Annotated in this window: 416 protein-coding genes and 6 tRNA genes (1 of these 422 only partly in view); 283 read left to right on the top strand and 139 right to left on the bottom strand. The window is 65.7% G+C overall.

Annotated elements, in window-relative coordinates:
- Nucleotides 1-271, top strand: the final stretch of a protein-coding gene (locus ACXJKC_RS10005) for a metallophosphoesterase (RefSeq protein ID WP_456696548.1). 1271 nt of this gene lie to the left of the window's left edge; the window shows 271 of its 1542 coding nt (coding positions 1272-1542); the start codon falls outside the window, past its left edge; the stop codon is at nt 269-271.
- 98 nt (nt 272-369) lie between these two features.
- Here the strand turns inward: ACXJKC_RS10005 and ACXJKC_RS10000 are convergent, their stop codons facing one another.
- On the bottom strand, nt 370-1581 hold the full coding sequence (locus ACXJKC_RS10000) for an ArgE/DapE family deacylase (protein WP_456696547.1): 1212 nt from the start codon (nt 1579-1581) through the stop codon (nt 370-372).
- Between the two features lie 260 nt (nt 1582-1841).
- On the opposite strand from ACXJKC_RS10000, the gene ACXJKC_RS09995 reads away from it, so the two are divergent.
- Complete coding sequence (locus ACXJKC_RS09995; RefSeq protein WP_456696546.1) at nt 1842-3707, top strand: anthranilate synthase family protein; 1866 nt, start codon at nt 1842-1844, stop codon at nt 3705-3707.
- 94 nt (nt 3708-3801) lie between these two features.
- Here ACXJKC_RS09995 and ACXJKC_RS09990 read toward each other — a convergent pair whose 3' ends face one another.
- From ACXJKC_RS09990 to ACXJKC_RS09960, 7 genes are all read right to left on the bottom strand, one after another.
- Nucleotides 3802-4716 carry a DMT family transporter gene (locus ACXJKC_RS09990; protein WP_456696545.1) on the bottom strand — a complete coding sequence of 305 codons (915 nt, stop codon included), beginning with the start codon at nt 4714-4716 and terminating at the stop codon, nt 3802-3804.
- A gap of 119 nt (nt 4717-4835) precedes the next feature.
- Nucleotides 4836-6428 carry a trypsin-like peptidase domain-containing protein gene (locus ACXJKC_RS09985; protein ID WP_456696544.1) on the bottom strand — a complete coding sequence of 531 codons (1593 nt, stop codon included), beginning with the start codon at nt 6426-6428 and terminating at the stop codon, nt 4836-4838.
- A gap of 73 nt (nt 6429-6501) precedes the next feature.
- Nucleotides 6502-7905, bottom strand: a complete 1404-nt coding sequence (locus ACXJKC_RS09980; RefSeq protein ID WP_456696543.1) for a sensor histidine kinase — start codon at nt 7903-7905, stop codon at nt 6502-6504.
- Complete coding sequence (locus ACXJKC_RS09975) at nt 7902-8594, bottom strand: response regulator transcription factor (protein WP_456696542.1); 693 nt, start codon at nt 8592-8594, stop codon at nt 7902-7904. The genes ACXJKC_RS09980 and ACXJKC_RS09975 overlap by 4 nt, the downstream gene beginning before the upstream one ends.
- Nucleotides 8595-8633: 39 nt before the next feature.
- On the bottom strand, nt 8634-9500 hold the full coding sequence (locus tag ACXJKC_RS09970; protein ID WP_456696541.1) for a fructosamine kinase family protein: 867 nt from the start codon (nt 9498-9500) through the stop codon (nt 8634-8636).
- A 44-nt stretch (nt 9501-9544) separates the two neighbouring features.
- Nucleotides 9545-9997 carry a hypothetical protein gene (locus ACXJKC_RS09965; protein WP_456696540.1) on the bottom strand — a complete coding sequence of 151 codons (453 nt, stop codon included), beginning with the start codon at nt 9995-9997 and terminating at the stop codon, nt 9545-9547.
- Nucleotides 9998-10063: 66 nt separating this feature from the next.
- Nucleotides 10064-10552: a low molecular weight protein-tyrosine-phosphatase gene (locus ACXJKC_RS09960; protein ID WP_456696539.1), complete on the bottom strand. Its 489-nt coding sequence runs from the start codon at nt 10550-10552 to the stop codon at nt 10064-10066.
- 429 nt (nt 10553-10981) lie between these two features.
- On the opposite strand from ACXJKC_RS09960, the gene ACXJKC_RS09955 reads away from it, so the two are divergent.
- Complete coding sequence (locus tag ACXJKC_RS09955; RefSeq protein ID WP_456696538.1) at nt 10982-11356, top strand: hypothetical protein; 375 nt, start codon at nt 10982-10984, stop codon at nt 11354-11356.
- A gap of 432 nt (nt 11357-11788) precedes the next feature.
- Here the strand turns inward: ACXJKC_RS09955 and ACXJKC_RS09950 are convergent, their stop codons facing one another.
- Both ACXJKC_RS09950 and ACXJKC_RS09945 read right to left on the bottom strand, forming a co-directional pair.
- Nucleotides 11789-12199 (bottom strand): phage holin family protein, encoded by a 411-nt coding sequence (locus ACXJKC_RS09950; protein WP_456696537.1) that lies wholly within the window; start codon nt 12197-12199, stop codon nt 11789-11791.
- 39 nt (nt 12200-12238) lie between these two features.
- Nucleotides 12239-13177: an EamA family transporter gene (locus ACXJKC_RS09945; protein WP_456696536.1), complete on the bottom strand. Its 939-nt coding sequence runs from the start codon at nt 13175-13177 to the stop codon at nt 12239-12241.
- A 44-nt stretch (nt 13178-13221) separates the two neighbouring features.
- Between ACXJKC_RS09945 and hisC the strand changes: the two genes are divergently transcribed.
- From hisC to ACXJKC_RS09915, 6 genes are all read left to right on the top strand, one after another.
- Nucleotides 13222-14289: a histidinol-phosphate transaminase gene (hisC, locus tag ACXJKC_RS09940; protein ID WP_456696535.1), complete on the top strand. Its 1068-nt coding sequence runs from the start codon at nt 13222-13224 to the stop codon at nt 14287-14289.
- 203 nt (nt 14290-14492) lie between these two features.
- A complete protein-coding gene (pdhA, locus tag ACXJKC_RS09935) occupies nt 14493-15611 on the top strand; it encodes a pyruvate dehydrogenase (acetyl-transferring) E1 component subunit alpha (RefSeq protein ID WP_456696534.1) in 1119 nt (372 codons plus the stop codon).
- Entirely contained in the window at nt 15608-16579 is a 972-nt protein-coding gene (locus tag ACXJKC_RS09930; RefSeq protein WP_456696533.1) for an alpha-ketoacid dehydrogenase subunit beta, read from the top strand. Before pdhA ends, ACXJKC_RS09930 begins: the two co-directional genes overlap by 4 nt.
- A 24-nt stretch (nt 16580-16603) precedes the next feature.
- Nucleotides 16604-17908 (top strand): dihydrolipoamide acetyltransferase family protein, encoded by a 1305-nt coding sequence (locus ACXJKC_RS09925; RefSeq protein WP_456696532.1) that lies wholly within the window; start codon nt 16604-16606, stop codon nt 17906-17908.
- 20 nt (nt 17909-17928) lie between these two features.
- Nucleotides 17929-18501, top strand: coding sequence for a TIGR00645 family protein (locus ACXJKC_RS09920; RefSeq protein ID WP_456696531.1), 573 nt, complete (start codon nt 17929-17931; stop codon nt 18499-18501).
- A 45-nt stretch (nt 18502-18546) separates the two neighbouring features.
- The gene (locus ACXJKC_RS09915; protein WP_456696530.1) at nt 18547-19848 is read left to right on the top strand and encodes an MFS transporter; all 1302 of its coding nucleotides are present in this window, start codon (nt 18547-18549) and stop codon (nt 19846-19848) included.
- 10 nt (nt 19849-19858) lie between these two features.
- Here the strand turns inward: ACXJKC_RS09915 and ACXJKC_RS09910 are convergent, their stop codons facing one another.
- Together ACXJKC_RS09910 and ACXJKC_RS09905 are read right to left on the bottom strand one after the other, a co-directional pair.
- Nucleotides 19859-20314 (bottom strand): GNAT family N-acetyltransferase, encoded by a 456-nt coding sequence (locus ACXJKC_RS09910; protein WP_456696529.1) that lies wholly within the window; start codon nt 20312-20314, stop codon nt 19859-19861.
- Between the two features lie 99 nt (nt 20315-20413).
- Nucleotides 20414-21346 (bottom strand): oxidoreductase, encoded by a 933-nt coding sequence (locus tag ACXJKC_RS09905; RefSeq protein ID WP_456696528.1) that lies wholly within the window; start codon nt 21344-21346, stop codon nt 20414-20416.
- Nucleotides 21347-21476: 130 nt separating this feature from the next.
- Here ACXJKC_RS09905 and ACXJKC_RS09900 point away from each other — a divergent pair, with 130 nt between their 5' ends.
- Entirely contained in the window at nt 21477-22730 is a 1254-nt protein-coding gene (locus ACXJKC_RS09900) for a DUF222 domain-containing protein (protein ID WP_456696527.1), read from the top strand.
- Between the two features lie 29 nt (nt 22731-22759).
- On the opposite strand, the gene ACXJKC_RS09895 is transcribed toward ACXJKC_RS09900, so the two are convergent.
- From ACXJKC_RS09895 to ACXJKC_RS09885, 3 genes are all read right to left on the bottom strand, one after another.
- Nucleotides 22760-23143: a hypothetical protein gene (locus ACXJKC_RS09895; protein WP_456696526.1), complete on the bottom strand. Its 384-nt coding sequence runs from the start codon at nt 23141-23143 to the stop codon at nt 22760-22762.
- A 91-nt stretch (nt 23144-23234) separates the two neighbouring features.
- A complete protein-coding gene (locus ACXJKC_RS09890) occupies nt 23235-24044 on the bottom strand; it encodes an isocitrate lyase/PEP mutase family protein (RefSeq protein ID WP_456696525.1) in 810 nt (269 codons plus the stop codon).
- A 67-nt stretch (nt 24045-24111) separates the two neighbouring features.
- A complete protein-coding gene (locus tag ACXJKC_RS09885; RefSeq protein ID WP_456696524.1) occupies nt 24112-24600 on the bottom strand; it encodes an Lrp/AsnC family transcriptional regulator in 489 nt (162 codons plus the stop codon).
- Between the two features lie 121 nt (nt 24601-24721).
- Here ACXJKC_RS09885 and hppD point away from each other — a divergent pair, with 121 nt between their 5' ends.
- From hppD to ACXJKC_RS09860, 5 genes are read left to right on the top strand one after another with little or no spacing between them, the layout of a single operon-like run.
- Nucleotides 24722-25921 carry a 4-hydroxyphenylpyruvate dioxygenase gene (gene hppD / locus ACXJKC_RS09880; RefSeq protein WP_456696523.1) on the top strand — a complete coding sequence of 400 codons (1200 nt, stop codon included), beginning with the start codon at nt 24722-24724 and terminating at the stop codon, nt 25919-25921.
- Between the two features lie 19 nt (nt 25922-25940).
- Nucleotides 25941-27137, top strand: coding sequence for a homogentisate 1,2-dioxygenase domain-containing protein (locus ACXJKC_RS09875; RefSeq protein ID WP_456696522.1), 1197 nt, complete (start codon nt 25941-25943; stop codon nt 27135-27137).
- Nucleotides 27134-27817 (top strand): hypothetical protein, encoded by a 684-nt coding sequence (locus ACXJKC_RS09870; RefSeq protein WP_456696521.1) that lies wholly within the window; start codon nt 27134-27136, stop codon nt 27815-27817. Before ACXJKC_RS09875 ends, ACXJKC_RS09870 begins: the two co-directional genes overlap by 4 nt.
- On the top strand, nt 27814-28962 hold the full coding sequence (fahA, locus tag ACXJKC_RS09865) for a fumarylacetoacetase (protein ID WP_456696520.1): 1149 nt from the start codon (nt 27814-27816) through the stop codon (nt 28960-28962). The genes ACXJKC_RS09870 and fahA overlap by 4 nt, the downstream gene beginning before the upstream one ends.
- A gap of 21 nt (nt 28963-28983) precedes the next feature.
- Complete coding sequence (locus tag ACXJKC_RS09860) at nt 28984-29871, top strand: phenylalanine 4-monooxygenase (protein WP_456696519.1); 888 nt, start codon at nt 28984-28986, stop codon at nt 29869-29871.
- Here the strand turns inward: ACXJKC_RS09860 and ACXJKC_RS09855 are convergent.
- Both ACXJKC_RS09855 and ACXJKC_RS09850 read right to left on the bottom strand, forming a co-directional pair.
- Nucleotides 29843-30763 (bottom strand): hypothetical protein, encoded by a 921-nt coding sequence (locus ACXJKC_RS09855; RefSeq protein WP_456696518.1) that lies wholly within the window; start codon nt 30761-30763, stop codon nt 29843-29845. The two genes, ACXJKC_RS09860 and ACXJKC_RS09855, sit on opposite strands and share 29 nt — an antisense overlap.
- A gap of 1 nt (nt 30764) precedes the next feature.
- A complete protein-coding gene (locus ACXJKC_RS09850) occupies nt 30765-32873 on the bottom strand; it encodes a hypothetical protein (RefSeq protein WP_456696517.1) in 2109 nt (702 codons plus the stop codon).
- A gap of 54 nt (nt 32874-32927) precedes the next feature.
- On the opposite strand from ACXJKC_RS09850, the gene ACXJKC_RS09845 reads away from it, so the two are divergent.
- Nucleotides 32928-33794: a hypothetical protein gene (locus ACXJKC_RS09845; protein WP_456696516.1), complete on the top strand. Its 867-nt coding sequence runs from the start codon at nt 32928-32930 to the stop codon at nt 33792-33794.
- A gap of 28 nt (nt 33795-33822) precedes the next feature.
- Here the strand turns inward: ACXJKC_RS09845 and arfB are convergent, their stop codons facing one another.
- The 8 genes from arfB to ACXJKC_RS09805 form a co-directional block, all read right to left on the bottom strand.
- Nucleotides 33823-34230 (bottom strand): alternative ribosome rescue aminoacyl-tRNA hydrolase ArfB, encoded by a 408-nt coding sequence (gene arfB / locus ACXJKC_RS09840; protein ID WP_456696515.1) that lies wholly within the window; start codon nt 34228-34230, stop codon nt 33823-33825.
- Nucleotides 34231-34257: 27 nt separating this feature from the next.
- Nucleotides 34258-34737 (bottom strand): PadR family transcriptional regulator, encoded by a 480-nt coding sequence (locus ACXJKC_RS09835; protein WP_456696514.1) that lies wholly within the window; start codon nt 34735-34737, stop codon nt 34258-34260.
- Between the two features lie 81 nt (nt 34738-34818).
- Nucleotides 34819-35250, bottom strand: coding sequence for a CBS domain-containing protein (locus ACXJKC_RS09830; RefSeq protein WP_456696513.1), 432 nt, complete (start codon nt 35248-35250; stop codon nt 34819-34821).
- Nucleotides 35251-35312: 62 nt separating this feature from the next.
- Entirely contained in the window at nt 35313-36218 is a 906-nt protein-coding gene (locus ACXJKC_RS09825) for an inositol monophosphatase family protein (RefSeq protein WP_456696512.1), read from the bottom strand.
- A 48-nt stretch (nt 36219-36266) separates the two neighbouring features.
- On the bottom strand, nt 36267-37253 hold the full coding sequence (gene rsgA / locus ACXJKC_RS09820) for a ribosome small subunit-dependent GTPase A (protein WP_456696511.1): 987 nt from the start codon (nt 37251-37253) through the stop codon (nt 36267-36269).
- A gap of 13 nt (nt 37254-37266) precedes the next feature.
- Nucleotides 37267-38553: a 3-phosphoshikimate 1-carboxyvinyltransferase gene (gene aroA, locus ACXJKC_RS09815; RefSeq protein WP_456696510.1), complete on the bottom strand. Its 1287-nt coding sequence runs from the start codon at nt 38551-38553 to the stop codon at nt 37267-37269.
- 36 nt (nt 38554-38589) lie between these two features.
- Nucleotides 38590-39075 carry a DoxX family protein gene (locus ACXJKC_RS09810; RefSeq protein ID WP_456696509.1) on the bottom strand — a complete coding sequence of 162 codons (486 nt, stop codon included), beginning with the start codon at nt 39073-39075 and terminating at the stop codon, nt 38590-38592.
- A gap of 55 nt (nt 39076-39130) precedes the next feature.
- Nucleotides 39131-40762, bottom strand: coding sequence for a sigma-70 family RNA polymerase sigma factor (locus ACXJKC_RS09805; protein ID WP_456696508.1), 1632 nt, complete (start codon nt 40760-40762; stop codon nt 39131-39133).
- 150 nt (nt 40763-40912) lie between these two features.
- On the opposite strand from ACXJKC_RS09805, the gene ACXJKC_RS09800 reads away from it, so the two are divergent.
- From ACXJKC_RS09800 to rsrA, 4 genes are all read left to right on the top strand, one after another.
- Nucleotides 40913-41566, top strand: a complete 654-nt coding sequence (locus ACXJKC_RS09800; RefSeq protein ID WP_456696507.1) for a hypothetical protein — start codon at nt 40913-40915, stop codon at nt 41564-41566.
- A 22-nt stretch (nt 41567-41588) separates the two neighbouring features.
- Entirely contained in the window at nt 41589-42311 is a 723-nt protein-coding gene (locus ACXJKC_RS09795; RefSeq protein ID WP_456696506.1) for an SOS response-associated peptidase, read from the top strand.
- A gap of 119 nt (nt 42312-42430) precedes the next feature.
- Nucleotides 42431-43057, top strand: a complete 627-nt coding sequence (locus tag ACXJKC_RS09790; RefSeq protein ID WP_456696655.1) for a sigma-70 family RNA polymerase sigma factor — start codon at nt 42431-42433, stop codon at nt 43055-43057.
- Nucleotides 43054-43323 carry a mycothiol system anti-sigma-R factor gene (gene rsrA / locus ACXJKC_RS09785; RefSeq protein WP_456696505.1) on the top strand — a complete coding sequence of 90 codons (270 nt, stop codon included), beginning with the start codon at nt 43054-43056 and terminating at the stop codon, nt 43321-43323. Before ACXJKC_RS09790 ends, rsrA begins: the two co-directional genes overlap by 4 nt.
- A 53-nt stretch (nt 43324-43376) precedes the next feature.
- Here rsrA and ACXJKC_RS09780 read toward each other — a convergent pair whose 3' ends face one another.
- The 7 genes from ACXJKC_RS09780 to ACXJKC_RS09750 all read right to left on the bottom strand — a co-directional run bounded on the left by ACXJKC_RS09780 (nt 43377) and on the right by ACXJKC_RS09750 (nt 50812).
- Nucleotides 43377-43451, bottom strand: coding sequence for a 50S ribosomal protein bL37 (locus tag ACXJKC_RS09780; protein ID WP_456696654.1), 75 nt, complete (start codon nt 43449-43451; stop codon nt 43377-43379).
- Nucleotides 43452-43478: 27 nt separating this feature from the next.
- Nucleotides 43479-43844 carry a thioesterase family protein gene (locus tag ACXJKC_RS09775; protein ID WP_456696504.1) on the bottom strand — a complete coding sequence of 122 codons (366 nt, stop codon included), beginning with the start codon at nt 43842-43844 and terminating at the stop codon, nt 43479-43481.
- Between the two features lie 147 nt (nt 43845-43991).
- Nucleotides 43992-45752: an ABC transporter ATP-binding protein gene (locus ACXJKC_RS09770; RefSeq protein WP_456696503.1), complete on the bottom strand. Its 1761-nt coding sequence runs from the start codon at nt 45750-45752 to the stop codon at nt 43992-43994.
- Nucleotides 45749-47440 carry an ABC transporter ATP-binding protein gene (locus ACXJKC_RS09765; protein ID WP_456696502.1) on the bottom strand — a complete coding sequence of 564 codons (1692 nt, stop codon included), beginning with the start codon at nt 47438-47440 and terminating at the stop codon, nt 45749-45751. The genes ACXJKC_RS09770 and ACXJKC_RS09765 overlap by 4 nt, the downstream gene beginning before the upstream one ends.
- Nucleotides 47441-47548: 108 nt before the next feature.
- Entirely contained in the window at nt 47549-48061 is a 513-nt protein-coding gene (locus ACXJKC_RS09760; RefSeq protein WP_456696501.1) for a GNAT family N-acetyltransferase, read from the bottom strand.
- Nucleotides 48062-48147: 86 nt separating this feature from the next.
- Complete coding sequence (locus tag ACXJKC_RS09755; protein ID WP_456696500.1) at nt 48148-49839, bottom strand: acetolactate synthase; 1692 nt, start codon at nt 49837-49839, stop codon at nt 48148-48150.
- A 55-nt stretch (nt 49840-49894) separates the two neighbouring features.
- Entirely contained in the window at nt 49895-50812 is a 918-nt protein-coding gene (locus ACXJKC_RS09750) for a DUF2785 domain-containing protein (RefSeq protein ID WP_456696499.1), read from the bottom strand.
- A 71-nt stretch (nt 50813-50883) separates the two neighbouring features.
- Here ACXJKC_RS09750 and ACXJKC_RS09745 point away from each other — a divergent pair, with 71 nt between their 5' ends.
- The gene (locus ACXJKC_RS09745) at nt 50884-52338 is read left to right on the top strand and encodes a sensor histidine kinase (protein ID WP_456696498.1); all 1455 of its coding nucleotides are present in this window, start codon (nt 50884-50886) and stop codon (nt 52336-52338) included.
- 83 nt (nt 52339-52421) lie between these two features.
- Here ACXJKC_RS09745 and ACXJKC_RS09740 read toward each other — a convergent pair whose 3' ends face one another.
- Nucleotides 52422-52673, bottom strand: coding sequence for a WhiB family transcriptional regulator (locus tag ACXJKC_RS09740; RefSeq protein WP_082530375.1), 252 nt, complete (start codon nt 52671-52673; stop codon nt 52422-52424).
- A 159-nt stretch (nt 52674-52832) separates the two neighbouring features.
- On the opposite strand from ACXJKC_RS09740, the gene ACXJKC_RS09735 reads away from it, so the two are divergent.
- From ACXJKC_RS09735 to ACXJKC_RS09725, 3 genes are all read left to right on the top strand, one after another.
- Nucleotides 52833-53228 (top strand): hypothetical protein, encoded by a 396-nt coding sequence (locus ACXJKC_RS09735; RefSeq protein ID WP_456696497.1) that lies wholly within the window; start codon nt 52833-52835, stop codon nt 53226-53228.
- Nucleotides 53229-53358: 130 nt separating this feature from the next.
- A complete protein-coding gene (locus ACXJKC_RS09730) occupies nt 53359-54558 on the top strand; it encodes an NAD(P)-dependent malic enzyme (protein ID WP_456696496.1) in 1200 nt (399 codons plus the stop codon).
- A gap of 33 nt (nt 54559-54591) precedes the next feature.
- Nucleotides 54592-55560 (top strand): zinc-binding dehydrogenase, encoded by a 969-nt coding sequence (locus ACXJKC_RS09725; RefSeq protein ID WP_456696495.1) that lies wholly within the window; start codon nt 54592-54594, stop codon nt 55558-55560.
- A gap of 158 nt (nt 55561-55718) precedes the next feature.
- Here the strand turns inward: ACXJKC_RS09725 and ACXJKC_RS09720 are convergent, their stop codons facing one another.
- The 5 genes from ACXJKC_RS09720 to ACXJKC_RS09700 all read right to left on the bottom strand — a co-directional run bounded on the left by ACXJKC_RS09720 (nt 55719) and on the right by ACXJKC_RS09700 (nt 63432).
- Nucleotides 55719-56441 carry an AAA family ATPase gene (locus tag ACXJKC_RS09720; protein WP_456696494.1) on the bottom strand — a complete coding sequence of 241 codons (723 nt, stop codon included), beginning with the start codon at nt 56439-56441 and terminating at the stop codon, nt 55719-55721.
- A 273-nt stretch (nt 56442-56714) separates the two neighbouring features.
- Nucleotides 56715-56891, bottom strand: a complete 177-nt coding sequence (locus ACXJKC_RS09715; RefSeq protein WP_194839850.1) for a DUF6104 family protein — start codon at nt 56889-56891, stop codon at nt 56715-56717.
- Between the two features lie 6 nt (nt 56892-56897).
- On the bottom strand, nt 56898-60629 hold the full coding sequence (locus ACXJKC_RS09710) for a multifunctional oxoglutarate decarboxylase/oxoglutarate dehydrogenase thiamine pyrophosphate-binding subunit/dihydrolipoyllysine-residue succinyltransferase subunit (RefSeq protein WP_456696493.1): 3732 nt from the start codon (nt 60627-60629) through the stop codon (nt 56898-56900).
- A gap of 170 nt (nt 60630-60799) precedes the next feature.
- Nucleotides 60800-61843, bottom strand: coding sequence for a winged helix DNA-binding domain-containing protein (locus tag ACXJKC_RS09705; RefSeq protein WP_456696492.1), 1044 nt, complete (start codon nt 61841-61843; stop codon nt 60800-60802).
- 11 nt (nt 61844-61854) lie between these two features.
- Nucleotides 61855-63432: a chitinase gene (locus ACXJKC_RS09700; protein WP_456696491.1), complete on the bottom strand. Its 1578-nt coding sequence runs from the start codon at nt 63430-63432 to the stop codon at nt 61855-61857.
- 115 nt (nt 63433-63547) lie between these two features.
- On the opposite strand from ACXJKC_RS09700, the gene ACXJKC_RS09695 reads away from it, so the two are divergent.
- Entirely contained in the window at nt 63548-65842 is a 2295-nt protein-coding gene (locus tag ACXJKC_RS09695) for a glycosyltransferase family 2 protein (RefSeq protein WP_456696490.1), read from the top strand.
- A 19-nt stretch (nt 65843-65861) separates the two neighbouring features.
- Here the strand turns inward: ACXJKC_RS09695 and ACXJKC_RS09690 are convergent, their stop codons facing one another.
- The 3 genes from ACXJKC_RS09690 to ACXJKC_RS09680 form a co-directional block, all read right to left on the bottom strand.
- The gene (locus tag ACXJKC_RS09690) at nt 65862-67001 is read right to left on the bottom strand and encodes a N(5)-(carboxyethyl)ornithine synthase (protein WP_456696489.1); all 1140 of its coding nucleotides are present in this window, start codon (nt 66999-67001) and stop codon (nt 65862-65864) included.
- A 112-nt stretch (nt 67002-67113) separates the two neighbouring features.
- Entirely contained in the window at nt 67114-68148 is a 1035-nt protein-coding gene (locus ACXJKC_RS09685; RefSeq protein WP_456696653.1) for an NAD(P)/FAD-dependent oxidoreductase, read from the bottom strand.
- A 52-nt stretch (nt 68149-68200) separates the two neighbouring features.
- Nucleotides 68201-68272 (bottom strand) — tRNA-Arg (locus tag ACXJKC_RS09680).
- A 53-nt stretch (nt 68273-68325) separates the two neighbouring features.
- Between ACXJKC_RS09680 and ACXJKC_RS09675 the strand changes: the two genes are divergently transcribed.
- The 4 genes from ACXJKC_RS09675 (at nt 68326) to ACXJKC_RS09660 (ending at nt 72483) form a co-directional block, all read left to right on the top strand.
- Nucleotides 68326-68721, top strand: coding sequence for a response regulator (locus tag ACXJKC_RS09675; RefSeq protein WP_456696488.1), 396 nt, complete (start codon nt 68326-68328; stop codon nt 68719-68721).
- Between the two features lie 61 nt (nt 68722-68782).
- Complete coding sequence (gene argS, locus ACXJKC_RS09670) at nt 68783-70447, top strand: arginine--tRNA ligase (RefSeq protein ID WP_456696487.1); 1665 nt, start codon at nt 68783-68785, stop codon at nt 70445-70447.
- Nucleotides 70447-71841, top strand: a complete 1395-nt coding sequence (gene lysA / locus ACXJKC_RS09665) for a diaminopimelate decarboxylase (RefSeq protein ID WP_456696652.1) — start codon at nt 70447-70449, stop codon at nt 71839-71841. The genes argS and lysA overlap by 1 nt, the downstream gene beginning before the upstream one ends.
- Before the next feature lie 12 nt (nt 71842-71853).
- Entirely contained in the window at nt 71854-72483 is a 630-nt protein-coding gene (locus tag ACXJKC_RS09660; RefSeq protein WP_456696486.1) for a DUF1345 domain-containing protein, read from the top strand.
- 13 nt (nt 72484-72496) lie between these two features.
- On the opposite strand, the gene soxR is transcribed toward ACXJKC_RS09660, so the two are convergent.
- On the bottom strand, nt 72497-72934 hold the full coding sequence (soxR, locus tag ACXJKC_RS09655) for a redox-sensitive transcriptional activator SoxR (protein ID WP_456696485.1): 438 nt from the start codon (nt 72932-72934) through the stop codon (nt 72497-72499).
- Nucleotides 72935-73053: 119 nt separating this feature from the next.
- Here soxR and ACXJKC_RS09650 point away from each other — a divergent pair, with 119 nt between their 5' ends.
- Nucleotides 73054-74430 (top strand): MFS transporter, encoded by a 1377-nt coding sequence (locus ACXJKC_RS09650; RefSeq protein WP_456696484.1) that lies wholly within the window; start codon nt 73054-73056, stop codon nt 74428-74430.
- Here the strand turns inward: ACXJKC_RS09650 and ACXJKC_RS09645 are convergent.
- Entirely contained in the window at nt 74420-76345 is a 1926-nt protein-coding gene (locus ACXJKC_RS09645) for a carboxypeptidase regulatory-like domain-containing protein (RefSeq protein ID WP_456696483.1), read from the bottom strand. The two genes, ACXJKC_RS09650 and ACXJKC_RS09645, sit on opposite strands and share 11 nt — an antisense overlap.
- Nucleotides 76346-76521: 176 nt before the next feature.
- Between ACXJKC_RS09645 and ACXJKC_RS09640 the strand changes: the two genes are divergently transcribed.
- From ACXJKC_RS09640 to rho, 4 genes are all read left to right on the top strand, one after another.
- Nucleotides 76522-77841, top strand: a complete 1320-nt coding sequence (locus tag ACXJKC_RS09640) for a homoserine dehydrogenase (RefSeq protein ID WP_456696482.1) — start codon at nt 76522-76524, stop codon at nt 77839-77841.
- Nucleotides 77841-78905 (top strand): threonine synthase, encoded by a 1065-nt coding sequence (gene thrC, locus ACXJKC_RS09635; RefSeq protein ID WP_456696481.1) that lies wholly within the window; start codon nt 77841-77843, stop codon nt 78903-78905. The genes ACXJKC_RS09640 and thrC overlap by 1 nt, the downstream gene beginning before the upstream one ends.
- Entirely contained in the window at nt 78902-79777 is an 876-nt protein-coding gene (gene thrB / locus ACXJKC_RS09630; RefSeq protein ID WP_456696480.1) for a homoserine kinase, read from the top strand. Before thrC ends, thrB begins: the two co-directional genes overlap by 4 nt.
- A 206-nt stretch (nt 79778-79983) precedes the next feature.
- Nucleotides 79984-81945 carry a transcription termination factor Rho gene (gene rho / locus ACXJKC_RS09625; RefSeq protein WP_456696479.1) on the top strand — a complete coding sequence of 654 codons (1962 nt, stop codon included), beginning with the start codon at nt 79984-79986 and terminating at the stop codon, nt 81943-81945.
- Between the two features lie 62 nt (nt 81946-82007).
- Here the strand turns inward: rho and ACXJKC_RS09620 are convergent, their stop codons facing one another.
- A complete protein-coding gene (locus ACXJKC_RS09620) occupies nt 82008-82694 on the bottom strand; it encodes an EAL domain-containing protein (RefSeq protein WP_456696478.1) in 687 nt (228 codons plus the stop codon).
- Between the two features lie 251 nt (nt 82695-82945).
- Here ACXJKC_RS09620 and ACXJKC_RS09615 point away from each other — a divergent pair, with 251 nt between their 5' ends.
- Nucleotides 82946-83428, top strand: a complete 483-nt coding sequence (locus ACXJKC_RS09615) for a glutathione peroxidase (protein WP_456696477.1) — start codon at nt 82946-82948, stop codon at nt 83426-83428.
- On the opposite strand, the gene ACXJKC_RS09610 is transcribed toward ACXJKC_RS09615, so the two are convergent.
- Nucleotides 83425-85470 carry an MMPL family transporter gene (locus tag ACXJKC_RS09610; RefSeq protein ID WP_456696476.1) on the bottom strand — a complete coding sequence of 682 codons (2046 nt, stop codon included), beginning with the start codon at nt 85468-85470 and terminating at the stop codon, nt 83425-83427. The genes ACXJKC_RS09615 and ACXJKC_RS09610 overlap by 4 nt on opposite strands.
- A 23-nt stretch (nt 85471-85493) precedes the next feature.
- Between ACXJKC_RS09610 and ACXJKC_RS09605 the strand changes: the two genes are divergently transcribed.
- The 18 genes from ACXJKC_RS09605 (at nt 85494) to ACXJKC_RS09520 (ending at nt 99128) form a co-directional block, all read left to right on the top strand.
- Entirely contained in the window at nt 85494-85976 is a 483-nt protein-coding gene (locus ACXJKC_RS09605; protein ID WP_456696475.1) for a MarR family winged helix-turn-helix transcriptional regulator, read from the top strand.
- A gap of 108 nt (nt 85977-86084) precedes the next feature.
- Nucleotides 86085-86291, top strand: a complete 207-nt coding sequence (gene rpmE, locus ACXJKC_RS09600; RefSeq protein WP_309968218.1) for a 50S ribosomal protein L31 — start codon at nt 86085-86087, stop codon at nt 86289-86291.
- A gap of 106 nt (nt 86292-86397) precedes the next feature.
- On the top strand, nt 86398-87477 hold the full coding sequence (gene prfA / locus ACXJKC_RS09595; protein WP_456696474.1) for a peptide chain release factor 1: 1080 nt from the start codon (nt 86398-86400) through the stop codon (nt 87475-87477).
- Complete coding sequence (gene prmC, locus ACXJKC_RS09590; RefSeq protein ID WP_456696473.1) at nt 87474-88322, top strand: peptide chain release factor N(5)-glutamine methyltransferase; 849 nt, start codon at nt 87474-87476, stop codon at nt 88320-88322. The genes prfA and prmC overlap by 4 nt, the downstream gene beginning before the upstream one ends.
- Before the next feature lie 11 nt (nt 88323-88333).
- Nucleotides 88334-88876, top strand: coding sequence for a VTT domain-containing protein (locus ACXJKC_RS09585; protein ID WP_456696472.1), 543 nt, complete (start codon nt 88334-88336; stop codon nt 88874-88876).
- Nucleotides 88877-89036: 160 nt separating this feature from the next.
- Nucleotides 89037-89678, top strand: a complete 642-nt coding sequence (locus ACXJKC_RS09580) for an L-threonylcarbamoyladenylate synthase (RefSeq protein WP_456696471.1) — start codon at nt 89037-89039, stop codon at nt 89676-89678.
- Nucleotides 89679-90800, top strand: a complete 1122-nt coding sequence (locus ACXJKC_RS09575) for a glycosyltransferase family 4 protein (protein ID WP_456696470.1) — start codon at nt 89679-89681, stop codon at nt 90798-90800.
- On the top strand, nt 90801-91205 hold the full coding sequence (locus ACXJKC_RS09570) for a hypothetical protein (RefSeq protein WP_456696469.1): 405 nt from the start codon (nt 90801-90803) through the stop codon (nt 91203-91205). It abuts the gene before it with no gap.
- Between the two features lie 183 nt (nt 91206-91388).
- Entirely contained in the window at nt 91389-92174 is a 786-nt protein-coding gene (gene atpB / locus ACXJKC_RS09565; RefSeq protein ID WP_456696468.1) for a F0F1 ATP synthase subunit A, read from the top strand.
- A 90-nt stretch (nt 92175-92264) separates the two neighbouring features.
- Nucleotides 92265-92468, top strand: coding sequence for an ATP synthase F0 subunit C (gene atpE / locus ACXJKC_RS09560; RefSeq protein WP_108578844.1), 204 nt, complete (start codon nt 92265-92267; stop codon nt 92466-92468).
- A gap of 23 nt (nt 92469-92491) precedes the next feature.
- Nucleotides 92492-93034: a F0F1 ATP synthase subunit B gene (locus ACXJKC_RS09555; RefSeq protein ID WP_456696467.1), complete on the top strand. Its 543-nt coding sequence runs from the start codon at nt 92492-92494 to the stop codon at nt 93032-93034.
- Entirely contained in the window at nt 93034-93834 is an 801-nt protein-coding gene (locus tag ACXJKC_RS09550; RefSeq protein WP_456696466.1) for a F0F1 ATP synthase subunit delta, read from the top strand. The genes ACXJKC_RS09555 and ACXJKC_RS09550 overlap by 1 nt, the downstream gene beginning before the upstream one ends.
- Nucleotides 93835-93869: 35 nt before the next feature.
- The gene (gene atpA, locus ACXJKC_RS09545) at nt 93870-95510 is read left to right on the top strand and encodes a F0F1 ATP synthase subunit alpha (protein WP_456696465.1); all 1641 of its coding nucleotides are present in this window, start codon (nt 93870-93872) and stop codon (nt 95508-95510) included.
- Nucleotides 95511-95512: 2 nt separating this feature from the next.
- Nucleotides 95513-96445: a F0F1 ATP synthase subunit gamma gene (locus tag ACXJKC_RS09540; RefSeq protein WP_456696464.1), complete on the top strand. Its 933-nt coding sequence runs from the start codon at nt 95513-95515 to the stop codon at nt 96443-96445.
- A 5-nt stretch (nt 96446-96450) separates the two neighbouring features.
- Nucleotides 96451-97896, top strand: a complete 1446-nt coding sequence (gene atpD / locus ACXJKC_RS09535) for a F0F1 ATP synthase subunit beta (protein ID WP_456696651.1) — start codon at nt 96451-96453, stop codon at nt 97894-97896.
- Nucleotides 97896-98288, top strand: a complete 393-nt coding sequence (locus tag ACXJKC_RS09530; protein ID WP_456696463.1) for a F0F1 ATP synthase subunit epsilon — start codon at nt 97896-97898, stop codon at nt 98286-98288. The genes atpD and ACXJKC_RS09530 overlap by 1 nt, the downstream gene beginning before the upstream one ends.
- A gap of 53 nt (nt 98289-98341) precedes the next feature.
- Nucleotides 98342-98788 carry a DUF2550 domain-containing protein gene (locus tag ACXJKC_RS09525; protein WP_456696462.1) on the top strand — a complete coding sequence of 149 codons (447 nt, stop codon included), beginning with the start codon at nt 98342-98344 and terminating at the stop codon, nt 98786-98788.
- Nucleotides 98789-98912: 124 nt separating this feature from the next.
- Nucleotides 98913-99128 (top strand): hypothetical protein, encoded by a 216-nt coding sequence (locus tag ACXJKC_RS09520; protein WP_456696461.1) that lies wholly within the window; start codon nt 98913-98915, stop codon nt 99126-99128.
- 13 nt (nt 99129-99141) lie between these two features.
- Here ACXJKC_RS09520 and ACXJKC_RS09515 read toward each other — a convergent pair whose 3' ends face one another.
- On the bottom strand, nt 99142-99714 hold the full coding sequence (locus ACXJKC_RS09515; protein WP_456696460.1) for a cob(I)yrinic acid a,c-diamide adenosyltransferase: 573 nt from the start codon (nt 99712-99714) through the stop codon (nt 99142-99144).
- Between the two features lie 87 nt (nt 99715-99801).
- Between ACXJKC_RS09515 and ACXJKC_RS09510 the strand changes: the two genes are divergently transcribed.
- Nucleotides 99802-101778, top strand: a complete 1977-nt coding sequence (locus ACXJKC_RS09510; protein ID WP_456696459.1) for a protein meaA — start codon at nt 99802-99804, stop codon at nt 101776-101778.
- An 87-nt stretch (nt 101779-101865) separates the two neighbouring features.
- On the opposite strand, the gene ACXJKC_RS09505 is transcribed toward ACXJKC_RS09510, so the two are convergent.
- The 5 genes from ACXJKC_RS09505 to ACXJKC_RS09485 all read right to left on the bottom strand — a co-directional run bounded on the left by ACXJKC_RS09505 (nt 101866) and on the right by ACXJKC_RS09485 (nt 107293).
- On the bottom strand, nt 101866-104310 hold the full coding sequence (locus tag ACXJKC_RS09505) for an ABC transporter permease (RefSeq protein WP_456696458.1): 2445 nt from the start codon (nt 104308-104310) through the stop codon (nt 101866-101868).
- A 2-nt stretch (nt 104311-104312) separates the two neighbouring features.
- Entirely contained in the window at nt 104313-105074 is a 762-nt protein-coding gene (locus ACXJKC_RS09500; RefSeq protein ID WP_456696457.1) for an ABC transporter ATP-binding protein, read from the bottom strand.
- Between the two features lie 84 nt (nt 105075-105158).
- Nucleotides 105159-105821: a response regulator gene (locus tag ACXJKC_RS09495; protein WP_456696456.1), complete on the bottom strand. Its 663-nt coding sequence runs from the start codon at nt 105819-105821 to the stop codon at nt 105159-105161.
- Nucleotides 105818-106972 (bottom strand): sensor histidine kinase, encoded by a 1155-nt coding sequence (locus ACXJKC_RS09490; protein WP_456696455.1) that lies wholly within the window; start codon nt 106970-106972, stop codon nt 105818-105820. Before ACXJKC_RS09490 ends, ACXJKC_RS09495 begins: the two co-directional genes overlap by 4 nt.
- Nucleotides 106973-107107: 135 nt before the next feature.
- The gene (locus tag ACXJKC_RS09485) at nt 107108-107293 is read right to left on the bottom strand and encodes a hypothetical protein (protein ID WP_456696454.1); all 186 of its coding nucleotides are present in this window, start codon (nt 107291-107293) and stop codon (nt 107108-107110) included.
- A gap of 79 nt (nt 107294-107372) precedes the next feature.
- Here ACXJKC_RS09485 and ACXJKC_RS09480 point away from each other — a divergent pair, with 79 nt between their 5' ends.
- A complete protein-coding gene (locus ACXJKC_RS09480) occupies nt 107373-107897 on the top strand; it encodes a ferritin (RefSeq protein ID WP_456696453.1) in 525 nt (174 codons plus the stop codon).
- On the top strand, nt 107890-108291 hold the full coding sequence (locus ACXJKC_RS09475) for an SSI family serine proteinase inhibitor (RefSeq protein ID WP_456696452.1): 402 nt from the start codon (nt 107890-107892) through the stop codon (nt 108289-108291). Before ACXJKC_RS09480 ends, ACXJKC_RS09475 begins: the two co-directional genes overlap by 8 nt.
- A gap of 76 nt (nt 108292-108367) precedes the next feature.
- Here the strand turns inward: ACXJKC_RS09475 and nucS are convergent, their stop codons facing one another.
- Both nucS and ACXJKC_RS09465 read right to left on the bottom strand, forming a co-directional pair.
- Nucleotides 108368-109075 carry an endonuclease NucS gene (gene nucS, locus ACXJKC_RS09470; RefSeq protein WP_456696650.1) on the bottom strand — a complete coding sequence of 236 codons (708 nt, stop codon included), beginning with the start codon at nt 109073-109075 and terminating at the stop codon, nt 108368-108370.
- Entirely contained in the window at nt 109042-109443 is a 402-nt protein-coding gene (locus ACXJKC_RS09465) for a hypothetical protein (protein WP_456696451.1), read from the bottom strand. The genes nucS and ACXJKC_RS09465 overlap by 34 nt, the downstream gene beginning before the upstream one ends.
- A 70-nt stretch (nt 109444-109513) precedes the next feature.
- Here ACXJKC_RS09465 and ACXJKC_RS09460 point away from each other — a divergent pair, with 70 nt between their 5' ends.
- The 3 genes from ACXJKC_RS09460 to ACXJKC_RS09450 are packed head-to-tail and all read left to right on the top strand — an operon-like array spanning nt 109514 to nt 111816.
- Nucleotides 109514-110707 (top strand): 3-hydroxyacyl-CoA dehydrogenase NAD-binding domain-containing protein, encoded by a 1194-nt coding sequence (locus ACXJKC_RS09460; RefSeq protein WP_456696450.1) that lies wholly within the window; start codon nt 109514-109516, stop codon nt 110705-110707.
- Between the two features lie 30 nt (nt 110708-110737).
- Nucleotides 110738-111004: a hypothetical protein gene (locus ACXJKC_RS09455; protein ID WP_456696449.1), complete on the top strand. Its 267-nt coding sequence runs from the start codon at nt 110738-110740 to the stop codon at nt 111002-111004.
- A gap of 17 nt (nt 111005-111021) precedes the next feature.
- A complete protein-coding gene (locus tag ACXJKC_RS09450) occupies nt 111022-111816 on the top strand; it encodes an alpha/beta hydrolase (RefSeq protein WP_456696448.1) in 795 nt (264 codons plus the stop codon).
- Here ACXJKC_RS09450 and ACXJKC_RS09445 read toward each other — a convergent pair whose 3' ends face one another.
- The 3 genes from ACXJKC_RS09445 to mce all read right to left on the bottom strand — a co-directional run bounded on the left by ACXJKC_RS09445 (nt 111817) and on the right by mce (nt 114910).
- Nucleotides 111817-112971, bottom strand: coding sequence for a DivIVA domain-containing protein (locus ACXJKC_RS09445; protein WP_456696447.1), 1155 nt, complete (start codon nt 112969-112971; stop codon nt 111817-111819).
- 67 nt (nt 112972-113038) lie between these two features.
- Nucleotides 113039-114376 (bottom strand): crotonyl-CoA carboxylase/reductase, encoded by a 1338-nt coding sequence (ccrA, locus tag ACXJKC_RS09440; protein WP_456696446.1) that lies wholly within the window; start codon nt 114374-114376, stop codon nt 113039-113041.
- Nucleotides 114377-114460: 84 nt separating this feature from the next.
- A complete protein-coding gene (gene mce / locus ACXJKC_RS09435; RefSeq protein WP_456696445.1) occupies nt 114461-114910 on the bottom strand; it encodes a methylmalonyl-CoA epimerase in 450 nt (149 codons plus the stop codon).
- Between the two features lie 117 nt (nt 114911-115027).
- Here mce and ACXJKC_RS09430 point away from each other — a divergent pair, with 117 nt between their 5' ends.
- The 12 genes from ACXJKC_RS09430 (at nt 115028) to ACXJKC_RS09375 (ending at nt 124903) form a co-directional block, all read left to right on the top strand.
- On the top strand, nt 115028-116218 hold the full coding sequence (locus ACXJKC_RS09430; RefSeq protein WP_456696444.1) for an acetyl-CoA C-acetyltransferase: 1191 nt from the start codon (nt 115028-115030) through the stop codon (nt 116216-116218).
- A gap of 8 nt (nt 116219-116226) precedes the next feature.
- Entirely contained in the window at nt 116227-117189 is a 963-nt protein-coding gene (gene meaB / locus ACXJKC_RS09425; RefSeq protein WP_456696443.1) for a methylmalonyl Co-A mutase-associated GTPase MeaB, read from the top strand.
- A gap of 49 nt (nt 117190-117238) precedes the next feature.
- Complete coding sequence (locus ACXJKC_RS09420) at nt 117239-117397, top strand: hypothetical protein (protein ID WP_456696442.1); 159 nt, start codon at nt 117239-117241, stop codon at nt 117395-117397.
- Between the two features lie 7 nt (nt 117398-117404).
- Nucleotides 117405-117953, top strand: coding sequence for a PH domain-containing protein (locus ACXJKC_RS09415; protein ID WP_456696441.1), 549 nt, complete (start codon nt 117405-117407; stop codon nt 117951-117953).
- Nucleotides 117954-117986: 33 nt separating this feature from the next.
- Nucleotides 117987-118901: a tetratricopeptide repeat protein gene (locus ACXJKC_RS09410; protein WP_456696440.1), complete on the top strand. Its 915-nt coding sequence runs from the start codon at nt 117987-117989 to the stop codon at nt 118899-118901.
- A 105-nt stretch (nt 118902-119006) separates the two neighbouring features.
- Nucleotides 119007-119870, top strand: a complete 864-nt coding sequence (locus tag ACXJKC_RS09405; RefSeq protein WP_456696439.1) for a hypothetical protein — start codon at nt 119007-119009, stop codon at nt 119868-119870.
- Nucleotides 119867-120826 carry a hypothetical protein gene (locus ACXJKC_RS09400; RefSeq protein ID WP_456696438.1) on the top strand — a complete coding sequence of 320 codons (960 nt, stop codon included), beginning with the start codon at nt 119867-119869 and terminating at the stop codon, nt 120824-120826. Before ACXJKC_RS09405 ends, ACXJKC_RS09400 begins: the two co-directional genes overlap by 4 nt.
- A 62-nt stretch (nt 120827-120888) precedes the next feature.
- Nucleotides 120889-120962, top strand: a tRNA-Pro gene (locus tag ACXJKC_RS09395).
- A gap of 276 nt (nt 120963-121238) precedes the next feature.
- Nucleotides 121239-122594 (top strand): trigger factor, encoded by a 1356-nt coding sequence (gene tig, locus ACXJKC_RS09390; protein ID WP_456696437.1) that lies wholly within the window; start codon nt 121239-121241, stop codon nt 122592-122594.
- 57 nt (nt 122595-122651) lie between these two features.
- Nucleotides 122652-123911 (top strand): esterase/lipase family protein, encoded by a 1260-nt coding sequence (locus tag ACXJKC_RS09385; RefSeq protein WP_456696436.1) that lies wholly within the window; start codon nt 122652-122654, stop codon nt 123909-123911.
- Nucleotides 123912-123962: 51 nt separating this feature from the next.
- Nucleotides 123963-124424: an SRPBCC family protein gene (locus tag ACXJKC_RS09380; protein ID WP_456696435.1), complete on the top strand. Its 462-nt coding sequence runs from the start codon at nt 123963-123965 to the stop codon at nt 124422-124424.
- Entirely contained in the window at nt 124424-124903 is a 480-nt protein-coding gene (locus ACXJKC_RS09375; protein ID WP_456696434.1) for an SRPBCC family protein, read from the top strand. Before ACXJKC_RS09380 ends, ACXJKC_RS09375 begins: the two co-directional genes overlap by 1 nt.
- Before the next feature lie 96 nt (nt 124904-124999).
- Here the strand turns inward: ACXJKC_RS09375 and ACXJKC_RS09370 are convergent, their stop codons facing one another.
- Nucleotides 125000-125737: a GntR family transcriptional regulator gene (locus tag ACXJKC_RS09370; protein ID WP_456696433.1), complete on the bottom strand. Its 738-nt coding sequence runs from the start codon at nt 125735-125737 to the stop codon at nt 125000-125002.
- A gap of 140 nt (nt 125738-125877) precedes the next feature.
- Here ACXJKC_RS09370 and ACXJKC_RS09365 point away from each other — a divergent pair, with 140 nt between their 5' ends.
- From ACXJKC_RS09365 to ACXJKC_RS09315, 11 genes are all read left to right on the top strand, one after another.
- On the top strand, nt 125878-126756 hold the full coding sequence (locus ACXJKC_RS09365; RefSeq protein WP_456696432.1) for a TIM barrel protein: 879 nt from the start codon (nt 125878-125880) through the stop codon (nt 126754-126756).
- The gene (gene iolC / locus ACXJKC_RS09360) at nt 126753-127700 is read left to right on the top strand and encodes a 5-dehydro-2-deoxygluconokinase (protein ID WP_456696431.1); all 948 of its coding nucleotides are present in this window, start codon (nt 126753-126755) and stop codon (nt 127698-127700) included. Before ACXJKC_RS09365 ends, iolC begins: the two co-directional genes overlap by 4 nt.
- Nucleotides 127700-128593 carry a Cgl0159 family (beta/alpha)8-fold protein gene (locus ACXJKC_RS09355; RefSeq protein ID WP_456696430.1) on the top strand — a complete coding sequence of 298 codons (894 nt, stop codon included), beginning with the start codon at nt 127700-127702 and terminating at the stop codon, nt 128591-128593. Before iolC ends, ACXJKC_RS09355 begins: the two co-directional genes overlap by 1 nt.
- Nucleotides 128590-129474, top strand: a complete 885-nt coding sequence (iolB, locus tag ACXJKC_RS09350) for a 5-deoxy-glucuronate isomerase (protein WP_456696429.1) — start codon at nt 128590-128592, stop codon at nt 129472-129474. The genes ACXJKC_RS09355 and iolB overlap by 4 nt, the downstream gene beginning before the upstream one ends.
- Nucleotides 129471-131399, top strand: coding sequence for a 3D-(3,5/4)-trihydroxycyclohexane-1,2-dione acylhydrolase (decyclizing) (gene iolD, locus ACXJKC_RS09345; protein WP_456696428.1), 1929 nt, complete (start codon nt 129471-129473; stop codon nt 131397-131399). Before iolB ends, iolD begins: the two co-directional genes overlap by 4 nt.
- A complete protein-coding gene (locus ACXJKC_RS09340; RefSeq protein WP_456696427.1) occupies nt 131396-132907 on the top strand; it encodes a CoA-acylating methylmalonate-semialdehyde dehydrogenase in 1512 nt (503 codons plus the stop codon). The genes iolD and ACXJKC_RS09340 overlap by 4 nt, the downstream gene beginning before the upstream one ends.
- Before the next feature lie 34 nt (nt 132908-132941).
- A complete protein-coding gene (locus tag ACXJKC_RS09335) occupies nt 132942-133904 on the top strand; it encodes a sugar ABC transporter substrate-binding protein (RefSeq protein ID WP_456696426.1) in 963 nt (320 codons plus the stop codon).
- A 61-nt stretch (nt 133905-133965) separates the two neighbouring features.
- Complete coding sequence (locus ACXJKC_RS09330; RefSeq protein ID WP_456696425.1) at nt 133966-135015, top strand: ABC transporter permease; 1050 nt, start codon at nt 133966-133968, stop codon at nt 135013-135015.
- Nucleotides 135012-135890, top strand: a complete 879-nt coding sequence (locus tag ACXJKC_RS09325; protein ID WP_456696424.1) for an ATP-binding cassette domain-containing protein — start codon at nt 135012-135014, stop codon at nt 135888-135890. Before ACXJKC_RS09330 ends, ACXJKC_RS09325 begins: the two co-directional genes overlap by 4 nt.
- A complete protein-coding gene (locus ACXJKC_RS09320) occupies nt 135887-137038 on the top strand; it encodes a Gfo/Idh/MocA family protein (protein WP_456696423.1) in 1152 nt (383 codons plus the stop codon). Before ACXJKC_RS09325 ends, ACXJKC_RS09320 begins: the two co-directional genes overlap by 4 nt.
- A 79-nt stretch (nt 137039-137117) precedes the next feature.
- A complete protein-coding gene (locus ACXJKC_RS09315) occupies nt 137118-138107 on the top strand; it encodes a Gfo/Idh/MocA family protein (RefSeq protein WP_456696422.1) in 990 nt (329 codons plus the stop codon).
- Here ACXJKC_RS09315 and ACXJKC_RS09310 read toward each other — a convergent pair.
- Nucleotides 138104-139087, bottom strand: coding sequence for a LacI family DNA-binding transcriptional regulator (locus ACXJKC_RS09310; protein WP_456696421.1), 984 nt, complete (start codon nt 139085-139087; stop codon nt 138104-138106). The genes ACXJKC_RS09315 and ACXJKC_RS09310 overlap by 4 nt on opposite strands.
- Nucleotides 139088-139195: 108 nt before the next feature.
- Between ACXJKC_RS09310 and ACXJKC_RS09305 the strand changes: the two genes are divergently transcribed.
- Both ACXJKC_RS09305 and ACXJKC_RS09300 read left to right on the top strand, forming a co-directional pair.
- Entirely contained in the window at nt 139196-140200 is a 1005-nt protein-coding gene (locus ACXJKC_RS09305; RefSeq protein ID WP_456696420.1) for a Gfo/Idh/MocA family oxidoreductase, read from the top strand.
- Entirely contained in the window at nt 140197-140985 is a 789-nt protein-coding gene (locus tag ACXJKC_RS09300; protein ID WP_456696419.1) for a TIM barrel protein, read from the top strand. Before ACXJKC_RS09305 ends, ACXJKC_RS09300 begins: the two co-directional genes overlap by 4 nt.
- A gap of 114 nt (nt 140986-141099) precedes the next feature.
- On the opposite strand, the gene ACXJKC_RS09295 is transcribed toward ACXJKC_RS09300, so the two are convergent.
- Complete coding sequence (locus tag ACXJKC_RS09295) at nt 141100-142134, bottom strand: LacI family DNA-binding transcriptional regulator (RefSeq protein WP_456696418.1); 1035 nt, start codon at nt 142132-142134, stop codon at nt 141100-141102.
- Between the two features lie 109 nt (nt 142135-142243).
- Between ACXJKC_RS09295 and ACXJKC_RS09290 the strand changes: the two genes are divergently transcribed.
- The 6 genes from ACXJKC_RS09290 (at nt 142244) to ACXJKC_RS09265 (ending at nt 148131) form a co-directional block, all read left to right on the top strand.
- Entirely contained in the window at nt 142244-143407 is a 1164-nt protein-coding gene (locus tag ACXJKC_RS09290; protein WP_456696417.1) for a phytanoyl-CoA dioxygenase family protein, read from the top strand.
- The gene (locus ACXJKC_RS09285) at nt 143400-144173 is read left to right on the top strand and encodes an SDR family oxidoreductase (protein WP_456696416.1); all 774 of its coding nucleotides are present in this window, start codon (nt 143400-143402) and stop codon (nt 144171-144173) included. The genes ACXJKC_RS09290 and ACXJKC_RS09285 overlap by 8 nt, the downstream gene beginning before the upstream one ends.
- Before the next feature lie 126 nt (nt 144174-144299).
- Nucleotides 144300-144878 (top strand): ATP-dependent Clp protease proteolytic subunit, encoded by a 579-nt coding sequence (locus ACXJKC_RS09280; RefSeq protein WP_456696649.1) that lies wholly within the window; start codon nt 144300-144302, stop codon nt 144876-144878.
- Complete coding sequence (locus tag ACXJKC_RS09275; RefSeq protein ID WP_456696415.1) at nt 144875-145477, top strand: ATP-dependent Clp protease proteolytic subunit; 603 nt, start codon at nt 144875-144877, stop codon at nt 145475-145477. Before ACXJKC_RS09280 ends, ACXJKC_RS09275 begins: the two co-directional genes overlap by 4 nt.
- 141 nt (nt 145478-145618) lie before the next feature.
- Nucleotides 145619-146890: an ATP-dependent Clp protease ATP-binding subunit ClpX gene (gene clpX / locus ACXJKC_RS09270; protein ID WP_456696414.1), complete on the top strand. Its 1272-nt coding sequence runs from the start codon at nt 145619-145621 to the stop codon at nt 146888-146890.
- 41 nt (nt 146891-146931) lie between these two features.
- On the top strand, nt 146932-148131 hold the full coding sequence (locus ACXJKC_RS09265; RefSeq protein ID WP_456696413.1) for a saccharopine dehydrogenase family protein: 1200 nt from the start codon (nt 146932-146934) through the stop codon (nt 148129-148131).
- Here ACXJKC_RS09265 and valS read toward each other — a convergent pair.
- Nucleotides 148097-150721, bottom strand: a complete 2625-nt coding sequence (gene valS, locus ACXJKC_RS09260) for a valine--tRNA ligase (protein ID WP_456696412.1) — start codon at nt 150719-150721, stop codon at nt 148097-148099. The genes ACXJKC_RS09265 and valS overlap by 35 nt on opposite strands.
- 11 nt (nt 150722-150732) lie before the next feature.
- Nucleotides 150733-152859 carry an MMPL family transporter gene (locus tag ACXJKC_RS09255; RefSeq protein WP_456696411.1) on the bottom strand — a complete coding sequence of 709 codons (2127 nt, stop codon included), beginning with the start codon at nt 152857-152859 and terminating at the stop codon, nt 150733-150735.
- Nucleotides 152860-152986: 127 nt separating this feature from the next.
- On the opposite strand from ACXJKC_RS09255, the gene ACXJKC_RS09250 reads away from it, so the two are divergent.
- From ACXJKC_RS09250 to ndk, 3 genes are read left to right on the top strand one after another with little or no spacing between them, the layout of a single operon-like run.
- Nucleotides 152987-154324 carry a bifunctional folylpolyglutamate synthase/dihydrofolate synthase gene (locus ACXJKC_RS09250; RefSeq protein ID WP_456696410.1) on the top strand — a complete coding sequence of 446 codons (1338 nt, stop codon included), beginning with the start codon at nt 152987-152989 and terminating at the stop codon, nt 154322-154324.
- Complete coding sequence (locus ACXJKC_RS09245; protein WP_456696409.1) at nt 154321-154665, top strand: DUF4233 domain-containing protein; 345 nt, start codon at nt 154321-154323, stop codon at nt 154663-154665. The genes ACXJKC_RS09250 and ACXJKC_RS09245 overlap by 4 nt, the downstream gene beginning before the upstream one ends.
- Before the next feature lie 38 nt (nt 154666-154703).
- On the top strand, nt 154704-155111 hold the full coding sequence (gene ndk, locus ACXJKC_RS09240; protein ID WP_456696408.1) for a nucleoside-diphosphate kinase: 408 nt from the start codon (nt 154704-154706) through the stop codon (nt 155109-155111).
- Nucleotides 155112-155120: 9 nt separating this feature from the next.
- Here ndk and ACXJKC_RS09235 read toward each other — a convergent pair whose 3' ends face one another.
- The gene (locus ACXJKC_RS09235; protein ID WP_456696407.1) at nt 155121-155747 is read right to left on the bottom strand and encodes a hypothetical protein; all 627 of its coding nucleotides are present in this window, start codon (nt 155745-155747) and stop codon (nt 155121-155123) included.
- 88 nt (nt 155748-155835) lie between these two features.
- Here ACXJKC_RS09235 and ACXJKC_RS09230 point away from each other — a divergent pair, with 88 nt between their 5' ends.
- From ACXJKC_RS09230 to ACXJKC_RS09220, 3 genes are all read left to right on the top strand, one after another.
- Nucleotides 155836-157767, top strand: a complete 1932-nt coding sequence (locus ACXJKC_RS09230) for a TIGR03960 family B12-binding radical SAM protein (protein WP_456696406.1) — start codon at nt 155836-155838, stop codon at nt 157765-157767.
- Nucleotides 157768-157860: 93 nt separating this feature from the next.
- Nucleotides 157861-158859: an O-methyltransferase gene (locus ACXJKC_RS09225; RefSeq protein WP_456696405.1), complete on the top strand. Its 999-nt coding sequence runs from the start codon at nt 157861-157863 to the stop codon at nt 158857-158859.
- A gap of 115 nt (nt 158860-158974) precedes the next feature.
- A complete protein-coding gene (locus ACXJKC_RS09220) occupies nt 158975-159169 on the top strand; it encodes a hypothetical protein (protein WP_456696404.1) in 195 nt (64 codons plus the stop codon).
- Nucleotides 159170-159172: 3 nt separating this feature from the next.
- Here the strand turns inward: ACXJKC_RS09220 and ACXJKC_RS09215 are convergent, their stop codons facing one another.
- Nucleotides 159173-160393 (bottom strand): MFS transporter, encoded by a 1221-nt coding sequence (locus ACXJKC_RS09215; protein ID WP_456696403.1) that lies wholly within the window; start codon nt 160391-160393, stop codon nt 159173-159175.
- A 26-nt stretch (nt 160394-160419) separates the two neighbouring features.
- Between ACXJKC_RS09215 and ACXJKC_RS09210 the strand changes: the two genes are divergently transcribed.
- The 19 genes from ACXJKC_RS09210 (at nt 160420) to ACXJKC_RS09120 (ending at nt 178402) form a co-directional block, all read left to right on the top strand.
- Nucleotides 160420-161184, top strand: coding sequence for a TIGR03936 family radical SAM-associated protein (locus ACXJKC_RS09210; protein ID WP_456696402.1), 765 nt, complete (start codon nt 160420-160422; stop codon nt 161182-161184).
- Between the two features lie 167 nt (nt 161185-161351).
- Nucleotides 161352-163934: an Rne/Rng family ribonuclease gene (locus ACXJKC_RS09205; RefSeq protein WP_456696401.1), complete on the top strand. Its 2583-nt coding sequence runs from the start codon at nt 161352-161354 to the stop codon at nt 163932-163934.
- Between the two features lie 93 nt (nt 163935-164027).
- A complete protein-coding gene (rplU, locus tag ACXJKC_RS09200) occupies nt 164028-164333 on the top strand; it encodes a 50S ribosomal protein L21 (RefSeq protein ID WP_456696648.1) in 306 nt (101 codons plus the stop codon).
- A gap of 12 nt (nt 164334-164345) precedes the next feature.
- Complete coding sequence (gene rpmA / locus ACXJKC_RS09195; protein ID WP_159541070.1) at nt 164346-164609, top strand: 50S ribosomal protein L27; 264 nt, start codon at nt 164346-164348, stop codon at nt 164607-164609.
- 133 nt (nt 164610-164742) lie between these two features.
- On the top strand, nt 164743-166284 hold the full coding sequence (gene obgE, locus ACXJKC_RS09190) for a GTPase ObgE (protein WP_456696400.1): 1542 nt from the start codon (nt 164743-164745) through the stop codon (nt 166282-166284).
- Complete coding sequence (proB, locus tag ACXJKC_RS09185; RefSeq protein ID WP_456696399.1) at nt 166281-167369, top strand: glutamate 5-kinase; 1089 nt, start codon at nt 166281-166283, stop codon at nt 167367-167369. The genes obgE and proB overlap by 4 nt, the downstream gene beginning before the upstream one ends.
- Nucleotides 167370-167411: 42 nt before the next feature.
- Nucleotides 167412-169022: a helix-turn-helix transcriptional regulator gene (locus ACXJKC_RS09180; protein ID WP_456696398.1), complete on the top strand. Its 1611-nt coding sequence runs from the start codon at nt 167412-167414 to the stop codon at nt 169020-169022.
- A 22-nt stretch (nt 169023-169044) separates the two neighbouring features.
- On the top strand, nt 169045-170292 hold the full coding sequence (locus tag ACXJKC_RS09175) for a glutamate-5-semialdehyde dehydrogenase (RefSeq protein WP_456696397.1): 1248 nt from the start codon (nt 169045-169047) through the stop codon (nt 170290-170292).
- A gap of 22 nt (nt 170293-170314) precedes the next feature.
- Entirely contained in the window at nt 170315-170464 is a 150-nt protein-coding gene (locus ACXJKC_RS09170) for a hypothetical protein (RefSeq protein ID WP_456696396.1), read from the top strand.
- 5 nt (nt 170465-170469) lie between these two features.
- The gene (nadD, locus tag ACXJKC_RS09165) at nt 170470-171108 is read left to right on the top strand and encodes a nicotinate-nucleotide adenylyltransferase (RefSeq protein WP_456696395.1); all 639 of its coding nucleotides are present in this window, start codon (nt 170470-170472) and stop codon (nt 171106-171108) included.
- Nucleotides 171105-171458 (top strand): ribosome silencing factor, encoded by a 354-nt coding sequence (gene rsfS / locus ACXJKC_RS09160; protein WP_456696394.1) that lies wholly within the window; start codon nt 171105-171107, stop codon nt 171456-171458. Before nadD ends, rsfS begins: the two co-directional genes overlap by 4 nt.
- Entirely contained in the window at nt 171455-172144 is a 690-nt protein-coding gene (locus ACXJKC_RS09155) for a histidine phosphatase family protein (protein ID WP_456696393.1), read from the top strand. The genes rsfS and ACXJKC_RS09155 overlap by 4 nt, the downstream gene beginning before the upstream one ends.
- A gap of 30 nt (nt 172145-172174) precedes the next feature.
- A tRNA-Ala gene (locus tag ACXJKC_RS09150) sits at nt 172175-172247 on the top strand.
- Between the two features lie 64 nt (nt 172248-172311).
- Nucleotides 172312-173151 (top strand): DUF5819 family protein, encoded by an 840-nt coding sequence (locus tag ACXJKC_RS09145; protein WP_456696392.1) that lies wholly within the window; start codon nt 172312-172314, stop codon nt 173149-173151.
- Nucleotides 173148-174086: an HTTM domain-containing protein gene (locus ACXJKC_RS09140; protein WP_456696391.1), complete on the top strand. Its 939-nt coding sequence runs from the start codon at nt 173148-173150 to the stop codon at nt 174084-174086. The genes ACXJKC_RS09145 and ACXJKC_RS09140 overlap by 4 nt, the downstream gene beginning before the upstream one ends.
- Nucleotides 174087-174240: 154 nt before the next feature.
- Nucleotides 174241-176052, top strand: coding sequence for a choice-of-anchor G family protein (locus ACXJKC_RS09135; RefSeq protein WP_456696390.1), 1812 nt, complete (start codon nt 174241-174243; stop codon nt 176050-176052).
- 93 nt (nt 176053-176145) lie between these two features.
- Nucleotides 176146-176895 carry a DUF5819 family protein gene (locus ACXJKC_RS09130; RefSeq protein WP_456696389.1) on the top strand — a complete coding sequence of 250 codons (750 nt, stop codon included), beginning with the start codon at nt 176146-176148 and terminating at the stop codon, nt 176893-176895.
- A gap of 5 nt (nt 176896-176900) precedes the next feature.
- Nucleotides 176901-178022 carry an HTTM domain-containing protein gene (locus ACXJKC_RS09125; RefSeq protein WP_456696388.1) on the top strand — a complete coding sequence of 374 codons (1122 nt, stop codon included), beginning with the start codon at nt 176901-176903 and terminating at the stop codon, nt 178020-178022.
- Between the two features lie 2 nt (nt 178023-178024).
- Nucleotides 178025-178402, top strand: coding sequence for a hypothetical protein (locus ACXJKC_RS09120; RefSeq protein ID WP_456696387.1), 378 nt, complete (start codon nt 178025-178027; stop codon nt 178400-178402).
- Nucleotides 178403-178476: 74 nt separating this feature from the next.
- Here ACXJKC_RS09120 and ACXJKC_RS09115 read toward each other — a convergent pair whose 3' ends face one another.
- Nucleotides 178477-179697, bottom strand: coding sequence for an MFS transporter (locus tag ACXJKC_RS09115; protein ID WP_456696386.1), 1221 nt, complete (start codon nt 179695-179697; stop codon nt 178477-178479).
- Nucleotides 179698-179812: 115 nt separating this feature from the next.
- The gene (locus ACXJKC_RS09110; RefSeq protein WP_456696647.1) at nt 179813-181738 is read right to left on the bottom strand and encodes a M13 family metallopeptidase; all 1926 of its coding nucleotides are present in this window, start codon (nt 181736-181738) and stop codon (nt 179813-179815) included.
- Nucleotides 181739-181773: 35 nt separating this feature from the next.
- Here ACXJKC_RS09110 and ACXJKC_RS09105 point away from each other — a divergent pair, with 35 nt between their 5' ends.
- The 5 genes from ACXJKC_RS09105 to ACXJKC_RS09085 all read left to right on the top strand — a co-directional run bounded on the left by ACXJKC_RS09105 (nt 181774) and on the right by ACXJKC_RS09085 (nt 187213).
- Nucleotides 181774-182616 (top strand): siderophore-interacting protein, encoded by an 843-nt coding sequence (locus tag ACXJKC_RS09105; protein ID WP_456696385.1) that lies wholly within the window; start codon nt 181774-181776, stop codon nt 182614-182616.
- 26 nt (nt 182617-182642) lie between these two features.
- Nucleotides 182643-184064 carry an SDR family NAD(P)-dependent oxidoreductase gene (locus tag ACXJKC_RS09100; protein ID WP_456696384.1) on the top strand — a complete coding sequence of 474 codons (1422 nt, stop codon included), beginning with the start codon at nt 182643-182645 and terminating at the stop codon, nt 184062-184064.
- A gap of 259 nt (nt 184065-184323) precedes the next feature.
- Nucleotides 184324-185439 carry an LPXTG cell wall anchor domain-containing protein gene (locus tag ACXJKC_RS09095; protein WP_456696383.1) on the top strand — a complete coding sequence of 372 codons (1116 nt, stop codon included), beginning with the start codon at nt 184324-184326 and terminating at the stop codon, nt 185437-185439.
- 65 nt (nt 185440-185504) lie between these two features.
- Complete coding sequence (locus ACXJKC_RS09090; RefSeq protein WP_456696382.1) at nt 185505-186074, top strand: 2OG-Fe(II) oxygenase; 570 nt, start codon at nt 185505-185507, stop codon at nt 186072-186074.
- The gene (locus tag ACXJKC_RS09085; RefSeq protein ID WP_456696381.1) at nt 186074-187213 is read left to right on the top strand and encodes a hypothetical protein; all 1140 of its coding nucleotides are present in this window, start codon (nt 186074-186076) and stop codon (nt 187211-187213) included. The genes ACXJKC_RS09090 and ACXJKC_RS09085 overlap by 1 nt, the downstream gene beginning before the upstream one ends.
- Nucleotides 187214-187255: 42 nt before the next feature.
- Here ACXJKC_RS09085 and ACXJKC_RS09080 read toward each other — a convergent pair whose 3' ends face one another.
- From ACXJKC_RS09080 to ACXJKC_RS09045, 8 genes are read right to left on the bottom strand one after another with little or no spacing between them, the layout of a single operon-like run.
- Entirely contained in the window at nt 187256-188344 is a 1089-nt protein-coding gene (locus ACXJKC_RS09080; RefSeq protein WP_456696380.1) for a variant leucine-rich repeat-containing protein, read from the bottom strand.
- A 51-nt stretch (nt 188345-188395) separates the two neighbouring features.
- A complete protein-coding gene (locus ACXJKC_RS09075) occupies nt 188396-189361 on the bottom strand; it encodes a phosphatase PAP2 family protein (protein ID WP_456696379.1) in 966 nt (321 codons plus the stop codon).
- Nucleotides 189358-190833, bottom strand: a complete 1476-nt coding sequence (locus tag ACXJKC_RS09070; RefSeq protein WP_456696378.1) for an ArnT family glycosyltransferase — start codon at nt 190831-190833, stop codon at nt 189358-189360. The genes ACXJKC_RS09075 and ACXJKC_RS09070 overlap by 4 nt, the downstream gene beginning before the upstream one ends.
- Before the next feature lie 5 nt (nt 190834-190838).
- The gene (locus ACXJKC_RS09065) at nt 190839-192047 is read right to left on the bottom strand and encodes a CDP-glycerol glycerophosphotransferase family protein (protein ID WP_456696377.1); all 1209 of its coding nucleotides are present in this window, start codon (nt 192045-192047) and stop codon (nt 190839-190841) included.
- A complete protein-coding gene (gene glf, locus ACXJKC_RS09060; RefSeq protein WP_456696376.1) occupies nt 192037-193230 on the bottom strand; it encodes a UDP-galactopyranose mutase in 1194 nt (397 codons plus the stop codon). Before glf ends, ACXJKC_RS09065 begins: the two co-directional genes overlap by 11 nt.
- On the bottom strand, nt 193227-194204 hold the full coding sequence (locus ACXJKC_RS09055; RefSeq protein ID WP_456696375.1) for a glycosyltransferase: 978 nt from the start codon (nt 194202-194204) through the stop codon (nt 193227-193229). The genes glf and ACXJKC_RS09055 overlap by 4 nt, the downstream gene beginning before the upstream one ends.
- A gap of 52 nt (nt 194205-194256) precedes the next feature.
- Nucleotides 194257-195018: a hypothetical protein gene (locus ACXJKC_RS09050; RefSeq protein WP_456696374.1), complete on the bottom strand. Its 762-nt coding sequence runs from the start codon at nt 195016-195018 to the stop codon at nt 194257-194259.
- Between the two features lie 2 nt (nt 195019-195020).
- Nucleotides 195021-196835 carry a CDP-glycerol glycerophosphotransferase family protein gene (locus tag ACXJKC_RS09045; RefSeq protein ID WP_456696373.1) on the bottom strand — a complete coding sequence of 605 codons (1815 nt, stop codon included), beginning with the start codon at nt 196833-196835 and terminating at the stop codon, nt 195021-195023.
- Between the two features lie 53 nt (nt 196836-196888).
- On the opposite strand from ACXJKC_RS09045, the gene ACXJKC_RS09040 reads away from it, so the two are divergent.
- The 10 genes from ACXJKC_RS09040 to ACXJKC_RS08995 all read left to right on the top strand — a co-directional run bounded on the left by ACXJKC_RS09040 (nt 196889) and on the right by ACXJKC_RS08995 (nt 212177).
- Complete coding sequence (locus tag ACXJKC_RS09040) at nt 196889-198244, top strand: TrkH family potassium uptake protein (protein ID WP_456696372.1); 1356 nt, start codon at nt 196889-196891, stop codon at nt 198242-198244.
- Entirely contained in the window at nt 198237-198911 is a 675-nt protein-coding gene (locus ACXJKC_RS09035) for a potassium channel family protein (protein ID WP_456696371.1), read from the top strand. Before ACXJKC_RS09040 ends, ACXJKC_RS09035 begins: the two co-directional genes overlap by 8 nt.
- 136 nt (nt 198912-199047) lie before the next feature.
- Nucleotides 199048-201882 (top strand): leucine--tRNA ligase, encoded by a 2835-nt coding sequence (gene leuS, locus ACXJKC_RS09030; RefSeq protein ID WP_456696370.1) that lies wholly within the window; start codon nt 199048-199050, stop codon nt 201880-201882.
- Between the two features lie 114 nt (nt 201883-201996).
- Entirely contained in the window at nt 201997-202842 is an 846-nt protein-coding gene (locus ACXJKC_RS09025) for a DegV family protein (RefSeq protein ID WP_456696369.1), read from the top strand.
- A gap of 96 nt (nt 202843-202938) precedes the next feature.
- Nucleotides 202939-203658 (top strand): helix-hairpin-helix domain-containing protein, encoded by a 720-nt coding sequence (locus ACXJKC_RS09020; protein ID WP_456696368.1) that lies wholly within the window; start codon nt 202939-202941, stop codon nt 203656-203658.
- Between the two features lie 10 nt (nt 203659-203668).
- Complete coding sequence (locus ACXJKC_RS09015; RefSeq protein WP_456696367.1) at nt 203669-205879, top strand: ComEC/Rec2 family competence protein; 2211 nt, start codon at nt 203669-203671, stop codon at nt 205877-205879.
- Nucleotides 205880-205923: 44 nt separating this feature from the next.
- Nucleotides 205924-207090: an exonuclease SbcCD subunit D gene (locus ACXJKC_RS09010; protein ID WP_456696366.1), complete on the top strand. Its 1167-nt coding sequence runs from the start codon at nt 205924-205926 to the stop codon at nt 207088-207090.
- Nucleotides 207087-210071 carry an AAA family ATPase gene (locus ACXJKC_RS09005; RefSeq protein ID WP_456696365.1) on the top strand — a complete coding sequence of 995 codons (2985 nt, stop codon included), beginning with the start codon at nt 207087-207089 and terminating at the stop codon, nt 210069-210071. Before ACXJKC_RS09010 ends, ACXJKC_RS09005 begins: the two co-directional genes overlap by 4 nt.
- Before the next feature lie 31 nt (nt 210072-210102).
- On the top strand, nt 210103-211074 hold the full coding sequence (gene holA / locus ACXJKC_RS09000) for a DNA polymerase III subunit delta (RefSeq protein WP_456696364.1): 972 nt from the start codon (nt 210103-210105) through the stop codon (nt 211072-211074).
- Nucleotides 211074-212177: a heparan-alpha-glucosaminide N-acetyltransferase domain-containing protein gene (locus ACXJKC_RS08995; protein WP_456696363.1), complete on the top strand. Its 1104-nt coding sequence runs from the start codon at nt 211074-211076 to the stop codon at nt 212175-212177. The genes holA and ACXJKC_RS08995 overlap by 1 nt, the downstream gene beginning before the upstream one ends.
- A gap of 47 nt (nt 212178-212224) precedes the next feature.
- Here the strand turns inward: ACXJKC_RS08995 and rpsT are convergent, their stop codons facing one another.
- Nucleotides 212225-212485 carry a 30S ribosomal protein S20 gene (rpsT, locus tag ACXJKC_RS08990; RefSeq protein WP_456696362.1) on the bottom strand — a complete coding sequence of 87 codons (261 nt, stop codon included), beginning with the start codon at nt 212483-212485 and terminating at the stop codon, nt 212225-212227.
- Nucleotides 212486-212689: 204 nt separating this feature from the next.
- On the opposite strand from rpsT, the gene ACXJKC_RS08985 reads away from it, so the two are divergent.
- The 7 genes from ACXJKC_RS08985 to hemW all read left to right on the top strand — a co-directional run bounded on the left by ACXJKC_RS08985 (nt 212690) and on the right by hemW (nt 224013).
- Nucleotides 212690-215455: an Ig-like domain repeat protein gene (locus ACXJKC_RS08985; protein WP_456696361.1), complete on the top strand. Its 2766-nt coding sequence runs from the start codon at nt 212690-212692 to the stop codon at nt 215453-215455.
- Nucleotides 215456-215490: 35 nt separating this feature from the next.
- Entirely contained in the window at nt 215491-217101 is a 1611-nt protein-coding gene (locus tag ACXJKC_RS08980) for a hypothetical protein (RefSeq protein ID WP_456696360.1), read from the top strand.
- Nucleotides 217102-217164: 63 nt separating this feature from the next.
- Nucleotides 217165-219021, top strand: coding sequence for a translation elongation factor 4 (lepA, locus tag ACXJKC_RS08975; protein ID WP_456696359.1), 1857 nt, complete (start codon nt 217165-217167; stop codon nt 219019-219021).
- Nucleotides 219022-219186: 165 nt separating this feature from the next.
- Complete coding sequence (locus ACXJKC_RS08970; protein WP_456696358.1) at nt 219187-220188, top strand: hypothetical protein; 1002 nt, start codon at nt 219187-219189, stop codon at nt 220186-220188.
- Between the two features lie 102 nt (nt 220189-220290).
- A complete protein-coding gene (locus ACXJKC_RS08965) occupies nt 220291-220926 on the top strand; it encodes an MOSC domain-containing protein (protein ID WP_456696357.1) in 636 nt (211 codons plus the stop codon).
- Nucleotides 220927-220992: 66 nt separating this feature from the next.
- Nucleotides 220993-222828: an AMP-dependent synthetase/ligase gene (locus ACXJKC_RS08960; protein ID WP_456696356.1), complete on the top strand. Its 1836-nt coding sequence runs from the start codon at nt 220993-220995 to the stop codon at nt 222826-222828.
- A gap of 3 nt (nt 222829-222831) precedes the next feature.
- Entirely contained in the window at nt 222832-224013 is a 1182-nt protein-coding gene (gene hemW / locus ACXJKC_RS08955) for a radical SAM family heme chaperone HemW (RefSeq protein WP_456696355.1), read from the top strand.
- Nucleotides 224014-224083: 70 nt separating this feature from the next.
- Here the strand turns inward: hemW and ACXJKC_RS08950 are convergent, their stop codons facing one another.
- Together ACXJKC_RS08950 and ACXJKC_RS08945 are read right to left on the bottom strand one after the other, a co-directional pair.
- Complete coding sequence (locus ACXJKC_RS08950; RefSeq protein WP_456696354.1) at nt 224084-224920, bottom strand: DUF3097 domain-containing protein; 837 nt, start codon at nt 224918-224920, stop codon at nt 224084-224086.
- Nucleotides 224921-224931: 11 nt separating this feature from the next.
- Entirely contained in the window at nt 224932-225336 is a 405-nt protein-coding gene (locus tag ACXJKC_RS08945; protein ID WP_456696353.1) for a hypothetical protein, read from the bottom strand.
- A gap of 114 nt (nt 225337-225450) precedes the next feature.
- Between ACXJKC_RS08945 and hrcA the strand changes: the two genes are divergently transcribed.
- The 3 genes from hrcA to ACXJKC_RS08930 are packed head-to-tail and all read left to right on the top strand — an operon-like array spanning nt 225451 to nt 227990.
- On the top strand, nt 225451-226467 hold the full coding sequence (gene hrcA, locus ACXJKC_RS08940) for a heat-inducible transcriptional repressor HrcA (RefSeq protein ID WP_456696352.1): 1017 nt from the start codon (nt 225451-225453) through the stop codon (nt 226465-226467).
- A gap of 18 nt (nt 226468-226485) precedes the next feature.
- The gene (gene dnaJ / locus ACXJKC_RS08935) at nt 226486-227646 is read left to right on the top strand and encodes a molecular chaperone DnaJ (RefSeq protein ID WP_456696351.1); all 1161 of its coding nucleotides are present in this window, start codon (nt 226486-226488) and stop codon (nt 227644-227646) included.
- The gene (locus ACXJKC_RS08930; protein WP_456696350.1) at nt 227643-227990 is read left to right on the top strand and encodes an HIT domain-containing protein; all 348 of its coding nucleotides are present in this window, start codon (nt 227643-227645) and stop codon (nt 227988-227990) included. Before dnaJ ends, ACXJKC_RS08930 begins: the two co-directional genes overlap by 4 nt.
- A gap of 3 nt (nt 227991-227993) precedes the next feature.
- Here the strand turns inward: ACXJKC_RS08930 and ACXJKC_RS08925 are convergent, their stop codons facing one another.
- Complete coding sequence (locus tag ACXJKC_RS08925; protein WP_456696349.1) at nt 227994-228725, bottom strand: SDR family oxidoreductase; 732 nt, start codon at nt 228723-228725, stop codon at nt 227994-227996.
- A gap of 88 nt (nt 228726-228813) precedes the next feature.
- On the opposite strand from ACXJKC_RS08925, the gene ACXJKC_RS08920 reads away from it, so the two are divergent.
- The 7 genes from ACXJKC_RS08920 to ACXJKC_RS08890 are packed head-to-tail and all read left to right on the top strand — an operon-like array spanning nt 228814 to nt 234465.
- Nucleotides 228814-229296, top strand: coding sequence for an RrF2 family transcriptional regulator (locus ACXJKC_RS08920; RefSeq protein ID WP_456696348.1), 483 nt, complete (start codon nt 228814-228816; stop codon nt 229294-229296).
- Nucleotides 229297-229339: 43 nt separating this feature from the next.
- Nucleotides 229340-230386, top strand: coding sequence for a PhoH family protein (locus ACXJKC_RS08915; RefSeq protein WP_456696347.1), 1047 nt, complete (start codon nt 229340-229342; stop codon nt 230384-230386).
- The gene (gene ybeY / locus ACXJKC_RS08910) at nt 230364-230840 is read left to right on the top strand and encodes an rRNA maturation RNase YbeY (RefSeq protein WP_456696346.1); all 477 of its coding nucleotides are present in this window, start codon (nt 230364-230366) and stop codon (nt 230838-230840) included. The genes ACXJKC_RS08915 and ybeY overlap by 23 nt, the downstream gene beginning before the upstream one ends.
- Before the next feature lie 7 nt (nt 230841-230847).
- Complete coding sequence (locus ACXJKC_RS08905) at nt 230848-232149, top strand: hemolysin family protein (RefSeq protein ID WP_456696345.1); 1302 nt, start codon at nt 230848-230850, stop codon at nt 232147-232149.
- Nucleotides 232133-232471, top strand: coding sequence for a cytidine deaminase (locus ACXJKC_RS08900; RefSeq protein WP_456696344.1), 339 nt, complete (start codon nt 232133-232135; stop codon nt 232469-232471). Before ACXJKC_RS08905 ends, ACXJKC_RS08900 begins: the two co-directional genes overlap by 17 nt.
- Entirely contained in the window at nt 232468-233415 is a 948-nt protein-coding gene (gene era, locus ACXJKC_RS08895; RefSeq protein ID WP_456696343.1) for a GTPase Era, read from the top strand. The genes ACXJKC_RS08900 and era overlap by 4 nt, the downstream gene beginning before the upstream one ends.
- A gap of 33 nt (nt 233416-233448) precedes the next feature.
- Nucleotides 233449-234465: a PHP domain-containing protein gene (locus ACXJKC_RS08890; protein ID WP_456696342.1), complete on the top strand. Its 1017-nt coding sequence runs from the start codon at nt 233449-233451 to the stop codon at nt 234463-234465.
- A gap of 54 nt (nt 234466-234519) precedes the next feature.
- Here the strand turns inward: ACXJKC_RS08890 and ACXJKC_RS08885 are convergent, their stop codons facing one another.
- Nucleotides 234520-235245 carry a hypothetical protein gene (locus ACXJKC_RS08885; protein ID WP_456696341.1) on the bottom strand — a complete coding sequence of 242 codons (726 nt, stop codon included), beginning with the start codon at nt 235243-235245 and terminating at the stop codon, nt 234520-234522.
- A 40-nt stretch (nt 235246-235285) separates the two neighbouring features.
- Nucleotides 235286-235771, bottom strand: a complete 486-nt coding sequence (locus tag ACXJKC_RS08880; RefSeq protein ID WP_456696340.1) for a flavodoxin family protein — start codon at nt 235769-235771, stop codon at nt 235286-235288.
- Between the two features lie 91 nt (nt 235772-235862).
- Between ACXJKC_RS08880 and ACXJKC_RS08875 the strand changes: the two genes are divergently transcribed.
- From ACXJKC_RS08875 to ACXJKC_RS08860, 4 genes are read left to right on the top strand one after another with little or no spacing between them, the layout of a single operon-like run.
- Nucleotides 235863-236801: an AAA family ATPase gene (locus tag ACXJKC_RS08875; RefSeq protein WP_456696339.1), complete on the top strand. Its 939-nt coding sequence runs from the start codon at nt 235863-235865 to the stop codon at nt 236799-236801.
- A 1-nt stretch (nt 236802) separates the two neighbouring features.
- Nucleotides 236803-238056 (top strand): DUF58 domain-containing protein, encoded by a 1254-nt coding sequence (locus ACXJKC_RS08870; protein WP_456696338.1) that lies wholly within the window; start codon nt 236803-236805, stop codon nt 238054-238056.
- The gene (locus ACXJKC_RS08865) at nt 238043-240262 is read left to right on the top strand and encodes a transglutaminase TgpA family protein (protein WP_456696337.1); all 2220 of its coding nucleotides are present in this window, start codon (nt 238043-238045) and stop codon (nt 240260-240262) included. The genes ACXJKC_RS08870 and ACXJKC_RS08865 overlap by 14 nt, the downstream gene beginning before the upstream one ends.
- Nucleotides 240263-240271: 9 nt before the next feature.
- Entirely contained in the window at nt 240272-240805 is a 534-nt protein-coding gene (locus ACXJKC_RS08860; protein WP_456696336.1) for a GrpB family protein, read from the top strand.
- On the opposite strand, the gene ACXJKC_RS08855 is transcribed toward ACXJKC_RS08860, so the two are convergent.
- Nucleotides 240783-241778, bottom strand: a complete 996-nt coding sequence (locus tag ACXJKC_RS08855; RefSeq protein ID WP_456696335.1) for a glutathione S-transferase family protein — start codon at nt 241776-241778, stop codon at nt 240783-240785. The genes ACXJKC_RS08860 and ACXJKC_RS08855 overlap by 23 nt on opposite strands.
- Before the next feature lie 139 nt (nt 241779-241917).
- Here ACXJKC_RS08855 and leuA point away from each other — a divergent pair, with 139 nt between their 5' ends.
- The 5 genes from leuA to ACXJKC_RS08830 all read left to right on the top strand — a co-directional run bounded on the left by leuA (nt 241918) and on the right by ACXJKC_RS08830 (nt 246991).
- Nucleotides 241918-243657 carry a 2-isopropylmalate synthase gene (gene leuA / locus ACXJKC_RS08850; protein ID WP_456696334.1) on the top strand — a complete coding sequence of 580 codons (1740 nt, stop codon included), beginning with the start codon at nt 241918-241920 and terminating at the stop codon, nt 243655-243657.
- 211 nt (nt 243658-243868) lie between these two features.
- Nucleotides 243869-244951, top strand: a complete 1083-nt coding sequence (locus tag ACXJKC_RS08845; protein WP_456696333.1) for a saccharopine dehydrogenase C-terminal domain-containing protein — start codon at nt 243869-243871, stop codon at nt 244949-244951.
- Between the two features lie 31 nt (nt 244952-244982).
- The gene (locus ACXJKC_RS08840) at nt 244983-245420 is read left to right on the top strand and encodes a VOC family protein (protein WP_456696332.1); all 438 of its coding nucleotides are present in this window, start codon (nt 244983-244985) and stop codon (nt 245418-245420) included.
- A gap of 72 nt (nt 245421-245492) precedes the next feature.
- On the top strand, nt 245493-246221 hold the full coding sequence (recO, locus tag ACXJKC_RS08835; protein WP_456696331.1) for a DNA repair protein RecO: 729 nt from the start codon (nt 245493-245495) through the stop codon (nt 246219-246221).
- Nucleotides 246218-246991 carry an isoprenyl transferase gene (locus ACXJKC_RS08830; protein WP_456696330.1) on the top strand — a complete coding sequence of 258 codons (774 nt, stop codon included), beginning with the start codon at nt 246218-246220 and terminating at the stop codon, nt 246989-246991. The genes recO and ACXJKC_RS08830 overlap by 4 nt, the downstream gene beginning before the upstream one ends.
- On the opposite strand, the gene ACXJKC_RS08825 is transcribed toward ACXJKC_RS08830, so the two are convergent.
- Complete coding sequence (locus ACXJKC_RS08825) at nt 246976-247410, bottom strand: helix-turn-helix domain-containing protein (protein WP_456696329.1); 435 nt, start codon at nt 247408-247410, stop codon at nt 246976-246978. The genes ACXJKC_RS08830 and ACXJKC_RS08825 overlap by 16 nt on opposite strands.
- 66 nt (nt 247411-247476) lie before the next feature.
- Here ACXJKC_RS08825 and ACXJKC_RS08820 point away from each other — a divergent pair, with 66 nt between their 5' ends.
- On the top strand, nt 247477-248394 hold the full coding sequence (locus ACXJKC_RS08820) for an NAD(P)/FAD-dependent oxidoreductase (protein WP_456696328.1): 918 nt from the start codon (nt 247477-247479) through the stop codon (nt 248392-248394).
- On the opposite strand, the gene ACXJKC_RS08815 is transcribed toward ACXJKC_RS08820, so the two are convergent.
- A complete protein-coding gene (locus ACXJKC_RS08815; protein ID WP_456696327.1) occupies nt 248369-249586 on the bottom strand; it encodes a Cmx/CmrA family chloramphenicol efflux MFS transporter in 1218 nt (405 codons plus the stop codon). The two genes, ACXJKC_RS08820 and ACXJKC_RS08815, sit on opposite strands and share 26 nt — an antisense overlap.
- Nucleotides 249583-250161 (bottom strand): TetR/AcrR family transcriptional regulator, encoded by a 579-nt coding sequence (locus tag ACXJKC_RS08810; RefSeq protein WP_456696326.1) that lies wholly within the window; start codon nt 250159-250161, stop codon nt 249583-249585. Before ACXJKC_RS08810 ends, ACXJKC_RS08815 begins: the two co-directional genes overlap by 4 nt.
- 85 nt (nt 250162-250246) lie before the next feature.
- Here ACXJKC_RS08810 and ACXJKC_RS08805 point away from each other — a divergent pair, with 85 nt between their 5' ends.
- From ACXJKC_RS08805 to ACXJKC_RS08790, 4 genes are all read left to right on the top strand, one after another.
- A complete protein-coding gene (locus ACXJKC_RS08805; protein ID WP_456696325.1) occupies nt 250247-251029 on the top strand; it encodes a fumarylacetoacetate hydrolase family protein in 783 nt (260 codons plus the stop codon).
- Nucleotides 251022-252518 (top strand): glutamate--tRNA ligase, encoded by a 1497-nt coding sequence (gene gltX, locus ACXJKC_RS08800; protein WP_456696324.1) that lies wholly within the window; start codon nt 251022-251024, stop codon nt 252516-252518. Before ACXJKC_RS08805 ends, gltX begins: the two co-directional genes overlap by 8 nt.
- A 70-nt stretch (nt 252519-252588) precedes the next feature.
- Nucleotides 252589-252660, top strand: a tRNA-Gln gene (locus tag ACXJKC_RS08795).
- A 74-nt stretch (nt 252661-252734) separates the two neighbouring features.
- Nucleotides 252735-252810, top strand: a tRNA-Glu gene (locus tag ACXJKC_RS08790).
- Nucleotides 252811-252863: 53 nt separating this feature from the next.
- Here the strand turns inward: ACXJKC_RS08790 and helR are convergent.
- Nucleotides 252864-255011, bottom strand: coding sequence for an RNA polymerase recycling motor ATPase HelR (gene helR, locus ACXJKC_RS08785; protein ID WP_456696323.1), 2148 nt, complete (start codon nt 255009-255011; stop codon nt 252864-252866).
- A 199-nt stretch (nt 255012-255210) separates the two neighbouring features.
- Nucleotides 255211-255966, bottom strand: coding sequence for a hypothetical protein (locus ACXJKC_RS08780; RefSeq protein WP_456696322.1), 756 nt, complete (start codon nt 255964-255966; stop codon nt 255211-255213).
- Nucleotides 255967-256136: 170 nt separating this feature from the next.
- On the opposite strand from ACXJKC_RS08780, the gene ACXJKC_RS08775 reads away from it, so the two are divergent.
- The 3 genes from ACXJKC_RS08775 to ACXJKC_RS08765 all read left to right on the top strand — a co-directional run bounded on the left by ACXJKC_RS08775 (nt 256137) and on the right by ACXJKC_RS08765 (nt 258620).
- Nucleotides 256137-257576 carry an AlkA N-terminal domain-containing protein gene (locus ACXJKC_RS08775; RefSeq protein WP_456696321.1) on the top strand — a complete coding sequence of 480 codons (1440 nt, stop codon included), beginning with the start codon at nt 256137-256139 and terminating at the stop codon, nt 257574-257576.
- Nucleotides 257576-258037, top strand: coding sequence for a methylated-DNA--[protein]-cysteine S-methyltransferase (locus tag ACXJKC_RS08770; RefSeq protein WP_456696320.1), 462 nt, complete (start codon nt 257576-257578; stop codon nt 258035-258037). The genes ACXJKC_RS08775 and ACXJKC_RS08770 overlap by 1 nt, the downstream gene beginning before the upstream one ends.
- Nucleotides 258038-258206: 169 nt before the next feature.
- Entirely contained in the window at nt 258207-258620 is a 414-nt protein-coding gene (locus ACXJKC_RS08765; protein ID WP_456696319.1) for a hypothetical protein, read from the top strand.
- 10 nt (nt 258621-258630) lie between these two features.
- Here ACXJKC_RS08765 and ACXJKC_RS08760 read toward each other — a convergent pair whose 3' ends face one another.
- A complete protein-coding gene (locus ACXJKC_RS08760) occupies nt 258631-259347 on the bottom strand; it encodes an IclR family transcriptional regulator (protein WP_456696318.1) in 717 nt (238 codons plus the stop codon).
- A gap of 90 nt (nt 259348-259437) precedes the next feature.
- On the opposite strand from ACXJKC_RS08760, the gene leuC reads away from it, so the two are divergent.
- Together leuC and leuD are read left to right on the top strand one after the other, a co-directional pair.
- Nucleotides 259438-260859, top strand: coding sequence for a 3-isopropylmalate dehydratase large subunit (gene leuC / locus ACXJKC_RS08755; RefSeq protein WP_456696317.1), 1422 nt, complete (start codon nt 259438-259440; stop codon nt 260857-260859).
- A gap of 1 nt (nt 260860) precedes the next feature.
- Nucleotides 260861-261460: a 3-isopropylmalate dehydratase small subunit gene (gene leuD, locus ACXJKC_RS08750; RefSeq protein WP_456696316.1), complete on the top strand. Its 600-nt coding sequence runs from the start codon at nt 260861-260863 to the stop codon at nt 261458-261460.
- A gap of 102 nt (nt 261461-261562) precedes the next feature.
- Here leuD and ACXJKC_RS08745 read toward each other — a convergent pair whose 3' ends face one another.
- A complete protein-coding gene (locus ACXJKC_RS08745) occupies nt 261563-261748 on the bottom strand; it encodes a hypothetical protein (RefSeq protein WP_456696315.1) in 186 nt (61 codons plus the stop codon).
- Nucleotides 261749-261792: 44 nt separating this feature from the next.
- Here ACXJKC_RS08745 and ACXJKC_RS08740 point away from each other — a divergent pair, with 44 nt between their 5' ends.
- Entirely contained in the window at nt 261793-262521 is a 729-nt protein-coding gene (locus ACXJKC_RS08740) for a lysophospholipid acyltransferase family protein (protein WP_456696314.1), read from the top strand.
- A 23-nt stretch (nt 262522-262544) separates the two neighbouring features.
- Nucleotides 262545-263546, top strand: a complete 1002-nt coding sequence (locus ACXJKC_RS08735) for an NAD(P)H-dependent glycerol-3-phosphate dehydrogenase (protein ID WP_456696313.1) — start codon at nt 262545-262547, stop codon at nt 263544-263546.
- 17 nt (nt 263547-263563) lie between these two features.
- On the opposite strand, the gene ACXJKC_RS08730 is transcribed toward ACXJKC_RS08735, so the two are convergent.
- The 6 genes from ACXJKC_RS08730 to ACXJKC_RS08705 all read right to left on the bottom strand — a co-directional run bounded on the left by ACXJKC_RS08730 (nt 263564) and on the right by ACXJKC_RS08705 (nt 268840).
- Nucleotides 263564-264625 (bottom strand): trans-sulfuration enzyme family protein, encoded by a 1062-nt coding sequence (locus ACXJKC_RS08730; RefSeq protein ID WP_456696312.1) that lies wholly within the window; start codon nt 264623-264625, stop codon nt 263564-263566.
- A 61-nt stretch (nt 264626-264686) separates the two neighbouring features.
- Entirely contained in the window at nt 264687-265790 is a 1104-nt protein-coding gene (locus tag ACXJKC_RS08725) for a hypothetical protein (RefSeq protein WP_456696311.1), read from the bottom strand.
- A gap of 47 nt (nt 265791-265837) precedes the next feature.
- Nucleotides 265838-267364, bottom strand: a complete 1527-nt coding sequence (locus ACXJKC_RS08720; RefSeq protein WP_456696310.1) for a Mur ligase family protein — start codon at nt 267362-267364, stop codon at nt 265838-265840.
- Nucleotides 267361-268122 (bottom strand): alpha/beta fold hydrolase, encoded by a 762-nt coding sequence (locus ACXJKC_RS08715; protein ID WP_456696309.1) that lies wholly within the window; start codon nt 268120-268122, stop codon nt 267361-267363. Before ACXJKC_RS08715 ends, ACXJKC_RS08720 begins: the two co-directional genes overlap by 4 nt.
- A 22-nt stretch (nt 268123-268144) precedes the next feature.
- Nucleotides 268145-268600, bottom strand: a complete 456-nt coding sequence (locus ACXJKC_RS08710) for a DUF3515 family protein (RefSeq protein ID WP_456696308.1) — start codon at nt 268598-268600, stop codon at nt 268145-268147.
- Between the two features lie 3 nt (nt 268601-268603).
- Nucleotides 268604-268840 (bottom strand): Lrp/AsnC family transcriptional regulator, encoded by a 237-nt coding sequence (locus ACXJKC_RS08705; RefSeq protein ID WP_456696307.1) that lies wholly within the window; start codon nt 268838-268840, stop codon nt 268604-268606.
- Nucleotides 268841-268927: 87 nt separating this feature from the next.
- Here ACXJKC_RS08705 and ACXJKC_RS08700 point away from each other — a divergent pair, with 87 nt between their 5' ends.
- Nucleotides 268928-269884, top strand: a complete 957-nt coding sequence (locus ACXJKC_RS08700) for a thiamine-phosphate kinase (protein ID WP_456696306.1) — start codon at nt 268928-268930, stop codon at nt 269882-269884.
- Nucleotides 269885-269937: 53 nt separating this feature from the next.
- Here ACXJKC_RS08700 and ACXJKC_RS08695 read toward each other — a convergent pair whose 3' ends face one another.
- Together ACXJKC_RS08695 and rpmB are read right to left on the bottom strand one after the other, a co-directional pair.
- The gene (locus tag ACXJKC_RS08695; RefSeq protein ID WP_456696305.1) at nt 269938-271359 is read right to left on the bottom strand and encodes an amidase; all 1422 of its coding nucleotides are present in this window, start codon (nt 271357-271359) and stop codon (nt 269938-269940) included.
- A gap of 67 nt (nt 271360-271426) precedes the next feature.
- On the bottom strand, nt 271427-271612 hold the full coding sequence (gene rpmB, locus ACXJKC_RS08690) for a 50S ribosomal protein L28 (RefSeq protein ID WP_108577479.1): 186 nt from the start codon (nt 271610-271612) through the stop codon (nt 271427-271429).
- Between the two features lie 158 nt (nt 271613-271770).
- Between rpmB and ACXJKC_RS08685 the strand changes: the two genes are divergently transcribed.
- The 4 genes from ACXJKC_RS08685 to coaD are packed head-to-tail and all read left to right on the top strand — an operon-like array spanning nt 271771 to nt 276509.
- Nucleotides 271771-273357 (top strand): DAK2 domain-containing protein, encoded by a 1587-nt coding sequence (locus ACXJKC_RS08685; protein ID WP_456696304.1) that lies wholly within the window; start codon nt 271771-271773, stop codon nt 273355-273357.
- The gene (gene recG / locus ACXJKC_RS08680) at nt 273357-275492 is read left to right on the top strand and encodes an ATP-dependent DNA helicase RecG (RefSeq protein WP_456696303.1); all 2136 of its coding nucleotides are present in this window, start codon (nt 273357-273359) and stop codon (nt 275490-275492) included. The genes ACXJKC_RS08685 and recG overlap by 1 nt, the downstream gene beginning before the upstream one ends.
- Nucleotides 275489-276034 (top strand): 16S rRNA (guanine(966)-N(2))-methyltransferase RsmD, encoded by a 546-nt coding sequence (rsmD, locus tag ACXJKC_RS08675; RefSeq protein ID WP_456696302.1) that lies wholly within the window; start codon nt 275489-275491, stop codon nt 276032-276034. The genes recG and rsmD overlap by 4 nt, the downstream gene beginning before the upstream one ends.
- Nucleotide 276035: 1 nt before the next feature.
- Nucleotides 276036-276509 (top strand): pantetheine-phosphate adenylyltransferase, encoded by a 474-nt coding sequence (gene coaD, locus ACXJKC_RS08670; RefSeq protein WP_456696301.1) that lies wholly within the window; start codon nt 276036-276038, stop codon nt 276507-276509.
- A gap of 114 nt (nt 276510-276623) precedes the next feature.
- Here the strand turns inward: coaD and dinB are convergent, their stop codons facing one another.
- On the bottom strand, nt 276624-277787 hold the full coding sequence (gene dinB / locus ACXJKC_RS08665; RefSeq protein ID WP_456696300.1) for a DNA polymerase IV: 1164 nt from the start codon (nt 277785-277787) through the stop codon (nt 276624-276626).
- Between the two features lie 176 nt (nt 277788-277963).
- On the opposite strand from dinB, the gene ACXJKC_RS08660 reads away from it, so the two are divergent.
- The 14 genes from ACXJKC_RS08660 to ACXJKC_RS08595 all read left to right on the top strand — a co-directional run bounded on the left by ACXJKC_RS08660 (nt 277964) and on the right by ACXJKC_RS08595 (nt 292095).
- Entirely contained in the window at nt 277964-278548 is a 585-nt protein-coding gene (locus tag ACXJKC_RS08660) for a YceD family protein (RefSeq protein WP_456696299.1), read from the top strand.
- Nucleotides 278549-278551: 3 nt separating this feature from the next.
- Complete coding sequence (gene rpmF / locus ACXJKC_RS08655) at nt 278552-278737, top strand: 50S ribosomal protein L32 (protein ID WP_396041456.1); 186 nt, start codon at nt 278552-278554, stop codon at nt 278735-278737.
- A complete protein-coding gene (rnc, locus tag ACXJKC_RS08650; RefSeq protein WP_456696298.1) occupies nt 278655-279455 on the top strand; it encodes a ribonuclease III in 801 nt (266 codons plus the stop codon). The genes rpmF and rnc overlap by 83 nt, the downstream gene beginning before the upstream one ends.
- Before the next feature lie 8 nt (nt 279456-279463).
- Nucleotides 279464-280315 (top strand): bifunctional DNA-formamidopyrimidine glycosylase/DNA-(apurinic or apyrimidinic site) lyase, encoded by an 852-nt coding sequence (gene mutM / locus ACXJKC_RS08645; RefSeq protein ID WP_456696297.1) that lies wholly within the window; start codon nt 279464-279466, stop codon nt 280313-280315.
- Nucleotides 280316-280876: 561 nt separating this feature from the next.
- Nucleotides 280877-282898, top strand: coding sequence for a site-specific DNA-methyltransferase (locus tag ACXJKC_RS08640; RefSeq protein ID WP_456696296.1), 2022 nt, complete (start codon nt 280877-280879; stop codon nt 282896-282898).
- 2 nt (nt 282899-282900) lie between these two features.
- Nucleotides 282901-285240 (top strand): hypothetical protein, encoded by a 2340-nt coding sequence (locus tag ACXJKC_RS08635; protein ID WP_456696295.1) that lies wholly within the window; start codon nt 282901-282903, stop codon nt 285238-285240.
- A 293-nt stretch (nt 285241-285533) separates the two neighbouring features.
- Nucleotides 285534-286046 (top strand): hypothetical protein, encoded by a 513-nt coding sequence (locus ACXJKC_RS08630; RefSeq protein WP_456696294.1) that lies wholly within the window; start codon nt 285534-285536, stop codon nt 286044-286046.
- 13 nt (nt 286047-286059) lie between these two features.
- Nucleotides 286060-286530: a GNAT family N-acetyltransferase gene (locus ACXJKC_RS08625; RefSeq protein ID WP_456696293.1), complete on the top strand. Its 471-nt coding sequence runs from the start codon at nt 286060-286062 to the stop codon at nt 286528-286530.
- Nucleotides 286527-287759: a deoxyguanosinetriphosphate triphosphohydrolase gene (locus tag ACXJKC_RS08620; protein ID WP_456696292.1), complete on the top strand. Its 1233-nt coding sequence runs from the start codon at nt 286527-286529 to the stop codon at nt 287757-287759. Before ACXJKC_RS08625 ends, ACXJKC_RS08620 begins: the two co-directional genes overlap by 4 nt.
- A gap of 35 nt (nt 287760-287794) precedes the next feature.
- Nucleotides 287795-289693: a DNA primase gene (gene dnaG, locus ACXJKC_RS08615; RefSeq protein ID WP_456696291.1), complete on the top strand. Its 1899-nt coding sequence runs from the start codon at nt 287795-287797 to the stop codon at nt 289691-289693.
- A gap of 74 nt (nt 289694-289767) precedes the next feature.
- Nucleotides 289768-290361 (top strand): sigma factor-like helix-turn-helix DNA-binding protein, encoded by a 594-nt coding sequence (locus tag ACXJKC_RS08610; protein ID WP_456696290.1) that lies wholly within the window; start codon nt 289768-289770, stop codon nt 290359-290361.
- A tRNA-Asn gene (locus ACXJKC_RS08605) sits at nt 290352-290424 on the top strand. The genes ACXJKC_RS08610 and ACXJKC_RS08605 overlap by 10 nt, the downstream gene beginning before the upstream one ends.
- Nucleotides 290425-290675: 251 nt before the next feature.
- Nucleotides 290676-291020 (top strand): AraC family transcriptional regulator ligand-binding domain-containing protein, encoded by a 345-nt coding sequence (locus ACXJKC_RS08600; protein ID WP_456696289.1) that lies wholly within the window; start codon nt 290676-290678, stop codon nt 291018-291020.
- 190 nt (nt 291021-291210) lie between these two features.
- Nucleotides 291211-292095, top strand: coding sequence for a helix-turn-helix domain-containing protein (locus ACXJKC_RS08595; protein ID WP_456696288.1), 885 nt, complete (start codon nt 291211-291213; stop codon nt 292093-292095).
- A 135-nt stretch (nt 292096-292230) separates the two neighbouring features.
- Here ACXJKC_RS08595 and ACXJKC_RS08590 read toward each other — a convergent pair whose 3' ends face one another.
- From ACXJKC_RS08590 to ACXJKC_RS08580, 3 genes are read right to left on the bottom strand one after another with little or no spacing between them, the layout of a single operon-like run.
- Entirely contained in the window at nt 292231-293151 is a 921-nt protein-coding gene (locus ACXJKC_RS08590) for an SDR family NAD(P)-dependent oxidoreductase (protein WP_456696287.1), read from the bottom strand.
- A 4-nt stretch (nt 293152-293155) separates the two neighbouring features.
- On the bottom strand, nt 293156-294697 hold the full coding sequence (locus ACXJKC_RS08585) for a nitrilase-related carbon-nitrogen hydrolase (RefSeq protein WP_456696286.1): 1542 nt from the start codon (nt 294695-294697) through the stop codon (nt 293156-293158).
- Nucleotides 294698-294746: 49 nt separating this feature from the next.
- The gene (locus ACXJKC_RS08580) at nt 294747-296549 is read right to left on the bottom strand and encodes an AMP-dependent synthetase/ligase (protein WP_456696285.1); all 1803 of its coding nucleotides are present in this window, start codon (nt 296547-296549) and stop codon (nt 294747-294749) included.
- 140 nt (nt 296550-296689) lie between these two features.
- Between ACXJKC_RS08580 and ACXJKC_RS08575 the strand changes: the two genes are divergently transcribed.
- Entirely contained in the window at nt 296690-297721 is a 1032-nt protein-coding gene (locus ACXJKC_RS08575) for an AraC family transcriptional regulator (RefSeq protein ID WP_456696284.1), read from the top strand.
- A 21-nt stretch (nt 297722-297742) separates the two neighbouring features.
- On the opposite strand, the gene ACXJKC_RS08570 is transcribed toward ACXJKC_RS08575, so the two are convergent.
- Nucleotides 297743-298492, bottom strand: coding sequence for an SDR family NAD(P)-dependent oxidoreductase (locus ACXJKC_RS08570; protein ID WP_456696283.1), 750 nt, complete (start codon nt 298490-298492; stop codon nt 297743-297745).
- Nucleotides 298493-298587: 95 nt separating this feature from the next.
- On the opposite strand from ACXJKC_RS08570, the gene ACXJKC_RS08565 reads away from it, so the two are divergent.
- From ACXJKC_RS08565 to ACXJKC_RS08550, 4 genes are read left to right on the top strand one after another with little or no spacing between them, the layout of a single operon-like run.
- Nucleotides 298588-299721: a DUF2817 domain-containing protein gene (locus tag ACXJKC_RS08565; RefSeq protein ID WP_456696282.1), complete on the top strand. Its 1134-nt coding sequence runs from the start codon at nt 298588-298590 to the stop codon at nt 299719-299721.
- A gap of 35 nt (nt 299722-299756) precedes the next feature.
- Nucleotides 299757-301298, top strand: coding sequence for an AMP-binding protein (locus ACXJKC_RS08560; protein WP_456696281.1), 1542 nt, complete (start codon nt 299757-299759; stop codon nt 301296-301298).
- Nucleotides 301298-302338 (top strand): serine hydrolase domain-containing protein, encoded by a 1041-nt coding sequence (locus ACXJKC_RS08555; protein ID WP_456696280.1) that lies wholly within the window; start codon nt 301298-301300, stop codon nt 302336-302338. Before ACXJKC_RS08560 ends, ACXJKC_RS08555 begins: the two co-directional genes overlap by 1 nt.
- Nucleotides 302339-302367: 29 nt before the next feature.
- Nucleotides 302368-302871, top strand: coding sequence for a MarR family winged helix-turn-helix transcriptional regulator (locus tag ACXJKC_RS08550; protein WP_456696279.1), 504 nt, complete (start codon nt 302368-302370; stop codon nt 302869-302871).
- A 170-nt stretch (nt 302872-303041) separates the two neighbouring features.
- Here ACXJKC_RS08550 and ACXJKC_RS08545 read toward each other — a convergent pair whose 3' ends face one another.
- On the bottom strand, nt 303042-304064 hold the full coding sequence (locus tag ACXJKC_RS08545) for an ankyrin repeat domain-containing protein (protein ID WP_456696278.1): 1023 nt from the start codon (nt 304062-304064) through the stop codon (nt 303042-303044).
- Nucleotides 304061-305011: an alpha/beta fold hydrolase gene (locus ACXJKC_RS08540; RefSeq protein ID WP_456696277.1), complete on the bottom strand. Its 951-nt coding sequence runs from the start codon at nt 305009-305011 to the stop codon at nt 304061-304063. The genes ACXJKC_RS08545 and ACXJKC_RS08540 overlap by 4 nt, the downstream gene beginning before the upstream one ends.
- Before the next feature lie 193 nt (nt 305012-305204).
- Between ACXJKC_RS08540 and ACXJKC_RS08535 the strand changes: the two genes are divergently transcribed.
- From ACXJKC_RS08535 to ACXJKC_RS08435, 21 genes are all read left to right on the top strand, one after another.
- A complete protein-coding gene (locus tag ACXJKC_RS08535; RefSeq protein ID WP_456696276.1) occupies nt 305205-305825 on the top strand; it encodes a TetR/AcrR family transcriptional regulator in 621 nt (206 codons plus the stop codon).
- A gap of 274 nt (nt 305826-306099) precedes the next feature.
- On the top strand, nt 306100-307065 hold the full coding sequence (locus tag ACXJKC_RS08530; RefSeq protein ID WP_456696275.1) for an ABC transporter permease: 966 nt from the start codon (nt 306100-306102) through the stop codon (nt 307063-307065).
- Nucleotides 307062-307919 (top strand): ABC transporter permease, encoded by an 858-nt coding sequence (locus ACXJKC_RS08525; protein ID WP_456696274.1) that lies wholly within the window; start codon nt 307062-307064, stop codon nt 307917-307919. The genes ACXJKC_RS08530 and ACXJKC_RS08525 overlap by 4 nt, the downstream gene beginning before the upstream one ends.
- Nucleotides 307916-309844: a dipeptide ABC transporter ATP-binding protein gene (locus tag ACXJKC_RS08520; RefSeq protein WP_456696273.1), complete on the top strand. Its 1929-nt coding sequence runs from the start codon at nt 307916-307918 to the stop codon at nt 309842-309844. Before ACXJKC_RS08525 ends, ACXJKC_RS08520 begins: the two co-directional genes overlap by 4 nt.
- Before the next feature lie 132 nt (nt 309845-309976).
- Nucleotides 309977-311554, top strand: coding sequence for an ABC transporter substrate-binding protein (locus ACXJKC_RS08515; RefSeq protein WP_456696272.1), 1578 nt, complete (start codon nt 309977-309979; stop codon nt 311552-311554).
- 27 nt (nt 311555-311581) lie between these two features.
- Nucleotides 311582-312592, top strand: a complete 1011-nt coding sequence (locus tag ACXJKC_RS08510; RefSeq protein ID WP_456696271.1) for a dipeptidase — start codon at nt 311582-311584, stop codon at nt 312590-312592.
- Nucleotides 312593-312719: 127 nt separating this feature from the next.
- Entirely contained in the window at nt 312720-313868 is a 1149-nt protein-coding gene (locus ACXJKC_RS08505) for a thiolase family protein (RefSeq protein ID WP_456696270.1), read from the top strand.
- A gap of 103 nt (nt 313869-313971) precedes the next feature.
- The gene (locus tag ACXJKC_RS08500) at nt 313972-315123 is read left to right on the top strand and encodes a CaiB/BaiF CoA transferase family protein (protein WP_456696269.1); all 1152 of its coding nucleotides are present in this window, start codon (nt 313972-313974) and stop codon (nt 315121-315123) included.
- Complete coding sequence (locus ACXJKC_RS08495; protein ID WP_456696268.1) at nt 315120-316352, top strand: sarcosine oxidase subunit beta family protein; 1233 nt, start codon at nt 315120-315122, stop codon at nt 316350-316352. The genes ACXJKC_RS08500 and ACXJKC_RS08495 overlap by 4 nt, the downstream gene beginning before the upstream one ends.
- Before the next feature lie 26 nt (nt 316353-316378).
- Entirely contained in the window at nt 316379-316672 is a 294-nt protein-coding gene (locus tag ACXJKC_RS08490; protein ID WP_456696267.1) for a sarcosine oxidase subunit delta, read from the top strand.
- A complete protein-coding gene (locus ACXJKC_RS08485) occupies nt 316669-319566 on the top strand; it encodes a 2Fe-2S iron-sulfur cluster-binding protein (RefSeq protein WP_456696266.1) in 2898 nt (965 codons plus the stop codon). Before ACXJKC_RS08490 ends, ACXJKC_RS08485 begins: the two co-directional genes overlap by 4 nt.
- Nucleotides 319559-320158, top strand: a complete 600-nt coding sequence (locus tag ACXJKC_RS08480) for a sarcosine oxidase subunit gamma (protein WP_456696646.1) — start codon at nt 319559-319561, stop codon at nt 320156-320158. Before ACXJKC_RS08485 ends, ACXJKC_RS08480 begins: the two co-directional genes overlap by 8 nt.
- A gap of 4 nt (nt 320159-320162) precedes the next feature.
- Entirely contained in the window at nt 320163-321035 is an 873-nt protein-coding gene (gene purU, locus ACXJKC_RS08475) for a formyltetrahydrofolate deformylase (RefSeq protein ID WP_456696265.1), read from the top strand.
- A gap of 518 nt (nt 321036-321553) precedes the next feature.
- Nucleotides 321554-322516: a thiamine pyrophosphate-dependent dehydrogenase E1 component subunit alpha gene (locus ACXJKC_RS08470; RefSeq protein ID WP_456696264.1), complete on the top strand. Its 963-nt coding sequence runs from the start codon at nt 321554-321556 to the stop codon at nt 322514-322516.
- A gap of 1 nt (nt 322517) precedes the next feature.
- A complete protein-coding gene (locus tag ACXJKC_RS08465; protein ID WP_456696263.1) occupies nt 322518-323483 on the top strand; it encodes an alpha-ketoacid dehydrogenase subunit beta in 966 nt (321 codons plus the stop codon).
- Nucleotides 323483-323722, top strand: a complete 240-nt coding sequence (locus ACXJKC_RS08460; RefSeq protein WP_456696262.1) for a biotin/lipoyl-containing protein — start codon at nt 323483-323485, stop codon at nt 323720-323722. The genes ACXJKC_RS08465 and ACXJKC_RS08460 overlap by 1 nt, the downstream gene beginning before the upstream one ends.
- Nucleotides 323723-323795: 73 nt before the next feature.
- Complete coding sequence (locus ACXJKC_RS08455) at nt 323796-324941, top strand: sugar ABC transporter substrate-binding protein (RefSeq protein ID WP_456696261.1); 1146 nt, start codon at nt 323796-323798, stop codon at nt 324939-324941.
- Nucleotides 324938-325990, top strand: coding sequence for an ABC transporter permease (locus ACXJKC_RS08450; RefSeq protein WP_456696260.1), 1053 nt, complete (start codon nt 324938-324940; stop codon nt 325988-325990). Before ACXJKC_RS08455 ends, ACXJKC_RS08450 begins: the two co-directional genes overlap by 4 nt.
- Nucleotides 325987-327534 carry a sugar ABC transporter ATP-binding protein gene (locus ACXJKC_RS08445; protein WP_456696259.1) on the top strand — a complete coding sequence of 516 codons (1548 nt, stop codon included), beginning with the start codon at nt 325987-325989 and terminating at the stop codon, nt 327532-327534. The genes ACXJKC_RS08450 and ACXJKC_RS08445 overlap by 4 nt, the downstream gene beginning before the upstream one ends.
- The gene (locus ACXJKC_RS08440; protein WP_456696258.1) at nt 327531-328247 is read left to right on the top strand and encodes an NAD(P)H-binding protein; all 717 of its coding nucleotides are present in this window, start codon (nt 327531-327533) and stop codon (nt 328245-328247) included. Before ACXJKC_RS08445 ends, ACXJKC_RS08440 begins: the two co-directional genes overlap by 4 nt.
- Before the next feature lie 425 nt (nt 328248-328672).
- Nucleotides 328673-329326 (top strand): NAD(P)H-binding protein, encoded by a 654-nt coding sequence (locus tag ACXJKC_RS08435; RefSeq protein ID WP_456696257.1) that lies wholly within the window; start codon nt 328673-328675, stop codon nt 329324-329326.
- 486 nt (nt 329327-329812) lie between these two features.
- Here the strand turns inward: ACXJKC_RS08435 and ACXJKC_RS08430 are convergent, their stop codons facing one another.
- Nucleotides 329813-330487 (bottom strand): SDR family NAD(P)-dependent oxidoreductase, encoded by a 675-nt coding sequence (locus ACXJKC_RS08430; RefSeq protein ID WP_456696256.1) that lies wholly within the window; start codon nt 330485-330487, stop codon nt 329813-329815.
- 298 nt (nt 330488-330785) lie between these two features.
- Between ACXJKC_RS08430 and ACXJKC_RS08425 the strand changes: the two genes are divergently transcribed.
- Complete coding sequence (locus tag ACXJKC_RS08425; RefSeq protein WP_456696255.1) at nt 330786-332360, top strand: PucR family transcriptional regulator; 1575 nt, start codon at nt 330786-330788, stop codon at nt 332358-332360.
- Between the two features lie 178 nt (nt 332361-332538).
- Nucleotides 332539-333420: an NAD(P)-dependent oxidoreductase gene (locus ACXJKC_RS08420; protein ID WP_456696254.1), complete on the top strand. Its 882-nt coding sequence runs from the start codon at nt 332539-332541 to the stop codon at nt 333418-333420.
- 173 nt (nt 333421-333593) lie between these two features.
- On the opposite strand, the gene ACXJKC_RS08415 is transcribed toward ACXJKC_RS08420, so the two are convergent.
- From ACXJKC_RS08415 to ACXJKC_RS08405, 3 genes are all read right to left on the bottom strand, one after another.
- Complete coding sequence (locus ACXJKC_RS08415; protein WP_456696253.1) at nt 333594-334706, bottom strand: alpha-hydroxy acid oxidase; 1113 nt, start codon at nt 334704-334706, stop codon at nt 333594-333596.
- A 128-nt stretch (nt 334707-334834) separates the two neighbouring features.
- Nucleotides 334835-336379 (bottom strand): aldehyde dehydrogenase family protein, encoded by a 1545-nt coding sequence (locus ACXJKC_RS08410; RefSeq protein ID WP_456696252.1) that lies wholly within the window; start codon nt 336377-336379, stop codon nt 334835-334837.
- Nucleotides 336380-337310: 931 nt separating this feature from the next.
- Entirely contained in the window at nt 337311-338597 is a 1287-nt protein-coding gene (locus ACXJKC_RS08405; protein WP_456696645.1) for a flavin monoamine oxidase family protein, read from the bottom strand.
- Nucleotides 338598-339096: 499 nt separating this feature from the next.
- On the opposite strand from ACXJKC_RS08405, the gene ACXJKC_RS08400 reads away from it, so the two are divergent.
- The 4 genes from ACXJKC_RS08400 to lipA all read left to right on the top strand — a co-directional run bounded on the left by ACXJKC_RS08400 (nt 339097) and on the right by lipA (nt 343736).
- A complete protein-coding gene (locus ACXJKC_RS08400) occupies nt 339097-340254 on the top strand; it encodes an NAD(P)/FAD-dependent oxidoreductase (protein ID WP_456696251.1) in 1158 nt (385 codons plus the stop codon).
- A 6-nt stretch (nt 340255-340260) separates the two neighbouring features.
- On the top strand, nt 340261-341559 hold the full coding sequence (locus ACXJKC_RS08395; RefSeq protein ID WP_456696250.1) for an aspartate aminotransferase family protein: 1299 nt from the start codon (nt 340261-340263) through the stop codon (nt 341557-341559).
- Entirely contained in the window at nt 341556-342425 is an 870-nt protein-coding gene (locus ACXJKC_RS08390) for a fumarylacetoacetate hydrolase family protein (protein WP_456696249.1), read from the top strand. The genes ACXJKC_RS08395 and ACXJKC_RS08390 overlap by 4 nt, the downstream gene beginning before the upstream one ends.
- A 378-nt stretch (nt 342426-342803) precedes the next feature.
- Nucleotides 342804-343736 (top strand): lipoyl synthase, encoded by a 933-nt coding sequence (lipA, locus tag ACXJKC_RS08385; protein ID WP_456696248.1) that lies wholly within the window; start codon nt 342804-342806, stop codon nt 343734-343736.
- 21 nt (nt 343737-343757) lie between these two features.
- On the opposite strand, the gene ACXJKC_RS08380 is transcribed toward lipA, so the two are convergent.
- The gene (locus tag ACXJKC_RS08380; protein WP_456696247.1) at nt 343758-344714 is read right to left on the bottom strand and encodes an alpha/beta fold hydrolase; all 957 of its coding nucleotides are present in this window, start codon (nt 344712-344714) and stop codon (nt 343758-343760) included.
- 203 nt (nt 344715-344917) lie between these two features.
- Here ACXJKC_RS08380 and ACXJKC_RS08375 point away from each other — a divergent pair, with 203 nt between their 5' ends.
- The 3 genes from ACXJKC_RS08375 to ACXJKC_RS08365 all read left to right on the top strand — a co-directional run bounded on the left by ACXJKC_RS08375 (nt 344918) and on the right by ACXJKC_RS08365 (nt 348162).
- The gene (locus ACXJKC_RS08375; RefSeq protein ID WP_456696246.1) at nt 344918-346261 is read left to right on the top strand and encodes an NAD-dependent succinate-semialdehyde dehydrogenase; all 1344 of its coding nucleotides are present in this window, start codon (nt 344918-344920) and stop codon (nt 346259-346261) included.
- A gap of 10 nt (nt 346262-346271) precedes the next feature.
- Nucleotides 346272-346718 (top strand): ester cyclase, encoded by a 447-nt coding sequence (locus ACXJKC_RS08370; protein WP_456696245.1) that lies wholly within the window; start codon nt 346272-346274, stop codon nt 346716-346718.
- Between the two features lie 193 nt (nt 346719-346911).
- Complete coding sequence (locus ACXJKC_RS08365; protein ID WP_456696244.1) at nt 346912-348162, top strand: flavin-containing monooxygenase; 1251 nt, start codon at nt 346912-346914, stop codon at nt 348160-348162.
- A 276-nt stretch (nt 348163-348438) separates the two neighbouring features.
- Here ACXJKC_RS08365 and ACXJKC_RS08360 read toward each other — a convergent pair whose 3' ends face one another.
- Nucleotides 348439-349344, bottom strand: a complete 906-nt coding sequence (locus tag ACXJKC_RS08360) for a LysR family transcriptional regulator (RefSeq protein WP_456696243.1) — start codon at nt 349342-349344, stop codon at nt 348439-348441.
- 86 nt (nt 349345-349430) lie between these two features.
- Here ACXJKC_RS08360 and ACXJKC_RS08355 point away from each other — a divergent pair, with 86 nt between their 5' ends.
- A complete protein-coding gene (locus ACXJKC_RS08355; RefSeq protein ID WP_456696242.1) occupies nt 349431-351341 on the top strand; it encodes an acetoacetate--CoA ligase in 1911 nt (636 codons plus the stop codon).
- 24 nt (nt 351342-351365) lie between these two features.
- Nucleotides 351366-353189: a helix-turn-helix domain-containing protein gene (locus ACXJKC_RS08350; protein WP_456696241.1), complete on the top strand. Its 1824-nt coding sequence runs from the start codon at nt 351366-351368 to the stop codon at nt 353187-353189.
- Between the two features lie 31 nt (nt 353190-353220).
- Here the strand turns inward: ACXJKC_RS08350 and ACXJKC_RS08345 are convergent, their stop codons facing one another.
- The gene (locus tag ACXJKC_RS08345; RefSeq protein ID WP_456696240.1) at nt 353221-354105 is read right to left on the bottom strand and encodes a MarR family winged helix-turn-helix transcriptional regulator; all 885 of its coding nucleotides are present in this window, start codon (nt 354103-354105) and stop codon (nt 353221-353223) included.
- A 129-nt stretch (nt 354106-354234) separates the two neighbouring features.
- Here ACXJKC_RS08345 and ACXJKC_RS08340 point away from each other — a divergent pair, with 129 nt between their 5' ends.
- From ACXJKC_RS08340 to ACXJKC_RS08310, 7 genes are all read left to right on the top strand, one after another.
- Nucleotides 354235-355887, top strand: a complete 1653-nt coding sequence (locus ACXJKC_RS08340) for an MFS transporter (protein ID WP_456696239.1) — start codon at nt 354235-354237, stop codon at nt 355885-355887.
- Nucleotides 355888-356069: 182 nt separating this feature from the next.
- Nucleotides 356070-357044, top strand: a complete 975-nt coding sequence (locus ACXJKC_RS08335; RefSeq protein ID WP_456696238.1) for a cyclase family protein — start codon at nt 356070-356072, stop codon at nt 357042-357044.
- On the top strand, nt 357041-358579 hold the full coding sequence (locus ACXJKC_RS08330; RefSeq protein WP_456696237.1) for a sugar ABC transporter ATP-binding protein: 1539 nt from the start codon (nt 357041-357043) through the stop codon (nt 358577-358579). The genes ACXJKC_RS08335 and ACXJKC_RS08330 overlap by 4 nt, the downstream gene beginning before the upstream one ends.
- Nucleotides 358576-359703: an ABC transporter permease gene (locus ACXJKC_RS08325; RefSeq protein WP_456696236.1), complete on the top strand. Its 1128-nt coding sequence runs from the start codon at nt 358576-358578 to the stop codon at nt 359701-359703. Before ACXJKC_RS08330 ends, ACXJKC_RS08325 begins: the two co-directional genes overlap by 4 nt.
- 26 nt (nt 359704-359729) lie before the next feature.
- On the top strand, nt 359730-360920 hold the full coding sequence (locus ACXJKC_RS08320) for a sugar ABC transporter substrate-binding protein (protein ID WP_456696235.1): 1191 nt from the start codon (nt 359730-359732) through the stop codon (nt 360918-360920).
- Nucleotides 360921-361056: 136 nt separating this feature from the next.
- The gene (locus ACXJKC_RS08315) at nt 361057-361947 is read left to right on the top strand and encodes an SDR family NAD(P)-dependent oxidoreductase (protein WP_456696234.1); all 891 of its coding nucleotides are present in this window, start codon (nt 361057-361059) and stop codon (nt 361945-361947) included.
- Between the two features lie 132 nt (nt 361948-362079).
- Nucleotides 362080-362688: a TetR/AcrR family transcriptional regulator C-terminal ligand-binding domain-containing protein gene (locus ACXJKC_RS08310; RefSeq protein WP_456696233.1), complete on the top strand. Its 609-nt coding sequence runs from the start codon at nt 362080-362082 to the stop codon at nt 362686-362688.
- Nucleotides 362689-362698: 10 nt separating this feature from the next.
- On the opposite strand, the gene ACXJKC_RS08305 is transcribed toward ACXJKC_RS08310, so the two are convergent.
- A complete protein-coding gene (locus tag ACXJKC_RS08305) occupies nt 362699-363595 on the bottom strand; it encodes a sugar phosphate isomerase/epimerase family protein (RefSeq protein WP_456696232.1) in 897 nt (298 codons plus the stop codon).
- Nucleotides 363596-363800: 205 nt separating this feature from the next.
- On the opposite strand from ACXJKC_RS08305, the gene ACXJKC_RS08300 reads away from it, so the two are divergent.
- The 4 genes from ACXJKC_RS08300 to dmpG (ACXJKC_RS08285) are packed head-to-tail and all read left to right on the top strand — an operon-like array spanning nt 363801 to nt 368699.
- Nucleotides 363801-365612, top strand: coding sequence for a CocE/NonD family hydrolase (locus tag ACXJKC_RS08300; RefSeq protein WP_456696231.1), 1812 nt, complete (start codon nt 363801-363803; stop codon nt 365610-365612).
- Nucleotides 365609-366685: a fumarylacetoacetate hydrolase family protein gene (locus tag ACXJKC_RS08295; protein WP_456696230.1), complete on the top strand. Its 1077-nt coding sequence runs from the start codon at nt 365609-365611 to the stop codon at nt 366683-366685. Before ACXJKC_RS08300 ends, ACXJKC_RS08295 begins: the two co-directional genes overlap by 4 nt.
- Before the next feature lie 44 nt (nt 366686-366729).
- On the top strand, nt 366730-367683 hold the full coding sequence (locus ACXJKC_RS08290) for an acetaldehyde dehydrogenase (acetylating) (RefSeq protein ID WP_456696229.1): 954 nt from the start codon (nt 366730-366732) through the stop codon (nt 367681-367683).
- Nucleotides 367680-368699 (top strand): 4-hydroxy-2-oxovalerate aldolase, encoded by a 1020-nt coding sequence (gene dmpG, locus ACXJKC_RS08285; RefSeq protein ID WP_456696228.1) that lies wholly within the window; start codon nt 367680-367682, stop codon nt 368697-368699. The genes ACXJKC_RS08290 and dmpG (ACXJKC_RS08285) overlap by 4 nt, the downstream gene beginning before the upstream one ends.
- 17 nt (nt 368700-368716) lie before the next feature.
- Here the strand turns inward: dmpG (ACXJKC_RS08285) and ACXJKC_RS08280 are convergent, their stop codons facing one another.
- The 4 genes from ACXJKC_RS08280 to ACXJKC_RS08265 are packed head-to-tail and all read right to left on the bottom strand — an operon-like array spanning nt 368717 to nt 372244.
- Complete coding sequence (locus ACXJKC_RS08280; protein ID WP_456696227.1) at nt 368717-369886, bottom strand: ABC transporter permease; 1170 nt, start codon at nt 369884-369886, stop codon at nt 368717-368719.
- The gene (locus ACXJKC_RS08275) at nt 369883-370542 is read right to left on the bottom strand and encodes an ABC transporter ATP-binding protein (RefSeq protein WP_456696226.1); all 660 of its coding nucleotides are present in this window, start codon (nt 370540-370542) and stop codon (nt 369883-369885) included. The genes ACXJKC_RS08280 and ACXJKC_RS08275 overlap by 4 nt, the downstream gene beginning before the upstream one ends.
- On the bottom strand, nt 370539-371627 hold the full coding sequence (locus ACXJKC_RS08270) for a peptidoglycan-binding protein (RefSeq protein ID WP_456696225.1): 1089 nt from the start codon (nt 371625-371627) through the stop codon (nt 370539-370541). The genes ACXJKC_RS08275 and ACXJKC_RS08270 overlap by 4 nt, the downstream gene beginning before the upstream one ends.
- A complete protein-coding gene (locus ACXJKC_RS08265; protein WP_456696224.1) occupies nt 371624-372244 on the bottom strand; it encodes a hypothetical protein in 621 nt (206 codons plus the stop codon). The genes ACXJKC_RS08270 and ACXJKC_RS08265 overlap by 4 nt, the downstream gene beginning before the upstream one ends.
- 79 nt (nt 372245-372323) lie before the next feature.
- Between ACXJKC_RS08265 and ACXJKC_RS08260 the strand changes: the two genes are divergently transcribed.
- The 3 genes from ACXJKC_RS08260 to ACXJKC_RS08250 all read left to right on the top strand — a co-directional run bounded on the left by ACXJKC_RS08260 (nt 372324) and on the right by ACXJKC_RS08250 (nt 375843).
- A complete protein-coding gene (locus ACXJKC_RS08260) occupies nt 372324-373001 on the top strand; it encodes a response regulator transcription factor (RefSeq protein WP_456696223.1) in 678 nt (225 codons plus the stop codon).
- Nucleotides 372998-374668, top strand: a complete 1671-nt coding sequence (locus ACXJKC_RS08255) for a sensor histidine kinase (RefSeq protein ID WP_456696222.1) — start codon at nt 372998-373000, stop codon at nt 374666-374668. The genes ACXJKC_RS08260 and ACXJKC_RS08255 overlap by 4 nt, the downstream gene beginning before the upstream one ends.
- Before the next feature lie 662 nt (nt 374669-375330).
- Entirely contained in the window at nt 375331-375843 is a 513-nt protein-coding gene (locus ACXJKC_RS08250) for a hypothetical protein (RefSeq protein WP_456696221.1), read from the top strand.
- 630 nt (nt 375844-376473) lie between these two features.
- On the opposite strand, the gene ACXJKC_RS08245 is transcribed toward ACXJKC_RS08250, so the two are convergent.
- The gene (locus tag ACXJKC_RS08245) at nt 376474-378207 is read right to left on the bottom strand and encodes an amidohydrolase (RefSeq protein ID WP_456696220.1); all 1734 of its coding nucleotides are present in this window, start codon (nt 378205-378207) and stop codon (nt 376474-376476) included.
- A gap of 101 nt (nt 378208-378308) precedes the next feature.
- Here ACXJKC_RS08245 and ACXJKC_RS08240 point away from each other — a divergent pair, with 101 nt between their 5' ends.
- The 3 genes from ACXJKC_RS08240 to ACXJKC_RS08230 all read left to right on the top strand — a co-directional run bounded on the left by ACXJKC_RS08240 (nt 378309) and on the right by ACXJKC_RS08230 (nt 382645).
- The gene (locus tag ACXJKC_RS08240; RefSeq protein ID WP_456696219.1) at nt 378309-380216 is read left to right on the top strand and encodes a primary-amine oxidase; all 1908 of its coding nucleotides are present in this window, start codon (nt 378309-378311) and stop codon (nt 380214-380216) included.
- Nucleotides 380217-380227: 11 nt separating this feature from the next.
- Nucleotides 380228-381787, top strand: coding sequence for an amidohydrolase (locus ACXJKC_RS08235; protein ID WP_456696218.1), 1560 nt, complete (start codon nt 380228-380230; stop codon nt 381785-381787).
- A gap of 69 nt (nt 381788-381856) precedes the next feature.
- Nucleotides 381857-382645, top strand: coding sequence for a 2-keto-4-pentenoate hydratase (locus ACXJKC_RS08230; RefSeq protein ID WP_456696217.1), 789 nt, complete (start codon nt 381857-381859; stop codon nt 382643-382645).
- A gap of 12 nt (nt 382646-382657) precedes the next feature.
- Here the strand turns inward: ACXJKC_RS08230 and ACXJKC_RS08225 are convergent, their stop codons facing one another.
- Complete coding sequence (locus ACXJKC_RS08225) at nt 382658-384052, bottom strand: amidase (RefSeq protein WP_456696216.1); 1395 nt, start codon at nt 384050-384052, stop codon at nt 382658-382660.
- Nucleotides 384053-384290: 238 nt separating this feature from the next.
- Here ACXJKC_RS08225 and ACXJKC_RS08220 point away from each other — a divergent pair, with 238 nt between their 5' ends.
- From ACXJKC_RS08220 to ACXJKC_RS08205, 4 genes are read left to right on the top strand one after another with little or no spacing between them, the layout of a single operon-like run.
- Nucleotides 384291-385364 (top strand): sugar ABC transporter substrate-binding protein, encoded by a 1074-nt coding sequence (locus ACXJKC_RS08220; RefSeq protein WP_456696215.1) that lies wholly within the window; start codon nt 384291-384293, stop codon nt 385362-385364.
- Nucleotides 385365-385415: 51 nt separating this feature from the next.
- Nucleotides 385416-386915 carry a sugar ABC transporter ATP-binding protein gene (locus ACXJKC_RS08215; RefSeq protein WP_456696214.1) on the top strand — a complete coding sequence of 500 codons (1500 nt, stop codon included), beginning with the start codon at nt 385416-385418 and terminating at the stop codon, nt 386913-386915.
- Nucleotides 386908-387960, top strand: coding sequence for an ABC transporter permease (locus tag ACXJKC_RS08210; RefSeq protein ID WP_456696213.1), 1053 nt, complete (start codon nt 386908-386910; stop codon nt 387958-387960). Before ACXJKC_RS08215 ends, ACXJKC_RS08210 begins: the two co-directional genes overlap by 8 nt.
- On the top strand, nt 387957-388934 hold the full coding sequence (locus ACXJKC_RS08205) for a quinone oxidoreductase family protein (RefSeq protein ID WP_456696212.1): 978 nt from the start codon (nt 387957-387959) through the stop codon (nt 388932-388934). The genes ACXJKC_RS08210 and ACXJKC_RS08205 overlap by 4 nt, the downstream gene beginning before the upstream one ends.
- A 75-nt stretch (nt 388935-389009) precedes the next feature.
- Here the strand turns inward: ACXJKC_RS08205 and ACXJKC_RS08200 are convergent, their stop codons facing one another.
- Entirely contained in the window at nt 389010-389150 is a 141-nt protein-coding gene (locus ACXJKC_RS08200) for a hypothetical protein (RefSeq protein WP_456696211.1), read from the bottom strand.
- An 89-nt stretch (nt 389151-389239) separates the two neighbouring features.
- Between ACXJKC_RS08200 and ACXJKC_RS08195 the strand changes: the two genes are divergently transcribed.
- Nucleotides 389240-390388: a serine hydrolase domain-containing protein gene (locus tag ACXJKC_RS08195; protein WP_456696210.1), complete on the top strand. Its 1149-nt coding sequence runs from the start codon at nt 389240-389242 to the stop codon at nt 390386-390388.
- Between the two features lie 20 nt (nt 390389-390408).
- Here ACXJKC_RS08195 and ACXJKC_RS08190 read toward each other — a convergent pair whose 3' ends face one another.
- Nucleotides 390409-391029, bottom strand: coding sequence for a TetR/AcrR family transcriptional regulator (locus tag ACXJKC_RS08190; protein WP_456696209.1), 621 nt, complete (start codon nt 391027-391029; stop codon nt 390409-390411).
- 195 nt (nt 391030-391224) lie between these two features.
- On the opposite strand from ACXJKC_RS08190, the gene ACXJKC_RS08185 reads away from it, so the two are divergent.
- A complete protein-coding gene (locus tag ACXJKC_RS08185; RefSeq protein ID WP_456696208.1) occupies nt 391225-392283 on the top strand; it encodes a sugar ABC transporter substrate-binding protein in 1059 nt (352 codons plus the stop codon).
- 77 nt (nt 392284-392360) lie between these two features.
- On the opposite strand, the gene ACXJKC_RS08180 is transcribed toward ACXJKC_RS08185, so the two are convergent.
- Together ACXJKC_RS08180 and ACXJKC_RS08175 are read right to left on the bottom strand one after the other, a co-directional pair.
- Complete coding sequence (locus ACXJKC_RS08180) at nt 392361-394325, bottom strand: GMC family oxidoreductase N-terminal domain-containing protein (RefSeq protein WP_456696207.1); 1965 nt, start codon at nt 394323-394325, stop codon at nt 392361-392363.
- Between the two features lie 68 nt (nt 394326-394393).
- Entirely contained in the window at nt 394394-395200 is an 807-nt protein-coding gene (locus ACXJKC_RS08175) for an alpha/beta fold hydrolase (protein ID WP_456696206.1), read from the bottom strand.
- Nucleotides 395201-395446: 246 nt separating this feature from the next.
- On the opposite strand from ACXJKC_RS08175, the gene ACXJKC_RS08170 reads away from it, so the two are divergent.
- The 5 genes from ACXJKC_RS08170 (at nt 395447) to ACXJKC_RS08150 (ending at nt 402125) form a co-directional block, all read left to right on the top strand.
- Nucleotides 395447-396988, top strand: coding sequence for a sugar ABC transporter ATP-binding protein (locus ACXJKC_RS08170; RefSeq protein ID WP_456696205.1), 1542 nt, complete (start codon nt 395447-395449; stop codon nt 396986-396988).
- A gap of 20 nt (nt 396989-397008) precedes the next feature.
- On the top strand, nt 397009-398082 hold the full coding sequence (locus ACXJKC_RS08165; protein ID WP_456696204.1) for an ABC transporter permease: 1074 nt from the start codon (nt 397009-397011) through the stop codon (nt 398080-398082).
- A complete protein-coding gene (locus tag ACXJKC_RS08160; RefSeq protein WP_456696203.1) occupies nt 398075-400126 on the top strand; it encodes an FAD-dependent oxidoreductase in 2052 nt (683 codons plus the stop codon). The genes ACXJKC_RS08165 and ACXJKC_RS08160 overlap by 8 nt, the downstream gene beginning before the upstream one ends.
- A complete protein-coding gene (locus ACXJKC_RS08155; protein ID WP_456696202.1) occupies nt 400123-401130 on the top strand; it encodes a sugar ABC transporter substrate-binding protein in 1008 nt (335 codons plus the stop codon). The genes ACXJKC_RS08160 and ACXJKC_RS08155 overlap by 4 nt, the downstream gene beginning before the upstream one ends.
- Before the next feature lie 209 nt (nt 401131-401339).
- Nucleotides 401340-402125, top strand: a complete 786-nt coding sequence (locus ACXJKC_RS08150; protein WP_456696201.1) for an IclR family transcriptional regulator — start codon at nt 401340-401342, stop codon at nt 402123-402125.
- A 13-nt stretch (nt 402126-402138) separates the two neighbouring features.
- Here the strand turns inward: ACXJKC_RS08150 and ACXJKC_RS08145 are convergent, their stop codons facing one another.
- Nucleotides 402139-402933 carry an IclR family transcriptional regulator gene (locus ACXJKC_RS08145; RefSeq protein ID WP_456696200.1) on the bottom strand — a complete coding sequence of 265 codons (795 nt, stop codon included), beginning with the start codon at nt 402931-402933 and terminating at the stop codon, nt 402139-402141.
- A 353-nt stretch (nt 402934-403286) separates the two neighbouring features.
- On the opposite strand from ACXJKC_RS08145, the gene ACXJKC_RS08140 reads away from it, so the two are divergent.
- The 7 genes from ACXJKC_RS08140 (at nt 403287) to ACXJKC_RS08110 (ending at nt 411306) form a co-directional block, all read left to right on the top strand.
- Entirely contained in the window at nt 403287-404123 is an 837-nt protein-coding gene (locus ACXJKC_RS08140; protein WP_456696199.1) for an EamA family transporter, read from the top strand.
- A 199-nt stretch (nt 404124-404322) separates the two neighbouring features.
- On the top strand, nt 404323-405771 hold the full coding sequence (locus ACXJKC_RS08135; RefSeq protein ID WP_456696198.1) for an APC family permease: 1449 nt from the start codon (nt 404323-404325) through the stop codon (nt 405769-405771).
- A complete protein-coding gene (locus tag ACXJKC_RS08130) occupies nt 405761-406597 on the top strand; it encodes an alpha/beta fold hydrolase (protein ID WP_456696197.1) in 837 nt (278 codons plus the stop codon). Before ACXJKC_RS08135 ends, ACXJKC_RS08130 begins: the two co-directional genes overlap by 11 nt.
- Nucleotides 406598-406756: 159 nt before the next feature.
- Nucleotides 406757-408697 (top strand): primary-amine oxidase, encoded by a 1941-nt coding sequence (locus tag ACXJKC_RS08125; protein ID WP_456696196.1) that lies wholly within the window; start codon nt 406757-406759, stop codon nt 408695-408697.
- Between the two features lie 25 nt (nt 408698-408722).
- On the top strand, nt 408723-409205 hold the full coding sequence (locus ACXJKC_RS08120) for a hypothetical protein (RefSeq protein WP_456696195.1): 483 nt from the start codon (nt 408723-408725) through the stop codon (nt 409203-409205).
- Entirely contained in the window at nt 409202-410710 is a 1509-nt protein-coding gene (locus ACXJKC_RS08115; RefSeq protein ID WP_456696194.1) for an aldehyde dehydrogenase family protein, read from the top strand. The genes ACXJKC_RS08120 and ACXJKC_RS08115 overlap by 4 nt, the downstream gene beginning before the upstream one ends.
- Before the next feature lie 23 nt (nt 410711-410733).
- The gene (locus ACXJKC_RS08110) at nt 410734-411306 is read left to right on the top strand and encodes a TetR/AcrR family transcriptional regulator (protein WP_456696193.1); all 573 of its coding nucleotides are present in this window, start codon (nt 410734-410736) and stop codon (nt 411304-411306) included.
- Between the two features lie 18 nt (nt 411307-411324).
- On the opposite strand, the gene ACXJKC_RS08105 is transcribed toward ACXJKC_RS08110, so the two are convergent.
- From ACXJKC_RS08105 to ACXJKC_RS08085, 5 genes are read right to left on the bottom strand one after another with little or no spacing between them, the layout of a single operon-like run.
- Complete coding sequence (locus ACXJKC_RS08105; RefSeq protein ID WP_456696192.1) at nt 411325-411819, bottom strand: glutathione peroxidase; 495 nt, start codon at nt 411817-411819, stop codon at nt 411325-411327.
- 49 nt (nt 411820-411868) lie between these two features.
- Nucleotides 411869-413032, bottom strand: a complete 1164-nt coding sequence (locus ACXJKC_RS08100; RefSeq protein ID WP_456696191.1) for an MFS transporter — start codon at nt 413030-413032, stop codon at nt 411869-411871.
- Nucleotides 413029-413793: an SDR family NAD(P)-dependent oxidoreductase gene (locus ACXJKC_RS08095; protein ID WP_456696190.1), complete on the bottom strand. Its 765-nt coding sequence runs from the start codon at nt 413791-413793 to the stop codon at nt 413029-413031. The genes ACXJKC_RS08100 and ACXJKC_RS08095 overlap by 4 nt, the downstream gene beginning before the upstream one ends.
- Nucleotides 413790-414131, bottom strand: a complete 342-nt coding sequence (locus ACXJKC_RS08090; RefSeq protein ID WP_108580321.1) for an indolepyruvate ferredoxin oxidoreductase subunit alpha — start codon at nt 414129-414131, stop codon at nt 413790-413792. Before ACXJKC_RS08090 ends, ACXJKC_RS08095 begins: the two co-directional genes overlap by 4 nt.
- Nucleotides 414132-414174: 43 nt before the next feature.
- Complete coding sequence (locus tag ACXJKC_RS08085; RefSeq protein ID WP_456696189.1) at nt 414175-415170, bottom strand: NAD(P)/FAD-dependent oxidoreductase; 996 nt, start codon at nt 415168-415170, stop codon at nt 414175-414177.
- A gap of 220 nt (nt 415171-415390) precedes the next feature.
- Here ACXJKC_RS08085 and ACXJKC_RS08080 point away from each other — a divergent pair, with 220 nt between their 5' ends.
- Genes ACXJKC_RS08080 through ACXJKC_RS08040 form a run of 9 tightly spaced genes read left to right on the top strand, consistent with a single transcriptional unit; the run spans nt 415391 to nt 423506 of the window.
- Nucleotides 415391-416659, top strand: a complete 1269-nt coding sequence (locus ACXJKC_RS08080; protein ID WP_456696188.1) for an aromatic ring-hydroxylating oxygenase subunit alpha — start codon at nt 415391-415393, stop codon at nt 416657-416659.
- 29 nt (nt 416660-416688) lie between these two features.
- Nucleotides 416689-417651, top strand: coding sequence for a DODA-type extradiol aromatic ring-opening family dioxygenase (locus ACXJKC_RS08075; protein WP_456696187.1), 963 nt, complete (start codon nt 416689-416691; stop codon nt 417649-417651).
- Nucleotides 417648-418544: an alpha/beta fold hydrolase gene (locus ACXJKC_RS08070; RefSeq protein WP_456696186.1), complete on the top strand. Its 897-nt coding sequence runs from the start codon at nt 417648-417650 to the stop codon at nt 418542-418544. Before ACXJKC_RS08075 ends, ACXJKC_RS08070 begins: the two co-directional genes overlap by 4 nt.
- A 25-nt stretch (nt 418545-418569) precedes the next feature.
- Nucleotides 418570-418713 carry a hypothetical protein gene (locus ACXJKC_RS08065; RefSeq protein WP_456696185.1) on the top strand — a complete coding sequence of 48 codons (144 nt, stop codon included), beginning with the start codon at nt 418570-418572 and terminating at the stop codon, nt 418711-418713.
- A gap of 40 nt (nt 418714-418753) precedes the next feature.
- Entirely contained in the window at nt 418754-419626 is an 873-nt protein-coding gene (locus ACXJKC_RS08060; protein WP_456696184.1) for an alpha/beta fold hydrolase, read from the top strand.
- Nucleotides 419623-420609 (top strand): quinone oxidoreductase family protein, encoded by a 987-nt coding sequence (locus ACXJKC_RS08055; RefSeq protein WP_456696183.1) that lies wholly within the window; start codon nt 419623-419625, stop codon nt 420607-420609. The genes ACXJKC_RS08060 and ACXJKC_RS08055 overlap by 4 nt, the downstream gene beginning before the upstream one ends.
- Nucleotides 420610-420617: 8 nt before the next feature.
- Nucleotides 420618-421427: a hypothetical protein gene (locus ACXJKC_RS08050; RefSeq protein ID WP_456696182.1), complete on the top strand. Its 810-nt coding sequence runs from the start codon at nt 420618-420620 to the stop codon at nt 421425-421427.
- Entirely contained in the window at nt 421424-422749 is a 1326-nt protein-coding gene (locus ACXJKC_RS08045; RefSeq protein WP_456696181.1) for a M20 family metallopeptidase, read from the top strand. The genes ACXJKC_RS08050 and ACXJKC_RS08045 overlap by 4 nt, the downstream gene beginning before the upstream one ends.
- Entirely contained in the window at nt 422733-423506 is a 774-nt protein-coding gene (locus ACXJKC_RS08040) for an IclR family transcriptional regulator (RefSeq protein WP_456696180.1), read from the top strand. The genes ACXJKC_RS08045 and ACXJKC_RS08040 overlap by 17 nt, the downstream gene beginning before the upstream one ends.
- 114 nt (nt 423507-423620) lie before the next feature.
- Here ACXJKC_RS08040 and ACXJKC_RS08035 read toward each other — a convergent pair whose 3' ends face one another.
- The 6 genes from ACXJKC_RS08035 to ACXJKC_RS08010 all read right to left on the bottom strand — a co-directional run bounded on the left by ACXJKC_RS08035 (nt 423621) and on the right by ACXJKC_RS08010 (nt 431160).
- Complete coding sequence (locus tag ACXJKC_RS08035) at nt 423621-424400, bottom strand: enoyl-CoA hydratase/isomerase family protein (RefSeq protein WP_456696179.1); 780 nt, start codon at nt 424398-424400, stop codon at nt 423621-423623.
- Complete coding sequence (locus tag ACXJKC_RS08030; RefSeq protein ID WP_456696178.1) at nt 424397-426664, bottom strand: CoA transferase; 2268 nt, start codon at nt 426662-426664, stop codon at nt 424397-424399. The genes ACXJKC_RS08035 and ACXJKC_RS08030 overlap by 4 nt, the downstream gene beginning before the upstream one ends.
- A complete protein-coding gene (locus ACXJKC_RS08025; protein WP_456696177.1) occupies nt 426661-428214 on the bottom strand; it encodes an AMP-binding protein in 1554 nt (517 codons plus the stop codon). Before ACXJKC_RS08025 ends, ACXJKC_RS08030 begins: the two co-directional genes overlap by 4 nt.
- Complete coding sequence (dmpG, locus tag ACXJKC_RS08020) at nt 428211-429236, bottom strand: 4-hydroxy-2-oxovalerate aldolase (protein ID WP_456696176.1); 1026 nt, start codon at nt 429234-429236, stop codon at nt 428211-428213. Before dmpG (ACXJKC_RS08020) ends, ACXJKC_RS08025 begins: the two co-directional genes overlap by 4 nt.
- The gene (locus ACXJKC_RS08015; protein WP_456696175.1) at nt 429236-430186 is read right to left on the bottom strand and encodes an acetaldehyde dehydrogenase (acetylating); all 951 of its coding nucleotides are present in this window, start codon (nt 430184-430186) and stop codon (nt 429236-429238) included. Before ACXJKC_RS08015 ends, dmpG (ACXJKC_RS08020) begins: the two co-directional genes overlap by 1 nt.
- A gap of 131 nt (nt 430187-430317) precedes the next feature.
- Nucleotides 430318-431160, bottom strand: coding sequence for an IclR family transcriptional regulator (locus tag ACXJKC_RS08010; RefSeq protein ID WP_456696174.1), 843 nt, complete (start codon nt 431158-431160; stop codon nt 430318-430320).
- A gap of 219 nt (nt 431161-431379) precedes the next feature.
- Here ACXJKC_RS08010 and ACXJKC_RS08005 point away from each other — a divergent pair, with 219 nt between their 5' ends.
- The 3 genes from ACXJKC_RS08005 to ACXJKC_RS07995 all read left to right on the top strand — a co-directional run bounded on the left by ACXJKC_RS08005 (nt 431380) and on the right by ACXJKC_RS07995 (nt 434977).
- Complete coding sequence (locus ACXJKC_RS08005) at nt 431380-432825, top strand: aldehyde dehydrogenase family protein (RefSeq protein WP_456696173.1); 1446 nt, start codon at nt 431380-431382, stop codon at nt 432823-432825.
- A 354-nt stretch (nt 432826-433179) separates the two neighbouring features.
- Entirely contained in the window at nt 433180-434397 is a 1218-nt protein-coding gene (locus ACXJKC_RS08000; protein ID WP_456696172.1) for an alanine racemase, read from the top strand.
- A gap of 214 nt (nt 434398-434611) precedes the next feature.
- Complete coding sequence (locus ACXJKC_RS07995; RefSeq protein ID WP_456696171.1) at nt 434612-434977, top strand: cupin domain-containing protein; 366 nt, start codon at nt 434612-434614, stop codon at nt 434975-434977.
- A 36-nt stretch (nt 434978-435013) separates the two neighbouring features.
- On the opposite strand, the gene ACXJKC_RS07990 is transcribed toward ACXJKC_RS07995, so the two are convergent.
- Nucleotides 435014-436375 carry an FAD-binding oxidoreductase gene (locus tag ACXJKC_RS07990; RefSeq protein WP_456696170.1) on the bottom strand — a complete coding sequence of 454 codons (1362 nt, stop codon included), beginning with the start codon at nt 436373-436375 and terminating at the stop codon, nt 435014-435016.
- The gene (locus tag ACXJKC_RS07985) at nt 436372-437073 is read right to left on the bottom strand and encodes a FadR/GntR family transcriptional regulator (RefSeq protein WP_456696169.1); all 702 of its coding nucleotides are present in this window, start codon (nt 437071-437073) and stop codon (nt 436372-436374) included. Before ACXJKC_RS07985 ends, ACXJKC_RS07990 begins: the two co-directional genes overlap by 4 nt.
- Before the next feature lie 416 nt (nt 437074-437489).
- Between ACXJKC_RS07985 and ACXJKC_RS07980 the strand changes: the two genes are divergently transcribed.
- On the top strand, nt 437490-438767 hold the full coding sequence (locus tag ACXJKC_RS07980; RefSeq protein WP_456696168.1) for a hydroxymethylglutaryl-CoA reductase, degradative: 1278 nt from the start codon (nt 437490-437492) through the stop codon (nt 438765-438767).
- Nucleotides 438764-439687 carry a hydroxymethylglutaryl-CoA lyase gene (locus ACXJKC_RS07975; protein ID WP_456696167.1) on the top strand — a complete coding sequence of 308 codons (924 nt, stop codon included), beginning with the start codon at nt 438764-438766 and terminating at the stop codon, nt 439685-439687. Before ACXJKC_RS07980 ends, ACXJKC_RS07975 begins: the two co-directional genes overlap by 4 nt.
- Nucleotides 439688-439699: 12 nt before the next feature.
- On the opposite strand, the gene ACXJKC_RS07970 is transcribed toward ACXJKC_RS07975, so the two are convergent.
- Nucleotides 439700-441517, bottom strand: coding sequence for a helix-turn-helix domain-containing protein (locus ACXJKC_RS07970; protein WP_456696166.1), 1818 nt, complete (start codon nt 441515-441517; stop codon nt 439700-439702).
- A gap of 204 nt (nt 441518-441721) precedes the next feature.
- On the opposite strand from ACXJKC_RS07970, the gene ACXJKC_RS07965 reads away from it, so the two are divergent.
- The 4 genes from ACXJKC_RS07965 to ACXJKC_RS07950 are packed head-to-tail and all read left to right on the top strand — an operon-like array spanning nt 441722 to nt 448052.
- Nucleotides 441722-443782 (top strand): hydantoinase/oxoprolinase family protein, encoded by a 2061-nt coding sequence (locus tag ACXJKC_RS07965; RefSeq protein WP_456696165.1) that lies wholly within the window; start codon nt 441722-441724, stop codon nt 443780-443782.
- A gap of 23 nt (nt 443783-443805) precedes the next feature.
- On the top strand, nt 443806-445956 hold the full coding sequence (locus ACXJKC_RS07960) for a hydantoinase B/oxoprolinase family protein (protein ID WP_456696164.1): 2151 nt from the start codon (nt 443806-443808) through the stop codon (nt 445954-445956).
- Nucleotides 445957-445980: 24 nt separating this feature from the next.
- Nucleotides 445981-447246 carry a CaiB/BaiF CoA transferase family protein gene (locus ACXJKC_RS07955; RefSeq protein ID WP_456696163.1) on the top strand — a complete coding sequence of 422 codons (1266 nt, stop codon included), beginning with the start codon at nt 445981-445983 and terminating at the stop codon, nt 447244-447246.
- Nucleotides 447243-448052 carry an enoyl-CoA hydratase/isomerase family protein gene (locus ACXJKC_RS07950; RefSeq protein WP_456696162.1) on the top strand — a complete coding sequence of 270 codons (810 nt, stop codon included), beginning with the start codon at nt 447243-447245 and terminating at the stop codon, nt 448050-448052. Before ACXJKC_RS07955 ends, ACXJKC_RS07950 begins: the two co-directional genes overlap by 4 nt.
- 21 nt (nt 448053-448073) lie before the next feature.
- Here ACXJKC_RS07950 and ACXJKC_RS07945 read toward each other — a convergent pair whose 3' ends face one another.
- The 3 genes from ACXJKC_RS07945 to ACXJKC_RS07935 are packed head-to-tail and all read right to left on the bottom strand — an operon-like array spanning nt 448074 to nt 452008.
- Nucleotides 448074-449273: a CaiB/BaiF CoA transferase family protein gene (locus tag ACXJKC_RS07945; protein ID WP_456696161.1), complete on the bottom strand. Its 1200-nt coding sequence runs from the start codon at nt 449271-449273 to the stop codon at nt 448074-448076.
- Nucleotides 449270-450694 carry an aldehyde dehydrogenase family protein gene (locus ACXJKC_RS07940; RefSeq protein WP_456696160.1) on the bottom strand — a complete coding sequence of 475 codons (1425 nt, stop codon included), beginning with the start codon at nt 450692-450694 and terminating at the stop codon, nt 449270-449272. The genes ACXJKC_RS07945 and ACXJKC_RS07940 overlap by 4 nt, the downstream gene beginning before the upstream one ends.
- A gap of 54 nt (nt 450695-450748) precedes the next feature.
- The gene (locus ACXJKC_RS07935; RefSeq protein WP_456696159.1) at nt 450749-452008 is read right to left on the bottom strand and encodes a CoA transferase; all 1260 of its coding nucleotides are present in this window, start codon (nt 452006-452008) and stop codon (nt 450749-450751) included.
- 166 nt (nt 452009-452174) lie between these two features.
- Between ACXJKC_RS07935 and ACXJKC_RS07930 the strand changes: the two genes are divergently transcribed.
- Nucleotides 452175-453062 carry an HpcH/HpaI aldolase/citrate lyase family protein gene (locus ACXJKC_RS07930; RefSeq protein ID WP_456696158.1) on the top strand — a complete coding sequence of 296 codons (888 nt, stop codon included), beginning with the start codon at nt 452175-452177 and terminating at the stop codon, nt 453060-453062.
- Nucleotides 453059-454036, top strand: coding sequence for a MaoC family dehydratase (locus tag ACXJKC_RS07925; protein ID WP_456696157.1), 978 nt, complete (start codon nt 453059-453061; stop codon nt 454034-454036). Before ACXJKC_RS07930 ends, ACXJKC_RS07925 begins: the two co-directional genes overlap by 4 nt.
- Before the next feature lie 46 nt (nt 454037-454082).
- Here ACXJKC_RS07925 and ACXJKC_RS07920 read toward each other — a convergent pair whose 3' ends face one another.
- Nucleotides 454083-454994 carry an alpha/beta hydrolase gene (locus ACXJKC_RS07920; protein ID WP_456696156.1) on the bottom strand — a complete coding sequence of 304 codons (912 nt, stop codon included), beginning with the start codon at nt 454992-454994 and terminating at the stop codon, nt 454083-454085.
- A 366-nt stretch (nt 454995-455360) separates the two neighbouring features.
- Here ACXJKC_RS07920 and ACXJKC_RS07915 point away from each other — a divergent pair, with 366 nt between their 5' ends.
- The 4 genes from ACXJKC_RS07915 to ACXJKC_RS07900 form a co-directional block, all read left to right on the top strand.
- A complete protein-coding gene (locus ACXJKC_RS07915; RefSeq protein WP_456696155.1) occupies nt 455361-456467 on the top strand; it encodes an ABC transporter permease in 1107 nt (368 codons plus the stop codon).
- Entirely contained in the window at nt 456467-457645 is a 1179-nt protein-coding gene (locus ACXJKC_RS07910) for a substrate-binding domain-containing protein (protein WP_456696154.1), read from the top strand. Before ACXJKC_RS07915 ends, ACXJKC_RS07910 begins: the two co-directional genes overlap by 1 nt.
- Before the next feature lie 42 nt (nt 457646-457687).
- Nucleotides 457688-460129 (top strand): ATP-binding cassette domain-containing protein, encoded by a 2442-nt coding sequence (locus tag ACXJKC_RS07905; RefSeq protein ID WP_456696153.1) that lies wholly within the window; start codon nt 457688-457690, stop codon nt 460127-460129.
- Nucleotides 460130-460243: 114 nt separating this feature from the next.
- Nucleotides 460244-461373: acyl-CoA dehydrogenase family protein (locus ACXJKC_RS07900; protein WP_456696152.1), on the top strand; the 1130-nt coding region annotated here is incomplete at its 3' end.

Genomic DNA, 461373 nt, shown 5'->3' with positions numbered 1-461373 from the left:
GCTCTCGGGGCATCTGCACCGCCAGGTCGGACCGACCACGACGACCGGTACAAACGGCAATCCAACGACGACGCTGTCGACCGGGAGCACTGGAGGCGCGGTGTACGCATTCGCCCTGGGCAGCAAGTTGCGTCGCACGGCTCAGGTCACGGTCGTGACTTTCAAGGACGCTCGACCTGTGGGACTTCAGGTCATCGACTTCGACCCAGGCGGTCAGGTCACCCCGCAGGCCTACGTCCCGCTGCCCCCACGCTCGCGAGTCACTGAGTAACCCACCGCGAGTCACTGGGTTACCTACGGTCAGTCAATCGGTGACTCGCGGTACGTGATTGAGTGACTCGCGGTAGGTGATTGAGTGACTCGCGAGCGTCAGGTGCAGCGGGAGAGGATGAGTTCCGCGTAAGCCTTGGCGCAGGTCACGACCTCGTCGATGCGAACGCTTTCCTCGAGGGCATGGGCGTTGGCGATGTCGCCGGGCCCGTACTGCACCGTCGGGATGCCCGCTGCTGCGTACTGGCGCAGATCAGAGCCGTAGGGCGCTCCGATCAGCGAGGGATCGGCCGCGCCGGCGGAGGTCACGGCCTTGCGGACCTCATCACCGAATGGATGCGCATCGGGCAACTGTCCGGCGGCGAAGTGCCCGCCGGGCCACGTGACGGTCACCGGATGATCAGCCAGCCACGGATCGGCAGCGGCGGCATCGGTGACGGCCCGCTCGAAGGCGGTCTTGGCGTCGGCGAACGACTCGCCCGGCATGACTCCGTAGCGGCCTTCGGCCACCAGGAGATCCGGCACGGTGCTGGCCCAGTCGCCGGCGTGGATGATCCCGACGCTGATCGGCCAGGGCATCGCGGCGAACGGCGCAGGGGGTGCGGTGTTGCGCCGGGTCTCGAGGACGGCCAGCGCACGGTGGACGTGCTCGAAGGCGCCGATCGCGCTATGACCCCGGCCGCGCATCGAGCCGTGGGTCGCCTGTCCGGGTACTTCGAGGCGAAACGTCAGCGAACCGGCGTTGGCCGCGACGATCTGCTCGGCGGTGGGCTCGGCGATCAGGCAGGCGTCCCCGGAATGGCCGCGGCGCAACGCCGCGAATGCACCGATTCCGCCGTCCTCCTCGCCGATGACCGAGTGGATCGCGAACGGCCTGGCAAGAGCGACGTCGCTGACCGCCCTGGCTGCGGCGATGATCGCGATGACGCCGCCCTTCATGTCACAGACACCTCGGCCGAACCAGCGGTCGTCGAGCTCGCGGACGTGCCACGGATCGGCGTCGGTCCAGGCTTCCGGATCGCCGGGTGGGACGACGTCCACGTGCCCGTTGAGGATCAGGGCTGGGGTGCCGGGGCCGGACACACCAACGACTCCCCAGGCCTCGTCGCGGTCGACCTCTTCGCCTGGATAGTCGGGGTCTGCGCGCAACTCGTCGAGGTCGAGCTTCCACTGATCGACGTCGAGGCCGAGCCCCGTCAGCGTCGCGGCGCACCAACGTTGGGCCGCGATCTCACCGTCGGATCCACCGATGCTGGGGATGTTGACGAGTTGGGCGAGATCGCGCCGGATCAGGTCGACGTCGATGTCCATGCAGCCAGTCTGGCAGCCGATCGGCGGTAGCTCGTGACGCCGGTGCTGTGGTGTCGCCGTGACGGCACTCGGACAAGGTTGTCAGTCATGGCCGGCCCTGCGCTAAGCTCCTGCCATGACAGCCCAGCACCTCACTTGGTGGCGCCACCCGTAACGGTGGCCTGTCGACTTCTGCCCAGACCGCCTCACGGCCGGCTCTGGGCTTTGTTGTCTGTGCAGCATTCGTCCTGGCCGGCCCGGGCACAACCCAAGGAACTGCAATGACCTCCCTCGACGAGCTCCTGGCTCAACCGGCTTTTGCGCTGATCCGTGTACGAGAGTCCGACACCGTCACATTGGTCGGTGGACCCCGCACCGATCTCGATGTGCTGGCTGATATCCCGCTGAAGTCCGGCCCCGGACGTGCTTGGGATCAGCTGGTCCTGGTTCCGTATGCCCAAGCCCATGAACGCGGCTTCGAGGCTCACCAGGACGACACGCCGTTGTCGGCGATCGACATCGCCTATAGCGCTGAGCTGCCGATCGCAGAGTTGCTCGACGTGCTGCCCGACGTTTCGGTCGAGTTCACCGATCGTGGGGGCTTCGAGACCAGCGACGACGAGTACGCCGACATCGTCCGCACCATCATCGACGACGAGATCGGCCAGGGGGAGGGCGCGAATGTCGTGATCGGACGGCATTACCGCGCACAGGTCGCCGACTGGAACCACGACACCGCGCTGACGGTGTTCCGCCGCCTTTTGGAGCGTGAACGCGGCGCGTTCTGGACGTTCTTGATCTTCACCGGCGACCGCTACCTGATCGGCGCCTCGCCCGAACGTCACGTGAGCCTCGAAGCGGGGCAGGTACGGATGAACCCCATCAGCGGCACATTCCGCATGCGCGGCCTGGAGACCCACGCCGACAAGAAGCGGGAGTTGCTGAAGTTCCTCGAGGACGAGAAGGAGATCTACGAGCTCTTCATGGTCGTCGACGAAGAGCTCAAGATGATGTGCGATATCTGCCACGAAGGCGGGCTCGTGCTCGGGCCGTACCTCAAGCCCATGACCCATCTCGTGCACACCGAGTATCTGCTCGCGGGCCGCACGCACCGCGACGTCCGCGAGGTGCTGCGCGACTCGATGTTCGCCGCCACCGTCACGGGCAGCCCGGTCGAGAACGCCTGCCGTCTGATCAAGCAGTATGAGCCGCAAGGCCGTGGCTACTACGCCTCGGTGGCCGCGTTGATCGGCCGTGATGAGAACGGCGAGCAGCTCGCCGACGCGCCGATCCTGATCCGCACCGCCGACGTCGACCTTGCTGGAAACCTCAAGGTCTCAGCCGGCGCGACGCTCGTGCGTGACTCCAGCGCCGAGTACGAGACGACCGAGACCTGGGCGAAGGCCGCCGGCATCCTCAGCGCGTTCGGTCTCGTCGAGGCGGCGCCGGACCCGGTCGAGGGCTTCGATGCGTTCACCCGTGAGGACGAGGTCATCATCGCGCTCGGTTCTCGCAACCAGCGACTCAGCCAGTTCTGGCTGACTGACCAGTCAGGGGCCGCGCCGGTGCCGTCGTTGACGGGCAAGCGAGTCGTGATCGTCGACGCCGAGGACGATTTCGTCAACATGCTGTCGCACGTCTTCGGGGTGTTGGGCATGACAACCGACATCGTTCGCCACGATGCCTATTGTGACGGGGATCTGGATGGCTACGACCTGGTCGTCGTCGGTCCTGGTCCGGGCGATCCACGTGACCTCGACGATCCGAAGATGGCAACGATGCATGCGCTCGTCGCGGGTCTCCTGGAGTCGGAGCGACCGTTCTTGGCGGTGTGCCTGGGACATCAGACGTTGAGCCACCAGATAGGTCTCGACCTGACGTTCAAGGACATCGTGTTCCAGGGCACGCAGAGCAAGCTCACGGTGTTGGACCGTCCCGAGACGGTCGGCTTCTACAACACCTTCGTGGCGCGGGTTCCGGCCGCCGGGCTACCCGAGGGTGTCACAGTGGAGCTGGAACCGGAGACCGGTGACATCCACCTGGTGGCCGGACCGCACTATCGCGGCATCCAGTTCCATGCTGAGTCGATCCTGACGCATAACGGCTTCGGCATCCTGCGCGATCTGGTCACTGACCTGGTCGGCTGAATCCCCGCCCGCCCGTCCGTTGGGCCGGTGCGCTGGCGTCCAGGATGACCGCGCGGATGGACGCTAACGCACCGTCCCAGGACGCGCGTGGACGCTAACGCACCGCCCCGGGGATGGGGTCGTCGGCCGGCCGGCTTTTCATCCGGGTCACCATGACGCCGAATAGGCACAGGGCGCCGCCGACGAATGCCAGAGCAGCAGGGACCTCGTCCAAGATGAGCCACGAGATCAACGTGGCAACAGCCGGCGCGAGGTAAGTCGTCGAAGCGGCCTGCCCCGCGGTAATGCGCTTCAGGGCGTACGACCAGGTGGTGAAGCCGATCGCGGTGGGGAAGACGCCGAGGTAGACCAGCCACAGCAGATCGTGGGTGGACGCATCGGAGATCTCGCTGACCAACGCCGGGGCGAAGGGCAGGCAGACCACGGCGCCGATGAGGCAACCCAGCCAGACCGACATGACCGGCTCGACCGTGCGGAGGGCGGGCTTCTGGGCGAGGGCGCCGATCGCGTAGAACAACGCCGCGGCGAGGCACATGATGACAGCGGTGCCGCTCGCGGTGTCGACCGAGGTGGGATCGTGATGAGTGCTGACGGCGATCAGGATGACGCCCGCGAACGCGATCGCTATTCCGATCATCAGCGGCTTGGGGAAGCCCTCTTTGAAGATGAATCCGGCAAGCAGCGCCACGATCGCCGGGGCGATGTTGACGATCAGCGCGGTGGTGCCGGCGTCGAGGTCGCGTTCGGCGGCATTCAGCGCGATGTTGTAGGCGCCGAACCAGACGACACCGTATATGAGGACGAGGTGTAGGGCCCGGCCACGGGGCATCTTGGCACGGGTGGGCCGGGCGACCAGTGTCAGCGCCACGACGCCGACGGCGAGTCGACCGAGCGACAGCGATCCGGGCGAGAACGTGTCACCGACCGCGCGAATCGCCACGAACGCCGAGGCCCAGAGCACGACCGTGACGAGCATCGCGGGGAAGGAGAGGTCACGCGAGGTCAACACGTTCAAACACTAGTGATCCCCGGCCCTTCAGCGCGAGCGGAAATCGGCCAACGTCCCCGCAGAACCCGCCATCGACGCTGCGCCCGGCGAAGAGATCACCGGGCGCAGTATCGGGTCGATCAGGGGGTGGGGATAGACGGGGCAGGCTTCTGAGACTGCTGGGTCTTACCGCCGTCTGAACCGAGGGTCACCTCGATCTCGTCCTTTTTCCCGTTGCGGGTGTAGGTCAGCGTGATCTTCTCGCCGGGATTGAATCCGCGCACCGAGGCAACCAGGGCCTCCGAACTTGGAACCAGAGCGCCGTTGACAGCCGAGATCACATCGCCCTTCTTGAGGCCGGCCTTTTCGGCGGCTCCGCCAGGAGTGATCTCCTTGACCTCGGCGCCGATTCCGGTGATGCCGTCGGTGCTGAGGAAGTTGCCGACCTCGACGCCGATCTGTGCGTGCTGGACGGGTTTGCCCGCCAGCAGCTGCTTGCCCACGTTCTTGGCGAGGTCGATCGGAATCGCGAATCCCAGGCCGATCGAACCGGCATCGCCCGAGGTCGTCGTGCCCGAACGGATCGCGGAGTTGATCGCGATGACATTGCCGTCGAGGTCGACCAGGGGACCGCCGGAGTTTCCGGGGTTGATCGCGGCATCGGTCTGCACTGCCGGGAATGTGGTCGACTCGCCGTTACCGGATCCGTCGGACGAGGAGACCGGTCGATTGAGGGCAGAGATGATGCCTTGCGTCACGGTGCTCTCCAGGCCGAACGGCGAACCGATCGCCACGACTTCCTGGCCGACCTTGAGATCAGCAGACGTGCCGAGCGTTGCCCGGGTCAGGCCGGTCTTGCCCTCTGCCTTGATGACCGCGAGATCGGTCTTGGCATCGGCACCGATGACCTCGGCCTTGGTGTTGGTGCCGTCGTTGAACGCGACGGTGATCGTGCCGCCTCCGTTGGCGACGTCGATGACGTGGTTGTTGGTCAGGATCTCGCCATCGCTGCTGATGATGATGCCGGTGCCTGAACCGGAACCTTCGGAGCCTTTGACGTTGATCTGGACGACGGAGGGGAGCACCTTCGCGGCCACGGCCTGGACCGTGCCGGCTGGAGCCTTGGTCTGCGTTGCCTTGTTCTCACTGTCGAGCGAGTTGACGACATTGCCGCCCGATCCCGAGTCGTCATTTGCCTGGTCGTAGGCCCACGCGCCGCCGAATCCTGCGCCACCGGCAAGTACGGCGAATGCGGCGATGCTCGCGATCTTGCGACCGCGACGCTTGGGCGGTGGTGTGGCCGCGCCGTTGCCGGAGTCATGGGGGGCCGCAAATGGAGGCAGCGCGACGGTGGGCTCGTTATCGCGGATCGGCGCGGCGAACGGATCGGTCTGCGCTGACGGCGCGGGCGGCGGCGACCCGGCCGCATAGCGGTGCGAGAAGTCGTCGGGAACCGGAGTGCTCACGGGTGCCGCAGCAGCGGACTCAGGAGGCTCGACGGGCTCGACAGGCTGGGTGAGCTCGACGGGCTGGGTGGGCTCGACGTCCTCGTTGAAGGGCTGGGGCGCAGCAGGTGTCGCGGGCTGCGTCATGGTGGGTTCGGCCGGCGCGGGAGGCCCGTCCGTTGCCTCGACCCGAATCTCTTCCGTCGGTGCGGGAGTCTGCTGATCGTCGCCGCGGTCCGACGGGGGGACATACGGGTTTGCGGCGAAAGGATCGTGCGAATCGGTCATAGAAATAGATTCTCGCCTATCACTGAGACATGTCTAAGAGTGGCGTGTGAGGGATCAAAGAACCACGGACCCCTCAGATGTCGTCGGGAAGAACCGATTCGGGCACCCTGAACGTGAAACGCGTGCCGCCCTCTGGCGGCGACGCGACCTCGACGGTCCCGCCGTGGCGCTCGGCCGCGCGCTTGACGATCGACAATCCGAGACCTGATCCAGGCAGTGTGCGGGCTTCGCTGGAACGGTAGAAACGGTCGAAGATGTGCGGCAGGTCTTCGGTGTTGATACCGGGACCCTGGTCGATCACAGTGAGTTCGCCGCCGCTGAGTCGCACCGTGATCAGGCCGTCGTCCGGGCTCCACTTCGCGGCGTTGTCGAGCAGATTGGTCACCGCGCGCTCAAGCAGCTGAGCCTCGCCGATGACGGTCCACGGTTCGACCTCGACGTCGAAGTGGGCGTCGGGTGCGCGGAGCCTGACCCGGTCGACGGCGTGCGCGACCACCTCGGCCAGGTCGAGCGGTTCGGGTGCCCGTCCCATCGGCTCGTCACGGGCCAGTTCGACCAGGTCACCGACCAGGTTGGTCAGTTCTTCGAGCTGCGCGCGGACATCGTCCATGATCTCGTGCCGCTGTTCGACGGACAGCTGACGGTCGCTGCTGTCGGCCGCCTGCCCGATCAGCTCGATATTGGTCCGCAGGCTCGTCAACGGCGTCCGCAGTTCGTGGCCGGCATCGGCGACGAGTTGGCGTTGCCGTTCCTGTGAGGCGTCGAGCGCCTGGAGCATCGAGTTGAACGATGTGGTCAGTCGGGCCAGTTCATCGCGTCCTGTCACCTGGATCGGCGTGAGATCGGACGTGCGCGCGACCCGCTCGGTCGCCGCGGTGAGCCGGCGTACCGGACGCAGACCGTTGGTCGCAACAGCCCATCCGGCACCGCCGGCCAGCAACACGCCGGCGGTACTTGCAAGGAGCAGGATTATTTTGAGCCGTTCGAGCGCATCGCGGTTGGATTCCATCGACTGCGCAAGAACCAGTGCCTTGCCAGGACCCGCGCTGACTGCGACGACTCGGTGCGGAACACCCTGGATCGTGACGGTACGCATAGACTGTTTGCGCTCGCCGATCGACACCTCAACCTCTTGATGGCTCTTGAGCTTGACGAACTCCGAACTGGTGGCGGGATTGGAAGTGAACAGTTGCCCGCCCTGAACGATGAACGGTTGGATGCCGAGGTAGGCGAGCGCGCCCACTGACTCGCTGGTTAGCAGCGCTTGGCTGAAGCCGCTGTCGACGGCGGCGTTCGCGCGGCGCAGCATCGATTCATCGAGCGAACTTTGGAACTCGGCTCGGACCGTGACGAACGCGACCGCGCTGACGACGCCGAGCGTCGCGGCGACGGCCGCAGTGGTGAGCACTGCGACGCGCAGTGCCAGCGACATCCGGCCGGTGATCTTCTGCAGTGCGCGGTGGGCAGCGTCGATCACGGGGGAGTCTCGCGCAGGACATACCCCACGCCGCGCACTGTGTGGAGCAGCCGGGGCTCGCCTTCGGCCTCGAGCTTGCGCCGGACATAGCCGACGTAGACCTCGAGGGAGTTCGCCGTCGTCGGGAAGTCGAAGCCCCAGACCTCTTCGAGGATGAACGATCGTTCGAGCACCCGCTTGGGCCGGCGGAGGAACAGTTCGAGCAGGGCGAACTCGGTGCGGGTCAGCGACAGCGACCGTCCGCCGCGGGTGACATCGCGAGTCACCGGATCGAGCGACAGATCCGAGAACGTCACGGGTGCCTCATCCGGCTCGACCTCGGCGGCGCGGGACGAGCGGCGCAGCAGCGACCGGATCCGGGCCAAGAGCTCTTCCAACGCGAACGGTTTGGTCAGGTAGTCATCGGCACCGGCGTCGAGCCCGTCGACCCGGTCGGATACGGCGTCGCGAGCCGTGAGTACCAGGATCGGCACGTCGTTGCCGGCATTGCGCAGGGCTCGTGTCGCCTCGAGCCCGTCGAGCTTGGGCATCATGACGTCCATGACGATCGCGTCAGGGTTGATCAGTGGGACGCGGGCCAGTGCTTCCGCCCCGTCAGAGGCTAAGTCGACGGTGTATCCGTTGAACTCCAGGGACCGGCGCAACGAGTCACGCACGGCACGGTCATCGTCGACGACAAGGATGCGCATGGGATCAGTCTGCCCCGCATGTCTGAAGGTGTCCTGAGATCAGGTCGACAACAGGCTGTGGGCTGCGGCCGCGGCACGTGATCCGTAAGTGCCGCCGAACAGCACGGCGTGCACCAGCAGAGGGTGCAGCTGGTGCAGCGGCATACGATCTTGCCACCCGTCGGCGAGCGGGGTCGCCTCGGCGTATGCGTCGAGGATCCGCTGCAGATGTGGCGCACCGAACATCGACAGCATGGCCAGATCGGTCTCCCGGTGACCGCCGTGAGCGGCCGGGTCGATGAGCCAGACATTGCCGTCGGCGCCCCAGACCATATTGCCCGACCACAGATCGCCGTGGATGCGAGCAGGTGGCTCGGCCGGACCGGCGAGATCGTGGATACGACGCATCGCGGTCTCGATCGTGGTGGCCTCGTCGGGTGTCAGTGCTCGCCGATCGACAGCTGCGCGGACGTATGGCATGACTCGCCGGGAGGCGAAGAACTCCGGCCAGGCCGGCAGCGGGCGGTTGGGCAGCGGGGCGAGTCCGATGAAGCCGTCGGCGGTGGAGCCGAACGTGTCCGCGCCGAACTGGTGCGTCGCCGCGAGATCGCGGCCGAACCTCTCGGCCAGCTCGGCGGTCGGTTTGACCGGTTCGACCCAGTCGATGATGAGGCAGTCCTCGGCAGAGGCCAGCACGTGCGGGACTTTGGCGCCGTCGGCCTCAGCAAGCCAGCGCAGGCCATCGGCCTCACGTTCGAAGAAGGTGTCGGGCGCATGCGGGCGGGTCTTGATGACGGCGCCGCGACCATCGGTCAGCCGTAACCGGGTCGTCGTGCAGATGTCGCCGCCGGCGACGGGAGTGGTCGAGACGACGCCCAGACCGAGGAGTGACTCCGCCCGGGCCGCGGTCCCTGCCATGCGTGCCATGACGATGACGTTACCGCGTGGGCAGTGGCCGTGTGAGCGGCCGGTCAGTCGCAGGTGGCCAGATAGGCCGCCGGGTTCTTTGGTCCTGTGCTGCCACCGCCGCCGGATCCGGGTATCGACGTGACACTGAAACCGCCGCTGAAGTCGACCTTGTCCGGCAGCAGGCGCGAGGCGTGGATCGTCGTGAAGTGCCACTGGCCGTCGCGTGCGGTCACGCTGGTTTTGGCGACCAGCTTGCCCGAGCGCAGCACGGTGGCGCTGCCGGCGGCGCCGTAACCTGGCGCGGTCAACGCTCCGAGGGTGATCTCCCACAAAGGTCCGAAGGGGCCGGAGACTGCGCGCTTGCAGGCGAGGACAGCATATGAGCCGGGGTAGGAGATGATGTCCGTCCATCCCGTGGCCGCCTGGGCTGGAGCGGTGTTGGCAACGAGCGCGGCCGTCGTCAATGCGGCCCCGGCGAACAATGCACCGACCCGTCGTCGAATTTGTGTGGTCATGTGATCCCCCGGAGTCGCAGTGCAATTGCTCGCAGCCTAATGGCGGAGGGGGGATGCCGCCATACGTTACAAACGGGTGAGCGCGGGCAGTTGATCGACGAGTTCGTCGACGGTGCGCTCGATCATGGCCAGGACGAGATCGAATCCGTCGGCGCCGCCGTAGTACGGGTCGGGGACCTCGTTGTCGTGCTCAGTGGCGAGCGGGTCGAAGTCCCGGAACAGCCGCACCTGGCTCTGCTGGGCTACAGTCGGTGCGAGTTCGAGCATGTCGGCCTGGTTGCTGTGGTCCATGGCCAGGAGCAGATCGTTCTCGGCGTACCAATCAGTCGTGAACGTGCGCGCACGGTGGCGCGTCGGATCGTATCCGGCGCGGGTGAGCACTGCTGCCGCGCGAGTGTCCATGGGATTGCCTTCGTGCCAGCCGCCGGTGCCTGACGACACAACGGCGAAGCGGTCGTCGAGACCGGCTTCGACGAGCTTGCTCTCAAGGACGACGTGCGCGATGGGCGAGCGACAGATGTTGCCGAGGCACACCATCGCGATGGTGTAGGTCATGTGCGTCTCCCGATTCCGACAACCGATTCGCGTACACGGTGCATCCTTGTCTATCAAGCGGCCACTGGCGGTGGTCAGGCTGTCAGTGTCCGACGAATTCGTCGAGGGACCCGGCGTTTCGAATGTCGGGTGATTCCGTGTGAGGTACGCCCTCCAACGCTTCGCCGCTCGACCTAGGTCCCGGTGCTCTTGCTCGATGATGAAGGGATCGAGCAAGTCCTTGTGATCTGCGCGAGCCCCGCTTGGGAACGGATCCGCTCGGGTAGACCGTGTTTGGGACTGGACGCCGAAGAACCCTAAGCCTGTTGAGGCATAGGTTTGACCCCATCTCTGATATCTGAGACAGTTCGTAACAATTAATCAACTGGCGTTTACAGGATGGGTGGAGTTCCAGTGACAAGGTTTAAGAGGACTGTGCGAGGCATGCTTATGGCAGCGCTCGTTGCGCCGATGTTCGTGATGATGGGATCGCCAGCGTCGGCAGGAACCGGTGCGAATTGGATTTGGCTTGACAGCAACGGCAATGGCTACGTGGCGGGAATCTTCAAGCACGAGGGTGAGATTTTTTCCGTGAAAGACGTACGAGCCGACGGCTATTCCGGTGTTCTGGAGTGGAAAGTCGGTTCCGGCGGCACAGTTCGGAAGTTGTGGGACAGTCGTAGCGCGAGTGCCAGCGGCTATGTCACCTACAACGCGGAAATCGCTGAAGGTGCGGCCGTCTACATGAGGCTCTGCCGAGGCAATGCCAGCAACGGCTCAATCCACGATTGCGCGCCCGGCGGTTGGATGAAGCGAATCGCTTAGCTGACCGGACGTCCTGCTGCCCAACCACCCGATGCGACTTGGAATCTGTTCAAGAACGCATCATCAGGAGGCCAATCCGGGCCCTGATTTTTAGGCGTGACCAAAGTCAGGGTTGAGCTCGGTACCAAACCCAACACTTTCTACAAGTACGTCAACCGGTTCGAGGCCGACGGGAACGAGGGACTTTTTCCCAAGTCCCCTCGGTCTCTGAGGCTGCCGAGCAAGCCGGCGCCCGAGGACGCGATCGTGATGTAGTTTGCGGATCACTCCGAACGGCAGATATCGGCAGCGTTGCCGTCACAATCAACATCAACATCGGCATCGACCTCCGATACGCCCACTACAGAGCCGCCGCGTTCGGAACAGGCGGCCAGGTCACTCCAGAACGTATTGGTTCTACCGACGTCCTGAAGCACAACAGTCGAACTGTGTTCAGTGACGGATGACGCGAACCGACTGCTTCGGCGGGTTCACGAACGCCCCGACGATCGACTGGCTCACCGAGATGATGATGGATGCCACGACGGCCCACCAGAATCCGTCGATGTGGAACGCCACGTCGAATGCGTCGGTGATCTTCTCGGTCAGCAGCAACAGCAGTGCATTGATGACGAGCAGCGCCAAGCCCAGCGTGATGATGATGAACGGCAGCGACAGCACCTTGAGTACGGGGCCGACGAAGCTGTTGATGATCGTGAAGACGAGGGCGACAAGCAGGATCGCGACGATCCGCGCTCCGGTCGATTCGCCGGAGTCACCGATATTCATGTGATCGCCGAGCAGCCAAGCGGCTACGGACAGGGCCACGGCGCTGACGAGCCAGGTCGAAAGGAAACGCTCCATGCCTTGATTGTTGCATTCCCCGACACGTGGGGGAGTCAATCACGGCGCGGGGATCGTGTGTTCGATCTTTCGGGACGTCTGAGCGAGCACGATTCCGGCGATCACCGCGACTGCGCCGAGTATCTGCACCGGGGTCAGTGTCTCTTCGAACCAGGCCCAGCCCAAGACGTTCGCGATAACGGGTTCGAGCATCGCGACGACTACGACGATTGAGGCCGGTAGATGTTTGAGGGCTATCAGTTGCAGGAAGAACGGCACGACGGTGCCGAGCACCACGACCATCGCGATCGGGATCAGCGGGTTGATTGAGTGTTCGTCGAGCCGGCCGAGCAATGAGGTGCTGCCCGAGAGGCGGGGCGTCTCCCAGATCGGTTGGACCAGGTTCATCGCCCCGGTCGCCACGATGAACGCCCACAAGATGACGCGCAGCGGATCGTCGAAGCCGACATTGTGTTCGCCGATCAGGAAGTACGCCGCGAAGCTGATCGCGGCGAGCAGGGCCATCACGACGCCGAGACCGTCGAACTGCAAGCCGTTCCAGACGCGACTCACGACGGCCAGGCCGCCGACCGCGAGCGCGACGGCGGCCCACATCTGCGGGCGGACCGGCTCCTTGCGGACGAACCGCACCCAAAGCACGACGAACACCGGCGCCAGGTACTCGATCAACAAGGCGATACCGAGCGGGAGCCGGGTGATGGCCACGTTGTACGCGAGCTGCATCATCGCCACGCCGACCAGACCGAGGGCGATGACGAGCAGCAGGGCACTACCTCGGGGACGCCGAAGGGCCGACCGGCGGAAGCAGGCGGCGTACGCGGCGAAGACCAGCGCGGCGGCCGTCACCCGCACGGTCGTGAATGCCTCGGGCTCCAGCCCCGACCCCATCGCGACGCGTGAGACGCCACCGTTGAGGCCGAACAGGATCGCCGCGATGATGACCATGGCGTATCCGAGCCGGGGATGAGGGGCCGTCATCTCCCGATTCTGACAGGTATTCGCGCTGCGATTAAGGTCGGTGCATGAGTACCCCTCGCGCCAGGAAAGCGCTCGACGACATTCCGGTTTATCGTGCAGGCAAAACCGCGATCAGCGAGGATCACAAACTCTCCAGCAATGAGAACCCGTACGCGCCGTTGCCGGGTGTCATGGAACGGGCTTCGGCCGAACTGGCCCGCATCAATCGCTATCCCGATGCGGGCATGACAGGTCTGTACGACGCCTTGTCAGACCGGTTCGAGTTGCCGTCCGATTGCTTCGCAGCAGGCACGGGATCGGTGGCGGTGCTGTTCGCGCTGCTCAACGCGCACCTGGAGGCCGGCGACGAGATCATCTACGCCTGGCGTTCGTTCGAGGCGTACCCGATCGCTGCTGCGCTGACGGGCGCCACGTCCGTCCAGGTCCCGCTGCGGGCAGATGCGACCCACGACATCGAAGCGATGGCTGCCGCGGTCACCGAGCGGACCAAGGTGGTCCTGATCTGCACCCCCAACAATCCGACCGGGCCGGTCGTCACGGCCGATGAGTTGTCGTCCTTCCTCGATCGGGTGCCCGGCGATGTGCTGGTCGTGGTCGACGAGGCATACGTCGAGTTCGTCCGTGATCCGGAGGCGGCCGACGGGTTGGCGGCTTTGGCCGGTCACGACAACGTCGTGGTGCTGCGCACGTTCTCGAAGGCCTACGGTCTGGCCGGCCTGCGAGTCGGCTATGCGATCGCGCGGCCGCAGATCGCCGAGTCGATCCGCAAGGCCACGCCGCCGTTCACGGTGACCGACCTGTCGCAGGCGGCGGCGATCGCCTCGTTGGAGTCACAGTCCGCGCTGCAGGAGCGGGTCGAGGCGATCGTCCAGGAGCGGATCACGATGGTCGCAGCTTTGCGCGCGCACGGATTCGAGTTGCCCGATACCCAGGCCAACTTCGTCTGGTTGCCCCTGGGAGAGGACGCGCTCGCGTTCGCGGCCGCATGCGACCCCGTGAGTGTTCGACCGTTCGCCGGCGACGGAGTACGCATCAGCATCGGCACTCCCGAAATCAACGCCGAGCTGATCGAGCTCGCAGCGGCCTGGAAACAGGGTGCCTCGCGGTCGTGACCCTCGCTGCGTTCGGTCGTTTGAGGTGACAGGCGCGGGCCAGAGCTGGAACTGGGGACTGCGGGCGACTACGGTGGATATCAACGTGACACCCGTCACACAACTGCGATCCCCATGGCGTCCCCCACCCTCGTGACACCGAAGGATCGCGGGCTTCGAACTCCGGAGCGGAGACCCCGCATCTCGGTTGATTGAGGAGACGCATGATCAACAACCCGTCTGCCCAGAACCTTGACGACGCGCAGTTCGTCCAGCTGGTGACGCCCGCGGGCGAACGCCGTTCCGATCCGAGCTACTCCTTCGATGGAGACCGCGCCGAGATCGAGGCGCTGTACCGCGACATGGTCCTGACCCGCAGGGTCGATACCGAGGCCTATGCGCTGCAGCGGCATGGTGAGCTCGGCCTGTGGCCGCCGTCGCTCGGCCAGGAAGCCGCGCAGGTCGGCTCCGCACGTGCGCTGCGGACGCAGGACTTCGCCTTCCCGAGCTACCGCGATCATGGTGTGGCCTGGTGCCGTGGCGTCGATCCGACGCATCTCCTGGGGATCTTCCGCGGATCCGAGATGTCTGGTTGGGATCCAGCCGAACATCATCTCGGGCTGCCCGCGATCATCATCGGCGCACAGACACTGCATGCCACGGGTTACGCCATGAGCCTCAACCTCGAGGGTCTGGTCGGCACCGGGAATCCCGAACGCGATACCGCCGTGATCGTGTACTTCGGCGACGGCGCGACGAGCGAGGGTGATGTCAACGAGGCACTCGACTGGGCCTCGGTCTATCAAGCGCCGGTCGTGTTCTTGTGCCAGAACAACCACTATGCGATCTCGGCGCCGACCGCACGACAGACCCGTGTGCCGATCGCGCAACGCGGCGATGGCTTCGGCGTCCCCGGCGTACGGGTCGACGGCAACGACGTCCTGGCCTGCCGCGCCGTCACCGAGATCGCGCTGCAGCGGGCCAGGGACGGCCAGGGACCGACGCTGATCGAAGCCGTCACCTATCGGATGGGGGCGCACACGACATCTGACGATCCGAGTCGCTATCGCGATTCCGCCGAGGTCGAGGCGTGGCGGGCCAAGGATCCGATCGACCGGATCCGCGTGCTGCTCGAGCGCGAGGGTACGTCCGCAGAGTTCTTCGCGGCTCTGGACGAGGAAGCCGACGCGGTCGGTGTGCGGCTGCGGGAATTCTGCAAGCAGATCCCGGAGCCCGATCTTGCGCAGTGGTTCGATCACGTCTTCGTCGAGACCACACCCGAGCTACAGCAGCAGCGTGACGAGTACGTCGCCTGGCGCGCATCGTTGGAGGTGTCAGCATGAAGATGTCGATGGTCAAAGCGCTCAACACCGGAATCCGTACCGCGATGGAGAGCGACCCCCGCGTGCTCGTCATGGGCGAGGACGTCGGCCGCCTCGGGGGCGTCTTCCGAGTCACCGAGGGCCTGCAGAAGGATTTCGGCGAGGGCCGGGTCATGGACACCCCACTGGCGGAGTCGGGCATCGTCGGCACCGCGATCGGCATGACCTTCCGCGGGATGCGGCCGGTCATCGAGATCCAGTTCGACGGTTTCGTGTATCCCGCGTACGACCAGATCGTGAGTCAGGTCGCCCGGCTGCATTTCCGCAGTGCGGGCAAGGTCCGGATGCCGATCGTGATCCGCATCCCGTTCGGCGGCGGTATCGGGGCGGTCGAGCATCACTCCGACAGCCCGGAAGCCCAGTTCGCGATGACGGCAGGTCTCAAGGTCGTCTCGTGCTCCAATCCGCACGATGCGTACTGGATGATCCAGCAGGCCATCGCGTCGGACGATCCGATCGTGTTCATGGAGCCCAAGCGGCGCTACTGGGAGGCCGGTGAGGTTGACACCGAATCGGCGTCTGCTTCGTTGTGGTCCTCGCAGGTCGTTCGTTCTGGCAGTGACGCGACGCTGATCTCGTACGGTCCGATGGTCAATACGTGTCTCGATTCGGCCGCGGCTGCCGTGGATGACGGCATCGACCTCGAGGTCATCGATCTTCGAGCGCTCTCGCCATTGGATCTTGGCCCCGTGGTCGAATCGGTCAAGCGGACTGGCCGGGCGATCGTGGTCCATGAGGCAGCCCGGACGCTGGGTCTCGGTGCCGAGATCGCGACCCGCATCACCGATGAGTGCTTCTATTCCTTGGAGGCGCCGGTGCAACGCGTCACGGGCTACGACTTGCCCTATCCGCCGAGTCGCGCCGAAGGTGAGTATCTGCCGTCCCTCGACCGGATCCTCGATGCCGTGGACCGGGTCCGTGCCTACTGATCCGAACGTATCGAAGGAGAGCAGATGAGCGAGTTCGCACTGCCAGATGTCGGTGAAGGTCTGACGGAGGCTGAGATCATCACCTGGCGGGTGGCTGTCGGTGACACAGTCAACGTCAATGACGTCATCGTCGACATCGAGACGGCCAAGTCGATCGTCGAGCTGCCGAGCCCGTACGCCGGACAGGTGCAGGCCCTCCTGGTGGCCGAAGGCGACACGGTGCAGGTCGGTACGCCGATCATCTCGATCGGATCGGAGCCTCCGGGTGAGGTGTTCGGCCGAGTCGAGACCGCTGGTGTCATCGCCGAGGGAGACGACGAGGAAGAGAACGCTTCGCCCGACCAGCAGGCCATGCTGGTGGGCTACGGGCCACGAGCTGACGCGACCGTGCGTCGGCGTCGCATTGCCGATATCGCCGCATCTGAACCGTCCGGTCGGGTCGCCTCGGTAGACATCGAGAAAGTGCCAGGCCGGACGAACCGGGTGTTGGCGAAGCCGCCCGTGCGCAAGCTCGCGAAGGATCTCGGCATCGACCTGGCCGATGTCCCCGCGGCAGGTGACATCATCACGCGGGCGGAGGTCGAGGCCTTTGCCCAACCCGGATCTTCGACGACGGGCCGCCCCGCAGATACCGACGTTCGGATCCCGATCAAGGGCGTACGCAAGGCAACCGCCGCAGCGATGGTCCGCTCGGCGTTCACAGCGCCGCACGTCACCGAATGGGTCACAGTCGATGTGTCGCGGACCGTAGAACTGGTCGAGACACTCAAGAAGTCCCAGGTATTTGCCGGCGTCAAGGTCTCGCCCACGCTGATCGTCGCGAAGGCGATCTGCCTTGCAATGCGCAAAACCCCTGAGCTCAACGCATCGTGGGATGAGGATGCGCAGGAGATCGTGATGAAGAAGTCGATCAATCTGGGCGTCGCCGCGGCCACCGATCGTGGTCTCGTGGTGCCCAATATCGTCGGGGCCGATGCCCTGTCATTGGTCGAGCTGGCCACTGCGATCGGTGATCTGACGGCGACCGCCCGTGAAGGGCGGACCCAGCCGGCCCAGATGACTGGTGGCACGTTCACGCTGACCAATATCGGCGTCTTCGGCATCGATGCAGGCACGCCGATCCTGAACCCGGGGGAGTCCGGAATCCTCGCGCTCGGCACGATCGAGCGACGTCCGTGGGTCGACGAGCACGATCAGGTCGTGCCGCGGTGGGTCACGACCCTGGCACTGAGCTTCGACCATCGCGTCGTCGACGGCGAGCAGGGTTCGAGGTTCCTGGCCGACGTCGCCGCGATCCTGCGCGAACCCGCGTGGGCATTGGCCTATTGAGATACCAGTAGGATTCGCGGGTGACTGAACAGACAACTCAGCCCGCCCGTGAACGTCATCTCGCCAATGTGGTCGGTTCGACCATCTTCCTCAGCCGCTGGCTGCAGGCGCCCCTCTACCTGGGGCTGATCCTCGCGCAGGGCGTGTACGTCGTCTTGTTCTGGAAAGAACTCGTCCATCTGATCCAGGACTTCAACACTTTCAGCGAAGAAGACATCATGCTGCTGGTCCTCGGACTGGTCGACGTCGTGATGATCGCGAACCTGCTGATCATGGTCATCATCGGTGGCTATGAGACGTTCGTGTCGCGGATCAAGATGCAGGGCCACCCCGACCAGCCGGAGTGGCTGTCGCACGTCAATCCCAATGTCCTCAAGGTCAAGCTCGCAATGTCGATCATCGGCATCTCGTCGATCCACCTGCTGAAGACCTTCATCGAGGCGCCCTCGTACTTCGGGCCGAATTCGAAGATCGAGGACCCCGCCACAATGATCATGTGGCAGACGCTGATCCATATGGCGTTCATCGCCTCGGCGATCGGACTGGCCTATATCGACCGTCTCCAGCTGCCTGCTGCCGACGCCAAGCACTGACAATGTCCGGAGGCTTGGATTCCCGATGAGGCCTAGACTCATTTGGTGAATCAACCTGACCACGCGCGTCGCTCGGGAGCGTATGCGGTCTGGACGGTCGCGCTGCTCGTCTACCTGCTGGCGGTGTTCCACCGGTCGTCACTGGGTGTGGCTGGATTGGCTGCGGCGGACCGGTTCGACATCCAGGCCTCGCAGCTGGCGACGTTCACGATGTTGCAGCTCCTGGTCTATGCGGGAATGCAGATTCCGGTGGGAATCCTGGTCGACAGGTTCGGCCCGCGGCGCGTTCTGCTGACCGGAGCGATGACACTCACGGTCGCGCAGATGGGTTTCGCCCTCGCCGACACGTACGCCCTTGCGCTGATCGCGCGAGTCTTCGTCGGGGTCGGCGATGCCATGACGTTCATCTGTGTCCTGCGGCTGGTCAGCGCCTGGTTCGGACCTCGCCAGATTCCGTTGATCACGCAGTTGACGGGCGTCATCGGGCAGTTCGGTGCGGTGATCGCAGCGGTTCCGATGACGATCGCGCTCGGTGAGTTGGGGTGGACCAAGGCCTACTTGCTTGCGGCATCGCTCGGCGTGGTGTTGTCGATCGCGCTCTTCGTCGTGGTCCGTGACGACCCCGACAATCGGACCAGGCGCGGCCGATCGATGTCCCTGACCCAGATCCGTCGGAGTCTCGGCAGTTCTTGGTCCCAGCCGGGTACTCGGCTCGGTTTCTGGGTGCACTTCACGAGCCAGTTCAGTACGACGTCGCTGGGTCTGCTGTGGGGTTACCCGTTCTTTGTGCGCGGCGAAGGCCTGTCGAAGAATCTCGCGGGGGTTCTGCTGACCGTCATGGTGCTGGCAACCATGGCAGCAGGCCCGATCATCGGCTGGACCATCGGCCGCCATCCCTGGCACCGTTCGACGATTGTGCTGGGCGTCGTCAGCATGATCGCAGCGGCATGGGCGATAGTGCTGTGCTGGCCGGGCAATGCACCGATCTGGATGCTGGTCGTTCTGGTCGTCGCCGTGGGCGTGGGAGGTCCTGCCTCGATGATCGGCTTCGATCTCGGGCGAACATCCAATCCTGCCGACCGGTTGGCCAGCGCGACCGGAATCATCAACCAGGGCGGGTTCATCGCGAGCCTGCTGCTCGTGATCTCGATCGGCCTGATCCTCGACTGGCGGACGCCAGGATCCGGCACCAGCTACACACCGGAAGCGTTTCGGTGGGCGATGTCGTTCCAGTACGTCCTGTGGGGACTCGGCTTCATCCAGATCTGGCGCTATCGGCGCCGAACCCGGGCGTATCTCCTCGCCGCCGACCCAGGAGCCCGGTCACGCATGACCGGGCTCGCGTAGCGGGCTCGGCTCAGCTTTCGTCAGGTTCGCGGACCAGCATCAGGTTGACCTTGCCCTGGTGTTCGAGCTCACCGACCGACTCGAAGCCGCGGCTCTCGTGAAACGCGATCGAGACGTCGTTGGTGTCGTACACCTCGAGGGCGATCGGCAGATCGGCCTCGATCTCCTCGTAGAGACGGGACGCGACGCCCTCGCGACGGTGGTCTTCGGAGACCACGATGCGGTCGAGGTAGACGTAGTCTTCGACGAGCTTGTCCTCGAACCAGCGGTAGCGGCTGGAATCGTATTCGGCTCCTGGAGGGACCGTGATGACGAAGCCGGCGATGTCGCCGTCGCCTTCGTCGACCACGAGCGCCTGGTCGGCCATCTTGACCAGGAGGGAGAGGCTTTCATTGTCGAGCGGACCGACGCCCTCGAGGGCGTTCTGGTTGAGCTCGACGATGCTGTCGAAGTCGTTATGCGTCATATTTCGAATCATCGCCCTCGACATTACGTCAACCTGGATCCTGGTGCGGGGTCAGTCCGGGTGGTTGTGGGTCATCCCACAAAAGGTTGACACATTGTCTTAAACTTTAAAATCTACTGCGGTTGCAGTCTCAGATGCCGCCCAGATCTCATCAGCCAGGTGTTCGTCACGGGCGAGCCGGTCCATCCCGACCATGACAGGACGTCCACGGGTGCCGCCCATCGAGGCCGGTCCGATGTACTCTCCGCCGCGCAAAGACGGGTCGGTGGCGGCCCGCAAGGTCGGCCATGCGCCGTGTGCGGCAGGCTGGCCGATGAGCTTGGTGATCTGGTGCATCCCGATTCCAGGGAGATTGAGTCCGCCGACCGAAGGGCCGGTCTTGGTCAGATTGGTCGAGGCGTAGCCGGGATGACATGCGACGCTGACGACCGAGCTGCCGGCGGCCTTGGCCCGTCGATCGAGTTCGAGGGCGAACACCAGATTGGCGAGCTTGGACTCGCCGTACGACCGCCACCGGCTGTACCGCCGCGGTGAGCCGGCGGGGGTCAACGACTGCAGGTCGAATCCACGTGCGTAGTGGTGCGCGAGTGAGGCGACCGAGACGACCCGTGCGTCGCTGGCGTCGAGCAATGGCCACAGGCCCGCTGTCCAGGCGAAGTGGCCGAGATGGTTCGTGCCGATCTGTAGCTCGAAGCCGTCGGCGGTCTGTTGCTTGGGTGGAACCATGATGCCCGCGTTGTTGATCAGCAGATCGACCCGGTCATAGGCCTTGACCACATCGGCCGCGGCGCGCTTGGCATCGTCCAGGTCGGCAAGGTCGAGTGACACGACGTCGACCTGCGCACCGGGGCAGTCGCGCGCGATGCGGCCGAGAGCCTCATCTGCCTTGGCGGTGTCGCGTGCTGTGACGACGAGGGACGCACCTTTGTGGGCCAGCCCGATCGCGGTGTGCAGTCCCAGTCCCCCTGTGACGCCGGTGATGACGGCGCGCTGTCCGGTCAGGTCGGGGATGTCCTCGGTGGTCCAGGTCATGGGGCTCACGCTACTTGTTTCTCCCGACATCGATCTGAGTAACGACGTTATTTGTTTGGGAGTTCGGATCCTGTGGATAAATGCCTTGCTGCGAAATTGGGGTGTCGGCGGGTGTCTTTAGGTTGGAGTTATGAATCCGGCACCCACGATCGACGCGATGCGCAATGCGGCGCAGATGCTTCGTAGTGGCGACGTGCGCGAGCAGATTCACGCGCTTCAGGATTTGCAGCATGCGTTGGATGCGGCGAAGGCGGCGTTGTTGGCTGAGCTGGATTCGTCGAAGGATTTTGAGGTTGATGGTGCGTCGACGTTGAGTGCGTGGGTGCGTAACCAGTTGCGGATGAATGCGGGGCAGGCCTCACAGTTGGTCCGTAATGCTGCGGCGCTCAAGGAGCTGTCGTTGGTGGCTGAGGTGGCGTTGGCTGGTCGGATGAGTGCGGCGCATGTGCAGGTGTTTGCTTATGGGCTYAAGCACATTGGTTTGGAGCCGATGCGTGAGTTCGAGGATGTGTTGGTCCAAGTCGCTGTTGAGAATGCTCCGGGTGARYTGTTTGAGGTSGTCAAGCATTTGCGTGACCGGCTTTATCCCGAGGATTTGGATGAGGCGTGGAATAACGGGATGGACAAGGAAGATTTCCAGGTCGATGCCTTGCCAGAGGGCTGGCATGTGACTGGGTTCTTGAACACGGTGACGGGCGCGAAGCTCAAGAAGGTGCTCGATTCGATCTCAGCGCCGCGCGATAAGGACGACACACGCACGGGGTCGGAACGCCGCGTTCAGGGACTGGATGATCTGTTGTCACAGATTCTGGGTGGGGGTTTGCCATCGGATAAAGGGGTGAGTCCCCATCTGTCGGTGTTCGTTGATGCCGAGACGGTGCAGGCTGCGGCCGATCAGGCCAAGCAGGCTGCCGAGCATCCGTTTGGTGTTGCTGATCCGATGCCGCCGACTGAACCGGCCAGGTTGGCCGGTCATGGTGCGATCGGCCCGAATCTGTTGATGTATCTGTTGTGCGTGTCGGATCTGACGGCGTTCTTGATGAAGGACGGTGGCCGTCAGGCGCAGGTTCTCAATGTGGGGACGACGCGTCGGGATCCGAATCTGAAGCAGCGTCGGGCGGTTATCGCCCGCCAGGGCGGGGTGTGTGCGGCACCGGGTTGTAGCCACACGCATTTGGAGATTCATCACACGGTGTTCTGGTCCCGTGGTGGCCCGACTGATCTGGATCTGCTGATCGGGTTGTGTACCCGGTGTCATCATCTGTTGCATCGTGGGTTGTTGAAGATCACCGGTAATGCGGTTGACGGGTTCGTGTTCACCAACCGGGCCGGTGGCCGGATACGCCGCCGCCGACGACAACCCAGCCACCGAACAGCCGCCTGACCCCCACATCCGGCGGCACCTCGGCCTGCCTAATGCTGGTAAGTCACGATGTAGCCGTCACCGAGTTCGTCTTGGAGGCGGTCGCGCAGACCTTCGCCGACCCTTTGCATGTCGTCGTCTTCTTCTGCACGTGCATCACGGCGCCCCGCCGGGGTCATGAAGCGACGGAGTGAGTACCGCATGCTGGCAAGCGATCTGAGTACCGGTACGGCATCGAAACGATCGTCGGAGACCTCGTCCGGAACGTTTGCCTCCGAACGGGCTGAGAACGTGGCAAGGTCTGCGCGCAAGCTGTCGCTGAGTGCCAGTTCTTCCCCGTCAGTCTGTCCGTCGTCGGTCCACAGCGGGATTAGGGCGCCGTACTCGTTCATCAACAGGATGCGGATCTGCCCGCCGCCAGGTTGCTTGTTCACAAACCTCATCTTGCAGCCTTGGGCGCACTGACTGCGGCGAAACCGGCGATCAGGTGTCACGGTGGCCAGATGACGACGTGGCTGGGACGGCTTAGCTGAGCAGGCTGTTGAGAGTCCCATATGCGAGCGCGTCCTTGGTGGACTCGTAGGTGCCAGTCGCCAACAGTTCCGTGGCTGCGCGTTGCGCCACGGCGTATGCGGCCAGCGCGACATCGGAGCCGAGGCTGACCCGTGCAACACCCAGTGCAGCGAGCTCGCTGACGTTGAGGGCTCCGTGCCCGACCAGGATGTTGATCGGTGCAGAGACGGCCGACGTGATCGCGGCGATCGTCTCGGCGTCGCCGATACCGGGGACGAAGATGCCGCTGGCGCCGGCATCCACGTAGCGGTTGGCCCGCTCGATGGTTTCGGTGAGCCGCTGCTCGGGATCGCCTATCCCGGCGAGAAACACATCGGTCCGCGCATTGATGTACAACGGCAGGCCGACGGCATCGGCCGCACGCCTGGCGGCTGCGACATTCATGGTCATGGACTCGGGCGTACGGTCGCCGTCTTCGATGTTGATGCCAACCGCGCCTGCTTCGATCACGGCGCGCACAGTCTCAGCGACTCCGTCGGGGGCCTGCGCCAGGCCACCTTCGATATCGGCCGTGACCGGAACTGTGACCGCTGCAGTGATGGCGGAAATCGCCGAGACGGCACGTGCGCGGTCGAGCCGATCGCCATCAGGTACACCGAGCGACCACGCCACGCCCGCGCTTGTTGTCGCGATGGCGGGTGCGCCGGCAGCCTCGATGACGACGGCGCTGGCGACATCCCACACATTGCTCAAGGCGAGGGGAGTCTTCGCGTCGTGAAGTGAGTGGAAAAGGAGTGCGCGTTGCGTGGGCGTGGCGTTCATAGCGTCCAGTCAAGCTGCCGCCCGGAAATATGTCTCGCGGAAATCGGACCTGTCCGTGTGGCGATCCTCAGCGAAAAGCCGGTGATCGGCTCGGCCCCTCGTCGGCGCCCTTGCGGAGCATCGGCATCACCCGGGGTGACACGAGCTCTGACAGCACGATGACACTGGTCGATCGGGCCACCGATGCCGACTGACTGATGTGAAGCAAGGTGTCCTTGAGGTCCTCCAACGAAGTCGCGGCGACTTTGCAGATGACGTCGGCATTGCCGCTCGTGATGTAGGCCTCCAGCACATTGGGCAAGGAGTCGAGTTCGGCCGTCACATCGTCGAGCGAACCCTGGACGATCTCCAACGTCACGAAGGTCACGACCGGATGCCCGGCGGCGACCAGATCGATATCGGGACCGTAACCGGTGATGACTCCGGTCTCTTCAAGTTTGGTCAAACGTGACTGGACGGTGGCGCGGGCGACGCGAGTCAGGCGCGAGAGTTCGAGGTCGCCGACCCGGGGGTTGTCGTGCATGGCTTCGATGAGCGCGACATCCAGTTGATCCATTACGCCTCCAAGTAGACAATCTGCATGGTTTGTTATCTCCATGATGCGCTCAAATAGATAGTTTGACCACTCCAGAATGGGCCGGTTGCCGAGCAGTGAAGAATGCGGTGTGCTGGCTCACATGAGCATCGATCTGACTGACGACGAACGCCTTGCCGAACTCGACCTCGCCCAGCTCCAGCAGCTGGTGGGTCTCGTGGAATACGACGCTGCAGCCGATCCGTTCCCGGTGACGGGATGGGACGCCGTGGTCTGGGCCGTCGGCAACGCGACTCAGGCTGCGCACTTCTACATGACCGCATTCGGCATGGATCTGGTGGCCTACTCCGGACCCGAGACCGGCAACCGCGATCACCACGCTTATGTGCTCAAGAGCGGTGCCGTGAGGTTCGTGCTCAAGGGCGGCGTCGCGATCGACAGCCCCGTGCTCGACCACCACAGGCTTCACGGCGACGGCATTACCGACATCGCGCTGGAGGTGCCCGACGTCGACACCTGCATCGAGCACGCTCGGGCCGAGGGCGCGACGATCCTGGTTGAGCCGCATGATGTGAGCGACGAGCACGGAACCGTGCGTATGGCCGCGATCGCGGCCTACGGCGACACCCGTCACACGCTGGTCGACCGCAGCCGGTATGACGGTCCGTACCTGCCCGGCTATGTCTCCCGCACATCGTCGCTGGTGCGTCCCGCCGATGCGCCCAAGCGGATCTTCCAGGCACTCGACCACGTGGTCGGCAATGTGGAGATGGGCCACATGGACGAGTGGGTCGACTTCTACAACCGGATCATGGGCTTCACGAACATGGCCGAGTTCGTCGGTGACGATATCGCCACCGAATACAGCGCACTGATGAGCAAGGTCGTCGCGAGCGGCAACCACCGGGTCAAGTTCCCGCTGAACGAACCGGCGATCGGCAAGAAGAAGTCACAGATCGACGAGTACCTGGAGTTCTACCAGGGCCCCGGCGCCCAGCACCTTGCTCTGGCCACCAACGACATCCTCGACACGGTCGATCGTCTGCGGGCCGCGGGAATCGAGTTCCTCGCGACCCCCGACTCCTACTACACCGACCCCGCGCTGCGGGAGCGGATCGGCGAGGTCCGGGTGCCGATCGACGAGCTGCAAAAGCGCGGCATCCTGGTCGACCGCGATGAGGACGGCTATCTGCTGCAGATCTTCACCAAGCCGATCGGGGACCGCCCCACGGTGTTCTTCGAGCTGATCGAACGCCATGGCTCGCTGGGCTTCGGCAAGGGCAACTTCCAGGCGCTGTTCGAGGCCATCGAGCGCGAGCAGGCGCTCCGTGGAAACTTCTAGGGCAGAAGGCTGCTGAGCCATGGCCCACTACCGCAGCGCCGGCGATATCCCGCCGAAGCGGCACACCCAGCACCGTTCGCCGGACGGTGCCTTGTACCGCGAGGAACTCATGGGGGAGGAGGGCTTCTCCTCCGATTCCTCACTGCTGTACCACCGCGGTGTGCCTTCGGCCATCGTGGACGCCCGGCCGTGGGAGCTTCCGGATCGTTCGACGACGCCCAACGAGCCGCTGCTTGCCCGTCATCTCAAGCTGCATGAACTGTTCACCGGCGGCGCGGGCCACGACGTGGTCACGAGCAGGCGGCTCGTCCTTGCCAATGCGGATGTGCGAATCTCGTACGTCGTCGCGGCAGAGACCTCACCGCTGTATCGCAATGCCATCGGTGATGAATGCGTCTTCATCGAAGCAGGCCGCGGCCGGTTGGAAACCGTGTTCGGGCACATCGACTTCGGCCCGGGCGACTATTTGATCGTACCGAGGGCGACGACGCATCGATGGGTGGTCGAGACTTCGACCGCCGCGGCCGAACCCGTCAGGGCGTACTGCATCGAAGCCAGCAGCCACATCACGCCGCCCAAACGGTATCTGTCGCGTTTTGGCCAGTTGCTCGAACACGCGCCCTATTGTGAACGCGATCTGCGCGGACCGGGCGAGCCCGAGATCCGCGACGAGACCGATGTCCCGGTCCACATCCTGCACCGTGGCTCCGGCCCAGGCGGCGTCAGCGGCACGATCCACGTCGTGCCGCAGCATCCCTTCGATGTTGTCGGTTGGGACGGCTGCCTGTACCCCTACGCATTCAACGTCGCCGACTTCGAGCCGATCACGGGTCGGGTGCACCAACCGCCGCCCGTCCACCAAGTATTCGAGGGCAATAACTTCGTGATCTGCAATTTTGTGCCCCGCAAGGTCGACTACCACCCGCTCGCGATCCCGGTGCCGTACTTCCACTCCAACGTCGACTCCGATGAAGTCATGTTCTACGTCGCGGGCAACTACGAAGCACGCAAGGGCTCGGGTATCGGTCCCGGTTCGATCTCGCTGCATCCCGGAGGGCATTCGCACGGGCCACACCCGTCCGCGATCGAGGCGAGCCTCGGTATCGAGTCGGTCGACGAACTCGCCGTCATGGTCGACACGTTCCGTCCGCTCGAACTCGGCGAGGCCGGCACCGCCTCGGACGACGGAACCTATGCCTGGTCGTGGAATCGATGACATTCACAGCATTCTTCGACGATGCGGCTTTGTTTCCGCCGGGCAATGCGCCGATGGACGCCGCAGTCCGTGCACACGTCGCGCGCAGGGCGACCCGCTACGGCGCATACGTCGGACCGTTCGTGTGTCCTGCCGGACGACTCGCGGAATTGGCCGATGCTCTGGGCGATGACCGGATCGAGGTCGCGGTCACCGGCACGCCTGAAGCTGCGATACCGGCCGGTGTCAAGGTCGTCGCGGTCGAGCTGAAGGGCCCCCTGACGGAACTTCCCACGCTCCCCGCCTCAGTTCGGATCTTCGTCGAACAGCCGTGGGGGGAGCCGGTCCGAGTTCCTGCCGGTGCGATGCTGAAACTGCGTTGCGGCGGTGAGTATGTGCCTTCGGCATGCCAACTCGGTCATGCGATAACTCAATGCGTCGACCAGGGCCTCGCGTTCAAGCTCACTGCGGGGCTGCACCACGCGGTGCGCACGGATGACGAACACGGCTTTCTCAACGTCCTCGCCGCGGTCGAGGCTGCACTCGACGGCGACGATCCGGTCCCTGCACTGCTCAATGACGATCCGCGAGCGCTCAAAGTCCGTGATCCTGCGGCGGCTCGACAGTTGTTCAGGTCGATCGGCACGTGCAGCATCGACGAACCCCTCACCGACCTACGTGCACTGGGATGGCTGTCATGAACGATTTCGGTCGGACCACATTGCCGTATTGCTCCTTCGTCCGAGCGGGCGAGGACGCGCCGAGAGTCGGAGTCGGGGTCGGAACCGGCATCGTCGATCTGACCGAGGCCGCCGTGGAGTTGATGCCGGGGCATGCCGAGCTGTTCGCACTCGGGACCCTCGATCCGCTCCTTGCGGCCGGTCCACACGTGTGGGCCGAGGTGCGTGCTGCGCTGCTGGACGGCGTCGATCGCTACGAGCAGATTTCGAGCAGCGAGGCCGAGTTGGTGTTGCCGTTCGCGGTTGCCGACTACGTCGACTTCTACGCCTCTGAACATCATGCGACGAACCTCGGTCGGATCTTCCGGCCCGGCGGCGAAGCTCTGATGCCCAACTGGAAACACTTGCCGGTCGGCTACCACGGACGCGCCGGCACCGTCGTGCTCTCGGGCACGCCGGTGCGGCGGCCGTCCGGTCAGCTGCGCGGGGCCGACGGGATCGAATTCGGGCCGAGCGCCAAGCTCGACATCGAGGCCGAGATCGGTTTCGTCGTCGGTGCGGGCTCATCGATGGGGCAACCCGTCACGGTGGGGGAGTTCGACCAGCACGTCTTCGGTATCTGCGTTGTCAACGACTGGTCGGCGCGCGATATCCAGGCGTGGGAGTACGTGCCACTGGGCCCGTTCCTCGGTAAGTCGTTCGCCACCTCGGTGTCGCCATGGATCGTGCCGCTCGCGGCGTTGGAGAGCGCGCGGATCGCACCGCCGGCCCGTGACGTCGAACTCCTGCCGTATCTGCGGGACCAACAGCCGTGGGGGCTCGACATCGAACTCGTCGTGACGCTGAACGGGCAGCAGATATCCAGTCCGCCGTTCTCCACGATGTACTGGACCGGCGCGCAGATGCTGGCCCACATGACGGCCAACGGGGCGTCATTGCGTCCCGGTGACTTGTTCGCATCGGGCACGGTCAGCGGCCCCGACGACAACCAACGGGGATCGTTGATCGAACTGTCGTGGAATGGCGAGTCACCGCTGATGCTCGCTGACGGGACGAGTCGCACGTTCTTGCTCGACGGCGATGAGGTGTCGATCACCGCGACTGCGCGGCTGGCCGACGGCGAGCATCTGTGGCTAGGACAAGTAGACGGACAAGTGATCGCATGAAGCGATCGATGAGGAGAAGCAATGTTCGATGAGGGTCAGTACTTCGCGCCGGTCGTGACCAAGAACGACGGCAGCCTGGCGGTGCAACTCGGCGAGGGGCATCCGGGGCTCGATGATCCGATCTATCGCGAACGGCGCGATCTCATCGCGACCCGAGCCGATCGGTGGACGCCGGGCGAACCCGCCCCCGAGGTGGAGTACACCGACGAGGAGCACGAGGTGTGGCGGGTCGTCTGTCAGGATCTGCAGGCCAAGCACCAGAAATACGCGTGCCAGGAGTTCCTCGACGGCAAGGAGGCCTTACGGCTCCCGGTCGACCGGGTGCCGCAGCTCGAAGAGCTGTCCGACCGGATCGAGCCGATCACCGGCTTCAGGTATCGTCCGGCCGCCGGGCTCGTCCCGTTACGGGAGTTCTACGGCGCACTCGCCGATCACGGCTTCTGGGCCACGCAATACGTCCGGCATCATTCCGTACCGCTCTACACGCCTGAGCCCGATGTCCTGCACGAGGTCGTCGGACACGGCAACACCTTGGCCGACCGGCGGTTCACCCGCCTGTACGAGGCCGCCGGCTCAGCGGCACGACGGGTCGCGTCGGACGAAGCGCTCGAATTCGTCAGCAAGGTCTTTTGGTTCACCCTCGAATTCGGTGTCCTGCACGAGGCCGACGGCCTCAAAGCCTACGGGGCGGGGATCTTGTCGAGTCCGGGCGAGATCGAGGAGTTCCGGGGCATGACGATCCGCCCCCTCGACATCGTCGAGATGGGAACGACCGACTACGACATCACGCACTACCAAGAGGTGCTGTTCGCGGCGAGCTCGTTCTCGCAGGTCGAAGATGTCGTCGGCGAGTTCTGGGCCAACTGCACCGACGACTCCATCAGGACGCTGGTCGCCGCTGGACGATGAGGTCCCAGCAGAAGGCAGCGGCAGCCACGATCACCGCAACCAGACCCACGACGAGCGTGCTGTGGCGCAGCAGGCTCGTCAGCTGGCTGTAGTAGATCCGCACTGCCTCATCCGAGGCGACCGTCGCGGGTACCTGCGAAGCGGCGAGCGCGGCGCCGCCCCAACGGACCATGATCCACAACAGCGCCATGCTCAAGGCGAGCATGACGGCCGGCCGCGCCAGCGGGCGGCGCACCCGGCCGCGTAGTGCGATGCTGGCGGCGAGCAGGATGAGACTGGCGATCGGCAGGACGACTGCCAGACGATCGAGCCAGGTCACGGCGGTGCGTGCTTGCTCGATGTCCTTCGCATCGGCGATATCGATCGTCAGATTGATCGGGGGCAGGGCCGTCACGGCGGTGAGACCTGCCTTGGCCAGCCGGTCGCGGGCTGCATCGGCGATCGTCGACAGGTCGAGGATCAGCCTGCCGTTGTCGACCGCCACCGTCGACGTGCCGTCGTCGGTCAGCAGGCTGACGAGATCCTGGTGGGCGATGCGATTGATCTCGCGCCACAGAGTCTCGAACGCGGGGCTGCGGGTGAAGGCCAGGGTCTGCCGCTCGACAGCCTGATCAACGGTGCTGCCGAGTCTGGCGGCCAAGCCTTCCGGCAGCCTGTTGCCGGTGCGACCCGAGACGTCGATCTGCCGATTGATCGCGGCGGCGACCTTGCCGGCGATCTCGTCCTGGATGACCGGATCTCCGGCCAAGGGCGAAACACTCGACAGATAGCGATCCGTGTCGAGTAGTTGACCGCGGCTCCACACCGCGACAACACTCAGGACCGCCAGAAGGCAGCCGGCAAGAACCAGGATCAGTGCGGTGCCGCGCCGAAACAGCGATGGTGTCGACATCTCAGCTCAGTCCGTTGAGGGCGTCGACGCTGCCGAACAGATCGCCGCGGTCGAAGTTGTCGACCGCCACGAAGTTGGGCCGCATGCCGCGTTCTTGCTGGCACTTCTCGAGTCGGGTAAGCAGCACATCTTTGGCATTGACGACGGTCGCATCTGCGACCCGCGTGCGGTAGTTGCTGAGCCAGTGGTTGACCAGGAACAGGGGAGCGTCCTGTTCGCCGCGGAACTCCTCGCAGCTGAACTGCTGGGCGGAGCGGAACGAGAACGGTGTGTCCTGGACCCAGGTGTCGTTGTCGAGCAGCCATGGCAGCTTCTCCCCGCCGCCGACGTTCTCCATCAGGACCACGAGGCGCTTGCCGGAGTCGATCATCGATTCCAGCGTCGGCCACGGGGTTCCCTTCTTCTGCGTGTGGATGAACGGCATCAGCCCGGCGTTCTCGATGGCCTTTGCGGTGTCGGCGGGGGTGACTTCGTCCTGCACGATGAACGTCACGACCTCGCGCGGATGGGCCGTCATCCAGGCCTGGACCCGCTTGAGTTCTGGCTCGAACTCGGTGGACCCGAGCTCGCACAATGCGTGACACATGTACGCCCCGACCGGCCCGGTGGGTGTCAGGCTGAGGGCGTCCCGCAGGCGCAGAGCTGATTCGACCACCGCCTTGCCGTAGGTTTCCTCCGCCTCGATCAAGGCCGCAGCCCGGCCGCTCTCGGAGGTGGCGACAATGTCCTGGCGTTGGGTGCGCTGGCCGTACCAGGTGTCGATCAAGAACACTCGGACACCGGCTTCGAGTTGTCCGATCATGCCGGTGGGCTGCTCGGCCAGGAACCAGCCAGGTGCATCGCCCGCCGACATCGAATTGTGGGTCGCTGCGAATGACACTTGGTCGTACGTGCGTTCGCACAGTTCGTCGTGACCGTTGCAGGCCGTGCCGAGCTGGCTTGCCTCGACGATGGGCAGCTTGCTCGTTGCCGGCCAGGCAGCCGCTGTGGCTGCGCCGGCGAGCAGCAGGATGACGGTCGCAGCCGCGGCGGTCTGGGTTGCCGCAGGCGACCACTGAATGCGCGGCGGCTTCGCCCGCATGCGCCGGGCCGCCGCGATGCCGCGGACGATGTCTTCGGCGCCGGTGACGACCGCCAGGGCTCCGATCGTCACGATCACGACCGAGACGACCGTGACAGGGTGGAGCACGGTCAGGATGCCGAATGCGGCCAGTCCGAGACCACGAGCGAGCAGGCCACGCACTGTCGTCGGCGACGTCGACAAGTGACGGCGGGCGAGGACGACGAGGTCGGACAAGTCCGGGACCTTGTCGGCGCGCTGCGTCAGCCACAGGATCAGACCCGCGATCCCGGCGATCACGGTGGAGCGCCACAGACTGCCGTTGAGTTCATTCCAGGTTGCGCTCGCGATGGCGCCGGTCAGGGTCGCGCGGTCCAATCGGTCGGCGATGATCGAGGCGATCACCAGCAGCAGCGTCATGACAACCGAGACCCACAGCAGGCTGCGGCCCACGGCCGCGAGGAGATCGCGGATGCGGCGTCGTCGGATCAGGGCGGCGGCGATGACCAACAACAGCCCCAGCAAAGGCAGGAGCCAGGACATCGTGGTGGTCGTCTGCGCCAGCTCGACCAGATCGGAGCTGGCCCGCTGGCTTCCGAAGGCCGACAAGTGGAGCGCGAGATTGTCTGGCAGCGGGGCGCTCTGTTTGGGGGCGAGCGTCGTCACAGCGGCTGCCACGATGGCGCCGAGGTCGGCCAGGCGGAGGATGACCTGGTCATTGCTGTCCGAGACAAGCGCGTCATGCAAAGGAGTGATGGTCGTGCGGATGACCGGCCCGAGCGCGCGACTCGAAACTGTTGCGGCGGCTGCGGACTCGACGAGGGGCCGCAGACCCACGAGTTCGGGATTCGCCGCAATGAGCCTGTCGCTCAACAACGTCCCGACCTGGCGGGAGACATCCCCGTCCGCGCGGATGTTGTCGACGTGTTCGGCGAATCGGTTGCCGTCGATGACCTCGCGGTTGACGACGCCGGCGACCAGACCCAGCAGGATCGCAAAGGAGCCCAGGGCGAACAGCACTCGTGACAGCCACTTCATGAGCACAGCCATTTCATGAGCGACAGGCTAGCGCGTGTGGCAGGTCGCTAGTCTCATGACGTGCATGTGGCAGAAGAACTGAAGAGCTCGTGGCAGCGATTGTGGTTGCAGGCCGGCGATCCGGCGTTCGAGGAACACCCTGATCACCTGCGCCGCGAGCTGGCCCAGATCTGGGCGATGTGCGACGCCGCAGAGCAGCTTGGGAAAGCCGTGGAGGTCATTTCCGCCGAGCTCAATCTACGACTGTGTGAAATCGCCACCAGTTCGCTTCGTGACCCGGCCTCCTTCGACGAGGGCTATTGGCCCGATGCTGCTCGTCGTGCCAGAGCGGTCGACGCGGGTGTGGTGCCCGGCGTCGAGATCCCCGTCCTCGCACCCGACGATGTGAATCCTGTGGAGCTGATGGCCGAGATCATGGCCCGATCGGGGTTCTTTCGGGCTGGGGACGTTGCTCCTGTCGTGCACATGAGCCTGAAGGCGGAACGGTCCCGTCCTGGCTGGCGGATCACTGGACTTCCCGCCTCGATCCACGTGCCGGCCGGGATCTCCCACCTCGCTGCATTCGCGATCGATGAGGGCGACAATGAGGTGTTGGCAATCGTTTCGACCGACGCGATCGGGACAACAGTCGACTTGACCGAGGACGACGTCGTCACCGGCCTGCACGAGCGGGCGCGTCTGGAGGACCAGCTGACGGTCTCTGCCCTGGTCGGCGCCTTGCGATCCATGCAACCGCCTCCGGATGACACTTCGCGCTTGAGACGGGCCATGGCCCACGCAGCGGTTCTTTCCGCGAGCGCCGCGATGCACGAAACGTTGACGGTGAGGGCGCGAGCGGTGTCTGCGGCCGTGACTTCTGTGGCGTCGGTCGTGGCGCTGGACGGCCAGCCTGATCCAGCCTGGCACCTGACCCGACTGGTGACTCTGCTGTAGTCCGAGTCGGTTGCAGTTCCCATCGGTTTCAGTCCCAGTCGGTGCGGCGCCCCTGCTTGACCGAGCTGCGACGCTTCTTGGCGTCGAGGCGGCGTTCTTTGGAACCTCTGGTGGGCTTGGTCTTGTGACGTGTCCGTGGCGGCACGATCGCGTCGGCGACGAGTTCTTCGAGGCGGACGCGCGCGGCCTCACGGTTGCGGTGCTGTGAGCGGTACTGCGACGACACCACCGTGATCGTCCCGTCGACCAGGCGGTTGCTCAGCTGGGTCGCAGCCAGCTGTTTCTGGGCGGGGGAGAGCGCGGTGGTGTCGGTGAGCGACCAGATCAGCTCGACCCGTGTGTCGGTCGTGTTGACGTGCTGGCCGCCGGGGCCCGAGGAGCGAGAGAACCGCCAGGTCATCTCGCCCTCGGGCAAGGACAGTTTGTTATGCGTCATCGTCCGCAAGACTACCCATCCGCAAGACTAGTCATCCGCAAGAATCTGGTACATCGCCTTACGGGCGTCTTCGACCACCGCAGTGGCCTTCTCGCGCTGCTCGGGGGTACCGGCCTGAGCGACCTGCTTCCAGGCGTTCATGAAGCCTTTGAGGCTCGTGGCGAACTCGTGCATGTCGTGACGCGGATCGCCCTGGGCTGCGGTCCACGGCGTGCCGAGCTCCTCGCGGTGCTCCTCGACGTACGAGGTGCCGTCGTCGGTGAGGGTCGCGGTCTTGCGACCGTCGACGCGTTCGAAGGTCAGGAGTCCTTCGTCCTCGAGCTGCTGGAGCACGGGATAGATCGAACCGGGGCTGGGGGTCCAGGCGCCTTCGCTGCGTTCGGCGATCTCTTGGATCAGTTGGTAGCCGTGCTGCGGGCCCTCAGCGAGGATCAGCAGCGCTGCGGCGCGGACATCGCCGCCCCGCCCGCCACGACGTCGCCCACGAGGACGGCCGGGCCCGCCCATTCCGGGGCCCCCCCCCCCCCCCCCCCCCCCCCCCCCCCCCCCCCCCCCCCCCCCCCCCCCCGGTTGGGGTCGGGTGGCGGGTCAGCCGCCGGCGACGTAGTTGCTGAGCTGATCGCGCTCGAACTCCAGTTGTTCCATACGATGTTTGACGGCGTCGCCGATACTCAGCACGCCGACGAGCTGCCCGTCCTGCAGTACTGGCACGTGGCGGACCCGCTGCTCGGTCATGGTGTTCATCAACGACTTGAACGAGTCGTCGGGCGAGCATGCCGACACATCGGTCGTCATGATCTTGGAGACCGCGATGCCGCGGGCGTCGTTGACCTTGCGGAGTTTGCGGACGATATCGCGTTCGGAGACGATGCCGAGCATCGTGGTGCCGTCGGTGCTGACGATCAGTGCGCCGACATTGTGTTCCGCGAGCTCATCCATCAATTCGGCGACGGTGGCATCCGGCTTGATGGTGTAGATCGTGCTGCTTCCCTTGGAAGTCAGAACATCCTGTACGCGCATATCGACGACTCCGATCTCGGTGTCCTCGTACTGTAACCCGCGTCACACGTCGAGGGCGAGGATCATGACCCGCCGTCTGCCTGATCGCGGCCGAATGACAGGGAGCGGATATTGCTGGGGGGCTCCGGATCACCTTCGGGCTCATCGGTCCACGACTCGTCGGGTGGACCCTGATCGGGGAAATGACCGACGTAGGCCATGGCCGAATCGTGCAGCCGGCCATTGGTGGCAAGCGCATTGTCGCCCCAGGGCCCGGTGGCGCCGGCCAGACTCGTGAACGCGCCGCCGGCCTCGCGGACGACGATGTCGAGTGCGGCCATGTCCCACAGTTTCAGCTCTGGCTCGGTGGCGATATCGACCGCGCCCTCGGCCAGCAGCATGTACGACCAGAAATCGCCGTACGCACGGGTGCGCCAGCACCGGCGCATCAACGCGGCGAATGCGTCGGCGCGGCCGATCGTGTCCCAGCCACCGAGGGATGAGTAGGACAAGGAGGAGTTTTCGAGGTCGGAGACTCCCGAGACGTGTATCTGCCGCGAGGCCATGAGTGATTTGCCGGTGTACGCGCCGGTGCCCTTGCTGGCCCACCAGCGGCGACCTAGCGCGGGGGCGGAGACGCAGCCAGCGACGATCTCGCCGTCTTCCTCCAACGCGATGAGGGTCGCCCACACGGGTACTCCGCGCACGAAGTTGGAGGTGCCGTCGATCGGGTCGATGATCCAACGACGGCCGCCGGTTCCCTCGTCCTCGCCCTGCTCCTCGCCTAGCACGATATCGCGGGTGCGGGCGGATTTGAGCGTGCGCCGGATGGCGGCTTCGACTGCCTGATCGGACTCGGTCACGTAGGTCATGTCGGGCTTGGTGTCGACCTGCAGGTCGATCGCGCCGAAGCGGTCCATCGAGAGATTGTCGGCGTTGTCGGCCAGCACGTGAGCGAGGCGCAAGTCGTCGTTGTACGAGTGAGCCATGGCGTCAGACTACGGCGTTGCGGGCGCGAGACGGCGTGCGACGCCCCATCAGTACTCGTCCAGCTGATCGCGGCTGGCCAGGATACGGCGAAATGACTCGACGCGTTCCGGCGCCAGTGTGCCGTCGGCGATCGCGATGTCGAGTGCGCACTCCGGTTCGGTGGCCGAGTGCAGGCAGCCGCGGGGGCAGTCGCGCGCCGCGTCCTGCAGGTCGGGGAAGGCTTTGATCAGGTTGTCGATCTCGACGTGCGCCAGGCCGAACGAGCGGATTCCGGGTGTGTCGATAATCCAGCCGCCGAACGGCAGCTCGAGGCTGATCGCCGAGGTCGAGGTGTGCCGGCCGCGGCCCGTGATCGCATTGACATAGCTGACCGACCGATGCGCATCGGGCACCAGCGCGTTCACCAGCGTCGACTTGCCGACGCCGCTGTGTCCGACCAGGACGCTGGTCCGGTCGCGCAGCACATCGCGGACGTTGTCGAGATCGCCGTCCTGACGCGTCACGACGACGCGCACCCCGAGCGGGGTCAGCATCGCGACGAGTTCATCGGCAGAGCCCAGATCGGCCTTGGTCAGGCACACCAGGGGTTCCATGCCGGCGTCGAATGCGGCGACCAGGCACCGGTCGATCAGGCCAGGCCGAGGTGGCGGGTCGGCGAGCGCCGCGACGATGACAAGCTGGTCGGCATTCGCGACGATGATCCGTTCGATCGGGTCATCGTCGTCGGCGGTGCGGCGCAGGACCGTGCGACGGGGGAGCACCTCGACGATGCGGGCCAGGGAACCGTCATCGCCCGTGACATCTCCGACGATCCTGACCTCGTCGCCGACGATGACGCCCTTGCGGCCGAGGTTGCGCGACTTCATCGCCGTGACGGTGCGGCCGTCGCTGTCGAGCGTCACGGTGTAGCGACCACGGTCGATCGTGACGACGCGCGCGGTGTCGGCGTCGTCGTAGTTGGGTCGCACCTTGGTGCGCGGCTTGGTGTGGCGGCGCGGACGTTCGAACTGTGCGTGCTCGTCGTCATTCCTCATGGCATGAGGCCCGTCATGAGTTGTTCGTCATCAGGCGTTCCCAGACCGGCGCGAAATTGGGGTAGGTCTTGATCGTCGTGACGACGTTCTCGACGTACGTGTCCGGGACCCGCAGGGCTAGTACGACGCCGGCATGCGCCATGCGGTGATCGTCGTAGGTGCGGAACGTCTCGGCGTGCAGCTGCCGGGGCCGGATGGCCAGACCGTCGCTGAGTTCTTCGGCGTCTCCGCCGAACCGGTTGATCTCGGTGACCAGCGCCGCGAGCCGGTCAGTCTCGTGTCCGCGCAGATGCGCGACGCCGGTGAGCCGCGACGGGGTCGTGGCGAGGGCGGCCATCGCGGCGATGACCGGTGTGAGCTCGCCGACGTCATGCAGATCCAGTTCGACGCCGGTGAGGTCCGGTCCGGCCGTGAACAGCAGATCGTCGCCGTCAGCCGCGACGCTTCCTCCGAAGGCCGGCACGATCTCGCGCCACGCATCGCCGGCCTGATCGGTATGGGTGGGCCAGTTGCGGATCCGCACGCTGCCCCCGGTGACCAGGGCGCCGGCGATGAAAACACCCGCATTCGACAGATCGGGCTCGATCTGGACGTCGAGCGCCTCGATCGGTCCCGGATGGACTATCCAGCGGGCCGGTTCGTCGGTGTCGATGCGGACGCCGCGGCGGCGCAGTTCGGCGACCGTCATCTCGATATGCGGCATCGACGGCAGTGAGGTTCCGATGTGGCGCAGGTCGAGGCCTTTGTCGAACCGTGCGCCGACCAGCAGCAGCGCCGAGATGAACTGGCTCGACGACGAGGCATCGATCTCGACCGGTCCACCCGCAACCCGGCCCGTCCCGTGCACCGTGAACGGCAGGGAACCCCGACCCTCGTCGTCGACCGTGACGCCGAGGCTGCGCAGCGTCGCGATCGTCGTGGCCATGGGGCGGATGCGGGCGTGCTCGTCACCGTCGAACGTCACTGAGGTGTTGCCGAGGGCAGCGAGCAAAGGGACGAACCGCATCACGGTGCCGGCCAGTCCACAGTCGACCGTGACCGGCTCGGTTCCAGAGGCTGCGGCAGGTATGACGGTCCAGGTCATGCCTTCGCGCTGGATCGTCGTGCCGAGAGCCGTGAGCGCGGCCGACATGAGTTGAGTGTCCCGTGATCCCAGCGGCCGGGTGATGGTCGAGGGACCGTCGCCGAGCGCGGCCAGGATCAGGGTCCGGTTGGTCAGCGACTTGGAGCCGGGCACCAGGACCTCGCCGACGAAGGGAGTGTCGCGGTAGGGCGCGAGCCAGGGGAGCGGGGCAGTCATCGCGCCCAGCTTATCGCTCCGTCGCGCGACGCGGAGCTAGCTGCGCAGATGGTCCAGCTGGTCGGCGACCGACGATGCGGCTTCGGTGACCTTGTCCTTGGCGCGGCGCCCGATGAACTTCTTGTGCGGCTCGGGATCCAATGTCGCCATCAGGAGCCCGCCGGTCATCGACAGATTCTTCAGGAAATGGATGCGCTGATTGGCCCTGGCGGCCGGATCGGTCTCGTTCCAGTAGGCGTGACCGGCGATCGTCGTCGGCGGCATCGTGGCCGCCAGGACGACCGAGGCGATACGTGGCAGGTGCCCCGTGGCCAAGGCGACGCCGCCGATGAGCTGCACGGCACCGTTCAACCGGGTCAGGTTCGCGCCGTTGACCGGAAGTTCAGGCGCGATCTTCTTGATCAGATCGGCAGTCGGCTGGGCCTTGGCGGCGCGGGGCCCCGGCGACTTGAGCGCATTGGCGCCGCCGACGATGAACATCGATGCCAGCAACGGACGGGCGACGGTTCGCAACAAAGTCATGACTCAATTCATACCGGACCCGGGCCGGTAAGCAAGGTGGGATCGAAAATTGGTGTCACGACGGGTACTGGTAGATCGGCGATCGGAAGGAGACCGAGTTGTTGTCGGGGCGCGGATCGCCCGTCGCGGTCACGCTGATACTGCCGGAGGGTCGCAGTCCGATGGCCTTGACGATGAACGTCGCGCCCTGCCCGGCTGGAAGGCTCGTGCTGCAGGTCAAAGAACTCAGATTCTGGTTCCGGGTCGCCGGCCCGCAGTCCCATCCGGCACTGACGACACCTCGAAATGTCACCTGTCTGGTGAACTGCATCGTCACGGTCACCGTCTGATCGGCGGCGCGTCCCGCATTGGCCGCAGTGATCGAAGTCGTGAACCTGCGCTGCAGAAGTGTGTCGTCCGAGGTGATCGTCGAAGCGGCGATGCCGTAGTCCGTCGGGCTGATGGGCGGCGGAGGCGTTGGTTCCGGCGGGGACGTCGGCGTGGGAGCCGGGGTGGGGGTGATCGACGGTTCGGAATCGGGCTGGTCCGCCGGCCCAGGCGAGTTCTGGGGATCGGTCGGTGTGGTCGCGGTCGGTTCCGAAGGTTGCGTGGCCGAAGGTGCGGGGGACAGCGTGGGCGTCGCGGCGGCCGGTTCGACATGGGGGCGGGTCGTCTCCGCGGTGTCGGGGGCGACCTTGGCCGGTGTCGTGATCCTGGCGGCTGGCGCCGCCTCGGTCATCTGGGGGGCTCTGTTACCAGCAGAGTTGAAGTCGGTCACGACGGCGATCGTGCCGGCCGCCGCGACACATGTCACGACCGCCGCTGTGGCGATCCCCTGCACGCCCGATCCCGTCACCACGGTCCCGACCGACTTCGCCGGTTCGATGATCAGCTTGGCCGCGACGAGTTTGAGTCCGACGGTCCCGGTCCCTGCCGTATAGCCGGTGAAAACCGATCCGAGGAGGGCCGGGCCGAGGATTCCGCTCAGGTTCCCGTTGATCTCGGCGAGTTCGAGGTACAGCCCGGTGCAGCGGCTGCAATCGTCGAGATGGGTCTCGACCTTGACGACGTCGCGCTGTGACAATCCCTTGCGGACATATGCGCCGAGCATGCCGGTCGTCGTCCGGCAGGAGGCATGCAGCGACGGGGCCAGGTGGCTCTGCAGATACGCCTGGCGTAGGCCCTCACGAGCGCGATAGGCCAGGGCCGAGACGCTGTTGGCGGTCATGCCCAGGAGCGGTGCGACGTCGGCGGGCTTGTGACCCTCGACATCGAGATGCCACAGCACGAGTTGCCAGCGTTCGGGCAATGAGGCGAATGCGGTCGCGGCCGCGCCTTGTTCGAAACGCATCTCAGCCGGGTCGACGAAGTCGACGGCGCGGTCGAGTTCGGCCTCGTCGTCGGTCGTCCTCACTCGTTGGCCCGCTCGGATCCGGTCGATGTGCAGGCGACGAATCGACGTCAGGAGATAGGCCCGGAAGAACTCCTCCGGGCCTTTGCCGTTCTGCAGCGTCGTGAGGACCCGGATGAAGCTCTCGGCGACCAGATCGTCGGCATCCGGTCCGGAGACGAGCTGCCGTGCCAAGTGCATCGCAGCATCGCGGTGACGCTCGAACAGGACGCCGTACGCGTGGGTGTCTCCGGCACGTACGGCAACGATGAGTTCGGCGTCGCTTGCCATGGCAATGTCGCCGAGTAGTTCTGACACGTCGAATCCTTCCCTCCCGGATCAACGAGCCATGATGCGGACGGTCACGAGGGACCTGCTGAACATTTGCTGAACTTTGTCAGCGAAACCGCGTCATGCACCGTGTCCGGCGTCGTCTCACTCATGTCCGGCAATTGAGAGGAGTGGTGAGTGTTCGACTCGGGGTTGAACCACGCGCTCCTGCGAAATGCCGTCCGCGACGGTGGGCCGGACGTTGTTGACGTTGCACACGAGGTGGGAGCGAGTGCAGCGCAACTGGGTGTCCCGCTTCACGAGGTCCTGGATCACGTGGAGCGGGCCTATGCCCCGCAGGAGCCGTCCTTCGCGGCGATTCGGGCGGCTGCGGTCGCCTGGGCCGAGACGGCTTTGATCCATCACGCGGATATCGCGTGTGAGGATCCGTTGACGTCCATGGCCACCTTGCCGTACGTCCGCTCGCGCTTGGCAGAGATCTATCGGGGGGCTGAGAGCGTGGGGCGGCGGGCGACGGACACCAGTGCGCTGGTCGTGGTGGAGTTGCCGCGGATGACGGTGGGACACGAGATCGAACTGTCTTTGCGGGCGCTCGACATCGCAGAGGTACTTCGACTCGTGTACACCGGCGACGAGACGATCGCGCAGTTGTCGACGCGCAGATTCGCCGCGTTGGTCGCCCGTGAACGTACCGACGATGTGACGATCAGCCTGTTGGGGCTGCTGGTCGATCGTGCGATGCAGCACAAGGGACAGTCACGTATCTGGGTCGAGCACCTGCCGGCGTCGGTCGACGGTATCGCGCATGTGCTCGCCGAACTGAGTGAATAGCCCGGTGTGGCAGGCTTGAGGCATGTGTGGACGCTATGCCACGACTCAGACCGCCGCATCGCTGAATCAGGCCTTCGAGATCGATCTGGCCCGGGCGACCGACGAGTTCGAACCTGACTACAACGTGGCGCCCACCAAGCCCGCACCGCTCGTGATCGGTCGACGTGCGGACGACACCGCCGAGTTCCAGCGTGAGCTGTTGACCGCGCGGTGGGGACTGATCCCCAGCTGGGCCAAGGATCCGTCGATCGGCAGTCGGCTGATCAATGCGCGGACCGAGACCGTCGCCGAGAAACCTTCGTTCAAGAACGCATTCGCCAAACGGCGGGCGCTGGTGCCGGCCGACGGATACTTCGAGTGGTACACCGCGCCGCCGGTGGAGGGCCAGAAGAAGCCGGCCAAGCAGCCGTTCTACATCACGCCCAAGGACGGGTCGATTCTCGCGATGGCCGGTCTGTACGAGTTCTGGAAGGATCGCGAGGCCGATGAATGGGTCGTCAGCTTCACGATTCTGACGACGTCGGCCGAGGACGCGCTGGGGCGGGTCCACGATCGCATGCCGCTGTTCCTCGATCCCGCGTCCTACGATGCCTGGCTGGATCCGGCACCACGACACTCCGATGATCTGCTCGACCTGCTGATCCCGGCCGCGCCGGGGCGGCTCGACGCATTCGCGGTGTCGACCGCGGTCAACAACGTCCGCAACAACGGGCCCGAACTGATCGAGCCGCTGCCACCGGAATAGCGGGCCGGTGTGGATGGTTGTAGTGCGTAGGAGGTCAGATGACGAATAACGCCGCATGCCTGGAGCCGTCCATCACGCCACTGCGCAAACGTCCGCAGGCGGGAGTAGGGTGGGAGGCGATGACAGCGACGCCCGAACCCCCCGAAATCCCCGATGTGCGGGAGACCGAAACCACGGAGCAGCGACAGGCTCGCTTCGAGGCTGACGCGTTGCCGTTCCTCGATCAGCTCTATTCGGCCGCGCTGAGGATGACGCGCAATCCGCATGATGCCGAGGATCTGGTCCAAGAGACGTTCTCGAAGGCGTTCACCGCATTCCATCAGTTCAGGCCGGGCACCAACCTCAAAGCGTGGCTGTACCGGATCTTGACCAACACGTACATCAACTCGTATCGCAAGAAGCAGCGTCAGCCCCAGCAGGTCACGAATGAGATCGAGGACTGGCAGATCGCGCGCGCCGAGTCACATGGATCGTCGGGCTTGAAGTCCGCCGAGATGGAGGCGCTGGAGCATCTGCCCGACAGCGACGTCAAGGATGCGCTGCAGGCACTGCCCGAAGACTTCCGGATGGCCGTCTACCTGGCCGACGTCGAAGGATTCCCGTACAAGGAGATCGCCGAGATCATGGAGACGCCGATCGGCACTGTGATGTCGCGACTGCACCGGGGCCGTCGTCTGCTCCGCGAGATGTTGGCTGACTATGCCCGTGATCGGGGCATGGTCGTGACGGCGGTGGGGGAGAAATGAACCCGTGTGACGGACCCGACTGCGAGCAGGCGCTGGAGAATCTCTACCTGTTCATCGATCAGGAGATCGACACCGCCAGCTGCGCTGAGATCGAGACTCATATCAGCGAGTGCACGCCGTGCTTGAGCGAATACGAGCTTGAACGTGTGGTCAAGTCGCTGGTGTCGCGCTCGTGCTCCGAGGTGGCCCCGGAGCCGCTTCGCGCCAAAGTGCTGATGTCGATCCGTACCGTGCAGATCCAGATCACCGAGCAACGGGCGCAGTAATAACGACGAAGCCCCTGTCCCAGGAGGACAGGGGCAACTCTTATTACGGCAGTTCAGCAGTTGGGGCGCTTGCCGTGGTTTGCGCCCTTCTTGGCGCGCGCACGACGCTTCCGTCCTCTTTTGCTCATGGTGTCCTCCTCAAGAAAATCGTCGGTTCAGTCTCCCACAGGCGCGATGCGCGACAAGAATCGCTCCCTGTCGACGATGACCCGGCGCACTTCGCCGGTCGCCAGGAGCGTTCCCGCAGCGTCTTGCGCGACGACCTGGAAGCGGAGTAGACGTCCGTCCTCGTAGATCACGGTCGCGGTGGCGGTCACTTCTGAGCCGACGGCCGTCGCAGCGAGATGTTCGAGCTCGATTCGCGTGCCGACGCTGGTCTGCTCGGGGGAGAGGTCGAGAGCCGCGCAGGTGGCCTCCTCGCACCAGGCCAGCAGCCGGGGCGTCGCGAGGACTTCCAGATCGCCCGACCCCACGGCGCGGGCGGTGTCTGCGGGAGTGACTGTGTGAGTGATGCTCGCCATCTGCATCCCCCCAACCTAACGCTCGCGAGTCACCAACTTACAAACGATGAGTCACTGAGTTACTCCCGACGAGTCGCTTACTTACGACGGTGACTCGGGAGTGGTAACTGAGTGACTCGGGAGTGGTAACTGAGTGACTCGGGAGCGTCAGGAGGACCAGGCCTGCCAGAGCTTCGCGTAGCGACCGTCGGCAGCCACGAGCGCATCATGGGTGCCGTGTTCGACGATGCGACCCTGGTGCATCACGATGATCCGATCGGCAGTCTGCGCCTGGGTCAGGCGGTGCGCGACGACCAATGACATCCGGTTGGCGGTCACCGCGAGCGCGGCCTGCTCCAGATCACGGGCGCCGGACGAACCCGCTTCGGCGGTGGCCTCGTCGAGCACGACCAGCATGGGGTCGAGCAGGACAACGCGAGCGAGGGCCAACTGCTGGGCCTGCGAGGGAGTCAGTGGCGTTCCCAGGTCGCCGACTCGGGTGTCGAGTCCGGCAGGCAGCGCTCGGGCCCAGCGTTGTGAGCCGGTGACCTCGAGTGCTGACCACAAGGCATCGTCATCGGCGTCTCCGGCCGCCAGAAGAAGGTTTTCGCGCAGGGTTCCGGCGAAGACATGCACTTCTTGCGAGACAAGGGCGATGTGCCGACGGATATCGGCCTCGCGTGCGCTCCCCAGATCGAGCTGCCCGAGCTGGACGGTTCCGGCAGTGGGCGAGATCGCGCCCGCGACAATACTGCCGAGCGTTGTCTTACCGGCGCCCGTCGCGCCGACAACCGCGATGCGTTCACCGGGCTTGATCTCCAACTGGACGTCCGTGAGCACCTCACGGCCGCTCTCGTAGGCATGTCGGACGCCGCCGACTCGCAGTTGTGCTCCTTCACCGGGATGCTGGTCGGTTCTGACCGGCGCGGGGATCAGCGCGACTCCCGCAAGCCGGGCCAGCGCCGCGCCACTCGATTGGACAGCGTCGAACACGAGCAGCAGGGCGCCGATGGGATTGAAGAGTCTGTGGAAGAACAGCGCCGCAGTGGTCGCCTCGCCGACCGAGACGATGTCGGACCGGACGAGCAGGAAACCGGCTGACAGCACGAGCACCAGGCCGACCAGCTCCGAGCCGTTCGTGCGGAACCCGAACCGGGTGTAGAGCTTGAACACCGACATCGTGATCTCGAGGGCGTTGCGGGATGTGCTGTGGATCTGGTCGAGAGCATCATGTTCCCGGCCGAAGGCACGCAGGGTCGGAGCGCCGTGGACGCCTGTCACCAGGGCGCCGGCCCGCTCACCTTCGGCGGTGCGTTCTTTGCGGTAGAACGGCGCGGAGCGCGGCAGGTACCAGCGCAATGCGAGGACGTAGCAGGGTGCCGCAGCGAGTCCGGCCACCCCGAGACGCCAGTCGAGCGCGAACAGCCCACCGGCTGTGAAGATGATCGCGGCGAGCGAGTTGATCAGCAGCGGCACGGCTTCGTCGAGGGACTCGGTCAGATGCCGCACGTCGTCGCCGACGCGTGAGATGACATCGCCGATCCCGGCTGCCTCGATGCGCTCGGTCTCCAGATGCAGGGCGCGATCGAGGACGTCCTCACGCAGGCTGGCCAAGGCAGGAGCGGCGGCATGTGCGAGTGCAGTCGTGGAGAGGACGGCGAACAGGCCCCCTAGTACCGCCGCGATGACCATGATCGCGACCGAGCGTTGGATCTCGCCGCTGCTGGCACCATCGCGGACGGCATCGACGACCCGTCCGATCATCCAGACGGGTACGACTCCGGCCAGTCCGACGGCCAGGAACGACACGATCGTCAGCGTCAGGCTTGCGCGCCGTGCCGCGACGAGGCGCCAGGCCAAGCGGGTCGTGTCACGCGCAGATGCGACGGGAAGCAGCTTGTTCGAGCTGCTGGTCGAGGGTGTCGTCATCGCAGCACTGCCGCCCGGTATGCGGTGTCGTTCATGAGTTCGACGTGTGTCCCGCTGGTCACGATACGTCCGTCCTGGATGAGCAGCACGCGGTCGGCGCGTTGTAGCAGCGCCGGACTGGACGTGATCAGGATCGTCGCTCCGACCGGGGCCCTCACGGCGTGCAGTCCGTCGGCGATCGCCTGCTCGGTCACTGAATCGACCGCACTGGTCGGATCCTGCAACACCAGGAGCGGCGCTTTGACCGCGAGGGCCCGTGCGAGTGCGAGCCGCTGACGTTGTCCGCCCGACAGGCTCAGGCCGCCGGGACGGACGGCTCGATCGAGTCCATCGGGGTGCAGGGCGACGACATCGTCTGTTGCCGACGCGGTCAGGACAACTGCGAGGTCATCCGGGCCGAGCGTGTTGCCGGGATCGACGACGCTGCGCAAGGTGCCTGCGAAGATCTCGGTGTGATGGGCGTTGACGAGCAGAGCCTGTCGACGCGACGAGATCGACACGTCGACCAGGTGCACCCCGCCGAGACGCACTTGGCCGCTGTCGGCCGTCCGGCTGCCGGCAAGCAGGTCGACGACGGCATCCGACGCCGACGGATCGTCGATGACGAGGGCGAGGAGCTCGCCGTCGACCGTCTCGAAGGAGATCGGGCCGATCGGCCCGGCCGACACCTGGTCGAAGACGATCTGCGGACGGGGTCCAGTCGGCGACTGATCACCGTCCGTCAGAAGACGTGGAGTGTCGAGGAACTTCTTGATCCGTCCCGCCGAAGCCCGTGACGCCGCGAACTGGGCACTGATCTCACCAAGGCCGGCGATCGGCTCGGCCAGGAACTGGGTCAGCCCCACCAGGGCGATGAGCTGGCCGACCGTGATGTCGCCGTCGAGGGCGCGGGTGCCGGCGACGACCGTCACGATTGCCAGAAGCAGGCCGCTGAGACCCGTGGTGAGTCCGGCGAGGTAGCCCCACGAACGGGCGACGGCGATCGTGTCGTCCCGCGCCCGCAGGCTCGCCCGCCGGTAGCTGCGCAGGGCGACGTCCTCGCCGCCGATGCCTTTGAGCGGGCGCAGCCCCTGAACCAGGTCGCCGGCGAGCCCGCTCGCGGCAGCAGTGCTCTCTTGCTGGCGTCCGGTCCGGCGCGCTACCAGCGGCGTGACGGCCTGGATGACCAGAACGACTGTGGGAACGCCGATCAGGATCAGCAGACCGAGCACGATGTCGACTTGCAGGACATATGCGGCGACGACGAGCATGCTGAGCAACGATGCGACGGCGAACGCCAGTTGCCGCAGCACGACGGCCACAAGATCGGCGTCCGACGTGGCGAGCGACAGCGTCTCGCCGGGCAAGGCGGTGGTTTTCGCGCCGCGGGGATCCAGGACGTGTTCGGYGATCTCACTGCGCAGGAGATGGGCCTCTTCGACGACGCTTCTGACGACGAAACGGGAGCCGAAACGGTATGAGTTGCTCAGCACCGCGAACAGGACCACGAGCATCAGGATCGACAGTGCGAAGTCACTGGCGTCACCGGTTGTCACACCCTGGTCGATGATCACGCCGATCGCGACCGGGACGAGGGTCTCGCACAACTGCCACGACATGATCAACGGATATCCGCATGCCAACCGCCGGCGGTGACGCTTCAGGGCGCGCCAGATCAGTTGTAGTCCTGAGGTGGGGGTCTCAGGCATGGGCCGCAGTCCGACGCGGAGTTCCGAAGCAGCCCATAGACACAAGGTAAGGCTAACCAACTTGTGAGTGGGTCGTCAGGACCCCCTCCGGTTGTGGTTCCGGGCGAGTCAGATCTCGCGCGAGAATCCCCAGAGTGCGACGCCCGGTACGGGGGACCAGTCGAGGTCAGGTCGCCGGGCGAAACCCTCCGAGACGTACAGACCGTGCGCAGCGGTCATCTCCGGCAAGGAGCACAACAAGACCTCGCTGAGCCCGGAATCCCGAGCCTGATCGAGGCACGCCGACACGAGCAGACGAGCGATACCGCGGCGCCGGGCGAGTGGGGCTACCGACAGTGTCCGTAGTTCTCCCTGATGAGGGGCATGCGCCATTTGCGCGCTCGGCGAGCCGTGCGGGCACCACGTCACAGTGCCCAGCAGCGCACCGTGTTCGGCGGCCACGAGCACGGTGCTGCCAGCGGCACGTCCTCGGACATCCGCGAGCCAGGTGGCGTACTCCTCGTCATATGCGCCGTCAGGCCTCACGAGATATCCGTTGGCGTCGTACCCGGCGACGGTGAGTTCGCCGACGGCCAGGAATTCGGCGTCCTGTGCGGATCGGATCTGAATTCCGGAACTCATGTCACCAACGTATCTGCGGGGCGACAACCGCCCCTTGAGGAGGCGACAAGTACCTCTTCAAGGGGCGATAAGGACCTCGTCAGCGTTCAGATGCCGGTTGTCGCTCGGGGATATGCCGCGTTGACGTCGGTCATGACGTTGACGAGGTAGGGCACGCCGGAGTCGAAGGCGCGATCGATCGCCGGACCGATGTCCGCCGGATCGGTGACCAGCTCGCCGCCGCCTCCGAGTGCGGTCACGACCTGGTCGTAACGCGTCTGCGGGGCGAGGTCGGCCGCGACGTCATAGCCGTAGAGCCACTGCATGGGGCCTTTTTCGAGTCCCCAGGCCGAGTTGTTGCCCACGATCATCACGACCGGCAGATTGTGCCGGACCAGCGTGTCGACGTCCATCAGCGACATGCCCGCTGCCCCGTCGCCGTACAGCAGCACGACCTGGCTCGACGGCCGGGCGATCCGCGCGGCGATCGCGGCACCGAGGCCGGCGCCGAGACAGCCGTACGGGCCCGGATCGAGCCATCCGCCGGGTCGCTGGGGCTCGACGAACTTGCCGGCGAACGATACGAAGTCGCCACCGTCACCGATCACGACGGCGTCGGACGCGAGGCGCGGCAGCAGTTCGCCGTAGATGCGGGCGGGATGGATCGGATCTGCCTGCGCGGTCAGCAGCTCACTGTCGCGAGCGGTCGCCGCGGCGACTTCGTCCTGCAGCACCGCCAGCCACGGCGACCAGTCGGGCTTGCTGCCGGCAGTGGACTGCACAGCGGACAGCAGTCCGTCGAAGACCCGGGTCAGGTCGCCGCTGACTGATCCGGCCAGTGGGGCATGACCTGAGACCTGGCCGGGGGAATCGGCGATGTGAACCGTCCGCGCGGGGGTGGCGCCGTCCTTGCCGCCGAAGACGCCGTAGCCGAGCCGGAAGTCCAAAGGTGTGCCGACAACGATCACGAGATCGGCGCGGTTGAACGATGTCGACCGAGCCTTGGTCACGAGCTGCGGATGGCCGCCGGGGACGATGCCGCGTCCCATGCCGTTGGAGATCACCGGAATACCGGTCTCGACGACGAACTGCAGCGCCGCGACCTCGGCATGGTCGGCCCACACGTCGGTTCCGAGGACGAGGACCGGTCGCTCGGACGCGGCCAGCAATGCGGCGATCTGACCGATCGCTTCGGCGTCGGGCGCGATCGGATCGGCCGGACGTCCCGTGGAGGCGTACGTCGCTGCTCCGCTGTTGAAGAACTCATCCATCGGGACGTCGACGAACGTCGGGCCGCGGTGAGATGAACCCGCCAGGGTGAATGCCGCATCGACGGTCGGCGCGATGTCGGCCAGGTGTGTCGCGGTGGTCGAAGACTTCGTGATCGACTCGAACACCGGCGGGTGGTCGAACTCCTGCAGACTTCCGGTGCCCCAACGGTTATTGGGCGCACGCCCGCCGATCACGACGAGCGGCGAACCGGAGAAGCTGGCCTGCGCGACCGGGCTGACGCCATTGGTCACACCTGGGCCTGCCGTGAGCACCGCGAGGCCCGGCTTTCGGGTCAGCTTGCCGATGGCTTCGGCGGCGAACACCGCGGTGGGCTCGTGTCGCACGTCGATGATCGGCATGGGGGGCTCGGCCTTGACCGCGGCGTCGTACATCGGGAAGACATGCGCACCTGACAGGGTGAACATCGACTCGACGCCGTGGGCGCGGGCCACGTCGAAGGCGTGGATACCGCCGTGGGCGGGTTCAGGCGAAGTCGGATCGGGAGTGGTCGGCTCGGTCTGCGTCATGTGACGCAGGTTACCCGCCGGTAGGTCACCGCGCACGTGACCCGGCGCAGCTGAGTCAGGGCAGTGGACGTGCCCGGGTCGTCGGACGATACAGCCACGGCTGTTCCGCGCGGATCTGATCGAGCACCGCCAGCAACAGGTCCGCGCGGTGGGCCGGCTGCTCGGCGAACAGCTCCGCGTCGGAGCGCAGATCGTCTCGTCCCTGGACCCCCAACGCGAGTTGAAGGTGCAGGGCGCGCAGGAAGGACGATGTGTTCCGGACGTTGGGTGAGGGCCATTCGGCTTCGAGGTGACCGCGGGTGCGCGGCGGTTTGATCCCGGCGCCGAGCCTGACGAGCCAGGGCTCCACGATCCCGGGATCGAGCTCATTGCGGTGCAGCAGCGTCATGACGGCATAGGCCAGACGATCGTCCTCGCCGTGTCGCCAGATATACGCCGTGGGTGCAAGTACCCGATCGGCGATGACATCGAGCAGCACCGTCAGCTCGAGGCGGCCGAAATGCCGTGATCTGGCGAGTGCGGCCAGCAGGTCGGCGCCGTGGGCTATCGCATTGGCCCAGCCCTGCTCGGGAATCCAGCCGCGATGGTCCTGTTCGCGGACGTACCAAGCCGTCGCACGGTCGCCCCAGTCGAGGACAGACGCTGCCGGCATGAGTTGCTCGTTGTTGTCGCGACCGATGATCTCGGCCAGCATCAGGGCACTGTAGGAACGTCGCATGACCGAGACGTCGCCGTCATGGCCCAGTCCGTGTCGCAGGCCGGGCGCGATGCCGTCGCCGAGCCCGGAGAGCAGTTCGTCGTACACGCCCCGGGTGATCCAGGTCGTCAGGATCGGATAGGCCAGATCTTCGCGGACTCGCGGATTCGCGGCGCCCAGCATGTCGACCAGTTCGACGGTGCATTCGTCGAGGCCGCGATCGGCCGGCACGGCCATCGCGCCCTGCATGACGGACTGCCAATACGCCTCGGACATTCCTTCACCATAATCCGATCGCGGACGGAGAGTCCGCCGTGGTGCCACGTACGGGCCACTACTCTGAGGGTGTGCCCTCCTTGGATGACATCGCACGATCGCAGACATCGCTGAGCGGCGACGACGTTGTCTGGCTCCATGCGCTCGTGGCCGACTGGCAGATCATCGCCGACCTGTCGTTCTCCGATCTGGTCCTGTGGGTGCCCGACTCGGAGTCCAAAGGCTTGTGGGCAGCAGCCCAGATCCGGCCGACGACCGGCCCGACGACGCTGCTGGAGGATGTTGTCGGGACGTTCTTGCCGGTGGGTCGCGCCAAGCAGCTCGAGCGCGCCTTCGCTACCGGCGAGTCCGGCCCCGAGCATTTGGGTGAGCAGATAGACGGCATTCGCACCCGCTTCACGGTCGTTCCGGTGCGACGCGAGAACCGCACGATCGCGGTGGTGTCCCGTCGCAGCGCGGAGACCGGGGTGCGTACTGCCAGCGCTTTGGAGAACGCCTACTTCGAGGCTGCCGGTGAGCTGTCCGAAATGATCCGGCGCGGGGAGTTCCCGCTGGCCGGAGACCGATCCGATCTGGCCGATTCGTTGCGGGTCGGCGACGGCTTCGTGCGTACCGACCGTCTGGGACTCGTGCGATATGCCAGCCCCAATGCGATGTCGGCCTATCGCCGGTTGGGGCTTGCCGGCGATCTGATCGGCACCCCGCTCGACGACGTGACGACCGGGCTGGTCGACCGCCGACCGACCGATCGAGGGGTTCGCGGCGTACTGCGCGGCGACGGTGACAGTGAGACCGAGATCGAGAACGCCAAGGCGTCCCTGCTGCTGCGGGTCATCCCCTTACGGTCGGCAGGACGGCGTAGCGGTGCATTGATCCTGTTGCGAGACGTCACCGAACTGCGTCTTCGCGAACGTGAGCTCGTCTCGAAGGAGGCGACGATCCGCGAGATCCACCACCGGGTCAAGAACAACCTGCAGACCGTCGCCGCGCTGCTGCGTCTGCAGGGACGTCGGATGGAGAATCCGGAGGCGCGCGCCGCGCTGGACGAAGCGGTGCGACGGGTGGGTTCCATCGCGCTGGTCCACGAGACGCTGAGCCAGTCATTCACCGATTTCGTCGACTTCGACGAGATTGCGGATCGGTTGCTGCGGACAGTGCTGGACGTCTCGGACGGTCCGGCGGCTGCCAATCGGATCAAGCCCGATCGCTTCGGCAGCTTCGGTCAGTTGCCGGGAGAAGTGGCGACGCCATTGGCGATGGTGCTGACCGAACTGATTCAAAACGCGGCCGAACATGCCTACGGTGAAGAGGGCGGGCCGTTGACGATTGCGGTCAATCGGATCCGCAGCCGGATCCGCATGCGAGTCAGCGATGAGGGGGTGGGCCTGCCCGCCGACTTCGACCCCGCCAGGAGTCTGGGGCTGTCGATCGTGACGACCCTCGTCACGGGTGAATTGGACGGAACTTTGGACTTCGAACCGCGGGCCGGTGGGGGCACCACGGTGGCGATCTCCTTGTCAGTCTGAGCCCTTCGGCGACGGGTCCACGCATGGAGAAACAAAGAACCCCGCGGCCAGAGGCCACGGGGTTCACCGATACGTGCGTACGTTCAGGCAGTACGAATACGTGCCCGAGCATTGCGGCGCTTCAGCGTACGACGTTCGTCTTCGCTCAAGCCTCCCCACACACCATGATCTTGTCCAGATTCCAATGCCCACTGGAGGCACTGCTCACGGACGTCACAGCGGCGGCATACGACCTTGGCCTCTTCGATCTGCAAGATGGCGGGACCCGTGTTGCCGATGGGGAAGAAGAGCTCAGGGTCCTCATCCAGACAAGCCGATTTGTGGCGCCAGTCCATAGGGACACTCCTTCCCGTTCGGTGTTGCGCCCTCAGACAGCACTGTTTGTCCTGTCCACGGGGCATTGGTATCCATGTTTTCAACATTTCAGTACGTTTACAAGGGCAACGACCCACCGCGAATTGTCGTATCGGTCACATGACACCTACGCTGGCGCGGTGACGTCTCTTGGACGGCCGTCTGGAACGGCTAAGAACCTGCTACTCCTGGCCGCAACTATCGTGTCTTTGGAAGCGTTGACGTTCGTCGTGCTGGCCGTGCTGGAAGCGGTCAACGTCACATCGGGTCGAGTGGGTTTCGGAATCGGCGTCACCTTGTTCTTCCTGGCATTCGCCGCGGGCCTGTTCTGGGCCGCCTGGCTCATCGCGCACGGCGACCCACGAGCGCGTAGTCCGCTGGTGTTCACGCAGCTGATCATGCTCGGACTGGCGTGGAATTTCAGGGTCGACTCGGTCGCGCTGGCTGCGGCGGTTGCGGTTCCGGCGGTGGTGACGCTGGTCTGCCTGCTGGCTCCGCCGGTGACCCGGGCGCTCAGCCAAGACGATCCCGTGTGAGACACTGGGAGCCGGGCACAACCCGTCAACTCCGCTGACGCGGAACATCATCATGCGGCACGCAGCCGCGCCGGCAACCTGATCGGTGCCGATGACCACTACGGAAACGTCCCCGAGGATTCTTTACTTCATGGTTGCCACTGACATCGACCTGCACACCGACCCAGCAGACGCTGAGGATCCCGTCTTCGCGCTGCACCGCGGCGGCAAGATGGCAATCACCGCGACGGTACCGCTGCGCGATGCGGCGGACCTGTCGATGTCGTACACGCCGGGCGTCGCCAAAGTGTGCGAGGCGATCGCCGCGGATCCCGAGATGGCCCACGACTACACCTGGGTGTCGAACACCGTCGCGGTGATCACCGACGGGACCGCGGTACTTGGCCTTGGTGACATCGGCCCTGCCGCCTCCATGCCGGTCATGGAGGGCAAGGCGATCTTGTTCAAGCAGTTCGGCGGCGTCGACGCGATCCCGGTCGCTCTCGACACGACCGACGTCGACGAGATCGTCGAGACGATCGTTCGCATGGCACCGACATTCGGTGGCGTCAATCTGGAAGACATCTCGAGCCCGCGCTGCTTCGAGATCGAGCGCCGACTGATCGAGCGTCTCGACATTCCGGTGTTCCACGACGACCAGCACGGCACCGCAGTCGTGACCCTCGCCGCGCTGATCAATGCGGCGCGGTTGACCGATCGCGAACTGGAAGACCTCAAGGTCGTCATCTCCGGCGCGGGTGCTGCGGGTGTGGCCATCATGAAGATCCTGCGCACAGCCGGCGTCCGCAAGATCGCGATCGTCGACCGCACGGGCGTCATCCACCCCGATCGGGAGAATCTCGACGAACTCAAGAGCTGGCTGGCCGAGCAGACCTCCGACTGGGCCCGGCCCGGATCGATCTCCGACGCGCTGGTCGGTGCCGACGTGTTCGTCGGCGTCTCCGGCGGCACAGTGCCTGAGGAAGCGGTCGCGCAGATGGCACCCGACGCGATCGTCTTCGCGATGGCCAACCCCAACCCCGAGGTCCACCCCGATATCGCGCACAAGTATGCCCGCGTGGTTGCGACAGGTCGTTCGGACTTCCCGAACCAGATCAACAATGTGCTGGTCTTCCCCGGAATCTTCCGGGGTGCGCTCGACGTCCGTGCGACCCGCATCTCCGAAGGCATGAAACTCGCCGCGGCCAATGCCATCGCCGATCTGGTTGGTGACGACATCAGCGAGACCTATGTCATCCCGTCGCCATTCGATCCGCGCGTGGCCACAGCAGTGTCCCGCGCCGTCACCGACACCGCCCGCCGTGAAGGTCTTGCGCGTCGTCCGTACTGACCTGTTCTGATCCGACCAGCCCCGAGGAGTCGTATGTTCGCCGTATACGCCGGATCGATCGATCCAGCCGACCCACTTGCCGGATTGGTCGTCGGTGAACGACCTGAGCCGCAGGTGACCGAGGGCTGGACGACTGTCACGGTCAAAGCCGCCTCGATCAACCACCACGATGTGTGGAGCCTGCGCGGTGTCGGACTGCGCGAGGAGTCTCTGCCGATGATCCTCGGCTGCGATGCCGCCGGATACGACGAGGACGGCAACGAGGTGCTGGTGCACGCCGTCATCAGCGATCCGTCGTGGCGCGGTGACGAGACGCTCGACCCGAAGCGGTCGCTGCTGTCGGAACGGCACCAGGGGACGTTCGCCGAGAAGGTCACGGTGCCGACTCGCAATGTCATCGCGAAGCCCGCCGGACTCTCGTTCGCCGAAGCCGCCTGCCTGCCGACCGCGTGGCTGACGGCGTATCGGATGCTGTTCACCCAGTCAGGCCTCCGGCCCGGCGACAGTGTGCTGGTGCAGGGCGCCGGCGGTGGCGTCGCGACGGCACTCATCACCTTGGCGCGTGCTGCCGGGTTCAGGGTCTATGCGACCAGCCGCGACGAGGACAAGCGGGCCAAGGCTCTGACGATCGGGGCGCACGAGGTCTTCGAGTCAGGTGCCCGGCTCCCGGTCAAGGTCGACGCGGTCATGGAGACGGTAGGAGCGGCGACCTGGTCGCACTCGATCAAGTCGATGCGTCCCGGCGGGACACTTGTCATCTCGGGCGCGACCTCGGGCGATGCCCCGAGCCATGCGGAACTGACCCGGATCTTCTTCCAGCAGATGAAGGTCCACGGTTCGACGATGGGCACCCGTGACGAGTTGCACGCACTCGCGCAGTTCATGGACGTCACCGGCGTCCGTCCTCTGATCGACCGCGAGATCCCCATGGCCGAGGCGGCAACGGGCATCCAGGCCGTCGCCGAGGGTAATGTCTTCGGCAAGATCGTCCTGACGCTGTAGGGGCCCGCTGGTTGAGGTGTGAGGCGGCCTGCGGCCGAGCCTCGAAACCAAGGGTTGGCCGAGCTTCCCAGCTCACCTGGTTTCGAGGCTTCGTCGCAGAGCTCCTCGCTCCTCAACCCGCTCGACCGGTCGCGCGCCGAGCGCGCTCGGGCCTCGCGCTAGTCGGCCAATGTGTGGCGCAGATAGCGCATGGGGGCGTCGAGGTAGGCCTTCCAGTGCTTGACCAGTTCCAGATCCTCCCAGGCGGCATCGCGGATTCCCCAGTCGCCCACCTCGAGGATGCGGGCACCCGGCATCGAGGCCAAGACCGGGGAGTGGGTCGCGCACAGTACTTGACCGCCCGCTGCCGCTATGTCGTGAAGCACCCGGATCAGCGTGAGCGTCGACCGGAACGACAGCGCGGCCTCGGGCTCGTCGAGGCAGTAGAAGCTGGGTGAATCGAACTTGCGGGTCAGCACCTCGAGGAATGACTCACCGTGGCTCATGGCGTGGTAGTCGGGCTCGCCTTTCCCGTACTCGTCCATGTAGGAGTACCAGCCGTGCATCGTCTCGGCGCGTAGGAAGAAGCCCCAGCGCCCCGTGCCGATACCGCGCTGCAGGCGCAGGCTCTCGTGCAGGGGCGACTCGGTCGTGCGGGTCGTGTGCCGCCCGTGGGCGCTGCCGCCCTCGGGGGAGAGGCCATAGGCGATCGCGATCGCCTCGACCAGCGTCGACTTGCCCGAGCCGTTCTCACCCACCAGGAAGGTCACGCCCGGAGGAAGGTCGAGTCCGTCGTTGAGGACCTGGTCGACCGCCGGGACCGTGAACGGCCACGTCTCCCGGTCCCACTCGGAGGTGGGATCACGGGAGACGCGGACGACAGGTGGCTGATCGAAGTTCACGCTGTAACTGTGACATCTGCGAGTGACAAAACCCGGTGGTTGAGGAGCGCGAGGAACGAGCGCGTCTCGAAACCACGTCTCGAAACCCGATGGGTCACCTTGCATGGTGACCTCACCGGGTTTCGACAAGCTGGCGGCTTCGCCGCGCTACGGCTCAACCTGGCTCGACGCTCGGGCGCTAGGCGCCCTCGGTTGAGCGCATCGACAAGCTGGCGGCTTCGCCGCGCTACGGCTCAACCTGGCTCGACGCTCGGGCGCTAAGCGCCCTCGGTCTCACTCATCATCGTCGTCTAGTCGGGCCAGCCAAGTCGCCAGCCGTTCGACCGGAATCTCGAAGTCGGGATTCAGGTCGACGAACGTACTGAGTTGCTCCGCGAGCCAGGCGAAGGTGACTTCTTCGTCACCTCGCCGGCTCTGGAGCTCCTCGATACCGCGATCCGTGAAGTACATGCGTACTCAGCTGAAGGCCTGCTGCATGAGCGTGGCCTGCTCCTCGACGTGGCGGCTGTGCGAACCGACCGAAGGCGCCGACGATTCGGGGCGCGAGACCCGCAGCAGCGGAAGGCCGTCGAACTCGCCGCTGAAGTGCAGCGCGACATGCGGCCACGGACCCTGGTTGGCGGGCTCGTCCTGCACCCAACGCACCTCGCGGGCATTGGGGAAGCGGGCGATCTCGGCATTGAGCTCGGCAACGGGTCGCGGGTAGATCTGCTCGAGGCGGACGATCGCGGTGCGGGACAGTCCCGACTCGCGCTTCTCCCGCTCGGCCATCAGGTCCCAGGTGATCTTGCCCGAGCAGACGAGCACCCGCTCGACCGATGCAGGATCGACGACGTCATCGCCGATCACGGGGCGGAACGTACCGCTCGTGAAATCGTCCGGCTGGGACGCGGCGGCCTTGCTGCGGAGCATCGACTTGGGTGTCATGACGATGAGCGGGCGGTGCTCGCTCTCGAGTGCCTGACGACGCAGCAGGTGGAAGTACGATGCCGGCGTCGAGGGCTGAGCGACCGTCATGGCATCGTCGGCGCACAATTCCAGGAACCGCTCCATGCGGGCCGACGAGTGATCGGGGCCTTGACCCTCGTAACCGTGCGGCAGCAGCAGGACGACGCCCGACTTCTGTCCCCACTTGGTCTCACCCGCCGATATGTACTCGTCGATGACCGACTGCGCGCCGTTGACGAAGTCACCGAACTGGGCTTCCCAGAGGGTCAGCGCTTCGGGGCGGGCCACCGAGTAGCCGTATTCGAAGCCGAGCGCGGCGTACTCGCTGAGCAGCGAGTCGTAGATGTAGAACGTGGCTTGCTCGTCGCCCACATGGGACAGCGGGGTCCACTCGCTCGCATCGTTGCGGTCGATGATCGTCGCGAAACGCGATGAGAACGTGCCACGTCGGGTGTCCTGGCCAGCCATGCGCACAGGACGTCCGTCGAGCAGCAGCGAGCCCAGAGCCAGGATCTCGCCGGTGCCCCAGTCGATCGGCCCGGCAGAGATCGACTGCGCACGCCGTTGGAGCTGGGGGAGCACCTTCGGGTGGACCGTGAAACCTTCGGGCACATTGGTGTACGCGTCGGCGACGGCCTTCATGGCTTCTGGCGTGATCGCGGTGACGAGCGTGTCGGCGGCCAACGGCTTGTCCGGATAGTCCGGCGTCCGGCTGTAGTCGAGATCGGTCGAGGCCTGCTTGACCTCGGCGAAGTTGCGCTCGAGTTGTGCCTGGTAGTCGCTGAGCGCTGCTTCGGCCTCTTCCAGGGTGATGTCGCCACGTCCGACCAGGGCCTCGGTGTAGAGCTTGCGCACCGACTTCTTGGCGTTGATCGTGTCGTACATCAGCGGCTGGGTGAAGCTCGGGTCGTCGCCCTCATTGTGTCCGCGACGGCGGTAGCAGACCAGGTCGATCACGACGTCCTTGTGGAACGTGCGGCGGTATTCGTACGCCAGCTGTGCAACCCGGATACATGCTTCGGGGTCGTCGCCGTTGACGTGGAAGACCGGTGCCTGGATCATCCGGGCGACGTCGGTGCAGTACATCGAGGAGCGCGATGACGACGGCGACGTCGTGAAGCCCACCTGGTTGTTGACGATCAAGTGGATCGTGCCGCCGGTGCGGTAGCCGCGCAGCTGCGAGAGGTTGAGCGTCTCGGCGACGACTCCCTGACCTGCGAACGCTGCGTCACCGTGCACGAGGACCGGAAGGACCGGGAATTCCTCGCCCCGGTTGAGCCGGTCCTGCTTGGCGCGGGTGATGCCTTCGAGGACCGGATCGACGACTTCGAGGTGTGACGGGTTGGCCGCGATCGAGACGTTGATCTTGTCGCCGTTGCCCGACGTGAATTCGCCTTCGACGCCGAGGTGGTACTTGACGTCGCCGGAGCCCTGGACCGTGCGGGGATCGATATTGCCTTCGAACTCGCGGAAGACCTGGCTCGGGCGCTTGCCGGCGATGTTGACCAGGGCATTGAGACGGCCGCGGTGGGCCATGCCGATGCAGACCTCTTCGAGCTTGTCGGCAGCAGCTGCCTCGCAGATCTCGTCGAGGAACGGGATCGTGGTCTCGCCGCCTTCGAGGCTGAACCGCTTCTGCCCGACGAACTTGGTCTGCAGGAATGTCTCGAAGGCTTCGGCCTGGTTGAGCTTCTGCAGGATGCGCAGCTGCTCTTCGCGCGGCGGCTTGGTGTGCGGACGCTCGATGCGTTCTTGGAACCATTCGCGCTCGGTCGGCGACTGGATGTGCATGTACTCCAGGCCGATCGTGCGGGCGTACGAATCGCGCAGGATCCCGAGGATCTCGCGCAGCTTCATGAACCGCTTCTCGCTCTTGAACGAGCCGGTCGCGAACTCGCGGTCGAGATCCCACAGAGTCAGACCGTGCGATGCGGTGTCGAGATCGGGATGCATGCGCGGTGAGGCGTCGAGCGGGTTGGTGTCGGCCATCAGGTGGCCGCGGACCCGGAAGGCGTGGATCAGTTCGAGGACGCGAGCCTGCTTGTGGACCTCGTCGTCGTGGCTGACCGGGATGTCGCGTGCCCAGCGGATCGGCTCGTACGGAATCTTCAGCGCGCGGAAGATCTCGTCGTAGAACTCGTCCTCGCCCAGCAGCAGGGCATGGACACGCTTGAGGAACTCACCCGACTGCGCGCCCTGGATGACCCGGTGGTCATAGGTCGACGTCAGGGTCATCATCTTGGAGATCGCCATCTGGGCGAGGGTGTGCTCCGACGCGCCCTGGAACTCTGGCGGGTACTCCATCGAGCCGACGCCGATGATGACGCCCTGGCCCTGCATCAGACGCGGGATCGAGTGGTTGGTGCCGATGCCGCCGGGGTTGGTCAGGCTGACCGTGGTGCCCTGGAAGTCGGCGACCGTCAGCTTGTTGTCGCGGGCCTTGCCGACCATCGTCTCGTACGCCGCCCAGAACTCGGCGAACGTCATGGTCTCGGCGGCCTTGATCGAGGGGACGAGCAGGGTGCGCGAACCGTCGGGCTTCTTCAGGTCGATCGCGAGGCCGAAGTTGACGTGCTCGGGCTTGAGCTGGTTGGGCTTGCCGTCGACGACTTCGAAGCCCGTGTTCATCTCGGGCATCGCCTTGAGCGCCTTGACGATCGCCCAGCCGATGAGGTGCGTGAACGAGACCTTGCCGCCACGAGCGCGGGCGAGATGGTTGTTGATCACGACTCGCTGGTCGAACAGCAGCTTGACCGGGACCGAACGCACGCTGGTCGCGGTGGGAACAGCGAGGCTCGCGTCCATATTGGCCACGGTGCGAGAGGCCGCACCGCGCAGGATGACCTTCTCGACCTCGCCGGGACCTGCGGCAGGCGTGGGTGCGGCGGCCGGGCGGGTCGCCACCGCCTTGGCAGCGGCGGGCTTGGCGGCCGGGGTGACGGCCGGCTTCGCGGCGACCGGATCGGCGGGCTTGGCTGCCGGCTTCGCGGCCGGGGCAGGCGGCTCGGCGGACTTGGTCTTCTGCGGCGCAGGTTCAGCTGCCGGCGCAGGCGTCTTGGCGGCAGCTTCGGCCGGCACGACGTTGCCGTTCAGAGAAGCTCCGTCACCGGTGGTGAAGAATGTGACCCACGTCGCATCAACAGACGCAGGGTCTTCCTTGTAGCGGTCGTACATCTCTTCGACGAGCCACTGGTTCGTGCCGAAATCAGGGGTTGAATGGTCTTGTGAGGACTCGGCCACAGCCTCGATCGCCTCTTCCAATTGTGTGCTGGCGCGCAGGTTAAAACGTCGCTTAACAGGGTAACGCGACGGTCCAGGCGGCTGCAGGCAGGCTCGACGGACAATCGCCTGGTACTCACAGTGGCACGTCCGGTACGCGGGCGGGATGCCGGATCGGTGCGGGAGTGCGTTCAGGCAGTGATGTTCAACACAGGATCACGGTCAAGGAACGTCCCGAAGGCGGCGGCCTCGTTCGTGAGTGCCCGCTGGATGCGTGGCGTCAAGCTCGCATTGGTCTCGACCGTGATCTCGACACGGGACGAGGTGATGTTGCGACCCCAGGCACCGGCGAGTCGACCATCGATCAACAGCAGGCCGCTGCGACGCATGATCTGCTCGCTCCCGCCCTCGAAGCATGCATAGTCGTCGGGGTCGCGCGCGTACGAGATGTACTCGTCGAAGTTCGACAGCAGGACTGCTGCGGGGATCTCGACCTCGACCGGCTCGTCGACTGTCCAGTAGGCCACGCCGTCGACATCGAGTGGACGCAGTTCGCCCAGTGTTATCGCGCGACGCGCATCGCCCAACGTCAGACCGGCCCACCACGCCAAGTCCTTGTCGCGGAACGGGCCGTGCCCGATGCCGTAGCGCCGGGCCACTCGGGACAGCAGCTCGTCGCGGCCCTCCCCGACACTGTGCGGCGGTAGTGCCCGGTACGTGTGCTGCTTGCCCCGCATGGGGCCGTTGACGATCAGCGCGCTGATTTCGGCGTTGATGACCAGGTCGCCCAGTGGCTGACCCGCACCGGGCATCCCGGCCTCGGTCAGAAAGGCGCCGAGCTCCGCCCGGGTTCGGGGTTCACCATCTGCCAGCGCTGCGGCGATGATTTTGGCAGACCGCTCGAGCACGCCCGATTCGCCGTGGCCTCGGCTGCTGGCCTCGATGAGTCGTCGGATGCGTGGTGCCGTGAGGGTCAGCATCCAGTGGATGTCCTCTGGGCTCACGAAGTGCCACGTGGGCCGCAGTATGTGGGTGCGGACGAAGTCGCCCCGGTCGAAGGCCGATTGGACGTCGGCGAGCGTCAGCGTCGGTGTCCGGCGCGCGACGGCCCACAGAGCCATGTCGTGGAGTTGTGACTGGACCCCGCCCAGATGCCGCACGACATCCGCGGCGGTGTCGAATCTTGCCGCTGCGAGGCCCTGCGCGTGCAGGCGTCCGGGAATCGTCGGCTTCATGGGCCCACCTACTACTTCTTCTTGAGGGACTCCTCGACCTTACGGATCTCAGAATCGGTCAGCTTTCGCCAAGGGGAGGGCTCTTCCTGGGTGGCCCGCGCGTCCGGGCTGACGTCGACCGAGTACCACTTCGCGGTGAACGGTGTCCCGTTCAACATGACGCGTTCGCCCTTGCGGTAGGCCGTGCCCTGCTTCCAGGTCGGATAGGTGTCCTTCGGCAGGCTCTTGACGACCACTGGCTTCTCGCCCGGCAGGACCGGACCGATGAGACGCCATGGTGACGATGATTCGTCGACGACCGGATCGTCCGGCACATCGCCGAGAGTCCACCATTTGGCGACGTACGCATTGTGGTGCCAGACGATGCGGGTGCCTTCGACGTAGGTGACGTTCTCGTCCCAGATCGGGTACGGGCTCTTGGCCGGATCGTCGGTCACGGCGCTTTCGGGGTTCTGCCGTCCGCCGGTCGATTCGGGCTCGACGGGGGTGACCTCGGTCTTGTCGGGGCTGCCCGTCATGGTTCCGCGCAGCACCGCGGCGAATGACTCGGCGCCCTGTTCCACGCCGCTGCACGAGTTCGACACGATCGTCACGTCCGGGTAGTTCTCGCCGCACGTGCGGTCGCGGTTGACCGACCACATCGACATTCGGCCCAGGCCCTTGGAGTTGGCGAACGCGCTGAACTCTCGGGCGGCGCTCATCGTGAAGACCTCGCCGGCGATGTCGTTCTGTCCGATCATCGGCGTCGCACCCATGCGGCGCCACAATGTCGACGAACCGATCTCGACCCCGGCCTGCTTGTAGATCTGGTCCAGCTGGTCGTGTGTCGCGTCGAGCGCACTGGTCGAGGCATCCAGCATCGACTGCCCCTTCTCGCGGCTGTTGCCGTAGTCCATCGTCATGACATTGACGCCGGACAGATCGACGTCAGCGGTCAACATCGCAGCGACGGCCTGTTTGCCCTCGGCGGACAGCCCGGCGGGGGAGACGGGCAGCGTCAGCCAGATGCGCAGGTCCTTGCCTGCGGCTTCGCGCTCGTCCTGCAGCGCCTTCATCGCAGTCGCCCGACGAGCCGACGCAGCGGTGTCACCCAGCGCGGCGCCTTCGATGTCGAGGTCGATCGTCCGCAGGTCGTAGCGGTCGACGACTGTGCGGTAGGCCTTCAGGAGATCGTCCGGGTCGGTGCACGCTGTGGACAGTTCGGAGTTGATGGCCCCGCCGAATGAGACCGCGACGCTGCCGCCGCGCTGGCTCAGGCGGGCGATACGGCGGTCGAGATCGAGGTCCTCGGCGGCCGATTCGAGCGAGTAGGCTCCGCCCCAGGTCGGCTTGCAGGCGCGTGCAGGATCGGCCACGACGAATGACAGCACGACATCGCGGGTCGAGGCCGATACCGGCTGCTCGAATGCGTACAGCGGCGTGACGGTGGCATCCACGTAGCCCGCGAACCAGGCCGTGCTGTCGGATGCGGCCTTGGCGTCCTGGTGTTGGCGCCAGCTCGACGTGCCGACGAAGGCGACGCTCGCCAAGGCGATGAGCAGGACCGCCAGCCGGACGATCGACAGTCGGCGCCCGTTGCTTCGCGTCACTGATATGTCCCTTGTTAGTTACCGGTCGAGGTGCCTATCGTGCCACCAATCGGGTCAAATGGTTTTTCTGGCCGCTACCGACCGCTACTGTGTCGCCTGAGGCTGAGGGAGGCCGATGGCATTGAAGTTGAAAAGCGGGTTGACCGAATCCAAGACCCGACGCCAGTGGGGAGCCGAACGGCGCTCGGAACCACTGTCGATCGTGCACCCCAGGCCGAGCGCTGCCAAGATCACCTGGGGACGGATCGCGATCGTCGTGACGATCGTGTCGTGGTTCGGCTACGTCGTGTCGACGATTCTGCGGCAGTTCCTCGACTACGGCGGCGGTTTCCGCTTCACGATGGAGGCCATCTCCTATCTCGTCGTCGTGAGCTTCCTGACGTTCTCGGCGTTGATGTACCTCGTGGCCAGACAAGGCGCGATGCTCAGATTCCGCGATCACGAACGCGCCCCGCGCGGCATGATCGACCGCCATTTCGCCGACGCGCGCAGCGAACGCCTGACGGTGCTGATCCCCTCGTACGCCGAGGAACCCGATGTCGTCCGGCTGACGATGTGGAGTGCGGCGCTGCAGGAGTATCCCGATCTGCACGTCGTGCTCCTGATCGACGATCCGCCGTCGCCGACCGATCCTGATGTGCTCGCCAAGCTCGACGCCACCAGACAGCTCGCACCCGACATCGTCGAAGCGTTGCGGGAGCCGAGCGGCCAGTTCGAGGCCTCCCTGGTCGATGCGGAGCTGCGCCTGCTCGGCGGCGAGGCCACTCGGGAGGATGTCGAGATCCTGCTGGCGGACTACCGCGATGCCGCGGCCTGGCTCGACGCGATGGCCGAGGCCGAGGAGATCATCGACCACGTCAGCGAGTTCTTCGTCGACCAGGTGTTGATCGGCCTGTCGAATGAACTGATGTTGACCGCGATCGCGCTCGAGGCGGCGCTGAAACAGGGCGACGTCCCGGCGGCCGACCGTCTGGTCGAGCTGCACCGCCGGCTCGCGTGGATCTTCCGGGCAGACCTGGAGAGTTTCGAGCGCAAGGGCTACGGCTCGCTGTCCCACGAGGCCAATAAGGCCATGAACGTCAATGCCTACCTGGGGTTGATGGGCCATGTCTGGCGTCCCAACCGCACGGCGGCCGGCATCATGCTCGACGAGGTCGAGACTGCCGAGCCGGGCGATCTGGTCGTCCCGGATTCGTACTACGTGCTGACCCTCGACGCGGACTCCCAGCTGTTGCGCGACTACTGCATCCGGCTGGTGTTCCTGCTGGAGCAGAGCGAGAACGAACGGGTTGCGATCGTGCAGACACCCTATTCGTCGTTTCGCGGTGCGCCCACACGGATCGAACGGATCGCGGGTGCCACGACGGATTTGCAGCACATCTTGCACCAGGGCAAGACCCACCACAATGCGACGTTCTGGGTCGGCGCCAATGCGGTCATCCGTAAACATGCGTTGGAAGACATTGTCGAGGTCGAGAACGTCGGCGGCTACGACATCAAGACGTATATCCAGGACCGAACCGTCATCGAGGACACCGAGTCGAGCATCGACGTCGGCACCGCGGGCTGGACCTTGGTCAACTATCCCGAGCGCCTGAGTTACAGCGCGACGCCCCCGGACTTCGGCTCCCTGGTCGTGCAGCGCCGTCGCTGGGCCAATGGCGGTCTGTTGATCCTGCCGAAGCTCTGGGAGCAGGTGCGTCATCGCCGGTTCAGCCGTGAGCGCGTCCACCTGACCGAGCTTGCGCTGCGGGTCAACTACATGGCCTCGATCGCGTGGGCCAGCTTCGGTCTGCTGTTCTTGCTGTTCTATCCCTATGACAGTCGCTTGCTGAGCCCGCTCGTGCTCGGTGCGGCCGTGCCGTACTTCCTGGCGATGGGCAGCGATCTGCGCGACTGCGGGCACCGGTTCGGCGACATCTTCAGGATCTACGGCTTCAACCTGGTGTTGCTGCCGGTCAATCTCGCGGGCGTGCTCAAGTCGATCCAGCAGGCCTTCACGGGCGAGAAGATCCCGTTCGCCCGCACGCCGAAGGTCCGCGACCGTACGGCTGCTCCGGCGCTCCACGTGCTGGTGCCGTACCTGATCGTGATCTTTTCGATCATCACGGCGTGGCGTGATTTCAACCAGGAGAACTGGGGCAATTTCAGCTTCGCGGTGTTCAACGCCGTGCTCGCCGCCGGCGCGATCCGAGCCTACATCGGCGTCCGGGCATCATTCGTCGACATGGGTCTGGGGCTCGTCAACTGGCTGTACGTCGAGCCGAAACCACAGAAGGCCAAGGTCGAGCGATCGGTCGACGACACGATCGACTGGGAGTCGATTCTCTACTACGGTGACCGTCGGTTGGCTCGCGATCTTCGCCGTCGCGGTGATCGCCGTCGACGGATTCGCAAGACCAGCGCCTGACGCCGGTCAGGCGATTGCGTCAGACCGGCAGGTGCGGGAAGTCTCCCGAACGCTTCTGGAACGCCAGGATGTCCGGGTTCTGGATGACACCGTTGCGGATCTCGATCGCGCGCCGCACGGTCTCGTCGGCGTCCCACGATGTAGGACCGTCCAGGACCTTACCGAGGTAGGGCAGCAGCGCCTGACTGATCTCCCAGGTCGCGGAGTTCCACAGATATGACGGGCTGTGATCGACGGCGTAGTACGTCACGCCATTGCCGACCGTGAAGGTCGGATCGTCGAAGGTCGTCGGTCGAGCCCATTCGAAGCCCATGCCCTCGTCGCACGACACGTCCACGACGAGTGTTCCCGACGGCAACGTGGGCAGATCGGCGTCCATGAGGAATGACATGGGGGAGTTGGGGTCCTGCAGCACGCAGTTGACGATGACGTCGTGTCCGGCGAGCAGAGCAGGCATGGGCGCCCACTCCTGATCGACGAACGCGCGGCTCTCGGCCGGTGATGCGGCGGGATCGAAGTGCACGATACGTGCGGAGTGGATCGGCGCGCTGACGGCAGCGACGCCGCGCTGGGTGAAGATGTCGACGTCGTGGATTCCGTGCGCACTGAGCGCAGTCACCGCTCCGCGAGCGGTCGCGCCGAAGCCGATCACGGCAGCACTGAGCCGGCGACCGTAGTTGCCGGTGAGCCCGGCGATCTCCATCGCGTGCAGCACCGAGCAGTATCCCGCGAGCTCGTTGTTCTTGTGGAATGTGTGGAGCAGGAAGTTCCCTTCGCCGCTCCAGTGGTTCATGGCCTCCCACGCGATCAACGTCAACTTGCGATCGATCGCGGCCTGCGTGAGTGCCTGGTCCTGGACACAGTGTGGCCAGCCCCACAACGTCTGCCCTTCTCGCAGTTCCAGCAGGTCGGCGGCACTCGGCTTGGTCAGCAAGATGATGTCGCAGCGGGCGATCAGCTCTGCGCGGGGCAGTAGTCCGGCCACCAGAGGGCGCAGCTCGTCGTCGGAGAATCCGAACCCCTCGCCGTATCCTTCCTCCAAGAAGATGTACGGCCGGACCGCGTCGGTCAGGCGTTCGAGGTGCCGGGGATGAATCGGCAGACGCCGTTCGTTCTCCTTGGCCGTGCGGGCGATGACACCGAGCGTGAGTTGGTCCATGCGGACTCCAGAACTGGATATTCCACAGGAATCGGCTGCTCCGGGATAGATCTGCCGTCAGAACGGCCATCCACAAGCTAACAGATGTGGGTCACGTCACCTGACGCGTTGATCATGCCTTCGCGAACCGGGCGGGTCGAAATGGCTCGAGGATCTGGAATCTGCGGTCGTGGCAGATCTCTTCTGCTGCGAGACGACCGAGTCCTGCCGAGAGCGCAACCGCGGCGTGGGCCGACACGACGTACAGGCCGTCGGCTTCTGCAGCGCTGCCGACGATCGGACGACCGTCTGCGGGAATGGGGCGGTGACCGACCGAGACGTCGGTGAGCGTGACGCCTTGCGCGTCGGCGATCTCGCGGTGGATCGAGGCAAGGGCGAGTCGCGCGAGCACGTCAGGTCCATTCGTCGGGGAGTCGTCGATGTAGTCCTCGGCCGCGAGCAGCGCAGTGTCTGTGGCTTGCCGGAGCTCGAAGTCGGGACCCGACACGATCCGATTCACCAAAGGGGTGGGCGTGTTGAACCGCATGAGAATGCAAGGTGAGGAATTGATCGGCACCCGGACGCCTGCGGTGAGGGCCAGTCTGGTGGTCTCGGTGCCTGCGGTGAGCACGACGGTGTCTATGTCAATCGTTCCGGCCGACGTTCGGAGTCCGGTGACTCTCCCGTTGGACACGAGCACCTCGTGCACATCTGTTTCCGCCGACAGCTCGGCTCCGAGACCCTGCGCTCCTCTTAGCAATGACATCGTCAATGCCACCGGATCGACGCTGCCGTCATGCTCGGCGAAAACGGCCGTCGACGGGGGATTGAGGAGCCGGGGTTCGAGTCGCTTGATCTCGTGGCGGTCGACGATCCGGGCCGAGCCGGCGGCGGGTCCGACCGGCCATGACAACGCCCCGTGTCGGCGAAGTGAGATCGGCACGGGGAGCTCGGTCGCGAGGCGATCGAGTTCGTCAGATGCGAGGCGGCGCAAGGTCGCCTGCTCCTGGTCGGGCGCAGACGCAGAAAGGCCTATCCAGGCGAACGAGTCTCTGGTCACTCCGCCGCCGGCGGTGGGCCCCGCTTCGATCAGCAGGACCTGGGCACCCTCGCGGGCGAGGTGGTAGGCAACGGCGGCTCCAACCACTCCGGCACCGACGACGGCGATACGTCGTGGCGTTCCTCGTGCCGCGCTGTGAATCGGATTCTCCTCGAAACTGTGCCCCCGGCAGGATTCGAACCTGCGCTTCCGCCTCCGGAGGGCGGCGCTCTATCCCCTGAGCTACGGGGGCCAATACGGCCAACTGCGGTGTGAGCCTACCGCACGACGGCTAGGGTCATTCGCATGCCCAGAGTGCTCGTCGTGGACGACACCCCATCGATCCGCTTCCTGATCCGGACGAACCTGGAAATTGCAGGCTTCGACGTCGACGAAGCCGTCGACGGGGTGGACTGCCTCGACGTGCTCAGCCGTATGGAAGTTCTGCCGGACGTCATCACGGTCGACGTCATGATGCCAAGACTCGACGGTGTCGCGACGGTCACGTCAGTGCGGGCGGATCCCCGGTTCAAGCACGTCGCCGTCGTCATGGTGACGACACAGAGTCACCCCGCCGACATCCAGAGGGCATCGGAGGCCGGGGTCGATGCGTACGTCATCAAGCCCTTCGATCCGGACTTCCTGGTCAGCACGGTGCGTGACGTCATCGAAGGAGCCAAGGGCCGCGAAGTCCAGTCCTGATTGTGCTCGACCACGTGGGTCGTCGAAGCAGGACGAAGTGCTCGACCGATACCCTTGACCGGTGACCCCCGACCAGCTTTCCGCGACCATCATCAGTGCCCTGACCGCCCTCAGCGAGTCGGGCACCATCGTTTTGCCGGACGGCGTGCCGGCCAAAGTCGTGGTCGAGCGTCCCAAGGTCAAGGAGCACGGCGACTACGCGACGAATATCGCCTTGCAACTCGGCAAGAAGGCCGGCATGAATCCGCGCGAGTTCGCGCAGCTGCTGGCCGATTCGCTGACGTCTGCCGACGGGATCGCCAGTGCCGAGATCGCCGGGCCCGGCTTCCTCAACATCCGCGTCGACGCGGGCGCACAAGGCGCTCTGGCACCGCAGATCGTCGCGGCCGGTCAGTCTTACGGCACAAGCGATCTGTACGCCGGGCAGAAGGTCAACCTGGAGTTCGTCAGCGCCAACCCCACGGGCCCGATTCACATCGGCGGCGTCCGGTGGGCGGCCGTCGGTGATTCGCTGGGTCGCATCCTGACCGCGATCGGCGCCGACGTGACGCGGGAGTACTACTTCAACGACCACGGCGTCCAGATCGATCGCTTCGCCCGTTCGCTGCTGGCCGATGCCCGCGGGGAAGACGCTCCCGAGGATGGTTACGGCGGCCAGTACATCTCCGATATCGCCGCGACCGTCGTCGCCAAGGTGCCCGGCGTCGTGGAGCTGCCCGACGCCGAAGCGCTCGAGACGTTCCGGGCCGAGGGCGTCGACTTGATGTTCACCGAGATCAAGCAGAGCTTGCACGACTTCGGCGTCGACTTCGACGTGTACTTCCACGAGAACGATCTGCATGAGTCCGGTGCGGTCGATCGGGCCATCGCGCGCCTCGACGAGCTCGGGATGATGTACGACAAGGACGATGCGCGCTGGCTCAAGACCTCGGAGTTCGGCGACGACAAGGACCGCGTCGTCATCAAGTCCGACGGTCAGCCGGCCTACATCTCCGGCGATCTGGCCTACTACCTCGACAAGCGTGAGCGCGGCTTCGATCGCTGCCTCATCATGCTCGGCGCGGATCACCACGGCTACGTGTCGCGGATGATGGCGATGTGCGCCGCCTTCGGCGACACCCCCAAGGTCAACCTCGAACTGCTGATCGGTCAGCTCGTCAACCTGGTCCGTGACGGCCAGCCGCTGCGCATGAGCAAGCGCGCCGGCACGGTCCTGACGTTGGAAGACCTCGTCGAGGCGATCGGCGTCGATGCCTCGCGCTACGCCCTGGCGCGCTATTCGATGGATTCGATGATCGACCTCGACCTCGACCTGTGGGCGAGCCAGACCAGCGACAATCCGGTCTTCTACGTGCAGTACGCGCATGCGCGCTTGTCGTCGATCATTCGCAATGCCGCCGATCTGAACGTCGTCCTCGACGAGTCGACGTTCAACCCCTCGCTCCTGGTCGTCGACCAAGAAGGCGCACTGCTTCGTTCACTGGCCGACTATCCCAAGGTCGTGGCACGGGCCGCGGAGTTGCGCGAGCCGCACCGGGTCGCCCGGTACCTCGAAGACACCGCAGCGGCATTCCACAAGTTCTACGACGTCGCACATGTGCTGCCCAAGGGAGACGAGGAACCGACCGATCTGCATCGAGCCCGGCTCATGCTGGTCGCCGCGACGCGGCAGGTCATCGCCAACGGTCTCGGCCTTCTCGGCGTCTCGGCACCGGAGCGTATGTGATGCGCAGTCATGAGGCCGGCGCGATCCACGGCCAGGCCGGCGACCGCGGTCCTGCTTGGCTGAAGAGCCCCGAAGATCCCAATCAGCTGGTCTCGCACCTGTGGTCCGACGGCGTGTCCAAGGTCGACGGCGTCCTGACCGTCGCGGGGGAGTCGGTGCTCGACCTCGCGGCCGAGTTCGGCACGCCGACCTATGTCGTCGACGAGGATGACTTCCGCCGCCGCGCCCGCGGGTTCAAGGAGGCGTTCGTCGGGGCCGACGTCTATTACGCGGGCAAGGCGTTCTTGTGCGTCGCGGCCGCGCGGTGGATCGACGAAGAAGGACTCAACCTCGACGTGTGCTCCGGCGGCGAACTCGCGGTCGCGCTCAAGGCAGGCTTTCCGGCTGGGCGCATCGGCCTGCACGGCAACAACAAGTCAGTCGCCGAACTGCGTCGTGCGCTGGAGGCCGGAGTCGGCCGCATCATCATCGACTCGCTGCTGGAGATCGATCGACTGCGCGATCTGACCGCGGAGCTGGGTGTCACAGCGCCGGTCATGATCCGTGTGACGGCCGGAGTCGAGGCGCACACGCACGAGTACATCTCGACTTCGCACGAGGACCAGAAGTTCGGCTTCTCGATCAGCGGGGGCGATGCCTTCGAGGCTGCCCGCAGGGTGCTGGCGACGCCTGGCCTCGAACTGCGCGGATTGCACTCGCACATCGGCTCGCAGATCTTCGTGACCGACGGTTTCGAGGTCGCTGCCCGTCGTGTGCTGCGGCTGCATGCCGAGATAGAGAAGGAACTCGGCGTGGCGATGCCCGAGTTCGATCTGGGTGGCGGCTTCGGCATCGCCTACACGACCCAGGACGATCCGTCGTCTGCAGCCGATCTCGCGACGGCGATGTTGAAAATAGTTGAAGATGAATGTCTTGGACTGGGAGTGGCAATACCGCATCTGTCGATCGAGCCCGGACGTGCGATCGCCGGACCGTCGACCTTCACCCTGTACGAAGTCGGCACGACCAAGTCGGTCGCACTCGACGCCGGGGCGTCGCGACGTTACATATCGGTCGACGGCGGTATGAGTGACAACATCCGCCCGGCGCTCTATGGCGCCGACTACTCATGCACCTTGGCTTCCCGGACGTCGGACGCGCCCGCGGTGCTGAGTCGGGTCGTCGGCAAGCACTGCGAGTCCGGCGACATTGTGGTCAAGGACGAGTTCCTGCCTGGCGACGTCACGGTCGGCGATCTGCTCGCAGTTCCCGGCACGGGTGCGTACTGCCGCTCGCTTGCGAGCAACTACAACCACGTCCCGCGTGCTGCGGTCGTCGCGGTCCGCGATGGTGAGGCACGGGTCATCCTGCGGCGTGAGACCGAAGACGATCTCTTGGTCCTCGACATCGGCTAGGTTGTGGCGACCATGGTCCACCGCTCTGTAGCCAGATTCGCCGCGATGCTCGTGGTCGGCGTGGTCATCGGTGCGATGGTCGCGGTGGCGGACAGCTGGACGCTCGGGCTGGTCCTCGGCTGGGCGGCGGCATGCCTGGTCTACATCACGTGGGTGTGGCTCGTGATCGGTCGCATGGATGCGGCCGGCACCGCATCGCATGCTCAGCGCGAGGATCCTGTCAGATCCATGGCGGAGCTGTTGATACTGGTGGCGAGCGTGGCGAGCCTCGGTGCAGCCGCGATGTTGTTGGTCGAGGCGCGTTCGGGCTCCTCGACCAGGTCCGATGTGCTGGCAGCCACTGCTCTGGCAGGGGTCGCACTGTCGTGGCTCCTGATCCACACCCTCTTCACTTTGCGCTACGCCAGCCAATACTTCGACGGACCGGTCCGTGACATCGACTTCAACACCGACGATGCGCCTCGGTATGTCGACTTCGCCTATGTCGCGTTCTCGGTGGGCATGACCTTTCAGATCTCCGACACGAACCTGAGAACCAGCGCGCTGCGGGGCATCGTGTTGCGTCATGCCTTGCTGTCCTACGTCTTCGGTACCGTGGTCGTCGCCACGACGATCAACCTGGCGATCAGCCTCGCCAGCTGAGGCCTCCGGCAGGTCAGAGGCGCTGGGGACCGGAGCCGCGGGCGGACAGCTCGTCATTGGAGTTGTAGAGCGTGCAGCTCCTCAGCGACAGGCAGCCACAGCCGATGCAACCGTCCAAGTCGTCGCGCAGTCGTTGCAGCTGGTCGATCCGGTAGTCGAGATCCGAACGCCATTTCTGGGACAGCCGAGACCAGTCTGCCTTGGTCGGCACCCGGTCCGTCGGAAGAGTGCCGAGGGCGTCGCGGATGCGTGCGAGCGGTATCCCCAGTCGCTGCGAGACCCGGATGAACGCGATCCGGCGCAGAACATCGCGGTGATAGCGGCGCTGGTTCCCGGCCGTCCGGGTGCTCTCGATGAGAGCCTCGCGTTCGTAGAAGTGCAGAGCGGAGACTGCGACTCCAGATCGCTCGGCGACTTCCTTGGGAGTCAGATCGCGATGTTTCGACACCATGACCTTGACCTTACTTGAGGTATCCAGAACCGGGCCGAGGCGTGAGGTATCCCTCGTTCGATTGACCTAAACCAAAGTTGAGGTTGTGGAATGTGGGCATCGAGCTTTGAAGGAGCAGAATGCACGCGAGTAGGCAGTACGAGTTGGGCCGGACGAGGTCGGAGAATCTGTGGTTCGGACCTCATGGGGCCGTCGTGGCCGGAATCTTCGCGTTGGCATTCCTGGTCGCGTTCGAATCGCTCGCGGTCGCCACGGTCATGCCTGAGGTGGCCAAGCAGCTTGACGGGCTCATGTTGTACGCGTTGTCGTTCGCGGCCCCCATTGCTGTCGGCGTGGTGTCAATGACCCTCGCCGGGCCCGAGATCGACCGCAACGGACCAGCACGGGCACTGCGCCTCGGCGTCGGGGTCTTCTCAGCCGGGCTGATCGTGGCCGGAATCGCCTCGACGATGTCGGTATTCCTGGTAGGACGCGTCGTGCAGGGCCTGGGCATGGGGCTGATCTCGGTTGCGCTGTACGTCGTGATCGGACGCACGTTCCCCGAACATCTGCGTGCGCGAGTGTTCACGGTCATGACCAGCGCATGGGTGCTCCCTGCGCTCGTCGGACCTGTCATCGCCGGGTTCATCGCCGAGACGGTGGGTTGGCGGTGGGTCTTCTTGATCGTTCCGGCACTTGCCGTCGTCGCGCTGTCATTGATCTGGCCGGCGGTCGGCTCCATCGACGGCGATCCGGCGATTCGAGCGAGTCACCGGCGGACGTGGCGGGCCGCGCTGATCGCAACCGGAATCCTCGCGGTGAGCCTTGCGGGGCAGAGGTCTCACCCGTGGTGGCCGGTCATGTTGGCGGGCGGACTCGTCCTCGTCGTGTTCAATGCTCCGAAGCTTCTCCCGCGAGGCGCCTGGAAAGGCAGACGGGGTCTGCCGAGCGTCATCGCGACGCGAGGGCTCCTGAGTGCCGGCTACTTCGGCGCGGAGACCTACTTGCCCCTGTCGCTCGTGGAGCATCGCGGTTTCACCGTGACGCAGGCGGGACTCTTCCTGACCTCGGCCGCGGTGCTGTGGTTCACCGGCTCGTGGTTGGCAGCGAATCTACCTGCGCTCGGATCAAAGCCGCTGCGGGTGCGCCTCGGGGCGTTGGGCGTCCTCGTCGCGATCGGCTCGGCGTTCCTGACGCTCGATTCGACCGTCCCCATCGTGATCGTCGCGGCGCTGTGGAGCATTGGCGGTCTCGGTATGGGGATGGCCGCGCCGACCCTCGGAGTCCTGTTGCTGGACAGCTCGGCGCCCGATGAGCAGGGTGCCAACAGCGCCGCGATGCAGACCAATGACGCGGTCGTGCAGTCGCTCGTTCTCGCGGTGGGTGGCGTCGTGTTCGCGACGATGCTGACGGTCCACCCGATGACGGGCTATGTCCTGGTGTTCGTCCTCGCCGCCGTCGCGGCTGCGACGGCGGCGGGACTGGCCTCACGACTCGTCGCGAGGGCTACTTCTTGATCTTGCCGGTCTTCGAGCTGAGCTTGCTGGCGGTCAGGTACGAGGTCTTGCGCTGGTAGACCCGAACCGAGATGCGCTTGCCCTTGTCGGCCTTGCGCAGCTTGTAGTACCGGCCGGTCTGGCCCGAGATCGTCTTGCCATTGCGGTACCACTTGTAGCTCAACTTGATCGGCTTGGCACCCCACAAGGAGGTGTCGGCCCGAAGCTTCTTGCCGACCTTCCGAGTTCCGCTGATCGAGACCTTCTTCGGGGTCAGGACGCCGGAGGCCTTGGCTGTCGGGCTTGATGCCTTCGTCACGGCCACAGCATCGTTGCGCTTCCCGGTCACTCGTACCGTGATCTGCTTGCCGGCCTGCGCATTGGCGACCTTGAACGTGGTGCCCGTGGCACCGGGGATGGCGACGTTGCTGGCGAACCACTGCTGACTCAGCACCACGCCGCTGGGTCCCCAGGTACCTGGCTTGACGGTCAACGTCCGGCCGGTCGTCGGCGTGCCCGAGATCGTCGGGGTGGCGCCTGTGATGGTGACGGTCGGCAGCGTGACGGCTGCGGTCGCCGCGGAGGTCTTGGACGTCGACGTGTGGTTGGCGAGGGTTCCGGTGACCTTGACCGTCAGGGCTTTTCCGACGTCGGCTGCGACGGGGGAGTACGTCTTGGCCTTGGCTCCGGTGATCGGTGCGCCGGCAGCCAGCCACTGGTAGGTCAGTGCGACGCCGGTGGGCCCCCAGGTGCCGGGAGCCGCGGTGAGGGTCTGGCCGACTTGTGGCGTCCCCGAGATCGTCGGGGTGGCACCGGTCACCGCGGGGGCGGCGCCGAGCTTGATCTCGAAGTCGATGACCTGCCCGTACGCGGTGGCCTTGATCTCCTTGGCCGTGGCCTCGGTGTAGGCGTTGTCGTACCACTCCTTGACCCCACCGACGCCTGTCGGAGGCGTGATGAAGAACTTGTAGCGGTCACCGATCCGCAAGGTCCGGCGGTAGACGCCGGTGGCGTCGGTCTCGTTCGGTCCGGCCTGATACGGGCCCCAAGCGCCGTTGTAGAACACGTAGATGCCGACAGGAGTGTTGGGCAGCGGGTTGCCGGCCGGATCCTTGACCGTGAGCTTCATGCGGGGAGCCACGTCCAGCTTGATGTTGATCGACCCTGTGGTGGCTCCTGGGGTCACGGTCACAGGGGTCGCGGCGGCGTAGGTCGCGCTGTCCTGCCAGTAGCGCTGTTCGTAGGACGGCGCATCAGGGTTCGTGTAGTCGTCGAATCGTGCCGACACACGGTAGGAGCCGCGGACCAGGCCGACGCCGAATCCGTCCGCGGGGTCCTTCTGAGATGTGAAGTTTCCGTTGGCGTCAGTAGTGGCTGAGTGGCTTCCGCCGCGATCAGAGTCCTCGAACGAGATCGACGCCTTGGCCAAAGGCTTCCCGGCGCGGTCGGTGACCTTGCCGGTGATTTGGCCGGCGGGCTCCAGCACCATGTCGTTGACCGCCGTGGCTCCGGTGCCGACCTGGACGGGGGTCGCGCCGCCGAGACTGTCCTTGTCGTTGTAGTACTCGCGCTGGTAAGCGTTGTTGCCGACGCCGGCGACCTCGAACTTGTAGTAGCCAGCCTTGAGTCCCGTCAACGCGAACGTGTTGCCGGTGAACGAGAAGCCGTTGGTGTTCGGCGTGGACGGATCGGAGTCGACGCTGTCGTAGCCGCCATTGATCGTCGCCGAATAGGACAGATAGATGAAGACGCTGCTGGCCGGGACGTTGCTCCCACCGACGGCCTTGGTGAAGACCTTGCCGGTGATCGAGCCGGTGTCGGCGGCCTGTGCCGACTGGATCGTCATGCCGGTCAGAACCAGACACAGGGCGATGACAGCGCCGATCAGGCTGGTCGGTCGGAAATTGCGCGACCGCGTGGTCGTGGACGTGTTCATGGAGCCCCCGGAGGATTCGATCAGTAGGGCCCCTCGACCCCCGTCGCGTTCGATAATAGGCAGACACTGTGTCTGCGGGCCAAATCGGGTCGGTTGCGGTGTCATTGCTGTGGGGGACGCGGGTCGGGATTCGGGGGAGTGGTCCGCTGCGGCCCGCACGCCGATACCCTTGACCCGTGAGCGCATCCTCGTGGTCCCCCGGTCGTCCGCTCCGCATCGCCCTGCTGGGCTGCGGTGTCGTGGGCACGGAAGTGGCCCGACTCCTCACGCGGGACGCAGACGAACTCGCGCAGCGCGTCGGTGCTCCGCTCGAACTGGCGGGTATCGCGGTTCGTCGTCTGGGCCGCGAACGCGATCTCGACCTGCCCGACGAGCTGTTCACGACCGATGCGGTCGGACTCGTCTCACGCGGCGACATCGATGTTGTGATCGAGGTCATCGGCGGCATCGAGCCGGCTCGTGAACTGATTCTGACGGCGCTGGAGAACGGCGCTTCTGTCGTCACCGCCAACAAGGCACTGCTCGCCGAAGACGGCGCGACTCTGTTCGACGCCGCGCACAAGGCCGAGCGTGACCTCTACTTCGAGGCAGCCGTCGCCGGTGCGATCCCGATCGTCCGTCCGCTGCGTGAGTCGCTGGCCGGTGACCGGGTCGAGCGGGTGCTCGGCATCGTCAACGGAACGACCAACTTCATCCTCGACGCCATGACCACGACCGGCCAGGGCTTCTCGGAGGCCCTCGACGAGGCCCAGAGGCTCGGCTACGCCGAGGCAGATCCGACCGCCGACATCGAAGGTTTCGACGCCGCGGCCAAGGCAGCGATCCTGGCCGGCCTCGCCTTCCACACCAGGGTGACGATCGGCGACGTCCACCGTGAAGGCATTACCGAAGTCACCGCGGCAGATGTTCGGTCCGCCGACGAAATGGGCTGTGTCGTCAAACTGCTCGCGATCTGCGAGCGACGCGACACCCCCGACGGAGCCGCGGTCTCCGCGCGGGTGCACCCGGCGATGATTCCGCTGACTCACCCGCTCGCGAGCGTCCACGGCGCCTACAACGCGGTGTTCGTCGAGAGCGAAGCCGCGGGGCAGCTGATGTTCTACGGCCCCGGTGCCGGTGGTGCGCCGACCGCGAGCGCGGTGCTCGGCGATGTCGTCTCCGTCGCGCGCAACCGGCGCAGCAATGTCTTCGGGCCGGGCGAGTCGACCCACGCCGACCTTGAAGTCCTCGACATGGGCCGGGCCCGCACCCGCTATCACGTGTCGATCGACGTCGACGACCGTGCCGGTGTGCTTGCCTCGGTCGCGAGCGCCTTCGCGGCGTTCGACGTCTCGATCAAGACGGTTCGTCAAGAAGGCAGTGGCTCCGATGCCCAGTTGGTCATCGTGACCCATGAGGCCGACGACGCCGCGTTGTCGGCGACGGTCGACTCGCTGCGAGAGCTCGACATGGTGCGTGACGTGACATCGGTGATGCGCGTCGAGGGAGGATTCTGATGGCACACCTGTGGCGTGGCGTGATCGAGGAGTATCGCGAGTGGCTTCCGGTCACGGCCGAGACTCCCGTGGTCACATTGGGCGAAGGCGGTACGCCGCTGGTCCATTCGGCCTGGTTGTCGGGTCTCGTGCGCGGCGATGTCTGGATCAAGGTCGAAGGCAACAACCCCACCGGATCGTTCAAGGATCGCGGCATGACCGCGGCGGTCTCGGTTGCGCTGGGCGAAGGTGCCAAGGCCGTGGTCTGCGCCTCGACCGGCAACACCTCAGCGTCCATGACCGCCTATGCGGCCCAGGCGGGACTGACCCCGATCGTCCTGGTGCCGCACGGCAAGATCGCGGCCGGAAAGATGGCTCAGGCGATCATGCACGGGGCCGAGGTCATCCAGGTCGAGGGCGGTTTCGACGAATGCCTGCAGCTGTCGCGGGCACTCGCCGACAAGTACCCGGTTGCGCTGGTCAATTCGGTCAACCCGGTCAGACTGCAGGGGCAGAAGACCGCGGCATTCGAAATCGTCGACGCCCTCGGCAAGACGCCTGACCTACATGTCCTGCCGGTCGGCAACGCCGGCAATATCTCGGCTTATTGGCTGGGTTACCGCGAGTACGCCGAGGCCGGCATCGCGAGCAAGACACCCGCGATGTGGGGCTTCCAGGCCAAGGGCGCCGATCCCATCGTTCAGGGTGCGCCGATCCCGAATCCCGAGACGATTGCCACGGCGATACGTATCGGCAACCCTGCCTCGTGGCATCTCGCGGAGGCAGCACGTGATGAATCCGGTGGTCTGATCGATTCGGTCAGCGACGAGCAGATCCTGCAGGCGCAGCGTGAGTTGGCTTCGCACGACGGCATTTTCGTGGAGCCCGGATCGGCGGCCAGCGTCGCAGGTCTGCTGGCGGCCGCCGCGGCGGGCAAGGTCGAGGCCGGTCAGACGATCGCCGTCACCGTGACGGGTCACGGGCTCAAGGACATCGACACCGCACTGTCCGGTGTCGGCACGCTTGTCGATGCGGTCATCAAGGCCGACGTTGACGCCGCGGCAGCCGCCGCAGGCCTGCTGTGACGTTCGTCGACGGCCCGGTCACGGTCGAGGTCCCGGCTTCGAGCGCCAATCTGGGACCCGGCTTCGACGCGCTGGGGCTCGCGCTCGACCTGTACGACATCGTCACGGCCGAGGTGATCGACAGCGGGCTCGAGATCCGGGTCACCGGCGAAGGCAGCAACGGCGTCCCGCTCGATGAAACGCATTTGGTCGTCCAGGCCATGTACGCGGCATTCGATCTGATCGGCGGGCGCCCGCCGGGTCTTCGCCTCACGTGCATCAATGCGATCCCGCACGGTCGCGGACTCGGGTCGTCGTCGGCCGCGATCGTCGGCGGTATCGTGCTGGCCCGTGCTCTGGTCGACGGGGGCGAATCGCTGCTCGACGACGCCGCGGCATTTCAGCTCGCGGTCGACCTGGAAGGTCACCCCGACAACGTCGCTGCCGCGATGTTCGGCGGACTCACGATCGCCTGGACTGACGGCGCTGCGGCCGAAGTCGAGCGGTTGCAGACCGACGTCGAGGTCACGGTGTTCGTGCCGCCGACGCCGGTTTCGACCGAAAAGGCGCGCGGGCTACTCCCAGAAATGGTCCCGCACCGCGATGCGGCCGCGAATGCCGGACGGGCAGCGCTTCTGGTCGCGGCCTTGACCGTCGCCCCGCGCCGACTGATCTCCGCCACCGAAGACTGGCTCCATCAGTCCTATCGTGCCGAGGCGATGCCCGACTCGTACAAGCTGCTGCGTCAGCTCCGAGTCGAGGGAATCCCGGCCATCATCTCGGGCGCCGGACCCACCGTGCTGGCCTTCGCCCGTGGCGTGGCTGACCGGGGCCCGGCTGGTTGGGCCGTGCACGAACTGGCGATCGACCAGACTGGTGCCCGGGTCGTCTGAAATCCGTTCCGCCCAGGTCAACCCAAGCGCGAGACCAAGCGCCATCAGAGTGCTATGGTGGAAATGTCGGAGTTGAGTTCATCTCCCCGACAGTGACAACGCAAGTGCCGCAGTGCCATACGAGGCGCTCGTCCGTACGAGTTGCACCTCGGTGCGTTCCGGTATCCCGGATCACTGGCCTTGCGCCCCCATTAAAAGGAACCCACGTGACTGAAACCACCACGACACCTGACATTTCCGCGCCTCCGGCTGCGGCCAGCGCCCCCAAACGAACCGGGGGAGGGCTGGGTGGAAAGGTGCTCGCCGAGCTGCAGGAAATTGCCGCAGAACTCGGCATCACCGGCGCGCAGAAGATGCGCAAAGGTGCATTGATCGACGCGATCAAGATCGCCCGCGGCGACGCAGGCACCTCGACCAAGGCCGCCGTCAAGGCTGCGTCCGCTCCGGCCGTCATCGACGAGCCGACCACGGCGCCCGTCCTGCCGACCGGGACGACTGTGCCCGAGGCCAAGAGCGACCCGGTTGCCGACGCGGCGCCGGTCAAGGCGAGCCGTCCGGCGCGCAAGCGCAAGCCGGCCGCCGCCAAGGAAGACGCCCCCGTCGAGGCCAAGGCCGAGGCTGTGAAGGCGGATGCCCCGGCAGAGCAGGCTCCCAAGGCAGCGGCCAAGAAGACCGCGCCGAAGAACGAGGCGGTCAAGGCCGACTCCGCCAGGAACGAAGCTCCTGCAACCGAAGAGTCCAAGGACGACGAGGCAGACGGCGGACGCAACCGTAACCGCAATCGCAATCAGAACAACCAGAACCAGAACAACAACGAAGGCCGCGGTGCCGGTCGCAACAACCAGAACCAAAACCGCAACCAGAACCAGAACAACCCACAGAATCAGCAGAACCCTCAGGGCCAGGCTGCCGCAGCCGCGCTCGAAGAGGACGAGGACGGCAACGCACGTCGTCGCAACCGCCGCGGACGTAACCGTTCGGGCGGCCGCACGGGCGTTGACGTCGACACGTCTTACACCGAGGACGATGTCCTGGTTCCCGCAGCGGGAATCCTCGACATCCTCGACAACTACGCCTTCGTCCGCACGACCGGATACCTGCCGAGCGAGAATGACGTCTACGTCTCCCTCTCGATGGTCCGCAAGTGGGGCCTTCGCCGCGGTGACGCCGTGGTCGGCCAGGTGCGCCAGCCCCGTGAAGGTGAGCGCAAGGAAAAGTTCAACCCGATGGTCAAGATCGACTCGGTCAACGGGATGACGCTCGAAGAGGCCAATAAGCGCGTTGAGTTCTCCAAGCTGACCCCGCTTCACCCGTCGGAGCGCCTGCGCCTCGAGGGCGACGCGGGCGGACTGACGGGCCGGGTCATCGACCTGGTCTCGCCGATCGGCAAGGGTCAGCGTGGCCTGATCGTCTCGCCCCCGAGGGCCGGCAAGACCATGGTCATGCAGCAGATCGCCAACGCGATCACGGCCAACAATCCCGAATGCCACCTGATGATCGTCCTGGTCGACGAGCGTCCCGAAGAGGTCACTGACTTCCAGCGCACTGTCAAGGGTGAAGTCATCGCCTCGACGTTCGACCGTCCGGCCACTGACCACACGACAGTTGCCGAACTCGCGATCGAACGCGCCAAGCGGCTCGTCGAGCTGGGACACGATGTCGTCCTGCTGCTCGACGGTCTCACCCGTCTGGGCCGTGCCTACAGCCAGACCGCGCCGAATTCGGGCCGGGCCGTGTCGCATGGGGTCGACCCCTCATCGCTGTATCCGACCAAGAAGTTCTTCGGTGCTGCCCGCAATATCGAAGACGGTGGATCGCTGACGATCCTGGCGACCGCGCTCGTGGAGACCGGCTCGCGGACCGACGAGGTCATCTTCGAGGAGTTCGCCGGCACCGGGAACTGGGAGCTGCGTCTGCGTCGCGACCTCGCCGACAAGCGCATCTTCCCTGCCATCGACGTCAACGCTTCCAGCACGGGACGCGAAGAGTTGCTGATGGGGTCCGACGAGCTCGCCGCAGCATGGAAGCTGCGTCGCAAGCTGTCCGGCGTCGAAGGCAAGCAGGGCCTCGAACTGGTCCTCGACACTCTCAAGAAGACCTCGACCAACGCCGAGTTCGCGGCCCAGATCGACAAGGCGGCTCCGGCCAAGAAGGCTGTCAGCAGCTGACTTGACCCATGTCATCGTGAGGGGCGTATCCGGGAGACCGGGTGCGCCCCTTTGTCATGCGATCACGCCTGCGGCCACGCTGGTCGAGGTCCGCCGACGAACGATCCTTGGGCCAGCGGGACTCCGAGTTCGGACAGGGCCTGCAGCTCTGCGGCGGTGCTGACGGATTCGGCCAGGATCCGGGCATCGAGCTGCTCTGTCAGGCGTCCGGTCACCTCGATAGCGGTCCGTTTCGTCGGAGACTGATCGAGGCCGGCGATCCACGCCTTGCCGAGTCTGACGATCGCTGGTCGGAGCCTGATAATGCTGCCGAGCTCGGGCTGGGCGGTCTCACGGCCACCCACCGATATCAGCGCACCCGCGTCGCGGGCCTCGCCGAGTGCCGTCTCGATCGCGATGCTGATCGTCGGTGAGAAGTCCGTGATGTCGAGAACGACGCCAACCAGACTCCCGTGATCACGCATGGCCGCGCGGACGTCCGGGTCACCCAGCCGTCTCAGTGGGACGGGGATCGCCATGAAGGTGTTGGGAGGCAGAATCGAGAACGCCGTGAGCGCGGCGCGGGCGATGTCGATTGTCGGATCGGTCGTACGGTGTTCTGGAGAGCCGCCGGTGAACCCCATCGCCTGGTATCCGGCCGGTACCCCGCGGGCCACATCGAGGATCGGCAGGTACTCGAACGGCAGGCGCGGCTCGGTTGCTGTGTCGCGACCACGGAGTGGTTCGGCATCTTCAAGGAGGTGAGACATGGCTCAGCTCACGGTGTCGATGTTCGCGCGGACCGCGGCAACGAGAATTGTCGAGGCTTCGACGCACTTGAGTGCTCTCATCGATTCGGACCTCCCAACCCGGTGGACAACGCTCCTCGTGATGGACGTGGACGCCTGCGTGCCCATGTGGCGCCAGAATACGGGAGGTCTGGTTGGTCATGAGGTGGATCGGGCCTGGGCCGAAACTGTTTGGGATGGCTGTGCTTCCCTGTGCGGCCTACGCTTGCGTCATGACCAGCGCATTCGACTTTTCTGCTACCGCGATTGACGGCACGGAGCGTCTCCTCGCCGACTACAAGGGCAAGGTGCTGCTAGTCGTCAACACCGCGACGCAGTGCGGATTCACTCCCCAGTTCAAGGGGCTCGAGGCGGTGTACCAGGAGTACGTCGACCGTGGCCTGGTCGTGCTCGGCTTCCCATGCGACCAGTTCGGGCACCAGAACCCCGACGGGGACGAGGAGACCGCGATGTTCTGCGAGAAGAACTTCGGTGTGACGTTCCCGCTGTTCTCCGAGATCGAGGTCAACGGAGACGGGGCCCATCCGCTCTACAAATGGCTCAAAGAGGAGAAGGGCGGCCTCGGTCCAGCCAAGATCAAGTGGAACTTCACCAAGTTCCTGATCGACACCGACGGGAATGTGGTCAAGCGCTACGGCTCGACGACCAAGCCCGAGAAGATCCGCGGCGACATCGAGAAGCTGCTGCCGGCCTAGCGCTTGGGATGACCAGGCCACCAGAACCGTTCGCCCAACAGGGTCGCTAGGGCAGGAACGAGCAGGCTTCGGACCACAAGCGTGTCGAGCAGGACGCCGAGACCCACGATGATGCCGATCTGGGTCAATGTGATCAACGGCAGAACGCCGAGCACTGCGAATACCGACGCCAGCAAGATGCCAGCGCTCGTGATGACGCCGCCGGTCACCGCGAGCGCGGTCGTCATCGCTCGGGCGATCGGTTCGGTACGGGCTTCCTCTCGGGCGCGGGTCGTCAAGAAGATGTTGTAGTCGACCCCGAGCGCCACCAGGAAGATGAACGCGAACAGAGGGACCGTCAGGTCGAGGGCAGGAAAGTCGAACAGCCACTGGGACACGAACCAGCCCAGGCCCATCGCGGAGACGTAGGTCGCGGCAACCGTCAGCACCAAGACGACAGCGGCCACGACTGATCGCAGCAAGAGGAGCAGGATCAACAGGACGCAGGCAAGGACGAGCGGCGCGATCAGGGTGAAGTCGTCGATCGCGGCAGCCCGGGAGTCCAGGTCCTGTGCGTCGGGTCCACCGACGAGCTCGGCGTCGGTCAAGGTGTCGCGCAAAGCCTTGACGGCTGCAGTCGAGCGTTCCGATCCGCGGTCGGAACCCAGCACGACATCCAGCTGGGCCCAGGTCTCGTTCGCCGGGCCGGGACGCACCGAGGCCACGTCGTCGATGTCCTGCAAACGCCGGGTGACCTCCTCGACTCGATCTGGTCGCGTGAGGACGACGGTCGGTTCGGCCGCCCCCGCCGGGAAGCCTTTCGCGAGCGTCTCCTGACCAGTGACTGCTTCGGGCGTCTCGCGGAAACGGTCGTTCTGGGACAGTCCGACGTTGAGGCCGACCCCTCCGAGCGCAAGGATCAGCAGGACGGCGAGGCTGCCGAGTGCGACGGTGCGCGGCCGAGCGACGACGCGTGCGCCGACCCGCGACCACAAACCCGACCGAGCGGGGTCGTCCTGGCCGACGCGGGGGACGAACGGCCAGAACAGCCGGCGTCCGAACAACACCAGAGCGGCGGGCAGTGCAACGAGTCCGTAGATCGCGGCCACTGCGACGCCGATGGAAGCGGAGTAGCCGAGTGCGCGGTTCGAGGGCGAATCGGCGAACGACAAAGTGAGCAGGGCGAGTATCACGGTGCCGGCGCTCGCGAGGATCGCGGGAGCAGCCTGCCGCCAGGCGGAGGTCATAGCTGTGTGGCGGTCCTCGTGCCGGCGCAGCTCTTCTCGGTAGCGGGCGATCAGCAGTAGGGCGTAGTTGGTTCCCGCGCCGAAGACGAGCACGGAGGTGATGCCGATGGTCGAGCCGTCGACCGAGAAGCCGAAGACTTCGGTGGCCGCCGCAACAGCGGTCACCGCCACGCGGTCGGCGACCGCGACGACGGTGAGCGGCACGAGCCAGAGCCATGGGCTCCGGTAGGTGATGAGCAACAACAGTGCCACGACGGATGCGGTGGTGAGCAGCAGGCGGAGGTCGGCACCGGCGAAGACGTCGGCGAGATCTGCCTGGAATGCCGGCCCGCCCGTGACCTCGGCGGTGACCGAAGCGGGGACGGCTTCGTCGAGCGCCGTGCGAAGGTCTTCGATCTGTTCCTTGCCGGTCTCGGAGTCGAGCGGCACCGGGATCAGGGCGATCGTGGAGTCGTTGGAGAAAAGCGGGGTGAGTGCATCGTCGCTTACCGAGAATCTTTGCACCGCGTCGATCACGGCCTTTGTCACTGAACCGCCACGCTCCAGAACGCCTTTGTCGGCACTCAGCACGACGAGGGCGGGAGACTCGTCGCTGGCAGGCAGACTGCGTTGCAAGGCGGCGACCTTCGTCGATTCGCCCGAATCGGGCAGCAGCGCGGTGGGGGAGTTGTTCTCGCGAGCCGTGAGCCCGGACGTCAGTACGAGGGCCGAGCCGATCAGGAAGAACGCCACGACGAGGAGCTTGGATCGCGGCCCGAGGAGCGACCGGGAGCGCGTCCGCCTTCCCGACCCGCTTCCATCATTGAATAGTTCCATGGGTGAAATAGTATGCTGACGACGTGGAAGCCGCCAAACGAGCAGTACCGACCGATGACGATGTGCTCGGACTCGTGAGGGAGCTCAGGACATTCGTCGGCAGCGTCGAGCGCTATATGACCGAGATGAGCCATCTCCACACGATGCACCGCACAGATCTGACCGCACTGTCGTTGATCATGGACCACAAGGCGTCGAGCCCCAAAGAGCTCAGTGACGTCATGGCGTTGAGTCCACCGGCGACCTCGGCGATGCTGGCCCGACTCGAACAAGCCGGCCACATCGAGCGTTCGCAGTTGCCCGGCAATCGTCGCTCGGTCCATATCGAGATCACCGACACCGCGCGGGCGGTGGGCGGATCGATGTTCGGCGTCCTCGCCCAGCACATGCGCCGCGTCCTGGACGTCCAGGACCCCGCCGACCTGCGGGCCTTCACGACGCTGATGGAGCAGATCGTCGCAGCGACCGATGCTGCGAGGGCAGAGGCCGCCGGGTCCGGGGAATAGATCCGGACCCGATTTCCTTATGTGGGGTGCCAACTGGCAGAATTCATCCTTGGTTCTGGTTCACGCACCGCATCCCGCGATACGACCCAGCGCCGCCGAGAGGACATCATGAAGCAAGGCATTCACCCCGATTACGTCGAGACCCAGGTCACGTGTACCTGTGGCAACTCGTTCACGACCAAGAGCACGGCTCCTGAAGGCGTCCTGCGCGCTGACGTCTGCTCGGCCTGTCACCCGTTCTACACGGGCAAGCAGAAGATTCTCGACACCGGCGGCCGCGTGGCTCGCTTCGAGAAGCGTTACGCCAAGAAGTAGCGACCTACCAGCGCCGACCCCTGCCCTCCGGGCTCGGGTCGGCGCTGTTGTCTGTGGGTGCCGGTGATTGTCGCCCGCGCTATTGCACCGTAACCAGGAGGTCCAGATGTTCGAGGCAGTCGAGACACTCGTCAGCGAGCATGCCGAGCTCGAAGAGCGCATGGCCGACCCTTCGGTGCACTCTGACCAGCGCCTGGCCAAGAAGCTGGGACAGCGCTACGCCGAGCTCAGCGCGATAGTGAAGACGTATCGCGAGTTCCAGCAGACGACCGACGACCTCGAGGCCGCGCGCGAGTTCGCAACAGAGGACGAATCGTTCGCCGCCGAGGTCGAAGCCCTGATTCCGCGTCTGAATGAGCTGTCCGAGCGTCTGCAGCGGTTGCTGGTTCCGCGTGACCCCCAGGACTCCAAAGACATCCTGCTGGAGATCAAGGGCGGCGAGGGTGGTGAGGAGTCGGCCCTGTTCGCCGGCGATCTGCAGCGGATGTACTCGCGCTACGCCGAGCAGCGTGGATGGAAGACCGAGATCATCGACGCGACCGAATCGGCGCTGGGCGGCTACAAGTCCGTCACGATGGCGGTCAAGGCCAAGGGCACCCCCGAGCCCGGCGAAGCCCCGCATGCCCTGCTGAAATTCGAGGGCGGCGTCCACCGCGTGCAGCGGGTCCCGGTGACCGAGTCGCAAGGACGCATCCACACTTCTGCTGCCGGCGTCCTGGTCCTGGCCGAGGCGGAGGACATCGATATCGAGATCAACGACAACGATCTGCGCATCGACGTCTACCGCTCGTCGGGTCCCGGCGGACAGAGCGTCAACACGACCGACTCGGCGGTGCGCATCACCCACGTACCCACCGGTGTCGTCGCGAGCTGCCAGAACGAGAAGAGCCAGTTGCAGAACAAGGAGTCGGCGATGCGAATATTACGTGCGCGCCTTCTGGAGGCTGCGCAGGCCGCCGCCGACGCCGAAGCGTCCGATGTCCGCAAATCGCAGATCCGCACCGTCGACCGTTCCGAGCGCATCCGGACGTACAACTATCCCGAGAACCGGCTCTCTGACCACCGCACGGGCTTCAAGGCCTACAACCTCGACCAGGTCATGGACGGGGCGCTCGATGACGTCATCAAGTCGCTCGTCGATGCCGAGCTCGCTGAGCGACTGGCCGCCGTCGAGAGCGGTTCATGACCGTACGATCGCAGGCAGAGCGGCTGCTGGAGCAAGCCACAGCAGACCTCGAGGCCGGGGGAGTGTCATCGCCGCGTCATGACGCCGAGATGCTGTTGAGCCATGTCACGGGCGTGCCTCGCATGATGCTGCTCGGCAAGGCCAAGCCAGACGGGCGTCAGGTGCAGGAATTCCAGTCGATGGTGGCCGCACGTGCGGCTCGCACCCCGTTGCAGCACCTCACCGGGAGTGCCGCCTTCCGTTACATCGACGTCGAGGTCGGTCCGGGCGTCTTCGTGCCCCGCCCCGAGACCGAGCTGCTGGCCGGTTGGGCGATCGACCACGCCAAGACGATCGAGTCGCCGGTCGTCGTCGAGCTGTGCGCAGGTGCGGGTGCGATCTCGTTGTCGGTCGTCCATGAGGTGCCGGGCGCGCAGGTCCACGCCGTCGAGCTCGACGAGCCGGCCTATGAATGGGCGCAACGCAATCTGGCCGGCACAGGCGTCGATCTGCGCCTCGGCGACATGGCCGACGCCTTCACCGACCTCGACGGACAGGTCGACGTCGTGGTGACCAATCCTCCGTACGTTCCGCTCGACGCGTGGGAGTCCGTGGCACCGGAGGCGCGTGACCACGATCCGGCGCTCGCGCTGTGGTCGGGCGATGATGGCCTTGATGCGATGCGGGTTGTCGATCAGGTCGCGTGGCGACTGCTGAAGCCCGGCGGAGTCGTCGGTGCCGAACATGCCGATGCCCAGGGTGAGTCTGCTCCCGGGGTGTTCCTGCCCCGTTGGGCAGAGGTGCGCGATCACGCCGACCTTGCCGACCGGCCACGCTTCGTCACCGCCACCAAGCCTCGACGTTAGGCTCTTGCATCATGGGCGGCGGAGAACTGGCACTGATCGGTGTCGCATTCGCTGTTGGCATCGGCGCGGCACTGCTGCCGATGTTCGTCAATGCCGAGGTCTACGTCGTCGCCACGGGCGCGACGGTCAGCAGCCGTCCGTTTCTCGCCTTCTTGATCCTGGTGCATGTCATCGCGACGACGATCGGCAAGGGCTTCGTCTTCCAGCTGGCCAGACGCGGCACCAACAAGATTCGTATGGTCAAACCCGAGAAGCCGCGTAATGCCTTCTCGGCCTCTACGCGTCAGTTCGGCAGACGACTGGGCCGGACCCGGTTCTTCCAGGTGATCAAGAAGATCAACGACTGGCTACTGACGCTGCTCGACCGGCCGTATTCGGGCGGCCTCACGGTCTTCATGTCCTCATTGGTCATGGTGCCGCCGCTGGCGATCGTGACGATCCTGGCCGGGGCATCGAAGCAACCGCAGTGGCTGTTCCTGACGATGGTCTTTCTCGGCCGCCTCATCCAGTTCCTCGCGATCGCATTCATCCTGCACCAAGTCAGCTGGTTCTGACCCCGCCCCAGCCGCTATAAGCCCAGACCGAACAGGCACCCCAACCATGGGCCGAGCGAGCGCAGCGAGCGAAGGCAGGCGCCCGGGCGAAGCCCGGCCACTGTGAGGAACGAACCGTGGGGGCGACGACGAAGGAGTCGGCGCGCCCTAGGATGAACACGTGAAGTTCGACTGCAGTGTTGACGAGGAGTTCGATCGGGGACTACTGGCGGCCCAGGCGGCGCTCGAAGCGGGCAAACTTGTCGTTCTGCCGACCGATACCGTCTACGGCCTGGCGGCTGACGCCTTCTCGCCGCAAGCCGTGCAGAACCTGCTGAATGCCAAGGGTCGCGGCCGCGACATGCCGCCGCCGGTGCTGGTCGGTTCGCCGACGACGCTCGACGCCTTGGCCATCGACATCCCGTCGTGGCTCCGCTCGACGGTCGAAGCACTGTGGCCGGGCCCGCTGACGGTCATCTTGCGTCAGCAGCCGTCCCTGACCTGGGACCTCGGAGAGACCCACAACACCGTCGCGGTGCGCATGCCGGACGACAAACGTGCACTGGCCCTGATCAAGCAGACCGGCCCGCTTGCGGTCAGCAGTGCCAACACAACCGGTGACCCGGCCGCCCAGACGATCGAACAGGCGCAGGACATGCTGGGCGGACGCGTCTCGGTCTACCTCGACGGCGGTCCGAGCCAGTCCGACGTCCCCTCGACGATCTTGGACGCGACCGGGTCGACCCCGCGCATCCTGCGACAGGGCGCGATCACCTTGGAGACGCTCCACACCTTCAACAACACGATCGAGCCGGCCCAGTAGATGCGCGAGTATCTCGTCGTCTTCGGAGTCGCCCTCGGCGTCACCTATCTTCTGGCATCGATCGCGCGGCAGCTCGCAGTCCGCTTCGGGGCCGTCGCACGGGTGCGCGATCGCGACGTCCACGCGATCCCCACGCCCTATTTCGGCGGCCCGGCGATGCTGGGCGGTCTCATCGCGGCATTCCTGGTCGCGACGAACCTGCCGTTCCTGTCGCTCGCCGACAGCGATGTGTTCAAGGACGCCCGCGCGGTCCTGCTGGGCGGCATCGTGATCTGCATCGTCGGAGTCGTCGATGATCTGTATGAACTCGATGCCCTGAGCAAGTTCGCCGGGCAGGTGCTGGCCGGCGTGATCGTCGTGGCGCAGGGTGTCCAGTTCGTCTACCTGCCGTTGTACGGCAACTACATCGGTCTCGATCAGTTCCAGGCCATGATCTTCACGGTGCTGCTGATCGTCGGCACCGCCAACGCCGTCAATTTCGTCGACGGGCTCGACGGCCTCGCGGCCGGAATGGTCGCGATCGGGGCGGTCGCCTTCTTCGCCTACGCGTTCATCCTGGCCGTCGAGAACGGCGAGACCCGCGCGATCGCCGCGGCACTGCTCACCGCCGCACTGGCGGGTGCGTGCATCGGAATCTTGCCGCACAACTTCTTCCCGGCCCGGATGTTCATCGGTGACTCCGGCTCGATGCTGATCGGCTTCGTGCTTGCATGCTCGTCGATCAGCCTGACCGGCCAGTTCCCGGCCACGGCCCTGAGCGAGGGCATCGGGGGAGCGGAGGTCAGCTTCCTCCCCGCTTTGTTGCCGTTGATCCTGCCGTTCACGATCCTGCTGGTGCCGTTCGTCGACTTGGCACTCGCGGTCGTACGACGTACCCGCGCCGGCCGCTCGCCGTTCAGCCCCGACAAGATGCATATCCACCACCGGCTGCTGGAGATCGGCCACTCCCACCGCCGTGCCGTCTTGCTGATGTACGCCTTTGCCGGCCTGGTCGCCTTCGGCAGTGTCGTGATCAGCCTGTTCAGCGGGTGGCAGTCGATCGTCGGTTTCAGCGTCCTGGCGGTTGTCACGATCGCGGCGGTGTTCCTCCTACCCAAGTTCGAAGAGAAGGTCTGGTCGTAAGTGCAGCAGGTCCTCAAAGTCCTTCCATGGGTTGTTGCCGTGGTGGCGGTCTGCGCCGTCGTCGCCGGAATCATCCAAGGCTCGGCGGGTGCGCTGGGTGCGCTGTTCGGCGGGGGGCTGGTGTGCGTGTTCTTCAGCTCGAGTCCATTCGCGCTCGGGCCCATCACCAAAGTCAGCCCGCAGCTGTCCTTGCTCGTGGCGATGATGTTCTTCGTGACCAAGGTCGTGGCGCTGTTGGCGCTCTTCACGGTGCTGGCCGACAGCGACCGGGCTGGAGACCGCCTCGACCCGAAAAGCCTCGCAGGCACCGTGATCGTGGCCACACTCGCGTGGACGTACTTCCAGATCCGAGCCGCGAAGCGTCAGCGACTGCCGATGTACGACCTGGGCAACGACGCTCCGTAGTAGCCTGATAGCCTGATGCCGCAACAACGGGACCGCCCGATTTATTTCGAGTCACCCGTGCGCTGTGGTTAAGGCAGCAGTGTGGGAGCCCTCGGGCACCGACGGTTCGCTAGAACCGCATCGCAATGACGCAGGCCGTAGCCGGACTGAGTAATCGACCGCGCCATCTGAAGGGTTATGTGAGTGACGAACGTAGCTTCCGAGAGTTTCATTGCGCCGGGACCAGGCAGTTTTGAACTTCCGCCGGCCTTCCACATCGGCGACTTCGGTGTCACGAAGTCGATGCTGCTGCTGACGCTCTCGGCTGTGGTGATCATCGCCTTCACGTATGCCGCGTCCCGCAAGGCCGCTGTCGTGCCCGGACGCCTGCAGTTCGCCGGCGAGGCCGTCTACGGCTTTGTCCGCAATGGCATCGCGCGCGATTCGATCGGCAGCGCGGACTTCATGAAGTACGTGCCCTATCTGTTCTCGTTGTTCCTGTTCCTGTTCGTGAACAACTACTACGGTGTCATCCCGTTCTTGCAGTTCCCGAGCTTCTCGCGCATCAGCTATGTCTACGGACTCGCGGCCTTGGCCTGGATCGTCTACAACGGTGCAGGCATCGTGAAGCACGGCTTCTTCGGCTACCTCAAGCATCAGACGGTGCCCAGCGGTATGAAGGGCCCGATCCTGATCCTGCTGATCCCGCTCGAGTTCATGTCGAACATCCTGGTCCGCCCCGCGACCTTGGCACTGCGTTTGTTTGCCAACCTGTTCGCCGGCCACCTCCTGCTGATCCTGTTCTCCACGGGCGCGGCTTACCTGGTGTTCGAGTCCGACAAGATCGCGTACGCGCCGGTCGGCATCCTCTCCCTGATCCTGGGCATCCTGGTCAGCTTCTTGGAGCTGCTGGTCATGTTCTTGCAGGCTTATGTCTTCACTTTGCTGACTGCGATGTACATCGGCAGCGCAATCGCCGAAGAGCACTGAGCCACCCCTAGCACGACCCAGACTTACAACTTCATACGCTTTTCTTCACCATGAACGACGCGCATCTGCGTCACAACGAAAGGAACTGCCGTGGACGGCAACCTCAACATGATCGGCTACGGCCTCGCTGCTGTCGGTCCTGGCATCGGTATCGGTCTCATCTTCGCGGCCTACATCAACGGTGTCGCTCGTCAGCCCGAGGCGCAGGCTCGCCTGCAGGCGATCGCCATCCTTGGCTTCGCCCTTGCCGAGGCACTTGCCATCATCGGCATCGCCCTCGCCTTCGTTCTTTGACCCAGTAGCGGACAGGAATCGCCATGTACAAGACTCTGCTGGCCGCATCGGCCGAGGGGGAGGAGCACAGCCCTCTCGCCGTGGTCTGGAGCGAGCTCGTTCTCGGTCTGATCGTCTTCGCGATCGTGGTGTTCGCTATCTGGAAGTTCGTTGTTCCGAACTTCGAGAAGGCGTACGCCGAGCGCACTGCTGCCATTGAAGGCGGCATCGAAGATGCCCAGGCAGCTCAGAAGGAGGCCAAGGCCGCCCTCGACGAGTACACCGCCCAGCTGGCGGGTGCACGCCATGAAGCTGCGGCTATCCGTGAGGAAGCCAAGGAACAGGGCGCCCAGATCATCGCCGAGCTGCGGGCCCAGGCCCAGGCAGAGGCAGAGCGCATCACCACGACCGCGCATGCGCAGGTCGAGGCCGAGCGTTCGCAGGTCTTGGCTCAGCTCAAGGGTGAGGTCGGAGCCATGGCCACGACGCTTGCTGGTCGCATCGTCGGTGAGGAACTCTCCGACTCTGCCGCCCAGAAGCGTACGGTCGAGCGCTTCATCGCCGAGCTCGAGGAGTCGGCGAACTGATGCGAGGGATTTCTGCGAGGTCGCTCGACGACGTTCTTGCCGCGGTCAACGCGGTCAAGGGCTCGTCGGCCGAGTTCGGCGCCGAGTTGTTTGACGTCGTCGCAGTGCTCGACCGCGAGCCGGCGCTCAGGCGGGTCCTGACCGATCCGTCGACCGAGTCGTCGGCCAAGGCGCTCCTTGCCAAGCAGGTCTTCGGTGACCAGCTCAGCAAGGACGCACTCGCGGTCCTCGAGACTGCGGTCAAGGGCCGTTGGGCATCGGGACGAGATCTCACCGACGGCCTCGAGACCGCGGGAGTGACCGCACTGGTCGCCGCCGCCGACAGTGCCGGTGAACTGGATGCTGTCGAAACCGAGTTGTTCGAAGTCGGACGCCTGGTGCGCTCCGATGCCGAGCTGCGGCAGGTCGTGTCCGATAGGGCGCTTCCGGCTGCTGCGAAGGGCAAGCTGCTCAGCACACTGCTGGACGGCAAGGTCACCGCGACGACACTGGCCCTCACGGCTCAGGCGTCCGTCGCGCGCACGGGTTCGTTCGAGAAGGCCCTGGCTGCTTTCGGTGAGACAGCAGCGGCTCGCCGCAGCCGCTTGCTCGCCGAGGTGCGAGTCGCCTATGAACTCGACGACACCGAGAAGGACCGCCTGGCCGCCGCGCTGGGCACCAAGTACGGACACGACGTCCACCTGAACATCGTCGTCGATCCCTCAGTCGTCGGAGGCCTGACGGTCTCTGTTGCCGACGAGGTTGTCGACGGTTCCATGTCCACTCGCCTCGAAGTCGCCCGTCGGCGACTCGCAGGCTAGAAACACTCTCCCCAGACAAGAAGGCAGGCACACACATGGCGGAACTCACGATCCGTCCGGACGAGATCCGCGACGCATTGCAGAAGTTCGTGGCTGACTACAAGCCCAGCGCTGCAGCGACCGAAGAGGTCGGCATCGTGGCGAGCGCCGGTGACGGCATCGCTCGCGTCGAGGGCCTCCCGTCGGCGATGGCCAACGAACTCCTCGAGTTCGAGGACGGCACGCTCGGCCTCGCGCTCAACCTCGACGTCCGCGAAATCGGTGTCGTCATCCTGGGTGAGTTCTCCGGTATCGAAGAGGGCCAGACAGTGCGCCGTACCGGCGAGGTCCTCTCGGTCCCCGTCGGTGATGCCTACCTCGGTCGCGTCGTCGACCCGCTGGGCGCCCCGATCGACGGTCTCGGCGAGATCGCTTCCGACAAGCGCCGTGCGCTCGAGCTGCAGGCCCCCAACGTCATGCAGCGCAAGAGCGTGCACGAGCCGCTGATGACAGGCCTCAAGGCGATCGACTCCCTGACGCCGATCGGCCGTGGCCAGCGTCAGCTGATCATCGGTGACCGTCAGACGGGCAAGACTGCCATCGCGATCGACACGATCATCAACCAGAAGGCTTTCTGGGAGTCCGGCGATCCGACCAAGCAGGTCCGCTGCATCTACGTCGGTATCGGCCAGAAGGGCTCGACCATCGCCTCGGTGCGCGGCGCCCTCGAAGAGGCCGGCGCGCTGGAGTACACGACGATCGTCGCTGCTCCCGCCTCCGACTCGGCAGGCTTCAAGTACCTCGCCCCGTACACCGGTTCGGCCATCGGCCAGGAGTGGATGTACGCCGGCAAGCACGTTCTGATCATCTTTGACGACCTGTCGAAGCAGGCCGAGGCCTACCGTGCCGTGTCGCTGTTGCTGCGCCGCCCGCCGGGCCGTGAGGCTTACCCGGGCGATGTCTTCTACCTGCACTCGCGGCTGCTCGAGCGTTGCGCCAAGCTGAGCGATGAGCTCGGCGCCGGCTCGATGACGGGTCTGCCGATCATCGAGACCAAGGCCAATGACGTGTCGGCCTACATCCCGACCAACGTCATCTCGATCACCGACGGTCAGATCTTCTTGCAGTCCGATCTGTTCAACGCCAACCAGCGTCCCGCTGTCGACGTCGGCATCTCGGTCTCGCGAGTCGGCGGTGCGGCGATGCAGAAGTCGATGAAGTCAGTCACGGGTTCGCTCAAGGTCGAGCTGGCCCAGTACCGGGCGATGGAAGCGTTCGCGATGTTCGCCTCCGATCTCGATGCCGCATCCAAGCAGCAGCTCGCTCGTGGTCAGCGCATCATGGAGCTGTTCAAGCAGGGTCAGTACGCACCGTTCCCGGTCGAGAACCAGGTCGTGTCGATCTGGGCCGCATCGAGCGGCAAGCTCGACGCCGTCCCAGTCGAGGACGTCAGCCGCTTCGAGACCGAGTTCCTCGACTACCTCAAGCGTTCGCACAGCGATGTCCTCGCCGCGATCCGTGAGACGGGCAAGTTCGACGACGACAACGCGCAGGCCCTGACGGCTGCGTACGACTCCTTCACCGATCAGTTCGAGACTTCGGACGGCGGCTCGATCAAGGCCGGCCACGAAGAGTTCGACGCCCTCGCCGACGAAGATGTCGAGCAGGAGCAGATCGTCAAGCAGAAGCGGGGCTGACGATGGCGGCATCGGTACGCGAACTACGCGCGAAGATCAGGTCGACACAGGCGACCAAGAAGATCACGCGTGCCATGGAGCTCATCGCAGCGTCACGCATCATCAAGGCGCAGCAGCGAGCGGCGGCGGCAGCGCCGTACGCCCGTGAGCTCACGCGCGCCGTGTCTGCCGTCGCCACCTTCTCCAATGTCGACCACCCGTTGACGTCGGAGCGGGAGAACCCGACGAAGGCGGCAGTCCTGGTCATCGCGAGCGATCGCGGTCTGGCCGGCGGCTACTCGTCGTCGGTCATGAAGGAAGCCGAGCGTCTCGTCGAGAAGCTGCACGCTGAAGGCAAGGAGGTCGACCTCTACTTGGCCGGCCGCAAGGCTGAGGCGTACTACAACTTCCGTGGCCGTCCCTTCATCACATCGTGGACCGGATTCTCCGATAAGCCGGAGTACTCCCATGCCCGCGAGATCGGCAACACCTTGGTCCGGACCTTCCACATCGACGAAACCGATGAAGAGGCCCTCGACCCGGCTCTGGCCGCCGACGAGTTGCATGTTGTCTTCACCCGGTTCAAGTCGATGATGACGCAGGAGCCCGACGTGATTCGTCTGCTCCCGCTGGAGGTCGTCGAGGGAACCGAGGCTCCCGAAGACGAGGATCTGCTGCCGCTCTACGAGTTCGAGCCGTCGGCACACGAGGTCCTGGATGCGCTGCTGCCCAAATACATCCACAGCCGCATCTACTACTGCCTGCTGCAGGCTTCTGCCTCGGAGCTCGCGGCACGTCAGAAGGCCATGAAGTCGGCCACCGACAATGCGCAGGACCTCATCGAGAAGTACACCCGGACAGCCAACCAGGCCCGCCAGGCGGGTATTACCCAGGAAATCAGCGAGATTGTCGGTGGAGCCAACGCTCTGGCCGATGCCACCGCTGGGAGTGAGTGAGAGAGATGCCTACCAATACCGCTGAGAACACCACGCTGGCCACCGGCCGCGTCGCTCGGGTCATCGGCCCGGTCCTCGACATCGAGTTCCCGAGCGATGCGATTCCCGACATGTACAACGCGCTCAAGGTCGACACCACGATCGACGGTGTCACCGAGACGCTGACCCTCGAGGTCGCCCTCCACATCGGCGACGGCCTGGTGCGAGCCATCAGCCTGCGCCCGACTGACGGCATCGTCCGTGGTGCGACGGTCACCAACACCGGCGAGCCGATCATGGTTCCGGTCGGCGACCAGACCCTGGGCAAGGTGTTCAACACCACCGGCGACGTCATGAACCTCGCCGAGGGCGAGAAGTGGGAAGTCAAGGAACGCCGCGGAATCCACGGCAAGGCTCCTGCCTTCGATCAGCTCGAGTCCAAGACCGAGATGTTCCAGACCGGCATCAAGGTCATCGACCTTCTGACGCCGTACGTGCTCGGTGGAAAGATCGGCCTGTTCGGTGGTGCCGGTGTCGGCAAGACCGTGCTGATCCAGGAAATGATCGCCCGTGTTGCCAAGGATCACGACGGCGTGTCGGTGTTCGCCGGTGTCGGCGAGCGCACGCGTGAGGGCAACGACCTCATCGTCGAAATGGAAGAGTCGGGCGTTCTCGACAAGGTCGCACTGGTGTTCGGCCAGATGGATGAGCCGCCGGGAGCGCGTCTTCGCGTTGCCCTGTCGGCCCTGACGATGGCCGAGTACTTCCGCGACGTCCAGAACCAGGACGTGCTGTTGTTCATCGACAACATCTTCCGCTTCACGCAGGCCGGTTCGGAGGTTTCCACGCTGCTCGGCCGTATGCCTTCTGCCGTGGGCTACCAGCCGACGCTGGCCGACGAGATGGGCGTTCTCCAGGAGCGCATCACCTCGACGCGTGGTCACTCGATCACCTCGCTGCAGGCGATCTACGTTCCGGCCGATGACTACACCGACCCGGCTCCGGCCACGACGTTCGCGCACCTCGATGCGACGACCGAGCTCAACCGTGAGATCGCGTCGATGGGTATCTACCCGGCCGTGGATCCGCTGACCTCGACGTCGCGAATCCTCGATCCTCGTTACATCTCGGCGGATCACTACAACACCGCCAACCGGGTCAAGAGCATCCTGCAGCGCAACAAGGAGCTTCAGGACATCATCGCGATCCTCGGTGTCGACGAGCTCAGCGAAGAGGACAAGACGCTCGTTTCGCGCGCACGTCGTATCCAGCGCTTCCTCTCGCAGAACACGTACGTTGCCAAGCAGTTCACGGGCATCGAAGGCTCGACCGTCTCCATCGACGAGACGATCGACGGCTTCACCAAGATCTGTGACGGTGACTACGATCACGTGGCTGAGCAGGCCTTCTTCATGTGCGGCGGTCTCGAAGACGTCGACAAGAAGTGGGAAGAAATCCAGAAGAGCCTCTGATGGCGAACAACGAAACGTCAGCTGCGCTGCAGATCGAGCTGGTTGCCGCGGACCGCGTCGTGTGGTCGGGGCAGGCCAGCGAGGTGCTGGCGCGTACCGTCGACGGCGACCTGGGTGTACTGGCGAACCACTCGCCGCTGCTGTCGCTACTCGTCCCGGGCGTCGTGGAGATCACGCCGCTCGAGGGCGAGGTCGTTCGCGCAGCGATCGATTCGGGATTCTTGTCGGTCGCCGACAACCACGTGTCGATCCTGAGCGAGGATGCGTTCTTGGCCTCCGAGGTCGACGCTGCAGCGACTAAGGCAGACTTGGAAGCAGCTCAGGCCGCGGATGACTCTGAGGCTGTGCTGCGCGCCGAGGCGAAGTTGCGTCTGATAGACAAGGCTTCCTGACGCTTGTGTTGTGAGACTCGGCTGTTCCGAAAACTGGGAGGGGGTCGACCGTCGTGCCGCTGTGGTGGTGGGTCATCGATATCCTCGCGGTGCTCGTGGTCGGCGTGGTTCTGCTCCTTGTGGGCCTGCTCGTACGTCGTTGGCTGCTGACCCGCTCGGGTGTGACGTTCGAAATGAGCGTCAACCCCAGCGAGGTACCGGACGCTGTGGGTTGGATGCTGGGACTGGCGGTCTACGGCGAGAATGAGCTTGCGTGGTTTCGGACATTCTCCTTGTCGTGGCGCCCCCGCTACCGGTTCATCCGCGGCGATGTGCTGATCGATGGTCGGCGTGAGCCGGTCGGCCACGAGGTCCACGCGATCCATGCGGGTCATCTCATCGTCGGCACGAAGAATGCTTCGGGCATCAACCAGTTCGCGATGAGTGCCAATGCATTGACCGGCCTGCTCTCGTGGCTCGAGTCCTCGCCACCGGGTCAGCGGGTCAACAACGTCCTGTGACCGCCCGTGAGTCGGGCGGTCGTACAGGTTCTCTCGTTTCCTTGACGCTTCGTCGGGAGGCGAGGAGAATCGTTTCTGTTCCCTGGGTTCCGACCCAGTACATCCTGAGCCAAGAAGGTGTCACGTGTTCAAGCGTCTAGTGGTTGCAACATCCGTCTCGGCCCTCGCGATTTTGGGATCCGTCTCCGGTGCTTCGGCCGAGGAGTCGACTGCCAGTGGCACGACCGTGGTCAAGGTCGCCAAGTACAAGGCCCCGAAGCCTCCCAAGGTCATCGACTGGGATGCTCCGACGCCTGCCCCCGGTGGCGGCGTCACCACGATGCGGATCGATTGGGACTGACCCTGTAGTCAGATCAACGTTCGCCACCCGGGACCCAGAGCACATCGCCTTGGTCCCGGTTGGCGTATCTGCCGACGATGAACAACAGGTCGCTCAACCGGTTGAGGTATTTGGCCGTCAGGACATTCATGGTGTCGCCGTGCTGGTCAAGAGCCGCCCAGGCTGAACGCTCCGCACGCCTGGTCACGGTGCAGGCGAGGTGCACGGCGGCCGCCGCCGGTGTTCCGCCGCGCAAGATGAACGAGCGGAGCTTGGGGACCTGTTCGTTGTAGTGGTCACACCAGGCTTCGAGCCGGTCGATGTAGTCCGGTTCCACTCTCAGCGGCGGGTACTCCGGATTCTCGACCACGGGGCACGACAGATCTGCCCCCACGTCGAACAAATCGTTCTGGATGTGGGTCAGCATCGTGACCACGTCGGGTTCGAGCGTTCCCAGCGAGATCGCGAAGCCGATCCCGGCGTTCGCCTCGTCGACGTCGGCGTAGGCCGCCAACCGCAGATCGAGTTTGCTGGTCTTGCTCATATCGCCGAGATTCGTGGTGCCGTCGTCGCCGGTTCTTGTGTATATCCGTGTCAGGTTGACCATGTCCAGATCTTAGGTCGTCCCAAGAGTGTGAGACAGAACGCCCCAGTAACCAGTGACCCCCTGGTTACGAAACGGTAACCTGACGAAATGCCTGATAAGCCCTGGGTGATGCGCACCTACGCCGGACACAGTTCTGCCGCAGAGTCGAATGCTCTCTATCGTCGTAACTTGGCGAAGGGGCAGACCGGCCTGTCGGTCGCCTTCGACCTACCGACTCAGACCGGGTATGACCCCGATCATGAGCTCAGTAGGGGAGAGGTCGGCAAGGTCGGCGTGCCGATTCCGCACTTGGGTGCGATGCGTCGGTTGTTCCAGGACATTCCGCTCGAGACCATGAATACGTCGATGACGATCAACGCCACGGCGATGTGGCTGCTCGCGATGTACCAGGTCGCTGCCGAGGAGCAGGGCGTCGATCCTGCGCTGCTGTCGGGCACGACCCAGAACGACATCATCAAGGAGTACCTGTCGCGCGGTACGTACGTCTTCGGACCGGCGCCGTCATTGCGGCTGACGACCGACATGATCGCCTATACGGTCAGCACGATCCCGAAGTGGAATCCGCTGAACATCTGCAGTTATCACCTGCAAGAAGCCGGGGCGACGCCGACGCAGGAGCTCGCGTACGCCCTCACGACGGCGATCGCGGTGCTCGACTCGGTGCGTGACTCCGGTCAGGTGCCTCCGGAGGAGTTCGAGAACGTCGTCGGACGCATCTCCTTCTTCGTCAACGCCGGCGTCCGCTTCATCGAGGAGATGTGCAAGATGCGCGCCTTCGGGCGGCTCTGGGACGAGATCACGCGAGAGCGCTACGGCGTGCAGAACCCCAAGATGCGACGGATGCGCTACGGCGTGCAGGTCAACTCCCTCGGCCTCACCGAGGCACAGCCCGAGAACAATGTGCAGCGCATCGTCCTGGAGATGCTCGGCGTCACGCTGAGCAAGGACGCCCGGGCTCGTGCGGTGCAGCTGCCGGCCTGGAATGAGGCCCTGGGACTGCCTCGCCCCTGGGACCAGCAGTGGTCTCTGCGGCTGCAGCAGGTGCTGGCGTTCGAATCCGACCTTCTCGAGTACGACGACATCTTCGAGGGCTCTGTCGTCATCGAGGCCAAGGTCAACGAGCTGATCGAGGGTGCCAAGGCCGAGATCGACCGGGTACAGGCCATGGGCGGCGCTGTTGCCGCCGTGGAGTCGGGTTATATGAAGCAGGCGCTGGTCGGCTCCCATTCGGAGCGCCGGGCTCGGATCGAGGCCGGCGATATGACCGTCGTCGGAGTCAACTCCTACACCGAGACCGAGCCGTCGCCGCTGACGGCAGACCTCGACGCCGCGATCATGACCGCTGATCCCGAGGCCGAGGCCAATGCGATCGCCGACGTGCGGGCCTGGCGCGAGCAGCGCGACCAGGCCGCCGTGGACGAGGCTCTCGCGCGTCTGCAGAGCGAAGCCAAGACCGAGGCCAATCTGATGGCGGCCACGTTGGCGGCCGTGCGTGCCGGTGCGACTGTCGGCGAGTGGGCCGGCGCACTGCGTGAGGTCTTCGGCGAGTACCGGGCGCCCACAGGCGTCAGCGGAGTCGCCAGTGTCGCCGAGGCAGGTGCTGAGCTGGCCGCAGTGCGCGAGCGGGTCCGCCAGACCGGAGACGAACTCGGGACCCGGTTGCGTTTCCTGGTCGGCAAGCCAGGCCTCGACGGGCACTCCAACGGCGCTGAGCAGATCGCCGTCCGTGCCCGCGATGCCGGCTTCGAGGTCGTCTACCAGGGCATCCGTCTGACTCCCGCGCAGATCGTCTCCGCCGCGGTCGCCGAAGACGTCCACGCGATCGGGCTGTCGATCCTGTCGGGATCGCACATGGAGCTCGTCCCGGACGTGCAGAAGGCCATGGACGCGGCCGGCATCGGTGACGTTCCGCTGATCGTCGGCGGCATCATCCCCGAATCCGATGCCCGCAAGATGGAGGCCGCCGGCGTCGCTGCGGTGTTCACGCCCAAGGACTTCGGCATGACCTCGATCATGGACCGCATCGTCGACGAGATCCGCAAAGCCAACCACCTCTCCCACTGAACCGCGAGTGGTGCGCACGGGACGTTTTGAGACGACGTGTCTGTCCAGAGCGCACCACTCGCGGGTCGGTTTGCACCGCTCGCGGTTCTAATCGGCGACGAGGCCGGCCGCCGGTTCGATCTTGGCGGCTCTACGGGCCGGCAGGACGCAGGCGCCGAGCCCGGCCAGTGCGGAGATCACCATGATCAGGACGATCTGACCCCATGGCATCAGGACGTCCGGTGACGTCATGAAGACGCCGACCGACACGGTCTTGACCCCGAACCAGGCGTATACGGTGCCGAGGACCACGCCCAGACCGGCCGAGACCACCGCGATCAGGAGCGCTTCGATCGCCAGCATCGTGCGCAGCCCCGACCGTCGTAGGCCGAGCGCCCGCAGCAGCGAGTTCTCCCGGACCCGTTCGAGCACTGACAGGCTCAAGGTGTTGCCGACTCCGATCAAGGCGATCAGGACCGCGATCGCGAGCAGACCGACCGTCACTGCCAATACGACGTCGAGGGTCTTGAGGATGTCTGCTCGGTCCGGCAGGCCGCCGGCCAGGTCGAGATCCGATGTCTCGGCGATGGCCCGTACGTCGGAGGTGACATCGGCCGGATCTGCCTGATCGGATGCGCGAAGCCAGACCGCGCCGATCCCCGCACTCGTGCCGCCCATGGCCTTCAGCGTCGACGCGGAAACCAGGGGCGCCGAGCCGATCTCTTCAGCGAAGATCGCCTGCAACTCACGACGTTGATCGCCGATCCGCAGCATCACGGTGTCACGGCCTTTCAGGAGATCCTCGGATCCCACGGGCAACACGATCTGGTCAGGGCGCAGTTTCTGCAGTGACCCATCTCCACGCATCGTCGCCAGTGCCGCGCGGTCCACGGCAAGGACACGTTGCGGTTGTGAACCGAGCCGGGAATCGACAGTGCCGAGTGTTGCCACCCCAGCGACTCCATCGACGTCCCGGAGGTCTTTGACGACGCTGGACGAGACTGTTCCGCTGCTGACACTCACGGTCAGGTCGACCGGCGTGTTGAGATCCAATGACGTGTTGACCTTGTTCTGGATCGAGGCCGATCCGACGACGACCGCCGTGATCAGCGTGACGCCGATCAGCAGCGCAGTCGATGTCGCGGCAGTGCGTCGTGGATTTCGCATCGAGTTCATGTGGGCCAATTGCCCGGGTACGCCCAATCGGCGTGCGATGGGGCCCGCGAGCCGAATCGCGAAGGGGACGGTCAGTGGGGTCAACAGCACGATTCCAATGAACGAGAGCATCCCTGCCAGCATGCCGACGGCCAATGAGCCCTTGACTCCCAGCACGAGTCCGCCGATGCCGACCAGCAGAAATCCTGTGCCCGTGCCGATCCGCAGTAGACCGGATCGACTTCGTACCTCGACGACGCCTTGGGGATGCAAGGCGCCGAGTGGGGATTGAGCGCTCGCGCGACGGGACGGCGCCCAGGCCGACGCGACTGTCACGGCGATTCCGAGCAGCACCGGAATGGCGACCGCGAACAGTGACAGCGACGGTGAGCTCATGGGCGTCTCAGGTGACAGCTCGCCGATGATCGCGGTACCGGCGACCGCGATCAGCGTCCCCAATGCGACGCCGAGAGCAGATCCGATCACCCCGACCAGTGCCCCTTCGCACACGACAGACCGGGCGACCTGTGCGCGTTGTGCTCCCACACACCGCAGCAGCGCGAGGTCCCGGGCACGTTGGGCCAGCAGGATCGTGAAGGTGTTGGCGATCACGAGGGCACCGACGAACAATGAGATGCCTGCGAACACGAAGATCAGCTTCTGGAAGACATCGATGCCACGGGTAGCGGTCAGTTGCAGCGCGCGACGGTGCTCGTCTCCTGTGAGGACGGTTCCGCCAGATTCGCTGCCCGAACCGAATTCGCGGCTCAGGTGAGCGACAACCGTGGCGGTATCGGTTGCCGTGGCCACGATGTCGAGGGGGAATCCGAAGTCGTCCAGACTGCCGAAGGCGCGTTCGGGCAGGTAGGCAGTCGCCTTGAGCGGTCCGTCCACGTCCTTGACCGTCCCGGTCACGGTCAGCGCTTTGTCACCGGCAGGCAGGTCCAAGGTGATGACGTCTCCGGGTTTGACCCGGTGCTGTGTCGCCTGGGCAGCCGAAAGGGCCACCTCATCGCCCTTCGAGGGCAGACGCCCGGCGTCCGCCTGCTGCCAGCGCAGCGGTGAGGCAGTCGCGATGCTGCCTATCGCGATGTTCTGGGTGCCGTCGGGGAAACGGGCCTTGGCATATGCCTGCCAGTTGGTCGCGACATCGGTCACGCCGGTGGCGTTCTCGGTCTCGCGTGCGGCTGCCGTGAAGGCATCGACAGACCCCATCGCGCTCACCGCGAGATCGGCATTGCGGTACTGCTGTTCGACCGCGTGATTCGACCCTTCACGGGCCGCCTGGCTCAGGGCGTTGATCGCCACGATGAATGCCGTGGCGATCATGATGGCAACGAGTGCGGCGACGTAGCGACGTGCGTACGTCCGCATCGAGGCGAGGATCACGGTACGCACGCTCAGCCGCCGATCTGGCGCAGCGCGTCCAGGATGTCGTCCTGGGTCGGCGCGTCGAGCTGCCCGGCCACGGTCCCGTCAGCGATCAGCACGACCCGGTCGGCGAACGCCGCCGCCGAAGGTTCGTGCGTCACCATGACGGTCGTCTGCCCGAGCTCGCGGACCGAACGGCGCAAGAAGTCGAGGACCTCGTGGCTGGTCCGGCTGTCGAGATTTCCGGTCGGCTCGTCGGCGAACACGATGCGTGGACGGCTCATCAACGCCCGGGCGATTGCGACTCGCTGTTGCTGTCCGCCCGACAGTTGGGTGGGACGGTGGGCGAGACGGTCCCGGATCGCCAGGACGTCGACGAGCTCGTCGAACCAGGTCCAGTCGGGGTCGGTCCCCGCGAGATCGAGGGGGAGCAGCATGTTCTGTTTGGCGGTCAGCATCGGCAGCAGATTGAAGGCCTGGAACACGAAGCCGACATGCTCGCGGCGGAACCGGGTCAGATCGTTGTCAGACATCGTGCCAAGTCGCTGATCGCCGACGACCACCTCGCCCGACGTGGCCTGATCGAGTCCGGCCAGGCAGTGCATCAGCGTCGATTTACCCGATCCGGACGGGCCCATGATCGCGGTGAAACGCTCGCTCTCGATTGTCAGATCAACGCCGGCAAGAGCGTGGACCTCTGCCTCGCCTGAGCCGTACACCTTGGTCAGTCCGGCAGTCCGGGCGGCGATCTTGGGCGTCGTGGAGCGGTCAAGTACCGCGGTGGTATCCATGATCACCACGTTAGAAATATTCTGGGATCGAATCGTCAACCCAGGGGACGACCCTTGTGTCCTGCCGTCATACCCAGGTCGTACTCAGGTGCCGGGGGAGACCAGACCCGTGTCGTAGCCCAGTACCACCAGCTGTACGCGGTCGCGAGAAGCGGTTTTGGCCAGAATCCGGCCGACATGGGTCTTCACGGTCGCCTCGGCAAGGAAGAGCTCGGTGGCGATCTCGGAGTTGGACCGTCCGGCGGCGATGAGACCGAGCACTTCGCGTTCACGGTCGGTCAGGACGGCCAGGCGCTGGTCTTCGTGCCGTGCCGCAAGCGTGTCGGCGACCAGGAACCGCTCCAGCATCCGTCTGGTCGCGCTCGGAGCGACGACGGCATCCCCGGCGTGGACGTCGCGGATGGCGCTGAGCAGGACCTCGGGCTGGGCGTCCTTGAGTAGGAACGCCGAAGCGCCTGCTTTGAGGGCGCTGTAGACATACTCGTCGAGGTCGAAGGTGGTCAGCACGACGATTCGTGGGCGTTCGCCGCGGCCGGCCAGGACGCGGGTCGCCTCGACACCGTCCATGCGCGGCATCCTGATATCCATCAGGACGATGTCGGCCGCCGTCACGGCGAGCAGCTCGGTCGCGGAGGCGCCGTCGCCGGCCTCGCCGACGACCTGCATATCGTCCTGCGACTCCACGAGCATGCGAAAGCCTGCGCGAACCAATTGCTGATCGTCGACCAGGAATACCTTGATCGTCATGTGCGATCCGACATCGGGATGACGGCCAGGACGCGGAAACCGCCTCCGGGGCGCGGGGCGGCGGTCACCTCGCCGGCGTGCACTGCGATACGTTCCCGGATCCCGACGATTCCGTGACCGTGCTCGTCGTTGGCGACGGATCCGCCTCGACCGTCGTCGTCGACTCGGATGTGGACAGCGTCCGTCGTGACCAACAGATCGACCGTGGCGGTGACCTGCGGACCGGCATGCTTCAGCGTGTTGGTGAGAGCTTCCTGTACGACCCGGAACATTGTCAGGCCGGTTGCCGATTCGATCTGGTCGAGGTCGCCGGTGATCTGCAATTCGATCGTCAGGCCACTGTCACGCAGTTGCTGGATCATCGCCGGGATGTCGGTGGCTGTCGGCAACGGGGCGAGGTCGACCTCGGCTTCGCCGTCGCGCAGCAGCCCGAGCAGCTTGCGCATCTCGGTCAGTGAGGCCCGTCCGGTGGCCGAGATCGTGCGCAGCGTGTCGAGGGCCTGCTCAGGTCGTTTCTGTGCGGCGTACAGCGCGCCATCGGCCTGGACGACCATGACCGACAGGCTGTGCGCCACGACATCGTGCATCTCGCGGGCGATGCGCGCGCGTTCGGCCGCCGTCGCGATCTGGGTCTGCTGCTCGGCGTCCCGTTCGAGCTGCGCAGCGCGCTCTTCGAGACTCGCGACATAGGCCCGGCGGGTGCGGGCCAGGTACCCGAGGAGCCAGGCGGCGAAGACCAAGGTCGACAGGACGACGAAATTGGTCGTGAGCGCGGGGACGTCGTCGAGATCGCCCCATCTCGCCGCACCGACGGCGGATCCGAGGAAGCCGGTCCCCAGACTGGCCCAGACGGCCCATTTCGGTCCGAAGGCGGCGATCGCATAGAGGCCGAAAAGCAGCGCGACGTCACCGTAGCGGGGTTGGTCGAACCCGATCGCCTGCAGCAGGAGAAGCGTGCTGATTGCGGTGAACGAGAGCACGGGTGCGTGACGGCGCAGGATCAGCGGCAGGATCAACAAGATGTCGAACGCGAACTGCAGATCGGTCTGGAACAGTCCGAGGAGCACCGGGATCACCAGGAGCATGGCGGTGAGTCCGATGTCGATCCAGATGGAGTCGAGGCGACGCAGCAACTCGGATCGCTCACGCATGCGGTTCAGCCTACTGAGCAGTCGCTGCGTGCGCGTCCACCTGTGGGATGACTTCGTGCACCGGAGGCCGGATTGAGGGCAGCCATTCCTTCGTGGCGCGGGGGCCACGAGGTGTCCTAGTGTCGACGTATCCGCTCAGGCAGCGATCTTCGTCTTGGTCTTTTCCTTGGACTTGTGCTTGTCGCCCTTGGAGACCTTGACGAGCTTTCGCTTCTTGACGGTGTAGCCCTCCGGAAGTGTGCCTTCGCGCATCATGCGCAAAGGGCAGCGCTTGCAGGCAGGTTTATCGCTGCAGCACTTCTTCTTGGGCTTGGGGGGCACAGGCCCAGAGTATCAGGGTGAGGTGAGCCTCGCCTTACTGATAACTCATAAAATCTGATAAAAGGGGAGAATGGGAATTATGGCTGCACCAGCATTCGCCGAACGGCTCAATGAGCAGATCGGCCACGAATTCGAAGCCCATCAGCAGTACATCGCGATTGCGACCTACTACGACGCGCTGACCATGCCGCAGATGGCCGCCCTGTTCTACCAGCAGGCTCAGGAAGAGCGCGATCACGCGATGATGATGGTCCAGTACCTCCTCGATGCCGATCACACCCCGGTCATTCCGGCCATCGCGGCACCGCGCTTCGATTTCGCCGACGTCGTCGCACCCGTCGCGGCCGCGCTCGAGCAGGAGAAGCGGGTGACCGAGCAGATCAACGATCTGACCCGCATCGCCCGCGAGAACCACGACTACGCCTCTGACCAGTTCATGCAGTGGTTCATCAAGGAACAGGTCGAGGAGGTTTCCAAGATGAGCGACCTGCTGGCCGTGGTGACCCGCTCCAAGCACGACTACGAGCGCATCGAGGACTGGGTCGCACGCGAAGAGAAGTCAGCCGGTTCCGATCCGACTGCTCCGCCCATCGCCGGTGGCTAGGCGGCTCCTGGCCGTCGCTACGCTCGCGGTTCTCGCAGCGTGCGGCGGCTCGTCGGACAGCGGCTCGTCGCAGGACGACAAACTCTCGATCGTTGTGACTCTCGACAAGGGTGCCGATCCCACGACGTACGAGTTGTCGTGCGATCCGGTCGGCGGGGATCACCCGCAGCCCGAGCAGGCCTGTGACGTGCTGGACGACGCCGGGGTCGAGGTATTCGAACCCGTGCCGGCCGACACGATGTGCACCGAGCTCTACGGCGGCCCGCAGACCGCAAAGGTCAAGGGCACCTACGACGGCAAGAAGATCGATGCGACGTTCGACCGTACGAACGGCTGTGAGATCGACCGGTGGGAGAAGCTCGGCACGACGTTCTTCAACGTCCCGCTGCTCTGAGGCGCGCGGCTCGTCCCTCGCCGCTCCCGTGCTCGTGCCTCGCACGAGCCGGGCTGCGCTCGGGCCGATGCTTCAGTTAGAACAGGCGGAGGCTCGGGTCGTCGATGCCGCGCAGCTCGTCGTAGTTGACGACGACGCACTCGATCCCGCGGTCGGTCGCCAGGACTCGGGCCTGCGGTTTGATCTCCTGTGCGGCGAAGATGCCTCGGACGGGCCGCAGAGCCGGATCGCGGTTCATGAGTTCGAGGTAGCGGGTCAGCTGCTCGACGCCGTCGATATCGCCGCGGCGCTTGATCTCGACCGCGACCGAGGCGTTGGCGCCGTCCTTGCAGAGCAGATCGACCGGTCCGATGGCGGTCATGAACTCGCGCCGCACCAGACTCATGCCTTCGCCGAGCGCCGACGTGTGCTCGGCCAGGAGCTCTTGCAGATGTTTCTCGACACCGTCCTTCTGCAGGCCGGGGTCGATGCCTAGCTCATGCGCCGAGTCGTGCAGCACTTCCTCGATGCGGATGCGCAGCGTGTCGTCGGTCTTGCCGGCCGTGACGGTCCACTCGACGACGCCGTCGTCAGCAGTTCCCTCACGCAGCGTGCAGGGCGGGCTCATCCAGTTGAGCGGCTTGTAGGAGCCGCCGTCGGAGTGGATCAGCACTGACCCGTCGTTCTTGACCATGATCAGCCGGGTGGCGAGTGGGAGGTGCGCTGCGAGGCGACCGGCGTAGTCGACCTGGCAGCGGGCGATGACGAGCCTCACTTGATGCGGGTGGCTGTGCCGAGCGGCAATTCGAGCTTGTCGCCCACGACCTTGCCTTCGAGCGTGTTGCCGTCATCGCCTACGAGGGTGAGAGCGTCGCCCTTGACGCTGTACTTGCCGGTGAGGAAGTCCTTCACGCCATTGAAGTCTTCGATGAACGTGCCGTCCTCGATCAGGTGGAGCACGTAGTCCTCGGCCGGGATCTCCCAGTCGCCGCGGAGCGCGATAGCGCCTTCCGTATTGGGGTCGACCGAAGGCGCTTGTGACGTGATGGGCGGTGTCGTGGCCGAGGTCTCTGGCGAGGTCACCGGTGCGGGCGCGTCGTCGGAGCCGCATGCGGACAATGCGGTCATCGCGGCGAGGATCGCGGCTGTGGCTACCGTCACACGAAGCTTCATTCAGACTCCCTTTTGGTTAACACTCATAAACGTTACTGTTTCACGACCGCATTATTACTGAGGAGTAGCCATGCAGGACATTGTCGACCGTCTCGTTGCTGACGACCGAAGCGCCGAGATCGCAAGAACGTTGATTCTGCCGTACCTCAACCACGCTGCCACGATGTTCGAGAGCGGTTACGCGACCAGCGATGACGTGGATGCGTCGATGCGATTTGGATGTGGCTACCCTATCGGACCGCTTGCGCTGATCGACGCTCTCGGCGCGCAGACCGTCGTCACCGGACTCGACAAGTTGTACGCGGAGACGGGTGATCCGGTCCACCAGCCCGTCTCGGTGCTCGTCAAGCAGGCCGCTGAAGGAACGAGCTTCGCGTCCACCGCCGCGGGTGAGGCAGCAGGTGCTCCCCAGCTGCGCCACGACATCCGCCGGGTCGGAGTCGTCGGCACCGGAACCATGGCGTCGGGCATCGTCGAAGTCTTCGCGAAGGCGGGATATGACGTGACATTCGTCGGCCGCGGCGAAGACAAGATCGCCGGCGTCATCGCAGCGATCACCAAAAGCCTCGACAAGGCCGTCGCGCGCGGCAAACTCGACGAGAACGGCAAGTCCGACGTGCTCGACCGTCTGACCGGTTCCACCGAACGGGAGGCTCTGGCCGACGCCGACATCATCGTCGAGGCGATCGCCGAAGACCTTGAGATCAAGCTTCAGCTGTTCAGGGACCTCGATCGCATCGCCAAGCCGGGCGCGATCCTGGCGACGACGACGTCATCGCTGTCGATCAACGCCTGCGCCGCCGCGACCAAGCGTCCTCAGGACGTCATCGGCATGCACTTCTTCAACCCCGCCGCGATCATGAAGCTCGTCGAGGTCGTCACGGCCGACGAGACATCCGCCGAGGTCGACGAGACCGTGCGGGCACTGTGCCTGGCGACCGGCAAGCACCCCGTCTCCTGCAGTGACCGCGCCGGCTTCATCGTCAACGCTCTGCTGTTTCCGTACCTCAACGACGCGATCAAGCTGCACGAGGCAGAAGGCGGATCGCTGACCGAGATCGACGAAGCGCTCAAGGCGACCAAACTGCCGATGGGGCCGTTCGAGCTCCTCGATGTCGTCGGCAACGACGTCTCGCTGGCGATCCAGCAGTCGCTGGTCAGCGCATTCGGCCATGCGGGCTGGGCGCCGGCTCCGAGCCTCGAGCGGGTTGTCGCCGAGGGCAAACTCGGTCGCAAGACGGGTGCCGGCTTCCACACGTACTGAGCGTCACTGACTGATACGTAGACTGGGCACATGCCTCGTCGACGCGTCCCCCGACCGTCGAACCCGCCCTTGCGTACTGCTCCCGAGCAGCAGGACCGCAAGGTCGACGGCGACTGGATGGTGCGGCCGACCCAAGGGGCGGCGACCAAGGACTACCGTTGCCCGGGATGCTCGCAGCTCATCAGGCGTGGCCTTCCGCATCTCGTGGTGTGGCCCGTCGAGAAGGCGCTGCTCAGCGATGCGGCGATAGACGAGCGCAGGCACTGGCACACACCGTGCTGGTCCAGGCGCCACTGAACGGACGGAAGACTTTCATGAGCCCAAAAATCGGCGGCAACTCGATACTGCCCGCCAGACGCGAGCCGATCACGCTGGAGACGGCTGACGGCCTGACCCTCGTCGGCGAGCTGGCGCTGCCCGCAGATCGAGATCCGGTCGCCACGATGATCTGTCTGCATCCACTGCCGACCCACGGCGGGATGATGGACAGCCACATCTTCCGCAAGGCGGCCTACCGGCTGCCCGAACTCGCCGGGATAGCGGTGCTGCGGTTCAACACGCGCGGCACGACAAGCGTCCAGGGCACGAGCGACGGGACGTTCGAGAACGCTGTGGGGGAGCGCTTCGACGTCGCGGCGGCAGTGGAGTACGCCGAGTTCGCTGAACTTCCCAATATCTGGCTCGTCGGCTGGTCGTTCGGCACCGATCTCGCGCTGATGTACGGGCTGGAGCCCTCCGTGCAGGGCGTCGTCCTGCTGTCGCCCCCGCTGCGGTTCTCCAAGCCTGAGCACTTGCAGGCCTGGGCGGATTCAGGGGTTCCGGTTACAGCGCTGGTGCCCGAACACGATGACTACCTCAAGCCGGACGAGGCACGCCAACGCTTCGCGCCGATCCCGCAGGCCGAGATCATCGCCGTCGACGGAGCCAAACATCTGTGGGTCGGCGACTCCGAGCGGGTGCTCGATGAGATCACGCACAAGCTCGCGCCGCAGGTCCCCGTGCCGTTGCCGACTACCTGGGACGGTCCGATGGAACGGGCCGATCCGTCCGCGTACCGCAACCAGACGGTCGCGGCATTCGCGGACGTTCCGGTCCAGCCTGCCGGCTGATCAGCTGGCAGGCTTGTCCTCTGAGCCTTCTGCGTCCGCGTCGGTCTCCTCGGCATCGGCCGACTCGTCGGCTTCATTCGCGGCATCCTCTGCCTCCGATGCCGCATCCACCTCGGCGGCGTTGGGAGCGAATGACGAGACGATATCGCGCAGCTGACCCATCTGGGCCATGATGCCGTCACGTCGACGCTGAAGCTCTTCGACCTCGGCGCGCAGGACTCGGGTCTGGCGTTCGACGTCGGTTGTCGCGGTGACCCGGATCTTCTGTGCTTCGGCGTTCGCGCCGGAGACGAGCTGCTGGGCCTCTGCCTTGGCATTGTCGAGCAGGCGGGTCGCCTCCGCGGTGGCGGCATCGCGTGCCTTGACGGCCTGGGCCATGATGTCGCGGGCCCGCTCATCGGCCGCCTTGGCGCGGGTCTCGGCATCCTTGACCAGCTTGGCCGTCTGCTCGGTGGCCGACGCGTGATTCTCCGAAGCCTCGCGGGCGAGGCGTTCCTTCTCCACTGCCAGGACCCGGCGCGCCTCGGTGACCTCGCGGTCGGCCGCCGCGCGGGCCTGCTCGACTTCGCGGGTCGCGCCTAGACGCATGTTCTGGGCGTCCTGCTCGGCGGCGAGCTTGAGCTGGGCGACCTCGCGCTCGGCCTGCGCACGCAGATCTTCGGTCTGCGCCTCGGCATCGGCGTGCATGGCTTCGGCGTCCTCGAGGAGCTGCTTGCGCTTCTCCTCCAGCTCGGCCACGGCCTGCCCGCGCAGCTGTTCGGCGTCGTGCTGGGCCGTGGCGCGCACCATCGCGGCCTCTTCCTCGGCGTTCTTGACGAGCTCATCGGCCTCGCGGGTCGCCCGGCTGCGAACGTCTTCGGCTTCCTGCTCGGCCAGTCCTAGGAGCTGGGCGGCGTGATTGCCCAGCCCGGTGTAGTTCGGCGTCTCGACCGACTCGACCCGTTCCTTGAGCTTCTCGACGCTCTCGCGGAGACTCTCGTTCTCATCCTGGGCGGCGTGCAGGCCCTCGGCGAGCCGGTGGATCTCGGCCGTCTGGGTGCGGACCCAGGCATCGACGGCATCGCTGTCGTAGCCGCCGCGGCGAGCCAGCGGAAAGGACGCGTCGGCCGCCGGCGAGGCAGCATCGAAGATGGACAAACCGGGCTGGTCGGACATGCAGATCCCTCGTGACGAACCTTGAGAGGTCGTGCCCGGGCTCGGTGGGTGAACTTTTCGACAGCTCTCAGATCCCGCGGAAGCGGTTGATCTTGTCGATGTGCTTGGCCCGCTTGTCCTCGTCGCGGACGCCGAGGCCTTCCTCGGGTGCGAGGCACAGGACGCCGACCTTGCCCTGGTGCAGGTTGTGGTGCACATCGAGCGCTGCCTGACCGGTGTTCTCCAGGGTGTAGACCTTCGAGACCGTCGGGTGGATGAGGCCCTTGTCGATCAGCTTGTTGGCCTCCCACGATTCGCGGTAGTTCGCGAAGTGCGAGCTCTTGATGTTCTTGAGGTTCATCCACAAGTACCGGTTGTCGTACTGGTGCATGTAGCCCGATGTCGACGCACAGGTCACGATCGTGCCGCCCTTGCGTGCGACGTAGACGCTGGCGCCGAAGGTCTCGCGTCCCGGGTGCTCGAAGACGATGTCGGGATCGTCGCCGCCGGTCAGCTCACGGATCTTCTTGCCGAAGCGCTGCCACTCCTTGGGATCCTGGGTGTTCTCGTCCTTCCAGAACTTGTAGTTCTCGGCCGAACGGTCGATGACGAGCTCAGCGCCCATCTTGCGGACGATCTCGGCCTTCTCGGGGGACGACACGACGCACACCGGCGTCGCACCGCCGTTGAGCGCGAACTGCGTCGCGTAAGAGCCGAGACCACCCGAGGCGCCCCAGATCAGGACCGTGTCGCCCTGCTTCATGTTGGCGCCGTTGGTCGAGACGAGCTGGCGGTACGCCGTGGAGTTGACCAGGCCGGGGCTGGCGGCCTCTTCCCAGGTCAGGTGGGCCGGCTTCGGCATGAGCTGATTGGCCTTGACGATCGCCAACTGCGCGAGCCCGCCGAAGTTGGTCTCGAAGCCCCAGATGCGCTGCTCGGGGTCCATCATCGTGTCGTTGTGACCGTCGGGGCTCTCGAGCTCGACCGACAGGCAATGGGCGACGACCTCACGGCCGGGTGCCCATTTGTTGACGCCAGGACCGACGCGCAGCACGACGCCGGACAGATCCGAGCCGACGACGTGGTACGGCAGATCATGGCGCTTGGTGTATTCGCTGAGTCGGCCGTAGCGCTCCAGGAAGCTGAACGTCGAGACAGGCTCGAAGATCGAGGTCCAGACGGTGTTGTAGTTGATCGCGCTGGCCATGACGGCAACGAGTGCCTCGCCTGGCGCGAGCTCGGGAATCGGTACATCGTCGAGGTGCAGGCTCTTGCGAGGATCCTTGTCCCTGCTGGCCATTCCCTCGAACATGTCGACTTCGTCCTTGTGGACGGTGATGCCCTTGTAGGAGTCGGGTAGGGCGATGGACGCGAAATCCTCGGGGGCGGTGTCGCCGGCGAGGATGGCATCAAGGATCTGCTGCACGGGTGGTACCTCCAGGTAGATATCCCGGCGATGTTACCGAGCGTTAACCATCGGGCAACACCCGTCAGCGATGTGATCCAGAACTCAGTGTGCAGATTGCTTGGCCGGTTCGACCAATTCGACCAACACGCCGCCGGCGTCCTTGGGGTGTACGAAGTTGACCCGTGAGTCCGACGTTCCGCGCTTGGGAGCGTCGTACAGCAGCCGGACGCCGCGTTCGCGCAGGATCGCCGAGACAGCTTCGATGTCGGCGACGCGGTACGCGAGCTGCTGGATGCCCTGGCCGTTGCGGGCGATGAACTTGGCGATCGTCGACTCTTCGCTCAGCGGTGCGAGCAGCTGGATGCGGGTGTCGGAGTCGCCGACCGCCAGCATCGCCTCGCGGACGCCCTGCTCCTCGTTGACCTCTTCGTGCACCGAGTGCAAGCCGAAGGTCTTGGCGTAGAAGTCCAGCGCGTCATCGAGGTCGGGCACCGCGATGCCGACGTGGTCGATCGTCAGGAGCAGATGGTCGGGGACCAGTGGGGTCGTCATGCTGTCGAGGGTAAAGCACACTTGAGAGGGGTACCGACGTGATCCCGGGCACACGCGGGTTAACGACCCATTACCTGTGAGTAAAGTGAAGAAACCGTCTTCGAAGGAGCACATCTCATGACCGAGTCCGTCATTGTTGCTGGCGCACGCACCCCGATCGGCCGTCTTCTCGGCGGTCTGAAAACCCTGTCGGGTTCAGACCTCGGCGGTCTGGCCATCAAGGGGGCCCTGGAGAAGGCCGGCATCTCCGGCGAACAGGTCGACTACGTCATCATGGGTCAGGTGCTGCAGGCCGGCGCGGGACAGATCCCGGCGCGCCAAGCGGCATTCAAGGGCGGCATCCCGCTCGGCGTCCCTGCCTTGACGATCAACAAGGTGTGCCTGTCTGGCATCAACGCGATCGCTCTGGCCGATCAGCTGATCCGCGCCGGTGAGTACGACATCGTCGTCGCCGGCGGCCAGGAGTCGATGACCCAGGCGCCGCATTTCCTGGCCGGCTCGCGCGAGGGCACCAAGTACGGCGACACCAAGCTCGTCGACCACATGGCGTACGACGGTCTGTGGGATGCGATCACGGATCAGGCGATGGGCGGCCTGACCGAGCAGATCAACAAGGACGTGCAGAACTTCACCCGCGAAGAGCAGGACGCGTTCAGCGCCCGTTCCCACCAACTGGCCGCGGCCGCTGCCAAGAACGGCCTGTTCGACGATGAGATCGTTCCGGTCGAGATCCCGTCCCGCCGGGGCGATCCGGTTGTCGTCTCGGCCGATGAGGGCGTCCGTGGCGACACGACGACCGAGTCATTGGGCAAGCTGCGTCCGGCCTTCGTCAAGGACGGCACGATCACGGCCGGTTCGGCCAGCCAGATCTCTGACGGTGCGGCCGCGGTCGTCGTCATGAGCAAGGCCAAGGCCGAAGAGCTGGGCCTCTCGTGGATCGCCGAGATCGGCGCTGCCGGTGTCGTGGCGGGTCCCGACTCGAGCCTGCAGAGCCAGCCTGCCAATGCGATCAAGAAGGCACTGGACAAGGAAGGCATCACCGCCGCGGACCTCGACCTGGTCGAGCTCAACGAGGCATTCGCCGCTGTCGGCATCGCCAGCGCGGCTGAGCTCGGAATCTCCGAGGACATCGTCAACGTCAACGGTGGCGCGATCGCGCTGGGTCACCCCATCGGTGCCTCGGGCGCCCGTATCGTGCTGCACCTGGCTCTCGAGCTGGGTCGCCGTGGCGGCGGCGTCGGCGCGGCGGCCTTGTGCGGCGGCGGAGGTCAGGGCGATGCGCTGATCATCCGCGTGCCCAAGAAGTAGCAGAACGCGTGAGTCGAGACAGTCGCGCCACGCCCGTGGCCGAGCTCGTAGAACGAGCCCAGGCCGCAGAACCTCGGGCCGTGGCGCGGCTGATCTCATTGGTCGAAGATCGCTCACCGGTGCTGCGCGAAGTCAGCGCGGCCTTGACGCCGCTCGTGGGCCGGGCCCATATCGTCGGCCTGACGGGTTCTCCCGGCGTCGGTAAATCGACTTCGACATCGGCACTTGTGGCCGCATTGCGGCAACAGGGCAGACGGGTTGGTGTGCTCGCGGTCGATCCGTCGTCCCCGTTCTCCGGCGGGGCTCTGCTGGGCGACCGGATCCGCATGCAGGACCACGCGCTCGATGATGGCGTCTTCATCCGGTCGATGGCCAGTCGGGGACACCTGGGGGGACTGTCGGCGACGGCCCCCCAGGCATTGCGCGTGCTCGATGCCGCGGGATGCGATGTGATCCTGGTCGAAACGGTCGGCGTCGGCCAGTCCGAGGTCGAGGTGGCCGGGCTGGTCGACACGACACTGGTGTTGTTGGCGCCCGGCATGGGTGACGGCATCCAAGCTGCCAAAGCCGGGATCCTCGAGATCGGTGACATCTTCGTGGTCAACAAGGCCGACCGCGACGGTGCCGCCACCACAAGACGCGAACTGCGGTCGGTCATCGCCATGACGGATCGGGCCGACGGAGCCTGGAAGCCGCCGATTCTGCTGACCACGGCGACGACCGGCGACGGCGTCGCCGAAGTCGTCGACGAGATCGTCGCCCACAAGGCGCATCTCGACGAGTCGGGCGAGCTGGTCCGGAGACGTCTCGCGCGGATCCGTCGTGAGATCGAGGGTCTCGCGCTCGCTGAAGTGCAGTCGAGGTTCGCGCACCTTTCAGCAGATGTCCGGCTCGACACCCTCGCCGATCAGGTCCTGGCGGGCCGAACAGATCCGTTCGCAGCGGCCGACATGCTGGTCGAGAGCCTATGACCGGCGCGCCTGCGTCGGTTCGGCGGCGTTTTGTGTGCAGAATGACTGCGTGCTGAAGAAGGTCATCACCCTGCTCGTCATCGGGTTCATCATTTACTACTTGTTGAACACGCCGAAGAGCGCTGCCGACGTCGTGAGCGATGCTTTCGACGGCATCATCGACGCCTTCGACCAGATCCGAGTCTTCTTCAACGAGCTCGTCGGGTAGGTCTGTCGTGATCCGAGCGTTGCTCGATCGCCTTCCGGAGCAGGACGTCGACCGCCACCTTCTCGATGACGAGGGCGAGATTGTCATCGACCTCGTCCGGCATCACCGGATCGTGTTCTGGCGACCCATCGCCGAAGCTCTCGGGGCGGTTCTGCTCTGGGTTCTCAGTGTCGTCGGCCCGATCAGCCTCGGCTGGTTCTTCATCCTCGCCGGCTTCGCGGTGCTGGGACATGCGCTGTACCTCACGGCGCGTGAGCACCGCGATATCTTCGTCATCACCAATATGAGGGTCTTCCGCATGTCGGGGGTCTTCTCGGTTCGTATCGCCACGATGCCGATAACCCGCATCCTCGACATCACAGTCGAGAAGCCGCTGCTGGGTCGCATGCTCGGTTACGGGCATTTCATCTTCGAATCCGCAGCTCAGGCCCAAGGACTGCGAAATATCCGTTTCATCGGCGACCCCGACGCCCGAGATCTGACGATCCAACGTGTCATCCAGCGTTCAGGCCTGCGTGGCAGGACCGTGGAACAACGTCTGATGGACGGCAACTGACCGAGTTTCCCAAGCCTTCATACAATGGCAGGCATGAACTTCTCGCGCCCCGGTGCCATTGATCTGTCCGCGCTGAAGCAACCCGCCTCGCGCCCGGCCACGCCTGCCTCCGGTGGGGGAGCGGGCTCGTACATCGTCGACATCGACGAGGCGACATTCCAGACCGTCGCGCTGGAAGGCTCGATGTCGTACGTCGTCGTGCTGGGACTGTGGTCCCCCCGTTCGCCGCAGGCCGGCTCGTTCAACGAAACACTTGCCGCAGTCGTCGATTCGTACGACGGACAGATCCTGCTCGCGCGCGTCGACGTCGATGCCAACCCGCAGATCGCCCAGGCGCTCAATATCCAAGGCGTCCCGTATGTCGCCGGCCTCGTGAAGGGGCAGCCGGTGCCCTTGTTCCAGGGCACGGTCGACGAGATCGAGATCCGCAGATTCTTCGACGAGCTGGTCAAGATCGCAGCCGAGAACGGTCTGACGGGTCGGGCGCCATCAGTCGGCGCAGCGCCCGCCGGTGCCGATGAGGCTCCCGAGCCGGAGGATCCGCGCTTCGCGCCGGCCGAAGAAGCGTTCATGGCCAGCGACTTCGAGACCGCCGTGGCCGAGTACGAGAAGCTGCGCGTCCAGTACCCCGCAGATGTCGAAGTCGCCGAGCGGCTCGCTCGGGTCAAGTGGCTGTCGCGCACTCAGAACGTCGACCTCCAGGCAGCACGCAAAGCCGCCGCCGACCATCCCGACGACATCGCAGCGCAGTTGCTTGTCGCCGATCTCGACGTCAGCGGAGGTCAGGTCGACGATGCCTTCGCTCGCCTGATCGATGTCGTCAAGCGCACCACCGGCGATGAACGCGATCTCGTGCGTGAGCGGCTCCTCGAGCTGTTCACGGTGGTCGGGATCGCCGATCCCTCGGTCATGGCTGCTCGCCGTGCACTGGCCAGCGCATTGTTCTGAGCCTGAACGCGGGCACGAAACGGCGTCAGCTTGACGCTTGCGGGGTGCGCTGACGGGTAAGGTCATGGCGGCGCCCCACGGGTGGGTGTCGGACGGAGCGTGTCGATGCGGGCGAAGGCGGGCTGGGGCGCGTCCATTGTGGGCGTGGTCGTGGCTCTGCTCGGAGCGGCCATCATGGCCGTTCTCGGACCCGACAGCCGATTCCTGGCCGGCACGCACCCGATCGAGACCGATGCGGTCGCGGTGGTCACAGCGCCCAAGGTCATCAGCTGGGCCAATGTCCGCGTCGATGTGCTGGCCGAGGTCCCGGCGCGCAAGCCGATCTTCGTCGGTATGGCCAACTCTGTCGACGTCGAGAACTACGTCGCCAAGAGCCAGCGGCTGGAGATCACGAAGTTCCAACGCCCGTGGAAGCTCAAGACACGCAGCATCGATGGCACGCCCAGCCTGCCGGGCGCCCCGACCGCGTTGGATTGGTGGATCGCGAGTTCGGCAGGGCTGGGCGGCACGAGCATCAGCGCCGATCTGCCCGACGAGACGGTCTCACTGGCCGTCCTGTCGGTCGGTTCGTCGAATCTGTCCGGACTGAAAGTGACCGTCGCCTATGGCGTCGCAGGTGGGTTCGCCAAGGGGGGCGCGCTGTTGCTGCTCGGACTCGGACTGGCCTGGGTCGGCGTGTTGGTCCGTCGTGGCCGGTTGTGGAATGACGACGACTGGGACGACGAGGACCCGGCCGACGATGAGCTCGTGGTCTACGTCTATCTCGACGAGGACGGTGTGGAACACGAGATCTCGGCCGAAGAGGCCGCAGACATGGATGTGGTCGACGAGGTCGTGGAGACCGAGCCGGCGGACCGCGACGAACAAGTGGTCTACGTTTTCGTCGATGACGATGGTGTGGAACATGAGGTCAGCGAAGCCGAACTCGCCGATTTCGAGATTGTCGACGAAGAGGAGGATCGCAGATGAGACGCCTGGCGGTCCTGGTCTGTGTCGCAGCGCTTGCCGCCTGCGCGGTGCCGCATGAGCGCGGCGATCAGGTTGTGCGTAAGACCGCGGCTCGTCCGGCGGACGTCACCGAGATATTCAAGCGCTACACCGAGGTGCGCAATGCCGCCGCCGAGCTGCTCGACGCGAAACCCTTGTCGACGGTCGAAAGTGGTCCGGTCCTGGCGATCGACACCGGCTCCTTCGAGGTTTCGCAGCGCCTGGCCACATCCCAGCCGGGCGATGTGTCGACCGCCGACGTCCTCGACGTCCTGACGCCTCGGTTCACCAAGTACCCCATCTGGTTCTACGCCGTCGTGCGCGACGACGTCCGCGATGTCAAACGGGTCCAGGTGTTTCAGCGTGCCTCGGCTGCGGATCCCTGGTTCCTGGTCGCGAGTCCTGAGACATTGCTCGAGACCACACTGCCCGGAGTCCGTACCAAAGGCGGCGCGCCGGTCAAAGTCAGTCCGAGCGACGATGTCGGCGTTTCGATGTCGATCAAGGACGCCGCCGCGGCGTATGCGGCGGTCCTCGCCGATCCCGAGGCGTCCGGCGCCAAGAAGATCGAGAATGACTCGTTCATCAAGCAGATGCGGCAGGCCGCAGCGACGAATGCCGGTCTGCCAGGGGTCAAGTTCTCGCAGTCCTGGGCCGCGGATGACGTGAAGTACGCGCTGCGGACGTCGGACGGCGGTGCGTTGGCGTTCGTGACGCTGCTGCGGACCGACACCTATGACGTCGAGGACGGGCTGTCGATCACCTGGCCGGACGGCTCGCCGCAGAAGGCATTCCTGGAATCCGGGATCGCCGGGACGGGCAGGCTCAACTACTACCACCAGATCCTTCTCTACCTGCCCGGAGGAGATGGCAAGCCGCGGGCCCTGGGCCAGTACGGCGGTGTCGTCAGCGCGGATTCCGAGGGCCTCGGACGCTGAGGTGTCGTGCTGTCCCCCTATCGTCGGGGCCGAGCGTGACGTCCTCTAGACTGACCCGGCTACGGGATGTAGCGCAGCTTGGTAGCGCGCGCCGTTTGGGGCGGTGAGGTCGCAGGTTCGAATCCTGTCATCCCGACTGTGTGATCTCAGGACACATGAATCTCCCGGACCCGCCTGAGCGGGCCGGGAGTTCTTGTGTCGCGAGCCGAGTCCTCTCGCTGGACCCGTCGGGCATCATCGACGACTTCGATCGGGTGCCTACCGGCTCTGAGCGCCGTGAGATGCCTTGCACGTGGTGGTGCATTCTCGGACAATTCGGCTTCATGAGAGACTGGAGGGACGCTTTGACGGCCGGACACGGCCGCAGCGGGTCAAGCCGACCCCCCACCGAGATCATGCAGGAGTCACCCACGTGAAAAGCACCACCGAGACACTGAGCCCGACACGGGTCAAGCTCACCATCGAGGTGCCGTTCGAGGAGTTCAAGCCCAGTCTTGACACTGCCTACAAGACCATCGGCTCGCAGATCACGATCCCCGGTTTCCGCAAGGGCAAGGTCCCCGCGGCAATCGTCGACCAGCGTGTCGGACGTGGTGCAGTGCTCGACGAGGCCCTCAACGCGGCGCTGCCCGGCTGGTACAGCCAGGCCCTCCAGGACACCAACGTCCAGCCGCTGAGCCAGCCCGAGATCGACCTGTCGACCTTCGAGGACGGCGAGCCGATCGTCGTCACCGCCGAGCTCGATGTGCGCCCCGAACTCGATCTGCCCGATCTGTCCTCGATCGAGGTCACGGTCGAAGACGCCGAGGTCACCGAAGACGACGTCACCGAGCAGCTGACGGCTCTGCAGGAGCGGTTCGCGACGTTCTCCGAAGTCGACCGTCCCGTCGCCGACGGTGACTTCCTGACGATCGACCTGTCCGCCGCGCAGAACGGTGAACTGATCCCCGAGGCCCAGGCCGACGGAATGCCCTACACCGTGGGCAAGGCCACGATGCTCGACGGACTCGACGAGGCCGTCATCGGTCTGTCGGCCGGAGAGTCCAAGACGTTCACGACTCAGCTCGTCGGCGGAGAGCTCGCCGGCCAGGACGTCGAGGTCACCGTCAAGGTGCAGGACGTCAAGGAGCAGCAGCTGCCCGAACTCGACGAGGAGTTCGCACAGACGGCTTCGGAGTTCGACTCGATCGACGAACTGCGTGCCGATCTGACCGAGCGGGTTACCCGTGGCAAGCGCATGCAGCAGGCCAACGAGGCTCGCGACCTGGTCCTGGACGAGATCGTCAGCAAGATCGACGCACCGTTGCCCGAGTCCCTCGTCACCGAGGAGATCACGAGCCGTCGTCAGCAGATCGAGCAGCAGTTGGCCGCCGCCGGCGTCTCGTTCGAGACGTACCTCGATGACGAAGAGCAGACCGTCGACGAGTTCGAGGCCGAGCTGGAGAAGCGGGTCCGCGACTCGCTCGTCGCCCAGTTCGTGCTCGACCAGGTTGTGGCGACCGAAGAGTTCGGCATCGACGACAGCGAGTTGTCGCAGCACATCATGCGCCGCGCGCAGCAGTCGGGCGAAGACCCGAACTCGTACATCCAGCACATCATGGAGCACAACCACGTGCCCGAGATGGTCAGTGAAGTCCTGCGCGGCAAGGCGCTCGCCTCGCTGGTCGAGGGTGCCAAGGTCTCCGACAAGTCGGGCAATGTCATCGAGCTGTCGAAGCTGCGCGCCGACGGAACGTTCGGCGACGACGAAGAGCCGCAAGAGGCGTGACTCACGCCTCCCTTCGGGGAGGTTCACTTCGCGTCCAGATACCGGCAGTATGGGAACATGTCTGCCGGACCCGCACGAACCACGGACGTCGCGGCACTCGCGCTCGATTATGGTGAACGCCTAATCGTCGGGAGTGCCCGCGATGTCCATCGTGCTGTGTCGGCGCGGGTGTTCCGCGCGACCCATATCGTGGGTGGGCACGTACCCGAGTCGCTGCACGATGCTGTGGTGACTTCGGTCTACGGCGCGATATCGGGAGTGCTTCGTGTTTCGAGCGGTTCGGTCCGCGCCTTGGCCAGCCGGGGCGTCGGGCGTCCCGTGGAGTCGGGGCCGCGTGGACGGCTGGTCGTGGCCGCGATCAACGGCCTGATCGGCGACGAGCTGCGTATGCTCGACGATCCGCATGCGATCTCGATGGCAGTGCGGGTCGATGGAGCCGATGTCGCGCTGACGCCATGGCCCCTCGCGGAGGCATTCCGATCAGGAACGAGCCATCCGGTGATCTTCGTGCACGGATTGTGCGAGAACGACGAGTCGTGGACTCACGGTGCGAAGACCCACGGTACGACCTATGCCGACCGGATCGCCGCCGAGACAGATGGCACCGCGGTGATGATCCGGTACAACACCGGGTTGCACATCTCCGAGAACGGCAAGCACCTCGATGTGCTGATCCAGCAACTTGTGGCGAATTGGCCCGTGCCGGTCACCCGCATCACATTGGTGGGTCATTCGATGGGCGGGCTCGTCGCGCGTGCTGCGACCAATCACGCGACTGCGGCGGGCGAGACGTGGCAGCACCTTGTCCGCGACGTGATCTGCCTCGGCACGCCGCACACTGGCGCGAACCTGGAGAAGGTCGCCCATGTCGGTTCGCGGCTCCTGCGATTCTGGCCGCAGTCACGTCCATTCGGTGCGATCCTCGACCAGCGTTCGGCCGGGATAGTCGATCTGCGGCACGGCTACATCACCCGTGATGAGTGGGAAGGGCAGGACCTCACGCAGCAGTGGGGTCTCGACCGGATCGCGGCGGCTCCGCTCGCGCATGCGGAATATCACTTCGTGGCGGCGACGCTGGGCGCTTCGCACGGTCATCCGTTGAGCGCGGTCCTGGGCGATCTGCTGGTGCATTTCTCCTCTGCGACCGGCGTCGGTCGTACCGGTCCGGTTGTCGACGGTGCGAGTTTCGAATATCTGCCGAGCGTCCACCACTTCGCGCTGCTCAACCACCCGCAGATCGGCGACTGGCTGGTGGACTGGCTCAACGCGCGCACGCACAATCCGCGGGCGCTACCGGCCGCACCGCAACACGCCTGACATATTCGGATTATCTGGATAGGCTCAGGGTTCATCGATCTGAGGAGAACCGTGCCGAATCAGCAGCTCATCGAGGGCAGTGTCGACATCGCTGCCGCACCGTCAGTCGTATGGACCCTGGTGTCCGATCTCAAGCGGATGGGGGAGTGGAGCCCGCAGTGTCGCAAGATGATCGTCTTCGGCAAGGACGTCAAGCTCGGGACCCGCACGCTGAATCTCAACGGCCGTGGGAAGCTGCGCTGGCCGACCAATGCCAAGGTCGTCGCGTTCGAGCCGAACCGCCGGTTGGCGTTTCGGATCGTCGAGAACCGGACGATCTGGACATATGACCTGGAGGAGACGGAGTTCGGCACCCGGTTGACGGAGAGCCGCTCGGCTCCCAAGGGGGTTTCGAAGGTCTCCAATGTGCTGACCCAGAACGTCCTGGGCGGCACCGACAACTTCGAGGTCGAGCTCGACGGCGGTATCAACGCGACGCTGACCCGGATCAAGGCTGCGGCCGAGGCCGCCTGATGGGACAGCCGCCACTCGAAGCTTCGATCGACATCACCGCATCGCCCGCTGCGGTGTGGGCCGAAGTGTCGGACCTGAAGGCCATGAAGGATCGCAGTCCGGAGTTGGTGCGCACCTGGCTGCGCGGACGTCCTCGAGTGGGTGCGCGGGCGGTCCACCTCAACCGTCGCCGGGGCTTCGTCTGGCCGACGACGAGCCGGATCACCCGGTGGAAGGATCCGGCGCATGATTCGGGTCGTGGGGCCTTGGCCTTTCACGTGTGGCCGACCGATGTCGAATGGTCCTACGAGCTGGAGCCGCTCGACGGCGGTGCCCGCACGCGGTTGACCGAGCGCCGCACCGCACTGGTGAACCCGAGCCTGGCGGTTCGGTTGACCGCCAAATACGCCCTGGGCGGGGCCGAAAGCCACGACAAGGAACTGGAAAAGGGAATGAAACAAACCCTCGCTGCGATCCAATCCGTGCTCGCGAGTCGCTAAATCACGCTTCGCGAGTCACTGACTCGCCCGACGTTTCTCGCGGGTAGTAATTCAGTGACTCGGCGGCGGTAAGTAGGTGGCTCGCGAGCGTTGCGGTCAGCGGTCGACGAGGGTGAGTTCGAAGGCGTAGAGATCGGGGCGGTAGGCATGGCGACCGTATTCGACGGCGCGACCGGCGTTGTCGTAGGCGGTGCGTTGCATCGTCAGCAGGGGAGCGCCCTTGCGTTCGCGCAGGAGCTTGCCCTCCTCGACGGTGGCGCCGCGTGCGCCGATGCGCTGGCGGGCGACCCGCATCACGACTCCGCAGTCGCGCAGATGGGCGTACAGTCCGGTCTCGGTCAGATCGACCGCTGCCAGATCGACGACATCGACCGGCAGGAAGTTGTGCATCAGGGCAAGCGGCTCGCGATCGACCCAGCGGAGCCGTTCGAGCGACCAGACATCGGCTCCGACGGGGACCTGCAGTTCGCGGGCGATGTCATCGTCGGCCGGCACCTTGCCCACCGACAGCACATCGGTGCGGGGACGCTGACCTGCGGCGCTGAGATCGTCGTGCAGGCTCGTGAGCTCGACCGAACGTCGGATCTTGCCGTGCACGACCTGTGTGCCGACGCCGCGCTTGCGCACCAGCATCCCCTTGTCGACCAGAACCTGGATCGCCTGACGCATGGTCGGACGCGACAGGCCGAGGTCGGCCGCGAGCGAGATCTCATTGTCGATCCGCTCACCCGGGGCAATGGTGCCGTCGAGGATCGCTCGCTCGAACTGTTCTGCCACCTGGAAGTACAGCGGGACGGGGCTGGATCGATCCAGGGTGAAGTGGGGGCCGGGCATGCCGCCCAATCTATCGGCAGAAATGGTCATGTCAATATGTCAGGACAAAGGCTTGACATGCGGTTGTGCTCTGGGACACACTCGGTCTACCGACTTTGTCACGACAAATAGAACTCGACAAACAGAAACGTGAGGAATCAGTGTCCACGACCCCGCTCCGCATCGCCGGCGCCCCGATCTCCTGGGGTGTGTGCGAAGTCCCCGGCTGGGGATACCAGATGCCCGCCGATCGAGTCCTCACTGAGATGCAGTCCCTCGGGATCGTCGCCACCGAATTCGGCCCCGACGGCTTCCTTCCCGAAGACCCCACCGAGAAGGCCGAATTCCTGCACGGATACGGTCTCCAGGCCGTCGGCGGCTTCCTGCCCGTCGTACTGGCTGATCCCGATCACGATCCACTGCCCGAGGTCGACACGTTCATCGACGCCTGCCTTGCTTCCGGTGCCGGGGTCGTCGTGCTGGCGGCCTCGACAGGGGCCGATGGCTACGACGCCCGCCCGGTGCTGGACGAGCTGCAGTGGAAGACGCTGCTGATCAATCTCGACCGCATCGCCGATCACGCCGCGAGTCGCGGTGTGGTCGCCGCGATCCACCCCCACATGGGCACGCTGGTGGAGAATGCCGCCGATGTGCAGCGCGTCATCGAGGGCTCGCATGTGGGCTTGTGTATCGACACCGGGCACTTGGCCGCCGCTGGCGCCGATCCCGTCGCGATCGCGCTGGCCAACCTCGACCGAGTCAAGCATGTGCACCTCAAAGATGTCGACGCTGCTGCCGCGGCCAAGGTCGTGTCGGGCGAGGTGACCTTCGCCGACGCTGTCGCGGGAGGGATGTGGCAGATCCTCGGCGAGGGCGATGTCGACATCCGCGCCATGATCGCGGCGCTGCGTGCCCACGGCTACGACGGCTGGTGGGTGCTGGAGCAGGACGTCATGTTCAAGGACGGCGCGCCGTCCGGCGAAGGCCCCGTCGCCGACGTCCGCTCATGCCTGACGTTCGTTCAGGAGGCGCTTGCATGACAGGCCACGAACTCATCACGATGGGACGTGTGGGCGTCGACATCTACCCGGAACAGATCGGCGTCGGCCTCGAGGACGTGACGTCCTTCGCCAAATTCCTCGGCGGCAGCGCGACCAATGTCGCGGTCGCTGCTTCCCGCCTGGGCCGCCGTTCGGCCGTCATCACCCGCACGGGCGACGATCCGTTCGGCACGTTCATCCACCGCGCGCTCGGCGGCTTCGGCGTCGATGACCAGTTCGTGTCGCCTGTTGACGCACTGCCCACGCCCGTGACGTTCTGCGAGATCTTCCCGCCCGACGATTTCCCGCTGTACTTCTACCGCGAGCCCAAGGCTCCGGACCTCGAGATCAACGTCGACGAGCTCGATTTCGACGCGATTCGAGCGGCCGATGTCTTCTGGATCACGGTCACCGGCCTATCGCAGGAGCCCAGCCGCGAGGCACATCTCGCGGCGCTCGAGGCCCGTGGCACGCGTGGAATCACCGTCCTCGACCTCGACTACCGGCCCATGTTCTGGGAGTCGCCCGAGCAGGCCCATCAGCAGGTACAGGCCGCGCTGCCGCACGTCACGGTCGCCCTCGGCAATCGTGAGGAGTGCCAGGTCGCGGTCGGCGAGACCGATCCGCAGGCCGCCGCGAAGGCGCTGCGCGCGACCGGCGTCGAGCTCGCGATCGTCAAGCAGGGTCCCGCCGGGGTACTGGGGGTGCGGGGTGACGAGTCGGTCGTCGTTCCGCCGGTGCCGGTCGCCGTCGTCAACGGTCTCGGTGCGGGGGACGCCTTCGGCGGCTCGCTGGTCCACGGGCTGTTGAGCGGCTGGGACCTGACCCGGATGCTCTCGTTCTCCAATGCTGCCGGCGCCTATGTCGCCGGACAGTTGTCGTGCGCCGACGCTATGCCCACCGTCGACCAGGTCGACGCCGTTCTTTCTCGAGGAAGGGTCTGATGACCTCCGTCACCGCCCAGGACATCGCCCGGCTCGTCACGACCCGGGTCGAGCATCCCGAACGGGTCGCCGAGCTCAATGCATCGCGCACCCAGCCGACCAGCCTGGTCGGCAGCACCGGACGGCTGCTGCTCGTCGCTGCGGATCACCCCGCGCGCGGGGCGCTGCGCGCAGGCGACGATCCGCTCGCGATGGGCGACCGCGCCGAACTGCTGAATCGCATGGTGCGCGCGCTGGACCGTCCGGGCGTCGACGGCGTGCTCGGCACGGCCGACGTCATCGAGGACCTGTTGCTGCTCGGCGCACTCGACGACAAGGTTGTCATCGGTTCGATGAACCGTGGCGGACTGGCCGGGACGGTGTTCGAGATCGACGACCGCTTCACGGGCTTCGACGCAGCGTCGATCGCTTCGGCGGGATACCAGGGCGGCAAGATGCTGTTCCGGATCGACCCCACGGACCCCGCGACGCCGGCCACGATGCAGGCCTGCGCCCAGGCCGTCGACGAGCTCGCACAGAGCCGGGTCATGGCGATGGTCGAGCCCTTCATTTCCGGACGGGACGAGTCGGGGCGCATGCGCAATGACCTGTCGACCGAGGCTGTCGTCCGTTCGGCGACGGTTGCAGCAGGACTGGCCTCGACTTCGGCGTACACCTGGCTCAAACTGCCGGTTGTCGACGATATGGAGGCGGTGCTGGCCGCCTCGACGCTGCCGGTCGTGCTACTCGGCGGCGAGGTCTCGTCCGATCAGGGCGCTCAGTTCGCCGCGTGGTCGAAGGCCCTCGCGAGCCCGACCGTGCGCGGTATGGTCGTAGGACGTTCGCTGCTGTTCCCGCCCGACGGCAACGTCGAAGGTGCCGTCGACACGACTGTGGAGATGATGACCGCGTGAGCTTGTCACATTCGAATCGTGTGGTCCGGGCCGGTGAGGCGGCGGCTGATCCGTTCACCCTGGAGATCGATCCGAAGACAGCCGGCTGGGAGTTCAGCGGTCTGCGGATCTTGGAGCTCGCTCCCGGACAGGCCGAGGACATCGCCACGGGCGAGTCCGAAGTCATGGTGTTGTCCCTCGGCGGGTCAGCGAGCGTGACCGTCGACGACGGCACATTCACCCTGGAAGGCCGCACCAACGTTTTCGCCGGTCCAAGTGATGTGGTCTACGCACCGCGTGACGCCCGGCTGAGCGTGTCGAGCGTCGACGGCGGACGTTTCGCGCTCGCTTCGGCGGCGTGCCAACGGCGCCTCGAACCGGCTTACTTGCCCAAGGCAGATGTCCCGGTCGAACTGCGGGGTGCCGGCCAGTCGAGCCGCCAGGTCAACAACTTCGGCATTCCCGGTGTCCTCGAAGCCGTGAATCTCATCGCGTGCGAGGTGCTGACGCCGGGCGGCAACTGGTCGTCGTATCCGCCGCACAAGCACGACCAGGAGCGCGATGGCGAGACCGCTCTCGAAGAGATCTACTACTTCGAGATCGCGGACGGCCCATCCGGTCCGGGCATCGGCTTCCAGCGGGTGTACGGCCACGAGGATGCCGAGATCGACGTCTCGGCCGAGGTCCGCAGCGGCGATGCCGTCCTGATCCCGCACGGCTGGCACGGCCCCTCGATCGCGGCCCCCGGCTACGACATGTACTACCTCAATGTCATGGCCGGACCGGGCGCCGAGCGCGCCTGGTTGATCTGTGACGATCCGGCCCACGCCTGGGTGCGCGGCACCTGGGCCGACCAGGCCGTCGACCCGCGGCTGCCCTTCGGAGAGGGGGACTCCCGATGACTGTTCTCACTGTTGCTCAGGCGGCCGTGCGCTTCCTCGAGGCCCAGTACGTCGAACGTGACGGCGAGCGCGGGCTGTTCTTCGCCGGCTGCTGGGGCATCTTCGGCCACGGCAATGTCGCCGGCGTCGGCCAGGCGTTGTTGGAGCGCGAGCAGTCCGGCGATCCGTCCCATCTGCGTTTCTTCCACGGCCGCAATGAGCAGGCCATGGTGCACGCCGCTGTCGCGTACGCCCGCCAGGCGGACCGGATGACCGCGATGGCCGTCACGGCGTCCGTCGGTCCGGGTGCCACCAACATGGTCACCGGCGCTGCGCTCGCGACGATCAACCGGCTGCCCGTGCTGTTGTTGCCGGGCGACACGTTCGCGACCCGCGTCGCGAGTCCCGTGCTCCAGGAACTGGAGAACTCCCAGCAGGGCGATATCTCGGTCAATGACGTGTTCCGGCCCGTCTCGGTGTACTTCGACCGGGTCGACCGCCCCGAACAGCTTGCCTCGGCGTTGCTGCACGCGATGCGCATCCTGACCGATCCGGCCGAGACCGGCGCCGTGACGATCGCGCTGCCGCAAGACGTGCAGGCCGAGTCGTTCGACTTCCCTGACGAGCTGTTTGCCGAACGGGTGTGGCATATGGCCCGCCCGGTGCCTGAGCCGTCCGCGCTCGATCGCGCAGTGGCGGCCATCAGGTCGGCCCGCAAGCCGTTGATCGTCGCTGGTGGCGGGGTCATCTACTCACAGGCATCCGACGCGCTGCGCAGGTTCGTGGAGGCGACCGGAATCCCGGTAGCCGAATCACAGGCCGGCAAGGGCTCGCTGCCGTACGACCACCCGCAGTCGGTCGGCGCGATCGGGGCGACCGGAACGACGGCCGCCAATGCGCTGGCCGCCGAGGCGGACGTCGTGATCGGTATCGGCACCCGGTACAGCGACTTCACGACGGCGTCCCGCACGGTGTTCCAAGACGGCGGCGTGCGGTTCGTCAACCTCAACGTGTCGGCCTTCGACACCCACAAGCACTCGGCGATCAGCCTCGTGGCCGACGCCCGCGAAGGTCTCACGACACTGGCCGCGGCGCTGGACGGATGGACCGCGGACGCCACGCACACCGCGCGGGCGACCGAGCTGGCGTCCGAGTGGGACGAGATCGTGCAGCGGGCCTACGACGGTGTCGGTGCGCCGGAGATCGCCGACGGCCTGGCGATCCAATCGCAGGTCATCGGTGCGGTCAACGAGCTGTCCGATCCTCGCGATGTCGTGGTGTGTGCGGCCGGTTCGATGCCCGGTGATCTGCACAAACTCTGGCGCACCCGCGATCGCAAGGGCTATCACGTCGAATACGGCTTCTCCTGCATGGGTTATGAGATCGCCGGGGGACTCGGCGTCAAGCTCGCCGCCCTCGATGCCGAGGACGATCGCGATGTCTTCGTGATGGTCGGCGACGGTTCGTACCTGATGATGAACACCGAACTCGTCACGGCGGTAGCCGAGGGCATCAAGGTCATCGTCGTACTGGTCCAGAACCATGGCTACGCCTCGATCGGAGCGCTGTCGCAGTCGCTCGGCTCTCAGCGCTTCGGCACGTCGTACCGTTATCGGACGGCCAGCGGACTCGACGGCGACAAGCTGCCGGTCGACCTGGCGGCCAATGCGGCAAGCCTCGGCGCTGACGTCCTGGCCGTCGCGGGCATCGAGGAGTTCCGTGCCGCAGTGCTCAAGGCCAAGGCATCGACACGCACGACCGTGATCCACGTCGAGACCGATCCCATGGTTCCGGCGCCTGACAGCCCGGCATGGTGGGACGTCCCGGTCGCCGAGGTATCGGTCCTCGATTCGACGCAGCAGGCCCGCCGCACCTACGAAGACCACAAAACCCGTCAGCGCGGCTACCTCGCGCCGACATCAGAACATCAGAGGGGCAACGCATGACGCAGACTCAGTCCACGACATATGGCCACTACATAAATGGCAAGAGCTTCCAGGGCGAGAGCGATCGCTTCGGCGACGTCTACGACCCCGCACGCGGTGCGGTGAAGTCGCAGGTGCGTCTCGCGACCGCCGGTGACGTCGACGCGGCCGTCGCGGCAGCCGCCAAGGCGTTCGAGACCTGGTCCGAGACGTCGGTCACCGCACGGTCGCGGATCATGTTCGACTTCCGGCAGTTGCTTGTCGAGCACGAGGACGAGCTCGCGCAGATCATCTCGTCAGAGCACGGCAAGACGATCGACGATGCCAAGGGCGAAGTCGTCCGTGGCCGTGAGGTCGTCGAGTTCGCGGCCGGCATCCCGCAGCTGCTCAAGGGCGAGTACAGCGACCAGGTCTCCGGCAGCGTCGACTCGCACACGTTCCGTCAGCCCATCGGCGTCGTCGCGGGGATCACGCCGTTCAACTTCCCGATCATGGTGCCGTTGTGGATGCACCCTGTCGCGATCGCGACTGGCAACACGTTCATCCTCAAGCCGTCCGAGCGGGTTCCGGGGGCTTCTGACCTCGTCGCTCGTCTCTACACCGAGGCCGGACTGCCCGACGGCGTGTTCAACGTCGTGCACGGTGACAAGGTCGCGGTCGACGCGATCCTGGAACACGCCGGCATCGCGGGCGTCTCGTTCGTCGGCTCGACGCCGATCGCCAAGTACGTCCACGAAGGTGCCTCGCGTACAGGCAAGCGGGTGCAGGCGCTCGGCGGAGCCAAGAACCATGCCGTCGTGATGCCCGACGCCAACCTCGACTTCGCGGCGGACCACATCGTCGCCGCGGGGTACGGCTCGGCCGGACAGCGCTGCATGGCGATCTCCGCCGTCGTCGCCGTCGGACCTGCCGCAGACGCCCTGGTCGACAAGATCCGCGAACGGTCGGTCGACCTCAAGGTCAGCGTCGGCACCGATCCGGACGCCGAGATGGGCCCTGTCGTCACCAAGGCGTCGCAGCAGCGCATCATCGACTACATCGGGCAGGGCGAAGCGGCCGGCGCGAAGGTCATCGTCGATGGACGCGACCTGGTCGTCGACGAGTACGAAGAGGGCTTCTTCGTCGGCCCCTCGCTGCTCGACAACGTCACGACTGACATGTCGGTGTACACCGACGAGATCTTCGGACCCGTGCTCACCGTGCTGCGGGTTCCGACGCTGGATGCGGCGATCGAGCTCATCAACTCGAATCCGTACGGCAACGGCACAGCAGTGTTCACTTCCTCGGGTGAGGTGGCACGAACCTTCCAGCGGAAGGTCCACGTGGGCATGATCGGCATCAACGTGCCGGTTCCGGTCCCGATGGCCTTCCATTCATTCGGAGGCTGGAAGGATTCCCTGTTCGGCGACCATCACATCCACGGTCCCGAAGGAGTGCGGTTCTACACGCAGGCCAAGGTCGTCACCACCCGGTGGCCCCATGTCAGTGAGGAATCACTCGCCCAACTGAACTTCCCGACGGCTCAATGACGCCGGGTTCCACATCAAGACAAGGAACACATCGATGAAAAGAAAGCTCACAATCGCTTGTGCGGTCGTCGCAGCTGGTGCGCTGCTTGCCGCCTGCAGCGGAACCGGCAAGGAAGACAAGACCGAAGCCAAGGCCACGGATCTCAAGTACGCCGTGATCACGCACAGTGGTCCCGGCGACGCATTCTGGGACCGGGTCAAGTCCGGCGCTGAGAAGGCCGGCAAGGACTACGGTGTCGAGGTCAAGTACACCAACGACAACGATCCGGCCAAGCAGTCGCAGCTGATCGACAGCGCCGTCGCCGACAAGTACGACGGCATCGTGGTCTCGATGGCCAACCCTGACGGCCTCGAAGACAGCATCAAGAAGGCCGTCGCCGCGGGCGTCCCGGTCGTCACGATCAACTCCGGCGTCGACCGTTTCAAGGAATTCGGCGCGATCACGCATATCGGGCAGACCGAGACCATCGCCGGTGAGGCTGTCGGCGAGCGGCTCAAGTCCGAAGGATTCAAGAACGGGATCTGCGTGATCCAGGAGGCCGGAAACGTCGGCCTCGAGGAGCGCTGCAAGGCCGTCGCGAAGACGTTCGGCGGCAATATCTCCAACCTGCAGGTCGACGGCAAGAATGACGCCGCGGTTCAGTCGACGATCACCTCCAAGCTGCAGACCGACAAGGACATCGACGTCGTGCTGACGCTCGGCGGACAGTACGCGATCGACGCCGTCGGTTCGATCGAAGAGTCGGGCAGCTCGGCCAAGCTGGCAACGTTCGACCTCTCCGAGGACGTCATCAAGAACATCCAGTCCGACAAGATCCTGTTTGCGGTCGACCAGCAGCCGTACGTCCAGGGCTTCTTGGGTGTCACGACGCTGTACCTGAAGGACATCAACGGCAATGACGTCGGTGGCGGCCAGCCGATCAACTCCGGTCCGGCCTTCATCACGAAGGACAACGCTGACGCGGTTCTGGAGTTCGCCGCGAACGGAACCCGCTGATTTGATCCTGGGGCCCGGCTTGTCCGGGCCCCAGGGCCAATGGCCCGAATTGGAGCAGAACATGACGACAGCTACAGCGGTCGACGAGCGCGTCGCTCGGACCTCGACCCTCACCAAGCTCATGAAACGTCCGGAGATCGGCGCGTTGGTCGCGGCCATCGTCATCTTCGTGTTCTTCGCGGCGACGACTGACACGTTCGCGAAGAGCCAAGGCGCATCGACCTGGTTGTCCGGAGCATCGACGATCGGCATCATGGCCGTGGCTGTCGCGCTACTGATGATCGGCGGCGAATTCGACCTCTCGGCCGGTGCGATGACCGGTACGACGGGACTCATCGTCGGCATCTTGACGACCGAGTACGGACTCAATGTGTGGGCCGCGATCCTCGTCTCGCTGATGGTCGCGCTGTTCGTCGGCATGATCAACGGCATCCTGGTCATGCGGACCGGATTGCCGAGCTTCATCGTGACCTTGGGAACGTTCTTCGTCCTGCAGGGGGTCAACCTCGCCGGTACCAAGGCATTGATCGGACAGGTCGCGATCCAGGGACTCAGCAATGTCCCGTTCTACGATCAGGCCAAGGCCGTGTTCGGTGCCTCGATCGACATCAACGGCTCCACCAGCGCCGGTGGTGCTCTGTACGTCTCGGTGTTCTGGTGGATCGGCGTCACGGTCCTGGCCACGTGGGTCCTGCTGCGCACCAAGGTCGGCAACTGGATCTTCGCGGTCGGCGGCGCGCAGACATCTGCCCGTCAGGTCGGCGTCCCGGTCTTCAGGACCAAGGTCGCCTTGTTCATGACGACGTCGGCAGCGGGCTGGCTCGTCGGGATGCTCCTGGTGTTCCGCACCTCGACGGTCCAGGCCGGAACGGGTGTCGGCCAGGAGTTCATCTACATCATCTGCGCGGTCGTCGGCGGCTGCCTCATGACCGGTGGCTACGGCTCGGCGATCGGCGCGGCTCTGGGTGCGCTGATCTACAGCATGGTCAACCAGGGCATCGTGTACAGCGGCTGGGAGAACGACTGGTTGTTCGCCTTCCTCGGCGTGATGCTTCTGGTGGCGGTGCTTCTCAACGAATGGGTTCGCAAGCGAGCGGAGTTGGCCAAATGAGTAAGAAGACAGCAACCTCACCCGTGACGAAGGCCGTTGTGCCTCCTGCGCTGGGCACGACGATCGTCGAGGTCAAGGACATCGGCAAGCGTTATGGCAACATCATCGCGCTGAGCGACGTCTCCACGTCCGTCCGGGCCGGTGAGGTCACCTGCGTGCTGGGCGACAATGGCGCGGGCAAGTCGACGTTTATCAAGATCCTGGCCGGAGCGCACGAGCACTCCGACGGCGAGCTGGTCATCGACGGCAAGGCCACGACGTTGTCCAGCCCCCGCGAGGCACTCGAGTTGGGCATCGCGACGGTCTATCAGGATCTCGCGGTCGTTCCGCTGATGCCGGTGTGGCGCAACTTCTTCCTCGGCAGTGAGATCTCCAAGGGCGTAGGCCCGTTCCGCCGCCTCGACGTCGACGAGATGAAACGGATCAGCAAGGCTGAGCTCGCCGCGATGGGAATCGATCTGCGCGATGTCGAGCAGCCGATCGGCACGCTCTCGGGTGGTGAGCGGCAATGCGTCGCGATCGCCCGCGCCGTGTACTTCGGTGCCCGGGTGCTGATTCTCGACGAGCCGACCGCGGCGTTGGGCGTCAAGCAGTCCGGCGTCGTGCTGAAGTACATCGCCAAGGCCCGTGATCGTGGGCTAGGCGTCGTGTTCATCACCCACAATCCGCATCACGCGTACCCCGTGGGCGACCGGTTCATGTTGCTGCGACGTGGCAAGAGCATGGGTGACTTCCCGAAGGCCGAGATGACGCTCGAAGAGTTGACCTCGATGATGGCCGGCGGTGCCGAGCTGGAGTCATTGGCCCACGAACTCGCCAACACGATGGGCGAGGACTCGCAGATCGCCCGGGACATGAAGGCAGAGGTCCAGTGACGCGGGACCTCCGTGTCGGGATCGTGGGGTTGGGCTGGATGGGGCAGGTGCACGCACGTGCCCTGACCCGGCTGACCCAGCACTACACCGACAGCCCGCTCACGCCGCGACTCGTGGCCGTCGCAGACACTGCGACGGATGACCGACTGCAACGCGCCGTGACGGCCTACGGCTTCGAGCACCTGGTGTCGGACTGGCGCGATCTCGTGACCCGCGACGACATCGACCTGGTGTGCGTCACAGGCCCGAACTTCATCCACCGCGACGTCGCGGTGGCCGCGGCCAATGCCGGCAAGCACCTGTGGGTCGAGAAGCCCGCAGGCCGTGACTCGATGGAGACCCGTGAGATCGCCGAGGCGGTCGCGGCCGCGGGCGTCCAGGCCGCCGCAGGCTTCAACTACCGCAACGTGCCGGCCGTCGAGCTCGCCCGGGATCTGATCAAGAGCGGTCGTATCGGCAGCGTCGAGCACACGACGGTGCGTTTCATCTCCGACTACGCGGCGCACCCTGACGGCGCGCTGTCGTGGCGGTTCCAGAACGAATTCGCCGGGACCGGGGTGCTGGGTGACCTGGTCAGCCATGCCGCCGACCTGGCCCGGTACGTCGTGGCGGACATCGCCGAGCTGGTCGTCGACCGTTCGACATTCATCCAGCAGCGGCCCGAGGCGCGGGCAGGTGCGATGCATTACGAGCGCGGCTCAGGCGCGATGGGCGATGTCGAGAACGAGGACTACGTCAACGCTCTGCTGCGGTTCGCCGATGGTTCACGCGGCATCTTGGAGTCGAGCCGATCGGCCGTCGGCGAGCAGAACAGGTACGGCATCGAGGTGCACGGCACAACCGGCGCGATCTCGTGGGACTTCCGGCGGATGAATGAGCTGCAGGTGTGCCTCGATCAGGATTACCAGAACGCGTTCTACTCCACGCGGTACGCGGCCCCCGGGGACGGTGAGCTGGCTGCCTTCCAGCCCGGGGCCAACAATCCCATGGGCTTCGACGACCTCAAGGTCATCGAAGCCCGGCGCCTCGTAGAGTCGATCGCGACGGGCAAGCCGGTCGGTGCCACCATCTCGGACGCGCTGGTCGCGGCCTCCACGGTCGACGCGATGATCGTGTCGGCAGACGAAAGGCGTTGGGTCACCCTATGAGCGAGCGCCAGCGAGTGAACGATCAGACTCTCACAGCGGTACGTCCGTATCGTTGTGCTTTTCCAACGGAGGTGCCGCTATGAGCTTGCGAGTGGGAGTTATCGGTGCGGGAGCGATGGGGGCCGACCACGTCCGCACCCTGACCGCGAGCGTGCCGGCGGCACGGGTCTCGATGGTGTTCGACATGGACGTCGAGCGTGCCAAGGCCGTGGCCGCCACCGCGTCGGGGCTCGCCGCCGACTCGGCCGAAGAGCTCATCGCGTCGAATGACGTCGATGCGGTCATCATCGCCTCGCCCGACTTCACCCACGCCGATCTGACCAAAGCCTGCTTCGCGGCCGGCAAGCCTGTGTTGTGCGAGAAGCCACTCGCGGTGACGGCCGCCGATGCGCTCAGCGTCGTCGAGGCCGAAGTCGCGTTGGGGCGGCGTCTGCTGCAGGTGGGCTTCATGCGTCGCTACGATCCCGGCTTCGTGGAGCTTCGGCGCACCGTGACCGAGAAGATCGTCGGCGACGTCAGGCTCGTCCACGCGGTGCACCGCAATGCGTCCAGCAGCACCAGCACGAGCGATGCGGGCCTGATCACCGGATCGATGATCCACGAGCTCGACACGATCCCGTGGTTGCTCGACGACCCGATCGTGGGCATCAGGGTCGAGTCGCCCATCGTCGAGGGTTTCCGCGATCCGCAACTCGCCACGATCTGGACGCGCGGGGGAATCATGGTCACCGCCGAGGTCTTCGTCAATGCCGGCTACGGCTATGACGTCCGCTGTGAGGTCGTGGGCAGCCGGGGGACGTCATCGCTGGTACCGACCCCGTCGGTCAGCACCCGCATCGCCGGTGTCGACGGCGTGCCGGTGCGCGATGATTTCGTGGCTCATTTCGCCGATGCCTACCGGATCGAGTTGTCGGCCTGGGCAGACTCCGCGTTGACCCACGGTGTCAGCGGGCCGAGTGCCTGGGACGGCTACGTCGCGAACGTCGCGGCCGAGGCCGGTGTCGCCTCGCTGGCTTCGGGGAGGCGCGAGAGCGTGGATCCGGGGGAGCGGCCGGCGTTGTACGCCTAGACCCTGACCGGGCCGGTCGTGCTGCGGGCCACGAGGTGTGGAGTCAGGACGACGTCACGGGCCGCGCCGCCCGCGAGGAGGTCGAGAGCGCCCTCGATCGCGCTCTCGGCCATCTCGGCGGCATTCTGCGAGATCGTCGACATCTGGGCGTGGGGGCCTATCGCCAGGCGTGAGTCGTCGTAGCCGATGACCGAGACGTCGTCGGGCACATCGCGGTGCCGTCGCACGAGCAGGTCGAGAGCGCCGGCCGCGCAGCGGTCGTTGAAGGCCACGATCGCGGTGATGTTGGGCAGGCTGGTCAACAGGTCGGCGGTGGCCTCGAATCCCTCGGCCTCGGTCGGACCTCCGGCCACCACGAGAGGGACCAGGCCGCGACGCTGGCACGCCTCGGCGAAGCCAAGACGTCGGTCGTCGGCACCTGGTGCGTGGCCGCCGTCGATGTGCACGATGTGCCGGTGGCCGAGCTCGACGAGATGATCGACCGCCAACCCGACACCCTCGGCGTCATCGCTGCGCACCGACGAGATCGTGTCGACCTCGCTGCGTCGGGCGACCAGCAACAGCGGCACCCGTTCTGCCGTCGTGGCCAGGGCCTCGTCGGTCAGGGTCGATCCGAGGAGCACGCCGACCTCGCAGCGTTCCCGCAGCAGCGCTTGGATCGCCGCGTTCTCGTCGCGAGTCGGTGCGACCGCGCTGATCGCCAGGTCGTAGCCATGTCGTGCGGACGCCGCATAGAGGTGTTCGACGATGTCTCCGTGGAAGGGCTGGTGCAGATCGAAGGTGACGCCGATGAGCCGCGATGACGTCTGCCGCAGCTTGCGGGCCCGCTCGTCCGGGACATAGCCCATCTGGTCGGCGACCTCGCGGATCCGGCGTCGGGTCTCGTCGCTGGCACCGGCGACGTCACGCATCACGATCGACACGAGCGCGGTGGAAACCCCTGCCGCGCGGGCCACATCAGCCTGGGTCGGATCGGCCACGCGTGCTCCTGTCTGGGTGTGTTGACGCTCGAACAGCGATCAGTATATCCTCAATCTACTAGTACGTACTAGTCCTGTTATTGCAGGTAATAGTTAAGGTGGTTCGCTGTGTCGACTCCCGTTCGGATCGGCCTCATCGGCGCCGGTCGCATCGGTGCTTCCCATGCGTCGGTCATTGCTCGTCGCGTCCCGGAGGCCGAACTGGTCGCCGTGGCCGATCCGCGTCCCGGGGCGGCGGCTTCGATCGCCGAGCCGCTCGGTGCCCGCGGTGAGACGTCCCCCGAAGCCATCCTGACCGCCGACGACATCGACGCCGTCGTGATCGCGGCTTCGTCGACTGCGCACTCCGAGCTGATCGTCACTGCGGCGAATGCCGGCAAGCACGTCTTCAGTGAGAAGCCGGCCGGGATGTCGCTCGACGAGATCCACGCGGCCCGCTCGGCCGCGGCTCGGGCGGGGGTTGTCTTCCAGGTCGGTTTCAATCGGCGTTTCGCCCGCGAGTTCATCACGGCCCATGACTTGATCGCTGCAGGGGAGTTGGGTGCGGTGCGACAGCTGCGTTCGTTGACCCGTGACCCTGGCCGCGGTCCCGGCGACCCCGACGCGGTGCCCGAGTGGACGATCTTCACCCAGACGCTGATCCACGACTTCGACACGCTCAACTGGCTCAACCCCGGCGCGCGGGCGGTCGACGTCATCGCGACCGCGGGATCGCTCACGGCGCCGGGACATCCCACCCTTCTCGATCACGCCACCGCCGTGATCCGTTACGACAACGGTGCGATCGCGACGGCGGAGGCGAGTTTCGCCGCGACGTACGGCTACGACGTGCGCGGGGAGGTTCTGGGATCCGAAGGGATGGTCACGATGGGGGAAGGCGCCCAGTCCTCGCTGCGATTGCACAACGCCGCCGGGCGGCTTGCGACGACATCGCACAGCGATACCGAGTTGCTCCTCGATGCGTACACGGGCGAGTTCGCCGAGTTCGCAGCTGCCGTGCGAGAAGGACGTGCCGCGAGTGTGACGGGTGACGATGCATTCGCCGCGTTCGCAATCGCCCAGGCGTGCATCGACTCGATCGTGACCCGCGCACGCGCGGAGGTCGTCCGATGACGTTCACGCTCGCGATCTGCTCCGAGATGGTCTACACCGACCTGCCCCACCTCGACCGCGTCGAACGGATCCATGCGGCGGGATTCGCCGCGGAGATCTGGGACTGGACGGCCAAAGACCCTGCCGCGTTGATCGCCACCGGAGCGACGTTCACGTCGATGACCGGCTACGTCTCAGGAGACCTCATCACCCGCGAGGGCGCTGACGAGCTGCTGCGCACGGCTGAACTGTCGATCCCGTTCGCTCAGGCGATCGGGTCACCCTCGCTCAACCTGCACGGCACGGGCTTGGGGGAGGGCGGTATCCCCGTTCGGCCCGTGGAGGTCGTGACGGGTGACATGTGGCTGGCCGCGCTTCGCACCTTGACCTGTGTCGCCGAGCTCGGCGAGACCCATGGGGTCACATTCGTACTGGAGAATCTCAACACCGAGGTGGATCATCCCGGAACGCCGTTCGGCAAGGCGGCCGACACGTTGGCGTTGGTCGCTGCCGTTGACAGTCCGCACCTGAAGATGAACCTGGATCTGTATCACGCGCAGATCGGCGAAGGGAATCTCGTCGAGCTCATCCGACGGGCTGTTCCGCACGTCGGTGAAGTCCAGGTCGCCGACGTCCCGGGACGCTGCGAGCCCGGGACGGGTGAGGTCAATTGGCCGTTCGTCGCCGGGGCGTTGGCGGACGCCGGCTACGACGGCGTCGTCGCGATGGAGGCCTTCGCCTCGATCCCGGGGACGGCTGGCAGTGACCTTGCACTCGCAGCCTTCCGCGAAGCCTTCACCATCTGACCCCCTCCCCGCTGACGAGGCACTTGCTGCCCCTCGGCGAGGTGGTCGACGCCCTGCGCTTGGGGCGGCAACCACCTCCTCGGAGGGCCGTAACCCCCTCGTCAGCGGTGGGGGTCAGGGGTCGAGGAAGGCTCCCGGCTCGTTGTACGGCGTGACGACCTGGATGTGGGACGGCAGGGAGTGAACGGGGCCCGGGAGGGCGCTGTTGGCCTGGAGGATGACTCGGCAGGCTCGGCGCATGTCGGCGCGGAGGTCGTGGTGCAGGACCGCTGACAGCCGTCGTTGGCGCAGCAGCGCCGAGTTGTCGTGGTCGAGGTCGTGCGCGATGAAGGCCCGACACGGCCGGCCAGTCACCTCGAACGCCTCCAGCGTCGCCAGGTTGCCGCCACCGATCGAGTAGACCGCGTCGATGTCCGGGTGTTTCGCCAGCGCTGCACGGACGGTGTCGAGCATCGAGGCATCCAGACCGTCGGTGCCGCCGATCTCGCGCACGGGCCGTCCCGGCACGAGCTCTGCCCAGGTGTCGCGGAATCCGACGGCGCGGTCGTCCTCACCGCGGAACGTCGAGCTGCTGAGCGTCATCAGCACCGATCCGGTCGAGTCGGACGTCCACTGGGCCAGCAGATAGGCAGCCGTGGCTCCTGCCGCCCGGTTGTCGATCCCGATGTAGGCGACCCGGCGGCTGCGGGACACGTCGGTCACGAGCGTCACGACCGGGATTCCCTGATCTGCGAGGTCGTCGATCGCCGTAGCGACTTCTGGAGAGTCAGGGGCCTTGAGGATCACGCCCTGAGATCCCCGTCGCGCGATGCCGGCGAGGGTGCGGACCGCGTCGGCAGGTGAACTGGGCTCCTGCAGGTGGAACCTCGACCGGACGGCGGCAGGTCGCAACTGCGGCAGCTCCGCCTCCAAGGCCGCCCGCACCGCCGACGAGAACCGTGCGGGCGTCTGCATCACGAGGTCGACGAGGAACGTCCGGCGGCCGATCCGCAGCTGTGAGGCCTGCCGGTCGAGGTCGGCGACGGCCTGCTCGACTTCGGCGATCGTGCTGGCGCGGACGCCCGGACGCCGGTTCAGGACGCGGTCGACTGTGGCCAGGCTGAGCCCGGACTGTTGCGCGATCTCGCGCAGCCGGTAGGGATGGGCCATCAGTCTTCCGTTGAGGTGTTTTTGAGGTGTTTTAACGTCTCCGTGAGCCTAGCGCGAGAACTACCGTCGAAGAACAGCCAGAGCACACAGCCGGAGCAAAGGAGCATCCATGTTCAGCACCGTCACAGCGTCCCGCCTGCGCGAGACCGACTGCCGGATCGACGACTTCGACGCCGTCGTCGCGGAGGTGACCGACCCCGCTGACTACCCGTTGGCCCACGGGGTCGACCACGGCGTCCTCATCTATGAGTCCGAGGTCCTGCGACAAGCTGATCCCGTCGAGGCGGAAGGCGAGCTTGCCCGGGCACTCAGTGACGGTCCCGGCATCGTCGTGCTGAAAGGCGCCTACCCCGATCACGCCGTCGTCGACCGGGTCACCGCAGTCTTCGACGAGATCATCGCCGCCGAACGTCTCGCCGGCACCGCGCCGGGCGACCACTTCGCCAAGCCCGGAGCCAACAGCCGGGTCTGGAACGCATTGGAGAAGCTCGCGCTGCGCGACCCGGAGGCGTTCGTCGACTACTACGCCAACGACATCATCGCCCTGATCTCCCGAGCCTGGCTCGGGCCCGGCTACCAGGTCACCTCACAGGTCAACGTCGTCCGCCCCGGCGGTGTCGCTCAGGACCCGCATCGCGACTACCACCTGGGCTTCTTGTCGAACGAGGTCGTCGAGCGCTATCCGACGCACGTCCATGTGCTGTCGCCGACGCTGACCTTGCAGGGTGCCGTCGCGCACTCCGACATGCCCGTGGAGAGCGGACCGACGATGTACCTGCCGCACTCGCACAAGTACGCCCCCGGTTACCTTGCCTGGCGACTGCCGGAGTTCCGTGAGTATTTCGCCGAGCACTACGTGCAGCTTCCGCTCGCCACCGGAGACGCGGCCTTCTTCAACCCGGCGCTGTTCCACGGCGCCGGCACCAACGCCTCGGCCGACGTCCAGCGCATGGCCAACCTGCTGCAGGTGTCGTCGGGCTTCGGCCGCGCCATGGAGTCGGTCGACCGGGCCCGCATGTCGAAGGCCGTCTACCCGGTCCTCGCCGCACGGCGGGACGCCGGCACCGATCCGGCGCAGCTCGCCAACGCGATCGCGGCGACGGCGGAGGGCTATCCCTTCCCGACCAACCTCGATCGTGACCAACCCATCGGCGGGCTGACCCCGCTCGCCCAGAGCGAGCTGCTGCAGCAGGCGCTCGCCGAGGACTGGTCGTCAGCCCAGCTCGACGAGGCGATCGTCGCCTACTCCGACCGCCGCCGGACCGATGGCTGAGCGCCTCCTGGACGGCAAGATCGTCCTGGTCAGCGGCGGAACCCAAGGAGTTGGCGGGGCAGCCGCCCGCGCGGCCGTCGCGGAAGGAGCCTCGGTTGTGGTGACCGGACGTCGCCGCGACGTCGGCGAGGCGTTCGTGTGCGACGTCGGCGACGCCGCGAGCTTCGTGCAGTGCGACGTCGCCGACATCGCCCAGGCGCAGGCGGCCGTCGCAGCAACGATCGAGCGACACGGACGGATCGACTCGCTCGTCAACGCGGCAGGCCTGACCAGCAGAGGAACGCTGCTGGACACCACGCCCGAGCTGTTCGATCAACACGTCGCCGTCAACCTGCGAGCGCCGTTCTTCCTCATGCAGGCGGCCGTCGCCGACATGGTCGGACGCGGTGCTCCAGGAACCGTCGTCAACATCCTCACGATGTCCTCGCACGGCGGGCAGCCCTTCCTGGCGGCCTACTCCTCGACGAAGGCCGGACTCGCGGGGCTGACCCGCAACATCGCCCACGCCCACCGCTGGGACCGCATCAGGGTCAACGGCATCAACATCGGCTGGACCGAGACCGAGGGTGAGGACGCCGTGCAGCGGGAGTTCCACGACGCCGACGACACGTGGCTGGAGCAGGCGAACGCGTCCCAGCCGATGGGGCAGCTCGGTCAGGTCGACGACATCGCGGCACTGGTCGTCCTGCTCCTGTCGGAGCGCAGCGGAGTCGTCACCGGTTCGGTCATCGACTGGGACCAGCAGGTCCTGGGCGGCCTGGATTGAGGCGACTCGCGGCAGTGCTCGTATGCCATCAGCGAACAGTCGTGTTTTCGCGTGTGTTCGTCGCACCGGCCGTCTAGGTTTGGGGACGTGAACACATCGGACAGCTCCAGCCCACTGTCGCCGAGGATGGCCGGCGAGGCCGGCCCCTCGGATCTCGACGGCCACATCTACCAGCGGCTTCTCAAGGAACGCATCGTGTTCCTCGGTTCAGAGGTGCGCGACTCCAACTCCAACGCGATCTGCGCCCAGATGCTCCTGCTCAACGCAGAGGATCCGCAGGCCGACATCTTCTTGTACATCAACAGCCCCGGCGGCTCGGTCGATTCCGGTATGGCGATCTACGACACGATGCAGTTCATCTCGAACGACGTCGCAACGTTCGGCATGGGTCTGGCCGCCTCGATGGGCCAGTTCCTGCTCGCAGCCGGCACAGCGGGCAAGCGCTACGCCCTCCCGCACGCGCGCATCATGATGCACCAGCCTTCCGGCGGCATCGGCGGTTCGGCCTCGGACATCAAGATCCAGGCCCAGCAGAGCGTCCTGCTCAAGAAGCAGCTCAATGAGCTCCAGTCGCTGCACAGCGGCCAGACCGTCGAGCAGATCGAGCTCGACTCCGACCGCGACCGGTGGTTCACGCCGTCGCAGGCCAAGGAGTACGGCCTTATCGATCACGTCGTCAAGACCGCAGGAGATATCAGCGCATGAGTTACTACATCCCGCAGTGGGAAGAGCGCACGTCATACGGTTTCCGGCGCATCGATCCCTACACCAAGCTGTTCGAAGACCGCATCATCATGCTGGGTACGCCGATCAGCGATGATGTCGCCAATGCCGTCATGGCGCAGCTCATGAGCCTGCAGGCCATGGACCCCGATCGTGACATCAGCATCTACATCAACAGCCCCGGTGGCTCGTTCACCGCGTTGACGGCGATCTACGACACGATCCGCTACATCAAGCCCGACGTGCAGACACTGTGCCTGGGCCAGGCAGCCTCGGCAGCGGCGATCCTGCTCGCCGCGGGAACGCCGGGCAAGCGCCTCGCCCTGCCGAACAGCCGCATCCTGATCCACCAGCCCTACACCGAGGGCACCGGCGGGCAGATCTCCGACCTGGAGATCCAGGCCAATGAGATCTTCCGGATGCGCGAGCTCATGGAAAAGATGCTGTCCGACGCGACCGGCAAGTCGATCGAGGAAGTCAGCAAGGACGTCGACCGTGACAAGATCCTGACCGCGCAGCAGGCCGTCGAGTACGGCCTCGTGGACGAGGTTCTCGACACGCTCAAGGTCCCGGCCATCTAGTCAGTCTCATCGCGACATCCGGTGTGGTGACCGAGACGATGTGGCATTTCGCCGCTACGGTGGAAGGCACGTCGTCTCGGTCGCTCGTCGGAAGTCTTCAGCGCAGGCGTTGACACGTCTTGGTAGGAAGGGTCTCTCTCCATGGCACGCATTGGTGAAACAGCCGATCTGCTCAAATGTTCTTTCTGCGGAAAGAGCCAGAAGCAGGTCAAGAAGCTCATCGCCGGTCCCGGCGTGTACATCTGCGATGAATGTATCGACCTGTGCAACGAGATCATCGAGGAGGAGCTGGCCGAAGGCGCCGAGCTGAGTCTCGGTGAGTTGCCCAAGCCGCAAGAGATCTTCGACTTCCTCAACGGTTATGTGATCGGTCAGGACGGTGCGAAGAAGTCGCTGGCCGTCGCGGTCTACAACCATTACAAGCGCGTCCAGGCTCAAGCTGCCGGCGCACGTGGCAAGGAAGACCAGGTCGAGCTGGCCAAGTCCAATATCCTGCTCGTCGGACCGACCGGCTGTGGCAAGACCTACTTGGCGCAGACCCTCGCGCGCATGCTCAACGTGCCGTTCGCGATCGCCGACGCCACGGCACTGACCGAGGCGGGCTATGTCGGCGAGGATGTCGAGAACATCCTGCTCAAGCTGATCCAGGCCGCCGACTACGACGTCAAGAAGGCCGAGACCGGCATCATCTACATCGACGAGGTCGACAAGATCTCGCGCAAGAGCGAGAATCCGTCGATCACCCGCGATGTGTCGGGCGAAGGCGTCCAGCAGGCACTGCTGAAGATCCTCGAGGGAACGACTGCCTCGGTTCCTCCCCAGGGCGGCCGCAAGCACCCGCACCAGGAGTTCATTCAGATCGACACGACCAATGTGTTGTTCATCGTCGGCGGTGCGTTCGCAGGTCTCGACCAGATCATCGAAGGTCGCAGCGGCAAGATGAGCCTTGGCTTCAACACGGCCAAGCAGGACATCGGCACCACGACCGAACCTCATAAGCTCTACTCCAAAGTACTGCCCGAGGATCTGCTGAAATTCGGTCTGATTCCCGAGTTCATCGGTCGTCTGCCGGTGATCGCTGCGGTCGACAATCTCGACCAGGACGCGCTCGTCGCGATCCTGACGGAGCCGCGCAATGCGCTGACCAAGCAGTACGTCCGGCTGTTCGAGATCGACGGTGTCGAGCTCGAATTCAGCAAGGAGGCCGCCGAAGCGATGGCCGAACTCGCATTGGAGCGTGGCACCGGTGCGCGTGGTCTGCGATCGATCATCGAAGCAGTTCTCGAACCGGTCATGTACGAGATCCCCAGCCGTGACGACGTCGCGAAGGTCATCGTGACGGCCGCGACGGTCGCCGGCGCGGAGGGCCCGCAGGTGTTGACCCACGACGAGGTGGCCAAGAAGGCGTCTTAGTCCTCTGCCCAGAGGATAGGCCCAGTGGGTAGGTTTGCGACATGACCTCTGTCGACATCGCCCTTCTGGGCGCCACAGGCTTCACCGGGGCGCTCACCGCTGACTATCTGAGTACCCATCTACCTGCCGGTGCCACCTGGGCCATCGCCGGGCGAAATCCGACCAAGCTCGCGGCGATCGCCGAGCGGGTCGAGACCCTAGGCGGCGTCCGGCCCGAGGTCATCGCGGCCGACACCGAGGATGCCGCGTCGATGGCTGCGCTCGCTCAGAGCACGCGGGTGCTCATCACGACGGTGGGACCCTACGTCCGTCACGGTGAGCCGGCCGTCAAGGCAGCGGCAGAGGCCGGTATCGCGTACGTCGACCTGACCGGTGAGCCGGAGTTCGTCGATGCGATGTGGCTGAAATACGACAGCGTCGCGAAGGAGACCGGCGCACGGTTGATCCACGCCTGCGGATTCGACTCGATTCCCTACGATCTGGGCGTGCTCTACACCGTCGAGCAGATGCCCGAGGGAGTGCCGATCTCCGTCGAGGGTTACATCCGCGCCGGTGGAGTCGCCTCCGGTGGGACCTATCACTCGGCGATCGGGGCGTTCGGGCGAATCCGTCAGGCGGGGCAGACCGCTGCCGAACGCCGTAAGCACGAGGTCCGTCCCGAGGGGCGCAAGGTCCGCGGCGGAGGCAAGATCGGTCGTGGTGCCGGTGGGTCGGGGTGGGCCTTGCCACTGCCCACGATCGATCCCCAGATCGTGTTGCGGTCGGCCAGGTCGTTGGAACGGTACGGCCCAGAGTTCAGCTATTCGCATTTCGCGCAGTTCAAGCGACTGCCGATGATGCTTGGCACGGTGGCTGGCGGAGCGTTCCTGCTCGCGGGAGCGCAGCTCAAACCGACGCGTTCGTTGTTGCTGAAACTCAGGTCGCCGGGGGACGGACCGTCGGACGAGAAGCGGGCTAAGTCCTGGTTCAAACTTCGGCTGGTGGCCACAGGCGGTGGCACAACTGTGACGACCCAGGTCAGCGGCGGTGACCCGGGCTATACCGAGACTGCCAAGATGCTGAGCGAGTCGGCCCTCTGTTTGGCGTTCGACGAGTTGCCGCACGTGTCAGGGCAGACCACGACGGCAGTGGCCATGGGAGACAAACTGATCGGACGCCTGCAGGCGGCGGGTCCGCGATATCGCGGACAGAACCCGATTCTTACGTCTACTCGGGCTGGGCCGGGGTGGCTTGGACGGTGAACCCGTCTGCGGCTTCGTCTGCGGTCAGCGTTGGTTCCTCCGTGACCCTTCCGGCGGCGATGACATCGGGCAGCGCCAAGGACAGCAGTTCGAGCGCGGCAGCCTTGCCGCTGATCGCGAGGCTCGTGATCTCGGTCTTCTGACTGACCTTGGCGGTCGACTTGGCGCCCCGGATGTCGGCCAGCACGGCGGCGGCGGCGCTGAGCACACCTGGATCTTGATCCGACGTCTTCAGGTCGATCGCGTTGACCGGCCATGCCGAACGGTGGATCGATCCCTCCTGCCACCATGACCAGACTTCTTCGGTCACATACGGCAGGAACGGGGCCAGCAGGCGCAGCTGCACCGAGAGGGCCAGGACGAACGCGCTCTTGGCCGACGCGCCGCCCGCATCGTCGCGGCGCGACCGCTCCTTGACCAGCTCGAGGTAGTCATCGCAGAAGGCCCAGAAGAACTTCTCGGTGACTTCGAGCGCCGTGGCGTAGTCGAACTCCTCGAACGCCGCTGTCGCCTCGTCCACGACAGCGCGCAGCTTGGTGAGCATGGCCAGGTCGATGGGCTCGGTGACCCGGGCGGTGTCGAGGTACGACGCATCGGCGCCGAGACCGTACTGTTCCTCCGACGCCAGCACGAACTTGCTGGCGTTCAGCACCTTCATGGCAAGCCTGCGGCCGACCTTCATCTGGGCCTCGTCGAAGGGCGAGTCGGTGCCTGGACGGGCACCGGCCGCGCGCCATCGCACGGCGTCGGCGCCGTATTTGGTCAAAATCTCGTCGGGGACGACGACATTTCCCTTGGACTTGCTCATCTTCTTGCGATCGGGGTCGACCACGAAGCCCGAGATGGTGGCATTGCGCCACGGCGCGGCACCGTTCTCGAGGTGTGCGCGCACGACGCTGGAGAACAGCCAGGTGCGGATGATGTCGTGCGCCTGTGGGCGGACGTCCATGGGGAAAGTGCGCTCGAACAGATCGTTGTCGGTCTCCCAGCCGCACACGATCTGCGGTGTCAGCGATGACGTGGCCCAGGTGTCGAGCACGTCGGGGTCGGCCATGAAGCCACCGGCCTGGCCGCGCTGCGACTCCTCGAAGCCTTCGGGTGCCTGGGCAGCAGGATCGACCGGCAGGCTTGCCTCGTCGGCCAGGATCGGGTTGTCGTAATCGGGCTCGCCGGCTTCGTCGAGGCGGTACCAGACCGGGAAGGGGATCCCGAAGAAGCGCTGACGTGAGACGAGCCAGTCGCCGTTGAGCCCGTCGATCCAGTTGGTCAGACGTGACTGCATGTACTCGGGAACCCAGTTGATCTCATCGCCGCGAGCGACCAGAGCCGTGCGGAGGTCGGCCGAGCGTCCGCCGTTGGTGAGGTACCACTGGCGGGTCGAGACGATCTCGAGCGGCTTGTCGCCCTTCTCGTAGAAGTTCGCCATTCGCTGCGTCGCCTTGGGATCGCCGTCGAGTTCACCGGATGCCTTGAGAGCCTCGACGACGAGTTCACGTGCCGAGAACGTCGTCTTGCCGGCCAGCGACGTGTAGAGCTCACGGCCGCCATCGCTGCTGATCCAGTCGGGCACATCGGGCAGGATGCGACCGTCGCGACCGATGATCGTCCGGTTCGGCAACTGCAGCTCACGCCACCAGATGACGTCGGTCAGATCGCCGAACGTGCAGCACATCACGATGCCCGAACCCTTGTCGGGATCGGCGAGGGTGTGCGCGACGACCGGGACTTCGACGCCGAACAGCGGGGAGGTCACAGTTGTGCCGACCAGACCCTGGTAGCGCTCGTCGTCGGGGTGCGCGATCAGCGCGACGCAGGCGCCGATCAGCTCGGGGCGGGTCGTCTCGATGTAGACGTGGGAGCCTTCGGCTCCGGGGATTCCCATGGTTGGGGTGAACGCGACGCGGTGGTACGCGCCGGGGTACTCGCGTGCTTCGAGCTCTGCCTGCGCGACAGCGGTCTGGAAGGTCACGTCCCACAGCGTCGGAGCGTCTTGCTGATATGCCTCTCCGCGAGCCAGATTGCGCAGAAACGCGCGCTGGGAGACAGCACGCGACTTGTCACCGATCGTGGTGTAGGTCTGGCTCCAGTCGACGCTGAGACCCAGCGTGCGCCAGAGCTTCTCGAAGACCTTTTCGTCTTCTTCGACGAGCTCATTGCACAATTCGATGAAGTTCTGCCGGCTGATCGGGATCTGCCGCTTGGGATCGGGCTTCTCCGGAGGAGTGAAGTCGGCGTCGTAGGGCAGCGACGGATCGCAACGGACGCCGAAGTAGTTCTGCACCCGACGTTCGGTGGGCAGACCGTTGTCGTCCCAACCCATCGGGTAGAAGACTTCCTTGCCCTGCATCCGCTGGTAGCGGGCGACCAGATCGGTATGTGTGTAGGAGAACACGTGACCGACATGCAAGGAGCCCGACACCGTCGGCGGCGGGGTGTCGATCGAGAACACCTCGTCGCGGGTCTTGGTGCGATCGAATGTGTAGGTGTCCTGCTCGGCCCACCGCTTCGACCAGGTGTCCTCGAGGCCTTCGAGGACGGGCTTCTCGGGGACGCCGACCCTGCTGCTGGTTTTGTCGAGTTCGCTAGTCACGACAGGCAAGTCTAGGTGTCGCTGGAGTAGGTCAGGCTCTTGGCCTGCACCGGCGTCTCCTCCTCGGGTACGTCTTGCTTCTGAGCGAGCTTGCTGGGCCACCAGATGTGGCGACCGATGTCGAGGTTGAGCGCCGTCACCAGGACCGATCGCACGATGATCGTGTCGAGCAGAACACCCAGCGCTACCACGAATCCGAGCTCGGCCAAGAAGACGATCGGCAGTGTCGCCAGAGCTGTGAACGTGCCGGCCAGCACGAAGCCCGCCGACGTGATCACGCCACCGGTTGCGGCCAGGCCGATCAGCGCCCCGCGACGTGTACCGAATCTCAACGACTCCTCACGGACCCGGGTCATCAAAAAGATGTTGTAGTCGATGCCGAGCGCGACCAAGAACACGAAGGCGAACAGCGGGAACGACGAATCGGCACCCTCGAAGCCGAAGATGTGCTGGAAGACCAGTGCGCTGATGCCGACGGCCGCAGCGAACGAGATCACGACGGTCACCAGAAGGATCAACGGCGCGGCGATGGATCGCAGCAACAGCGCCAGAATCAAAAGTACGACCGCCAAGATGATCGGGATGATCAGTCTGTTGTCGGCGCCGGAGGCGTTCTGGACGTCCTTGTTGACTGCCGTGTTCCCACCGACGAGCGCATCGGCGCCGTCGACCGCGTGTACCGCATCACGGACCCGATCGACGGTCGCGAAGGCGTCCTTGGAATCGGGCGCAGACGTCAGCGTTCCTTCGAGGTAGGCGATGGGGCTGCCGGCCGGGCTCTTGAGTGCAACGGTGGCGGCGTCGATTCCGTCGACCTCGGCGAATGCGGTCTTGACCGCATCGGCGGAATCGCCATTGGCGATGACCGCGACGGGGGAGCCGGCGCCGCCGGGGAAGTGCTCGGCCAGCTTCTGCTCGGCCAGGACGGAAGGCTGTTCTTTGGTGAAGCTCTGCTCATTGGTCAGGCCGTCGGCGTCGAGCTGGGGGATGCCGAACGAGAAGCCGATCAGCACGAGCGTCGTGACGACCCAGACGGCCCGTGGGGCCTTCTTGATGCGTCGCCCGACCTTGGCCCAGAACCCGGTCTCACTGCGCAGGGGTGCACCGAACCGGGGCACGAACGGCCAGAAGATCCAGCGGCCGACGATGACCAAGAGGGCAGGCAGCATCACGAGCATGACAAGTAGGGCGCAGGCGATGCCGGCAGCGCCAACCGGGCCGAGGCTGGCCGTGGAGTTCATCTGCGCGAACATCAGGCACAGCAAGCCGATGATGACGGTTGCACCGCTGGCCAGAACCGCCGGCGCCGCGCGGTGAAGCGCGTGCGCCATGGCTACATGGCGGTCCTCGTAGTTGTGCAGCTCCTCGCGATATCGGGCCACGATCAGCAATGCGTAGTCGACTCCTGCGCCGAGCACCAGGACGCTCAAGATGCCGGCGCTCTGTCCGTTGACCGTCAGGTCAGCGTGTTTGGCAAGCAGGTACACGACACCCTGGGCGATTCCGACCGCACCGACACCGCACAACAAGAACAGCAGCGCGAGCTGCAGGCTGCGATAGGTGATCAGCAAGATCACGAAGACGATCGCAACGGCGGCGAGCAGCAAGATCCCATCGATTCCCGAGAAGGCCTCGGCCTGGTCGGCGCCGAGTGCGGCCGGACCGGCCAGACTCACGTCGAGGCCCTCGGCGTTCTTCTCGGCAATGGCTCGAATGTCGTCGACCCGGTCGGGCAGATCCTCCCAGCCGTCCTCACTCATTCGAATCGTCGCGATGGTCTGCAGAGCTTCGCCGTCCTCGGAGGGGATCGGGCCGGTGACATTGCCCTGGACCGTCTCGACCTGGCCCAGCGCGGCGACATCGGACTTGGCCTTGGCCAGATCGGCCGGTGTGATGCCGCCCTCTCGGGTGTAGAGCACGACGGCCGGGATGTCGTCGGGGTTGGAGAACTGCTGAGCCTTGTTGATGACCTTGGTCGACTCGGCATCGCCGGGCAGCCAGGAGGCGATGTCATTGTCTTGAACGCTGGTGAGTTTGGAACCCAGGGATCCCATCACCACCAGAGTCATCAGTGAGAGTGCGAGTACGACCCACTTGATCCAGCGGTGCGTGATCCATCCGGCGATGCTGCGATTCATGACTGGCCTTCCCCCGAGCGCTTGTGGCGCGTTGTTTGGGCTGTCTCATCATGGCGGAAGATTCCGACAATTTGAACACTTATGCCAGCGATTGATCGCGGATCGGCGGCTGCGACAATGGGTCGTGATGACTCCTACGTATGCGGAGGTCGAGCGCGCACTTCTCGGCCGTTGGCCCGAGACCCGTCTCGACCCGTCACTCGACCGGATCGCGGCAATCTGTCGCCTTCTCGGCGATCCCCAGAAGGCCTATCAGGTCGTTCACCTGACCGGCACGAACGGCAAGACGTCGACGAGCCGGATGATCGACACCTTGCTGCGTGCGCTCGATCTGCGCACCGGACGGTTCACGAGTCCGCACCTGCAGTCGATGACCGAACGTATCTGCATCGACGGCCAGCCGCTCAGCGAACAGCTGTTCGTCGATGCATTCGCCGATGTCGCGGCATATGCGCAGATCGTCGATGATTCGTCGGAGCATCCGCTGTCGTACTTCGAGATGATGGTCGCGATGGCCTATGCGGCATTCGCGGACGCGCCGATCGACGTCGCGGTCGTCGAAGTCGGCATGGGCGGTTCGTGGGATGCGACGAACGTCGCCGACGGACAGGTCGCGGTCATCACACCAATCGGCGTGGATCACGCGTCGTACCTCGGTGACACGCCAGAGATCATCGCGGTCGAGAAGGCCGGCATCATCAAACCCGGATCTCATGTGATCATTGCGGAGCAGTCGCCGGAGGTCATGGACGTGCTGGTGGGCCGCGCACTCGAGGTCGGCTCGATCGTCCTGCGCGAAGGCGTCGATTTCGGCGTCAACCACCGCATCACGGCGTTGGGCGGTCAGCAGATCAGCCTGCAGGGCGTGGGCGGATCCTACGATGAGATATTCCTGCCGCTGCACGGAGCGCACCAGGCCCACAATGCGGCGTACGCGCTCGCGGCCGTAGAGGCGTTCACGGGCAGCAAACAGCTCGACCCCGACCTGGTCCGCGGCGCATTCGCGCAGGTCACCTCGCCCGGACGGCTCGAAGTCGTCCGCCGCAGTCCGACGGTCTTGCTCGACGCGGCCCACAATCCGCACGGGGCGCACGCCACGATCGAAGCGGTGCAGGACTCCTTCTCGTTCAGCCCGTTGATCGGCGTCGTCGGCGTCATGGCCGACAAGGACGTCGAGGAGCTGCTGCGGATCTTCGAACCGGTCATGGCCGAGATCATCTGCACGCAGAACAGCACGCCGCGGTCGATGCCGGCAGAGGAGCTAGCCGAACTGGCCCGCGACATCTTCGGTGACGAGCGGGTCAGCGTCGCTGATCGGCTGGACGATGCCCTCGAACGGGCTGTTGCGATGGCCGATGGAGGCGACGGCGGCGATGACGCGATCGGCAGCGGCGGCGTGTTGGTGACCGGTTCGGTCGTCACTGTCGGTGAAGCCCGAACGCTGCTCGGAGGCACCGTCATATGAGGGGCATGTGTGCAGCGATGCTGACGCTCGAGGCCATAGTCCTCGGTCTTTCGGCTCCCGTCATGATCTCGGTCGAGGACGTCGACAAGGCCGCAGCGCTGACGGTCGGCCTCGGCCTGGCGCTGCTGTGCATCCTGGTCGCCGGCTCTCTGCGACGTCCGCAGGCCTACTTCGTCGGCCATGCGATCCAGCTCGCCGCGATCGCGATGGGCTTCCTCGTGCCGATCATGTTCTTCGTCGGAGCCATGTTCGCGGCTCTGTGGTTCGGAGCGTTCTTCCTCGGTCGCAAGATCGAGGACGACAAAGCGCGATGGGCCCGCGAAGCCGCTGCAGGGGAGTGAACGCTCCGTTGTCCTACGGGCCCCGATAGGGTCGCACCATGGCACAACGCACTTTGGTCCTGATCAAGCCCGATGCTGTACGACGCGGACTGGTCGGGCAGGTCCTGTCCCGGTTCGAGGCCAAGGGGCTCACCCTGGTCGCGCTCGAACAGCGCACGATCGATGCGGCGCAGGCCGACGCGCACTACGCCGAACACGTGGAACAGCCCTGGTACCCGCCGCTGCGTGAGTTCGCGGTCTCCGGTCCTCTCGTGGCGCTGGTGCTCGAAGGTGACGAGGCGATCGCAGTCGTCCGGACGCTGAACGGGGCAACCGACGGCCGCGCCGCCGCGCCGGGCACGATCCGCGGTGACTTCTCACTGTCCAACCGCGAGAACCTGGTTCATGCATCGGACTCCGAGGAGTCGGCTGCGCGCGAGATGGCCCTCTGGTTCCCCGGTCTCTGAACGAAATTCTCAGGCGTACGTCGGCATCCGCAGGTGGTGCACGACGTCGTGGAACTTCCCGCGGACATCCTCGGGCAACCAGATGACGTGATTCGAGGCCGATGCCATGTCGATGTCGTCCTGCAGCGTCACGGCGTCGAGCACCTGACGAGGGCGGCCCGGACGGGAGTCCTCCAGCTCGACGAGTGAGATGCGCATCGTGACGCCGAAAGGATTCGGGTTGACCAGGCCGATGCCCCAGAAGTCCTCCGGCTCGGCGGTGGCCTTTTGGTCCAGATCGATCATGACCGACTTCACGTCCTGTTCGAGCGCGGGATGATCGACCTCCTCAGCTGCGGCAAGCTCGACCGCGACACCCTGGACCTGGTCGGCGCCTTGACCGTCGAACCGCAGCACTTCGCGCAGCGTGCCTCCGGCCGGCAAAACCGCGGCGCCCACGTGAGAGCCGTTGACGCCTCTCGTGGTGACGTGAGGCAGCGCGCTTCCGTAGGCGTTGTAGACCTGGAACCGCAAGGTCGGCTGAACCGAGACTTCGGTGTTGTTGGTGATCGTCAAGGTCTGATCGAGTGATCCGTCGGTCGCCACCGGCACGTACTTGACGGTGAATGGCTGGTTCTTGCGCTGACGTCGTCTCACCGTTCGAGCCTAGGCCGTGGGAGTTGTCCTGCCACCATGCGGGTGCGGAGGATTTCGACATGTGGTGGAGAGGTTCTACGCTTGCTCCATGTCCGTCGAGTCTGTATTTCCGCGCCTGGAACCTCTGCTGCCGTCCATCGGAAAGCCGATCCAGTACGTCGGCGGCGAGCTCAACGCTACGACCAAGGAGTGGGATCTAGCTGAGGTCCGCTGGGCGTTGATGTACCCCGACGCCTATGAGGTCGGGCTGCCCAACCAGGGTGTCCAGATCTTGTACGAAGTACTCAACGAACGTGATTGGATCCTGGCCGAGCGCACGTATGCGGTCTTCTCCGATATGGAGAAGGTCATGCGTGATAACGACATCCCGCAATTCACCGTCGACGCACACCGCCCAGTGAAGGCATTCGACCTGCTCGGCATGTCGTTCTCAACCGAACTGGGTTACACCAACTTCCTCAATGCGCTCGATCTTGCCGGTATCGCATTGCACGCGGTCGACCGAGGCGATGACGATCCGATCGTCCTTGCCGGTGGACACTCGGCGTTCAATCCTGAGCCGATCGCCGACTTCCTCGACGCGGCGGTTCTGGGCGACGGCGAGGAGATCGTGCTGGCGATCAGTGAGGTCGTCCGCGAGTGGAAGGCCGAGGGATGCCCAGGCGGACGCGATGAGGTGTTGCTGCGGTTGGCCAAGTCCGGGGGCGTGTATGTCCCCAAATTCTATGACGTGACCTATCTGCCAGACGGTCGAATCCAGCGCGTCGTGCCCAATCGTCCCGGCGTTCCGTGGCGTATCGCCAAGCACACACTGATGGATCTGGACTCCTGGCCGTACCCCAAGAATCCGCTCGTGCCTCTCGCTGAGACCGTGCACGAGCGCTTCAGCGTCGAGATATTCCGCGGCTGCACCCGCGGCTGCCGGTTCTGTCAGGCCGGCATGATCACCCGTCCGGTCCGTGAGCGTTCGATCGAGGGCATCGGCCAGATGGTGCAGAACGGTCTGGAGAAGACCGGCTTCCAGGAGGTGGGACTACTGAGCCTCAGCAGTGCCGACCACACCGAGATCGGCGAGGTCGCCAAACAGCTGGGTGATCGCTACGAGGGCACCAACACCTCGTTGTCGCTTCCGTCGACGCGCGTCGACGCCTTCAACATCACGCTGGCCAATGAGTTCAGCCGCAACGGACGCCGCTCGGGCCTGACGTTCGCTCCGGAGGGCGGTAGCGACCGCATGCGTAAGGTCATCAACAAGATGGTCAGCGAGGAAGACCTGATCAAGACCGTCGCGGCGGCATATTCGCACGGTTGGCGCCAGGTCAAGCTGTACTTCATGTGCGGTCTGCCGACCGAGACCGACGACGACGTCATGCAGATCGGCGAGCTCGCCAAGCGGGTCATCCAGACCGGCCGCGAGGCGTCGGGACGAAATGACATCCGTTGCACGGTATCGATCGGTGGATTCGTGCCTAAGCCTCACACTCCGTTCCAATGGGCCTCGCAACTCGACCATGAGACGACTGACGAGCGACTGAAGAAACTCCGCGACGAGGTGCGCGCCGACAAAAAATACGGCAAGGCGATCGGTTTTCGCTATCACGATGGCAAGCCGGGCATCATCGAAGGACTGCTGTCGCGTGGCGATCGGCGGGTCGGCCGCATCATCGAAGCGGTTTGGCGGGACGGAGGACGGTTCGATGGCTGGAGCGAACACTTCTCCTACGACCGGTGGGCTGCCAAGTCGGCCGAGGCGCTCGCCGACGAGCCAGTCGACCTCGATTGGTACACCGTGCGCGAGCGTGAATACGCCGAGGTGCTGCCGTGGGACCATCTCGACGCGGGCCTCGATCGTGACTGGCTGTGGGAGGACTGGCAAGATTCGCTGAACCCGGACGGGGCCCTGGAGGTCGAAGACTGTCGGTGGACGCCGTGCTTCGACTGTGGTGTCTGCCCGCAGATGGATTTGGAGATCCAGATCGGACCCACCGGCAGGAATCTGTTGCCGTTGACCGTGATGTGAGCGAGCCTGCGTGACAGGCAACCTGACAGTACGGCGGGTATCGTCGCAGGCGTACTGGATGCCCCAGTGTGCACGAGGCTCGGGAGGGATTCAGTGAGCAGAACCGTGATCAGTAAGCGTCGTCTACTGCTCGTCGCGTCCGCGACGGCGGCCGCCTTGGGAGTCGGGGCAGCTTTGGCATCGTGGTCCGACTTAGCGCTTGCATTGTTCGGTGTGGGGGGTCTGGCCGGATTCGTGTGGATCGTGCTGTGGGCGCAAGCGGTCAATGGCACTCTCGAAGCGCTCGGCCGGCGGATCGATGCGACGAGCGACAAGGTCGGCAAACTGCCGAAGCGCGCCCGGATAGACGAGCTGCGCGCTGTGTTGCAAAGCGACCTACGTGGCTTCCAGCCGGCCATGGCGAGAAATGATGCAGCGATGCGCGAAACCCTGCTCGCAGTACGACAAGTGCCGCAAGAGACCGTCGAGCTGGGCCGTGCGTACCGGGGAATCGTCCCGCATGAGCACCCGATGCCCCAACTCGGCGCGTGGGCGATGACACCGGCGACCCTGGTGTCGGCAATCGACCGCATCAGGAGTTCGTCGGTACAGACGATCGTCGAGTGCGGGTCGGGCAGCTCGACGGTCTGGTTCGCCACTGCGTTGGAACATCGTGGCGGTCCCGGACGCATCGTGGCGCTGGAATCGAGTGCTGAGTACGCCGAGCTCACGCGGACGCGACTGGCCGATTTCGGGCTGTCCCATCGCGCTGAGGTGATCCACGCGCCGTTGATCGAAACCGCGTTGCCCGGCCGTGATCCACAACCGTGGTACGACCTCTCAGGGCTGCCCGGCGACCTGACGACGATCGACCTGCTGTTCGTAGATGGTCCGATCGGCGCCTTGGCTCCGCAGGTCAGGTATCCGGGATTCCCGCTGTTGGCCGATCGTCTGTCGGCGGGATCGATTGTGATCCTCGACGACACAGTGCGCTCTGACGAGCAGCAAATCCTCCAGCTCTGGCTCGACGGGAGGCCCGCCGGCCGCCGGCTCAGCGTGGCCGAACGACTCGACCGCTCCGTGGTACTCACGGTCGACGTCGAGCCTGGGTGAATCTGAGCTGATCTGACGAGCTTCTGAGGTAGGCGATCGGGCGAAGATACGCCATCCGCCCGATGTGGCGAGGGTGCCTCAGAGACGAGCATGACTGATGTCGTAAGGAGACATCATGATCAACGAATTCGCCATCCAGATCGAAATACAGCAGCATGATCGCGAGCTCACCGAACGTATCGAGCAGCGCCGCATCGCCACCGAACGAGCTGCCGAAGAACGCGGTGTCAGCCGTCTGGCCGTCATGGCCCGCCGGGCGCGTCTAGCGCGGGTGAGCCGCAGCGCTGCCGGCACCCCGCTCAGTTGCTGAACGTCAGTTGCGCGGTTTGAGCGTGTCCTCGAGCATGACGGGTCGCGCCACGATCGTGCCGAACACCGCAATGAACGCCGCCAGCACGATCAGTGCGATGAGCGGGACGGTCCATGACCCGCTCAGATCGTGCAGTGCCCCGACGCCGAAGGGACCGATGCCGGCTATCAGGTAGCCGATGCCCTGGGTCGCGACGGACAGCGTCGCGGTTCCGGCGGTCGTTCGCGTCCGTCGGGCGATCATGGTCAGCGTCCAGGTGAACGCCGCACCGCCGAGGCCGAGGAGGAAGGCCCACAGCCACGGCACCGAGGCCGGTGACAGGAGCAGGCCGAGCCAACCGCCGGCAGTGACGGCGCTGAACGCCCAGGGCAGATACGCGGTCTCGCCGGTCACCCGGATGAGCCAGGGGAGTGCGAGGGTCACCGGGATGCCGACTCCGCTGATCACACCCAGGAGGGCGCCGGCATAGCCACGCGAGATGCCGGCATCGGTCAGGATCTCGGGGAACCAGCCGAACTGGGCATATGCCCCGGCCGACTGAGTCGCGAACAGCAGCAGCATGGCCCACACGATGGGGGACCGGATGACATCGCGCAGCGGCAAACGATGCTGGTCGACCGGGGCGGCGTGGATGTCGCCGCGCAACATCAAGAGCCAAGGCACGAGTGCGATCGCCGCAAGCGCGGCCCATGCCGCGAGCCCGCCGCGCCATCCGCCGAACGCATCGCTCAATGGAACAGTCGCGACGGAGGACAGCGACGCGCCGCCCATCAGAGCCGCACCGTAGAGCGAGCTGACGAGCGGGATCCGATCGGGGAAATGCGCCTTGACCAAAGGCGGCAGGATCACATTTCCGACCGCGGCTCCGGCGAGCGCGATCATGCTGCACAGCAGGAACAAGAACTGGTTGTGCACCAAGGAACGGGTCACGAGGCCGACTGCGATCATCATCAACAAGATCGCGGCGGACAGGTGAAGACCCAGGCGACGTACGATGCCGGCCGATCCCACGCCGAACACCGCGAAGCACACCACCGGGAGCGTCGTGAGGATGCCGCCGACCGTGGCAGTCATGGCCAGGTCCTCGCGAACCGATTCCAGGACGACGCCGATGCTGCCGACCGCGGCCCTCAGGTTCGCAGCGAGCAAGACGATCGCGATGACGACGAGCCAACGTCCGCCGGGGACAGGAGTTGCAGACGAGGCCACCGGTTCTTTGCGCACTGACCCACCCTAGGTAACCTCGACAAGTGACAACCCTGGAGGGGACACCTAACCCCGAAGCCCCGAACCCGCAGCTGCCTATCGTGCAGAAACTGCGCATCCGATACGCCAAACGCGGGCGACTACGGTTCACGAGTCACCGTGATTTCGCCCGTGCCTTCGAACGGGCCGTACGTCGCGCCGGCATCCCGATCGCGTTCTCGTCGGGATTCACGCCGCACCCCAAGATCTCTTATGCGAACGCATCTCCGACCGGTGCCGCGAGCGAGGCCGAATACCTCGAAATCGGTCTGGTCCGACCGCAGGATCCCGATCAAGTCAGGGAACTGCTCGACTCCGCGCTGCCTGCCGGGATCGATATCGTGGACGTCGTGGTCGCGAAGCCGGGAGCACTAGCCGACCGGCTCGAAGCCAGTTCCTGGGAGATCGCGTTGCCAGGGGTCAGCCTCGAGCATGCGCAGTCGGCCGTCGCGGGTTTCCTCGCCGCCGAGGAGGTTTTGATCGAACGGATGATGAAGCGCGGATTACGTACGCTCGACTGCCGGGCCGCGGTGCTGAGCCTTTCCGCGCGTTCCGACGAGACCTCGGTGGGTCCATGTGCGATACTGGCGGTGGTCGTGCGACACGACACACCGTCGATACGACCAGACGACGTTCTTGCCGGACTCCGTTCCAGTGGGGACTTGAAAGCCACGCAGACGCCCATCGCGACTCGCTTGGCCCAAGGCCCTCTGGATTCAGATGAAGGTACGGTAGGCGATCCACTTGCCTTCGACCGCGACGCATCCTGACCGGATGTCGACCGCGGCGGGCGGGTGCGGGAGCTGATGTGACAAACCGAGGGTCGCCGTCGCCCCCCGGCGCGTGGCGCAGGGGTTGACCGAAGCTTCAGGTCCGCAGCGCCGGACCGCATACGTGCCCAGCCCCGATTTGATCGGGACGGGGCGAAGGAGAGCGCATGCTCGACGACAACGAAACACCCACCGAGGCCAGCACATCAGCCCCCGCGACGCGGCGACGAGCAGCCGGACGTCCCGCTGGCCCACCGGTCGCCGTGAGCTTCTCGGCACCGATCGCGCCCCAGAAGGTCGCGCCGCAGAAGGCTGAGCCGGAGACGGACGCCGATGCCGAGACCGCCGTTTCGGTCGACGAGGCTCCGGTCAAGAAGACCGCTGCTCGCAAGCGACGGGCTCCGGCCAAGAAGGCCAAGGCTCCTGAGCCCGAGGTCACTGACTCCGCAACTGCCGACGAAGAGGTCGAGGCCGACGTCGAAGCGACGACTCAGCCGACCCTCGCACCGGCGTTCGCGGCTGCGGCGATGTTCCAGGCTCCCGAGCCCGGCCTCGCTCCCGCCCGTGCTCCGCGGATCGAGCCTGACGAAGATGTCGAGGATGTCGACACCAGCGAGGTCGACGCCGAATCTGACGACTCCGACGACGAAGATGATGATCCTGACGCGCCGCGCCGCCGTCGTCGCAGCCGGGGCGGTCGCCGTCGTCGCAAGGGCGACAGCGATTCGGACGAGACCGCTGAGAACGACGAGGCCGCCGAGTCCGATGAGGAAGGCAACGGCGGCACGCGTCGCCGCCGGCGTCGTGCCCGTGCAGGCGAAGGTGCCGACACTCAGCCCGATGACCCAGAGAACACTGTCGTCCGGGTGCGCAACGGCCGCACTGCGGAGGACGAGATCACCGGCGTCGCGGGCTCGACCCGCCTGGAGGCCAAGAAGCAGCGCCGCCGGGAAGGCCGTGAAGCAGGCCGTCGTCGTGCCCCGATCGTGTCGGAGGCCGAGTTCCTGGCCCGTCGTGAATCGGTCAAGCGCGAGATGGTCGTGCGCCAGCGCGATGACTACACGCAGATCGCTGTCGTCGAGGACAATGTGCTGGTCGAACACTACGTCGCCCGCGAATCGCAGACCTCGATCATCGGCAATGTCTATCTGGGCAAGGTGCAGAACGTCCTGCCGAGCATGGAAGCCGCATTCGTCGACATCGGAGCCGGTCGCAATGCCGTGCTGTACGCCGGTGAAGTCGACTGGACGACGCTCGGCAACGGCAAACAGCGCAAGATCGAAGACGCGCTGACGCCCGGCCAGACGATCCTCGTGCAGGTGTCCAAGGATCCGATCGGACAAAAGGGCGCCCGGCTCACCAGCCAGATCAGCCTTCCGGGACGGTTCCTGGTGCTGGTCCCCGGTGGGCAGACCAGCGGCATTTCGCGCAAGCTGCCCGAGAACGAGCGCTCGCGGCTCAAGAGCCTGCTCAAGGAAGTGTTGCCCGAGAACACCGGCGTCATCGTGCGCACGGCCGCCGAAGGTGCGACCGAGGAGCAGCTGACGCGCGATGTGACGGCGTTGACGGCGCGCTGGGAAGTCATCGAGGGCAAGGTTGCGGCGGGTCATGCCCCCGAGCTGCTGTACTCCGAGCCGGACCTGATGATCAAGGTCGTCCGCGATCTGTTCAACGAGGACTTCAACAATCTGGTCGTCGAAGGCGACGACGCCTGGGACATGATCAAGGGCTATATCGATCACGTCGCCCCAGACCTGGCCGAGCGGGTCACGGCCTGGAGCAACCAGGACGTGGACGCCTTCACGTCGTACCGCCTCGACGAGCAGATCCACAAGGCGCTCGATCGCAAGGTCTTCTTGCCCTCGGGCGGCTCGCTGGTCATCGACCGCACGGAGGCCATGACGGTGGTCGACGTCAACACCGGAAAGTACACCGGCTCGGGCGGCAACCTCGAAGAAACTGTCACCAAGAACAACCTGGAGGCGGCCGAAGAGGTCGTTCGTCAACTGCGGCTGCGCGATATCGGCGGCATCATCGTGGTCGACTTCATCGACATGGTGCTCGAGAGCAATCGCGAGCTGGTGCTGCGACGCCTCGTCGAATGCTTGGGACGTGACCGTACGCGTCACCAGGTCGCCGAGGTCACGTCATTGGGCCTCGTGCAGATGACGCGCAAGCGCATCGGCACCGGACTGCTGGAGTCGTTCAGCGTCGATTGTGACCACTGCCAGGGCCGTGGTGTCGTGATTCAGGACACCCCGGTCGAGCCCAAGAAGGAAGAGCCGCGTCGTGGCGGACGTGGCGGCCGCGGCGGCAACAACAACCGCGGTGGAAGCCAGAACAATGGTGGCGGCCAGAACAATGGTGGCGGCCAAGGCAACGGTGGCAACAAAGCAGCGGCCAAACCGGTCGAACCCAAAGAGGCCGCCATCGCGTCCGTCCCGGCTCCGGCCGAGACAGTCGCGGAGACGCCCCCGCCGCCGCCCCCGCCACCAGCCGAGACAGCACCACCGGCACCGCCAGCACCCCCGGCGCCGCCTGTCGAAGCAGCAGTACCGGTTGAACCCGCAGCACCCGTTGAGGCCCCGACGCCTGTCGTGGCCACAACACCGGCGAAGAGGACGACCCGCAAGCGCGGGTCGGCGTCCAAGCCTGCCGGACCCCCGACACCGCCTGCCGAGGCCCCGTCCTCGGCCGAAAATGGCGGGGGAGAGACCCCCGTTTTGACCCGGGAGGGTCTTGCTCCGTAAACTAGTCCTTCGGTGCGCTCTGCGCCCCGTTTTTTGCGCGTCTTGCGTCCACGTGGGCCGCGCCCCAGATTTGAAATGAGTGAGGATTCCGTGGTGTACGCAATCGTGCGCAGTGGCGGCAACCAGCAGAAGGTTGCTGTCGGTGACGTCATCCAGATCGACAAGACCACCCAGGCCGAAGGCGAGACGCTTTCTCTTCCCGCGGTGCTCTTCGTCGATGGTGACAAGGTGACGGCTGATGCCGCCGCGCTGGCCAAGGTCACGGTTACGGCCGAGGTCGTGGGCGACGCCAAGGGCCCCAAGATCGTCATCCAGAAGTACAAGAACAAGACCGGCTACAAGAAGCGTCAGGGTCACCGTCAGAAGTACACCCAGGTGAAGATCACCGGAATCAAGTAGAGGACTGAGCACATGGCACACAAAAAGGGCGCAGCCTCTACCAAGAACGGCCGCGATTCAAATTCACAGCGCCTCGGCGTGAAGCGCTTCGGCGGACAGCTCGTCAACGCAGGCGAGATCATCGTTCGTCAGCGCGGTACGCACTTCCACCCCGGCACCAACGTCGGCCGCGGCGGAGACGACACGCTCTTCGCGCTGTCGGCCGGCTCGGTGGAGTTCGGACGTCGTCGCGGCCGCAAGGTCGTCAACATCGTCCCGGGCGTTCCGGCCGAGTAACAGCGAACACCCACTCTCTGATTCGACAGAGAATCGAAGGGGCAGTCCGCCACTGCGGACTGTCCCTTCGTTCCATTTCCGCTTCTCGAGCACTCAGAAGGTGCCGGGAGGCATTGCACGGAAGGCGCGACCGATGGCTGTCCCCAGCTTCGTCGACAAAGTGACTCTCCACGTCGCGGGCGGGTCCGGTGGCGACGGCGTGGCCTCGGTTCACCGCGAGAAGTTCAAGCCCCTCGGTGGACCTGATGGCGGCAACGGCGGCAACGGAGGAGATGTTGTCCTCTCGGTCGGCGCCGACGTCACAACCCTGATCGACTTCCACCACGAACCCCACCGCCGCGGTACCAACGGTGCGCCGGGTGCAGGCAATAACCGCAGCGGCAGCAATGGCGAGGGCCTGGTACTTCGCGTGCCTGACGGCACAGTCGTCAAGGACGCCAACGGCGAGGTGCTGGCCGATCTGATCGGCCCCGGCGTCGAGCTGGTGATCGCCGCCGGCGGTCGTGGCGGTCTCGGCAACTCCGCACTGGCATCGTCCAAGCGCAAGGCTCCCGGCTTCGCGCTGAAGGGCGAGCCCGGCGAAGAACGCACCATCACACTCGAGCTCAAAGTTGTCGCCGATATCGGCCTGATCGGTTTCCCGAGTGCGGGCAAGTCGAGTCTCATCGCCTCGCTGTCGCGGGCCCGGCCCAAGATCGCCGACTACCCGTTCACGACGCTGGCGCCCAACCTCGGCGTCGTCACGGCCGGTTCGACGACGTTCACGGTCGCCGACGTGCCGGGACTCATCGAGGGAGCCAGTGAGGGACGCGGCCTGGGCCACGACTTCTTGCGCCACGTCGAACGTTGCGCCGCGCTGGTGCATGTCATCGACTGCGCGACGGTCGATCCCGGGCGTGATCCGCTCAGCGACCTCGACGTCATCGAGGCCGAGCTGAAGGCCTACTCCGAGGCCACCGGCAGCGATCTGCTCGATCGCCCCCGCATGGTCGCGCTCAACAAGACCGACGTGCCCGACGCCAAGGAGATCGCCGGCTTCGTGCGCGATGATCTGGAGGGCCGTGGATACGACGTGTTCGACGTGTCGGCTGCGAGCCATGCGGGTCTGAAGGAGCTGTCGTTCGCGATGGCCGAGGTCGTGGCATCGCGTCGCGCCGCGACACCGGTTGCCGAGGTGACCCGCATCGTGTTGCGGCCCAAGGCAGAAGCCGGTGTCGGTCGCGAGTTCACGATCAACCAGGTCAACGAGCAGTGGGTCGTCCGAGGCGAGAAGCCCAAGCGCTGGGTCCGTCAGACCGACTTCTCCAATGACGAGGCCGTGGGCTTCCTCGCCGACCGGCTCAACCGTCTCGGTGTCGAGGACGAGCTGCTCAAGCTCGGTGCCCAGGCCGGCGACGCTGTTGTCATCGGCGACGAAGATGACGCGGTCGTGTTCGACTTCGATCCGCAGATTCCCGCCGGTGCGGAGATCCTCGGCCGCCGCGGCGAAGACCTTCGCATCGATCAGTCCGATCGTCGTACCAATGTGCAGCGTCGCGAAGAGCTCGCGGCTCGGCGCGCATTCGAAGCCGAGCAGCGCGAGTTGCGCGGTGAAGGACGTCTTCCCGACTGGAGCTTCACCGACGAAGACGATGACCTGGCGGACGGTGATGGCCGGAACGAGGATCCGGCGTGAGTCGTGTTGTCGTCAAGGTCGGCTCATCATCGCTGAGCACAGCTGAAGGCGGCCTCGACGGTGCGCGGGTCGATGCCCTGGTCGATGCGCTGGCCGCCGCTCGTTCCCGCGGGGATGAACTCGTCCTGGTCAGCTCGGGTGCGATCGCGGCGGGACTGGCCCCCCTCGGGCTGACGAGGCGACCCCGCGATCTGGCCACCCAGCAAGCAGCGGCAAGCGTCGGCCAAGGCGCCCTGATCGCGCGGTACGCCGAGCGATTCACCGCGCACGATCTGGTGGTCGGGCAGGTGCTGCTCACGGCAGACGATGTGACCCGGCGCAGTCACTACCGCAATGCCTATCAGACCTTCGCGCGGCTCCTGGAGCTCGGCGTCGTCCCGATCGTCAACGAGAACGACACCGTGGCGACCAGCGAGATCCGTTTCGGCGACAACGACCGGTTGGCCGCACTCGTGTCCCACTTGGTCCGGGCCGACCGGCTGGTTCTGCTGTCAGACGTCGACGGACTGTACGACGGTGATCCGCAGCGCGACGACACCCGCGTGGTGACCGATGTGCACGGCGAGGACGATCTGCGCGCCCTCGACATCGTGCGTCCGAGTGCATCGGCGATCGGTACCGGGGGGATGATCACCAAGGTCGAAGCAGCCCGCATCGCGACGGGGGCAGGTATCCCCGTGACGTTGACCTCGGCTGCCCGGGCCGACGAGGCACTGCAGGGCCTCGAGGTCGGCACCCGGTTCCACCCGACCGGTCGGCGCCGTTCGGTGCGACTCTTGTGGCTCGCACATGCCAGTGACACCAAGGGCTCGGTCCGGATAGATGCGGGAGCGGTGCGCGCCCTCACGTTACGGAAGGCCTCGCTGCTGCCTGCCGGGATCACGGGAGTGACGGGAGCCTTCTCGGCCGGCGATCCCGTCGATCTGGTCGGTCCCGACGATGTCGTGATCGCCCGGGGGATCGTCAACTACGACGTCGACGAGATTCCTACCCTGATGGGACGGTCGACGCGTGAACTCGCTGCTGCCTTCGGCGCGGAGTACGAGCGTGAAGTCGTGCATCGCGACGATCTCATGTTGGTCTGAGATTCGCCCCGAGCGGGGCCGGCAGCGAGTAACGTGCCGATCATGGATCCCGCTGCGATCGTGGACTTGCTGTCCTCGGGTTTGACCCACGACGCAGACCAGGCACTCGCCTCGCTGAACGATGCCGACGACTTCGACGGTGACAGCGTGCTGGCGACTGCGGCGTTCCTGCGAGTCCTGACCTGCCGGTTCGATGACGCTCTCGACACCGCTCATGCTCTCGACCTGCGTCCGACGCTGTCGCCTTTGGCCGCCGCCGCGAGGGATCTGGCCGTGGCGGTGTGTGCCGGCGTCGTCACGGTCGGAAGTGGGCCGAGTCGTCCTGGCGGCCCGTTCGGTGAGGTGACGGCAGTGCTCGAGATCGAGGCCGCGATGTCATCGGGGTGGATATCGAGGGCAGCCGACATTGCCGGCGAGGTCGTGGCAGACGGGTTGATCCTCACCCCGTCTGCTGCGTGGAGCGCCATCGCCTTGGCCCGGGCGCGATCGTTCGAGGGACGATTCGGCGACGCGGATCGCCTCGTCTCGCGAGTACTCGACTCGCCGCTCATCGGCCAGTGGCCGCAGATGCAGCTGCTGGCCCGGGGGGCCAGGATCTTCGTCGACGGGCACTTGGGGCGCACCGATGCCGTGCTCACGGGCCTGCATGAGCTGTGCAGACCGGGTACCGAACCGCGCGATCATGACTACATCCATGCGGGAGCCTGGGTCATGGCAGCGTTCGGGGCCCATGCGATCGGCCGTCTGGACGATGCGGCCAAGGTGATCCTTTCCGGTGGCGGGGGAGAGTATCTGCCGAGACTGCAGATCGTCGACCGGCTATACGGCTACGAGATCCTTGTCGACCATGCGCTGGCCCGTGCTGATCTCGACGCCGCGCGATCATGGTCCGAACGTGCGGTGGTGCTGCCTGTGCAGGGTCACATGATGGCATCGGCGGCACTGGGCCGCATCCAGGCCAGACTCGCGCTGGCATCGGCTGACACTGCCACCGGCATCGAAGCTTCAGCCGATTCTGGGCTGCTTGCTGCGCTGGTCGGCAGTGATCTGGAGGTCATCCGGGCACGGATCATCGAGTCTTCGGGTCGGTTGGCCGCCGGAGACCGAATCCGGGGAATCGACGAACTGGAGGACATGGCCCGCCGGGCCGGCGCGGCGGGTGCGACCGCAGTCAAGGAATGGGCCGAACGTGAGCTGCGGAGCCATGGGCGCCGGCTCCGCAATGTGCCGGGCTTCGGCTGGGAGACTCTCTCGTCGACCCAGCAACACATCGCCCAGCTGGCGGCGGCGGGCCTGCGGAACCGCGAGATCGCGGCCGCATTGTGGCTCTCGGACAAGACTGTCGAGAGCCACGTGGCCACGATCCTGAGCGCCCTGGGCACGACCAATAGAGTCGGCATCGGTCGCGAGATCGGTGGAGCTGCCACCGTGCCGCCCCATTTCGACGATGTGCTCACCGCGCGGCAGCGAGAAGTCGCGCATCTGGTAGCGCGCGGACACACGAATGCCGAGATCTCGACCTTGCTCGGAATCAGTGAGAAGACTGTCGAGAAGCACGTGGCCGGACTGTTCGAGCGGCTCGGCGTACGGACCCGGTCGGCGATCGCGGCGCGTGTCCGGGGTGCGGGATCTGCGCCTGACCTGGCCCACTAGACCGCCCACTAGGATTGGGTTCATGATCGAGCAGGTACACGCCGCAGCCCGTCGAGCCAGGGTCGCGGCCGCAGCGCTGGCCATGGCGACCCGCGCGGAGAAGGACGCAGCGCTGCACACCATCGCCGACGCGCTCATCGCCGGCACCCAGGCGATTGTCGAGGCCAATTCCCTCGACGTCGAAGCTGCACGTGCCGCAGGCACGCCGGAGAACGTCATCGATCGGCTGCAACTCGATGCCGACCGCGTCGAGGCATTTGCCGACGGAGTGCGTGACATCGCAGGCCTGCCCGATCCGATCGGCGAGATAGTCCGCGGAACCACACTTCCCAACGGGCTGCGGATGCAGCAGGTCCGGGTGCCGATGGGTGTCATCGCGATGATCTACGAAGGCCGTCCCAACGTCACCGCCGACGCCGCCGCGATCTGCCTCAAGGCCGGCAGCGCCGTGCTGCTGCGCGGCTCCTCGTCGGCCGCCAGATCCAATGCCGCGATCATCGAGATCATGCGCGACGCGCTGGAGAAATCGGGCTTGCCAGCCGATGCGATCACCCAGATCAGTGCCGATGATCGCTCGAGCGTGACGCACTTGATCACGGCCCGGGGCCTGGTCGATCTCGCGATACCCCGCGGAGGAGCGGGACTCATCAAGACCGTGGTCGAGCAGTCGACCGTCCCGGTCATCGAGACCGGCGTCGGCAATTGCCATGTGTACGTCGACCAGCACGCCGACCTCGACATGGCGCTATCGATCGTGCTCAACTCCAAAACCCATCGCACCAGTGTGTGCAACTCGGCCGAGTCGTTGCTGGTGCACCGCGCGGTCGCCGATACGTTCCTGCCGCGCGTCGTGGAGTCCTTGCAAGCCGCCGGAGTCACGATCCACGGCGACGAGGCGTTCCGCGCGATCAACGAGGATGTCGTGGCGGTGACGGATGAGGATTACGGCGTCGAATATCTCTCGCTCGATATCTCCGCCCGCGTCGTCGACACGATCGAGGAAGCGATCGCTCACATCCGCACCTACTCGTCGGGGCACACCGAAGCCATCGTCACCTCGTCGCTCCCGGCCTCGACCCGGTTCACCCAGGGCGTCGATTCGGCCGCCGTCATGGTCAATGCCTCGACCCGGTTCACCGACGGCGGCGAGTTCGGCTTCGGCGCCGAGATCGGCATCTCGACCCAGAAGCTGCACGCCCGGGGTCCGATGGGCCTCACCGAGATGACGACCACGACCTACGTCGTGGTGGGCGATGGTCACGTCCGGTAGGGGACTGGGATAGATTGAGCCCATGCATTCGTTCCTCGCTGCGGCCGAAGAGACCGAGCACCTGCGTGATATCGGAATCAGTCCCTATGCCGTGGGTGGCATCGCCCTGGCGATCCTGCTCGTCCTGCTGATGGCCCTGTTGGCGTTCGGCAAGGGTCGCGAGCACTCCTGACCCGCATGGGTGCCGCCCGGAACGTCAGCGGGCGCCGTCGTGTCGGCGTCATGGGTGGCACATTCGACCCCATCCATCACGGTCACCTCGTGGCGGCCAGTGAGGTCCAGTCGTGGTTCGACCTCGATGAGGTCCTGTTCGTCCCGACGGGACAGCCATGGCAGAAGGCCGACCGCGAAGTCTCGGCAGCCGAGGACCGCTATCTCATGACGGTCATCGCGACTGCCGCGAATCCTCGATTCAAGGTCAGTCGGGTCGATATCGACCGTCGCGGACCGACCTACACGATCGACACGCTGCGTGATCTGGCTGCTCTGCATCCCGATGCCGATCTGTACTTCATCACCGGTGCCGACGCGATGGCCGCCCTGTTGACGTGGCGTAACCACGACGAGTTGTTCGAGCTGGCCCAGTTCGTCGGTTGTACCCGCCCCGGCCACGATTTGGATGAGACGACTCTCGAAGGGCTGCCGGGCGATCGCATCACGCTGGTCGAGATTCCGGCACTCGCGATCTCGTCGACTGACTGCCGCGCTCGCGTCGAGCGCGACGAACCCGTTTGGTACCTCGTGCCCGACGGCGTCGTGCAGTACATCGGCAAACATAAGCTCTATTGCGCACCATCAACCGAAAGCTCTCCATGACTGCCACCGATCGCGCCCTCGAGCTGACTCGCGCTGCGGCGATTGCCGCCGAAGACAAACTGGCGCAAGACATCGTCGCCTTCGACGTGTCCCAGCAGATCGCCCTGACCGATGTCTTCTTGCTCTGCTCAGCTGCCAACGAGCCTCAGGTCAAAGCGATCCAGGACGCCGTCGAGAGGCGGATGATCGAACTCGGCGTCAAAGCGGTCAGGCGCGAGGGTGAGCGGGAGGGACGCTGGGTGCTGCTCGATTTCCAGGACATCGTGGTTCACGTGCAGCACCAGGAGGAGCGGGTCTTCTACGCGCTCGACCGGTTGTGGAGCGACTGCCCGCCGGTTTCGCTGTCGTGACAGGACCCACGACGCGACAGGTCATCCTCTGGCGCCACGGCAGGACGTCGTGGAACCTGGCCGGTCGTGTCCAGGGCCAAAGCGATACCGAGCTCGATGATGTCGGACGCGCCCAAGCGCGAAGCGCCGCCGCCAGACTCGCGGCGCTACGTCCCGATCGCATCATCAGCTCAGACCTGACTCGCGCGCACGACACGGCGCGGATGCTGGGCGAACTCACGGGGCAGTCGGTCGAGCTCGACCCGCGCCTTCGCGAGATGAACTTCGGCGCGCGTGAAGGCATGACCTGGCGCGAGGCCTGGGAGGCATTCCCTGACGGTATGCGCGCCTGGGTCGACGGCGACGAGACCAAGATCCCCGGCAGCGAGACGTACCGCCAGGCCGGCGAGCGATTCGCCGCGGGCCTGAGCGATGCGCTGACGGAGCTGCCTCCCGGGGGAGTGCTGGTCGTGGTCGCGCATGGCGCGGTGCTGCGTACCGGCGTATGCGTGTTCCTGGGAATTCCCGAGTCCCACTGGGGCACGCTGGGAGGCCTGGGCAACTGCTCGTGGTCGATCCTGGAGGAGAGCAGGCACCGATCCTGGGCGAAATGGCGGTTGACCGAGTGGAATGCGGGCACTCTGCCCGAACCTGTGTTCTCCGATGACGAAGGACCCGGATTGAACGCTTCGGAACCCATCCGCTAGGCTGGGCAAGGCCCTGATGAGGGGCCGCGCGGGGCATTGGCGCAGTTGGTAGCGCGCTTCCATGGCATGGAAGAGGTCAGGAGTTCGAATCTCCTATGCTCCACAAGAACGTGAACTACCGAAAACGGTCCCGCCTGTTGGCGGGGCCGTTTTCGCGTCTACGAACCGTGACATCCAACGTCTGGCCGCGGACCGCGGCACGCGGCACGGTATCGGCTTCGGGCGATGCCGAGACCGCGAAGGTTGATACCGTGTCCGGCGTGCCCCGGGTGACGAAGAGATCCGCGTTCGTCGCGGTCGCGGGACTTCTGGCCGCAGCGCATCTGTTCGCGGTCACGTTCAACGCATTGCCGCCCAACCAATACAGCGAGATCGTCACCCCGCATACCGGATATCTGCAGCCGTACTTCGCGCAGAACTGGAGACTCTTCGCGCCGTCTCCGGTTTCGGAGGACCGCGAACTGTTGTTGCAGGGCTCATATCTCGACGCCGACGGCACGGCCCAACGCACTCCGTGGATCAACTGGACGCAGGTCGAACTGGACTTGATCCACCATCGCCTCGTGGGCGGGCGGGCCGGCTATGTCAGCAATAAGCTCTTCGGGCCCCTGAGCCAGCGCTATCGCGCGATCGGCACGGCCCAAAAGGCCCTGGCTGACGCGACCTCGCAGACCGATCCGCTCGACTGGTCCGAGCTACGCGAGCAGCTGACCGCGGACGGAGCCGACCCCGCCCGGATAGCCACGTTCCTGACCTACGAGCAGGCCACGTCGCGACTCGCGACCGATGTCGTGATGGGACGATGGCCAGAGCGGACGTTCACAGCGGTGCGGTACCAGTTACGGTCGCGCGGCGTCGTGCCGTACGCGAGCCGTCAGGCTAGTGCCGCCAACCGTGAAGCCGCGCGGCCATTGGCAGTCGAGCGGACCAGCGGATGGCGGGTGCCGGCGCCGGGCGGAGCCGACGAACGTCGCGCCGTGGCCGAATTCGATCGGAGGCATCGATGATCGATCGCGCCATCGGCTGGCTGAGCACCGAAAAGCATTCGACGTACGGTCTCGCGGTGACCCGCATGATCTTGGGGTTCATCGTGGCGAGCCAGCTGATCGTCAACTGGTTCGATCGCAGCTACACGTGGGGCGAAGGCGCCCGCTGGAGCGATTCGGTGGCCGACGCCAAATCGTGGCCGTCCTTCCTCGGGCTGTACGAACAGCTCGGACCGGTCGGATTCGATCTGGCCTATATCGCGACGATCGTGTTCGCGGTGCTGATGATGGTCGGCTACCGCACGCGGGCCTCGTCGATTCTGACGCTGCTGTTGTGGATGAGCCTCTACGTCGCCAATCCGTTCGTCGGATCGGGTGGGGACGCGGTGCTGCGCATGGTGTTGCTCTATCTGTGCTTCACCGACGCGGGTCTGCGCTGGTCGCTCGATGCGCGACTGCGCAGCGGGCGTGGCGAGATCCGGCCTCTGATGCCGGTATGGGTCACCGCGACGCTGCACAATCTCGCGATGATCCTGATCATCCATCAAGTCGTCATGGTCTATGTCGCGTCGGCATTCTGGAAGTTGCAGAGCCCGGTCTGGAGGGACGGCACGGCGGTCTACTATCCGCTGCAGACCGATGCGTACTCGCCGTGGAACGACTGGCTGCAGCCGATCTATGCCCAAGGGCTCGTGATCACCAGCGCGACATACCTGGCGATCGTCGTCCAGTTGTTCTTCCCGGTGCTGTTGATCTACCGTCCGACGAGATTCCTGGCGCTGATCCTGATCACCGGAATGCACCTGGGCATCGGCATCTTCATGGGGATCTTGTACTTCTCGCTTGTCATGATCGCGGTCGACATGATCTTGGTCAGTGACGCCTCGTGGACGCGTGCGGCCGAGTGGGTCCGTGACAGACGGTCGCAGAAGCAGCGAGAATCCCGGTCTTTGTGAAGCAGAACACACTCCGAATCCCGAATTGATCGGGACCTTGGTCCTCAGTGACCTGGGATTGTGGTTAAACTGACCGGCAGCAGACTCCCATCTGCGACAGCCGTCACCTGCGCACTCCCATGCGTCCAACATAAGAATCAAGGAGTCACCCTCCATGAAAAACAAGCTCGCCAAGAATTCCTTGGCGGTCGGCCTGGCGACGATGATCGTCACCGCTGGCCTCTCGTTCTCCGCCAACGGCGCTGACGCGACCAAATCGTACTCCGCTGGACGCTTCTTGAGTGGTTCGATCGGTGGAACCAACCTCGACACCCTGGCCAAGCTGGACGGTGTGTCCGCAGCGAACCCCGGGAACCCCGGCGCGAACACCAACCCGCTGTCGCTGACCCTGCTGGGTTCGATCCCGATCAACCTGCCGGGCGGGCTGAACCTCAACCTGGCCGACTTCCTGAGCCCGAGCAACGGTTCGGCCGGAGTTGTGAACCAGTACGCCGCGGCGTCGTCGACCAATAAGGCAGCCGGCGCTTCGGGCGCCGTCAACAACACCGGCGCGGTGCTGGCTCCCGGCAACGGTGAGTTCCCCGCGGATGCCAAGATCTCCCTCGACGGCGGACTGCTCAACGGCATCAATGACGAGCTCGCCGGCGTCGACCTGACGATCGGCGCGCTGTCGTCGGTCACCTCGGTCGACGGCTCGACCGCGACCCGTGACTACCAGATCGGCGGGCTGAAGCTCGACGTCTCGGTTCCTCTGTTGGGCACGCTGGTCGGCGATCTGACGAATGCGCTCGATCCGCTGAAGGCCATCGACGACATCACGATCTCGCCGGCTCAGCTGTGCCCCCTGGTCAATGACACGCTGAGCGTCACGACCACGGCGCTGTTCGCGCAGCTTGAGACCCTGGGTCTGGGCCCTGTCGTCGAGGCTCTGGAGACGGCGCTCGCGCTGTTGCCCGGCGGCGGACCCGCATCTCTTGATCTGTGCAACCTCGGCGCTCTGGGAACCATCCTGACCGGCCCGATCCTCGGCCAGCTGATCGAGGTCAACATCACCGGCCTCGGCAGCGTGACCAACGGCCTGGAGAGCTTCTCCGGCGGTGGCGTCGCAGTCGACCTGTCGACCGGCAAGATCACGCTCGACCTCGCTGCGATCCTCACGGCCGCTGATGTCGATCTGAACAACCTGCCGCCGAACACCGACATCGTCTCGTTCCTGACGTCGGACCTGATCTCGGGCAAGATCACCGCGATCATCAACTCGGCCATCACCGACATCGTCGACAGCATCGGCGACGTCGCCGTGACGGTCTCCGTTGCGGGAACCGCGCTGCCCACGATCGATCTGGGCACGATCACCGATCCGCTGACCAACGTCCTGGATGCTGTCTCGGCAGCTGTCGCCGGCATCGGTGCACCGATCGACGACCTGCTCGGCACGCTGGCTCCTGACCTCGGCAAGATCGTCAAGCTGACGGGCAACAAGCAGTCGTCGTCGAACACTCCGACGGTCTCGGCCGCCGGTACCACGACGTCACCTGCTGCGGTCGGTACGTACTACCGCACCTCGGCTCTGGCCGTGGACCTGCTCGCGGGAGACGTTGCGAACGTCGATCTGGCCACCTCCGAGGCGGGAGTGCTGGCTGCTGATGTGGCCGACGACGCCGACACGAACGCCGACGTGACCGATGCTGACGTCGATACCGACGCCGACACGGACGCTGACGTCGATGTCGACGCGGACGCCGACGCAGACACCGCGGCGGACGCGGTTGCCGACGCCGACGCAGATGCGAACGCCGATGCAGTTGCTGACGCTGACGCCCAGTCCGATGCCGACGTGACACAGGCGCTGCCTGATGCCGGTGCCGGACGCAACCTGCTGCCGTTCATGCTGCTGGGCCTGGCCCTGGCGCTCTTCGGTGGCGGTGTGCTCCTCAACGAGAAGCGCCGGATCATGCAGTCCTGATCGATCCAGTAACTGATTCAACTGCGTTCGACCGCCGCTGCCGGTGACCTCAGGTCACCGGCAGCGGCGCTTTCGGCCCGAGGACGGAACACCATGTCAGATGCGAGAGACGGCCGGTCGGACACCCGGCTGTGGCAGCGTGGCCTGCTTCTCGTACTGGCCTTCGTGGCCCTGATCCATTCGGCCGTGCTGATGTTCTGGCTCGCGCCCTCTGGCCCGGTCCGGGACTCGATCGGGGAGCGCACGCTCGAGACGTACGTCAATCCGTACTTCGGTCAGTCATGGAGTGCCCTGGCCCCGAATGCGCAGTTCGTGGACGAGTCGTTCCGTTTCCGTGCCCATATCGAGAACGAGACCACCGGCAAGGACCGGGTCACCGAATGGGTCGATGTGACTCGCGCCGATACCTCGGCCTTGCGGCACAGCCTCGATCCTGCGCGGGTGCACCAGATGGGCCGCAGGCTCGCGACCAATATCAACGGCGCGATGTACGGTCTCGACAGCAAACAGCGCAAGCTGGTCAAGACCAATTACATCTCCACCCCCGTTAGCGTGCTACAGGGCCGGCTGGCCGCGGCGGGGAGTCCGAACGCCGTCAGGGCCTATATGGCCTATGACCAGATGGCCACCCGGTTCGCCTCGATGTACGCCAAGGCCAGGTTCGGCGGAAAGATCCTCGAGGTGCAGTACCTTGTCGGACGGCGCACCGTGCCGGACGTCGACGATCGATCGTCCAAGACGGTACGCGATGTCGAGTTCTCCTGGTTCGCGTTCGGCTATCGGAGGGCGTTCGAGGCGACATATGAGGCGCAGACAGCATTCGACGAATACGTGGGGAGGTGACGACGGTGCGTGACGTGGGATATCGCCTGTTGGATGTCCGAGATCTGGTCGTGGCCACGTTCCGGCGTTGGATCTTCGCGGCCGAGGACTGGTTGTTGGCTGAGCCTCGCGGTCTGTACGGCGTCGCGGTGTGCCGGATCGGCATGGCGTTGTCGGTGCTTGGCCTGTTGATCTCGAACTTCACGACCCGTCAGGTGTGGGTCGGGCAGGGATCAGTCTGGGCCGAGCCGGCACGGGCCATCAGCCAGTTCCCCGAGATCGCTCTGCTCGACGGAGTCAGCGGCGACATCCTGACGGTGTTCTACGTCGTGACGATGCTGGCCGCCGTCTCCTTGCTGCTCGGCTGGCACGCCAAGGCCTCCAACGTCGTGACCCTCGTGGGGTTCATCGCGATCGTCGCCCAGAATCCCGTTGTCGCGGATGAGAGCGACAATCTGATCCGGATCGCACTGTTGTGGCTGCTGTTGATGCAGTCATCCGAACGCTGGTCACTGGATGCCTGGCGACGTGACCGTCGTGGGAACGGTGGCGGTGGTGCCGCGCGGGCCGCACGCAGCAGCGAGGAGGTGCTGCCGGTATGGCTGTCGCGCGGACTGCATCACGTCGGTCTGCTCGGCCTCGCGACGCAGACGATCTTGTTGTTCATGGCCGGCGGTCTCGACAAGGTCTCGCAGAAGATCTGGCAACAGGGGACGGCGTTGTACTCCACGATGCAGCTACCCGAGTTCAGGCCGTTCCCGGCCCTGTCCGATCTGTTGACGGGCAGTACCGTGGCACTCGCTCTGCTGACGTACGCGGTGCTTTTGACCCAGCTGTTCTTCGCGCCGTTGCTGCTCAATCCGATCAGTCGCCGGATCGTCATCGCAGCGACGATCGTGGTCAACGTCCTGATCGCGGTGCTCCTGGCGTTGCCGTGGAGTTCGCTGGCCTGTCTGGCATTGGTCGCGCTGTTCGTCTCGACAGGCACCTATGAGCGTTTCGACGAGCGTCTGAGAAGTGCTTTGGCGCCTGCGGGCGACTGGTTCGCGATGCGTGGCTACGACCTGCAGGATGCCTGGTTCGCGGTGGCCGAACGAACTGTGTACCCGGTCTCCGACTGGTTCCGCGCGAATGTCTTGAGGCGATGAGAATGAAGAAGAATCTGATCAACGTCCTGCTGGTCCTGCTGGTCGTCGCAGGCGTCGTGGTGCTCGTGATGGGACTCAAGATGTGGGGCGATGATCCGGCGGCCGAAGAGAAGGAGCCCGTGGCTCCCAAGATCGTCTACATGTCGACCCAGGGAGTCGAAGCCAATATCGAGCGTCGTTTGGAAGGCCAGACGGGCTTCGCCTTGAAGGCCAGATGCCCCAAGAAGGTCGACGAGGCCGTGGGCTCGAAGTTCCGTTGCAGCGTGCGCCGCGATGGTCAGGACGAGAAGATCGCGATCGCGTCGGTCAAGATCAACGGGGAGGGTGGCCAGTTCACCTGGACATCCGAACCGTTCCCGAAGCCGACTCCTACGACCTGAGTCCCGCCTCGGGGACGGAAGAATCGGGTTTTGTCCGCGTATCCGGCGACAAAACCCGATTCTTTCGTCGGCACTTAGGCGCGGCGGGCCGCCACACGCCGTCCTGAGAGCACCATGGCGACCACAGGGATCGTGAGGACGGCGGCGGCCGCGTTGAGCGTGCCGAAGTTGCTGGCCGCCACGATGATGCCGGCCACCAGTCCGCCGAGTGCACCGGCCAGATTCATCACGAGGTCTGAGAGGCCCTGCACCAGCGGCCGAGTCGTGACCTCGAGCGAGCTGGTGAGCTTGGCGGCACCCGCGATGACCGATGCGGACCACCCGATGCCGAGCAGCGTGAGACCGATTGTGATCTGGACCTCGGAGCTGCCCGATGTGCCGGCGACGAAGACTGCGAGCAACAGAATCGACTGGCCCAGCAGGATGGTTCGGTCGGCGCCCCAGGAGTCGGTCAACCAGCCCATGACGGGGGAGAGGGCGTACATCCCGGCGATGTGCAGGCTGATCGTCAGACCGATGACCTTGAGGGCCGCGCCATGATCTGCCATGTGGACCGGGGTCAGGGCCATGACGGCGACCATCACGGCATGCGATGAGGCGGTTGCCCACATCGCGGTCAGGGTACGACCGCGGACGTACGGCAGTGCTGCTCGGATCCCGCGCGGTGCAGGCGCGGAATCGGCGTTGCGGACCAGGGGATCGGGGCGCAACAGAACACACGTCATGACCCCCGCGATCGCGAAGGCGACGGCGGAGAAGATCATCGGACCGGCCAGGTCAGGCATATTGACCGCTCCTGCGAAGGATGCCCCGGGACCGGTGAGGTTGGGGCCGATGACCGCGCCGACGGTGCTCGACCAGACGACGATCGACAAGGCGCGGCCGATCTGTTCGGGCCCGGCGCGGTCGACCGCTGCGAACCGCGATTGCAGATTTGCCGCGGTGCTGCCGCCGAACAGGACGAGGCCGGTCAAGGCGATCGGCAGCGATTCGGTCTCGGCGCCCAGGACGGTCACCGCGGCGCCCGTCGCTCCGGTGAGCCAGCCGAGGGTGAGGGCAGGACGACGTCCGGCTCGCGCGGCGAGCGATGACAGGGGCATCGTGAAGGCCGCGGCGCCGAGCGTCAACATCACCACGGCCATGCCAGACCAGCCGGACGAGCCGCTGATGTCCTTGATCAGCAGTGCACCGACGGCTATTCCGGCACCGTTGCCGATCCCGCCCACAACCTGCACCAAAACAAGCACAGAAACAATCCGTCGTTGAACCGGATCGACAACGGAAGGGTCACTCACAAAAGCAATCTATCGCCCCAACTATGGGCCGAGTGAGCGCCAGCGAACGAAGGCAGGCGCCTGGGCGAAGCCCAGCTGCGACGAAGTCGCAGGGCGCGGCGGAGCCGCGCGCGCCTTACCAAATAGTGATGCGGTCGCTCGGGTCCATCCAGAGGGCATCGCTTTCGGTGACCGCGAAGGCCTCGTAGAACGCGTCGATATTGCGCACTACCTGATTGCAGCGGAACTCCGGCGGCGAGTGGGGATCGATCGTCAGTCGGCGCACGGTCTCGGCGGGGCGGACCTTCGACTGCCAGGCCTGTGCCCAGGACACGAAGAATCGCTGATCGGGGGTCAAGCCGTCGATCGGGTCGGCGGAGGGATCGGTGAGTCGGAACGCCTGATGGGCGATACCGAGTCCGCCGAGGTCGCCGATGTTCTCACCGATCGTCAGCGAGCCGTTGACGGTCTTGCCGTCCGCGCCGTCGGGTGACAGTTCGTCGTACTGCGACACGAGCGCCGACGTCAGCTTCTCGAACGATTCGCGATCGTCATCGGTCCACCAGTTGCTCAAGGCACCTGAACCGTCGTACTGCGATCCCTGATCGTCGAAGCCGTGGCCGATCTCGTGGCCGATGACAGCGCCGATCGCTCCGTAGTTGACCGCATCGTCGGCGTCGGCGTGGAAGAACGGCGGCTGCAAGATCGCGGCCGGGAACACGATCTCGTTCATCGTGGGGTTGTAGTAGGCGTTGACGGTCTGAGGCGTCATGTACCACTCATCGCGGTCGATCGGCGAACCGATCTTGGCCAGCTCATGATCGGTGGCCACGGCGATCGCGCGCCGCACGTTGCCGAGTAGATCGTCGGGTGCGGTCTCCAGAGCGGAATAGTCCCTGAACTCGTCGGGGTGGCCGATCTTGGGATTGAACGAGTCGAGCTTGTCGTGCGCGCGCTTCTTGGTCTCCTCGCTCATCCACGACAGGCTCGAGATGCTCTGCCGGTACGCCTCAAGCAGATTGTCGATCAGCTCGGTCATCCGCTCCTTGGAGGCCGGCGGGAATTCGGTGCGGACGTAGATCTTGCCGACGGCTTCGCCCATCGCACCCTCGACAAAACTGACGCCGCGCTTCCAACGGGGGCGCAGTTCGTCGGTTCCGCTGAGCGTGCGTCCGTAGAACTCGAAGTTGGCGTCGACGAAGTCGCTCGACAGATAGGCCGAGGCGCTGTGGACGACCTGCCAGCGCAGCCAGTCCTTCCACGCCTCGAGCTCCGCCGGGACGAGCAGCGTCTCCAGACCCTCCACGAAGGACGGCTGTGAGATGACGACCTCGGCAAGCACCTGTGGTGCGACCTGCGCGCCCTCGGACCACGACGTCCAGTCGAACGCCGGTGCAAGCGCCTGCAGCCCTTCGGCATCGACCAGGTTGTAGGTCTTCTGCGCATCGCGGCAGGCCACCCGATCCCAGTGGAATGAGGCGAGCCGTGTCTCCAGGTCCATGATCCGGGCCGCGCGACCCGCGGCGTCATCGAGCCCGGCGAGATCCAGCAATGTGGTCAGGTGGGCGACATATGCCGTGCGGATGTCGGCAGACTCGTCCTCGCGGTAGTACGACTCGTCGGGGAGGCCGATGCCACCCTGGCTGAGATGCGTGACGTAGCGGTCGGGGTTGCCCCGGTCGGGGGCGATGTACATGCCGAAGACGCTGCCGACACCTTGCCGGTCGAGGACGCCGAGCACCGTGATGAACGAGGCGATGTCGTCGATCGAATCGACCTGGTCGAGCTCGGCTTTCAGCGGCTGCGCACCGAGGGCTTCGATCCGCTCCTCATCCATGAAGCTCGCGTAGAGATCGCCGATCTTGCGCTGTTCATCGTCCTGCGGCGAGGTGCTCGCAGCAGTGATGATGTCGAGCACCTTGGCCTCGGACTCATCGACGAGTGTCACGAACGAGCCGGCCGTCGCCCGATCAGGTTTGATCTCCGCGGTCTCGAGCCAAGGCCCGTTGACATGGCGGAACAGGTCGTCCTGCACCCGGACAGAAGGCGAGAACTGGGTCATATCGATGCCGTGGGTCACGCCAGTAGGCTACACAAGTGAGCAAGAACATTCCGGTCCGATTGACAGTCATCCGGACCGAACAGATCGCCCCGTCCCTGCGCCGTGTGGTGCTGGGCGGCCCCGGCTTCGCCGACTTCGAACGCAACCGGGCGGCATTGCCACAGACCTACACCGATCTCTACGGCAAGCTCGTCTTCCTGGCCGACGGGTTCGAGTATCCCGAGCCCTTGGATCTGACCGTCGTCAAAGAACAGATGCCGGCCGATGCCGCGCCTGTCATGCGGACGTACACGATCCGCTGGGTCGACGAGGCCGCCCGCGAACTCGCGATCGATTTCGTGGTGCACGGGGACGAAGGCATCGCCGGACCCTGGGCAGCGCACGCCGAGCCCGGCGACGAGATTCACCTGCGCGGCCCCAATGGTGGGTACGCGCCCGATCCTTCGGCCGACTGGCACCTGTTCGTCGGAGATGAGGCCAGTATCCCGGCCATCGCGGCCGCGCTCGAAGCACTCGCGGCCGGCGATCGGGCCGTCGCCTTCATCGAGGTGTACGGCCCAGAAGATGAAATCGCTTTGCCGACCAAGGCCGACTTGGAGCTGCGCTGGCTGCATCGGGCAGATGCCGCGGCCGGGACGACGTCCTTGCTCGACGACGCGGTCCGGGACTGGCCCTGGCTGCCGGGACGGGCTCACGCTTTCATTCATGGAGAATCGGCGCTGCTCAAGAGCGTTCGGCCGTTCGTGCTGAACGACAAGGCGGTCGCGCGTGCCGATGTCTCGGTTTCGGCCTACTGGCGCCGAGGCACGACCGAAGAGGGCTTCCGCGTCTGGAAGTCGCAGCAAACCGAGGCCGTCATGCGACCGGGCACGTCCTGACAGCCGGTGGGCGGTAACCTCGTCGGGTGACTGAACTGCGCAACGTGGCCGTCATCCTTGCAGGTGGCACCGGAACACGGGTCGGACTGTCGATCCCCAAACAGCTCATCAAGATTGCCGGCAAGACGATCATCGAGCACACGATTGCTGCCTTCGAGGCATCGCCGTTGATCGACGAGATCGTCATCCTGATGACGCCGGGACACCTTGACCCGGTGCGCGCGATCGTCCAGAACGGCGGCTACGGCAAGGTCACCCAGATAGTCGAGGGCGGCCAGACCCGCAACGAGTCGACGAGCCGCGCGCTCGAGGCCCTCGGCACCGACGAGTGCAACGTGCTGTTCCACGACGCCGTGCGTCCCCTGGTCTCGCAGACCATCATCGGCGACGTCGTCGCCGCGCTGACGACGCACCAGGCGGTCGACACCGCTATTCCGTCGGCCGACACGATTGTTCAGGTGCACGACGATCCGCACGCCGAGTCCGAGACGATCGAGGACGTCCTGCAGCGACACCTCCTGCGTCGAGGCCAGACGCCACAGGCGTTCCGGCTGTCGGTCATCCGTCAGGCCTACGCGCTGGCCTGGCAGGACCCTGATTTCACCGCGACTGACGATTGCACCGTCGTGCTGCGGTATCTGCCCGAAGTGCCGATCGCGGTTGTCATGGGCCACGAGCGCAATATGAAGGTCACCGAACCGATCGATGTCTACATCGCCGACAAGCTGTTCCAGCTGCATTCGGCCGACACACCCGATCAGCTGACCGACGAGCAGTACCGCGCGGCGCTGGCAGGCAAGACCATGGTCGTGTTCGGCGGCTCGTACGGCATCGGCGGCGACATCGCCGAGCTCGCACGTGGATTCGGCGCGAACGTCCGCACGTTCTCCCGGTCGTCGACCAACACGCACGTCGACCGCCGCGAGGACATCGCGGCCGCTGCTCAGGCCGTGCTGAAAGACTGCGAATCGATCGACTTCGTCGTCAACACTGCGGGCGTGCTGGTCATCGAAGATCTGGCCGACACCTCGGAGGAGACGATCTTCGCGGCCACGGAGATCAACTACCTCGCGCCGATCTTCATCGCGCAGGAGTTCTACCCGCACCTGGCCGCGTCAGGTGGATCGCTGCTGCTGTTCACGTCGTCGTCCTACACGCGTGGGCGCGGCGGCTACTCGTTGTACTCCTCGGCCAAGGCCGCCGTCGTCAACCTGACTCAGGCGCTGGCCGACGAGTGGGCCGGCGAAGTGCGCGTCAACTGCGTCAACCCCGAACGTACCGGCACGCCGATGCGCACCAAGGCCTTCGGCGAGGAGCCGGAAGGCACCTTGCTGAGCTCGATGGAAGTCGCCCGCCAGTCGCTCGACGTGCTGCTGGCCAACCAGACCGGCCACATCATCGACATCCGTCGTGAGGACGGTCCCGCCGCAATCGGCGGCGGCAGCTAAGGCCGCACCTCACCCAGCCCAGATGTGCGGGGCGGTGCACGTCCCGGTGGCCCGGAAACGTGCACGAGCCCGCACATCTGGGCTGGAGTCGCGCAACGATCCACTTGTCCCCTGAACAGGGGTCAATTGGCACTTGTGGCGTCATGATTCTGGAGGTCGGTCGTTGTCTTGTTGACGCAACCTGCGTCGAGTCCGGCGATGTTTGCTCACCGCTGTGCCCAAGTCAGTTCATCCACTTCTTTGAGAAGAGGCGTCTCCAATGCCACCACGTCCAGAACAGTTGGGATATCTGGCCACCGTTTCGGGAGTCATGACGATGAGCCTGCTCGCCATGGGGTCTCCGGCCCACGCAGACCCGAAGGCGACCAGTCAGGAGAGCGTGACCTGCCGGTTGCCGACTGCGCCCGCTGGTCAGGCCGGCGCGCAGGGTCCCGCCGGTAAAGCCGGACCGTTTGGGCCGGTCGGACCACAGGGACCGAAGGGCCCGGTCGGTCTTCCCGGCGCGAACGGCGCGAACGGCGCTCCTGGCGCTCCTGGCGAAACCGGCCCTCCCGGACCGCCCGGCTCACCGGGCGACCCCGGGGCCGGAGGATCACGCATGGTGCATGCGGTCGGCCCCGTCGATTGCGGAACTGTGCCCGGAGTGTGTGTGATCGTCATCCCGGGTCCGGATGGTCCCGATGGTTTGCCGGGCCCGCAAGGCTCAGCCGGAGATCAAGGCCCAGCAGGCCCGGAGGGCCTGGCCGGAACGCAAGGCAGTGACGGCGCCGCAGGCTCCCCAGGCGCCCCGGGCCCCCAAGGTCCTCCAGGTCCTGCCGGCCCCCAGGGCCCGCCAGGCCCGGGTGCCGGGCCCGCACGAGTGGTCCACGCCGCGGCAGCGGAGGACTGCTCGGGCTTCGCCTCTGCTTGCGTTGCCACCGTGGTCGGCCAACCCGGCCCCCGGGGTGTGGTCGGGCCGGCCGGAGCCACCGGTCCGGTCGGTCCCACAGGTGCGCTGGGTTCGTCCGGACCAAAGGGGCCTGACGGGCTGGTCGGCGACGACGGTCCCGAAGGTGCCATCGGGGACCCCGGCCCTCCTGGCCCTCCCGGGCCTCCCGGGCCTTCTGGCGGTGCCGGTCCATCGCGCGTGGTCCACGCCACCGCCGCGACGAACGGGGCCGTGGCGACGTTCCCCGCTAGCTGCGCGGGAGAGGTCAAGGACGATGCCGAGGAGTCTGGAGAGGTCAAGGAGAGTTCGGACGACGACTCGGCGGGCGTCCTGCCTGATACCGGTGCGGGAGCTTCGACGCTCAGCATGCTTGCATTCGGCGGCGTGCTGACGGCGGGTGGGACGGTGCTGGTCCGGCGCTCCCGAGTGAGGGCCGACCGCGGATGAGTGATGGATCCAGTGGCGACGGGGACGCTGTGCTGAGTGCAGCGTCCCCCTCTCCGCGGAGCATCGTGTACCGCCTCTGGAACGGGGTCTTCCCGCCTGCCGTGTGCGAGGCGGTGATCAGCGCATTCGACGGCGAGGATCTCTACCCCGCCACGGTGCAACGCAACGACCGTCCCGAGGAGGTCATGTCGGAGTCGCGCAAGACCAAGCACACCTTCATCGAGCCCGGCCACTGGAGCGGTGCGTTGGTGTCCCACTTCGCCCATCTCGCCAATCTCCTGTGGCGCTACGACGTGACAGGACTGGGCACGCTGAGCATCTTGCGCTATGAGGTCGGCGACCAGTTCTCCTGGCACGTCGATGCCCTTGCCTACGACACCACTGACTACGATCAGCTGGGCACCGGCCTGGAGCGAAAGGTCAGCGTCACCGTCAATCTTTCGGACCCGAGCGGGTATGAGGGCGGTGACCTGGAGTTCATGAACGCCACCGGTCAGCTGCTGGTGCAGCCTCAGCTGCGCGATCAGGGGTCGGTCGTCGTCTTCCCGTCGACGGTCGGGCACCAGGTCACTCCTGTCACTTCCGGCGTGCGTTACGCCCTGGTCGGCTGGATGGTTGGGCCGCCCCTGAGATGATGGCGACAGTGCAATATCGGGGCGGGCAGCTCCTGGCAGCGTTGGCAGTATCGCTTCTGCTGGTGTTGCCAGGAGCCGCCGTCCCTGAGGACGCAGCGCAGCCGTCGCGGTTCGGGCCCTACGTCGGCCACGACGTCATCGAGGTCTGGGTGTGCGCTGTACCGCTGGACACTCGGGACCGGACCTACAACCCCTCGCCCCTGCGAATCGCGATTGAGCCTGATCGCGTCGCCGCCCAACTAAACGAGCACGTGAAGCGCTACTTTGCGACTCTGTCCAACGGCGGGTACGCCCCACAGTTCGCTGCGGGCGGTGTCCTGCACATGCAGGACTCCGACGGTCCGCAGCGGTGCTTCGCACGCGCCCTGGACCGTTCCGGCAGTTCGGCCACCGCAGTTCTGGCCATCGCAGACGCGGAGCATCGCCCCGATTCCCACGGTGGTCTCGGCGACCCGGGAGCGCGTTGTGTGTCCACCCCCACACCTTGTCCGGCGCGGGAGTCGCGGCGTGGTGCCTACGTCGGTGCCAGTGACTTCCACCCCGACTGGGGGTCGCTGCCGGCTCTCGATCTCATCGAGCACGAGCTCGGCCACACAATGGGCTGGCCGCATTCAGGCAGCGGAACGGCCACATCGTACGACAGCGCACTGGACGTGATGAGCGACAGCACCGCACGCCGTACCGTGCACGCCGGCGAGCACCATGCGGGTGGCACATTGGGAATCAACCTGTACGACGCCGGCTGGATCCCGCACGACGACGTCGTCACCGTGCCCAGGAACGGTACGACGTCGTCGTACACGCTGCGACCTTCGGCCGCGCCGACGGGTTTACGTCTGCTCAAGCTGCCGCTCGGTCCAGGCAGGTTCATCACCGTCGAGTTGCTGACGCCAGGTGGGCTCGACGATCATCTTCCCGAGTCGGGTGTCGCGCTGACCCTCATCGACGCGTCCCCGGCCGCATGTGGCACACCGTGCGACCTTTTGCGGCGACGGCACACCGCACTGGGCGCGCCTCCGCCGTACACCGACCTGAGGCAGCCCGCCGACGGCCCATGGTCAGGCGACGGCTGGAAGGTCGAAGTCCGTCATCTGGGGGACAGGTCCACAGTCGTGGAGGTTACGAGCCGGGCCGGGTGACGCCAGGCTTCAGCGTCCCGGTCACCCAGACCAGAAGTTGGCTCAGTAGCAGCTGGAGGCGTAGTACTTGGAGACTTCCATCGACGCGTCGGTGTAGTCCTTCATCTTGTCGCTGAAGTCTTCGGCGGCCGAGGGATCCTTCATCATGTCGAGGTACGAGCTCATGACCTCGACGTCGTCCTTGAGATCGGACGGTGCAGCGTCCTTGATCTTCGCGTAGGCCTTCTGCATGTCGGCGGCCATGTCCTTGATGTCGTCGAGATCAGGCGTGCCGTCGGTGCCCGACAGCGAATCCATACTGATGTCTTGAAGGTTCTTCATCGCATCGCAGAACTCGCCGCCCTTGCCACCGACATCGGGCAGGTCGGACGCATCAGGCGTCGGAACGTCGTCCAGATCGCCGTCGTCGGTGGTGTCACTGTCGTCGGAGTCGGTCGTCTTGGCCGCGATGGGTGTGTCGTCCTTGTCGTCGTCTCCACCGAACACCTTCGTCGCGCCGAACGCGACGCCGCCGATCAGCACGAGGACGACCGCGACCATTCCGGCCAGGACCCAGAAGTTGCGCTTGTTGGGCTCGGTGCCGGTCGGTACGGCCGCGCTGTAGGTCTGGGTGGCGTCGGTGGCCGGAGCCGGGGCCCAGCTCGGTGCTGCCGGCTGCTGCTGGGTGGCATCGGACGTCGGGATCGGCTGGGTCGGCTCGGCCGGCTGATCGAGCGGGGTGAACGGCGCGACGACAGTCGGTTCGGGCTGTCCGTCGACGGGCGGAGCCACCTGCGTCTCGGCCTGGTCGGCGGGTACGACCGGCTCGGCGGGGGCGACAGGCTCGGCGGGTTCGACAGGTTCGGCGGGTTCGACCGGCTCAGCCGGGGCGACCGGCTCGGCGGGAGCGACCGGGGCGGGCGGTGCCGGCGGCTGGACCACGGCCGCGGCCTGGGCGGCGGCGCGGGTCGACAGGGCCACGTTGGTGGCGGCGTCGTTGCGCTCGCTCAACCACTGCAGAAGACCGGGGTACGCAGCTGGATGTGCGGCAACCGAAGGCCACGTGGCGCGGTCGGCCTGGACGAGCTCAGCGAGACGCGCTGCACTGGTGGTCGGATCCTGTGCTTCGCGGATCAAGTCGTCTGCGGCCATGATGTTTCCTTCTCCCCGGTGGATCCCGCCAGCTGGCGAGACGCCACCAGATTAGTGGTCCGCTGCTTCAGCTGCTGAAGTTGGTGCTGCTTTGGCGCGATCGCCGACTCGATTCTCCCACCAACTGCAGCCGATCATGACTGCCGCGGCCAGAGCCCAACCGGCCAGGATGTCGATCACGTAGTGCTCGGCGTAGTACACGAGTGCGACCGCCATGAGCATCGGGTAGATCAGCAGGATCCACCGCCACGCGCTGCGCAGCCGTACGACGGCATAGAGGGCGATCAGCATCGCCAGGCCGGCATGGAGCGAAGGCATCGCTGCGACCGGATTGCCGACCTTGGCCAGCACGAAGTGAAAGCTGCCGAGCCCGAGATCGTCCCAGCCGCGACCGGTGAGCCGGGCGAGAGGCTCCGAGATATAGCCCTCCTTGGCGGCGAGCCACGGTGGTGCCATGGGGTACAGCACGTAGATCACAAGCGCCGCGAAGTTGATCACGACGTACCGGGTCATCCAGGGCACCCACAGCACGCGGTTGCGGAGCCACAGGACGACCGCGATCGTCAGGCCGGCCACGAAGTGGGTGTAGTAGACCGTCGTGAGCACCAGGTCGTACCACTTCGGAGGTGAGGAACTCGAACACGGATCGGCGCACAGGGCGTCCTGCAGTTGCTTGGTCGGCAGCTCACCGCCGCCGATCCATTCGTCGAATCTGATCGGCATGGTCCAGTGGACCGGCAGGTTGATCAGCTCGTCGGACAGGCCACGGCTGTATAGATACAGCACGAGCAATGCGAAGGCGATCCACCAATCGCGGACGAAGTTCAGGTGGGTGCGCCAGGGAGCGCGGATGTTGTAGGCGATCGTCACGAGCCACAGCCAGGCGAACAGCCGGTACGGATCTTTGGGGATGCCCCAGTTGATGAAGAAGACCCCGAACACGATCGCGTAGATCGCGAGCGCCGGCCCCCTCCACGCCCACGGTGTGGTCTGGACCTCCCGGGTCTGCACACTCATCGGCATTCCTTCACCGGGGCCAGCGCCCGGGTCTCTTCGCGGTCGAGCCAGATCGTCCGGCCGCACATTTCGGCGACCCGTCGATAGCGTGTGTCGAGGACCGATTCGAGGCGGGCGGGATCTGAGATACCCCATGAACCGATCCCGGACCAATCGACGAACCAGGTCGGCCGATCCGGGCCGGTGAGGGTGGCCGACAGAGTCGACAGGTCGGAATCGAGCGTGCGCACGGGAAGGCTCCACAGGTAGGGATAGGGACTTGACATCTCGGCATTGCCCAGAACGTTGGGCTGTCCATACGCTACGACCCCGGTGTCTGTCGCCTCGCCCGATTGTTTCAGCCAGTCTCCGACGACGTGGGCATCCCGCCCGTCATCGGGCGGGAAGATGACCGTGAAAGCCAGGCTGCCCACTGACGTCGCGATGGCGAGACCCGCGATGCCATAGCGCAGGCGGGGACCTATCCGCCCGGCCAGAAGGCCGGCGGCGATCGCGGTGGCCGGGATGAGCTGGATCAGATAGTGCGCCCAGTAGCTGCCCCCCAGCATTGCGGCGCCAGATACGAAGGCGATCACGGCGCTCGTGGCGAACAGTGCGGGTTCACGACGCCGCAGCGTGTGCCACAGCGTCAGCACGGCTATCGCAGCGAGCCCGCTGGCAGCCCAGGTGCCGAGCAATGCCCAGAGGCGATCGGTCGTCGCACTGGTCGCGGAGGCGCGGATGACCTCGCCGGCATCGGCGCGGAACGTGACGAGAGCACCGAACAACTCGCTGGGTGTCGTGCCGCGCACGGCCGAGGCGGCCAGTGCCAGGGCGATGGCACCCACCAGACCGAGGATCCCGTTCAGGACGACGAACCCGGCCTGACGTCGCCGCTCCGGCTGCTGCCATGCCAACACGACGGCCAGCACGAACGCGAAGACGAGACCGTCGATGATGGTCTGTTTGATGAGAACCGCCCCGCCGGCGAGGGCTCCGGCTGACAGCGCGTAGATCCACGAGCGGCGATCGGGCTTGAGCAGGGCCTGCGCGGCCAACGCGATGCCCCAGGCAACGAACGGGGACGCCAGCATCTCGCCGTTGGTGCGCGAGACGCCGAACCAGTGCGCTGTGCTGAACACCGCGGCGGTTCCGGCGGCCCACATGGCCGCCTGCGAGCCGCGCATGACGTACGCCGCGCGGCACACGCCCAGCACCATGAGAACCGACGCGAGCAGACCGAAAGCTCGCAGTGTCGTGAGATTTCCGGCCAGTTCCATGATCCAGATCAGCAGCGGCGGACGATCGACCCAATACTGGCCGTAGAGCCACGGGCCGTGGTCCCACGAAGCGCCGACGATGAGGAATCCGGCCTCGTCGCGGCCGGGCAGTTGGCCGAAATAGAGCAGCCGGGCGGCGATCATGACGACGAGAAGGCCGCCGACGAATGGAATCAGCCGGGGCGCGGAGCGTCCCTGAGGTGTCGAAGTCATGTGTCCTAGGGCCCGGTGGCACCGGCGGCCAGCCGATCCGCCCAAGCACGGTCGCGCAGCGCCATGGCATCCGTGCAGGCGGCGATGAACCGGGTTGTCGCGACCCCGGGCGTCGGATCACCCAGATAGTGCTCGATCAGATCGCGTCTCGCGGAGGCGGTCGGGTCTTCGGTCAGTTGTTCCGCGACGATCGAGGCGATGTCGTCGAACGGCGTGAGCTGGGGGACGACGTCCATCAACGCACTGGGCGGATACGCGACATTCGGGGTCGTCACGAGCAGCGGCTTGCCGGTGGGCAGCCAGTTGAGAGTCACGGCCGAGACATCGGTGATGAGCAGATCGGCATCGGCGAAGGACTTTTCGAGCGGTACCGCGGTGTCGACCCGGTCGGCGAGCCTGCGGACCGCTGCATCGGCCGCGGCGTATTGGGGTCGGATCACGCCGTTGAGCGGATGTGGACGGTAGATGACCCGGTACGTGCCTGACAGCGCGCTCATGATCGCTTCGCCGTGGGTCTCCAGCGAGCCGTACGACACCGACGGCTGCGAGGCCTCCCATGTGGGCGCGTACAGCACGGTCTTGCGGGTTGGATCAGGTGACGGTGTCGTCGCCGCCGCGCCGTCGAGCTGAGGCTGACCGATCAGGACGCTGCGGGCAGGAGTGTCGTACAACATGACCGCCGACGCCGTGCGGTCGAGCGCGGCCTGCCCCGCCAGGAAGCACAGGTCGTACGCCTTGACCTGATTGGAGACCGAGACGCCCTTGTCACTGTCGCCGTGGCCGAGGTAGACGTGCACCATCGAGGTGAAGCGCAGGCTCTCGAAGTTGATCGGGTCGTGGTTGACGTAGAGCGCGAGCTTGACGTCCGACAGAGCCAAGATCTCATCGAGCTGGCCGTACCGGGCCAGCGTCACGCAGTCGAGACCGGTCTCTTCACGCACGACGCGGGCGGTGCGGGAGTCCTTGAACACCGCGATGATCCGATGGCTCGCATCGAGCGCTTTCAGGGCGTGATACCAGGGCCGCAGCTGGTAGAGGCTGTCGAGGGTCGTGGGGAAGTAGAGCATGATCTGCTGCTCGAACGCCGTGCCGAGGCGCGACTCGTCGGTCAGCTTGTCGGGCATCCCCGAGGGCAGGAATCGTGAACGGCGCAAGCGGCCGATCGCCCACAGCCTCAGGCGGTGGACGAATCCGACGCGTGCTTCAGAGGCCATTGTCTGAGAATCCAGAACCGTCCAGCGGGGCTCCATCGCGGAAGTGCGGTGCGAGCTTGTTGTCAAACATGCTGAGCGCCGAACCGATCGCCATGTGCATGTCGAGGTATTTGTAGGTTCCGAGGCGTCCGCCGAACAGCACATCGGTCTCGCGGTTCGCGAGCTCGCGATAGGCGAGCAGCCGCTCACGGTCCTGCGGAGTGTTGATCGGGTAGTACGGCTCGTCGGCATGCCCCGCAGCGCGACTGAATTCGCGCATGATGACGGTCTTATCGCTGGGATAGTCGCGCTCAGGGTGGAAGTGCCGGAACTCGTGGATACGGGTGTAGTCGATGTCGGCGTCGGCGTAGTTCATGACCGTTGTGCCCTGGAAATCGCCGATCGGCAGCACTTCGGTCTCGAAGTCGAGCGTGCGCCACGACAGGTCGCCGTGAGCGAAGTCGAAGTATCGATCGACCGGTCCGGTGAAAACCACCGGGGTCGAGCCGACGCAGGACGTCTTGTTGAACGGCTGGGTCTCGTCGAAGAAGTCTGCCTCCAACGTCACGGTGATGTTCTCGTGATCGGCCATCCGCTCCAGCCAGGCGGTGTACCCGTCGGTCGGCAGGCCCTCATACGTGTCGGAGAAGTAGCGGTTGTCGTACGTGTAACGCACCGGGAGCCGGCTGATGATGTCGGTGCCCAGCTCGCGGGGATCGGTCTGCCACTGCTTGGCGGTGTAGTTCTTGATGAACGCCTCATAGAGGGGCTGGCCGATCAGCGAGATCGCCTTCTCCTCGAGGTTGGTCGGGGCGTGGGTCAGCATCGCCGCCTGCTCGGTGACCCAGGCGCGTGCCTCGGTGGGGGAGTACGCCGCCCGCTGGAACTGGTTGATCGTGCCGAGGTTGATCGGCATCGGGAAGACCTCGCCGCGGTGCGTCGTGTAGACGCGGTGCTGGTACGGCGTGAACGTCGTGAACCGGTTGACGTACTCCCAGACGCGCTGATTCGAGGTGTGGAACAGGTGTGCGCCGTAACGGTGCACCTCGATACCGGTTTCGGGATCGGCTTCGCTGTAGGCGTTGCCGCCGATGTGGTCGCGTCGGTCGATGATCTGGACCTTGAGCCCGAGTTCCCGGGCGCATCGGTCGGCGATCGTCAGGCCGAAGAAGCCGGAGCCGACGATCAGGAGGTCGGCGGTCATGTGGCTTCCCCAGCCCTGGGGGCCGGCACGTCGGCAGGGTCCATGGGACGCCACGACTTGTCTCGCCACAGTGCTCGGTTGGCCTTGAACCCGCGTACCAGATCGCCGATGCCGTTGAGCGTGTGCTGCACGACCACGAGACGGAAGACTTCCTTACCCAGCGTCAGAGCCGTGCCCAGGCCGAAGCCGAAGCGGTTGAGCTTGTTGTATTCGGCGAAGTATTTTCCGACGTACGCCCGGTTGCGGATGACGTGGAACCGGAAGAGCGGACTGCCGTCGTTGAGATGCCGGATGCCGAGATTGACCTGCTTCTGCTCGCGCTTGCGCTTGAGCACGAAGGCATCGACGTACACGACGTCGGTGTGCTGCGCGGCGAGCCAGGCGTAGGTCGCGTCGTCCCAGGAGATGAAGAAGCGGGGATCGGGCAGTCCGATCTTGCGGACGACGTCGGCGCTGATCAGCATGCCTTCGAACGTCCCGGAATTGGTGACCGCGTAACCCTCGCGGCCGAACTGCTTTCCGCTGTAGGGCAGCGGCACCCCGAGGAATCCGTTGAATTTGGCCTGCCAGTAGAACGGCGTGCCATCGAAGTCGTAGCGGCGGCCGTGGATGACCTGGAACCGCTGCATCCATGGCGTGAATTGCTCGATCGCATCAGGCAGGATCTCGACGTCGTCGTCCATGAGCCAGACCCAGTCGGCGCCGTGTTCGAGGGCGACCTTCGTGCCCTCGCTGAAACCGCCGGAGCCGCCGGTGTTGGTAGCGAGGCGGTGATTGATCAGTACATCGGGCGCGAAGTCCTGCTGCGCCGCGGCGATGACGTCCTGGGTGTCGTCGGTGCTCGCATTGTCGACCACCACGATCCGAAATGGCGCCGCGTCCATCGTGGCGGCGCTCGCGAGCAGCTCTTTGAGGAACGTCGATCGGTTGTACGTCACGATCGCGATCGCGATCTTCCCAGGAGCCGAAGTCACCTGGCAACCCTATCCTGCGATACATGATGGCCTGACACACCGTTGATCGCCGTCAGGAATGCCTGACGCGGGCTCGCGGCTTGCTGTCGAGGAGCGACCACATGGCGCTTACCAGCATGACCAGACCAGCGACGAAGATGACCACTTCGGGCACAGCACTGTCCTGGAATCCTGCGGCGGGCGCGGTCCGTTCGTAGTAGTCCGAAGTGGCCGGGTAGTACGCCGCAAGGCTGACCACTGATGCGGTCGTCGTAACGACCCATGGATAGACCTTGCGTCCTTGACAGTGCGCAGTGGCCATCGCCGCCGCGGACACGAAGATGCCGAAGGCCGCAAACGCGTCGGAAGGTCCTTCGAGCAATGCATGCAGTCCACAGACGGCAATCACGCAGGCATGCACCTGTCGCGTGCGATTCCAGCCGCCGATTGGGCTGACATCGGGCGTCGCGAGTGTTCTGACCGCGCCGAGGAAGGCCACCACTGCGACGACCGCGCACATGAGGATGGCTGTGCCCAGGAGAGCACCTTCGTTTTCTTCACCGGCCGAGATGCCGTCGGCAGCGATTCCTGTCACGGCGGTGACGATCGACGCGGCGATCACCAGCGCCCAAGGCCAGCGGTTCCGCCGGTCGATGAGAGCTGCCGCCAGCGCGGCGCCACCCGCTACGGCAGAGAACGCGAATACGTCATTGTCGTCACTGAGCCATGGCAGCGACGCCGCAAGCGCCTGGATTGCTGCGAGAGCTAGAAGGACGCTGCTGCGTACGGTGAACTGCGCGGCAGAGACTGCTCGTGGGCCCGCTTCGTCCGTCACCTTCAATCCAGGCTGTCTGTCACGGGAATCTCGCTCGTAGAGTGGCCGTCGCGGTAGTCGGCCCGATCGGCTTCGGACCGGGCGATCATCGCGTCGACCGAGGCACGGAACGATTCGAGCGTCCGGGCCTCCGGGGGACCGAGCAGGTAGGTCGCGAGTTTCGCGCGAGCCTCGACCAGCTGATCGGGAGCGTGGCGGGTGACGATGTCGATGAACTCGGCGATGCCGCGCCCGTCACGTCCGATCGTCGTCCCGGCTCCCGTGGAAGGGTATTCGGCTCGGAACGTCGCATCGTCGAGCTCGGTGTGGTTGAACACCGCATATGGCTTCTCACTGGCCAAGAAGTCGCTGACGACACTCGAGATGTCGGTGATGAGGGCGGCCGAACGGTTGAACCACTCGTTGATCGGACCGCCCTTGATCACGCGGTGGTCGATGCCGGTCGACGCTGCTGCGTCGTCGAGCAGATTCGCGATCTGGGCGAGCACCGCACGGTACTTGGCGTCCCGCTGACCTGTGAACGGGTGCGCCTTGAACACGACTCGGATCGGAGGCTGTGCGGCCAACAGCGCCTTGACGACTTTGACGCCGACGGCGGACACCGAGGAGTACTCCTGGTCGAGGTTGACTCCCTCCCAGGTCGGCGCATAGAGCACGGTCGGCACATCTTCGTCGCCGAGCGCCGGGAGCCGTGTGATCGCATGCACCTGAGGACGTCCCACGAAGCGGAACTGATCCTCGTGGATGCCGAGCCCGGAACGGCGGTACCGGTCGGCCCCGGCCTCGCCTGCGACCCACAGCTCGTCGTACGCCCGTGAGAACGGGTTGTTCGATGCACTCTTGTCGCTGTCGCCGTGGCCGATGAACGCGCTCATCAGGGTCGGCAGCCGGAGCAGGTGGATGTTGTTGCCGGTGTTCGACGGGTACAACGCGATACGGGACGCCGAGAAGTCGAGCATCAGGAGCTCACCGGGATCCTTCAACGCGAGGATCGGAATCGACGTCGATGCGACCTTGGTGAACAGCGGCTGATCGCGCAGCACGATGAAAACCCGCTGGTCGAGCGCTTCGAGGCTCTCCAGCCACGTGTTGATCTGGTAGCTGGCCGATTCGGGTCCGCTCAGGTGGACGATGACCTCGGGCCGGTAGTCATCGAGGAAGTCCTGGATCTGGCGCAGCGGCCCGGTGAATCCGGTCGCCCGTTTCTGCTGTCGCATGCGCCACGACGCTTTGGTGTCGGGGATCGTCACGCTCGCGAGAACTGCCACGGCGACAAGACCGGTCAGCACGATCGAGATCCACGGTGACCCGAGCAGCGCCGGCGCGAGGACGAGCAGCTGGGTCAGCCACAGCTCGACAGTGCGTCGCGGCGGAGCGTCGTGGATTCGGGGGGAGTCGGGGATGTTGCGGGTCTCCATGGGCTTGAGCGGGCCGACCAGGCGGTACTCCTCGTGCAGGGATCGACCGCACAGCAGCAGGGCATAGATCACAGCCATCACGGCGAACGCGGCAATGGCACCTCGGCTGTCGAACTGCTCGCTGGCGACCAGACCCACCACGACACGAAGCGCGAAACGCATCGGGATGCCGAAGGACGCCTGGTTGAGCAACAGCGAGGCGCTCGACGCTCGACGCTCGAAGACGAGCTCTCCGCACACAGAGATCGCGAGCAGGACGAGGGCGCCGATCTCGAGCTCGAGAACGGCGCACACCAGTGCAAGGAACAGGGTCCCGACGGTCAGGACGAAGCCGCGAAGCTCCTGCGTCTTGCCCAGCCGGGACATGGCTGCTTGAGCAGCGCGAGCGGGCGAGACCATGTGCGCGAAATTATCACGACCCGTTCGAGGCACGCCTGAGGTAGCGTCGTGGCGTGCATCGCTCCGGCCGCCTGCGCATCCCCATGTGGATGGCGCATCCAGTTCGCCTCCTCCCGCTGACGTTCCTGACGTTGATCCTGATCGGCACTTTGCTGCTCCTGTTGCCGTTCGCGCGATCTGGTTCGGGCAGCGCGGGTTTCATGCCCGCTTTGTTCACGTCGGCATCGGCCGTCACGGTGACGGGTCTCGCGACGGTCGACACTGCTACGTACTGGACCCCGGCCGGACAGGGGATCATGCTGGCGCTCGTCGAGATCGGCGGCCTCGGGATCATCGCCCTGGCCACGGTCTTGGGCCTGTTCATCGGCGGCCGTTTGGGACTTCGCACCCGCATGGTCGCGCAGGCCGATATGCACATCGTCAATATCGGCGAGGTGCGACCGCTGTTCAAGCGAGTCGCGATGACGATGCTGTTCTTCCAGAGCATCACGGCACTAGTCCTGACGATCCGGTACCGCGCCCACTATTTCGACGATCTGCCGACGGCGCTGTGGCACGGCGTCTTCGATGCCGTCATGGCCTTCAACAACGCCGGCTTCTCCCTCAACAGCGACAGCATCGGGCTGTACGGCGGGGATGGTCTGATCATCTTGCCGATCTCGTTCGCGGTCTTCGTCGGAGCCGTCGGCTTCCCCGTGCTCGCCGAACTCTTCTCGGGGTGGCGCACACCATCGCGGTGGACGATCCACACGCGTCTGACGGTATGGGGATCGATCGGCCTGTTGATCGTCGGCGCACTCTCCTTCCTCGCGCTGGAGTGGAGCAATCCGGCCACGCTCGGCGGTGCGGACTTCTGGCACAAGATCGTGACCGGCATCGAAGGCGGAATCATGCCCCGCTCGGGTGGTCTCAACTCATTCGACTGGGGCGCGGTCAGACCGGAGACACTCAACATGGGCATCATCTTGATGTTCATCGGCGGTGGCAGCGCGAGTACTGCTGGCGGCATCAAGATCACGACGTTCCTGCTGCTGGCGTACGTCATCTGGGCCGAGCTACGCGGCGACCCGGAGATCACGGTCGGCGCACGGTCGATCGGCTCCCGGGTCATGCGGACGGCGATCACGATTGCTCTGCTCGCGGTGATGCTCGTGACCACCACGACATTCCTCGTGATGCTGATGACCGACTTCGACTTCGACGAGGTGCTGTTCGAATGCACCTCGGCGTTCGCGACGGTGGGTCTCAGCACCGGGATCACACCGGATCTGCCGCCTGATGCGCAGATGGTCATCATTGTGTTGATGTTCTTGGGGCGTGTCGGCACGATCGCCGTTGCCGGAGCGCTCGTCTTGCGGCGTAGGATGCCGCGGTATCACCTTCCCGAGGAGCAACCGATCATTGGCTAAGGACCGCAACATCTCTCCCACCCCACCAGTCATCGTGCTGGGTCTGGGGCGTTTCGGCACGGCCGTCGCCCGATCTTTGGTGCAACTCGGTCACGAAGTCCTGGCTGTCGACGAGCGTGCCGACATCGTGCAGAAGTACGCCAGTGATTTCACCCACGTCGTCGCGGCCGACACCACCGACACCGAAGCCCTGCGCCAGATCGGTGCCGAGCAGTTCGGCATCGCGGTCGTGGGCATCGGCACCGACATCGAGGCCAGCGTCCTGACGGTGCTGGGGCTGCTCGACCTCGGTGTCAAAGAAGTGTGGGCCAAGGCGATCAGCGGTAAGCATGCGGCGATCCTCGAACGCGTCGGTGCGACCCAGGTCATCCGACCCGAGTCGCAGATGGGCAAGCGGGTCGCGCACATGGTGACCGGGACCATGACTGACTTCATCGAGTTCGACGAGGGCTTCGCGATCGCCCGCACGAAGGCTCCGTCGCGGGCAGTCGGCAAGACGCTGCAGGACGCCAAGCTGCGCGCCGACTACGGCGTCACGATCGTGGCGATCAAGTCCCGCGGATCCGACTTCACCTACGCGCAGGCCACGACCGCGGTCTACGCCGGCGACGAGGTCATCGTCTCGGGTCCCACGACCAAGGTCGAGGCGTTCTGCGCGCTGACCTGAAATCAAACAAGATGTCGGCGATCCTGGGTTGAAACGACCCCCGGGTCGACCCAGGACCGCCGACATCTTGGGCGGGAATGGGTATTGGATCCACCGCGGCGGGTGGTAGGGCGGCGACACCGGTAATATCTCGCCAGTGAGTACGCCTGATGCAACGACTGCCTCCTACCGTTACACCAGCGACCTCGCGGGGGAGATCGAGCGCCGGTGGCAGGACCGCTGGGACGCAGAGGGAACCTTCGAGGCGCCGAACCCGGTAGGCGATCTCGCAGGCAGTGAATCGGACGCTCAAAGCCTCGGCGAGAAGTACTTCATCATGGACATGTTCCCGTACCCGTCGGGTGCCGGACTGCATGTCGGCCACCCGTTGGGCTATATCGCCACCGACGTCGTCGGACGTTACCGCCGGATGCAGGGCGACAACGTCCTGCACGCGCTGGGCTACGACGCATTCGGCCTGCCCGCGGAGATCCACGCGGTGCAGACCGGCGAGCATCCCCGCACCAACACCCTGGCCAATATCGCCAATATGCGCCGCCAGCTGCGCCGATTGGGACTGGCTCACGACTCCCGCCGCAGCTTCGCCACGATCGATCCCGACTACGTCAAATGGACTCAGTGGATCTTCGTGCAGATCTTCGAGTCCTGGTACGACGAGGAGCAGGGCAAGGCGCGGCCGATCAGCGAGCTGCGCGCCGAGTACGAATCCGGGCAGCGCACCGCCCCCGACGGCGCCGCATGGTCGCAGCTGGGGCCCATCGAGCGCCGCATCCTGATCGATTCCGTCCGCTTGGCGTACGTCGACGAGTCGCCCGTCAACTGGTGCCCGGGACTCGGCACGGTCCTGGCCAATGAAGAGGTCACTGCCGAGGGGCGCAGCGAGCGCGGCAACTTCCCGGTGTTCACCCGCAACCTGCGCCAATGGAAGATGCGGATCACCGCTTACTCCGACCGGCTGATCGACGACCTCGAGCGGGTCGACTGGCCTGAGTCGGTCAAGAACATGCAACGGAACTGGATCGGTCGTTCGCACGGAGCACGGGTCGTGTTCCAGGTGCCGACGGCCTCCACGTCGTTCGAGGTCTTCACGACGCGCCCCGACACGCTGTTCGGTGCGACGTACGCGGTTCTGGCGCCCGAGCACGATCTGGTCGACACCCTGACCACCGCGGCCTGGCCCGAGGGCACGCCGCGGGCCTGGACCACCGGCGCTGCGACTCCGTCCGAGGCCGTTGCGGCCTACCGGATGATGGCCTCGGCCAAGACCGACCTGGAGCGCCAGGAGAACAAGGACAAGACCGGAGTCTTCACCGGGACGTTCGCGACCAACCCGGTCAACGGCGAGCAGGTCCCGGTCTTCATCGCCGACTACGTCCTGATGGGGTACGGGACCGGCGCGATCATGGCGGTCCCCGCCCACGATGCTCGTGACCACGAGTTCGCCGAGTCGTACGGTCTGCCGATCGTCCTGACGATCCAGGCACCTGACGGACACGAGGGCGTCTACACCGGCGAGGGTGTCGCGATCAACTCCGCCCATGGCGACCTCGACATCAACGGTCTGGGCGTGGATGACGCCAAAGCCGCGGTCATCACCTGGCTGCAGCAACACGGAGCCGGCGAAGGCACCACGACGTACCGCCTGCGTGACTGGCTGTTCAGCCGCCAGCGCTATTGGGGCGAGCCGTTCCCGATCGTGTACGACGAGCTCGACCAACCGATCGCGATCCCTGAGTCGATGCTCCCGGTCGAACTGCCCGATGTACCTGACTACTCGCCGAAGACGTACGCGCCCGATGACGAGCACAGTGAGCCAGAACCGCCGCTGGCCCGCGCGGATGACTGGGTGCACGTGACCCTGGACCTCGGCGACGGACCCAAGAAGTACCGCCGCGAGACCAACACGATGCCCAACTGGGCCGGATCGTCGTGGTACGAGCTGCGCTACACCGATCCGCACAACAGCGAGGTGCTGGCCGATCCCGAGAACGAGAAGTACTGGCTCGGTCCCAAGAAGCCCGGCGAGACCGGCGGCGTCGACCTGTACGTCGGCGGCGTCGAGCATGCCGTGCTGCACCTGCTGTATGCGCGTTTTTGGCACAAGGTGCTTTTCGACCTGGGTCATGTTTCCAGCGAGGAACCATTCCACCGGCTGTTCAACCAGGGCTACATCCAGGCCTATGCCTACGTCGATGAACGGGACGTCTACGTCCCCGCCGACGAGGTCGTCGAGCGCGATGGCGAGTACTTCTACAACGACAAGCCGGTCCGCCGTGAATACGGCAAGATGGGCAAGAGCCTGAAGAACATCGTCACTCCCGACGAGATGTACGACGCGTACGGCGCCGACACGTTCCGCGTCTATGAGATGTCGATGGGCCCGCTTGACGTGTCCCGCCCCTGGGAGACACGCGCCGTCGTCGGTTCGCAACGCTTCCTACAGCGGGTGTGGCGTCTTCTGGTCGACGAGGAGACCGGCGAACTGCAGGTCGACGAGGAAGAGCTCGACGCGGCAACGCTGCATGCCCTGCACACGACGATCGAGGGTGTGCGCGGTGACATGGAGCACCTGCGCTTCAACACCGCGATCGCCAAGCTCATCGAGCTGACCAACCACTTGACCAAGGCCGGCATCAGCAGCCGGGCCGTGGTCGAGCCGCTCGTCCTGATGTTGGCCCCTTTGGCGCCGCATATCGCCGAGGAACTGTGGACCCGGTTGGGTCACGAAGGATCGCTGATCCGCGAACCGTTCCCGGTCGCCGATCCGGCGCACCTGAAGTCGGCTTCGGTGACATGTGTCGTCCAGGTGTTGGGCAAGGTGCGGGGCAAGCTCGAGGTCGACCCCGACATCTCCGACGAGGATCTGACCGCGCTCGCGCTGGCCGAACCCAATGTGGTCAAGTCGATCGACGGTCGCGAGGTCCGCAAGGTCATCGTGCGGGCGCCGAAGCTCGTCAGCATCGTGTTGTAGCGCTGCTCGTGCCTCGCAGCTCCCGCGACTTCGTCGCGGCCGGGCTGCGCCCGGGCTACTTGCCTCGCTGCGCTCGGCTCATGGTTGAGTTGTGGGGCAAGTAACATCTTCGGCATGACCATTGCGATCGTCACGGACTCGACTTCGTCGCTGGACCTCGCCGACGCCGAGCGCGAGGACATCACGATCGTGCCCTTGCAGGTCATCATCGGCGCTGAGGTGTTCACCGAGGGTGTCGACATCACCGCTGATCAGCTCGCCGCAGCACTGGGACTGTTCACCCCGGTCAGTACCTCGCGCCCCACGCCGGAGGACTTCCTGGCCGTCTACGAGCGCCTCGCTGTCGAGGGCGCCGAAGCCATCGTGTCGATCCACCTGAGTGCCCGGATGTCGGGAACGCTCGACTCGGCTCTGCTCGCGGCGAAGCAGGCATCCGTGCCGGTGACGTGCATCGACTCGACCCAGGTCGGTATCGCGACCGGTTTCGCAGCAGGCCGGGCGGCGCAGGCCCGAGACGCCGGTGAGGACGTCGTCGCGGTGGCCGAGGCGGCCCGTCGTGCGGGGGAGGCCTCGACAGTGCTGATCTACGTCGACACCCTGGAATATCTCAAACGCGGTGGCCGGGTCGGGTCCGCTGCGGCGCTGATCGGATCGGCGCTCGCGGTCAAGCCGATACTCACGATCACCGACGGAATCGTCGCCCCGCTCGACCGGGTTCGCACGCAGACCAAAGCCCTCGCCAGGGTCGAGGCGCTGACGGTCGAGGCGGCACAGGCCTGCGAGAACGGATTCGACATCGGTGTCCAGCACCTTGCGAGCCTGGACACGGCGACGGCCGTGGCCGATCGTCTCGCCGCCGCGTTGGGCCGCGACGGTATTCCGGTCGACGAAGTAGGTGCGGCGATCGGCGCCCATGTGGGACCCGGCACGATCTCGGTCACGATCACGCCGCGCTCCTGACGGCGTCCCGTCCACCGCCTCACGCTCTGTCCTGGTTATCCACAGGGGCCTGCCGAGGGCCTGACGGGGGACGCTGCCTGACCCTACGTTCGTGGGGTGAAGGCCGCTGAACCCGACGAGACCCGTGCCGAGATAGCCCGTCGACGGCTGTCGCAGCTCGCTGCCTCGTTCGACAGCCAGTTGCCGGCCGTCGACGAGCCGGTCGCTGCGCGTCCTCGCGCCGAGATCCCGTATGTCCGGGCGGTCGCGGCCGTCGCGGTGGCCGCCTCGGTGCTGCTGGTGTGGTGGTTGCTCTCGGGACGTCCGGAGACCAGCGATCCCGTCGCACCACTGGCGGTGCCGCCGAGCCCGCCGAGCACAGCGGCGTCCACGGAACCCAAAGCGGCACCCGAGCTCATCATCGACGTCGTCGGCACCGTGCGGCGTCCCGGCATCGTGACGTTGCCGAAGGGGTCACGGGTCTACGAAGCAATCGAAGCGGCCGGGGGACTCAAGGGCAAGGTCGACACCACAACCCTCAACCTGGCACGTGAGCTCACTGACGGCGAACAGGTCATCGTCGGCATAGAACCGGTCGAGGGTTTCGATCCCGCATCACCGACGGCTGGCACGGGGGCGGCGCAGGCCAAGGTCAACCTCAACACCGCGACGGCCGAGCAGCTCGATGCCTTGCCCGGGGTCGGGCCGGTGACGGCGCAGTCGATTCTGAACTGGCGCCAGGACAACGGTCGTTTCGGCACCGTCGATGATCTGCTCGACGTCAAAGGAATCGGCGAGGCGACCCTCGCCGAACTGCGCGACCTCGTGACGGTGTGAGCCGCACGGCGTGAATCACGACGTGCGGATGGTGCCCGCCGCCGTTCTGGCGTGGGTGGCTGCGGCAGTGCTCGTGACCGGTCCAGCCCTGCTGGCGCTCGCATCGGCGATGGCCGCGGTTGGAATCGCCGCGATCGTCATCAAGTGGCCGGTCGCCAGGCCGATCGGGCTCGCCGCCATCTGCCTGGCCGCAGTGGCGGCGTCGTGCGCATGGCGTCTCACGGTCGTCGAGCACTCACCCTTGACGACACTGGCAGAGCACCGTCGGGTGGCGACCCTGGACGTCGAGGTGGTGCGTGATGCCAGGACGTTCACGCATCGCGGTCGCGAATCGGTCGTGGTCGAGTTGCGGGTGCGGCGGGTCGTCGCTGGAGGTGTGGATCTCCGCGTGCGTGACCGGGCCACGGCGTTCATCCCAGGACGCGCCGACGATCTCGTGGTCGGGCGGCGGCTCGTCGTCAGAGGACGATTGGCCCCGTCCGACGAGTCCGGCGAGGCGGCGGTGATCCAGGTGCAACGCCGAGGTCAGGCCGACCGGGCGGCGTGGTGGTGGGAAGCGTCCGAGCACGTACGCGAAGGGATCCGCCGGTCGGTCTCTCGCCTCGACGACGAGCCCCGTTCCTTGGTTCCTGCATTGGTCGACGGTGACGACTCGAGAATCAGCGACGCCGTCGAGGAAGACTTCCGACGCAGCGGGCTGACTCATCTGATGGCAGTCTCCGGCACGAATCTGACGATCGTCCTGGGTGTCGTCATGCTGTTGGCCCGGGCCGCCGGGCTGGGCCGGCGTCTGCTCTGGCTGGCCGGGGGACTCTCGATCGTGGCATTCGTCCTGCTGGCCCGACCCGACCCCAGCGTCGTGCGGGCAGCGGCGATGGGAGCCGTCGGGGTCGCAGCACTCGGATTCGGAGCCCGCGGAGGTGTCAGGGCCCTGTCGTGGGCCGTCATAGGTCTGCTGTTCGTCGACCCCTGGTTGGCGCGGACGCCGGGTTTCATCCTGTCGGCAGTCGCCACCGCCGGAATCCTGCTGCTGACCCGGCCCATCGCCGACAGGCTGAGAAAGTGGATGCCGCGCTGGTGCGCCTTGGCCGTCGCGGTTCCGCTGGCGGCGCAGTTGGCCTGCACCCCGGCGATAGCCGCGCTGTCCGGTGAGATCTCACTCGTCGCGGTGTTCGCCAACCTCCTGGCCGGCCCAGCCGTCGCCCCGGCGACCATCGCCGGTCTGGCGGGCGGACTCGTTGCCTTGGTGTGGCTTCCCGCGGGGCAACTCATCGGCGTAGGCGCGGGAGCCTGCACGAGTTGGATCCTCACGGTCGGCCATCGTGCCGCTGCGCTCGACGCCGCCTCCCTGCAGTGGCATGCGCCGTGGCAGGTGCTCCTGGTTGTCGTACCGCCTGTGACCTGGCTGATCATCCGGTTGTCTTCGAGACCCGTGCTGTTCGTCGGTCTCGCATTGGGCCTGGTCGTCGGTATCTGGCGACCGCCGCAACCGGGCTGGCCGCCGTCCGGTTGGGTCATGGTGGCCTGCGATGTGGGTCAGGGGGATGCGACGGTCGTGAACATCGGCAGTGGTGCGGCGATCGTCGTCGACGCGGGACCGGACGGGGCGTTGATCGACGGTTGTCTCGACCGACTGGGCATCGACCGTGTGCGGCTCCTGGTGTTCACCCATGCGCATGCCGATCATGTCGACGGCTGGACGGGCGTCGGCGTCGGACGGTCCATCGACCAGATCGCGGTCGGGACGTCGGGCGGCCCCGCCGTCGCCGGAACACCGCGGCACACCATGGCCCCGGGGGAGTCCTTCGCCGTCGGTGGTCTGACCGTGCGGGTGCTCTGGCCACCTGCGGATCAACCGAGTGCCGGAGCCAATGACGCCAGCGTCGTCCTGCTCGTCGTGGTGCGCGGGCTGCGATTGCTGTTGACCGGTGATATCGAACCCGACGCGCAGGACCGGCTACTGCGTTCGGGAGTCGACGTCGGCGCCGACGTGCTGAAGATGCCGCACCACGGAAGCGGACGGCAGTCCGAGCGCTTTTTCGAGGCAGTCGGTGCGCGGATCGCGACGATCAGCGCGGGCCGAGGCAATGACTATGGGCACCCGGCCGCCGCGGCGCTGGGTCTGCTGCGCGAGCGGAACATGCGGTGGTGGCGAACCGATATCGACGGAGATATCGCGATAGTCGAGCGTGAGTCACAACTGTTCGTCGTGACACGCTGATCAGTGCCCCGAACATGTCGGTGCCGGGTCATACGGTTGAAGGGATGAAGATCCTGCACACCTCCGACTGGCACCTGGGCCGCACGCTGCATGGCGTCGACATGCACGAGCACCAGGGCGCATTCGTCGACCACCTGGTCGACGAGGTCCGTGCGCGGTCAATCGATGCCGTGCTGATCAGCGGTGACGTCTACGACCGGGCGATTCCGTCGGTCGACACGGTCCGGCTGTTCGACGACGCGCTGGCTCGGCTCAGCGAGCTGACGACCGTCATCATCACGCCGGGCAATCACGACTCTGCAGTTCGCCTCGGATTCGGGGCCGGGCTGATGCGCGACAACATTCGGATCCAGGCCTCGATCGCCGATCTGCATCGTCCGATCCTTCTCGACGACGGTGACACGACCGTCGCGGTCTACGGCATCGCGTATCTCGATCCCGAGACTGCACGGGCATCGCTGGCCGACGATCAGGATGACTGGCCGGCACGCAGCCATGAGGGCGTGCTCAGCATGGCGATGGATCGCATTCGTGCCGACCTGCAAGGCCGATCCGGCGTCCGTTCGGTCGTCATGGCCCATGCCTTCGTGGTCGGCGGGATGCCGTCCGACAGCGAACGTGATCTCTCCGTCGGCGGGGTCGACTCGGTGCCGTCGGGGGTCTTCGACGGCGTCGACTACGTTGCACTCGGCCACTTGCACGGACCGCAGCAGGTCCCGGTGCCAGACTCGAACACCGTGGCGCGCTACAGCGGTTCGCCCCTGGCCTACTCGTTCTCGGAGAAGAATCATCGCAAGTCGACAGTTCTCGTCGAGATCGGCGCGGACGGTCCACCCACCACGACGTTGATCGAGGCGCCGGTCCCGCGCAAGCTGAGTGAGATCCGGGGAGAGTTGGCGCACGTTCTATCGCCGGCAACCGACGCGCACGCCGATGACTGGCTCAAGATCGTGATCACCGATCAGACGTATCCGGCCCGAATGCATGCACTGGTGCGCGAGCGGTTCGAGCATGTCCTGCAACTGAGCCACGAGCCGCTGGCTTCTGAACGGGTCGGGGCGGCTCCCATCGTCACCGAGGCCATGGCTCCGGCCGAAGTCGCCACCGAGTTCGTCGAGTTCGTCACCGCGACTGCGGCGACCGAAGCCGAACGCGATGTCATCCAGCGGGCGTACGACGCCGTCCAGGCCAAGGCGCAGGCGGCGCAATGAAGCTCTACTCGTTGTCGTTGCAGGCGATCGGGCCATTCGCCGGATCGCACACGATAGATCTCGCGGCGCTCGGCCAGGCGGGGATCTTCCTGCTCGAAGGCCCTACCGGAGCGGGTAAATCGACCATCATCGACGCGATCGTCTTCGCGCTGTACGGCGATCTCGCCGGTGAGTCGGCCAGCAAGGAGCGCCTGCATTCCCATCACGCCGCACCCGGTGTCGAGCCCTACGTCGACCTGGTGTTCGAGGTCGACTCCGGCATCTACCGGGTCCGTCGAACCCCTGCCCACCAGCGTCCCAAGCGGCGTGGAGAGGGCACCACGATGCAGAACGAGAAGGTGCGCCTGAGTCGGCTCCACAGCATCGACGCGCCCGACACCGGCGAGACGATCTCGACGTCGACGCAGGAGGCGGGTCACGAGATAGCCGACCTGGTCGGCCTGCGTAAAGACCAGTTCCTGCAGACGGTCGTGCTGCCGCAGGGCGAGTTCGCCAAATTCCTGCGCTCCAACGGCGAGGATCGCAAGGAGCTGCTGGAGACGATTTTCCGTACCGAGATCTACGAGCAGATGACTCGCACGCTGGTCGAGATGCGTCGCGACGCCAATGCCCGCACCGAGGGCGCGCGTCAGCACGTCCAGTCGGCGACCGCTGTGCTGGCGAGCGCGTCCGATGTCGAGGTTGAGGAGTTGCTCACAGCCGACGGGCACGTCGACCGCGAGCGACTCACCGAGATCGTCGACACTGTAGTTGGCCACGCCACTGAATCTGCTGCCGTCGCGGCACAGGCAGCCGCTGCGAGGCAGGGGGCCGAGCAGGAGTTCACGGCCGCGGAGCAGCTGACGGCGGCCCTGTCCCGTCGAGCCGATCTGCTCGAACGTCGCGATGTTCTCGCGGCCCAGCGGCCGCAGATCGATGCCGCCGCTCGTGAACTGGCGGCCGGTCAGCGGGCCGCTGTAGTGGTCGGTGCGGCGCGGGCTCAGCGGGCCGCGGTCGCCGCGCTGGAGGCAGCCGGCACGGCATTGGCCGACGCTGAGACGGCGCTCGGCCCAGACACGAACCTCACCGACGCCCAGTGTGCCGAGCTCGACGACACGCTTGGCCGTCGAATCACTCATCTGACGTCGTTCATCGCTCTCGAGGCCGGGTTGCCGGCACGGTTCGCCGAAATCGACCGGCTCGACGAGCGGGTGGCCGATATCGAGGTACAGCTGATCGAGATTGAGAAGCGGCTCGAAGACAGGCCAGTGCGACGTGAGGCGTTGCAGACGGCAAAAGACCACCAGCTCGTGCTGACTGCGGGTCTCGCCGACGCTCGGTCGGCGCTCGACCGGGCGGCACGGGTCGTCGAGAGCGCACTCTTGGCATCGACCATGACCGAACGGCTTTCCGAGGCGAACTCGACGCTGCGCAGCCTGATCGAGATCGCCCAGACCGCAGTCGCCGAGCACGCCGATCTGAGACGTCGAAGGATCCAGGGTATGGCCGGCGAGTTGGCCGATGCGCTGGTCGAAGGGGAACCGTGCGCGGTGTGCGGCTCGCCGGAGCATCCGAAACCGGCGCAGCGTGCCGAGGACCATCCAGACGACGAGTCGATCGAGAACGCCGATCTGGAGGCCAAGACAGCCGAAGCCGAAGTTGCCCTCGGACGCTCGGTCGTCGATCGTCTGGAAGCAGAACGGGTTGCGGCGGTCCGATCGGCCGGTGGGTTGTCGGTCGAGGACGCGCAGCGTGCCCATGACGACGCAGCGACGTTGGTGGCGCAGACCGAGCTCGCACGTGAACGAGTCACCGAGCTGGACCGCGATCTCAACGAGCTCGATGCAGCCGAGCTCGCCGATGAACGCGAGCGCGGGCAAGCCAATGCGACGCTGTCAGAGCTCAAAGCGCGCTTCATCGTGCTGTCCGAGGCGATCGCCGCCGATCAGGCCAGCATTGCCCAAGAGCTGGGCGGCCAGACCGGTACGTTGACCGAACTCGCCGAGCAAGTCGCGACGCATCGCCTCCTGGTACAGCGCTACGCCTCGGCCAGGCGCGACTATCAGCTGGCCGCCGACCGTCTCGAGGAGACGACGGACGTGCTGCGCGAGCAACTGACCGAACATGAGTTCGCCGACGTCGAGGACGTGATGGCGGCGATCCTGCCGGCAGATCGGTCAGCAGACCTCGAACGTCTCGTCACGACGCATCGTGCACAGTCCGCCGTCGTGGATGACGGCCTCGCCGCAGCCGAGTTGATCGGGCTGACCGGTACGGAGGAGCCAGGTCTCGATGAAGCCCGGATCGCGCGGGAGGAGGCCCGGACGATCGACCAGGCCGCAGCGGGGGCGGCCGCAACTCTCCAGACTCAGGCGGCCAAGGTACGAGCCCGACGCGATGAGCTGGCTGCGGCCCTCGACGATCTCGACGAGGTCGCGGCCGATGCTGCGGCGGTGATCCGGATGGCCGATGTCGCTGACGGCTCCTCGCGCGCCAACCTGAAGAATCTGACCCTCGGCACCTATGTCCTGATGCGACGTTTCGAGGATGTCGTTGCTGCCGCGAACGCCCGGCTCGGGCCGATGTCGGACGGCCGCTATCAGCTACGTGCCACCGACGAGAAGGAGCGCGGGGCACGCGGTCGACGTACCGGACTCGCCTTGGCGGTTCTCGACACCGAAACGGGACAAGAGCGCGAGCCACGAACGCTCTCGGGCGGAGAGACCTTCTACGTCTCGTTGTGTCTGGCTCTCGGCTTGGCCGATGTCGTGACCGGCGAGGCCGGCGGTATCGAGATCGGCACTCTGTTTGTCGATGAAGGATTCGGTTCCCTTGATCCCGAGACACTCGACGACGTGATGTCGGAGCTGACGGCGCTCGCACGGGGCGGGCGGGTCATCGGGATCGTGAGCCACGTCGAGGACCTCAAACTGCGGGTTGCCGACCGCATCGAGGTGCGTCGCGGGGCAGATGGGTCGTCGACGCTGAGCGTCAAGGTATGACGATGTCGGCGGGCCCCACTAGGCTGACCTCGTGGCTTCGGCATTTGGCAAGATCCTGCTCATCACCGGCAATGCCGAGTTCTTGGCCGACCGCACCCGGCTCAAGGCCACCAAGGTTGTCACCGCCGAGCAGCCTGAAGTCGAGATCGCCACGTCGACCTCATCTGGCCTGCAACCGGGTGAACTCGCCGGCCTGACCAGCCCTTCCCTGTTCAGTGATGCCAGCGCCGTGGTGCTGACCGAACTGCAGGATCTGCCCGACGTCGCCCAGACCGAGCTGCTGGCCTATGTGGCCGACCCATCGCCTGACGTCGCGGTGATCCTGGTGCACAGCGGGGGGCAGAAGGGCAAAGGCCTGCTCGACAAGCTGCGCAAAGTGTCCTCGGTGACCGAGGTCAAGGTCGAACAGCCCAAGTACGAGCGCGATTACGCCCAGTGGATCTACGGCGAAGTCCGAAGCCTGGGTGCGAGCATCGACGAGGAAGCCGCCGCGCTGTTGGTCGCGGCCGTCGGACAGGACCTACGGGCGTTGGCCGGTGCCGCCGACCAATTGGTGGCGAATCTGGAGAAGGGCACGGCTATCTCCGCGTCCTTGGTGCGGCAATACTTCGGTGGCCGCGCAGATGTCCGTGGCTACGAGATCGCCGACGCCACGATCGACGGGCGGATCAACATCGCACTGGAGCAGGCGCGGTGGGCAGAGACCGCGAAGGTCGCCCCGGTGCTCATCACGAGCGCGATGGCCACGGGCCTTCGGTCGCTCGCCAAACTCGCCAGCGCACCCGGCAGCATGCGCGACAATGAATTGGCCGGGCACATCGGCGTCCCGCCGTTCAAGATCCGCGCGCTGCGCGGACAATTGCGCGGTTGGGAACCTGCCGGTCTCGCGGCGGCGATCGCCGCCGTCGCGCAAGCTGATCTCGACGTCAAGGGCGGCGCGGCCGATCCCGCGTTCGCAGTCGAGCGCATGGTGCTTCAGGTCGCCGCTCAACGCCGTCGCTGATGGCCGGCGGCCAGATGCGTCGGGTCGACGCGGTCGACCTTGCCAGAGGGGTCGCCCTGATCGGGATGATGCTGATCCACCTCGGACCGGTGCCGACAGGCGGTGATCTGCCGTGGGGCGACGTTATCGCAGGTGGCCGGGCCGCACCGCTGTTCGCGATGCTCGCTGGGGTGGCGCTGACATTGGTGTATCGCCGTGATCTGCAGGGTGCCGGGTCCGTTCGTGCGACGTGCATCCGAGGAGCGGTCCTGATCGTCCTCGGGCTAGCGCTCGGCTCGCTGGACGATATGCCCGTCTACGTGATCCTGGCCTTCTACGGCCTCATGATCGTGGCGGCGCTCCCATTTCGTGCTCTGCCGCCCCGTGTGCTCCTGGCCATCGCGTCGGCCTGGGCAGTCATCGTGCCGACCGGGCTGCTGTGGTTGCAGATTCACCACAGTCCGGTCATTTCCGATCAGGCGGCGGTGGGCGATCTGCTGCCGCCTTGGTCGCTGCTGACCGAGTTGCTGGTCTGGGGTGCCTATCCAGCCGCGGTCTGGTTCGTCTATGTCCTCGTCGGGCTGGCAATCGGACGGCTCGACCTGTCGAGTCTTCGCACGGGGGTCTGGCTGGTCGTCTCCGGTATGGCGATGGTCGCGGTGACTCTGGGCATCGGTTGGATCGGAATCGCCCGTGGGGCATTCGACGGGTGGTCGTATGAGGGCTGGCAGTTGCTGTTCGCCCGCGCGCCGTATCCGTACGAGCCGGCGTCGTGGCATGAACTCTGGCTCGTGGGGGAGCACACGTCGAGGCCGCTCAACGTCATCAGTGCGACGGGTTCGGCCGTGGCCGTGATCGGGCTGTGTGCGCTCGCGGTTCGGCTGCAGCAGATCAGCTCGGTGCTGGCGCCGTTACGTGCCGCCGGTTCGATGACGTTGACGTTGTACACCGTGCATGTTCTGTGGACTTGGCGGCTCGATCTGCAACTGAACGAATTCGGCTATCAGCAGTGGCTCCTGCAGGTCGTCGTGCTGTGCGCATTCGCGCTGCTGTGGCAGCGGTTCGTCGGTCGTGGCCCGCTCGAGTCGGCGGTGCGCCTGCTCAGCGTCGGCCGGCGGGCATGAAAAAACGCCCCGGCACCAGTCCGGGGCGTTGAATCAATGGCGTCGCCTCAGAGAGCGGCGGCCTTCTTGGCAATGGCCGACTTGCGGTTGGCTGCCTGGTTCTTGTGGATGACCTTCTTGGTCGCAGCCTTGTCGAGCTTGCGGTTGGCCTCGGAAGCCAGGGCCTTGGCCTCGTCGGCGTTGCCTGCCTCAGCGGCTTCGTCGAAGCGGCGGATGGCCGTCTTCAGCGCCGAGCGCACAGACTTGTTGCGCTCGCGGGCAAGCTCGTTCTGACGGTTGCGCTTGATCTGCGACTTGATATTCGCCACGGGGCAAACCTGTTTCTCTCGAGTGGAACTTCAGTGATGAAAAGTCATTGGACGTGCCGGAACACGCGATTGCCAAGTCTACCAGTCGTTGACCCGCGGCCTCAAATCGGTGGACGGGGGATCCCGATCACCCTTGCTGTGCGGTGCTCTATGGTGAGCCTTACCTAATTTAGGCAACCCTCAGTATGCGAAAAGGATTCCCTCGTGAAGCGGTCACCCGTGTTGTTGTCCCTGGCGCTTGCGCTCAGTGTGACAGCTCTGCCAGCTCAAGCCCTCCCCACACCGGAAGCGGGAGGCCCCGCGGAGTTGCTGCGCCTGACCGGTGACCCGTCGAGCGCGACCGGCAACGCCGTCAGCAACGGGGTGTGTGACGTCAATGGTGACGATCTGGACGATGCGGTGGTCGGCGCGTGGTTCTGGGACAAGGGCGCGACAAGCAATGTCGGTGCGGCCTATGTCGTGCTGGGTGGTGAGGATGCTCGTGGTGGCGACCTGGCGGACCCGGCATCGGCAGGTGCGATCCGGATCGACGGCTACAAGGCCAATGACTCCGTCGGCTTCTCGGTCGGCTGCCTCGGCGATGTCAACGGCGACGGATTCGACGACTTCGGTATCGGCGACTACATCAACAACCGGGCATTCGTGATCTTCGGTGCCGAACAGTTCACCGGCCTGAGCCTCGATGCGATCGGCGATCGAGGTTTCATCGTCAAGGAGAACTTCACCTCGTCGAGCGACCGCTCCAACCTGTCATTCTCGATGGGGGCCGTCGGTGACATCAACAAGGACGGCCTGGACGATTTCGCCGTGTCGGCAGTCGTGGCCGACACCCAAGGACGCAATAACAACGGCAAGGTCTGGATCATCGCCGGCCGCGACGACATCTCGGACGTCAACGTCAGTACGCCGGCTGCCGGAGAGGTGCTGCTGTCTGTCGACGGAGCGCTCGCCGACGAGCGGATGGGCGCCGTCGCGCGGGCCGGCGATGTCAACGGCGATGGCATCGACGACTTCGTTCTCGGTTCGTACACCTCGACGCCGTGGGGTACCTCGGTCGCGGTCCCCGGTGCTGCCTATGTCGTCTTCGGCGGTGAGACCGGCAATATCGACCTGCTGACGCTTGGCACGAAGGGCTTCAAGATTTTCGGCCCTCAGCGCCAGCGCGATCGCCTGGGTGTCTCGGTCTCGGCGGCCGGTGATATCGACGGTGATGGCCTGGCCGATCTGTTGATAGGTGCCGACGGCGTGACGAATGCCGTCACCGGCCCTCGTACGGGTGGCGCGGCCGTGGTGCTTGGATCGGCGTCGTCCGACACGGTCTACACCGATCCGCTGGCAGCGAACGGCCAGGCGGTCTTCACCTGCCCTGCGGCAGAACCGGCCGCAACCTGCACAACTCCCACCCGTCGGGGCTACTGGATCAACGGTGTCGCCCCGAGCGATTCGACGGCCTATTCGGTAGCCGGCATCGGTGACGTCAACGACGACGGCGTGCCTGATCTTGCGCTCGGCTCGTGGGGATTCGACCCGGTCAACCCAGCCGATTCCGCCGCGACGATGAGCAATGCGGGCGCGACCTACGTCGTCCACGGCAGGACCAGCGGATCTGTGCAGGAGCTCGCGGCACTGACCGAAGCCGACGGTTACCGCATCGACGGGCTGAAGGCAGGAGACCGCTTCGGTCGCCAAGTAGGCGTCATCGGTGACTTCGACGGCAACGGTGTGCGCGACCTCGTGGCCGCGGGTGACTTCGCCGCCCGAGGCGCCACAACGCAGAACGGTGAACTCGTGGTCGCCCTGATGGGCAAGCTCGTCACCAAGACGACGATCACGAGTCCGACCTCCGTCGCGCCCACGAAAGATGTGACGTTCACGGCCACGGTGACCAAGCAGATCGGCGATCAGACACCGCTGGCCGAGGGCACTGTGTCGTTCGCACTGGCCGGCACCGAGATCGACGGATGCTCCACGCTGCCGGTCGCCAACGGTTCGGTCAGTTGTACCGCGTCCTTCGCCGAGGAGGTCAGCGGCGAGGTCGTCGCGAAATACCACGGATCGCCCAGGCTCAAATCGTCCGAGCAGGGTGCGGGGTTCGCCGTGGTCAAGACTGCGACCACGACGGCGCTGCAGTCCTCGCTGAGCGATCCGAAGCCGGGTCAGCTTGTCCAGTTGCGGGCTTCGGTCGCCGATGCGGACGCTGCTTCCGCGGATTCAGGCACGGTCACATTCCTCAGCGATGGGGAGGCGATCACGGGTTGTAAGACGATCGCGCTCAGCAGTGGGGATGCCGTCTGCACTACAACCTGGTCATCGCGTTCCGAGCCGGAGGTGTCGGCCGAATACAGCGGCACCGACGTCCTGGCCGGCTCGGCCTCCGGCGCTCAGACGCTGGTTGTCGGCAGCAATGCGGTCGTCAAGCCGTCCCCGTCGCCCGCTCTCGTCTACGGCACGGCTTCGGCCGCGATCTCGGGAGAGATTCGCAGCAGCGACGACATCCCGAGTGGCACGGTCGAGGTTCGCAAGGGCAGCGTCGTACTGGGCCGTTCGGCGATCGGATACGGCGAGTACAGCATCCGCCTCGGCGCGAAGGCTCTCGCACCGGGATCACACACTCTGACACTCGTCTACAGCGGTGATGCCAAGAACCGCGGTGCCGAGCGCAATATCTCTGTCACGGTGGCGAAGGCTCGGTCCAAGGTCGGGCTCACTAGGTCGCGCAGCACACTCAAGGGCGGACAGCGGGCGACGGTGACCGTCAAGGTGACCGCCAAGGGCGTCGTCCCGACCGGAAAGGTCCAGGTCAGGGTCGGCTCGAAGGTCGTCAAGACGCTCACATTGAAGGGCGGCAAGGCGCGCTACAAGCTGCCGAAGTTCACCTCCAAGGGCACCAAGAAGCTCTCGGTCGTCTACGTCGGTTCGGGCATGGTCACCAAGGCCACCTCGAAGATCCGGAAGGTCGTGCAGAAGTGATACGCGGGTTGCTCACAGGGGGATTGGTGCTGGGGGTGCTGGCTGTCCCCGTCGCCGCAGAGGCCAAGACATCGTCAGCGCTGAAGGTTTCGAGCACCGCGACGGTCTCGGAGAAGCGGGTCGCCAAGATCGTGGTTCGTTGCGGCTCCTCCAAGAGCTGCACAGGCTCGCTCCGGCTCAAGGTCGCGGGCAAGGATTCGACCAAGAAGTCGTATGCGGTCGGGTCCAAGAAGTCAAAGACCTACTCGGTGACGTTGACTTCGAGGCAGTTCGCCGCGATCCCGCGGGGCGGCAAGAGGGACGCTTATGTCCGCATCGCGGAGAAGAAGCCGAAGAAGATCTCGACTCGTTCAGTTGCGATCACGCTGAAGCGTGCAGCGGCACCGAAGCCGACGCCGACCCCGACGGCACCCACGCCGACAGTGCCGGCCGGGCCTCCACCGTCAAAGGCGTACGCCGAACGCAACTGGACGCCTACCGCGCTGGATACCTGCCCGGTATCGCTGCACAGGAAGTACAGCGTCGTCGGGCCGGAAGGCAAGCTCTATCCGTCGTGGCATCCGGCGACCGATATCGACCCCGCAACGGGTGCCTCCTGTACGTACGGCCATGAGCACGGTGACGATCCCGCGACCTCCGACATCTACAACTGGGTGACCGATTTCATCGATGCCGACGCCAGTAAAAGCCGCGGGATCCCGTTCGGCTATGTCACCGAGGCGCTGGATTCGTATGCTGCGGCTCATTCCAGCAGCGTGACGCGTCATGAGGACAATGCCGGACACAAGATCATCGTGGCCAATAACGTCGGAGTCGTGGGCAAGAACCCGCGCGTCGCCGTCAAAGATGCCCAGGGCAATGCGATCAAGTGCGACTACCTGATCAAGTTCCATCAGGGCTCGCACAGTGGCGACGCGACCAAGAACAATGCGCACGAGACGCTGTACGCGATCCAGTGCACTGACGGCACCGAGCTGATCTCATCGTCATTGACCCGCTACGGCAAGGCCAATGAGTTCGACCGCTCGTGTGACGGACAGAAGGTGCTGACGAGCGGCAGCAATCTGCCTGACGGTTTCGGTGGACGCCGGTTGATCCCCGACATGACGTGCGTCGACAACGACGTCCTGGTGCCGGGAAACCAGCAGAGCAATATCTGGTCGCTGTACGAAGTGTGGGAGTCGGCCAACCGGATCCAGACCGCTGACGGTACGGAGCTCGCGAGCTTCGATCCGTGGTTCGGCATCCGCAACCCTGCGCGGGTCCACGCTCCGGGGATCATCGGCGAAATCGTCGCTTTGGTCGACACATTGTTCATGGTCGACGGGTCAGACGGCGGCACGGCCAAGGGGCATCCCTGGGATGAACATTCCGGCGAGCACATCGCCAAGACCGATCCGGCGTCGCCGTTCGACGGCGCGCAGCGCGACTACTACCTGCAGGGCACAACGGTGAAGAATCAGTCGGGACCGAAGGTGTGGTGGAGCGATCCTTGGGGCGATAACGCGGTCGCCCAAGCAGGTACCGGTCTGGTGAGGCAGTGGATCTCGAACACCGACAACAGCAGCTGGCCCGAGCTCGAACGACGCACGTTCGACTTGGAGAAGGACTACGGAGCGGGCAACGGGGTGCACGCCCCGAACTGACCTGGCCGGCGTCATGCAGGCGGTGGTGAGTCGCGGGCCGGGGAGTGGGACGATAGGGGAACTATGACCTCTCGTGCCGCACCCCAGCCCGGGGCCACCGACCCGAAGATCCTGCGCAATTTCTGCATCATCGCGCACATCGACCACGGTAAGTCGACGTTGGCCGATCGCATGCTGCAGCACACCGGGGTCGTCGACGGTCGCGACATGAAGGCCCAGTACCTCGACCGCATGGACATCGAGCGTGAGCGCGGCATCACGATCAAGAGCCAGGCCGTGCGCATGCCGTTCACCAAGTCCAGCGGTGATGACGCGGGCACGGTCTACGTCCTCAACATGATCGACACCCCCGGGCACGTCGACTTCACGTACGAAGTGAGCCGCAGCCTCGAGGCCTGTGAGGGAGCGGTCCTGCTGGTCGACGCCGCCCAGGGCATCGAGGCGCAGACGCTCGCGAACCTGTATCTCGCGATCGATGCGGATCTCGACATCATCCCGGTGCTCAACAAGATCGACCTGCCGGGCGCGCAGCCCGAGAAGTATGCCGAGGAAATCGCCGGCATCATCGGCGGAAACCCCGACGACGTGCTGCGGGTCTCGGCCAAGACCGGGCAAGGCGTCGAAGAGCTGCTCAACCTGATTGTCGACGAGATCCCGCCGCCCAAGGGCGATCCCGATGCGCCGCCGCGCGCGCTGATCTTCGACTCGGTCTACGACACCTACCGGGGTGTTGTCACGTACGTCCGCGTCGTCGACGGCAAGCTCAGCCACCGCGACAAGATCAAGATGATGTCGACCGGTGCGGTGCACGAGATGCTCGAGGTCGGCGTCATCTCGCCCGAGCCGGTCAAGGCCGCCGATCTGGGTGTCGGCGAGGTGGGATACCTGATCACGGGTGTGAAGGAAGTGCGCCAGTCGCGAGTCGGCGACACCGTCACGTCCCACATCCGTGGCGCCACCGAGCCGCTTGGCGGTTACAAGACCCCCAATCCCATGGTCTACTCGGGTCTGTACCCGCTCGACGGCGACGACTATCCGACGCTGCGCGATGCGCTGGAGAAGCTGCAGCTCAACGATGCGGCGCTCGTCTACGAACCTGAATCCTCCGGCGCACTGGGCTTCGGCTTCCGCATCGGCTTCCTGGGTCTGCTGCATCTCGAGATCGTCCGCGAAAGGCTCGAGCGCGAGTTCAACCTCGAGCTCATCTCGACCGCGCCCAACGTCGTCTATCGGGTCGAGATGGAGGACGGCAAGGAGATCACGGTCACCAACCCGTCGGAGTATCCGTCTGACGGCAAGATCGACAAGGTCTTCGAGCCGGTCGTCCGGGCCACGGTGCTCAGCCCGTCGGACTACATCGGGGTGATCATGGAGTTGTGCCAGGCACGTCGCGGCGTCCTGATCGGCATGGACTACCTGTCCGAGGACCGCGTCGAGATCAAGTACACGCTGCCCATGGGCGAGATCATGTTCGACTTCTTCGACGCGCTCAAGAGCCGCACCAAGGGCTACGCCTCGCTCGATTACGAACCGACGGGCGAGCAGGCGGCCGACCTGGTCAAGGTCGACGTGCTGTTGCAGGGCGAGATCGTCGACGCCTTCAGTGCGATCGTGCACCGCGACAACGCCTACGGCTACGGAGTCTCGTTGGCCGGCAAGCTCAAGGAGCTCATCCCGCGCCAGCAGTTCGAGGTGCCGATCCAGGCCGCGATCGGCGCCCGGGTCATCGCTCGCGAAAACATCCGCGCGATCCGCAAGGACGTGCTCGCCAAGTGCTACGGCGGCGACATCAGCCGCAAGCGCAAGCTGCTCGAGAAGCAGAAGGAGGGCAAGAAGCGGATGAAGATGGTCGGCCGCGTCGAAGTCCCCCAGGAGGCGTTCATCGCCGCCCTCTCGACCGGCGACGTTGACAAGAAGTAACCCCTCCCGTGGGCGGTGCGCTGGCGTCCACCGACTCTGGTGGGCGGTGCGCTGGCGTCCAAGATGGGCGGTGAGGTGGACGCTGTCGCACCGCCCCCAGGTCCTGGGTGGACGCCAGCGCACCGCGACGTGATGCGCGAGCCTGTCACGAAGTAGTCTGCGCGCATGCTTGATGACTCCCTGACCGTTGCGGTGCCCGGCGACGCCGAGGCAGTCGAGCCGCTGAAGTCGCGCCTCGAAGAGCTCGGCGTGGGCGGCTGGATCATCGATGGTGCTGACGTGGCGTATCCCGGGTGGGTGCTGGCGCGCGTCGTCGGGCATGAGGACCTGACAACCGACGACCTACGTGACCGACTGACCGTCACCTGGCCAGATGTGCGGGTCGACGAGGTCGAGGTCGCCAACGGTTCGATCGTGGGTCCGGCAGGCCCGTCCCCGGCGGAGCCATTGCACGAAGTGGGTGTCGCGCGGACCAGAGGGTTGGGCCTGGATTTCGAAGCGGAGTTCGAAGAGGTGCGTCTGGCCGAGGTCAGGACGGGAGAGAGGTCGGTGTTCGCTCGGGTGCAACCGTTCGAGGGTGCGGACCATGAACTCATCGAGGTCTTCACGACTGCCAAGAGAGGCTCGGTCGTATTGCACCGTCGGGGAGGACGCGTGGTGCTGCACGTACTGCGACGTAGCAAAGCCGTCGAGCTGCATGTGTGGGAGCCATGTTGGACGCCCGTGGGTGGTGAGGACTTCGACAAGCTGCGTCGGGACCTGCTTCCGTCCCCAGCGGATGCCGCCCAGATCCTGACCGTCCTCGAGTTGCCTCCGGAGTCGATCGGTCCTCTCCGTGCGCTGATGTCTCGTGAGAGCCCGCCGCTCGACGAACTGTGCGAAATCTTGGAGCTGCCGACGGAGGCTTTGCGCGTTATCAGCGGCGAATGTGCCGTTGAAGGGTTGCCCGGTGCAGTGGTGCACGAGCCGCCGGACGCGGCCGACTCCGACGTTGGATTTGGCTGGCGTGACCTGATCGTCTTGCCCCTGAGCTTGTTCGTATTCGGCGGCGGAATAGTGCGCTGGCTCAATGGCGGCGCCATGTGGTGGGGAGTGCTGGCTGCGATCGGGATGGTGCTGACGATCAAGAACCTCGTCGACCGATGGATCAAGCGCCGTCGCAGCTGACCTTGGGCGGTGCGCTGGCGTCCAGATCGGCCGTTGTCGTGGACGCCAGCGCACCGCCCGACGGGGTGAAACGTTGACTCGTCCGCGGTCTACCCTCGATCCATGGCCATCCTCGAGTCGATCAACGTCGGCCCCACGGTCGACGTCCCGTGGGGCAAGCTCAAACGCAGCGCTATCGACAAACGTCCTGTCAGCGGGGCCGTGCAGGTGCACCGGCTCGGAGTGGGCGACGACGAGATCGGCGACCAGAAGTTTCACGGCGGGCCCGATCAGGCGGTGTACGCCTACGCCCGTGAAGACCTTGACCTGTGGGAGCGCGAGATCGGCCGTGCGCTGCGGTCGGGGGAGTTCGGCGAGAATCTCACGACGCGCGGTCTGGACGTCCAGAACGCACGCCTCGGAGACAGGTGGCAGATCGGCTCGGTCGTGCTCGAGGTCACCGGCGTGCGCATCCCGTGTTCGGTCTTCCAGGGGTTCGTCGACGAGCACAGCTGGGTCAAGCGGTTCACCCAGATGGGAATACCCGGTGCCTATCTACGGGTGATCGAGCAAGGCCAGATCCAGGCGGGCGACGCGATAGAGGTCGTGGAGCGCCGTGCGCATGACCTCACGATCGGATTCGCGTTCCGGGCGCTGACGACCCGCCGTGATCTGCTTCGGCAGCTCGGCACCGAAGAACGGGTGTCTGCGTCGATCCGGACCAAGGTCGATGAGTTCTGCAACGACCCCGCTATGTGACCGGCAAGTAGGTTAGGGTGATCGGCACCACATTCCGCCAGTACGCCACGTGTGAAGGATCGCTATATGCCTGCTCCAGTCGTCACTCCCGAACAACTCGCTGTCATCGAGAATCGTGCTCCCAGCGTCTCCTCGATGTTCTTCGATCGGGTGAAGAAGAGTGGACCGCGTGAGGCCTATCGCTATCCCGATGAGAACGAGAACTGGCAGTCGCTGACCTGGACCCAGACCGGCGAGAAGGTCACCAAGCTCGCCGCCGGTCTGGTCGCGCTCGGCATCCAGGCTGAGGAGCGGGTCGCGATCGCCTCGGGCACGCGGATCGAGTGGATCCTGTCCGATCTGGCGATCATGGCCGCCGGCGGCGCTACGACCACGGTGTACCCGACCACGATGGCCGACGACGTCGCTTACATCTTGGCCGACTCCGACAGCCGGGTAGTTTTCGCCGAGGACGACGAGCAGGTCGCCAAACTGCGCGAGAAGCACTCTGAACTTCCCTCGATCGTCAAGGTTGTGGTCTTCGACGGCACATCCGACGGTGATTGGGTCATCAGTTTCGACGAACTGGAGGCGCTCGGCGCCGCGCACCTGGCCGAGAACCCGCAGGCGATCGACGAGCGCGTCGCCGCGACGACATCGGACTCCCTGGCGACGCTGATCTACACATCGGGCACGACCGGCCGGCCCAAGGGCGTGCGACTCGTCCATGACGGCTGGGTCTACGAGGGCGCCGTCATGGTCGCCGCAGGCATCCTGAGCGAGGACGACCTGCAGTTCCTGTGGCTCCCGATGGCACATTCATTCGGCAAGGTGCTGCTCTCAACCCAGCTGGCGGTCGGATTCGCCACCGCGATCGACGGTCGGGTTCCGCGCATCGTCGACAACCTGGCCGTGGTCAAGCCGACGTTCATGGGTGCCGCGCCGCGCATCTTCGAGAAGGCCTACGGCCGCATCGTCGGAATGACCGAAGCCGAGGGCGGTGTCAAGCTCAAAATCTTCAAGTGGGCCGAGAAGGTCGGGCTCGCATACTCGCGGGCGGTCCGCTCGGGTAAGCCGGTCTCGCCGGTGCTCAAGGCGCAGCACGCCGTCGCCGACAAGCTCGTGTTCTCCAAGGTGCGCGATCGTTTCGGCGGCCGGGTGCGGTTCTTCATCTCCGGTGCTGCCGCGCTGTCGCCCGACATCGCGGAGTGGTTCCACGCTGCGGGGATCCTGATCCTCGAGGGCTACGGACTGACCGAGAATTGCGCGGGAGCGTTCGTCAACCAGCCCGACAACTTCAAGCTCGGCTCGGTCGGCATGGCATTTCCCGGTAGCGAGGCCAAGATCGCCGAGGACGGCGAGGTGCTGATCAAGGGCCCGCACGTGATGCGCGGCTATCACAACCTCGACGTCGAGAGCGCGTCCACGCTGACCGCCGAAGGTTGGCTGCACACCGGTGACGAGGGACGGATCGACGAAGACGGCTTCTTGTTCATCACGGGACGCAAGAAGGAACTGTTCAAGACCTCGGGGGGCAAGTACGTCGCGCCGCCGCACATCGAGGGCATGTTCAAGGGCATCAGCGCGATGACCAGCCAGATCCTGGTGCACGGTAACGAGCGCAACTTCTGCTCGGCGCTCATCACGCTCGACCCGGATGCGGTCACGGAGTGGGCCGCTCATCACGGCATGGCAGGCAAGTCGTACACCGAGGTCGTCAACTCGCCCGAGATCCGTGAACTCGTGCAGAGCCAGATCGACGAGCTCAACTCCAAGATCAACCGCTGGGAGACGATCAAGAAGTTCGCGATCCTCGATCACGACCTGACGATCGAATCCGGTGAGATCACGCCCAGCATGAAGGTCAAGCGCAATGTTGTCGAAGCCAACAACAAGGCGATTCTGGACTCCTTCTACGCTTAGTCGGTGAACCTGACCCAAAGCCCGCTCGCCAGCCATGGGGAGCGGGCTTTTGGTATGCCTCGTCCTTTTGGCGTCTATGTCCACGTGCCGTTCTGCACGGTGCGTTGCGGTTACTGCGACTTCAACACCTACACGGCTGACGAACTGGGTGAGGGTGCGACCCGCGCCTCGTACGCCGACACTGCGATCAGCGAGATCCGGCAAGCCGCTGCACGCCTCGGACGTTGCGAGGTCGAAACGGTGTTCTTCGGCGGTGGCACGCCGACGCAGTTGCCGTCGGCTGATCTGGTCAGAATCTTGACCGCGATCGACGACAACTTCGGGCTGGCCGGTGGCGTCGAGGTGACGACCGAGGCCAATCCGGACTCGGTGACACCTGAGTCGTTGAAGACGCTGCACGACGGCGGCTTCACCCGCATATCGTTCGGCGTGCAGTCCGCCGTCCCACACGTCCTCGCGACGCTGGAACGCACGCACGACCCCGCCGGGGTGCCCCAGGCCGTGAAGTGGGCGCGTGAGGCCGGTTTCGAGCAGCTGAGCGTCGACCTGATCTACGGGACTCCCGGCGAGTCGATGGACGATTGGCGCACGAGCATCGCGCAGGCCATCGAACTCGAGCCCGATCACATCAGCGCATACGCCCTGATCGTCGAGCAGGGGACGGCCTTCGCCCGCAAAGTACGACGCGGCGAGGTCGTGATGCCCGATGACGACGAGACGGCCGACAAGTACCTCCTGGCCGACGAGATGTTTGCCGCCGCCGGTCTGGACTGGTACGAGTTGTCCAACTGGGCTCGCGACGACGCCGCCCAGTGTCGGCACAACGTCCTGTATTGGCGCAGCGACGACTGGCTGGGCATCGGCCCCGGCGCGCACTCGCATCTCGCCGGGGAGCGGTGGTGGAACGTCAAACACCCTGCCGCCTATGCGCAGCGACTCGCGGCGGGGGACTCACCCCGACAGGACGGCGAGACGATCGACATCGCAACTGCCAGGGTCGAGCAGATCATGCTGGAGACTCGCATGAGGACGGGTCTGGATCTGGCCGCGCTGAGCGTGGAGGCGCGAGCAACGGTGACAAGCATCTCCGAAAGAGGTCTGGCAACCGTGACGGACAACCGTCTTGTCCTGACCCAGCAAGGCCGCCTGCTCGCAGACGCCGTGGTCCGGGAACTCGTCGACTAGCCGCGCTGGAGATATCGGCGATCCTGGGTTGACGGGGCGCCGTTATCGACCCAGAACCGCCGACATCTTGCTAGGAGGGGGCGGTGACGAAGTCGATGAGTTCCTCGACCCGGCCCAGGAACTCCGGCTCGAGGTCGGCGTAGCTGTCGACCTTGCTGAGGATGTGTTTCCACGCCCTCGCGATGTCCTTCTGATCGGAGTGCGGCCATCCCATCGCCTTGCAGATGCCGTATTTCCAGTCCTGGCCACGGGGGATGACCGGCCAGGCGTCGATTCCTAGGCGCGCGGGCTTCACCGACTGCCACACATCGATGTACGGGTGCCCGACGACCAGCACGTGCGGACGCCCGGAGACCTGTTCGGCGATGCGGGTCTCCTTCGATCCGGCCACGAGGTGATCGACCAGGACCCCGAGGACACGCCCCGGTCCCGGGTCGAACTCGTCGACGATCGAGGACAGATCGTCGATGCCGCCGAGATACTCAACTGCGACACCCTCGACCCGCAGGTCGTCGCCCCACACCCGCTCGACGAGCTCGGCATCGTGGCGCCCCTCGACGTAGATGCGGCTGGGCAGTGCGACCCGGGCCTTGGCGCCGGGAACAGCGCGAGAGCCCGACGCGGTACGGGTAGCCGTGGCCTTGGTCGCCGCCGATGGCGGACGGGCGATGATGGGCTTGCCGTCGAGCAGATATCCGGGACCGAGCGGGAATGAACGACGTTTCATCCGGCGGTCTTCGAGGATCATCATGCCGAGATCCTTTTCGACGACCATGACCTCGCCGCAGAAGCCGGTCGTGGCGTCCTCGATGACCATGCCACGTTCGATGACGACCTCTTCGGATCGCCCACGCGGCGGCTTCTTCCAGTCGCCCGACAGGACGTCGCTGCCGTACCGGTCAACCATGCTGTGCTCCGTCAGCCATGCAATGCTCCCAGGAGTCGTTGGTGCAGCGATTCGACATCTGCCTTCGTGATGTCGGCGCCCAACAGTTCTACCTGGCCGTCGAGCAGCCCGAGCGCGAGGTCCACCGCGACCGGCCAGCTGGCCGGAACCGTGGCCGGCAGTTCATCGGCGTAGAGATCGCCGATCGCGACATAGCGCCGGGTCTCGTCGATGCCGATCCAGGTCACGGTCATGACGAGCTCACCGCCGAGCGGTCCATCGCCCAGATGCGCGACTTCGACGAAGAAACCACCCCCGAGATCGACCGACCACACCGAGGACATCTGTCCTCCCTGCGATTCGTGCGCGACGGTTGTGCCGTCGTCCAACGTCACGCTTCGCGGCGTGTACGTCAGAGTGTGTTCACGACCGCTCACGACGACATGACCCTCGGGCGTATCCCTGATTCCCTCCACCTCGTTAGACTGGCACTTGACCCGCGAGAGTGCCAATCCGACGCGCTGACGAAGACCGAGTGAAAGAGAGCCCTCATGTCCGATGACCGCAGGCTCGACGTTCTTCGGGCGATCGTCGAGGACTATGTCGCAACGCAGGAGCCCGTCGGCTCGCGCTCGCTGCTCGACCGTCACCAACTCGGCGTCTCCCCGGCAACGGTGCGCAATGACATGGCAGCGCTCGAGGACGAGGGATATCTGACCCAGCCCCACACGAGCGCCGGACGTATCCCGACAGACAAGGGCTACCGGATGTTCGTCGACCGGCTCGCGACCGTCAAAGCCCTCTCACCGGCCGAACGACGCGCGATCGAGACCTTCCTGACCGGTGCGGTCGACGTCGATGATGTCGTCCAGCGCAGTGTCAAGGTGCTGGCCCAACTGACCAATCAGGTCGCGATCGTGCAATATCCCTCACTGACCCGCTCGACGGTCCGGCACATCGAACTCGTGGCTCTGGAGGGATCGCGAGTCCTGCTCGTTGTCATCACGAGCAGCGGGCGGGTCGAACAGCGGATCGTGGAGTTGGTCGCCACGCCGTCAGAGGATCTGCTGGCCGACATGCGTTCGCGCATCACCCGGGCGACGGTCGGCGAGCGGCTACCCGAGGCCTCGCTCAAGCTGGCCGACCTGATCGGCACATTCGATATGGGCGACCGGCCGCTCGTCACCTCGATCGTCACGACGTTGACGCACACGTTCTCGAATGAGCGTTCCGATGAGCGGATCGCGGTGGGCGGCACCGCCAATCTCGCTCGGTTCGGCAGTGATTTCGACACGTCGATCAAACCGGTTCTCGAAGCGATCGAGGAGCAGGTGGTGCTGCTCAAACTGCTTGGCGAGGCCACTCGCGACCTGTCGGTCCGCATCGGTTCGGAGACCGGCAACGAGAGCCTCTCGAGCACCGCCGTCATCTCGACGGCATACGGTCCCGACGACCTCGCCCTGGCGACACTCGGCACGGTCGGACCGACCCGCATGGATTACCCCGCAACGATGGCTGCCGTTGGCGCCGTCGCCCGATACGTCGGCCACATGCTGGCTGACAACTAGAAACTGAACCTAGGACTCATGGCACAGGATTACTACGCAACACTCGGCGTCGGACGTGACGCGACCCCTGACGAGCTCAAGAAGGCATACCGCAAGCTCGCGCGGCAGTTCCACCCCGACGTCAACGACGCCCCCGACGCCTCCGACAAGTTCAAGGAGGTGACGATCGCGTACGAGGTGCTGTCGGACCCCAAGAAGCGCGCCATCTTCGATCGCGGCGGCGACCCGATGGGCAGTGGAGGCGGTGGCTTCGGCGGCGGCTTCGGCGGCGGCCAAAGCTTCAACTTCGACGACATCATGGACGCGGTCTTCGGTCAGAATGCGCAGCGAGGCCCCAGGTCGCGCCAGCAGCGCGGCCAGGACGCCCTGTTGCGGCTCAATATCGATCTGGCCGAAGCCGCATTCGGTGTCACACATGAGATCAAGGTCGACACCGCGGTCACCTGCACGAAGTGCGAGGGCAGCGGCGCCGCGAATGGTTCGCAGCCCGAGACATGCCGTACGTGTCACGGCCATGGTGATGTCCAGCACGTCCAGCGGTCGTTGCTCGGCGATATCCGTACATCGCGTCCGTGCCCGACATGTCACGGTTTCGGCACCGTGATTCCCGATCCGTGCACGGAGTGTGGCGGCGAGGGCCGCGTCCGTTCGCGCCGCTCGATCTCGGTGACGATCCCGGCCGGCGTCGACCAGGGCAATCGCATCCAGTTGACCGGCGAGGGCGAGGTCGGCCCCGGTGGCGGACCCGCCGGCGACCTGTACCTCGAGGTCAACGTGGCCCGGCACCCGGTGTTCCAGCGTCAGGGCGATCAGCTGTTCTGCCAGATCACGGTGCCGATGACGGCTGCAGCGCTCGGCACCCACCTCGACCTGCCGACCCTCGACTCAGAGGCGCCCGAACTCGACGACGCCGAACAGACCGTCGGGGTCAATGTGTCAGCGGGTACGCAGTCCGGCGACACGCTCACGGTGAAGGGCTATGGCGTCCCACGCCTGCGTGGCTCCGGCCGGGGTGACCTCAAGGTGCAGGTCGTCGTCGAGACCCCGGGCAAGCTCGACGAGCAGCAGCGTGAGCTGCTGGTGCAGCTGGCCAAGTTGCGCGACGAGGAACACCCCGAGCCGCTGATCGACGCGAATCACAAGGGCGTCTTCGGCAAGATCAAGGATGCATTCAAGTGACGGCTGCCCCAGATTGCCTGTTCTGCAAGATCGTCGCAGGCGAAATCTCGGCCACGATCGTGGCCGAGACACCTGACACGGTCGCCTTTCGCGATATCAACCCGCAGGCCGACGTCCACGTTCTCGTGGTGCCGCGGATTCACGAGCCCGATATCGGCAGCCTCGCCGCAGCTGATCCGGACGTGACGATCGCTCTGCTGGCGGAGGCCCGCCGTATCGCCGACGACGAGGCAGGCGGTCAGTATCGGCTTGTGTTCAATACCGGATCGGCAGCGGGACAGACGGTCTTTCACGCGCATGCCCACGTGCTCGGCGGCGAGATCCACGTGCCCCTGCCCGGCTGACAGTCAGCCCTGTGCGGCCAGCCAGGTCGCGAAGTCAGGACCGGCGATGATGGCGTCGGGGCCCGGCAGACACGCTCCGTCAGCCATGGCCTGGTTGACGACGGCGGAATCGACTGTGACCTGCTCGCCGCGCTGCTCGGAGACCTGGCGGACCAGGTCGGCGAGAATCTCGGCCTTGGGGCCCGCGAGTTCTACGAGCGTGCGCTGCTCGGAGTTGTCGGCAAGTGCCAGCAGTAGGCGAACGATTTCGTCGATCGAAACCGGCTGCGTCTTCATGACCGGCACCGTCACGCGGTCGTTCTGCCGGTACCAGCTGAGCATCTGACCGGGGAAGTCAAGGAATTGGGCTGCTCGCAGCACCCGCAGGTCAGGTGCGTAGGTCCGGAGTGTCTTTTCCTGGTTGAGCTTTGCCGCGTAGTAGCCATAATCAGGCATTGCGTCGACCCCGATGATCGAGAGTCCGACAGTTCGCTTCACCCCGGCGGCCGTTGCAGCCTCGCCGAGATTGCGGGCGACGGTGGTGAAGAATCTGCTGGCCTCCGGCTCGTCGAGAGGCCCTTGGGTGACGTCGACGACGGCATCCACGCCGGCGAGCCGGTCCGCGAGGCCTTCGGGAGAGGTGAGGTCGACTCCGAGCTCGCGAGCCAGCCCGACGACCTCGTGGCCTGCGGCGGTGGCGGCTGAGACGAGTCGACTTCCGACAAGACCCGTGGAACCGGCGATGGCAATACGCATGATGACTCCTTCGAATTAACGTGGATAAGTTTTATCCTAGTCATTTTCTACCATACTCAGACATAGGGTGTCCGCGTATACTCGGGGCGTGAAGTTATCAGCCGGAGTCGAGTGGGCCTTGCACTGTTGCGCGATCTTGAGCGCCGTGACCGAACCCGTCCCGGTGGCCAAACTTGCCGAGCTGCACGGCGTTTCGAAGACCTATCTCGCCAAGCACATGCAGGCGCTGTCGAGGGCCGGGCTCGTTCACGCCGTAGAAGGGCGCGACGGGGGATATCTGCTCACCCGCCCGGGCGACAAGATCTCGGTCTACGACGTGGTCCGGGCCATTGACGGTCTCGACCCGGCTTTTCGCTGTACCGAGATCCGCCAGCAGGGACCATTTCCCACGACGGGCGAGGCTTGCAAGGTGCCGTGCGGCATCGCCAAAGTGATGGCTTCGGCCGAGCGCGCCTGGCGCGAGTCGCTGCGTGGCGTGACCTTGGCAGACCTCAACGCGAGTTTCGCGGCCAGCTCGCCGGGAAAGTGGGAGGACGTCCAACCTTGGCTTTCGGGCGGGGTCGCGCTTTGACGATTGGCACGTTGTCACCGCCATTGCGTACGATTGTGACCACATGACTGACCACACCCATCCTGAAGCGCCCACGCACACGTTCACGATTCCGTCGAGCGTCCCGGCGGTCGCTCTACTTGGACCCGCCGATGAGTTTCTCCGCCTGATCGAGGACTCCTTCGAAGCCCGGATCCATGCGCGCGGCAACACCATCACCGTCACCGGCGCGCCGTCCGAAGCTGCCCTGATCGAACGGCTCCTCGACGAGCTCGTGACGATACTTCGCACCGGGCAGCACCTGACCCGCGAGACGGTCGAGCGCAGTGTCTCGATGCTCCGCACAGAGACCCGCGAGAAGCCGGCAGAGGTACTGAGTCTCAACATCCTGTCGAACCGCGGGCGCACGATCCGTCCCAAGACGGTCAATCAGAAGCGTTACGTCGACTCGATCGACAAACACACGATCGTGTTCGGCATCGGTCCGGCCGGCACCGGCAAGACCTACCTCGCGGTCGCCAAGGCCGTCCAGGCGCTGCAGGCCAAACAGGTCAATCGCATCATCTTGACCCGTCCGGCGGTCGAGGCGGGGGAGCGGCTGGGATTCCTGCCCGGCTCGTTGAGCGAGAAGATCGATCCGTATCTACGCCCGTTGTACGACGCATTGCACGACATGATCGACCCCGAAACGATCCCCAAGCTTTTGACGTCGGGGGTCATCGAGGTCGCGCCGCTGGCCTATATGCGTGGCCGCTCGCTCAACGACGCGTTCATCATCCTCGACGAGGCGCAGAACACGACGCCCGAGCAGATGAAGATGTTCCTGACCCGCCTGGGCTTCGGCTCGAAGATGGTCGTCACCGGCGATGTGACCCAGGTCGATCTGCCCGGCGGCACCAAGAGCGGACTGCGTGTCGTCGAAGGGATCCTCGACGGCGTGCACGACATCCACTTCTCACACCTCGCGGCAGCCGATGTCGTGCGACACAAACTCGTGGGTCGTATCGTCGCGGCCTACGGCGAGTTCGAAGCGCTCGAAACCCGAAACGTCCACTCCGACGTGCCACATGAAGCAGGTGCCGAAGCGCATGAACGTCGACGTACTCGATGAATCCGGGACCGACGTCGACGTCGTCGGTCTCACCAAACTGTGTCGATTCGCGATGCGCCGGATGCGGCTGCATCCGGCGACCGAACTGACGGTGCGGCTGGTCGATCCCGACACCATCACAGTGCTCAATGAGCAGTGGATGGGCAAAAAGGGTCCGACCGATGTCTTGTCGTTCCCGATGGACGAGCTCACGCCGGGCAATGACGACGCCGAGAGTCCCGAGGGATATCTCGGCGACATCGCCCTGTGCCCCCAGGTCGCCGCGCAGCAGGCGCCGGCCGCGGGGCATTCGACCCAAGACGAGATCGACCTTCTGACGGTGCACGGAATCTTGCACCTTCTGGGCTATGACCACGCCGAGCCGGAGGAACACCAAGAGATGTTCGGCATCCAGGGCCGGCTCCTGTTGGAGTGGCAGCAGGTCGCCGCCGGAATCGATCCAGAACAGCAGTGACCACACGATGAACTGGTTGCCGATCGTCCTGTCGGTCGTGCTCGCCGTCGTGGCCGGGACGCTGGCCAGCGTCGACGCCGCGATCTCGGCGTTCTCCAAGGCGCGCGCCGAGGAGCTGGAGGACGAAGGCCGAGCGGGGGCCAAGCGGCTGTCGACGATCCTCAGCGATCCGGCGGCGTACCTCAGCTCCGTGTTGCTGCTGCGAATTCTCGCCGAGACGGCCAGCATCGTCCTGGTAGCGCTCGTGGTGGCCGATGAGCTCGACGGTCTCTGGCCGCGCTTCGGCGTCGCGACCGCCATCATGGTGGTTGTCAGCTTCGTCCTGATCGGCGTGGGTCCTCGGACGCTGGGTCGCCAGCACGCCGAGTCGATCGCCCTCGCGTCTGCGGTTCCCGTCATCGGGATCACCTGGCTGCTGGGACCGATCCCGAAACTGCTGATCCTGCTCGGCAATGCGCTGACTCCCGGGCGGGGCTTCCGGGAAGGACCGTTTGCCTCGGAGGTCGAGGTGCGTGAGCTCGTCGATCTGGCGGCAGCCAGCTCGGTCATCGAAACCGATGAAGGCAAGATGTTGCAGTCGGTCTTCGAACTCGGCGACACGATCGTCCGCGAAGTCATGGTCCCGCGCACCGACCTGGTGTTCGTCGAGAAGAACAAGACTCTGCGGCAAGCGATGTCCCTGGCCCTGCGCAGTGGCTACTCGCGGATGCCGGTCGTCGGGGAGAACCTCGACGACGTCGTGGGAATGGCCTATCTCAAAGACATCACCAAGCGGGTCTTCGACAATCACGTCGCCGAGACGACCGAGCGGATCGAGTCGATCGCACGGCCCTGCCTGTTCGTTCCAGACACCAAACCCGCCGGCGATCTCCTGCGCGAAATGCAGGCACAGCGCAAGCACGTCGCGATCGTCGTCGACGAGTTCGGCGGCACCTCCGGCATGATCACGATCGAGGACATCCTCGAGGAGATCGTGGGCGAGATCACCGATGAGTACGACACCGAACCTGACGGCAGCGAACAGCTCACCGACGGCACCTGGCGGGTCAGCTCCCGGTTCGAAGTCGACGACCTGGAAGATCTGTTCGATATCCCGATCGAGGACGAGGACGTCGATTCCGTCGGCGGTCTGATGGCCAAGCATTTGGGCAAGGTGCCGATCCGGGGCAGTGTCGTCGAAGTCGAGGGACTACGTTTCGAGGCAGAGGGCCCGTCCGGCCGCCGCAACCGCATCGGCCACGTCCTCGTGAGTCGACTGACACCCCTGATCGATGACGTGAAAGGTACTGACCATGGATCTCAGTCCTGAGGACAGCAAGTTGGTGACACTCGCGCGAACGGCGCGGGCACGCACCGGCGCCAAACACGGAGCCGCGGTGCGCGATCAGGACGGTCGTACGTACGCGGCCTCGACCGTGTCGTTGCCGTCGGTGCACGTCGACGCGCTCGACCTGGCTGTTGCGATGGCGGTCTCGTCGGGCGCCAAGGGCATCGAGGCCGCGGCGTTCGTCGCCGAGCGCAATCCGGAGCCGATCGTCGGGGGTACCGCAGTGCGTGATCTTTCCGGTCACGGCATCAACATCTACATCGCTGATCCGACCGGCGAGGTCATACGGGTGGGCACGACATGAGCACTGATTCGCAAGCACAGCATCGTTCGGGATTCGCCTGCTTCGTCGGACGTCCCAACGCCGGTAAGTCGACGCTGACCAATGCCCTGGTCGGCGGCAAGATCGCGATCACGTCGTCCAAGCCGCAGACTACGCGTCACGCGATCCGTGGACTGGTCAATCGCGACGACGCCCAGCTGATCCTGATCGACACTCCGGGCCTGCACAAGCCGCATACCCTGTTGGGCGAGCGGCTCAACGCCGTGGTGCGCTCCACCTGGTCCGAGGTCGACACGATCGGCATGTGCCTGCCGGCCAACGAGTCGGTGGGCGAAGGGGACAAGTTCCTCATCCGTGAGCTCGCCCAGCTGCAGAAGGGCAAGGGGCGCAGAAAGCCCATCTTCGCGATCGCGACCAAGACCGATCTGGTCAAGCCCGACAAGCTGCGCGACCACCTGCTGTCGATCCAGCAGGCCGGCGCTGACGCGGGCCTGCAGTGGCAGGAGATCATTCCCGTCTCGGCGGTCGCGGACGAGCAGATCGACCTGCTCGCGGATCTGCTGATCGGCACGCTGCCTCACGGTCCGGCGCTCTACCCCGAGGGCCAGCTCACCGATGAACCCGAAGAGACCCTGATTGCCGAGATCATCCGCGAGTCGGCTCTCGAAGGTGTCCGCGATGAGCTTCCGCACTCGATCGCCGTCGTGGTCGAAGAGATGGTCCCTCGCGAGGACCGCCCTGAGGGCAAGCCGCTGATCGACGTGCGGGTCAACGTGTACGTCGAGCGCGACAGCCAAAAGGGCATCATCATCGGCAAACAAGGTGCCCGACTTCGCCAGATCGGCAGCGATTCCCGCTCGCAGATCGAGAAGATCCTGGGCACACCGGTGTTCCTCGACCTGCACGTCAAGGTCGCCAAGGAGTGGCAGCGCGATCCCAAGCAGCTGCGCAAACTCGGTTTCTGAACGAAACGGTCTCGGCTGGGTAAGACTCGGACTATGGACGCTGTCGTTGCACTCAAGGAGATCGCTTTCTGGCTGGAGCGCGTTCAGGCCAAGACCTACCGGGTCGAGGCCTTCCGTAACGCCGCGGCCGCGATCGGCGACCTCGATGCTGAAGAGATCGCCGATCGTGCCGCCGACGGACGTCTGAGACGGATCAAGGGCATCGGCGACCGGACTTACGGGGTCATCGTGCAAGCCGTCTCCGGCGAGGTGCCTGAGTACCTCGCCGTGCTTCGCGAGGAAGGGGGCCGTCCGCTCGCCGAGGGCGGTGCAGACCTCCGTGCGCTGCTCCGCGGCGATCTGCACAGCCACTCGGACTGGTCGGACGGCGGATCGAGCATCCAAGAGATGGCTCTGGCCGCCCATTGGCGGGAGCGGGAGTATCTGGTGCTGACCGATCACTCACCCCGACTCACGATCGCTAACGGCCTGAGCGCCGAGCGACTCGCCGATCAACTCGACGTTGTCGCCGAGGTCGATGCGGATTACGACGATTTTCGGCTGTTGAGCGGTATCGAGGTCGATATCCTCGACGACGGAGCGCTCGACCAGAACGATGAGATGCTGCAGCGACTCGATGTTGTCGTTGCGAGCGTCCACTCCAAGCTCCGGATGGACCGGCACGCCATGACACGGCGCATGATCACTGCGGTCGGCAACCCCCACACCAACGTCCTGGGCCATTGCACCGGCAGGTTGGTCACTGGGGGACGGGGCACGAGGCCGCAGTCACAATTCGACGCGGCGGCGGTCTTTCGTGCGTGCGTCGAGTTCGATGTCGCGGTCGAGATCAACTCGCGGCCGGAACGTCAGGATCCGCCGGACGACCTCATCGCGATGGCGCTGGATGCGGGTTGCCTGTTCGCGATCAATACCGACGCCCACGCCCCAGGTCAACTCGACTTCCTCGATTACGGGGCCGCGCGTGCCCAGGCAGCGGGGGTGCCGGCCGATCGCATCGTCACGACCTGGCCGGTCGATGAACTGCTCGCCTGGACCGATGGTGGCTAGAGACCCTGGGGCGGTGCGGCAGCGTCCAGACCAGCGGTCGAATTGGACGCTAGGTCACCGCCCGGGCAGGCTATCGGCCAGTTCTTGGATCTGCTCGGCGCTGACCGCTGCGGCGTGCCGTCCCATCACGGCGTCGTACACGTCGATCAGCTGTCCGAGATCCTTGACCATGCGGCGGGCACGAGCTGGTTCGCTGCCGCAGTCGGCGCGGCACTCACCGGATGCCGCGACCTTGTGCGCGATGACCAGCGCACTGAGTGCATAGGCTTCGCCTGCCCCGAGCTGCGGGGAGAGCGCGAAGGGAAACAGTCGTGCCATACGGGAGTGGAAGTCGATGTGAGAGGCATCCAAATCGCCAGCATGGAGGGGGAATTGCATCGCGGCGGTGAAGGCGCCGTGGACGTCGTCCGTCGAACCCTCACGACCGATCCACGACTCAGCGCGCGCAATCGCGGCGTTGACCCGGGTTCTACCGACCGGCTCCAGGAGCGCCACTACTTGCCTTGTCTGGGTGAGCCGCAGGTGTGCACGCAGGTCGGGGGAGTCGTCGGTCGTACCGAACAATCGTCCGATCAGCGGAACGAGTCGCGAGCGGTCGCTGTCGCGCAGTAGATCGTTGACGGTCCGGGCTTCATGTGCGAGCAACTCGTGCGTGCATTCAGGGCGGTCACTCCACTCCTCGCCGGCGAGCAGGGAGACATATTCCATGACACAGGCTTCGCCGTGCTCGGCATCGTGCGATCCGGCTGACAGCGTCGGCAGGAAATCGGGAGCGCTCATGCCCCTATTGTCTCGCGCTGCGGCCGAGACGGCGAGTGATTCAGTCGATCAGGAGCGCGGCGACAGTCGCGCCGAGCTCATATGCGGCGTCGAGATCGTCCTGACTGACGTCACCCATGACTTCGAGTATCGGTGCGGCCTGGACCCAGGGGAGTGCGCCGACGATCGACTGCACTGACCGCACGGCCCCGGTCGTGTCATACCGGCCGTGCACCCACAGACCGAACGGCTTCTTGCCTCCGCTGCCGCTGCCTGCCGAGCCGTCATCGGACAACGCCCCGCCGAGGTCCAGAAAGAATGAGTCGAAGAAGTGCTTCAGCGCACCGCTCATGTACCCGAAATTCGCTGATGTGCCGAGGAGGAATCCGTCGGCCGCCAGAGCATCGTCGCGGGTCACGTCGAGTGCTGGACGCACGATCGCTTCGACGTCGTCGATCGCGTCATCACGCGCGCCGGCCTCGACGGCTTCGGTCAGCGCCTGGGTCGATGCGGTGGGCGAGTGGTGCACGATCAGCAATCGGGCCATGCTCCGACGTTATCAATGAGCCCGACCCCGGAAGGACAGAATTTCACCCCTTACACGCTGCGAGTTTGGGTGGATGTGACTACCATCACCTATGGAGTTCGCGACAGTCGCTCAAGCGATTCTCGGCAATATCGAGAAGGTCATCGACGGGAAACCAGAGGCCGCTGAGGCTGCCCTGGTGGTGCTGCTCGCCGAAGGGCATCTGTTGATCGAGGACGTTCCCGGCGTCGGCAAGACAGCCCTGGCCAAGGCACTTGGACGCTCGGTGAGCTGTTCGGTGCGACGTATCCAGTTCACCCCCGATCTGTTGCCGTCCGATATCACCGGAGTCGCGGTCTACAACCAGAGCGATCGTGAGTTCGAGTTCAAACCCGGTGCGGTCTTCGCCAATATCGTGATCGGCGACGAGATCAACCGCGCGTCCCCCAAGACCCAGTCCGCGCTCCTGGAGGCGATGGAGGAACGGCAGGTCACGGTCGACGGCACGACGTACCCGCTGGCGAGCCCGTTCACAGTCGTCGCGACGCAGAATCCGTTCGAGATGGAAGGCACATACGCCCTCCCAGAGGCGCAGCGCGATCGCTTCATGGCCCGCATCTCGATGGGCTATCCCGATCCTGCAGCCGAACTCGCGATGCTCAGAGGCCGCGATTCCGACAACCCGTTCAACGGTCTCGAAGCGGTCGCGTCGATCGACGACATCCAGCACATGATCCAGACCGCGCGAGCGGTCTACGTCTCACCCTCGGTCGAGCAGTACACCGTCGATATCGCGCAGGCGACCCGCGTCGACACCGAACTGCGTCTCGGTGCGAGCCCACGGGCAACGCTCCAGCTCATCCGCGCGGCGAAAGCCCGTGCAGCGGTTCAGGGTCGCGACTTCGTCCTGCCAGACGATATCGACGTGCTGGCATCCTTCGTTCTCCCGCACCGACTGATCCCGATGCGAGGCGTCGCCTCAGTGGCCGCCGTCGTCGAACGCATCGTGGCGGAGACACCGGTTCCGGCTGGCGCGGTCCAGCCGGGTTGACATGAACACCGAAGGCCGCTGGCGCACAGCAGCGAGCTCCCTGGTTCTGACCGGTCGGGGCATGGGATTCCTGGCCGGTTCATTGGTGAGCCTGCTCCTTGCGCCGATGCTCTCGCTGCCGGCCATGTTGTACGTTACGGGCCTCTTGCTGGCGCTCGTGGTGTTGAACGCACTGTTCGTCTTCGTGGGTCATTCGAAGGTGCGAATCGAGCGATCGTTCTCGCCGCAGACCGTGCAGCCGGGCACCTTGTCGCGCGCCACGATTCGCATCACGAATCTTTCTGTGGTGCCGTGTCTGGAGGCGCGCTGGGAAGATCGGCTGCCGCGAGGGATCTCGGGGGACGCGAGCGGACGGCTGCCCGCATTGGGCGGTAGCCGCAGCGCCGCATCGCAGGTCGTGTTCTCGTACGACCTGCAGGGTCTGCAGCGAGGACGCCATGACATCGGCCCGGTGCAGGTCGACGTCCAGGATCCGTTCGGGCTCGTGTATCGCCGCCACAGCTTCGGTGCGACCGCGGCGCTGACGGTGCTGCCGCGCGTCGTCGAGCTGCCGCCGATCAGGCCGCGGGGATCCAGCGAGGACGGTGCGACCCGGCCAGCGCCCCACAACGTCGGGGTCGGGGATGACGACGTCATAGCGCGGACCTATCTCCCAGGTGATGCGCTCAAACGGATCCACTGGAAGGCAACGGCCCATCGGGCCGAATTGATGGTTCGCCAGGAGGAACAGCAGATCACGCCCCGAGCAGCTGTGTGGCTCGACGCCGAGCCGAGGAGTCAGGGCACGGCACGTGACGGGTCGGGACAGTGGGAGTATTCGCCGGCCTGGGAATGGAGCGTCGTCGCCGCCGCCTCGATCACCGGTCACCTCGTCAAGGCCGGGTACGTCGTTTCGGTGCGGTCCAATGGCCAGGGCATCGACCGTTTCATTGCCGACGGCCATGACGCGCTCGAGGATGTCATGGTCGATTTTGCTGTCGTGACACCGGACCCACACGACCATGACGACACGGCGGAGGCAGAACGGACGACGTTCGCGGTGCTCGGACGTCTGGACCTGCCTCGGGCGCAACATTGGATCGCAACGCTGTCGGCGTCTCGAGCGATCATGGCGTTCGTCGCCCGGGGCACCCGCGACGATGTGCTCGATCTGCTGCACGGCGCACGCTGGAATGTCGTCGTCTACGCTCCGAACGACGATATTGCAGATCGTTGGACCCACTTCGATCAGGCCCAAGCCCATGCTGCGCCCTGATCCCCATCGTGGAGGGACGCCCCGCACGGCCGTCGAGACCTGGATCGATCACGCGATCGTCGTGGTCGCGCTACTGGTCTTGATGGCCGGTTTCGGCACTGTCGTGGAAGGCTCCGACTGGCGGGTGACCACGGCACTCGTGACGGTCATGACCGCTGCGACCTGCGCGATGCTGCACGGGATCGGGCTTCGGTTCGTGGCACCCATCGCAGTCGTGGCCGAGTTCCTCGCGATCACCTGGATTTTCGTGCCGGAGACCTTGCTCGTGGTCCTTCCGACGAGTCAGACCTTCGCCCGGCTGGGCGATCTCGTGGGCACGGCGCGCGACGTCATCATCGAGGAGCGCGCTCCGGTGGCGGCGGGCAAACCCATCGTGCTGCTTGTCGCGGCATCGTTCGGTCTCCTGGTGATCGTGGCCGACGCTTTGCTCCAGCGGGCCCACGCCGCATCGCTGGTCGGCGTTCTCCTGCTCGCGGTCTTCGCGACGCCGGCGATGATCTCCGGTGAGACTCCGCAGGTCTGGCTCTTCGTGGTCGTCGCTGGACTGTGGCTGGTGTTGCTCCGCTCCCGCACCGCCACGACGAGTCTGTTGAGTCGTACCGCCGTGCCGGCGGCGATGGTCGGCGCGGCGGCGCTCGTGGCATCGATCGCCTTGGTGTCGGTGTCGCCCGATGTGAGTGCGGTGGCCTCCTCGTGGGGTAAGCCGCCACCAGCCGTGTTCGGCCGTGGCATCAACCCGATGCTCGAACTGGGACAGAACCTTCGACGCAATTCGTCCGCACAGGCATTGACCTACACGACGTCACTCGACGAGCCGCAGTATCTGAAAGTGGCGACTCTGCGTGACTTCACGGGCAAGACCTGGCGTCCTGCACGTGGCAGTCGGCTCGATCCCCTGGAGGGACAGCTGGCGATCTCCAGCGAGGTCGACGTCGAACCCGTCGTCACGACCATCACGATCAAGCGACTGCGCAGTCCGATGCTTCCAGTGCCTTATCCGGCTGTCGGGACGGTGTCGGGTCTTGACGGCGAGTGGTTCTTCCAGCGGCCCGGCCTGACGTTGACCTCGAGCAATCAGGACTCGCGGGGCCAGACCTACACCGTGCCGAGCCTCGACATCCGCCCAGAGGCAGAACTCCTGAGGGGGCTGAACGCACATATCGGACCTATATTCGATCCGTATCTGCAGTTGCCTGACGATATGGACCCGATCATCGCCGAAACGGCCGAGGAGGTCACGGCTGACGCCGACAACGACTATGACCGAGTGCTGGCATTGCAGAGCTGGTTCCGTTCAGGCGGTGGGTTCTCCTACTCGGAGACCGCGCCGGTCGCCGACGACTACGAGGGCAACGGGGTCGACGTCATCGCCAAGTTCCTCGAGGTCAAGGCGGGTTACTGCGTCCACTTCTCGTCGGCCATGGCAGTCATGGCCCGGACCCTTGATATTCCGTCGCGGATCGCGGTCGGCTATGCGCCAGGGACACGGATCGGGGTCAAGAACGGCGAGACCGAATACGAGGCGACGTCGGACGATCTACATGCCTGGACCGAGATCTTCTTCCAAGGGGTCGGCTGGATCCGGTTCGACCCCACCACGAGCATCGGCGATGCGACCAGGTTCCGCGAGCCTGCCGCCGACCTCGCAGGTGACACGTCGGACGACACGTCCACTCCGCAGCGGCAACAGGACCGCAGCCAGGCCAATCAGATCGACAGCGGTGCAGCATCGACGGTCGCCGAGCCCCAGACGTCATCGCGTACCGCCTGGACAACGATCGTCGCCCTGTTCCTCCTCGGCGTCGTGCCCTGGCTCATCCGGATACTTCGACGACGCTGGCGAATCCGTCGTGGACGACAAGCGGTCGGCCCGCTGTGGCGGGAACTGGAGGATACGGCCCACGACTTCGGCATCCAGGCGTCGGCAGCCGACACTCCCAGAGGATTCGCCGGACGTCTTCGCGATCACCCGAAGATCGACGGAGCCTCGCTCGACTCGCTTCTGCAACGTGTTGAGCTGACCCGCTTCGGTCGTGGCCGGGCGCCGGACGGCGATGGGGTCCTCGACCTGCTTGCCGTCCTGAAGTCGATCCGTGCGGGCGCGAGCCGCAGGCAACGGCTCGTGGCGACGCTGCTGCCGCGGTCGCTGGCCGGACGGCCCACGGTCCTGCGGCTCAACAACGTTGAGGTCACGACTGCGGGTTAGCCTGGCGACATGACTTCCGATGACATGGACGGTGTGCTGATCGGGGGCCGTGAGGAGCGTGAGATCGTCATGGCCGAGCATGATCCGCGCTGGGCGGCGCGGTACGAGTCTGAGCGCGGCCGCATCGTTGCAGCCCTCGGCGACCGGGTTCTGCGGATCGACCACATTGGTTCCACGAGCGTGCCGGGTCTCGCGGCCAAACCGATCGTCGACATCGATCTCAGCGTTGCAGACCCTGACGACGAGGCGGCCTACGTCCCAGATCTCGAGCGCGCGGGGTACGTCCTGCGTGTCCGCGAGCCGGGGCACCGGATGCTGCGCACTCCAGAACGCGATGTCCACGTGCATGTCTGCCCGCTCGGCAGCGACTGGGAGCAACGACACCTGGTTTTCCGTGATCGGCTACGCGACAACCCCGACGACCGCCAGCTCTACGAGAACGTCAAGCGTTCGCTGGCCGGGCGCACGTGGAGCGATATGAACGACTACGCCGATGCGAAGTCCGACGTCATCGCCCAGATCATGAGTCGCGCTCTGGCATAGGGGCGGTTCCATCACCGAATGGCCGCCCGCCCAGTGTTTCGCGGCCGTGAGGTGTGAGCCAGACGTCTTCCTGCGGTCCTTTCGGGACGATCTGCGTGGGATTCACGTCGGTGTGCACGACGTAGTAGTGCTGCTTGATCTGATCGAAGTCGATCGTCTCGCCGAAGCCCGGCGTCTGGAACAGATCACGCGCATAGGCCCACAGCACCGGCATCTCGGCCAGCTTGTTGCGGTTGCACTTGAAATGCCCGTGATAGACCGCATCGAATCTGGCCAGCGTCGTGAAGAGTCGAACGTCTGCTTCGGTGATCTGATCGCCCATGAGGAAACGCCGGTCGGCCAGCCACTCCTCCAGCCAGTCCATCGCGTCCCACAGCCGGTCGTACGCCTCTTCGTAGTCCTTCTGGGTGCCGGCGAAACCGCAGCGGTAGACACCGTTGTTGACCTCGGTGAAGATCCGTTTCATGACGACTTCCATCTCGTCGCGCAGATCGGCCGGCCACAGATCGGGTGCGCCCTCACGATGGAACTCGGTCCATTCCGTGGCGAAGTCGTGGGTGATCCAGGGGAAGTCGTTCGTCACGACCTGGCCGCTGGGAACGTCGACGATCGCCGGGACCGTGATGCCACGGGGATAGTCGGGGAACCGCTTGAAATACGCCTCCTGGATGCGCTCGATGCCGAGAACCGGATCGCGTCCGCCCGGATCGAGGTCGAACGTCCAGCTGCGCGCATCGTGGGTCGGACCGCAGTAGCCGATCGAGATCGCGTCCTCGAGACCGAGCAGCCGGCGGACGATGATGGATCGGTTGGCCCACGGGCAGGCTCTCGCGACGATCAGGCGATACCGTCCCGGCTCGACGGGCCAGCCATCTCGGCCGTCCTTCGTGATCCGATCCGGTATGTAGTTCATGTCCCGGTCGAAGCCCTTGCTCGGCTCGACGTACGATCCCATGCTTGCGTCGGTCGTCATGCTGATATCCTATTGACGTGAAGCAATTCCGCTCGCTCCTTCTTTGCCGCGTCGAGGTCCCCTAGGTCGGACCCCTCGGCGCGGAGTTTGTCACGTCCCGGCCGCTTGAACAGCCCAGACAAACACCCCGAGGAGCACGATGAGCACGTACGTCAACACCCCCCAGCAGCCCAGCGGAATGGCTTTCGGTCGCTATGCGCCGTTCGTTCCTGTAGAGCTGCCCGACCGCACCTGGCCCAGCAAATCGATCACGAAGGCGCCGCGTTGGTGCGCGGTCGACCTGCGTGACGGCAACCAGGCCTTGATCGATCCCATGACGCCGGCCCGCAAGCTGGCGATGTTCCAGCTGCTCGTGCGCATGGGCTACAAGGAGATCGAGGTCGGCTTCCCGAGCGCGAGCCAGACCGACTTCGACTTCGTCCGTCAGCTGATCGAGGGCGACCTGATCCCCGACGACGTCGTGATCCAGGTGCTGACGCAGTGCCGCGAACCGCTGATCGACCGCACTTTCGAGTCGCTGGTCGGCGCCAAGCAGGCCATCGTCCACTTCTACAACTCCACCTCGACGCTGCAGCGTCGCGTGGTGTTCGGCCTCGACAAGGACGGCATCACCGACATCGCGACGCAGGGTGCGCGGCTGTGCATGAAGTATCACGAGATCCACGCGGCTGACACCAAGATCTTCTACGAATACTCGCCCGAGTCCTACACGGGCACCGAGCTCGACTACGCGCTGGAGGTCTGCAGCGCTGTCATCGACGTCATCAACCCGACGCCTGACTGGCCGTTGATCATCAACCTGCCGGCGACCGTCGAGATGGCGGTGCCCAATGTCTATGCCGACTCGATCGAGTGGATGCATCGCAATCTGCCGCGCCGCGACAGCATCGTGCTGTCGCTGCACCCGCACAACGACCGCGGGACGGGCGTCGCAGCCGCCGAGCTGGGCTACATGGCCGGTGCCGACCGCATCGAGGGTTGTCTGTTCGGCAACGGCGAGCGCACCGGCAACGTGTGTCTGGTGACGCTGGGTCTGAACATCTTCAGCCAGGGCATCGATCCCCAGATCGACTTCCGCGGCATCGACGAGATCCGACGCACGGTCGAGTACTGCAATGAGCTGCCTGTTCCCGAGCGCCATCCCTACGGTGGCGATCTGGTCTACACCGCGTTCAGCGGATCCCACCAGGACGCGATCAAGAAGGGCTTCGAGCACATGGCGATCGATGCGGCCGCTGCCGGCACGACCGTCGACGAAGCTCCGTGGGCGGTTCCGTACCTGCCGATCGATCCCAAGGACGTCGGACGCTCGTATGAGGCGGTTATCCGGGTCAACAGCCAGTCCGGCAAGGGCGGCGTCGCGTACATCTTGAAGAACGACCACCAGCTCGACCTGCCGCGTCGTCTGCAGATCGAGTTCAGCCAGGTCGTCCAGGCGCTGACCGAGGGTGAGGCCGGTGAGATCGAGCCGAACGAGATCTGGTCGGCGTTCGAGCGTGAGTACCTGACCCGCGAGGAGCCCTACGTTCTGACGAGCTTCAGCTCGACGACATCCCCTGATGGCAGCGACGAGCAGATCGTCGAGATGCAGGTGCGTGGTCAGGCGCAGCAGTTCAAGGGCGCCGGCAACGGTCCGGTCGCCGCTTTCGTCGACAGTCTGCGCCAGGCCGGCGCCGACATCCGTCTGCTCGACTACTCCGAGCACGCCTTGGCTCCCGGCACTGAGGGCGCCACGACCCGGGCAGCTGCCTATGTCGAGTGTGACGTCGCCGGTGAGACGGTGTGGGGAGTGGGGATCCACGAGAACATCGTGACCGCCTCGCTGCGTGCGGTCGTGTCTGCGGCGAATCGAGCAGAGGCCCAGACGATCCCGGTCTGACCGACCTGAGCGACCTGAACGGGGTATGAGGGTTTGCGGTAGCCACGGCTACCGCAAACCCTCATTTCGTGTTGGTGCAGATTGCAGTTTGGTGTACCGGCCAGCCGGTACACCAAACGGGATCTGGTCAGGTTAGGCTTGATGTGACGCCGGTCACCCACCGGCGCGCATTGACAGCCCGGCGTAACCCGCCGGGTCACAAGGAGGATCGATGGCTCGCAAGATCAATCAGGTCGCAGTGTTCGGTCTCGGCAAGGTCGGCGAACTTGTTGCCGTCATGCTGGGGGAGTCCGGGTTCAAAGTCGTCGGCTACGACGCGGCACCCCGCCCCGACCTGGAGTTCGAGGTCAAACCGCTCGACGTGCAGGATGCCGCCGGACTGCGCGAGTCATTGCGCGGCGTCGATGCGGTTGTCTCGTGCCTGCCGTATCACCTCAATATCGATGTGGCCGAGGCCGCGCACGCCGCCGGCACGCATTACTTCGATCTGACCGAAGACGTGCCGACGACCAACCGGGTCATCGAGTTGGCTGCCGATTCGCCGCGCTCGGTCTTCGCGCCGCAGTGTGGCCTCGCGCCGGGCCTGATCGGCATCATCGGCGCTTCGATCGCCAAGACCTTCGACGAGATCCGATCCATCGAGCTCAAGGTCGGCGCACTGCCGCAGAACCCCACGGGTCTGCTGGGTTACGCCATCAACTGGTCGCCCGAGGGAGTCGTCAACGAGTACCTCAATGACTGCGAAGTCTTGCGTCAGGGACACCGCCAGATGGTCCCGGCGATGACCGAGAAGGAACGCGTCTTCATCGGCGGCATCGAGCTGGAGGCCGCGCTGACCTCAGGCGGGCTCGGCACGATGTGCGAGACATATGAGGGCAGCGTGCGCCGGCTCGACTACAAGACATTGCGCTACCCCGGTCATTTCGACCAGATGCACTTCCTGTTCGACGAGCTCAACCTGCGCGAACAGCGGGATCTGGTCGGCCAGATGCTCGTCGACTCCAAGCCGCCGGTCAATGACGACGTGGTCTACATCCATGCCGCCGTCGAAGGCGTCAAATCCGGCATGCCGTTCCGGCAGAACCACGTGCGCGCCTACAAGCCGATCGATATCTCAGGCCGTACATGGCGCGCCATTTCGTGGACGACGGCAGCATCTGCGGTCAGCGTCGTCGAACTCGTCGCCGATGGGCTCCTGCCCGATTCGGGATTCATCAAGCAGGAGGACATCACGCTGGACGCCCTGTTCTCGACGCAGGCCGGACGGCAGTTCGAGGAGCAAGGCAAGGTCTGAAAATGTCGGTGGCCTGAGTCAAAGTGGAGATATGAGCAAACAGATTCAGGTCACCTTCGACTGTTCCGACCCTGGCGCGCTCGCGACGTTCTGGGCCGATGCGCTGGGATACCAGCTTCAAGACCCTCCGCAGGGTTTCGACTCATGGGAGGCTGCGCTCGAGGCGATGGGGGTTCCCGAGAGCGAGTGGAATTCCAGATCGGCGATCCTGCCCGTCGAGGGCAGCGGTCCGCGGATCTTCTTCCAGCGGGTGCCCGAGGGCAAGACGGTCAAGAACCGGGTCCACCTCGATGTGCGGGCGACATCGGGCCTGCAGGGGGAGGAGCGCATGGCCGCACTCGAAGCCGAGGCCGACCGGTTGGAGGGCGCCGGGGCGACTCGTGCGTATCGGGTCGAGCCGAATCCGCCCATGGAGTTCGGCAACATCACGATGCATGATCCTGAGGGAAATGAGTTCTGCCTCGACTGACGGTGCGTCCGTACAGGCGCTGCCGGGCGTGGGAAGTGCCGAATCGTCGGTCCCGCACGGCACAATGGAGGTGTGAGTCTTTACCGCGACACCGGCATCGTGCTGCGGGTGCACAAGCTGGGCGAGGCCGACCGCATCATCACGCTGCTGACCAGGCAGCGCGGTATCGTCCGCGCAGTTGCCAAGGGTGTCCGCAAGACCACATCACGCTTCGGCGGACGACTCGAGCCGTTCATGCACGTCGATCTGCAGTTGGCCGAAGGGCGCTCGCTCGACATCATCACCCAGGCCGAGACCGTCAATGCCTTCTCCAAGAGCCTCGGTTCGAACTATGCGGCCTACACCGCCGGAACCGCGATGCTGGAGACCGCCGAGCGACTGGTGCAAGAGGATGGCGAACCCGCCATCGCGCAGTTCCAGCTGCTGACCGGTGCGCTGCGGGCGTTGACCGAGGGACGCATGACTCCGAGTTTGATTCTCGATTCCTATCAGCTGAGAGCGTTGTCGATCGCCGGATACGCTCCGACGTTCGACGGTTGCGCGCGCTGTGGCGAAGAGGGCCCGCACCGCAACTTCCATGCAGCTTCGGGCGGCATGCTGTGTGACGACTGCCGGGTCGCCGGGTGCGCGGCGCCATCGCCGTTCACCGTGACGCTGCTGGCCGGACTGCTGTGCGGGGACTGGGCGACCGTAGAGACATCGGATGACCGCTCCCGCCGTGAGGCAAGCGGTATGGTCAGCGCCTATCTGTCGTGGCATCTCGAGCGTGGTCTGCGTTCCCTGACCCACGTCGACCGATGACGGGCCGCCAGCTGAGCCCGAGGACCCCTCGGCCGCATCCGTCCGGAGCTGTGCCGCCGAGCATCCCGGCCGCGCAGGTTCCGCATCACGTCGCAATCGTCATGGACGGTAATGGCCGCTGGGCCAAACAACGAGGTCTGCCGCGCACTGCCGGCCACGAGATGGGCGAGGCGGCCCTGTTCGATGTGGTCGAGGGTGCCATCGAGATCGGCGTCAAGGCGGTTTCGGCCTATGCGTTCTCCACCGAGAACTGGAAGCGGTCGCCCGATGAGGTGCGGTTCCTGATGGGGTTCAACCGCGATGTGATCCGCCGGCGCCGCGATGCGATGCACGAGCTGGGCGTCCGGGTGCGCTGGGCCGGACGCCGTCCCCGACTGTGGCGCAGTGTCATCAAGGAACTTGAGGAAGCCGAAGAGCTGACTCGTGACAATGACGTCCTGACCCTCACGATGTGCGTCAACTACGGTGGCCGGGCCGAGATCGCCGACGCCGCCGCGGCGCTCGCGCACGATGTCGCCGCCGGCCGGGTCAAGCCTGACAAGGTCACCGAGAAGGTCTTCGCCCGCTATCTCGACGAACCCGATATGCACGATGTCGACTTGTTCTGGCGCACATCGGGCGAGCAGCGCACCAGCAACTTCCTGCTATGGCAGTCGGCGTACGCCGAGATGGTCTTCAGTGACATCGCCTGGCCCGATGTCGACCGCCGCGCCCTCTGGGCGGCGATCGAGACCTATGCCGAGCGCAATCGTCGCTACGGCAGCGCCTGAGCAGTAGCCAGCGACCAGGTGGTCGAACCGTCCACGAGATCCTGGATCGTGGAACGGAACCCCGGGCAGCGGGTCACGTCGTGGGCTTCGCATTCGAATGCGTGCTGTGTCATCTCCCGCGAGAGGCGCATCTCGTCCATACGTCGGTCGAGCTCGGCCAGGTGCTCCTGAAGGATCCGGTGCCGATCCGGGCCGCGGTCATCATCGAGCAGCACCGCGATCTGTTCCAGGCTCATCCCGGCGGCCTTGCTGCGCAGGATCACCGCGATCCGCACGATGTCGTTGTCGCCGTACATCCGGCGTCCGGCACTGTCTCGGACAGGGATCAGCAGGCCGCAGTCCTCCCAGTGCCGAAGGACGTGCGTTGCCAATCCGAATCTGGCCGCGGTGTCGCCGATGGACCTCAGATTTGACTTCATGTTGACATGAACTCACATCATGATGGTCAACGCAACCAGCGCACAAGAATGGCAAGGGAGATCACCATGAACGCGATCAGCTCAGTCGACACCATCGTCATCGGCGGAGGACCAGCAGGACTGCAGGCCGCTCTCACTTTGGGACGCATGCGCCACACGGTGCTGCTCGTCGATTCGGGCGATTACCGCAACGGCACGGTCGAGCACGCCCACAATCTGATTACCCACGACGGTCGGTCCCCGGACGAGATCCGGGAACTGGCCCGCAAGGACGTTGCGGCGTACCCGACCGTCGAGCTGCGGACCGGGCGGGTCGATTCCGTGACCGTTGACGGCCGCGACTTCACTGCGGTTGTCGACGGCGAGATCGTGCAGGCTCGTACTGTGGTGCTCGCCACCGGAATGCGTGATCTGTTGCCCGACGTCCCGGGACTCCAGGAGATCTGGGGTGTCGAGGCGGCACAGTGCCCGTTCTGCCACGGCTACGAGGTCGCCGATCAACCCATCGCGATATTGGGCACCAACAGCCACCTCGGAATGTATGCCAGCATGTTGGGCCGCGTCAGCCGAGATCTCGCTGTGCTGACCGATGGTGCCGAGGTCGACGACGAGAACGCCGCGATCCTGGCTGGACTCGGCGCCCGGATCATTTCGGCGCCGGTGCTGGGGGTCGAGCGGATCGATCGCGGCGTGAGCGTCGCACTCGACGGCGTCGATGCGGTCGAGGTCGCAGGAGTCTTCGTGGCGTCCGCGACATTCGAGCAGTCGGCGCCGTTTGCCCAACAGCTGGGGCTCGCGCTGCTGCCGTCCGGCGCCATCGAGGTCGACGTGATGGGCGCCACGAGTGTTCCCGGTGTCTACGCTGCCGGTGATCTCGCGCACGTCGCAGCACTGCCGATGCCGATGCCGTCGCTCGCGACGGCCACGGCGGCCGGTTTGGTCGCCGGTTCGTCGTGCGTCAGGGACTTGCTGGGCAGGCGATAGCCGGGCACCCGGGCTCGCGCTGACGTTCCAGCTGCCATGAGATCGTCGCGCAACCCAGCGCTGCGGCGGTCAATCCGAGAGCGAACCACAGCGGGGCGATGAATCCGAGCCCGGCAGAAATCGCGAGACCGCCGATCCAGGGTCCGATCGCATTGCCGACGTTGAAGGCCGAGACGTTGACGGCCGCCGCGAGGGTGGGCGCATCCGCGGCGAGCTTGAAGACGCGTGCATTGATCGCCGACGCGATCGAAAAGGCCGCGACGCCGAACACGAAGACGCCGCCGACCACGAGCGTGGGGGAGTGCGCGACTGCGGCCAGCGCCACCAATGAGGTCGCCATCGCGAACAGCGAGATGAAGATGTTGGTGAGCGCCGAGCGATCGGCGAATCGGCCGCCAATCGAGATGCCGATCAACGTCCCCACTCCGAACACCAGGAGCACGACGGGCACCTGTGAGGAGGGGAGTCCGGCGACGTCGGTCAACAGCGGGGCGAGGTAGGAGAAGGCGCAGAACACGGCGGCTTGATACATCGTGGTCGTTGCCAGCGCCGCCCAGAGCCGGGATTGGCGAAACACCGCGAGCTCGGCCTGCACGCGCTCCCGCAGGGGAGTGCGTGCATCCTCTGCGCCCGTCTCGGGCACGAACAGCGCCGTGGCGATCGTCGCTATCAGGGTTGCGACGGCGACGGCGGCAAATGCCGACTGCCAGCCGAGGCGGTCGCCGATCCAGGTTCCGGCCGGCACGCCCAGCACATTGGCCAGGGTCAGACCGCCGAGGACGATCGCCAGGGCGCGGGCAGTGGATCCGGCCGGCGAGACGGTCACCGCGGTGACAGCGCCGACCGCCCAGAACGTGGCACAGGCCAATGCCGCCACGACCCGCGTCGCGAGGAGCAGGAGGTAGTCGTCGGCCAGTGCTCCGACCACATGAGCTGCGCCGAACACGAGGCAAGCGGCGATGAGGGTCAGACGCCGAGGCAGGCGCAGCGTCAGGAGAGCCATGACCGGGGCACCGGCGAGCATCCCTATCGCGAAAGCGCTGATCAGTCCGCCCGCCGACGGGATCGAGACGTCGAGGTCTGTGGCCATGTCGGGCAGGAGACCGGCGAGCATGAACTCGGACGTGCCGAGGCAGAAGATCGTGAGTGCGATGACGTAGACAGAGATCGGCAGTCGGGTGCGCGTCGTCATAGCAGCGCCATCAGAGAGTCGACATCGCGTCGTTGATCCTCGCGTGAGGGCCGGATCCGGGTACGGACCTGGAGGCCGTCCAGCATCGCGTGCACGACGCGGGCGAGGCCTGCGGCCGAGGCCTGGGAGGAGATCGAGCCATCTGCCTGACCGCGACCGATGACAGCTGTCAGCATCGCGTCGTAGGCCTGGGCATTGGTTTCGAGTGCGGTGCGGATCTCGGCGTCGTCGGTGCCTTCGTCGAGGCACGCATTGATCCCGAAGCAGGCTCGGCGGTCGGGATCGCTCCACTGTTCGGCGAGTACGGTTTCGATGATCCGCTCGAGCAGGGCGCGGCCGTCGTCCTCGGCCTCCAGCAGCGCGATGCGTTGTGCCTGCTTCATCTCGGCGTAACGGCCGATCGCCATCAGATACAGATCGCGCTTGCTTCCGAATGTGTTGTAGAGGCTGCTGCGTGACAGTCCGGTCGAGCGACACAGCTCGTCGGTCGAGGTGGCCGAATACGTCGAACTCCAGAAATCTTCGACAACCGCATCGGCAACTGTGTCGGGATCGAACTCGCGGGGTCTGGCCATGCCAGCACGCTAACACATTCTGAACTGATCGTTCCAAAACTGTGCCTGCGGCTGGGAGGCCGCCGGAGCGATACCCTGGTGATCTATGCGTATAGCCAGGTTTGCCGGGGACGACGATCCCCGTTTCGGAGTCATAGGGGACGACAACGGCGTCCCCACCATCGCCGTGCTGAACGGTGATCCGCTGTACGCGGGTCTCCACCTCAGCGGCCAGAAGATCCCGCTCGCAGATGTGCGGCTGCTCGCGCCGGTCATCCCGCGCAGCAAAGTCGTGTGCGTGGGCAAGAACTACGCCGCTCACGCCGCCGAGATGGGCGGCTCGGTTCCCCAGGAGCCACTGATCTTCCTCAAGCCGAACACTTCGGTGATCGGGCCCGGCGAGCCGATCTTCTACCCCGAGCAGAGCAATGACGTGCACTTCGAGGGCGAGCTCGCGGTGGTGATCGGACGTATCTGTCGCGATATCTCCGTCGAAGACGCCCCCAAGGTCATCTTCGGTTACACGATCGCCAACGACGTCACCGCGCGCGACCTGCAGGCCAAGGACGGCCAGTGGGCCCGCGCGAAGGGCTTCGACACGTTCTGTCCCCTCGGGCCGTGGATCGAGACCGATTTCGATCCCTCGAACGTCCGGGTCACGACCCGGCTCGGCGACGATGTAAAACAGGACGGGCAGACGTCCGACATGGTCTTCGACGTGCCGGCGATCATCGCCTACGTCTCATCCTTCATGACCTTGCTGCCCGGCGATGTCATCCTCACCGGCACCCCAGAGGGTGTCGGTCCCATGCAGGTCGGCGACCAGGTCAGTGTGACCGTCGAAGGCCTCGGTACCCTCACGAACTCGGTGGTTTCCCGCAATGACTGACGCTCCGACTCGTCCCGTAGTCGCTCGTTTCTGCCCCAGCCCGACCGGCAACCCGCACGTGGGGATGGCCCGTACGGCGTTGTTCAGCTGGGCGTTCGCCCGTCACCACGGTGGCAAGTTCGTCTTCCGTATCGAAGACACCGACACCTCGCGTGACAACGAGGAGTCGTACCACCTGCTCGTCGAAGTCATGCGCTGGTTGGGCCTCGACTGGGACGAAGGCCCGGAGGTCGGCGGGCCCCACGGTCCGTACCGTCAATCAGAGCGGATGGGCATCTACGCCGACGTCGCACAGCAGCTGCTCGACGCGGGATTCGCCTATAAGGCCTACGACTCCGCCGAAGAGCTCGAGGCTCGCCGCAACGCCGCCCGCGCGGCAGGCAAGCCCAGCGGGTACGACGGATTGCACCGTGACCTCACGGACGAGCAGATCGCGGCGTACGAGGCTGAGGGGCGGGAGCCTGTCATCCGGTTCAAGATGCCCGACAAGGACTACACGTTCAATGACCTGGTGCGCGGTGAGATCACGTTCGGGTCCGAGAACGTCCAGGACTACGTTCTGGTGCGCGCCAACGGCCAACCGCTGTACACGCTGACGAACCCCACCGATGACGCCATGATGGGCATCACCCACGTGCTGCGCGGCGAGGACCTGCTGAGCTCCACCCCGCGCCAGATCGCGTTGTACGAAGCCTTCGCCCAGATCGGCATCGGGGGAGGCTTCACTCCCGAGTTCGGCCACCTGCCGTTCGTCATGGGTGAGGGCAATCGCAAACTCTCCAAGCGCGATCCTGAGTCGAATCTGCTCGACTACAAACCCAAGGGCTTCCTGCCCGAGGCGCTGCTCAACTACATGGCGCTGCTCGGCTGGTCGATCGCCGACGACCGTGACGTCTTCTCGATCCCCGAGATGGTCGAGGTGTTCGAAATCGGCCGGGTCAACCCCAACCCGGCGCGATTCGATATCAAGAAGGCCGAGGCCATCAACGGCTCCCACGTGCGCCTGCTGTCGGAGAATGACCTCCGAGATCGTCTGGTGCCGTACTTCCAGGACGCGGGGCTCATCGATGCGGAGCCGACCGAGACGCAGCTCGGAGTCCTCGCCGCCGCGACCCCGCTAGTGCACGAACGCATGACGCTCCTCACTGAGGCTGTCGACATGTTGCGGTTCCTGTTCGTCAGCGATGCCGACTTCGCGGTCGACGAGGCGGATGCGGCCAAGAACCTCAACGAGGCAGGCCTCGAGGTCGCCAAGGTCGCCCGCGACGCGCTCGACGCGATCCCGGGGAGGGCCGAGTGGACGACCGCGACGATCGAAGGAGCGCTCAGGTCGTCGCTCATCGACGGTCTGGGACTGAAGCCGCGGTTGGCGTTCGGGCCGGTTCGGGTTGCGGTGACGGGAAGTCGCATCTCCCCACCGCTGTTCGAGTCGCTCGAACTGCTGGGACATCGCAAGACCATCGCACGTCTGGATGCCGCACTGGGATGAACCCCGGTTTGGGTGCTGCGGACCTGGTCGGGTAATGTTTGGTCTCGGTTCGGACCTCGTCCGCAGCCTTTGGGATATGGTGTAATTGGCAACACAGCGGTTTCTGGTACCGCCATTCTAGGTTCGAGTCCTAGTATCCCAGCGAGACCCCGCCAGATAGCTTCTACGGAGAATTTGGTAGGGTACTCAAGGCCGAAAGGCTGCAAGAAGCGCCATGGCCCCGTTGTGTAGCGGCCTAGCACGCCGCCCTCTCAAGGCGGTAGCGCGGGTTCGAATCCCGTCGGGGCTACCATGGAAAAAGACCCTCTGATCTGCGGAAACGCAAGGTCGGAGGGTCTTTTGCTGTCACCCGCTGGTCAAGATCACGAGCTGCTGGGTCGCACGGGTCATCGCGACATAGCGGTCAACCGCCCCTTCGATCCCATCGCCGAACTCGTCGGGGTCGACCAGGATCACGAGGTCGAACTCCAGCCCCTTCGCGAGTTGCGGCGTCAGGGAGTTGACGCGCTCGGTCGGCGCGAACTCCGGCGCACCGATGACGCAGGCAGTTCCTTCGGAGTGGACGCCGAGCCAGGTCTCCAGGTGCGATGACAGTTCGGCGGTGACGCCGTGCTTGACGGCGATGCCGCTCCTGCGGATCGACGTCGGCGCATTGGCGTCAGGGAGCACCGTGCGAATCGCCGGTTCGGCCTCTGCCATGACCTCGGCCGGGGTGCGGTAGTTGATGTTCAGCGAGGCGACCGTGATCTGATCGAGGCCGATCCGCTCGAGCCGATCGGTCCATGATTCGGTGAAACCGTGCCGTGCTTGCGCACGGTCGCCGACAATCGTGAAGCTTCTCGCCGGGCATCGCATCAGGAGCATCTGCCATTGCGCATCGGTCAGTTCCTGGGCTTCGTCGACGATGATGTGGGCGAACGGTCCGCCCAGATCGTCACGAGGCGTCCCGGGGAGTGCCTCGTCGTCGACCAAGGCGCTCATCAGATCCTCATGGCGAAGCATCGTCACGAGACCGACCCCGTACGCGTCGCCATCGGCCTGGACCAACTCGTCGATGACCCGATCCATCTGACGGCGTTCGTCAGCACTCACCGCGGCCTGCTTGCGGGTGCGCAGCGAAGCTCCTGAGTCGCCCAGCAGGTGCCGCGTGGTGTCGAGCAGGGGCAGGTCCGATTCGGTCCACGACCGGGGGTCCTCGCGTTGTAGTGCCAGGACCTCGTCCTGGCTGAGCCACGGAGCGCAGCGTCGCAGATATGCGGGAACCGACCAGAGATCCGCGATGAGTTCGGGTGCCTCGATCTTCGTCCAAGCGCGGTCGAGAGTCTCGCGCAGATCGTGATCCGCGGCCAGTGAAGCCCTGATGTCGTCGACATCCTCCTCACCGTCGTATCTGTCGATCAGGATCGTGATCAGTTCGTCCCAGATCGCGTCAGGTGCCTCGTTGTGCGGGGTGCCCGGATCGGGGGCCTGGAAGGCTTCGGCCCAGTCGTCCGCGCTCAGCCAGACCTCCGATGATCCGATCTCGACCCACATGCCTTCGCTCGGCGGCTCCTCCCAGAACCGCACCGCGGCCTCGATGGCCTCGACCCATCGGGCCGAGGATTTCAGGTGAGCGATGTCGGGGTCCGACTCGATCGTCGCCGCCGAACCTTCGGCGATCAGATCATGCAGGATGCACGTCTGTACGCCGTCCTCGCCGAGGCTCGGCAGAATGTCCGCGACGTACACCAGATAGGGGCGGTGCGGCCCGACGAACAACACCGCACCGCGGCGTTGGTTGAGTCGCGGATCCGCGTGCAGCAGATATGCCGCTCGGTGCAATGCGACAACCGTCTTTCCGGTACCAGGACCTCCGTCGACGACGAGGGTGCCACGCGATGACGCTCTGATGATGGCATCCTGGTCGGCCTGGATCGTGCCGAGCACATCTCGCATCTGTGCGGAACGCTCGGTGCCGAGGCTTGCGATGAACGCCGACTGATCGTCGAGGGCGGCGTGCCCGGAGGCATTTTCGAGGTCGAAGACCTCATCCCAGTAGTCGGTGATCCGTCCATGGGTCCACCGATACCGGCGGCGACTCGACAGGCCCATGGGACGGGCATGCGTCGCGCCGAAGAACGGTTCGGCGGCGGGGGAGCGCCAGTCGACGAGGAGACGCCCGCCGTCGTTGTCCGAGAGGCCCAGTCGGCCGACGTAGATGTTGTCGCCGGTCGTCGTGACCATACGGCCGAGGCACAGGTCGAGCCCGAACCGGCGCAGCGTCCGCAGGCGGGCAGTCAGACGGTGGATTTCGAGGTCGCGGTCCATGGCTTCTTGGCCGATGCCTCCGGGCGTCCTACGGGTCGTGTCGAGGCGCGCGGAGAGTTCTTCGATCGTCTGCTCGAGCGTCGTGGCGACAGCGTTCAAGTGCCGCTCGTCGTCGGCGATCAGAGCCGGGTTCGCCTTGGCCGCAAGGCGGACCGGCAAGTTGAATGCGCGGTGTTCGGAGTGCATCTGGCGCCTCACTGAATCGTCGGTCTATGGCCTGGGCCGACCATTCTGAGGCACCCCTGGGGGCTTGCGGCAAGCCCCCGTCTGCGTTATACCTTGAGAAAGGAAGGGGGTGAGCACTCCACTTTCCGTCGACCAAGTGAACAAGACCCCTGACCGCAACGGTCAGGGGTCTTGCTATGGCATCTCGCGATAGCGCGGGCTATTCGGCCGATTCAGTCGGTTCTGGAGTCGGCGTCGGGGTGTCGAAACCGCATTGCTTGGTCTCCTGCGCGACCTGGAGAGTCAGTCGGTCCTTGCCGGCGGCGTGCGCGTCTGCCACGGTGCCGGAGTAGATCGTGTTGTCCTTGGACTTCAGGTTGACGGCCGAGACCTTCTCGCACAGGTGGAAGACTTTGCCGGACTTGGTCCAATAGACGAGGTCCTTGCCGGTGATGCTCGTGACTTCATTGCTCTCGGCGGTGTACTGCTCGGTCGAGGGCGGATTCCAGTCGATCCCGACGGCCGCAGCGGCGACCATCACGATGGCGCCCAGGCCACCGGCAAGTGCCTTCTGCTGGGTCGTCATGTCCTTGTTGAGCAGGATCAGGACGATCAACGGCAAGAACGCGATGACCGTGATGATCGCACCGAGCTGGTTCTGCACGAAGAACCGGACGGTGTCTTCCTTGGATGCCGGGTCGAGCCGATTCGCCTTCTTCCACAACAGGGAACCGGCGACGGCGAACAGCCCGATCACGACTATCAGCGTGATGAGCAGCCACATCTTGATCTCGTCGGCGTTCAGGACGCCGAAGATCGCGTAGATCTCGAGACCTATCGCGACGGCCCACAAGGCGGCCGCGATGAGCCGGAACTGGGTCGACTTGCCTTTCGCCTCTGGCGTGGGTTTCCAGGTCGGTTCCGTCTGGTTGACGTCCGGCGTGCTTTCGACGCGGACGACCTTTTTCTTTGCCATGGCACTCCCAGGAGTTGAAGTCGGGATGAGCATATGACACCTGGAACGAGTATGGGGGTACGTCGCGGCCACGGGCTCAAGTCTCCGATCCGTCATCGGCTTTCGATGGCCGCATCGTCCATGTCTGATTCCCGCTAGTATGTGTCGGAGGCAGACGTCATGATTGAGATATGTTCACCGATCACGAGCGTTGTTACCGGGCCGTGCAGGCTCGCGAGGCGAGGTTCGACGGCGTCTTCTACACAGGTGTCCGAACCACGGGAATCTACTGCCGCCCCTCCTGCCCGGCCGTCACGCCCAAATCCCAGAACGTCACATTCTTCGCCACGGCTGCCGCCGCGCAGGATGCCGGTCTGCGGGCGTGTCGCCGTTGCCGCCCCGACACGACGCCAGGCTCGCCGGAATGGAACTTCCGCGCCGATGCGGTAGGTCGGGCCATGCGCCTGATCGCCGACGGGATCGTCGAGCGTCAAGGCGTCGAGGGGCTGGCCGATCGTCTCGGCTACAGCCAGCGGCATGTGAGTCGCATGTTGGCTCAGGAGGTAGGGGCCGGACCTCTCGCGATCGCTCGAAGCAATCGCGCGCAGGCCGCGCGGATCCTGATCGAGACGACAGCGCTGCCGATGTCCGATATCGCCTTCGCGGCGGGGTTCGCCTCGATTCGCCAGTTCAACGACTCCGTCCGCCAGGCCTACGCCTTGACGCCCACGCAGATGCGCGGGCGACGGGGCACGCCGACAGGTCGCCTGACGTTGCGTCTTGCGGTACGCCAGCCATTTCATGCCGATGGTCTGCTGGAATTCCTGGGAGGCCGGGCCATCACGGGGGTCGAACGTGTCGAGGGGCGGACGTACGCCCGCGTCGTGCGACTGCCGCACGGTCTCGGCGTCGTACAGCTGACCCTTCACGATGATCATGTCGATTGCGAACTCGAGCTGGCCGATCTGCGCGACACCGCGGTAGCGGTGCAGCGTTCGCGCCGGCTGCTCGATCTCGATACCGATCCGATCGCTATCGGCGATGTGTTGTCGGCCGATCCCGTGTTGGAGCCGCTGGTCGCTGCTGCGCCGGGCCTGCGCTTGCCGAGCCAGATGGACGGATTCGAAGTCGCGGTGCGGGCCATCGTCGGCCAGCAGGTGTCGGTGGCCGGAGCACGGACGATCCTCGGACGGTTCGCCCAGACGTATGGCGAACCGGTGGCGTTCGATCTGGCTTCGGCGCACGGTCTGACCCACGCTTTCGCGACCGCGGGTGCGCTTGCGGATGCCGAAGAGACTGCGCTCAGCATGCCTCGGTCACGCGCACGGGCCCTGATCGGCGTCGCCCGTGCGTCAGCCGATGGCTCGCTCGAGCTCGACCCGGGCTCTGACCGCGACGAGGCCCGAGCTGCTCTGGTCGCGATGCCCGGCATCGGGCCGTGGACGGCCGACTACATCTGCATGCGGGCCCTGGCGCACCCCGACGTCATGCTCGAGACCGATCTGATCATCCGCCGTATGCTGCTGCGTCACGGGATCGACCCAGCACGGACCGAACGATGGAAGCCGTGGCGTTCCTACGCCGCGATGTACCTGTGGCGCGCGAGCGTCGACGACGAGAGGACGCAGTGATGGCTACACGCTGGATTGATTCACCGATCGGAGGACTGCGGTTGCACTCTTCTGCGAGCCTGCTGACCGCGATCGATTTCGGAGCGGCGCCTCGTGGGCAGAGGACGACCGACTCGCTCCTCGACGACGTCGAGCAGCAGCTCGCCGAATACTTTTCGGGTGCGCGCACCGATTTCGACCTGCCTCTGGCCAATGACGGCACACAGTTCCAGCAGAAGGTCTGGGGCGAGCTGCGAAGGATCCCCTATGGTGAGACCGCGAGTTACGGCGATATCGCCCGGCGCCTCGGCTACGAACCGGTGGTGTCTCGTGCGGTCGGGGCGGCCAATGGGGCCAATCCCATCCCGATCATCGTGCCGTGCCACCGGGTCATCGGCTCCGACGGCACGTTGACCGGTTACGCGGGCGGACTCGAGCGCAAGAAGACACTTCTCGACCTGGAGATCCCGGGTCTCTTCTGACGCTCATGAGTCGCGTATTCACTGCCCGCGAGTCACCTGGTGACGTCCCGCGAGAACGGCCCGGCCTGTACGCGTGAGCCAGTGACTCGCGGTAGGTAACTCAGTGGCTCGCGAACGGGGTGTGGATAACGGTTCGACGGGCTCTGAGTGGCCGGGTGAAGGTTTGGCCATGTCATTTTCACCGAAGTTCGTTCACACGACAGCCGAACTCGAAGCCTGTTGGCGCGAGCTGATCGAGCCATTGGGCTTTGCCAGTCGTCAGCTCTTCGCGATCGTGATCGACGGCCAGGGCGAGGTCTTCCCGCACGTCATCAACATCGCCGAGTGTCCGGCCGTTCCAGAACAGGTCATGGTCGCCAACCTCGCCGAAATCCTGCGAGACGTCAGCCGGGCGACTGAATCGGATGCAACATGTGCGGTGCTGTGGGCACGTCCGACATCTGGCGGCACCCGACAGACGGACCTGGTCTGGGCACGTATGTTGACCGCCGAGCTGACGCGGGTCGGTCTCGGGCGATGGCCGATCCATGTCGCCGACGACTCCGTCATGAGAGTCGTGGCGCCGGACGATCTTGCGGCCTAGACAATCCGGCTCAGGACGAGCGGCGCAGGCTCTGCGAGAGGCGCTCGGCCGCTGCGACGACGGCGGGAGCGTGCATGCGTCCGGGCTGGCGGGTCAGCCGTTCCAGAGGACCGGACACCGACACCGCGGCGACGACTTTGCCGGACGGCGATCGGACGGGCGCTGACACTGAGCCGACGCCGTTCTCGCGCTCGCCGACGCTCTGCGCCCAGCCGCGGCGTCGCACGGCCGACAGTTCTGCTGCCGAGAAGGTCGCCTTGAGCAGGCCCTTGTTCATCCGTTCGGGGTCTTCCCAAGACAGCAGCACCTGGGCGGCGGAGCCGGCCGCCATCGTGAGCTGTCCGCCGACGGGAATCGAATCCCTCAGGCCAGTCGGCCGGTCGGCGGCCGCGACGCATACCCGGAAGTCACCTTGGCGGCGGAACAACTGGGCCGACTCGCCGGTGATATCGCGCAAGCGGGCCAGGACCGGGCCGGCAGCCGCCAAGAGTCGGTCCTCGCCGGCCGCTGCTGCCAGCTCCCCGAGTCGGGGACCCAGGATGAAGCGTCCTTGCATGTCACGGGCGACGAGCCGATGATGTTCAAGGGCGACGGCGAGACGGTGCGCGGTCGGGCGGGCGAGTCCCGTACTTGCCACCAGACCGGCCAGTGTCGCCGGGCCGGGTTCGAGGGCTGCGAGCACCATGGCGGCTTTGTCGAGAACGCCGACTCCGCTAGAGTTGTCCATGTCTTGATACTGCCGTATCGAATAGTGAGACGCAAGTATCTGGGACAGCCACCACAGTCCTGCACCAGCAGGGGAGTCGAGGAGAGCATCATGGGCAAGACTCTTGCCGAGAAGATCTGGGAAGAACACGTCGTTCGCCGTCACGAGGGCGAGCCTGACCTTCTCTACATCGATCTCCACCTCATTCACGAGGTCACCAGCCCGCAGGCCTTCGACGGCCTGCGTCTGTCGGGTCGCACCGTGCGTCGTCCCGACCTGACGCTTGCGACCGAGGATCACAACATCCCCACGACCGATCTCGACAAGCCGATCGCCGACTTGGTCTCGCGTACGCAGGTCGAAACGCTGCGCAAGAACTGCAAAGAATTCGGCGTCAGGCTGCACCCCATGGGTGACATCGACCAGGGCATCGTCCACGTTGTCGGCCCGCAGCTCGGACTGACCCAGCCCGGCATGACGATCGTCTGCGGTGACTCGCACACCTCGACGCACGGTGCGTTCGGTTCGATCGCGTTCGGCATCGGCACCTCTGAGGTCGAGCATGTTCTCGCCACCCAGTCGCTCTCGCAGGCCAAGCCCAAGATGATGGCCGTCGAGGTCGTCGGCGACCTTCCCGTCGGCTCGACCGCCAAGGACCTGATCCTCGCGCTCATCACGCAGGAGACGACCGGCGGCGGCCAGGGCTACATCGTGGAGTACCGCGGCGACGCGATCCGCGCGCTGTCGATGGAAGCCCGCATGACGATCTGCAATATGTCGATCGAGTGGGGCGCCAAGGCCGGGCTCATCGCTCCGGACCAGACGACGTACGACTACCTCAAAGGCCGCCCGAGCGCGCCGACCGGCGCCGACTGGGATGCCGCCGTAGCGCACTGGGACAGCCTGGTCACCGACGACGACGCCGAGTTCGACAAGGTCATCACGATCGACGCCTCCACGATCACGCCATTCGTCACGTGGGGCACCAATCCCGGCCAGGGCGTGCCGCTGTCGGGCAACGTGCCCGACCCGGCGTCGTTCGAGGACGACAACGAGCGCATCGCCGCCGAGAACGCCCTGCGTTACATGGGCCTCGAGGCCGGCACGCCGATGAAGGACATCAAGGTGGACACGGTGTTCATCGGCTCGTGCACCAACGGTCGCATCGAGGACCTCCGCGTCGCAGCTTCACTGATCGAGGGACACAAGGTCGCCGACGACACCCGCATCCTGGTCGTGCCCGGGTCCGTTCGCGTCCGTCTGCAGGCCGAACAGGAAGGCCTCGACGTGATCTTCAAGGACGCCGGTGCCGAGTGGCGCGGAGCAGGCTGCTCGATGTGCCTCGGCATGAACCCCGACCAGCTCGCCGTCGGTGAGCGCAGCGCCTCGACGTCCAACCGCAACTTCGAGGGACGCCAAGGCAAGGGTGGCCGTACGCACCTCGTCTCGCCCGATGTCGCCGTCGCAACCGGAATCCTCGGACACCTCGCCGGTCCCGCCGACCTGGCCGAGCTCGAGAAGGCAGGAGCCTGACATGGACAAGTTCTCTACGCACACAGGTGTCGGCGCGCCGTTACGTCGCAGCAACGTCGACACCGACCAGATCATCCCGGCCGTCTGGCTGAAGAAGGTCACCCGTGACGGCTTCGAAGAGGGACTCTTCTCGGCTTGGCGCAATGATCCCGAGTTCGTCTTGAACAAGGATGCCTACAAGAACGCCACGGTTCTGGTCGCCGGCCCCGACTTCGGTACGGGCTCCTCGCGTGAGCATGCCGTGTGGGCCCTGCAGAACTACGGCTTCAAGGTCGTCATCTCGCCCCGCTTCGGTGACATCTTCCGTGGCAACTCCGGCAAGGCGGGGCTGCTCGCCGCGCAGGTCGACGAGAAGGTCGTCCAGCGGCTGTGGGACTACCTCGACGAGAACCCCGGAGCGTCCATCACGATCGACCTCGAGACTCGTACGGTCAAGGCCGGCGAAGGGATCGACGCGATCGAGGATTCCTTCACGATCGACGACTACACCCGTTGGCGCCTCCTTGAGGGCCTCGACGATGTCGGCATCACGCTGAGCCACGAAGAAGACATCGAGAAGTACGAAGCGAAGCGCCCGTCGTACAAACCCGCCACCCTCTGACCCCACGCTCATGAGTCACTGAATTACATGTTGCGAGTCACTTACACACACCTTGTGTGTGACCCGGTGACTCGCGGGTGGTGACTCAGTGACTCATGAGCGTTATCGCCAAATTTTGAGGGACGTCACGGCTTCGCCGGACATCTCCAGGAAGACTCTCTGGCCGACTCGTAGATGGCGGATATGGTCGGCCAAGGTCTCGGCGGTGTAGTCCAATTGCTCACCCTGGTCGGTCAGGACGTGACCTGACCGGGTGGTTTCGTCGAAGCTCGCCACGGTGCCCTGCATGTTATTCAGCCTAGTGGAGGAGGCGTTGGATTAGGCTCGACCTCATGGAGCGTCGCCACTTCCCACGGACTCTGCGGGTCATCGTGTTCTTCCTGCGGCCAGTTCTGCAACTGGTGACCAAACGTGATTGGCAAGGACAGGACAAGCTGCCCAGCGGCGGTTACGTTCTCGCGCCCAACCACAACTCTCATCTCGACCCGTTTCTGATCTCGCACTTCATGGTCGATCAGGGGATCCCGCCGAAGTTCCTGGCCAAGAACAGTCTGATGAATGTGGCGGTGCTCGGGCGAATCCTTCGCAACGCCGAACAGATCCCGGTGTATCGCAACAGCGCGACGGCTGCCGATTCGCTCGTGGCGGCGATCGCATCGGTCGAAGCCGGCAATGTCGTCTCGATATATCCCGAGGGCACGTTGACCCGCGATCCCGCCGGCTGGCCCATGAGCGGACGAACCGGCGCGGTGCGGGTCGCACTCGCCACAGGCAAGCCACTGGTACCCATGATGCAGACCGGTGCCCAGGAGATCCTGTGGCCCTATACCAAGCGCCTACGGCTTTTCCCGCGCAAGACGATCCATGTGCGCATCGGCGACCCCATCGACCTGTCAGACTTCGAGGGCCAGCAGGTCACCGAACAGCTGCTGCGCGATGCCACAGATCGCCTGATGGACACCTTGACTGAGATGATGGCCGCAGTACGGGGAGAAGTGCCCACGACACCTCGCATCGATGTACACACTTTGAGCAAGTCGAACCGTACTTACAAACACTGACCACCAAGAGATCGGATTCGTGAATGGCGCAGACAGCCGTGATGGGAGCAGGGTCATGGGGAACCGCCTTCGCGATGGTGCTGGCCGACGCCGGCAATGACGTGAGCTTGTGGGGCCGTCGCCCCGAACTGTGCGAGACGATCAACGACAAGCACGAGAACCCGGACTATCTGCCAGGCATCGAGCTTCCGGCAGCCATATCAGCCACGACCGATCCGGCTCAGGCGCTCGCCGACGCTGAGATCGTGGTCCTGGCGATCCCGTCCCAGCAGCTGCGTTCCAACCTGGAGGCCTGGGCCGCACACATACCGCCCGGTGCGATCCTGGTCAGCCTGATGAAGGGCATCGAACTCGGGACGCATCTGCGCATGAGCGAGGTCATCGCCGAGCTGACCGGTGCCGGTCCAGACCGCATCGCGGTCGTGTCGGGCCCCAACCTGGCCCGAGAGATCGCCAATCGGGAACCGGCCGCCAGCGTCGTCGCCTGCGCCGACCAGGGCGTCGCCGAACGCCTGCAGAAGCTGTGCCACTCGCCGGCGTTCCGGCCCTACTCGACGACAGATGTCATCGGTTGCGAGTTGGCGGGCACTGCGAAGAACATCATCGGGCTGGCCGTCGGCGTCTGCGTCGGTCTCGGTTTCGGCGACAACACCAAGGCCTCGGTCATCACTCGGGGCCTGGCCGAGACCGCGCGTCTCGGTGTCGCGATCGGCGCTGATCCCGTGACGTTCATGGGACTGGCGGGTATGGGCGATTTGGTCGCCACCTGCTCATCACCGTTGTCACGCAACCGGACGTTCGGCGAGAAGCTCGGCACCGGTATGAGCGTCGAGGAGATCATGGGTCAGACCCGCCAGATCGCCGAGGGCGTCAAATCATGTCAGTCGGTCAGCGAGCTGGCCAAGCTGAACGGCGTCGAGATGCCACTTGTCGAACACGTCGCAGCGCTGGTCGCCGGCGAGATGACCCCCGATGAGCTCGTACGCCGTCTGATCTCGCGTCAGGCCAAGCCCGAAACCTCGTAGACCGAAACGGCCGCGAGCTATTGGGGCAGGACGGTCTGGATGTCCTGCCACAGATCTTCGACGTCTTCGATGCCGACGGAGAACCGGATCAGAGCCTCAGGCACCGTCTCGGGCTCGCCGCTGTGCCGTCGGCGGCGCTCCCAGGTCGACTCGACGCCGCCGAGGCTCGTCGCATATGTGATGACGTCGCTCTGCTCGGTCATCTTCTGGGCAACTGTGGCGCCACCCGCAGGCTCGAACGCGATGATCGTCCCGAAGCCCGGATAGCGGCTGTAGACGACTCGAGGTGACGCGCTGAGTCGTCGGTGCAACTCACGGGCGTTGGCCTCGGCCCGGTCGAGACGGACATGCAGGGTGCGGATACCGCGCACAGCGAGCCAGGTCTCCATCGCGCCGGGGATCGCGCCCAGCGAGACGCGACGGCCCTGCAGCGCGTCGAAGGCGCGATCGTCGTTCGTTACGACGGCACCGAGGATCACATCGCTGTGCCCGGACAGCAACTTGGAGGCCGAATGCACGACGAAGTCGGCCCCGAGATCGAGGGGACGCTGCCGCAGCGGGGTGGCGAATGTGTTGTCGACCGCGACTGCGGCACCCGCCCGAGTGGCCGCCGTGGCGATGGCCTCGATATCGGCGATCTCAAGCGACGGATTGGTCGGCGATTCGATCCAGACCAGCGCCGCGCCTTCACATGCTGCGACGACCTGTGGCGTGTTGTCGATGTCGACGAGACGAAGCTCGATCAGCCCACGTCGCTGCCGTTCTACGAGTTGGGCGATCGTGCCGTAATAGGCGTGGCGCGGAGCCACGACGGCGGCACGAGTGGGAACCAGGTCGAATACTGCTGTCGTGGCGGCGATCCCGGAGGCGAATGCCAGAGCCCGGCCACCTTCGAGTGCGCCAAGGACGGTCTCGAAAGATTCCCACGTGGGGTTGCCGTGCCGCCCGTACTCCGAATCGCCGCCGGGCACCAAGGCGCTGGCCATCGTGATCGGAGCATTGAGCGGTCCACCCGGGATCCGGTTCGGCCGACCCGCGCCGACCGCAAGGGTCGAGAGCGAGAGATCGTGTCGATGCATGAATTCCATCATGCCTTGCCGATGCCAGCGTTGCTTGTCGCGGTGGGCAAAATCTCACCCATCACGCGCCGTCGAGCGAGGCCAGCTTCCCGGAGATTCCACCGGCGGCACGCAGGGCTGCGCCTTCGTCGTACGACGTCGTGGCCGAGGTGCCGAAGTAGCGCTGTGCCTCGGCGATCGCGTCGAGCAGGATCTGGGCGGGATCGACGTCGGGCCACAGGTACAGGGCCATAGCACCCGGGATGCTGTTGACCTCGTTGATGTACACCTCTTCGCCGTCGGACAGCAGATCGACGCGCAGGACGCCGCGCAGACCGGTCAGCTGGGCCACATGCTCGGCGAGTTCGGCGAGCCGGTTCGCGAGCGCCTCAGAGATCTGGGCCGGCATCTCACGGGGGGCATTCGACAGTCCGCTGGTCTGGATGTACTTCTCTGCGAAGGAGTAGATGCCGTCGCCGGGGCGCAATGGACGCTCGACCAGCGAGGTCGCGAACTCGGGGTAGGTGCGGCACGAGATGTTCAGATCGAACAGATCGGGCCGGTAGGGCTCGACGACGGCCCCCGAACGCAGATGGGGGCTCACACCCAGCAACGACAAAGCCGTCGCGTGATCCGGAACGATCTCGATACCGATACTCGAACCGCCGAATCGCGGTTTGACGATGTAGGGACCCTCGAAGGTCGGAGGCACCGGGCCCAGGTGCTCGCGGGCCAAGGACGGCAAACCTGCGCTCGTCATGACGGCGCCGAACGCCAGCTTGTCCATGCCGAGCGCCGCTGCGGCCATAGTGCCTCCGGTGGAGGGGACGCCGAGCAGTTCGAACAGCGCCTGTGCGCCGCCGCCTTCACCGGCACCGCCGTGCAGGCAGTTGAGCACCGTGCCGAGCTCGACGCTCTTGGTCCGCAGTCCCTGTTTGGCCGTGATGCCGGGATTGGCGCCCAGCGAGATCGTGAGGGGAGTCGACTTGTCGGGGGCGCCGGCCAGGTAGTCGCGGGCCTCGGTGTTGGCCGGCACGAGGTGCCACTGTCCGCCTCGCGCCCAGTAGATGCACTGGACGTTGTGACCGGCTCGTGAGAGAAGGCGTTCGCTCTGCAGACCGGTGAGGATGCTCACGTCGTGCTCCGGCGAAGGGCCACCGAACAGGACTGTGACGAGTTCAGGCATGTGGAGAGTGCACCTTTGCTTGGGGGATGGGGGTCGCTGTGACGACTTTACGGATAGTGGTCGGGCAAGTCATTCTCATAGACGACCACGTCGCCCGCGCGTACCTGCGGCATGACAGCGGCCGTGGCCGATGTCCGGTCGGGGAAGGTGAGGAACTGCTGACCCGCGCCCGACACGAGCGCCGTGCGGTTCGTGAGGCCCGTCACGACAAGCGTCGTGCCGGGCTGAGCGGTGGCGTCCTGCGCCAGCGCACGGTTGCTCGCGACCTGGGTGCTGCCCAGCTCGATCATGCCTGGTGTGATGACGAAGATCTGACCGCCTTCTGCGACGGCGGCGCGCGCTGCCCGGATCGCTGCGGCCGCGCCGACAGGATTTGCGTTGTAGGTGTCGTCGATGATCGTGACGCCATCGGCCGTGACCTGGACCTCGGCCCGGTTCGATGCGATGGGCAATTGGGTCAGGCGCGCTGCCACCGCGTCGATCGAGACGTCGAGACCCACGACGATGCCGGCGGCGATCGCAAGATTGATCGGGTGACCGCCGAGCGGCGCGGGAAGGCCCGTGACCTCGTCGCCGTCGACGACAAGCGTCCAGCGCCCGCCGGCCTCCAACACGTGCACGCGGGCGTCTGAGCCGGCAACAGTCGAGCAGCGCACGACGGTCTTCGAACCCGCGAGTGCGCGAGCCAGGTCGTCGAGTTCGGGCACATCGATGTTGAGCACCACAACATCGGCACCCTCAGTGATCTCGGACTTCGCGGCGACGATCGTCTCGCGGTTCTTCATCCGTTCGAGGTGGGCTTCACCGATCGTGGTGATGGCCGCGACGCGCGGTGTGAAGATGCTCGCGAGCTTGCGGATCTCACCCGGGCCATATGTGCCCATTTCGGCGATGAACACATCCGTGCCGGGTGTCAGGCGATCGTTGACTGCCTTCGACAGGCCCATCAGATTGTTGAAGCTGGCCGGACTCGCGACGGTCGTCCGTGCGGCCGACAGCAAGTGCGCCGCATAGGCCTTGGTCGACGTCTTGCCGTACGAACCCGTGATCGCGACGATATCGGGACGGACGCGGGCGAGCTTGTCCTTGGCTTCGTGGACGAACTTCTGCGAGAGCCTGGCCTCGACGGGGCGCAGCGCGAACAGCGAGATCTCCACCGGCAGCCACATCAACGGAGCGAGGATCGCGGCCCACCTGCCCGGTTCGTCGAGCAACAAGGTCAGCGCCAACAACACGACCTGGACAACGACCGTGACGATCGCGACCCGGCGCAGACGGGGGGTGAAGACCAGCCGACTCGTTGTCGGGCGTACGCCCAGGCCCACGGGCCACACGCACATGACGGCCACGGCGACGGCGGACAACCAGGTTGTCGCCCACCCGGCGATGACACAAGCGACGGCGAATGCGAAGACGGCGAGGTTGATCGGTTTGACCCGGCACCACAGTTGAGCGATCGCCAGGACACGGCCCGGTTCGTAGTGCTCGCGCTGGGCGACCCGCCACCAGCGCATATTCGCCAGAACCGCGAGGACGATCAGCAGCGCGTAGGTCACCGCATCGGCGGCATTCATGAGGCAGTCCCGTCATTGCTGGGCATCAAGAGATCGAGAGCGTCGTTGATCGATTCGGTGAGTGCCGCGTCGATCAGGTGGGCCGAACCGCCCACGACAGTCAGTTCGGCGGTGGGGCCGATCAGTTCACGGGCCCGGGTGGCCATTTCGACGGGCGCTGCGGTGTCGTGTTCGCCCCACACCATCTGAGTCGGCACTCCCAGCTCGCCCATGCGGGTGAGCTGTTCGCGGTAGTCCTCGTTGACGGCATTGATCAAGATGCCGCGCAGCACTCCGGTCGCCGCTTTGTAGTCGGCCGATCCGTACTGCTGGCGCAGTTTCTCCATGCGATCGTCGCTGAACACACCTCGCTTGTTGAGCCAACGGGCGGTGCGGTACTTCAACGCCGGTTTGCTGGCCGGGGCCGCAGTGCGCAGCAGAGGTACGCCGGTCAGCAGCACTCCGTGGAGCAACCCGGGATGACGGGCGGCGACCTGTACCGCGACGCGCCCACCGAAGGAATGGCCGACCAAGACGGGTCGGGAGTACTGGGCCAGGACCGGAGCCAGCGCGTCGGCGTAGTCAGCGGTCGTCCACGCGGTGTCGGGGGCCGGGCTGGCACCGAATCCGGGCAGGTCTACGGCCAAGGCGTCGCGACGGGGGAGGACGGTCGACCAGTCATGGCGTGAGCGGCCCCAACCGTGTAGGGCGATGATCGACGGCTCGCCGTCACCGTAGCGATCGGCCCAGATTCGTCCGTCCGCGAGGGAGGTCAGCACCCGGCCAGAATAGCCCACGGCACTAGACGCAGGGTTTGACGGCCGGGTCGTGCTTCTTGACCGTGGGGGCGAGGTCCGCAAGCGTGTCGGAGGCAGGTTCGTAGCGGTCCGGCACCTCGACGCTGATGAAGAACTCACGTCCGATCGTGGTGAACAAGAATCCGTCGGCGATCGTCTCGACGAACCAATCGACGCCTTCGACCGGATAGCACTCCGCGGACACCGACATCTTCGCCGGACGTTCGACCCCGCACCGCAGGACGATGGCCGGTGCGCCCCAGGCAACAGCGTTATCGTCCTTGACCGCGATGATGTTCTCGTCGCTGACCGCGCGGGGCGCGTCAGCGAACAAGGCCTTGCAGTCGACCGCAGTGTCGGGCTCGGTCGGATAGGAATCGACGCGCAATCCGGGGCTGCAGGCCGCGGTCAGAAACAGCGCGGTCAGCGGGAGCGCCGCCAGCAGAGACTTCTTACGCACTCGTCAGATGCGCACGATGGGGCAGGTCAGCGTGCGCGTGATGCCAGGGACGTTCTGGATCTGCGAGACGACCAGGCTGCCGAGCTCGTCCATCGAGGCGCCCTCGATACGGACGATGACGTCGTACGGTCCGGTGACGTCTTCGGCGAGCGCGACACCATTGATGCTGCTGATCGCGCGGGTGACGTCCGCGGCCTTGCCGACCTCGGTCTGGACGAGGATATATGCCTGTACGGACATCCGAAGCTCCTTGCGATCTGACGGGAGTCTGTCACGCTACCGGATACCGTCGCGAGTCAGTGAATTCGACTGAGCGAAGATGGACCCATGAATGCCAGTGCCGCAGACGGGTCCACGATCGGAGACATCGGCGAGTTCGGCCTGATCGACCAGCTGCGGGCACATATCGGCGTCAACCCACAGGTACTGCTGGGCCCCGGTGACGATGCCGCGCACGTCGCGACCAAGGACGGTACCTACCTGGTCTCGACTGATCTGTTGATCGAGGGCAGGCACTTTCGGCGCGACTGGTCGACCGCGAACGACATCGGCCGCAAGGCCGCGGCCTGCAATCTGTCGGACATCAACGCGATGGGCGGTGTCGCGACCGCGTTGACGATCGGATTCGGTGCTCCCGCGGATCTGCCGGTGGCCTGGGCGCTGGACATGATGCGCGGTTTTGAGACTGAATGCGCGCATGTCGGAGCGCACGTCGTGGGCGGCGACGTCACGGAATCGGAGAAGATCGTCATCGCGGTCACAGCGATGGGGGATGCTGCGCGGCCGGTGCGCCGCTCGGGTGCTCTGCCGGGCGACGTCCTCGCGTACGCCGGATCACTCGGGCTCGCGGGCGCCGGATTCGCCACCTTGAGCCGCGGATTCCGGTCGCCGAAGGCCGCGGTCGAGGCGCATCGCGTCCCGCATCCGCCCTACGCCGCGGGGCCGCAGGCTGCCGGCATCGGCGCGACTTCGATGACCGACATCAGTGACGGACTGATCGCAGATCTGTCGCATATCGCCGAGGCCAGCGGCGTCGCGATCGACCTCGACAGTGCGGCGTTCGTGATCCCCGAAGCCGTCATGACGGTGGCGGAAGCGCTCGGGCGCGATGCGCTCGGCTTCGTGCTGACCGGCGGCGACGATTACGCCCTCGCGGCGACCTTCAGCTCCGAGACGGTCCTGCCCGATGGCTGGGCCCGGATCGGCGTCGTGTCGGACGGATCGGGTGTGACGGTCGACGGTGCGCCGTTCGACGGCTCAGCTGGGCACCAGCACTTCAGGTGAGTGGTTTCGAGGCTCGGCCGCGGGCGGCCTCGCACCTCAACCAGCGGCGGGACTTAATCCTGGATTCGGGCGAAGGGTTTGGCGGCCTCGAGCTCGTAGGCCAGCTCCAACAGCGTCTGCTCATCGCCGTGATCGGCCGAGAAATGGACGCCGACGGGCATATCGGCCGATGAGCGTCCCAACGGCAACGAGATGGCCGGTCCGCCCGCGGCGTTGTTGAGCGGGGTGAACGCGGCGTACTGGACAAGCCGCTCGAACATCACGTTGAACGGCTCGACGTCGGGGGACAGGTATCCCAGTTCTGGCGTCGTGTAGGCCAGGGTCGGCGACAAGATGAGATCGACATCGGCGAATGCGGCCCGATAGAGCTTGGTCGAACGTTTGAGCCCGAGGATCGCGGCGGGCGTGCGGTAGGCCTGGCGGACGAACCGCTTGGCGAGGCCGCGGGTCAACGGATCGGTCAGCGTCTTGTCGAAGTCCGGGCTCATGACCTTGCGGCCGAAATGCTGGGTCGAGAACGCCAGCAGACCCCAGTAGTGCTTGAAGTCCTCCATGAACCGGCGGTCGACCGGCAGCCCGACCTCGACGACGTCGTGGCCGAGTGAGCTGAGCATGTCCGCGGTCGCGAGTACGGCTTTGCGGGTGTCCTCGTCGGTGGGTACGCCGGTGACCGAGTCGAGGATCAGCCCGATGCGCAGTCGGCGTTTCGCCGGACCCTCGACGAGTCCGAGCGGACGCAGGCCGGTTGCCGGCTGATAAGCCTGCGTCGCGGCGATGAAGTGTGCGGTGTCGCGGACGGTGCGGGTCACGACGCCGTTGGAAATGACATCGACCGGGAGCTTGGCGGCCTCTGCCGCCGGAACGACTCGGCCTCTGGTCGGCTTGAGCCCCACCAGGCCGCAGGCCGCCGCCGGGATACGGATCGATCCGCCGCCGTCGTTGGCGTGGGCGATCGGCACGACTCCGGATGCGACGAGCGCGGCGGATCCGCCCGACGAAGCACCGGCGGAGTAACCGGTGTTCCACGGATTGCGGGTCGGCGGCAGCGTCGCGTACTCGGTGGTCGCGTTGAAGCCGAACTCCGGCATCGTCGACTTGCCCAAGACTGTGAATCCAGCCGACAAGAACTGGTCCGTGAACGGGGCGTTCGCGGCGGCAGGCCTGGCCTTGACCGCCAAGGAACCCTGATCGGACGGGAGACCGGCGACGTCGGTGTTGTCCTTGACGAAGGTCGGTACACCCGAGAACACTCCGGTGGCCGGTCGATCTGCGGCGGCCAGGCCCCGATCGAAATCGGGGTGCTGGATCGCGTTCAGAGCGGCGTTGACCCGCTCCGAGCGGGCGATGGCGGCTTCGGCTGCTTCGCGTGCGCTGATATCGCCGGCAGCAATGGCAGCGGCGACCCCGACAGAGTCGAGGTCGCCGAGTGCATCGTTGCCGAATGCGTGGACGCGGTTGGTCTTCTCGTTGTTCACGAGAATGACTCTAAGGTCGATTCGCTCCTGATGGAGCAGAATCGCCAAATTCAGATAGCGCCGTTATTTAGCGGCTGACCTTGCCGGCCTTGAGGCACGAGGTGCAGACGTTGACGCGCTGCGGGGTGCCGTTGATGACGGCGCGCACGCGCTGGATGTTGGGATCGAAACGACGCTTCGTGCGTCGGTGCGAGTGGGAGACGTTGTGGCCGAAACCAGGTCCCTTGGCACACACATCACAGACCGCAGCCATGGCGAACTCCTGAAATTGAAGACTTCTCGAAAATGGGGGCGCCTTGTGAACCAGATGGTCCCAAGACAACCGCTCAAGAATAGCCGATGACCTTGGGCCGACGCGAATCAGCACCATGGGTCCCTCATCACGTGTGTACTGAGCGATAGCCTCGGGCCATGAGTCTGACCCTCAACGCCGCGGCCTTCCGGGCCTGGACGCAGCTGTGCGCGGGGGCTCTCTCGGCTGCGCGGGCAGAGATCGACGCCCTGAATGTGTTCCCGGTGCCCGACAGCGACACCGGTACCAACGCTTATCTGACGTTCGTGTCGGGTGCTGATGCTGTCTCGGCGCTGGACGGCGAGGCAACGCTCGAACAGCTCGTGCGGGCCTATGTCGACGGTCTGCTGACCGGCGCCAAGGGAAATACCGGCGTGATCCTCTCGCAGCTTGTCAGAGCATGTTTCAAGGACCTCGCGCTCGACCGTGAGGTCACTGCCGCAGACGTCGCCCACTCATTCGTGGCCGCGGCCGAGGCGGCATGGGCCGCGGTCGGTGCTCCGGTCGAGGGCACGATCTTGTCGGTGGCCAAGGCGGCGGCGATCGGCGCCACGGATGCCGCAGCGGCCGGTGTCGACGGTCGGACGGTGTTCGGTGAAGCAGCCAATGCGGCCCGTGAGGGGCTGGCCCGTACGCCTGAGCAGATGGAGCTCCTGGCCCGCGCCGGCGTCGTCGATGCCGGGGGTCGTGCGCTGGTCGTCGTGCTCGACGCGACGGAGCAGGCGCTGACCGGACGGGTGCCGGCACTGGTCACGGCCCATATCCCGCAGCCTGTGCTGTCGGCGGGTGACGATCTGAGTGCCGACGGTCCCTCCTATGAAGTGATGTACCTGCTGGAGGCCGATGACGACCGCATCCCGGAGCTCCGGGCCGCGCTGCTGCCGCTCGGCGACTCGCTCGTCGTCGTGGGCGGTGATCGCCTCTGGAACGTGCACGTCCACGTCGACGATGTCGGTGCCGCGATCGAGGTGGGCATGGCTGCCGGACGTCCCTATCGCATCGCCGTGACGCACTTCGCCGACCAGATCGCGAAGGGTCCCAAGAAGGGGCGAGTCGTGATCGCCGCGACGACGGGCGCTGGTCTGACGGCGCTGTGCCAGGAGGCGGGTGCCACGACGTTGGAATTCACCCGCGAGCAGCCGCTGACCGTGGCGGTGATGAGTGCCTCGCTGCGTGATGTCGGCGCCGGCGAGATCATCGTCTTGCCCAACAACAATCGCTATATCCGTCAGTTCGAAGCTGCCGCGCAGGCAGCCCGTCAGGACGGTATCCGGGTTGCGGTCATACCGACCCATGCGCAGGTGCAAGGCATCGCCGCTCTCGCGGTGCACGATCCAGGGCTCGGCTTCGACGAGGTCGTGGTCGCGATGTCGAGCGCCGCGGCCCACACGCAGCACGGTGCGGTCACGATCGCGTCCGATCCGGGCATGACGATGGTGGGCCCGGTAGACGCCGGCGATGTGCTCGGCGTCGTCACAGGCGACTTCGCGGTGATCGGCGATGACATCCTCGCGGTCGCGTTCGAGGTCATCGAACGCATTTTGTCCCCGGCAGCTGAAATGGTGACGGTAGTCGTGGGCGAAGGGGCGCAGGGATTGATCGAGGAACCGATTTCGGAGTATCTGCGCACAGCACGCCCCGACGTCGACCTGGTCGTGTACGACGGCGGCCAGGAGAACTACCCGCTGTTCATCGCGGTGGAGTGATGGTCGATCTCACGACGAAGCTCGTCAACGTCTTGGGCGACAAGACGGCCAAACCTTTGGCGAAGGCCTTCGACATGCATGTCGTCGGCGATCTGCTGCGGCACTATCCACGTCGCTACGTCGAACTCGGCAAGGCCAGCAATCTGGCCGAGTTGCGGGTCGGCCAGCACGCAACGGTGCTCGCCACGGTCGTCGAAGCCAAGAACTACTCATTCGGACCGGGAGGACGACGTACCCGGACCGAGGTCATCGTGACAGATGACACCGGCGCCCGGTTGTCGTTGACCTTCTTCCAACAGCGGTGGCTGGCCGAGCGCATGAAGCCGGGCAAGATGTGCCTGTTCTCCGGCGAGGTCGGTCAGTTCAATGGACGTCTGCAATTGACCCATCCCGACTACGATCTGTTCGACGAGGAAGGCGACACCGCAGAATCTCGACTGTCGCGCGGCGTCCTGCCGATCTACCGCGCCAGCGCCAAGGTGCCGACCTGGAAGATCGAGAGCTTCATCGGCCTGTGTCTCGACAGCCTCGATCCCCTCGACGACGTTCTGCCGACGCCGGTGCGCACCAGTCGCGGCTTCGCCGACGTGAGAGCCGCCCTGGAGAAGATCCATCGCCCGCACGGGATGGGCGAGGCGATGAAGGCCCGAGACCGATTCCGGTTCGAGGAAGCTTTCGTGGTGCAGACGGTCTTCGCGCAGCGGCGTCACGTCATGGAGACCGACCGCGCCGCGGCCCGTCCCGCCGTCGACGGTGGTCTCCGCACGCGATTCGAACAGCAGTTGCCATTCACCCTGACCGATGGACAGTCCGCTGTCGTCGAGGAGATCTCGTCGGATCTGTCGAGAACCCATCCGATGCACCGTCTTCTGCAGGGCGAAGTGGGTTCGGGCAAGACCGTCGTCGCGTTGATGGCGATGCTGCAGGTTGTCGACGCCGGGGGACAGGCCGCGCTTCTGGCCCCTACCGAGGTGTTGGCATCCCAGCACTATCGGGGCATCACCGCGATGCTGGGCGATCTTGCCAAGGGCGGGATGCTCGGCGGTGCCGACGGCGCGACCCGCGTGCGACTGCTGACCGGGTCGATGGGCGCGAAGGCGCGCAAGGAGTCGCTTCTCGATGCGGCGTCGGGGGAGGCCGGCATCGTGATCGGCACCCATGCGCTGATCCAGGATCACGTGCAGTTCGCCGAGCTCGGACTGCTCGTCGTCGACGAGCAGCACCGGTTCGGGGTCGAACAACGGGCCGCGTTGGTCGACCGGTCCGATGTCACCCCGCATGTGCTGGTCATGACCGCGACGCCCATCCCTCGCACCATCGCCATGACGGTGTTCGGCGACCTAGAGACCTCGACGCTGCGTGAGCTGCCCGCCGGGCGGCAACCCATCCAGACGACGGTCGTCCCGGTCGCCGAGCGTCCCGGCTGGCTGGAGCGCGGCTGGGAGCGAGTCCGCGAGGAGGTCGGCAACGGGCGGCAGGCCTATGTCGTGGTGTCGCGCATCGGCGACGAAGCATCAGAAAGTGAAACCAGCTCGCTGGTGGAGCTGCAGGAGGAACTCGTCGGCGGTGCTCTTCACGGTCTACGGATCGGTTCATTGCACGGTCGCATGGCCCCCGACGACAAAGATGCCGCGATGAACGCCTTCGCAGCCGGTGATATCGACGTGCTGGTCGCTACGACGGTCGTCGAGGTCGGCGTCGACGTTCCCAATGCGACCGTCATGGTCATCATGGACGCCGACCGGTTCGGTATGTCCCAGCTGCATCAGCTGCGTGGACGGGTAGGGCGTGGCGCCCATGCGGGCTTGTGCCTGCTCGTCACGGGGTCCGAAGTCGACTCCCCGGCCCGCGAGCGACTCGATGCCGTGGCCTCGACGACCGATGGCTTCGAACTCTCGCGGCTCGACGTCGAGTTGCGCCGCGAGGGTGACGTGCTCGGAGCGCGTCAGTCGGGCATCCGGTCGAGTCTGCGATTGCTGTCGGTCGTCAAGGACGAAGACGTCATCGAGGACGCCCGCACTGCAGCCGTCGAGATCGTCGACGCTGATCCGTCATTGGCGGCGCATCCTGCCTTGGCTGCGGCCGTTCACGATCTCGAACACTCCGAGCAGGCCGACTACCTGGAGCGCACATGACCCGCATCATCGCCGGAACCTACGGCGGACGCCGGATCCAGACGCCCAAGGGCGATGGCACCCGGCCTACCTCCGATCGGGTGCGGGAGGCACTGTTCTCCTCGCTTGAGTCGGAGCTGGGCGGCTTCGCCGGGGTGCGGGTGCTCGACCTGTTCGCAGGCTCAGGGGCACTCGGGCTGGAGTCGTTGTCACGCGGGGCCGAGCACGCGGTGTTCGTCGAATCCGACAGCCGCGCCGCTGCCGTCGTGAAGGGCAATGTCAAGGAGCTGAGTGCCGCTGCGACGGTGCAGCGTACGACTGCCGAGCGATTCGTCGAAACGGGTCAGCCCGGACCGTTCGACCTGATCTTCATCGATCCGCCATATGCGATGTCGACCGAGAAGGTGGCGGCACTCGTGTCGCGGCTCAGGGAGGCACACCCCGATGCCGACGTCCTGTTCGTCGTGGAGCGGTCGACCCGCGATCCGTTCGTCTGGCCCGCGAGTGTCGAAGGCATCCGGAGCAAGAAATATGGCGAGACAACCCTTTGGTACGGTCGCTGACATGACGAAGGTCGTATGTCCCGGTTCTTTCGACCCCGTGACCAACGGTCACCTCGACATCATCGAGCGGTCGGCCCACCTTTTCGACGAGGTTGTCGTCGCGGTGCTGGTCAACGAGAACAAGCAGGGTCTGTTCACGATCGCCGAACGGCTCGAGTTGCTGGCCGAGGCGACCAAGCATCTGCCCAATGTCTCGACGGCGTCGTTCGGCGGGCTGTTGGTCGACTTCTGCACCAGCAACGGCGTCGATGCGATCGTCAAGGGTCTGCGGGCGGTGACCGATTTCGACTACGAGCTGCAGATGGCGCAGATGAACGGCAGCCTCACCGAAGTCGACACGATCTTCATCCCGACCTCGCCGGAGTACTCGTTCCTGGCGTCGAGCCTGGTCAAAGAGGTTGCCAAGCACGGCGGCGATGTGACGGGCCTGATCCCTGAGTTCGTCAACACCGAACTCAAGAAGAAATTTCTCTAAACCAACTTCGTTGATTGAGGTGTGAGGCCGCGTGCGGCCGAGCCTCGAAATCACAGCTCGCCGAAGCCTTTCACCCCACCAGGTTTCGAAGCTCGTCGCTGCGCTCCTCGCACCTCAACCGGCGGGATGCGGGCCGATTTGGGTGGCTCGGCGCAGTGACGCGGAACCGAACTTGTCGCGCACGGCGTCGATCGCGGTGTCGAGCTCGGCGCCGCTGGTGACGTCGAACGGCAACGCCAACTGAGCCGGCTGGTCGTCCAAGGAGCCGACACTGACTCCGATCAGCGTGATGCCACGCTCTTTGACTGCACCGGCACGGGATGCCAGCAACTGACGGGTCACGTCGAGCACCGTCTGGGTGTGCGCGGTCGGACGATCCAAGGTGTGCGAGGACGTCGATCGGGTGAAGTCGCCGAATCTCAACCGCAAGGTGACGGTGCGACCGGTACGTCCGGCAGTTCGCATTCGCCTGGTCAGCCGGTCGACGAGCGTCAGCAATGCGAGATCGAGTTCTGCGGGGGAGTGATCACCGCGTCCGATGGCGTGCTGGGCTCCCATCGAGCTGTTGCGCCGACCGACCTGGACGGGCCGCGGATCGTGGTTGTGGGCCAGTGCATACAGATGGTGGCCCGCGCCCGATCCGAGCAGTTGGGTGAGCTCGCTCTCGAACATCTCGGCGACATCGCCGACAGTGTCGATATGGGCGGCCCGTAGTTTCGCGGCGGTGACCTTGCCGACGCCCCACAGCCGTTCGACGGGCAGAGCGTGCAGGAACGTCAGTTCGTCCTCGATCGGCACGACCAGGAGACCTTCGGGCTTGGACACCGCCGAGGCGACCTTCGCGAGATACTTGGTGCGAGCGACGCCGACCGAGATGGGCAGCCCGACCTTCTCGCGGATATCGATGCGCAACTGTGCGGCGATCGTCGACGGCAGGCCGCGGATACGGCGCAGTCCGCCGACTTCGAGGAATGCCTCGTCGATCGACAGCCCCTCGACGAGCGGAGTGGTGTCGGCGAAGACATCGAAAACGGCTCGGCTGGCCGCGGTGTAGGCCGAGAAGCGGGGCGGGACGACGATCGCATCGGGACATGCCCGCAGAGCTTGCCGCCCGCCCATCGCGGTACGCACCCCGCGCGCCTTGGCCTCGTAGCTGGCAGCCAGGACGACCCCGCCGCCGACGATGACCGGGCGGCCTTGCAGGGCCGGGTCGTCGCGCTGTTCCACCGATGCGTAGAACGCGTCGAGGTCGGCGTGCAGCACGGAGCCTTCAGCCATAGGTGGACCAGCCTTCAGCCATGGGTGGGCAAGCCTTCGGTCATGGCTTCACTGTGACATCTGCCACCGACAGTCCGCGTGTGGCCGATTGGCTTCGTCGACTGCCGCCGGGTTAAGATTCATCTGGCCCGTTTTCGGGCTGGTCTTTGTCGTGCTCTTTGGATGGATGGTTGAACGTGCTGTCCGGACCCCTGGTGATCGATACCCACGAGTTGGGTCGCAAGCCTGGTTCCGAGCGTACTTACAACTTCACCATCGAGGCGCCGGCGGAGATGGGTTACGACGTCAACGCCGTACCCGAGGGCTCCACGATCGAACTCGAGTTCCGACTCGAGGTCATCATGGAGGGGATCTTGGTGACAGGGACCTTCTCGGCGCGGGCCGTTGGCGAGTGTGTGAGGTGTCTGGAACCCATCGACAAGCGAGTCGTCGCCGGATTCCAGGAGATGTACCTCTTCGAGGCCCCCTCCAACCCGGAGGAAGGTGGCGAGGAGGATCATGTCCTCGAAGGAGAGTCGATCGATCTCGAACCCGTTCTGCGGGACGCGGTCGTGCTGGCGCTCCCGCACAACCCGTTGTGTGGTCCGGACTGTCCGGGACTGTGCCCTGAATGTGGGGCACGGATTGCGGATGATCCCGATCACACACACGGAGAGGCGATCGACCCCCGGTGGGCATCGCTGATCCAGCTGGCGGAGCAACCGGTCCCGTCAGCAGTCCAGTCAGAGTCGGACACCTCGTCCGACGACAGCAAGGAGTAGATCGTGGCAGTCCCAAAGAGGAAGATGTCGCGCAGCAACACGCGTCACCGTCGTTCGCAGTGGAAGACCACTGCAACCGTGATCGTGGACTGCGCGAACCCCGCGTGTGACTCCAAGGTGCAGCCGCACCACGCATGCACCAAGTGCGGACAGTACGGAGCTCGCGGCGAGCGTCGCCAGGTCCTCTGATCAGGATCGTCTGATCTCCGCAGCAGATGATGCTGAGCAGCTTCGGGAGGTACTGGGAGTCCAGGACCTCGATCCGGAGCTGCTTCAGCATGCTCTGACCCACCGTTCGTACGCGTACGAGAACGGTGGCATACCCAATAACGAACGGCTCGAGTTCCTGGGCGACTCGGTATTGGGACTCGTCGTCACCGACACGCTCTTTACGGGCCATCCCAACCTCCCGGAAGGCCAATTGGCCAAGCTCCGGGCCGCGGTCGTCAGCGCCAAGGCTCTGGCCGAGGTCGCGCGAACGCTCGGCGTCGGCGATCACGTACGCCTCGGCCGTGGTGAAGAAGCCACGGGCGGACGCGACAAGGCCTCGATCCTGTCCGACACTGTCGAGGCGCTCCTCGGAGCGATCTACGTCCAATTCGGCATCGAACGGGCGTCTGAGGTCATTCATCGGGTGTTCGATCCGGTGATCGCCGTGGCGGCCGAGCTCGGCGCGGGTCTCGACTGGAAGACCTCGCTCCAGGAGATTTCGGCCAATAGCGGCAAAGGCGTTCCGCAGTACGTCCTGGTGGGTACCGGTCCCGATCACGACAAGTACTTCACCGCCGAGGTCATCATCGGCGACACCACGTACGGCGGTGGCCACGGGCGTTCCAAGAAGGAAGCCGAACAGATGGTCGCCGAGATCGCCTGGCGGGCCATCAGCGCCTCCCTCGAGACCTCGTAGGCACCCGCGTGCCGGAGTTGCCTGAGGTCGAGGTCGTCCGTCTGGGCATGCTCGACCATGTCGTCGGAAGGACCATCACTGGCGTCACCGTGCATGACGCCCGATCGTTGCGGCGTCATCTGGCAGGACCGACCGATTTCGCCGACCGTCTGGCCGGTCGCACGGTCGTCGGCGCCCAGCGCAGAGGCAAGTACCTGTGGATGCAGCTCACTGATCCCGATGGTGGGGCGGACGATGCGGTGCTGTGCCATCTCGGCATGAGCGGGCAGTTCCTGATCGCCGACGCCGATGCGCCTGCGCCCCGGCACTTGCGCATCACCTTGGACCTCAGCGATGGCCGCGAGCTGCGATTCGTCGACCAGCGCATCTTCGGCGGTATGTCGTTCAGTGAAGACGGCGCCGAGTTGCCGGCCCAGATAGCGCACATCGCCCGTGACCCGTTGGACCCGCTGTTCGACCCGGACGAGTTCACCGCTCGTATCCGCAAGCGTCAGACCGGCGTCAAACGTGCGATCCTCGACCAGACCCTGATCTCCGGTGTCGGCAATATCTATGCCGATGAATCGCTGTGGCGCACACCGCTGCACTACGCCCGCAGCACCCGTCAGCTGCGCGTCCGCGAGATCGAGTCGCTGCTCGGCCATGTCGGCGACGTCATGCGCGAGGCACTCGAACAGGGCGGTACATCCTTCGACTCGCTCTACGTCAATGTCAATGGCAACAGCGGCTACTTCGACCGATCGCTCAAGGTCTACGGCCAACAGGGCAAGCCCTGCCCACGGTGCGGCGCAGAAGTCGTGCGCGAGAGCTTCATGAACCGCGGCTCGCACTTCTGCCCGAAGTGCCAGCGGCGACGGTAGTTGAACATCAGTGGCCAACTGAGTTGCAGGGGCGTTCGAGTCGACCGTTGATTGGGGGGATCTCAACCTGCCGCACGTCTCTGTACAGAGCACTAGTTATCCGTTTATCCGTCGTGAGTGCTGCTAAAGAATCCACGGATGAGCCGTAGTCCGTCGGCTCACGTGCATCGTCGCAGCACCAATCTACTCGTCTCCGGGTGGCTGCCCCATCGACGTCGACGCATGTGTGTAGCGAGTTGCAGCTTTCGGTGGGATAGGGGCCGCTCCGGAGGTGATTGAGGTCCCAAGATTGAGGAGATCTGGATCAACGCTCCCTCACGATCTGCACAACCGCTCCTCGGAGCAGAAGAGATCCCGGGACTCAATTTACTCGCCGCGATGCGCGACTCTTCTCATCGTCGAGTCGAAGTCGACGGTCATCGATACGATGGCTGATGTACACAGCGCCCACGCCTGGTGGTGCGAAGAAGCCAGGTGGACGGAGGTGCGAACGACGATGCGACGAGTTGCGATCCTGTCTGTCGGTGGCACGTGCTCTACTTGTGTCGCACTTTCGCGGGTGTGTGGAAGTTCAATTCTTGGGATCTGCGCGCCCGCGGTTTTCGCGTATCAACAGAGGGGCATGCAGTGGATGATCTAACAGAGCTCGAGTCGTTGCCAGTTGAGCAGTTGATCGAGATGATCCGAGAGAAGACCGGCGCTGGGGTCAACCTCTCCTTCCCTGGCAAGGTTCTCGCGCGTCAGATCGGACGCCGGGTGCGTCCACGTAACCAGCGGACGGTCAAGACCCTGAGCGCCGGCGACGAGCACGGACGCTCGCGCAACTTGATCATCGAGGGCGACAACCTCCAGGCCTTGGCAGCGCTGTATCGGGAACGCGGCCAGATAGACATGATCTTGACCGATCCGCCTTACAACACGGGCGAGGACTTCAGATACAACGATAAGTGGGACAAGGACCCCAACGATCCCGACATGGGCGAGTTCGTGGGCAGCGACGACCCCGCCAAGCACACCAAGTGGATGAAGTTCATGTACCCGCGTCTTCAGATGATGCGGGCGATGCTCAAGCCGTCCGGCGTGCTGGCGATCTGCATCGACAGCCGCGAGCTGTTCCACCTCGGTCAGATGCTCGATGAGCTGTTCGGCGAGGAGAACCGCCTCGCGATCATCAACTGGGAGAAGGCATCAGCCCCTAAGAACGACAAGAATCACGTCGCGAGCACAACTGAGTACATCTTGGTCTACGCCAGAAACGAGGTACGCGCGACGACGGGGGCATTGCCGCGAGATGAGGCAAGTTACGACCGATACAAAAACCCTGACGATGATCCGCGCGGCCTGTGGCGGGAGCATGACTTGACTGCGCGAACACCGAGTACCAAGGACCAGTATGGGATTCAGTCACCGTTCGACGGAACAATCCACTATCCGTCTGGTCACAGGTCCTGGGCCCACCCTAAGAGAAACATCAAGAGCTGGCTTGAAGAATGGGATGTCGCATATTCGACGGTCAATATCGGAGACGGCCGACCGGCAGCTTTGATGGTGGTAGGTGGCCGAGCGCTACCTGCCACAACGGCTGAAGATCGTCCGCGAACGCGCCCGGGAAGCGTTCCTGAATCCGCGCAAGTGGCTGCTCTCGCTGTCCTAGAGCGGGGTCAGTGGCCATTTGTCTGGTGGGGGTTGAAGGGGACCGGGGGGCCACGACCCAAAAAGTATAGGGAAGCCGTACGTAAGGGGTTTGTCCCGACGACGTATTGGTCGTCCGATGAATATGGCGAACCACTTGAACTTGGTTCGACTTCTTGGGATTGGGAACAGTCCGGCCTCAGCCAGACGGGTGTCAAAGAGCTGACGGCTGTCGTTGGTACCGGTCATGGGTTCGAAACAGTTAAGCCGTTGAAGCTCATGACCAAACTCATCCAGATCTGGTGCCCGCCGAATGGAACCGTCTTGGACCCATTCGCCGGATCCGGGACCACCGGGCATGCGGTGTTGAGCCTCAATCATGAGCAAGGTTCGGACCGTCGTTTCATCCTCATCGAGCAAGGTCGGCCCGGGAGCGGCGATTCATACGCGAAGACCTTGACCGCCGACCGGCTCAAGCGCGTCGTCACTGGAGACTGGGCCAATGGCAAAGGGCATGTCTTGGCCGGAGGATTCACGTTCAAGACCTTGGAGAAGAAAGTTGATGCCAAGACTCTCCTACTCATGGAACGTGACGAAATGATCGACACGGTCATCGCGTCGCACTCGAGCACCGGTAGCCGTCGTTCAGCCGTGCTGATACCGATGGATCGTGAGGATGAGCCGCACACGTTTCTCGTTGCGAAGAACTTGAGTAACGAAGGTATCTACCTCGTCTGGTCCGGAGCGGACTCCAACACCGATCTGACCGAGGATGTCTACGAGGCGATCACGGAGGAAGCCGAGGCAGCGGGGCTGGCTGATCTTTACCACGTGTACAGCCGGCGCAACCTCCTCGTGACCGATGACGTGATCTGGTACCAGATCCCCGACAGGATCCTGTCCGACTTCGGCCTAGACGTCCGCACTGAGTCCTTCACCGAGGAGAGCTGACTATGGCACTTGACCTCTTTCAGTTCCAGCAGATCGCAGCGTCGCAAATCGCTGACCGTTACGTCGAGTACGTGTCCGAGCCCATCGTATTTGGCCGTGCCTCTACTCGTCGGGATGTGCCGTTCTATCAGTCTCTGTCCTCCATTACTGGGTCGGGGAAGACCGCGATCCTGGCGCAGGCAGTTAGCGAGATCGCCGCACTGTCTGAGCTGCCGCCGGTCATCCTGTGGCTATCCAAGGGCAAGGTAGTCGTCCAGCAGAGCTACGCGAACCTAGCCGACGGCGGGAAGTACAACCACCTGCTCGCTGACATCACAGTGCGGCTCCTCAGCGAGTACGACCCGGAGGACGTCGCCAACTCAAAGGAAGCCCTGCTCTACTTCGCGACGGTGGGGACCTTTAACCAGAAGGACCGCGAGAAGAGCAACCTGAAGATCTTCGCCGCTGACACGGACAACATCGAGTCCACCCGGTGGGAGGCACTTAAGGGTCGAGAGACAATTGAGGGTCAGCGACGCCCCCTTGTAGTGGTCTACGACGAGGCGCAGAACCTCAGCGACCAGCAGACGATTCTGCTTCTCGAGCAGCAACCGTCGGCATTCCTGCTCGCTAGTGCGACGCTACGTTTTCCCGCGCAGTTCGACACTGAAGTCATCCAACCCTTGCGTACCTCCGGTGGTTACAAGGACGAAGATCTCATCACCTCGGTGAAGTCCGCAACGGTCGTCGGGTCGGGTCTCGTGAAAGGCATGATCTCCTTGGACGGACTGAATGCCCCGATGGAGGAGACCATCGCCGAGATGCTCTCTGCCCTGCGCGAGGCTGAGGATGACGCGCGGGCCGAGAACCTGAATTTCTCGCCGAAGGCGATGTATGTCTGCAACACGAACATCCTGGCCGATGACGCCAGTCAAACGGACGATCCTCAGCAGCAGTTCGACCAGCGGCAGGCACCACCGATCACGATTTGGCGATACCTGACCGACCAGTGTGGCGTGTCAGCTGACGAGATCGCCGTGTACGCGGACCTCAAGACCCACAAAGACTTCCCCCTTCCGGCTGATTTCACGCTCTTCAACGGGGGTGAGAGTGACTACGAAGATTTCGTGGCCGGGGACTACCGCCACATCATCTTCAACAAGACCCTTCAGGAGGGATGGGACGACCCCAGTGTGTACTTCGCGTACATCGACAAGACGATGGAGTCCACGGTCAACATCACCCAGATCGTCGGACGTGTGCTCAGACAACCGGGTGCGACGCATTATGCGGCTGACCGGCTGAACACGGCGCACTTCTACGTTCGGGTCGACCGGAACGAATCCTTCGCGCAGGTCGTTGATGAAGTGAAGAGGGGCTTGGGTGGAGATGCGCCAGAGGTGCGTATCCTGACCTCCCCTCCCGGAACCGAAGAGCCGCAGAGCCTGCCGTCGAAGAAGGCATTGACGGTGCCGCGTACCTTCATTAACACCGTACCCACCGTCGATCCAGTCGAGAAGGTCATCGCCAAGGTTCATGACTACTCACAGGACACGATTAACACGCACGGGGTCGGTCGGCGGCGAACCGTCCAGCAAGCCATCGGTTCATCGGTAGCTGTCGACTCTGAGTGGGCCGACTTCGAGCAGTCGAACCGCGTCAGCGCGCGCTGGGTGTTCCGCCGAGAGGTGGCACGCAGATACAAGCCGGCTCTGATGGTGATGAACACCGACACGGAGAAGTTCGACGCCAAGATCGGCGTGGGCAGCAGTGCGTACTCAAGCCTGGCTGACTGCGCCGCCGATGCAGTCGGAGAGTATCTGAGGTACGCGGTCATCAAGCAGCACAAGCCGAAGCCCTATGCGGTGGGCAGCACGCTGGTCCGCCGTGGAGGGATGGAGACGTTCAAGAACGCCCTCCACGAGGGCTACGACGGACTGAACGACCTCGAACGCCGCTTCGCGCGCGCCATCGACGAGACCGGGCTGCCATGGGCTCGTAACCGGTCGCAGACCGGGTACAAGATCCCCCTGGTAACCCAGGGCCAGACGGTCTGGTTCTTCCCTGACTTTCTCATCTGGGTCGATGACACGGTCATTTGCGTCGACACCAAGGGGAGCCACATCGTCGAAGGTGACGCCCGACGCAAGCTGCTCTCCATCCAGCCGCACAAGGATGTCCCGACCCAAGTCGTCGTGAAGTTTGTGACCCAAGGGACGTGGAAAACTGACGGGACGGCCGACAGCAAGGAGGGCTACTCGATCTGGGAGCTTGGCTCGGGTCAGGACCTAAGACCGCTCCCGCATGAAGACCTTGAGTCCGTCGCCAAATCGCTCGTCGAAATTCCCGGAGAGGACGCTTAGGTCGGGAGTACCAGTCCTCGTCATCAGGGTCGAACGACAGCGGCGGCCACCCGCAGAGAACCTCTGGCGATGGGCACGTCGCGCAGCAGTACAGACCGAAGCCCTGTCACTGCAAAGAGTTCCTCGAGGTCGTGGTCCCCGAACCCCTTGCTCAGCCGCGAGCGAGGCAACGGATCAACGAACGACGAGTTGGCGCGCTCGCGATCACCACGCTGGTCGACTCAGATCAGCGACCGCGCTGAGAGCATCTGACCCTCCGTAGTGACGCGGCGAACTGTTCTATCCTGAGGAACATGGCACATGGCGCGACCGCCGCACTAGCGAACCTCGTGAGCGCCGGCTGGTCGTTCGATCCCACGACGCCGCCCGACATCGCACTACCTCGCGCACTGGGGGACGCATCGGAGACGCTAGTGGCGTGGATGTCGTCATTCTCTGAACTCTCCAGCCCCGACGATGCGGTGTGGTTCTTGGGTCGAGGTGACTACGTTGCCCGGTCGGGAGAAGGGTTTGCCTGGAATGCCTTCGAGCGGATCAGTTCGGAAGCCGCCGAAACCGATCAGGAAGCCAATGAAGTCGCCGACTTCTGGAATGCGCATTGCCCAATCCTGCTCAGCGTGCGAGGTGCGTATTCGTATCTGGCAGTACGCAGGGATGGCGTGATCGTTCACGGAGCAGAGCCTGAGTTCGAGGACGCCACGGCGGTTGCCCCAAGCTTTGAGGCTCTGCTCGATTCGATAGCCCGCGGACCAGCGGACGGTCAAGAACCCGTTGAGCGGCTAGTTTTCGGCCATGAAAGAGCGTGACTAGGCTGAGGCCATGTCGTTGACCCTGGAACCCATGACTCCGGACCGGTTCGTGTCGTGGAACGAGCACCAGATCACTGCTTTCGCGCAAGACAAGATCGACGCCGGCAACTGGCCCGAAGAGGGCGCGATCGAACGCTCCGCCAAGGAGAATGCCGAGTTGCTGCCGAAGGGCCTCGAAACGCCAGGACACGATCTGTTCGCCGCGATGGTCGACGGTCGCGAGGTGGGCACGTTGTGGTTGTTCACCGATCCGGCCCTGTCGCCCCCTGAGACCTTCATCTACGACATCGAGGTCGAGCCGGGTGAGCGCGGGAGAGGGTTCGGTCGTGAGCTGCTGGAAGCGGCCGAAGGCTGGTGTGCCGATCACAGCATCGGCGTGCTGCGTTTGCATGTCTTCGGATTCAACAAGGTCGCGATCGGCCTGTACGAGTCGGCCGGCTTCGAGACGACCAATATCAGAATGGCCAAGCAGATCCGATGACGGCTGGATCGTACGGTCCCGAGGCATACGAGCGTTTCGTCGATGAAGCCCCGAAGCGCTCAGGACGCACCGCATTCGAACGCGATCGGGCTCGCGTCGTCCATTCGGCGGCACTGCGGCGGCTCTCTGCCAAGACCCAGGTCATGGGCGCGAGCTTCGACGACTTCGTCCGCAACCGGCTCACCCATTCGCTGGAGGTCGCGCAAGTGGCCCGCGAACTCGGCAAATCGCTGGGCTGCGATCCCGACATCGTCGATTCGGCGGCGCTGGCCCACGATCTCGGCCATCCGCCATTCGGCCACAACGGCGAGACGGCCCTCGATCAGGCCGCACAGTCATGCGGCGGATTCGAGGGCAACGCCCAAACCTTGCGGATCCTGAGCCGACTGGAGTCGAAAACCTTCGCGCCCGACGGGCGAAGCGTCGGACTCAACCTGACCCGGGCGACGTTGTCGGCGTGCGTCAAATATCCGTGGGCACGCGATGAAGGGGCGCTCGGCAGCGGCAAGTTCGGCGTGTATGTCGACGATCTGCCGATGTTCGACTGGCTTCGCGAGGGCGCCCCTGACCGGCGTCGGCCGATCGAGGCCCAAGTCATGGATCTGGCCGATGACATCGCCTACTCGGTTCACGATGTGGAGGACGGTGTGGTCGGCGGTTGGTTCGGCTTACGAACCGGGGAGCTCGATATCGCTGCGATCCACGCCGTCGCCCGTGACTGGTACGACCCTGAGGCGACCGACGCGAGACTCGATGCCGCACTCGACCGTCTACAGACGCTGCCTGAGTGGCCCACGACCTCATTCGACGGCAGCCGGGCCGCGCGGGCCGTCCTGAAGAGCCTGACCAGCGGGCTCATCGGACGCTTCGCGAGTGCCGCCGAGCAAGCGACGGTCGAGGTGTGGGGTCAAGGACCGTTGACCCGCTTCGGTGCGGACCTGGAAGTGCCTGGCGACACCCGCGACGAGATCACGGTGCTGAAGTCGATCGCGGCGCACTACGTCATGCGCTCAGATGACCGGGCCGAGCCGCTGGCCGACCAGCGTGAGCTGCTGCTGGCATTGGTCGAAGTGCTGGACGAGTCAGATGGCACGGAATTGGAAGCGGAGTTCGGTCAGGATTTCGCCCAAGCGCCCGATGACGCCGCACGGCGCAGGGTCGTCATCGACCAGGTCGCGAGCCTGACCGACGTCTCGGCACGTGCCTGGGGACAGCGCTTGCTCCACTAGCGGAGGTGGTGGAGGGGCCGACTACGATTCACCACATGGCCGGGCGCATCAAGGACGAGGACATCCAACTCGTCCGTGAGCGCACACGCATCGATGAGGTCATCGAGCAGTACGTGACGCTCAAGAACGCCGGTGGCGGTTCCCGCAAGGGTTTGTGTCCGTTCCACGACGAGAAGTCGCCGTCGTTCAATGTCCGCCCCTCGGTCGGTTCCTATCACTGCTTCGGCTGCGGTGCCGGCGGCGATGTCTTCAAGTTCGTCATGGAGATCGAAGGGCTCAGCTTCGTCGAGACGATCGAACGTCTTGCCGCCAAGGCCGGTATCACCCTGCGTTACGAAGAGGGCGGGGCGCCCGGGCCGCGTCGCGATCCCAACCAGCGTCCGAGACTGCTGGCAGCGCACCGCGAGGCGGGGGAGTTCTACGCTCAGGTACTGCTGTCGGGTCAGGACGCCCAAGTCGGTCGCCAGTTCGTCAAGGACCGGGGCTTCGACCAGGCCGCGGCCGAGAAGTTCGGTATGGGATTCGCACCGCGCGGGGGAGAGCAGTTGGTCGCCCACCTACGTGGCAAGGGATTCACCGAGGACGAATTGCTGGTCGGCGGGCTCGCATCGCGCGGTACCCGCGGACTGTACGACCGATTTCGCGGACGGCTGCTGTGGCCCATCCGCGAGATGACCGGCGAGATCATCGGCTTCGGTGCTCGCCGCATGTTCGACGACGACCGGGTCGAGGCCAAATACCTCAACACGTCAGAGACGCCGATCTACAAGAAGTCACAGGTGCTGTACGGACTCGATCTGGCCCGACGCTCCATCTCGTCGTCGAGCCAGGCCGTCATCGTCGAGGGCTACACCGACGTCATGGCATGCCACGAGGCCGGTGTCACGACGGCGGTCGCGACCTGCGGCACGGCATTCGGTGAGGATCACGCCCGCGTCATGCGCCGGCTGATGCTCGACGACCAGGCGTTTCACGGCGAGGTCATCTTCACATTCGACGGCGACGAGGCCGGCCAACGCGCGGCGCTCAAGACGTTCAGCGGCGATCAACAGTTCGTCGCACAGACGTATGTCGCGGTGGAACCTCGAGGCATGGACCCGTGCGATCTGCGACTGGCCGATGGCGATGCAGCCGTTCGCGATCTCGTCTCCTCACGCATCCCGCTGTACCGGTTCGTGCTCGACAACATGCTGGGCAAGTACGATCTCGACCGCGGCGATCAGCGGGTCGATGCCGTCCGTGAAGCAGTCGGGCTCGCCTCGGCGATCCGCGACAAGTCCAAAGTCGACGAGCTACTGCGGGAGATCTCCGGACGCATCGGCGTCGACGTCGACCAGGTCCGTGCGGCGCACCGTCGCCGAGTCGCGAATCCGCCCAAGGTCACCGCACCCCGCGGAGGGCTGTCCGCGCCTGCTGAGCCGGAGGCGCCGGCGATGCCGTCACCCGCGGTCAACTTCGGTCTCCCGCAGTTCGCGGACGAGCGGGAGGCGCTCAAGGCCATCGTGCAGCATCCTCATATCGCGGCACGTTTCGCCGAGAACCTCAGCGACGAGGATTTCATGCACCCGATCTCCAAAGGGATCTGGGCGCACATCGAGGCGGCGTCGTGGCCCGAGAAGACCGATCCGACCTGGTTGCCCAGACTCGCAGACTCCGTGACCGACGAGGATTCCAAACGGATCCTGTCGATCGCCGCGGTCGAACCGATGCGTGCGCGGGAAGCCAACACCGCAGCCGTCGTGGGGTCGATCTTGATGCGATTGCAGCTGCTCACCCTCGGGCGGCGCATCGCCGACGTGAAGTCGAAGTTGCAGCGCACCAATCCGATCGATGAGGCCGAGACCTACAACGGCATGTTCGGTGAGCTCATGGCGCTGGAGCAGCAGTTCCGTGAGTTGCGCGATAGGTCACTCAGCGCCGAAGTCCCCAGCTGACGATCCGCCGACGGTGATCCACAGAACCGACCAGGCCGGATACTGCGACACGTCGGGTGATCGAACCTGGAGGAATGGATCGATTCCTTCGTGACCTGATGGCAATGCGGCCGCTACCGGCCCATGAAGAGCGCACCCTGGCGCGCCGGGCCCGCGAGGGGGACCTGGAGGCCCGTGGAGAGCTCATCATTGCCGGAATGAGGGCCGTGGTCATGCGCGCGATTCTGCTGGGTCTGCGGGGTGAGGAACTGCGCGATGCCGTTCAGTCGGGGGCTGTCGGGCTGATCCGTGCGGTCGACCGTTTCGATCCGGATCGTGGGGCCCGTCTCGCGACGTACGCCTGGCGGTGGATCGGTGCCGAGATGCGTCGCATCGAACGTCCCGAAGTGCCTCTCGGCTCCCTCGAACCGATTGTCGAGGGATTCGAGGTGAGCGCAGCCGATCTCCTCGACGGACTGTCCGAGGAAGGGGCCGAAGTGCTCCGGATGCGATACGGAATCGGTGATTTCAACGGTTTTGAGATGTCGCGGCCTGCTATCGCGGCCCGGCTCGGAATCAGTGCGAGTCGGGTCCGGACGATTGAGGAGCAGGCGGTGAGACAAGTCCGTCAGAGGCTTGCTAGAGTTCTCTACTGTGTTCCTCCGCAGGGTGGAACCCATCCCCAATAGCTCAATTGGCAGAGCATTCGACTGTTAATCGGAGGGTTCTTGGTTCGAGTCCAAGTTGGGGAGCAGCACCCGGCAAAACCCCCGCTCCGGCGGGGGTTTTGCTGTTTCCACCTGAGCTGACTGGAACAAAGTTACACGGAAATTACACGTTTATTCCGTGACCGGTAGTGCTGTCGGGTGACCTCCTGCCCCTTCTTTGGCCCGCCTACGGATGCCTCCGATTTCCTCCAAGAGGTCGGAAACCTATCCCGCGGGCCGATCGATGATCTGACGGGCCCGGACAACCCCTTGCCGACGAGTGCGCGAACGCCACCGTGTCTGCCGACGTCGCGAACATGGCCCTGGACGCGGCCCGCCGCCAAGGCATCGACGTCGACGAGCTGTTACGTGCTGCCGGCATCAACGCGTCTTCGCTGGGCTCTCCACTGTCGCGCGTGACGAGCGACCAGGCGAGCGCCGTACTGCGACACACGTGGGACCTGACCGGCGACGAGCTGTTCGGCCTCGGGCGCGAGCCGATGCCGCGGGGCAGCTTTCGGATGGTGGCCTTCACGCTCGTCAACGCCGTCGAACTCGGGTTTAGAGGAGGGCACGTCGATCACCGACATCAAGCAGGACGTCCTGAGAGACGTCGCGATCACCAGCCTCGTCGCCGGTGACGAAACGGTCGCCGACCTGTCTACGCGCCTCGGTGGTGGACCGGAAGCACGCCGAGGGACTACAGGCGCCTGAAGACGGCTGACCAAGCGGTGCCCAGCTGCGCACTCGCGTTCAATCAGCGGAATTGCACCTTCCGTAACGTCATGTGGTGAAGTGGATGTAACCCGTCCACCGAGGAAGGCCCCGCACATGTTCTCGTCCTTCGTCCCTCCGCGCCAAGTCGCGATCGGGGGTGCCGCCGCCTTCGTCGGCACCACGCCGCGGGCGATCCGTCACTACCACCAGATAGGCCTGCTCCCGGAGCCCGAGCGGGGGAGCGATGATCGACGCCGGTACGGCTACGACGAGATGATCCGGCTGCTGTGGATCCGACGGATGGCCGACGCCGGCATTGCCCTCGACGACATCCGCGATGCCTTCGCGGACGCGGCCGGCGCCGCCGACAGCGCCGTCAGCGACGTCGCGCGCATCCTGGACCGGCTGGAGGGGGCCCTCGTTGCCCGGCAGGCCGAGCTCGAGCAGCAGCGGACCGCCGTGCAGCGTATGCGTGCGCAGGGCAGCAGGTTGGGTCTGCTCTCCGATGTCGTGAGCGACCGCCTCGTAGGCCTGCCAGAGGGCGCCCTGCGGCAGGACGACCTGGACACCCTGCTCGTGACCGAGCGGATCTTCGGCGGGCTCGGCGCGTCCGTCCAGGCGTCGCGCTTCATCGCACTGGCCACCCACCCGGACCTGCGGGAGGACTCTGACCGGGTCGACGCCGCCGAAGAGGCGCTCGACGACACGGTTGCCGTCGACGACCCCCGCGTAGCGGAGGTGGCCGCCGAACGGCACGCCTTCGAGACCGCACTCCGCGCGGTGATCGAGAGCTCTGGCCTGGCGCAGGCCGACGACGAGCGGTTCGAAGCCTGGGACGAGCTGCACCCCGATCCCTCCGACGACGGGGCCGCCGCCGGTTCAGCATGCGGGTCAACGAGCCTCGCCGAGGCTGTCCGGATGATGCCCTACGACTTCTCGCCTGCACGCCTGCGGTGCATGGAGCTGGCCCTGGAGCTCGACATATCCAGCACGACGTGAATCACCGGCGTCTCCTCGACGCCGTTCGACCGTCGCTGCTTCGCCGTGAGGGGCGATGTAGGGGATGGGCGGCGACGCAGCGTTCGGACCTTGGCCACGTTCGAGATCGACCTGCCAGACACGGATCGGCGGTCCTCAGCGCGTGCCGAACGTGACGCCGGTGAGCTCCTCGGACCGTCGCCACAGGGCCGCGCCGAGCACCGGATCGGTGCTGGTCGGTGGCGGCGTGGTGACGATGGGCCGTCCATGGGTTCTGCGATGAGGACCGAGGTAGGTCCCGCCGGTCACGGTGGGGTCGAGTGCGGCCATGACCAAGGGCAGCGCGCCGCGGTGCTTGCCCTGGGCGAAACCGGCACCGATCGAGAAGACGGCTCGCACAGGGACCGATGCGCCGCCGATGCCGGGTCGGCGGGGAGTCATCTGTTCGAGGGCCCCACCGGGGTGGGCGATGATCGACGACGTGCCGCTGCCCGACAGCCGAAGCCGTCGATCAAGCTCGAAGCCGAAGATCTCGGTGGCGTGCTTGGACTGCGCGTACGCGCGTCGGGGGTGGAAGTCCGACTCGCTGAGGAGATCGTCTGGATCGAACGGGATCATGCCTGTGATGTAGCTCCCCGTTGAGACGACCCTGCTGCCAGGCGTGGCCTCCAGCAGGGGTAGTGCGGCACCGATCAGCGCGAAGTGGCCGAGGTGGTTGGTACCCACCGCGAGCTCGTGCCCCTGCACCGTCGTCATCCGCTGCTTGCCGACAGAGATGACTCCCGCATTCGCGATCAAGCCATCCAGGCGTGGGCGTCCGGCGAGCGCGGCTGCTGCGTCTCGCACCGAATCCAGGTCGGACAGGTCGACGGCCATGTCGGTCAGCTGTGCTGTCGGCACGCGCCGGCGTATCTCGCGCTTAGCCGTCTCGATCCGGGTGGCGCTGCGGCCCATCAGGATGACCTCAGACCCGGTCGCTGCGAGCTTCTCGGCGAGGAAGTAGCCGATGCCCGCTGTGGCACCCGTGACCGCGAACACCGACCCGACTTGAGTGGCGCTCTGATCGTCGTTGCTCATGGGGTCACGCCTTTCCGCGGCGACGGGCGGCAACGCCCAGACCGACGATCCACGCGCCGGCGGCGACACAGATCCACGCGAAGATGTCGCCGATGCGGTTGTACACCGCGCGGGAGCCCTCGGTCGGTACGTCGACCACCATCGTGAGAGCGGGTGTCGTGGCGTAGGCCTGGTCGGAGAGCACGCGTCCCTGGTAGTCCCAGGCGGCCGCCTGGCCGAACTCGCCTTGGCGGACGACTGAGTAGCCGTTCTCGACGGCGCGCAGGGCTGCCTTCTGGCTGTGCGCCACGCCGACCTCGGCCCAGTCGCGGGCGGGTACGAGCATGATGTCGGCGTCCACGCGCGCCAAGGACACGAAGTCGGCGTCGAAGCAGGTTACCGTCGCGAGGCGGCCGTACGGGGTGTCGACCACCTCCACCGTGCCCGGACCCGCCGGATAGTGCTCGAGGCCGGGAATGGGGTGGGCCTTGTCGTACGACCTCACCAGCTCGCCAGTGGGGTCGAACAGGCGGGTGACGTTGCGGGAGTACGGCGCCTTGGGGAGGTGCACGTACTCGGCCACCTGGAGATAGATCTGCTCCTCCCGGGCTAGCTCGGCGGCTTCGGCGAGGAAGGCATCCTCACCCGCGGCGGTCACGTTCGCCGCCTGCTCCGACCAGAACACGATCTTCGCGCCGCCCTGGGCGGCCTGGCGGGTACGGTCCAGCAGGTCGCGGTTCACCGGCTCGAAGGCGATGGCCGCAGCGGCTGGGTCGGTGCGGGAGAGAGACTGCTCCTGTGGCTCGCCGCCCAGGGCACCAAAGGTCATGCCGGTGGCCTCTTGGCTCGGGCTGAGCCCCACGATTCGCACCGTGGGGGAGTCGGGTGGGAACCATGCGAGGCGCAGCCCTCCGCCCAGCAGTGTCACCAGGAGCACGGCACCGAGGACGCCGGTACTTGACGCGTGGGCGCGACCGGCAGACGGGTCAGCCCACACGCGGTTGACGACGGTGGCGATCCAGGCGAATAGGAATCCGATGACGTACGGCCCCGTCACGGAGATCAGCTGCAGGAGGGGCAAGTTGGCGTGCTGGGTCGAGGCCAGCAGGCCGATCGACGTCCCGAACGGGCTGATCGACCCGATGAGGAACTGCACACCGACCACCAGGAGCGGGAAGAGGAGCAGTGCGGTCCGGGAGCCCAGGTGCGCGAACAGCACCCGGTCCACCGCGAACGGCACCGCGACCAGCGACCCCAGTGCGACCGCGCCGACGGCGGTCGTGGGATTCATCGGCACGGCGACGGTGTACACCCAGAAGAAGATTCCTGCGATCGACACCAGCCAGACGAGGATGATGGCGACGATCGGCCTGGTCGTCCGGCTGAACCGGAGCAGGAAGATCATGTACAGCCACGCCGCCAGACTGATGTCGAGACGACCGTGCACGGCGAACAACGACAGAACTGTGCCCACACCGAGCCAGAGCAGCCGTAAGCGATTCGCGGAGGCGTGAGGTTCGGGGGCAGAGCCGGTGGTGCCGGCTGGGGCGGATGCAAAGGTGGTCATCAGGGGCCTTTCAGGCGGGGCTGGTGTGGAACTGAGACAGGAATGCGCGTCACGACGGGCGCATTGCGTCCGCGTAGAGGTCGTCGAGGACGTCGGCGTACTTGCGGTTGATCTCGGCACGACGCAGCTTCATGGTCGGCGTGAGCTCGCCGCCCAGCATCGAGAAGTCGTTCGGCAGGATGACGAACTTCTTGATCTGGCTAGCCTTGCTGTACCCGGCGTTGACCCGGTCCAGGTCGGCCTGGATGAGGGCTCGCACGTCGGGGTGGCTCGCGAGGTCGTCGGCAGCGCCATCCAGCCCCACGGCCTGCCCCAGGTGTCCTAGCTCGTCAGGATCGAGGGTGACCAGGGCAACCGGGTAGGGTCGGCGGTCGCCATGCATGACAGCGTGCGAGATCCACCGCGACTGGCGCAGATCGTTCTCGAGATTGGCGGGGCTGAGGTTCTTCCCACCAGCGGTGATGATGATGTCCTTCTTGCGGCCGGTGATCGTCAAGTAGCCGTCGTCGTCCAGCCGGCCCAGGTCGCCGGTGTGGAGCCAGCCGTCACGCAGGGTCTCCTGTGTCGCCTCGGGATTGTTCAGGTACCCCGCGAACACATTGGCCCCGCGTGCGCAGATCTCGCCGTCATCCGCGATCCGCAGCTCGACCCCGGCCATCGCCGTGCCGACGGTGCCAAATCGGGGCAGGTGCTTCGGGGTGAACGACAGGGCGGCGGTGGCCTCGGTCATCCCGAAGCCCTCGACGATCGGGATGCCGGCCCCGTGGAAGAACTCGAGGACGTCGTGGGAGATCGGGGCCGCCCCGGTCAGGCACGCGCGGATCTCCCCGCCCAGGACGGCTCGCACCCGGCGGAAAACGAGCGCGTCGGCCAGCCGCACCTGCAGCGCAAGCAGCCCGGTGATCGGCCGGCCGGCCTGGAGGGCCGCGGCCCTGCGTCGTCCGACCGTCAGCGACCAGTCGAACACGGCCCGCTTCGGCCGCGAGGCGTCAGCAGCGCCGGCCGTCGCCGTGGCGTGGATCTTCTCGAAGATGCGTGGGACTGACGGCAGAAAGGTCGGGCGGACCTCGGACAGCTCTTCGATGACGTTGCTGATGTCCCCGCCGAAGTAGGCCACGGTGGCACCTGTCTGCACCGCGGTCATCTGGACCATGCGTGCGAACACGTGGGCGAGTGGTAGGAACAGGTAGACCGTGTCGCTGGCGTCGATGAGGTCTGCCGCGGCCACCGCGTCGATCGTCGACGTCAGGTTCTGGTGGGTCAACAGGCAGCCCTTCGGCCGGCCCGTCGTCCCGGACGTGTACATCACCGTCGACACGGACCCTGGTTCGACGGCGGCGGCCCGCTCGGCGAGCTGGTCGTCACTCGTCGTCGTCCCGGTGGTCCGCAGCCCCTCGAGGGTCGGTGCCAGAGGTGCTCGGGGATCGTCGTCGATCAGGTAGCGGTGCTCGAGGTCCGGCAACTCGCCGGCGACGGCGTCGACCTTGGCCATCATCTCGGCGTTTTCGCACACGATCCATGTGGCACCGGAGTCGGCGACGATCCACCGGATCTCGTCGGGGCTGCTCGTGGGATAGACCGGGACGACGACACCGCCGGCGCGAAGGATCGCGTGGTCGACGATCGTCCACTCCGGACGGGTCTGGGATAGGACGCACACGCGATCGCCTGGCTGCAGCCCGTTGGCGATCAGACCGCGCGTTGTCGCGGTCGTCTCGGCCTCGAGGTCGGCATACGTTCGTTCATGCCACTCGCCGTTCCGCTTGAAGCGGATCGCCACGTGGTGCGGGTACGTCTGTGTGGCGGTCTGCAAGTGAGCGACGAGGGTCGTCGGCACAGATTCCGAGCTCATGGAGGTTCCTTTCCGCACCGGCCCTGTCGTCCCGATGACGTCGTAGAACGACGCTAAGGCCGTCTCCAAGCTGTGCCAGTGACCCCGGCTCGCAGGATCCTTGACCGCCACGTCCACCATGGATGCCCCATGATGGGGCCATGCCCGGAGAACTCCACGTGGACGAGTGCACGACCGCGACGGTGCCTGCCGACGTCGCGAACGCGGCCCTGGACGCGGCCCGCCGCCGCGGCATCGACGTCGACGAGCTGCTGCGTGCCGCCGGCATCAGCGCGTCGGTGCTGGGCTCTGCGCTGTCACGGGTGACGAGCGACCAGGCGAGTGCCGTGCTGCGCCGCATGTGGGACCTGACCGACGACGAGCTGTTCGGCCTCGGGCGTGAGCCGATGCCGCGGGGCAGCTTCCGGATGGTGGCCTTCACCCTCGTCAACGCCGTCGACCTCGGCTCGGTGCTCGCGCGGATGGCCGAGTTCGGGGAGTTCCTGCCGGGGCACCCTGGGGTGCGCGTGCGGCTCGACGGCGACACGTGCCGTGTGGCGGTGGAGGTGGAGCCGATCGACGACGATCCGGAGTTCCTCGTCGACTTTCTGCTCACGACCGTCCATCGATTCCTCGGCTGGATGGTGGGCCAGCGCATCCCGTTGGTGCATGTCGAAGTTCCCTACCGTCTGTCCGGATCAGCGCGGAGCCACGATGTCGTCTTCGGGGCCCCGGTGCTCACGTCCTCGCACGGAGCTGCACTGACCTTCAGCAGTGCGCTGCTCTCGGCTCCCGTGATTCGGAGCGAGGCCGAGATGATCGACTACATGGATCGAGCCCCCGACGACATCGTCCGCGTGCGTGACTACGGCAGCACGACGGGCGACCGGGTGCGACGGATCCTGGAGCACGGTCTGCGGGGTGACTGGCCGTCGCCCGACGAGATCGCGGCCCGCCTCACGACGAGCCCGCAGAACCTGCGAAGGCAGCTGCGGGACGAAGGCACGTCGATCACCGACATCAAGCAGGACGTCCTGAGGGATGCCGCGATCACCAGTCTCGTCACTGGCGACGAGACGGTTGCCGACCTCTCGTCGCGTCTCGGCTTCTCCGAGCCGAGCGCCTTCCACCGCGCCTTTCGGCGGTGGACGGGAAGCACGCCGAGGGACTACAGGCGCCCCGGTGCTGACTGACGTCGAGCGACGGGCCGTCAGTCAGCGGGGTGCCATGCGCAGCGCGCCGTCCATCCTGACGACCTCGCCGTTGATGTAGTCGTGCGCGATGAGTTGGGTGACCAGGAGGGCGAACTCGTCGGGCCGTCCGAGGCGTTGCGGGAACGGGACACCTGCTGCGAGACCGGCGCGAACCTCCTCGCCGACAGTGGCGAGCATCGGGGTCTCGACAATGCCGGGCGCGATGGTGTTGACGCGGATGCCGTGCTGGGCGAGGTCTCGGGCCGCCGGGAGGGTCATCGACACCACGCCGCCCTTCGAGGAGGCGTAAGCGGTCTGTCCGATCTGACCGTCGTAGGCGGCGATCGAGGCCGTGTTGATGATGACGCCGCGCTGGCCATGATTGAGCTCGGCGTTGCGCGCGATCTCCTCTGCTGCCAGCGCCATCACCGTGAAGGTGCCGACCAGGTTCACCGTCACCACTTTCGCGAACAGGTGGAGGTCGTGGACACCGGCTCGTCCGACGACGCGCGCCGAGGGACCGATGCCGGCGCAGTTCACGGCGATACGCAGCGGGGCCGCTTCTGCGGCCACGGCGACCGCGTGGCGCACCTGGGTGCCGTCGGTGACGTCGGTCGGGACGTAGACCACGCCCTCGACCGGGTCGACGCCGTCGAAGGAGAGGTCCATTGCGACGACGTGTGCCCCGGCCTCGGCGAGGGCTCGTGCGGTCGCCGCGCCGAGCCCGGACGCTGCGCCGGTGACGATCGCGGAGGTGCTGTGGATGTCCATGTAGTTCTCCTAGGTGTGTGGGTGTGAACGGGAGTGATTCAACGGATGAGAAAGAACCGTTGCCAATAGATGGTAGTGCATGTAATTTTGTACACATGGACTCGAAGAGTGCGGACGACGTCGTGACACAACCGGAGGTGCCTGTGGTCGAAGCCTTCAGTGAGACGTACGCCGAGGCGCGTCGCCGGTTCCTGGACCTGGTGACCGAGCGGGGCGCTCGCCTCAAGTCTGTGGTGCACCCGACCGAGCGAGGGGCCGAGGGCGAAGAACTGGCGATCGACGTGGCCACGTTCGGCGATCCCGAGGCCACCAGGACGCTGTTGATCGTCTCGGGCACCCACGGCCAGGAGGGCTTTCTCGGCTCGGCGCTGCAGCTCGCGTGGCTCAACGATCTCGAGATTCCAGATGGCGTCAACGTGGTGGCGCTGCATGCCCTGAACCCCTGGGGCTACTCGCACCACTCACGCACTGACGAGGCCAACATCGACCTCAACCGGAACTTCGTTGACCACGGGACCGCTTTTGCGCGCAACGACCTCTACCGCGAGCTGTTCCCGTCGCTCTGCCCCGAGGACTGGACCGAGGAGGCGAGCGACTGGGGCCCGGTACTGGACGAGATGGTGCAGGCGCACGGTCCGCAGCAGATGATCACCGCCTTGTCGGGCGGTCAGGCTGTCGAGCCGACCGGCATCACCTATGTCGGCGACCGTCCCGCCTGGTCGCACACGGTCGTCGCCGAGCTACTCCCTCGCGTGCTGGCCCGTGCCGAGAAGGTGGCCTTCATCGAGTGGCACACCGGCATCGGCGCGTGGGGCGAGCTCGCCCATATCTGCAGCCTGCCGGTTGACTCGGACGGGTACGAGCGGGTTGTCGACTGGCTGGGGGAGTCGGCCCGGACCAGCTTCTCGTCGTCCGCCGCGATGTCGGAGGGACACACCCCGTCGTACACGGGATTCTTCTCGGCGTGGCTGCCGAGCACCGCCCCTTGGGCGGAATGGGCTGGTCTCCTGATTGAGGTCGGCACCTATGACAATTTGACGGTGCTCAACACCGTGCGCCTCGACCGATGGCTGAAGTACGCTACCGGGAGTACCTATACCTCGCGCGAGGCGATGTTGGACCTGATGATGGAGGGTCTCAACCCGGAATCGCCGACCTGGCGCGAGGCAGCCATGACCAACGGGCTCGACGCCCAGACACGCGTGCTGAAGGGACTGGCCGAGTGGTGACCGACTCGGTGGTGACAGAACGACGCTTCGAGCACATGAACGACCTCCTCGTCGACGCGCTGCGGACGCACGCGGACAGGACGCTCGTCGTCGAGTCCGACGGCGCGAGTTGGACCGGGGCACAGCTCGAGGTCGCGATGGCCCGATGCGCCGCGGTGCTGGAGGAACTGGGGCTTCGGGCCGGCGACCGGGTCGCGCTGTTGTCCGGCAACCGTATCGAGGTGCTCTTCGTCCAGCAGGCCGTCGCCGCGCTGGGCGGTGTCTTCGTGCCCCTGCATCCGCTCGGCAGCCCGGTCGATTTCGCGCACATCCTCCTCGACGCCGCAGCTACCCATGTGGTCGTCGACGCTCGGCGGATGGACGAGATTGCCAAGGCCGTCGAGATCGCTGGCAGCAACGCTCGGGTGCTCCGCATCGGTGGCGGCGAGTCCGACGACCTGCGGGTGCTCATGGCGGCTCAGAGCGCAACGGTGCTCGAGCCTCGTCCCACCGATCTCGAGGACATCTGCCGGATCGTCTACACCGGCGGCACCACGGGTGTGCCCAAGGCGGCCCAGATCAGCTACCGGAGCATGTCGGCGATGTACGGCATCCTGCTCGAGGAGTGGCAGTGGCCCGAGGAAGTCCGCAACCTGCTGGTCGCCCCGCTCAGCCATGCCGGCGGCATCAACTTCGTGCCGACGATCGCACGGGGTGGCACCCTCTACGTCGAGCAGTCGTTCGAGGCGGGCGAATTCCTCGCCCTCGTCGAGCGGTATCGGATCACGTGCGCCCTGCTCGTCCCGACGATGATCGCCGCGATCCTCGACCACCCGAAGCTGGACGAGCACGACACCTCCAGCCTTTCCACGATCTTCTATGGTGCCTCGCCGATCTCGCCGCAGCGGCTCAGGGAAGCCATCGCCCGGTTTGGGCAGATATTCTTCCAGTTCTACGGCCAGGCCGAAGCGCCGACCACTGTCTGCGTCATGAGGCGCGAAGAGCACGACGTGACGTCCGACGCCCGCATGGCGTCGTGCGGGCGGCCAGTCGCAGACGTCGAGGTGCGATTGGTGGACGACCAGGACGTCGACGTGCCCGACGGGCAGCCCGGGGAGCTCTGCGTCCGGGGCCCCCTCCTGATGAGCGGCTACCTGAACCGCCCCGAGGAGACGGCTGAGGCGATGCGGGGTGGTTGGGTGCGCACCGGTGATGTAGCCGTGCGTGACCCCGACGGCTTCTTGCGCATCGTGGACCGTGCGAAGGACCTCGTCATCACCGGGGGGTTCAACGTCTACCCCCGCAACGTAGAGGACGCGCTCGAAGAACATCCCGCGGTGGCCGGCGCATCGGCCTTCGGTGTCCCAGACGACTACTGGGGCGAAATCCTCGTTGCCGTGGTCGAGCTGCGCGACTCCAGCGTCACGACCGACCAGCTCAAGGCGCACGTTCGCGCGCTGAAGGGGTCGGTGCAGACGCCGAAGCGCATAGACATCGTCGAACGCATCCCGCTGACGCAGGTCGGCAAGCGTGACAAGAAGGCGCTGCGCGGCGCCTTTCTCGAGCAGCAACAGGCCACGATGAACGAAGGAATATGATGAGCGCCACGAACGGGCTGCGCGAGCAGCTCACCCGGTTGATGGAAGAGCGTCACGTACCCGGCCTCCAGGCGGTGGTGCTGCGCGATGGCAAGGTCGTGGCGTCGGAGGTGCTTGGAACCGCCAACCTCGAGCACGACGTCGCGGTGACGCCCGAGTCGGTGTTCTCCATCAACTCGATGGCCAAGGCGTTCACCGGGGTCGCGTTGATGCAGCTGGTCGAGTCGGGCGACCTCGACCTTGACGCGCCGGTGTCGCGCTACCTCGATTCTCTGCCCGAAGCCTGGCAGCCGATCACGATCCGACAGCTCGCTACCCTCACGTCGGGAGTGCCGGAGATCATGGCCTACGGCGCGGACAACTCCGTCGGACTGATCGCGGCGGACGAGGAGGCAGCCTGGGCTGTCGCCTACGACGCGCCCATGGAGTTCGAGCCCGGCCACGGCTACAACTACGTGCAGACCAACTACGCCCTGCTCGGCAAGGTCATCGACCGCCTTGCCGGCAAGCCGTTCGTTGACTTCATCATCGAGCGACAGTTCGACGTGGCAGGCATGACGCACACGCGGTACGCCAACGACCTGGACCTCATCTCGCATCGCGCCGACACCTACATGAGCCTGGACGCCGCCGGTGAGCCCACGGGCAGGATGGACAAAAGCCGTCTGGACTGGCCGCACGTCCTGCGCACCGCGGCTGGACTCCACAGCACCGCTGAGGACCTGGCCGCCTGGATGTCTGCTCTCGAGGGAGGTGCGCTGCTCTCGGGAGCAAGTCTCGACATCCTGTGGTCCCCGAACCCCAGCCACGACGGGGGGCCTGGCATGTGGGGCATCGGCTGGCTCGTCTTCGAGCGACCCCAGGGGCTCGTGCCAGCCCCCGGCGGTGGGGGGAAAGCGCAGATCGCCCGCTATCCCGACGGGCTGACGATCATCGTGCTCACCAATCTGCTCGGCGCGTTCCCTGAACACGTGTCGGTGGCTTACGGCAATCCGATCGACCTCGTCTACATGGACGACCTGATCCCCTTCTGCCCATGACGACACAGCAGAACGGATAGGCTGACGTGGTGGACTTGGATCGCGACCTCATTGAGGCCACGCAACGAGAATTCGAGCGTCGTGGCATCCGCGCGCATCACGAGCTTGCTGTGACCCTCGAGGTCGAGCGCATCAATCGTCTCGTCCAGGCAGCTGCGCAGCCGGCGCTCACCGCCGTGAACCTGACGTTCGCCGGCTGGCAGGCTCTGACGGCGCTCAGCTTCCACCCGGCCAAGCAGATGCCCACGGCCAAGCTGGCCGTGCGCGTCGCTGCCCATCCGACCACGATCACCCGGACTGTCGATCGTCTCGAGCGCGACAAGCTGGTCCGGCGATCTCAGGGCAGCGATCGGAGGGTCACGGTCGTGACTCTTCTTCCCGCGGGCGAAGACGCCCAGCAGTCCATGGCGACCGCACTGGACGCCAATGAATGGGGCATCGGCGGTGTCCCTCCGGAGCTGCTCACTGACCTCGCAGCAAAGCTGCGTGAGGTTCGTGTGCTCGTGGAGGAGCGCATCGCCAGCACCGACTGAGCCCATGGGGCAGCCGGTGCGTCCGGGCTCCGCACGACGACTATTCGTGGTCCCTCCGCGCTCTGCCTCTGTATGCGTGGACGGCGCCCACATCCTCGCGGGGGAACTCGCCATGTTCCTCGGCTTGCCCCAGGGAGACGCCTGGGGGATCGAGTGGACAGAGTGAGACGTCATGCTGAACCGCCCCGGCGGAGCTCCTCTGCCGCGAGCAGGTCTACGAGCTCTTCGTACCCGTAGAGACTGGCGAGATCCTTGGGCGTGAGTCCTGCGTGTGTCCGTAACGACAACGAGGCCCCTGCCTCGAGGAGTACCTGAGCCGATGCGGTGTGGCCGTGCCACACCGCATCGTGGAGCGCGGTGAGTCCGTTGTAGGGCCCCTGCGCGTCGATGTCTGCCGTGGGTGCACTCGGTCGCGGCGACAGCAGGCAGCGAAGGACATCATCGAGCCCGAAGTAGGCGGCGTCGTGAACAGCTGTGCCTCTCATGAGTCCGATGGTGCGACGCGGGTCCGCGCCAGCGGCGAGGAGGAGCTCCACGACGTCCACATGACCTTCGCGGGTGGCGACGCCCAGAGGTGTGTAGTCGTCATCGAAGCCACCCACGATCGGGTGGCGCTCGTTCAGCACTGCGCCACCTGCGATGAGCTGCTCGACTGTGGCAAGGTCGCCCGCCTTCGCGGCCGCAAACAGAGAGAGGGAGGCCACCGTTCGGGCGTTGGTGGCGTCGTGGTCCCGGATGAGACCCGCGATGGCCTCCCGGCCATCCTCATGAGCGAGTTCAGCTGCTGTCTGGTGCCAGTGGTTCATCACGTCGGTTCGAGCTCCGCGGCGCAGGAGCACCCGGACGGCTTCCGGCTGCTTCTGCAAAACAGCGTCCATGAGCGCAGTGTTGCCTAGGGACGGAGACTGCTGATCGATGAAGGCGCCATGATCGAGCAGCAGCGACACCACATCGCCATTGCCACCCTGGGCGGCTTTGTGAAGGGCTGTGGCGCCCATCTGTCGTTCCACCCTCAGGGGGTCGGCGCCGGCCGTCAGGAGGATCGCGACGAGCTGTGCGTTTCCCCGGGCAGAGGCGACCATCAGGGCGGTCAGTCCGTCGGCCAGGGCCTGGTTGACGTCGGCCCCGGAGCGGAGAAGCTCGACAACGTCGGAGAGGTCTTCCCGTCGAACAGCCTGGTCAAGGTTCGTCATCGTTCGTCCTTCTCTTCGGTGCGATAGTGGGGGGTGCATTGCCATTCGATATCGGCCAGGAACGTGATGATCTCAGCCGTCACTCTTTCGGCCGCTTCGTGCTGCGGCCAGTGGCCGACGCCCTCGAGGCGGATCACGTCCACGAGCCCAGGTGCATGTGGACGCAGCTGTTCCACCGTGGGCGGGTCGGGGTGGAACAGCTGGCAGAGGCCGTCTTCAGCTCCCCAGATGTAGAGCGACGGCTGCCGGATCGGTACTCCCTTGAACGCTGACATCTGCTCGAAGGTGACGTCGGACGCTCGGTAGTAGTTCAGGCCGCTGGCGAAGCCGCTCTTCTGGAATGCGGCGATGGAGCTCGACACGTACGAGGGATCGGCCCAGGATGGGACGCTGACCGGTGCCGGTCGCAGCATCCCTCGGGACGCGTCGACAGGATCCCATCCTTCGCCCGCCGCAGGGCTTCCCGACATCCAGTGCAGCGCGCTGGGGATGGAGGCCGTCGCGGGTTCGAAGGCAAGGTGCCCATCAGGCTCCATCATGTCGAACGCGTAGTAGAGGTCTCCCAACCCATCGTTCTTCAGCTGACCCCAGGTACTCACTTCTCCGCGCGGCAGGAAGGGGATGCTCAGGCTGACCAGTCCACGGAACAGATCTGGACGAAGCACCATCGCGCGCTGCGCTACATCGGCGCCCCAGTCGTGGCCTACGAGTACAGCCTCAGGGATTTCCAACGCGTCCAGAACCGCGACGAGGTCTCCGACGGTGTGCAGAGCACTGTAGAGCTCGACACTGCTGGGGGAGTAGCTCGCACCGAACCCCCGCATGTCCAGAGCCACTGCTCTGTATCCCGCCTCCGCGACGCCGGCCATCTGGCTGAGCCAGGTCTCGCCCACATCTGGGAACCCGTGGGCGAACAGGACAGCAGGACCGTCTCCTTGATCAAGCACATGGAACGGGTGCCCATTTGCATTGACCTCCCCTCGGCGCAACGGCGGTGAATTTCTCGTTGATTCGCTCAACTGTGCTTCTCCATCTCTCTCGCGGTTATGAACGCGTCTCCGCGCGGGTTGCCACCCGGTGACGTCTTCGTAGCTGGTAACCTACTAATGGTAGTAACCATAACCTACTAAAGGTAACTTAATGACCACCCATCCCGCGCCGTCAACTCAGGAACCACCCAAGCGCCGCCTTTCGTGGCCCGATCGCCACCAGGATCTGCTGGAGAAGGGGCTGAATATCGTGCGGGAAGAGGGGGTGGATGCGCTGACGCTCGGCGTCCTGGCGCAGCAAGCGGGCGTGTCAAAGCCTGTTGTCTACGATCACTTCGAAACGCGTTCAGTGTTGTTGACCGCTTTGTACCGATGGATCGATGCCGAACGCAAACAGGCGTTCCAAGAGGGAATGGCGCGGGGCGACATCGCCTACGAGTCCACCGTCGACGCTCTTTCATCGACGTACATCAGGTGCGCGACCGATGCGAGCGGTGAGTTCTTCGCTATCGGGGCAGCCATGACCGGCAGCGAAGAACGAGCGCGCATCTATCGAGAGCTGGTCGACACAGGCGTCCGGATGTTTGAGGCTGTCCTGCGGCCACATGTCCGGCTACCTGATCTCGAACTGCAGCGTCTGTGCATTGCGCTGGTCGGCGCGGGCGAATCTCTGTCGACCTCGGTTCTCGAGGGCGCGACCACGGAGGATGACGCGATCGCGACGTACTCCCACCTGATCAGACAGGCCATGGGCCAGTCGCTCGCCCGCTAGGTGCGCTCGGCGGACGCCGGGTGACCCGTGGGGTCGGAAGGCGCGCCGATCACGGCCCTGATTCCGTGGTTGCGTAAGCGTGCCCCGGTGGGCCCGGCATGCCCGGGCAACGCCACGCTTCGACGTGCGCGCCATGTTGCCGCTGTGTAAAAAACAATGCTCTACCAACAAATGGCTTGCGGATAATTGGTAGTGCATGTAATTTTAGGCACACGCCAGAGCGATGAGCTCATGGCATCCAGCACAGCTCTTTCCGCCCTCACAGGGAGCGCACATGACTGCTCAGCGCCTGACGCTGTTCCTCGCGCGACGCCTCGGTGCGTTGCTCGTGATGGTGACGATCCTGTCTTTCGTCATCTACTCTCTGCTCTACATCGCGCCCGGCAGCCCGGTCGACATCCTCCTGGGTTCCCAGCCGCGCACGCCCGAGACCGTGCAGCTACTCAACGAGCGCTACCACCTCGACGAGCCGTTCCTGACGCAGTACTGGATCTGGGCGAAGGGGGCTCTGCACTTCGACTTCGGCACCTCGATCCAGACGACGCTTCCGGTCAAGGACGAGATCAGCTCACGGCTTTCTGTCTCGCTCTTCCTCGGCGTCTTCGCCTTCGCACTCACGATGATCATCGGTGTCGGGCTCGGGATGGTCGCGGCGCTGCGGCGCAAGACCGCGGTCGACCGCGGGATCGTCGGCGCCACCGTCGTCGCGCTGAGCACGCCAGCCTTCGTCAGCGGGGTGTTGCTGCTGTTCCTGTTCGCCATCTTGATCCCGATCTTCCCCACCACCGGCGCTGGTGCGGGGTTCACCGACCAGGTCTGGCACTTGACCCTGCCTGCGGTAGCACTCGCGCTGACGGTGTCGGCGTTCGTGCTCAAGCACACGCGGGCGGCTCTGATCAGCGTCATCGACCAGGACTACGTGACCTTCGCCCGCGCTCGGGGGCTGAGCTCGACGCGGATCATGCTCACCTACGTCCTGCGCAATGCCCTCATCCCCATTGTCACCATCAGTGGGCTGGTGCTCGGGGCCCTCATCACCAGCGCGTTCCTCGTCGAGGTGACGTTCTCGCTGCCAGGCATCGGGACCCTGCTCGTCGATGCCGCCATCAACAAGGACCTACCCATGATCCAAGGCGTCGCCATCGTCATCGCCGTGGTCATCATGCTCGCCAACCTGCTCGCGGACCTGCTCTACATGGCAGTCGACCCCCGCATCCGACTCGGAAGGAACGCGGCATGAGCCTCCCCCTGGACACCGGCAAGAGCCGCCTGCGCCGCCGCCCGCACGTCTCGTTGTCCGTCATTCTGTGCGTAACCGTCATCCTCGTCGTCGCGCTGTTGGCGCTGCTGGGCCACCTCATCGCGCCGCAAGACCCCCAGGCGCAGATGACGTCGTTGGGCATGTCGGGCCCGAGCGCTGACCACTGGCTGGGTACTGACCAGCTCGGTCGCGACATTTTCTCCAGGCTCATCGTCGGCGCCCGGACGGCCTTCATCGGCCCCTTGATCATCGCCGCGTGCTCATTGGTCATCGGAGACCTGCTGGGACTCGTCGCCGGCTACTACGGAGTATGGGTTGACTCGCTCATCATGCGCTGGGTCGACCTGATGTGGTCCATCCCGTCCCTGCTGGTCATCATCGTGGTGGCCGGTGCCTTCGGCGGAGGCTACTGGCTCGCTATCGGCCTGCTGGTCGTCCTGGTCATCCCGATGGACGTCCGCGTCGTGAGGGGCGCTGCGCTGGAGCAGGCACCTCGCCCGTACGTCGAGTCCGCCAAGACCCTCGGTGTGTCGAACCTCCGGATCCTCGTGTCGCACATCTGGCCCAACGTCGCCCCGGTGGCAGTCGCCAATGCGTTCCTCATCTTCGCGACCGCGCTGGTGTCGCTGTCAGGGCTCTCGTTCCTCGGCCTCGGCGTGAACCCCGGAACACCCGACTGGGGGCTGATGCTCGCCGAGAACCTCAGTTTGCTGTTCGTCAGCCCCGTCGCGGCCCTGGCACCCGGGGTGATGATCGTCCTCACCGCAGCGTCGATGAACGTCTTCGGCGACTGGATCTACGAGCGCCTCTCCGAGCGAGGAGCTGCGCGATGACGCGGACAGACGGCGCCAGCGCCACGGCCGAAGCCACGACGACGACACCAGACCCACAGATCGCGGAGACTGCCATGGGAACCGACCTGTCAGCAGGGGCTGCCCCCTTTCCGCTCCTGGACGTGGCTGGCTTGACGGTCGTGCACAAGACGCCCGATGACACCTCCACCGTGGTGTCGGAAGTCGACTTCACGGTCGGGCACGGCGAGATGATCGCGGTGGTCGGTGAGAGCGGCAGCGGCAAGTCTGTGACGGCGAAGGCGATCATGGGGCTGCTGCCGCAAGGACTCCACGCCGCTGGCACGATCGCGTTCGAGGGCAAGGATCTCATGACCCTGGGGCCCCGCCAGCGTCGGGCCATGCGCGGCAACGCCATCGGGATGATCCTGCAGGACCCCTTCACGATGCTGAACCCGGTGATGCGGGTCGGGCGCATCCTGGTCGAGTCGCTCCCGCCGGAGCTCGCGAGACGTCCCCGCACGGAGAAGCGGCAAGAAGCCGTCCGGCGACTGGCCGAGGTCGGCATCGACGACCCATCGGTGGTCGACCGGTACCCCTTCCAGCTCTCGGGCGGAATGCGTCAGCGGGTGGCCATCGCCGCCGCGCTTGCGTGTGACCCTGACATGCTGATCGCTGACGAGCCGTCCACCGCGCTCGACGTCACCACACAGCACGAGATCCTGTCGCTGATCAAGGACCTCCAACGCTCCCGCGGAATGGGCGTACTGCTGATCACGCACGACCTCAGGTTGGCCTTTGGAACCTGCGATCGGGTCCACGTGTTCTACGCGGGATCGCTGCTCGAGGTCGCTCCCTCGGCTGACCTCGAGCTCGAACCGCTTCACCCCTACAGCCATGGGCTGCTTCTATCCGAGCCTCCGGCCGATCGCAAGCTCCGCGAGATGCTCTCGATCCCCGGATCGGTGCCGTCGCCCGACGACGTGGCTGGCGGGTGCGCCTTCGCGCCTCGCTGCCGCTGGGCAACTGACGTCTGCAAGGAGTCGGCGCCGGAGATCGTGAACGTGGGTGGCGATCGTTGGTCGCGGTGCGTGCGTATCGACGACATCCGGGACGAGATGGCCGAGATCCGTTCGCGTGTCGAGGCCGGTGTCGACGAGGTTGCCCCACCGCACGGAACCCGCGACCAGTTGGTGCAGGTTCGCGACGTCGTCAAGCAGTTCGGCAATGGCAAGGGAGGCGTCCGCGCTGTCGACGGCGTGTCGATCGACCTCGCCGCAGGGCAGAGCGTCGGCATCGTGGGGGAGTCCGGCAGCGGCAAGACCACACTGGCACGGATGCTGATCGGGTTGGAGACACCGACGGGCGGCCTGATCGAGATCGACGGCGTCGACGCCTCAGACTGGTCGGCGCTGAACCGGCGCGACGCGCGTCGGCTGCGCGGCACCGTGCAGATGGTCTTCCAGGATCCCTACTCGAGCCTGAACCCGATGCGCACCATCGGGTGGACCTTGCAGGAGGCGATCCGGACCCACGACCCGAAGGCGGCCGACATCTCGGCACGGGTCGGCGACCTGCTCGAGACGGTCGGTCTGCCCGCAAGCTATGCCCAGCGCAAGCCCGTGGCCTTGTCGGGAGGCGAGCGGCAGCGCGTCGCCATCGGACGAGCGCTCGCAGCCCGACCACAGCTCCTGATCTGCGACGAATCAGTGTCGGCACTGGACATGTCGGTGCAGGCTCAGATCCTCAACCTCTTCGGGAAGTTGCGCGAGGAACGAGGGATCGGCTACCTCTTCATCACGCACGATCTCGCCATCGTCCGCCAGGTCGCCGACTACATCTACGTGATGCACCGCGGTCGCGTCGTCGAGCATGGGCTCACCAGCGACGTGCTGGACCGGCCGACCGCGCCGTACACCCGCAAGCTCATCGACTCCGTGCCTCGATCCGACGGCTGGGCCTCGTGAGGCCGCCGCGGGACGACGGCGCCCACGGCGCACGACCAGAAACACCCAAGAACTCGGGGACGGCACGAAGTGGCCCGCGACATCGACGCGGTTCCACCCAGCAGACAATCGACACACTAGGTGAGGATGCTCATGCGTAGACAACACGGTGCGATCGCGGTCGCAGTGATCATGGCGATGACGGGGCTGAGCGCCTGTAGCTCAGGTTCGGGTTCTTCCACGTCCGCAGGCGGCAAGGGCGGTGCCCTTCGCGTCGGTCTGGTGGGCAGCACCAGCACGCTCGACATCGTCGACTCCCAGATCGCGCCGCTCCTGACGGGCGCCAGCCTGGAAAGCCTCGTGCGGCTCAAGCCGGACGGAAGCCTCGAGCCCCGCCTGGCCGAGAGCGTCGAGAACCCCAGTCCGACCGAGTATGTGTACAAGATCCGCAAGGGCGTGAAGTTCTGGGACGGCCAGGAGCTGACGGCCGACGACGTGGCCTTCTCGCTGGAGCGCTACCGCGACCCTGCGTCCTACACGGCCGCCAAGTACCGCACGGTCGACACGATCAAGGCCACCGACAAATACACCGTCACCGTGACCCTGAAGTCGCCGGACTCCAACTGGCCGACCCAGGCATCGATGTTCTCCTCGCAGATCTTCCAGAAGAAGTTCTACGAGGCCAACGAGAAGAACTTCGGCAACCCCGGCACCCTGTTGATGGGCACCGGCCCCTACGAGACCGTCAAGCTCGACCCGACCACCGGCGCACAGTTCAAGGCCAACCCCAACTACTGGGACGGCAAGGTCAAGTTCAAGACGATGGACGTCAGGTTCTTCGACAACGAGACCAACGCAGCGATCGCGCTGCGCGGCAAGTCGGTCGACATGGTCCCCAACCTCGCCAACGCCGCGTCGTTCAAGTCGACGTCGAAGGCCAAGATCGTCAGCGGTTCCAGCTGCTCGATGGGCTTCATCGGGATGAACACCCAGTCGGGGCCATGGGCGGACCTGAACGTACGTCGTGCCGTCGCCTACGCGCTGGACCGTTCAGCGTTCGTGGACGATGTCGACGGTCGCGCTGAGGCCATCACGACGTTCATCCCGCCGGCCTCGCTGGAGACGATTGCGTCGAAGGACGAGGTCGACTCGATGGTGAAGGCGCTGCCACAGTATCCCTACGACCTCGACAAGGCGAAGGCCGAGCTCGCCAAGTCGGGTTACCCCGACGGCTTCTCGGCCGAGCTGCCGACCACCGACTTCTCGAACAACGTGACCGGTTCGCAGATCTTCGCCGACCAGATGTCCAAGATCGGCATCAAGCTGACCGTCAAGAGCCAGACGATCGCGAAGTGGGTCTCCGGCGTCAGCGCAGCGGCCAAGACCCGACCGACGGTGTATACGGCGGGTCAGGGTTGCACGCCGACCCCGGGCTACATGCCGTCGTACTGGCTCGGTTCTGAGGGCCTGGCCGACGGAGGCAGCAACCTCGCCGCCTACGCACCCGAGAAGGTCGACAGCATCATCAAGCAGGCGTCGGAAGCAAACACCCCGGAGGCGCAGTTCGCCGCCTACACCGATCTCCTGACCCAGCTGGGCGCGGACGTCCCGTACCTTCCGATCATGGCGCTCAAGGCCAGCCTCGGCATCGCACCAGGCTTCGAGTGGTCGGGTTACTCCTCCCCGTGGTGGAACGGACCGTGGCCGCTCGACATCTCCCGCACGAGCTGACAATCGCACGACCAGAAAGGCGCAAAAATGACTGAAACCACACCGTTCGTCTTCGAGGACGCAGTCGTCATCGACTCGGCCTGCGAGTTCGACTACTGGCGCACCCACCTGGACGAGTGGCTCAAGGGCGGCACGACGGTGTGCGTGCTCACGGTCTCGGCGCTCGGCGCTGCCCGGGAGGCGCTGTTCGCCTTCGGCAGGTGTTTCGAGTTCATCCGCAACACCCCTGGAATGCGACTGGCGACAACAGTCGACGAGATCCGTGCGGCCAAGGCTGCCGGCGAGATGGCCGTGGTGTTCCACTTCCAGGGCACGCGGCCCTTCGAGTACGAGCCCTCGCTCATCGAGGCCTACTACCGGATGGGTCTGCGGATCGTGCAGGTCTCCTACAACCGTCGCGGCATCATGTGCGACGGGTGCGAGGAGCCGAACGATGCCGGGCTGAGCAAGCTGGGCGAGCAGATGCTCGCCGAGCTGAACCGGCTCGGCATCCTGGTCGACGTCAGCCACACCGGTTGGCGCTCTGCGTTGGAGGTCATCGAGGCGTCGACCGCACCAGTCATCGCTTCGCACTCGAACGCGTACGCCGTGCACCCCAGTACCCGCAACATCCCGGACGAGGTCATCAAGGCCATCGCTGGGAGCGGGGGAGTCATCGGCATGAACGGCCTGCCGTTCTTCGTGGCAGCCGACACCGCTCCCACCCTCGACCAGTTCATCGACCACATGGTCCATGTGGACAGCCTGGTCGGCCCCGGTCACGTGGGCCTCGGCATCGACTACTGCCGCGGCAGCCAGGTCGACGACGACGCGATGCTGTCGATGGAGCAGTACGAGGGCCTCATCAAGGCCCAGATCTGGCGCCGGGAGACCTACGCGCCGCCGCCGTTCTACTTCCCCGAGGGCCTCGGTCAAGGAGGGCCGAGCGGCTTCCCGAGGCTCGCCGAGCGGATGCTTGAGCGCGGCTACACCGGCGAGGAGGTCCGCGGCGTCCTCGGCGAGAACTGGCTTCGGGTCTACGGCCAGGTCTGGTCGTGAGCTGACCGTGCGCACCGGGCAGCACCCGGTGCGCACGGCACCCCTCCAGCAACGGCGACGCCCCCGACGGGTGAGCGCCCGGACAACCGCTGCCTCCGGGCAGCCACATCAACAGATTGGAACCTTCATGACCCGTGTCGCCATCGTCTCCGGTGTCCGCACCCCCATCGCGAAAAAGGGCAAGGCCTACCGCGACGTCCACCCCGTCGATCTGCTCGCCACGTCCTTCAACGGTGCCCTCGCGGCCGCCGGACTCGATCCTGCACACGTCGACATGGGCCTGGCCGGTGCCACCGGCCAGGTCGGTGGACAGGCGCAGAACGTCGGCCGCAACGCCTGGCTGTCCTTGGGCCTGCCGATCAACGTTCCTATCTCGACGCTCGACGCGCAGTGCCCTTCGAGCCAGCTGGCCGCGCACCTCGGCGCCGCGTCGATCGTGGCCGGGGACGCATCGGTCGTCATCACCGGCGGCGTGGAGTCGCTGACCCGAGTGCCGACCGGCATCGCCGGCACGGTCGGCGAAGACGGCCCGATCTCGCAGAGCCTGCGCGAGCACTGGGACATGCCGCACCAAGGCGAAGCCGCCGAGCGTGCTGCCGACAAGTACGGCATTACCCGTGGCGCGTGTGACGAGTACGGCGTCCGATCGCACCTCGCCGCTGACGCTGCGTGGGACCGCGGTGCGTTCGACGACGAGGCCGTGCACGTCACGGTCGACGGCAACGTCCTGCTGAGGCGCGACGAGGGCATCAGGCCGGACTCGAGCTTCGAGAAGGCCGGGAAGTTGCCGGGCGTGTATCGGCCGGACGGCGTGAACAATGCAGCCAACTCCAGCCAGCTGTCCGATGGCAGCTCGGCGATGATCTTGGCCTCCGAGGAGGCAGTCAACCGCTACGGGCTCAGCCCGCTCGCCTGGATCCGCTCGACGACCTGGACGGGCAACGACCCCGACATCATCTTCGACGGACCGAACGACGCGACCGCCAAGATCCTCGCGAAGACCGGGCTCACCCTGGACCAGATGAAGCTCATCGATGTCCACGAGGCCTACGCGATCCCGGTCTTGATCTTCGAGCAGTACTTCGGCGTGGGCCGGGACCGCATCAATCTCGACGGCGGTGCCATCAGCATCGGCCACCCGTTCGGCGCGACCGGAGGTCGGCAGCTGCTGCACCTCGCCCACGCGCTCCGTGCTGCCGGAGGCGGGATGGGCCTCTCGACGATGTGCGGTGGTGGCGGTATCGCGACGGCCACCATCATCGAGTCGGCCGACTGACAAAGGCAGGTCACGAGCCCCGCGCCACAGGCACGGGAAGTATCCCCGCCGGTGGGTTCACCGATGAGCCCGCCGGCAGCCGACAACTGAGAAGGGCAGGCAGATGGGTCACGAGCTAGGGCAGGGTGCCGGGCCGTTGCGCGGTGTGAAGGTCGTTGAGATCGCCGGCATCGGGCCCGGCCCGCACGCCTGCATGATCCTGGCCGACCTGGGTGCCGACGTCATTCGGATCGAACGCCCAGGAGCCGGAGGTATGTTCTCGTTCGGCAGCAAGGACGTGCTCAACCGCGGTCGGTCGAACGTTGCGCTCGATCTGAAGCAGCCGGCGGCCGTCGCCACGGTGCTCGACCTCGTCGAGCAGGCCGACGTCCTGGTCGAGGGGATGCGTCCTGGGGCGATCGAACGGCTCGGGCTCGGCCCGGACGCGTGCCTTGCGCGCAACCGGCAGCTCGTGTTCGGACGCATGACCGGATGGGGCCAGGACGGGCCGTGGAGCCAGGCTGCCGGCCACGACATGAACTACATCGCCATCACCGGGGCCCTCCACGGCCTCGGACAGGACCCCAGTCGTCCGCACTTCCCGGGCAACCTCCTCGGCGATTTCGGGGGCGGATCGACCTACCTGGTGATCGGCATCCTCGCCGCGCTTCTCGAGGCACGCGTCAGCGGGCAGGGACAGGTCGTCGACGCAGCGATCGTCGACGGCACGGCACACCTCAGCGCGATGCGGTCGACCTTCCTCGCCCTCGGGCTCGACGATGGCTCGCGCGGAACCGGGCAGCTCGACGGCGGCGTGCCCTGGTACGACGTCTACGAGACGTCCGACGGGCAGCACATGAGCGTCGGAGCGCTCGAGCCCCAGTTCTGGCGCGCTCTGGTCGACCGCATCGGCGTCGAGCTGCCGGACCGGGACGACCCCGCCAACCACGCCGCGATCCGCGAAGCACTGACTCGCAGGTTCATGTCGAGGACACAGGCCGAGTGGGCTGACGTGTTCGCAGGCACCGATGCCTGCGTCGCGCCCGTCGTGCCGCTCGCGGAGGCCCCCCAGCACCCGCATCTCGCTGCGCGCGGCACCTATGTGTCCCGTGACGGCCTCACCCAGCCCGCGCCCGCACCGCGTTTCTCCCGGACCCAGGCGAGCGTGGGGCGGCCACCGGCTCTCCCCGGCGCACACACCCGCGAAGCGCTGACCGCCTGGGGGATCTCGGACGTCGACGCGCTCCTCGAGTCCGGCGCAGCGGTCGAGTCATGACGCGCGCGTCGACGATGAGGCCCCTGCCTGAACATCCCGACTGGCTGTGGCGCGACCCCGAGCCGAAGACGTCGTACGACGCCGTCATCGTCGGAGGCGGCGGTCACGGTCTCGCGACGGCCTACTACCTGGCCAAGAACCACGGCATCACCAACGTCGCCATCGTGGAGAAGGGATGGCTGGCCGGCGGCAACATGGGCCGCAACACGACGATCATCCGTTCGAACTACTTGTGGGACGAGAGCGCTGCGATGTACGAGTTCGCCCTCACTCTGTGGGAGCAGCTCCCCGAAGAGCTGGACTACGACTTCCTGTTCAGCCAGCGCGGCGTTCTGAACCTCGCGCACACGCTGCAGGACGTCCGCGAGAGTACCCGTCGGGTGGAGGCCAACAAGCTCAACGGCGTGGACGCGGAGTGGCTGACCACCGACGAGGTCGCTGAGGTCTGTCCCATCGTGAACGTCTCGCAAGACGTCCGTTACCCCGTGCTGGGCGGCACCTTTCAACCGCGCGGCGGTATCGCCAAGCACGATCACGTCGCGTGGGCGTTCGCCCGAGCGTGCGATCAGCTCGGCGTCGACCTCATCCAGAACTGCGAGGTCACCGGGTTCGTCAAGGACGGTGAGCGCGTCGTGGGGGTGGAGACGACCCGCGGGCGGATCACCACCGGCATGGTCGGTCTGGCCACATCCGGGCACAGCAGCGTGATGGCCGAGAAGGCAGGCTTCCGTCTTCCCGTCCAGTCCCACCCCCTGCAGGCGCTCGTCTCCGAGCTCTACGAGCCGGTGCACCCGACCGTCGTGATGTCCAACCACGTGCACGTCTACGTCTCGCAGGCCCACAAGGGCGAGCTGGTCATGGGCGCCGGAGTCGACGCCTACAACGGATACGGGCAGCGCGGCTCCTTCCACGTCATCGAGCACCAGATGGCGGCAGCGGTCGAGCTCTTCCCGATCTTCGCGCGCGCCCGCCTGCTGCGCACGTGGGGCGGTATCGTCGACGTATCGCCCGACGCCTCTCCGATCGTCGGCCCTACCCCGGTCGAGAACCTGTTCGTTACGGCGGGCTGGGGCACGGGAGGGTTCAAGGCCACCCCTGCTGCCGGCTGGACGATGGCACACACCATGGCCACCGGGCAGGCGCACGAGTTGAACCGCCCGTTCGCGCTCGACCGCTTCACCTCGGGCGCCCTCATCGACGAGCACGGCGCCGCAGCCGTGGCTCACTGACGTCGCGCCCTCGAAGGAAGATCCCCATGCTGCTGTTGAGCTGTCCCTGGTGCGGACCACGAGACGAGACCGAGTACCACTACGGCGGGCAGGCCCACGTCGACTACCCCAAGGACCCGGACGAACTGACCGACGCCGAGTGGTCGCAGTACCTGTTCTTCCGCGACAACCCTCAGGGGCCTTTCGCCGAACGCTGGTCACACAGCGGTGGTTGCCGGCGTTGGTTCAACGTCGTGCGAGACACCGCAACCTACGAGGTGCTGAGCGTCTATACCGGCTCCATGCCTCCTGCGCCGACCAGAGAGGACAGCGCCCGATGAGCACCTCCAACGCCCCGACGGGACAGGACTGGAGACTGCCCGAAGGAGGCCGCATCGACCGCAGCCGCACCGTCGGCTTCACCGTCGACGGCACCGACTACGTCGGGCACCCGGGTGACACCATCGCGTCGGCTCTCTTGGCGAACGGACGCATCGACGTAGGTTTGTCGATCTACCGCGGCCGCCCCCGCGGGATCGTCTCTGCCGGCGTCGAGGAGCCGAACGCGCTGCTCCAGATCGGAGGTCACCTGTCCGAGCCCATGGTGGCGGCGACGACGCGCCCAGTGGTCGAAGGCCTCTCGGCGAGCACCCTGTCCGGCCACGGGCGCCTCGACCCTACGGCCGACCTGGCCGTCTACGACAAGATGTTCGTCCACACCGACGTGCTGGTCCTCGGATCCGGCCCGGCAGGCTTGGCCGCCGCTCTGGCGGCGGGCCGCAGCGGCGCCCGCGTCATGGTCCTGGACGAGCAGTGCGAGCTCGGTGGCTCCCTCCTGTCAGGAAGCCACGAGCGCATCGGCGACGGGGCAGCCGTCGACTGGGCTGCCGAAGTCATCGGCGAACTCGAGGCGATGCGCGACGTCACGTTGCTGCCGCGCACGGCAGCCTTCGGGTCCTACGACGACAACTACGTCCTGGCCCTCGAGCACCGCACCGATCACCTCGACGACGCTCCCGGGCACCTGTCCAGGCAGCGCATCTGGCACGTCCGCGCGGGCCAGGTCGTCATCGCCACGGGAGCGCACGAACGTCCCATGGTGTTCGGCGGCAATGACCTCCCCGGGGTGATGCTCGCCGGAGCAGTTCGCACCTACCTGAATCGGTATGCCGTCGCGGCAGGGCAGCGCGTCGTGGTCGCGACCACCAACGACAGCGCCTACGACCTGGCGGCCGACCTCGTCGACGCAGGCATCGACGTCCCCGTCGTGGTGGATGCCCGCGCCACGGTGTCCGATCGCGCCGCGGCCTGGTCCGCCCGAAGCGGGGTGCGCGTCGAGCCGGGAACCGTCGTCGTCGCCGCGCATGGTGATCACCGGGTGTCCTCGGTCGAGATCAGCAGGCTCGGCTCCGACGCTCGGCTCGTGGGGGACCGAACCACGTACGAGTGCGACGTCGTCGCGGTCTCCGGCGGTTGGAGCCCCGTCGCTCACCTGCACAGCCAGCGCCAAGGCCAGTTCGGCTGGGACGATGCGATCGCCGCGTTCGTCCCTTCAGGGACGGTTCCCCACCAGTACGTCGTGGGATCGGCGGCCGCGCAGTTCGACCTGGACGACTGCCTGTCGGCGGGCACGCGTGCGGGAGCAGAGGCCGCGAATCGACAGGGCTACGCCGCTCCAGAGGCGCATGTGCGAGGTGACGGAGGCTGGAGAGGCCCGGTACGGCCTGTCTGGCTCGTGCCGGGCGTCACCGGCGAGCCGGGGGACTGGACCGGGCACTTCGTCGACCTGCACCGCGACCAGACCGTCGCGGACGTGTGGCGTGCCACGGGCGCGGGCATGCGCAACGTCGAGCACGTCAAGCGCTACACGTCGATCGGCACCGGCGCCGACCAGGGCAAGACGTCCGCCGTCGTCGCCACGGGCGTCATCGCTGCCGCACTCGGCAGACCGGGCGTCGCAGACATCGGAACCGCAACCTCCCGCGCGCCCTACACGCCGGTTCCCTTTGGGGCGCTGGCCGGCCGTGAGCGTGGGGAGCTGTTCGACCCCGCACGGACGACACCGGTCCACTCGTGGCACGTCGAAGCGGGCGCCGAGATGGAGATCGTCGGGCAGTGGCTGCGTCCGCGGTACTACCCTGCACCAGGCGAGGACATGGACGCTGCGGTCGCCCGCGAATGTCGGGCCGCGCGCGAGGGCGTCGCCATGATGGATGCGTCGACGCTCGGCAAGATCGAGGTCCGTGGTGCCGATGCGGGTGAGTTCCTCAACCGGATCTACACCAACGCGTTCAAGAAGCTGCCTGTCGGCTCAGCCCGCTACGGCGTGATGTGCACGCCGGACGGAATGATGTTCGACGACGGGGTCAACCTCCGCCTGGACGAAGACCGCTACTTCCTGACCACGACCACCGGCGGCGCCGCCGGTGTCCTCGACTGGCTCGAGGAGTGGCTTCAGACCGAGTGGCCTGACCTGGATGTGACCTGCACGTCCGTTACCGAGCAGTGGACGACCGTCGCTGTCGTCGGGCCCCGCTCTCGGGAGGTGCTGGCGCGGGTGGCGCCGGACCTGGACGTCTCCAACGACGCCTTCGGGTTCATGACGTTCCACGAGACGACACTGGCCTCGGGCGTCTCGGCGCGCATCTGCCGGATCTCGTTCTCCGGCGAGCTGGCGTTCGAGGTCAACGTGTCAGGTTGGTACGGCCGTGCCGTCTGGGAAGAGCTGCACGCGGCCGGTAGCGATCTGGGCATCACGCCGTACGGCACCGAGACCATGCACGTGCTGCGCGCAGAGAAGGGATACCCCATCGTCGGTCAGGACACCGACGGGACAGTCACGCCACAGGACGCCGGCATGGAATGGGTCGTCTCCAAGGTCAAGGACTTCGTCGGCCGACGTTCCCACAGCCGCCAGGACACCGCACGAGCGGGCCGGAAGCACCTCGTCGGCGTGCTGCCCGTCGACCGGGTGACCCGACTCCCCGAGGGGTCGCAGCTCGTCGCGGTCGGATCTCCGGCGACGGCGGCCGACGGGCCGGTCCCGATGCTCGGACACGTCACGTCCAGCTACCACAGCCAGGCGCTCGGACGGCCCTTCGGACTGGCCCTCATCTCTGGTGGCCGCGACCGGTTCGGCGAGACGCTCCTCGCCCCGGTAGGCGACCAGATGGTGGAGGTCGAAGTGACCTCACCAGTTCTCTACGACCCCGAAGGGACCAAGCGTGATGGCTGATCTCGAGACGCTGCGCCGCAGCCCCCTGGCACACCTGGCAGAACCCATGAGCAAAGCCTCACATCCCAATGTGGTCTCACTACGCGAAGAAGCGTTCTTCGGGATGGTCGGCGTTCGCGTGGAGCTGGGCTCGCCGGCAGCAGACCGCATGGAGGCCGTCCTCGGTACAGGTCTGCCATCGACCAGCGGAGAGACGACAGCTGCCGGCGGTCACGCCTGCCTGTGGCTCGGGCCCGACGAGTGGCTCGTGGTCACCGCCGATGACCCAGTCGGCCTAACCGCAAGGCTCTCGGCAGCCTTGGGTTCCGAGCCGGGCCTGGTGAACGACCTGTCGGCGAGCAGGACCGTCATCGAGCTGTCGGGCCCATGGGCTCGCAGTGTGCTCGACAAGGGGTGCCCCGTCGACCTGCACCCGCGTGCCTTCGTCGCCGGTCGAGCGGTCACCACCACCCTGGCCCGTGTCCCGGTGCTGCTGTGGCAAATCGACGACGACTCCTACCGCCTGCTTCCACGCGCGTCCTTCGCCGACTACGTGGCGAGGTGGCTGCTCGACGCGATGGACGAGTACACCACCGCTGACACGTCAGCCTGATGCCATGAGTGATCCGACCGTCGAGCACATCCTGACCTTGGACTGTCCTGAGTCCCCAGGCATCGTCCACGCCGTCAGCAGGTTCCTGCTGCAGCACGGCTGCGACATCGTCGACAACATCCAGTTCGGTGACCGGGACGAGAACCACTTCTTCATGCGGGTCCGCGTCGTGTGCGCGGCTGGAGGGCAAGGCGCCGACCTCACCGCGGCGCTTCGCGCGGACTTCGCCGACGTCGCCGACCAGTTCGCCATGACGTGGCGGCTCGAGCGGGCGGAGCGCCGGACACGAGTGATGATCATGGTGTCGAAGTTCGACCACTGCCTCGCCGACCTGCTCTACCGTGCCCGCACGGGCGCCGTCCCGTACGAGATCGTCTGCGTCGTGTCCAACCACCGTGACCACCAAGCTCTGGTCGAGTGGCACGGCATCCCGTTCCATCACCTGCCGATCACCCCTGAGTCGAAGGCCCGGTCGGAACAGGCCCTCCTCGGCTTGGTCTCCGAACAGGATGTCGAGCTCATCGTGCTGGCTCGCTACATGCAGGTCCTGTCCGACCAGCTGTGCACCCGGCTCGAGGGGCGGATCATCAACATCCACCACTCGTTCCTGCCGAGCTTCAAGGGCGCCAAGCCGTATCACCAGGCTCACGCCCGCGGAGTCAAGGTCGTAGGAGCCACGGCGCACTACGTGACCGCAGAGCTGGACGAAGGCCCGATCATCAGCCAGCAGGTCATCCCTGTCGACCACCGCCACCGAGCAGATGATCTCGTTGCCGTCGGCCGCGACGCCGAGGTGAGCGCGCTACAGAAGGCGGTCACCTGGCACTGCGAGGGCCGCGTGCTGCTGCAAGGAAACCGAACCGTCGTGTTGTTGTGACGAGGTCGGCGACCTCCGCCGCGGAGAAGGTGCCGCGCCGGCCTCGGCAGAGCGCTCGTCATGACGGGCTCAGTCGCCGTGATGAATCGCTGCAGGAGTGTCCCCAGGGTCTTCGTCTGCTGGGTTGCGAGAAGCCGCGTCTCGCCGACGCGGGGGGTGAGAGCCTCGTCGACGAGTTGAACGGCCCCGTGTCAAGACGTCGCGATCGAACCGATCGGTGGGTCGAAGCGCGGGCCGTCGGCAGTCTTCTGGGTGACGAAGCCTTCAGCCTCGCTGACCGTAGTCCGGGTGACCCTGTCCTTTGGTGGTCGAGCGGGACGCGACTATGCGTGGCCACAGTCCCCGGCTGCGCTTTGCTCGCGTCATCCAATCGACCCTGTCGGCGGACGAGGTCATGATCATTGAAAGCCAGCGAAGGTTCAGTGAGGAGCTGGCGTAGGCAGGCTCGAGCCCGAGGCTCAGGTGGGCGCAGCACCCGCGGCAAGCGGGCTACAACGATCAAGGACAGGACTGACCTGATGGACGAAAGACTTCAATTGCTGGAGTCGATGGTGCGCATTCGCGCCTTCGAGAACATGCTTTCCAAGCTCTTCAAGCGCGGCAAGCTTCCTGGTTTTGTCCACCTGTACTCGGGGCAGGAGGCGGTAGCGGTGGGCGCATGCTCGGTTCTTGGCCCCGAGGATCGGATCACGAGCACGCACCGTGGGCACGGCCACATCCTGGCCAAGGGTGCCGAACCAAGTCGGATGATGGCTGAGATCTTCGGCCGGGTCGACGGTTACTGCCGTGGACGCGGCGGATCGATGCACATCTTCGATTTCGAGCTGGGCATTCTCGGCGCCAACGGAATCGTCGCCGGAGGCATCCCCCTGGCAACAGGGGCGGCACTCGCTGACGTGACCTTCGACCGTCCTCACGTGACGGTGGCGTTCTTCGGAGACGGAGCCACCGGCCAGGGGGTTCTGTTCGAGTCGATGAACCTGAGCGCACTGTGGAACCTGCCCATCATCTACATGTGCGAGAACAACGGCTACGCCGAGTGGATGCCCACGGACACGATCAGCGCCACTGACATCGCCGACCGGGCCGCCAGCTTCGGCATGCCCAGTGTCACCGTCGATGGCAACGACGTGATGGCCGTCCGCGAAGCCGCCTCGGCGGCCGCCGAACGTGCACGCGCTGGCAAAGGCCCGTCCTTCATCCAAGCCAAGACGTACCGGCACCACGGACACAACCAAGGAGAAGAAGCCTTCGCCGGCGACTACCGACCCGTCGAGGAGATGGAGAGCTGGATGCAGCGCGATCCCATCCCTCTGTACACGGCGCGTCTGATCGAGGAGGGCCTCATCGACGCCGAGGCGGTTGCCGCAATGGAGTCCACGGCTCTCGCCGAGATGAAAGCCGCAGTTAAGTTCGCTGAGAACAGCGAATTCCCTGACCCGTCCAGTGCCCTCGACAATCTCTACGCAGAGGTGAAGTGAAATGGAAATGTTCGTCACAGACGCGATGCGTAGTGCCATCGAGCTCGCGATGAAGGAAGATCCTGCAGTCATCGTCTTGGGAGAAGACGTTGAGCGCGGGGCATTCGGGATCGAAACGGGGCTGCACGAGATGTTTGGGCCGAGAAGGGTCCGAAACACTCCTATCTCCGAAGCCACGGTTCTCGGTACGTCAGTCGGAGCCGCGGCCTGTGGAGCCAAGCCCGTCTTTGACCTGATGTTCTCCAGCTTCTTCTACGTCGCCTTCGATCAAGTCGCGAATCAGGCTGCACGGTTGCGATTCATGTCGGGTGGGCAGGTCCAGGTGCCGATGGTCATGATCGCGGTGACGGGCCCGGGCGGATCTGCCGCTGCCCAGCACTCCGAGAATCCTCACGCCATGCTGATGCAGGCAGCTGGCATCAAGGTGGTCATGCCGAGTACTGCCGCAGATGCTGCGGGGCTACTTCTCACCTCGATCCAAGACCCCAATCCGGTGGCGTTCCTCATCGACGTCTCGTTGATGGGAAACAGGGGTGAAGTAGCTGATCCACTGGTGCCCATCCCATTCGGAAAGGCCACGACGCGCCGATCGGGGGAGGACGTCACAGTCGTCGCGTTTGCGTCGGCCGTAGATCAGGCGCTCGCCGCAGCGGAGGAGCTCGACGGACAGGTGTCGGTCGAGGTCATCGATCCTCGAACTTTGGTTCCGTTCGACTGGGACGCGGTCTACGCGTCGGTCGAGAAGACAGGACGCCTCGTAGTTGTGGAGCCCGGTCGTCAGACCTGCGGCGTTGCTGCGGAGGTCGTGACAAAGGTCGTCGAGAACTGCTATGCGAGCCTGCGGACCGCTCCGAGCCGGGTGACGTGGCCCGATGTCCCGGTCCCGTACAGCCCGCCGCTCGAGGCCGAGGTCCTGACCTCCGCAGCGAAGGTTCGCGACGCCGTCCTGAAGGTGGCGGGGAAGTAATGGACATCGAACTGCCGAAGTGGGGCGTCTCCATGCAGGAGGGCCTGATCGCCGAGTGGCTGGTGGAGGTGGGTGCAGTCGTCTCCGAGGACGATCCCATTCTCGTGGTGGAGACCGACAAGGCCAACGCCGAGATTGAAGCGCCGGTCGACGGCGTCATCACCGCCCTCCTCGTCAACGAAGGAGACCGAGTGCCGGTAGGCACCGTGGTGGCGACCATCGAGGAGACCACCAGCTAGCGGCTGAGTCATGGCCGACAACGTCAATCCTCGCATCAAAGCGATGAGCAGCTCTCACAGGAGGAGAAGCATCATGAGTCACCCGCGATACGCTCACCAGTTTGGAATCCTTGCCGCCACGCTAGCCCTCATCTTGAGCGGCTGCGCGAACGGTGCAACGACCACGTCAGACGACGGCAAGGCTGTCGACGTGGGCGCTCTCGACAGCCTTTTCAAAGGAACGTTCGAGAGTCCACCATCCTCGGCCCCGGCACACGATTCCGACAAGTCGATCTACCTCATCTCGTGTGGGCAGTCGATCCCCTTCTGTGTCACATCCATCACCGGTGCTCGGGACGCTGCTAAGTCCCTGGGGTGGAAAACAACGCTGATCGACAGCAAGGGCGACTTCAACAATGCCGGGCAAGCGATCCGCCAGGCAATCGCTGCGGAGGCCGACGGGATCTTTGTCTATGCATTGGACTGCGAATACTTCAAGCAGCCGTTGCAGGAGGCCAAAGACGCAGGTATCCCGGTGGTCACGGCAGAAGCGCGAGACTGCAATCAGGACATCCGATTCCAAGACAATGGTGGACCTCAGCTGTTCACGTCTGTCGTGAGTTATGTCGAGGGCTCCCTCCTCGACTGGTTCAAAGCGTACGGTACCGCGCAGGCGAAACTCGCACTCGCAAAGTCTGGCGACAACACTCACTCGATGAGCTTCTACATCAGTGAATTGGGCGCTTCGGTGGTCATCTCCGATGCCTACCAGAAGTACCTGGAAGAAAAGTGCGCAAAGTGTGACGACCGAGTGGTCAACTACACATTGGCCCAAGCAACAGCGGGCTATCAAGAGAAGGCGCAGCAGGCGTTGTTGAAGCACCCGGAAACGAACCTCATCCGAGTCGATGCCGACGGCACCCTGACGGGTGGCGTCTTGACGGCGGCCAAGATCAGCGCACCAAACGCCAAGATCATCTCCGGCGAGGGCCAGGAAGCCCTGTTGGATGTCTTCCGCAAGGGCAATACCCAGATCGTCGGTGGAGTCGGTACGGCCACCACCTGGGAGGGCTGGGCCGCGATCGACTCACTCGTCAGGATCTTTGCCGATCAGCCTCCTGTGTCCAGTGGTATCGGAATCCAGGTCTGGGACGCCGACCACAACACGCCGAGTTCCGGTGGGTATGAGCCGCCGATCGACTACCGGGCCCTCTACAAGAAGGCGTGGGGTGTGAAGTGAGTGACACCAAGCTGTTATCAGGTGACAAGGGCGTGGGCGAGGATGTTACAGGAGCAACGTCCGCCGGCAAGCGCGCCGGGGGCGTCCGTCCCGGACGCAAGATCTCGCACTGGTTCGAGGCCTATGCTCTAGTAGCCTTCACGGTCGTCTTCATCTGTTTGTTCGGCTTGTTGCCGCAGACCCGTGATGTGTTCCTCAGCCCTGGAAACGTGCAGGTGACCCTCACGGCGCAGGCTGTCGTCGTGGTGGTGTGCATGGCAGCGCTCATACCGTTGGTGTGCGAAGAATTCGACCTCTCCGTCGGGGCCAATGCCGGCATGACGTCGATATTCTTCGGATCCTCGCTGGCCGCGGGATGGTCACCGGTGGCGGCGCTCGCCCTGGCCGTCCTGCTTGGCGGCCTAGTCGGGCTCGTGAACGGCTTCTTGATCACTGTGGTGCGAGTGAACTCATTCGTGACGACACTTGCGACAGCCGCGATTCTTGCCGGAGTCGTGCAGTGGAAGTCCGGCGGGTCGAGCATTGTCGCGGGAATCCCAGACAGTGTGATTGCGCTCGGGACAGGCAAGACTCTGTCCGTGCCGAACGCTGTACTTCTCGCAGTGGGAGTTGCTGCTGCGGTGTACTACCTGCTGCGACAGACCCCGTTCGGCCGGTACTTGTACGCGATTGGGGCAAACCGAAAGGCAGCGGAGCTCGTGGGCTTGTCGGTCGATCGGATCGTCCTGTCAACGTTTGTCCTGTCTGGCCTCTTGTGCGGACTCGCAGGCGCTCTCCAGGTCGCCGTGTCGGGGACAGCCAACCCTCGCGTGGGTGAGAGCTTCACTCTGCCCGCTCTGGCAGCGGCGTTCCTCAGTGTCGCGGCGATCAAGCCTGGCCGCTACAACGTCTGGGGTGCCGTAGTGGCGATCGTGTTCTTGGCGGTCCTCAACAGTGGGCTCAACCTTGCCGGTGCCAGCAACTACGTCTACAACTTCGCGAACGGCATAGCACTCGTCGCCGGCGTGGGCCTGTCGGTCCTCCTCGGGCGTCGACGAGTGACTTCATGAGCGCGGAGGTCTTGGCGAAGCTGGAGCCCCGGCTTCGTATCGCGGGCCTGAGTAAGGCTTTCGGTGGTACTCAGGCGCTCGATGACGTTTCATTCGATGTCCAGCCCATGTCAATCCACGCCCTGCTCGGCGGCAATGGCTGCGGTAAGTCGACCCTCATCAAGGTTCTGGCTGGCGTCGTCAAGGCGGACTCAGGTTCAGTGTCGGTGTCGGGCGCTTCATTTGATGTGAGTGAGCTCTCACCACGAAAAGCCGCAGAATCGAACATCAGCTTCGTGCATCAGCAGGACTCGACGTTCTCGACGCTCTCAGTTGCCGAGAACTTGGCGATCGGGCGCGGTTTCGATACAAGTCGACTGGGGACGATCAGCTATCGTTCCCTCCGTGCGCGAGCCTCTCATGTGCTGGCACGCTTCGGTGTTGACTGTGACCCCGATCAGCCGATGTCGACACTCAGCCCGGCTGCACGAATGGTTGTTGCCATTGCACGAGCACTCCAAGATCAGGACAGCGCTGACTCGGGCATCCTCGTCCTGGATGAACCGACGGCTGCTCTTCCCAAGACAGAAGTGACGCTCCTGCTCAATTCGCTCGAGCGGTTCGCCGCAGCGGGACAGTCGATCTTGCTGGTCACTCATCGCCTGGACGAGGTGGAGGCGGTTGCGGACCGAGTCACGATCCTGCGAGACGGACGCGTCTCGGCGACGCTGGACGAGTTCGACCAGAACGCCTTGGCAACTCTGATCGCCGGTCGCGCGATGGAATCCACGATGGCACCTCGACCGATCCGTGCTGGCGGTGTTCCCCGACTCGAAGTTCGGGAGCTTGAGGTGGGGCCCATCAAGGGCGTGAGCTTCACCGCCTACCAAGGCGAGGTTCTGGGGATAGCAGGGACCTTGGGCTCAGGGCGCTCAACCCTGCTCAAGTCACTTTTCGGGCTCGGCCGGGTCGAGTCCGGGTCGATCGAGCTTGGAGGGGCGCCGCTTCGTCTCCGGCGCCCAAGCGATGCTGTGAAGGCTGGCATCGCGCTGATTCCTGAGGATCGACGCGCCGAAGCAGCCTTCGACAGCTTGAGCGTCAGTGAGAATCTGTTTGCCGGACACCTGAGGGGGTTCTGGCGCCGCGGGAGATTCGATGCGAGTGACGAGCGTCGAACAGCTCGCGGTCTCATGTCGTCATACCTCGTCAAGGCGTCTTCCGAGAAGGCCATCTTCGGCACGCTTTCGGGCGGAAATCAGCAGAAGGTGGTGCTCGCGAGATGGCTTCGCCGCGCGCCTGGCGTCCTACTCCTAGACGAGCCCACGCAGGGCGTAGATATCGGCGCCCGACACGAAATTTGGAGCCTGATTCGAGATTCTCTTGATTCTACGGCGGTGGTCGTGGTGTCTTCCGATTTCGGGGAGTTGGTAACTGCTTGTGACCGCGTCGTCGTGCTTCGCGACGGCGTGATCATTGCGAGCTGCGATGGCGACGAGCTGACTGAGGCGCGGCTGAACGAGCTGGCTCATTCGGGCGTGCTGAAGGTCGAAAACCCCGTCGCGTGACGGTGGCCACCTGGCCGAACTACATGACAAAATTCCAAGGAGTGAAGATGAAGGTTTTTATTTTCGGAGTCAGCGGAGCCATCGGCGGCATGCTTGCTGACCGACTGGTTGCGAATGGCACCACGGTTTCTGGGCTCGTGCGGCGTGTCGAGCAGCGTGATCGTCTGAGCGAGAGCGGTGTGGACGCGATCGTTGGCGAGCTCGAGACGATGACGTCCGATGAGTTGGCTAAGGCGATCGCCGACTCGGACGCCATCGTGTACACCGCGGGTTCCAACGGCGAGCCCATGTCAGTTACCGAAGCCATCGATGGTGAGGGCGTTGTCAAAACTATCGAGGCCGCCTCGATTGCGGGTGTCAGTCGATTCATTCTTGTGTCTGTCCTGCCGGAGTCGTGGCGAGAGCGGAATCTGGGCGAAGAGCTCGAGCACTACTTCATGATCAAGAAGCAGGCGGACGTGGCTGTCGTTCGCAGCTCGCTCGACTGGGTCATCCTGCGACCTTCTCTGCTGCTTGATGATCCCGCCAAGGGCACCGTCTCGATGGGGCCCGCCGAGATTCACAACGACATCACCCGTGAAGACGTCGCTTTGACCCTAGTCGAACTTTTGGCCGAGCCTCGTATCAGCCGACAGATCCTTGAGCTGGATCGCGGGGAGACACCCATCCGCGATGCGGTCCAGGCGAATGTTCGGTCTGACCACCCGGCGTGAATCGGCTGCATTGAGATCGCTCGCAGCAGTGGTCGGTCGGTTGAAGGGACGCAAGTTTCCCAGGACTGAGAGCGCGGGCGATTTCCAGTTCCCGAAGTGCACGGCGATGGATTGAGCGAACGACGGAGGTGCAGCCCAGCGGAGGCAGCACGTCACCCATCGTGATATCGGGTCTGGGCATCAAGAAGATTCGTTCTGAGCCCAGGCCCGATGTGCGCCGCACGACGGTGACCGTCGTGGTTAAGAGGTCCTGTCCCTCTATCGGGCTCCAAGTACCCGAGTGGTTGTGGAGCCGCGAAGAGCAGAACTGCTGTGAATGCCTGTCCCATGGGCGTGGCCGGTTGCTACGACACCGTCCATGCGTCGTCGTAGCGCAGATGGCGGGGGCGGGGTCCTATACATCGCGCGAGACGAGGGGAATACTGATGAAGGTCTTCATCATCGGGATCAGCGGGGCCACAGGTGGCCTACTCGTTGAGAAGTTGCAACTGCGCGGAGACTCAGTCGAAGGCCTGGTTCGCCGGCCAGCGCTTCAAGAGAGCTTGGCAGCGATGGGCGTCGCGTCCACCGTCGGCGATCTCGAGACGATGGAGCCTCGTGAGTTTGCCAAGGCTGTGAGCGGAGCCGACGCCATCGTCTATGCGGCAGGGTCCGATGGTGGCGCGCTACGTGTGACGAAAAGTGTTGATGGAGATGGAGTCATCACCGCCATAGAAGGCGCCACACTCGCCGGCGTCAAACGCTTCATCCTGATCTCGGTCTTTCCTGAGGCGGGGCGTGCGCTCAATCTGGGGGAGGAGTTCGAGTACTACTACCTGGTCAAGAAGACTGCGGAGGTCTCGGTGACGCGCAGCGTCCTCGACTGGGTGATCGTGCGTCCGACGCTGCTCGTCGATGGTTCGGGGCGCGGTGCTGTCTCGTTGGGCGCTGCCGAGCTGCAGGGCCAGGTCGCCCGCGAAGACCTCGCTGCGTCGCTTGTAGGGCTCCTGCACGAGTCGCGCATCAGCCGTCAGATCCTCGAGCTCAGTTCCGGCGACACGGCCATTGCTGACGCGGTGGATCGCACCGCTCGCGACTGAGAACTAGAACCGCAGCATCACGGACTTCTACGGACCGATCGCGGGTGGAAGCCCACGTCTGGGAAGCGCTCTCGTTGCTACGGACGTCAGCGGCTGGCGGGCTTATATCAACGTCCAGGTGGTGGGGTGGTCCGCGACGACTCGCTTGTGAGGAGATCGACGCCGCCGAGCGTGCCGAGACCTGTGTCGGTTCCCGGGCTACGCCGCTTCGCGCTCAGCGTTCCGACTGGCCTTGCCGCGGCGGCAGCCATGGCTATTGGGGGCGGATGTCTGCGCTGGCGCCGCGTGGCGTCCGACTTCCCGGTACGGAGGGCGCCAGATCGGAATGTCGGACGGTCCAAACGCAGTTTGGGGAATCGGCGTATGCAACTCGCCGCATCAGTGCAGCTCGCCCGTCGGGGAAGGGCTCACCAGGCATGAGTCCGAAAGTCTGGGGAGGACATGGACGAGGCGCGTCGGTGCCTTGTTCAGCGGAAGCTCGAGCTGTCATACGTCCAGGTTTTGCCGCGTACGTACGACGACCGTCTCTCCGGAAACGAGCGGTACTCCACCGTCAGCGGTCAGCCGGAAGATCGCGTCAGCGACGTCCGCCGGCTCTGAAGTGCCTTCAGGGAGGGAGCCGGCCAGGGCGCGCACCGTGTCGGTGGCGATGTAGCCGGGGGCGATACCGATAACTCTCAGGCCACGTTGGGCCAGTTCTTCAGCGATGCCGCTGGTCAAGTTGATCACTGCCGCTTTCGAGGCGCTGTACAACAGTGACTTGGGCTCTGGAATGATCCCGTCGACCGACGCGACGTTGAGCAAGACGCCACCGCTCGCGGCCGCATTGGCGAAGTTCGCTGCGACCAGCCACGTACCCCAGACATTGATGTCAAACAGACGCCGATAGGTCTCTGACGTGAAGTCAGCGATGGTGGACCTGGGATACACCCCGGCCGCGTTGACGCAGATAGAAATAGGCCCGTGATCGTGACGGATCTGTCCGAATGCACGGGCCACATCATCTTGGTCAGTGATGTCTGTAGCGATGGTCTCGAACGGTGCTGCCTCGGGCACCTGAATGTCGAGTCCGACAACGGTCGAGCCGCTTTCGAGATAGCGGCGTGCAACCGCATGGCCGAGGCCTTGTGTACTACCAGTGACAACGACGAGCTGCGCCATGACGAAACACCTTTCGGTCCAACCGCTGCAGGGAGCGCGGTGACGGTTGGTGAAATCACGCCGTCGGCTTCATCAAACATCGTGTGGATCACTGCGGTCGACTAGCGCTTCCTAGAGCTTCTCGTCTCCACGCTGTGCCGGGTGATAGGGGTGGGGTAGTGATCCAGGCGCTTTGAGGGCGACCAGGGACAGTTGTGAGGAGCCCGTGGTGGAGCTGATCGCGACCGAGCGCCCAGCCGATGAACCCGGCGTCAGGTGTCGGGCTCGCCAGTGGTGACGCCGGAGTTCATCCATCGCTATGATGTCCATCACTCACTGCAGCAGGAGATTCTGTACTCTTATGACGAGCGAATTGTTCACGGGCATAACGGTGCGGGAGTTGTCCGCGATGCCTCAGCTGCGTATGCGTCTCCTAGTGGGCCACGGCGGAGTCGACCGGCCCATCTCGTGGGCCCACGTCGTCGACCACACTGCCCCGTGGGACTGGCTAGAACCTGCGGACCTTGTCCTCACGACGGGGGCCATCATTCCCGAGAGCGCTGACGCTCAGGTCGACTTCGTCGAGAGGATGGTCGACGCGGGACTCAGCGGCCTCGTGGTTGGTGACGACTACACCCAGTTCACGGACGCGTTTCTCGCTGCGGCGGAGCGACTGAACTTGCCAGTGCTGTCGGTGCATCCGCAGACGTCGTGGGTGGAATTGTCCCGTCTGGTCATTCGAGCGAACCATGGTCCGGAGGGGCGCACGGTCAGCACGATCATGCGCATACACGATGCAGTCCGGTCGGGGCTCCAGAGCGCCAGGTCGAGCGCGCAGTTCCTCGAGGCACTAGGTGACGTCGTGGGTTGTCGATTGTGGTTGTTCGAGAGCGATTTTTGGGAACCAGTCTTCACTGATACGACGGCCCCTGATGATGTGTGGCGCGACGAGCTCTCACAGCACCTGCTCGATCGGCAGGGCACGGCCTCACGATTCGCATCGTTGAAGGCAGGAGCCCGCACGAGCTTGGCTGTCCCGGTTCCGGTCGAACGGCCGATCTACTTGCTCGCTGAGAACTGGCGTGGCGAGGCCCCGAGGTTGACCTTGCTCGAGCACGTGGCGGCCGCCTGTGCGATGGAGCTCGCCCTTGTCGATGCCCGCTTCGTCGAGGAGTGGCGAATGGGTTGGTCCCTGTTGTCTCAGGCTCTCCAGAGCGAATTGGATCCCGCCGCTCTCGGAATCGCGCTGAATCGGCGTGGCATCGAACCGCCATACATGTGCATCGCTATCGAGACGTCCAGTCACTCTGCGGACAGGGTCTCCAGATACTGGCGAGTGAGGAACATTCCCCATCTGGTGACTCGCATGAGCTCTGTGATGGTGCTAATCCACGCGGACGACAGGCGAAGGGGCGATCTGGAGGCGCTGAGCGCGATGACGACGCTGCGCGCCGGGATCAGTGATCCGTTCGTACGGTTGAGCGCGCTCCCCGACGCGAGTCGTCAGGCGCGGTGGGCGCTTGAGACTGTCGCTCTGGATGAGTCGGGCGTCTCGACCTATTCAGCGGCGGGACCGACTCTGCTTCCTCGCACGCTACTCGAGTCGGAGCAAATCGTGGATCTTGTTCTCGGCCCTCTGCTGCGTTACGACGAGGAATCCGGAAGCAACATGGTCCATACGCTCTCGACCTATCTGGACTGCGAACGGTCGCCCAAACGAACCGCTGAGGAACTCTTCGTGCATACCCAGACGGTTCACTACCGGCTCCAGAGGATTCAGGCGTTGACGGGGCGATCGCTGAGTGTGACCTCTGATATCAGTGCCTTCTGGCTAGCTGTGCAAACCCTGAACGTGTTGCGAACAGGCGACCAGACGAGTGTAGAACCGGGTTGATCGCGGGGGACAGTGAAGTATGCGCCTGAACGCGAACACAGCGCGCGACTGTACCGCGACACAAGGGCCGTGTCGCATGTTGTACACGGGGGCACTCCTCACCGATGACGCGTGTGAGGAGTATGGATTCATCGTTCCGCGTCGAGCGCGGGGGCGGGTACAGAGCTGAGGAGTCTGGATGATGGACAATCTGTCGGTTTCGGTCGTGGGGGTCGGCCCCATCGGGTCCGCTGTCGCGCGGAGCCTACTTCGAGCGGGCTATCGCGTGACGGTCTGGAACAGGACACGCGCCAAGACTGCTGAGCTCGAGGCTCTCGGCGCGACGGTAGCTTCTTCGGCAGCCGAAGCCGTCGAGGCCAGCGATCTCGTGATCGTGACGTTGTCCAGCATGGAGGTGAGTTCTGCGGTTCTGGGCGACAGTCGGACGTCCGAGGCGTTGCGCGGGCGCACGCTCGCTCAACTCACGTCGGCGAGCGTGAAAGACAGCCTCGCTGAGGCGGAGTGGGCGCAGAAGCAGGGGATCGAGTACCTGAAGGGATACACGCTGAGTTACCCCCGCGGCATCGGGACTGATTTCGGTTTGATCTTTTGCGCCGGACCGAGCGAGGTCATGACTCGACATCGCGAAGCGCTCGATGTCGTCGGGGCTGTGCAGTACGTAGGAGAAGACGTCAGCCACCCGGCTATCTACGCCACCTGCGCGATCTGGATGTACTACTCCTCCCTCTACGGTTTGTTGTTTGCGACCGCGTACGCGGAGGCCCAAGGTATCGAGATGTCGCGCGTGACATCTTCTGGGGACGGTGCGCTGTCCCGCTTCATCGACGAGGCTGTGCGGGATGAGAGTGTGCGGATCCAGGATCGCGACTACTCCGGAGACGAGGCCCCGATCCTCACTCACATGGCGTCGTACGACCACGTTCTCGACCTGCCGTTCATGACGGAGGCAGGTGTGGACACAGGTTTCGCACCACTGCTGAAAGACCTGATGCAGCAAGCGATTGACGCCGGAGACGGCGACAAGGACATCGCTGCCCTTTTCGATCATCTACGGCGCTGAACGGCTTTCTGGTCACCAAACCCGTGGGCGCGGTCGTGAACCCGTCTCGGTATCCAACGATGTCTGTGACCTGAAGAAACCCTGGACGAGCGTGAAACGCTTGTCCAGGGTTTCTGGGCGCCTAGCTACGGTGCGCCGCGGTCATGGGCGCCGGGGCCCACGGGCAAGCGGGTTCATCCCTCACGGAGCCGGACCGGCACGTTGCGCAGCTCGGCCACTGATGAGCACCCGAGAAGGGCCATCGTGGTGCTCAGCTCATTGCGCAGCAGCTCCGCGACCCGGCGAACTCCGACGGGGCCGCCAGCCATCATCCCGTACAGGTACGCGCGCCCGATCGCGACGGCGTCAGCACCCTCTGCCAAGCAAGCTGCGATGTCCGACCCGGACAGCACGCCGCCGTCCACGAAGACCTGAACCTTCGGGTCGAGGATCGCGCGAACCCGAGGTAGGAGCTCGAAGGGCAGCGGAGCGCGGTCGAGTTGACGACCGCCGTGCGTCGACAAGTGGACTGCATCAGCACCAGCCGCCGCCACGATGCGTGCGTCTTCCACCGACTGAATGCCCTTGACGACCATCGGTCCGGACCATTGAGCTCGCAGCCACTCCACGTCGGTGACAGTGATGGTGGGATCGAACACTCGTGCCATGCGTTGCGCAGGTTGCTCGGATTTCGCCTCGATCATCGCGAACTCGACGGGCGGCGTCGTCAACTTGTCCACCCACCACGCGGGATGACCCGCGATGTCCATGACAGAACGCCACGTCAAACGCGGTGGTACGACCAACCCATTGCGCACGTCGCGGTTACGCCGTCCTGGTACAGGCGTGTCGATAGCAAGTACGAGCGTGTCGAACCCGCACGCACGTGCGCGAGCAAGTGTGTCCAGCGTCTGTGTTCGGTCAGCCATCAGATAGAGCTGGAACCACCGACGTGCTCCGGGTACGGCCGAGGCAAGGTCCTCGACCGACGTCGTCCCAAGTGTAGAGAGACAGTACGGGATGCCCAATTCGGCAGCAACTGCGGCAACACCGCTCTCACCGCTGGCATGCATCAGCCGAGTTGCCCCTGTGGGTGCAAAGAAGAAGGGTAAAGCGCTGGGCTTGCCGAGCAGGTCGACGCCGAGATTCACCTGGCTGACGTCCCGGAGAGCGCGGGGCGAGAACTCGAGCCGCGCGAAAGTCGCGCGAGCCCTGGTCAGGCTCGCCTCGGTGTCGGCGGCGCCGTCGACGAAGTCGAACACCATGCGTGGAACGCGCCGCCGGGCCAGTGCGCGCACGTCCCACACGTCGCCGCACCTGGCTAGAGCTGCTTCTCTCGAGGGCCGTCGAATCGACAGGTCAAGAAGCGGGGCAATATCTCGCCACTTCGGCCTCTGCCTCCGCAGGCGGATCGGGTGGTTACTGCTTGCTCTTCTCACAGCTGGAGATCCGAGGCTACGTTCGTGCACTGTTCGCGGCCGAACTGCTGAACATAGAAGTCGCCAAACGCGAGCTTTCCCGTGGTGCCACTTGCTTTCCAGCCACCGAATGTCTGATTTCCTGGCCAGAATCCGGTGGTTGCCCCGACGGGGCTGTTCACATTGACGCCGCCGGCCTCGATTCTCTCGACGAAGACTCGCGCCTCCTCGACGTCGCGTGTGTAAATACCTGCTGTCAAGCCGTACGGAACGACGTTGGCCTCGGCCAGGGCGTCCTCGAAGCTCGGTGCCACTGTGACGGTGACCAGCGGGACGAACAGCTCTTCTCGAGTCAGGGGGTGGCCCAGTGGAAGGTCGGCCACGATCGTCAGATCGACGAAATAGCCTTCTTCCACGGGCCGGGTCTCGCCGCCTGTCACGACCCTACCGTCGGCTCGTGCAACCTTGACCGATTCTGCGAAGCGCTCGACACTGGCACGCTCCACCACTGGGCCCGCGAACGTCGCACTGTCCGCCGGGTCTCCGACCACCAGTGCAGACGTCAGGTCGCCGAGTCGCGCCACCAGTTCGTCGTAGACCCCGGGGGTCGCGATGACGCGGGACAGTGCGCTGCAACGTTGGCCAGAAAGGCCGAACGCGGAGGTAGCGATGCTACGCGCGGCCAGATCTACGTCCGCGCTGTCCGTGACGATGGCGACGTTCTTCCCACCCAGCTCGGCGATAACGGGGCGCCGGTAGGGACCTGACGACATGACGTCGTGGATGGAGCGGCCTGCTTCGACCGAGCCGGTGAATGCGACGCCGTCGATGTCTTCGCCGACTAGCGCCTTGCCGGGCTCGTCCGCGCCATGGACGAGGTTGATGACGCCGGCAGGCAGTCCGGCTTCATGCAGCAGGTCGACGAAAGCCTGTGCCGACCTTGGTCCGAGGTGCGAAGGCTTCATGACAACCGTGTTGCCGGCCAGCAGTGCCGCAATCGCCGGCCCAGCTCCCTGAACCATCGGATAGTTGAAGGGTGCGATCACCGCAAAAACTCCGAAGGGGCGGATCTGACTGCGGGACACGAGGTCGTCCCGGTTCTGGGTCAGAAGCGTTTCAAGCGCACCGGGACGTTCAACAATCGAGCAGTAGCGGTCGATGAGTGTGCTGAGCTCGTCGACCTCGACGAAGGCCTCAAGCCTCGACTTTGCCACCTCGAGCGAGATGATCGCCGCTATGTCTACGCGGCGCTGAGGAGTCAGCAGCTCGTCGACTCGTCGTAGGACCGATGCGCGCTCTGACGGCGACTTTCGACCCCAGGCCGTACTGGCGCGGCGGGCCGCGGAAACTGCACGTGTCACCACGTGCGCAGGCGCATCGTGGCAAAGGCTCACGTACCGGGACGGGTTGGTCGGATCCTCGCGATGCAGATCGGGCCCCTCGAATGAGGTCAGTCCGTCGATGATGTGCGGGGCGTCTACCGGGCCTGCGATGCGCATCGCTCTTAGTCGCGCTTCGAACTCCTCGTTCCGGTCGGTCGCCGTGGCTAGGTTCTGAGGCATGTTCGTCCACCAATCTCGTTGTCGGGCTCGCTGCAATCATCGAGCGCCGGTTCTCCTCGCTCAATGAGAGACGGCCCCAAAGGTGCAGGCGCCACTTGTCCCTCATGACAAACGTGAAGTGTCTACGACGGGTAGCAGTGGCTCGCGAATGGTGCCGGAGCAAGTCCGTCGGCCACACCGAGTCGCCCTCTGTCCCCAACGATGGCGGACAACGTGGGTGGGTCGCGCAGGCCCGGACGCAAGAGCGGCATCGTCATACGATGCGTGTCTTTCTTGGTCGGCAACTCGTCGACGCAAAGTAGTACACGCCGACTCAATTGCGCGGCGGGCCTGCGTCACGTCGAGCAGCGTTGGTCTCTATCTGCATGCGATGGCTCACGCCGCTTTGTCGCGATCGCGGTCCGTCGGCGGAGTGTCACTGACCGGGCGTCTCGCGTGCAGTTGGACCCGAGAACGGATGACCTGTCCCGGGTTTTTGGCCGGACGCTGAGATCGTGAGGGATCTGAGATCAGCGAGTCCGGTCTGCGCCGGTGGATGCCCCAAGCCGATGCCGAGGACGGCGAGCGGTCTGGTCTGACGAAGGGCGAGTGGGCCGAGTTGGTGCGTCTGCGCGATGGGCAAGTCCGCCTGCGCCTACGGCACTGTTCTTCGGCTCGATGCAGATCGACCTGTAGGAGTGCCGGGACTGGTCGACCAGAGCCGAGCTGGCCAACGGGATCTTCGAGTGGATCGAAGCGTTCTGCAATCCGACCAGGTGACGTTCATCGATCGGCTGCGTCAGCCCGTTCGAGTTCGAGACCCGTCACATCGCCGCTAGAGCGGCATGATCAACACGTCAAGTCCGCAAGCATCCGGGACAGGTCACGGAAGCTTGCGGACCAGGTGTGCGCGGCCGAGACGCACTGTGACATTACGTCGACCGAGTATGCCTCAGGCGTCGTCCGCCTCAGCAAGAAGCTGGGCGACCCGGGCCGCGTTCTGGCGACCGCTCCTGATGGCTCCGTCGATCCATCCGTTGAACGGGATGGCGATGTCAGCGCCCGCGAAGTAGATCCGTCCCTCCGGGCGGCGGATCTCCGAGAAGTGCTGCGTCAGTGCGCCCGGCTTCCAGCTGATGACACCGCCCTTCGCATACGGATCGGACCACCAGTCGTGGGACTGGATGCGCGCCACCTTGCAACCGGGCATGTAGGCCTGAAGGGCTTGCTCGATATCGTGTGAGTCGCGGTTGCTCAGGTCAGGATCATGACTGAACGTCGCCATGATCTGGCCCTCGTCCACCACATGCTCGGTCTGTACCGTGTTGATTCCTCCACCAACGGCTGGACTCCCCATCGCGGCGAACAGCTCCGGCCCGTCTTCGACCAGTGCCCACACCTTGACGGTCGGAGAGGCGTGTCGGTCCTCACTGGCGGTGCGCTTCACATCGCTGAGATTCGGCTCAAACTGAACGTCATTCCAGCAGTTCAACGGCATCGCCACAATCGCAAAGCGAGCGTGGATCTCGGCGCCATCTGCAGTGATGACCTGAACCCCGTCGTCGGACTGGGTGACACTCTTGACGGGACTCGACAAGCGGATCTCCGCTGATGAGTCAGCTGCCATTGCTTCGATCAGGGTACCGGTGCTCTTGTAGCGCGTCGTCAAGATCGTGGAGTATTCGTACACGCTTCCATCCATCTCCGCGAACTCGACGATGACGTTCAACGCACTCCCCTCATCCGGGCGTCGTCCCGTCAGCAGCGAGAACCATGCGTCGAGATAATCTTGCATGGCAGGTGTGAGGTTCAGCGGCGCCAAAAACTCATGCCATGTCACATCCAGATCAGCAATCGGCTGGAGATCGTAGGGAACGTCGGAATCGATTCGCTTGGCGGAATTGATGAAGAGATTCCAGGCACGTTCGAGTCCGATGATGCTCTCGGGGTCCGTCGGGATCGGAGCATCGAAGCGCTTGGTGCGGGTCAGCGTCACGACGGTTTTCTGCTCCGGGCTCTCATCGGTCGGTACGCCGTACCGCTCGATCTCCGTGCGCGCCATCGTGTTGTACTTCGGGGTGAACCACTGTCCGCCGTACTCGATCGTTGCGGCGGTGCCTTCAAACTTTTGGGCCCAGGTGCGACCGCCCAGACGGTCTCGGGCTTCCAAGAGGATGACCGTATGACCTTGATCCGTGAGGTCGCGGGCGGCCGCAACCCCAGCGAAACCTCCGCCAATGACAGCAACGTCGAACATATGATCGCTCATGACTTCTTCCACTCCATCGCATTGGACTGACCGTCTGCTGCCTTCCATCTCGACATCGATCTGCGAGCACAGGCAGTTGTCGGCAGGGTCGGACTACATGAAGACACAGTAGGACCGCTACAAGTTTGAGCCGCAGTGACTCGTCGTTCAGTTTGCGCGAGAGCGTTCATACTGCGGTATAAGGGCGATGTAGTGAGGGCAGCCCGCGCGGGGGACAGCGCAACTTCGTGGCGTGATGCTTGAGGTGATCACCCCCACGCCGCCTATCGGCGGCTGACAGTCTCCGAGCTCGGCCACCTGACGGCGAGCCGGACTATTGCGCTGGCTACACAGCACGGCTGGTCTTGGCCCGAGCCACAATTGTCGTCCCCTGATCAGGCTCGCAGACTGGGTCGAACCGGCAACTGCTGGCGTGGGTCGCCGGACTCTGAGTCTGGTGGCTGGCTGAAACATGGCGAAAGGGAACAGTGTGAGCAGGACAGGCACCAGGCGAGTTGTCATTGTGGGGGCGGGGGTCATGGGACTCAGCGCCGCTGTCGAGATCGCTCAAGCTGCTGGCCATGAGGTGACCGTCCTTGAGCGTGGCTACCCGGGCGACGGGTCGACCAGCCGCTCAGCCGGAACCTACACGCGCCAGTATCTCGACCTGCGCGACATCGAACTGCGTGCGAGGAGCGTCGAGAAGTTGTTCGACCTCGAGCGCGCAGGAGCTATCAACCTGCGGCGCATCGGCTACGTCAGACTTGGGCGAGCGCCTGCTGACCGGCACCGCTTCGAGCGTGCCGTTGACCTTCAGCGAGAGCTCGGTGTCGTGGACCCAGGCCGGGTGATCGGGCCGGATGAGTTGTCGGGTTTGGTCCCTGACCTGCGCGTGGACGATGTGGACAGCGCCCTCTACTCTTCGGCCGAGGGTTATACGGACGGCGCAGAGCTGTGCCAAGCGCTGGCAATCAAGGCCAAGAGCCGGGGAGCCAAGATCTTGACTCGCCACGGTTTGGCTGGAGCACGCCGCGGCTCGACGTCACGGTTCGTCCTGACGACCACGGGAGGTCTCGAGATTGAAGCCGACACGGTCGTCAACTGCGCCGGCGCTTGGGCCGAGCAGGTTGGGAAACTGCTCGACGCGCCGGTGCCGACCGTGTCCGAGCGGCACGAGATGTACGTGTTCCAGCTGCCTCCAAACCTCGGGTACACGATCCCGGCGATCATGGACTTCATCCCGGGCGGGAAGCCGGGACTGTTTGTCCGCCAGGAGGGCGCTGATCAACTGCTTGCGGGACTTCACACCACAACGGTTCAGGGTTCGGTGGTAACCGATCCGGATACGTGTCCGGAGAAGGCCAGTGACGAAGGACTCGAGCCGGTCTTCGAAGCCTTGACCGAGCTTTTTGGCGACTTGAACATTGGTTATCGTTCGGGTTGGTCGGGCATGTATCCCTTCTCAGCCGACTACCGGCCGATCGCCGGCCCTCATCCTGACGAGCCGGAGGTTCTCGTGGGCGCCGGCCTGCAGGGCGCGGGTCTCTCGCTTGGGCCGGCCATGGGTGCGCTGCTAGCCGAGTGGATCACCTACGGCGAGCCACGGTCGATCGCGGGTGCGACCGACATGGTTCCGCGGGTCGCGTGAAATTCGATGAACACTGACAAGGTGCTTGACGACGAGGTAGGACTGCAGGCCCGCTACGCGAGTGCGCCTGGCTTCGCCGCGCAGTATGTCGGGCCTGGGGGATTCAGCCTCTTCCCGGGCGGGTACGGGCGCTCCACCTTCGCGATGGGCCCGAGCACGCCGATGGCAGTTCGAGGCGTCGGCTATCACATCTGGGACAGCGACGATCGTCGTCTTATCGACCTCAACAACAATTTCACGTCGCTGATTCACGGCAATGCGCATCCAGCCATCACCGAGGCTGCTGTGGAGGCGCTGCGGCGTGGGGCGAGCTTCGGACTACCCAACGAAACGGAGATGACCCATGCTCGGGTACTGCTCTCACGCATTGACGCAGCCGATCAGGTCAGGTACACGAACTCCGGAACTGAGGCCGTCATGCTGGCTGTCAGAATCGCTCGTGCCGCCACAGGGCGAGCCAAGGTCGTCTTTGTCCGAAACGCCTACCACGGTCACTCAGACCTGGCATTGACCGCGGGGGGACCGCGTTCGCAGCGCGGCGTACCTGAGGGTGTACGCGCTGACAGCTTGGAGGTGCCGATCAACGACGTTGCCTCACTCGAAGAGGTCTTTGCGAGTCATGGCCAGCAACTGGCTGCCGTCATCGTCGATCCGTGCCCCAACCGTGCCGGGCTCGTGCCGGTCGACTCCGCATACATGAATGCTGCTCAAGAGCTGGCCGCATCGCACGGAACGCTCTTCGTCTCCGACGAGGTGATCTCCCTGCGCCAGGCCTTCGGGGGGGCTGCCGCGGCGGCCGGAATCACGCCAGATCTGATCGTCATGGGAAAGCTGATCGGCGGAGGCCTTCCTATTGGCGCTGTCGCGGGATCGGCGTCCGTCATGCAGGAGCTCGACCCGCTCTCCACCGCTGGGCTTGAACACGGCGGAACGTTCAGCGGCAATCCAGTGTCGATGGCTGCTGGTGTGCGGTCGCTCGATCTGTTCACAACTCAGGAGGTCGACCGTTTGAACACGTTAGGTGAGCGGCTTCGGCAGTCGCTGAGGCCGTCGGTGGAAGCCCGCGGCTGGCAAGTTCGCGGATCTGGGTCACTCGTACGGGTCTACCCGGTCGACGAGTCCGGTGGGTACAAGAAGGAGGTCGCCGATCAGCTGTGGTGGCGGGCCTACGACCGAGGTGTTCTCCTCACCCAAAGTGGGATGGGGGCGCTCTCAACGCCGATGGATGACAGTGTGATCGACGACGTCGCGACACGTCTGGTGGAAGCCATCGAGGCGACGTCCATAGGAGGAGGTGCCCTGTGAAGCTGGTGAACTATTTGGTCGACGGCCTATGGCGAGCGGGCGTGCTCCTGGGAGACACGGTGCACGACGCCGCCCGGCTGGTGGGCGTCGCAGTGCCAGGATCAGCGCCGAACGTCGACGGCTACCTGCGCAATCCAGAACTAGTTGAAGCACTCCGCTCGGCGCTACCTGGCGCCAGGGTCGACAGTGCCGTTGGCGGTCTCGAGGACGTCGTGCTCGGTGCGCCGCTCATTGCCCCCAGCAAGGTCATCTGCGTGGGGCTGAACTACAAGGCGCACGCCGACGAGGTCCTCAAAGAGGTGCCTTCGCTCCCGACGCTCTTCGCGAAGTTCGCCACGTCGCTGACCGGACCGCGGGCTCCCGTTGTCATGCCTTCGGTGGTCGATCCGCAGCTCGACTACGAAGGCGAGCTTGCCATCGTCATAGGGACCACGGCGCGTCGCGTCGATACGGCCGAGGCGCTCGGTCACGTCTTCGGAGCAATGGTGCTGAACGACGTGACGTCGAGGCGGCTGCAGTACGCCACAACTCAATGGACCTTGGGCAAGGCGATTGATGCCCTGACGCCGTGCGGTCCTGCGTTGGTCAGCCTGGATGAGATACCAGACCTTCAACGGCTCGAGTTGACGACCACGGTCAACGGCAAGGTGGTTCAAGCCGCCAATACGGCGTCGATGATCTGGAGCGTGGCCGAGTTGGTCTCGATAGTCTCGCAGTCGATCACCCTCGAACCAGGTGACATCATCGCCACCGGTACACCCGCCGGCATCGGTTCGCGACGAACTCCTCCGCTCTATCTTCAGCCCGGTGACGTGGTCTCGGTCTCAGTTGAGGGCCTCGGCACACTTCGCAACGAAGTCGTGTGATGTCAGTAGACCGCCGGTCTCCCATGTCGCCGCACACCACTCCATTCGTCAGTGTTGAAGCACGTCAAGGAGCAGCGATGAAAGCAATCAGCGCGTCGTTTCCCCACCTGATGCACGAGGACCGGCGCTTCGAGCCGCCGGCCGACCTGTCGGCAGACGCCAATAGCTCGGGGGAGGCCCACGCCCGGATTGACTCCAGCCGCGGGGCCTTCTCGGCCACCGCGACCGACAGGGGCCTCATCAGGGGTAAGGACTCTTCCGCGCCCGCAGTGACCTCGGGTCGTCTGAAGCCCAGGCTCGGCGTCCCGAGGTCACATGGTCATGCCGACCGCCCTGCACACCCCTTCCAGACCGCCCCTTGAGATTTTGGAGAGCGTTATGCCCACCGCAGATGGACGCAAGATGCTTCGGCTTGAAGTCCGCAACGCCGAGACTCCGGTCGAGAAGAAGCCGGAGTGGATCAGGACGAGGGTGAAGATGGGTCCGGAGTACAACGAGCTGATGAAGCTCGTCAAGGGCGAGGGCCTTCACACGGTCTGTCAGGAAGCGGGCTGCCCCAATATCTTCGAGTGCTGGGAAGACCGCGAGGCCACGTTCTTGATCGGTGGCGAGCAGTGCACCCGTCGGTGCGACTTCTGCCAGATCGACACCGGCAAGCCCGATCCGATCGACCGTGACGAGCCCCGCCGGGTGGCCGAGTCGGTACAGAAGATGGAGCTGCGATACGCCACCATCACCGGTGTCGCCCGCGACGACCAGCCCGACGGCGGTGCCTGGCTGTACGCCGAGACGGTCCGCAAGATCCACGAGCTCAACCCCCACACGGGCGTCGAGAACCTCATCCCCGACTTCAACGGGGTGCCCGAGCTGCTGACCGAGGTGTTCGAGTCGCGTCCCGAGGTGCTGGCCCACAACGTCGAGACCGTCCCGCGGATCTTCAAGCGCATCCGTCCGGCGTTCCGGTACGAGCGGTCGCTCGACGTCATCACCCAGGCCCGCGACTTCGGCCTGGTCACCAAGTCCAACTTGATCCTCGGCATGGGCGAGACCCGCGAAGAGGTCTCGCAAGCACTGCGGGATTTGCATGAGGCCGGTTGCGACCTCATCACGATCACCCAGTACCTGCGCCCCTCCAAGCGCCACCACCCCGTCGAGCGGTGGGTCAAGCCCGAAGAGTTCGTCGAGCTCAAGACCGAGGCAGACGAGATCGGCTTCGCCGGTGTCATGTCCGGACCCCTCGTCCGCTCGTCCTACCGCGCCGGATCGCTCTACCGACAGGCCATCGGCGTGCGGCAGGACGCAGAACTGTGATCGATCGCCGTCGCGGGTGCGTTACTTCTCCCCGGAGACAGGATCACGTCTGTCTGCGAAGAAGTCAGTCATCGTTCGGTTGACAACCCGGGCGGCTTCCACATGCGGCGAATGGCCGACGCCGTCGAGGAGCCTCACTGCGATGGAGTCGTGAAGCACCGACGTTGCGGGGCTCTCGATGACTCGATCGTCAGCACCCCACATGATCATGGTGCGGATATCACTGCGTTGAAGCGCGTCGGCACCGACCACGACCTGGTTACCGAGCGCAAGAACGTGTGTCGCGAGGCGCTCTAGCGCCGACTGGCTTTCTGCTCTCAGCTTGTTCGACAGCACTTGCTGGGCAAAGTCCACCGTGACGAGAGCTGGATTCGCGAAGAGCATTTCCAAGACCACGTGCATCTCATCGGTCGTCTCGGCCTGGACGAAACCCTCTACGTATCGAGCATCGGCGGCCTGACCGAACCCGGCGGGTGCAATAAGTGCGAGCGACGTGCACTTCTCGGGTTTACGCAATGCCAGACTCGCTGCCACTAGGCCACCCAAGGAATGGCCCACGAGGTGAGCCGTACGAATGCGGCGCGCCTCGAGAACTTCTTCGACCGTATCGACCAGGACCGAGATTGAACCGGTGCCTACCGCTTTCGTGGAATCACCGTGCCCGGGCAGGTCGAGGGCCAGCACTCGGTAACGACGTGCGAGTGCGCTCACGTTGAAACGCCAGTTCTCAGCATCGCCGCCGAAGCCGTGAATCAACACCACGTTCTCTGAGTCGGGGGAGCCCTGCTCAAGGGTGCGAATTGGGCCCAGGGAGGTGTCAGTGAACTGCACCCTCAGCTTCGATTCTTCCGTGTTCACGTGATTGGCCTCGATTCGCGAAAAAATCGCACTGTGGGATCTCAATGAGTGGTGATGAGTGTCGATATACGCCCTGTAGAAAGGCAACGGAAAAATGGGAACGGTATCGACACTGAACAATGATCGCGGCCGACGTTATCTGTGCGCGTCGGCGGAGCGGCAGTGCGCTCTTGTCCAAGACGTCGCGCGATCGTCATCGCGGACAACAAGTTACTGCTGACGGCTGCGTGGCTAAGTTGGTGGCTCGACCGGGCCGCGTGACGACTCACGAGCGGCGGTAGCCGGCGCCTACACACAGCAGGCGCTTTAAACAGAGGAGTGTTGTGTCTAACTACGCTGTTCGTGATCCTAGAACTGGCGAACTAGTCAGGACCTATCCAACGGCAGATGACGCATCGATTGCTTCAGCTATTGATGCTGCGTCGTCGGCCGTGAAGCCGTGGGCCACCTTGGCTGTTTCCGATCGCGCTGCGATTCTTCACCGTATCGGCGAGTTGCACCTGGAACGTGCCGAAGCTCTTGCGCATACCGTGACCCGCGAAATGGGTAAACCCGTCGACGACGCTCGCGGCGAGATTGAGTTCGCTGGTTCGATATATCGGTACTACGCGGATAACGCAGAGACCTTTATGACTGACACGCCACTAGTGGTCCTGGAAGGCGGCGGGTCAGCAATGCTGCGAAGGGCCGCGTTGGGACCGCTCTTGGGAATCATGCCGTGGAACTATCCGTACTATCAGGTTGCTCGTTTTGTGGCTCCAAACTTCCTGTTGGGAAACACAATTCTTCTCAAGCACGCCTCACAGTGCCCGCAGACGGCAGAGGCAATCGAAGACATCCTCGTGGAGGCAGGCGTCCCGCGTGGCGTCTATCGCAATCTCTACGCATCACGCGAGCAGGTGGGCGATATCATCGCGGACCCGCGCGTGCAGGGTGTGTCGTTGACGGGCTCGGAGGAGGCGGGTGCCTCAGTGGCCGAGCTAGCCGGTCGGCATCTCAAGAAAGTGGTCCTCGAGCTGGGGGGCTCCGACCCGTTCGTCGTCCTCAGCACGAACGACATGGCCAGGACTGTCGCGGCGGCGGTTGGTGCTCGGTTGGAGAACACAGGCCAGGCGTGCAATGGCGCCAAGCGGTTCATCATCATCGACGAGCTCTTTGAGGAGTTCGTGCAGCAGTTCACCGACGCTCTCGGTGCGTCATGGTCCGGTGCGCCGATGTCATCACTGGGTGCCGCTGAGTCGCTGCAGGATCAGGTGGATCGTGCCGTCACGCAAGGAGCAACCTTCAGCACGACGGGGGTGCGGGATGGATGCTTCTTCCCGCCCGGTGTCCTGACCGGAGTCTCGCCGGACCACGACATCTACTACCAGGAACTTTTCGGCCCAGTGGCGATGGTCTTGCCGGCTAGCGACGAGGCGCATGCCGTCGCACTGGCCAACGACACGCAGTACGGCCTGGGTTCCTACGTGTTCACGACTGACCCCGATCAGGCCTCACGAGTCAGCGATGCGATTGAGGCAGGGATGGTGTTCATCAACGGGGTCGGGCTGGAAGGAGCCGAGCTCCCATTCGGGGGTGTGAAGAGGTCGGGCTTTGGCCGCGAGCTGGGATCACTGGGGCTCGATGAGTTCGCCAACCGCAAACTCATCCGTGCGAGCTCGGACTAGGAAGGCTCTCATGACTGCGATCGAACGACTTCTCGAACTCGAGGACGCCTTCAATTATAAGGATTGGGTCACGCGGGTGCGTGGACTCTGTGCTTCAGACATGGAGTTCATCGACGTTGGTCCAGGCGTGCGCTCCGACATCGACGGGTTCATCGAGGTGGAGCAGACCATGATGCGCGCCTGGTCGAACGTGCGTACGCGTCAACTCGTGCTGCTGGGAGATGACACCAGCGCTTGTATCGAGCTGGAGATCACGGCTACGCACAGTGGTCCGCTCGTGTGGCACGGCCATCCGTTCGCTGCCACTGGGCGAGAGGTGAGCATGCATTTTGCACGCTGCATCTCGGTCTCAGACGGTTCGATCACGAGTATCCGCGACTACTTCAACGATGTCTCGTTCATGCGTCAACACGACATCCCAGTCCAGATCGCCGACGTCGGTCCCATGGCCATCTGAAGTGCAGAGATCGAGGTCGCTGGTGCGGTCGGGGGAGATCGCGTCGGACGCCGGAGCGAAGCCATGCCGACGAGCCGCCGCGGGGAACACCGTCGAGCACTGAGTCGGACGATATGCAGGGCCGGAGCGCGAGATCGGCTTCGTCCGCAACCATCAGCGGTGGATCACACGGGAAGAGGGCAGTCAATTGGTCATGGCGACTCGCAAGCGAATTGCAGTGATCGGCGCAGGTGCCGCAGGACTGGCGAGCCTGCGCGAGCTTCGGCATGCGGGCCACGACGCGATCGCCTTTGAACGTACGGATGTGCCAGGCGGGCATTGGAACACCGACTACGACGCGCTGCACCTCATCACTCCGAGGTCCGTCTCAACGTTTCGAGACCACCCGCAACCATCGACGTACCCGAACTATGCGAGCAGAGAGCAGGTCGTGCACTACTTGCACGGCTTCGCGCGTAGCGAAGGACTGTTGCCGCACATTCGGTTCGGTGTCGAGGTTCTGGACGTCGCACCTCGTGCCGGAGTCGGACTCGACGGCTGGGACGTTCAGCTCGACGACGGTAAGACGGAGCATTTCGACGCTGTCGTGGTCGCGAATGGACACCTTCACCATCCGTACGTGCCGGATCTTCCGGGCGAATTCGCCGGGAGGGTGCTGCACTCGTCCGACTACAGGAATGTCGGCGACATCGACGGCGAGCGTGTGCTGGTGATCGGCGCTGGCAATTCTGGATGTGACCTGGCCGTCGACGCGGCGCAGGCTCGCCGGGAAGTCGACATCTCAGTTCGGCACGGGTTCATCTTCATGCCCAAGTCCCTATTCGGCATGCCGAGGCTCGAGCTGCCAATCAGCAAGTTGCCCCCTTGGATCTACGCGCGAATCCTTCGTTTGCTGATACGAGTCAGCGTCGGGCGCCCGGAACAGTATGGTCTTCCGATGCCGCTCTCGCGCGACTTCACGAAGCAGCGCGCCATCGTCAACGACTTGCTCCCGTACTGGATCATGCATGGACGTATCCGCGTCCGGCCCGGAATCCAGTCGATCGATGGCTGCGAGGTGACATTCGACGATGGAACATCCTCGACATTCGACACCATCTTGTTGGCGACGGGATTTCGATACAGCGCGCCCTTCCTCTCCTCGGGTCTCGTCCCTCGAGAAAATGACATGCCGCGGCGATGGGCGTCGGGGATTCTTCCTCACGGTCTCGCGAATCTCTACTTCGTGGGGTTGATTGCCCCGATGGGCGCGCAATGGCCGATCTACGAGCTGCAAGCCCAGCAGGTTGACCACATGGTGAGGTTGCAATCTGAACTCGAGGAGCCACTGGTCACGCGCTTCCAGCGCGAAGACGATGGCTTCGGCGAATTGGAACTTCAGCGGCGGGACTTCACGATGCTCTACGTCAAGACGCAGCGGATTCTCGATGCACTTGAGAGGTAGGCCGTGGGTCACCACGACCTACACAGTCTCGTCGGTGACGCGAGCACCCCTCGGGCCGCGTCGTCGGGAACCGCCTGCGGAGGGAGAGTGGGAGCCGGACACGGACGGTCTTCGAGGCAGCTCGAACCCTTCCTCCAGGCCCTCCGGGTCTGTCCTGGCGGGCGACAGGTCGATGCGAACGCGATGAGGCTGCGGCCTGGCTTTGGCTACCTGGCGCGAAGCTGGCTCGTGAGCCGGCAGAGCGAGTGACTGAGTCGGCGGTGGGCCAGCCACGACTCACGCGCGATCGCTGACGCGCTCGGCGAAGAATGTCGGTGCATTCCGCAGCAGCTGAGCTGCCGGAGGTGGGAGCTGCCGCGCTTTGCGGTGTGCGAGAAAGAGCTCGTATCGCATCGGGTCGTCGATCACCCGCACGGAGGCGACACCTTCGCCGCGATGCTCGACGTCATGCTGTGGCAGGAAGGCCACCCCGAGGCCGGCCTCGGCGAGTCGCATGGCCTGCCAGGGGTCACCGGTCTCGAACTGTTTACGCGGGGTGAACCCGGCGCGTGCGCACGCTTCGGCCACGGTCTGGCGGATGGTCGACGGACGGCGGAAGGCTATGAAGGGTTCATCGCGGAGCTCAGCCATGCGAACACCTTCCCGCTTCGCCAGACGATGCGTCGGGCTCACCACGAGCCGCAGCGGATCTGCAGCAATTCGGGTCAGCTCCAGCCCGGCTTGATGGGTGGGTGGCACACTCGAGATGACAGCGAGGTCGATCGCGTCGGACCGCAGCTGTTCGGTCAACCGAACGCTGACATCCTCGCGGACCGCAAGCTCGACGTCGGGATGGCGCTGGTGGAAGTCGGCGAGCAGCATGGGGACCTCGATCGGACCGGTGGTGGGTGTCACCCCGAGAGTGACGCGTCCACGGAGCAGCGCGGTCGACCTGTTCATCGAGTCGCGGATCGTGTCCATCTCGGTCAGTATCCGTCGGGCGTGCGCGACGAGGGTGAGGCCGTCCTCAGTCAGCGCTACGCGTCGAGTGGTGCGGTCCACCAGGCTGACTCGGAGCTCGGCCTCCAGCTTCTGGATCTGTCGGGACAGCGCCGGCTGAGCGACGCCGGCCCGTGCAGCGGCGCGCGTGAAGCTGCGCTCCTCGGAGAGCAGTACCAGGTGCGAGAGCTGTCGAACATTCATGCCTAAATCGTATGACAGATATCTGATTCATGTCTTGGACAAATTAAAACGGTTCTAGGACACTCTTGTGAGACCTAAGGAGAACCATGAGCGAAGTAGTGTGGCGACCTGCCGGAGCAGACGTCGAGATGGCCAACATCACCCGATTCGCTCGGGCTGTGGGTGTCAGTGGGTCCTATGACGAACTGTGGCGGTGGTCGACCGAAGACCTGGAGGGGTTCTGGGGGGCGGTGGTGGATCAGTTCGGCATCCGGTTCCACGAGCAGCCGACGCGGATCCTGGCTGATCGCTCCATGCCCGGAGCCAGCTGGTTTCCCGGCGCCACGCTCAACTACGCCGAACATATCTTCACAGCCAAGAATGACGATGCGGTCGCGATCCAGCACGCGTCGGAGCTGCGCCCGCTCGGAGCGTGGACCTGGGGCGACCTACGACGGGAGACGGCACGGATCAGGAGTGGGCTGCAGGCGCACGGTGTCGGTGTCGGCGATGTCGTGGCCGCCTATCTTCCCAATATCCCGGAGACCGCCGCTGCCTTCCTCGCGACGGCCTCCCTGGGGGCCATCTGGTCGAGCGCCGCTCCGGAGTTCGGCGCGAGAGCGGTGATCGATCGTTTTGCCCAGATCGAACCGACGGTCCTCCTCGCGATCGATGGATACCGCTACGGCGGGCGTGACTTCGACCGCGAGGAGCAGGTGGCCCACATCGCCCGCGAGGTGGGGGTTCCGGTCGTGAGGCTCGGCTACCTGGACGGCACAGGATGGCAGTCTGACTTCCTCGGACCGGAGGACAGTCGGCTCGAGTTCGTCGCCGTCCCCTTCGATCACCCCCTGTGGGTTCTTTACAGCTCCGGCACGACCGGTCTGCCCAAGGCCATCGTCCACAGCCAAGGGGGTGTTCTCATCGAACTGGTCAAGCATCATCACCTGCACCTTGATGCCCGCCCGAGCGACCGCGTGTTCTGGTTCACCACCACGGGATGGATGATGTGGAACTTCCTGGTCAGCTGCTTGCTGACGGAGGCGTCGATCGTGCTGTACGACGGCAGCCCCGCCTCACCTGACCTGGAGCGTCTGTGGGACCTGGCCGAGGAGACGGGCACGACCATCTTCGGGACCAGCCCCGCCTATCTCGCCTCATGCCAGAAGGGCGGGCTGGAGCCGGCGCGCGGACGGGATCTGTCTGCGATTCGATCGATCGGGGCCACCGGATCACCCCTCGCACCCGAGGCATTCACATGGGTGCGCGACCATGTCGGCGCCGATGTGTGGCTCGCGCCCTCCAGTGGCGGGACGGACGTCGTCACAGCCCTGCTTGTCGGGGTGCCCACCCTCCCCGTACACCTCGGTGAGCTTCAGGCGCGGGGCCTGGGTGTGAAGGTGGAGGCCTACGACGAGGAGGGGCGGCCTGTCGTCGGTGGCGTGGGAGAGCTGGTGGTCACGGCTCCCATGCCGTCGATGCCGGTCGCGTTGTGGAACGACCCTGACGGGTCGAGACTCCGTTCGACCTACTTCGAACACTTTCCCGGTGTGTGGCGTCACGGCGACTGGATCGAGATCACCGATCGAGGCACGGCCATCATCTCTGGACGTAGTGACTCGACCATCAACCGCGGTGGGGTGCGCATGGGCACCAGTGAGATCTACCGCGCCGTGCTGGCCGAGGATGACGTCGTCGATGCCCTAGTCGTCGACATTCCACGAGAAGGCGCCGAGAACTTCATGCCGGTCTTCGTCGTGCTCCGCGAGAGCGTCAGCCTGGACGAGGACCTCGTCGCTCGCATCCGACGCAGGATTCGGAGTGACTGCTCTCCGCGTCACGTTCCTGACGCGGTGCTGCAGATCGCTGAGGTTCCGCGGACGCTGAGCGGGAAGATCTTGGAGGTGCCGGTGAAGCGTATCCTGATGGGAGAGTCGCCTGAGCGTGCGGCAAGCCGGGAAAGTCTTGCCAACCCGGCCGCCCTGGACGGGTTCGTGGAGATGGCGCTTCGATGGTGAACCGGCTGGACTACGGAGGGCGCCATGGACGAACTGGAGCCAGCAGGCCCGCGACGGAGCGACGTGGACGCGCAAGCCGCACTTGAGTCCTGGCTGAAGGTGTCTCGCTCGTTGGTCGACGATCTGCCGCTCACCAACACCCTGGACGTGATCGCGCAGGTCGCGCGCGACATGACCGGCCACATGTGCGCCATGGTGGCGCTCGCCGACGAGCGGGCCGAACGTCTGATCGTGCAAGGGGCGGCCGGCCTGCCACCGGAGTACCTCGCCATCACCAACGAGCTGAACCCGCTGATGGTTGGCGATGGGGTGGGTCGCTCCGAGACCCCGTCCGCTCGCGCGTTCAGGACGGGGGAACCTGTGACAGTGCTGGACATGTTCGCCGATGACGACCTCGTGGACTGGCGGCAAGCTGCGGCCAGACAGGGCTATAGGTCGATGGTGAGCATTCCTTTGGGAGGGCCGGGGGAACTGGGAGCACTCACGGTTTACGCGGAGTCACCCGGCGGGTTCCAGCAGACCCAGATCGATCTGCTGTCAGCCCTGGCCAAGGGCGCCGCTGCCGCCATCGAGATCGTCCGCCTCCGTGGACGCGAGCTGGCCATGATGGCCGAGCTTGAGGAGGTCGACACGATGCACCAGCGCCTCAATCGGGTTGCGCTCGCAGGGAGGGGGCTCGACCACATCCTGCACTCGCTGTCGGAGATGACCGGCTACGACATGTACGTCGAGGATGCTGCCGGCGAGAAGGCCCTCGCGGCGTGGCCACTGGGTCATCGCGGCCCGGAGCTGCCGGCTGTCCAGCGCAAGACGATGCGTGATCGGGCTCGTGAACATTTGGAGATGGACAGCTGGTCACCTACCGGGGACCGGACGGTGTACGTGGCGCCCATCGTGCTTGACGGCGAAGTCGTGGCCACGCTGTGGGGCTCGGGCCAGCAGCGCCCGATGGCTCCCACCCAGCGCCGCATCTTCGAGCGGGGGGCCATGGTGGGTGCCCTCGAGTTGCTCAAGCAGCGTCACGTGCAGGAGGTGGAGTGGCGGATGCGGGGTGACCTGTTCCGTGACCTCATCAACATCGATCCAGCAGGGGCGTCTCGCATTGTCGAGCGCGCTCGTAGCTACGGCCACGACCTGACATGTACGCACGTTGTCCTCGTCGTACGCCCGGACGTGCCTCTGGTCGCGACGGGTGCGAACGGGCCGACCTCGGAGGCGGCGCTTCAGCACGTCATCTCGTGCACCCGATCGATTGCCGCAGGTCGGCCCGGTTCATGGCTGGTGGCGGCCCACGAGGGAGCGGTCGTCATGTTGATGCCCCAGAGCCACGAGGGCACGGAGCTACCGTCGAAGACCGCCAAGGCAATCGTCTCGTTGGTGGCTTCGCGTTCAGACGGATCGATCACTGCGTCCGTCTCGATCGGTGACTCATGCATGTCTCCGCTGGACTATCGATCAGCGACGCATGTGGCGTCGATGGCACTCCGCCTGACGCAGGACGCCGGAGCGAGCGCCCGTATCGTGAACGTGGAAGAGCTCGGAATCTATCGGTTGATGCTGTCGACCCACGAGGCGTCGATGCTGAGCGAGTTCGCCGAGAAGACCCTAGGTCCGCTGCGCCAGCAGCAGGACACCCGCAATGCCGATCTGGTCCAGACGCTCGAGTCGTTCATCGAGAACGACCTCCAGCCCGGCAGAACGGCCACGGCGCTGCACGTGCACCCCAACACGCTGACGTATCGGTTGCGTCGAATCGAGGCATTGACCGGAGTCGCACTACGGAGCAGCCAGGGCCTGCTGGACATCAGCTTTGCCCTTGCCATCGACCGCCTCACGCGCCTGTCCTGATCTGTCCGTCGCTGAGCTGCTGTGGACGCTTTCAGCCGCCGGTGATGAATCGCTGCAGCAGCTTGACCAGCGCCTTCGTCTGGGTGGGTGTGAGGGTGCCGACTCGGATGGTCAAGGCCGCATCGACCAGTTGGCCGGCCCGCGCCAGGACTTCGGGTGCACCCGGCCTGAGGTGCAAAACTTGGGTGCGCCGGTCTCCCTCGAGCCGGCGTCGTTCGAGCAGTCCACGCGCCTCGAGGTCGTCCGCCAGTTGGACCACGCTGGCCCCGCTCACGCCCAACCGGTGGCTGACCTCGGTCTGGGGTGCCGGGCCGAGCGTGGTGACGGTGATGAGTAGACAGAATTGCGCCGGCGCGATCCCCAGCGGCGCCAGGACTTCCGACAGTGACCGGTGAAGTCGCAGGTGAGCGCGGGTGATGAGGAAGCCCACGCTGTCGAGCAGCGGCGCCGGGGTGTCCGATGCCAGCTGGCCGTCCAGGATGCCCAGCAACAGCCGGTGCAGCTCCTCACGCTCGGCAAGGCTCAGGCCCTCGGTCAGCGCGTCCTCGACGTTCGCGGCGTGCCCGCGCCACTGTCGGGCCGCGACCGCACCCTCGGGAGTGCGGGTCAGCAGGTACGACCGCCGGTCGTCGGGGTTGCGGACCCGGTCGATCAGCCCCTGCTCGACCAGGCCTGCTGCGACCTTGGCCATGGTGGTCCGGCTGATGTCGACGGTGTCGGCCACCGATTGCTGGGAACGGGTCGCGTCGCCCGCCAGGGCCAGGAGGGCGGCGTACGCGTGGATGTCGACGCCTCGAGGAAGTACCCGCGCCAGGTTGGCCGAGACCCGCGCCGCGGCGCGCCACATCAGGTAGCCGGGCTGTTCCTCCAGCCCGGGCATCAGCTCGCGGCTGTCGGCGGCCTCTTCGCGGCTCATCCGTGCCCTTCTTCATCGTTAACCACTTGACGATTCTATCAGCATGAGTACTGTACCTAGAGTAATTGTTAGGTAGTTGATGATTAACATCCTGACGATCAAGCCAATCTTACGCACAGGAGCACGATCATGACCAACAACAAGAAGTCCGCACCGCCCCGCGGGGGTGGGTCCCCCGAGTCGCTGCTTGACGCGCGGCCCGAGGAATCCGTGGGGGACGACGACGGCCACGAGGACAGAGCCGCTGAGCCACCCGGGCGTGACCCCAAGTGGTGGACGCTGGTCGCGGTCTGCCTGGGTGTGTTCATCCTGCTCCTCGATGTCACGATCGTGACCGTCGCGCTGGCCGACATACAGGACGATCTGCACGCGAGCCTGTCCGACCTGCAATGGGTGATCGACGCCTACGCGCTGAGCCTGGCGGCGCTGGTTCTGACCGCCGGGTCACTGGCCGACCTCTACGGCCGGCGCAAGGTCTTCGTCATCGGTACGGCGCTGTTCATGGTCGGCTCGATCGCCTGCGGGGCCGCTCAGGACATGCTTGTCCTCCAGCTTTCCCGAGGCGTTCAGGGTATTGGCGGCGCAGCGATGTTCGCCACGGCCCTCGCGCTGATCGCCTCGGCGTTCCATGGTCGCGACCGCGGCGTCGCGTTCGGGGCGTTCGGGGCGACCACCGGAGTGGCCGTGGCGCTGGGGCCGGTCGTCGGCGGGGTGCTGACCAGTGGCATTTCATGGCGCTGGATCTTCTTCGTCAACATTCCGATCTGCCTGGCCACCATCGCGATCACGGCGTGGCGTGTGAAGGAGTCCCACGATCCGCGAGCGGGCCGGCCGGACTGGTCCGGTTTCGTCACGTTCAGCCTCGGGCTGGGGGCGCTGGTCTACGGCCTGATCCACGCCGGTCAGACCGAGTGGGCCAACCCTCGGGTGATCATGTGCTTGACCGCCGCAGTCGTGCTGCTCGCGGCCTTCGTGGTGACACAGCTACGCGGCAGCGACCCGATGTTCGACCTCGGGCTGCTCCGCAAGCCGACATTCACCGGCGGCCTGATCGCGGCGTTCGGTGTCTCGGCCTCGATCTTCTCGCTGCTGACCTACCTGGTGATCTACGTCCAGAACGTGCTCGGCTACTCCGCAGTGGGTGCCGGCGTCCGGCTCCTGTTCCTGTCCGGCGCGGCCTTCGTGGTCGCGACGATCGCCGGCCGACTCACCGAGAAGGTGCCGGCCAAGTGGCTGATCGCGCCGGGCTTCGTGCTCCTGGGCATCGGGCTGTTCCTGCTCAGCGGCATCCAGGTCGACTCCTCCTGGACGTACCTCATCCCAGGGCTGCTGGTCTGCGGCGTGGCGATCGGCATGATCACCACGCCGCTTGCCTCCACCGCGGTCGGTGTGGTCGCGGCGGACCGCTCCGGCATGGCTTCGGGCATCAACTCGACGTTCCGCCAGCTCGGCACCGCCACCGGCATCGCGGTGCTCGGGACGCTGTTCAGTCACCAGGTCGCCGACAACATCCGCTCGGGCCTGGCCGGTACGCCGGCCGCGGACCGGACCGACCAGATCGCCGGCGCGGTCACCGGCGGCCAGACCGACGCGGCCATCCAGGCCGCACCGGCCGGCATGCGAGACCAGCTCGCACAGGTGGCCACGTCGAGCTTCGTTGATGCCCTCAACCACATCACCACCATCGCGATGGCGCTGTCGTTCGTCGTTGCGGCCTGCTGCTTCGTGCTGATCCGGGAGAAGGACTTCGTCCAGTCGAGCGGCGGCCCAGGGACCGAGTGAGCGTCCCAGCCGCGCGGGTACGGTCCGCGAGCTCCGGACCGCGGCTGACGGTGACGGCCCCCTAGGGGTCGTCACCGGCGCGCGACATCGCACTGCCACATGGGGCTATCCCTAGGACAAAGGTGCAGACGTTGGGGATTTCCACGAAGCCTGGATCACATTCATTCTCATAGGTTGCTCGTATGACTTCACCAGAACGCATCGAGACCGGCGCGAAGCTGAGCCGCGACGACGTGGACGCGCTCGCCGCCAAGCACAACCGCTGGGGCCAGTGGGGCGATGATGACGAGCTCGGAGCAATGAACTTCATCGATGCCGACGCCGTCAAGCACGCGGTGTCCCTCGTCCGTACGGGGGAGGTCGTCTCATGCGCAATGAATTACGACATGACAGGTCCGCAGACCGGGTATCTCGGGCGATTCAACCCGATGCACTACATGACGCAGGACGGTGGTGACATCGAGCTCGGAGCGCAGGATCACTTGCCCGGTCTGCGGTTCGCCGACGACGTCATCTCGATGCCCCTGCAGTCGGGCACACACTGGGACGCCTTCAGCCACATCTTCTACAACGATCAGATGTACAACGGCTTCGGTCTCGAGCACGTGACGAGCGCAGGCGCTCGCAAGGGTGCTCTTGAGACGATGCGTGAACGGCTGACCGGGCGCGGCGTCCTCCTGGACCTTCCGCGGTTCAAGGGAGTCGACTGGCTCGACCCGGGCGAAGCGATCCACGGTGACGACGTGCTTGCCTGCGCTGAGGCGCAGGGCGTGACGATCGGACGTGGCGACATCCTGCTCGTTCGGACGGGGCACATGAGCATGTGTCGCGCGCAGGGCTGGGGCGACTACGCCGGCGGGGCCTCACCCGGCCTCAGCCTTGACTGTGCCTCGGTCATCGTCGATCGGGAGGTTGCTGCCGTGGCCTCCGACACGTGGGGTGTCGAGGTCCTTCCCAACGAGACGGACGAGGTGATGCAACCGCTGCACGTGGTCCTGCTCGTGAGCGCCGGCGTCGTGTTCGGTGAGATGTTCGACCTCGAGCGCCTGGCGGACGCCTGTGCTGCTGACGGGGTGTACGAGTTCCTGTTCGTCGCGCCGCCGCTGCCGTTCACCGGAGGAGTCGGCGGACCGCTCAACCCGATCGCGATCCGGTGAGCGCGGTGGACTCGGGCCCCACCCGGGTGCGACTCAGGAACATTTCGAAGCGCTATCCGGGCACCGTCGCGCTCGACGAGGTCAGCCTCGAGGTCCGTCCCGGCGACATCCACGCACTGGTTGGCGGGAACGGCTCGGGGAAGTCGACGCTGATCAAGATCCTCTGCGGTGTGGTCACGACGGAGCTGGGAGGCTCGATCGAGGTCGACGGCGCGTTGGCCGCATCGGAGTCGTGGAGCGCCGCTGATGCTCGAGCCGCCGGTGTGCATGCGGTCCACCAGGACCTGGGCGTGTTCCTCGACCTGAACGTCGGCGAGAACCTCGCGATCGGTGAGGGCTTCGCAGCCAACAGGGTCGGCGCCGTCTCGTGGCCCGACGTGTACGGCCGCGCGGCCGCGCTGATCGAGCGCTTCAGGATCGACGCGACGCCGCAGACACCAATGCGCAGCCTCAACCAGGCGAACCGGACGCTTGTGGCCATCGCGCGGGCCGTGCAGGACGGTGCTCACGACCGCGGTCTACTGATTCTCGACGAACCTACGGCGTCGCTGCCTGTCGAGGAGTCGGACCTCCTCCTGAGCACGCTCAAGGGATTCGCGGCCGCCGGCCAGTCCATTCTGTACGTCAGCCATCGGATCGACGAGATCCTCCGCATCGCAGACCGGGTCACCGTGCTTCGGGACGGCCACAACGCCGGGACGTACGCCGTACAGGACCTGGACGAGTCGTCACTCGTCCAGCTCATTGTGGGCCGCGACATCGAACGTCCGGCACCGAGGCCGCCCATCGCGCGGGGCGAAGAACCGGTGCTGGAGCTGCAGGGCCTCGCCATCGGACCGCTCGAGGGCATTGAGCTGACGGTCGGCGCGGGCGAGATCGTGGGGATAGCAGGCCTCGTGGGCTCGGGGCGCAGCTCTTTGCTGCGCGGTGTGTTCGGCGTGCACCAACCGCGGAGTGGGACGTTGAGGCTGCTTGGTGTGGAGCGACGCTTCACGACGTGCCGGGAGGCGATGGCAGCGGGCGTCGCGTACGTGCCGGAGAATCGCGCCGACGACGCGGCTTTCGCTGACCTGAGCATCGCTGCCAACATCCTGATGCCCGCACTGCACGACTACCGCTCGGTCGTCGGCATGCGGGACCACGCCATCGTGGAGACGGCTCGCCGGATGATGGGTTCCTTCCTGGTCAAGGCGAGCTCTGCTGATGCCTCGCTCATGACGCTGTCCGGCGGAAACCAGCAGAAGGTGATTCTCGCCCGCTGGATGGGCATGAGGCCTAAGCTGCTGCTGCTGGACGAGCCGACCCAGGGGGTCGACGTCGGCGCGCGCGCCGAGATACATGAGCTCATCCGTCGAGCCGCTGACGAGGGGATGGCGGTCCTGATGGTCGCCTCGGACCCTGAGGAGCTCGCTCAGGTCGTCGACCGTGCTGTCGTCCTCCGTGCGGGCCAGATCGCCGTCGAGTTCGAGGGCGACGACGTCTCGGCAGCCCGACTGACCACTGAAATCCACCGCGGGCGAAACGCCGCCGCATGACCGAACAGGCACACATGAGCCACCACATCGAGACCAATCGGCGCAGCCAGTACACCTGGGTCGCGCGCACGCGGTCCTATCTCGGCAGCAATCCGATCCTTCTGCTGGAGCGGGCCGGCCTGATCCTCGCGCTGGCCGTCATGATCGTGGCGTTCAGCTTGAGCAGCATCGGTTCGCTGTTCGTCAGCAGAGCCAACATCGACAACATCCTGATCGGCGGCGCAGTGGTTGGCATTGTGGCGTTGGCCATGCTGCCACCTTTGGTCGCGGGCCATTTCGATCTTTCCGTCGCGGCGGTCGCGTGCGTCAGCAACATCACCGTGGCGTCAGCGATCGGAAACCACGGCGCCCCGATCATCATCGGAGTTCTCCTTGGGATCTTGGTCGGTGGGCTGATCGGTGCAGCCACCGGATTCCTTGTCGCGAAGATGAAGCTGAACGCGTTCGTCGTCTCGTTCGGTGTCTACATCCTGCTGAACGGGCTCACCACGCTGTACACGCACGGGGCGCAGATCGTCGCCGGGATCCCGCCCTCGCTGGGAGGCTGGAGCGGCAGGAATGTCCTCGGCGTCCCGCGTCCGTTCGCCGTGGTCGTCGTCGTGGCTCTGCTGCTGTGGTACGCGCTCCTGCACGTGCGGTGGGGCCGGCATCTGGAGGCGATCGGCTCCAACGAGGGTGCGGCACGCCTGGTGGGAATCAACGTCGACCTGACCGTCTGGGTGGCGTTCATCGTGTCCGGCGGCCTGGCGGGAATCGCCGGAGCTCTGCTCACCTCGACGCTGGGCGCAGGTGATCCCACGGCCGCTCTCTCGTACCTGTTCCCCGCCTTTGCCGCGGTCTTCCTGGGGGCCACCACGGTGCGCCCCGGCCGCTACAACGTCGTGGGAACGGTGGTCGGGGTCTACTTCGTCGGCACCGCGGTCAGCGGCCTCTCGCTGCTCGGAGCCGAGACCTGGGTCCAGCCGACGTTCAACGGGGGCGCGCTGATCCTCGCCGTCGCGTTGTCGACCTACCTCGCACGCGTCAGACAGCGTCGCGAGTCACGTTCGACCATCAGCTCGGGAAATGCCGCGTCTTCCGTCCGGGAGACGCCTCAACTCAGGGATCAAGGCGCCCTGAGATGAATCACCACTTGAAGGAGTGCTCCGCCATGTCATCCATGCCAGAAGTCCACCGAGGTCGCGCTCGACGCCGACTGACCGCTGTCGCCGCCTGCGCCCTGCTCGCTGTCGTCGCGGCCTGCGGTGGAAGTACCTCATCGGGCGAGTCAGACCCCGGCGGCGGCAAGACTGCGTCGGCAGCAGCCTCGTCCGATGCCTTGAAGTCAGTGAAGAAGGGCACCGAGCAGACGCCTCCGACAACGGGGCCGGCCCCAAAAAAGGGGGTCACGATCGTCTACGTCTCGTGCGGACAGGTCGCGCCCGGGTGCAAGGATCCCGGTACCGGCCTCGAGGGGGCTGCGAATGTTCTGGGCTGGACCGTCAAGATCGTCGACGGCAAGTTCAATGTCGGGGGCGGGTACTCGACGGCTTTCCGTCAGGCCATCGCCCTCAAGCCCGACGCGATCGCCACGGGGGGAATCGACTGTGCGCAGGTCAAGCAGTCGCTGGTCGACGCGAAAGCGGCCAAGATCCCTGTGTTCGACATGCTCGGATCAGACTGTGACGCCGACGGAGGAGAGAAGCTGTTCGCGGCAGACATCATCTATCGCGAGGGCGTGACGTCTGCGGCCGACTGGTACGAGGCATACGGGCAGCAGAAGGTCCAGTATCTCGAGGCCAGGCTCAACGGACACGTGCGGCTCATCGACGTCCACTTCAACGACGTGCTTCCGTCGCTCGACAAGGGCGTGCGCAGCGCGATCGCCACGTGCTCGGACTGCAAGATCGTCGCGGACGTCGCGGTCGGCACGGCTGATTCCGCGTCGCCTCAGGGTCCCATCGTCCCGGGAGTCAAGTCAGCGTTGCTGAAGCACCCGGACGCGAACGCGCTGCTGGTCCCGTTTGACACGCAGCTGATGGTCACCGGTCTGCTGCAGTCATTGCAGAACAGCCCGACGGGCAAGAAGCTCGTCGTCACCGGTGGTGAAGGAAGCAGTCCCGCAAGCGTCGAAGCCCTGAACCGAGGCCCTCTGCCCACCGCCCTTATTGGGTACAGCAGCGAGTGGGTCGGGTGGGCCCTCGCCGATGCGGCCAACCGATACCTCAACGGAGCGCCGCAGGCGCCCCAGGGATTCGGGTCGAGAGTCGTCGAGAAGGGTGAAGTGCCCGCGGGTGGCAGCTACGTCGCAGGGGTCGACTTCAAGGCCGCGTATCGACAGGCCTGGGGAAGTAGCAAGTAGTCGTCCCATCCACGCTCGACCGGGGAGCCCGGCGCTGAATGCCGGCGCCGGGCTCCCCGCCCCATCCCCGCACCGCTCGCACCCGTCGTGTGACCAGGCGGAGCGCCAGGCGTCACGACAAGAACAAGGAGAAGTCATGGAAGTCCGAAGGCTTGAAGGCAAGGTCGCTGTCATCACCGGCACAGGACCGGGCATCGCTCGGCAAGTGGCACTTCGGTTCGCGGCCGAGGGCGCGAAGATCGTCGGGTGCGACATCGATCCGGTCTCAGCCGAGGAGACGGTGCGCCTCGTCAGGGCCGGCGGCGGCGAGATGGAGTCCCTTCATCCCGTCGATCTGACGGTCGAGGAAGATGTGCACCGGCTTTTCGAGTTCGCGGTGGAGAAGTTCGGAGGTGTCGACATCGTCGACTGCAATGCGATGCAGCTGCGGATCGGAGCCGTGGAGGACCTGAGCCTGGCCGACTGGAGCTTCACGATCGAGCAGACGATGACTGTGCCATTCCTGACGGCCAAGCACGCTATTCCCCATCTGCGAGCGCGAGGCGGAGGAAGCATGATCCTCATGGGCTCCGTCAGTGGCATGAACATCGGTGCCGGCTACGTGGGAAATATCTCCATCCTGGGCCCCTATGCGGTGGCCAAGGCCGGAGTCATCCGTCTTGCCACCATGTTGGCGAACGAGCTGGCGATCGACCACATCCGGGTCAACACCATCTCGCCGGGCTGCGTGTCCACGCCCAACGGGCTGGCCTTCTACGGCGACGAAGGCTCCGAGGAGCGTCGGGTGACGGAGGGCTCGTCGCTGATCAGTCGGCTCGCCACTCCTGACGACATCGCCAGCGCGGCCGTCTACCTGAGCTCGGACGACGCGTCGTTCGTCACCGGCCACAACCTGGTCGTCGACGGCGGATACATCGCATCCGGTTCGGTGGGGCGGCCGGCGCAGGTCGACATCGATGCCTATCAGTCCAAGCGCGAGGAGTTGTCGGTCGCCGATCACTGGGACACCTCCGGGGCACGCCGTTGATCCGCCGGTGACCGGCTCCCAGAGACGGCGGATCGCCCTCGGCGAGGGGTGCTAGTCAGCGGGGGAGCCAGCGGGATGGAATCGGCAGGCTCGCTATTCGCGAGCAACGTCGCGTTAGATAGGGTGTCGGTCATGGCTGTACCGAACTCCCGACCCGGTGCGGCCCGCCCGGGTGGCCGCACCGCTCGCACGGCACAGGCCGTGCATCGAGCCGTCCTGGGGCTGATTGCAGAGCGAGGTCGCGAAGGTCTCACGATGAAGGAGATCGCCACGGCCTCCGGCATCCACGAAGCGACGCTCTATCGTCGGTGGAGGGACGTCGATACTGTCGTTCTGGATGCGGCAACGTCGCAGATAGTGGAAGAGTTGCCCATTCCCGACACGGGAACGATCAGCGGTGATCTTCACGGTTGGGTTGCTGCGGCAGCCACCGGCCTGGCTCAACCAGGCGGATTCGCCCTGTTCGAAGCTCTGATCCGAGCCGACGTGAGTGGCAGCGGTGGCGACGCTGATACGGTCCGACGGCGTGGTCAGGCGAGGGCCTACATTGCTGAGCGCTCCGCACAGTTGCAGATGGCCATCGACCGCGCGCGCGAGCGCGGTGAGACGGTGCCGGACGTGAGGACGCTCCTCGATCGGCTGCTGGCACCGATCTACGCTCGTGCGGTCTTCGCCTACCGCCCCGCGGACGATGATCTCGAGCAGCTGGTCGACGACGCGCTGCGTATCGGCAATTCCTGACTCGACGGAGCTATCGTCGCGGGCGAGTCTCCCAGGCGTCCTTGATTCCGCGTGTCGCCCGAGTCAGGATCTCGTGAGCGGAGAGATCGCTCGGTAGGGCGCCGGCAGCCGAAGGGTCGGTGAGCAGCTCGATGTCGAACCACCCGAGGTAGCCGGCGTGGTCGAGTGCTCCGAGGATCCGATCGAACCGGATCGCGCCCTCCCCGGGAATGGCTCGGTTCATTCCCGTGTCGTTGCCACGAGGGGCGTCGCCGAATTGGACGATGCTGAACAGGGAGGCATAGGACTCGATGTCGGCCAAGAGGGTTGGCGAGTCGTGGTGATGCCAGACGTCGAAGATGATCCCTACGTTCGGCGCGTCGATCTCCTCGATGAGGAGTGCAGTCTCTGCCAGGGAAGAGACGATGGAGGCCTCGGCGGCGAGGCTTGCGCGGATGGGCTCGATCCCGATCAGGGCTCCGATGTCGGCTGCCGCTGCGCTGACGCGGCGGTATCCGTCCACCACGATCTGCCGCTGCTCAGAGGCTCGAAGCGACTTCTCCACGCCGGTGAGCGTGATGAACTGTGCTGGTCGGAACCGTTCGAACCGGGCGATGGACGTGAGCATCTCCTCGATGCGCAGCTGCGGGTCGGTGCTGCCTCCGAACAGCTCGACGGGAAGGATGCTCGGCGTACCGGGCACACACAAGGTGGCTTGCAGGTTCGCAGCGCTGAGCATTTCGGCGAGCTCCTCGTCCCGGCCTTCACCGAGCTTCTGCTCCTCGACGCCCAGCCCGCGAAGGTCTACTGCGCGGGTGACCGCCACGTCGTCCTCGAACGGTGTGTCCACCAGAGTCATCTGATTGACAGCCAGTCGGCTCGCGAGGTCGGTGCCTCGCGGTCGTCGATCCGTTTCCAGCTCTTGCATGTGTTGATCCCCTCGGTCTGGAGTCGCGTCCGGTGTCTCGCGTCGGCCTGGCGGATGCCATGGCTGCGTGCCAAATACTAATGCGAATACTCTTGCATGAGCGTGGTCTGGGCCATATTCTTTTCAGATAAGGCGAAAACTTTCGCATTAATATGCGCCGCCAAGGGCGCGTGTCGATGCTTCGCTGATCGAGGAGAAACCGGTGATGGAGCAATACAGGCAAGAGGGATCGACAAGCCACGGTGGGCTCGATCTCGTGGCCGATCTCGTGCACGAGCAGGACGTCGAGATCACGATGCGCGATGGAGCTGTCCTGCGTGCCGACGTGTTCAGACCTCTCGGTGACGCCCCGTCGCCCGTGCTCCTCAGCTACGGCGGGTACGGCAAGAACCTTCCCATGCAGCTCGCCTACCCGGCCGCATGGCGCATTCTTCTCGAGCAACAGCCCGAAGTGATGATCGGGACGTCAGGCCAGCTGATGTCCTGGGAGCTGCCCGACCCCGAACGGTGGGTGCCGCTCGGTTACACGCTCGTTCGGGTCGATGCACGTGGTACGGGCCGATCGCCGGGAGTCATGGACAACATGTCGGCCACGGAGGCCGATGACATCTACGACGCCGTCGAGTGGGCTGCTCAGCAGCCGTGGAGCACGGGCAAGATCGGGCTGACGGGCATTTCGTACATGGCGATCGTGCAGTGGACCGCGGCGTCTCGCAATCCGCCTCACCTGGCGGCCATCTGCCCATGGGAGGGCGCGTCGGACTGGTATCGCGACGTGGCACGGCACGGCGGAATTCTCAGCGAGTTCGCTCATACCTGGTACCAGGGCCAGCCTCTCAAGATCCAGCATGGCCGGGGGTCACGAGGCTGGATCAATCAGTTCACCGGAGAGCCTGCATCTGGAGCTGAGGAGCTGACCGACGACGAGCTCGAGCGCAATCGTCGGGACCTCTCGGAAGGGATGCGAGAGCACGAGCTCGTCGGTCAGTACTACCGCGCTCGTTCAGCAAGGTTCGAGGACATCGAGGTTCCTCTGCTCTCGGCCGGCAACTGGGGCGGCGGTGGCATGCACCTGCGCGGAAACGTCGAAGGTTTCGTCAACGCGGCGTCCCCGCACAAGTGGCTTGAGATTCACGGCGGCAATCACTGGACCCGGTTCTACAGCGACGAAGGCGTCGAGCTGCAGCGGCGGTTTTACGACTTCTTCCTGAAGGGGGAGGGCGACTGGGGGGACGAACCGCCCGTTCACCTGCAGATCAGGCATCCGGGTGAGGTGTTCGTCACCCGGAAGGAGACCGAGTGGCCACTCGCTCGCACCGAGTGGACCTCCCTGCACCTTGCAGCCGGCGGTCTGAGTCTCAGCACCGAGGCACCCGCTGTCGAGACGACTGCCACGTTCGAGGCGTTGGGCGCGGGGCTTGACCTGCGGACAGCTCCGTTCGCCGAGGCGACGGAGATCACGGGCCCTCTGGCGTGCCACCTCTGGGTCTCGTCGAACCAGACAGACGCGGATGTGTTCGTCTCCCTGAGACTCTTCGACCCCGAAGGCAGTGAGGTGCTGTTCGAAGGGTCCGTGGATCCGCTGATGGCTCTGACGCAGGGTTGGTTGCGCGCGTCGCACCGTGAGCTCGACCCACGCAGGTCGCTGCCCTACAGGCCTTATCACCCGCATGACCGTGAGCTCCCCTTGACTCCGGGCGAAGCGGTCGAGCTGACCATCGAGGTGTGGCCGACATCGATCGTGGTGCCCGAGGGTTACCAGCTGGGGCTCACGATCCTCGGCCGCGACTTCGACCACGGCCGACGCGACGCGCCGGAGGGGATGATGCCCTTCGAGTCGACCGGTGTGGGTCCGTTCACCCACGCCGACCCGGTCGACCGGCCCTCGGACCGGCTCGCGCAGGCGCAGATCACCGTGCTGACCGGACCGCAGCACCCATCCAGGCTCCTGGTGCCGATCATCCCCGACGTGAATGCCTCGAGCGGCCCAACGACCATCGAAGGGATCGAGCAGTGATCAACCACGTGATGATGTTCTGGTTCACGCCCGCCACCGAGCCAGCAGAACGCGATGACGTTCTCGACGGGATTCGACACTTCTGCGACATCCCGTCGGTCCGCCGTGTCGTGGTCAGCGAGAATCGGGAGTTTCCCGAGACGTCGGCACCGTTCACCCACACGGCGATCCTGAGCTTCGACGACAGGGAGGGGCGCGACGAGTTCTTCGTCGACGAGCGGCATCGGGCGCTTCGCCACCAGGCCATGGCAGTGTTAGGGGACCTCAAGACGATGAGCGTTCCCGATCACGAGGGACACGATCTCGAGCGCTTCGCCGAGATGCTGCGAGACGCCGAGCGAAGCCGGGTGCCCATTGACCCGCTGACGGAGCAGGAGCCGGGGCTGAGCGCCGGTGACGCCTACCGCATCCAACAGATCAACGTGGCGCGGAAGATCAGCGATGGCGCAGAGGTCGTGGGCCAGAAGGTCGGACTGACGGCCGTCGTCATGCAGGAGCAGCTCGGTGTCGACGAACCGGACTACGGCGTGCTGTTCGCCGACATGATCGTCGGGAACCAGGAACCGATGTCGGTCTCTGTGATGATCCAGCCCCGCGTCGAGGCCGAGATCGCCTTCGTGATGAAGCACGAGCTCCGCGGCCCAGGGGTGACCGAGGCGCAAGCACTCTCGGCGGTGTCGGGTGCTCTGCCGGTGATCGAGGTGATCGACAGCCGGATCACCGACTGGAGGATCAAGCTGCCCGACACGGTCGCGGACAACGCCTCCTGCGCACGCGTCGTTCGCGGTGCAGATGTGACGCCGCTCGAGGGCCTCGACCTAGCACAGATCGAGCTGGTCCTTTCGGTCGACGGCGAGCCCGTCGCGACTGGAGTCGGCTCGGCGGTGCTCGGCAACCCGATCCGCGGCGTCGTATGGCTCGCGAACAAGCTCGGTGAGCTGGGCGGATCCCTTCGCCCGGGAGACCTCGTCCTTGCCGGTGCACTGCATGCATCCCTGCCGGTCAAGGCAGGGGAGTCGGTACGTGCAGAGTTCACCGAGATCGGCGCCGTCACGGCGCAGTTCTCCGCGTGACGCCAACAGATCACATCACCAGGTCCACCGAGAGGGACATGAGCATGAGTCACACAACGAAAGTCGCGATCATCGGATCGGGCAACATCGGCACAGACCTGATGATCAAAGTGCTGCAGAACGCCAAACACCTCGAGATGGCGGCGATGGTCGGCATCGATCCGGACTCCGACGGGCTGGCCCGTGCGGCTGGCCTGGGTGTCGCGGTCACGCACGAGGGCGTCGAGGGCCTGATGGCCCTGCCCGGGTTCGACGACATCGAGATCGTGTTCGATGCGACCTCCGCCAAGGCGCACGTCGCCAACGCCGCGAAGCTCGCACCCCTCGGCAAGCGGCTGATCGACCTGACCCCGGCGGCCATCGGCCCGTTCGTCGTGCCCGCGGTCAACCTCGAGGAGAACCTCGCGGCCCAGAACGTCAACATGGTGACCTGCGGCGGTCAGGCGACGATCCCGATCGTCGCGGCGGTCTCCCGGATCACGAACGTCGCCTACGCCGAGATCGTCGCCTCGATCTCATCACGCTCGGCCGGCCCCGGCACCCGCGCAAACATCGACGAGTTCACCGAGACGACGTCGCACGCGATCGAGCAGGTCGGCGGAGCCGAGCGGGGCAAGGCCATCATCATCCTCAACCCGGCCGAGCCCCCGCTGATCATGCGCGACACAGTGTTCTGCCTCATCGACGCCAGCGACCCATCGGTGCATGATCAGATCCGCGAGTCGATCGTCAAGATGATCGGCGACGTGGCTTCGTACGTACCGGGCTATCGCCTCAAGCAGAACGTGCAGATCGACGCGCTCGACGGCGACCAACCTGTGCACACCCTCCTCGCGGAGGGTTCGTCGAGCCGGCCGACCCACCGCGTCACGGTGTTCCTGGAGGTCGAGGGCGCCGCCCACTACCTACCCGCCTACGCCGGCAACCTCGACATCATGACGTCGGCTGGCCTCCAGGTCGCCGAGCGCATGGCCCAGCACAAGGAGAACCTCTCATGACCCGCCTCTTCATCCAGGACGTGACGCTGCGCGACGGCATGCACGCGATCCGTCACCGGATCACGCCCGAGCGGGTTGGCACGATCGTCGCGGCCCTCGACCGTGCGGGCGTCGACGCGATCGAGGTCGCTCACGGCGACGGGCTCACCGGCGGCTCGGTCAACTACGGGCCTGGGTCCCACAGCGACTGGGAGTGGATCGAGGCCGCCGCTGCCAACATCACCAACGCCCGCCTGACGACCCTGCTGCTGCCGGGTGTCGGAACGATCGACGAGCTCAAGCGCGCCTATGCGCTGGGGGTGCGCTCCGTTCGCGTAGCGACCCACTGCACCGAGGCCGACGTGTCGGCGCAACACATCTCGACCGCCCGCGAGATCGGCATGGACGTCTCGGGCTTCCTGATGATGAGCCACATGGCCGAGCCGGCGCAGCTGGCCGAGCAGGCGAAAATGATGGAGAGCTACGGGGCGCACTGCGTCTACGTCACGGACTCGGGCGGTCGGCTGACGATGGACGGCGTGCGGGACCGCGTGCGCGCGTACCGGGACGTGCTCGACGAGGGGACCGAGATCGGCATCCATGCCCACGAGAACCTGTCGTTGTCGGTGGCCAACTCGGTCGTGGCGGTCGAGAACGGTGCCGTACGCGTTGACGCGTCGCTGGCCGGTCACGGCGCAGGGGCGGGCAACTGCCCCATCGAGGCGTTCATCGCCGTCGCCGACATCACGGGCTGGGATCACGGCTGTGACATCTTCGCGCTGCAGGACGCCGCCGACGACATTGTCCGGCCGCTGCAGGACCGGCCAGTCCGGGTCGACCGCGAGACGCTGACCCTGGGATATGCGGGCGTCTACTCCAGCTTCCTGCGGCACGCGGAGGCCGCCAGCGCGCGCTATGACATCGACGTCCGCTCCATCCTGATGGAGGCGGGACGCCGCAAGCTCGTGGGCGGCCAGGAGGACATGATCGTTGACATCGCGCTCGACTTGTCGGGATCGGAAGCTTCCGCAGGTTAGCTGCTGGCGAGCGGGGCTCACGTCCGCAGCGCCTCGGTAGGAGACATCCGGGCGGCCAGCATGGCTGGGTAGAGGCCCGCTAGGGTGCCGATCGCCATCGCCCCCGTGAAGCCTCCGGCCATTGCGGGCAGGGGGATGATCGGGGGCCAGCCGTGCAGGACGGCGAACCCGGCCGTACCGAGACACCCCAGCAGCAGGCCGACTGCTCCGCCGAGGGTGGACAGGGCGATCGCCTCGGTGACGAACTGGAGCCGGATGTCGAGTCGGGTGGCACCCAGCGCCTGCCGCATGCCGATCTCGCGGCGACGCTCCAGGACGCTGACGATCATCGTGTTGGCGACGCCGATGCCACCGACCACCAGAGCGACGACGGCCAGGCCGAGGAACAGCGCCGAAAACGTCCCTTGCGTGGCTCGCTTGGCCGCCAGCACGTCCGAGGGGCGCGAGACGCTGATCATGCCGGCCAGCTCGGGCTCGAGGGTCGCCGGCAGCACGCGGGCGACGGCTTCGACCTGCGACTCCTCCGCGCGCAGGTAGACGACGGTCGGGTGCCCGTCGAGGCCGAGGGCCGCCTTCGCCGTTGACCAGTCGACGAGCGCCGCCTGGTCGAGCTCGGGTGCCAGCGGCACGGGGGCGAGAACACCGACGACAGTGAGCCAGGTGGAGCCCGCCAGGACTCGCACGGGACGTGTGGGGTCGACGCGCTTGATACCGAGCCAGTCGGCGGCGCTTCGGCCCAGCACCACCGTCGGGAGCCCCGCGGGTGACAGGAACGTCCCCGAGCTGACCTTGCCGCGCACGACGTCGACGAGGTCGGGGGTGGCGGCCAGGGCCACGATCCCTACGGTCTGGTTGGGCTCGGCCAGGTCAGTGCGCAACACCCGTGCGCCCAGGTTTGCGACCGCCGAGGCGGTCTTGACCGGTCCGATCCGCCGCACCATGGCGGCCGCGTCGACCGGCAGCTCGGGAGGGTCGTCGGTGGCCGATGAGGCCTGGGCGACCAGCACGTCGGTGCCGAGCGCCGTCAGCCGGCGGTCGAGGTCGGCTTGTCCGCTGGCTGGGATGCCGGTCACGAGCGCGAGCGTCGCGATACCGAGCGCGATACCGGTCGCGCTCATCACCGTGCGGCCGGGTCGCCGGGTGACCCCGAGCCAGCCCAGGGCGACGGTGTCGATGAGGCGGCTCATGCGCTCAGCCGCCCGTCGCGGATCTCGATGCACCGTGAGAAGATCGCGGCGATCGCGGGATCGTGGGTGATCAGCGCGATCGTGGTGCCGCCGGCGTTCAGCTCGCTGAACAGCTCGAGCACGGAGCGGCCGGTCTGCTGGTCGAGCGCTCCCGTCGGCTCGTCGGCCAACAGTAGCGATGGCCGGTTCACGACCGCGCGGGCGATGCCGACGCGCTGCCGCTCCCCGCCGGAGAGCTCCTGGGGACGGTGGCCGGCCCGTGCTGCGAGGCCCACGCGGGCCAGAGCCTCTGCGGCCACTGGACGCCGTTCTCGCCGGGGCGTGCCGGTGTAGACCAGGCCTGTCGCGACGTTCTCGAGGGCGGTCAGGCGGTCATCGAGATGCGCCTGCTGGAAGACGAATCCGAGGTCGTGGGCGCGCAGCCGGCTGACGTCGGCGTCGGCCATCGATGTCGTCTCGTGGCCCGCGACGTGAACCGTGCCGGTGGTCGGGCGATCGAGCGTGCCCATCAGGTGCAGCAGCGTCGACTTGCCGGAGCCGGACGGTCCTACGATGGCCAGGTCGTCGCCGGCCTCGATGCGCAGGTCGACGTCGCGCAGGGCGTGGACACCGCCGGGGTACTCCTTGCCCACGCCCTCGAGCAGCAGCACGCTCATCGCGCGACCACGACCTTGGCGCCCTGCTCGATGCCGGTCACCTCGACGTCGCCGTCTGCGACGAGACCCAGGGTCACTCGGACCAGCTCCCCGTCGGGGCGTTCGAGGCCGTATCCGCCGCCGGCGAGCGCCAACAATGCCCCGACCGGGACGTGTAGGACGTCGCGGCGGGCGGCGATCACGAGCACGCCGGTGACGGGGGCCGCAGGGCCCAGGTCGGCTTTCCGGGCGGCCCGCACCGTGATCGGCACGGCGGCCGGTGCCCCCGACTGAGGATCCTGGACCGGCAATCCCACGGCCGTCACGCGTGTCTGCACCGTCGTGCCGTCGGCCAGTGTCACCTCGACGCGTCGTCCCACGGCGACCTCGACGCCTTGGGGCACGTCGAGCGTCACGACGCTGCGTGTGCTCGTCACGCTCAGCACGTCTGCAGCCGCAGGGCTGCCGACTGTCGCCGTCACGCCTGCGATCCGCAGCGTGCCGCGGCTGACCGCGACGGTGTCCGGTCCGAGCACGCCGGTGCGCACGCCGTCGTGATCGGCCTGCCAGCGCTGGACGGCAGTGACCAGCGCGCCCGCGTAGACGGCACCGTCCGTCGGGCCGTTGTAGTAGCCCAGGGCGGCCAGGTTGGCGGCCACCAGATCGACGTCGTTGCCGCGCAGCGGGCCCACCGGGGGTTGGTCGCCCCCGTCTCCTTGGCCGTCCTGGCCCTTCTTGTCGGACGACTTCGGCGGTGCCTGCGGGGGAGCCAGCTCACGGTAGAGCGGCAGGCTCCCGTGGAACAACGCGACGGGCTGATCGTCCACCCGGTACAGCTGCTCACCGCGCGCGACGGTGTCACCAGGCGATGGCAGCCACGTGATGATGCCGTCGCCCGATCCGGTGATGGTGCGCGGGACGCTGTGGCCGACTTGGCCTGTCAGCCGTTGCTCCTGGCGGATCGTCCCCCTCTCGACCGTGACGGTGGGGCGCGCGGCGGTGCGCTTCTTCGCACCCTCGGGTCCCCGATCGGCGACCGCCCAGGCCGTCCCGCCGACGATGGTCACCGCGGCGACCAGGGTGGCGAGCCACACGCGTCTGTTCATCGCTGGAACGCAGTGAGAAGGCAGTCCTTCTCGAGTCGGACGCTGTCCTCGGGGACGGAGTGACCACTCTTGTACGTCCAGTCGAGGTTCTCGTCGTTGAGCAGCGTGACGTGCAGGCCGCCCTCCTCGAGGCAGTCGACGTAGGCCAGCGACTGGTCGTGGAAGCGGGGGTTGCTGCGGGCCTCCAGCTCGACGGGCATGACGGGCAGCTTCGACAGGCAGGCTGCGCTCGCCGCGGCGGGCACGGGGTCGCCGACGAGTGGGCCGACGGGTTCGCCGTCCGTGCCCTCGCCAGAGGCTGCCACGGCACCGCTTCCGGCGCCGCCCCCGCCTTCGCCTGGCTTGATCTCGGGGGCCCCGTTGTCGATCAGGCACTGATTGTAGGCAACCTGGATCGTCGTGCGGCGCTCGTCGGTGTCGTCGAGCCGGAACCGGGGGCGTCCCGCTGTCGGGCCGGACTCGTCGGCCACGCCGCCGGATGCGGCAGGCCGGTTCGGGGCCTGCGAGGAGGCGGTCGGGTCAGGGACTTCGGCGACTCGGGGGCCGTCGGATCCCGATGAGCACGCGGTCAGCAGGGCGGTCGCGGCGAGGGCCGCACACAGGTGGAGAGGTTTCATGGACACGAGGCTGCCTGGCAACTGTCAGGAACCTGTCAGGACAGTGTTCGATGCTGGTCAGCGAACCTAGACTGGGTGAGTGTCGAGGATCCTGGTTGCCGAAGACGATCCCAAGCAGGCCGAGCTGATCCGGCGGTACGCGGTCGCCGAGGGGCACGTCGTCACGGTCGTCGGCGACGGACGTGCCGCCGTCGACGAGGTGCGCAGGCACACGCCCGACCTGCTGGTGCTCGACGTCATGATGCCGCGGCTCGACGGCCTGGACGTCTGCCGGATCCTGCGTGGGTCTCCGGCCTTCGCGGACCTACCGATCCTCGTGCTCACGGCGCGTCGCGGCGAGGACGACCTGTTGACGGGGCTCGACCTCGGCGCGGACGACTACCTCACCAAGCCGTACTCGCCACGCGAGCTGATGGCCCGGTCCAGGGCGCTCCTTCGGCGTTCGCGGGTGTCGCCGACCACGGCGTCGCGTCCGCTCACGGTGGGGGCCCTGACCATCACACCGGCCACGCGGTCGATCGTCTTCCGTGGGGTGGACGTCGAGTGCACCCCTGGCGAGTTCGCGATGCTCGAGACACTGGCCGGCGAGGCCGAGCGCGTGTTCACCCGCGACCAGCTGTTGCGGGCCGTCCACGGGCTCGACGCCTACGTGTCGAGACGGACAGTCGACGTGCACGTCGCCAACCTGCGCAAGAAGCTCGACCCAGAGCTGATCCGTACTGCGTACGGCGTGGGCTACTCGATGTCGGTCCTGTGAAGGTCCCGCTGCACCGCTCGCTGTTCGTGCGGCTGTTCCTGCTCGGTGCGATCACGGCACTGGTCGCCGTCGTGGCGGCGACCTGGGCGACGGCTCGCTCGACGACCGTCGCCGTTCAGGAGCAGCAGCAGCAATCGCTCGAGGCCGAGGCCGCGACCTACGATGCGCTGATGGGCTATGCGGCCACCCACGCGTCGTGGGACGGGGCGCAGAGGCTCGTCGACCGCCTGGCCGCCAAGTCCGGCCAGCCAGTGACCGTGACCGACCGGTCCGGCCGCGTGCGGGTGCGGTCGGCGGGAGCCCCGGCCCGTGCGCTCCCGCCGTCGTCGGCGCGAGCGGTGATCGACCCCTTGGACGTCGACGTGGCCCTGTTGTCGAACGCGAGCTCTGCGCCGACCGCCACGTCTGAGCCGCGCAGCGTCCCCGCCCGGGGTGACAGCCGGTGCACCGACCCCGACGTGGAGGGCGAGTGCGCGCGCTACGAGGTCGCTGCCCGCAGCGCGGTCGACCCTCGCGCGGCGCGCCAGCTCCAGGACAGTCGAACCGAGTGGATGGCCGTCGTGGACGGCGCTGACAGGTGCCTGGCCGCAGCCGGCCTCGAACCGTTGCTGGCACTCACCGACGACTTCACGGCGCTGGTGCCCTACCGCACGTCCCACGACACGGCCTCGCGCTGCGTCGACTCGTCTCTGCGCGAAGTGCTGTCGACGTCGGTGGCACCCCCGGCCCTGCTCATGACCGGAACGGCCAACACCGCGCCATCGGTGCTGTGGGACCTGTCGGGCGACGCTCGACTGCGCATCGCGCTGCTGGCCGCGCTCGTGCTGGTGGTGACGCTGGCACTGTCGGCCCTGCTCGCTGGTCACGTCGTCCGGCCGCTGCGTGGCATGGCGACAGCCGCGCGCCGTGCCGGCGACGGTGACCTGAGCGCGCGGGTGCCCGCTGATCGCCGAACTGACGAGGTCGGCGAGCTCGCGCGTGCCTTTAACACCATGGCCGCTCGTCGTGAGCAGTCCGAAAATGCGCGGCGCCGGCTGGTCTCCGACGTCTCCCACGAGCTGCGCACGCCCATCGCCAACGTCCGCGGATGGCTGGAGGCGGCCCAGGACGGGCTCGCGACGCTCGACCGTCAGCTCGTCGACTCCCTCCACGAGGAGACGCTGCACCTGCAGCGGCTCACTGATGACCTGCACGATCTCGCGCTCGCCGAGGCAGGCGAGCTGAGGCTGTCGCCGGTACTCATCGACCTCGCCGAGCTGCTGGCACAGGTCGCCGCCTCGTTCGCGTCACCTCGACTATCGGTGGTCTGCGCGCCCGACGTGACGATCGTGGCCGATCCTGTTCGGTTGCGCCAGGTCGTGCTCAACCTGCTGGCCAACGCGCTGCGTCATACGCCGGGCGACGGCTCGGTCGTGCTGTCCGGCGGGCCCGGCACGATCACGGTGACCGACACGGGGGAGGGCATCCCTGCCGACGACCTGCCGCACGTCTTCGACCGGTTCCGACGGGTCGATCCGTCGCGCACCCGCGCGACGGGCGGCACGGGCCTCGGTCTGGCGATCGTCAAGCAGATCGTCGACGCACATGGTGGCAGTGTGACGATCGCCTCCGTCGTGGGGGAGGGGACGACCGTCACAGTGCGTATGTCGGAAAGAAGCGGGGGCTGACCTTGTCAGAGATCGCCAACCAGCAGCCGACAGTCGTGTGTGGACTCTGTCGACCGAATTGTCAGGATGGTCGAGGGCGTAGGCGAACAGCCCCTCGACTCGCAGATGCGGCGGAGAACCTGGCGAGCTGTCGGGACGTCTCATAGCCGCACGGGTTGCGACGACTGCTGGAATCTAAGGGAGCGGGAGTGTGGGTCTGTAGTGCACGCTCAAGCCGGTCGGCGGCTGCCAAAGTCGTGTCAGAGGTGGGACTCATCGTCTTCTTCCGTCGTTTCTGCGGTTCCCTGCAGTCTCTATCGACAGGACGCGGCCGCGCGACGCTCACGAGAACGCTAGAACGGCGTGAAGCGCGGCCCGCTGAGCGAGGCCTGTCGGGGCGCGGACGTGGTTGTGGTCCGCAGGCTGCTGCAACGCATGAGGGCAACTCAGGCGAGGGCCGAGGTCGATAGGTTGTTAAGGTCCGCGAGGCTCCCGGCTAGTGCTGCCGTCTGTAGCCAGGCGAGTTATCGGGTGACGAGAAGCAGCGCGTTTCGCTGGCACGAGCATTGGCAACCCGGCCGGGCGTGCTGCCATTTGACGAGAGCACCTCGGCACTGAACGTGTCCGCACAGGCAGTCGTTCTCGAATTGCTCCGTGACCTGTGCGAGTCCATAGGTGTAGCAATGCTGTTCATTTCTCGCTCCAACATTGGTGTCCGGGAAACCCGGGACAGGTCAGCTGAGGAGATGGTCAAGAAGGTGTCGGCCAATCAGGTCAGCAGACTCTACACGCCCGCGTCGGAGTGGATCTACGAGATTATTAAGCCGATGTTTCAAGATCAGTTGCCGGACGCCGACACTTTCAATGACGAGTTTGACCGTGCGGAGATCTTCTTGTCTCTTCTAGCGCAAGACGCGACGAGCGTGCGCGCTGACAGTACCGAGTCGGGGGAAGTGTGGGTTCGGTCGCACTGGGTCGGGCGGGCCGCTTGGCGTGCTTCCCGTCGCCGCAGAAACGCGCTTGAGGAATTCATGTCGGACCTTGAAGCGCAAGGTGAACGGTGGAGGCCGCTCCAGGCCGGCCTGTTCGGTGGGCAGTTGCACCGTGTGGAGGAGGCGATGGAGAAGCTGGATCCAGCTATTAGCAATCCGTTTCGATGGCTCGCAAAGTACGTGAAGATATTGGCAGGTCTCTAACTCGCACGGATTGTCGTGGTCAAGAGGCCATGCAGCAAAGCGCGGCAGACGGGATGCACCTGAGTTGCCGCCTGGCGGGCAGGCAGGCAGGACATACGACGTTGGTGGATTGCCTTGTCCGCCGTTGTGGCACTGACCAACTGTGCGCGCCGAGTCACGATCTGCGACTCTGTGACGCATCAGTGAGCGCTACCCAGATGACAAGTCCGGGGTCACCAATTGCTGCTATGGAGTTACACGGAAATTACACGGAAACTCTGTGATCATCAGTGATGAAACATGTTCTGAGAGTTCATCAAAGCGCTCCAATTTCTGTGTTTTCTGGCGTTTTCGGCCTGCTCGCCGCATCGGCTCTAGGGCCCGGAACTAACGGAGGGTTCTTGGTTCGAGTCCAAGTTGGGGAGCAGCACCCGGCAAGACCCCCGCTCCGGCGGGGGTTTTGCTGTTTCTGACTCAAGCAACTGCAACAAAGTTGCATGGAATCTACATGTATCCCGTGACCCGCAGTGCTGTCGAGGAAACGTCTGGCCCTTCTCCTGCCCACCTCCGATTCCTCCAAAAGGTTGGAACATCCCGGCGCGGCCACGATGTAGTGCTTTCACGTGGTTCTAGGCGAAGCATGTCCGGATCTCAGAGCGAGTGCACGATAACTCCATCAACCATCGTGAGACGGATCGGACGCCCGAGCAGCGACTCGACGTCGCCGTCGCCGGGCCACGAGTCCTGCAGGACTGCGAGGTCGGCACGCTGACCGACGGCCAGCGTGCCGCGCCAGGCCTCGGCCCGGTCGCGGAACGCCGCGCCGCTCGTCAGCAACGCGAGGGCGTCGAGGGTCGTGATGCCCTCGGTGTCCTTGGCCGGCACCTGACCCTCCCAGCAGTGCGTACGGGTGACGGCGTGGACCACCGCGGGACGCCAGTCCGGCGGCACGACGGGCGCGTCGGAGGTGATGCCCGGACGCACGCCGGCGTGCAGCGTCGACCGGATCGGCTCAGTGCGAAGTACCCGATCGGCCGGTAGGAACCTGGCGAACGTGCTCATGATGACGGGGTTGAAGCACGCGCCGATGCCGTTGGCGGCCAGCGTCTCCCAGCCATGCGGGTACAGCTCGGTCGTGTGAATCAAGTAGTGCCGCAGCGGGCTGTTCGGCGCGATCTCGGCAATCGTGTCGATGACGGTCTCCACCGTCTGGTCGCCGATGGCGTGGATCGCGACCTGGAGACCCGCGGCGTCCACCGTCCGGATGATCTCACGCAGCTCCTCGACCTTGTCGACGTCCGAGTCGCCGGCGACGACCATGTGACCGCAGCGGTGCCCGGGCGGGTTGTCTTCGTGCACGGGCTCCTTGTGCCACGTCGTCCCGTTCTGGGGCGTGCCGTCGGCGAACACCTTGACCCCGGCGATCGTCAGCCGGCGGGGATCGAGGTCACGGTCGTCGTAGCGCCGGGCCAGGCCCGCGGCGAGGTGCTTCTTGACGTCAGCGGCGTTGGCGCCTCCTGTGCCGTTCGGCAGCACGAGTACCGACACGCGCATCGTCAGGTCGCCGGTCTCGGCCAGGTCGCCGAGGGCGTCGAGCGCCTCGACCGAGCCGGAGCCGTCGAGCAGGGCCAGGTAGCCGGGCCCGAGACCGGGCTCGGTCAGGGCCGTGATGCCGAGCGCGTGCAGATCGGCCTGCCCCTTGCGGTAGGCGTCGAGCAGCTGCTCCGTGGGGACGGGAGGGACCACCGCGATCATCAACGAGATCGCGGCATCGGTCAGGAATCCCTCGGGATCTCCGTCGGCGTCGCGGTAGATGACACCACCGGCCGGATCGGGTGTCGCCGCGGTGATGCCCGCGAGCTCGAGGGCCACGGAGTTCGCCGACAGCGAGTGCCCGCTCCAGTCGAACAGTACGACAGGCGTGCCGGCGATGCCGTTGGCCTCAAGGGTGTCGTCGATGTCGCGCGCCGTGATCTTGCGACCCAGCACCAGCTCGTCCCAGCCGTGGCCGCGGATCCATCCGCTCGTGTCGATGCGGTCCGCGGTGAGGTACGACGGCAGCTCCGTCAGGTCGGTGAAGATGTCGGTGCCCATCTTCACGTAGGTGTGCGTCGTGACGGAGTAGCCCGTGAAGTGCAGGTGACCGTCGTTGATGCCGGGGATCACGGTGTCGCCGTCGAGCTCGACGATCCGGGTATTGGGACCGATCAGCTGCTCGGCGTCGGGTCCGAGGGCGACGATCTCTCCGTCGCGGACGGCCAGGGCGCGAGGGCGGGACGCGATCCAGTCGGCGGTGACCTCGTCACCGGGCTGCCAGTCGGACAGGTCGAGGACAGGGCCGCCACGCAGCACGGTGTCGGCGGTCAGGACGTCGGATGAGCTCATGACGTCACGATGCTCCGAGGCTGCCGACACGGACAGGGCGATGGTTCGGTCAACGAACCCCCTCCGTAGGGGACGGGCCGTCCGCGTGGCACCTTCTGTGCATGCACTCCGCCCTCTTCGACTCCCTCACGGCCAGCGAGATCTCTCTCGCGTCGGCGCTCATCAAGAAGCACGGCATCGCCGGTGACCGGCCGGGCTTCGGCTCGCTGTTCCTCGACGAGCCCGACAAGGCGAAGGTCCGTGCCGGAGAGGCCGTCACCCGCCGGGCTCGTGCGATCGTGCTCGACCGCACGTCGGCCGCGTCGTGGAACGTCCTCGTCGACCTCGACGAGGAGACGATCGTGTCGGCCGAGCAGCTCACCGAGGGGAGCGCGCAGATGCTCGCCGAGGAGGTCGAGATCGTCGATACCCTCGCCAAGGCCGACCCGCGGTTCGTCGAGGCACTCGCCAAGCGCGGCATCGACGACCTGACGCTCGTGCAGCTCGACCCGTTCGGCGTCGGCAACCGCGCCGACCTCGACCTCGCCGGCCGGCGCCTCTGGGCCGGCGTCACCTACTTCCGGCACTTCGAGGACGACAACGCCTACGCGCACATCGTCGAGGGCGTCATCGTGCTGGTCGACACGGTCGCACGCGAGGTCGTCTCGGTCGAGGACGCCGGAGTGCGCCCGATGCCGATGACGTGCGGCAACTACACCGCCGACGCCAACCAGCCGATGCGCACCGACGTCGCGCCCCTGGAGATCACGCAGCCGAACGGCCCGGGCTTCGTGCTGGACGGCCCGCAGATGACGTGGCAGAAGTGGCGCTTCCGCATCGGCATGCACCCCATCGACGGCCTCGTGCTGACCGGCATCGAGTACCGCGACGGCGAGGAGTACCGCTCGATCATCCACCGCGCCGCGGTCGGTGAGATGATCGTGCCCTACGGCATCCCCCAGGAGAGCCACTACTTCCGCAGCGCCTTCGACGCCGGCGAGTACGGGCTCGGCCGGATGGCCAACTCGCTCGTGCTGGGCTGCGACTGCCTCGGTGACATCACCTACATGAACGCTGTCATGGCCGACGACGACGGCAACCCGACCACGATCGAGAACGCGATCTGCATCCACGAGGAGGACGCCGGCATCCTCTGGAAGCACACCGACTGGGTGACGGGCAAGGTCGACGTGCGCCGCTCGCGCAAGCTCGTCGTCAGCTTCATCGCCACGGTCGGCAACTACCACTACGGCTTCTACTGGAACTTCTTCCAGGACGGCCACATCGAGGTCGACACCAAGCTCATGGGCATCGTGCAGACCATCGCCTACGAGGGCGACCTGCCCGGCCAGGCTAGCCCCGTCGCCGAGAACCTCGCCGCGACGTGGCACCAGCACCTGTTCAACTTCCGCCTCGACATGGAGGTCGACGGTTGGCAGAACACGGTCTACCAGACCGACGTCGACGGCGAGCCGGTCGGACCGACCAACCCCTACGGTAACGCGATCCGGGTGACCAAGACCCCGATCAGGAACGAGCTGGACGGCGACGGGCTGACCAACCCGCAGACGGCCCGCACCTGGACCGTGGTCAACCCGCACAAGACCAACCAGTGGGGCGTCCCCGTTGGCTACAAGCTGCTGCCCGGCTGGGCGTCGGACACCCTCATCGCCCAGGAGCCCTCGCTGATGGTCAAGCGCGCGGGCTTCGCCACCAAGAACGTGTGGGTCACGCCGTACTCGCCCGACGAGATCCATGCCGCGGGTGACCACCCCAACATGGACAAGTCGGGCAACGGTCTGGCCCGTTGGTCGGCCGCGAACCGGCCGGTCGAGGACACCGACGTCGTGCTCTGGCACACGCTCGGCGTGACCCACATACCCCGCTCCGAGGACTGGCCCGTCATGCCCAACGAGGTCGCAAGCTTCATGCTGCTGCCCGCCAACTTCTTCGACCGCAGCCCCGCGCTCGACGTGCCCGCGGCGGGGTGCAGCCACTGCCCGCCCGGGCAGTGCACCTGCTCGCACTGAAAGGCGCGCCCATGTCCACTGCCTATGTCAACGCAGCCGTCTACACCGGCGACCCCGAGCGCCCCTGGGCCTCGAGCCTCGTCGAGCGCGACGGCGTCGTCGTCGCCGTGGGTGACGACGCCGAGACGGCCGCTGAGGTCGCCGCGGCCGACGAGGTCGTCGACGTCGGCGGCCGCATGATCATGCCCGGCGTGCACGACGCCCACACCCACCTGGTCAGCGGTCTCAACCGGTGGGAGGTGTCGTTCGCGACCGATGCCGGCGAGGCGGATATCGTCGCGGCGCTGCGAGCCTGGGACGGCCCGCGGCCCGTCGACGCGCGCGGCAACCGCTGGCTCGTGGGCGGGCGGTACTGGCCGGAGTCGCTCGGTGCGAATGGGCCGGACCGGGCCTTTCTCGACGCGGCGTTCCCCGACGAGCCGGTCATGCTGCACGACCGCTCGGCGCACAACGTGCTGGTCAACTCAACGGCCCTTGAGCTCGCGGGCATCGACGCGTCGACCCCCGACACCAAGAACGGCAAGGTCGTCCGCGACGCCGACGGGCGGGTCACGGGCGAGCTGTACGAGCAGGCCCGGTGGCCCGTCTTCCGGGTCATGGGCGTGCACGACGACGACGTCATGGGTCTCGCGGTGCGTCACGCCCGCGACCTCAACCACACGTACGGCGTGACCTCGGTGCAGGACGCCTCCTCGACCGCCCAGCTGCTGCGGGTGCTGCGGTCGCTCGACGAGTCCGACGAGCTCGGCCTGCACGTCGCCGCACACCTCGTGTGGCGCGAGGAGTCGTTCGGCATGGCGGGCCTCGACGAGCTCGACCGGATGATCGACCACCACGACGACTACGCCTCGGCGCACGTCGACACCCGGTTCGTGAAGTTCTGGCTCGACGGCTCGCCCATCCCGCCGTACTGGACGCACTCGTGCATCCACGACGACGGGACCGTCGACGAGGAGCACCTGCTGATCCCACAGGAGGAGATGAACGCCGCGATGGTGCGCTTCGACGCCGCCGGGCTGACGGTCAAGGTGCACTGCGGAGGCGAGGGAGCGGTGCGCCGCGCGCTCGACGCGGTCGAGCACGCACGGACGGTCAACGGCCCCGACGGGCCCCGCCACGAGCTCGCGCACTGCTGCCTCGTGGACGCCGCCGACTTCGGCCGCTTCGCGCCGCTGCGCGTGGGTGCCGAGATGTCGCCGGCGGTCTGGCACCTCGCCGAGCACGACGTGAGCCACCTCTACGAGTTCGACACCGTCGTCGCGTCAGGGGCGGAGATGACCTTCGGCACCGACTGGAGCGTCGCCGAGACGCCCAACCTGTTCCCGGCCCTGCAGGGCGCGATCCAGCACGGCGACCATTCGATCGACCTCGCGACGGGACTCGCCGCCATGACGGTCAACGGTGCGCGCGTCGTTGGTCACGACGATCAGCGGGGCACGCTCGTGCCGGGCAAGGCGGCCGACCTCATCGTGCTCGACCGCAACCTGTTCGAGATCCCGAGCGACGAGATCGGCGGCACCGTCGTGCTGCGGACCGTGGTCGGCGGGCGGACGGTGCACGACCTGATGTGATCGGTGCGGGGGACTGCTGAGCGAGACAGGTCCGTTTACTCCCACCGCCGTGACAGCCATCGTGGGCACATGACCGTGAACCAGGACAACGTCACCGCCGCCGCCCAGCGTCTCGCACAGGCCGCCGACACGGGGCAGCCGTGCGAGCCGGTCCGTGACCTGATCGGTCGCGACGACCTCGACAGCGCGTATGCCGTGCAGGACGTGCTGACCGCGCGCCGGGTGGCGGGTGGCGAGCAGGTCGTGGGCCGCAAGATCGGCCTGACGTCGCTCGCGGTGCAAAAGCAGCTGGGCGTCGACCGCCCCGATTTCGGCGTGCTGTTCGCGTCGATGGCCCATGTCGACGGCGACACGATCGTCACGGCGAACCTGATGCAGCCCAGGGTCGAGGCGGAGATCGCTTTCGTGCTCGGTGACGACCTGGTCGACGGACCGCTCGACGCCGAGCAGGTGCGCGGCGCCACCGACCATGTGCTCGCTGCGCTCGAGGTGTGCGGCAGCCGCATTCGCGACTGGGACATCAGCTTCGGCGACACCGTCGCCGACAACGCTTCCGGCGCGGCCTTCGTGCTGGGCACCGACCGCAAGACCCTCGACGAGATCGTGCCGGCCGAGGTCGAGATGACGATGTCGATCGACGGAGAGCAGGCATCGAGCGGCAATGGCGCCGCGTGCCTGGGCGATCCGGTGGAAGCCGTCGTCTGGCTGGCCCGTACAGCGCGTGACCTCGGCGAGCCGCTGCGGGCGGGTCAGGTGATCTTGTCGGGTGCGCTCGGGCCGATGCGCCCGGTCGTCGCGGGCCAGACGGTCACTGCGACGCTGAGCGGTCTCGGCACGGTCACGGTCGACTTCGCCTGAGACCACCTGCTCTCAACCAGCTACCAGCCCGAACCCGCCGAAGGCCTCCTCCAGGACGCTCATCGCGGCCAGGACCACGTCCTCGCGCCAGGCAGACGCGATGACCTGCACCCCGACGGGCAGGCCGTCGACGAGCGCGACCGGAGCGGAGCCGGCCGGCAGCCCTGAGACGCTGTAGGTGTGCGTGAAGTTGAATGCCTCGTAGCGCAGATACCGGTCCTGGGGGATGCCTCCCGGCGGGGTCTCGTGCAATGGAGCCTGACCCGCGCAGACCGGCGCGATCACGATGTCATAGCTGTCGACCCACCGGCGGACGGCGGTGCGCAGATCCAGCATCGACCGCTGCACCGCGAAGTAGTCAGCGGCGCTCCTCGACGATCCGTACGGCGGATGGTTCAGCAGCTCGAGGAACTGCCCAGTGTGATCGGCCGGATCATCCCCGAGCAGCCCGCGGAGCCCGCTGCCTCCGTCGGCCGCCGTGGCCCGGAAGAACAGCTCCGTCGCAGCGGCCGCGATGGCCGGCGGCGCTGTCTGTTCCACCGTGGCGCCGGCCTGACTCAGCGCCGAGGCGGCGGACCGCACCCCCGCGGCGATGACCGGGTCGGCCGTTGCGGTGCCGTCCTCGACGTACCAGCCGATCCTCAGACCGCTGAGGTTGACGGTCCGCCAGTCGTGCAGGGGGACAGGGTGCGAGAACGCGTCCCCGTGGTCGGCGCCGGCCATGACGTCGAGCAGCGCGGCGATGTCCGCGGCGCTGCGTCCCATCGGGCCGGCATTGATCATGTCGAACATGCTGCTGGCACGGCCGGGCGGCCAGACGCCGGTCAGTGGGACGCGACCTGGTGTGGGCCGTAGCCCGAACAGTCCGCAGTAGGCCGACGGCACGCGGATCGAACCGCCGCCGTCGGTGCCCACGCCGATCGCCGATGCGTCGGCGCCCAGCAGGGCACCCTCGCCACCACTCGAGCCGCCTGGCGTCCGGGCCGGGTCGAGCGGGTGGACGGTCCTGCCCGTGGCAGGGCTGTCGGTCTCGTACGACAGGCCGACCTCGGGCATCGTCGTCTTGGCGAGCACGATCCCGCCGGCTGCGCGGATGCGTTGAACGACGACCGCATCATCGGTCGGCACGTCGGTCCGGGCCAGCGAGCCGGCGCGGCACGGCAGGCCGGCGACATCGATCATGTCCTTGACCGTGACCGGGATGCCCAGCAGCGGCGTCCGCTCGCCTGCGCGCAGGCGAGCATCGGCCTGGTCCGCCTCGTGGAGCACGCCCAGGTCGTCCCGGGCTGACACGGCGTTGAGCTGGACCGTCGCATCGAGGCGTTCCAGGTAGTGCCCGCAGAGCTCCCGGGAGGAGAGTTCGCCTGCATCCAGGCGGCCGCGCCACTCGGTGACGGTGGGTTCCATGGCGACTCCTCGACTCGGCTGCAGATCGAGGCATTGCACCGTGGAACGACAGGCCAGGTGGCCATCGTGATCCGCTGAGCGAACCGTCGAGACCCTGGTTCGGTCAGCGAAACTTCGTCATCTGGCGGTGAAACCGCGCGTGCTGTAATCGGGCACCCTTTCGGCCGAGGAGAACCACCATCGTCCCGACCGGATCGTCCAGTGCCGATGTTCGGTGCGACCCACACGGAGGAATGACATGTTGAATCGATCCCGTCGCCGCACCACGGCGCTCGCGCTGGCCATCGGCGCATCACTGACACTGGCGGCCTGCGGTTCGGGCTCGGACTCGGGCTCCTCGGGAGGCGGTGGCGGCAAGGACGACTTCACGATCGGCATCTCGAACGCCCAGGGTGCTCAGCCCATCCTCAAGCTGACGCAGGACTCGTTCACCGCCGCCGCAAAGCGGGACGGTATCAAGGTCAAGGCGCTCGACGCGCAGCTCGATCCGGCCAAGCAGGTCACAGATGTCGACCAGCTCGTCGCCCAGCATGTCGACCTGATCGTGGTCTACCCGCTCGACGCGAACTCGCTCAAGCCGGCACTCAAGCGAGCCGATGACGCCGGTATCAAGGTCGTCGGCTGGGCCGGCATGGCTTCGCCCGACGCCGACCCGGGCGTGCTGTCCTCGAACGTCGACACCGGCGGCAGCTACCGCGGCTCGAAGCTGCTGGGCGACTACGTCAAGGAGAAGCTCGGCGGCAAGGGCAAGGTGCTCGGCGTCGGACTGGGCATCCCGGTGCCGGCGCTCGAGACGATGGTGTCCCAATACGAGAAGAACGTCACCGACGGCACCGACATCACGTGGACCGGCCGCGTCGACAACCCGACCGATGACATCGCGGGTGGCCAGAAGGTCGTCGCGACGGCGTTGACGAAGTACCAGAACGACGTGCAGGCGATCATGACCTACAACGACTCGTCGGCCATCGGTGCGGCCGTCGCCGCGAAGGCAGCGGGTCTGAAGGATGTCGTGATCGTTGGCCAGAACGGTGACGAGGACGGCGCCAAGGCGGTCGCGGACGGCCGTCTCAGCGCGACAGTCGACCTGGTGCCGTGGCGCACGGGCCTGATCCTCGAGACGGTCTCGAAGGCGATCCTCGACGGCAAGAAGGTTCCCGCCTACATCGAGAGCCCGACCGAGCTGTTCACGAAGGAGAACCTGGCCGACCGCGTCCCGTGGGACGAGGCGAAGTCCAAGATCGCCTCGGGCGCCATGACCTGCGCCGACGGTGGCGGCTGCCCGGACGACGTGGCTGCGCTCGTCAAGTAGATGACTGTCCCGGACCCGTTCGCCCGTTCCCAGCCGTCCAAGGAGTTCAGCATGGAGTCACCTGTTCTGCAGATGCGGGGCATGCACAAGCACTTCGGTCGCACGCACGCGTTGAAGGGGGTCGACTTCGAGCTGCGGCCTGGTGAGGCGCATGCCCTGCTGGGTGAGAACGGGTCCGGGAAGTCGACGTTGATGAAGGTCGTTTACGGGGAGGTGACACCGTCGGATGGGCAGATGCTGCTGCGGGGGGAGCCGGTGAGCTTCGCGAACCCGCTGCAGGCGTCGCGGGCGGGCATCACGATGGTCGCCCAGGAGGTGCCGGTCGTGGCTAGCCTGACGGTCGCCGAGAACATTGCGTTGGGGCGCCTGCCGGGCCGGGGCTTGCGGGTCGACTGGCGCGGCGCCCGCCGGGCGGCTGCGGAGGCCCTGGACGAGCTGGGGTCGGGTATTCGTGCCGATCAGCTGGTAGGGTCGCTGGGTCCGGGTGACCGGCAGGTCGTGGCGATCGCGCGGGCGGTGGCTGCTAAGTCGTCGGTGGTGATCTTCGACGAGCCGACCAGCTCGTTGACCGCCGAGCTGACCGAGTCGCTGTTCGACATCATTCGCCGGATGAAGGCACGTGGGATCGCGATCGCGTTCATCTCCCAGCGGTTGCAGGACATCGAACCGGTCGCCGATCGGGTCACGGTGCTGCGTGACGGTGCGCTGGTCGACACCTTGGACATCGCGGATGTCGACGAGGCCACGATCACCCGCCTCATGGTGGGTCGTTCGTTGACGGACTACTTCCACCGTGAGATCTCCACCGGTGACTCGTCGGCGGCCGAACCGGTGCTGTCGGTGCGTGACCTGGCTGTGCCCGACCGGGTCGAGGGGGTCAGCTTCGACGTGCGACCCGGTGAGGTCGTCGGCCTGGCCGGTCTGGTCGGGTGCGGACGCGTGGAGGTCGTGCGGTCGATCTTCGGCGCCGACACCGCGACCGGAGACGTCACCTTCGCCGGCAACTCCTACGGGCGGCGCAGCCCGCGTGGCTCGATCAAGCGGGGCCTGGCCCTGGTGACCGGTGACCGCAAGGGCGAAGGCCTGGTGCCGGCCGCCAGCGTCATGCACAACCTGACCATGATCCCCAACAGCCGCCTGTCGCTGATGCCGATCAAGGCCGCCGGGCAGCGTCGCGACGCCGTGGCAGCGATGCGCGAGCTGCACGTACGCCCCGACGACCCGTCCCTGCCGGCCGGCAGCCTGTCGGGCGGCAACCAGCAGAAAGTCGTCATCGCACGATGGCTCGCTGCCAACCCCACCGTGCTGCTGATGGACGAACCGACCCGCGGCGTCGACGTCGGCGCCAAGTCAGAGATCTACCGCCTCATCCGTCAGCTGGCCTCCCAAGGCGTTGCGGTCGTCATCAGTTCCTCGGAGAACATCGAGCTGCTCGGCGTGTGCGACCGGGTGCTGATGATGTTCCGCGGACGCGTCGTGGCCGACCAGCCAGCCCACCAGCTCGACGAGCTGACCATCGCCGAACATGTCGCAGGAGTCCACCATGTCTGAACCCACCCTCGCCACCACACCCGAGACGCCGCCCGAGGCGTCCAACCCTGGGACGCCGCCTGGGAAGCCGCCGGCGCTGCCCCGCACCAGCGTCGTCGGCAACGTGCTGCACCGCCTGCGCGGCTTCGGCGGCGCCCTGGCCGCGCTGCTCGTGATGGTCGTCTACCTCTCGATCACCCAAGAGTTCTTCGCGACCAAGGCCAACATCCTGAACGTCCTGTCAGGCAACAGTGCCATGATGATCACCGCGATCGGCCTGACGTTCATCGTCCTGTCAGCCGGCTTCGACCTCTCGGTCGGCGCGATCTACGCCGCCGCCGGCTACGTCGCGTTCCGCACCTTGGACGCCGGCCTGCCCCCCATCGTCGCCCTGGCCTGCGGTGCCCTCATGGGCATGTTGCTCGGCGGCGCCGTCAACGGCATCCTGATCGGCCGCGTCCGACTCAACTTCTTCGTCGTCACCCTCGGCACGTCGTCGCTGTTCACCGGTGCACTCAATGTTGTCACGAACGGCAAGACCAACACGATCCCCGAGCCGGAGGGGAGCCTGTTCTACTGGCTCGGCAACGGCAGCATCGCGACGATCCCGATCCCCGTCGTGCTGAGCCTCGCGGTGCTGCTGATCAGCCTCTACGTTCTGCGCTTCACGTCGTTCGGCCGCGCGATCTACGCCGTCGGCGGCAACCCCGAAGCCGCGCGCCTGGCCGGCATCAACGTCTCCTGGGTCTACGTCTGCGTCTACGGCATCGGCGGGCTCCTGGCCGCCACCGCCGGCATGGTCGACGCCAGCCGCCTGGCCTCGGCCTCGCCCACCGCAGGCGCAAGCCTCGCCCTGACCGCCGGCGCCGCAGTCCTGCTGGGCGGCACCAGCTTCTACGGCGGCATGGGCGGCGTCGGCGGAACCGTCATCGGCGTCCTGCTCATCGCCGTGCTGCAGAACGGCCTCGGCCTGATGGGCGTCTCCGCCTTCTGGCAGGGCGTCGTCACCGGTATCGTCCTCATCGTCGCCGTCCTGCTCGACAAGCTCCAGTCGCGGTCGGCATGAAGGCCCTGAGGATCCACGCCTGGGGCGAGGCGCCCCGGCTCGACGAGATCGAGTCGCCCCGGCCCGGCCCGGGGGAGACGCTGGTCGAGGTGGCATCGGCCAGCCTGTCCCATTTCGACCTCACGGTGGCGAGCGGTGAGTTCGGCATCCGGCCCGAGCTGCCCTACGTCCCGGGCGTCGAGGGCGCCGGCACGGTGGTCGAGTCCGACGTGTTCGCGCCTGGCGCGCGGGTCTCGATCCGCGGGGGAGGGGTCGGCATAGCGACTCCCGGCACATGGGCCGAGCTCGTCGTGGTCCCGCACGAGGCGCTCACCGAGGTGCCCGACGGCCTCGACCTCGATCTCGCGGCCGTGGCCTACGACCCCCTCACGACGGCGCACGTCAGCCTGCACGGAGTCGCACGCCTAGGCGACTGGCCCGACGCGGGCGTCCGCGCCGTTGCCGACGAGGTCGTCCTGGTGACGGGCGCGGCTGGCGGCGTGGGCTCGATGGTCGTGCAGCTGGTGGTGAGGGCCGGGGCGAGGGTCGTCGCGCTGGTGTCGTCGCCGCAGCGTGCCCCGTTGGTGCCGCAGGGGGCCGAGGTCGTGTTGATGCAGGATGCTGCACGCCTCGCCGAGCTCGCCGGTGACCCTGCCGTCACGCTGGTGGTCGACACCGTCGGCGGCGAGGGTCTGGCCGAGCGCATGACCTGGGTGCGGCCGGGAGGGCGTGTGGCCGTCGTCGGCTACACGGCCGGCGTGAGCACGACCCTCGACCTGCCCAACTGGCTGCTGGGCGACGTGTCCGTGCTGCCCGTCAACCTGCTGCGCCGCGCCGGTGAAGGCGACGCGGTGGTCGACGAGCTGACCCGCCTGCTCGTCGACGGCGAGCTGACCGTGGCCCTCGAGACCTTCGCGATGGACGATGTCGCCGTGGCGCTCGACCGTCTGACCACAGGCCAGGTGCGCGGCAAAGCTGTGCTGCACCCGCGGTAGTCCTGCGACAAAGTGTGACGCTGTGCCCCAGTCCTCACCGAGGACCGGCGGCACAGCGCCACACATCGCGCAGAGTCAGCGGCCGGCGCCGAGCAACTCGACAGACGCCTCGAGCACGTGGGCCGGGTTGGTCAAAGTCGTCTCTTCGAGGTCGGGCATGAGATCAATATATCCGTACCGATTGGTTCGTACAAGAGGATCTAGCGGATCAGTCATTCCGTCGAATCCATTGTGCGAACCAGTCGGTACGCATACAGTGGCGGCGATCGAGACTGTCCTTCGGGACCCTGACGCTGGGAGACCACATGACCACCGAGCAACTGAGCACCCTGCAGGCCATGGGCCTGTTCACCGGAGCCCCGCAGCACGAGAACTTCAACCGCATGGCTCAACTTCTTCCGTCGACGCAGATGCCCCCGTCGAGCTCGCCGCGCCCGTGGAGGGTCGGTTCGCCGGTCTCCGCGCCGGAGACGTTCGAGGGGGCGGGCACGACGAAGTCGTTCGAGGACTTCTTCGCCGAGACGGACACGGCCGCGCTGCTCATGATCGAAGATGGCGAGATCCGCTACGAGCGCTATGCCCTGACAGGCGGCATCGACGTGCCGTGGATCTCGATGTCCGTGGCGAAGAGCTTCGTCTCCACCCTGGTCGGCATCGCACTGGAGGAGGGGTACGTCACCAGCCTCGACCAGCCCATCAGCGACTACATCACGGTCCAGCCAGGGTCGGCCTACGACGGCGTCTCGATCAAGGATGTGCTGAGGATGTCGTCGGGAGCTCGATGGAACGAGGACTACGCAGATCCAGACTCCGAGGTCTTCGGCCTGAATGCAGCGATGGCGGGCATCGGCGCGTTGGAGGACTTGGTCGCCGCCATGGTCCGGGAGTCTGAGCCCGGCACGGTCTGCCGATACAACTCCGGAGAGACCCAGGCCCTAGGCCTGCTTGTCATCAAGGCGACCGGCCGAACGCTGTCGGACTACATGCACGAGAAGCTGGTCGAGCCACTCGGCTTCGAGGCGCCCAGCTATTGGATGATCGATGCCGCCGGCGTCGAGCAGGCGTTCGCATGCCTCAACGCCACGGCGCGCGACTTCGCGAGGCTCGGCGACCTCTTCCTCAACCGCGGTGCGATCGACGGACGCCAGATCGTCTCGGAGCAGTGGGTCAAGGCCGCCACCACCTGGGACGACCCGATGCGCGCACCCGGCATGCCGATTGTCGGCAGCGACCGGGTCGACCTGGGTTACGGCTACCAGTGGTGGCTGCCGGGCGGAGACGATGGCGAGTTCAGCGCCATGGGCGTCTACAACCAGCTCGTCTACGTCGACCCGACACGTCGCCGCGTGGTCGTCAAGCTGTCGGCGAACCGGGCGTACGGCACGACGTCGGACGAGGCTACCAATCGCAACGAGGAGAGTGTTGAGTTCGTCAGAGCGCTCGCTCGAGTCTGACCCCGAGCGGCCCGTCGCTGTCAGGATGGCGACGGGCCGCCGCGGGACCGGAGCTGGTCGAGCTGGTCGAGAGCGACCTGGAACGCCGCGTCGACCCGGTCGCGGTCACCGCTGAGAAGTAGGTCGAGCTGTAGCCCGCGGATCTGCGCCGCCACCAAGGTCGCATGCGCCGTGGCCTCGGTCGTCGTGCGACCCTCGGCGACGAGTCGTCGCTCGAGGGGGAGCAGCCACTCATCCGTCATCCGTTCGGCCACGTCGGACGTCATGTCGCGATACTGCGGGGCCCGTGCGGCCAGCTCGAAGAGCACTCTGAACTGGCGCCGCTCCTGGGGCTGACGCATCTTCTCCCACGACGCGGAGACGAACTCGACGGAACCGCCCACCGCTTCATCGACTCGAAGTGTCGCCAAGAAGTCTTCCCGTACCTGGTCCACGACCTCGGCCACGAGCTGGTCCTTCGAGATGAAATGGCGGATGAGTGTCGCATGGGTGACACCCAGCTCGCTGGCGAGCGGACGCAGCGACAAGTCTGCGAAGCCGTGATCCAGGACGTACTCGACCGCCGCGGCCAGTAGCTCGGGGCGTCGATGCTGGTGTCGCAGGGTTCGTCCGTCGACCACGGCGGTTGCTTCGGTGACCATGCGCTGATCCTAACGAATGCTCTCGTGCGAGAAGCCAAACTATGCGTACCGATCGGTTCGTTCAGCGAAACTTCGTCATGAGGGCAGTAGACCGGGCGTGCTCTAATCGGGCACCTTCTCGACCGGCGTACTCCTCTCGGTGCCGGCCGAATCGTCCCGTGCCGGGATTCGGCACGTCCCCCTTGGAGGAATCACATGTCCTTGTTCGCCCCCCGCCGCCTCCCCGCGGCTCTCGCCCTGGTGCTCGGCACCTCGCTGGTGCTGTCGGCCTGCGCATCCAGCTCGGACTCCGGCTCCGGCTCTGACAAGAAGTTCACGATCGGCATCTCGAACCCGCAGGGTGCCCAGCCCATCCTCAAGCTCACCCAGGACACGCTGACCTCTGCCGCCAAACGGGACGGCATCGAGATCAAGGCGCTCGACGCACAGCTCGACCCGGCCAAGCAGGTCACCGACGTCGACCAGCTCGTGGCGCAGAAGGTGGACCTGATCATCGTCTACCCGCTCGACAGGAACTCCCTCAAACCCGCCCTGAAGCGGGCCAGCGACGCCGGGATCAAGATCGTCGGGTGGGCAGCGCTCACGTCGCGGGGGTCCGATCTGGGGTTGCTCTCCTCCAACGTCGAGACTGGCGGTCTGCGCGGCTCGCAGCAGGTCGGCGACTTCGTCAAGACGCAGTTGGGCGGCAAGGGCAAGGTGCTCGGCGTAGGACTGGGCGCCCCGGTGCCAGCGCTGGATCTTTTGATGAAGCAGTACCAGAAGACCGCCACCGAGGGCTCGGAGATCTCGTGGCTGGGTCGCGTCGACAACGCGACCGATGACATAGCAGGCGGCCAGAAGGTCGTCGCCACGGCGCTGACGAAGTACCAGAATGACGTGCAGGGGATCATGGCCTACAACGATTCGTCCGCCATCGGCGCCGCGGTAGCCGCCAAGGCCGCCGGTCTCGACGAGCTCGTTATCATCGGTACCAATGGCGACGACGACGGCATCGCGGCGGTCAAGGATGGTCGCATCGATGCGACGGTCGACCTGGTGCCGTGGCGCACGGGCCTGATCCTCGAGACGGTCTCGAAGGCTCTCCTCGAGGGCAAGAAGGTGCCGACCTACGTCGAGACGACCTCGGTCCTGTACTCGAAGGACAACCTCGTCGAGCGTGTCGACTGGAACGACGCTGCGGGCAAGATCGCCGACGGCAGCATGACGTGCGCCGACGCCGGTTGCCCGGACGATGTCGCGGTGCTCGTCAAGTAGGTAGCCCTTCGAAATTCGTGACGCTCTGCGCCAGTCCTCACCGAGGACCGGGGCAGAGCGTCACACATCGCGGGGGGTCAGCGGCCGGCTCGCCAGTCGTCGATGACGTGCTGGGCGGTTTTGCTGGCGAAGGCCTCGATCGAGACCATCGGGTTGACGCCGGGCGCCGTGGGCAGCGCCGAGGCGTCGACGATGTAGACGCCCGCGCAGTCGTGCAGCTGGCCGCGTCCGTCGACGACTGACGTCGCCGGATCGGTGCCTGTCGGGCAGGTGCCGCTCTGGTGCGCCGACAGCGTCAGCACGTCGTCCTTCTCGAGCGATCCGAGGACATCGAGGAAGGCGTCGAAGTCTTCACCTTCGCGCCAGCGCGGATCACCGGGCAGGAACGTGAAGATCTCCTTGGCGCCGGACGCCTTGATGATGCGGGCGAGCTCCTGGTGCGTGCGGCGCACGATCGCGAGGTCGACGGGGTCGTCGAGGCCCCACGTCGCGACCGGCATCCCGTCGGCGTCGCGCTCGATGTGACCGGCACCGTGGTCGCGGGCGAAGCCCCAGACGCCCGACACGTGCTTGAGGCGCAGCTGCTCGCGCTTGTGCTGCTCGCCGTCGTGCCACGGCGTCAGTCCGGTCCAGAAGCCGAGTCCCATGGGTGCGGCCTCGACGACGAAGCCGTGGCCCTCCTCGACCTGGTTGAAGTCGTGGCAGACGCTCGTCAGGATCTGGCCTGCCCAGCCCTCGACGACCTCGTCGTAGACGCCGCTCATGAAGTACGACGGGTGTACGTGCAGGTTCTGGCCCACCGACGGACCGCCGATGCCCGAGCCCTGCAGCAGCGTCGGTGACGCGAGTGCACCGGCCGCCACGACGACGACGGTTGCCTCGATCACGACCTCACGCTCGCCGTCGGGGGTGCGGACGACGGCCCGCACCCCGGTCGCGTGACCGTCGGCGTGCAGCACCTCACGGACGTCGCAGTCGGCCAGCAGCCGTCCGCCGGAGTCGCTGGCGTCCTGCAGGAAGGTCTTCATCGTCGACTGCTTGCAGCCCACCAGGCAGCCCGCGTTGCACTCGCCGCAGAAGCGAGCGTCGTCGTCGCGGGCGTTGCGGGCGAGGGTCTCGTGCTTCATCCCGATCGCGTCGAAGCCCCGGTTGAGGATCTGGTTGACGCGGTTGTGCACGGTGTTGGACGGTACGGCGTTGATGCGCCGCATGACCGACTCGATGTGAGGTCCGAACTCGGCGTGGGTGGCACCCACCATGCCGGCCGCAGTCCACTCGTCGAGGACGTAGTCGGGCGTCGGGAGACAGGCCATCGAGTTGACGGTCGTGCCACCGCCGACCGTCGAGCCGGCGAGCATGCCGACGCTGGCGTCGGTCGACCAGATGAAGCCGCCGCCGAGGTAGAGGTTGGGGAACGACAGGGCCTCGAGCTGCGGGAGGTCGGGCTCGTTGCGGTACGACCCCTTCTCGAGCACCAGCACGTCGAGACCGGCATGGGCCAGACGGGCCGCCGCGACGCCGCCGCCGGCACCGGAGCCGACGACCACGACATCGGCCTGCAGCGTCTGCTCGACGTCGGCCGGCAGGTCCTCGCGGCGCAGGGTCTTGGGGAAGGCGTCCTCCGAGGGGGGAGCCAGCAGCGGCCCCGCGAAGCCCAGCGCCGACCACGTCGGGTTGGACATCTGCTCGTCGGGGACCGTGTAGAACATGGCCAGCACGGTGCTCTGCAGGATGAGGGCTCCGGGACGGGTGGCATGGGACTCGAGCGCGTCCCGCCACACCGCGACGCGGCGATCGGCATCGGCGGTGGCGAAGTCGTCACCGAGGGCGGAGAGAGTCGTCGTGACGAGGGCCTGCACGTGAGGTGCCCACAGCGGCAGCACCGACGCCAGGATCTGGTCGACGGCCAGGTCCGTCGCGCTCGTCGTCCACAGGGTGCGCTCGGCGGCGTCCTCGGCCGGGACGTCGATCGCCGGCACGATCGTGTCGCACAGCGCGCTCAGCAGGCGGATGTCGGTGGTGGGCGTCGTGTCGACGGTCACGGGGGCTCCTTCTCCGATGAGCGGACCGCCGACGCGATCGGCTCGAGCGTCGAGGCCTTCGACCAGCTCTACGACCGCAGGAAGGACTCCACGGCGTCGACGACCTCGCGGCTCTTGGTCTCCATCAGCGGGATGGTTCCGCCGGGGATGATCGCCTGCTCGAGGCGCTCTGCGTTGACCAGGTGCTCGGCGAGCTTGGCCACGGACGGCAGGGCGAACGGGTCGTCGCTCGCCCCGATGAGGAGCGTCGGGGCCACGACGTGACCGATCCGGTCCTCCATGACGTAGCGGCCGCAGGCCATGTGGCCCTCGGCGGGGGTGACGCCCGGTGCCAGCGCGTCGCGCACGAACCGGTCGAGGAGATCGGGGCGACCGGCCGGGTAGTACGGCTGCCGCAGCGCCCACAACGTCGTCAGGTGGGAACCGTCGTCGGTGATGGCCGCCTCGTCGACGCCCGGACCATCGGCGTGGGCCTCGCGGTACGCGGCGTCCGCCCAGGGAGCCGACGACAGCAATAGTGACTGGACGCGGTGCGGGGTTCGGGCGGCGATCTCGACGGCCACGGCACCGCCGGTGTGGTGTCCGAGTAGATCAGCGCTCTGGATGTCGAGGGTGTCGAGGAACGCCAAGACGCCGTCAGCGATGGCATCGATGGATTGCGGTGCCGGAATCTCGTAGCTGAGGCCGAAGCCTGGCATGTCGATCGCCAGGACCCGTCGGGACGCCGAAAGCAAGGGGAGGACCTCGCGGAACTCGTCGAAGGACCGTGGCGTCTGGTGCAGCAGGACGATCGCGGGACCCTCGCCCTGCTCGACGTAGTGGACCTGCCCGAGGTCAGTGTCGGCATAGGCGCGCCGTGGTGTGTTGCTGCTCATGGGGGGTCTCCGTTGCTGGCTATGGATCAGTGGAGTATCGGCGGGACGGGGTGATCGGACAAGTCTGGCCGGTTCGCTGAGTGGTCCACCCGGGCGTTGTGCTCGATGAGACAGGACGTACAGATTTCCGCGGTGTTTCGAGTCCGCTCAGTGGACCATGTCGTGCACACCACGTCGGTGACCACTGTCACTGTGATGCCACTTCGAGCCTTCGAAGTCTCGCGGCGATGAGGAAGAGGACGGTCGATGAGGATGCACAACGACGTGGAGCGGGCCACACCACCCTTGGTGGAAGTGGTGGGAGTCGTGCGCCGCTACCCAGGAGTCGTAGCGCTCAGCGGGGTCGACCTCACCATCCATGCCGGGGAGGTGCTGTCGCTGACCGGGGAGAACGGTTCGGGAAAGTCGACGCTCGCCAAGATCATCGGTGGAGTCGAGCAGCCCGATGAAGGCCACCTCCTGGTGGACGGCAAGCAGACGGTTATCGCCGATCCGTCCGCGGCTCGGGACCTCGGGATCGTCATGATCAGCCAAGAGCTGACGCTTGCGCCGTCGCTGACCGTCGCCGAGAACATCATGATGGGACGCCTGCCGCTGCGGCGGGGTCACGTCGACTGGTCGTCGGCCCGCAGGCAGGCTCGGGAGGTCCTGGATCAGCTCGACGTTCACATCTCGGTCGACGCGCCGGTGCGCGAGCTCAGCGTGGAGCTTCAGCAAGAGGTGGAGATCGCCCGCGCGATCTCGTCCCAGGCTAGGCTGCTGATCCTCGATGAGGCGACCAGCTCGCTGTCTGAGTCCGCCACCGATCGGCTTCTGGAGCTGGTGCGGATCCAGGCCGGACGAGGCGTGGCGGTGCTGATGATCTCGCACCGGATGCCCGAGCTCTACTCGACGGCGCAACGGGCGACGGTCCTGCGCGACGGGATGCTCGTCGGTTCGGTCCCGCTGCCCTCGACACCCGAGCCGCAACTGGTGCGCATGATGGTCGGCCGCGACCTCGGCGACTACTACGGGTCACGCGACGTCAGGATCGGCGAGACGGTGCTCGAGGTCGAGGACCTGGTTTCCGCCGATGGTGAGATGAGCCCTACATCGTTCACCGTCAGCGCGGGCGAGGTGCTCGGCATTGCCGGACTGGTGGGATCGGGCAAGGCCCAGCTGGCCATGTCGCTCGGCGGGGCGATCGCTGCCAGCGGGTCAGTCCGTGTGCACGGCAAGAACGTAGCCCTCGGGGATCCGCGGCGCGTCATCGCCGCAGGTATCGGCTACGTCCCCGACGACCGTCGCAAGTCGGCACTCCTGCCGGTCCGCAGCGTTTCCGACAACTTCTCCGTCTCATGGTTGCGATTGATGGGGCGCGGCGGCATCGTCCGTACGTCGGTCGAGCGCCGACGCGTCAAGGCCGCGATCGAACGCTACGGCGTCAAGACGTCATCGCCCAGCAAGCGGATCACGCTCCTGTCGGGTGGCAACCAACAGAAGGTCATCCTCGGGCGCACGTTTGCCCTCGGCTGCGACGTCTACGTTCTGAGTGAGCCGACCCGCGGCGTCGATGTGGGCTCGAAGAGCGCGATCTACGCGATGCTCCACGAGCTGGCCGCGTCCGGCGCGGCCGTCATCGTCGTGTCGTCGGAGCTGCCTGAGCTGATCGGCCTGAGCGACCGGATCCTCGTGTTCTTCCGTGGAGCGGTGTGCGGCGAGCTCCAGGGCAACGAGATCTCGGAGCAAACCATCGGTGACCTGGCCGTCAGCGGCCGCGTGCACACGAACCAAGACGTCACCTCATGACCACGAAAGGAAACCCCCGTATGTCATCTGACTCGCTCGTTGCCGAGAACAGGCCTGACACTGGCCACGGCAGCACGCCTAGTGAGGCGATACCCTCCCGGTTCGCGTCTGTGTGGTCGGAGGTCCAGCGCGTCTCGGGACGCAGCACCGGTGTCATCGCCGGTTTAGTGATCCTGTGCGTCTACCTGGCGGTGACCCAGCCCGTCTTCGCGACCTGGGGTAACACAACCAACCTCGTCGCGGGCAACAGCGTGATCCTCCTGCTCGCGATCGGGGCCACCTTCGTCATCTTGTCGGGCGGCATCGACCTGTCGACCGCGGCGGCCGGGGCTGCGACCGCAATGATCTTCGGTGAGCTCCTCTCGGCGGGTTTGGGTGCGTTTGTTGCGGTGGCCGGGACGCTGGCCTTCGGCCTGTTCCTCGGTGCGGTCAACGGCGTGTTGATCAGTTACCTGAAGATCCCGTTCCTCGTGGTCACTCTCGGCACACTTTCGATCTTCGAGAGCTTTGCGCTCGTCCTCCACAGCGGCAAGACCATCAACACGTTCACGTTGGACGGGTTCCAGCCGGTCTACCGCTTCACGCTCGACAAACTGGCCGGTATCCCGTACCTGTTGATCTTCGACGTCGTCGTGGTCGTCCTCGCAGCGCTGGTGCTGCGTTACACCTCGTTCGGCCGGGGCGTCTACGCAATCGGGTCGAACAGTGAGGCCGCACGGCTCAATGGCATCAACGTTGCCCGCACGACGCTGATGGTCTACGTCATTGCCGGTCTGTGCGCGGGGCTCGCCGCCCTCGTGCAGGTCGGACGGCTGACCGGCGCGTCGCCCAACATCGACTCCACGCTGCTGCTCACCGTCATCGCTGCGGTCCTGATCGGCGGCACCGCCTACACCGGTGGCGAGGGAGGGATTGGCGGCACCGTGCTGGGCGTCCTGTTCCTCGGGGTCATTCAGAACGGTCTGACCCTCAGCGACGTCTCTTCGTTCTGGCGTGGCACCGTGAACGGTCTCGTCCTGATCGTGGCCGTCGCGCTCGGTGTCGGTCGCGACCGTGGTTGGTTCCGTCTTCCGAAGGGCCGTCGCCGTGGCTGACGTCCTGAGTGAGTCCGAGCTGGAGACGGTTGTGGCCGTCGCCGCGACTCTTCTGCCACCGCTCGACCCGCCCGACAGTGCGGAGCCGGACCTCGCGGCGTACTTTCGCGACGGTGCGGCCGAACGCGGCATCGACATCACGGTGGCGGCGATCATCCCACGGCTCGATGCCCCGGTGCGCGCTGCGGTGATGGCACTAGTCGCCCAACTGCAGGCGGAGGGTTTTGCCGACCTCGGGCTCGAGGAGCGCTCGGCAGCCCTGAACCGCGCGGCTGTCGACCAGCACGTGCGTCTCGGCGTGCGCCATCTGAAGACGCTCGTCCTCGGGATGTTCGTCAACGGGGTGGGCCCCGACGGACTGAACCCGACCTGGCCGGTGCTCGGCTATCCCGGACCGGTGTCGGCACCGGTGACGCCGAGCGAAGCCCCCGGTCGTCTTCCGGTCCTTGATCCCGACACATCACGGATCTCGGCGGACGTCGTCATCATCGGATCCGGCGCGGGTGGCGCCGTCATCGCGGCGCGGTGTGCGGCGGCCGGCTTGTCAGTGCTGGTGCTCGAAGCAGGTGAGCAACGGGCCGAGGACTCCTTGAAGGAGCTCGACTCCGATGGCGCGGGCATGTTCCTACGTGGCGGGATCATGTGGTCGGAGAACGGGCAGATGGGTGTCTTGGCGGGGGCGGTCCTCGGGGGCGGCACGCTCATCAATTCGATGGTCTGCCTGAGGACACCTGACGATGTGCGGGCCGATTGGGCGGCGCAGGGACTGACCGGTCTCGACGGTCCCGAGTTCGACAAGCACCTCGACCAGGTATGGGACCGTCTGGGCGTCACGACTGATGCCACGGTTTACAACGGCAACACGCGCGCGATGATCACCGGCTTGGCGTCGCTCGGGTACGGGCATGAACGCCTGCCGCGCAATGCCGCGCGCGACGACGACTCGTCGCTCTGCGGATACTGCAACGCCGGCTGCCAGCGGGGATCGAAGCGGACGGTGGTGCACACGTACCTCCAGGACGCCGTCGCCGCAGGCTGCTCGATCGTCGTCGGGTGCGAGGTCGATGAGGTACTGACCGAGAACGGGGTGGCCACGGGGGTACGGGCGACGCTCCGCCGTGCCGATGGCGACCGGCAGCTTATCGTCGACGCGTCGTCGGTCGTGGTGGCTGCGGGTGGCATCGAGTCACCCGCCGTCCTGCTGCGGTCGGGCATCGGAGGTCCGGCGGTCGGGCGGAATCTGCGCCTGCACCCCGCGTGGATCGTCACCGGGGTCTACGAGGAGCCCATCGAGGCTTGGCACGGGCAGATCCAGTCGGCGGTCAGCTTCGATCTGACGAAGGTCGTCGACGGCGGCGGCTTCCTGGTCGAGAGCCTGGGACTGAACCCCGGCACGTGGGCTGGGCAGATGCCGTTCGTCGACGGGCGCACGACCCGCGAGCGACTGCTCGACCTGCGGCGCTTCGCGACCTGGCACGGCGTCTCGCACGACCACGGCAGCGGCGAGGTGTACCTCGATGACGAGAGGCGTGCCGCGGTCCGGTGGGAGCTCGACGACGCCGATCGTCGTATCGGCTTGCGGGCGCACAGCGAACTCGCGGCCATGCACCGGGCTGCTGGAGCCGCCGAGGTGTTCACATTCCACTGGAAAGACGTCCGCTGGCGTAAGGGTGAGGATTTCGATGCCTTCGTCGAAGATCTCGGCTACATCGATCCCGACGACTACACGGCGTACTCGGCGCACCAGATGGGCTCGTGTCGCCTGGGCAGCGATCCTGAGACGTCGGTCGCGGACGGCTGGGGCCAGTTGCACGACGTCTCCGGCGTCTGGATCGGGGATGCCTCGGCGCTTCCGGCGGCCCCGGGCGTCAATCCGATGATCACGATCATGGCGCTGGCCGAACGAACGGCCCAAGCGCTCCTCAATTCTCGGGAGATCCGGTCGCCCGCAAGGACGACACCACCTTCCGTGCGCGCATCGCGCACTGTTCCAATCCCACCGGTCGCATCGTCGATGCGACCCACTCCAGGAGGTCCCTCATGAAGTTCCGTAAGCCGCTACTCAGCGCTGTCGCGGGCATCGCACTCGTCGCATCCGCTTGCGGCTCGTCGTCCGACGCCGGGGGGGCGTCCGGCGACTCGTTGACCATCGGCTATTCCAGCCCGGTCGAGTCTCAGCCCAGCCAGCAGGAGCTGATCGCCGGCTTCAAAGCCGGTGCGAAGAGCCTCGGTTGGAAGACTGATGTGATCGACGCGAACCTGTCGCCTGATGCGCAGGTGTCGAATGTGCAGACGATGCTCCAGAAGAAGGTCGACGCCATCTCGATCTGGACCCTTGACGCAGGCGCGATGCAGGGCACATTCGCGCAGGCGGCGTCGACCAAGACGCCGCTCATCGGCGTCAACTCCACGAGCGACCAGATCGACACGACCGTATGGTGGCAGCTCAACCTGTGCGAGGCCGACGACGCACCCTTCAAGGTCGCCGCGCAGCAGTTTGCGACGTGGCGTCCCGGCGGCAAGATCATCGTGATGGGCGGGCCGCCCGTGCCGTCGATCCAGGCCAATGTCAAATGCTTCACCGATGCGGCGAAGGCCGCAGGTCTGACCGTCCTGTCGGAGACCGACAACGTCAAAGACGGCTCGTCGTCCGCGTCTGCCCTCACGTCCGACCTGCTGTCGAAGTACGACGACGTCGACGCGTTCTGGGCGTACAACGACGCCTCGGCCCTCGGCATCTCGGCGGCCGTGACCCAGGCAGGTAAGAAGGTCTCGGACGGCACGAGCGACGGAGTCATCATCACCGGCGCCAACGGTGACACCGACGCCGTCGAGGCCGTCCGGCAGGGCCGCCTGACCGGCACCTGGGACCCGCAGGCCAATGCGACGGGGCTCGCCGTCGTCAAGGCGGTGCAGGATGCCAAGGCCGGAAAGGCCGAGAAGCAGCTCGTCGTGGAGTCGGTCTTCTGGTCGGCGGAGAACATCGACACGTACAAGAAGCCCGGATCGCGGGGTTACACGCTCGACACCATCCCGCTGGTCAAGTAGCCACGGCGCACCGCCTCGTGCAGGCCCCCGATCCTCTCCAGGATCGGGGGTCCTCGTGCGTCGGAGCACGAGCGACAACTCGGATGCGGCCACCCGTCCATGGCGTGTTCCGTCTGACGGAACTGATTTTGGGTGAGAGGACATCGATGACGTTCACTATGTCGATGGATACGTCGACCGATCAAGCGCGACACTCATCTACTCGCCAGGTGAGCCGCACGCGTCGTCCGCTGACGAGGACACCACTGGGCGATGGGTTGGGTGACGGAGCGAACAGCGTCCTCGGCAAGGTGCGGTTGATCCTGGAGGCCTTCGACGTCGACGACGACGGTCTCACCTTGTCCGAGCTCGCCCGACGCACCGGCATCCCGAAGGCGTCTGTCCACCGGCTCTGCCATGAACTGCTCGCTTGGGGCATGCTCGAGCGCGACGATGTCGAGTACCTGCTCGGCGTCCGTGCCTTCGAACTCGGCTCGCGCGTGTCACGATTGCGTCGCCTGCGCGAGACATTGCGGCCGCATATGGAGACACTGCACTTCCTCACCAAGGAAACAGTGCATCTCGCGGTGCTCGACGGTACCGAGGTCCTGTATCTCGAGAAGGTCAACAGCCATGCGCAAAAGACCCGCCCGTCCCGTATCGCGGGCCGCATGCCACTGCACTGCACCGCCACCGGCAAGGTCCTGCTCGCGCACGCCGACCCCGAACTGCTCGACGAGATCCTGCGCCGGGGGCTTCCGAGGCTGACCCGGTCTACCATCGTCCTGCCTCGAGTGCTGCAGGAACAGATCGCCAGGGCCCGGGAGTCCGGCTTTGCGTTGGAGAGGGAGGAGACGACGCCGGGCTTCGCGAGCGTGGCAGTCCCGGTCTACGGCGAATCTGGCTTGGTCGTCGCAGCCATCTCCGTGACGGCGCCGTCGTTCCGCGCTGACTTCCCTGCGTATGTCAAGGCGTTGGCCGATATTCGGCGCAGAGCCGGATTTGCCGCAGCGTGAAGGAGCGCGTGGGTCATCGACCGTTGCCACGTCCGGCTGGCTTCCCCGTTCTGCGGCGGGAGCCCGGGAGACTGAGCTGTCGGGAGATTCCGAGGGCCGTCGTGCGGACGGCTGCCGCGAGTCGCCATGGCTCGTAGCGGTCGATCGGCACGGATACCGAGACCGCCGCCGTGGCTCTGCCGTCGACGATGATTGCGGATGCTACGCAGGCGACTCCGAGATTGGACTCCTCGCGCTCCAGTGTCACGCCCGTCTGTCGTGCGTCGACCAGTTGGGCGGCAAGGGTCGAGGCATCGGTGATCGACTTGCTGGTGAGACGGGGCAGGGGGTGTTTCAGCACCTGGGCCTCGGCAACCGAATCAGCCGCCAGAAGTGCCTTACCCACCGCAGTACAGCTGAGCGGCAGCCGTCCGCCCACGCGTGAGGGAAGATCGATACTGCCATGGCCGTGGATCTTCTCGGCGTAGACGACGTCGAAGCCGTCACGCAGGCCCAGGTGGACGGTCTCGTGGGTGGCTTCGAACAAATCCTGCAGGAAGGGCACAGCAGCATCGCGGATCGTCCGGCTCACGGGCACGAGCCGGCCGAGTTCGAAGAGCATCAGGCCCACCGAGTAGCGATTGTCCTCGAAGCGCAGTAGCCCGATGCGTACCAGGTCGTGGGCCAGTCGGTGCGTCGTTGTGCGACTGAGACCGCCCGCGTGCACGAGCTCGCTGAACGTCAAGGGCGCGCCGTCGGGGCGGAACGCCTTGAGCAACTGCACCGCACGATCGAGCATCGATAGGGGGCGTCCCTCGCTCAGGTGCATTGTCTGAATCTGAGTTCTCGGCCGATGTGTTGGCCACTGCAGCGGGCCGCTGAACGGAACGTCTCCTTGATTGACGACACGAAGGGCACCGACGTGCAGCGAGTAGGGGGTGCCTCGAAACCCTGGGTGGTTTCGAGGCTCGGCCGTGGACGGCCTCGCGCCTCAACCGGCGAGCTGGTGGTGACCGGTCGTGGGTTGAGGTGTGAGCGAGTTCTACGAGCGAGCCTCGAAACCTCTTGATCGGGGCGAGGTAGTGGCGACCGGTCGTGACATCGCGCCGCGTTTCACTGACCGAACCGCTGGAGCCTCTCGGTGCCCACCATGGGAGAGGATCACCGTCTCAGGAGGTCCACATGGCGGTGCTGTTCGCGCTGCTCGCTTCGGCGTGCGGCGGCACGGCCGACTTCCTGGGAGGAGTCGCCAGCCGACGCCTGCCGTCGGTCGTCGTCGTGGCCGTCTCGCAGTCCGCGGGTTTCGTGGTGATCCTCATCGTTGCGCTCGTGACGCAACCAGTCAGCGATCATCCCGGTCAATTGGTGTGGGCCCTCGCCGCTGGTGTCGGGATGGTCCTCGGCCTTGTATCGTTCTACTCGGCGTTGTCGGTGGGGACGATGGGTGTGGTCGCGCCGGTCAGTGCTCTCGGCGTGCTGGTGCCGGTGCTGTGGGGCGTCCTCTACCTGGGGGAGGTGCCGTCACTGATCGCGATCGGCGGCGCGGTGCTAGGCATCGCGGGGGTCGTATTGGCCTCGGGCCCCGAGCTCACGGACCGTCTCGCCGGCCGGCCGGTCGTGCTGGCGGCGTTCTCAGGCATCGGGTTTGGCTCAGCAACGGCCTTCATCGGCGAGGCTGCCGACGGCGGCATCGTGTGGACCGTGCTGATCCTCAAGGCCACGGTCGTGGCGCTGTCGCTGCCTGTGCTGGTGCGGCGTCGGCGCTCGCTGGCTGAGGTGCCTCGACGGTGGCTCGCGATGGTCGTTCTCTCCATCGGTGTCATCGACGTGGCGGGCACGCTGCTGCTTGCCCACGCGACAACGCTGGGACTGGTGAGCCTCGTCGGTGTCGTGGCGTCGCTCTATCCCGTCTTCACGGTGCTGCTGGCTCGATGGGTGCTGCGCGAGCGGATGCTGGCGGTGCAACAACTCGGCGCGCTCATCGCCTTCGCCGGCGTCGCCCTGCTCGGCTTCGCCTGACTCGATCCGCCGAGGGACAGATCTTTCGACGTTCGTGACGTGCGAGCAACACGAACGCAGAAAGATTAGTCCCACGGCGTGATGCCGGTGCGTGTCGCTGAGCGGACCGGGCCCATAGTCAGGGGGAGGGCGGCTCTCCACACTGTCCGCTAGTCGACGGTCTCAGACCCCACGCCGTCCCAGCAGGAGGAGTTTTCCCATGGCAGAACGTACGGAGACCGGTCGGTCTCCCTCAGGCAGTACGACCGAGCTGGCGCAAGGAAGTCTCAACGTCTCGCACATCGTGTTCATGGTGATGGCCACGGTCGCGCCGGCCGGAGGCGCCGTGGCGATCCTGCCGCTTGCCATCGGACTGGGCGTCGGAGTCGGCACGCCCGGCATGTACGTGTTCGTCATGGCGATCATGCTGCTGTTCGCCGTCGGGTTCACCAAGATGGTTCCTCACGTGCACAACGCAGGCGCCTTCTTCGCCTACATCGTCAAGGGGATTGGTCGCCCCGTCGGCCTCGCGGGCGCCTACATGGCCACGACCGCGTACCTGGCGCTCGCCTCGGCGACCGGTGGTGCGATGGGCTTCTTCGCAGCAGGCAGCGCCGACAAGCTCCTGGGCATCGACCTGCCGTGGTGGTTCTACACCGTGGTCGGCCTGACCATCGCCTTCACGCTCGGCTACCTCAAGATCACCCTCGCAGCTGGCGTGCTCGGGGTGGCACTGGTCCTCGAGCTGATCGTGGTTCTGGTGCTGGACATCGCGATCATCGCGCAGAACGGGTTCAGCAGCCTGCCGGCCAGCTCGTTCAGCCTCGACAACGTCTTCGCCCCGGGTGTGGTGGGCGTCGGCATGATCTTCGCGTTCTCGTGCTACCAGGGCTTCGAGGGCACCGCGATCTACGCCGAGGAGGCCAAGGACCCCGAGCGCACCGTCCCGCGGGCGACCTATATCTCGATGGCCTGCATCGGCGTGTTCTTCGTGTTGACGTCGTGGGCGTTCCTCGCGAGCTCGGACGGCGCGACCGCAGCGGCGGCCAAGAGCCCCGGCACGTTCGCGTTCGATCTCAGCGACGAGTTCGTCGGGTCGGCCTGGACGACGATCTTCGAGGTGCTCATCGTGACGAGCTGCTTCGCCGGCGTGCTGGCGTTCCACAACGCGGCCTCGCGCTACATGTTCGCCCTCAGCCGGGACGGCTTCCTGCCGCGGCAGCTGCGCACCCTGCATCCCAAGCACCAGTCGCCGGTCGTCGCCGGCTCGACGGGCTACGCCGTCGAGATCCTTGTCGTCATCGGCTTTGCACTCGCCGGGCTCGACCCGCTGACCACTCTCACGTCGGGTCTCACGGGCTTTGGCGCGGTCGGCCTGATGCTGTTGATCACCACGACGTCGCTGGCGGTCTTGGTGTACTTCGCCCGTCAGGGCATTTACGGCTGGGCGCAGACCGTCGCACCGGGCCTGTCGCTGATCGGGTTCGGCGCGATCACCTACTTCGCCCTGTCGAACTTCACCGCGATCACGGGCACCGACTCCAAGATCATCAACGCCATGCCGTACCTGCACCTGCTGACGATTGTCGTCGCGATCGCCGTGGCCTTGCGGGCACGTCAGGCTCGCCCGGAGACCTACGCGAACATGGGCCGGACCCTTGTCGACTGACGGCGCCGGTGTGCTCGTGCGCCTCGGATACGCCGATACCCCGCTGGGGCAACTGCACTATGCCGAGGCGGGATCGGGTGAAACGACGATCATCTGCCTGCACCAGACCCCGCGGTCGTATGACGAGTTCACCGAGCTGATGCCCTTGGTCGGCGAGCACCATCGCATCATCGCGATGGACATGTACGGTTTCGGCCAGTCGGCCAAGCCCGAGGGACCGCAGACCATCGAGCAGTACGCCTCGGGTGCGTTGCACCTCGCCGACGCGCTCGGTCTGGACCGGTTCGCCGTGATGGGTCACCACACAGGTGCCGTCGTCGCGGTCGAGGTGGCGGCAGCCGCACCCGAGCGGATCTCGGCGGTGGTGCTGTCGTCACCTGCCTACACCGGCCCGGAGTTCCGTGCCGCTCAGGCGGACGGCCCCGGCGGCGTCGATGATGCCGAGGTGGACGAGGAGGGCAGCCACCTTGTGACGTGGTGGAACCAGCGGCGGCCTCACTACCCGGCAGGCAGGCCAGACTTGCTCAACCGCTTCGTCCGCGATGCGCTCGCGCCGGGAGTCGACCCCCTCGAGGGCCACGTCGCATGTGCGCGGTATGTCATGGAGGATCGGGTGGGTCTGGTCGTGGCACCGGTCCTGATCCTGGGTGCAGACGCCGATCCGTTCTCATTCCCTGACGTCGCCCGCATGCAGGTCGAGCTCACGGGTGCCCCGCGGGTCGAGGTCGCGGTCATCGAGGGCGGGATGATCCCGATGACGGAACAGCTGCCGGAGAGTGTCGCCGACGCGGTCGTGGAGTTCCTGGATTGGGTCGTACCGCAGTAGAGGGAACGACGGCGTGACAACGGTGGCGGCCCCCCCGGGGTGTCGCCACCGTTGCGTGTCAGGGAGTCGGAAGGCCCGCTGAGCGAAACGCCCATACCCCACGGAGGCCCAGCCGGTGGTTGTCTGTGGATGACCTTGCACGACGAAAGGACCCACCCCGTGCGCAACCCCCTGTTCGACTCCCTGACCGCCGACGAGATGCGTCGTGTCGCAGCCATCGTCCGACGCGAGAACGTCGCCGAGCGCCCCGGCTTCTCCGCGGTCTACACCGACGAGCCCGACAAGCGGCTGCTGCGTGAAGGCGTCGACATCGCCCGCCGAGCGCGCGTGCTGCTGGTCGACCGCGCGACAGGTGCCACGCATGACCTCGTCGTCGACCTCGATGCGGACACGCTCGTCTCGTCGGTGCCGATCAACGACGGTGCGGCGCCCGTCTTGCTGGACGAGTTCGACCTGGTGCCGGACCTCATCAAGAAGGACCCGCGCTACATCGAGGCACTCGCCAAGCGCGGCATCACCGACATGGACAAGGTGCAGATCGACCCGTGGGGCGTCGCCAACATGGCGGTTCCCGGCGTGCTCGACTACGACGTCGAGGGACGCCGCCTGGCAGGCTCGGTCACGTACTACCGCGACTTCCCGTCCGACAACGGCTATGCCCACCCCGTCGAGGGCGTCATCGCCGTCGTCGACCTCGTGACGCTCGAGGTGATCGAGGTCCACGACTTCGGCGTGCGTCCCATGAACAAGGAGCAGGCCAACTACACGGCCGACGCCAACCAGCCGATGCGCACCGACATCGCGCCGCTGGAGATCACCCAGCCCCAGGGCGTCGGCTTCACGATTGACGGTCCCGAGCTGACGTGGCAGAAGTGGCGCTTCCGCATCAACTGGCACCCGCTCGAGGGCCTCGTGCTGCACGCCGTGGAGTACCAGGACGACGGCGAGTACAGGTCCGTGCTGCACCGCGCCTCGCTCGGCGAGATGGTTGTCCCTTACGGCGACCCGTCGAAGGAGCACTTCTGGCGCAGCGCCTTCGACGCCGGCGAATTCGGCCTCGGCAAGCTGGCCAACTCCCTACGTCTGGGTTGCGACTGCTTGGGCGAGATCGTCTACCTCGACGCCGTGAACGCCGGCGAAGATGGTGAGCCGACCACGGTCGAGAACGCGATCTGCATCCACGAGGAGGACGCCGGCATTCTCTGGAAGCACACCGATTGGGTGACCGGCGAGGTCGACGTGCGCCGTTCGCGGCGCCTCGTCGTGAGCTTCATCGCGACGGTCGGTAACTACCACTACGGCTTCTACTGGAACTTCTACCAGGACGCGTCGATCCAGGTCGAGGTCAAATTGCTGGGCATCGTCCAGACTCGCTCGGTCGAAAAGGGCGAGACCTCGGCACACGGCACCCGTATCGCCGAGAACCTCGTCGCGACCTACCACCAGCACCTGTTCTCGTTCCGGCTCGACCCAGAGGTCGACGGCTGGGAGAACACCGTCGTGCAGAACGACGCCTATGGTGTGCCTGTCGGGCCGGAGAACCCCTACGGCAACGCGATCGGCGTCCACCGCACCGTCATCGATCACGAACTGGCGGGCGACGACCACACCAACACGCAGTCGTCGCGCAACTGGTCGATCCTCAACCGGTCGAAGACCAATGCGTGGGGCAACCCCGTCGGCTACAAGTTCCTCCCAGGATGGTCGTCGGCCACGATGCTGGCGCAGGCGCCGTCGCTGGTCGCGAAGCGGGCGGGCTTCGCGACCCGCAACATGTGGGTCACGCCTTACTCACCCGACGAAATGCGTCCGAGCGGTGACTTCCCGAACCAGAGCCGCTCGGGCGACGGCCTGCCCCGCTGGACGGAGGCCGACCGGCCGACCGAGGACACCGACATCGTGCTGTGGCACACCCTCGGCGTGACGCACGTGCCCCGGGCCGAGGACTGGCCCGTCATGCCGACGGAGGTCGCAGGCTTCCACCTGCTGCCGGCCAACTTCTTCGACAAGAACCCCGCCCTCGACGTCCCCGCCTCGCAGTCTGCGCACACAGGCGGCAGCGGACACGGGGACCGTCCCACCGACCAGCACTGCCACTGACGTGTCGGCACCAGGAAGGACCACCATGACAACCAGCACCACCGTCACAACCGCCCGGTCGACCCGGCCGGCGCGAGATCTCGCGACGACGGCGATCGCCGTCGTCGCCGTCACCTGCTTCGCAGTGCATGTCGTGCTGCTCGTGGCGACCGGCACGTCGATGCTGACCATGAGCGTGACGATGCTGGTGCTGTCGGGGCTCTGCGTCGCCTGTACGCGGCGGGCCGGATCGACACACGGTCGCCGCCACCACTCGGTCGCGGCGGCGGTCGCCCTGACGATGATCGTCGTACACCTGCTGATGATGTCGTCGGGTGCCGGGGGCCACGCAGGCATGGACCACGCTGCCATGGGCCACGCCGGCATGCAGATGGCCTCGTCGTCGGACGGCCTGATGTCGTCCGGTGCCGTCGATGTCCTGATGAACGCCGGCCTGGCCCTCGCGGCCGTGCAGGTCGTGTTGGCCACCGGCACAGCGCTGCGTCCGCGTCGGCGGAGCGTCGCATGAGCGCGGTCGGACGCAACGCGTACGCCCCGACCGCGGACTACCTGCAGCTGATCGGCGGCGACTGGGTCGCCGGCTCCGGCACGTTCGAGGCCATCGACCCCAGCGTCGGCACGCCGTGGGCGCTGCTCGCCCAGGGCTCCGCCGCCGACGTCGAGCGGGCCGTGGCAGCCGCGAAGGCCGCATTCCGCGATTGGCGGCGAACGACGGTCGATCGACGCCAGGCCGTGCTGCTGGAGATCGCCGACCGCTTCGAGGCTGACAGCGAGCGGTTCGCGTCTCTGCTGGCGACCGAGAACGGGCGTCCCATCCGCGAGGCGTTCATCGCCGACATCCCGACGGTGCAGGCCATCTTCCGCTTCTACGCCGGTGCGATCCGGGCCTTCAATGGTGAGCAGATCCCGCTGGCGAACCCCGACACCTTGCTGTACACCAAGCGCGAGCCGCTGGGCGTCGTCGCGGCGGTGCTGTCGTGGAACTCGCCGATCATCACGTTCGCCAACAAGGTCGCGCCGGCGATCGCGGCAGGCAACACCATCGTGGTCAAGCCGTCGGAGTTCGCCTCGGCGAGCATCCTCGAGCTTGCCGCCGTGATCGGCGATGCCCTTCCACCCGGTGTGCTGAACATCGTCACAGGGGTCGGCCCCGAGACCGGCGCTGCTCTCGTGTCGCACCCGGACATCGCCAAGATCACGTTCACCGGTGGACCCGCCACTGCGACCGCGATCTTGGGCTCCGCGGCCCGCACGCTGACGCCCAGCTTGATGGAGCTGGGTGGCAAGGGACCCATGATCGTCGCGGCCGATGCCGACCTCGACGTCGCAGTCCAGGACGCGTTGATGGGCATCTACCTGGCCAACGGTGAGGCGTGTATCGCCTCGTCCCGGCTCCTGCTGCACGACGACATCCACGACGAGTTCGTGGCCCGCTTCAGTGAGGTCGCCCGCAGCATCACGGTCGGCGACGCGACCGACCCGGCCAGCGAGATGGGCCCGCTGGTGTCACGGCAGCAGCTGGACCTCGTCCGTGGACACCTCGACGGCGCTCGTGCCGAAGGAGTGTCGGTGCTGGTCGGAGACGAGCCGCTCGACCTCGACGCCTCGCTCGCCGGCGGCTTCTACCAGCGGCCCGTGCTTCTCGCGGATCCCGAAGGTGGGGCCACCATCACGCGCAGCGAGGTGTTCGGGCCTGTGACGGTCGCCGAGCGCTTCAGTACCGACGAGGAGGCGATCGCGCGGGCCAACGCCAATCGTTACGGTCTCGCCGCCGGAGTCTGGACCAACGACCTGCGCCGCGCCCACCGCATGGCCGATGAACTCGATGCCGGCATCGTCTGGGTCAACCGCTGGTTCGACCTGGCGCCGGGCATGCCGATGGGTGGTCGAGGTGACAGCGGCTTCGGGCGTGAGCTCTCGTTCGAGACGTTGCGCGAGTACACGGCGGTCAAGTCGGTCAACATCGACCTGAGCACGGATCGGCCGCCGCTGTGGGGGCTGTCGGGTCGGTGACCCGATCGTGATTGGGTGTCCTCATGGACTCCATCCCCAGCTTCGCTCGTGAGGACGAGCGACTCTCCAGCAAGGACAGGCTCCTCGACGCCGCGATCCAGATCGCGGGCCGAGAGGGCCTGTCCGCGGTGACCTACCGAGCGGTGGCCGCACGGGCGGGCGTCACGCACGGCCTGGTGCGGCACCACTTCGGCACGCGCGAGCAGTTGCTCAACGAGGCGTTCCGCCGAGCCGCCGAGCAGGACTCCGATGGCGTACGGCTGAGGGCAGGCAGCGTCGAGGAGTTCGCCTCGACGTTCGTCGAGTGGTTCAACGTCTCGTGGGAGCGATCGGTACTGCAGTTCGATGAGACGACGCACGCTATCCGGGGCGCGCTCCCGATGGACAACATCCGCCAGCAGTACGAGCGGTACATCGAGAAGGTGCGCGAGACGTTCGCCGCCGTGGGCATCGACGATCCCGACGGTCGGGTTGCGGCCCTGGTGTTCGCGGCGCTCGACGGCCTCGCCCTGCAGCACTTGATCTACCGCGAGGACCTGCGCACCGAGCACGTGCTCGACGCGCTCCGCGACATCCTCACCAGACTCGCGGACTGAGCCGAGCTCTGCGGCGCGTCAGGAGCCAGAGGTGAGGGCCTCGACGGCAGCGATGACGCGGTCGTCGTCGGGTGTGACGGCTGGGCGGAAGCGCGACACGACCTCGCCGTCGGCCCCGACGAGGAACTTCTCGAAGTTCCACTCCACGTCGCCGGCCTGGCCGTCCTCGTCCGGCGTGGTGACCAGCATCGTGTAGACGGGGTGGCGTCCATCGCCGTTGACGTCGAGCTTCTGGGTCATGGGGAACGTCACGCCGTACGTCAGCGAGCAGAAGTCGGCGATCTCGCCGGACGTGCCCGGCTCCTGACCACCGAACTGGTTGCACGGAAAGCCGATCACGGTGAAGCCACGATCGGCGTACTTCTCGTGCAGTTGCTCAAGGGCCGTGTACTGCGGTGTGAGGCCGCACTTGGAGGCGACGTTGACGAGCAGGGCCGCGCGCCCGCCGGTGATCTCGCCGAGGGTTGTCTGGGTGCCGTCGAGGCGGGTGATCGGTGCGTCGAGAAGGGTCATGGGCCGAGGCTAACCCTGTCGCGCCCACGTGACCCTCCGGCAGTTCTGCTCACCAAGACAACACGGCGCGGGCCGGGGTCGTTCCCACGCACCGCGCGGCGACGGTGCTCGCCGACCCGGCGACGGCCAGAGCCGCAGCCGCCACGAGCCACGCGTTGGGATAGCCGGTCGTGTCGGCCACCGCCCCGAAAATCAGTGGCCCCGCCACGCTTCCCCCGAACAGCCCGCTTTGCATGACACCGGTCACGGATGCCACGCGGCCGATCCACACCCGCGTGATCGCGATGTTGAGCAGTCCGGTCCATCCCCAGCCACAGCCGAAGGCGACCGCGATACCGACCAGGTAGCCGACCGTGGTGCCTGTGCCGACCAGCACGACGCCAAGGACGCCGGTGATCTGCAGGCCGGCGATGTCGAGCAGTAGACGGCGGGACGTGTGGTCGCCCCAGCGCCACGAGGTGAGGATGCGGCCGGCGATGCAGCACAGGCTGCCGAGCACGAGTCCGCCGGCAGCCACGGCGGGGGAGAGGCCGGACGAGAGCCCGCTGGCGACGCCGAAGACCGCCACGGTCGTGGCCGCCGCCGAGCCCATGAATCCTCCGACGCACAGGGCGAGGAGCGTGCCACGCTGCGTCAAGGTCGACGTGCTGGGAGCACGGCGCGGGGCGCGCGGCGTGGCCCCAGGGCGCCGCGGCACGACGAGCTGCGGCAGCAGGGTTGCGACCAGCAGGATGACCATGGCCTGTCGCCAGGGCTTCACGTCGTCGAACGAGGCGAGCAGCAACCCGGCCAGGAGGGTGGCCGCCGGCACGGCCGATTGGACGATGCCGAAGACCGCGCCCTGTCGACGTCCGGTGGCCGCGGTCGCCAGCGTCCCGTTGGAGGCGGGCTGGATCACCGCGTTGGCCATCCCGAGCGCCACGAAGGCCATCGCCAGTGTCGCCGGCCCCTGGGCGACGGCGACGAGGGCGACACCGACGCTTGCCATTGCTGCTGAGAGCCGCAGTGCGCGCGAGGGTCCCACGCGTTGCACGACGAGCCCTCCAAGGGGGCTGACTACCGCAGCCACGAGGTAGCCGAAGGACACGGTGCCGGCCAGAGCCGGCACCGACAGCCCGAGATCGGCTGAGATACCGGTTCCCATCGTCCCGACGACGAACGGCGGCGCGGCCACCATCGTCATCGACAGCGCGGCCGCCGCGACAGCCCTCATCGGGCCGTGAAGCCTCCGTCGACGTGCACGACCGATCCCGTCGTCCATCCGGCTTCAAGGGCCAGCAGGCCGGCGACGGCGTGGGCGACATCGTCGGGGCTGCCCCAGCGGCCGGCGGGGATGGATGCCGTGAAGGCGGCTTCGGCCGCGCGGTCGGCCGCCGTGCCGTGCTGATCGGCGTTCATGGGGGTGCGCACCGGGCCGGGGGCGACGCAGTTGACCGTGACGCCGTCGGCGGCCACCTCGAGCGCGATCGACCGGGTCATGGCGGCCACGGCGCCCTTGGTCGCCGCATAGGCCGCGCGGTCGGCGGCACCCACTGACCCGAGTACCGATCCGATCGTCACGATGCGGCCGTGCTGCTGCTCGACCATCGTCGGGAGCACAGCACGGATCGCGAGCCAGGTGCCGACGACATTGGTCTCGAGCGCAGCTCGCAGCTCGTCCAGCGGGAGGTCAGTGACGCTGCCCCGCGCCAGGCGCCCGGCGGCCGTCACGAGACCGGTGACCGGGCCCCATCGCTCGGCGCAGAGGTCGACGGCGCGTGCCAGGTGGTGGGGGTCGGTCGTGTCGCCGGCCACGGCGACGATCGTCTCCGGGTCGGCTCCGAAGTCGACCAGTTCGTCCAGCGCGTCGTCAGCCCGTCCGCGGTCGCGTCCGAGCAGCACGACCGGCCGTCCGTCGGCGACGAGCCGCCGGGCCACGCCAAGGCCGATGCCGCTGGTGCCTCCCGTGACGACGACCGGACCCTGATCGGTCACGCGCTGTAGTCGGCCGTGAACGGCGTGTCGACGCCGACGGGGCCGAGCTTCTGCGATCCGCCGGGGTCACCGAGCGCCTCATCGCGACCAGGGAGAGGCAGCTCGAAGAATGCGACCGAGTCGGCCAGGAACTCGCCGAGCTCGGGGTCCTTACGGGCCTTGCGATCGACGAACACTGCGCTGACGGGGCACTCGACCTCGCAGGCGCCGCAGTCGATGCACTCGTTGGCGTTGATGTAGCTCCGGCGGTCGCCGATGTAGATGCAGTCGACCGGACAGACCTCGATGCAGGAGCGGTCGAGGACGTCGATGCAGTCGGATCCGATCACGTAGGCCATCAGATGTCTCCTTGTTCGAGGTGGGTTTCGGGTGGGGGTCGGCTCAGGCGCCGTCGGTCGAGTGGCCGGGGAAGAGGACGAGGTCAGGATCGAGGTCGACCGCGACGTGGTTCATGGCGGTGGCTACCTCGCCGAAGCCGACCGACATGAGCTTGACCTTGCCGTCGTAGTCGGTGACGTCACCGGCTGCGTAGACGCGGGGCAGGTTGGTTCGGCCGGACCGGTCGACCGCGATGGATCGGCCGAGCAGCTCGACGCCCCACTCGCGCAGCGGGCCGAGATCGCTGATGAACCCGAGTGCGGCGATGACGTGGTCGCAGGCGACGACGGTCTCCGTGCCGTCCTTGGCCTGCAGCGTCACCTTCTGGAGTGCCTCGGTGGCCGAGTCGCCGTGCAGGGCCACGACCTCGGTGTCGGTGTGGATCACCGCAGAGCCGGTGCGCACACGGTCGAGCGTTGCAGCGTGGCCGCGGAAGGCGGCACGACGGTGCACGAGCGTGACGGATCGGGCGATCGTCGCGAGTGCGTCGGCCCAGTCGAGGGCGGAGTCGCCGCCGCCGACGATCACGACATCTTGGCCGGCATGCTTGGAGGGATCGACGACGAAGTACGAGAGGCCGTTGCCGACAAACTCATCGCCTGTGCCGAGAGGCCGCGGTGTCGGCGTGCCGATACCGGCGGTGATGACGACGGCGCCGGCCCGCAGCACCGTCCCGTCGTCGAGCGTCAGCACGGGGGAGCCGTCGACGTGCTCGAGCGTCACGGCCTGGCGGCCTAAAAGGTAGGTGGGCTCGTACGTGTCGGCCTGCTCGACCAGGTTGGCCACGAAGTCCCGACCGCGGATCGACGGCAACGCTGCGACGTCGCGGATCTGCTTCTCCGGGTAGAGCGCCATGACCTGGCCGCCTGCCTGGGGAAGGACGTCCACCACGACGGTCGACAGGCCGCGGAAGCCCGCGTAATAGGCGCCGTAGAGACCGGTCGGCCCGGCACCGACGATGACGACGTCGGTCTCGATGACGATGGACGGTGCGCTCACGACAGCTCCTCAGTAGGTGACCAGGGGTGGTGGTCGGGTCCGAGGGACTCTAGGTCGGACGAGTCCGTACGACATCGAATCGGGATCGCTGAGCGGAATTCGCGGCTCGTCCGGACCAGTCTTCGGGCGAAGTCCGCTGGGCGAACCAAGTCGTTTGTCGTGCCGACGCCCGAATGGTCTGCTGATGCACCTACGACCCCGAGGACCTGGAGCAGAGACGATGAGCGAGACGCTGGATTCGCAAGCCGCACCGGCGGCCGAGCGCGCCCCGAAGAAGGCAGCCCCGACCTCGGAGCGTCCCAAGACGTCGGCGAAACGCCGGCACGATGGACACCTGCCGGGACGTCAGGACTGGTCGAGCTGGCCGCACTACCAGGCGGCGGCCGCGGGCTTCCGCGGCTACTGGTACCCCGTCGTCTACTCCTCGCAAGTCGGTGAGCGGCCCGTCCGGGTCAAGCTGCTGGGTGAGGACATCTTCGTCATCCGTGACAAGGGTGTCGTGCGCGGCATGGCCAACCGGTGCCCGCACCGCGGCGTCCCGCTGAGCTACGGCAACAAGCAGTTCCCCGGCACGATCTCGTGCGTCTACCACGGCTGGACGTTCGATCTCGAGACCGGCGACCTCAAGGCCGCCATCACCGACGGCCCCGAGTCGCCGATCTGCGGCAAGGTCACGCAGCCGACGTACCACGTCGAGGAGCGCCTCGGCATGGTCTGGATCTTCGTCGGCGACGGCGAGGAGCCGCACCCTATCGACGAGCAGCTGCCCGAGGAGCTCGTCAGCAACGCGGCCGTCATCGGTTCGCGCATCATGCCCCGTGAGGGTAACTGGCGCTTCGCGTGCGAGAACGGTTACGACGAGGGCCACGCCAAGTACCTGCACCGCACCGCGCTGTGGCGCCTGTTCAAGGCCATGCCGGTGTGGAACACCACCAAGATCGTCAAGCGCGGCCGCTGGATCTACCGCGTGCAGCAGGAGCAGTACTGGGACGCCGACTTCCCCGGGCTGGGCAAGTGGACCGGGCAGGCCTGGTACAAGTCGAAGCCGCCCAAGACGACGACCAACATCGGCAACACGGGCTCGCACCGCGAGGTCAACCCCGTCATCGCCGAGCAGGACTTCCCGGGCTTCGCCTCGGTGTCGATGCCCGGCGTGCTGCGCATCGCCTACCCGACGTTCATCCACTACGAGTTCTACGTGCCGGTCGACGCCGACAACCACCTCTACGTGGGTGTCATGGCCGACTTCAAGAAGGGGCTCAAGACGATCCCCTTCTACTTCAAGTACCTCGGTGCCGTCCGCTGGCTGTTCCACGGCCAGTTCTCGGGCCAGGACAAGTGGATGGTCGAGGTCACCGACGCCCCGCCGGAGAAGCTCTACCGTCCCGACGACTCGCTGCTGCAGTGGCGCAAGCTCGCCGAGGACACCACCGAGGACCGGGTCGACGCATTGGCCGAGCAGGGCATCGACGTGCCCGAGCCCGCCTGACCCTTCCCCACCGACGAGCAAGGAGCACCATGGCATCGATCGTGCTGGGAGTGGCGGCATCGCACTCCACCCTCATGAACACCCACTGGGACAAGGTCGTCCACACCGACCGCGCCGAGGCCTTCCGTGACGGCCTGGCTGCCGCGCGCGACCGCATCGCCGCGGCGGCACCCGATGTCGTGGTGCTGGTGGGCTCGAACCACTTCCGCGGGTTCTGGCTCGACATGATCCCGTCGTTCACGATGGGCGTGGGCGAGGTCATCGCCGCCGGTGACGGCGGCACCCCCAAGGGACCGCAGAAGACCGACCCAGAGTTCGCGCAGGCCCTGGCCCAGCAGCTGGTCGACCGCGGCACCGAGGTCGCGATCTCGGCCCGTTTGCAGATCGACCACGGCCAGGCCCACGCTATCCAGTACCTGCTCGACGGCATCGACGTGCCGGTCGTGCCGCTGGTCGTCAACGTGTTCGCCGCGCCCCTGCCGACGATGCCGCGAGTGGCCGAGCTGGGTGCCAACATCACCCGCGCGGTCGCCGAGATCGGCAGCGACAAGCGCGTCGTCGTGATCGCGTCGGGCGGCCTCTCGCACCAGCTCCCGTGGCCCAGCGATTGGACCGCCCCCGAGGGCGAGGATGAGGAGTTCCTGGTCGACGCCTGGCTGAACGGCCGGGGCGAGTGGGAGCGCTACAACGACCGGCGTCGCGAGATCATCGTGTCCGCCCAGCCCACGATCTTCCCCGACTTCGACGAGACGTGGCTTGCCGACCTCGAGAAGGGGGACATGCGCCAGTACGCCGAGCTGACCACCGAGCAGATCGCTGAGCGTGCCGGCAACGGCGGCCAGGAGCTGCGCACGTGGATGGTGATGATCGCCGCCCTCGGCTTCGCGCCGGGCAAGGCGTTGGCCTACTCCGAGATGCCCGAGTGGCTCACCGGCATGGGCGTCGCAGTGATCGAACCCGCAGATGCAACGACCCAGGATGGAACCCCATGACGATCGACACCGCCACGCCTTCGCTGACGTCCCCGGCGGCAGGCCCCGCACCGGAGAGCAAGTTCGCTACCACGGACGGCGTGACCTACCACTACTACGAACTCGGCTCTGGGCCCGACACGATCTTCCTGCACGGCGGTGGCCCGGGTTGCACGGCGTGGAGCGATTTCGGCCCGGTGGCGCCGTATTTCACCGCCGATCGGCACTGCGTGCTGGTCGACATCCTCCAGTACGGCCAGTCCGAGAAGTGCCTCATCACGGGTCCGATGTGGGACTTCCACGCGGCCAAGACCATTGCTTTGATGGACGAGCTCGGCATCGAGAAGGCCGACTTCATCTGCAATTCGTGGGGCGGCACCATTGCGCTCAACCTCGCGGCGCTGTACCCCGAGCGCGTGCGGTCGCTCGTCGTGACGGGCAGCATGCCGGTGTTCTACGGTCCGTTGGCCCCGCTGCCCGAAAAGGGGCACCGTGGCCGCAAGGCGCGTGACGTCTACTACGGCGGCGAGGGCCCTACCCGCGACAAGATGCGCACGCTCATCACGTCGCTCGAGTGGTTCGATCCCGACCGACTGCCCGAGGAGACCCTCGACATGCGGTACGAGCAGAGCCTCGACGAGGGTGAGCGCGGCCTGGCCGCGATGTCGGACTCGCCGCGCGGCGACTGGCAGGACCTCACCGACCGGCTCGGCCAGATCGAGGCACCCACCTTGTTCATGTGGGGCCGCGAGGACGCCTTCCTGACGCCCGACTACCCGATGATGCTGGCTCGCATGGTGCAGCGGGGCAATCTGCACGTCATGGACCATGTGTCGCATCACCTGCAGGAGGAGCGCCCCGGCGCGTTCCACGCCGTCGTCGACGGCTTCCTTCACGCCATCGACCATCGCTGATCCGCCCACCTAGGAAGACGCACCCATGAAGCTCATCACCATCGCGCTGGCCGCGATCGCCATCCTCGGTGGCGGACGCATCGTCAGCCACCGGCTCGCGACGCATCAGCGCATCGTCCCCAATCCACTGGCCCGCGTCAACACGCAGGTCCACCGCATCAACCAGTGACCACCCGCGGCATCGCGCCGCGGACGAGGAGAGACCTGACATGACCCAAGAACTGACCCGCACGATCTGGACCGAGCTCGCCGGTCTCGACTTCTCCCTCTCGACCGTCGACGCCGGAGGTGTGCCGACCCGTTCGCTGCAGGCCGGCCACGGCGAGGAGACGATCGTCTTCTTGCACGGCACGAGCGGTCACCTCGAGGCGTTCATGCGCAACATCAAGCCGCATGCCGAGCGCTACACGGTTCACGCGATCGACATGCTGGGCCACGGATACACCGGCAAGCCCGACTACCCGTACGAGATCCCGCGCTACCGTGATCACCTGCTCGACTATCTCGACGCCGTGGGCATCGAGAAGGCTCATATCGGCGGCGAGTCGCTCGGCGGGTGGGTCGGCGGACGCACCGCGATCGACAACCCGGAGCGCATCATCTCGCTGCAGTTGCTCGCGGCCGGCGGCACCGTCGCGGTCCCGGAAGTCATGGAGCGCATCCGCACCAGCACGCGCCGCGCGGTGGAGTCGAATGACGTCGAGCTGACCCGCAAGCGCATGCACCTGTTGATGCACGACCCGGCCAATGCGACGGAAGAGCTCGTCGCAATCCGTCACGCGATCTACCAGCAGCCCGACTTCGTCGCCAACATCGACAACCTGCTGTCACTGCAGGACATGGACACGCGCCTGCGCAACATCCTGACGCCCGACCAGCTGGCGCAGATCACGGTGCCGACCCTCGTCGTCTGGGGACGTAACAACCCGTTCGGCGACGTCCCCGAGGCCCAGGCGATGCACCAGAACATCCCCGGCTCCGAGCTGGTGCTGTTCGACGACTGCGGCCACTGGCCCCAGCACGAGCAGGCCGAGAAGTACAACGAGCTCAGCCTGGCGTTCCTCGAGAAGCACCCCGCGTGAGCGACACCATGCGCGCCGCCCGCATCCACGGGTGGGGCGAGGCGCCCGTCGTCGAGGACGTCGCCGCGCCCGTCGCGGGTGAGGGCGAGGCCCTCGTGCGGGTCGAGGTCGCGGCGGTGTCGCACCTCGACGTCACCGTGGCCGGCGGCGACTTCGGCATCAAGCCCTCCCTGCCGTACGTCGGCGGGGTCGAGGGCTGCGGCGTCGTCGTGACGTCCGAGCGCTTCGCGCCCGGCACGCGGGTCATCCTGCGCGGTGGCGGCATCGGGCTGATGCGCGACGGCACGTGGGCCGAGTTCGTGGTCACGAAGGACAAGACCCTCACCGAGCTGCCCGAGGGTCTTGCCCCCGAAGTCGGTGCGACGTTCTTCCAGCCGACCACGACGGCCCACACGGCTCTCCACGGAGTCGGCCGTCTCGGCACCTGGCTCGCCGATGTCCCGTCCGCGGCCGACGAGCACGTCGTCGTGGCCGGTGCGGCCGGTGCCGTCGGCTCGATGGTCACCCAGCTCGCTCTCCGCAGCGGTGCGCAGGTCACGGCCTTGGTGGCCGATCAGTCCCAGGTCGAGCGCGTCGCGGACGGTGCGACGGTCGTCGTGGCCGGCGATGACGAGGCAGTGGTGGCGCTCGCCGCCGACCGCCCGGCGACGTTGCTGGTGGATACGCTCGGGGGCTCCGACCTGCCGGCGCGCGCACGCTGGGTCCGTCCCGGCGGCCGTGCCGTGTCGATCGGCTACGTCGCGGGCGACGACGTGCGCCTCGGCCTGTCCAACTGGCTGCTCGACGACGTCGCGTTGCTGCCGGTCAACATGATCCGGCGCGAGCGCGAGGCCCGGGCGCTGCTGTCCGAGTTGGCTGCGATGCTCGTTGCGGGCGAACTGACGCTGGACTATGAGACGTTCGGATTGGACGATCTAGGTCGTGCGCTGCAGTTGCTCCGCGACGGTCGGGTGCGAGGGCGCGCCGTCGTTCGGCCGGCCTAGGCCACATCATGGACACCGCTCAGGACACTGTCCGCCACCTGGCCGTGCAGCATGCGGCCGAGAGGCTGCGGCATGCCGACTCGGTGCACCGGCCATGTGAGCCGGTCAGTGACCTGATCGGTGACGATCTGCCCGCCGCCTACGCGGTGCAGCAGTTCGTCACCGAGCTGCAGGTCATCGGCGGTGCTCACGCGTGGGGACGCAAGGTGCTCGATCTTGCCCAGACCCACGGCGGGCCGTCCGTCGTCGCGGGCACGCTCGTCGACACCATGGTCGCTCGCGACGACGAGCACATCACCGGGCGCGACCTGGTGCAGCCGCGGGTCGCGGTGCGGCTGGCTGTGCGGCTCATGCGCGATGTCCCGGGCGGCGCCGGTACCGTCGAGGCGCGCGAGGCGATCGGTGCGATCGGCGCTGCGCTCGAGATCGCCGACCTCAGAGTCTTCGCTCATCAGGCCACGGCGATCGACGTCGTCGCCGACAACGCCGGCGCTGGGTTGGTGGTGCTAGGCCCCGAGCGTTCGCCGCGCGAGGCGACAGGCCCCTGGCTGGCCCGAGTGCTGCTCGACGACCAAGCCTCGGGTCCCGTCGTCGAAGCTACGTGGGACGACACCGTCGAGCGGCTCGTCGCGCTCGCGGCGGTCGTCGCGGAGTACGACAGTCCCCTCCGGGCCGGCGAGATCGTGCTGCTCGACTCGTTCGGGTCGGCGACCCCGCTGGCCGGTGACGGCCGGTACGCTGCCGAGGTCGATGGTCGGGTTGTCGCCTCGATCAGACTGGGCGCATCTCGATCGACGCAGCCTGAGGAGGCGTCGTGACTGGCGAGAGGCCCGTCGAGGACTCCGTAGCCTCGGTGCTCGAACACATCACCCGTGACCTGTTGCTGGACTCAGTGCGCGGGATGGTCGACATCGCCAGCCCGACTGGAGGCGAGCGTCCCCTCGCGACCTGGATCGCCGACACCTTGGCCACTCGGGGACTCCACGCGTCCATGCAGCCCATCGACGCCTTCCAGGCCAACGCGGTGGCGACCTTGCCAGGCGGTGATGGCCCTTCCCTGATGCTCTACGCGCCGATCGACACCTTCACGACCGGTGATGAATCGCTCGATGTGCCCGGTGCGTCGGCGTCCTGGCGACCAGATCTGGTGCCTCACGCGGTGGTCGACGGAGACATCGTCGAAGGTCTCGGCGCGGGCAACCCCAAAGGTCACGCTGCTGTCGTGATGGCTGTGCTGCAGGCATTCCGCGCCGCCGGTGTCGTGCCGCCTGGCGACCTGGTGGGCGCCTTCGGCGCGGGTGGCATGCCGTCCTTCGCCGTGCCGGGAGTCGGCGATCCGGAGCGCACCAACACGGGGCACGGTGTCGGCGCTGCGCTGCTGCTCGAGCGGGGCTTCACCACTGACTACGCGGTCATTGCCAAGCCGGGGTGGCACGTGTTGCACGAGGAGGTCGGGCTGGTCTGGCTCGACGTCGTGGTGCCGGGCCAGCACACGTACGCCGGCAGCCGTCACCGCTTGCCCTACAGCAATGCCGTCGCCACAGCCGGACGAGTGGCGATCGCGCTGGAGGACTGGCTCGAGGGCTACGCCGTCCGTCACGAGTACGCCACGATGCAGCCCCAGGGCATCGTGTCGTCGGTGCACGGCGGCTTCGACCGGCTCGCTGCCTCGACGCCCGCACACGTCAGGTTGCGTCTCGATCTGCGCCTCACGACCCAGCAGACGCCGCCGGGCGTGGTCCGCGAGGTCCGCGACGAGTTGCGGCGACTGTCCGAGCAGTTGGGCGTCGACCTGCAGGTACGACAGGTCGCCGCAATCCCGGCGACGCACACGCCGACCGACTCGCCGGTCGTACGGGCCGCCGTCGAAGCGTTCGAGACGGTCGCCGGTCACCCGCACCAGGTCACGATGGGCAACAGCGGGGCAACCGACGCCAACATCCTGCGCATGCGCGGAGTCCCGACGGCTCGCACGGGCATGCCCAAGGTGGCCGCCACGCCCGACGGTGGCGAGATCGACTTCTCGCGCGGCATGAACCTCGTCGACCTGCGTGCGATGCGCGAGTTGGCCGAGGTGCTGGTGCGCACCGTGCTACTGCTTCCCGCGGGCCACGGCGGGCCTGGTGACCACGGTGGCTGACGACGAGGGCGGCGAGGGTGGCGCCAACAGCGTCCTCGGCAAGGCCCGGCTGATCCTGGAGGCCTTCGAACTCGACGACGACAGCCTCACGTTGACCGAGCTCGTCGCGAGGACGCGCATCTCCAAGGCCAGCGTGCACCGTCTCAACCAGGAACTGCTGGAGTGGGGGATGCTCGAGCGGATAGGCCTGGAGTACCGGCTCGGCATGCGTGCCTTCGAGCTGGGCAGTCGGGTTCCGCGGTTTCGCGTGCTGCGCGATGCTGTGCGTCCCTACATGGAGAGCCTGCACCATCAGACGCGCGAGGCTGTGCACCTGTCCGTGCTCGACGGTCTCGAAGTGCTGTACCTCGAGAAGGTCGCAGGTGCGCCGCAGTCCGCACGGCCGTCGCGCATCGCCGGGCGTCTGCCGTTGCATTCCACGGCCAGCGGCAAGGTGCTCATGGCATTCGGCCAGGCCTCCCTCGTCGAGGAGGTCATGGGGGGTTCGCCTCTTCAGCGAGTGACGCCGACGACGATCGTCCTGCCCGGCATGCTGCTCGATCAATTGCGCCGGGTCCGCACCGACGGCTACGCGACCGAGATCGAAGAGACCACGGCCGGTTACTGCTCGGTCGCGGTGCCGATCTTCGGCGCGAGTGGCATGCTGCTCGCGGCACTGTCACTGACCACTCCGGTCGTGCGCGCAGACCTGTCACGCCATGCAGCTGTGCTGCGCTCGGTGAGCCAGAAGGTCGCTGCCGGCCACGCCATCAACTGACACCTGGGTGGGCGGTGACTTGGTCGCCCATCGGGGTCGCGCCCGGTGGGTTGATCGTCTGTCCGGGTGGCGGATAGGCGACCAAGTCACCGCCTCGGGCGTCCGGGGGAGGGCTCAGAGTCCCTCGAACCGGGCCTCGCGTTTGTCGAGGAAGGCCTGAATGCCTTCGGCCGCGTCGGCGACCTCGAGGTTGCGCATGACGTGCTCTTCCTCGACGGTCATCGCCTCGTCGATCGGCAGCCCCCAGCCCTTGTCGATCACGGCCTTGACCAACCCGATGGTGGCCGTAGGACGTGACGCCAGGCGCTGTGCCTCCCGGGCCACGATCTCATCGAAGTCGTCACCTGCGACGAGGTCGACGAGTCCTTCGGCCAGCGCCTCATCGGCGGTCAGGCGGGTCGCGTCGATGATGAGCCGTTTGGCGCGATGCGGACCGATCAGACGGGGGAGGCGCTGCGATCCGCCGGCTCCCGGGAAAATGCCGAGGTCGGTCTCGGGGAAGCCGAACGTGGCACGAGCATGCAGGATGCGCAGATCGCACGCGAGCGCCAGCTCGGCCCCACCGCCGAGCGCATGTCCGTTGAGGGCCGCTACGACAGGCTTGGGCGCCAGCTCGAGCAGCCGCTGCACGTCGACCCAGCGACGCATGGCCCGGTAGGTGTCCGGGTCGAGCCTGCGCATCACCGACAGATTGGCGCCGCCGACGAAGATGCGGTCCTTGCCGCGGACCACCACGCAGCGCACGGCAGGGTCGTCCAGCACGCTCGGCAGGTGCACCAGCAAAGACTCGATCAGCTCGGGATCGACGATGTTGACTCGACCATGGTCGATCGTCACCGTCGCGACGGCGCCGTCGCGCTCGATCCTGAAGCCGGTGGGTGTGGACGTCGTCATGAGAGTGCTCCTTGGTCGCGCAGGTCGGTGAGCTCGGCGGAAGTCAGTCCGAGCAGCTCGGTGAGCAGCTCGTCGGTGTGTTGCCCGAGCAGCGGCGCCGGCTCCCAGAGACCGCCGGGCGTCGCAGACAGGCGTGCCACGAGACCCTCATGGGCCACGGTTCCGGCGAGGGGATGCTCAAGCAGCGGGTAGAAGTCGCGCGCAGCCAGCTGCGGGTCGTGTTCGACGAGATCGCGGCCGTCGCGCACGGGATGAGCGGGGATGCCGTGGGCCTGGAGGTACTCGGCGAGCGGCTCGGCATTCACTTCGGCTGCATGACGTTCGAGATCGTCGAGGGGGTCCGATGTCCCGGCGGGTATCCCGAGCTCGACCAATGCCTGCCTCAGCGTGTCGGGCGCGACGGCACCCACAGCGAGCCACCGGTCGTCGCCGGCAGTCTGCACGACTCTCGCTACTGCGAGTGGAGACGCTTCGACAGGCAGCTGGCTCTGCAGCAGCGCCGAGCCGAGGTGCGAGGCCATCGCCTCGAGCTGTGAGAGGTCCACGTGGCCACCCGCCCCACGGCCCAACAGGTCCAGCGTCGCGACGACGGCTGAGTTGGCCGCCACCATGTCACCCAGGCCGAAGGTGAGTCCCTGTGGCGCGCGATCGTCGCGTCCGGTCTCGGCGGTGAGCCCCGACATCGCCGCGAGGGTGTCGGCGAATGTCACGGCATCGCGCCACGGGCCGTTCTGTCCGGTGCCGGCCATCGAGACCAGCACGACATCGGGGTTGAGTTCGCGCAGCTTCGGATAGTCGAGTCCCCATTTGGCCAGTACGCCGGGGCTGAAGTTCTCGACCACCACATCGACCTGTGGCACCAACCGGCGCAGCAGGTCCTGTCCCTCGTCCGTGCGCAGGTTCAGGGCGAGGCTGCGCTTGTTTCGGTTGAAGTTGAGGAAGTAGCCGCCGTCCTCGAAGCCGGCGTCGGGACGCAGCCGCATACCGGGGGAGAACCGGGTCGGGTCCTTGCGGTGGAACGACTCGACCTTGACGATCTCGGCTCCGTGCTCGGCGAGGGTCTTGGTGACGTACGGACCTGCCAGCACCCATGTCAGATCGAGCACGCGGACGCCGTCGAGGGCCGCTCCACGGTCGACCGAGGGACGTCGGCGGGTCGGGGCGACGGTCTTGGCCGGCGGGTCGGTCCAGACATCGTCTGCAGCGACGAGCCGCGGCGGTGCCAGCGTGACGGGCCGGGGCGCGGAGGAGGGTTCCCAGCCCAGACCCACATCGCGCAGACCCTCGGGTCCTTCGATGTCGACGAAGAAGCGGCGCGCTTGGAGCTGGGGGTTGTCCAGCAGCGCGGCACCCGAGGCGACCTCGGCCCAGGGCAGTGCGCGGCGTCGAGCCTCCTCGGCGAAGGGGCCAGCGGGTCGTCGTGCCACGAAGCGCGCCACGACCTCGTCGAGGTGGGGACGTCCGGCCCACCGGACGTCGACGTCCTGCCACTTCTCGTCGGCGAGGTCCTCGGCGTCACCCTCCTCGACCATCCACGCCAGCAGGTCGTCCCACATGCGGGGGCTGCCGGAGTAGCCACCGGCCAGGTACCCGTCGGAGGCGCGGAACACGCGGTGCGCGACGTGTCCGTAGATGCCCGACGTACGTCCGGGCACGGACTGCCCGTGGATCCAGGCGATGGCTCCGGTCTCGAGGGTGGCCGCGACGGCCTCCTGCGCCGAGACCTCGACGAGCTGCCCGGCGCCGGTCCGGTGTCGAGCGTGCAGGGCCAGCAGTGCGCCGATCGCCCCGTGCGTGCCCGCGAGCTGGACGCCCTGCTCGCGGGGCGGCGGCTCCGGCGCCCGGCCGGGATCGCCGCCGAGCCACGCCATGCCACCCGCGGCTGTGAGCACGGTGTCGTCGGCCAGCCAGTCGCGACGGGGGCCGGTCAGACCGAACGGCGTGATGACGACGTGGGCCACGTGGGCCCACGCCGCAGGATCAGCCTCGCGCAACGCGAGCGTACGCAGCCGAGCATGGGGCCCCGACTCCAGCACGACGTCGGCGCGACCGACCAGGGCCGAGGCGGTGGCATCGAGCTGGTCGACGTCCGACACGGCCGCGATGCGCTTGCCCGCGTGCCAGTGCAGGGCGTCGGGACCGTCGGATCGCTCGCTGTCGAGCGCGATCCGCACAACGTCAGCACCGAGCCCCACGAACAGTCGGGCGCCTTGGTGGCCCAACGGGTCGGTGAGGTCGAGGACACGCAAGGGGGCGCTGGTCATGGGTTCTCCTGAGAGGTCGCGGACGCCTCGGCGTCCCAGACGGTGGATGGCAGGCCACGGTCGCGCAGGGCGCGATGGACGATCTTGAGGCTTCCGGTGCGGGGGAGGGAGGACTCGATGCTCACGAAGCGGGGGACGGAGTGACGTGGCAGGCGAGCGGCACAGTGTTGGCGCACGGCGGCGGGGTCGGGATCAGTGCCGGGCCGGGCCACGACCACGAGCAGCATCTCGTCGTCGGTCAGCTCCGATGGGACGCCGACTGCCGCAGCCTGCTCCAGGTCGGGGTGGGAGAGAGCCACCTGCTCGACGTGTTCGGCGTCGATCGTCACGCCGCGTCGACGGATGACGTCGGCGGCGCGCCCCTCGTGGCTGAACCAGCCGTCGTCGAGTCGGCCGCGGTCTCCGGTGACGAACCAGCCATCGCGCCACGCGGCCGCCGAGGCTGCAGGGTCGCCGACGTACTCGGTGAACGTCAGGCCAGGCCGCTGCGGACGTACGTGCACGGTGCCGGTGACGCCATCGGCCACAGGCACACCGAGCTCGTCGACGACGCGTACGTCGTACTCCGGCACGACACGACCCGCTGCTCCGGGGCGCACCTCGCGACCTGTCGTCGCGACGTCTCCGAGTTCGGTGCACGCATAGGCCTGACGCAGCTCCACGCCGAACCGATCACGCACCTGCTCATAGAGCCAGGCAGGTGCCGGGCCGCCATACGCCTGGCGCACTCGGTGCGCTCGGTCGTGTGACGAGAGCGGTTGGCGCAACAGCATCGCGCACAGCGCTCCCATGAAGTTGAACGCGGTGACGTCTTCGTCGGCGGCCGTCGTCCAGAACCGCGAGGCCGAGAAAGGGCCGACGACGACGCGTGCACCCGAGAGGACGGCGGGCAAGAATGCGGCATGGCGGGCGTTGACATGCTGCCATGGGAAGACGTTGAACAAGACGTCGTCGGCGTCGTAGGCCATCGCGCGGTGGACCCGCTCGGCTTGGCCGAGCCCGGCGCCGTTCGGCAGAAGCGCCCCCTTAGGGCGCCCTCCGGTGCCCGAGGTGATCATGACGGCCGCTGGCGCACCGAGTTCCGCCCGATGTGCGGGTGTCGGCCGCGCAGCCAGGTCGTCCAGCATCGGGACGCCGGGGCGTCGGCCTTCGAGGGTCATCACCGGGTGCACGCGGTGGTCGCCCAGAGCGGCCAAGTGCGGTTCGTCACCGAGCCGGTCGGGGGTGGCGACGGCGGTCACGCACCCGGCCGAGCGTGCCAGCGCCCGAGCGACGACGGGGTCGAGCCCATCGGGTACCGGCAGCTCGACGGCTCCCAGCCACGAGAGCGCCGTGGTGAGCGCGGCTGCCTCCGGGCCCGCCGGCACGGCCGTGGCGACGGCGTCACCAGGCCCGACGATCGACGACAGCCGGGCAGCCCTGTCGATCGCCCGGTCGAGCAAGCTCCCGGCGCTCATGGAGGGCCCCCCGACCCGACGTATCAGCTCGCCGTCGGGGTCGCGGCTCGCGCGAAGCTCGACGGCCTCTGCGAACGACCGCGGACGGATCACGCCGACTGGGTCTGCTTCTGCGCGACGAGGTTGAGCGCGATGTCGACGATCATGTCCTCTTGGCCGCCGACGAGCCGGCGGCGACCGCACTCCATGAGCAGATCGCGCACGTCGACGTCGTAGCGGGCGGCGGCGTTCTCGGCGTGCCGCAGGAAGCTCGAGTAGACGCCTGCGTAGCCGAGGGTCAACGTCTCACGGTCGACCCGCACCGGTCGGTCCTGCAGTGGCCGCACGATGTCGTCGGCGGCGTCCTGCAGCTTGAACAGGTCGCTACCGTGCTCGATGCCCGACAGGTTCGCGGCAGCCACGAACGCCTCGATGGGGCAGTTGCCGGCACCGGCACCGTGCCCGGCCAGCGACGCGTCGACGCGATAGACGCCGTGCTCGACGGCGACGAGCGAGTTGGCGACCGACAGCGAGAGGTTCTCGTGGGCGTGGATGCCGATCTGCGTGTCGGCGTCGAGCACGTCACGGTAGGCCTTGACGCGTGCAGCGACGCCGTCCATGGTCAAGCGTCCACCGGAATCGGTGACGTAGACGCACTGAGCGCCGTAGGACTCCATCAGCTTGGCCTGCTGCGCGAGTTTCTCCGGTTCGGCCATGTGCGACAGCATCAGGAAGCCGGACACGTCCATGCCGAGTTCGCGGGCGGCGGCGATGTGCTGGGCCGACACATCGGCCTCGGTGCAGTGGGTCGCGATACGTACCGAGCGGACGCCGAGGTCGTAGGCGTGCTCGAGATCGTCGATCGTGCCGACGCCCGGGAGCAGCAGGGTCGTGAGCGTCGCGTTCTGGATCACCGAGGCTGCCGCTTCGATCCACTCCCAGTCGGAGTTCGACCCGGGGCCGTAGTTGAGCGAGCCCCCGGCCAGCCCGTCGCCGTGGGCGACCTCGATCGCGTCGACGCCGGCTTCGTCGAGTGCGACGACGATGCGCTTGACGTCGGTGGGCGAGATGCGGTGGCGCACGGCGTGCATGCCGTCGCGCAGGGTGACGTCCTGGACGTAGATGGGGGTACTCATCAAACGACCGCCTTCCGGGATGCGAAGCGCTCGGCGACCTGGATGCCGGCCGAGGTCATGATGTCGAGGTTGCCGGCGAAGGCGGGCAGGTAGTCGGCGGCGCCCTCGACTTCGAGGAACACCGACACCTGGTGAGTCGGACGCGGAGATGTTGGATCGGCCAGCAGGGTCTCGACCGGCTGGTCGTCGGGCACGGGGTTCACCTGCACCTCCTGCTTGAGGCGGTATCCCGGGACGTACGCGGCGACGTCGGCGACCATCGTCTCGACCGACGCGCGAATGCGTCCCTCGAGGTCGGACCCACCGTCGGAGACCACCAGAGCGAGCACCGTGTCGCGCATGATGAGGGGTGGCTCGGCCGGGTTGAGGATGATGATCGCCTTGCCGCGAGCCGCGCCGCCCACTGCCGTGATGGCGGCGGACGTCGTCTCGGTGAATTCGTCGATGTTGGCCCGCGTGCCGGGACCGGCCGAGCGTGAGGCGATCGAGGCGACGATCTCGGCGTACGCGACCGGGACGACCCGATTGACGGCGGCGACGACGGGGATCGTGGCCTGGCCCCCGCACGTGACCATGTTGACGTTGCCGGCGTCGAGATGCTCCTCGAGGTTGACCGCGGGGATGACGTACGGGCCGATCGCTGCAGGTGTCAGATCGATCATGGTCTTGCCGAAGGGCTCGAGCCGGGCGGCGTTGGCCTCGTGGGCCTTGGCCGATGTGGCGTCGAAGACCAGCTCGATGTCGTCGAAGCCGGGCAGGGCGATGAGGCCCTCGACACCTTCGTGGGTCACCGGCACCCCGAGCGAGCGTGCGCGGGCGAGGCCGTCGGAGTCGGGATCGATGCCGACCATGGCTCCCATCTCGAGATGCTCGGACCGGTTGACCTTGATCATCAGATCGGTGCCGATATTGCCCGAGCCGATGATGGCGACCTTCGTGGCTGTGCTCATGCTGACCTCGCTGGATGGACCTCGGGCTCTCCCCGACGGACGGTGGCGCGTCGGTGGGCCGGAGCCGTCACACGTCGCGATCGACGCCACTGTCACAGAGTGGAGACGGCAAGGACATGTTCTGGGTCCGGTCAGCGATACAGCGTCAGCGCGGGCGTCCGTGGCTCGGTGCCGCCGTGCATCGCGAGCTTGGTGTGCTGCCGGGTGATGCCGGCCGAGGCGAGCCGCAGCGTCCGGATCAGGGGCTCGTCTCCCGAGTGCGAGACAGGCACGGTCAGTGACAGCGCTGCGATGACGTTCTGTCCGCTGTCGTAGATTGGCACGGCGAAGCTCTTGAAGCCCAGCAGCGCTTCCTCGCGCTCGGTGGCGAGCTCGTGCTCGCGGATTGTGTCTAGTTCGCGGCGTAGGGCCGCGTGGTCGAGCTGGCTGTGGCTCGTGAGCCGCTGGAACCTGTCGGCCAGCACAGCGTCGAGCAGGTCGTCTGCCTGCGGTGACATCGCCAGCAGTAGTTTGCCCGAGGCAGTGCAGGTCAGGGGGAGTCGACCGCCGACCTTCGAGAGGGCATGGACGCTGCGAGTGCCACCGAGTTTCTCGAGGTAGTACGTGCCGGTGCCGTCGAGTACCGCCAAATGGGCGGTGCCTCGTGTCATGGCTACGAGATCGACCAACACGGGACGTCCGACAGTGCGCAGCAGCGATGCGCTGCCGACCCGCTGGCTCAGGGCGAAGACGCTGAATCCGATGCGATAGCCGTTGTCGACCCGTTCGAGCAGGCCGAGGGTTACCAGCTCTTGAGCGAGTCGATAGACCGACGGCTTGGGCACGCCGCTGCGCTGACTCAGATCGACCAGGCGCAGTGAGTCGTGCTCGTCGTCGAATGACGACAGGATCGAGAACGCCTTGCCGAGCACGGAGTTGGGAATCGCGGTGTGCTCACCCTCGCCGGTGCTGATGTTATGTGCCAAGACGTTCATGTGACTCCTGTTGACTGTGCCGGTTGTGGTGCCCGTCACATCATTATCCAAGTGGATAACCATTTCGTCCAGCGAAACACATGAACGAAACACATCTTTTACTTGACGTCGTTGTTTCCTGCATGGGTTCGGTCAGCGGACCACCTGCAGCGTCCGTTTTTCGTGACCGTGGCAGATTGAGGCGACCGCCAGGGTCGGACGACGCACAGAGGAGACACCATGCAGAGTGCACAGCTGTTGATCGGGGACGAGTGGGTCTCGGCCTCCGACGGTTCCACCAGCGAGACGATCGATCCGGCCACCAACACCGTGATCGGCACCTTCGCCGAGGCGACCGGCGCCGACGTGGATGCCGCTGTGGCATCGGCGAGGGCGGGTTTCGAGTCCGATGCCTGGCAGGGTATGACCCCCGATCAGCGCGGCAAGGTGCTGTGGCGCATCGCGGAGCTGCTGGAGCGGGACGGAGATCAGATCGCCGCGCTGGAGACACTCGACCAGGGCATGCCGTCGTTCGTGAGCGCCGGCATCAACCTCCCGCTCGCAGCCCAGGTCTTCCGTTACTACGCCGGCTTCGCGACCAAGATCGAGGGCAAGGTCTCGCCGGTCTCGATCCCGGGCAACCTGACTTACCAGCGTCGTGTGCCGCTTGGTGTGTGTGCTCTCATCACGCCCTGGAACTTCCCGCTGGCGATCGCCGCGTGGAAGCTGGCGCCGGCCTTGGCGACCGGCAACGCCGTCATTCTCAAGCCGGCCGAACAGACCCCGTTGTCGACCGTGCGGCTCGTCGAGATCTGCCGTGAGGCTGGCGTCCCCCCTGGCGTCGTCAACCTGCTCACGGGTGGCCCCGAAGTCGGCAAGGCGTTGGTCAACCATCGCGGCGTCGACAAGATCTCGTTCACGGGCTCGACCGAGGTCGGGCAGTACATCGCCCGCGCTTCGGCGGACGACTTTAAACGAACGACGCTCGAACTGGGTGGCAAAGCCCCCAGCATTCTGTGTGCGGACGCCGATATCGACGCTGCCGTCATGGGCAATGTGCAGGGTGCGATCTTCAACACCGGCCAGGCGTGCGGTGCGTACACGCGCTTCTTCGTGCACTCTTCGCGTGTTGATGAGTACACCACCAAGCTGGCCGCGGCCGCTGACTCGCTGGTCATCGGACCGGGCCACCGGTCCGACACCGTCGTAGGCCCCCTGGTCTCGCAGGAGCACCTCGATCGCGTCCACTCCTACGTGCAGACCGGACGCGATCAGGGCGCCGATCTCGTCACGGGCGGTTCGCGGGTTGAGGGCGACTTGGCCGACGGCTTCTTCTACCGTCCCACGGTCTTCGGAGGCGTCACGGACGACATGACAATCGCTCGCGAGGAGATATTCGGTCCCGTGTTGTCCGTCATGGCCTACGACGACATGGACGAGGTCGTCGCGCGTGCGAACGACACCGACTTCGGTCTCGTGGCCGTCCTGTGGACCAAGGATCTCGTGACGGCGCACACGCTTCCTCCACGTTTGCGGTTCGGCACGGTGTTCGTCAACCAGCTCCCGCTCATCGACCCGGGCGCACCCTGGGGAGGCTTTGGCATGAGCGGATGGGGCCGCGAGCTGGGAGAGTACTCCATCGACGGCTTCACCGAGACGCAGTCGACCTTTCTCAACCTCACCTGAGAAGTCCTCTCCGACCAGTCCGGGCGGGAGATCTTGGTTCGAGTCCAAGTCGGGGAGCAGTACCCAGCAAGACCCCCGCTCCGGCGGGGGGCACCCGAATATCGCCACTGGCCTGGCCTCGATCGATAGGTGCGCGGCCCGTGCTGTCGAGTGGATGGGACCGCCATTCCCGTGGAGCTGTAGATCGTGAGGTCAGGACTCGACGAGCGTCGCGCCGATTTGGGCACCGCGCTGCGGGTGGACTGAAGGACAACTCGTCGTGAGATGTATGGACGATCGAACGATTCGGTCGCTGCGGACGGAATCTAGTCTGGGTTGTCACCTTCGGCAGATGTATCCCTTCGTGAGGAAAATATGAGCAGCCTTTCGTTCGAGAGATCTCTCAAAGCAGGTCAGCCAGTGCACGCGCTGAGCGCATTGGACCTGCCAAGTCTGCTCGTCCACGATGAGGCTGTGCGCGCCAATGTGGATCTTATGGCCCAGTACTGTCGCAGGGTCGGTGTCGAACTCGCACCGCATGCGAAGACGTCGATGACGTCATACATCGTGGATCGTCAGCTTGACGCGGGCGCGTGGGGACAGACTGCGGCGTCGATCGTGCAGGCGAGGCACCTTCGGGACATGGGCGTCAAGCGGATCCTTCTTGCGAACGTCCTCGTCGAGGCCCGTGGTGTCGACTGGGTGGCCCAGCACTATTTGATCGAACCGTCGGAAGAGACAGATTTCGTCTGCTACGTCGACTCCCACGAGGGCGTGGAGATCATTGAGCGTCGCCTTCAGGAATGGGAGGGTGCTCGGCCGCTGGGAGTGCTGGTCGAGGTGGGGTTCGCCGGGGGGCGCACGGGGGTTCGTAACCTTCATGAGGCTATTGACCTTGCCCGCCGAGTGAGCGCGTCCGACCGACTTGAGCTGCGAGGTGTCGCCGGGTTCGAGGGACTGATGCCCCGCGACGGACAGATTGTCCCGCCGCAGATCGGTGAGTATCTGGAGTCAGTGCACCGCGTGGTGATCGAGTTGCAGGCGGCAGGTCTCCTGGGGCCGCGCCCCATCGTCACTGCGGGCGGAAGCTCGTATTTCGACCTGGTCGTCGGAGCGCTCGGCCCACAGGCATTCAGCTTCCCGGTGCTCTCGATCCTTCGCAGCGGATGCTATGTCACCCACGACCACGGCGTATACCGCGACACTTCGCCGTTCGATGGCCGGGCCACGAGCACGACCACGCCCCGATTCTTGCCCGCCCTCGAGCTGATCGCGAGCGTGCTGTCTCGACCTGAGCCGGAGCTCGTCATTGCCGGCTTCGGGCGGCGTGACGTTCCCACTGATGATCGGCTGCCTGTGGTCCTTGGCGTCTTCGATGCCGATGGCGCAATGCTTCCCGACACCTCTGCAGTCGTTGTGGACATCAATGATCAGCATGCATTCGTCCGAGTCTCGAAGGAGTGTGACTGGCGGCCGGGCGATGTCCTCAGCCTCGGTGTGAGTCACCCATGCGGAGCCTTCGATCGATGGCGGTCCGTGCCGATTGTCAATGCGCTCCGCGACATTGTCGGCACGGCAGTTCCTCACCTCTAGGTCTGAAGATTCCGTGGGTCCAGGCAATGTCACCGGGTTCTATGTGCCGATGCTCCCGGATTGAGGCGCCGCGCGAATTCTCCCGATAGAGGAACGCCTGACAGATGTCGGGACGAGCCGTTCCAAGTAGCGACATTCGGCGACAGACAACGGGGGTCCGGCTGCGCGAGGATCGGAGCGCAAGCTCATCCGTCATCGAACCTAGGGACCGTGCGTGACTATCAACTTCCGTGCCGAAGAACTCGACTCCGCTGCTGACTTCGAAGAGTCGCTGCTGGGACTGCCCAGTGCTCAGCCAGAGTCCGGCGACATCAAGGTGCGCACGTACATCGCCTTCACGTCAGATGACGAGAAGATCCTCTCAGGCTCGTGGGAGTCGGACCTTGGAACCGCGCGATGGGAGTTCATCGACCGCGGCGAGTTCATCCAGGTCATCGCCGGTCGCATGGTCGTGCAGCGAGACGGCGAGGAGCCGGTCGAGTTGACGGCGGGGTCGACTGCGGTCTTCCCGATCGGCTGGACCGGTACGTGGACGGTCCTTGAACCTTTGCGGAAGGTCTTCGTCGTCTACAAGGATTAGTGGACGACGGGGGGGCTTGGACAGGCCCAGATGTGGCTAGTAGCCGCGTCCAGGGTTGAGGATTCCTCCTGGGTCGAACGCTGACTTGATCCGATGCATCAGTGCCAGTTCGGCAGTCCCGACCTGCTGTTCGACGTACGGCTGTTTCAGCACACCCACGCCATGCTCTCCCGTCACGGTCCCTCCGAGCGCGAGTGCGCCGAGGACAATATCGTCGAAGGCGTCTCGCGCGTGTCGGGTCGCGTCAGGGTCGGTCGGATCGAAAACGATCGTGGGATGAAGATTTCCGTCGGCGATATGGCCAAATGTGCCGATGACCACGCCGTGGTCAGCGGATGCCTGGTCGATCTTGTCCAAGATCTGAGGTAGGCAGTGGATCGGAACGGCCACATCATCCAGGAGAGTGCTGCCCCAGGCTTCCAGCGCGGGGTAGGCCATGCGTCGCGCCTGCATCATGGCTTCGCCCTCGGCTTCGTCTGACGTGTAGAACACGTCGGTTGCCCCGTGTGCTTCGGCCAGCGCGGCGCACGTCGAGGCCTCATCGGACGAGTGAGGGCCGTCGAACACAGCAAGCACGAGCGCGCCGGCGGCTTCGTCCAAATCCATGCGGACGAGATCGTTGACGGCCTTGACGGTCGTACGATCCATGAATTCAAGAGCGGCCGGCTCGACGTTCGCGTCCTGCAGGGCCTCACTGAGAGCAGCGGCCCCGGAGGGAGACGCGAAAGTCGCGACGAGGGTCGCGACCCCGCTCGGTCGGGCTCTGAGGCGGACTGTCACCTCGACGATGACGCCGAGCGTTCCCTCAGACCCCACGACCAGACGGGTGAGGTCGAGGCCGACGACGTTCTTTCGCGTGGTCCCACCTGTGTGGATCACCTCGCCCGTCGCAAGGGCCAACGTCACCTCAAGGACGTGGTCACCGGTGACTCCGTACTTGGCGCAGCACATCCCACCAGCATTCGTGGCGACGTTTCCCCCGATGGTGGAGATGGCTCTGCTGTCGGGGTCGGGTACATACCAAAGACCGTGCTGCTTGGCGATCGCGTCGAGATCGCCGTTCAGAACACCTGGTTCGACCCGCGCCGTCCTGGCCACCGGGTCGACGTCCAAGACGCGGTTCATGCCAGAGACGTCCAGCACGATGCCCCCTTGGATTGCATTGGCCGCACCGGACAGCCCGGTGCCCGCCCCGCGGGTCACGACGGGAATGCCTCGTGCCGAGGCGATCTTCAGTGTGGTGACCACGTGGTCCAGGCCTGTGGCACGCACCACCGCCACAGGCTGGCCGGCATCCGCCAGCAGACATTGATCGCGAAGATAGGCCAGCATGGCGGCCGGATCGGACACAACTCGTCCCTCGAGCCGGGTCGCGAGGTCGGTCAGTGCTGAGCTCATCGGCCACTCGATCCGTAAAAGCCCTCGAGGTGAGCGACTGCGAGTTTGCTGGCCCGTTCTGCGTCCCCAGCCGCCAGAGCCTCAACAATACGACGGTGTTCGTCGCACAGGCGGTGGAGCACCGAGTCGCCTTCGGCCCGCTTGTCGAGTTCCACTCGCAGATGAGAGGCAACCGCATCGCGTAACACCTGGGTGACAAGCCCGAAGGCCACGTTGCCGCTTCCCACGACAAGCGCGGTGTGAAATGCCACGTCGGCCAGATGGAACGCTTCCAGGTCACAGCGTGCTGCTGCCTCGTCCATGTCCTGGAGCAATCTGTACGTGTCGGCCGGGACGGTGCGGATCTTGCTGATGGCCTCGGACTCGAGAACTATCCGCAATTCGACAAGGTCTGCGAGCGGGATAGCTGCAACCTGGACGGCGGTACTCAGGGCATAGGCCGCTGAGTCGGCGGTCTGCTCATAGGTGACCCGTGGCCGCGAAGTCGAAACTGTGTCTGCACCGCTCACCAGGCCGCCTGCCTGAAGGATGCGCAAGGCTTCGCGGATCGTGGAGCGGCCGACCGCGAACGTCTGCGCGAGTTCGGCCTCTGTTGGCAACTCGGACCCGCCTGGAAAGGTGCCGTCGATAACAGCAGCGCGAAGCCGACCGGCGACCTCAAGACTGAGTGGAACTCGCGTCACGGGCGAAAGCGTCATCTACGAACCATAACGCACCTTATCTGTTTGTCAGACAAATCTATTGCTGTTGCGCGACCCCTCGTGGGCGGGGGAGGAGGGTGCGAACGTAGGGCGTCGTTCCAACTGAGGCAGTGCCAGCTCGCGAACCTCCGCGCCGCACTCGAGGTCACTCGAACCGCACATGGATGCTCGGCGCCGCTGGCATCAGCCTCGATCACAGCGTCATGCGCCACATGATCCCGGACTTCCGATAGCGGACCAAGCCTGTTCCATGCTGTGTCAGCTTCCCCACCTATATGGGGTCCGAGCACATTCAAGGCGGTAATGATGTGCTCTCTCGACATACCTCAGCTCACAGGACCGGTCTAGCGTGTGACCGACGCCGGGTTCTTGCCCCGCGAAGCGCACTGTGAACTGATGTGGAAGGAACCTCCATGACCACCAGCCGCCTCTCCGGCTTCCGCGATCTCACCGTCGACGAGCGTCGCGAGAAGGTGACGACTGAGTCCGGGCTCAAGCCTGAGCGGCTCGACGTCCTCAGCCCCGATCAGGGTTTGAGCCTCGATCAGGCGAATCACATGGTGGAGAACGCTATCGGCGTACTCGGCATCCCTGTCGGCATCGCCACGAACTTCACCGTGAACGGCCGAGACGTCCTGGTGCCGATGGCGACCGAGGAGCCGTCCGTCGTGGCTGCGGCCAGCAATCTCGCGCGGATGACCCGCGGACACGGAGGGTTCGTGACCTCATCGACCTCTCCGCTCATGCAGGCCCAGGTGCAGATCCTCGATGTCGTGGACCCCGTGGCAGCACGTCTGCGACTCCTCGAGGCACGAGGCGAACTCACCGACCTGGCCAATGCCCAGGATCCGCAGCTGGTCGCATTCGGCGGCGGTGTGGTCGACGTCATCGTGCGTGTGGTCCCGAGCTCACGGCAGACGTACGTCGTCCTGCACATCGTCGTCGATGTCAGGGATGCCATGGGGGCGAATGCGGTCAACACGATGGCTGAGGCGATCGCCCCGCGCGTCGCGGAGATCGCCGGCGGGCGGAGCCTGTTGCGCATCCTGACCAACAAGGCCGATCTCCGCATCACCCGGGTGCGGGCAGTGTTCGACGCGGAAGCGCTCGGTGGTGCCGAGGTCGTCGAGAACATGGTGGACGCCGCCGAGCTCGCGGTGGTCGATCCCTATCGGGCCGCGACCCACAACAAAGGCATCATGAACGGCATCACCGCAGTGGTGCTAGCCACCGGCAATGACACCCGGGCCGTCGAAGCGGGCGCGCACTCGCACGCGATCGACGAGCATGGCCAGTACACGTCGATGTCCCATTTCGAGAAGGATGCCGACGGCAACCTCGTCGGCACGCTCGAACTTCCCATGCCGGTCGGCCTGGTCGGGGGCGCGACCAAGGTTCACCCGGTCGCGCAGGCCAATGTGGCGGTTCTCGGAGTGGAAACGGCGGCCGAACTCGCCGAGATCATCCTGGCCGTGGGACTCGCACAGAACGCCGGCGCTGTTCGCGCCTTGGCGACCGAAGGCATCCAGCGCGGCCACATGGCACTTCACGCCCGCAACATCGCCGTGACGGCCGGCGCCGAACTCGGCGAGATCGACCAGGTCGTGGCGCGCATGATCGCGGAGAAGGGGGTGCGTGCCGAATTCGCCGAGAAGGTTCTCGCAGAGCTTCGAGCCGGCGTCAGCTCATGAGCCGGACGCTGCCTGACGTCTACCCGGACCCCGCCCTGCCGCGCGAGGTCGTGGTGTACGAAGTCGGGGCGCGAGACGGACTGCAGGCAGAGACCGCGCTGGTACCCACAGCGCTCAAGGTGAGGTTCATTCGTGAACTCCTCGACGCGGGCTTGCCGATCGTCGAGGCGACGAGCTTCGTGTCACCCAAGTGGGTGCCCCAGCTCGCAGACGCAGCCGAAGTTCTCGCCGGGCTCGAGGACCTGGAACGTCACCCCGTCCTCGTCCCCAACCTGCGGGGTCTGGAACGCGCGATCGAGAGTGGCGTCAAGACCATCGCGGTGTTCGTCAGCGCCACCGAGAGCTTCGCGCAGAAGAACCTGAACACCTCGCTCGGTCACGCGCTCGACATGGCCACCGAGGTCATCGCCTCCGCGCTCGAGAACGGCATGACCGCGCGCGGCTACGTGTCCATGTGTTTCGGCGACCCATGGGAAGGCGCCGTGCACCCCGAAGTCGTGGCGGATGTGTCCAGGCGGCTCCTCGACGCAGGCTGTTACGAGATCAGTCTGGGCGACACGATCGGGGTCGCGACGGCCGCGCATGTGACGGCGTTGGTCGAAGCGCATGTCCGCGCCGGGGTCCCCGTGGACCGACTGGCCCTGCACTTCCACGACACCTACGGGCAAGCGCTGGCCAATGTGCTGGCCGGTCTCCAGGCCGGCGTGACCTGCTTCGACGCATCCACCGGCGGTATCGGCGGATGTCCGTTCGCCGGAAGTGCCACCGGCAACCTCGCAACGGAGGACCTGCTCTGGATGCTCGAAGGTCTGGGCATCACGACCGGAGTGAATCTCGACGCCGTGGTCGCGGCGGGCCGGACCATGACCGACGTGCTCGGACGCCCGTCCTCACGCGTCGCCCGAGCCCTGTCGGACTGATCGACGACGTGATCATTGATCCGTCAGGTCGGCCGTCTGCTTGACCACTGCACCGGTTCGCAAGGCGTGCAGGCGCAGTGCTGTGTGCATGTCCAGCTGTCGCGGTGACCGCCGCCAGTCGGGCCCCAGCATGCGATCGATCCTGCCGATGCGTTGCGACACCGTGTTGGCATGGATGTCGAGCCGGGACGCGGTGGCCGACGGACTCAGTGACGACTCCAGGTACGCGGTTGCTGTCGCAGCGAGGTTCGCTCCGTGTCGCTCGTCGTACTCCAGCAACGCTCCGATGTGGGAGTCGATGAAATGGCCCAGGCCGACGACGGCGCCTTCGGTGAACAGCATCGAGTAGATCCCGAACTCCGCTGTCGAACCCCATGTCGAGGCTCGTCCGAGCTGGTGCATCAGCTTGAGACACTGCACGGCCTGGCGGTACAGGTGCCGCAGGTCCAGCGGCGAATCCACCGGACCCGCCGCGGAGACTGTGGGCGCAGAGCCGGACGCCCGCCGCAGCCTCTCCCACAGGGCCTCGGCGACGGCGGCCGGGGTGCCTGGCTGGATCGTGACCAGCCGGTCCTCGTACAGCGCAGCCAGTCCTCCGGACGAGGTGCACAGCGAGACCGCCGCCGCGAGCTGCACGGCGGCACGGCCAGGCGTGACCTCCGACACCGTCAGCGTCAGCGGACCGGTCGACAACTGGTGACGCTGCGCGACCCGGTTCAGCTCTTCTGGACTGGATCGGCTGGGGTCGATGATCCGGCGGATGACCTCGCTCGACGCACGTGTCTCGGCCTCTGCCATGGCGGCGTCCGCGAGGCGCGAGACCGAGATGGTCTGGGTCGCGCGCTCGAAGGTCCGGACCTCGATCGCGGTCAGCTCGCGTGTGGTGGCGAGAAGCACCGATCCCAGGAACGTCGCGCCGGCGGCAGCGGTGTCGACGTACCAGCGTCGACCGTCCGGACCCGGCGCGCTGACCGATCGTCCGGTTCTGCGGCTCTCCTCCAGGGCCTTGCGGACGGCTTGGGTGAACGGAGGCTCGGGGGCCTGCTGACCGTGAGAGGTGATGATGATGCCGGCCTCATCGATCATCGTCATCTCGACCTTGAGGGCCTCGGCGACGATGCCGACGATCGGGCCGACCCCCTCGCCCCGCAGCAGCACCTGTGTCAGGCGCTCGTGCACCGCGGTCGAGGTTTCCACGGCCTCGTGCTGGGCCCGCAACAGCGATGTCGACCGTTGCAGCTCGCGCATCGTGCTGGCCTGGGACTCGAACAGCTGAGCGTTGTCCAACGCGACGGCGGCGTGGGCGGCCAGCGACGAGACCAGCACGATCTCCGACTCATCGAAGAGCTGGGCTTTGCGGCGCCCGGCGAACAGGACGCCCAGCAGCCGTCCGTCGATCTCCATCGGAACACCAAGAAGCGTTCGGATGCCTTCGCCGCCGACGTGGTCGTCGAGGTAATCGTTGTGCTCGATCTCGGGGGCCTTCGCGTAGTCCTCGACCTGTACGGGCTGACGGGTGGCCGCGACCGCACCGCCGACGCCACTGCCGACGCTCACCCGTGTGCCAAGAAATGCCGGCGAGAGCTGGCCAGACCAGGCACGAACCGCGTAGTACTCCTCGCCCTCGACGCCCGCCGACAGGTAGGCGACGTCGCAGTCCAGCAGACGTTTTGTGCGTTCGGTGACGGTGCGGAGTGCGTGCTCGACATCGCGGATGCGGGTCAGGTCCTGTGCTGCCTGGTTGAGCTCTTCGAGCTCAGCCTCGCGGCGAGCGTGACGGGACAGCAGTTCCTGGATGTCTTCGCCGGATTCGCCTGGCGCGATGCTCATGATGGTGCCCCTTGCCTGGACGCGATCGGGTGGCCGTGACCTGTTATCCACATTATGTGGGAGGGGCACAATCATCAGTCAATCAGAGTGGTCGCGCCACATAGCCTCAGTCACAGTGCCTGCGTAATCTCGCTCAGAGTCGCCCTCTGTCGATCAGACACCCGCGACAGCACAGCACAATCTTCATGACCCAAGGAGAACACCATGACCCTTCACGTCGGTATCGACGTCGGCGGCACCTTCACAGATGCCGTGGCGCTCCAGGACGGAGTCGCCTTCCGGGCGAAGGCCTTCTCCACGAAAGACGTGACAACAGGAATCCTCGGTGCGATCGAGGTGCTGCGGGACCGGTTGAACCTCGGCGAGGACGACTTCTTCGCCTCGGTCGACAGGTTCGTCCTGGGCAACACGATCGTCACGAACGCCGTCGACGAGCAGAAGTACGCACCTGTGGCGCTGTTCACCACCGCGGGATTCCGCGACACGCTGCGGATCGCGCGGTCCGCGCGAACCGAAGAACGTGACCCCCACGAGATGCTCATGCCTCCGGAGGTCGTCGATCGGCGCCGCATTTTCGAGGTCGCGGAACGTATCGACGCCCACGGCGCGGTCCTCCTGGAGCTGGAAGAGTCCGAGATCAAGACCGTTGTGGATGCAGCACTCGCCTCCGGTGCCGAAGCCATCGCGGTCTGCCTCCTGTGGTCATTCCGGAACGCAGCCCATGAGCAGGCCATCGGGGAGTACCTGAAGGCCAATCACCCCGACCTGCCGTTCACCCTTTCCAGCAGTCTGACGCCGGTGTACCGCGAGTACGAACGCATGGTGACCACAGCGCTGGACGCCGCGGTCAAGCCACTGGTCGCGACCCACTTCCAGCAACTCGCTGACCAGCTCCGCGACAAGGGCCTGCGCGCACCGGTCCAGATCATGCAGGTCCACGGCGGATTCCTCTCGGTTGACGAGACGCAGAAGGCACCCATCTCGATGTTCAACTCCGGCCCTGTCGGCGGCGTCACCGGCGCCCGCCTGCTCGGACAGCAACTGGGACGCAGCAAGGTCCTCACCGCCGATATGGGCGGCACCAGCCTGGATGCTGCCGCGATCATGGACGACGAGCTGCGCCTGCTGGCCCGCGCCGAGATCGGCGGACTGCCGACCAGCCTGACAGCGGTCGACATCGAGACGATCGGTGCCGGCGGTGGAAGCCTGGCCTGGATCGACGGTCGAGGACTGTTGCGGGTGGGACCTCACAGCGCCGGGTCGACACCCGGCCCGGCCTGTTACGGCGCAGGTGGCACCCGCCCCGCAGTCACCGACGCGGCCCTGGTGCTCGGCCTGATCAATGCCGACTACTACCTCGGCGGCACGGTCCAGCTCCACGTCGAGCTCGCGCGTCAAGCCATCGAGGAGCACGTCGCGCAGCCGCTCGGCATCAGCGTCGACGAGGCGGCACAGGGCATCTACCAGCTCGCCAGCTCCCAGATGTCGAACGCCCTTCGCAAGATCACGGTCAACCGCGGTCACGACCCACGGGAGTTCACCCTCGTGGGCTTCGGCGGTGCGTGTGGTCTGTTCGCCGCGAGCCTGGCGCACGATATCGGCGTCACCGAAGTTGTCATCCCACGCAATGCGGCGGTCTTCTCGGCCTACGGGCTCATGCACGCCGACTCGGTCTTCTCGGCGGTGCGCACCAGTCCGTGGACCGCGCACCAGCCGGCCGAAGAGCTGGAGAAGGAATTCGCCGGACTGGAACAGCGCGCACAGGCGTGGTTCGAGTCCGAGGGCATCCCCGAGGACCACCGCGAGCTGTACCGCGAGGCGGACATGAAGTTCGTCGGACAGATCTTCGAGGTGACCACGAAACTCAAGTCCGGCACCTTCACCGAGGACGACAAGGACGATTTACGCGAGCGTTTCATCGCCGACTACGAGGTGGAGTTCGGGGCCGGCACGGCCTGGACGGAGACCGACATCCTCTTGGTCAACTCCCGCGTCCGCGCGGTCGGACGCAGCGACGTGCAGAGGACGACGTCCGTGGCCGGCGAGTCCGACGAACAGCACTCCCGGACTCGGCGCTCGGTGCTGGAACCTGCAGTCGACGGTCGAGCCGAGATCGACATCCACCGTGGCTTCGCGGCCCTCGGACGCGCCGACGGTCCCTGCCTCCTGGAGGAGTCGGACACCACGATCTTCGTTCCGACCGGCGGCTCGGTGGAGCTGACCGACGAAGGTCACTTCCTGCTTCGCCTGCCCGAGAACGCCTGAATCCATACCTGCTGAGGAGAACTATGAACACCAAGCACCAGCTGCCCGCCGGTATCGATCCGGTCAAGCTCGAAGTCATCCGTATGCGCCTCGACTCGATCGTCGAGGAGATGGGCATCGCGATGATCCGCTCCTCCGGGTCCCCGGTCATCACCGAGGCCGGCGACTTCAACACCGCATTGTTCGACCCGAGCGGACGTATCTACGCCTACTCGGACTACGTCCAGTTCCACATCGGATCCGGCAGCGTCGCGGTGGACGCTCTCGTCAAGACCATCGGTGACGAGCCGATCGCCCCGGGTGACGCCTTCATCAGCAACGACCCACACACGTCCGGTGCGAGCCACCCGCCGGACACCAACATCATCTCGCCGATCTTCCACGACGGCGAGCTGATCGCCTGGGCCCAGTCGCAGGCGCACCTGGTCGACGTCGGCGGCATGACACCCGGCGGCTTCGCCCCCGGCGCCTACGACTGCTACAGCGAAGCGCTGCGACTGCCGCCTGGCGTCAAGATCTTCGAAAAGGGCGAGCCCGTTGAGTGGGTCAAACGACTGGTTCTGAACAACGTGCGTGTTCCGGCGTTGTTCTGGAACGACGTCCGATCCCTCATCGCGAGCAACAACACCGGTACCCGGCGGCTTCTGGAAACCCTCGAAGAGTTCGGCGAGGACGAGTTCCAGAAGTACACCAAGCTCAGCTTCGAACTGGCCGAGCAGGTCGTCCGTGACCGCATCGAGGCGATTCCCGACGGCACCTACGTTGCGGAGGAGTGGACCGAACACAACGGACACGTCGACGAGCTCTACAAGGTCGCCTGCAAGATGGTGAAGTCGGCCGGGCAGATCACCTTCGACTTCACCGGGTCCAGTGAGCAGACCGACGGCTTCGTCAACTGCAGCTACGGCGCACTCGTCGGCAGCGTCGCATCGGCCGTCGTGCCGATACTCGCCTGGGACGTTCCGTTCAACGAAGGCGTCATGACGGCGTTCAACGTCATCGCCGAGTCCGGCTCCATCGTGAACCCGGTGCCACCGGCACCGATCAGCAATGGCCACCTGACGACCGGTGCCAGGGTCAGCCGCATCATCACCAAGCTGCTCAACGAGGCGTGCGGCAAGAGCCATGACGAGATCATCCGTGAGCGCACTCAAGGAGTCTGGGCGGACTCCTGGACCGGTGGCATCTCGGCGGGCAACAACGACGCCGGCGAATACTTCGTGTTGTTCAACATGGACGGCGGAGGCATGGGCGCCGGCGCCCAGCCGCACAACGACGGGCTGGATTGCGCGGGCATGATGACCCAGGTCAACAACATGCTCCCGGACGTCGAGATGAACGAGATGCTCTATCCGGTTCTGTACCTGTGGAAGAACCTCAACACGCAGAGTGCGGGTCACGGCACGTACCGCGGCGGCCTGGGACTCGAGTTCGCCTGGACCCTGCACGGAGCGTCCGAGGTCGTCCAAACCGTCTTCTCGCCGAGCTCGCAGATCCCGGCCGACGGCTACGGCGGAGGTCTTCCGGGCGGCGGCAGCGGCCACCGGATCCTTCGTGGCGCGAATGTGGCCGCTCTGCTCAACCAGGGTCAGGTCCCCGCGGCCGCGGCCCTCACCTCGACGACGGAAGAGCTGCTGGACATCAACCAGCAGTCGATCTCCATCAAGACCGGCGATGTCTTCGTTCAGTGGATCGCCGGAGGCGGTGGTTACGGAGATCCTCTGCTGCGTGAATCGAGCGCCGTCCTCAAAGACGTCTCGGACGGCTATGTCTCCACAGCGACCGCCAGCGACGTCTACGGAGTGGTGGTCGTCGACGGCGATGTCGACTCCGCAGCCACAAAGGACAAGAAGGCCGCCATCCGCGCCCAGCGGGTCGGCCCCGACCACACGATCCAGGTCGCCGATGCGGGTGAAGGACTCTCCGTGCCGCAGCACGACGGCGACGGCTGGTTCGTCCCGTCCAGCGGAGCGCGTCTCGGCAATTCAGACGACTGGCGCGATGACGCCATCGTTCGCACGTCGCCGGCCTCGGAGCGTCTGGCAGAGTTCGGTGTCTGGTCGCGTGCCCGCGAAGGTGGTGCCGAAGTTGTGCTCGAAGAGTTCTACAGCCCCTCCTGCGGCACCTTGCTGGACGCCCGAATCCGCATCCGCGAAGCCGCGCACGCAGCGTGATCGACGACAAGTTGGAGGGCAAGCATGACTGAGTACACCGACCTGGACGGTCTTGGGCCGTTCCTGCCGCCGTCCGCATTGCAAGGATCGCTGCGTGGAGTGGTGGTGCTCGACATCACCCGAGTCGTGGCCGGGCCTTTCTGCTCGATGATCTTGGCCGATCTCGGCGCGACCGTCATCAAGGTGGAGCACCCGGACGAGCCGGACTACGCCCGGGACTTCCCCCCGCTGCTGACCGACTCCGACGGGGGCACCTTCAGCGCCTTCTTCGCCCAGTACAACCGCAACAAGATGGCGATCACGCTGAACATGGGCACACCGGAGGGCAAGGACGTCCTGCGCTCCCTGGTGGCCAAGGCCGATGTGCTGGTCGAGAACTTCCGGGCGGGCACGATGGACAAGCTCGGTCTCGGCTTCGACGAGCTCCGCAAGGTCAACCCCGCCCTGGTCTACACAGCGCTGTCCGGGTACGGCCAGACCGGTCCGTATCGCCGCCGGCCGGCCTATGACAACAGTGCACAGGCCACGGGAGGTCTCTGGTCGATGAACGGTGAGCCCAACCAGCCGCCCTTGCGGATCGGCACCATCATCGGTGACCTCTCGGCGACGATGTACGGCGTCATCGGGACGCTGGCCGCCCTCCGTCATGCGGAGAAGACCGGTCAGGGTCAGCTCGTCGACATATCGCAGCAGGACTCCGTCCTGAGCCTGACGGAGAACGCCGTGGTGTCGTACACCGTCGATGGAACAGTCGCCGAACCACTGGGCAATCAGCATCCGTTCGTCCGCCCATATGAGCTCTACCCCTGCAAGGACGGGTTCGTGTTCTTCGGCGGCTACACCGACAAATTCTGGCGGCTCAGCTGCGAGCTTTTCGGCGAACCCGAGCTCGCGAACGATCCGCAGATCGACACGATGGCCAAGCGTTTCGACCAGGAGGTGTACGACACCAAGATCCGACCGATCCTGGCACGTTGGTTCGCGGACAGGACCAAAACAGAGCTGGAGTCGATTGCCGGCGACGCCGTGCCGCTCAGCGCGGTCAAGAACATCGCCGAGGTCGTCGATGACCCGCAGATCGCCGATCGCGACATGATCGTCGACGTCGACTACCCGGACTACGGACCCTTGCGCATGGTGGGATCGCCCATCAAACTCAGCGACACCCCGACACAGCCCCGAGGACTGGCCCCCGAGGTCGGGGCGCACACCACGACGGTTCTGCGGGCTCTGGCGGGGCTCAGCACCGACGAGATCGACGCACTGCGCCAGAACGGGACCATCGCGTGAGCGACATCGACTTCCGACGGGAGGGCAGCGTCGCGGTCATCACATTCGACCGGCCGGACAAGCTCAATTCGCTGACGCTGGCCATGTACGAGGATCTCTCCGCGGCCTTCGACCAGGTGCGAGACGACGACACGATCGGCGTGGCCGTCCTGACCGGCAACGGAGGTCGTGCCTTCTGCGTGGGTGCTGACCTCACCGAGTCGATCCCGGCACTGTCAGAGGGGCGCTTCGACATCTCGGAGTGGGATGGCGCCCACCAGAAGCACACCCGGCTCCACAAGCCGGTCATCGCCGCCGTCAACGGGCTATGTCTGGGCGGCGGGTTCGAGATCATGCTGTCCACCGACCTGCGGATCGCGGGGGAGTCGGCCAAGTTCGCGCTCCCCGAGAGCGGGGTCGGTGTGGTCCCCGCCGGCGGCACGCTCACACGTCTGACGCGGCAAATCCCTTATGCATGGGCGATGGAGCTCATGCTCTTGGGTGACACGATCGATGCCGCCACGGCGTTGCGTTACGGAGTGCTCAACCGGGTTGTCCCCGACGACCGGGTATTGCCTGCGGCCCTGGAGATCGCAGAGCGGCTGTTGTCGAGGAGCGGCACAGCTCTCGAGGTCATCAAGTCGTCCGTGCTCCAACTCGGCGATATGCCGCAGGAAGCGGCCTTCCACGCCGAGGCGCTATATGGGCAGAAGGCTTTTGCGAGCGACGACGCCCGGGAGGGTCTGGAGGCATTCGCGAGCAAGCGCGCGCCGCAGTTCCCGAGCCGGATCGCGATGACGCCGCCGACGCCTGAACAGCAGGCATGATCCGGATTCCCGAGTAACGCGTCAGGATGCGGCGAGATTGTCGCCGTCGTCGCCCAGCGGCAGTCCGAGCTCGGCCCTGATCTCGGCTGTGTGCTCACCGAGCAGCGGCGGTGGCAGACGAGGCTCCGAGGACTGGCCGTCGAACTTCCACGGACCGTTGGGGAGACTGACCTCGCCGTACTCTGGTCGGCTCACGGTCACGAGCATGTCGCGCTCCTTGACCTCGGGATCGTCGAAGACCTGGGCCATGGTGCGGACGGGGCCGACAGGAACTCCCACCGACTGCAGGCCGGTGATGACACTCTCGGTCGAGAGCTGCAACAGTCTGGCCTCGAGGTCCGCGAGCAAATCGTCGCGATTCTGCAGGCGCAGGGGGTTGGTCTTGTAGCGCTCCGTAGCCGCCAGATCGTCGAGCCCGAGCTCGGTGCAGAGCCGCAGGAACTGCGAGTCGTTGCCGACGCAGACGTTCACGAAACCATCGCTGGTCGCGAAGAGCCCGTACGGCACGATCGTCGAATGTCCGTTCACGTCGTTGGGCGGGAGTACTCCCGTTGCCAGGTACCTCGTCGCCTGATGGGTCAGCATCGCGATGAGGCAGTCCTGCATTGCGATGTCGATCGTGCGGCCCACGCCCGTCTGGTTGCGCTCGTGCAACGCCGCGACGATGGCCGTCGACGCGAACATGCCGGCGGCGATGTCCGCCACCGGGATGCCCCATTTGGTGGGCGAACCGGCCGGGCCGGTCAAGGACATCGCGCCCGAAGTTCCTTGCACGATCTGGTCGTAGCCGGACAGCGTCCCTTGGTCCTGACCGAAGCCGCTGATGGAGCAGAAGATCAGGCGGGGGTTGATCGTGCGCAGTTCGTCCGGTCCCAGTCCGAGCCTGGCCGCGGTGCCAGGACGCCAGTTCTCGACCACGACGTCCGCTGTCTTGACGAGCTCGCGGACGGCGGCCAGATGCTCGGGGTCCTTGAGGTCGAAGATCGTGCTCCGCTTGCTGCGGTTGACCGACATGAAGTAGGCGGCGTCCGCACCGATGAAGGGAGGACCCCAGTGCCGAGCGTCGTCGCCGACACCCGGGCGCTCGACCTTGATGACATCGGCACCGAGATCCGCGAGCATCAGGGTGCAGTAGGGGCCGGAGAGCGCTTGCGTGAAGTCGATGACCCGGACACCCTTCAGGGCGTTGTCAACGGGTCCGGGTTCAGAAGGCTGCGTCATCGGGGGACCTTGATGACGACGGCTTTGGTCTCGCAGAATGCTCGCAGGGCCTCAAATCCCTTCTCGCGTCCGAAGCCGGACTTCCGGAAGCCGCCGAACGGCAGCTCCACACCACCGCCGGCACCGTAGGTGTTGACGTAGACCTGGCCGGCCACGATGTCATCTGCGAGGCGGTGCGCGGTTGTCACATTCGACGTCCACACTGCGGCGATGAGCCCGTACTCGGTTCCGTTGGCGATGTCTGCGGCTTCGTCGATGTCGTCGAACGTCGAGACGGCGACGACAGGTCCGAACACTTCCTCCTGGGCGATCTGTGCCTTGGGGTCGACGCGGTCGAGCAACACAGGGGAGAAGAAGAAGCCGTCACGATCGAGCGGCTCTGCTGATCCGAGACGCAGGTCGCTGGTCTCCTGGGCAGCCCGAACCAGCGTGCTCACCCGGCCGCGCTGCTTCTCGGAGATGAGCGGACCGAGGTCGGGATCGGTTGGACCTGCACCGATCGTGAGTCCGCCGAGGATGGCCGTCAAGCGGTCGACGACCTCTTCGTGCACCGAGTTCTGGACGATGAGACGCGATCCGGCCGAACAGGTCTGACCGGCGTTCTGCACGATGGACTTCGCGATCACGGGCAAGGCAAGGTCGAGGTCTGCGTCGGCAGCGACGATGTTGGGGGACTTGCCTCCGAGTTCGAGGGCAACCGGGATGACGTTGGCCGCTGCGGCCTTCGCGATCGTCGCGCCGATGGGCACTGAACCGGTGAACGACAAGTGGTTGATGCCGGTGTGGGAGGAGAGCGCCGCGCCGGCTTCGAGACCAAGACCTGGCACGACGTTCAGGACACCGGCGGGCAAGCCTGCCTCGTGCGCGATCCGCGCAACGGCCAGGACCGACAGTGGCGCCTCCTCAGCCGGCTTGACGACAGCGCAGTTGCCTACTGCCAAAGAAGGCACGAAGGTCCGGCAGGCGATCTGGAGCGGATAGTTCCAGGGGATGATGTGCCCGGTCACGCCGAACGGGACCTGTCGGGTGTACGCGATGACGTCGGGCAGCGACGGGATCACGTCGCCGAAGAACTGCTCCACCCCATTGGCGTAGAACTCGAAGTACTGCACGGCGACCGCCGCATCGGCCCGTGCCTGGGTGAGCGGCTTTCCGGTGTCCTGACTCTCGAGGAGGGCCAGTTCCTCGGTGTGTGCCGAAAGCGCCACACCTACCGCGCGAAGATGCTGGGCCCGCTCGCGCGCACTGAGACGAGACCACGAGCGACTTGCCCGGTTCGCGGCATCGACGGCCTGGTCGATCTCCTCGGCGCCCCCACGGGAGACGGCGGCGATCACCTTCCCAGTGGACGGGTCGAGGACATCGAAGGTGCTCGGCGCTTTGACCACGCGGCCGTCGATGAAGCAGTCGGTGTCGATCACGATGCGTTCCTGTCTCTTATGAGGTCGAAGTGTTGTGAGGCCAGAAGGCGTGGTTCAGCGAGCCGGGGCCGATTGCCTGCCCGCGACGATCTTCTGGGCGAACAGGGCGCCGATGGCCGGTTCGCCCAATCCGAGATCGTCGTGAAGGAGCGTCTCGGTGTGTTCGCCCAACTGGGGTGCGCGTGCCACGCCGGAGCGCGCGCCACGGACGCCGAAGGTGATGGGGGAGCCGGGCGCGAGGTGTCGACCGACACCAGGTTGATCGATCTCGCCGATGATGGAGTTGTCGGCGAGATCGCCCTCCGCGCCCCCGACGACCTCGACGAACGTCCGGTACACCGACCAGAGGTAGGACCCTCCGTCGAGTTCCTGGGTCGCCTGGCCCAGGCTCCTGGAGGAGAACCAATGCTGGAGCAGGCCGGCCAGAGCTTCGCGGTATTCGAATCTGTCGCGCTCATTGCGGAAGTCGACGCCGAGAGAGTCTTCCAGAGCCGAAACCACGGGGCCCAGGCCCGTGGCGCCGAGAAGATCGGTCCAGTGCCGGCGGGTCAGGACGACGATCATGACTCGCCGGCCATCGTTCGTGGTGAAGTCACGCGCGAAGCCTCCGTAGAGGTAATTGCCGATGCGCTTGCGATCGACCTTGTTGATCTGTGCTTCGGCCAGGAAGCCGAGATTGCCTGCCATGGCGAGCGCGACGTCCTGAAGGGCGACACGCATCTGCGAGCCGTTTCCCGAAGTCCGGCGCTGTCGCTCCGCGGCGAGGATCGCGATCGAGGAGTACAGGCCACATGCGATATCCCACGCCGGCAGAACGTGGTTGACCGGGTCGGCGAGACCCTCCGGCCCGGTCACGAGCGGGAAGCCGACGGCGGCGTTGACCGTGTAGTCCACGGCGGGAGAGCCATCGTGCTTGCCCTCGATCTGAAGGTGGATCAGATCGGGCCGGATCGGCAGCAAAGAGTCATATGAGAGCCAATCGCGGCCGACCGCATTGGTCAGCAGGATGCCGCCGGAATCGCCGCCGTCGACGATGAGGGAACGGACGAGCTCACGCCCCTCCTCGGAGCGGAAATCCACTTCGAAGGAACGCTTTCCCTTGTTCAGCCCGGCCCAGTAAAGGCTCGCGGCGTTGACCGTCAGAGGCCACCGCGACGTGTCCGGGGCGCCGCCGAGAGGGTCGACACGTACGACGTCGGCACCGAGCTGAGCAAGGGTCATGCCCCCGAGCGGAGCCGCGACGAAGCTCGATACCTCGATGACGCGGAGTCCCTCGAGGGGGCGATGAGCAAGACTGCTTTGAGCGCTGAACACTACAACCTCCAACTTTGTACGGCCATACTGGTTGAGGTGTCTTACGTTGTCAATCCTTCAATCTGGGATACCTATGTGAGGAATGTTGACTCGGGTAGAGATTAATGGTTACTTTGGCCGCACATTTGCCTGCAATTTGAGTCCTACGTGGTGAGGATCACAATCCGTGTCAAAAACCAATATTCGACCCGCCCCTCGATCAGCTTTGTGCGTGCCTGGGGACCAGCCCGGCAAGCTCGAGAAGGCATTCGCCACGGACGCCGACCAGATCGTCGTCGATCTCGAGGACGCGGTGGCACCCCATCGCAAGGCAATCGCCCGTGAGACGGTCGCCGCCTTTCTCGCCGGTGCAGACCTCAGGCGGACAACGGTTCGGATCAACGCCGTCGATACGCCGTGGTGGCACGACGATCTCGCGGCGATCGCCGAGGCAGCACCTCAGCTGGAGAGCATCGTTCTTCCCAAAGCGGAGCGGCTGTCGGATGCGCTCGAGCTGGAGGAAGCGGCGTCTCGGCTGGCGTTCGACAACCCGAGTGGCTCGACGCTGCGGATCCAGGCTTTGATCGAAACTGCTGTGGGAGTGCGTGACCTCTCGGGACTCTTGGCAGGATGCGGATCGATCGACTCGGTGATCATCGGCTATGCCGACCTGGCCGTTGACCTGAGGCGCCCCGTCGGCTTGCCGGGGGGCAGGGCCTGGCTTGCCCTGCAGGATCGAGTTGTCGTGATCGCCCGCGCTGCCGGCGTCGCCGCGATCGACGGGCCGTGGTTCGACTTCCGCGACCGGGACAGCTGTGTTGCAGCCAATGAGCATGCTGCCGCGATGGGATTCGACGGCAAGTGGGTCATCCACCCGGCGCAGGTGGATGACGTCAACGAATCGTTCACTCCCTCTCAAGCCGCGGTCGAGCATGCCAAGAGAGTCATCGAAGCCTTCGACGACGCCGTGTCGTCGGGCACGGGTGCCGTCGGACTGGAGGGAGCCATGATCGACCTTCCGGTGGTGGAGGCGGCCCGGCAGGTCGTGAAGCGTGCGGAAGCGAGCAGACGATGACGACGTGGGTCGTGGATGGGCCGTACTTCGAGGATCTGCAGGTCGGACAGGTATTCGATGATTCGCCGGCCGTGACGCTCACCTCAGGGCTCACATCCGCGCATCAGGCGATCGTCGGCAACCGTCTTCAGGTCACCCTCGACGAAGGGTTGAGTCGTCACGTGGCCGGTGACGGTCGGATGCTCGTGTCACCTGCGGTCGTGTGGGATGTGTCGATCGGACAGTCCACGCCGGCGACGCACACGGTCATCGCGAATCTCTACTACCGAAATCTCGTGCTCCTTCAGATGCCCCGCATCGGCGACACGCTGACAACCGTTACGACGGTGGAAGGGTTGCGTGGCAACCGCTCCAAGCCCGGCCGAGAGCCCTCCGGACTCGCTCTGCTGCACATCGTGACCACGAACCAACGTGGCGACGTGGTCCTCGACTTCTACCGGTGCGCGATGATCGCGGCGCGGACCGTCGCTCCAGATGTCGCCGTTCGCGGGACATGGGATCTGCAGGCGGCCGGATCCGACGCCGTGACGGCACCGAGCTGGGACCTGTCGCCGGTGCGCGAGCGCCACGGTCGTGTCAATCTCGTCGTCGGCGACGAGTACGACGTGGCAGGCGGGGATGTTGTGTCGTCAGCCGCAGAACTTGCCCGACTGACCCAGAACATCGCCAAAGTGCACCACGACGAGCGTTACCGCGGTGAACGGCTGGTCTACGGCGGTCATTCCATCGGGTTGGCTCTGCATCAGGTCGTCAGGGCCCTGCCGTCATTGGTGACGGTGATCGGGTGGAAGTCCTGCGACCACACCGGACCCGTCCGTGAGGGTGACACGCTTCGGACCCGGGTAGTCGTCGAGGGTGTGGGTGAGAGCGATGAGCATGTGATCGCGGGCCTTCGTGCGCTGGTCGTGGCGTCCAGCGACGCCAGAGCGGATACGGACGTTCTCGACTGGCGCTTCGATGCGCTGTTCGCCTGACCGTCTCCTGCCTGACCCTCATGGGGATCAGGCAGGACGGTCGACGTCAGGCGTTGATCTTCGACGCAGCCGCGACGACTTCCTTCAGGAACGCGCCCATACGATCGATGGCCGCCACGGCCTCGGGAGTTGTACCCGCCAGCGCCGGGTAGGAGTGGATCGCGCCCGGCTCGGACTCGAAGCGAACATCGTTTCCGGCCTGGCGGAGGAGCTCGACGACTCTGACCGAGTCGCTGTAAAGGACGTCTCGCTCGCCGGCTTCGATGTGGAGTGGCGGTAAGCCGGCCAGGTCGGCATGGATGGCCGAAGCGAGCGGGTTGCGGGGCGACTGTCCGCCCAGGTAACGCTCGGCCATCGAGCGTGCGGAGTCCTCGGTCGTGAGGGGATCGCCGGTCTCCGGTGTCATGGTCTCGCCCAGAAGTTCGAGGTCGGTCCACGGGGACATCGGCGCGCCGCCGGCGGGCAGGGGCAGTCCGCGGTCGCGGAGCTCCATCAGCACCGAGAGGACCAGCGCACCGCCTGCGGAGTCGCCGACCAACACGACCTCCTCGGGGCGGCGGCCCGATGCGAGCAGCCACTGGTAGGCATCGACCGAGTCGTGGACCGCCGTCGGGAACGGGTGTTCAGGCGCGAGCCGGTAGTCGAATGCCAGGCCGCGGAAACCGGATGCGCGGGCGAGCCGCCCGTTGAACGACCGCCACATCCAGGGGCGCCCGGCGATGTATCCGCCGCCGTGGAAGTAGAAGAAGACCGGGGCGCCCTCGTCCCCGGATCCTTCGGCCCATACCCACTCTGAACCGTCCCCGCCGATGCCGCCCAAGTCAGCCGGCTCGGACCGGATGTCGTCGTCGACCGGCACCGCGCTCCAGACCTTCTCGTAGTGCGCGCGCTGGCCGGGGACGTCCAACGGGAAGTCGGTGATGCTGTCGATGACGTCCTGCATTTCTTGGCTGGCCATGAGCGTCCTTTCAGAAGGCCGAGACGCCGAATCGATCCGAAGGTGGCACCGAATGCATCTCGGAAGAGCATTGAGACGGCCAAATCTAGATCGCTGGTCCTGAGGCTGTCAATGGACCGCTTTTGGGCTGTGATCCCTCAGTTGCAGGTCGCGTGCGGGTGCCGGCGGATTTTTGGCTCGCGTCCGAGCCTCTAGCTGGGCAGAAGATTCGGTCTCTCAAAAAGAAATGGCCGTACGTTTGATGAAATGGCTTGCCAAACAACATGTCCATGTACTAGAACTGTCCCAACATGTGACCCCCGGCACACCAGGCACAGGGGCTCGGTCGCCCGATCTGCGACTGCCAATCGATGAGGAGTTCTGTTGATGAGTCTTGCGGCGAAGGAGGCAACGAGCGACGTGGCAGCCCACGACCAGGCACCGTCAGGAGAATCCCTTCAGAAGCGAGCGCCCAAGAAGGACAGCGCAGTGCGGCGACTCGTCTTCGGGGAGTTCTCCGGGATCTGGGTGGCCACGATCATCTTGTTCGCGGTCAGCCCCTTGCTGGCCAGCGGGACCCTGGGGTCCAGCGCGCTCTTGGGAATGCTGCCGTTCGCCTCGGTTCTGGCGATCGCGGCGATCGGGCAGACCTTCGTCGTCATGCAGGGCGGACTCGACCTCTCGGTCCCCGGCATGATCTCGGTCGGAGCGCTGGTGGCCAGCCGGTACGGCTCGGAGCACGGCTTGCTGGCCGCGCTTGTCGCCGTCCTCGTGGTCAGCGTCATCGTCGGCCTCATCAATGCTGCCGCGGTCACGCGCTTCTCGATCGCACCGTTCGTTGCGACATTGGCCACCAATGCGTTGTTGACGGGGTTCGTGCTGTCGTATTCGGGCGGGTCGCCGTCGACATCGCCCGACTCCCTGAACACCTTCGCGCTGGACAAGACCCTGGGCGTGCCCCATACCGCGATCATCGCGCTGCTCCTAGCAATCGCCGTGACGATCGTCCTGAAGAGGACCGTCCTCGGTCGGCGTTTCAAACTCGTGGGCTCCAATGAGCACGCGGCTCGGGTCGCGGGTATGCCCGTCAAGCGTTACCAGGCAGGCGCGTACGTCGCCTCCGCGACGTGTGCAGCCATCGCAGGAGTGCTGCTCGCCGGGTTCTTGAAAACCCCGAGCCTCCAGATCGGCGACGAATACCTGCTCGCGAGTATCGCGGCGGTCGTCCTGGGAGGCACCTCGCTCGCGGGTGGCCGCGGCAGCGCGGCAGCGACTGTCGTCGGCGCACTGTTCCTGAGCCAGCTCAACCAGATCACACAGGCCATGGGCGCCGCCAGCGCTACTCAGTTTCTCGTGCAGGGCTCGATCATCGGGATCGGCATGAGTCTTCGCAGCATCCCCTGGGCCAGGATGCGGCGTCACATTTCTCGGAAGCCCACCGCAGCACACGATCGCGACCGGTCCGCGGGCGCGACTCACCATGGAGGAATGTAATGCGAACGAATCGACCCCTGAGTCGTCGGAAGTCCAGCATCGCGGTCACCGCGGCTGCGACTCTCTCGATGCTCGTTCTCGCGGCCTGCGGATCAACGGGTGGCGGATCCGCCTCATCGGCCGACACACTCAAGGCTGTTGAGGCAGTGCCGGTCGGCAAGACCGGCACCGAGCAGCCCGACGGCGATCTGATGAAGAAGCTGTGCACCGGCGACAAGAAGATCAAGGTGGGCTTCACCTGGGGCTTCGAGGGCAATTCCTGGCGTAAGCAGGTCCTCGGAGAGCTCAAGGACGAGGCGTCCAAGTGCCCCAACATCACCAGCGTGACCTCGGCGGCCAGCAACTTCGACCTGCAGAAGTCGATCGCGGACATCAATGGAATGGTTGCGAAGGGCGTCGACGTCCTCATCGTCATGCCCGATGCCGGCCCCGGCCTCATCCCGGCGCTTCGCAAGGCGAGCAAGTCCGGCGTCTGGGTCGTGCCCTTCGCGACGGGGGAGTCGTTCCCCGGCAAGCCGGGCACGGACTACTACGACACCACGACAGAGATCCTCTCCACGTGGGGCGAGGCGTGGGGCGACTGGATGGCCAAGCAGCTCGACGGGAAGGGCAATATCGTGTTCCTCGGTGGGTCTGCGGGTAGCCCGACCTCCGACGGCGAACTGGTCGGCTTGAAGAAGTCGCTGAAGAAGAATCCCGGCATCAAGCTGCTCACCGGTTCCTACACGGTCACAGACTTCGATCCCGCCAAGGCTCAGCAGGCGATGGCCGGTCTGCTCACGAAGTACCCGGACATCGACGGCGTCGTCACCGACTACGGAACTCTCGCGGTTGCGGCGATCCGCGCCTACAAGGCGGCCAACCGGCCACTCGTCCCGATCGCCTCGCTGTCGGAGAACGACCTGGCCTGCGCCTACGAGGACAACAAGGCGTCGAACCCCAAGCTCGAACTGATGACCCTTTCCTCACGCCCCTGGCTGATTCGTTCCGCGCTGCGTCGGGGTACTGCGCTCGCGCTCGGCACAGAAAACGACGAGCCCTCGCGCATCGAGATGGAGATCATCGAGGACACGACCAACGACATGCCGCCGAAGTGCAACAAGGACCTGCCTGCGGATGCCGACCTCACGGGTCACTTGTCGGACGAGCAGCTCGTCGAGCTGTTCGGAAAGGGCTGATCTGCGATGGGAAGGTCTGAATTTACCCTCGAGATCCGGGACGTGACGAAGACCTTCCCAGGCGTCACCGCCCTGGCGGATGTCAGCCTCGAAGTTCTTCCCGGCGAAGTCCATGCGCTCGTCGGGGAGAACGGGGCGGGCAAGTCGACGCTCATGGCGATCGCGGCCGGCGCGCTCGAACCCAATGAAGGCACCGTGAAGGTCAACGGCGATCTGCTGGAAGGCGCCGACCCGACGCAGGCTCGCGATGCCGGCCTGGGCATCGTCTACCAACACCCGGCGCTCCTGCCGGATCTCACGGTCGCCGAGAACTTCCTGTTGGGAGTTCCGGAGGCGGTGCGCCCACGCGCCCGCGACGCGGTCGCTTGGACCGCCGCTCGCCTCGAGGAGAGCGGAGCGAAGGTAGATCCGCGGACCCGTGTCGTGGACCTCAGCAGTGCACAGCGTCAGCTCGTCGAAATTGCGCGAGCAGTCGCCGCGAATCCGTCGGTTCTGATCCTCGACGAACCGACCGAATCCCTGACCCGTGCCGACATCGACATCCTGTTCACGAACATCCGCCGTCTGTGCGAGACCGGCACCTCGGTCGTCTACATCTCGCACCGAATCCCGGATGTGAAGGCGATTGCCAACCGGCTGACCCTCCTGCGCGACGGCAGGACGAGGGGAACCTTCCAGGCCGATGAGGTCACCGAGGACGAGATCGTCCGACTCATCGTGGGCCGGTCCATCGACGCGGCGTTCCCGGACAAGGCCTCCAACGTCGGTGAACTGATCCTGGAGGCCCGAGGATTCTCCGGCGGTCGTTTCGACAACATCGACCTGGATGTCCGGGCCGGGGAGATCGTAGGTCTGGCCGGTATCGAGGGCAACGGGCAGACGGACTTCATCCGCGCCCTGGCCGGCTTGGAGAAGCCGTCATCGACCGAACTCAAGGTCAAGGGCAAAGCCGTCACGTTGCACAGCGTCGCCGCTGCGCAGGACGTGGGCATCGTCTACATGCCGGGCGACAAGCTGCGCGACGGTCTCTTCGTCGAGGAATCGGTGCGCGAGAACGCGTCCGTGCTGGCGCTGGGAACTCCGTCCCGGGGCGGGTTCATCTCGGGATCGAGTGAGAACGTGATGGTCAAGGAGCGGACGGCGGCTCTCGAAGTCAAGACACCCAGTCTGGACACGAAGATCGGCTCGCTGTCGGGTGGCAACCAGCAGAAGGTGGTCCTGGCCAGAGCGCTCATGGCCCAGCCGTCCCTGCTGCTGGCCGAGGAGCCAACGCAAGGTGTCGACGCCGGCGTCCGAGTGGAGATGTACCAGAATCTGCGTGACGTCGCGGCTGATGGCAATGGTGTGGTGGTGCTGTCCAGCGACGCGCTCGAGTTGGCAGGACTGTGTGACCGCGTCGTCATCTTCTCTCGCGGCACCATCGTCAAGGAGCTTGCCGGCGACCAGATCAGCGAGAGTGCCATCACGCAGAGTGCCCTCACGTCGACCGCGCTTCGCCGTGAAGACGTGTCCTCCCAGAAGAAGGGGGGCGGTCTCCGTCGATTCGTCGGCAGCGACATCGGTCCGGCCGCGATCATCTTGGCGGCGATCATCGTGCTGGCGATCTACACGTCATCGCGGAACTCGTTGTTCCTGGGCGAGGCCAACATCAGCTCGACGCTGTTCCTCGCCGCGACTTTGATCATCGTCGCGTATGGACAGCTGATCGTCTTGATGACTGCCGGGATCGATCTGTCAGTCGGACCGCTGATAGGCACCTGCACCGTCATCGCCTCCTTCTTACTCACCGAGACGACCGGCCCACTCGGCCTCGTCGTGGGAGTAGCCGTGCTCTTCGCGGCGGCCGCAGGCGTCGGGCTGGTCAACGCGGGACTGTTCCGCTGGGGCAAGCTCAACCCCATCGTTGCCACGCTGGTGACCTTCACGGTCCTGCAAGGGGCCGGCCTGCTGATGCGTCCCAGCCCGGACGGTCTGATCAACTCGGGTTTCACCGAGGCGCTGAACAGCACAGTCGCCGGAATCCCGGTGGTGTTCATCCTTGCGGTCGCGGCTGCCGTGGTCCTGGAGTGGGCACTGCGCCGCACGATGCTCGGCATTCGGCTCCGCGGCCTCGGATCCGACGAGGACATCTCGCGGAAGCTGGGCACGAACGTCAACGCCGTCACGTTCGGCGCCTACGTGCTGTGTTCGCTGTTCGCGGCGGTCGGTTCGCTGCTCGTCGCGGCGTCGATAGGTCTCGGCGATGCGAGTTCCGGCGCGTCCTACACGTTCGCGAGCATCACGGCCGTGATTCTGGCGGGGGCGGCCATCACCGGCGGTCGTGGTTCCTTCATCGCCGCACTGCTCGGAGCCGTCCTCATCCAGACCATCTTGTCGGCTACGACCTTCCTCGAACTCAGCGAGTCGTGGCGGTCGTGGTTGACCGGGGCGTTGATGTTGATCGCTGCTGCGTCCTACTCGGTGCTGCAGAAGAAGCGGTCGTAGTACTCGGCCCATGGGTGGGCGTCGAAGGACGCCCCCCATTTGGCCGTACAAAGATGCGGTACGCTGGCGTCCGCGCAGCAATAGTCCGTCTCACCCCACTTGAGGAGCCCCGCGATGGGTCGTCTTGTCAGCACTGAAGGTCTCACCGAGGAGCAGGTCGAGATCCTCAAGCTCGTTCGTCAGTTCGTGGAGAAGGAAATCATCCCTGTCGCGACCGATCTGGAGCACAAGGACGAGTACCCCACCGACATCGTCGAGGGTCTCAAGGAGCTCGGCATCTTCGGTCTGATGATCCCCGAGGAGTTCGGTGGTCTGGGCGAGTCGTTGTTGACGTACGCGCTGGTCGTCGAAGAGATCGCCCGCGGCTGGATGAGCGTCTCGGGCGTCATCAACACTCACTTCATTGTCGCGTACATGCTGATGCAGCACGGCACGGATGAGCAGAAGGCCAAGTATCTGCCCAAGATGGCGACCGGTGAGGTCCGTGGGGCGTTCTCGATGAGTGAGCCGTCGCTGGGTTCGGATGTCGCGGCGATCAGCACCAAGGCCACCAAGACAGATGATGGTGGTTATGAGATCACGGGTCAGAAGATGTGGCTGACCAATGGTGGCAGCTCGACGCTGGTCGCGGTGTTGGTCAAGACCGACGAGGGCGAAGACAGCGTCTACAAGAACATGACGACGTTCCTGGTCGAGAAGGAGCCTGGTTTCGGTGAGACGGCCCAGGGTGTCACGATCCCGGGCAAGATCGACAAAATGGGCTACAAGGGCATCGACACCACCGAGATGATCTTGGACAAGCACAAGATCTCGGCCGATCAGATTCTCGGGGGTGTGCCCGGCAAGGGTTTCTACCAGATGATGGACGGCGTCGAGGTCGGTCGTGTCAACGTCGGCGCGCGTGCCGTCGGTATCGCGAACCGGGCGTTCGAGCTCGGTGTGGCGTATGCGCAGCAGCGTGAGACGTTCGGTAAGCCGATCGCGCAGCATCAGGCGATCTTGTTCCGTATCGCTGAGATGGCGACCAAGGTCGAGACAGCACATGCGATGGTCGTCAAGGCCGCCCGGCTCAAGGATGCCGGTAAGCGCAATGATGTGGAGGCCGGTATGGCCAAGATGGTGGCAGCGGAGTACTGCAATGAGGTTGTGCAGGACTCGTTCCGTATCCATGGTGGTTACGGTTACTCCAAGGAGTACGAGATCGAGCGTCTCTACCGTGAGGCCGCGTTCATGCTGATCGGTGA

The organism is Aeromicrobium sp. P5_D10 (assembly GCF_054049535.1).
This window is presented reverse-complemented; position numbering and strand designations above follow the sequence as displayed.

What these genes read in the sequence shown, in the direction of transcription:
- ACXJKC_RS10000 (WP_456696547.1), bottom strand. Translation starts at nt 1,581, where the DNA reads ATGGACATCGACGTCGACCTGATCCGGCGCGATCTCGCCCAACTCGTC.
- ACXJKC_RS09995 (WP_456696546.1), top strand. Translation starts at nt 1,842, where the DNA reads ATGACCTCCCTCGACGAGCTCCTGGCTCAACCGGCTTTTGCGCTGATC.
- ACXJKC_RS09985 (WP_456696544.1), bottom strand. Translation starts at nt 6,428, where the DNA reads ATGACCGATTCGCACGATCCTTTCGCCGCAAACCCGTATGTCCCCCCG.
- ACXJKC_RS09975 (WP_456696542.1), bottom strand. Translation starts at nt 8,594, where the DNA reads ATGCGCATCCTTGTCGTCGACGATGACCGTGCCGTGCGTGACTCGTTG.
- ACXJKC_RS09970 (WP_456696541.1), bottom strand. Translation starts at nt 9,500, where the DNA reads ATGGCACGCATGGCAGGGACCGCGGCCCGGGCGGAGTCACTCCTCGGT.
- ACXJKC_RS09965 (WP_456696540.1), bottom strand. Translation starts at nt 9,997, where the DNA reads ATGACCACACAAATTCGACGACGGGTCGGTGCATTGTTCGCCGGGGCC.
- ACXJKC_RS09960 (WP_456696539.1), bottom strand. Translation starts at nt 10,552, where the DNA reads ATGACCTACACCATCGCGATGGTGTGCCTCGGCAACATCTGTCGCTCG.
- ACXJKC_RS09955 (WP_456696538.1), top strand. Translation starts at nt 10,982, where the DNA reads ATGGCAGCGCTCGTTGCGCCGATGTTCGTGATGATGGGATCGCCAGCG.
- ACXJKC_RS09950 (WP_456696537.1), bottom strand. Translation starts at nt 12,199, where the DNA reads ATGGAGCGTTTCCTTTCGACCTGGCTCGTCAGCGCCGTGGCCCTGTCC.
- ACXJKC_RS09945 (WP_456696536.1), bottom strand. Translation starts at nt 13,177, where the DNA reads ATGACGGCCCCTCATCCCCGGCTCGGATACGCCATGGTCATCATCGCG.
- hisC (WP_456696535.1), top strand. Translation starts at nt 13,222, where the DNA reads ATGAGTACCCCTCGCGCCAGGAAAGCGCTCGACGACATTCCGGTTTAT.
- pdhA (WP_456696534.1), top strand. Translation starts at nt 14,493, where the DNA reads ATGATCAACAACCCGTCTGCCCAGAACCTTGACGACGCGCAGTTCGTC.
- ACXJKC_RS09930 (WP_456696533.1), top strand. Translation starts at nt 15,608, where the DNA reads ATGAAGATGTCGATGGTCAAAGCGCTCAACACCGGAATCCGTACCGCG.
- ACXJKC_RS09925 (WP_456696532.1), top strand. Translation starts at nt 16,604, where the DNA reads ATGAGCGAGTTCGCACTGCCAGATGTCGGTGAAGGTCTGACGGAGGCT.
- ACXJKC_RS09910 (WP_456696529.1), bottom strand. Translation starts at nt 20,314, where the DNA reads ATGACGCATAACGACTTCGACAGCATCGTCGAGCTCAACCAGAACGCC.
- ACXJKC_RS09905 (WP_456696528.1), bottom strand. Translation starts at nt 21,346, where the DNA reads ATGACCTGGACCACCGAGGACATCCCCGACCTGACCGGACAGCGCGCC.
- ACXJKC_RS09890 (WP_456696525.1), bottom strand. Translation starts at nt 24,044, where the DNA reads ATGAACGCCACGCCCACGCAACGCGCACTCCTTTTCCACTCACTTCAC.
- ACXJKC_RS09885 (WP_456696524.1), bottom strand. Translation starts at nt 24,600, where the DNA reads ATGGATCAACTGGATGTCGCGCTCATCGAAGCCATGCACGACAACCCC.
- hppD (WP_456696523.1), top strand. Translation starts at nt 24,722, where the DNA reads ATGAGCATCGATCTGACTGACGACGAACGCCTTGCCGAACTCGACCTC.
- ACXJKC_RS09875 (WP_456696522.1), top strand. Translation starts at nt 25,941, where the DNA reads ATGGCCCACTACCGCAGCGCCGGCGATATCCCGCCGAAGCGGCACACC.
- ACXJKC_RS09870 (WP_456696521.1), top strand. Translation starts at nt 27,134, where the DNA reads ATGACATTCACAGCATTCTTCGACGATGCGGCTTTGTTTCCGCCGGGC.
- fahA (WP_456696520.1), top strand. Translation starts at nt 27,814, where the DNA reads ATGAACGATTTCGGTCGGACCACATTGCCGTATTGCTCCTTCGTCCGA.
- ACXJKC_RS09860 (WP_456696519.1), top strand. Translation starts at nt 28,984, where the DNA reads ATGTTCGATGAGGGTCAGTACTTCGCGCCGGTCGTGACCAAGAACGAC.
- ACXJKC_RS09855 (WP_456696518.1), bottom strand. Translation starts at nt 30,763, where the DNA reads ATGTCGACACCATCGCTGTTTCGGCGCGGCACCGCACTGATCCTGGTT.
- ACXJKC_RS09850 (WP_456696517.1), bottom strand. Translation starts at nt 32,873, where the DNA reads ATGGCTGTGCTCATGAAGTGGCTGTCACGAGTGCTGTTCGCCCTGGGC.
- arfB (WP_456696515.1), bottom strand. Translation starts at nt 34,230, where the DNA reads ATGACGCATAACAAACTGTCCTTGCCCGAGGGCGAGATGACCTGGCGG.
- ACXJKC_RS09835 (WP_456696514.1), bottom strand. Translation starts at nt 34,737, where the DNA reads ATGGGCGGGCCCGGCCGTCCTCGTGGGCGACGTCGTGGCGGGCGGGGC.
- ACXJKC_RS09830 (WP_456696513.1), bottom strand. Translation starts at nt 35,250, where the DNA reads ATGCGCGTACAGGATGTTCTGACTTCCAAGGGAAGCAGCACGATCTAC.
- ACXJKC_RS09825 (WP_456696512.1), bottom strand. Translation starts at nt 36,218, where the DNA reads ATGGCTCACTCGTACAACGACGACTTGCGCCTCGCTCACGTGCTGGCC.
- rsgA (WP_456696511.1), bottom strand. Translation starts at nt 37,253, where the DNA reads ATGAGGAATGACGACGAGCACGCACAGTTCGAACGTCCGCGCCGCCAC.
- aroA (WP_456696510.1), bottom strand. Translation starts at nt 38,553, where the DNA reads ATGACTGCCCCGCTCCCCTGGCTCGCGCCCTACCGCGACACTCCCTTC.
- ACXJKC_RS09810 (WP_456696509.1), bottom strand. Translation starts at nt 39,075, where the DNA reads ATGACTTTGTTGCGAACCGTCGCCCGTCCGTTGCTGGCATCGATGTTC.
- ACXJKC_RS09795 (WP_456696506.1), top strand. Translation starts at nt 41,589, where the DNA reads ATGTGTGGACGCTATGCCACGACTCAGACCGCCGCATCGCTGAATCAG.
- ACXJKC_RS09790 (WP_456696655.1), top strand. Translation starts at nt 42,431, where the DNA reads ATGACAGCGACGCCCGAACCCCCCGAAATCCCCGATGTGCGGGAGACC.
- rsrA (WP_456696505.1), top strand. Translation starts at nt 43,054, where the DNA reads ATGAACCCGTGTGACGGACCCGACTGCGAGCAGGCGCTGGAGAATCTC.
- ACXJKC_RS09775 (WP_456696504.1), bottom strand. Translation starts at nt 43,844, where the DNA reads ATGGCGAGCATCACTCACACAGTCACTCCCGCAGACACCGCCCGCGCC.
- ACXJKC_RS09770 (WP_456696503.1), bottom strand. Translation starts at nt 45,752, where the DNA reads ATGACGACACCCTCGACCAGCAGCTCGAACAAGCTGCTTCCCGTCGCA.
- ACXJKC_RS09760 (WP_456696501.1), bottom strand. Translation starts at nt 48,061, where the DNA reads ATGAGTTCCGGAATTCAGATCCGATCCGCACAGGACGCCGAATTCCTG.
- ACXJKC_RS09755 (WP_456696500.1), bottom strand. Translation starts at nt 49,839, where the DNA reads ATGACGCAGACCGAGCCGACCACTCCCGATCCGACTTCGCCTGAACCC.
- ACXJKC_RS09750 (WP_456696499.1), bottom strand. Translation starts at nt 50,812, where the DNA reads ATGTCCGAGGCGTATTGGCAGTCCGTCATGCAGGGCGCGATGGCCGTG.
- ACXJKC_RS09740 (WP_082530375.1), bottom strand. Translation starts at nt 52,673, where the DNA reads ATGGACTGGCGCCACAAATCGGCTTGTCTGGATGAGGACCCTGAGCTC.
- ACXJKC_RS09730 (WP_456696496.1), top strand. Translation starts at nt 53,359, where the DNA reads ATGGTTGCCACTGACATCGACCTGCACACCGACCCAGCAGACGCTGAG.
- ACXJKC_RS09725 (WP_456696495.1), top strand. Translation starts at nt 54,592, where the DNA reads ATGTTCGCCGTATACGCCGGATCGATCGATCCAGCCGACCCACTTGCC.
- ACXJKC_RS09715 (WP_194839850.1), bottom strand. Translation starts at nt 56,891, where the DNA reads ATGTACTTCACGGATCGCGGTATCGAGGAGCTCCAGAGCCGGCGAGGT.
- ACXJKC_RS09705 (WP_456696492.1), bottom strand. Translation starts at nt 61,843, where the DNA reads ATGAAGCCGACGATTCCCGGACGCCTGCACGCGCAGGGCCTCGCAGCG.
- ACXJKC_RS09695 (WP_456696490.1), top strand. Translation starts at nt 63,548, where the DNA reads ATGGCATTGAAGTTGAAAAGCGGGTTGACCGAATCCAAGACCCGACGC.
- ACXJKC_RS09690 (WP_456696489.1), bottom strand. Translation starts at nt 67,001, where the DNA reads ATGGACCAACTCACGCTCGGTGTCATCGCCCGCACGGCCAAGGAGAAC.
- ACXJKC_RS09675 (WP_456696488.1), top strand. Translation starts at nt 68,326, where the DNA reads ATGCCCAGAGTGCTCGTCGTGGACGACACCCCATCGATCCGCTTCCTG.
- lysA (WP_456696652.1), top strand. Translation starts at nt 70,447, where the DNA reads ATGCGCAGTCATGAGGCCGGCGCGATCCACGGCCAGGCCGGCGACCGC.
- ACXJKC_RS09660 (WP_456696486.1), top strand. Translation starts at nt 71,854, where the DNA reads ATGGTCCACCGCTCTGTAGCCAGATTCGCCGCGATGCTCGTGGTCGGC.
- soxR (WP_456696485.1), bottom strand. Translation starts at nt 72,934, where the DNA reads ATGGTGTCGAAACATCGCGATCTGACTCCCAAGGAAGTCGCCGAGCGA.
- ACXJKC_RS09650 (WP_456696484.1), top strand. Translation starts at nt 73,054, where the DNA reads ATGCACGCGAGTAGGCAGTACGAGTTGGGCCGGACGAGGTCGGAGAAT.
- ACXJKC_RS09645 (WP_456696483.1), bottom strand. Translation starts at nt 76,345, where the DNA reads ATGAACACGTCCACGACCACGCGGTCGCGCAATTTCCGACCGACCAGC.
- thrC (WP_456696481.1), top strand. Translation starts at nt 77,841, where the DNA reads ATGGCACACCTGTGGCGTGGCGTGATCGAGGAGTATCGCGAGTGGCTT.
- ACXJKC_RS09620 (WP_456696478.1), bottom strand. Translation starts at nt 82,694, where the DNA reads ATGTCTCACCTCCTTGAAGATGCCGAACCACTCCGTGGTCGCGACACA.
- ACXJKC_RS09615 (WP_456696477.1), top strand. Translation starts at nt 82,946, where the DNA reads ATGACCAGCGCATTCGACTTTTCTGCTACCGCGATTGACGGCACGGAG.
- ACXJKC_RS09610 (WP_456696476.1), bottom strand. Translation starts at nt 85,470, where the DNA reads ATGGAACTATTCAATGATGGAAGCGGGTCGGGAAGGCGGACGCGCTCC.
- rpmE (WP_309968218.1), top strand. Translation starts at nt 86,085, where the DNA reads ATGAAGCAAGGCATTCACCCCGATTACGTCGAGACCCAGGTCACGTGT.
- prfA (WP_456696474.1), top strand. Translation starts at nt 86,398, where the DNA reads ATGTTCGAGGCAGTCGAGACACTCGTCAGCGAGCATGCCGAGCTCGAA.
- prmC (WP_456696473.1), top strand. Translation starts at nt 87,474, where the DNA reads ATGACCGTACGATCGCAGGCAGAGCGGCTGCTGGAGCAAGCCACAGCA.
- ACXJKC_RS09585 (WP_456696472.1), top strand. Translation starts at nt 88,334, where the DNA reads ATGGGCGGCGGAGAACTGGCACTGATCGGTGTCGCATTCGCTGTTGGC.
- ACXJKC_RS09575 (WP_456696470.1), top strand. Translation starts at nt 89,679, where the DNA reads ATGCGCGAGTATCTCGTCGTCTTCGGAGTCGCCCTCGGCGTCACCTAT.
- ACXJKC_RS09555 (WP_456696467.1), top strand. Translation starts at nt 92,492, where the DNA reads ATGTACAAGACTCTGCTGGCCGCATCGGCCGAGGGGGAGGAGCACAGC.
- ACXJKC_RS09550 (WP_456696466.1), top strand. Translation starts at nt 93,034, where the DNA reads ATGCGAGGGATTTCTGCGAGGTCGCTCGACGACGTTCTTGCCGCGGTC.
- atpA (WP_456696465.1), top strand. Translation starts at nt 93,870, where the DNA reads ATGGCGGAACTCACGATCCGTCCGGACGAGATCCGCGACGCATTGCAG.
- ACXJKC_RS09540 (WP_456696464.1), top strand. Translation starts at nt 95,513, where the DNA reads ATGGCGGCATCGGTACGCGAACTACGCGCGAAGATCAGGTCGACACAG.
- atpD (WP_456696651.1), top strand. Translation starts at nt 96,451, where the DNA reads ATGCCTACCAATACCGCTGAGAACACCACGCTGGCCACCGGCCGCGTC.
- ACXJKC_RS09530 (WP_456696463.1), top strand. Translation starts at nt 97,896, where the DNA reads ATGGCGAACAACGAAACGTCAGCTGCGCTGCAGATCGAGCTGGTTGCC.
- ACXJKC_RS09515 (WP_456696460.1), bottom strand. Translation starts at nt 99,714, where the DNA reads ATGGTCAACCTGACACGGATATACACAAGAACCGGCGACGACGGCACC.
- ACXJKC_RS09510 (WP_456696459.1), top strand. Translation starts at nt 99,802, where the DNA reads ATGCCTGATAAGCCCTGGGTGATGCGCACCTACGCCGGACACAGTTCT.
- ACXJKC_RS09500 (WP_456696457.1), bottom strand. Translation starts at nt 105,074, where the DNA reads ATGGATACCACCGCGGTACTTGACCGCTCCACGACGCCCAAGATCGCC.
- ACXJKC_RS09495 (WP_456696456.1), bottom strand. Translation starts at nt 105,821, where the DNA reads ATGACGATCAAGGTATTCCTGGTCGACGATCAGCAATTGGTTCGCGCA.
- ACXJKC_RS09490 (WP_456696455.1), bottom strand. Translation starts at nt 106,972, where the DNA reads ATGCGTGAGCGATCCGAGTTGCTGCGTCGCCTCGACTCCATCTGGATC.
- ACXJKC_RS09480 (WP_456696453.1), top strand. Translation starts at nt 107,373, where the DNA reads ATGGCTGCACCAGCATTCGCCGAACGGCTCAATGAGCAGATCGGCCAC.
- ACXJKC_RS09465 (WP_456696451.1), bottom strand. Translation starts at nt 109,443, where the DNA reads ATGAAGCTTCGTGTGACGGTAGCCACAGCCGCGATCCTCGCCGCGATG.
- ACXJKC_RS09460 (WP_456696450.1), top strand. Translation starts at nt 109,514, where the DNA reads ATGCAGGACATTGTCGACCGTCTCGTTGCTGACGACCGAAGCGCCGAG.
- ACXJKC_RS09455 (WP_456696449.1), top strand. Translation starts at nt 110,738, where the DNA reads ATGCCTCGTCGACGCGTCCCCCGACCGTCGAACCCGCCCTTGCGTACT.
- ACXJKC_RS09450 (WP_456696448.1), top strand. Translation starts at nt 111,022, where the DNA reads ATGAGCCCAAAAATCGGCGGCAACTCGATACTGCCCGCCAGACGCGAG.
- ACXJKC_RS09445 (WP_456696447.1), bottom strand. Translation starts at nt 112,971, where the DNA reads ATGTCCGACCAGCCCGGTTTGTCCATCTTCGATGCTGCCTCGCCGGCG.
- mce (WP_456696445.1), bottom strand. Translation starts at nt 114,910, where the DNA reads ATGACGACCCCACTGGTCCCCGACCATCTGCTCCTGACGATCGACCAC.
- ACXJKC_RS09430 (WP_456696444.1), top strand. Translation starts at nt 115,028, where the DNA reads ATGACCGAGTCCGTCATTGTTGCTGGCGCACGCACCCCGATCGGCCGT.
- ACXJKC_RS09410 (WP_456696440.1), top strand. Translation starts at nt 117,987, where the DNA reads ATGAACTTCTCGCGCCCCGGTGCCATTGATCTGTCCGCGCTGAAGCAA.
- ACXJKC_RS09405 (WP_456696439.1), top strand. Translation starts at nt 119,007, where the DNA reads ATGCGGGCGAAGGCGGGCTGGGGCGCGTCCATTGTGGGCGTGGTCGTG.
- ACXJKC_RS09400 (WP_456696438.1), top strand. Translation starts at nt 119,867, where the DNA reads ATGAGACGCCTGGCGGTCCTGGTCTGTGTCGCAGCGCTTGCCGCCTGC.
- ACXJKC_RS09385 (WP_456696436.1), top strand. Translation starts at nt 122,652, where the DNA reads ATGTCTGCCGGACCCGCACGAACCACGGACGTCGCGGCACTCGCGCTC.
- ACXJKC_RS09375 (WP_456696434.1), top strand. Translation starts at nt 124,424, where the DNA reads ATGGGACAGCCGCCACTCGAAGCTTCGATCGACATCACCGCATCGCCC.
- ACXJKC_RS09370 (WP_456696433.1), bottom strand. Translation starts at nt 125,737, where the DNA reads ATGCCCGGCCCCCACTTCACCCTGGATCGATCCAGCCCCGTCCCGCTG.
- iolC (WP_456696431.1), top strand. Translation starts at nt 126,753, where the DNA reads ATGACAGGCCACGAACTCATCACGATGGGACGTGTGGGCGTCGACATC.
- ACXJKC_RS09355 (WP_456696430.1), top strand. Translation starts at nt 127,700, where the DNA reads ATGACCTCCGTCACCGCCCAGGACATCGCCCGGCTCGTCACGACCCGG.
- iolD (WP_456696428.1), top strand. Translation starts at nt 129,471, where the DNA reads ATGACTGTTCTCACTGTTGCTCAGGCGGCCGTGCGCTTCCTCGAGGCC.
- ACXJKC_RS09340 (WP_456696427.1), top strand. Translation starts at nt 131,396, where the DNA reads ATGACGCAGACTCAGTCCACGACATATGGCCACTACATAAATGGCAAG.
- ACXJKC_RS09335 (WP_456696426.1), top strand. Translation starts at nt 132,942, where the DNA reads ATGAAAAGAAAGCTCACAATCGCTTGTGCGGTCGTCGCAGCTGGTGCG.
- ACXJKC_RS09330 (WP_456696425.1), top strand. Translation starts at nt 133,966, where the DNA reads ATGACGACAGCTACAGCGGTCGACGAGCGCGTCGCTCGGACCTCGACC.
- ACXJKC_RS09325 (WP_456696424.1), top strand. Translation starts at nt 135,012, where the DNA reads ATGAGTAAGAAGACAGCAACCTCACCCGTGACGAAGGCCGTTGTGCCT.
- ACXJKC_RS09315 (WP_456696422.1), top strand. Translation starts at nt 137,118, where the DNA reads ATGAGCTTGCGAGTGGGAGTTATCGGTGCGGGAGCGATGGGGGCCGAC.
- ACXJKC_RS09300 (WP_456696419.1), top strand. Translation starts at nt 140,197, where the DNA reads ATGACGTTCACGCTCGCGATCTGCTCCGAGATGGTCTACACCGACCTG.
- ACXJKC_RS09295 (WP_456696418.1), bottom strand. Translation starts at nt 142,134, where the DNA reads ATGGCCCATCCCTACCGGCTGCGCGAGATCGCGCAACAGTCCGGGCTC.
- ACXJKC_RS09290 (WP_456696417.1), top strand. Translation starts at nt 142,244, where the DNA reads ATGTTCAGCACCGTCACAGCGTCCCGCCTGCGCGAGACCGACTGCCGG.
- ACXJKC_RS09285 (WP_456696416.1), top strand. Translation starts at nt 143,400, where the DNA reads ATGGCTGAGCGCCTCCTGGACGGCAAGATCGTCCTGGTCAGCGGCGGA.
- ACXJKC_RS09280 (WP_456696649.1), top strand. Translation starts at nt 144,300, where the DNA reads ATGGCCGGCGAGGCCGGCCCCTCGGATCTCGACGGCCACATCTACCAG.
- ACXJKC_RS09275 (WP_456696415.1), top strand. Translation starts at nt 144,875, where the DNA reads ATGAGTTACTACATCCCGCAGTGGGAAGAGCGCACGTCATACGGTTTC.
- clpX (WP_456696414.1), top strand. Translation starts at nt 145,619, where the DNA reads ATGGCACGCATTGGTGAAACAGCCGATCTGCTCAAATGTTCTTTCTGC.
- ACXJKC_RS09265 (WP_456696413.1), top strand. Translation starts at nt 146,932, where the DNA reads ATGACCTCTGTCGACATCGCCCTTCTGGGCGCCACAGGCTTCACCGGG.
- ACXJKC_RS09255 (WP_456696411.1), bottom strand. Translation starts at nt 152,859, where the DNA reads ATGAATCGCAGCATCGCCGGATGGATCACGCACCGCTGGATCAAGTGG.
- ACXJKC_RS09250 (WP_456696410.1), top strand. Translation starts at nt 152,987, where the DNA reads ATGACTCCTACGTATGCGGAGGTCGAGCGCGCACTTCTCGGCCGTTGG.
- ACXJKC_RS09245 (WP_456696409.1), top strand. Translation starts at nt 154,321, where the DNA reads ATGAGGGGCATGTGTGCAGCGATGCTGACGCTCGAGGCCATAGTCCTC.
- ndk (WP_456696408.1), top strand. Translation starts at nt 154,704, where the DNA reads ATGGCACAACGCACTTTGGTCCTGATCAAGCCCGATGCTGTACGACGC.
- ACXJKC_RS09230 (WP_456696406.1), top strand. Translation starts at nt 155,836, where the DNA reads ATGTCCGTCGAGTCTGTATTTCCGCGCCTGGAACCTCTGCTGCCGTCC.
- ACXJKC_RS09220 (WP_456696404.1), top strand. Translation starts at nt 158,975, where the DNA reads ATGATCAACGAATTCGCCATCCAGATCGAAATACAGCAGCATGATCGC.
- ACXJKC_RS09205 (WP_456696401.1), top strand. Translation starts at nt 161,352, where the DNA reads ATGCTCGACGACAACGAAACACCCACCGAGGCCAGCACATCAGCCCCC.
- rpmA (WP_159541070.1), top strand. Translation starts at nt 164,346, where the DNA reads ATGGCACACAAAAAGGGCGCAGCCTCTACCAAGAACGGCCGCGATTCA.
- obgE (WP_456696400.1), top strand. Translation starts at nt 164,743, where the DNA reads ATGGCTGTCCCCAGCTTCGTCGACAAAGTGACTCTCCACGTCGCGGGC.
- ACXJKC_RS09180 (WP_456696398.1), top strand. Translation starts at nt 167,412, where the DNA reads ATGGATCCCGCTGCGATCGTGGACTTGCTGTCCTCGGGTTTGACCCAC.
- ACXJKC_RS09175 (WP_456696397.1), top strand. Translation starts at nt 169,045, where the DNA reads ATGATCGAGCAGGTACACGCCGCAGCCCGTCGAGCCAGGGTCGCGGCC.
- ACXJKC_RS09170 (WP_456696396.1), top strand. Translation starts at nt 170,315, where the DNA reads ATGCATTCGTTCCTCGCTGCGGCCGAAGAGACCGAGCACCTGCGTGAT.
- nadD (WP_456696395.1), top strand. Translation starts at nt 170,470, where the DNA reads ATGGGTGCCGCCCGGAACGTCAGCGGGCGCCGTCGTGTCGGCGTCATG.
- rsfS (WP_456696394.1), top strand. Translation starts at nt 171,105, where the DNA reads ATGACTGCCACCGATCGCGCCCTCGAGCTGACTCGCGCTGCGGCGATT.
- ACXJKC_RS09140 (WP_456696391.1), top strand. Translation starts at nt 173,148, where the DNA reads ATGATCGATCGCGCCATCGGCTGGCTGAGCACCGAAAAGCATTCGACG.
- ACXJKC_RS09135 (WP_456696390.1), top strand. Translation starts at nt 174,241, where the DNA reads ATGAAAAACAAGCTCGCCAAGAATTCCTTGGCGGTCGGCCTGGCGACG.
- ACXJKC_RS09130 (WP_456696389.1), top strand. Translation starts at nt 176,146, where the DNA reads ATGTCAGATGCGAGAGACGGCCGGTCGGACACCCGGCTGTGGCAGCGT.
- ACXJKC_RS09120 (WP_456696387.1), top strand. Translation starts at nt 178,025, where the DNA reads ATGAAGAAGAATCTGATCAACGTCCTGCTGGTCCTGCTGGTCGTCGCA.
- ACXJKC_RS09110 (WP_456696647.1), bottom strand. Translation starts at nt 181,738, where the DNA reads ATGACCCAGTTCTCGCCTTCTGTCCGGGTGCAGGACGACCTGTTCCGC.
- ACXJKC_RS09095 (WP_456696383.1), top strand. Translation starts at nt 184,324, where the DNA reads ATGCCACCACGTCCAGAACAGTTGGGATATCTGGCCACCGTTTCGGGA.
- ACXJKC_RS09085 (WP_456696381.1), top strand. Translation starts at nt 186,074, where the DNA reads ATGGCGACAGTGCAATATCGGGGCGGGCAGCTCCTGGCAGCGTTGGCA.
- ACXJKC_RS09080 (WP_456696380.1), bottom strand. Translation starts at nt 188,344, where the DNA reads ATGGCCGCAGACGACTTGATCCGCGAAGCACAGGATCCGACCACCAGT.
- ACXJKC_RS09075 (WP_456696379.1), bottom strand. Translation starts at nt 189,361, where the DNA reads ATGAGTGTGCAGACCCGGGAGGTCCAGACCACACCGTGGGCGTGGAGG.
- ACXJKC_RS09070 (WP_456696378.1), bottom strand. Translation starts at nt 190,833, where the DNA reads ATGACTTCGACACCTCAGGGACGCTCCGCGCCCCGGCTGATTCCATTC.
- ACXJKC_RS09065 (WP_456696377.1), bottom strand. Translation starts at nt 192,047, where the DNA reads ATGGCCTCTGAAGCACGCGTCGGATTCGTCCACCGCCTGAGGCTGTGG.
- glf (WP_456696376.1), bottom strand. Translation starts at nt 193,230, where the DNA reads ATGACCGCCGACCTCCTGATCGTCGGCTCCGGCTTCTTCGGCCTGACG.
- ACXJKC_RS09045 (WP_456696373.1), bottom strand. Translation starts at nt 196,835, where the DNA reads ATGGTCTCGCCCGCTCGCGCTGCTCAAGCAGCCATGTCCCGGCTGGGC.
- ACXJKC_RS09025 (WP_456696369.1), top strand. Translation starts at nt 201,997, where the DNA reads ATGACCATTGCGATCGTCACGGACTCGACTTCGTCGCTGGACCTCGCC.
- ACXJKC_RS09010 (WP_456696366.1), top strand. Translation starts at nt 205,924, where the DNA reads ATGAAGATCCTGCACACCTCCGACTGGCACCTGGGCCGCACGCTGCAT.
- ACXJKC_RS09005 (WP_456696365.1), top strand. Translation starts at nt 207,087, where the DNA reads ATGAAGCTCTACTCGTTGTCGTTGCAGGCGATCGGGCCATTCGCCGGA.
- ACXJKC_RS08995 (WP_456696363.1), top strand. Translation starts at nt 211,074, where the DNA reads ATGGCCGGCGGCCAGATGCGTCGGGTCGACGCGGTCGACCTTGCCAGA.
- lepA (WP_456696359.1), top strand. Translation starts at nt 217,165, where the DNA reads ATGACCTCTCGTGCCGCACCCCAGCCCGGGGCCACCGACCCGAAGATC.
- ACXJKC_RS08970 (WP_456696358.1), top strand. Translation starts at nt 219,187, where the DNA reads ATGCTTGATGACTCCCTGACCGTTGCGGTGCCCGGCGACGCCGAGGCA.
- ACXJKC_RS08965 (WP_456696357.1), top strand. Translation starts at nt 220,291, where the DNA reads ATGGCCATCCTCGAGTCGATCAACGTCGGCCCCACGGTCGACGTCCCG.
- ACXJKC_RS08960 (WP_456696356.1), top strand. Translation starts at nt 220,993, where the DNA reads ATGCCTGCTCCAGTCGTCACTCCCGAACAACTCGCTGTCATCGAGAAT.
- ACXJKC_RS08950 (WP_456696354.1), bottom strand. Translation starts at nt 224,920, where the DNA reads ATGGTTGACCGGTACGGCAGCGACGTCCTGTCGGGCGACTGGAAGAAG.
- hrcA (WP_456696352.1), top strand. Translation starts at nt 225,451, where the DNA reads ATGTCCGATGACCGCAGGCTCGACGTTCTTCGGGCGATCGTCGAGGAC.
- dnaJ (WP_456696351.1), top strand. Translation starts at nt 226,486, where the DNA reads ATGGCACAGGATTACTACGCAACACTCGGCGTCGGACGTGACGCGACC.
- ACXJKC_RS08925 (WP_456696349.1), bottom strand. Translation starts at nt 228,725, where the DNA reads ATGCGTATTGCCATCGCCGGTTCCACGGGTCTTGTCGGAAGTCGACTC.
- ACXJKC_RS08915 (WP_456696347.1), top strand. Translation starts at nt 229,340, where the DNA reads ATGACTGACCACACCCATCCTGAAGCGCCCACGCACACGTTCACGATT.
- ybeY (WP_456696346.1), top strand. Translation starts at nt 230,364, where the DNA reads ATGAACGTCGACGTACTCGATGAATCCGGGACCGACGTCGACGTCGTC.
- ACXJKC_RS08905 (WP_456696345.1), top strand. Translation starts at nt 230,848, where the DNA reads ATGAACTGGTTGCCGATCGTCCTGTCGGTCGTGCTCGCCGTCGTGGCC.
- ACXJKC_RS08900 (WP_456696344.1), top strand. Translation starts at nt 232,133, where the DNA reads ATGGATCTCAGTCCTGAGGACAGCAAGTTGGTGACACTCGCGCGAACG.
- era (WP_456696343.1), top strand. Translation starts at nt 232,468, where the DNA reads ATGAGCACTGATTCGCAAGCACAGCATCGTTCGGGATTCGCCTGCTTC.
- ACXJKC_RS08890 (WP_456696342.1), top strand. Translation starts at nt 233,449, where the DNA reads ATGGACGCTGTCGTTGCACTCAAGGAGATCGCTTTCTGGCTGGAGCGC.
- ACXJKC_RS08885 (WP_456696341.1), bottom strand. Translation starts at nt 235,245, where the DNA reads ATGAGCGCTCCCGATTTCCTGCCGACGCTGTCAGCCGGATCGCACGAT.
- ACXJKC_RS08880 (WP_456696340.1), bottom strand. Translation starts at nt 235,771, where the DNA reads ATGGCCCGATTGCTGATCGTGCACCACTCGCCCACCGCATCGACCCAG.
- ACXJKC_RS08875 (WP_456696339.1), top strand. Translation starts at nt 235,863, where the DNA reads ATGGAGTTCGCGACAGTCGCTCAAGCGATTCTCGGCAATATCGAGAAG.
- ACXJKC_RS08870 (WP_456696338.1), top strand. Translation starts at nt 236,803, where the DNA reads ATGAACACCGAAGGCCGCTGGCGCACAGCAGCGAGCTCCCTGGTTCTG.
- ACXJKC_RS08865 (WP_456696337.1), top strand. Translation starts at nt 238,043, where the DNA reads ATGCTGCGCCCTGATCCCCATCGTGGAGGGACGCCCCGCACGGCCGTC.
- ACXJKC_RS08860 (WP_456696336.1), top strand. Translation starts at nt 240,272, where the DNA reads ATGACTTCCGATGACATGGACGGTGTGCTGATCGGGGGCCGTGAGGAG.
- ACXJKC_RS08855 (WP_456696335.1), bottom strand. Translation starts at nt 241,778, where the DNA reads ATGACGACCGACGCAAGCATGGGATCGTACGTCGAGCCGAGCAAGGGC.
- leuA (WP_456696334.1), top strand. Translation starts at nt 241,918, where the DNA reads ATGAGCACGTACGTCAACACCCCCCAGCAGCCCAGCGGAATGGCTTTC.
- ACXJKC_RS08845 (WP_456696333.1), top strand. Translation starts at nt 243,869, where the DNA reads ATGGCTCGCAAGATCAATCAGGTCGCAGTGTTCGGTCTCGGCAAGGTC.
- ACXJKC_RS08840 (WP_456696332.1), top strand. Translation starts at nt 244,983, where the DNA reads ATGAGCAAACAGATTCAGGTCACCTTCGACTGTTCCGACCCTGGCGCG.
- ACXJKC_RS08830 (WP_456696330.1), top strand. Translation starts at nt 246,218, where the DNA reads ATGACGGGCCGCCAGCTGAGCCCGAGGACCCCTCGGCCGCATCCGTCC.
- ACXJKC_RS08825 (WP_456696329.1), bottom strand. Translation starts at nt 247,410, where the DNA reads ATGAAGTCAAATCTGAGGTCCATCGGCGACACCGCGGCCAGATTCGGA.
- ACXJKC_RS08820 (WP_456696328.1), top strand. Translation starts at nt 247,477, where the DNA reads ATGAACGCGATCAGCTCAGTCGACACCATCGTCATCGGCGGAGGACCA.
- ACXJKC_RS08815 (WP_456696327.1), bottom strand. Translation starts at nt 249,586, where the DNA reads ATGACGACGCGCACCCGACTGCCGATCTCTGTCTACGTCATCGCACTC.
- ACXJKC_RS08810 (WP_456696326.1), bottom strand. Translation starts at nt 250,161, where the DNA reads ATGGCCAGACCCCGCGAGTTCGATCCCGACACAGTTGCCGATGCGGTT.
- ACXJKC_RS08805 (WP_456696325.1), top strand. Translation starts at nt 250,247, where the DNA reads ATGCGTATAGCCAGGTTTGCCGGGGACGACGATCCCCGTTTCGGAGTC.
- gltX (WP_456696324.1), top strand. Translation starts at nt 251,022, where the DNA reads ATGACTGACGCTCCGACTCGTCCCGTAGTCGCTCGTTTCTGCCCCAGC.
- helR (WP_456696323.1), bottom strand. Translation starts at nt 255,011, where the DNA reads ATGCACTCCGAACACCGCGCATTCAACTTGCCGGTCCGCCTTGCGGCC.
- ACXJKC_RS08780 (WP_456696322.1), bottom strand. Translation starts at nt 255,966, where the DNA reads ATGGCAAAGAAAAAGGTCGTCCGCGTCGAAAGCACGCCGGACGTCAAC.
- ACXJKC_RS08775 (WP_456696321.1), top strand. Translation starts at nt 256,137, where the DNA reads ATGTTCACCGATCACGAGCGTTGTTACCGGGCCGTGCAGGCTCGCGAG.
- ACXJKC_RS08770 (WP_456696320.1), top strand. Translation starts at nt 257,576, where the DNA reads ATGGCTACACGCTGGATTGATTCACCGATCGGAGGACTGCGGTTGCAC.
- ACXJKC_RS08765 (WP_456696319.1), top strand. Translation starts at nt 258,207, where the DNA reads ATGTCATTTTCACCGAAGTTCGTTCACACGACAGCCGAACTCGAAGCC.
- ACXJKC_RS08760 (WP_456696318.1), bottom strand. Translation starts at nt 259,347, where the DNA reads ATGGACAACTCTAGCGGAGTCGGCGTTCTCGACAAAGCCGCCATGGTG.
- leuC (WP_456696317.1), top strand. Translation starts at nt 259,438, where the DNA reads ATGGGCAAGACTCTTGCCGAGAAGATCTGGGAAGAACACGTCGTTCGC.
- leuD (WP_456696316.1), top strand. Translation starts at nt 260,861, where the DNA reads ATGGACAAGTTCTCTACGCACACAGGTGTCGGCGCGCCGTTACGTCGC.
- ACXJKC_RS08745 (WP_456696315.1), bottom strand. Translation starts at nt 261,748, where the DNA reads ATGCAGGGCACCGTGGCGAGCTTCGACGAAACCACCCGGTCAGGTCAC.
- ACXJKC_RS08740 (WP_456696314.1), top strand. Translation starts at nt 261,793, where the DNA reads ATGGAGCGTCGCCACTTCCCACGGACTCTGCGGGTCATCGTGTTCTTC.
- ACXJKC_RS08735 (WP_456696313.1), top strand. Translation starts at nt 262,545, where the DNA reads ATGGCGCAGACAGCCGTGATGGGAGCAGGGTCATGGGGAACCGCCTTC.
- ACXJKC_RS08730 (WP_456696312.1), bottom strand. Translation starts at nt 264,625, where the DNA reads ATGCATCGACACGATCTCTCGCTCTCGACCCTTGCGGTCGGCGCGGGT.
- ACXJKC_RS08725 (WP_456696311.1), bottom strand. Translation starts at nt 265,790, where the DNA reads ATGCCTGAACTCGTCACAGTCCTGTTCGGTGGCCCTTCGCCGGAGCAC.
- ACXJKC_RS08720 (WP_456696310.1), bottom strand. Translation starts at nt 267,364, where the DNA reads ATGAATGCCGCCGATGCGGTGACCTACGCGCTGCTGATCGTCCTCGCG.
- ACXJKC_RS08705 (WP_456696307.1), bottom strand. Translation starts at nt 268,840, where the DNA reads ATGTCCGTACAGGCATATATCCTCGTCCAGACCGAGGTCGGCAAGGCC.
- ACXJKC_RS08700 (WP_456696306.1), top strand. Translation starts at nt 268,928, where the DNA reads ATGAATGCCAGTGCCGCAGACGGGTCCACGATCGGAGACATCGGCGAG.
- rpmB (WP_108577479.1), bottom strand. Translation starts at nt 271,612, where the DNA reads ATGGCTGCGGTCTGTGATGTGTGTGCCAAGGGACCTGGTTTCGGCCAC.
- ACXJKC_RS08685 (WP_456696304.1), top strand. Translation starts at nt 271,771, where the DNA reads ATGAGTCTGACCCTCAACGCCGCGGCCTTCCGGGCCTGGACGCAGCTG.
- recG (WP_456696303.1), top strand. Translation starts at nt 273,357, where the DNA reads ATGGTCGATCTCACGACGAAGCTCGTCAACGTCTTGGGCGACAAGACG.
- rsmD (WP_456696302.1), top strand. Translation starts at nt 275,489, where the DNA reads ATGACCCGCATCATCGCCGGAACCTACGGCGGACGCCGGATCCAGACG.
- coaD (WP_456696301.1), top strand. Translation starts at nt 276,036, where the DNA reads ATGACGAAGGTCGTATGTCCCGGTTCTTTCGACCCCGTGACCAACGGT.
- dinB (WP_456696300.1), bottom strand. Translation starts at nt 277,787, where the DNA reads ATGGCTGAAGGCTCCGTGCTGCACGCCGACCTCGACGCGTTCTACGCA.
- ACXJKC_RS08635 (WP_456696295.1), top strand. Translation starts at nt 282,901, where the DNA reads ATGGCACTTGACCTCTTTCAGTTCCAGCAGATCGCAGCGTCGCAAATC.
- ACXJKC_RS08630 (WP_456696294.1), top strand. Translation starts at nt 285,534, where the DNA reads ATGGCACATGGCGCGACCGCCGCACTAGCGAACCTCGTGAGCGCCGGC.
- ACXJKC_RS08625 (WP_456696293.1), top strand. Translation starts at nt 286,060, where the DNA reads ATGTCGTTGACCCTGGAACCCATGACTCCGGACCGGTTCGTGTCGTGG.
- ACXJKC_RS08620 (WP_456696292.1), top strand. Translation starts at nt 286,527, where the DNA reads ATGACGGCTGGATCGTACGGTCCCGAGGCATACGAGCGTTTCGTCGAT.
- dnaG (WP_456696291.1), top strand. Translation starts at nt 287,795, where the DNA reads ATGGCCGGGCGCATCAAGGACGAGGACATCCAACTCGTCCGTGAGCGC.
- ACXJKC_RS08610 (WP_456696290.1), top strand. Translation starts at nt 289,768, where the DNA reads ATGGATCGATTCCTTCGTGACCTGATGGCAATGCGGCCGCTACCGGCC.
- ACXJKC_RS08595 (WP_456696288.1), top strand. Translation starts at nt 291,211, where the DNA reads ATGTTCTCGTCCTTCGTCCCTCCGCGCCAAGTCGCGATCGGGGGTGCC.
- ACXJKC_RS08590 (WP_456696287.1), bottom strand. Translation starts at nt 293,151, where the DNA reads ATGAGCAACGACGATCAGAGCGCCACTCAAGTCGGGTCGGTGTTCGCG.
- ACXJKC_RS08585 (WP_456696286.1), bottom strand. Translation starts at nt 294,697, where the DNA reads ATGACCACCTTTGCATCCGCCCCAGCCGGCACCACCGGCTCTGCCCCC.
- ACXJKC_RS08580 (WP_456696285.1), bottom strand. Translation starts at nt 296,549, where the DNA reads ATGAGCTCGGAATCTGTGCCGACGACCCTCGTCGCTCACTTGCAGACC.
- ACXJKC_RS08575 (WP_456696284.1), top strand. Translation starts at nt 296,690, where the DNA reads ATGCCCGGAGAACTCCACGTGGACGAGTGCACGACCGCGACGGTGCCT.
- ACXJKC_RS08570 (WP_456696283.1), bottom strand. Translation starts at nt 298,492, where the DNA reads ATGGACATCCACAGCACCTCCGCGATCGTCACCGGCGCAGCGTCCGGG.
- ACXJKC_RS08565 (WP_456696282.1), top strand. Translation starts at nt 298,588, where the DNA reads ATGGACTCGAAGAGTGCGGACGACGTCGTGACACAACCGGAGGTGCCT.
- ACXJKC_RS08560 (WP_456696281.1), top strand. Translation starts at nt 299,757, where the DNA reads ATGAACGACCTCCTCGTCGACGCGCTGCGGACGCACGCGGACAGGACG.
- ACXJKC_RS08555 (WP_456696280.1), top strand. Translation starts at nt 301,298, where the DNA reads ATGAGCGCCACGAACGGGCTGCGCGAGCAGCTCACCCGGTTGATGGAA.
- ACXJKC_RS08545 (WP_456696278.1), bottom strand. Translation starts at nt 304,064, where the DNA reads ATGACGAACCTTGACCAGGCTGTTCGACGGGAAGACCTCTCCGACGTT.
- ACXJKC_RS08535 (WP_456696276.1), top strand. Translation starts at nt 305,205, where the DNA reads ATGACCACCCATCCCGCGCCGTCAACTCAGGAACCACCCAAGCGCCGC.
- ACXJKC_RS08530 (WP_456696275.1), top strand. Translation starts at nt 306,100, where the DNA reads ATGACTGCTCAGCGCCTGACGCTGTTCCTCGCGCGACGCCTCGGTGCG.
- ACXJKC_RS08525 (WP_456696274.1), top strand. Translation starts at nt 307,062, where the DNA reads ATGAGCCTCCCCCTGGACACCGGCAAGAGCCGCCTGCGCCGCCGCCCG.
- ACXJKC_RS08520 (WP_456696273.1), top strand. Translation starts at nt 307,916, where the DNA reads ATGACGCGGACAGACGGCGCCAGCGCCACGGCCGAAGCCACGACGACG.
- ACXJKC_RS08515 (WP_456696272.1), top strand. Translation starts at nt 309,977, where the DNA reads ATGCGTAGACAACACGGTGCGATCGCGGTCGCAGTGATCATGGCGATG.
- ACXJKC_RS08510 (WP_456696271.1), top strand. Translation starts at nt 311,582, where the DNA reads ATGACTGAAACCACACCGTTCGTCTTCGAGGACGCAGTCGTCATCGAC.
- ACXJKC_RS08505 (WP_456696270.1), top strand. Translation starts at nt 312,720, where the DNA reads ATGACCCGTGTCGCCATCGTCTCCGGTGTCCGCACCCCCATCGCGAAA.
- ACXJKC_RS08500 (WP_456696269.1), top strand. Translation starts at nt 313,972, where the DNA reads ATGGGTCACGAGCTAGGGCAGGGTGCCGGGCCGTTGCGCGGTGTGAAG.
- ACXJKC_RS08495 (WP_456696268.1), top strand. Translation starts at nt 315,120, where the DNA reads ATGACGCGCGCGTCGACGATGAGGCCCCTGCCTGAACATCCCGACTGG.
- ACXJKC_RS08490 (WP_456696267.1), top strand. Translation starts at nt 316,379, where the DNA reads ATGCTGCTGTTGAGCTGTCCCTGGTGCGGACCACGAGACGAGACCGAG.
- ACXJKC_RS08485 (WP_456696266.1), top strand. Translation starts at nt 316,669, where the DNA reads ATGAGCACCTCCAACGCCCCGACGGGACAGGACTGGAGACTGCCCGAA.
- ACXJKC_RS08480 (WP_456696646.1), top strand. Translation starts at nt 319,559, where the DNA reads ATGGCTGATCTCGAGACGCTGCGCCGCAGCCCCCTGGCACACCTGGCA.
- purU (WP_456696265.1), top strand. Translation starts at nt 320,163, where the DNA reads ATGAGTGATCCGACCGTCGAGCACATCCTGACCTTGGACTGTCCTGAG.
- ACXJKC_RS08470 (WP_456696264.1), top strand. Translation starts at nt 321,554, where the DNA reads ATGGACGAAAGACTTCAATTGCTGGAGTCGATGGTGCGCATTCGCGCC.
- ACXJKC_RS08465 (WP_456696263.1), top strand. Translation starts at nt 322,518, where the DNA reads ATGGAAATGTTCGTCACAGACGCGATGCGTAGTGCCATCGAGCTCGCG.
- ACXJKC_RS08460 (WP_456696262.1), top strand. Translation starts at nt 323,483, where the DNA reads ATGGACATCGAACTGCCGAAGTGGGGCGTCTCCATGCAGGAGGGCCTG.
- ACXJKC_RS08455 (WP_456696261.1), top strand. Translation starts at nt 323,796, where the DNA reads ATGAGTCACCCGCGATACGCTCACCAGTTTGGAATCCTTGCCGCCACG.
- ACXJKC_RS08445 (WP_456696259.1), top strand. Translation starts at nt 325,987, where the DNA reads ATGAGCGCGGAGGTCTTGGCGAAGCTGGAGCCCCGGCTTCGTATCGCG.
- ACXJKC_RS08435 (WP_456696257.1), top strand. Translation starts at nt 328,673, where the DNA reads ATGAAGGTCTTCATCATCGGGATCAGCGGGGCCACAGGTGGCCTACTC.
- ACXJKC_RS08430 (WP_456696256.1), bottom strand. Translation starts at nt 330,487, where the DNA reads ATGGCGCAGCTCGTCGTTGTCACTGGTAGTACACAAGGCCTCGGCCAT.
- ACXJKC_RS08425 (WP_456696255.1), top strand. Translation starts at nt 330,786, where the DNA reads ATGATGTCCATCACTCACTGCAGCAGGAGATTCTGTACTCTTATGACG.
- ACXJKC_RS08420 (WP_456696254.1), top strand. Translation starts at nt 332,539, where the DNA reads ATGATGGACAATCTGTCGGTTTCGGTCGTGGGGGTCGGCCCCATCGGG.
- ACXJKC_RS08410 (WP_456696252.1), bottom strand. Translation starts at nt 336,379, where the DNA reads ATGCCTCAGAACCTAGCCACGGCGACCGACCGGAACGAGGAGTTCGAA.
- ACXJKC_RS08395 (WP_456696250.1), top strand. Translation starts at nt 340,261, where the DNA reads ATGAACACTGACAAGGTGCTTGACGACGAGGTAGGACTGCAGGCCCGC.
- lipA (WP_456696248.1), top strand. Translation starts at nt 342,804, where the DNA reads ATGCCCACCGCAGATGGACGCAAGATGCTTCGGCTTGAAGTCCGCAAC.
- ACXJKC_RS08370 (WP_456696245.1), top strand. Translation starts at nt 346,272, where the DNA reads ATGACTGCGATCGAACGACTTCTCGAACTCGAGGACGCCTTCAATTAT.
- ACXJKC_RS08365 (WP_456696244.1), top strand. Translation starts at nt 346,912, where the DNA reads ATGGCGACTCGCAAGCGAATTGCAGTGATCGGCGCAGGTGCCGCAGGA.
- ACXJKC_RS08360 (WP_456696243.1), bottom strand. Translation starts at nt 349,344, where the DNA reads ATGAATGTTCGACAGCTCTCGCACCTGGTACTGCTCTCCGAGGAGCGC.
- ACXJKC_RS08355 (WP_456696242.1), top strand. Translation starts at nt 349,431, where the DNA reads ATGAGCGAAGTAGTGTGGCGACCTGCCGGAGCAGACGTCGAGATGGCC.
- ACXJKC_RS08350 (WP_456696241.1), top strand. Translation starts at nt 351,366, where the DNA reads ATGGACGAACTGGAGCCAGCAGGCCCGCGACGGAGCGACGTGGACGCG.
- ACXJKC_RS08345 (WP_456696240.1), bottom strand. Translation starts at nt 354,105, where the DNA reads ATGAGCCGCGAAGAGGCCGCCGACAGCCGCGAGCTGATGCCCGGGCTG.
- ACXJKC_RS08340 (WP_456696239.1), top strand. Translation starts at nt 354,235, where the DNA reads ATGACCAACAACAAGAAGTCCGCACCGCCCCGCGGGGGTGGGTCCCCC.
- ACXJKC_RS08335 (WP_456696238.1), top strand. Translation starts at nt 356,070, where the DNA reads ATGACTTCACCAGAACGCATCGAGACCGGCGCGAAGCTGAGCCGCGAC.
- ACXJKC_RS08325 (WP_456696236.1), top strand. Translation starts at nt 358,576, where the DNA reads ATGACCGAACAGGCACACATGAGCCACCACATCGAGACCAATCGGCGC.
- ACXJKC_RS08320 (WP_456696235.1), top strand. Translation starts at nt 359,730, where the DNA reads ATGTCATCCATGCCAGAAGTCCACCGAGGTCGCGCTCGACGCCGACTG.
- ACXJKC_RS08315 (WP_456696234.1), top strand. Translation starts at nt 361,057, where the DNA reads ATGGAAGTCCGAAGGCTTGAAGGCAAGGTCGCTGTCATCACCGGCACA.
- ACXJKC_RS08310 (WP_456696233.1), top strand. Translation starts at nt 362,080, where the DNA reads ATGGCTGTACCGAACTCCCGACCCGGTGCGGCCCGCCCGGGTGGCCGC.
- ACXJKC_RS08305 (WP_456696232.1), bottom strand. Translation starts at nt 363,595, where the DNA reads ATGCAAGAGCTGGAAACGGATCGACGACCGCGAGGCACCGACCTCGCG.
- ACXJKC_RS08300 (WP_456696231.1), top strand. Translation starts at nt 363,801, where the DNA reads ATGGAGCAATACAGGCAAGAGGGATCGACAAGCCACGGTGGGCTCGAT.
- ACXJKC_RS08290 (WP_456696229.1), top strand. Translation starts at nt 366,730, where the DNA reads ATGAGTCACACAACGAAAGTCGCGATCATCGGATCGGGCAACATCGGC.
- dmpG (WP_456696228.1), top strand. Translation starts at nt 367,680, where the DNA reads ATGACCCGCCTCTTCATCCAGGACGTGACGCTGCGCGACGGCATGCAC.
- ACXJKC_RS08280 (WP_456696227.1), bottom strand. Translation starts at nt 369,886, where the DNA reads ATGAGCCGCCTCATCGACACCGTCGCCCTGGGCTGGCTCGGGGTCACC.
- ACXJKC_RS08275 (WP_456696226.1), bottom strand. Translation starts at nt 370,542, where the DNA reads ATGAGCGTGCTGCTGCTCGAGGGCGTGGGCAAGGAGTACCCCGGCGGT.
- ACXJKC_RS08270 (WP_456696225.1), bottom strand. Translation starts at nt 371,627, where the DNA reads ATGAACAGACGCGTGTGGCTCGCCACCCTGGTCGCCGCGGTGACCATC.
- ACXJKC_RS08265 (WP_456696224.1), bottom strand. Translation starts at nt 372,244, where the DNA reads ATGAAACCTCTCCACCTGTGTGCGGCCCTCGCCGCGACCGCCCTGCTG.
- ACXJKC_RS08250 (WP_456696221.1), top strand. Translation starts at nt 375,331, where the DNA reads ATGCTGTTCATTTCTCGCTCCAACATTGGTGTCCGGGAAACCCGGGAC.
- ACXJKC_RS08245 (WP_456696220.1), bottom strand. Translation starts at nt 378,207, where the DNA reads ATGAGCTCATCCGACGTCCTGACCGCCGACACCGTGCTGCGTGGCGGC.
- ACXJKC_RS08240 (WP_456696219.1), top strand. Translation starts at nt 378,309, where the DNA reads ATGCACTCCGCCCTCTTCGACTCCCTCACGGCCAGCGAGATCTCTCTC.
- ACXJKC_RS08235 (WP_456696218.1), top strand. Translation starts at nt 380,228, where the DNA reads ATGTCCACTGCCTATGTCAACGCAGCCGTCTACACCGGCGACCCCGAG.
- ACXJKC_RS08230 (WP_456696217.1), top strand. Translation starts at nt 381,857, where the DNA reads ATGACCGTGAACCAGGACAACGTCACCGCCGCCGCCCAGCGTCTCGCA.
- ACXJKC_RS08225 (WP_456696216.1), bottom strand. Translation starts at nt 384,052, where the DNA reads ATGGAACCCACCGTCACCGAGTGGCGCGGCCGCCTGGATGCAGGCGAA.
- ACXJKC_RS08220 (WP_456696215.1), top strand. Translation starts at nt 384,291, where the DNA reads ATGTTGAATCGATCCCGTCGCCGCACCACGGCGCTCGCGCTGGCCATC.
- ACXJKC_RS08215 (WP_456696214.1), top strand. Translation starts at nt 385,416, where the DNA reads ATGGAGTCACCTGTTCTGCAGATGCGGGGCATGCACAAGCACTTCGGT.
- ACXJKC_RS08210 (WP_456696213.1), top strand. Translation starts at nt 386,908, where the DNA reads ATGTCTGAACCCACCCTCGCCACCACACCCGAGACGCCGCCCGAGGCG.
- ACXJKC_RS08205 (WP_456696212.1), top strand. Translation starts at nt 387,957, where the DNA reads ATGAAGGCCCTGAGGATCCACGCCTGGGGCGAGGCGCCCCGGCTCGAC.
- ACXJKC_RS08200 (WP_456696211.1), bottom strand. Translation starts at nt 389,150, where the DNA reads ATGACTGATCCGCTAGATCCTCTTGTACGAACCAATCGGTACGGATAT.
- ACXJKC_RS08195 (WP_456696210.1), top strand. Translation starts at nt 389,240, where the DNA reads ATGACCACCGAGCAACTGAGCACCCTGCAGGCCATGGGCCTGTTCACC.
- ACXJKC_RS08190 (WP_456696209.1), bottom strand. Translation starts at nt 391,029, where the DNA reads ATGGTCACCGAAGCAACCGCCGTGGTCGACGGACGAACCCTGCGACAC.
- ACXJKC_RS08185 (WP_456696208.1), top strand. Translation starts at nt 391,225, where the DNA reads ATGTCCTTGTTCGCCCCCCGCCGCCTCCCCGCGGCTCTCGCCCTGGTG.
- ACXJKC_RS08175 (WP_456696206.1), bottom strand. Translation starts at nt 395,200, where the DNA reads ATGAGCAGCAACACACCACGGCGCGCCTATGCCGACACTGACCTCGGG.
- ACXJKC_RS08170 (WP_456696205.1), top strand. Translation starts at nt 395,447, where the DNA reads ATGAGGATGCACAACGACGTGGAGCGGGCCACACCACCCTTGGTGGAA.
- ACXJKC_RS08165 (WP_456696204.1), top strand. Translation starts at nt 397,009, where the DNA reads ATGTCATCTGACTCGCTCGTTGCCGAGAACAGGCCTGACACTGGCCAC.
- ACXJKC_RS08155 (WP_456696202.1), top strand. Translation starts at nt 400,123, where the DNA reads ATGAAGTTCCGTAAGCCGCTACTCAGCGCTGTCGCGGGCATCGCACTC.
- ACXJKC_RS08145 (WP_456696200.1), bottom strand. Translation starts at nt 402,933, where the DNA reads ATGCACCTGAGCGAGGGACGCCCCCTATCGATGCTCGATCGTGCGGTG.
- ACXJKC_RS08140 (WP_456696199.1), top strand. Translation starts at nt 403,287, where the DNA reads ATGGCGGTGCTGTTCGCGCTGCTCGCTTCGGCGTGCGGCGGCACGGCC.
- ACXJKC_RS08135 (WP_456696198.1), top strand. Translation starts at nt 404,323, where the DNA reads ATGGCAGAACGTACGGAGACCGGTCGGTCTCCCTCAGGCAGTACGACC.
- ACXJKC_RS08120 (WP_456696195.1), top strand. Translation starts at nt 408,723, where the DNA reads ATGACAACCAGCACCACCGTCACAACCGCCCGGTCGACCCGGCCGGCG.
- ACXJKC_RS08115 (WP_456696194.1), top strand. Translation starts at nt 409,202, where the DNA reads ATGAGCGCGGTCGGACGCAACGCGTACGCCCCGACCGCGGACTACCTG.
- ACXJKC_RS08110 (WP_456696193.1), top strand. Translation starts at nt 410,734, where the DNA reads ATGGACTCCATCCCCAGCTTCGCTCGTGAGGACGAGCGACTCTCCAGC.
- ACXJKC_RS08105 (WP_456696192.1), bottom strand. Translation starts at nt 411,819, where the DNA reads ATGACCCTTCTCGACGCACCGATCACCCGCCTCGACGGCACCCAGACA.
- ACXJKC_RS08100 (WP_456696191.1), bottom strand. Translation starts at nt 413,032, where the DNA reads ATGAGGGCTGTCGCGGCGGCCGCGCTGTCGATGACGATGGTGGCCGCG.
- ACXJKC_RS08090 (WP_108580321.1), bottom strand. Translation starts at nt 414,131, where the DNA reads ATGGCCTACGTGATCGGATCCGACTGCATCGACGTCCTCGACCGCTCC.
- ACXJKC_RS08080 (WP_456696188.1), top strand. Translation starts at nt 415,391, where the DNA reads ATGAGCGAGACGCTGGATTCGCAAGCCGCACCGGCGGCCGAGCGCGCC.
- ACXJKC_RS08075 (WP_456696187.1), top strand. Translation starts at nt 416,689, where the DNA reads ATGGCATCGATCGTGCTGGGAGTGGCGGCATCGCACTCCACCCTCATG.
- ACXJKC_RS08070 (WP_456696186.1), top strand. Translation starts at nt 417,648, where the DNA reads ATGACGATCGACACCGCCACGCCTTCGCTGACGTCCCCGGCGGCAGGC.
- ACXJKC_RS08065 (WP_456696185.1), top strand. Translation starts at nt 418,570, where the DNA reads ATGAAGCTCATCACCATCGCGCTGGCCGCGATCGCCATCCTCGGTGGC.
- ACXJKC_RS08060 (WP_456696184.1), top strand. Translation starts at nt 418,754, where the DNA reads ATGACCCAAGAACTGACCCGCACGATCTGGACCGAGCTCGCCGGTCTC.
- ACXJKC_RS08050 (WP_456696182.1), top strand. Translation starts at nt 420,618, where the DNA reads ATGGACACCGCTCAGGACACTGTCCGCCACCTGGCCGTGCAGCATGCG.
- ACXJKC_RS08035 (WP_456696179.1), bottom strand. Translation starts at nt 424,400, where the DNA reads ATGACGACGTCCACACCCACCGGCTTCAGGATCGAGCGCGACGGCGCC.
- ACXJKC_RS08030 (WP_456696178.1), bottom strand. Translation starts at nt 426,664, where the DNA reads ATGACCAGCGCCCCCTTGCGTGTCCTCGACCTCACCGACCCGTTGGGC.
- dmpG (WP_456696176.1), bottom strand. Translation starts at nt 429,236, where the DNA reads ATGAGTACCCCCATCTACGTCCAGGACGTCACCCTGCGCGACGGCATG.
- ACXJKC_RS08015 (WP_456696175.1), bottom strand. Translation starts at nt 430,186, where the DNA reads ATGAGCACAGCCACGAAGGTCGCCATCATCGGCTCGGGCAATATCGGC.
- ACXJKC_RS08010 (WP_456696174.1), bottom strand. Translation starts at nt 431,160, where the DNA reads ATGAACGTCTTGGCACATAACATCAGCACCGGCGAGGGTGAGCACACC.
- ACXJKC_RS08005 (WP_456696173.1), top strand. Translation starts at nt 431,380, where the DNA reads ATGCAGAGTGCACAGCTGTTGATCGGGGACGAGTGGGTCTCGGCCTCC.
- ACXJKC_RS08000 (WP_456696172.1), top strand. Translation starts at nt 433,180, where the DNA reads ATGAGCAGCCTTTCGTTCGAGAGATCTCTCAAAGCAGGTCAGCCAGTG.
- ACXJKC_RS07990 (WP_456696170.1), bottom strand. Translation starts at nt 436,375, where the DNA reads ATGAGCTCAGCACTGACCGACCTCGCGACCCGGCTCGAGGGACGAGTT.
- ACXJKC_RS07985 (WP_456696169.1), bottom strand. Translation starts at nt 437,073, where the DNA reads ATGACGCTTTCGCCCGTGACGCGAGTTCCACTCAGTCTTGAGGTCGCC.
- ACXJKC_RS07980 (WP_456696168.1), top strand. Translation starts at nt 437,490, where the DNA reads ATGACCACCAGCCGCCTCTCCGGCTTCCGCGATCTCACCGTCGACGAG.
- ACXJKC_RS07975 (WP_456696167.1), top strand. Translation starts at nt 438,764, where the DNA reads ATGAGCCGGACGCTGCCTGACGTCTACCCGGACCCCGCCCTGCCGCGC.
- ACXJKC_RS07970 (WP_456696166.1), bottom strand. Translation starts at nt 441,517, where the DNA reads ATGAGCATCGCGCCAGGCGAATCCGGCGAAGACATCCAGGAACTGCTG.
- ACXJKC_RS07965 (WP_456696165.1), top strand. Translation starts at nt 441,722, where the DNA reads ATGACCCTTCACGTCGGTATCGACGTCGGCGGCACCTTCACAGATGCC.
- ACXJKC_RS07960 (WP_456696164.1), top strand. Translation starts at nt 443,806, where the DNA reads ATGAACACCAAGCACCAGCTGCCCGCCGGTATCGATCCGGTCAAGCTC.
- ACXJKC_RS07955 (WP_456696163.1), top strand. Translation starts at nt 445,981, where the DNA reads ATGACTGAGTACACCGACCTGGACGGTCTTGGGCCGTTCCTGCCGCCG.
- ACXJKC_RS07945 (WP_456696161.1), bottom strand. Translation starts at nt 449,273, where the DNA reads ATGACGCAGCCTTCTGAACCCGGACCCGTTGACAACGCCCTGAAGGGT.
- ACXJKC_RS07925 (WP_456696157.1), top strand. Translation starts at nt 453,059, where the DNA reads ATGACGACGTGGGTCGTGGATGGGCCGTACTTCGAGGATCTGCAGGTC.
- ACXJKC_RS07920 (WP_456696156.1), bottom strand. Translation starts at nt 454,994, where the DNA reads ATGGCCAGCCAAGAAATGCAGGACGTCATCGACAGCATCACCGACTTC.
- ACXJKC_RS07915 (WP_456696155.1), top strand. Translation starts at nt 455,361, where the DNA reads ATGAGTCTTGCGGCGAAGGAGGCAACGAGCGACGTGGCAGCCCACGAC.
- ACXJKC_RS07910 (WP_456696154.1), top strand. Translation starts at nt 456,467, where the DNA reads ATGCGAACGAATCGACCCCTGAGTCGTCGGAAGTCCAGCATCGCGGTC.